The sequence below is a fragment of the Candidatus Chlorohelix allophototropha genome (genome assembly GCF_030389965.1).
Taxonomy (GTDB): domain Bacteria; phylum Chloroflexota; class Chloroflexia; order Chloroheliales; family Chloroheliaceae; genus Chlorohelix; species Chlorohelix allophototropha.
The window spans coordinates 346,029-807,401 of sequence record NZ_CP128399.1; the positions used below are offsets into that span (position 1 = coordinate 346,029).

Annotated in this window: 374 protein-coding genes, 6 tRNA genes, 4 pseudogenes and 2 riboswitches (2 of these 386 running past the window's edge); of the genes and pseudogenes, 160 read left to right on the forward strand and 224 right to left on the reverse strand. The window is 46.1% G+C overall.

Annotation, left to right across the window (positions count from 1 at the left end):
* The 8 genes from OZ401_RS01570 to rplU form a co-directional block, all read right to left on the reverse strand.
* On the reverse strand, positions 1-1,101 hold the 5' portion of the coding sequence (locus OZ401_RS01570) for a long-chain-fatty-acid--CoA ligase (RefSeq protein ID WP_341468960.1). It extends 444 nt beyond the left edge of the window; 1,101 of the gene's 1,545 nt are visible here — the first part of the coding sequence; its start codon is at positions 1,099-1,101; the stop codon falls past the left edge of the window.
* A gap of 198 nt (positions 1,102-1,299) precedes the next feature.
* A complete protein-coding gene (locus tag OZ401_RS01575) occupies positions 1,300-3,297 on the reverse strand; it encodes a GAF domain-containing sensor histidine kinase (RefSeq protein WP_341468961.1) in 1,998 nt (665 codons plus the stop codon).
* Positions 3,298-3,371: 74 nt separating this feature from the next.
* Positions 3,372-4,502 carry a glycosyltransferase gene (locus OZ401_RS01580; RefSeq protein WP_341468962.1) on the reverse strand — a complete coding sequence of 377 codons (1,131 nt, stop codon included), beginning with the start codon at positions 4,500-4,502 and terminating at the stop codon, positions 3,372-3,374.
* Positions 4,503-4,512: 10 nt separating this feature from the next.
* A complete protein-coding gene (locus tag OZ401_RS01585) occupies positions 4,513-5,661 on the reverse strand; it encodes a glycosyltransferase family 4 protein (protein WP_341468963.1) in 1,149 nt (382 codons plus the stop codon).
* Positions 5,662-5,670: 9 nt separating this feature from the next.
* Positions 5,671-6,282 (reverse strand): thymidine kinase, encoded by a 612-nt coding sequence (locus tag OZ401_RS01590; protein ID WP_341468964.1) that lies wholly within the window; start codon positions 6,280-6,282, stop codon positions 5,671-5,673.
* Between the two features lie 103 nt (positions 6,283-6,385).
* Positions 6,386-6,616 carry a 50S ribosomal protein L31 gene (rpmE, locus tag OZ401_RS01595; protein WP_341468965.1) on the reverse strand — a complete coding sequence of 77 codons (231 nt, stop codon included), beginning with the start codon at positions 6,614-6,616 and terminating at the stop codon, positions 6,386-6,388.
* Positions 6,617-6,647: 31 nt separating this feature from the next.
* Positions 6,648-6,917: a 50S ribosomal protein L27 gene (rpmA, locus tag OZ401_RS01600; RefSeq protein ID WP_341468966.1), complete on the reverse strand. Its 270-nt coding sequence runs from the start codon at positions 6,915-6,917 to the stop codon at positions 6,648-6,650.
* 33 nt (positions 6,918-6,950) lie between these two features.
* Positions 6,951-7,268, reverse strand: a complete 318-nt coding sequence (gene rplU / locus OZ401_RS01605; RefSeq protein ID WP_341468967.1) for a 50S ribosomal protein L21 — start codon at positions 7,266-7,268, stop codon at positions 6,951-6,953.
* A 424-nt stretch (positions 7,269-7,692) separates the two neighbouring features.
* Here rplU and OZ401_RS01610 point away from each other — a divergent pair, with 424 nt between their 5' ends.
* Complete coding sequence (locus OZ401_RS01610; protein WP_341468968.1) at positions 7,693-8,199, forward strand: zinc ribbon domain-containing protein; 507 nt, start codon at positions 7,693-7,695, stop codon at positions 8,197-8,199.
* 20 nt (positions 8,200-8,219) lie between these two features.
* On the opposite strand, the gene OZ401_RS01615 is transcribed toward OZ401_RS01610, so the two are convergent.
* Positions 8,220-8,993: a glycerophosphodiester phosphodiesterase gene (locus OZ401_RS01615; RefSeq protein ID WP_341468969.1), complete on the reverse strand. Its 774-nt coding sequence runs from the start codon at positions 8,991-8,993 to the stop codon at positions 8,220-8,222.
* A gap of 217 nt (positions 8,994-9,210) precedes the next feature.
* Here OZ401_RS01615 and OZ401_RS01620 point away from each other — a divergent pair, with 217 nt between their 5' ends.
* A complete protein-coding gene (locus OZ401_RS01620; protein ID WP_341468970.1) occupies positions 9,211-10,053 on the forward strand; it encodes a bifunctional 5,10-methylenetetrahydrofolate dehydrogenase/5,10-methenyltetrahydrofolate cyclohydrolase in 843 nt (280 codons plus the stop codon).
* On the opposite strand, the gene purE is transcribed toward OZ401_RS01620, so the two are convergent.
* The 4 genes from purE to OZ401_RS01640 form a co-directional block, all read right to left on the reverse strand.
* Positions 10,050-10,541, reverse strand: coding sequence for a 5-(carboxyamino)imidazole ribonucleotide mutase (purE, locus tag OZ401_RS01625; protein ID WP_341468971.1), 492 nt, complete (start codon positions 10,539-10,541; stop codon positions 10,050-10,052). The two genes, OZ401_RS01620 and purE, sit on opposite strands and share 4 nt — an antisense overlap.
* A gap of 166 nt (positions 10,542-10,707) precedes the next feature.
* The gene (locus OZ401_RS01630; RefSeq protein WP_341468972.1) at positions 10,708-12,141 is read right to left on the reverse strand and encodes a B12-binding domain-containing radical SAM protein; all 1,434 of its coding nucleotides are present in this window, start codon (positions 12,139-12,141) and stop codon (positions 10,708-10,710) included.
* A 222-nt stretch (positions 12,142-12,363) separates the two neighbouring features.
* Positions 12,364-13,050 (reverse strand): alpha/beta hydrolase, encoded by a 687-nt coding sequence (locus tag OZ401_RS01635; RefSeq protein WP_341468973.1) that lies wholly within the window; start codon positions 13,048-13,050, stop codon positions 12,364-12,366.
* On the reverse strand, positions 13,050-14,024 hold the full coding sequence (locus tag OZ401_RS01640) for a DMT family transporter (protein WP_341468974.1): 975 nt from the start codon (positions 14,022-14,024) through the stop codon (positions 13,050-13,052). Before OZ401_RS01640 ends, OZ401_RS01635 begins: the two co-directional genes overlap by 1 nt.
* A gap of 352 nt (positions 14,025-14,376) precedes the next feature.
* Between OZ401_RS01640 and OZ401_RS01645 the strand changes: the two genes are divergently transcribed.
* The 6 genes from OZ401_RS01645 to cysS all read left to right on the forward strand — a co-directional run bounded on the left by OZ401_RS01645 (position 14,377) and on the right by cysS (position 23,165).
* Positions 14,377-15,597 carry an ArsA family ATPase gene (locus tag OZ401_RS01645; protein WP_341468975.1) on the forward strand — a complete coding sequence of 407 codons (1,221 nt, stop codon included), beginning with the start codon at positions 14,377-14,379 and terminating at the stop codon, positions 15,595-15,597.
* Between the two features lie 150 nt (positions 15,598-15,747).
* Positions 15,748-15,993 (forward strand): bacteriochlorophyll c-binding family protein, encoded by a 246-nt coding sequence (locus OZ401_RS01650; RefSeq protein ID WP_341468976.1) that lies wholly within the window; start codon positions 15,748-15,750, stop codon positions 15,991-15,993.
* Positions 15,994-16,167: 174 nt separating this feature from the next.
* Positions 16,168-17,898, forward strand: coding sequence for a hypothetical protein (locus OZ401_RS01655; protein ID WP_341468977.1), 1,731 nt, complete (start codon positions 16,168-16,170; stop codon positions 17,896-17,898).
* Positions 17,899-17,922: 24 nt separating this feature from the next.
* Complete coding sequence (locus OZ401_RS01660; protein WP_341468978.1) at positions 17,923-20,331, forward strand: hypothetical protein; 2,409 nt, start codon at positions 17,923-17,925, stop codon at positions 20,329-20,331.
* A 233-nt stretch (positions 20,332-20,564) separates the two neighbouring features.
* On the forward strand, positions 20,565-21,878 hold the full coding sequence (locus tag OZ401_RS01665; protein ID WP_341468979.1) for an ABC transporter substrate-binding protein: 1,314 nt from the start codon (positions 20,565-20,567) through the stop codon (positions 21,876-21,878).
* Between the two features lie 36 nt (positions 21,879-21,914).
* Positions 21,915-23,165, forward strand: coding sequence for a cysteine--tRNA ligase (gene cysS / locus OZ401_RS01670; protein ID WP_341468980.1), 1,251 nt, complete (start codon positions 21,915-21,917; stop codon positions 23,163-23,165).
* A 33-nt stretch (positions 23,166-23,198) separates the two neighbouring features.
* Here the strand turns inward: cysS and OZ401_RS01675 are convergent, their stop codons facing one another.
* Both OZ401_RS01675 and OZ401_RS01680 read right to left on the reverse strand, forming a co-directional pair.
* On the reverse strand, positions 23,199-24,554 hold the full coding sequence (locus OZ401_RS01675; RefSeq protein ID WP_341468981.1) for an ABC transporter substrate-binding protein: 1,356 nt from the start codon (positions 24,552-24,554) through the stop codon (positions 23,199-23,201).
* 52 nt (positions 24,555-24,606) lie between these two features.
* Entirely contained in the window at positions 24,607-25,977 is a 1,371-nt protein-coding gene (locus OZ401_RS01680; protein ID WP_341468982.1) for an ABC transporter substrate-binding protein, read from the reverse strand.
* A 440-nt stretch (positions 25,978-26,417) separates the two neighbouring features.
* On the opposite strand from OZ401_RS01680, the gene OZ401_RS01685 reads away from it, so the two are divergent.
* From OZ401_RS01685 to nuoF, 6 genes are all read left to right on the forward strand, one after another.
* Positions 26,418-26,696, forward strand: a complete 279-nt coding sequence (locus tag OZ401_RS01685) for an NADH-quinone oxidoreductase subunit A (RefSeq protein WP_341468983.1) — start codon at positions 26,418-26,420, stop codon at positions 26,694-26,696.
* Between the two features lie 78 nt (positions 26,697-26,774).
* Positions 26,775-27,302: an NADH-quinone oxidoreductase subunit B gene (locus tag OZ401_RS01690; protein ID WP_341469838.1), complete on the forward strand. Its 528-nt coding sequence runs from the start codon at positions 26,775-26,777 to the stop codon at positions 27,300-27,302.
* Entirely contained in the window at positions 27,274-27,810 is a 537-nt protein-coding gene (locus tag OZ401_RS01695; protein WP_341468984.1) for an NADH-quinone oxidoreductase subunit C, read from the forward strand. The genes OZ401_RS01690 and OZ401_RS01695 overlap by 29 nt, the downstream gene beginning before the upstream one ends.
* Positions 27,811-27,945: 135 nt before the next feature.
* On the forward strand, positions 27,946-29,109 hold the full coding sequence (gene nuoD, locus OZ401_RS01700) for an NADH dehydrogenase (quinone) subunit D (RefSeq protein WP_341469839.1): 1,164 nt from the start codon (positions 27,946-27,948) through the stop codon (positions 29,107-29,109).
* On the forward strand, positions 29,106-29,636 hold the full coding sequence (nuoE, locus tag OZ401_RS01705) for an NADH-quinone oxidoreductase subunit NuoE (RefSeq protein ID WP_341468985.1): 531 nt from the start codon (positions 29,106-29,108) through the stop codon (positions 29,634-29,636). Before nuoD ends, nuoE begins: the two co-directional genes overlap by 4 nt.
* Before the next feature lie 14 nt (positions 29,637-29,650).
* On the forward strand, positions 29,651-31,033 hold the full coding sequence (gene nuoF, locus OZ401_RS01710; RefSeq protein ID WP_341468986.1) for an NADH-quinone oxidoreductase subunit NuoF: 1,383 nt from the start codon (positions 29,651-29,653) through the stop codon (positions 31,031-31,033).
* A gap of 58 nt (positions 31,034-31,091) precedes the next feature.
* Here nuoF and OZ401_RS01715 read toward each other — a convergent pair whose 3' ends face one another.
* Positions 31,092-31,553 carry a hypothetical protein gene (locus OZ401_RS01715; protein WP_341468987.1) on the reverse strand — a complete coding sequence of 154 codons (462 nt, stop codon included), beginning with the start codon at positions 31,551-31,553 and terminating at the stop codon, positions 31,092-31,094.
* A gap of 231 nt (positions 31,554-31,784) precedes the next feature.
* Here OZ401_RS01715 and gpmI point away from each other — a divergent pair, with 231 nt between their 5' ends.
* The 5 genes from gpmI (at position 31,785) to OZ401_RS01740 (ending at position 35,893) form a co-directional block, all read left to right on the forward strand.
* Positions 31,785-33,395, forward strand: coding sequence for a 2,3-bisphosphoglycerate-independent phosphoglycerate mutase (gene gpmI, locus OZ401_RS01720; protein ID WP_341468988.1), 1,611 nt, complete (start codon positions 31,785-31,787; stop codon positions 33,393-33,395).
* Positions 33,396-33,423: 28 nt separating this feature from the next.
* Positions 33,424-33,876, forward strand: a complete 453-nt coding sequence (locus OZ401_RS01725; RefSeq protein WP_341468989.1) for a dTDP-4-dehydrorhamnose 3,5-epimerase family protein — start codon at positions 33,424-33,426, stop codon at positions 33,874-33,876.
* A 69-nt stretch (positions 33,877-33,945) separates the two neighbouring features.
* Positions 33,946-34,332, forward strand: a complete 387-nt coding sequence (locus OZ401_RS01730; RefSeq protein WP_341468990.1) for a hypothetical protein — start codon at positions 33,946-33,948, stop codon at positions 34,330-34,332.
* Entirely contained in the window at positions 34,332-35,072 is a 741-nt protein-coding gene (locus OZ401_RS01735; protein ID WP_341468991.1) for a YesL family protein, read from the forward strand. Before OZ401_RS01730 ends, OZ401_RS01735 begins: the two co-directional genes overlap by 1 nt.
* A complete protein-coding gene (locus OZ401_RS01740) occupies positions 35,060-35,893 on the forward strand; it encodes an undecaprenyl-diphosphate phosphatase (protein ID WP_341468992.1) in 834 nt (277 codons plus the stop codon). Before OZ401_RS01735 ends, OZ401_RS01740 begins: the two co-directional genes overlap by 13 nt.
* Before the next feature lie 37 nt (positions 35,894-35,930).
* Here OZ401_RS01740 and OZ401_RS01745 read toward each other — a convergent pair whose 3' ends face one another.
* Entirely contained in the window at positions 35,931-36,215 is a 285-nt protein-coding gene (locus tag OZ401_RS01745; protein WP_341468993.1) for a hypothetical protein, read from the reverse strand.
* A gap of 355 nt (positions 36,216-36,570) precedes the next feature.
* Between OZ401_RS01745 and dnaK the strand changes: the two genes are divergently transcribed.
* Positions 36,571-38,481, forward strand: a complete 1,911-nt coding sequence (gene dnaK, locus OZ401_RS01750; RefSeq protein WP_341468994.1) for a molecular chaperone DnaK — start codon at positions 36,571-36,573, stop codon at positions 38,479-38,481.
* Positions 38,482-38,569: 88 nt separating this feature from the next.
* Here dnaK and OZ401_RS01755 read toward each other — a convergent pair whose 3' ends face one another.
* Positions 38,570-39,586 (reverse strand): tRNA dihydrouridine synthase, encoded by a 1,017-nt coding sequence (locus OZ401_RS01755; RefSeq protein WP_341468995.1) that lies wholly within the window; start codon positions 39,584-39,586, stop codon positions 38,570-38,572.
* 75 nt (positions 39,587-39,661) lie between these two features.
* Between OZ401_RS01755 and OZ401_RS01760 the strand changes: the two genes are divergently transcribed.
* On the forward strand, positions 39,662-40,474 hold the full coding sequence (locus OZ401_RS01760) for a biotin--[acetyl-CoA-carboxylase] ligase (RefSeq protein ID WP_341468996.1): 813 nt from the start codon (positions 39,662-39,664) through the stop codon (positions 40,472-40,474).
* Here OZ401_RS01760 and smpB read toward each other — a convergent pair.
* From smpB to OZ401_RS01775, 3 genes are all read right to left on the reverse strand, one after another.
* Positions 40,471-40,968: an SsrA-binding protein SmpB gene (gene smpB, locus OZ401_RS01765; RefSeq protein ID WP_341468997.1), complete on the reverse strand. Its 498-nt coding sequence runs from the start codon at positions 40,966-40,968 to the stop codon at positions 40,471-40,473. The two genes, OZ401_RS01760 and smpB, sit on opposite strands and share 4 nt — an antisense overlap.
* Before the next feature lie 189 nt (positions 40,969-41,157).
* Positions 41,158-41,592 (reverse strand): hypothetical protein, encoded by a 435-nt coding sequence (locus OZ401_RS01770; RefSeq protein ID WP_341468998.1) that lies wholly within the window; start codon positions 41,590-41,592, stop codon positions 41,158-41,160.
* A 276-nt stretch (positions 41,593-41,868) separates the two neighbouring features.
* The gene (locus OZ401_RS01775) at positions 41,869-42,303 is read right to left on the reverse strand and encodes a Flp family type IVb pilin (RefSeq protein ID WP_341468999.1); all 435 of its coding nucleotides are present in this window, start codon (positions 42,301-42,303) and stop codon (positions 41,869-41,871) included.
* A 355-nt stretch (positions 42,304-42,658) separates the two neighbouring features.
* Here OZ401_RS01775 and OZ401_RS01780 point away from each other — a divergent pair, with 355 nt between their 5' ends.
* From OZ401_RS01780 to OZ401_RS01795, 4 genes are all read left to right on the forward strand, one after another.
* Positions 42,659-42,928 carry a hypothetical protein gene (locus tag OZ401_RS01780; protein WP_341469000.1) on the forward strand — a complete coding sequence of 90 codons (270 nt, stop codon included), beginning with the start codon at positions 42,659-42,661 and terminating at the stop codon, positions 42,926-42,928.
* 87 nt (positions 42,929-43,015) lie between these two features.
* Positions 43,016-44,107: an IS4 family transposase gene (locus OZ401_RS01785; RefSeq protein WP_341467879.1), complete on the forward strand. Its 1,092-nt coding sequence runs from the start codon at positions 43,016-43,018 to the stop codon at positions 44,105-44,107.
* 83 nt (positions 44,108-44,190) lie between these two features.
* Entirely contained in the window at positions 44,191-45,714 is a 1,524-nt protein-coding gene (gene gltX, locus OZ401_RS01790) for a glutamate--tRNA ligase (protein ID WP_341469001.1), read from the forward strand.
* A gap of 361 nt (positions 45,715-46,075) precedes the next feature.
* Positions 46,076-47,320, forward strand: coding sequence for a Crp/Fnr family transcriptional regulator (locus OZ401_RS01795; RefSeq protein WP_341469002.1), 1,245 nt, complete (start codon positions 46,076-46,078; stop codon positions 47,318-47,320).
* On the opposite strand, the gene OZ401_RS01800 is transcribed toward OZ401_RS01795, so the two are convergent.
* The 3 genes from OZ401_RS01800 to OZ401_RS01810 all read right to left on the reverse strand — a co-directional run bounded on the left by OZ401_RS01800 (position 47,305) and on the right by OZ401_RS01810 (position 50,234).
* Entirely contained in the window at positions 47,305-48,375 is a 1,071-nt protein-coding gene (locus OZ401_RS01800; protein ID WP_341469003.1) for an LGFP repeat-containing protein, read from the reverse strand. The genes OZ401_RS01795 and OZ401_RS01800 overlap by 16 nt on opposite strands.
* Positions 48,376-48,622: 247 nt before the next feature.
* Positions 48,623-48,892: a hypothetical protein gene (locus tag OZ401_RS01805; protein WP_341469004.1), complete on the reverse strand. Its 270-nt coding sequence runs from the start codon at positions 48,890-48,892 to the stop codon at positions 48,623-48,625.
* Between the two features lie 250 nt (positions 48,893-49,142).
* The gene (locus tag OZ401_RS01810) at positions 49,143-50,234 is read right to left on the reverse strand and encodes a glycosyltransferase family 9 protein (RefSeq protein ID WP_341469005.1); all 1,092 of its coding nucleotides are present in this window, start codon (positions 50,232-50,234) and stop codon (positions 49,143-49,145) included.
* Positions 50,235-50,424: 190 nt separating this feature from the next.
* Here OZ401_RS01810 and OZ401_RS01815 point away from each other — a divergent pair, with 190 nt between their 5' ends.
* From OZ401_RS01815 to OZ401_RS01825, 3 genes and pseudogenes are all read left to right on the forward strand, one after another.
* The gene (locus OZ401_RS01815) at positions 50,425-50,628 is read left to right on the forward strand and encodes an SDR family NAD(P)-dependent oxidoreductase (RefSeq protein WP_341469006.1); all 204 of its coding nucleotides are present in this window, start codon (positions 50,425-50,427) and stop codon (positions 50,626-50,628) included.
* Positions 50,629-50,705: 77 nt separating this feature from the next.
* Positions 50,706-52,025: a transposase gene (locus tag OZ401_RS01820; RefSeq protein ID WP_341467900.1), complete on the forward strand. Its 1,320-nt coding sequence runs from the start codon at positions 50,706-50,708 to the stop codon at positions 52,023-52,025.
* Positions 52,026-52,118: 93 nt separating this feature from the next.
* Positions 52,119-52,684: pseudogene (locus OZ401_RS01825) on the forward strand (SDR family oxidoreductase).
* A 110-nt stretch (positions 52,685-52,794) separates the two neighbouring features.
* On the opposite strand, the gene OZ401_RS01830 reads toward OZ401_RS01825, so the two are convergent.
* The gene (locus OZ401_RS01830) at positions 52,795-54,195 is read right to left on the reverse strand and encodes a magnesium chelatase ATPase subunit I (protein WP_341469007.1); all 1,401 of its coding nucleotides are present in this window, start codon (positions 54,193-54,195) and stop codon (positions 52,795-52,797) included.
* Positions 54,196-54,620: 425 nt separating this feature from the next.
* Entirely contained in the window at positions 54,621-54,992 is a 372-nt protein-coding gene (locus OZ401_RS01835) for a hypothetical protein (protein WP_341469008.1), read from the reverse strand.
* A gap of 565 nt (positions 54,993-55,557) precedes the next feature.
* On the opposite strand from OZ401_RS01835, the gene OZ401_RS01840 reads away from it, so the two are divergent.
* The 5 genes from OZ401_RS01840 (at position 55,558) to gmd (ending at position 61,934) form a co-directional block, all read left to right on the forward strand.
* Positions 55,558-56,985, forward strand: coding sequence for a DUF4910 domain-containing protein (locus OZ401_RS01840; RefSeq protein ID WP_341469009.1), 1,428 nt, complete (start codon positions 55,558-55,560; stop codon positions 56,983-56,985).
* A 155-nt stretch (positions 56,986-57,140) separates the two neighbouring features.
* A complete protein-coding gene (locus OZ401_RS01845; protein WP_341469010.1) occupies positions 57,141-57,932 on the forward strand; it encodes an MBL fold metallo-hydrolase in 792 nt (263 codons plus the stop codon).
* A 182-nt stretch (positions 57,933-58,114) separates the two neighbouring features.
* Positions 58,115-58,816, forward strand: coding sequence for a DUF4388 domain-containing protein (locus tag OZ401_RS01850; protein ID WP_341469011.1), 702 nt, complete (start codon positions 58,115-58,117; stop codon positions 58,814-58,816).
* A gap of 25 nt (positions 58,817-58,841) precedes the next feature.
* On the forward strand, positions 58,842-60,824 hold the full coding sequence (locus OZ401_RS01855) for an ATP-dependent DNA helicase (RefSeq protein ID WP_341469012.1): 1,983 nt from the start codon (positions 58,842-58,844) through the stop codon (positions 60,822-60,824).
* A gap of 129 nt (positions 60,825-60,953) precedes the next feature.
* Positions 60,954-61,934, forward strand: coding sequence for a GDP-mannose 4,6-dehydratase (gene gmd, locus OZ401_RS01860; RefSeq protein WP_341469013.1), 981 nt, complete (start codon positions 60,954-60,956; stop codon positions 61,932-61,934).
* A gap of 42 nt (positions 61,935-61,976) precedes the next feature.
* On the opposite strand, the gene OZ401_RS01865 is transcribed toward gmd, so the two are convergent.
* The 3 genes from OZ401_RS01865 to OZ401_RS01875 all read right to left on the reverse strand — a co-directional run bounded on the left by OZ401_RS01865 (position 61,977) and on the right by OZ401_RS01875 (position 64,595).
* On the reverse strand, positions 61,977-63,392 hold the full coding sequence (locus tag OZ401_RS01865; RefSeq protein WP_341469014.1) for a peptidase MA family metallohydrolase: 1,416 nt from the start codon (positions 63,390-63,392) through the stop codon (positions 61,977-61,979).
* Between the two features lie 25 nt (positions 63,393-63,417).
* Positions 63,418-63,490 (reverse strand) — tRNA-Thr (locus OZ401_RS01870).
* Positions 63,491-63,533: 43 nt separating this feature from the next.
* The gene (locus tag OZ401_RS01875) at positions 63,534-64,595 is read right to left on the reverse strand and encodes a hypothetical protein (protein WP_341469015.1); all 1,062 of its coding nucleotides are present in this window, start codon (positions 64,593-64,595) and stop codon (positions 63,534-63,536) included.
* A gap of 147 nt (positions 64,596-64,742) precedes the next feature.
* On the opposite strand from OZ401_RS01875, the gene OZ401_RS01880 reads away from it, so the two are divergent.
* The 4 genes from OZ401_RS01880 (at position 64,743) to OZ401_RS01895 (ending at position 69,264) form a co-directional block, all read left to right on the forward strand.
* A complete protein-coding gene (locus OZ401_RS01880; RefSeq protein ID WP_341469016.1) occupies positions 64,743-65,075 on the forward strand; it encodes a cupin domain-containing protein in 333 nt (110 codons plus the stop codon).
* A gap of 144 nt (positions 65,076-65,219) precedes the next feature.
* A complete protein-coding gene (gene pknB, locus OZ401_RS01885) occupies positions 65,220-67,271 on the forward strand; it encodes a Stk1 family PASTA domain-containing Ser/Thr kinase (protein ID WP_341469017.1) in 2,052 nt (683 codons plus the stop codon).
* Positions 67,272-67,784: 513 nt separating this feature from the next.
* Positions 67,785-68,717, forward strand: coding sequence for a toll/interleukin-1 receptor domain-containing protein (locus OZ401_RS01890; protein WP_341469018.1), 933 nt, complete (start codon positions 67,785-67,787; stop codon positions 68,715-68,717).
* 76 nt (positions 68,718-68,793) lie between these two features.
* Complete coding sequence (locus tag OZ401_RS01895; protein WP_341469019.1) at positions 68,794-69,264, forward strand: hypothetical protein; 471 nt, start codon at positions 68,794-68,796, stop codon at positions 69,262-69,264.
* Between the two features lie 64 nt (positions 69,265-69,328).
* Here OZ401_RS01895 and OZ401_RS01900 read toward each other — a convergent pair whose 3' ends face one another.
* The 16 genes from OZ401_RS01900 to OZ401_RS01975 form a co-directional block, all read right to left on the reverse strand.
* On the reverse strand, positions 69,329-70,300 hold the full coding sequence (locus OZ401_RS01900) for a quinone oxidoreductase family protein (RefSeq protein WP_341469020.1): 972 nt from the start codon (positions 70,298-70,300) through the stop codon (positions 69,329-69,331).
* Between the two features lie 179 nt (positions 70,301-70,479).
* Positions 70,480-71,358 (reverse strand): class I SAM-dependent methyltransferase family protein, encoded by an 879-nt coding sequence (locus OZ401_RS01905; protein ID WP_341469021.1) that lies wholly within the window; start codon positions 71,356-71,358, stop codon positions 70,480-70,482.
* Between the two features lie 31 nt (positions 71,359-71,389).
* Positions 71,390-72,370: a phosphatidate cytidylyltransferase gene (locus OZ401_RS01910; RefSeq protein ID WP_341469022.1), complete on the reverse strand. Its 981-nt coding sequence runs from the start codon at positions 72,368-72,370 to the stop codon at positions 71,390-71,392.
* Positions 72,367-72,999 (reverse strand): CDP-alcohol phosphatidyltransferase family protein, encoded by a 633-nt coding sequence (locus OZ401_RS01915; protein WP_341469023.1) that lies wholly within the window; start codon positions 72,997-72,999, stop codon positions 72,367-72,369. Before OZ401_RS01915 ends, OZ401_RS01910 begins: the two co-directional genes overlap by 4 nt.
* A 16-nt stretch (positions 73,000-73,015) precedes the next feature.
* The gene (locus OZ401_RS01920; protein ID WP_341469024.1) at positions 73,016-73,702 is read right to left on the reverse strand and encodes a lysophospholipid acyltransferase family protein; all 687 of its coding nucleotides are present in this window, start codon (positions 73,700-73,702) and stop codon (positions 73,016-73,018) included.
* Positions 73,703-73,973: 271 nt separating this feature from the next.
* Positions 73,974-74,762 (reverse strand): PhzF family phenazine biosynthesis protein, encoded by a 789-nt coding sequence (locus tag OZ401_RS01925; protein WP_341469025.1) that lies wholly within the window; start codon positions 74,760-74,762, stop codon positions 73,974-73,976.
* Positions 74,763-74,773: 11 nt separating this feature from the next.
* Positions 74,774-75,886, reverse strand: coding sequence for an aminotransferase class I/II-fold pyridoxal phosphate-dependent enzyme (locus OZ401_RS01930; RefSeq protein WP_341469026.1), 1,113 nt, complete (start codon positions 75,884-75,886; stop codon positions 74,774-74,776).
* Positions 75,887-75,894: 8 nt separating this feature from the next.
* The gene (locus tag OZ401_RS01935; RefSeq protein ID WP_341469027.1) at positions 75,895-76,197 is read right to left on the reverse strand and encodes an AzlD family protein; all 303 of its coding nucleotides are present in this window, start codon (positions 76,195-76,197) and stop codon (positions 75,895-75,897) included.
* A complete protein-coding gene (locus OZ401_RS01940) occupies positions 76,181-76,912 on the reverse strand; it encodes an AzlC family ABC transporter permease (protein ID WP_341469028.1) in 732 nt (243 codons plus the stop codon). Before OZ401_RS01940 ends, OZ401_RS01935 begins: the two co-directional genes overlap by 17 nt.
* Before the next feature lie 65 nt (positions 76,913-76,977).
* Positions 76,978-77,163, reverse strand: coding sequence for a hypothetical protein (locus tag OZ401_RS01945; RefSeq protein ID WP_341469029.1), 186 nt, complete (start codon positions 77,161-77,163; stop codon positions 76,978-76,980).
* Between the two features lie 24 nt (positions 77,164-77,187).
* Positions 77,188-78,633: a DUF4097 family beta strand repeat-containing protein gene (locus OZ401_RS01950; protein ID WP_341469030.1), complete on the reverse strand. Its 1,446-nt coding sequence runs from the start codon at positions 78,631-78,633 to the stop codon at positions 77,188-77,190.
* Positions 78,634-78,636: 3 nt separating this feature from the next.
* Entirely contained in the window at positions 78,637-79,062 is a 426-nt protein-coding gene (locus OZ401_RS01955; protein ID WP_341469031.1) for a DUF2089 domain-containing protein, read from the reverse strand.
* 238 nt (positions 79,063-79,300) lie between these two features.
* Entirely contained in the window at positions 79,301-80,281 is a 981-nt protein-coding gene (locus tag OZ401_RS01960) for a type I phosphomannose isomerase catalytic subunit (protein WP_341469032.1), read from the reverse strand.
* Positions 80,282-80,306: 25 nt separating this feature from the next.
* Entirely contained in the window at positions 80,307-80,975 is a 669-nt protein-coding gene (locus OZ401_RS01965) for a hypothetical protein (protein WP_341469033.1), read from the reverse strand.
* A 2-nt stretch (positions 80,976-80,977) separates the two neighbouring features.
* A complete protein-coding gene (locus tag OZ401_RS01970) occupies positions 80,978-81,454 on the reverse strand; it encodes a hypothetical protein (RefSeq protein WP_341469034.1) in 477 nt (158 codons plus the stop codon).
* 4 nt (positions 81,455-81,458) lie between these two features.
* Positions 81,459-81,818 (reverse strand): YbjQ family protein, encoded by a 360-nt coding sequence (locus OZ401_RS01975; RefSeq protein ID WP_341469840.1) that lies wholly within the window; start codon positions 81,816-81,818, stop codon positions 81,459-81,461.
* 373 nt (positions 81,819-82,191) lie between these two features.
* On the opposite strand from OZ401_RS01975, the gene OZ401_RS01980 reads away from it, so the two are divergent.
* Together OZ401_RS01980 and OZ401_RS01985 are read left to right on the forward strand one after the other, a co-directional pair.
* On the forward strand, positions 82,192-82,314 hold the full coding sequence (locus OZ401_RS01980; protein WP_341469035.1) for a hypothetical protein: 123 nt from the start codon (positions 82,192-82,194) through the stop codon (positions 82,312-82,314).
* A gap of 61 nt (positions 82,315-82,375) precedes the next feature.
* Positions 82,376-82,885, forward strand: a complete 510-nt coding sequence (locus tag OZ401_RS01985) for a PleD family two-component system response regulator (protein ID WP_341469037.1) — start codon at positions 82,376-82,378, stop codon at positions 82,883-82,885.
* Between the two features lie 29 nt (positions 82,886-82,914).
* On the opposite strand, the gene OZ401_RS01990 is transcribed toward OZ401_RS01985, so the two are convergent.
* The 6 genes from OZ401_RS01990 to OZ401_RS02015 all read right to left on the reverse strand — a co-directional run bounded on the left by OZ401_RS01990 (position 82,915) and on the right by OZ401_RS02015 (position 89,175).
* On the reverse strand, positions 82,915-83,418 hold the full coding sequence (locus tag OZ401_RS01990; RefSeq protein ID WP_341469039.1) for a response regulator: 504 nt from the start codon (positions 83,416-83,418) through the stop codon (positions 82,915-82,917).
* 268 nt (positions 83,419-83,686) lie between these two features.
* A complete protein-coding gene (locus OZ401_RS01995) occupies positions 83,687-84,742 on the reverse strand; it encodes a dipeptidase (protein WP_341469040.1) in 1,056 nt (351 codons plus the stop codon).
* A 93-nt stretch (positions 84,743-84,835) separates the two neighbouring features.
* On the reverse strand, positions 84,836-86,194 hold the full coding sequence (locus OZ401_RS02000; protein WP_341469041.1) for an aminotransferase class III-fold pyridoxal phosphate-dependent enzyme: 1,359 nt from the start codon (positions 86,192-86,194) through the stop codon (positions 84,836-84,838).
* Positions 86,195-86,445: 251 nt separating this feature from the next.
* Positions 86,446-86,964 (reverse strand): DUF3090 family protein, encoded by a 519-nt coding sequence (locus OZ401_RS02005; RefSeq protein WP_341469042.1) that lies wholly within the window; start codon positions 86,962-86,964, stop codon positions 86,446-86,448.
* A 53-nt stretch (positions 86,965-87,017) separates the two neighbouring features.
* Complete coding sequence (locus tag OZ401_RS02010; RefSeq protein ID WP_341469043.1) at positions 87,018-87,569, reverse strand: flavin reductase family protein; 552 nt, start codon at positions 87,567-87,569, stop codon at positions 87,018-87,020.
* Positions 87,562-89,175 carry an AMP-binding protein gene (locus OZ401_RS02015; protein WP_341469044.1) on the reverse strand — a complete coding sequence of 538 codons (1,614 nt, stop codon included), beginning with the start codon at positions 89,173-89,175 and terminating at the stop codon, positions 87,562-87,564. The genes OZ401_RS02010 and OZ401_RS02015 overlap by 8 nt, the downstream gene beginning before the upstream one ends.
* Before the next feature lie 105 nt (positions 89,176-89,280).
* Between OZ401_RS02015 and OZ401_RS02020 the strand changes: the two genes are divergently transcribed.
* A complete protein-coding gene (locus tag OZ401_RS02020) occupies positions 89,281-90,264 on the forward strand; it encodes an MDR/zinc-dependent alcohol dehydrogenase-like family protein (protein WP_341469045.1) in 984 nt (327 codons plus the stop codon).
* A gap of 28 nt (positions 90,265-90,292) precedes the next feature.
* On the opposite strand, the gene OZ401_RS02025 is transcribed toward OZ401_RS02020, so the two are convergent.
* Entirely contained in the window at positions 90,293-91,120 is an 828-nt protein-coding gene (locus OZ401_RS02025) for a class I SAM-dependent methyltransferase (protein WP_341469046.1), read from the reverse strand.
* Between the two features lie 201 nt (positions 91,121-91,321).
* On the opposite strand from OZ401_RS02025, the gene mdh reads away from it, so the two are divergent.
* The 5 genes from mdh to OZ401_RS02050 all read left to right on the forward strand — a co-directional run bounded on the left by mdh (position 91,322) and on the right by OZ401_RS02050 (position 95,897).
* Positions 91,322-92,275 (forward strand): malate dehydrogenase, encoded by a 954-nt coding sequence (gene mdh, locus OZ401_RS02030; RefSeq protein ID WP_341469047.1) that lies wholly within the window; start codon positions 91,322-91,324, stop codon positions 92,273-92,275.
* 119 nt (positions 92,276-92,394) lie between these two features.
* Entirely contained in the window at positions 92,395-93,417 is a 1,023-nt protein-coding gene (locus OZ401_RS02035; protein ID WP_341469048.1) for a methyltransferase, read from the forward strand.
* Positions 93,418-93,601: 184 nt separating this feature from the next.
* The gene (locus OZ401_RS02040; protein ID WP_341469049.1) at positions 93,602-94,447 is read left to right on the forward strand and encodes a class I SAM-dependent methyltransferase; all 846 of its coding nucleotides are present in this window, start codon (positions 93,602-93,604) and stop codon (positions 94,445-94,447) included.
* A 64-nt stretch (positions 94,448-94,511) separates the two neighbouring features.
* Positions 94,512-95,057, forward strand: coding sequence for a hypothetical protein (locus OZ401_RS02045; RefSeq protein WP_341469050.1), 546 nt, complete (start codon positions 94,512-94,514; stop codon positions 95,055-95,057).
* Between the two features lie 252 nt (positions 95,058-95,309).
* Positions 95,310-95,897, forward strand: coding sequence for a DUF1997 domain-containing protein (locus tag OZ401_RS02050; RefSeq protein WP_341469051.1), 588 nt, complete (start codon positions 95,310-95,312; stop codon positions 95,895-95,897).
* Positions 95,898-95,958: 61 nt separating this feature from the next.
* Here OZ401_RS02050 and OZ401_RS25850 read toward each other — a convergent pair.
* A pseudogene (locus tag OZ401_RS25850) lies at positions 95,959-96,156 on the reverse strand (cyclic nucleotide-binding domain-containing protein); the annotation flags it as partial.
* A 252-nt stretch (positions 96,157-96,408) separates the two neighbouring features.
* Between OZ401_RS25850 and OZ401_RS02055 the strand changes: the two are divergent.
* Complete coding sequence (locus tag OZ401_RS02055) at positions 96,409-100,239, forward strand: tetratricopeptide repeat protein (RefSeq protein ID WP_341469052.1); 3,831 nt, start codon at positions 96,409-96,411, stop codon at positions 100,237-100,239.
* Positions 100,240-100,309: 70 nt separating this feature from the next.
* On the opposite strand, the gene OZ401_RS02060 is transcribed toward OZ401_RS02055, so the two are convergent.
* From OZ401_RS02060 to OZ401_RS02095, 8 genes are all read right to left on the reverse strand, one after another.
* Positions 100,310-107,413, reverse strand: a complete 7,104-nt coding sequence (locus OZ401_RS02060) for an Ig-like domain repeat protein (protein WP_341469053.1) — start codon at positions 107,411-107,413, stop codon at positions 100,310-100,312.
* 499 nt (positions 107,414-107,912) lie between these two features.
* Entirely contained in the window at positions 107,913-108,926 is a 1,014-nt protein-coding gene (hemB, locus tag OZ401_RS02065) for a porphobilinogen synthase (RefSeq protein ID WP_341469054.1), read from the reverse strand.
* A gap of 13 nt (positions 108,927-108,939) precedes the next feature.
* The gene (hemL, locus tag OZ401_RS02070; RefSeq protein ID WP_341469055.1) at positions 108,940-110,244 is read right to left on the reverse strand and encodes a glutamate-1-semialdehyde 2,1-aminomutase; all 1,305 of its coding nucleotides are present in this window, start codon (positions 110,242-110,244) and stop codon (positions 108,940-108,942) included.
* A gap of 74 nt (positions 110,245-110,318) precedes the next feature.
* Positions 110,319-111,215, reverse strand: a complete 897-nt coding sequence (locus OZ401_RS02075) for a chlorite dismutase family protein (protein ID WP_341469056.1) — start codon at positions 111,213-111,215, stop codon at positions 110,319-110,321.
* A 61-nt stretch (positions 111,216-111,276) separates the two neighbouring features.
* Complete coding sequence (locus tag OZ401_RS02080; RefSeq protein WP_341469057.1) at positions 111,277-112,098, reverse strand: uroporphyrinogen-III synthase; 822 nt, start codon at positions 112,096-112,098, stop codon at positions 111,277-111,279.
* On the reverse strand, positions 112,098-113,105 hold the full coding sequence (gene hemC, locus OZ401_RS02085) for a hydroxymethylbilane synthase (RefSeq protein WP_341469058.1): 1,008 nt from the start codon (positions 113,103-113,105) through the stop codon (positions 112,098-112,100). Before hemC ends, OZ401_RS02080 begins: the two co-directional genes overlap by 1 nt.
* A complete protein-coding gene (hemA, locus tag OZ401_RS02090; RefSeq protein WP_341469059.1) occupies positions 113,092-114,390 on the reverse strand; it encodes a glutamyl-tRNA reductase in 1,299 nt (432 codons plus the stop codon). Before hemA ends, hemC begins: the two co-directional genes overlap by 14 nt.
* A gap of 106 nt (positions 114,391-114,496) precedes the next feature.
* The gene (locus OZ401_RS02095; protein ID WP_341469060.1) at positions 114,497-115,456 is read right to left on the reverse strand and encodes a DMT family transporter; all 960 of its coding nucleotides are present in this window, start codon (positions 115,454-115,456) and stop codon (positions 114,497-114,499) included.
* Between the two features lie 247 nt (positions 115,457-115,703).
* Between OZ401_RS02095 and OZ401_RS02100 the strand changes: the two genes are divergently transcribed.
* From OZ401_RS02100 to OZ401_RS02140, 9 genes are all read left to right on the forward strand, one after another.
* Positions 115,704-115,777, forward strand: a tRNA-Pro gene (locus OZ401_RS02100).
* A 120-nt stretch (positions 115,778-115,897) separates the two neighbouring features.
* On the forward strand, positions 115,898-116,968 hold the full coding sequence (locus OZ401_RS02105) for a tyrosine-type recombinase/integrase (protein WP_341469061.1): 1,071 nt from the start codon (positions 115,898-115,900) through the stop codon (positions 116,966-116,968).
* A 91-nt stretch (positions 116,969-117,059) separates the two neighbouring features.
* Positions 117,060-118,487 carry a type IV secretory system conjugative DNA transfer family protein gene (locus tag OZ401_RS02110; protein ID WP_341469062.1) on the forward strand — a complete coding sequence of 476 codons (1,428 nt, stop codon included), beginning with the start codon at positions 117,060-117,062 and terminating at the stop codon, positions 118,485-118,487.
* Between the two features lie 131 nt (positions 118,488-118,618).
* Positions 118,619-119,011 carry a hypothetical protein gene (locus OZ401_RS02115; protein WP_341469063.1) on the forward strand — a complete coding sequence of 131 codons (393 nt, stop codon included), beginning with the start codon at positions 118,619-118,621 and terminating at the stop codon, positions 119,009-119,011.
* Positions 119,012-119,097: 86 nt separating this feature from the next.
* Positions 119,098-119,220, forward strand: a complete 123-nt coding sequence (locus tag OZ401_RS02120) for a hypothetical protein (protein WP_341469064.1) — start codon at positions 119,098-119,100, stop codon at positions 119,218-119,220.
* A gap of 218 nt (positions 119,221-119,438) precedes the next feature.
* Complete coding sequence (locus OZ401_RS02125) at positions 119,439-119,687, forward strand: hypothetical protein (RefSeq protein ID WP_341469065.1); 249 nt, start codon at positions 119,439-119,441, stop codon at positions 119,685-119,687.
* Positions 119,650-119,994, forward strand: coding sequence for a hypothetical protein (locus OZ401_RS02130; RefSeq protein WP_341469066.1), 345 nt, complete (start codon positions 119,650-119,652; stop codon positions 119,992-119,994). The genes OZ401_RS02125 and OZ401_RS02130 overlap by 38 nt, the downstream gene beginning before the upstream one ends.
* A gap of 20 nt (positions 119,995-120,014) precedes the next feature.
* A complete protein-coding gene (locus OZ401_RS02135; protein ID WP_341469067.1) occupies positions 120,015-122,621 on the forward strand; it encodes a DNA primase family protein in 2,607 nt (868 codons plus the stop codon).
* A gap of 163 nt (positions 122,622-122,784) precedes the next feature.
* A complete protein-coding gene (locus OZ401_RS02140; RefSeq protein WP_341469068.1) occupies positions 122,785-123,030 on the forward strand; it encodes a hypothetical protein in 246 nt (81 codons plus the stop codon).
* A 198-nt stretch (positions 123,031-123,228) separates the two neighbouring features.
* Here OZ401_RS02140 and OZ401_RS02145 read toward each other — a convergent pair whose 3' ends face one another.
* The gene (locus tag OZ401_RS02145; RefSeq protein ID WP_341469069.1) at positions 123,229-124,887 is read right to left on the reverse strand and encodes a site-specific DNA-methyltransferase; all 1,659 of its coding nucleotides are present in this window, start codon (positions 124,885-124,887) and stop codon (positions 123,229-123,231) included.
* A 317-nt stretch (positions 124,888-125,204) separates the two neighbouring features.
* Positions 125,205-127,244, reverse strand: coding sequence for a CapA family protein (locus OZ401_RS02150; protein ID WP_341469070.1), 2,040 nt, complete (start codon positions 127,242-127,244; stop codon positions 125,205-125,207).
* Positions 127,245-127,514: 270 nt separating this feature from the next.
* Here OZ401_RS02150 and OZ401_RS02155 point away from each other — a divergent pair, with 270 nt between their 5' ends.
* A complete protein-coding gene (locus tag OZ401_RS02155; protein ID WP_341469071.1) occupies positions 127,515-128,621 on the forward strand; it encodes a Crp/Fnr family transcriptional regulator in 1,107 nt (368 codons plus the stop codon).
* 53 nt (positions 128,622-128,674) lie between these two features.
* Here OZ401_RS02155 and OZ401_RS02160 read toward each other — a convergent pair whose 3' ends face one another.
* From OZ401_RS02160 to OZ401_RS02180, 5 genes are all read right to left on the reverse strand, one after another.
* Positions 128,675-129,598, reverse strand: a complete 924-nt coding sequence (locus OZ401_RS02160) for a CobW family GTP-binding protein (protein ID WP_341469072.1) — start codon at positions 129,596-129,598, stop codon at positions 128,675-128,677.
* A 5-nt stretch (positions 129,599-129,603) separates the two neighbouring features.
* Positions 129,604-130,035, reverse strand: coding sequence for a ribonuclease HI family protein (locus OZ401_RS02165; protein WP_341469073.1), 432 nt, complete (start codon positions 130,033-130,035; stop codon positions 129,604-129,606).
* Positions 130,032-130,769, reverse strand: coding sequence for an alpha/beta hydrolase (locus tag OZ401_RS02170; protein ID WP_341469074.1), 738 nt, complete (start codon positions 130,767-130,769; stop codon positions 130,032-130,034). The genes OZ401_RS02165 and OZ401_RS02170 overlap by 4 nt, the downstream gene beginning before the upstream one ends.
* Positions 130,769-132,733 carry a tyrosine--tRNA ligase gene (tyrS, locus tag OZ401_RS02175; protein WP_341469075.1) on the reverse strand — a complete coding sequence of 655 codons (1,965 nt, stop codon included), beginning with the start codon at positions 132,731-132,733 and terminating at the stop codon, positions 130,769-130,771. Before tyrS ends, OZ401_RS02170 begins: the two co-directional genes overlap by 1 nt.
* Before the next feature lie 265 nt (positions 132,734-132,998).
* Positions 132,999-135,128, reverse strand: a complete 2,130-nt coding sequence (locus OZ401_RS02180; RefSeq protein ID WP_341469076.1) for an ATP-binding protein — start codon at positions 135,126-135,128, stop codon at positions 132,999-133,001.
* A gap of 334 nt (positions 135,129-135,462) precedes the next feature.
* On the opposite strand from OZ401_RS02180, the gene OZ401_RS02185 reads away from it, so the two are divergent.
* A complete protein-coding gene (locus tag OZ401_RS02185) occupies positions 135,463-136,875 on the forward strand; it encodes a hypothetical protein (RefSeq protein ID WP_341469077.1) in 1,413 nt (470 codons plus the stop codon).
* A 53-nt stretch (positions 136,876-136,928) separates the two neighbouring features.
* Here OZ401_RS02185 and OZ401_RS02190 read toward each other — a convergent pair whose 3' ends face one another.
* From OZ401_RS02190 to OZ401_RS02230, 9 genes are all read right to left on the reverse strand, one after another.
* On the reverse strand, positions 136,929-137,798 hold the full coding sequence (locus OZ401_RS02190; protein ID WP_341469078.1) for an alpha/beta fold hydrolase: 870 nt from the start codon (positions 137,796-137,798) through the stop codon (positions 136,929-136,931).
* A gap of 135 nt (positions 137,799-137,933) precedes the next feature.
* A complete protein-coding gene (locus OZ401_RS02195; RefSeq protein WP_341469079.1) occupies positions 137,934-138,656 on the reverse strand; it encodes a Type 1 glutamine amidotransferase-like domain-containing protein in 723 nt (240 codons plus the stop codon).
* Between the two features lie 84 nt (positions 138,657-138,740).
* Entirely contained in the window at positions 138,741-139,814 is a 1,074-nt protein-coding gene (locus OZ401_RS02200; RefSeq protein WP_341469080.1) for a hypothetical protein, read from the reverse strand.
* Positions 139,815-140,132: 318 nt separating this feature from the next.
* The gene (locus tag OZ401_RS02205) at positions 140,133-140,507 is read right to left on the reverse strand and encodes an ArsR/SmtB family transcription factor (protein ID WP_341469081.1); all 375 of its coding nucleotides are present in this window, start codon (positions 140,505-140,507) and stop codon (positions 140,133-140,135) included.
* 76 nt (positions 140,508-140,583) lie between these two features.
* Positions 140,584-140,955, reverse strand: a complete 372-nt coding sequence (locus tag OZ401_RS02210; protein ID WP_341469082.1) for an ArsR/SmtB family transcription factor — start codon at positions 140,953-140,955, stop codon at positions 140,584-140,586.
* A 141-nt stretch (positions 140,956-141,096) separates the two neighbouring features.
* Positions 141,097-142,239 carry an NAD(P)/FAD-dependent oxidoreductase gene (locus OZ401_RS02215; protein ID WP_341469083.1) on the reverse strand — a complete coding sequence of 381 codons (1,143 nt, stop codon included), beginning with the start codon at positions 142,237-142,239 and terminating at the stop codon, positions 141,097-141,099.
* An 84-nt stretch (positions 142,240-142,323) separates the two neighbouring features.
* Entirely contained in the window at positions 142,324-142,563 is a 240-nt protein-coding gene (locus OZ401_RS02220) for a sulfurtransferase TusA family protein (protein ID WP_341469084.1), read from the reverse strand.
* A 50-nt stretch (positions 142,564-142,613) separates the two neighbouring features.
* Complete coding sequence (locus OZ401_RS02225; protein ID WP_341469085.1) at positions 142,614-143,036, reverse strand: DsrE/DsrF/DrsH-like family protein; 423 nt, start codon at positions 143,034-143,036, stop codon at positions 142,614-142,616.
* A gap of 263 nt (positions 143,037-143,299) precedes the next feature.
* Positions 143,300-144,010 (reverse strand): phosphatase PAP2 family protein, encoded by a 711-nt coding sequence (locus OZ401_RS02230; protein ID WP_341469086.1) that lies wholly within the window; start codon positions 144,008-144,010, stop codon positions 143,300-143,302.
* Positions 144,011-144,525: 515 nt separating this feature from the next.
* On the opposite strand from OZ401_RS02230, the gene OZ401_RS25770 reads away from it, so the two are divergent.
* On the forward strand, positions 144,526-144,987 hold the full coding sequence (locus tag OZ401_RS25770) for a putative immunity protein (RefSeq protein ID WP_341469841.1): 462 nt from the start codon (positions 144,526-144,528) through the stop codon (positions 144,985-144,987).
* A gap of 102 nt (positions 144,988-145,089) precedes the next feature.
* Here OZ401_RS25770 and OZ401_RS02240 read toward each other — a convergent pair whose 3' ends face one another.
* The 4 genes from OZ401_RS02240 to OZ401_RS02255 form a co-directional block, all read right to left on the reverse strand.
* Positions 145,090-146,034 (reverse strand): DMT family transporter, encoded by a 945-nt coding sequence (locus OZ401_RS02240; protein WP_341469087.1) that lies wholly within the window; start codon positions 146,032-146,034, stop codon positions 145,090-145,092.
* A gap of 138 nt (positions 146,035-146,172) precedes the next feature.
* Positions 146,173-147,414, reverse strand: coding sequence for an aminotransferase-like domain-containing protein (locus OZ401_RS02245; RefSeq protein WP_341469088.1), 1,242 nt, complete (start codon positions 147,412-147,414; stop codon positions 146,173-146,175).
* 20 nt (positions 147,415-147,434) lie between these two features.
* Positions 147,435-148,925 (reverse strand): MocR-like pyridoxine biosynthesis transcription factor PdxR, encoded by a 1,491-nt coding sequence (pdxR, locus tag OZ401_RS02250; RefSeq protein WP_341469089.1) that lies wholly within the window; start codon positions 148,923-148,925, stop codon positions 147,435-147,437.
* Positions 148,926-149,039: 114 nt separating this feature from the next.
* Positions 149,040-149,438 carry a hypothetical protein gene (locus OZ401_RS02255; protein WP_341469090.1) on the reverse strand — a complete coding sequence of 133 codons (399 nt, stop codon included), beginning with the start codon at positions 149,436-149,438 and terminating at the stop codon, positions 149,040-149,042.
* Positions 149,439-149,697: 259 nt separating this feature from the next.
* Between OZ401_RS02255 and OZ401_RS02260 the strand changes: the two genes are divergently transcribed.
* The gene (locus tag OZ401_RS02260) at positions 149,698-149,937 is read left to right on the forward strand and encodes a BAR domain-containing protein (protein ID WP_341469091.1); all 240 of its coding nucleotides are present in this window, start codon (positions 149,698-149,700) and stop codon (positions 149,935-149,937) included.
* Positions 149,938-150,071: 134 nt separating this feature from the next.
* Here OZ401_RS02260 and OZ401_RS02265 read toward each other — a convergent pair whose 3' ends face one another.
* The 3 genes from OZ401_RS02265 to OZ401_RS02275 form a co-directional block, all read right to left on the reverse strand.
* Entirely contained in the window at positions 150,072-150,470 is a 399-nt protein-coding gene (locus tag OZ401_RS02265) for an SRPBCC domain-containing protein (protein WP_341469092.1), read from the reverse strand.
* 70 nt (positions 150,471-150,540) lie between these two features.
* Positions 150,541-151,737, reverse strand: a complete 1,197-nt coding sequence (locus tag OZ401_RS02270; RefSeq protein ID WP_341469093.1) for an acetyl-CoA C-acetyltransferase — start codon at positions 151,735-151,737, stop codon at positions 150,541-150,543.
* 292 nt (positions 151,738-152,029) lie between these two features.
* The gene (locus OZ401_RS02275; protein ID WP_341469094.1) at positions 152,030-152,719 is read right to left on the reverse strand and encodes a class II aldolase/adducin family protein; all 690 of its coding nucleotides are present in this window, start codon (positions 152,717-152,719) and stop codon (positions 152,030-152,032) included.
* Between the two features lie 253 nt (positions 152,720-152,972).
* Between OZ401_RS02275 and lat the strand changes: the two genes are divergently transcribed.
* Complete coding sequence (gene lat, locus OZ401_RS02280) at positions 152,973-154,340, forward strand: L-lysine 6-transaminase (RefSeq protein WP_341469095.1); 1,368 nt, start codon at positions 152,973-152,975, stop codon at positions 154,338-154,340.
* A 53-nt stretch (positions 154,341-154,393) separates the two neighbouring features.
* Here the strand turns inward: lat and aceA are convergent, their stop codons facing one another.
* The gene (gene aceA, locus OZ401_RS02285; RefSeq protein WP_341469096.1) at positions 154,394-155,707 is read right to left on the reverse strand and encodes an isocitrate lyase; all 1,314 of its coding nucleotides are present in this window, start codon (positions 155,705-155,707) and stop codon (positions 154,394-154,396) included.
* A 407-nt stretch (positions 155,708-156,114) separates the two neighbouring features.
* On the opposite strand from aceA, the gene fmt reads away from it, so the two are divergent.
* The 5 genes from fmt to OZ401_RS02310 all read left to right on the forward strand — a co-directional run bounded on the left by fmt (position 156,115) and on the right by OZ401_RS02310 (position 162,086).
* Positions 156,115-157,092 carry a methionyl-tRNA formyltransferase gene (fmt, locus tag OZ401_RS02290; RefSeq protein ID WP_341469097.1) on the forward strand — a complete coding sequence of 326 codons (978 nt, stop codon included), beginning with the start codon at positions 156,115-156,117 and terminating at the stop codon, positions 157,090-157,092.
* Positions 157,076-158,275 (forward strand): metallophosphoesterase, encoded by a 1,200-nt coding sequence (locus OZ401_RS02295; RefSeq protein WP_341469098.1) that lies wholly within the window; start codon positions 157,076-157,078, stop codon positions 158,273-158,275. Before fmt ends, OZ401_RS02295 begins: the two co-directional genes overlap by 17 nt.
* A 310-nt stretch (positions 158,276-158,585) precedes the next feature.
* Positions 158,586-158,861, forward strand: coding sequence for a hypothetical protein (locus OZ401_RS02300; protein WP_341469099.1), 276 nt, complete (start codon positions 158,586-158,588; stop codon positions 158,859-158,861).
* A 402-nt stretch (positions 158,862-159,263) separates the two neighbouring features.
* Positions 159,264-161,531, forward strand: a complete 2,268-nt coding sequence (pnp, locus tag OZ401_RS02305; RefSeq protein ID WP_341469100.1) for a polyribonucleotide nucleotidyltransferase — start codon at positions 159,264-159,266, stop codon at positions 161,529-161,531.
* A 93-nt stretch (positions 161,532-161,624) separates the two neighbouring features.
* A complete protein-coding gene (locus tag OZ401_RS02310) occupies positions 161,625-162,086 on the forward strand; it encodes a hypothetical protein (protein ID WP_341469101.1) in 462 nt (153 codons plus the stop codon).
* A 5-nt stretch (positions 162,087-162,091) separates the two neighbouring features.
* Here OZ401_RS02310 and queE read toward each other — a convergent pair whose 3' ends face one another.
* From queE to queF, 3 genes are read right to left on the reverse strand one after another with little or no spacing between them, the layout of a single operon-like run.
* Positions 162,092-162,760 (reverse strand): 7-carboxy-7-deazaguanine synthase QueE, encoded by a 669-nt coding sequence (queE, locus tag OZ401_RS02315; RefSeq protein ID WP_341469102.1) that lies wholly within the window; start codon positions 162,758-162,760, stop codon positions 162,092-162,094.
* Between the two features lies 1 nt (position 162,761).
* Positions 162,762-163,433, reverse strand: a complete 672-nt coding sequence (gene queC, locus OZ401_RS02320) for a 7-cyano-7-deazaguanine synthase QueC (RefSeq protein WP_341469103.1) — start codon at positions 163,431-163,433, stop codon at positions 162,762-162,764.
* Positions 163,426-163,800, reverse strand: a complete 375-nt coding sequence (queF, locus tag OZ401_RS02325; RefSeq protein ID WP_341469104.1) for a preQ(1) synthase — start codon at positions 163,798-163,800, stop codon at positions 163,426-163,428. The genes queC and queF overlap by 8 nt, the downstream gene beginning before the upstream one ends.
* Before the next feature lie 166 nt (positions 163,801-163,966).
* Between queF and OZ401_RS02330 the strand changes: the two genes are divergently transcribed.
* Entirely contained in the window at positions 163,967-164,356 is a 390-nt protein-coding gene (locus OZ401_RS02330) for a 6-pyruvoyl trahydropterin synthase family protein (protein WP_341469105.1), read from the forward strand.
* Here OZ401_RS02330 and OZ401_RS02335 read toward each other — a convergent pair.
* The 5 genes from OZ401_RS02335 to OZ401_RS02355 form a co-directional block, all read right to left on the reverse strand.
* Entirely contained in the window at positions 164,341-166,083 is a 1,743-nt protein-coding gene (locus OZ401_RS02335; protein ID WP_341469106.1) for an alpha/beta hydrolase, read from the reverse strand. The two genes, OZ401_RS02330 and OZ401_RS02335, sit on opposite strands and share 16 nt — an antisense overlap.
* A gap of 212 nt (positions 166,084-166,295) precedes the next feature.
* Complete coding sequence (gene aceB, locus OZ401_RS02340) at positions 166,296-167,903, reverse strand: malate synthase A (RefSeq protein WP_341469107.1); 1,608 nt, start codon at positions 167,901-167,903, stop codon at positions 166,296-166,298.
* A gap of 195 nt (positions 167,904-168,098) precedes the next feature.
* On the reverse strand, positions 168,099-169,694 hold the full coding sequence (locus tag OZ401_RS02345) for a glycosyltransferase family 2 protein (protein WP_341469108.1): 1,596 nt from the start codon (positions 169,692-169,694) through the stop codon (positions 168,099-168,101).
* A gap of 11 nt (positions 169,695-169,705) precedes the next feature.
* Entirely contained in the window at positions 169,706-171,283 is a 1,578-nt protein-coding gene (locus OZ401_RS02350; protein ID WP_341469109.1) for a glycosyltransferase family 4 protein, read from the reverse strand.
* Positions 171,284-172,168: a pirin family protein gene (locus tag OZ401_RS02355; RefSeq protein ID WP_341469110.1), complete on the reverse strand. Its 885-nt coding sequence runs from the start codon at positions 172,166-172,168 to the stop codon at positions 171,284-171,286.
* Between the two features lie 145 nt (positions 172,169-172,313).
* Here OZ401_RS02355 and OZ401_RS02360 point away from each other — a divergent pair, with 145 nt between their 5' ends.
* Both OZ401_RS02360 and OZ401_RS02365 read left to right on the forward strand, forming a co-directional pair.
* The gene (locus OZ401_RS02360; RefSeq protein WP_341469111.1) at positions 172,314-173,264 is read left to right on the forward strand and encodes a threonine ammonia-lyase; all 951 of its coding nucleotides are present in this window, start codon (positions 172,314-172,316) and stop codon (positions 173,262-173,264) included.
* 22 nt (positions 173,265-173,286) lie between these two features.
* Entirely contained in the window at positions 173,287-175,305 is a 2,019-nt protein-coding gene (locus OZ401_RS02365; protein WP_341469112.1) for a sacsin N-terminal ATP-binding-like domain-containing protein, read from the forward strand.
* 18 nt (positions 175,306-175,323) lie between these two features.
* Here the strand turns inward: OZ401_RS02365 and OZ401_RS02370 are convergent, their stop codons facing one another.
* From OZ401_RS02370 to OZ401_RS02390, 5 genes are read right to left on the reverse strand one after another with little or no spacing between them, the layout of a single operon-like run.
* Positions 175,324-176,631, reverse strand: coding sequence for a phospholipase D-like domain-containing protein (locus tag OZ401_RS02370; protein ID WP_341469113.1), 1,308 nt, complete (start codon positions 176,629-176,631; stop codon positions 175,324-175,326).
* A 17-nt stretch (positions 176,632-176,648) separates the two neighbouring features.
* Positions 176,649-176,939: an extracellular matrix/biofilm biosynthesis regulator RemA family protein gene (locus OZ401_RS02375; RefSeq protein ID WP_341469842.1), complete on the reverse strand. Its 291-nt coding sequence runs from the start codon at positions 176,937-176,939 to the stop codon at positions 176,649-176,651.
* Positions 176,940-176,974: 35 nt separating this feature from the next.
* Positions 176,975-178,249 (reverse strand): NAD(P)/FAD-dependent oxidoreductase, encoded by a 1,275-nt coding sequence (locus OZ401_RS02380; protein WP_341469114.1) that lies wholly within the window; start codon positions 178,247-178,249, stop codon positions 176,975-176,977.
* A 14-nt stretch (positions 178,250-178,263) separates the two neighbouring features.
* A complete protein-coding gene (locus OZ401_RS02385; protein ID WP_341469115.1) occupies positions 178,264-178,986 on the reverse strand; it encodes a response regulator in 723 nt (240 codons plus the stop codon).
* The gene (locus tag OZ401_RS02390; RefSeq protein ID WP_341469116.1) at positions 178,967-180,058 is read right to left on the reverse strand and encodes a sensor histidine kinase; all 1,092 of its coding nucleotides are present in this window, start codon (positions 180,056-180,058) and stop codon (positions 178,967-178,969) included. Before OZ401_RS02390 ends, OZ401_RS02385 begins: the two co-directional genes overlap by 20 nt.
* A 274-nt stretch (positions 180,059-180,332) precedes the next feature.
* On the opposite strand from OZ401_RS02390, the gene OZ401_RS02395 reads away from it, so the two are divergent.
* Complete coding sequence (locus tag OZ401_RS02395) at positions 180,333-180,536, forward strand: hypothetical protein (protein ID WP_341469117.1); 204 nt, start codon at positions 180,333-180,335, stop codon at positions 180,534-180,536.
* Between the two features lie 55 nt (positions 180,537-180,591).
* Here OZ401_RS02395 and OZ401_RS02400 read toward each other — a convergent pair whose 3' ends face one another.
* From OZ401_RS02400 to OZ401_RS02425, 6 genes are all read right to left on the reverse strand, one after another.
* Positions 180,592-182,202, reverse strand: coding sequence for a methyl-accepting chemotaxis protein (locus OZ401_RS02400; protein WP_341469118.1), 1,611 nt, complete (start codon positions 182,200-182,202; stop codon positions 180,592-180,594).
* A gap of 29 nt (positions 182,203-182,231) precedes the next feature.
* Complete coding sequence (locus OZ401_RS02405; protein ID WP_341469119.1) at positions 182,232-183,500, reverse strand: LCP family glycopolymer transferase; 1,269 nt, start codon at positions 183,498-183,500, stop codon at positions 182,232-182,234.
* A 150-nt stretch (positions 183,501-183,650) separates the two neighbouring features.
* Positions 183,651-184,451 carry a thioredoxin gene (gene trxA, locus OZ401_RS25855; RefSeq protein WP_342398988.1) on the reverse strand — a complete coding sequence of 267 codons (801 nt, stop codon included), beginning with the start codon at positions 184,449-184,451 and terminating at the stop codon, positions 183,651-183,653.
* 40 nt (positions 184,452-184,491) lie between these two features.
* Positions 184,492-184,713 carry a hypothetical protein gene (locus tag OZ401_RS02415; RefSeq protein WP_341469120.1) on the reverse strand — a complete coding sequence of 74 codons (222 nt, stop codon included), beginning with the start codon at positions 184,711-184,713 and terminating at the stop codon, positions 184,492-184,494.
* A 195-nt stretch (positions 184,714-184,908) separates the two neighbouring features.
* Positions 184,909-187,668: a cobyric acid synthase gene (locus OZ401_RS02420; RefSeq protein ID WP_341469121.1), complete on the reverse strand. Its 2,760-nt coding sequence runs from the start codon at positions 187,666-187,668 to the stop codon at positions 184,909-184,911.
* A 234-nt stretch (positions 187,669-187,902) separates the two neighbouring features.
* Positions 187,903-189,159 carry a molybdopterin molybdotransferase MoeA gene (locus tag OZ401_RS02425; protein ID WP_341469122.1) on the reverse strand — a complete coding sequence of 419 codons (1,257 nt, stop codon included), beginning with the start codon at positions 189,157-189,159 and terminating at the stop codon, positions 187,903-187,905.
* 104 nt (positions 189,160-189,263) lie between these two features.
* Here OZ401_RS02425 and OZ401_RS02430 point away from each other — a divergent pair, with 104 nt between their 5' ends.
* Positions 189,264-189,833: an NUDIX hydrolase gene (locus OZ401_RS02430; protein ID WP_341469123.1), complete on the forward strand. Its 570-nt coding sequence runs from the start codon at positions 189,264-189,266 to the stop codon at positions 189,831-189,833.
* Positions 189,830-190,978, forward strand: coding sequence for an MFS transporter (locus OZ401_RS02435; RefSeq protein ID WP_341469124.1), 1,149 nt, complete (start codon positions 189,830-189,832; stop codon positions 190,976-190,978). Before OZ401_RS02430 ends, OZ401_RS02435 begins: the two co-directional genes overlap by 4 nt.
* 189 nt (positions 190,979-191,167) lie before the next feature.
* Here OZ401_RS02435 and OZ401_RS25860 read toward each other — a convergent pair.
* Both OZ401_RS25860 and OZ401_RS02440 read right to left on the reverse strand, forming a co-directional pair.
* Positions 191,168-191,317: pseudogene (locus OZ401_RS25860) on the reverse strand (HEAT repeat domain-containing protein); the annotation flags it as partial.
* Positions 191,318-191,349: 32 nt separating this feature from the next.
* Positions 191,350-191,916, reverse strand: a complete 567-nt coding sequence (locus tag OZ401_RS02440) for a DUF6630 family protein (RefSeq protein WP_341469125.1) — start codon at positions 191,914-191,916, stop codon at positions 191,350-191,352.
* Positions 191,917-192,565: 649 nt separating this feature from the next.
* On the opposite strand from OZ401_RS02440, the gene OZ401_RS02445 reads away from it, so the two are divergent.
* Entirely contained in the window at positions 192,566-194,422 is a 1,857-nt protein-coding gene (locus OZ401_RS02445) for an aldehyde ferredoxin oxidoreductase family protein (RefSeq protein WP_341469126.1), read from the forward strand.
* 30 nt (positions 194,423-194,452) lie between these two features.
* Here the strand turns inward: OZ401_RS02445 and cydC are convergent, their stop codons facing one another.
* From cydC to OZ401_RS02465, 4 genes are all read right to left on the reverse strand, one after another.
* Positions 194,453-196,186 (reverse strand): thiol reductant ABC exporter subunit CydC, encoded by a 1,734-nt coding sequence (gene cydC / locus OZ401_RS02450; protein ID WP_341469127.1) that lies wholly within the window; start codon positions 196,184-196,186, stop codon positions 194,453-194,455.
* Complete coding sequence (gene cydD, locus OZ401_RS02455; protein WP_341469128.1) at positions 196,183-197,934, reverse strand: thiol reductant ABC exporter subunit CydD; 1,752 nt, start codon at positions 197,932-197,934, stop codon at positions 196,183-196,185. Before cydD ends, cydC begins: the two co-directional genes overlap by 4 nt.
* A gap of 159 nt (positions 197,935-198,093) precedes the next feature.
* Positions 198,094-199,107 (reverse strand): cytochrome d ubiquinol oxidase subunit II, encoded by a 1,014-nt coding sequence (gene cydB / locus OZ401_RS02460; protein WP_341469129.1) that lies wholly within the window; start codon positions 199,105-199,107, stop codon positions 198,094-198,096.
* An 11-nt stretch (positions 199,108-199,118) separates the two neighbouring features.
* Entirely contained in the window at positions 199,119-200,498 is a 1,380-nt protein-coding gene (locus tag OZ401_RS02465) for a cytochrome ubiquinol oxidase subunit I (protein WP_341469130.1), read from the reverse strand.
* A gap of 267 nt (positions 200,499-200,765) precedes the next feature.
* Between OZ401_RS02465 and OZ401_RS02470 the strand changes: the two genes are divergently transcribed.
* The 6 genes from OZ401_RS02470 (at position 200,766) to OZ401_RS02495 (ending at position 205,328) form a co-directional block, all read left to right on the forward strand.
* On the forward strand, positions 200,766-201,212 hold the full coding sequence (locus OZ401_RS02470) for a hypothetical protein (RefSeq protein WP_341469131.1): 447 nt from the start codon (positions 200,766-200,768) through the stop codon (positions 201,210-201,212).
* A gap of 102 nt (positions 201,213-201,314) precedes the next feature.
* Positions 201,315-201,785 (forward strand): hypothetical protein, encoded by a 471-nt coding sequence (locus tag OZ401_RS02475; protein ID WP_341469132.1) that lies wholly within the window; start codon positions 201,315-201,317, stop codon positions 201,783-201,785.
* Between the two features lie 103 nt (positions 201,786-201,888).
* Positions 201,889-203,337: a 3-isopropylmalate dehydratase large subunit gene (gene leuC / locus OZ401_RS02480; RefSeq protein ID WP_341469133.1), complete on the forward strand. Its 1,449-nt coding sequence runs from the start codon at positions 201,889-201,891 to the stop codon at positions 203,335-203,337.
* A 10-nt stretch (positions 203,338-203,347) separates the two neighbouring features.
* Positions 203,348-203,953 carry a 3-isopropylmalate dehydratase small subunit gene (gene leuD / locus OZ401_RS02485; RefSeq protein ID WP_341469134.1) on the forward strand — a complete coding sequence of 202 codons (606 nt, stop codon included), beginning with the start codon at positions 203,348-203,350 and terminating at the stop codon, positions 203,951-203,953.
* A gap of 125 nt (positions 203,954-204,078) precedes the next feature.
* Positions 204,079-204,154: transfer RNA gene (locus tag OZ401_RS02490), tRNA-Phe, on the forward strand.
* Positions 204,155-204,182: 28 nt separating this feature from the next.
* A complete protein-coding gene (locus tag OZ401_RS02495) occupies positions 204,183-205,328 on the forward strand; it encodes an arginase family protein (RefSeq protein WP_341469135.1) in 1,146 nt (381 codons plus the stop codon).
* A gap of 3 nt (positions 205,329-205,331) precedes the next feature.
* Here the strand turns inward: OZ401_RS02495 and OZ401_RS02500 are convergent, their stop codons facing one another.
* Positions 205,332-205,862, reverse strand: coding sequence for a DUF2231 domain-containing protein (locus tag OZ401_RS02500; protein WP_341469136.1), 531 nt, complete (start codon positions 205,860-205,862; stop codon positions 205,332-205,334).
* A gap of 146 nt (positions 205,863-206,008) precedes the next feature.
* On the opposite strand from OZ401_RS02500, the gene OZ401_RS02505 reads away from it, so the two are divergent.
* Positions 206,009-206,914, forward strand: a complete 906-nt coding sequence (locus OZ401_RS02505; protein WP_341469138.1) for a hypothetical protein — start codon at positions 206,009-206,011, stop codon at positions 206,912-206,914.
* A gap of 6 nt (positions 206,915-206,920) precedes the next feature.
* Here OZ401_RS02505 and OZ401_RS02510 read toward each other — a convergent pair whose 3' ends face one another.
* Together OZ401_RS02510 and OZ401_RS02515 are read right to left on the reverse strand one after the other, a co-directional pair.
* Positions 206,921-207,322, reverse strand: a complete 402-nt coding sequence (locus tag OZ401_RS02510) for an ArsR/SmtB family transcription factor (RefSeq protein ID WP_341469139.1) — start codon at positions 207,320-207,322, stop codon at positions 206,921-206,923.
* 110 nt (positions 207,323-207,432) lie between these two features.
* The gene (locus tag OZ401_RS02515; RefSeq protein WP_341469140.1) at positions 207,433-207,846 is read right to left on the reverse strand and encodes a response regulator; all 414 of its coding nucleotides are present in this window, start codon (positions 207,844-207,846) and stop codon (positions 207,433-207,435) included.
* A 788-nt stretch (positions 207,847-208,634) separates the two neighbouring features.
* Between OZ401_RS02515 and OZ401_RS02520 the strand changes: the two genes are divergently transcribed.
* Positions 208,635-211,397 carry a cation-translocating P-type ATPase gene (locus OZ401_RS02520; protein WP_341469141.1) on the forward strand — a complete coding sequence of 921 codons (2,763 nt, stop codon included), beginning with the start codon at positions 208,635-208,637 and terminating at the stop codon, positions 211,395-211,397.
* On the opposite strand, the gene clpB is transcribed toward OZ401_RS02520, so the two are convergent.
* The 13 genes from clpB to OZ401_RS02585 form a co-directional block, all read right to left on the reverse strand.
* Positions 211,394-214,072: an ATP-dependent chaperone ClpB gene (gene clpB / locus OZ401_RS02525; protein WP_341469142.1), complete on the reverse strand. Its 2,679-nt coding sequence runs from the start codon at positions 214,070-214,072 to the stop codon at positions 211,394-211,396. The two genes, OZ401_RS02520 and clpB, sit on opposite strands and share 4 nt — an antisense overlap.
* A 432-nt stretch (positions 214,073-214,504) precedes the next feature.
* The gene (lysF, locus tag OZ401_RS02530; RefSeq protein WP_341469143.1) at positions 214,505-216,469 is read right to left on the reverse strand and encodes a homoaconitase; all 1,965 of its coding nucleotides are present in this window, start codon (positions 216,467-216,469) and stop codon (positions 214,505-214,507) included.
* An 84-nt stretch (positions 216,470-216,553) separates the two neighbouring features.
* A complete protein-coding gene (locus tag OZ401_RS02535) occupies positions 216,554-218,131 on the reverse strand; it encodes a sensor histidine kinase (RefSeq protein ID WP_341469144.1) in 1,578 nt (525 codons plus the stop codon).
* A gap of 29 nt (positions 218,132-218,160) precedes the next feature.
* Positions 218,161-218,850, reverse strand: a complete 690-nt coding sequence (locus OZ401_RS02540; protein WP_341469145.1) for a response regulator transcription factor — start codon at positions 218,848-218,850, stop codon at positions 218,161-218,163.
* A 120-nt stretch (positions 218,851-218,970) separates the two neighbouring features.
* Positions 218,971-219,369, reverse strand: coding sequence for an NTF2-like N-terminal transpeptidase domain-containing protein (locus OZ401_RS02545; protein ID WP_341469146.1), 399 nt, complete (start codon positions 219,367-219,369; stop codon positions 218,971-218,973).
* On the reverse strand, positions 219,366-220,205 hold the full coding sequence (locus tag OZ401_RS02550; protein ID WP_341469147.1) for a hypothetical protein: 840 nt from the start codon (positions 220,203-220,205) through the stop codon (positions 219,366-219,368). Before OZ401_RS02550 ends, OZ401_RS02545 begins: the two co-directional genes overlap by 4 nt.
* Before the next feature lie 2 nt (positions 220,206-220,207).
* A complete protein-coding gene (locus OZ401_RS02555) occupies positions 220,208-222,925 on the reverse strand; it encodes a hypothetical protein (RefSeq protein WP_341469148.1) in 2,718 nt (905 codons plus the stop codon).
* A 202-nt stretch (positions 222,926-223,127) separates the two neighbouring features.
* Entirely contained in the window at positions 223,128-224,018 is an 891-nt protein-coding gene (locus tag OZ401_RS02560; protein WP_341469149.1) for a LysR substrate-binding domain-containing protein, read from the reverse strand.
* 367 nt (positions 224,019-224,385) lie between these two features.
* Positions 224,386-225,390: an ROK family protein gene (locus tag OZ401_RS02565; protein WP_341469150.1), complete on the reverse strand. Its 1,005-nt coding sequence runs from the start codon at positions 225,388-225,390 to the stop codon at positions 224,386-224,388.
* Positions 225,391-225,414: 24 nt separating this feature from the next.
* Positions 225,415-226,959, reverse strand: coding sequence for an ArnT family glycosyltransferase (locus OZ401_RS02570; RefSeq protein ID WP_341469151.1), 1,545 nt, complete (start codon positions 226,957-226,959; stop codon positions 225,415-225,417).
* A gap of 18 nt (positions 226,960-226,977) precedes the next feature.
* Positions 226,978-229,854: a DNA polymerase I gene (gene polA / locus OZ401_RS02575; protein WP_341469152.1), complete on the reverse strand. Its 2,877-nt coding sequence runs from the start codon at positions 229,852-229,854 to the stop codon at positions 226,978-226,980.
* A 419-nt stretch (positions 229,855-230,273) separates the two neighbouring features.
* A complete protein-coding gene (locus tag OZ401_RS02580) occupies positions 230,274-232,736 on the reverse strand; it encodes a hypothetical protein (protein WP_341469153.1) in 2,463 nt (820 codons plus the stop codon).
* A 126-nt stretch (positions 232,737-232,862) separates the two neighbouring features.
* On the reverse strand, positions 232,863-233,564 hold the full coding sequence (locus tag OZ401_RS02585) for a dienelactone hydrolase family protein (RefSeq protein ID WP_341469154.1): 702 nt from the start codon (positions 233,562-233,564) through the stop codon (positions 232,863-232,865).
* Positions 233,565-233,721: 157 nt separating this feature from the next.
* On the opposite strand from OZ401_RS02585, the gene OZ401_RS02590 reads away from it, so the two are divergent.
* The 8 genes from OZ401_RS02590 to OZ401_RS02625 all read left to right on the forward strand — a co-directional run bounded on the left by OZ401_RS02590 (position 233,722) and on the right by OZ401_RS02625 (position 243,471).
* Positions 233,722-235,632, forward strand: coding sequence for an ABC-F family ATP-binding cassette domain-containing protein (locus tag OZ401_RS02590; protein WP_341469155.1), 1,911 nt, complete (start codon positions 233,722-233,724; stop codon positions 235,630-235,632).
* Between the two features lie 37 nt (positions 235,633-235,669).
* Complete coding sequence (locus OZ401_RS02595) at positions 235,670-236,674, forward strand: enoyl-CoA hydratase/isomerase family protein (protein WP_341469156.1); 1,005 nt, start codon at positions 235,670-235,672, stop codon at positions 236,672-236,674.
* Between the two features lie 243 nt (positions 236,675-236,917).
* The gene (locus OZ401_RS02600) at positions 236,918-237,631 is read left to right on the forward strand and encodes a response regulator transcription factor (RefSeq protein WP_341469157.1); all 714 of its coding nucleotides are present in this window, start codon (positions 236,918-236,920) and stop codon (positions 237,629-237,631) included.
* Positions 237,632-237,636: 5 nt separating this feature from the next.
* Entirely contained in the window at positions 237,637-238,866 is a 1,230-nt protein-coding gene (locus OZ401_RS02605; RefSeq protein WP_341469158.1) for a GAF domain-containing sensor histidine kinase, read from the forward strand.
* Between the two features lie 44 nt (positions 238,867-238,910).
* Positions 238,911-238,992, forward strand: a tRNA-Leu gene (locus tag OZ401_RS02610).
* 221 nt (positions 238,993-239,213) lie between these two features.
* Positions 239,214-241,913 carry an aconitate hydratase AcnA gene (gene acnA, locus OZ401_RS02615; RefSeq protein ID WP_341469159.1) on the forward strand — a complete coding sequence of 900 codons (2,700 nt, stop codon included), beginning with the start codon at positions 239,214-239,216 and terminating at the stop codon, positions 241,911-241,913.
* A gap of 109 nt (positions 241,914-242,022) precedes the next feature.
* Positions 242,023-242,493, forward strand: coding sequence for a GNAT family N-acetyltransferase (locus OZ401_RS02620; protein WP_341469160.1), 471 nt, complete (start codon positions 242,023-242,025; stop codon positions 242,491-242,493).
* Positions 242,494-242,511: 18 nt separating this feature from the next.
* Positions 242,512-243,471, forward strand: coding sequence for a queuosine salvage family protein (locus tag OZ401_RS02625; RefSeq protein WP_341469161.1), 960 nt, complete (start codon positions 242,512-242,514; stop codon positions 243,469-243,471).
* Here OZ401_RS02625 and OZ401_RS02630 read toward each other — a convergent pair.
* Together OZ401_RS02630 and OZ401_RS02635 are read right to left on the reverse strand one after the other, a co-directional pair.
* Positions 243,465-244,406, reverse strand: coding sequence for an alpha/beta hydrolase (locus OZ401_RS02630; protein ID WP_341469162.1), 942 nt, complete (start codon positions 244,404-244,406; stop codon positions 243,465-243,467). The genes OZ401_RS02625 and OZ401_RS02630 overlap by 7 nt on opposite strands.
* Positions 244,407-244,424: 18 nt before the next feature.
* The gene (locus tag OZ401_RS02635) at positions 244,425-250,259 is read right to left on the reverse strand and encodes a DUF2298 domain-containing protein (RefSeq protein ID WP_341469163.1); all 5,835 of its coding nucleotides are present in this window, start codon (positions 250,257-250,259) and stop codon (positions 244,425-244,427) included.
* A gap of 370 nt (positions 250,260-250,629) precedes the next feature.
* Here OZ401_RS02635 and OZ401_RS02640 point away from each other — a divergent pair, with 370 nt between their 5' ends.
* Together OZ401_RS02640 and OZ401_RS02645 are read left to right on the forward strand one after the other, a co-directional pair.
* Positions 250,630-251,862, forward strand: a complete 1,233-nt coding sequence (locus OZ401_RS02640) for an SGNH/GDSL hydrolase family protein (protein WP_341469164.1) — start codon at positions 250,630-250,632, stop codon at positions 251,860-251,862.
* Positions 251,863-251,957: 95 nt separating this feature from the next.
* On the forward strand, positions 251,958-252,509 hold the full coding sequence (locus OZ401_RS02645; RefSeq protein WP_341469165.1) for a hypothetical protein: 552 nt from the start codon (positions 251,958-251,960) through the stop codon (positions 252,507-252,509).
* Between the two features lie 246 nt (positions 252,510-252,755).
* On the opposite strand, the gene OZ401_RS02650 is transcribed toward OZ401_RS02645, so the two are convergent.
* Entirely contained in the window at positions 252,756-253,544 is a 789-nt protein-coding gene (locus tag OZ401_RS02650; RefSeq protein WP_341469166.1) for a LytR/AlgR family response regulator transcription factor, read from the reverse strand.
* A 5-nt stretch (positions 253,545-253,549) separates the two neighbouring features.
* The gene (locus OZ401_RS02655; RefSeq protein ID WP_341469167.1) at positions 253,550-254,758 is read right to left on the reverse strand and encodes a sensor histidine kinase; all 1,209 of its coding nucleotides are present in this window, start codon (positions 254,756-254,758) and stop codon (positions 253,550-253,552) included.
* Between the two features lie 331 nt (positions 254,759-255,089).
* Here OZ401_RS02655 and OZ401_RS02660 point away from each other — a divergent pair, with 331 nt between their 5' ends.
* On the forward strand, positions 255,090-256,049 hold the full coding sequence (locus OZ401_RS02660) for a hypothetical protein (RefSeq protein ID WP_341469168.1): 960 nt from the start codon (positions 255,090-255,092) through the stop codon (positions 256,047-256,049).
* 133 nt (positions 256,050-256,182) lie between these two features.
* On the opposite strand, the gene OZ401_RS02665 is transcribed toward OZ401_RS02660, so the two are convergent.
* Entirely contained in the window at positions 256,183-261,210 is a 5,028-nt protein-coding gene (locus tag OZ401_RS02665) for a glutamate synthase-related protein (protein WP_341469169.1), read from the reverse strand.
* 986 nt (positions 261,211-262,196) lie between these two features.
* On the opposite strand from OZ401_RS02665, the gene OZ401_RS02670 reads away from it, so the two are divergent.
* The 6 genes from OZ401_RS02670 to OZ401_RS02695 all read left to right on the forward strand — a co-directional run bounded on the left by OZ401_RS02670 (position 262,197) and on the right by OZ401_RS02695 (position 268,521).
* Complete coding sequence (locus OZ401_RS02670) at positions 262,197-263,249, forward strand: D-alanyl-D-alanine carboxypeptidase family protein (RefSeq protein WP_341469170.1); 1,053 nt, start codon at positions 262,197-262,199, stop codon at positions 263,247-263,249.
* A 252-nt stretch (positions 263,250-263,501) separates the two neighbouring features.
* Positions 263,502-264,785 carry a carbohydrate ABC transporter permease gene (locus OZ401_RS02675; protein ID WP_341469171.1) on the forward strand — a complete coding sequence of 428 codons (1,284 nt, stop codon included), beginning with the start codon at positions 263,502-263,504 and terminating at the stop codon, positions 264,783-264,785.
* Entirely contained in the window at positions 264,778-265,752 is a 975-nt protein-coding gene (locus OZ401_RS02680; RefSeq protein ID WP_341469172.1) for a carbohydrate ABC transporter permease, read from the forward strand. Before OZ401_RS02675 ends, OZ401_RS02680 begins: the two co-directional genes overlap by 8 nt.
* 74 nt (positions 265,753-265,826) lie before the next feature.
* Positions 265,827-267,395: an extracellular solute-binding protein gene (locus OZ401_RS02685; RefSeq protein ID WP_341469173.1), complete on the forward strand. Its 1,569-nt coding sequence runs from the start codon at positions 265,827-265,829 to the stop codon at positions 267,393-267,395.
* 235 nt (positions 267,396-267,630) lie between these two features.
* The gene (locus OZ401_RS02690) at positions 267,631-268,077 is read left to right on the forward strand and encodes a PadR family transcriptional regulator (protein WP_341469174.1); all 447 of its coding nucleotides are present in this window, start codon (positions 267,631-267,633) and stop codon (positions 268,075-268,077) included.
* A 30-nt stretch (positions 268,078-268,107) separates the two neighbouring features.
* Positions 268,108-268,521 (forward strand): hypothetical protein, encoded by a 414-nt coding sequence (locus tag OZ401_RS02695; RefSeq protein WP_341469175.1) that lies wholly within the window; start codon positions 268,108-268,110, stop codon positions 268,519-268,521.
* A 93-nt stretch (positions 268,522-268,614) separates the two neighbouring features.
* Here OZ401_RS02695 and OZ401_RS02700 read toward each other — a convergent pair whose 3' ends face one another.
* The gene (locus tag OZ401_RS02700) at positions 268,615-268,974 is read right to left on the reverse strand and encodes a VOC family protein (RefSeq protein ID WP_341469176.1); all 360 of its coding nucleotides are present in this window, start codon (positions 268,972-268,974) and stop codon (positions 268,615-268,617) included.
* A gap of 248 nt (positions 268,975-269,222) precedes the next feature.
* On the opposite strand from OZ401_RS02700, the gene OZ401_RS02705 reads away from it, so the two are divergent.
* Positions 269,223-270,932 (forward strand): fibronectin type III domain-containing protein, encoded by a 1,710-nt coding sequence (locus OZ401_RS02705; RefSeq protein WP_341469177.1) that lies wholly within the window; start codon positions 269,223-269,225, stop codon positions 270,930-270,932.
* Positions 270,933-271,047: 115 nt separating this feature from the next.
* Positions 271,048-271,539, forward strand: coding sequence for a hypothetical protein (locus OZ401_RS02710; protein ID WP_341469178.1), 492 nt, complete (start codon positions 271,048-271,050; stop codon positions 271,537-271,539).
* 62 nt (positions 271,540-271,601) lie between these two features.
* Here OZ401_RS02710 and OZ401_RS02715 read toward each other — a convergent pair whose 3' ends face one another.
* On the reverse strand, positions 271,602-273,416 hold the full coding sequence (locus OZ401_RS02715; protein ID WP_341469179.1) for a M28 family metallopeptidase: 1,815 nt from the start codon (positions 273,414-273,416) through the stop codon (positions 271,602-271,604).
* Positions 273,417-273,672: 256 nt separating this feature from the next.
* On the opposite strand from OZ401_RS02715, the gene OZ401_RS02720 reads away from it, so the two are divergent.
* Together OZ401_RS02720 and OZ401_RS02725 are read left to right on the forward strand one after the other, a co-directional pair.
* Positions 273,673-274,482: a DUF4388 domain-containing protein gene (locus OZ401_RS02720; protein ID WP_341469180.1), complete on the forward strand. Its 810-nt coding sequence runs from the start codon at positions 273,673-273,675 to the stop codon at positions 274,480-274,482.
* A 254-nt stretch (positions 274,483-274,736) separates the two neighbouring features.
* Positions 274,737-276,626, forward strand: a complete 1,890-nt coding sequence (locus tag OZ401_RS02725) for a bifunctional serine/threonine-protein kinase/formylglycine-generating enzyme family protein (protein ID WP_341469181.1) — start codon at positions 274,737-274,739, stop codon at positions 276,624-276,626.
* Between the two features lie 67 nt (positions 276,627-276,693).
* Here the strand turns inward: OZ401_RS02725 and OZ401_RS02730 are convergent, their stop codons facing one another.
* The 11 genes from OZ401_RS02730 to OZ401_RS02780 form a co-directional block, all read right to left on the reverse strand.
* Positions 276,694-277,536 (reverse strand): SGNH/GDSL hydrolase family protein, encoded by an 843-nt coding sequence (locus OZ401_RS02730; RefSeq protein WP_341469182.1) that lies wholly within the window; start codon positions 277,534-277,536, stop codon positions 276,694-276,696.
* A gap of 80 nt (positions 277,537-277,616) precedes the next feature.
* Positions 277,617-278,873: a mannosyltransferase family protein gene (locus OZ401_RS02735; protein WP_341469183.1), complete on the reverse strand. Its 1,257-nt coding sequence runs from the start codon at positions 278,871-278,873 to the stop codon at positions 277,617-277,619.
* Between the two features lie 126 nt (positions 278,874-278,999).
* The gene (gene ftsH, locus OZ401_RS02740) at positions 279,000-280,919 is read right to left on the reverse strand and encodes an ATP-dependent zinc metalloprotease FtsH (protein ID WP_341469184.1); all 1,920 of its coding nucleotides are present in this window, start codon (positions 280,917-280,919) and stop codon (positions 279,000-279,002) included.
* 131 nt (positions 280,920-281,050) lie between these two features.
* The gene (locus OZ401_RS02745) at positions 281,051-282,229 is read right to left on the reverse strand and encodes a glycosyltransferase family 4 protein (protein WP_341469185.1); all 1,179 of its coding nucleotides are present in this window, start codon (positions 282,227-282,229) and stop codon (positions 281,051-281,053) included.
* A gap of 42 nt (positions 282,230-282,271) precedes the next feature.
* Entirely contained in the window at positions 282,272-284,998 is a 2,727-nt protein-coding gene (locus OZ401_RS02750; RefSeq protein ID WP_341469186.1) for a bifunctional acetate--CoA ligase family protein/GNAT family N-acetyltransferase, read from the reverse strand.
* Positions 284,999-285,308: 310 nt separating this feature from the next.
* Positions 285,309-285,965 (reverse strand): DUF2625 family protein, encoded by a 657-nt coding sequence (locus OZ401_RS02755; RefSeq protein ID WP_341469187.1) that lies wholly within the window; start codon positions 285,963-285,965, stop codon positions 285,309-285,311.
* A 137-nt stretch (positions 285,966-286,102) separates the two neighbouring features.
* Positions 286,103-287,233 (reverse strand): FHA domain-containing protein, encoded by a 1,131-nt coding sequence (locus tag OZ401_RS02760; protein ID WP_341469188.1) that lies wholly within the window; start codon positions 287,231-287,233, stop codon positions 286,103-286,105.
* A gap of 82 nt (positions 287,234-287,315) precedes the next feature.
* Positions 287,316-289,610 carry a S8 family peptidase gene (locus tag OZ401_RS02765; RefSeq protein ID WP_341469189.1) on the reverse strand — a complete coding sequence of 765 codons (2,295 nt, stop codon included), beginning with the start codon at positions 289,608-289,610 and terminating at the stop codon, positions 287,316-287,318.
* Between the two features lie 21 nt (positions 289,611-289,631).
* Entirely contained in the window at positions 289,632-291,329 is a 1,698-nt protein-coding gene (locus OZ401_RS02770; RefSeq protein WP_341469190.1) for a Stp1/IreP family PP2C-type Ser/Thr phosphatase, read from the reverse strand.
* A gap of 79 nt (positions 291,330-291,408) precedes the next feature.
* A complete protein-coding gene (locus OZ401_RS02775) occupies positions 291,409-292,665 on the reverse strand; it encodes an FHA domain-containing protein (RefSeq protein ID WP_341469191.1) in 1,257 nt (418 codons plus the stop codon).
* 190 nt (positions 292,666-292,855) lie between these two features.
* A complete protein-coding gene (locus OZ401_RS02780; RefSeq protein WP_341469192.1) occupies positions 292,856-293,650 on the reverse strand; it encodes an Nmad3 family putative nucleotide modification protein in 795 nt (264 codons plus the stop codon).
* A gap of 98 nt (positions 293,651-293,748) precedes the next feature.
* Here OZ401_RS02780 and OZ401_RS02785 point away from each other — a divergent pair, with 98 nt between their 5' ends.
* The gene (locus OZ401_RS02785) at positions 293,749-294,006 is read left to right on the forward strand and encodes a hypothetical protein (protein ID WP_341469193.1); all 258 of its coding nucleotides are present in this window, start codon (positions 293,749-293,751) and stop codon (positions 294,004-294,006) included.
* 78 nt (positions 294,007-294,084) lie between these two features.
* Here the strand turns inward: OZ401_RS02785 and OZ401_RS02790 are convergent, their stop codons facing one another.
* Entirely contained in the window at positions 294,085-294,519 is a 435-nt protein-coding gene (locus tag OZ401_RS02790; RefSeq protein ID WP_341469194.1) for a VOC family protein, read from the reverse strand.
* Between the two features lie 93 nt (positions 294,520-294,612).
* Positions 294,613-298,203, reverse strand: a complete 3,591-nt coding sequence (gene metH, locus OZ401_RS02795) for a methionine synthase (RefSeq protein WP_342398989.1) — start codon at positions 298,201-298,203, stop codon at positions 294,613-294,615.
* Between the two features lie 76 nt (positions 298,204-298,279).
* Positions 298,280-298,379, reverse strand: a riboswitch (SAM riboswitch).
* 214 nt (positions 298,380-298,593) lie between these two features.
* Between metH and OZ401_RS02800 the strand changes: the two genes are divergently transcribed.
* Positions 298,594-299,685: an IS4 family transposase gene (locus OZ401_RS02800; protein WP_341467879.1), complete on the forward strand. Its 1,092-nt coding sequence runs from the start codon at positions 298,594-298,596 to the stop codon at positions 299,683-299,685.
* A 307-nt stretch (positions 299,686-299,992) separates the two neighbouring features.
* On the opposite strand, the gene OZ401_RS02805 is transcribed toward OZ401_RS02800, so the two are convergent.
* Positions 299,993-300,220, reverse strand: coding sequence for a hypothetical protein (locus tag OZ401_RS02805; RefSeq protein ID WP_341469195.1), 228 nt, complete (start codon positions 300,218-300,220; stop codon positions 299,993-299,995).
* A gap of 507 nt (positions 300,221-300,727) precedes the next feature.
* Positions 300,728-301,522, reverse strand: coding sequence for an IS5 family transposase (locus OZ401_RS02810; protein ID WP_341469196.1), 795 nt, complete (start codon positions 301,520-301,522; stop codon positions 300,728-300,730).
* On the opposite strand from OZ401_RS02810, the gene OZ401_RS02815 reads away from it, so the two are divergent.
* From OZ401_RS02815 to OZ401_RS02830, 4 genes are all read left to right on the forward strand, one after another.
* On the forward strand, positions 301,418-302,893 hold the full coding sequence (locus OZ401_RS02815) for a transposase (protein WP_341469197.1): 1,476 nt from the start codon (positions 301,418-301,420) through the stop codon (positions 302,891-302,893). The genes OZ401_RS02810 and OZ401_RS02815 overlap by 105 nt on opposite strands.
* Positions 302,894-303,063: 170 nt before the next feature.
* Positions 303,064-304,419, forward strand: a complete 1,356-nt coding sequence (locus OZ401_RS02820) for a CAP domain-containing protein (protein ID WP_341469198.1) — start codon at positions 303,064-303,066, stop codon at positions 304,417-304,419.
* 306 nt (positions 304,420-304,725) lie between these two features.
* Entirely contained in the window at positions 304,726-305,511 is a 786-nt protein-coding gene (locus tag OZ401_RS02825; protein ID WP_341469844.1) for an ABC transporter permease, read from the forward strand.
* Between the two features lie 15 nt (positions 305,512-305,526).
* Positions 305,527-306,294 (forward strand): ABC transporter ATP-binding protein, encoded by a 768-nt coding sequence (locus OZ401_RS02830; RefSeq protein WP_341469199.1) that lies wholly within the window; start codon positions 305,527-305,529, stop codon positions 306,292-306,294.
* A 79-nt stretch (positions 306,295-306,373) separates the two neighbouring features.
* On the opposite strand, the gene OZ401_RS02835 is transcribed toward OZ401_RS02830, so the two are convergent.
* The 5 genes from OZ401_RS02835 to OZ401_RS02855 are packed head-to-tail and all read right to left on the reverse strand — an operon-like array spanning position 306,374 to position 310,361.
* Positions 306,374-307,681 (reverse strand): sodium:calcium antiporter, encoded by a 1,308-nt coding sequence (locus OZ401_RS02835; RefSeq protein WP_341469200.1) that lies wholly within the window; start codon positions 307,679-307,681, stop codon positions 306,374-306,376.
* 48 nt (positions 307,682-307,729) lie between these two features.
* A complete protein-coding gene (locus tag OZ401_RS02840; protein WP_341469201.1) occupies positions 307,730-308,431 on the reverse strand; it encodes an HAD family hydrolase in 702 nt (233 codons plus the stop codon).
* A complete protein-coding gene (locus tag OZ401_RS02845) occupies positions 308,428-308,886 on the reverse strand; it encodes a hypothetical protein (protein WP_341469202.1) in 459 nt (152 codons plus the stop codon). The genes OZ401_RS02840 and OZ401_RS02845 overlap by 4 nt, the downstream gene beginning before the upstream one ends.
* The gene (locus OZ401_RS02850) at positions 308,887-310,056 is read right to left on the reverse strand and encodes a pyridoxal phosphate-dependent aminotransferase (protein ID WP_341469203.1); all 1,170 of its coding nucleotides are present in this window, start codon (positions 310,054-310,056) and stop codon (positions 308,887-308,889) included.
* Positions 310,057-310,091: 35 nt separating this feature from the next.
* The gene (locus tag OZ401_RS02855) at positions 310,092-310,361 is read right to left on the reverse strand and encodes a heavy-metal-associated domain-containing protein (RefSeq protein WP_341469204.1); all 270 of its coding nucleotides are present in this window, start codon (positions 310,359-310,361) and stop codon (positions 310,092-310,094) included.
* Positions 310,362-310,769: 408 nt separating this feature from the next.
* Between OZ401_RS02855 and OZ401_RS02860 the strand changes: the two genes are divergently transcribed.
* The 3 genes from OZ401_RS02860 to OZ401_RS02870 all read left to right on the forward strand — a co-directional run bounded on the left by OZ401_RS02860 (position 310,770) and on the right by OZ401_RS02870 (position 314,925).
* Positions 310,770-312,347: a sugar transferase gene (locus OZ401_RS02860; RefSeq protein ID WP_341469205.1), complete on the forward strand. Its 1,578-nt coding sequence runs from the start codon at positions 310,770-310,772 to the stop codon at positions 312,345-312,347.
* 90 nt (positions 312,348-312,437) lie between these two features.
* Entirely contained in the window at positions 312,438-313,844 is a 1,407-nt protein-coding gene (locus OZ401_RS02865; RefSeq protein ID WP_341469206.1) for a UDP-glucose dehydrogenase family protein, read from the forward strand.
* A 106-nt stretch (positions 313,845-313,950) separates the two neighbouring features.
* Entirely contained in the window at positions 313,951-314,925 is a 975-nt protein-coding gene (locus OZ401_RS02870; protein WP_341469207.1) for a UDP-glucuronic acid decarboxylase family protein, read from the forward strand.
* A gap of 127 nt (positions 314,926-315,052) precedes the next feature.
* Here OZ401_RS02870 and OZ401_RS02875 read toward each other — a convergent pair whose 3' ends face one another.
* Together OZ401_RS02875 and OZ401_RS02880 are read right to left on the reverse strand one after the other, a co-directional pair.
* Complete coding sequence (locus OZ401_RS02875; RefSeq protein WP_341469208.1) at positions 315,053-315,652, reverse strand: thioredoxin family protein; 600 nt, start codon at positions 315,650-315,652, stop codon at positions 315,053-315,055.
* Positions 315,653-315,671: 19 nt separating this feature from the next.
* Positions 315,672-316,163: a CinA family protein gene (locus OZ401_RS02880; RefSeq protein ID WP_341469209.1), complete on the reverse strand. Its 492-nt coding sequence runs from the start codon at positions 316,161-316,163 to the stop codon at positions 315,672-315,674.
* A 296-nt stretch (positions 316,164-316,459) separates the two neighbouring features.
* Here OZ401_RS02880 and OZ401_RS02885 point away from each other — a divergent pair, with 296 nt between their 5' ends.
* Positions 316,460-316,849 carry a VOC family protein gene (locus OZ401_RS02885; protein ID WP_341469210.1) on the forward strand — a complete coding sequence of 130 codons (390 nt, stop codon included), beginning with the start codon at positions 316,460-316,462 and terminating at the stop codon, positions 316,847-316,849.
* Positions 316,850-317,493: 644 nt separating this feature from the next.
* Here the strand turns inward: OZ401_RS02885 and OZ401_RS02890 are convergent.
* Both OZ401_RS02890 and OZ401_RS02895 read right to left on the reverse strand, forming a co-directional pair.
* Entirely contained in the window at positions 317,494-320,619 is a 3,126-nt protein-coding gene (locus tag OZ401_RS02890; protein WP_341469211.1) for an efflux RND transporter permease subunit, read from the reverse strand.
* A 39-nt stretch (positions 320,620-320,658) separates the two neighbouring features.
* Positions 320,659-321,321 (reverse strand): TetR/AcrR family transcriptional regulator, encoded by a 663-nt coding sequence (locus tag OZ401_RS02895; protein ID WP_341469212.1) that lies wholly within the window; start codon positions 321,319-321,321, stop codon positions 320,659-320,661.
* A gap of 315 nt (positions 321,322-321,636) precedes the next feature.
* Here OZ401_RS02895 and OZ401_RS02900 point away from each other — a divergent pair, with 315 nt between their 5' ends.
* Positions 321,637-321,942, forward strand: a complete 306-nt coding sequence (locus tag OZ401_RS02900) for a transposase (RefSeq protein WP_341469213.1) — start codon at positions 321,637-321,639, stop codon at positions 321,940-321,942.
* Between the two features lie 171 nt (positions 321,943-322,113).
* Here the strand turns inward: OZ401_RS02900 and OZ401_RS02905 are convergent, their stop codons facing one another.
* From OZ401_RS02905 to OZ401_RS02920, 4 genes are all read right to left on the reverse strand, one after another.
* On the reverse strand, positions 322,114-322,962 hold the full coding sequence (locus tag OZ401_RS02905; RefSeq protein ID WP_341469214.1) for a DegV family protein: 849 nt from the start codon (positions 322,960-322,962) through the stop codon (positions 322,114-322,116).
* A 131-nt stretch (positions 322,963-323,093) separates the two neighbouring features.
* Complete coding sequence (locus tag OZ401_RS02910) at positions 323,094-323,960, reverse strand: DegV family protein (RefSeq protein ID WP_341469215.1); 867 nt, start codon at positions 323,958-323,960, stop codon at positions 323,094-323,096.
* Between the two features lie 97 nt (positions 323,961-324,057).
* A complete protein-coding gene (locus tag OZ401_RS02915; protein WP_341469216.1) occupies positions 324,058-325,764 on the reverse strand; it encodes a DAK2 domain-containing protein in 1,707 nt (568 codons plus the stop codon).
* 26 nt (positions 325,765-325,790) lie between these two features.
* Entirely contained in the window at positions 325,791-326,198 is a 408-nt protein-coding gene (locus tag OZ401_RS02920) for an Asp23/Gls24 family envelope stress response protein (protein ID WP_341469217.1), read from the reverse strand.
* Positions 326,199-326,401: 203 nt separating this feature from the next.
* Here OZ401_RS02920 and rpmB point away from each other — a divergent pair, with 203 nt between their 5' ends.
* Positions 326,402-326,623: a 50S ribosomal protein L28 gene (gene rpmB / locus OZ401_RS25780; RefSeq protein ID WP_425607603.1), complete on the forward strand. Its 222-nt coding sequence runs from the start codon at positions 326,402-326,404 to the stop codon at positions 326,621-326,623.
* Positions 326,624-326,804: 181 nt separating this feature from the next.
* Here the strand turns inward: rpmB and OZ401_RS02930 are convergent, their stop codons facing one another.
* Complete coding sequence (locus tag OZ401_RS02930) at positions 326,805-327,395, reverse strand: hypothetical protein (protein WP_341469219.1); 591 nt, start codon at positions 327,393-327,395, stop codon at positions 326,805-326,807.
* A 423-nt stretch (positions 327,396-327,818) separates the two neighbouring features.
* Here OZ401_RS02930 and OZ401_RS02935 point away from each other — a divergent pair, with 423 nt between their 5' ends.
* The gene (locus tag OZ401_RS02935; protein ID WP_341469220.1) at positions 327,819-329,195 is read left to right on the forward strand and encodes an Hsp70 family protein; all 1,377 of its coding nucleotides are present in this window, start codon (positions 327,819-327,821) and stop codon (positions 329,193-329,195) included.
* Position 329,196: 1 nt separating this feature from the next.
* On the opposite strand, the gene OZ401_RS02940 is transcribed toward OZ401_RS02935, so the two are convergent.
* The 3 genes and pseudogenes from OZ401_RS02940 to OZ401_RS02950 form a co-directional block, all read right to left on the reverse strand.
* The gene (locus tag OZ401_RS02940; protein WP_341469221.1) at positions 329,197-329,835 is read right to left on the reverse strand and encodes a TetR/AcrR family transcriptional regulator; all 639 of its coding nucleotides are present in this window, start codon (positions 329,833-329,835) and stop codon (positions 329,197-329,199) included.
* 402 nt (positions 329,836-330,237) lie between these two features.
* The gene (locus tag OZ401_RS02945) at positions 330,238-330,822 is read right to left on the reverse strand and encodes a transposase (protein WP_341469222.1); all 585 of its coding nucleotides are present in this window, start codon (positions 330,820-330,822) and stop codon (positions 330,238-330,240) included.
* A 321-nt stretch (positions 330,823-331,143) separates the two neighbouring features.
* Positions 331,144-331,662: pseudogene (locus OZ401_RS02950) on the reverse strand (IS3 family transposase); the annotation flags it as partial.
* Between the two features lie 112 nt (positions 331,663-331,774).
* Here OZ401_RS02950 and OZ401_RS02955 point away from each other — a divergent pair.
* The 3 genes from OZ401_RS02955 to OZ401_RS02965 all read left to right on the forward strand — a co-directional run bounded on the left by OZ401_RS02955 (position 331,775) and on the right by OZ401_RS02965 (position 333,921).
* Positions 331,775-332,185, forward strand: coding sequence for a hypothetical protein (locus tag OZ401_RS02955; RefSeq protein ID WP_341469223.1), 411 nt, complete (start codon positions 331,775-331,777; stop codon positions 332,183-332,185).
* A gap of 31 nt (positions 332,186-332,216) precedes the next feature.
* A complete protein-coding gene (locus OZ401_RS02960; RefSeq protein ID WP_341469224.1) occupies positions 332,217-333,371 on the forward strand; it encodes an IS3 family transposase in 1,155 nt (384 codons plus the stop codon).
* Positions 333,372-333,450: 79 nt separating this feature from the next.
* A complete protein-coding gene (locus tag OZ401_RS02965; protein ID WP_341469225.1) occupies positions 333,451-333,921 on the forward strand; it encodes a transposase in 471 nt (156 codons plus the stop codon).
* Here the strand turns inward: OZ401_RS02965 and OZ401_RS02970 are convergent.
* The 5 genes from OZ401_RS02970 to istA all read right to left on the reverse strand — a co-directional run bounded on the left by OZ401_RS02970 (position 333,888) and on the right by istA (position 338,146).
* On the reverse strand, positions 333,888-334,793 hold the full coding sequence (locus tag OZ401_RS02970; protein ID WP_341469226.1) for an IS3 family transposase: 906 nt from the start codon (positions 334,791-334,793) through the stop codon (positions 333,888-333,890). The genes OZ401_RS02965 and OZ401_RS02970 overlap by 34 nt on opposite strands.
* Positions 334,790-335,131 carry a transposase gene (locus tag OZ401_RS02975; protein WP_341469227.1) on the reverse strand — a complete coding sequence of 114 codons (342 nt, stop codon included), beginning with the start codon at positions 335,129-335,131 and terminating at the stop codon, positions 334,790-334,792. The genes OZ401_RS02970 and OZ401_RS02975 overlap by 4 nt, the downstream gene beginning before the upstream one ends.
* Before the next feature lie 86 nt (positions 335,132-335,217).
* Entirely contained in the window at positions 335,218-335,667 is a 450-nt protein-coding gene (locus OZ401_RS02980; RefSeq protein WP_341469228.1) for an IS110 family transposase, read from the reverse strand.
* Between the two features lie 161 nt (positions 335,668-335,828).
* Positions 335,829-336,626 (reverse strand): IS21-like element helper ATPase IstB, encoded by a 798-nt coding sequence (gene istB / locus OZ401_RS02985; RefSeq protein WP_341467826.1) that lies wholly within the window; start codon positions 336,624-336,626, stop codon positions 335,829-335,831.
* A complete protein-coding gene (gene istA / locus OZ401_RS02990) occupies positions 336,623-338,146 on the reverse strand; it encodes an IS21 family transposase (RefSeq protein ID WP_341467827.1) in 1,524 nt (507 codons plus the stop codon). Before istA ends, istB begins: the two co-directional genes overlap by 4 nt.
* 209 nt (positions 338,147-338,355) lie before the next feature.
* Between istA and OZ401_RS02995 the strand changes: the two genes are divergently transcribed.
* Positions 338,356-338,631 (forward strand): hypothetical protein, encoded by a 276-nt coding sequence (locus OZ401_RS02995; protein ID WP_341469229.1) that lies wholly within the window; start codon positions 338,356-338,358, stop codon positions 338,629-338,631.
* A gap of 147 nt (positions 338,632-338,778) precedes the next feature.
* Here OZ401_RS02995 and OZ401_RS03000 read toward each other — a convergent pair whose 3' ends face one another.
* Positions 338,779-339,690, reverse strand: a complete 912-nt coding sequence (locus tag OZ401_RS03000; protein WP_341469230.1) for an IS982 family transposase — start codon at positions 339,688-339,690, stop codon at positions 338,779-338,781.
* Positions 339,691-339,896: 206 nt separating this feature from the next.
* Between OZ401_RS03000 and OZ401_RS03010 the strand changes: the two genes are divergently transcribed.
* The 4 genes from OZ401_RS03010 (at position 339,897) to OZ401_RS03025 (ending at position 343,383) form a co-directional block, all read left to right on the forward strand.
* On the forward strand, positions 339,897-340,379 hold the full coding sequence (locus tag OZ401_RS03010) for a heme-dependent oxidative N-demethylase subunit alpha family protein (protein ID WP_341469231.1): 483 nt from the start codon (positions 339,897-339,899) through the stop codon (positions 340,377-340,379).
* Positions 340,380-340,448: 69 nt separating this feature from the next.
* Entirely contained in the window at positions 340,449-341,711 is a 1,263-nt protein-coding gene (locus tag OZ401_RS03015; RefSeq protein ID WP_341469232.1) for an IS4 family transposase, read from the forward strand.
* Positions 341,712-341,798: 87 nt separating this feature from the next.
* Complete coding sequence (locus tag OZ401_RS03020) at positions 341,799-342,890, forward strand: IS4 family transposase (RefSeq protein WP_341467879.1); 1,092 nt, start codon at positions 341,799-341,801, stop codon at positions 342,888-342,890.
* 319 nt (positions 342,891-343,209) lie between these two features.
* Positions 343,210-343,383, forward strand: coding sequence for a hypothetical protein (locus OZ401_RS03025; protein WP_341469233.1), 174 nt, complete (start codon positions 343,210-343,212; stop codon positions 343,381-343,383).
* Here the strand turns inward: OZ401_RS03025 and OZ401_RS03030 are convergent.
* From OZ401_RS03030 to recG, 6 genes are all read right to left on the reverse strand, one after another.
* The gene (locus OZ401_RS03030; protein WP_341469234.1) at positions 343,374-346,538 is read right to left on the reverse strand and encodes a lamin tail domain-containing protein; all 3,165 of its coding nucleotides are present in this window, start codon (positions 346,536-346,538) and stop codon (positions 343,374-343,376) included. The genes OZ401_RS03025 and OZ401_RS03030 overlap by 10 nt on opposite strands.
* A gap of 188 nt (positions 346,539-346,726) precedes the next feature.
* Positions 346,727-346,954, reverse strand: coding sequence for a hypothetical protein (locus OZ401_RS03035; RefSeq protein ID WP_341469235.1), 228 nt, complete (start codon positions 346,952-346,954; stop codon positions 346,727-346,729).
* 104 nt (positions 346,955-347,058) lie between these two features.
* Positions 347,059-347,751, reverse strand: coding sequence for a response regulator transcription factor (locus tag OZ401_RS03040; RefSeq protein WP_341469236.1), 693 nt, complete (start codon positions 347,749-347,751; stop codon positions 347,059-347,061).
* Between the two features lie 14 nt (positions 347,752-347,765).
* Positions 347,766-348,938 (reverse strand): M20 family metallopeptidase, encoded by a 1,173-nt coding sequence (locus OZ401_RS03045; protein ID WP_341469237.1) that lies wholly within the window; start codon positions 348,936-348,938, stop codon positions 347,766-347,768.
* A gap of 14 nt (positions 348,939-348,952) precedes the next feature.
* Positions 348,953-351,781: a DUF2298 domain-containing protein gene (locus OZ401_RS03050; protein ID WP_341469238.1), complete on the reverse strand. Its 2,829-nt coding sequence runs from the start codon at positions 351,779-351,781 to the stop codon at positions 348,953-348,955.
* 77 nt (positions 351,782-351,858) lie between these two features.
* Positions 351,859-354,366, reverse strand: coding sequence for an ATP-dependent DNA helicase RecG (recG, locus tag OZ401_RS03055; RefSeq protein ID WP_341469239.1), 2,508 nt, complete (start codon positions 354,364-354,366; stop codon positions 351,859-351,861).
* A gap of 241 nt (positions 354,367-354,607) precedes the next feature.
* Here recG and OZ401_RS03060 point away from each other — a divergent pair, with 241 nt between their 5' ends.
* The 3 genes from OZ401_RS03060 to OZ401_RS03070 are packed head-to-tail and all read left to right on the forward strand — an operon-like array spanning position 354,608 to position 357,728.
* A complete protein-coding gene (locus OZ401_RS03060) occupies positions 354,608-356,032 on the forward strand; it encodes a DUF4388 domain-containing protein (RefSeq protein ID WP_341469240.1) in 1,425 nt (474 codons plus the stop codon).
* A gap of 14 nt (positions 356,033-356,046) precedes the next feature.
* Positions 356,047-356,490, forward strand: a complete 444-nt coding sequence (locus OZ401_RS03065; RefSeq protein WP_341469241.1) for a cyclic nucleotide-binding domain-containing protein — start codon at positions 356,047-356,049, stop codon at positions 356,488-356,490.
* A 59-nt stretch (positions 356,491-356,549) separates the two neighbouring features.
* Positions 356,550-357,728 carry a histone deacetylase family protein gene (locus OZ401_RS03070; RefSeq protein WP_341469242.1) on the forward strand — a complete coding sequence of 393 codons (1,179 nt, stop codon included), beginning with the start codon at positions 356,550-356,552 and terminating at the stop codon, positions 357,726-357,728.
* A 3-nt stretch (positions 357,729-357,731) separates the two neighbouring features.
* Here OZ401_RS03070 and OZ401_RS03075 read toward each other — a convergent pair whose 3' ends face one another.
* From OZ401_RS03075 to OZ401_RS03095, 5 genes are all read right to left on the reverse strand, one after another.
* Complete coding sequence (locus OZ401_RS03075; RefSeq protein ID WP_341469243.1) at positions 357,732-358,823, reverse strand: caspase family protein; 1,092 nt, start codon at positions 358,821-358,823, stop codon at positions 357,732-357,734.
* Between the two features lie 275 nt (positions 358,824-359,098).
* Entirely contained in the window at positions 359,099-360,643 is a 1,545-nt protein-coding gene (locus OZ401_RS03080) for a hypothetical protein (protein WP_341469244.1), read from the reverse strand.
* Positions 360,644-361,005: 362 nt separating this feature from the next.
* Entirely contained in the window at positions 361,006-362,625 is a 1,620-nt protein-coding gene (locus OZ401_RS03085) for a long-chain fatty acid--CoA ligase (protein WP_341469245.1), read from the reverse strand.
* A 262-nt stretch (positions 362,626-362,887) separates the two neighbouring features.
* Complete coding sequence (locus OZ401_RS03090; RefSeq protein WP_342398999.1) at positions 362,888-363,286, reverse strand: RidA family protein; 399 nt, start codon at positions 363,284-363,286, stop codon at positions 362,888-362,890.
* 250 nt (positions 363,287-363,536) lie between these two features.
* The gene (locus tag OZ401_RS03095) at positions 363,537-364,088 is read right to left on the reverse strand and encodes a DoxX family protein (RefSeq protein WP_341469247.1); all 552 of its coding nucleotides are present in this window, start codon (positions 364,086-364,088) and stop codon (positions 363,537-363,539) included.
* 117 nt (positions 364,089-364,205) lie between these two features.
* Between OZ401_RS03095 and OZ401_RS03100 the strand changes: the two genes are divergently transcribed.
* Positions 364,206-364,276 (forward strand) — tRNA-Gly (locus OZ401_RS03100).
* Between the two features lie 11 nt (positions 364,277-364,287).
* On the opposite strand, the gene OZ401_RS03105 is transcribed toward OZ401_RS03100, so the two are convergent.
* Positions 364,288-365,808: a DUF92 domain-containing protein gene (locus OZ401_RS03105; RefSeq protein ID WP_341469248.1), complete on the reverse strand. Its 1,521-nt coding sequence runs from the start codon at positions 365,806-365,808 to the stop codon at positions 364,288-364,290.
* A 332-nt stretch (positions 365,809-366,140) separates the two neighbouring features.
* On the opposite strand from OZ401_RS03105, the gene OZ401_RS03110 reads away from it, so the two are divergent.
* Complete coding sequence (locus OZ401_RS03110; protein WP_341469249.1) at positions 366,141-367,193, forward strand: hypothetical protein; 1,053 nt, start codon at positions 366,141-366,143, stop codon at positions 367,191-367,193.
* A 51-nt stretch (positions 367,194-367,244) separates the two neighbouring features.
* Here the strand turns inward: OZ401_RS03110 and OZ401_RS03115 are convergent, their stop codons facing one another.
* Positions 367,245-369,254: a GMC family oxidoreductase N-terminal domain-containing protein gene (locus OZ401_RS03115; RefSeq protein WP_341469250.1), complete on the reverse strand. Its 2,010-nt coding sequence runs from the start codon at positions 369,252-369,254 to the stop codon at positions 367,245-367,247.
* 196 nt (positions 369,255-369,450) lie between these two features.
* Between OZ401_RS03115 and OZ401_RS03120 the strand changes: the two genes are divergently transcribed.
* Together OZ401_RS03120 and OZ401_RS03125 are read left to right on the forward strand one after the other, a co-directional pair.
* Positions 369,451-369,927 carry a DinB family protein gene (locus OZ401_RS03120; protein WP_341469251.1) on the forward strand — a complete coding sequence of 159 codons (477 nt, stop codon included), beginning with the start codon at positions 369,451-369,453 and terminating at the stop codon, positions 369,925-369,927.
* Positions 369,928-369,938: 11 nt separating this feature from the next.
* Complete coding sequence (locus OZ401_RS03125) at positions 369,939-370,925, forward strand: gluconeogenesis factor YvcK family protein (protein WP_341469252.1); 987 nt, start codon at positions 369,939-369,941, stop codon at positions 370,923-370,925.
* Between the two features lie 60 nt (positions 370,926-370,985).
* On the opposite strand, the gene OZ401_RS03130 is transcribed toward OZ401_RS03125, so the two are convergent.
* Positions 370,986-371,471: a flavin reductase family protein gene (locus tag OZ401_RS03130; protein WP_341469253.1), complete on the reverse strand. Its 486-nt coding sequence runs from the start codon at positions 371,469-371,471 to the stop codon at positions 370,986-370,988.
* 27 nt (positions 371,472-371,498) lie between these two features.
* A tRNA-Sec gene (locus OZ401_RS03135) sits at positions 371,499-371,591 on the reverse strand.
* A gap of 479 nt (positions 371,592-372,070) precedes the next feature.
* Positions 372,071-372,189, forward strand: a riboswitch (SAM riboswitch).
* Between the two features lie 241 nt (positions 372,190-372,430).
* Between OZ401_RS03135 and thrC the strand changes: the two genes are divergently transcribed.
* The 3 genes from thrC (at position 372,431) to OZ401_RS03150 (ending at position 375,942) form a co-directional block, all read left to right on the forward strand.
* Positions 372,431-373,705 carry a threonine synthase gene (gene thrC / locus OZ401_RS03140; RefSeq protein WP_341469254.1) on the forward strand — a complete coding sequence of 425 codons (1,275 nt, stop codon included), beginning with the start codon at positions 372,431-372,433 and terminating at the stop codon, positions 373,703-373,705.
* A 105-nt stretch (positions 373,706-373,810) separates the two neighbouring features.
* Positions 373,811-374,881: a selenide, water dikinase SelD gene (gene selD, locus OZ401_RS03145; protein ID WP_341469255.1), complete on the forward strand. Its 1,071-nt coding sequence runs from the start codon at positions 373,811-373,813 to the stop codon at positions 374,879-374,881.
* 161 nt (positions 374,882-375,042) lie between these two features.
* Entirely contained in the window at positions 375,043-375,942 is a 900-nt protein-coding gene (locus OZ401_RS03150; RefSeq protein ID WP_341469256.1) for a cation diffusion facilitator family transporter, read from the forward strand.
* A gap of 52 nt (positions 375,943-375,994) precedes the next feature.
* Here the strand turns inward: OZ401_RS03150 and OZ401_RS03155 are convergent, their stop codons facing one another.
* The 10 genes from OZ401_RS03155 to fabZ all read right to left on the reverse strand — a co-directional run bounded on the left by OZ401_RS03155 (position 375,995) and on the right by fabZ (position 386,369).
* Positions 375,995-377,533 (reverse strand): DEAD/DEAH box helicase family protein, encoded by a 1,539-nt coding sequence (locus tag OZ401_RS03155; RefSeq protein WP_341469257.1) that lies wholly within the window; start codon positions 377,531-377,533, stop codon positions 375,995-375,997.
* Positions 377,530-378,255 (reverse strand): YceD family protein, encoded by a 726-nt coding sequence (locus OZ401_RS03160; protein WP_341469258.1) that lies wholly within the window; start codon positions 378,253-378,255, stop codon positions 377,530-377,532. The genes OZ401_RS03155 and OZ401_RS03160 overlap by 4 nt, the downstream gene beginning before the upstream one ends.
* Before the next feature lie 30 nt (positions 378,256-378,285).
* Positions 378,286-379,137, reverse strand: a complete 852-nt coding sequence (locus OZ401_RS03165) for a F0F1 ATP synthase subunit B family protein (protein WP_341469259.1) — start codon at positions 379,135-379,137, stop codon at positions 378,286-378,288.
* 238 nt (positions 379,138-379,375) lie between these two features.
* Entirely contained in the window at positions 379,376-379,873 is a 498-nt protein-coding gene (coaD, locus tag OZ401_RS03170) for a pantetheine-phosphate adenylyltransferase (protein WP_341469260.1), read from the reverse strand.
* A gap of 14 nt (positions 379,874-379,887) precedes the next feature.
* A complete protein-coding gene (locus OZ401_RS03175) occupies positions 379,888-380,682 on the reverse strand; it encodes an RsmD family RNA methyltransferase (RefSeq protein WP_341469261.1) in 795 nt (264 codons plus the stop codon).
* Positions 380,683-380,705: 23 nt separating this feature from the next.
* On the reverse strand, positions 380,706-383,351 hold the full coding sequence (locus tag OZ401_RS03180) for a C39 family peptidase (protein ID WP_341469262.1): 2,646 nt from the start codon (positions 383,349-383,351) through the stop codon (positions 380,706-380,708).
* An 11-nt stretch (positions 383,352-383,362) separates the two neighbouring features.
* The gene (locus OZ401_RS03185) at positions 383,363-384,085 is read right to left on the reverse strand and encodes a hypothetical protein (protein WP_341469263.1); all 723 of its coding nucleotides are present in this window, start codon (positions 384,083-384,085) and stop codon (positions 383,363-383,365) included.
* A gap of 10 nt (positions 384,086-384,095) precedes the next feature.
* A complete protein-coding gene (locus tag OZ401_RS03190; RefSeq protein WP_341469264.1) occupies positions 384,096-384,596 on the reverse strand; it encodes a GTP-binding protein in 501 nt (166 codons plus the stop codon).
* 117 nt (positions 384,597-384,713) lie between these two features.
* Positions 384,714-385,919: a glycosyltransferase family 9 protein gene (locus tag OZ401_RS03195; protein ID WP_341469265.1), complete on the reverse strand. Its 1,206-nt coding sequence runs from the start codon at positions 385,917-385,919 to the stop codon at positions 384,714-384,716.
* A 6-nt stretch (positions 385,920-385,925) separates the two neighbouring features.
* Positions 385,926-386,369 (reverse strand): 3-hydroxyacyl-ACP dehydratase FabZ, encoded by a 444-nt coding sequence (gene fabZ / locus OZ401_RS03200; RefSeq protein WP_341469266.1) that lies wholly within the window; start codon positions 386,367-386,369, stop codon positions 385,926-385,928.
* Between fabZ and OZ401_RS03205 the strand changes: the two genes are divergently transcribed.
* From OZ401_RS03205 to vapC, 3 genes are all read left to right on the forward strand, one after another.
* Positions 386,368-386,814: a metallopeptidase family protein gene (locus tag OZ401_RS03205; RefSeq protein ID WP_341469267.1), complete on the forward strand. Its 447-nt coding sequence runs from the start codon at positions 386,368-386,370 to the stop codon at positions 386,812-386,814. The genes fabZ and OZ401_RS03205 overlap by 2 nt on opposite strands.
* Before the next feature lie 183 nt (positions 386,815-386,997).
* Complete coding sequence (locus OZ401_RS03210) at positions 386,998-387,246, forward strand: hypothetical protein (RefSeq protein ID WP_341469268.1); 249 nt, start codon at positions 386,998-387,000, stop codon at positions 387,244-387,246.
* Positions 387,243-387,650, forward strand: coding sequence for a type II toxin-antitoxin system tRNA(fMet)-specific endonuclease VapC (gene vapC, locus OZ401_RS03215; RefSeq protein WP_341469269.1), 408 nt, complete (start codon positions 387,243-387,245; stop codon positions 387,648-387,650). The genes OZ401_RS03210 and vapC overlap by 4 nt, the downstream gene beginning before the upstream one ends.
* Positions 387,651-387,849: 199 nt before the next feature.
* Here vapC and OZ401_RS03220 read toward each other — a convergent pair whose 3' ends face one another.
* The 3 genes from OZ401_RS03220 to ruvB form a co-directional block, all read right to left on the reverse strand.
* On the reverse strand, positions 387,850-389,304 hold the full coding sequence (locus OZ401_RS03220) for an NADP-dependent isocitrate dehydrogenase (protein WP_341469270.1): 1,455 nt from the start codon (positions 389,302-389,304) through the stop codon (positions 387,850-387,852).
* A gap of 96 nt (positions 389,305-389,400) precedes the next feature.
* Complete coding sequence (locus OZ401_RS03225; RefSeq protein WP_341469271.1) at positions 389,401-390,219, reverse strand: hypothetical protein; 819 nt, start codon at positions 390,217-390,219, stop codon at positions 389,401-389,403.
* Positions 390,220-390,235: 16 nt separating this feature from the next.
* On the reverse strand, positions 390,236-391,339 hold the full coding sequence (ruvB, locus tag OZ401_RS03230; protein WP_341469272.1) for a Holliday junction branch migration DNA helicase RuvB: 1,104 nt from the start codon (positions 391,337-391,339) through the stop codon (positions 390,236-390,238).
* 93 nt (positions 391,340-391,432) lie between these two features.
* On the opposite strand from ruvB, the gene OZ401_RS03235 reads away from it, so the two are divergent.
* Positions 391,433-392,269, forward strand: a complete 837-nt coding sequence (locus tag OZ401_RS03235; RefSeq protein WP_341469273.1) for a HEAT repeat domain-containing protein — start codon at positions 391,433-391,435, stop codon at positions 392,267-392,269.
* Positions 392,193-393,092 (forward strand): alpha/beta fold hydrolase, encoded by a 900-nt coding sequence (locus tag OZ401_RS03240; RefSeq protein ID WP_341469274.1) that lies wholly within the window; start codon positions 392,193-392,195, stop codon positions 393,090-393,092. Before OZ401_RS03235 ends, OZ401_RS03240 begins: the two co-directional genes overlap by 77 nt.
* An 82-nt stretch (positions 393,093-393,174) precedes the next feature.
* Here the strand turns inward: OZ401_RS03240 and OZ401_RS03245 are convergent, their stop codons facing one another.
* The 7 genes from OZ401_RS03245 to OZ401_RS03275 all read right to left on the reverse strand — a co-directional run bounded on the left by OZ401_RS03245 (position 393,175) and on the right by OZ401_RS03275 (position 401,159).
* Positions 393,175-393,471, reverse strand: coding sequence for a hypothetical protein (locus tag OZ401_RS03245; RefSeq protein ID WP_341469275.1), 297 nt, complete (start codon positions 393,469-393,471; stop codon positions 393,175-393,177).
* Between the two features lie 210 nt (positions 393,472-393,681).
* Entirely contained in the window at positions 393,682-394,386 is a 705-nt protein-coding gene (locus tag OZ401_RS03250) for an ABC transporter ATP-binding protein (RefSeq protein ID WP_341469276.1), read from the reverse strand.
* Positions 394,370-396,163 (reverse strand): branched-chain amino acid ABC transporter ATP-binding protein/permease, encoded by a 1,794-nt coding sequence (locus OZ401_RS03255; RefSeq protein WP_341469277.1) that lies wholly within the window; start codon positions 396,161-396,163, stop codon positions 394,370-394,372. The genes OZ401_RS03250 and OZ401_RS03255 overlap by 17 nt, the downstream gene beginning before the upstream one ends.
* Complete coding sequence (locus tag OZ401_RS03260; RefSeq protein ID WP_341469278.1) at positions 396,160-397,026, reverse strand: ABC transporter permease subunit; 867 nt, start codon at positions 397,024-397,026, stop codon at positions 396,160-396,162. The genes OZ401_RS03255 and OZ401_RS03260 overlap by 4 nt, the downstream gene beginning before the upstream one ends.
* A 66-nt stretch (positions 397,027-397,092) precedes the next feature.
* Positions 397,093-398,373, reverse strand: a complete 1,281-nt coding sequence (locus OZ401_RS03265; RefSeq protein WP_341469279.1) for an urea ABC transporter substrate-binding protein — start codon at positions 398,371-398,373, stop codon at positions 397,093-397,095.
* 425 nt (positions 398,374-398,798) lie between these two features.
* Entirely contained in the window at positions 398,799-400,706 is a 1,908-nt protein-coding gene (gene gyrB / locus OZ401_RS03270; RefSeq protein WP_341469845.1) for a DNA topoisomerase (ATP-hydrolyzing) subunit B, read from the reverse strand.
* 99 nt (positions 400,707-400,805) lie between these two features.
* On the reverse strand, positions 400,806-401,159 hold the full coding sequence (locus OZ401_RS03275; protein WP_341469280.1) for a response regulator: 354 nt from the start codon (positions 401,157-401,159) through the stop codon (positions 400,806-400,808).
* Between the two features lie 137 nt (positions 401,160-401,296).
* Between OZ401_RS03275 and OZ401_RS03280 the strand changes: the two genes are divergently transcribed.
* Both OZ401_RS03280 and OZ401_RS03285 read left to right on the forward strand, forming a co-directional pair.
* Complete coding sequence (locus OZ401_RS03280; RefSeq protein WP_341469281.1) at positions 401,297-401,440, forward strand: hypothetical protein; 144 nt, start codon at positions 401,297-401,299, stop codon at positions 401,438-401,440.
* Positions 401,441-401,628: 188 nt separating this feature from the next.
* Complete coding sequence (locus OZ401_RS03285) at positions 401,629-405,129, forward strand: PAS domain S-box protein (protein WP_341469282.1); 3,501 nt, start codon at positions 401,629-401,631, stop codon at positions 405,127-405,129.
* Positions 405,130-405,297: 168 nt separating this feature from the next.
* Here the strand turns inward: OZ401_RS03285 and OZ401_RS03290 are convergent, their stop codons facing one another.
* The 3 genes from OZ401_RS03290 to OZ401_RS03300 all read right to left on the reverse strand — a co-directional run bounded on the left by OZ401_RS03290 (position 405,298) and on the right by OZ401_RS03300 (position 408,710).
* Entirely contained in the window at positions 405,298-406,245 is a 948-nt protein-coding gene (locus tag OZ401_RS03290; RefSeq protein WP_341469283.1) for an aldo-keto reductase family protein, read from the reverse strand.
* Positions 406,246-406,267: 22 nt separating this feature from the next.
* Positions 406,268-408,289 carry a type 2 lanthipeptide synthetase LanM gene (gene lanM / locus OZ401_RS03295; RefSeq protein WP_341469284.1) on the reverse strand — a complete coding sequence of 674 codons (2,022 nt, stop codon included), beginning with the start codon at positions 408,287-408,289 and terminating at the stop codon, positions 406,268-406,270.
* Positions 408,290-408,410: 121 nt separating this feature from the next.
* Complete coding sequence (locus tag OZ401_RS03300) at positions 408,411-408,710, reverse strand: Nif11-like leader peptide family RiPP precursor (RefSeq protein ID WP_341469285.1); 300 nt, start codon at positions 408,708-408,710, stop codon at positions 408,411-408,413.
* A gap of 377 nt (positions 408,711-409,087) precedes the next feature.
* Between OZ401_RS03300 and OZ401_RS03305 the strand changes: the two genes are divergently transcribed.
* Positions 409,088-410,074, forward strand: coding sequence for an L-threonylcarbamoyladenylate synthase (locus OZ401_RS03305; protein ID WP_341469286.1), 987 nt, complete (start codon positions 409,088-409,090; stop codon positions 410,072-410,074).
* 67 nt (positions 410,075-410,141) lie between these two features.
* On the opposite strand, the gene OZ401_RS03310 is transcribed toward OZ401_RS03305, so the two are convergent.
* From OZ401_RS03310 to OZ401_RS03320, 3 genes are all read right to left on the reverse strand, one after another.
* Positions 410,142-411,512 (reverse strand): hypothetical protein, encoded by a 1,371-nt coding sequence (locus tag OZ401_RS03310; RefSeq protein WP_341469287.1) that lies wholly within the window; start codon positions 411,510-411,512, stop codon positions 410,142-410,144.
* A gap of 296 nt (positions 411,513-411,808) precedes the next feature.
* A complete protein-coding gene (locus tag OZ401_RS03315; protein WP_341469288.1) occupies positions 411,809-412,324 on the reverse strand; it encodes a hypothetical protein in 516 nt (171 codons plus the stop codon).
* A gap of 198 nt (positions 412,325-412,522) precedes the next feature.
* Complete coding sequence (locus tag OZ401_RS03320) at positions 412,523-412,924, reverse strand: hypothetical protein (protein ID WP_341469289.1); 402 nt, start codon at positions 412,922-412,924, stop codon at positions 412,523-412,525.
* Positions 412,925-413,406: 482 nt separating this feature from the next.
* Here OZ401_RS03320 and OZ401_RS03325 point away from each other — a divergent pair, with 482 nt between their 5' ends.
* From OZ401_RS03325 to OZ401_RS03345, 5 genes are read left to right on the forward strand one after another with little or no spacing between them, the layout of a single operon-like run.
* Positions 413,407-413,718: a hypothetical protein gene (locus tag OZ401_RS03325; protein WP_341469290.1), complete on the forward strand. Its 312-nt coding sequence runs from the start codon at positions 413,407-413,409 to the stop codon at positions 413,716-413,718.
* A 12-nt stretch (positions 413,719-413,730) separates the two neighbouring features.
* Positions 413,731-414,399, forward strand: coding sequence for a hypothetical protein (locus OZ401_RS03330; protein WP_341469291.1), 669 nt, complete (start codon positions 413,731-413,733; stop codon positions 414,397-414,399).
* Between the two features lie 27 nt (positions 414,400-414,426).
* Complete coding sequence (locus tag OZ401_RS03335; RefSeq protein ID WP_341469292.1) at positions 414,427-415,737, forward strand: glutathionylspermidine synthase family protein; 1,311 nt, start codon at positions 414,427-414,429, stop codon at positions 415,735-415,737.
* On the forward strand, positions 415,737-416,759 hold the full coding sequence (locus OZ401_RS03340; protein WP_341469293.1) for a phosphotransferase enzyme family protein: 1,023 nt from the start codon (positions 415,737-415,739) through the stop codon (positions 416,757-416,759). The genes OZ401_RS03335 and OZ401_RS03340 overlap by 1 nt, the downstream gene beginning before the upstream one ends.
* Positions 416,760-416,785: 26 nt before the next feature.
* Positions 416,786-417,976, forward strand: coding sequence for an MFS transporter (locus OZ401_RS03345; protein WP_341469294.1), 1,191 nt, complete (start codon positions 416,786-416,788; stop codon positions 417,974-417,976).
* Positions 417,977-417,994: 18 nt separating this feature from the next.
* On the opposite strand, the gene OZ401_RS03350 is transcribed toward OZ401_RS03345, so the two are convergent.
* Positions 417,995-419,821 (reverse strand): sensor histidine kinase, encoded by a 1,827-nt coding sequence (locus tag OZ401_RS03350; RefSeq protein WP_341469295.1) that lies wholly within the window; start codon positions 419,819-419,821, stop codon positions 417,995-417,997.
* A gap of 581 nt (positions 419,822-420,402) precedes the next feature.
* Here OZ401_RS03350 and OZ401_RS03355 point away from each other — a divergent pair.
* From OZ401_RS03355 to OZ401_RS03395, 9 genes are all read left to right on the forward strand, one after another.
* Positions 420,403-420,942 (forward strand): hypothetical protein, encoded by a 540-nt coding sequence (locus OZ401_RS03355; protein WP_341469296.1) that lies wholly within the window; start codon positions 420,403-420,405, stop codon positions 420,940-420,942.
* A gap of 16 nt (positions 420,943-420,958) precedes the next feature.
* The gene (gene cobO / locus OZ401_RS03360) at positions 420,959-421,624 is read left to right on the forward strand and encodes a cob(I)yrinic acid a,c-diamide adenosyltransferase (RefSeq protein WP_341469297.1); all 666 of its coding nucleotides are present in this window, start codon (positions 420,959-420,961) and stop codon (positions 421,622-421,624) included.
* A gap of 56 nt (positions 421,625-421,680) precedes the next feature.
* Entirely contained in the window at positions 421,681-423,111 is a 1,431-nt protein-coding gene (locus tag OZ401_RS03365; RefSeq protein WP_341469298.1) for a hypothetical protein, read from the forward strand.
* A 3-nt stretch (positions 423,112-423,114) separates the two neighbouring features.
* A complete protein-coding gene (locus tag OZ401_RS03370; protein WP_341469299.1) occupies positions 423,115-424,095 on the forward strand; it encodes a bifunctional 5,10-methylenetetrahydrofolate dehydrogenase/5,10-methenyltetrahydrofolate cyclohydrolase in 981 nt (326 codons plus the stop codon).
* A gap of 49 nt (positions 424,096-424,144) precedes the next feature.
* The gene (locus OZ401_RS03375; protein WP_341469300.1) at positions 424,145-426,328 is read left to right on the forward strand and encodes a DUF4388 domain-containing protein; all 2,184 of its coding nucleotides are present in this window, start codon (positions 424,145-424,147) and stop codon (positions 426,326-426,328) included.
* A gap of 26 nt (positions 426,329-426,354) precedes the next feature.
* Positions 426,355-428,610, forward strand: a complete 2,256-nt coding sequence (locus OZ401_RS03380; RefSeq protein ID WP_341469301.1) for a B12-binding domain-containing protein — start codon at positions 426,355-426,357, stop codon at positions 428,608-428,610.
* Between the two features lie 15 nt (positions 428,611-428,625).
* Positions 428,626-429,228 (forward strand): hypothetical protein, encoded by a 603-nt coding sequence (locus OZ401_RS03385; RefSeq protein WP_341469302.1) that lies wholly within the window; start codon positions 428,626-428,628, stop codon positions 429,226-429,228.
* 12 nt (positions 429,229-429,240) lie between these two features.
* Positions 429,241-429,687: a hypothetical protein gene (locus OZ401_RS03390; RefSeq protein ID WP_341469303.1), complete on the forward strand. Its 447-nt coding sequence runs from the start codon at positions 429,241-429,243 to the stop codon at positions 429,685-429,687.
* A 587-nt stretch (positions 429,688-430,274) separates the two neighbouring features.
* The gene (locus OZ401_RS03395; protein WP_341469304.1) at positions 430,275-430,463 is read left to right on the forward strand and encodes a YezD family protein; all 189 of its coding nucleotides are present in this window, start codon (positions 430,275-430,277) and stop codon (positions 430,461-430,463) included.
* Positions 430,464-430,822: 359 nt separating this feature from the next.
* Here the strand turns inward: OZ401_RS03395 and OZ401_RS03400 are convergent, their stop codons facing one another.
* From OZ401_RS03400 to opgC, 7 genes are all read right to left on the reverse strand, one after another.
* Positions 430,823-431,080 carry a hypothetical protein gene (locus OZ401_RS03400; protein WP_341469305.1) on the reverse strand — a complete coding sequence of 86 codons (258 nt, stop codon included), beginning with the start codon at positions 431,078-431,080 and terminating at the stop codon, positions 430,823-430,825.
* Between the two features lie 87 nt (positions 431,081-431,167).
* Positions 431,168-431,452, reverse strand: coding sequence for a hypothetical protein (locus OZ401_RS03405; protein ID WP_341469306.1), 285 nt, complete (start codon positions 431,450-431,452; stop codon positions 431,168-431,170).
* 47 nt (positions 431,453-431,499) lie between these two features.
* On the reverse strand, positions 431,500-431,760 hold the full coding sequence (locus tag OZ401_RS03410; RefSeq protein ID WP_341469307.1) for a hypothetical protein: 261 nt from the start codon (positions 431,758-431,760) through the stop codon (positions 431,500-431,502).
* Between the two features lie 828 nt (positions 431,761-432,588).
* Positions 432,589-433,989, reverse strand: coding sequence for an NAD(P)(+) transhydrogenase (Re/Si-specific) subunit beta (locus tag OZ401_RS03415; RefSeq protein WP_341469308.1), 1,401 nt, complete (start codon positions 433,987-433,989; stop codon positions 432,589-432,591).
* Positions 433,986-434,282 carry an NAD(P) transhydrogenase subunit alpha part 2 gene (locus OZ401_RS03420; protein WP_341469309.1) on the reverse strand — a complete coding sequence of 99 codons (297 nt, stop codon included), beginning with the start codon at positions 434,280-434,282 and terminating at the stop codon, positions 433,986-433,988. The genes OZ401_RS03415 and OZ401_RS03420 overlap by 4 nt, the downstream gene beginning before the upstream one ends.
* The gene (locus tag OZ401_RS03425; RefSeq protein ID WP_341469310.1) at positions 434,279-435,439 is read right to left on the reverse strand and encodes a Re/Si-specific NAD(P)(+) transhydrogenase subunit alpha; all 1,161 of its coding nucleotides are present in this window, start codon (positions 435,437-435,439) and stop codon (positions 434,279-434,281) included. Before OZ401_RS03425 ends, OZ401_RS03420 begins: the two co-directional genes overlap by 4 nt.
* A 546-nt stretch (positions 435,440-435,985) precedes the next feature.
* Positions 435,986-437,191, reverse strand: a complete 1,206-nt coding sequence (opgC, locus tag OZ401_RS03430) for an OpgC domain-containing protein (protein WP_341469311.1) — start codon at positions 437,189-437,191, stop codon at positions 435,986-435,988.
* A 377-nt stretch (positions 437,192-437,568) separates the two neighbouring features.
* Between opgC and OZ401_RS03435 the strand changes: the two genes are divergently transcribed.
* From OZ401_RS03435 to OZ401_RS03445, 3 genes are read left to right on the forward strand one after another with little or no spacing between them, the layout of a single operon-like run.
* Positions 437,569-438,660, forward strand: coding sequence for an IS4 family transposase (locus OZ401_RS03435; RefSeq protein WP_341467879.1), 1,092 nt, complete (start codon positions 437,569-437,571; stop codon positions 438,658-438,660).
* A gap of 38 nt (positions 438,661-438,698) precedes the next feature.
* A complete protein-coding gene (locus OZ401_RS03440; protein ID WP_341469312.1) occupies positions 438,699-439,322 on the forward strand; it encodes a YkoP family protein in 624 nt (207 codons plus the stop codon).
* A gap of 14 nt (positions 439,323-439,336) precedes the next feature.
* Positions 439,337-439,816 carry a RidA family protein gene (locus OZ401_RS03445; protein WP_341469313.1) on the forward strand — a complete coding sequence of 160 codons (480 nt, stop codon included), beginning with the start codon at positions 439,337-439,339 and terminating at the stop codon, positions 439,814-439,816.
* A 54-nt stretch (positions 439,817-439,870) separates the two neighbouring features.
* Here OZ401_RS03445 and OZ401_RS03450 read toward each other — a convergent pair whose 3' ends face one another.
* The 4 genes from OZ401_RS03450 to OZ401_RS03465 are packed head-to-tail and all read right to left on the reverse strand — an operon-like array spanning position 439,871 to position 458,260.
* Positions 439,871-446,164 (reverse strand): OmpL47-type beta-barrel domain-containing protein, encoded by a 6,294-nt coding sequence (locus OZ401_RS03450; RefSeq protein ID WP_341469314.1) that lies wholly within the window; start codon positions 446,162-446,164, stop codon positions 439,871-439,873.
* A 38-nt stretch (positions 446,165-446,202) separates the two neighbouring features.
* Positions 446,203-454,839 carry an OmpL47-type beta-barrel domain-containing protein gene (locus OZ401_RS03455; RefSeq protein ID WP_341469315.1) on the reverse strand — a complete coding sequence of 2,879 codons (8,637 nt, stop codon included), beginning with the start codon at positions 454,837-454,839 and terminating at the stop codon, positions 446,203-446,205.
* Between the two features lie 20 nt (positions 454,840-454,859).
* On the reverse strand, positions 454,860-456,980 hold the full coding sequence (locus tag OZ401_RS03460) for an ATP-binding protein (protein WP_341469316.1): 2,121 nt from the start codon (positions 456,978-456,980) through the stop codon (positions 454,860-454,862).
* A 26-nt stretch (positions 456,981-457,006) separates the two neighbouring features.
* The gene (locus OZ401_RS03465; RefSeq protein ID WP_341469317.1) at positions 457,007-458,260 is read right to left on the reverse strand and encodes a COG1470 family protein; all 1,254 of its coding nucleotides are present in this window, start codon (positions 458,258-458,260) and stop codon (positions 457,007-457,009) included.
* Positions 458,261-458,706: 446 nt separating this feature from the next.
* Here OZ401_RS03465 and OZ401_RS03470 point away from each other — a divergent pair, with 446 nt between their 5' ends.
* The 3 genes in view from OZ401_RS03470 to OZ401_RS03480 are tightly spaced (at most 24 nt apart) and all read left to right on the forward strand, a layout consistent with a single transcriptional unit that may run on beyond the window.
* A complete protein-coding gene (locus tag OZ401_RS03470) occupies positions 458,707-458,961 on the forward strand; it encodes a hypothetical protein (protein WP_341469318.1) in 255 nt (84 codons plus the stop codon).
* Between the two features lie 6 nt (positions 458,962-458,967).
* The gene (locus OZ401_RS03475) at positions 458,968-461,103 is read left to right on the forward strand and encodes an ATP-binding protein (RefSeq protein WP_341469319.1); all 2,136 of its coding nucleotides are present in this window, start codon (positions 458,968-458,970) and stop codon (positions 461,101-461,103) included.
* 24 nt (positions 461,104-461,127) lie between these two features.
* Positions 461,128-461,373: the beginning of an eCIS core domain-containing protein gene (locus OZ401_RS03480; protein WP_341469320.1), read on the forward strand. The gene runs 555 nt beyond the window's last position; 246 of the gene's 801 nt are visible here — the first part of the coding sequence; the start codon lies at positions 461,128-461,130; the stop codon falls past the right edge of the window.

Here is a 461,373-nt window from a genome sequence, read left to right on the forward strand (position 1 = left end):
AATGGCGATTTCGCCTATCTCTTCGGGAGGGAGTTTTTCGCCCTTCTCATTCATGATTGCCATTTCTACACCCCAAATTGGTATGCCTACCGACCCGGCTTTAGGTTCCTTGAACGTTACATTAAAGGAGGCTACCGGAGAAGTTTCGGATAAACCATAACCTTCAAGTATGTCAAAGTTGAACTCACGTTTCCAATAATTCAGTATTTCAACGGGGATTGCTGCACCACCGCTAGAACACATTCTGAGGCTGGTGAGGTCGTGTTTTTTGCGGTCGGGATGATTGAGTAGGTAGAAATACATTGTAGGTACGCCTGAGAAGATTGTGACCCGGTCGCGCTCGATAATCTCAAAGGCTTTCACCGGATCGAAGCGCGGCATTAAACTCAGGGTACCGCCCACACTAATTATTGAATTCATCACACAGGTCTGTCCAAAGGAGTGGAAAAGCGGCAATGCTGCCAACCCTACATCTTCATTAGACCAAGTGATACCCAGTTCGTGAGTGATGGAACGAACATTCATAAAAATGTTAAAGTGAGATAACTCCGCGCCTTTTGGTTTCCCGGTAGTACCGCTGGTATACAGAATAATTGCGGTATCATCGGAGTTGGTCTGTACAATATCGAAAGAAGGAGAAGCGCTTGCCATCAGTTCGTTGAAACTATAGATGTCGTTTCCTTCGGGTTTAGCAGTATTGCCCGGTGCGTTAACTACGATCAATTTATGGCAGGTTTCAGCCTGACGAAATCCGGGTAAAGCTTCACCCAAAAAGCTCTCCCAGACGAATAAGGCGATGGATTCGCTATCTTCAAGGTGATAGGCAACTTCGTTTGTTTTGAAAAGGACGTTTAAAGGAACAACTACGCCTCCGGCTTTGAGTATCCCATAATAGCAGACAAGAAATTGTGGGATATTGGGCAGCAGCAGGGCTACTTTTTGTCCTTGTTCTAATCCCATGCCGGTGAGGATATTGGCAATCTTGTTCGAAGCACCATGTAATTCGGCATAACTCATTTTAAAGGCATCAAACAGGATTGCATTTCGCGTGGCATTGTTTCGCACGCTCTCAGTTAGCAGCATCGCCATATTGAGACTCATCGTAGTTTACTCCTTTCATTCTCTCAAATCTTTGTATAATCTTAGAATATAAAAACTTGGTTATTGGTCTTGGAATTTGTGGGATATTGTACCTTATTTATGAGGGTTAGCAAATTCTAATACAGTGTTCATTTGTACATAATTGAGGCAGTGTACAGGCAAGCAAACTAGGTGAGCAAAGCTATAAAAGAGGCTTTTTTAATCGCTGAAAACGCGGGAAGCGGGTAAGGTAGTAGGGGTAGTAACGCTGCTTGGCAAAATCACATTAAAGACGCTGCCTTTTCCCAATTCACTTTCGATGCTAATCGATCCAAGCATCATTCGTATCAGTTTCAAACAGATGGTCAAACCCATACCAGCGCCGCCAAAAGTGCGAGTAGTGCTACCGTCCACCTGACGGAAACTCTCAAAGATACTCTCATAATCTTCGCTTGAAATGCCAATGCCTGTATCGATGATTTTGATACTATAACCGGGACCACCACTCGTTGCGATTGCGGGTCCAACTTTCACTGTAACGCCACCATTATGAGTAAATTTAATGGCGTTGGAAAGCAGGTTAGTCAAAATCTGCACCAGTCTTTTCTGGTCATTTTCGACAATTTTGGGGCAATCCTTTTCAATGATACATTTGAATTCTAGCCCCTTAGCTCGCGCTTGCTCAATGAAAGGCTCACAATTGAAGCGTACTACTTCTTCCAGCCAAAATTGTTCTACCATTAAAGTTTCGCGCCCTGCCTCCAGCTTTGCGAGGTCAAGCATATCGTTAATCATACTGAGTAAGCGGCGGCTATTACGTACAACTCGTTCGAGCGGGTCATTGAAAGTTTCGGGGACATCTCCATAGAATTGCGATTGGATCATATCAATGTAGCCCATGATTGAATTCAGGGGCGTGCGCAATTCATGGCTGACATTCGCCAGCAACTCATTTTTCAAGCGGTTGGCTTCTTCGAGGGCTTTGTTTGCTACAGCGAGTTCTTCTTTTTGCTGTTTTATATCTTCAAATCGAATAGCGTTTGAAAGTGCAATAGTGATTTGGTCTGCCAGCGTTTTCAGTAAGATAACCTCATCATCATCGAAGGCGTAAACTCGATCGCTTTGTACTTCCAGAATACCCAAAATATTGCTGGCTTCTCGTAGAGGGATAACAATTTCCGCGCTGGTATCAGGCGTAAACTCCGATTCCTTGTAGCGTTCATCCTGAGTTACATCTTGAACCAGTACCAATTCTCCGTGTCTATAGGCGTAAGTGATCAGGCAATCTTCGTTCAAGGGCACTTCAAAATTACGCTCTATCGGTAACTGACTTTCACCTACTCCAATAGTGAAAAATAAGGAATTTTCTTTTACTAGACCGAGGTTCACACTGTAATAGCCTAGCTTTTTGCGAACTACACCAGTTATATGGTTACAAATATCAGCCACATCTAGCATGGAAACCAGTTCTCGCCCGATTTTATTTAGTGCGGCAAGTTGGTCGGCTCGTCTGAGTTCGCTGAGATAAAGGCGATTTTGTTCGATCGCTAACGTTAAATGATCGGCGGCGGCTTGGCAAAGGCGCAGATCATGCTCGTCAAGAGGTACACCTGTTGATTCAACACAAAGAACGCCTACAATCTCGTTACCTGTGCGAATAAGCGGCACGACGATTTGATAGTGTTTATCTGAATCTGCATCCCGGTCATCTGAATCAGAGATTATTTCAGGTACTAAGGTGGCGTTACCGGATTTGAGAACCTGCCCAAAAACACCTTCAACCATATTGATTTCAGGTTTTAGATTTTGGTAGCCTTGCTGTGCTACTAGTTGTAGGGTATTTTTCTCAAGCAAATAGAGGCAAATCATTGAGTAGCCAAATGTAGTAGCTACTGTATCGACTATATAATGAAGGGCGTTTTCCGAGTCAAAGTTGGAAATTAAGGCACTACGAATCTGGTGGAGTAGCTCAAGCTCTCGGGCTTGTCGTTGCACCAACTCGCTATTATTGAGAGGAGTAACATCAATAGACCTAGAAGGGTTAATACTTGAATTTATTTTAGATTCAATATTTCCTTGCAAATTAGTAATATCAGGTGTCGGTTCAGAACCGGATTCCAGCATATGAAGCCCGTTATCGCTAGAAGCAATATCCTCTATAGTTAAATCCTTATAATCCACTTTAACATGCACTTTATTACACTTATTCAAGATCAAAAGTATATTACCCTATTAATATATGTTAAGTATATCATTAGAACATAACAAAATTGATTACGAAATTTTCAGAATCATTTTAATACATCTTCGTAAATAGCCATAATTCTTTTTAGCATCATTTCTGCACTAAACTCTACCCGCGCTCTTTCTCTACCCTGTGCCCCTAATTTTTGACTAAGAATCGGATTAGTTAGCAGATAGTTACAAGCTTTTGCCAGCGCGGTTGCATCGGCGGGAGGCACTACTAGCCCGGTAATTCCATTCTGATTTACATAACTCGTACCGGTGCCAAGTTCTGTACTGATTATCGCTTTACCGGCTGCCATTGCCTCTATCAGCACTAGCCCAAATGCCTCGCTTCTTTCAGCCGATGGCAAGACAAAAATATCACATGCATTGTAGTAAGCGGGTAGGTCGGCATCGGATACATCCGACAGGAAAGTAACCCGCGAACTCAATCCTAAATCGCGGTATTGCGTGTGTAGCGCATCTTCTACCCCTCCTTGTCCAATGATGAGTAGATGCGCCGGAGAAGGTACTTCTAGCATGCTTTGTAACAAATAATTTAAGCCTTTGTAATAGCGCAAACGTCCTACAAACAATATTAATGGGGCAGGATACCGCGCTTTTATCTGTGCTACATGTGCAGGGTCGGCATGCTGATACGATTCGTTGTATATACCCAATGGAACAACTCGGCATTTAGGTTCAAACGGTTTTAGGTAGGCTGATGTCTGTAAATAGTTAGGGCTGGTGGTGATGATTACATCCGCGCTCTTTAATACCCGACGCATTATCGGCGCGTAAAGGCGCAAAATATTCTTTTGTTTTACCACATCGCTTTGATAGGTTATGACACAGCGGGTTTTGGACTTAAGAATTGAAGCGCTAAGCCAACTAATTTCGCTTAGTGGATAGGGCATTTGCAAATGAATTATATCAGGGGGTGCAGTGAGCAAGCGTTGGTACAGATGTAAGGGATAAAGGGGAGTTAGGGGGGTGGAAGCCAAATGCGCCCAACGTCCGATTTTAGTGACTTTAACGCCTTCTAGCACTTGCTGTTGGGATTTAAAGTTTGAATTTGTAGCCAGCACTTCAACTTCATGTCCGCTTGCTACTTGCCCTTCTGCTAGCAGGCGCACATGATTTTCGATTCCACCGATTACAGGATAGTAATCTTTATAGAGGTGTAATATTTTCATAATGGCTAAATTACACTTCGTTGTAAATTTTGAGGGTTGCTTCCGCTGCTTTTATTAAGCTAAATTCGGCAATTCGAGCCAGTCCATGCTCACGCATTTGCAACATTAACTCGGTGTCATTTAGCATCAGTTCAATTTTATTCGCAATGTCTAGCGGGTCATAAGGGTCAAATAAAGGCACATGTTTCCCGGCTGCCTCAGGGAGACTACCCCGATTCGAGCATATTACCGGCAAACCGCAAGCTTGCGCTTCAAGCACCGGTAATCCGAAACCCTCGTATAAGGAAGGCTGGATATAGAGTATAGAGCAATTATACAACGTGACCAATTGTGTGTCAGATACGTTTCCCATAAAAAGCACTCGCCCTGTTAGACCTAATTCCCCAACTTTAGCTCTGATTTCGGGTGAGTAACGTGGGTCTTCCCGTCCTGCTAGCACAAGTTGGATTGAAGACTCTGGGTAGCGTTGCAAATACAACGTAAAAGCTTCTAGGAGGCGATTCAGGTTCTTGTGGGGCTTGTTAGTACCTGTGAACAGTACATACTGCTCAGGCAACTGCATTTCCTGCCGTAAGCTCCTTATTAGCTCTTTGTTCAGTGGCTGAAATTTCGGCTCGATACCGGGCGCAACTACCCTGATTTTTTCAGGGCTAACCTTGTAAAGTCTGGTTATATCTTCAGCGGCTGAGTGCGACAGGGTGATTATTCGCTGCGAACTAAGGAAGGCAAGGTGCGTGGTGATTTCAAAGGCTAATTGCGCTTTTTTTCCGGGTAACACTCCCGGAACTATTTTTCCGATAAGGTCATAAGCGGTTAGAATAACCGAACATGGCATTAGATAGGGGCGGATATAATAAGGTGCATGCCAGAGGTTAAAGTTGTGTCGCTTTGCCAGCAGTGGTAGTTGCCATTGTTCTGCTGGAGAAAATGGTTTTATCTCGGTAGCTATAATCTCGATACGGTTTTCAGACGAAGCCACTAACTTGGCAAAGTCGTAGGAGGTATTACTGGCGTTACAAATGAGGCTGAAATGAAATGAGGGTTCGGTTAGTCCTGCAAAGCCTGCTGCAAGGTTATAGACATAGCGACCGATGCCCGGAAAATGGGGTTGGGCATAACGACAATCGAGCGCTATGTGAATTTGTTTCCTGCCCGGCATTTCGTGGCTTTAGCGCGGAACTATTTGGTGACGACGGCAACGCGCCTCATAGTTTTCGGTCGCGCCCACCAGAATAATCGGGTCATTGTAACTGGCGGGCTGTCCATTGATGAGGCGTTGGGTACGGCTGGCGGGTGCGCCGCATACTAGGCAGATGGCGTGCAACTTATCAACCTGTTCTGCTTCTGCCATAAGATAGGGCATCGGTCCGAACGGTTCACCTCTGAAATCGAGATCTAGCCCGGCTACTATAACGCGCCTTCCGGCGTTTGCTACTTCGCGGCAAAAGGCTACGATGTCACTGTCGAAGAATTGAGCTTCATCTACGCCGATTACATCGGCTTCAAGGTTGAGGAGTTGGCGCATCTGGGCAACATTGCTAACCGGAATAGCATTGAAAAAAGACCCGGCATGCGAAGCTACTTGTTCTTCAGAATAGCGATTGTCCAACGCTGGTTTGAAGACTTGTACTAACTGGCGGGCGATGGTGGCACGTTTGATGCGGCGAATTAACTCTTCAGTTTTGCCGCTGAACATGCTGCCACAAATAATCTCAATCCAACCACCGCTTTCTTCGCGCTGAACATGTCGTCGCTGCAAATTTGGATTATCTCCGTACAATGGTTGCAATCTCCTGTGTAGCTAAGACAAAAAAAAGGCTGCCGTGTTTATAAATTCGGCAGCCCTTCGTTTTCACAATGACCGATTGGGTCAGAGAATGGCTTTATTTTTTCGCCTTGGCATCCTGCCGTTGCTGGCTAAGACGTTTCATAAAGCGATCGACCTGGCCAGCGGTATCAACGATACGCTGCTCACCTGTATAAAACGGATGGCAATGAGCGCAAAGCTCAACTTTTAATATTCCCTGCCGGGTGCTGCGAGTTTGCCACTGAGTATTGCATGTGATGCATGTGATGGTGGTTTCCTCATAGCGGGGATGTATGCCCTTTTTCACGTGCTACCCCTTTTCCTCTATTGATTATTTACTACTGGGCAGCGACTTCAAGCGGGTAAACGCTTACGCGCTTGCGATCTTTGCTGTCCCACTCAAACTTGACTTGTCCTTGCACGGTAGCGAAAATAGTGTGGTCGCGACCAAGCCCAGTGTTCAATCCGGCTTTAATGCGAGTGCCACGTTGGCGAACAATAATGTTGCCACTGAGTACCACTTCGCCATCAAATTTCTTTACGCCCAGATATTTAGGTTTGCTGTCGCGCCCGTTCCGGGAGCTACCCACACCCTTCTTATGAGCCATCTAAAAGATCCTTCCTTTATAACGGCGAGACAATTAATTGCCCGGCACAATTTCTTCTATTTTCAGAGTGGTGAGGGAGGAGCGGAAACCGGTTTTACGGCGATAACGCTTCTTGGATTTATACTTAAAGATGTATAATTTTTCGCCTTTATCGTGGCTCACGATAGTAGCGCGCACCGCTGCTCCTGTAATTATAGGCGTTCCAACGGTTACTCCCCCATCAGCAGAGATAAGCAGAACTTTCTCTAACTGGACTTCCGCGTTTTCATCGCCCAGCAGGCGGTCAACTTGGATAGTTTGACCGGCTTCGACTTTGTACTGTTTGCTTCCCGATTCAACAACCGCGAACACGGCATTTCCTCCTACCGCCACAATGCACCGATATAGCGCGAGCGGATCGTTTTTTTAGCTTCTTACTTAAAAGTGGGGTGAACTCGATCGTTACCCCAAAGTTCTCTTAATTTAGGCAGACAATTTTATCCTAGTTTTTGGCTGCGAGTGAGTATTATAAGCATTTGACCCCTCTCTGTCAAGTCATTTTTAGACTCTCACATTGTCTGCGCACATTCCTTCCAGGGTGGTTGCAAGAACCGTTTTTAGGGCAATAACCTTCTGCTCCCGCTTGAGAAGAAGAGAGATGGTGAGTTCAAGGGGACACCCCTTGCGACCCCGGCAGGCGTTCCACCAGCACTCCCTTTCCGAACTTGCAACTGCCCTGACATTCTTTCTCCAAAGTATTGTATTCAAACCTATAGGGCAATTATAATAACACTCGATGATTTGTATAAATTGCAAGGAAGAAATACCCGAACAATCCCGGTTTTGTAATCTTTGCGGTTCTGAGCAAGCACCTTTTTTACCCGAAGAAGCACGGGATGGTCACATACCCAAGTTGCCGAAACTTGAGGAATTTGAATGGTTAGAACGTGAAGCCGCGTTAGATCCATCGCTAGATTTTGAAGCACAGCGACAGTTTAGTGGTGCAACCGGGGTAGCTTTTAGCTGTTTAGGTTATATCGGTATTTTTTTTGTAGGGCTGCTGGCGCTAATTCCGGGAGTACCGCTATTGGCTATCGCCGGAATACCTATTGCGCTGTTATTGGGCATCCTGACTTATTTTAACTATGCTCATTTGCAAGAGAAATGGCGCAAAATTCCCCTTATAAAAAATTTGCCCGGTCTAAATGGGGCAAAATTGGTGCAATCTTTCCTTGTAACATGCTATCTGGTGATATTATCCCTGCTATGTCTTGGTTTGATGGTAGTTACCCAACGCCGTTAGAACTACGACTGTTTTTAGCCTTATTCAATGTTTTCTAACACGGCGACCAATTTATCAGGGTAATTGGTGATTATAATATCCACCCCTAGTTTTGATAACCACTCCATCTCCTCCGGTTCATTAACAGTCCAAGTATTGACCTTTAACCCCCTATTGCGGGCACGCACCATATAAGCCTCGTCAATGAGCTTGTAATGCGGGTGTAGGGCGATTGCCCCGGTCATTTCGGCAAGTTGAAAATAGTCGAAATTGGGCGGGTAATTTTCTGGTTTTCCGGTGTAAAGCGCACCGAGTGGAATTGTGGGATTATAGGCGTGCAAGCGCGCAAGCCGGAAAGGGTCAAAGCTGCTGACAATAACTCGATCCACCAACTTGTGTTTCACCACTGCGTCCGCTACCATTCTCTCGATACCATTGTCTGCTTCAAAATTGGGGGTGCTCTTAATTTCAATGTTAAGTCCCAATTTTTGCCCGAATTCTTCTAGTACCTCCTCTAGTGTAGGAATGCGTTCTCCCGCAAATGCTGTGCCAAACCATGTGCCTGCATCGAGTTCTTTCAATTCTGAAAGAGTAAGTTCGGTTGGACGGCGTGCGCCCCCTTTATCGCTGGTTCGCTCAAGGGTGTCATCATGCAGAATTATGGGGATACCATCTGCACTCAGTTGTACATCAAACTCAACCCATTCAGCGCCCTGTTCAAGCGCTTTTTGAAAGGCAGCAAAGGTATTTTCGGGGGCATAACCACAAGCGCCTCGATGCCCACATGCTTTTGATTTAAATAATTCTGTGCTCATATTTATTCTTTCTAAATAATATTTGGAAGAAAAAACTTCAATCTGATTATAGCCGAACTATAATTTCGTGAGCAAACTGCGAAAAAGGACTTTACCGCACTTGAAATACTAGGCTATAATATGGGGAAATCATTATTTCTTAGGGCTTGTATAAACTAAAAGCGGTGAGCTTAGCATGAATGGGTTTGCAGATAGCAGGCCAGGAAACCCGGTTTTATTGGATGGCGCTTCCTTGGCAGATAAAATCCGTGAAGAAATGCAGTATGAGGTACAGGAATTTGAAACAGAGTTTGGACGACCTCCCGGATTGGCAATGCTGGTACTGGGTTCCGACCGTCGGGCTATTGAATATGCCGACCGGGCAAAAAAAGAGGCTTATAAGATAGGCATGCAATTCGGCGCTTATCTATGGCCTTCCGATACAGGCGATCGTGAGTTGCAGTTCTTGATTCGAGAATTGAATAGCCATATCCAGTATGATGGTATCTCAGTTCAAACTCCACTTCCTCCCCATCTAAACTTTGAAGAGATGGTGGTTATGATTGACCCTGCTAAGGATGTGGAGGGGCAACATCCCCTTAACGTAGGCAGGCTATTTTCGAATCTGGATGCGATGGTTCCGCCGCCAGCCGCCGGAGGTTTGGAGTTGTTGCTGCGCTATAATGTGCCACTGACTGGAAAACATGCGGTGGTGGTAGGTAGAAGCCGCATAATCGGTAAACCAATAGCAGATTTGCTGACATTGGCAGATGCTACGGTAACCGTCTGCCACAGTCAGACTCAGGATTTAAAGCATTATCTTAAAGATGCCGATATTGTGGTTGCTTGTGCCGGTGTGCCGGGTTTGATTCACGGTGATATGCTCAAACCGGGCGCGGCAGTGCTGGATTTTGGTATGAATCGGGATGATGAAGATCGGATGGTTGGGGATGTGGATTGGGTCAGTACTTACCCATTAGCAGGTGCAATTTCACCTACGCCCGGTGGTACTGACCCAATGACAATTATGGCGCTTCTGGCTAATACCATAAAGGCAGCGCGTCGCCTGAATCTTAACTAAAGTTTTAAATTCTGGTTTTTCTCCCGCGACATTTTTTCTAACTCCGCTTTATAATCCAACATTTTCTGAAGTAGTACCGGGTCACTGGTAGCCAATATTTGCACTGCCAGTAGTCCGGCGTTTTTTCCTGCTCCAATGGCGACGGTTGCAACTGGGACTCCGGGTGGCATTTGCACTATGGATAATAGCGAATCGAAACCTCGCAATGTCTCGCTCAGCACCGGCACACCGATAACCGGCAAAGGGGTGTGTGCCGCTACCATACCCGGTAAATGGGCTGCGCCACCTGCACCCGCAATAATTACTTTAATGCCGCGCTGGTGGGCGCTTAGGGCGTATTCTGCCATATCTAGCGGGGTACGGTGCGCTGATACAACCCGAATTTCATACGCTACCCCGAATTGGGCGCAAATCTCTGCGGCGGGCTTAAGGGTAGGCAGATCGCTATCGCTGCCCATTATTATTCCAACAAGAGGGTTTGAGTCCATATTACTTCCTTAAAAATTGGTTATGGTCTGATATTGAAATTTTAACTACCTCTATTCTATCAACCTTGTTTTCAAAGGTAAAACATGGAGAACAAGGGAAAGAAGAAACAAAAAGAGGAGCGCACCTAGTACGCCCCTCTGGTTTTTGCTCTGGACAAAAATTTCCTTAGTTCAAGGTTACCTGTGGGGCTGAATTACCCACCGGAAGATTGAATTTCTTCTTCTCGGTTACGATAGCAGCCATTTGGCGGTCTTTTTCTTCAACTTCGTCCCAATGACCGCGCAGTTTCTGTCCGAACTCTTCCAAGTGCTTGTTGGCGAAGCGGAAGAAGTTGAACTCAGGCAAGTGAGCAAGCCGCTTGTCAATGTAACCTGGTCCGTATACTTTTTCATGAATGTGCAGGAAGCCCTCTTTCAAATCTTCGTTGGACATGCCTTTCATGTTGATAACCAGATTATGCGCATCGTAACGTGCCCAGTTCCGATTAAAGATACGACCCTGACTGTTCAAGTGATTATAGAAACTGGTGCCGGGATAGGGCGTTAGAATAAAGAAAACCGGCATCTCGATATGGTTCTCGATGATAAAGTCGGCGGTTTTGTCGAAGCCGTCCGGCTTATCGTGATCAAACCCAAACATGAAATAGCCCTGAATACCGATGTTGTGGTCGTGGATCATCTGGATAGTTTCAGAGAATTGGTCTACTTGGTTAATTTTCTTGTTAACTTCAAGTAGGCTCTCTTGGTTGATGCTTTCAAGACCAATACCGAATAACTGGCAGCCACTTTCTTTAGCCAATGCTAGAAATTCAGGGTCACGCAATGAAACTATCGAAGCTTGTGCGCTCCATTCGACATCTAGTTTGGTAAGCGCTTCCAGCATTTCACGGGTGTGTTTGCGTTTAGGCCAGATATTGTCGTCTACAAAGGAGATATGCAACTTGCGTTTGGGTGCGCCGGGCATATCTGGGACTTCGTTGAACCACATCTCTTTGAACATAGCAATTTCTTCCAGCAGTTGGCTAACCGAGCGTTCGCGGTAGCTCTTGCCGTAGAGGTCAGGCACGCTGCAATAGCTGCAAGTATGAGGGCAACCGCGGGATGATTCGATTTGAATCATTGCGGAATAATCCTTACCTTTTACCAAATCGTAACGAGGGATAGGGTGATTACCCAGCGCGGGTAAACCATCCGATTTGTAGTAACGTTTTAGTTGCCCCGCTTCAAAATCTTTGATAACTTCAGACCAAACTGGTTCAGCTTCGCCTATTACAATGGCATCAGCTTTCATTGAGGCTTCGCTCGGCAATACTGAAACGTGGGGACCACCCATTACCACTTTAACACCGCGTTTGCGGTATTCCGCCGCTATTTGATAAGCGCGCGGCGCTAACAAGGTACGTACTGCAATACCAACCAGGTCTACTTGCTCATCGAAATCGATTTTTTCCCCAATACGCTCATCGATTATTTTTATATCCCAATTATCGGGAGTTAAAGCAGCTAATAATGTTAAGCTTACCGGATAGGTTGTAAGGTTGCGGGGCTGTAAATGCCACACTAGCGACTCGGATTCAGGCCATATAAGATTCAGCCGCATATCAATTTCCTCTCTCCGGGCGGGAAAGCCGCCCCCTGATGCTAACTTTAAAAATTACTGTTTATTTTTCATCAGGTATTATCAAGAATTATAGTCAGGCAGCACTACAACCCGATAAACCGATGTAATCGGCAAGCACATAGGAAAAAAAGTTAACGGGTTTATGCCTGATAGCGTTGATTCAAATTATTGCGGAAAGAGGGGAAATAGCAGTAGTTTCAACTACAGGATGCGACTTAAGAACGATTCTATCTCATTTAGTTCTTCGAGACTTATCTGGTGGTAGCCGGGAAATTCGAAATAAGTCACCGGCACTCCGGCGTGTTTCAGGGTAATTTCGCTGGCGCGTCCGGCTTGTACCGGTATTACCTGATCGTAGGTGCCATGTGCTATCAAAACCGGCATTTTCAATTGTGCCGCCTCTGCGATTACTTTTTCCAGTTCTGGTAAGCTTTGAGGGTCATCAGCCGGAAGGAGGCTACTGAGGGCAATTAATCCGGCTAAGGGTTCATTGTTGTGGCGATAGCGCAAACCACCTTCAAAGGTGAGCATGCCCCCTTGCGAAAAGCCGCCAAGTACAACTTTAGAAGCGGGCAAATTGTAACGTTCTAGCAATTCGTTCAGCAGACTATTGAGCAAAGGTCGCGCTTTTGAGGCGCGTTTGGCAAAATCGCGGAAATTCATATCAAGGTTAAACCAGCCGAAAAGCGCACCGGGAACCGGAACCGACCCAGTTGGAAATACAAAGCGATAGCGTTCTCCCTGCCCGATTACTTCACCGATGTCGAGGTAACTTTCGCCCCAATCTCCCCAACCGTGTAGAATCACCACCAAAGGGTAATCACCCGGTTTAGTAGGCTCTAACGCCACGCATTTTAGACCAGCCGCTTCAAACCTGACAGTTTCCATTAGCTCCTCAGTATCAATTTTCGTATTCGGCTAAAACTTAGAACTCGGCGATAGATTAACATTCCCAGAATGATGAGAATACCACCTAGAAGTTGCCAAATCACTATCTGTTCGCTTAGCACCAACGCCGCCGCTACTACACCGAGAAATGGTTGCAAGTAGGAATAAAAAGCGGTTCGTGGGCCACCTAGGCGTTTCACACCAAAATACCATAGAATGTTGGTTAAAACTACTGCTCCCAACGTAGCGTATATCAATTCCACCCAAATAATTGCCGGGAGGTTAGTTATTGCATCTATATTAATCTGAGGTAAGCCAAATGGCAAGAGCATAACTGTACCCATAAGCGTTATATAGGCGCCCAATTTGGTGATAGAGTAGTGCCGCATCAAAGGGCGCAAAATGACGGTATAGGCTGCCCATGAGAAAGCAGTAAGAATTGCCAGAAAATCCCCAAACCAACCTCCTGATAGATGCGCACCGGGCGCAGTCAGTACGATCAATACTACCCCTGCCAGTGAAATCGGCAAACTCTTCCAGTAACTGGCAGTGGTTTTTTCCTGCTTTAGCATCCAAGCAATTAGCACGGCAAAGGTCGGAGTAGTTGCCATCAGCAACGAAACTTCCGAGGCGCTGGTATTGGATAAAGCATATACGAAAACCACTTGGTTTAGAGTGATACCGCACAGTGCGCAGAGAATCATCAAGGGGAGATGCTTAAGTTGAATTCGTAGCGAACGCTCTCGATACAAGAATATGGCAAACATTATAAGCCCGGCAACTGTAAAGCGCAGAATTGAAACTGCCAGTGGATTTAAATATTGCAGAATTGACTTTATTAGTGGTACATTTAAAGCCCAGATACTGACACAGACGAGTAATAAAAAATCTGCGAAAGTGAAGCCTTGCACTGAAGCTTGTGGGATGCCAAGCTTTTTTGTCGGGATATCGGTAGTTGAGACAGAACTAGCCAAAGAAAATATAGCCTTCCCGTGATACGAAGTTGTTCATGATAGTGTATTATAGTAAAAACAAATGATATTTTGTTAAATATTAGCATGGTTGGATTTAGATTTGTCTAGGCTACATGGCTGATTTTTAGGGCACTGTGATAGGCTTCTGCCAGGGTTTTAGGTGTAGTAAATGCTACAGACTAGCCATACCCTGCGTGTTACGATTAATTCAACCTAAAGACCAACCATAGGTAGTAGGTCTATATGCGCCACCTTCTTACTAACCATACAAAGCATTTTAGCCATAAGTAGGTAGGTTGGCATTTCTGTTGTTGCTCACTCAACTTAGCTTTTTAGGAAGAGATACAAACAGATGCGGATTATCATCTTTACAGGTAAGGGCGGGGTTGGCAAAACTAGCGTAGCAGCTTCTACTGCCGCCAAAGCAGCATCACAAGGTTATAAGACTCTTGTGATGAGTACGGATCCTGCACATAGTCTTGCGGATAGCTTTGACATTGACGAGTTTCTTGGGCCTGAACCGCGAGAAATTGCGCCCAATCTATTTGGACTTGAAGTAGATATTTATGATGATCTACGAGATAACTGGGAAGTAGTTCGCCAGCACTTTGCTACCCTGATGAGTTCACAGGGCGTTAGCGGTCTGCTTGCGGATGAGATTGCCATTTTACCGGGTATGGATGAGTTATTCAGCCTCGTCCGGATTAAAAAGTATTTTAAGAGTCGTGAATATGATGTATTGGTAGTAGACTGCGCCCCTACTGGTGAAACACTACGTATGCTCAGTCTGCCTGAAACCTTGAAATGGGCTATTAAAGCACTGAGAAATACTGAGAAGTATCTTGTAAAACCAGTGTTACGCCCTCTTTCTAAGGTGTCTCCTCTCAGCAAAGTAGTTGCGCCGGAAGAAGTATTTACAACTATTGATAACATGTTCTCGGAACTGGAAGGGTTAACCGGAATCCTATCCGATACCAAGGTAACCAGCGTTCGTTTGGTGATGAACCCTGAAAAGATGGTAATTAAAGAATCACAACGCGCTCTAACCTACTTGGGAATGTACGGTTTGATGGTTGACAATGTAATTGTAAACCGTATTTTGCCCGCCGATAAAGACAGTGGTTACATGAATCGTTGGAAGACTATCCAACAGAAGCACTTAGTGGAAATCCATGATAGCTTCGTACCACTACCGATTCGGCATGTACCAATGTATCAGCAGGAAGTGGTTGGTCTTGAGTTCTTAACCCAGATGGGCAACGACATCTACGGCAACGAAGATGCTACCAGTTTTATGTATACCGAACGTCCTTACGAGATTTACAAGAAGGGTGTCGGCTACGAATTAAAGATGTATCTGCCTTTTGCCAACGAAGAAGCGCTTGATCTGTGGCACAAAGGCGATGAACTGATTGTACAATTGGGTAATCAGCGCCGCATCGCGACCTTGCCGGTAGCAGTAGCCGGAATGGAAGCTGGCGCAGCTGAATTTGAAGGGCAGTATCTGATTGTATCATTCTCACCTGCTACTAACCCAAGCAAAGCAGAACCGGCTACTTCGGGTGTTAAGTAACAGGGTATTTTGAACAAATCCGCCGCAAGGCACTTTTATATAGCTACACGTACACGGCTTGATAATTCTTTAGGCAGGTAAAGGGGCTAGAAGTAGTCTCTAGCTTGTCCAACCCGCAACAATCTCACTTTTGAAGGGAGGTGAATTTGGATGGCAGGTTTGGTTGCAAGAGTTGCGTCTGACGCAGCTGAGTTCTTTGAAGTACAGAGCGATGGCTGGTGGATGTGGGTCGCAGGTATGCTGCGCACCACCGGAGACGCGGTAGAGCGCATTTGTGCTAATACTTGGGGCGTATCCAGCGGCGGTCGGGTTCCCCAGGTTGAAACTCCTGTTGTTGCTTCCCCTGGTCGTTTCCGGGAGAAACAGATCGAGTCGCGCTTTACTAAGCTCGGCTAGAACTATGACGAGTAACGAGATAAACATGAAAAGTTGGGGTTGCCTAGCCAAAAGCTAAACAATCTTTACCTGAAATGCTCGTTACTCGTTATTTGTCATTTAGGTACTTACAATCTCACTTCTCACTAACTGTAGTTCTGCCTTGCTAATGGCAGCTGAAAAAGGATTAGTCCGATGAGTAATGATTTGCGACCCCGGGCAATTTCGGGCGATATTCTGGTAGGCACAAATAGTAAATGGCACCATATCCAGCAGGCATACCAACTGGGCATTATTGACCCGGATGATATTGTACTGGGCTTCTTCGATGGTGTGTTTTTCGATGAGGCTGGTAAACGTGTAGGTGGTCTGGCGCTTAGCGATTTCATACTCATAACTAATACGCGCGTTACCCTCTGGATGCGCGATCAAGTAAAAGACTACGTTGATCACTTTCCCCTTTCCCATGTATTTGTAGCTGAAAAGTCTCAAAAAGACTTGCTACATGGGACTTTACGCCTCACTCTTTTAATGCCTGAAGTTGATATTACAAATAAGACCAAAGAGCCTTCCAGAGTAATTTTATCTTTTGATTTTATCCCCCTTCCCGATTTGTCGCTTCTAGCCGATATGCTGGATGTACTTGGTAGCGCAATGCGCGATATGGTTGAGGGTGGTGCTGGTCCTGTAGATCGTGCTCAGGCAATTCTTATTTTGTTCCAGAAGGTTTTTATCAGCAAATTTCAAGCCCCGGAATCTGCTCAAAATAACGGTTTGGGAACTGCCAACGGCAATGCCTCCAACGATTTTGCCGCTGATGGTTCATCCGGGAATGGCTTTGACCCCGGTATGACTCCATTACGACGGTTGGATGGCTTTGATGAGTCTGCTCGCCCAATGGGTAATCAACCTCCTGCGCCTAAATCATCAAATGGTTACGGCTACACGAATCCAAATGAAGCGCGCCTTTTCCAGACGGGTGAAGCACCCTCATATTCTCCATACAATCAGGAAGTTCCATATCCAAAAAATCCCAATTCTGCAAATGATATGAATTGGTCAAATGGACAGCAATACGCTGCCTCCTCTCGCTTTAGTGGCGGGATCCGTCAGCGTCGTGGCGCAGGAGATACCGGGCAAGGCGATTACCAAGCGCAAACCCCAAAAGGTGAAATACCACCGGAGAGTATTTATATGATGGGTAGGGTAGCGCGCACTGCTTGGGATGGGTTAAGCAAAATGCGCCAAGAGGCTGAATCTAGGGCGATGCCTGCTCTTCAATCACTGCGCAATAGCGGGTTCAATCTCAAGGAGATGACCGAGTTTATAACTGCTGCTAATGGCTTGATGGAAACGGTTAGCAAAAACCCAGCGGCGCGTGAGTTAGCGATGGCTTTTATAAATAAAAGCACGGGTGGCTTGTCGTTCGGGAATAGCAACAAAAGCAATGAGGAACGTCGCACCCCCAAAGTTGAAAATGTAGATGACGATGATGACAAAGCCCCTTCATTACGAACAATTCCTCTAGCAGGAAAAGCATTGAAGGTGGAACGCCGCACATCCGGCAAACCTTCCAACATTACATCAGTACACTTGTCGGAAAAGGAATCAAGACCGGTTTCTGTTGAGAGCGGGGAAACTCCTACCTCTGAAATGGCGAGTGTATCTACGGAGCAGTTGTCTAACTCTGTTAAAGCTAGTGCCGGTGATGAGTCAAATCCAGAACCCAAGAAAGTCAAAAGACTTCCGATTCGTAGGAAGGGTGTTTCAACTGCTGAAGAGTTTATGTCCGAATCCGATACAGAGTACAACACTTCAGTAGGTGTGAAGACAGATTTGTCAATTTTTATGACAAATAATAATCAATATGATAAGCAGGAAAACCAGGCCACTCTTGCAGTATCCGATGGTCCGGCTCTTAATTGATATAACCCTCAAGGAGAGTTCGATATGACGCAGGATGTAAAAAATCTGGGCGATGCCGGATTGCAAGGTATTCAACTACCTACCAGTATTTACATAGGAAAAAATGTAGTTCGAAGGCATGTGCTGGAGTTTTACAAACTTGCGGCAGCCCATAAGCTTCTAGCGCAAGGCGCTCAAGTTCTAGCAGTATTTGACTGTGTGGTACTGGAACAGCATGGTGGTCGTCTTGGCTCTTTTACCCTGCATGATTACGCGGTACTTACCACTACTAACCTCATTACATGGGGTAGGGGTCAGAACCGAGACCTAGTTGACAGGTTTGAGTGGTCGGATGTGGTTCTTGAAAAATTCGGAAGACGTAGCCCTCTCGAAGGCATGGTTAAAGTTTCAAATCGAACTCGCTCGGCAGTTTCAAAACGAAGAATAGCAGTTCGTACCAAAAACGAGAATGTTGACGAACCTATTCCTCAATTTGAAGGTGCTGACAAAGAAACCGGAATAACCCTGTATCTAGACTTGATGCCGTTTGATGATGTACGCACTTGTGCTAGCATGATTTATTTCCTAAGCAATAAAGGTGGTGAAACACCGGGTATTGACGCCTTTAATGCAAAATTCAAGTCGGAGTTGGCGGAATCCACCGAGCGTTTGACTACTATTGCCAATGCAATGAAGTCATTCTATGTCCAGCAAGCTAACGGCGTTTGGATAGAAAAAGGTTATACCGAAGAAACGGAAATGCTCGAAAGATTATCCGCTAGTGCAGCAAGCAAGGAAGAGTCTAACAAAAATAAGGATTCCAAATTACGTAGAGGCTATGTTTCTCCTTATAAGTTGGGGAAGGGTGGTGTTGCTCCAAAAACGCGTACGCCCGTAGCTACCCCAAAGGTTGCAGCTTTACCTAAAGTGACATCGGTTAGTAAGACTACCAGTAGTGCAGATGAGGACTGGTTTTATTCAGATTTTGGCAAGCTTGATAAAAAAGAGAGTAGCCAGCCAGTAGCCAGTGCTATAAGCACGCCAGCGCCAAAACCAGCACCAACCCCTCGTGCTGCTACCCCGGTTCGCTCAGCTAAACCGGCAGTAAGACCAACTCCTGCGCCTAAAGTTGCAAAGGTAAAGGAAGAAAAGCCAGTAGTATCAAAGAATGAAAGAACTGTCGCAATGCCATTTGGTGTATCACTCGGTATGGGTGCACTTAATCTTTTCACGTTCAGTCGAATCATTCGGGGGTTATGGCTTGACCCACGCACTTTAGGCTTACGAATATCGGGCATTAGCGGTAATTCTGCCTTGCTTATGGATTTATTTGGTACGGTTGCCACTGATGCCGATGCCCGTCAAAATGCGATTAATCGTCTGCGTAGCAACATTGATAATGGTCCAATCGCAAAGAATGTTATCTTGCATTATACGATTTATCCCTTCCTGAAGCCGGTGTTGGATGCTGTTGCTTCCCCGGAAATAGATCGGGTTATTCGTAAGGTTAAGGTACGGGCTGTTGAACAAGTTGCTGCTCCGGTTAAAAACCCTGTAGAAAGCAAGCCAATTGCAACAACTGCCAAAGTTCCGGTAGCAAAGCCGGTAGAAGCGCCAAAGCCAGTTACTCCTGTGCCAGTGGTTGAGGCTGTAAAGCCAGTAGAGGCGCCGAAACCAGCAGAAGCGCCAAAGCCAGTTACTCCTGCTCCGGTGGTTGAAGCAGCCAAGAAGGTAGAGCCACCAAAACCAGTGGAAGCTCCGAAGCCAGTTACTCCTGTGCCAGTGGTTGAAGCTGTAAAGCCAGTAGAGGCGCCGAAACCAGCAGAAGCTCCGAAGCCAGTTACTCCTGCTCTGGTGGTTGAAGCAACCAAGAAGGTAGAGCCACCAAAACCAGCAGAAGCTCCAAAGCCCGTTGCATCCGCTCCGACCGTAGCAGCCGTAAAACCGGTAGAAGCCCCGAAGCCAGCGGAAGCTCCAAAGCCAGTTACTCCTGCTCCGGTGGTTGAAGCAGCCAAGAAGGTAGAGCCACCAAAACCAGCAGAAGCGCCAAAGCCAGTTACCCCGGCTCCGGTGGTTGAGGCTATCAAGAAGGTAGAGCCACCAAAGCCAGCGGAAGCGCCAAAGCCTGTAACGCCCGCTCCGACCGTAGCGTTTGTAAAGCCGGTGGAAGCTCCGAAGCCAATAACCTCTTCTCCGGTGGTTGATGCTGCAAAAAAAGCAATGGAAGCTAAACCAAATGAAGCGACTAGTCCGGCTGCTAAAACGCCAGAGAAACCAAAAGTTGAGGAGAAGTTGCCAGTACAGCAACCTCCAAAAGTAGATGCTGCTGGTATTGAAGGGACAGACGCAACTACAAAAATAAATATTTCTGCCCCTAAAGTAACCGACCCGACTGCTTCGCTTGGTAAAGAAGACGAGAAGCCACCTGAACCAAGTAAGCTAGATAAAATTTAGCCCCTTGCCCCTTCCTGAAACTAATGGGAAGGGGCTTTTTTTACCTTTGATCTCAAAAACTAACCGCAATCAATACAAATAAATACCATGCCCTTTATACCCCTGTTTCTTGTTTGGGGTATAATAATATCCCGGATTAGTAATGCGGATGATCGAGGAGCACTTAGTAAAACTCTGTGAAAAAAAAGCGTGCCAGAATTACCCGATTCCCTTCAAGCGGAGTTGCTTTGCTTATGCTTCTGAACCTCTTGCTGGTAGCTTGCGGACTTGATGCCAATACATCAGCTACTCCGGTAAATGTTCCTACCCCACTTCCCGGCTTTAAAGGAAGTATTCAAATCGGCGCTATGTTCGACCTGACAACCGCTCCTACAGAAGACGCGCGAGAGTACGCCGCCGGGGTAAGTGGTTATATAAACTATCTAAATTCTACAGGGGGGGCAGCAGGTTACCGGATAGATATGCGCGTAGTAAATTATGCTGGGAAAGCTCCAGTAGCAATTGAGCAATACCAGAAACTGGTAAATGAAGGTGTGGTAGCATTTATCAGTTGGAACCACTCCGATACCCAAGCGCTTAGCTCTCAAATTAACAATGGCAAAACCCCTCTTTTCTCTGCCAGCTACCGTGACGAACTGACTCGCGATACTAAAAAAAGCCCTTATAACTTTATGATTACCCCGAGCTATTCTGACCAGATGCAGATGCTAGTGGAATTTACCCGTATTTATCACCCTGAATCAATCCGCAGATTGGGGATTGCTAATTTGCTGGTAGATAATGAGTTTGGTCGGTATCCACTACAGGCTGGCAGGAATTATGCTGCTGCTAACAATATCTTCTGGTATCATGAAGGTCTCTTGAATCCTGTAGTTGATCCCCGCAACATAGATTATGAAGTGAATCGTCTTAAAGCAGCTAAACCGGATTGGACTATAATTCAAGCCGAAGCACCTTTGGCAGCCGCTGCTATGTCGGCTATACGAAAAGCAGGAGTAGTCGGTAAGTTTATCGGTATGCCTACCACAGGAGGACCGGACTTTCTAGATGTTATTGGAGGTAATGCTGCTGAGAATTATTATGTAGGCGTAACGCTACCCTACCCAACCGATGAATCTAACGGTATGACGGTGCTAAAGAAGTGGTGGCGCGCACATCAAACTAAAATTAACACTTCGCGTTTGCCGGAATATAGTCCCCCTACCCAACCGGATATGCGGTATATTCAGGGTTGGGCTACTGCAATGGTATTGCTGGAAGGTACTCGCCGTGCCTTAGTAGCTAGCCCCACTAAAGGGCAGGGAATAAATGGAGACGATATTAAAGCAGCACTTGAAACTTTGAACAATTATGATGCGGAGCAATTGTTGCCACCTTTGACCTTTAGTGCCGGCAATCATAAAGGCACTCAAATGCGTTTTTACAAGGTTGAAGGTGGTAACTGGCGTGTTGTCGAAGAGAACCTTTCTTTGGCTGAAATGGCGAGACGGGGTTACGCCATTACACCAACACCTATCCCTCCTACACCCACTCTGCGCCGTCGCTGATAAATATAAATTCAGTTTTAGGAGATAATAATATTTATGCTAAAAGCTCTGGCTAACTCTTTCAAACTTTATAATTCTTATTCACAAACAAAAGAGCCATTTAGTTCGGTAGAACCCGGTTCTGATTTGGCTAGGATTTATGTATGCGGCGTTACACCCTATGATACCAGCCATATAGGGCATGCGCTTACCGCTTTGACCTTTGATATACTCCACCGCTATCTTGAATATTTGGGTTATCAAGTTAAGCATGTGCAGAACCTGACGGATATTGATGACGATATTATCAAACGGGCAAATCGCGATGGAGTTAATTGGAATGACCTTGCCCGCCAATGGGATGAAATTTACCGCAATAGCCTTGCTGCCATCAATTGCCTACCTTTCGACAATTATATACCCGCTACCACTAAAATCCCTGAGATAATCGAAATGGTAAAGGGCTTGATCGAACGCGGGGCGGCTTATGAAGCCAAGGATGGGAATATATATTTTCGGGCAGCATCTTTCAAAAATTATGGCGCGTTAAGTCATTTGAACCCGGAAGAACTATTGGAGAAAGCTCGCGCTGCTGCTGTTGATAGCCTTGTAGATTACCCTGAAAATGATGCTAAAGAAAGCGTGCTGGATTTCGTGCTATGGCAAGCGGCACGTCCGGGTGAACCAAGATGGGACTCTCCATGGGGAGAGGGTCGTCCCGGTTGGCATATTGAGTGTAGTGCAATTGGATTAAACCAGTTCGGCGCGCAATTTGAGATTCATGGCGGTGGCGCAGATTTATTATTCCCGCACCATAGCTCTGAAATAGCCCAGAGCGAGAGTTATACCGGGCAGCATCCCTTTGTCAAATACTGGGTGCATATCGGGATGGTACATCTCGGTGGCGATAAGATGAGCAAGTCATTGGGAAATCTAGTGCTGGTTCGTGACGTAATAAAAAACCACCGTCCCGATGCACTACGCTTATATCTCTTAAGTATCCATTACCGAGAGCCGCTGCATTATGAAGAAAGTGGCGTAGTAATTGCGGAAGGTTGGTTGGCTCAGTTAGAAAAGGCGCTGGCAGTGGAAAGTGAAACCGCTAACGAGCAATTACACCCTACGGAGTGGCAACAGCGTTTCTTTGCAGCAATGAATGACGACCTTGATACACCGATTACGATTGAGACAATACTTGACCTTGCTCAAACTATTCTTGCGAAGGCGCATACAATCGGTGTAGTTAAGGCGCAAGCTGCGTTGAAAGAAATGCTTTCAATCTTAGGGTTATTTCTGGTAGAAAACTAAAAAGGGTGGAATTTGTTACCCTTTCAGTAGAAATCACACTTTAAGTTTGGCTAGAACCGGATCAATTTTAGCAGGAAGCCCGGAAAGTATTTCCACCGGGCTTTTTTGACCCCGCCAAACCGACTCTAGTTCAGTATCTATCAGTTTGACCACGTCATTAGAGGAGCGGAATTGTGCCACGCGCTTACCATATTTGCTCTCTTCGTTAAATACCTGCCAGTTGTATTTGCTATTGCGTAGATAGATATTATCTTCTCTAATAGATTGCCGTGCTGGTGTCAGCAACCCGGTTTCCATGAATAGACCCTCTCCTAAATCGCCCGTCAGAAACTTGACCAATTCCCATGCTTCCGCTTTATTCTTTGAGTTTTTGTGAATGACATATCCCGCACCACCCGCTACATTTACCCGCTGTTTTCCGACAGGCAAGGGCACTACATCCCACTCCAATCCCGGTGTTTGGCTGAAGGCTGGCACTTTGCCATGCCCTCCAAATGCCATTGCCAATTTCCCATCCTGGAAAAGCTGGGTTATCTCAGTGGAGGTATTCATCTGCTCATAAGTCGGTGTAACCCGGTCTTTATTAATTAGGTCAGAATAGAAATGGATTCCACTAAGCGCTTCTGGCGAATTGAGCAGAAGTTTTGAAGGTGGTTCGGGCGAAGTAAAGGAGTCATAGACTTCACCCCCAAGCTGCCAGACATAGAGTTGCCACCAGTAATCAGGTTCGAAAGCAAACCCGTACTGTGTAATGTTTCCATTCTCGTCTCGCTTGGTCAGTTTTTTTGCCGCTTCACGTAAATCTTGTAAAGTCCAGCCTGCTTTGGGAGTTGCCAAACCCGCTTCTCTGAACATCCTCAAGTTTACATAAATAACTTTGGTGTCATTATCACGAGGCAAACCGTATAGCGCATTGTTATAGTGAAAGGCTTCGAGTAGATTTGGGTAAAAATCGTTCAAATCTAGCTCTTTTTCTTTTGCTATATAAGGCTGTAAACTTTCGAGAATCCCTTTGCTGGCATAATTGGGTATATAGCTGAGAAACATCACATCTGGAGCTTTATCGCCAATCCAATCCTGCTCTACTCGGTTAAAATAATTTTCCCACTTCTCATATAGTGAGATTATTTTTATTCCGGGGTGCAGCCGTTCGTATAGGTCAATTAGCTTCTTATCTATTTGTATCTCTGCCTCGTCTCCCCAATACGAAAAAGTCAAAGACACATTTTTTGTAGCGCTTGTTGCAGAAGTTCCTCCACCGAGTGCCGGAGTATTAATAGCGCTTGTTGGCTTTGCAGTTTCCTCACCGCAAGCGATTAATAGCAAGTTGACCAGCAAAAAGCTTAGGAGGGCAAAGCATTTATTGAAATGTTGCTCTTTTTTATTCATATCGCTAATAACCTCAGTTTATGAGATGAAAAACTATTATTTACTACCGGGATTAGGATTTAGCCAAAAGTGGATTGAGGATGTTGGGTAGGGTCGCCAGCGCTATATTAACACTCATTTTCCCTTGCCAAACCGGAGCAAGTGTCTGGTCAATAATGCCATTAAGTTTATTCGAAGAGCGAAACTCAGGGTAAATATGACCTAGCCTAGTTTCTTCCACAAAAACTTGCCAGTTAAATTTGCTGTTGCGGACGTATATATTATCTTCACGGATAGATTGGCGCGATGGTACAACTAGCCCAGTTTCCATAAAGAAACCTTGCCCCAATTCACTCGATAAATATTTGAGGAATTGCCAAGCGGCTTCTTTATTCTTCGAGTCATGATTAATCGCATACCCTGCTCCACCGATTACATTGACCCTTTTCTTACCCATCGGTAAGGGAACCACATCCCACTCTAAATTCTGATTCTTTGAAAATGCAGGTACGGCAGAATGGTTTCCAAAAACCATTGCTACTTTCCCCTCCGTAAAAAGCTTTATATTATTGTCTCCATTACTCATAACTTCGTAAGAGGGTGTCACTTTATCAACATTAATTAGATCGGCAAAGAACTGGATTGCTTCGTTTGCTTCCGGTGAATCAATCAAAGTTTTGCGAGGTGGTTCAGGTGGCGTAAAGCTATCCCAAACCTCACCCCCGTTTTGCCAGACCCAGAGTTGCCACCATTCATTGACTTCAAAGGCATAACCGTATTGGGTAGTATTACCTTTCTCATCACGCTTGGTTAGCTTTTTGGAATAATCGCGCAAGTCTTGCCAAGTCCAACCCGCTTTAGGAGTGGTAAGCCCGGCTTCTTTGAGCAATTTCAAGTTGACATAAACAACTTTAGTATCATTATCTCGCGGTAAGCTGTATTGTTGCCCATTGTATTGATGTTGTATTAAAAGGTTGGGGTAAAAATCTTCCGGTTTTACATCACCATCTCTGGCAATATAAGGACTAAGGTTTTCAAGAATACCTTTGCTGGCATAAGTCGGGATATATGCCATGAACATCACGTCTGGCGCTTTATTTCCCACCCATTCGTTGTCTATCTTATTAAAGTAATCCTGCCAATCCGCATGCAAGGTTATGACTTTGATGTTGGGGTTAAATTTCTCGAATTGCTCTACCAATTTATTGTTAACGGCTACCTCACCGGCATCACCCCAAAATGACCAAGTGATTGTAGCCTGAGCGTTACTAGTGGTGGTGGTAGCGTTTGGTGCAGACGTTGGGGGGATAGTAGTCGAATTAACGCTCGAAACTGTATTAGTAGGAGTAACATCAGAATTTCCACAAGCAGCAAGCAACAAATTAAATACGAAAACTAATACAATATAAATTGCATACTTTGGAGCATTATTTCTAAAACTCATAAAGGTATCCGGTTTAAGCATTATTAGTAAATATTGAGGTTATGAGCTTACTTTGAAATCAAAAGCAATCTTGGCGCTTACAGGCTACTGCTTCGTAGTATAATTTTAGGAAGCATTATAACATAGAAAACCCTTCAGCTGACCAAATTATTTATTAGATTTACTAATGAAGTGAGGCTATACTCGCTGCTTTTACTCAGGGTTTGCCTGATATTTCACATGTTACCCTTGACACACAATAGTTCGTTAGAGTAGTATGTTAAAAACACAAAGCAGTGTCTTTGGTAACAAATATACCCGTGAAAATTCCCCTAAAATTAAAACCCGTGCCTTAAAAACGCGGGAGAGAAAGCGATAGAGCGATGCTTGAAGGGTATGTGCCCATACTAATTCTATTAATTTTTGCTGTGTTAGCTTCGTTCCTTTTCAGTGGAATAGCGTTGCTGCAGAACGCAAAAAACCCCAGTGAAGCCAAAACATCGACTTACGAGGGTGGTGTGCCTTTGCTACAGCAAGTTCCGAATCGTTTCCCCGTTAAATTTCTGGAAGTGGCGATGCTCTTCCTTATTTTTGACATTGAAACGGTGGCTTTCTTTCCGTGGGCGGTACTGCTAAACCAACTTAAGGTATTTGGTTTGGTTGAGATGGGCTTATTTTTACTGGTATTGGGCGTGGGTTATATCTATTTGCTCAAAAAGGGCGCATTCAAATGGGATTAAAAAATGGGTAATGAGCTTTATCGTGTTGAAGATTTTTTCACTATAAATGCAACTCGTCCCGGTGATGCTCAATCAATTATGAGCGCCTCTCCGGTGGGGGGTATGGTCACTACTACCGTTGATAACTTGGCAAATTGGGGGCGAAAATCCTCTTTATGGCCTGCTCTATTTGGGTTGGCTTGTTGCGCTATCGAAATGATGGCGACAGGGGGCGCTAGGTTTGATATGGCACGTTTTGGTTCGGAAGTATTCCGAGCTTCCCCACGACAAGCTGATTTGATGATTGTGGCGGGGCGTGTTTCTGCTAAGATGGCTCCTGCCGTTCGCCAAATTTACGAACAGATGCCCGGTCCTAAATGGGTAATTGCGATGGGAGCATGCGCCAGTTGTGGTGGCGTATTCAACAATTATGCTATTGTACAGGGCGTAGATTTGATAGTGCCGGTAGATGTTTATGTGGCAGGTTGTCCACCTAATCCCGAAGCGCTATTGGAAGGCTTTCAAATTTTACAGAAAAAAATCATGGCAGGCGTGCCCAATCCACCTGATCCGATGAGTTATGCCCCGGAGGTAGTGAGTGACCCCAACTTCGGACGAACCCGCTAACCCGGTTCAAAATGAGGAAAATACTCTCAAGGCAGAGCGTTTTCCAAACGTAAAACGCAGCGAAATGCGAGCGGCGGATGGTACGCCCACTTTTATTGTACCTGCCGATGAATTGCTGGAAGTATTGCAGTATCTGCGCGATGAAGCCCGCTTTACTATGCTGGAAGATGTCACGGCGGTAGATTGGAAAAAAGAGCCGCGCTTCCAGCTAGTTTATAATTTATTGTCGCTAGAACGAGCTTCCGTTATCCGAATAAAAGTAAATTTGCCGGGAGAGAATCCAATCGTATCCAGCGTCACTGCCTTATTTCCGGGCGCTAACTGGTACGAGCGCGAGGTTTTCGACCTATTCGGTATTACTTTTACCGAGCATCCGGACTTGCGGCGTATAGAAATGCCGGATGATTGGCAAGGTCACCCACTTCGCAAAGATTATCCCATTACGGGACCGCGCCGCCCGGTTATGCCTGCTAATCAGTTCAGACCGGTCGGCAGAAGTAATTCATAAGAGAAGAGGTCGTTAAGCTTGGAAGATCTGGCTTTAAAGGATAGCTGGTTACAGGAAGACGGAGATAAAGAGGACGAGAGTAATATTCTCGACCCTGAAATAGTTGACCAGTCAGAGTCGCCTGATAAAGAGTTGATGACCATAAATATGGGACCTCAACATCCTTCGACTCATGGGGTTTTGCGGTTAGTAGTTACACTGAGTGGTGAGTCGGTGGTAAAATGCGTGCCGGACATCGGCTATTTGCATACTGGCATTGAAAAAACCGCCGAGAGCAAAACCTATAATCAGGCTCTTACCCTGACCGACCGTACCGATTATCTTAACCCGCTTATTAATAACTTAGGCTTTTCGCTGGCAGTCGAAAGGTTGCTTGGAATCGAGAAGCAAGTACCGCAGAAGGCGCAAGTTACACGGGTAATACTTACTGAGCTTCAACGCATTAGCAGTCATTTAGTATGGCTTGGTACGCACGCGATGGATTTGGGAGCGCTGAGTACCTTCCTTTACGGAATGCGAGAGCGCGAAATTATCCTCGATATTTTCGAGAAGTGCGCGGGCGTGCGGATGATGACCAGTTATATTATGCCCGGTGGCTTGTATGCCGATTTACCCTCCGGTTTTGACACCGATGTGCGCAATTTTCTGGCTATTTTCAAGAAGAGATGGCCTGAGTACCATACACTCCTGACTAACAGTGAGCTATGGTTTGAACGCACCAAAGGTATCGGCGCTCTAACCGCGCAGGAGGCAATTTCTTATGGCGTAACCGGCCCGATTTTGCGCGCTTCTGGGGTAAACTATGATGTGCGTAAAATGTTCCCCTATATCGGTTACGAAACTTATGATTTTGAAGTGCCGCTCGGCAAGACCGGGGATGTTTATGATCGCTTTATGGTGCGTATGCTCGAAGTACCACAGAGTATCCGAATTATAGAGCAAGCCTTGGATAAGTTGCCCGAAGGGGATTGGATGATTGACGACCCCAAGATTGCCCCCCCTAAGAAATGGCAAATCGCTACCAATATGGAATCGCTAATACACCATTTCAAGTTGTTTACGGAAGGCTACAAACCCCCGGCGGGTGAAATTTACAGTCGAGTAGAGTCGGCGCGTGGCGAACTGGCATATTATTTGGTTAGCGATGGCAGCAACAAGCCCTATCGGATGCACATTCGCGCCCCTAGCTTTGCCAATCTACAAAGTATGCCTTTAATGTTGGAAGGCAAGTCAAACTTTGCCGATATTGTATCGGCAATCGGCTCAATTGACATTATCTTGGGTGAAGTGGACAGATGAATAACGGAACAACCGCTTCTGAGCAAAAACTGAGTGAGGAAGCGCGACAGCGTATTTATGCGCTAAGAAAAAATTACCCAGAAGGCAGGTCTGCCAGTGCAGTGATACCTGCTCTGCATATTGTACAGGCTGAGATTGGCTTCATCTCGACTGAAGCGGCAACTGAAGTAGCCGGATTGCTGGATATGCTGGTGAGCGAGGTTGAGCAGGTTGTAACCTTCTACCGGATGTTTTTTACCAAGCCGGTAGGCAAGTATGTTATTAAAGTGTGTGATAGCATTTCGTGCTATCTGCGGGGTAGTGATGAACTTTTGGAAATGGGCAAGGAAAAACTTTCTCTGAAATTGGGGGAAACCACCCCTGATGGCAGAATAACCCTGATGAAAATCGAATGCCTTGCCGCTTGTTCTGCTGCTCCGTGCGCACAGGTTAACGACGAATATGTCTATAACCTAAACCCAGAATTGTTTGTAGCGATGCTAGAAGAGTTGCAGACGGCGGAAGAAAATCCTTATTACTTACCCTAGAGAGAATTTAGCCAATGAGCAAAGGTTTGATGCTATATCCTGAGCCAAAATCGGCTACCCCTGAAGGTAAGCCGCCTTTTCCATATATATTGCTTAAACACCGTGAAATCCCGGATATTTACAAGCTCGAAGTGTATCGCGCTAATAGTGGCTATGCCGCCCTCGCCAAAACCTTAAAGGAATATAAACCTGAGCAGGTGATAGATTTGGTTAAGGTGAGCGGATTACGTGGGCGTGGTGGTGCGGGTTTCTCTACTGGTATAAAGTGGAGCTTTATCCCAAAGGACGAAAGCATTGTTAAGTATGTAGCCTGCAATTCGGATGAAAGCGAACCCGGCACGTGCAGCAACCACGAAATTATTGATGGCAATCCCCACCAACTGATAGAAGGAATCCTAATAGCTTGTTACGCAATCGGCTCAAAAATAGGCTTTATCTATATACGAGGTGAATTTGCCAGAGGAGCGCGGGTTCTGGAAAGAGCGGTTGAAGAGGCACGCGCCGCCGGATTGATAGGTAAAAACATTCTCGGCAGCGATTTTAGCTGTGAAATAGTGGTACATCGTGGGGCAGGGGCGTATATTTGCGGCGAAGAAACCGCTTTGTTGGAGTCTCTAGAAGGCAAGCGCGGCTTTCCAAAACTGAAACCACCCTTTCCGGCTAATGTCGGCGGTGGCGTGTATGGTGCGCCTACTGTCATTAACAACTCGCTAACCCTTGCTACTGTACCGCACATAATGCTCAATGGGGCGGAGTGGTTCACTCAGTGGGGTACAGAGAAAAGCAAAGGGATTGCCCTTTACAGCCTGAGTGGGCATGTAGAACGCCCCGGTAACTATGAGTTGCCGATGAATACCACCTTTCGCACTCTGATAAATGAGCTTGGCGGGGGTGTATGGAAGGGGCGAAAGCTGAAATGTATTATCCCCGGCGGTTCCTCGATGCCCATCTTGCCCGCTACTGATGAAGTGCTGGATACCACGATGGATTTTGAAGGGGTAGCAGCACGCGGCTCAATGCTTGGTTCGGCTGGAATAATAGTTTTCGATGACCAAACCTGCATCGTAGGGGCAGTGTTGCGCTTGGTAGAGTTTTACAAGGATGAATCTTGCGGTAAATGTACCCCTTGTCGTGAAGGTACGCAATGGTTGGTGCAAATTTTGCACCGACTTGAACATGGGCATGGACGACCGGAAGACCTAGATTTGTTACTCAACGTGGGCGGCAATATACAGGGAAAATCGTTTTGTTTGTTGGGCGATTCTGCGCCTGTTCCGATTACCAGCGCCATGCATCTGTTCCGAGCAGAATTTGAATACCACATAAAAGAAGGACGTTGTATGGTGGGTTCGGGAGCAAACCGCCCTCCAAAACGTGAAGTTGCAGTTGCTCAATAAAAATTCCAGAGATGAGGCGACGAGAGATTGTCGCTTCTCTTTTGTTTATAAAGGGGAATCAAGACATGAGAATTGCTATAGCAGCCGCAGTATAAATCGGCGGTTCAGCTAGTTGAACAAGCTCGTAATACCAAATTTCTACAGGCTGCCCGATTCTAAGAGTGTCGCCAGTGATAGATAAATACCGGGAGTTCTGCTTCAAGAAATAATTGTCTTGAAAAGAAGTACGGACAGTTATTTTCTTGCTAAAGCCTGAGCTAGGCAAAGAAATATCCAGCCAGCCCGGTTGTAGCTGAATAATAGTGCCGATTTCAGGGGTGCTATTTACCTTTTTGAAAGAATCGGCAGAGAAATCAAGGGGCGTAAGCCTTAGATTGGTACTTGCAAACGTTTGTGCACCTGTGGCGGGGGCTTTGGTCGCTTCATTCAGGATAATTGCTGTGGCAGTACCGCAGGCTGCCAAAAGCATGCTGGAAGTTAGTACCGCAAAGATCAAACTTGATATTTTAATTGAATTCATTTCCTGCGCTCCCTTACCATTTTTAATAATTACTCTGTATTAATAAATGCATTTACCCTCTAAAAATCACAATCAAAGCAAAGAATTCTTTAACTCAAATCAATTCATATCGGAATTCTAGCTATGTGTAATTCTGCGCATCAGGCAATGCAATGATGTATAATTCCACAGTAATCTGACTGCTAAACTGCTTCCGCTGATGGCGGATACTTGTGGAGGACTTTATTTTTAATGTCTACAATAAAAGAACAAAATAGACCAAAACCTGTCGTTTTATTGGTAATGGATGGTTGGGGATATCGCGAAGAGCGTGAGGGCAACGCCGTTCTTGGGCACACCCCTCATCTTGAGCGCTATTGGGAAACCTATCCGCACACCTTTTTACATACCAGCGGTGAAGCGGTAGGCTTACCGGATGGTCAGATGGGAAATAGTGAAGTTGGGCATATGAATCTGGGTGCCGGTTTCATTGTCTATCAGCAACTTGTGCGGATTAATAAGGATATTCGCACTGGCGCATTTTATAAAATCCCGGCGTTGGTCGGTGCGGTTGAACACGCCAAAAAGAATAATTCTAACTTGCATTTGATGGGTTTGATAGGACCCGGTGGTGTACATGCCTACAGCGAACACCTCTTTGCTTTGCTAAAGCTTGCTCAGGAGGGTGGTTTACCCTCTGAAAGAGTTTTTGTACATTGTTTTATGGATGGACGTGATACCGCTCCTACCAGTGGGCGTAGTTTTGTAGAAGAGGTTGAAAGCCAATTAAAAGTATTTGGCGGACGCATTGCTACTGTATCCGGGCGTTACTACGCAATGGATCGTGATAACCGCTGGGAACGGGTAAAACGCGCTTATCTAGCCTTGACTAAAGGCGAAGGAAATTTTGCCAATAGTGCAGATGAAGCGCTTGCAAGAAGCTACGATGCTACTATCACCGATGAGTTTGTTGAGCCAACTGTCATTCTTACCGATGGTAAGCCAACCGCTATGGTGCAGGATAATGACGCAGTGGTTTTCTTCAATTTCAGGTCTGACCGCGCTCGCGAATTGACTAAAGCTTTTGTACATGATGACGAACATTTCGGCATGCACTTGCATACCGATGATGCCAAACCGTTAGGTTTTGCCCGTGAACGTTATCTGCAAAACCTCTATTTCGCTACCATGACCGAATATCAAGAAGGGCTGCCCGTACAAGTGGCTTACGATCCGTTGGATGTACAGTTGCCGGTAGCGGCAGTGGTCAGCAAAGCCGGACTAAAACAATTGCACACCGCCGAAACCGAAAAATATGCTCATGTGACTTTCTTTTTCAACGGCGGGCGTGAAGAACCTTTCCCCAACGAAGAGCGCATACTTATTGCTTCTCCTAAAGTAGCTACTTATGACCTGAAGCCGGAGATGAGCGCGTACGAGGTTACCGATTCCCTGTTGGAAAAATTGGAGCAAGACCTATACGATTTTATCATCATAAACTTTGCGAATTTTGATATGGTGGGACATACCGGCAGATTTGAGGCAGCTGTGAAAGCAGCAGAAGCGGTGGATATTTGTGTAAGCAAGGTAGTGGCTAGTGTCTTGGGCAAGGGCGGTGTATTACTGCTTACCGCCGATCATGGCAATGCCGAAAAGATGATAGACCCTGTTACCAAAGCGCCCTTTACCGAGCATACCACTACCCCTGTACAATGTATTTTGGTATCTCCGGAAGGCTCACCTTATAGAAGCGTCAAATTGCGAGAAAGTGGGATAATGGCGGATGTTGCTCCTACTCTCCTACAATTGCTCAACCTTGCAAAGCCGTCCGAAATGACGCAGGAAAGCCTGATTACTGAGTAACAAAATAGAGCAAACTACGAGGAGTGAAATGAGAGACGCAATTCTGGTAGAAGTGAAGATTGAGGGAATAGCATTCCATCAAATAAGAACTTTTTCCGACAACCGAGGATTCTTTCGTGAAGTAGCACGCATGGATTTGCCGCTGTTCGAGGAGGGTTTTGCCCGTAAGTTTCATGCGTCTCTCGCACTGGGTAAAGCCCCGCTATGGATGTGCCATCCTACCGAAACCGCCTGGTTCTATGTTCCGACAGGCGCGGTAAGTTTGCAACTGCGCGACTTGCGGGAAAAGTCTTCCACTTTCGGGGTTCAGATTCAATATGAGTTGTCCGGCGCGGAACAAGCCAGCGTCATAAAAATACCTGCTGGCGTGGCATATTCGTTTGAAGCTCTAAACGCTTCTTGCGCTGAAATAATCCAACTGGTAGGCGCAAACTATAGCCATAAGAACCTGAAATATTTTCCGTTTGAGAAATCCCACTAGGATTAAAGCGGCTAATAATACCTGAGCGGCGCTATTGTAATATTTGAATTAGCACTGTGAGTATAAATTATGAGTGGAGAAGAGATGTATCGCTGGTTTGAGGCAGAATTGAAGCGGGAAATACCTGCTGCTGCACAAAATCTAGCCTTCTCCTTCGAACCCACGGTTACCGCTGGGGTATCTCTGGCAACTATTTCGAGAATTACCGGCACGGGCAGACCACTTCTCAAAGCCGAAGTACGACCGGAGGGAGTACGTCTGAGTTTTCCGTTGGCGTGGCAACAGGCGCTGAGTGATTGGCTGGGAGCACCACCACCGCAACAATATAGACTTAAATCAAATTGGGTAAATCAACCCAGTATTGGTGTAGCCGCCGCCGATCATGTTCCTTATTTTACCAGCCTTGCTGCAAAAACTTTAGAATTACTTATTAAGGAAATTGAGACCGGCAATTAATGTTTAACCGGATAATCCCAGTATTTCTTCGTGCCTTAGCCGACCTGTGGGATAATTTGCTGGTGCTGGTGCTGGCAAATATCCTCTGGGCAATTAGCTTATTACCTGCGGTTTTGCTATTAAATCTGCCAGTTCCAGTGCCCTATGTTTATTTAATATCTATCTTGCCGCTTATTGTTCTGGGAGGTCCTGCTACTATCGGTCTATTCTCACTTACTGCCAATGTAACCCGCTTGGAACGTCTTGAACTAGGCGAATTTTTCAAGGGTATTCGCACTTACTATTGGCGCGGTATTATATTGGCAATACTTAACCTGATTTTCGCTGCGTTTGCTTATATAAATCTGGCATTTTATGCGTCTATAAATGTTGCGGGAGGGTTAGTTTCGATACTCTGGCTTTGGCTTATTTTCTTCTGGCTAGTATTGCAAGTTAGTTTATGGCCTATGGCGATAAGTATCGAGAACAGGCTCAGCCTGCGGTTACTTTTCCGAAACAGTTTGCTGGCTACTTTCAAATATCTTTTCTTTACCCTGCTTATAGGGATAGTGTTGGGAATTATTCTTTGCGGCTCCTATTATTTATTGTTTTTGCCCACTGTTTTATTTGGCATGTCCTATCACACATTGGTCAGTAATAATGCTCTTCAAGCTATTTTAGATAAAGAAAAGCTTACAATCGAATCAAAAGCATCCGACAACGAGAAAGGTGAATCTGACTCAAAAACATGGACGAAATAATTAAAGCAACTATTCTAGGTATTGTTGAAGGTCTTACCGAGTTTGTCCCGGTTTCATCCACCGGACACCTTATTATTGCCAATCATTTGGTGGGATTTACCGGTGATAGGGCTAATACTTTCGATGTTTTTATACAATTAGGGGCGATTCTGGCAGTTGTTATTTTATACTGGCGGCGTTTCTTGGGTTTGTTTGATTTCAGCAATGGAATGAAAGAAACACGGTTCGCCGGATTGAATGGCTTGTTATTGCTGTTAATAACCAGCATACCGGCTTTCATATTAGGCTTTTTGGGGCGCGATTTTATTAAAGATAAGCTGTTTAACCCTCTTACAGTAGCTATAGGTTTGTTGGTTGGTGGTATCGCTCTGATATTGGTAGAGAGGTTTTTGCCGCCCGTTAAAGAGCAGGGACTGGATTCGTTGACTTGGAAGGATGCACTGGTTGTTGGTTTGTTTCAATGCCTAGCATTATGGCCCGGTACTTCTCGTTCCGCTGCTACTATAGTGGGCGCAATGCTTTGGGGTGTTCAACGCAAAACTGCGGCAGAATATTCATTTTTTGCAGCGGTTCCTATTTTGTTTTTTGCCACTATATACGACATGATTAAGAGTCTAAAATATCTATCCACTTCTGATATTCCCGTATTTGGAGTAGGATTTCTGGTTTCTTTCATTGCCGCCTGGTTCGCGGTTAAATTCTTTATCAACTTGATAGGTAAAATTACAATGGTTCCCTTTGGCTGGTATCGAATAGCAGTAGCTTTACTGGTGATTCTGCTACTCGCCACTTCAGTTATGTCAATGGATGTAAAAGGCTAAAAAAAGACCCCGGCAAACATTATCCGGGGTTTTAAGATTACCACATCGCAGTTTCTCTCAAACGACGCGCCACATTTTTTATCGCGCGTCGGAAGTAATAAGTTCTGCCTGTAGCGTTGCGTAAAGAATAGGTCATCGTCCAACCTTCAGCTCGAAGCTTTTCCATTTCTTTGGAAAGAGGGCTACCATAGTTAAGGCTTTGCACCTGCATATGGGTAGCACAAAGCACTAACCTCTCCCAACCGCCCTGTACATACATTTCCCTTTTTAACGGCTCAGCGGTAACACGCCCTTCCCGAGAAGGACTCTTGGATTCTTCCATATTAACTTTTCTCCTTGGTAGGGCACTCTCAACTAGCAGTAACCCGCCGGGTGTCATAGCAGTAATAATTTTTGGAAATTTCTCTCAATTTAGGAAACTTGTACAAAAAATAGGCATTGTTTATACGCTATTTGTACAAGCACAATTAAAAAAATGATAGCAAAGAAAGAGTTAAAATTGAATTAAGATAGCGTTAACATATGAATCGAGGTGGTTATATAAATGTCTAACACAACTCTAACGCCTCCGGGCGTCACTTTATATAGCCTATGAGCGTAACTTATGTTAGCATATTTGAAGTTAGAGTCCTAAATTATGCGTAATTAATAAATTGATTTGGAGGAATTAAACAGAAATGGGCAAGATACTGGGAATAGACCTTGGTACAACCAACTCCGTGATGGCAATCATGGAGGGCGGCGAACCGGTAGTTATACCCAATGCAGAAGGCAACCGCACTACCCCTAGCGTAGTAGCGGTAAATAAACAGGGTGAACGTCTGGTTGGTCAGGTTGCCAAGCGGCAGTCAGTGACTAATCCTGAAAATACAATATTTTCAATTAAACGTTTTATGGGTCGCAAATTTGATGATCCCATTGTGCAGCGCGACGTAAAGCTTGTACCCTATAAAATGGCTAAACGCTCCAATGGTGATGTGGAAGTGATAATGGGCGGCAAAGGCTATAGCCCACCCGAAGTCAGCGCGATGATATTGCAGAAGCTCAAAACCGATGCCGAAGCTTATCTGGGTGAAAAAATTACCGATGTGGTTATTACCGTACCGGCTTACTTTAATGATAGCCAGCGACAAGCCACTAAGGATGCAGGAGAAATTGCCGGTCTCAAAGTACTGCGCATAATAAACGAGCCTACTGCTGCTGCGCTTGCTTATGGCATTGATAAAAAGCACGAAGAAAATGTTGCAGTCTATGACCTTGGTGGCGGTACTTACGATATATCAATCCTGAACCTCGCCGAGGGCGTATTTGAAGTAAAAAGCACCAACGGCGATACCCATCTCGGTGGTGACGACTTTGACCAACGCCTTATTGATTGGTTGGCTGATGGGTTCAAGACTGAACATGGAATTGATTTACGCCAAGACCGCATGGCTTTGCAGCGTTTGAAAGAAGCAGGCGAGAAAGCTAAAATCGAGCTTTCTAGCGCACCAAGCACCGATATTAACCTGCCATTTATTAGCGCAGATGCTACCGGTCCCAAGCACTTGAACGTAAACCTGACTCGTTCCAAGCTTGAGCAATTGGTCGGAGACTTGATTGAAAAAACCGTCCCGCCTATGAAAAACGCGCTAAGCGATGCTGGTATGAATACGGGCAATGTGGATGAAGTGCTGTTGGTTGGTGGTATGACTCGTATGCCTTCCGTGATTGAGAAGGTTAAGAGCGCTTTTGGGAAAGAACCAAATCGTGGGTTAAATCCGGATGAAGTGGTAGCTATCGGAGCAGCGGTACAGGCAGGTGTGTTGGGTGGTGATGTCAAGGACATCCTGTTGCTCGACGTAACTCCCTTAACCTTGAGCGTTGAAACCCTCGGAGGGGTAGCGACTCCTCTGATTGAGCGCAATACCACTATTCCTACCCGCAAAAGTGAGATTTTCAGCACTGCCGCCGATGGTCAGAGCAGTGTGGAAATCCACGTGGTACAGGGTGAGCGTCCTATGGCGAATGAAAACAAGAGCCTTGGTCGCTTTATCCTTGATGGAATACCGCCTGCGCCTCGTGGTGTGCCGAAGATTGAAGTAACCTTCGACATTGATGCCAACGGTATTTTGAACGTTTCCGCCAAAGACTTGGCAACCGGACGTGAGCAAAAGATTACTATCACTGCTTCCGGCGGTCTTTCTAAGGATGAGATCGAGCGCATGAAGAAAGAAGCGGAATTGCACGCTTCCGATGACCAGCGCAAGCGCGAACTGGTAGAATCCCGCAACCGAGGTGACAGCGCGGCTTATACTGCTGAAAAGACCCTCAAGGATTTCGATCAGCAAGTTCCACAAGAGCTGAAAGATGAAATCAACGGCAAGATTGCGGCAGTACGTTCTGCGTTACAAGCTGAGGATGTGTCGCGTATTACTTCTACTACCGATGAATTGATGGCAGCCGTCCAGAAGGTCGGTGCGGCTATCTACGGGCAGCAACAGGCGGCCGGTGGTGGTGCGCCGGGTGGTGAACAACCCGGTGGCGGCAATGCTGGAGGTGGTACTCGCCCTGACGGCACAGTGGACGGCGAATACCGCGAGATGTAATTAGTTTGGCAGCGGTTGACTAGAAATCAAAACTGCCTGTATAAAGAGAAGCGAACAACGGCGTTCGCTTTTTTTTATTTCTAGAGAGTTATGCTGCTACTTCTTTTTGCTCAAATGAACGAGTATGGTCGTGGCGCAGGTCGTTAAGCCCCCGATAAGGTTCTACCAGATCTTCAATCTGCTCTATCGTAAAAATTTTCTTAACCTGATCACGTAATGCAACTGCACCGGGAAAGCCGCTGAAATACCAAGCAAGATGTTTACGCATCTCAATCAGCCCATGTGGGCCTTTTAACTCAAGGGCGAGGCGCGCATGAGCCAACGCCGTTTCAATTACTTCGCTGATAGTAGGCGGTAAGACACGCTCTTTTTCAAAAATCCAGGGGTTGCCCATCGAACCCCGCGCTACCCATGCAAATTTCGCCCCCGTTTCGGCTCGCATTCTGGCAATTGCCTCATGGCTGTTTATATCCCCGCTACCACCGACAGGCACATTAACAACTTCTACAATCTGGCGGGTTATACTCCAATCGGCGCGTCCGTGATAACCTTGTTCTTTGGTGCGCGGGTGAATTGCCAACGCTTTTGCGCCTGCTTCTTCCATACGTTTGCTAAAATAGGGTTGTACGATTTGTGAGTCGAGAAAGCCTGAGCGCATTTTTACCGAAACCGGAATATCAACTGCTTGCGTCATCGCTTCCACTATTCGGGCGGCAGTATCGGCATCTTTGAGCAAGGACGAGCCGCAAGCATTACCCACAATCTTTTTTTCGGGGCAACCCATATTGATATCCACGCCATCAAACCCCAAATCTTGAACCACCCGCGCCGCTTCCGCCATAACTTTGGGGTCGCCGCCCATTATCTGGCAGATGATAGGGCGTTCCAATTCATTGTAGCGCAAGAATGTGGCGCTACGGGCAGGCGCCGCTAACATCATACTGGCGCTTGCCATCTCGGTGAAGACCACATCTGCACCGTGTTGTTTGCAAATCTGGCGAAAGGCACTATCTGTTACTCCTGCCATCGGTGATAAACACACGTAACCTTCTGGCAAGGTTTCCCACGAAAATTTATGCAGTTGGGTTGTTTCTTTAGCAAACATTATTCAAAAATGATTCCTTAACCTGATATAATTGACAGGCGATAATAGTAACATAACCAAGCGGATAACTCTAGCATGTCCTCAAGAATACCATTTGACCCACAATTTTTCCAGAGCAAACTTACTGTACCGGGCTACCGTTTCAGCTATTTTCCCAGTATAGATTCTACCAATCTGGAAGCGCGCCGTTATCTAAATAGTACCACAAACCCCCAACCCGGAATTCTAGTAGCGGATTTGCAGCTTGCTGGTAGAGGACGGCTAGGCAGAAGTTGGCAAGCCCCTCCTGCCAGTGGTTTGATGTGTACTGTCGTTATTCCAATCGAAACCCCTTTGGAGCGAGCTTTTCTTTATACCGCTTCGATGGGTTTAGCGGTTAAAAACGCCACAGCGCGCTTTACTGACACCACCCTTCAGCTTAAATGGCCTAATGATTTGTTACGAGAAGGCTTGAAAGTGGGTGGTATTCTGGCTGAATTGGAAATAATTAGAGGTGAACCTTGGTTGGCTTTAGGCTTTGGGTTGAATATTTCGCTAGATGATGCTGATTTGTTGGAAGCCGGTATTGTAGGTAAAGCTGGAAACCTTGTCCCAAATCAGGTTGTTTCGCGAGAGGAATTGCTGGCGGAGATTATTGACGAATTTAGCGATTATCGCCATGCTCTGTTACTCAGTATGGAACATATAAGGCAAGAATGGGCGGCAGCTTTGGTTACATTAGGACACCGGGTACAAGTTTTTCAAGGAGATGTATTGACTCTCGAAGGGCTAGCCTGCGGGGTTGATGATAACGGCACATTAGTAGTCGAAGATGATGCTGGCGAGCAACATCGGATACAAGCGGGAGATGTATCGGTGCGCTTGCCGGGAGGGCGTTACTCGGCTTAGTAACGCTCTCTGATGGCACGCTGTATTTCGAGGTTGGCATCGCGTTCTGCCAACGCATCGCGCTTGTCGTATAGTTTCTTGCCACGCGCCAGCCCGATTTCGATTTTTGCCCGACCTTTTTTAAGATACATACGCAGTGGGATAAGGGTGTAGCCCTGTGCCTGTGTTTTCATGGCAAGGCGTATAATTTCAGATTTATGCAAAAGAAGCCTGCGTTTGCGTATAGGATCATGCTGGAAGAATTTACCGGCGTGAGTGTAGGCGGAAATATGAATGTTCCACAACCAAGCTTCTCCATGTTCAATCCTGACGTATCCATCCTTGAGAGTAACGCGCCCATCCCGAACAGATTTTATTTCAGTGCCCTGTAGTTCGATACCGGCTTCATATTTTTCTTCAACGAAGAAATCATGATAAGCCTTGCGGTTGCCCGCAACTTCCTTAACGCGGACATCTTCTTCTTTTGCTTTGGTAGCTCCCCCGCTGCCTGCCATACACTTGTTCCTTTAACTTAAAATGTAAACTCCAATTTGAGCGTGCTTATGATTATACCCTCAACTTTGGCTGACCGCAAGGGGAAAATATAATATAACCAGCAAAGCAAATAAGGTCAGGCTCTTATACATGAGCTTGACCTTAAAATAGTTGAAGTGACCTAAATCTAATTATAGATGAGATGATGGTTAGTGGTTGTTATTCGACTCTCCATTGTTACCATTATCACCTTCTTTAGGCGTTTTAGTTTTTTTAGGTTCTGGTGTATCAGTAGGTTCAGGCGTTGGGGTTGTCTTGGGATTAAAGAAAAAAGTTGACGTAGTAGTAGGTGTAGTCGCAACTGTTGTAGGTGTGGTTGCCACTGTAGTGGGTGCTACCGTAGTGACCGGGATAGTGGTGGTAGTGACCAGTGTAGTTGGAGCGACACCTGTAGTGCCTGCGCCAACTTTGGGGTCTTTGAGACTACTGTTAACCGAACTGAAAACACTGCCCACCGATGGTCCTAGAAGAGTTAGCACTAGAATAACCACTATTACTATTACCCCTAGAATTAATACATATTCTACTAACCCCTGTCCCCTCTTAGCACTCCAAACCTTTGGCTTTGATTGAATTTTTGTCATTTGATTTTTTCACCTATCAAATATTAAAAGAGGATAACTATAATAAGAATTTTATTCTAACCCTTTAGTACAATTATAGGATTTAAAGATAACAATATAGCTTACGGATATAATTTTCTCATAAATAATTAATAAAACTTGGGTTTTGAGTTTACTCACTGTGAGTTTGTCTGTGGAAAATAGCGGGGAATTTATCAGAATTCGTAAAAAGAGGTCAAATCCGTATCAGGATTTGACCTCAAAAAAGTTATTAAGAACTAACATTAGACAAGAGTCTTAACCATTATTGCCCTTACCGTTGCCCTTACCATCGCCATCGCCTTTGCCGTGTTCTGGGGTTGGAGTTGGTACGGGGTTAAAGAAAAATGTAACTGCTGTTGTAGGCGTGGTTGCTACTGTTGTAGCTGTGGTTGCCACTGTTGTAGGTGCTTTTGTAGTAACAACCGGTGCCGCGGTAGTTGCAGTGGTAACTACAGCAGTAGTAACTACAGGATTTACCTGTTGAACGCTCCTATTGCCGGGAGACTGAAGCCCACTACTGACAGAGCTGAAAACATTACCAACTGCTGGGCCTAAGAGGCTAAGGACTAGAATAACAACTATAGCCAGTAACGCCAGAATCATGGTGTACTCGACTAATCCTTGTCCATTAGTAGCGGAAATTTTTCTTCTTCTTGAGCAAGTGGTAGAACGTAAATCTTGATGATGCATAGTCTAATCCTCCGTCAAAATAATACCCGGAAAAAGCCCTGTTTCTACTACTACAATTTCTATATGGTTAAAATTTTAGTATATAAAGGTAAATAATCATATTACAAATGAAGGTAAATCATATTTAACCTTTTTAATGTATTAATGTTGCCAAATATATTTGGTAAAGTTATTAATAATTGTTTTAATAATATATCGATTAGATAATATTGTAAAATTAGGCATGCTAAAATTAAATAAAATAAAAACTTCAGGTGTAAAATTATTGGAAAAGACTTTTTCTCAAAAACCTACTTGAGTCTGCGAAGGTTTGACCTTGGCATAGGTGCAGAATATAATGGTTGTTGCGCTGGATATGGCTGGCTCAATCTCCAATCAAACAACCTATCCTCCCAAAAAATTATTTGGAACCGAAGGGACAAACGTAACCGCCGATGTTGCTGTAACTGGCTATAAATTGGCTGAGAACTTAAACCCCCTGAAAATAGGTAGTAGCCGGAATTATAAAATGCCAAAACGCGCTGAATGTTGTAGGGAAATTTATGAAGATTATACTTTGCAAGCCTATATAATTGCGCAAAGCTGCATAATATCACTGAAAAGATTTGCTACCGTACAGATATAAAGGAGAGGAAAAGGAGGAGAAGGTTGAGGCAGAGTGGTAAACTGTAGTTTTCTTACCGACCAAAGTAGAAAGCAAAAGGATACCAAAATGAGTGACAACCTTCGCCGACATCGTGCCATAAAACAGCAATTGTTGCAACTCCACCCACAAGCGCAGGGGCGCGAATTACAATATTTAACAATTCTAGCGATGGTGATCAGTGGGATTGTAGGTAGTCGGCATAGTGCGTTGCCTAATATCGCCGCCAAAGTGCCAGATAAAACTAAACGGGAAAGCCGCATCATCCGAATGCGCCGATTGCTCAAAAATGATAACTTTAACCAAAAAGTGGTGTATGCTCCTTTCGCCAAACAATTGCTGAGTAGCCTGTGTCATTGTCCACTGGTACTGGTGATAGATGGCAGTCAGGTTGGTGCTGGTGGAATGGGCTTAGTAATCAGTGTAGTATATCAGGGGCGGGCTTTACCTTTGGGTTGGTTGGTGGTTAAGGCTAAAAAGGGACATTTAGCTCAAGCTTTGCACATCAGATTGTTAAAGCAAGTTCACTCGTTGGTTCCGTCTGGTAGCCAAGTAGTCTTTTTGGGTGATGGTGAATTCGATGGCTGTCGTTTGTTAAGACGGTTAGATTATTACGGTTGGCAGTATGTCTGTCGTACTGCTAAAAATAGCCAGGTCTGGTTGGATGAACAAGCTCATTATGCCATCAGTAAGTTAGGGGTTCAGCCTGGTCAGGTAGTGAGTCAGAGCGGCGTAGCATTCAGCAAACACGAGTACGGACCAGTACTGGTCATAGCGGTCTGGCAAAAGCCTTACCGTGAGCCACTTTATCTGGTGAGTAATTTGGCTCTAGCCCAGGAAGCAATCCGGTACTACAAAAAGAGGTTTAGGATTGAAACCTTCTTTTCCGATAGCAAGAGCCGAGGGTTTCGGCTGGACAAGAGCCATTTGGATGACCCTAAACGGCTAGAAAGGTTATTGTTAGCGGCTTGTCTGGCTTATCTTTGGATTGTACATCTGGGTACGATAGCTTTAGCTGAAGGCTGGAACCGGGTCATTCATCGCACCGAACGACTGGATTTGAGCCTGTTCAATTTAGGTTTGAACCTGCTTGAGCATTTTTTGAATGAACATTTACCCTTACCAGTCGCCTTTATCCCTTTTCTTTTAGAGGATTTCTAATTGTGTACGGTAGCAAATGAAAAGATAGAATTAAAGCCATGTTCTGAACTAATCGTAATCAATAACAAAGGAGAACTGCTTAAATGACAACTGATGTGGCGCGTCCAGCCCGTACTCGCTACGCGCCCAGCCCTACAGGATACCCTCATATCGGTAATCTTCGCACTGCTGTATTTGCTTTTTTGCTAGCGCGTAAGACCGGAGGTCAATTTATCCTGCGCATAGAAGATACCGACCAGAAACGTAAAGTAGAAGGCTCTTTAGATGCGATTCGCGATTCGCTTAACTGGCTTGGAATTGATTATGATGAAGGACCCGATAAAGGCGGTCCACATTCACCTTATTTCCAAAGCGAGCGGTTGCCCTTCTATCAGAGCTATGCCAGGCAGTTGATTGAGCAGGGAAATGCGTATTATTGTTATTGCAGCCCGGAACGGCTTGAAGCAGTTAATAAGACACGCCAAGCTCAGAAGGTTCCACCCGGTTATGATCGCCATTGTCGTAATATTAGCCAAGAAGAGCGCCAAGCCGCGCTTGATGCCGGTATTAAGCCGGTAGTACGTTTTAGAGTACCTCTGGAAGGTAAAACCAGCTACAATGATTATTTGAGGGGAACAATCTCTTTTGATAATTCCACTATAAATGATCAGGTCATTCTCAAATCCGATGGGTTTCCGACATATCACCTTGCCTATATGGTGGATGATTACTTAATGGGTGTAACCCATGTGATGCGCGGGCAAGAATGGATTCCGAGCGTGCCGTTGCACATCTTGCTTTATAAGGCTCTGAATTTCCCGATTCCGATTTTGGTACATGTGCCGCTCATTCTTAACCCGCCCGGAGAAAAGGGTAAATTGAGCAAGCGAAATAGCGCAGTCTCGGTTGTCGAATATCGAAAAGCCGGATACGTGGCGGAAGCTTTATTAAATTATTTGGTGTTGCTCGGCTGGAGCTATGACGATAAAACTGAAATATTCACATTGCCAGAGCTTATAGAAAAATTCGAGATTAATCGCATTCAGACAACCGATGCGCGCTTCTCACCCGAAAAACTGGAATGGATTAATGCTTATTACATTAATCATATTCTTAGCGAAGAAGATTTTGCTCGCCGTTGTTTGCCTTTCTTGACAGAGGCTGGTTTGCTTACTCAGGAAGAGGCTGAAAACGTTGAATCGGATCAGGTACGCTGGCGTTATATAGTTGAAGCTTGCCGTCTGGCGAAAGATAAGGCTAAAACACTGCTTGAAGTAGCCCCCGAAGTGGATTTTGCATTTAAGAATGCCGAAAGTCTGGAATATCCCGCCGAAGACTTAATCGGCAAGAATGATGGCAAAGAGGGCGCGATACGTGTTCTGGGAGGAATAATTGCTAAACTAAAAGCAATTTCTGCCTCAGCTTATAGCGACAGAGACTTGTTGTTAGCAGCGTTGGATGAAGTAGCCGCAGAACTCGAACTAAAGCGAGGTCAGGTTTTGTGGTGTCCACGTGTAGCTTTATCGGGAAAAACTCGCTCACCGGGCTGCCCTGAAATGTTTATTTTATTGGGGGTCGAAGAATCTGTTAAACGTATGGAGCTAGCCATCAGTAAATTGAAAGGCTAAAAGCCGCGGCGGGTTTGAATTATCACAAAGTTTGTAACTTTTAGGAGGTTTGCCTATCTAGGTAAACCTTTTAATATATCTACAGAATTTGGATAAAAAGCATATAAAAGTTAGATAATGCACTCTGTAGCTGTTAAGAATATAAATAAGGCGGTGTGATTACCACAGCAACCCCCAAATAGAGGGTATATTACCCCGAAATTGTAGTCCAAATCACAGCGAACAGGCTATTAGAAAGCTAAACTTGTGAAAATAGTTAGTAGAGGTGGAAACCTTACTATTCGCGTCTCGCCTTCTTTTTGCACTACTCTTTAGCTTAGCTTGGTCAGTTTTATTTTTCCTGAAAGGAAAAGTCTTTCATATGTCACAAAGAGAATTCCAGAAAGACTTAGAGCAACTCCCCAGTGGGCTTATTACTAATCTGGTGTCTCGTGTGGCGGCACAGTCTAAGAATAATTGGCTGGCAAATAATGATGAGCGAGATGTAGGTGAAGTGGGAAAAAGCATAAATGACTTAACCCCTTCATTGACCAATTACCATTTCAAGCTGTGGAATCTGCTTGGTAATGCGCTTGCGACCGGAAACTTCAGTGAAGTTGCCCATTTGGTTGAAGAAGAAGGACGGGCACTGGCTAACCGGAGAGCGCCATTACAGGCGGTAATGGATAATACCTCAGCTTGTTTGAGTCACTGGGTTAGCATGATTCTTAATGAGGCTGAGAAAGATGGGGCAAATATAGCCCAACCTCGCGCTTTTCAGGCGTTAGTACGCCGCTTAAACCAATTGCAAAGTCGCTTGCTTATTGCGATGGTAAGTGGTTTCAACGAACAGATAGAAAGTGGAGACGTTTGGCTTCATCGCCCCTCAGAACACCGCTCTATCAAAGAACTATTGCCCTCCCATCAAAATCTGTCAGATAGCTTTTCCGATCAATTGGCTTCGATTACAGGAGAATACTCGATTAGCCGTTATCGCGCGGGTGTGCCTATATTCAGCGATAACCACGATGTGCAGCGAAGCCGCTTTTACTTTATTCGTTTTGGTACGGTGCAAATCCAAGAATACTTACCTGATGGACGCGCTTTAACCTTGACTATTTTAGGTAAAGGCGATGTATTCGCTCGTTTTGCCGGAGGTTCAAGTTCAAGCCAAACCAATTACTTTAAGGATTTTCAAGCCGAGACAATGCGCGAATCCGAATTGGTGTGGGTAGATGAAACTGCCCTTTTACGCGCTATGGAACGTTCTCCAGTGGTAGCTGCCGGTATTATCAAGAGTTTTTCTACTCAACTTGCCAGTGTTCAGCAGCTTATTCAGGGGTTGCTAGGACGAGACGTTTCCGTTAGGTTAGCACACTTATTGCTTAAATTGGCGGATGAGTTTGGGGTTCAAAAACAGGCTGGCAGTATTTATATTGATTATCCGCTAAGTCATCAGCGGTTAGCCGATATGATGGGTAGTAACCGGGTCACGGTGACCCGGCAACTCAGCGAATTACAAAAACAAGGTATCCTTGAAATTCAGCGCCGCTCGATTACGCTCTTTAACCGAAAGCTGCTTGAGTCTTTCGGTCCGTGGAGCACAAACGGTCAATACGTCAGATAACCTTTACTAACACTTGACTCGCGCCCAACCAGCCCCAACATTACAAGCTGGTTGGGTTTTGAAGTATCAACCTCAAACCGCGCCCGCTCGAACCACTGAATCAGCTTTGAACCATCCTGATATGCTTCAGCAATCGGATAACCGAATTGCATTACACCACCGCCATTAGTCCATGCTTTTACAAATGCGCCGGAAATCCAATGTCCAGTTTCGGGGTAATATTGAGCCTGATCATCAGGCGTATTTGTACCATCAATGGCGGGTTCAGCTTCACCAGCTTCTCTACCTAGCGCCCGCAGCAACACACTGTACTCAGTAGGATTCTCAGGATGATATTCAAGCACTCCACGCTCAAAATATTGCACCGTCATGCCCTTTTCTTGGAACTCTTCACTTATGGGATATCCGAGGTTGAGTACACTACCGTGTGTGCGCCAATAAGCAAGAAAACCGAATCCGGAATAATGTTGAGTGATTGGAAAGTACCATACGTCGCCGCTACTGTAATTATTGGTTTGCGGGGCGCTTTGGGCTGCAAATGGTCCGCTGATAGGTAAACCGTTAGTTGGAGTCGAAATCACAGGCGCAATCGGTAATGGGTTAGCAGTGGCAGAAGGATTTGAGAGTGTTGCCGCTATCTGGAATTCTTTGTTGTAATAATGTTCATCTACCCAATTCAAGAAAATGGATTGTTGCAAAATAGGGCGATCGATATTAGTCGGTGCAATCGTAGAGATTGTAGCTTGCGCTTTATATCCAACCTTGACTGAACCAATAGCCAAGTGAATCTGATTATCTTTTCGGGATAGTGTCCACCCACTACCGCTAGGGTCAAACCCGCTGAATTGTTGATCGCCCGCCATCACTAGCACTACCTCTAGGTTATTGGCATCAAGCGGACCTTGCACCGATACTTTTACGGTGTAAGATAAAGGCTGCCCTGCTATCACCGGGTTGGGCGTAAGCATGGTATTCACCCCATCGATACTGGCATTGGCAGAAGGTGTAACGGGTTTTGGTTTGTGGGGCGGAGGTGCAGCGAAGGTAAATTGCACACTAAAAAGACATATCCCTAAAAGACATAATAGCGTGATTGCGCCGGATTTGATTAGAAAAGAAAAGTTGTTTTTGTGCATTATTTTACAATTTTGATAAAAAGACCTAAAACCGCCTATTTCCACTTAATATTTTACAGATCAAAAATCTTAAATGAGTCAAATATATGTAAGAAAGTTGCAAAGTTTCAAAAAAAAGGCAACCATTTAGGTTGCCGCTAGGAAGATTCCTTAATTCAATCGAAATTTATTCGTCAGCTTCTAAAATCGCTTCAGCTTCTTCTCGGGCTTCGGATTGGGTAGTGAAAGGTCCAATCGCATCTTCTTCATAATTAGAGCCATTGATTCTGCCGAAAGGAACTACATAGAAACCATCTGTGCGTTCTACTACGCGGGCACAATTTGCATCCAAAACCTTGAACCAGTCCATCAGGTAGTAATCAAACTCACCCACGAGTTCCACAACATACTCCCCGTGTTCAATCTCGTGTTTATTGGGCGATAACACTGCCGCCATGGTGGTTCTCCTTTCAAAGTTTCCGGGACGTCTTCCCGAATGGTTAAAAACAATACGTTATAGATTTCACAAGGTATTATAATATATTCGAGCCGTTTTGAACAGGGGTTTCCAGTTATAAAAATCACAGAAATGGATAGAAATTTATAGAAACATAGTAAAAAACTATAAATTGCCCCCAAAAAGGGAATAGGGGCAGCCTATTACCTCAATAGGGATAATTTATAGTTTTTGTGACCGGGGCAGAATCTTACAATCGTGGGACTTTAGCTGCTTCCAACAATTCCATGCTTAGCTCAACTACAGTTTGGCGGTCGATATAATCCATACAACTACCTGAATTAAGCGCTAGGCAATGGTCGTCTTCGTATTTGAAACTTTTCCAGCAATTGCGGCAACCTTCTCCGCGTGGGTAAGCTGAAACCACCCAGCGGCCCATTGAGCGGTTATAAGGTCCGGTTACTTCGGGATTAGTAGGTCCAAACAGCCCAACCCAGCGAGTATCAATTGCCGAAGCGATATGCAATAAGCCCGTATCAACCCCTACACATAAACTGCAATATTTTAACAGGGCAGTTACATTATCGAGAGAGGTCGAGATGAATAGTGGTTTATTGCGGGTCAGATTGAATATTTCTTTAATCAACTCACTATCGGGAGGTGCAAAGAAGAGCGTTGGGTGCCCCTTTTCTTGCAGAGTATCGCTCAGGTACGCCCATTCTGCTGCTTCCCATTTCTTGATTTTCATATTGCTTTCGGCTACCAATGCAACAGGCTGGCGTTCGGTGAGGTTATTCTCACTGATAAAATTGGCAGCCCACTCACTTGCACCGGGTGTAATCCATAAGCGGGGATAACGTTGTTCCTGGGGAATTTCAATACCAAGTTCTTCTTCCAATAGTTGCGCCAGACAGTCAAGAGTATGCCTTGCTCCAGGGCGTGGTGGAGTCTGGGGAGTCCAATAACGCGGAAAATCCATGTTACGTTCCCAAAGATAGAAAGTATTGATAATAAGATCAATATTTCCTCCCAACTCGCGTTTCAGTACCGGACCGGCGAACCATGCCAGCACTTTCTGCGAAATCAAGTGGCGTAAACGTTGCGCCATCGGTCCCGGTTCTTTTTCAAACCAACTTGGGGTTACAATCTTCACGGGCAAGTCGGGAGTGATCAAGTAGTTAGCATAAGAGGAAGCCGCCACACTTATATCCGCTTTGGGAAACCTTTGGGCGATAACACGAAGGATAGGTTGCATATTTACAAAATCACCGATGCCGTCTGCAAAGGGGATTACAAGAATAGTTTCCGGGTCTGCTGCGAAGCCTAATTTTTGTTCCGACACATCTTCTCCTGTTAGAGCAGAGCACAATCCTGCAAGCTTTAGATGGAAGCTTGAAAATTATAACAAATGCATTAAAGGGCTTCAACTTGCAATTGGCGCTTTTTAGCGGAATTAGAATTTGAAGGTTGCCATGCTATACTCATTTTATCACTACTAGTTAGATAATTTTGGAAAAGGTGGCTAAATAACCATGAATTTAAGATTAGACGGGAAAGTGGCTATTATTACCGGTTCAAGCCGTGGTATTGGCGCTGCTATAGCTATAGGTTATGCCGAGGCAGGGGCAAGCTTGCTTTTGGTGAGTCGCAGCACGCCTTCTGAAGAAACGCTAGCTCGCCTTGAGGCTACAGGTCAGCCCTACTATTGCTTAAGTTCTGACCTGATTGACGTTTAGATAAACCAAAGGGCAAGCAGTGTTGGCACAACTTGCCCAGACGAGTAATGTTCTAATTGAGAAAGGACACTACTCGTATGAACCTTAACACACTTAAAGAATTTCGGCACGAAATCTATGACTGCTTTGAATACGCCAGTGACGCATTGTTTAATCTGGCGGATGCCCTTATGACAGAAAGCCAGGCTCAATCGGTACTGGAACTGACCCTTTCGCCCAATTTTGAGCGAAAATGGCCCAGTTTGTATGAGGCTTTGCAAATGGGTCAAGTTAACCAAACTCGCTTCGAGCAAACCATGGTGCGCTACGCCCCTCATCCCTTCGATGGTGAAAGATTGGTACTGGCAGTGGATGCTACCAATATCGAGCGACCCTTTAGCACTACATCTGCAGATCGTGGCTGGCTTTACAAACACAATCTGCCCAATTGTGATAAGCCCGTGACCGTGGGTTGGCAATTCTCGACCGTGGTGGTGGTGCCGGCTCAAACCAGTAGCCATACATACATTGTCTCCAACCGCAGGATCAAAACCAGTCAAACACCAGCAGAGGTAGCCAGCCAGCAACTGAGCGAATTGCGCCCATATTTTGCTGAAAGACCGCTCAATCTGGGAGACCGGTACTACCCCACCAAAGCATTTATTCAAAATAGCAGTAAGGACTATGACTTGCTGCTGCGGCTCAAGTCTAACCGAGTATTCTATCGAAAAGTGGTGAGAGATGAGCAGAAACGAGGTCGCGGCGCTCCCGCTAAACACGGTGCTCGTTTCCAATGTAATGATCCCAATACGCACGGTTTGCCGCAGCGAGTGTGGGTTGGGACGGACGAAAATGGACACAAACTGGTAGTAAGCGCATGGACTGAGCTGCATTTGAGGGAAGCACCTGAACTGGCACTGAGCATAATCCGAATACAGCGTGAGGCAGCCAGTGGTAAAACCCATGACCCTCTGGAAAGTTGGTATGTGTGGTCGGGTCAAACTGAGCTTGACCTGACGCAAGTCTGGTCGTATTACAAGAGGCGTTACTCGATAGAACACGGCTATCGTTTTGACAAACAAGATTTGTTGTGGGAAAAACCACGCTTGCGCTATCCGAGCCAGTTTGAGTTGTGGACGGCGATAGTCAGTTTGGTACACGACGAATTGCAAATCGCTCAAGGCTTGGGCTTGGAAGTGTTGCGACCTTGGGAAAATAGTCAACGACAGCCAAGCCCTCAGCAAATTCGACGAGGCTTGTCCGGAATAATTGTGCAGTTGGGCAGTCCGGCCAAAGCCAGCAAAGTGCGAGGAAATGGGAAGGGTCGAGCGGTTGGCACCAAAGTAAGACCGGCTACCCGCTATAAGGTGGTCAAAAAGGGGTTTTCTACCTCTAATTTGACGAATATTCGCTGTTAAATTTGCTGGTAACTGGCTACAAACTGTCATTCTTTTGTAAGTTCCGATACGGGTTTCTATTTCCTATAGCCCCGTTTATCTAAACGTCAAGACCTGAGCAAGCTTGAAAATATTAATCCGGTAGTACAAACAGCACTGGAAAAATATGGCAAGATCGATATACTTGTTAACAATGCTGGTATTGTTCGGCGCGCTTCAGTATTGGAATATACTGAGGAAGACTGGGATTCAGTATTAAATACAAATTTGAAAGTGCCGTTTTTTTTGCTCAGAAAGTAGCTCAGCATATGGTAGAACGGGGACAAGGAGGTAAAATTGTAAATATTTGTTCGCTTTTGAGTTTTCAAGGCGGAATCCTAGTGCCGGGTTATGCTGCCGCAAAGCATGGGTTGGCGGGTATAACCAAAGCAATGGGTAATGAACTGGCTACGTATGGTATAAACGTTAACGGTATTGCGCCCGGATATATTCGCACGAATAATACTGCCCCTTTAATAGCTGATGAAGCACGTTACAACTCGATTCTGGAGCGTATTCCACAAGGGCGTTGGGGTGAAGGCTCCGATCTGGTAGGTGCGGCGATTTTTCTGGCTAGTTCCGGTTCAGATTGGATGCAAGGTCATCTACTAGTAGTAGATGGTGGTTGGTTGGGCAGGTAGCGGCAGAAAAATTAAAGTTGCGCCGTTAGCCTAAATCGAATAAATAAAAAAAGAAACCCCTTGCCGGAATGGCTACAGGGGTTTCTTGCGTTTATTCAAACTGAAGGCTTTTAGCGACGGTAACGAAGTTTGCCCTCATTACGATCTTTATTAAGTCTACGGTTCAGGTGCAAGCCCTCAAGTACAAACTCAACCGCTGTAGCAACCGTCACCGGGCTACCCTGTGCTTGTAGCTTAGCAACAGCACGTTTTAGTTCGGGGCTTTCGGCAGCCTGATGTACATATTCCATAGAGGGCATAAATTCGGAAATCTCCATATTCAAGCCGCTATCGAAGCCGCGAATAATTTGCTCAAAATCAGTGACTCCAAAATTGCGGTTGAAAGTGTTAAGAACTGCGCCCTGTACCAGCTTTTCAATAACACGCTCTTCTTTGTTATCGCCCATAGTTTCCAATTCCACCTTTCCGGCGGTACTGCTTATCAGGGCGTGCAAATCACTAATACGCGGTGAGGCTGCTTTTTCCCCTAACACTATTGCGCGTCGTAGCGCGTTGCTTACTAGGTTTTCATAGTTACTTACCGATACGCGCACGCTTACACCGCTGCGCTGGCTAATATCAGGGCTACGCCGTGCCAGATGCGTTACTTCAGCTACAATTTCCTTCATAAAGCGCGGAACTATCAATTCAACGTTTTCGGTTTTGAATTTTGTGGCTTCTTGCTCGATGATATTGATTTCATGCTCGATTGTGCGTGGATAATGGGTTCGGATTTCGCTACCAAAGCGGTCTTTTAGTGGCGTTACAATACGCCCACGATTGGTGTAATCTTCGGGGTTAGCGCTGGCAACTACGAAAAGATCGAGGTCGAGACGGATTTTGTAACCTCGAATCTGGACATCGCGCTCTTCCATAATATTTAAAAGACCTACCTGAATACGTTCTGCTAGGTCGGGTAGCTCGTTTATTGCAAAGATGCCGCGATTTGTGCGAGGGATGAGACCATAATGGATGGTCATTTCATCGGAAAGATACCGACCTTCTGCCACCTTGATGGGGTCAACTTCACCGATCAGGTCGGAAATAGTTATATCCGGGGTAGCAAGCTTTTCGCCATAACGCCGATTACGGGGAATCCACTCGATAGGGGTGCTATCCCCTAGCTCGGCAACTAGGCTTTTACCCACCGCCGAAATCGGATTAAGCGGGTCATCGTTTAAATCTGCCCCTTTGATAGCAGGCATTTCTTCGTCCAGCAGGTTAATGAGGCTGCGGGCAATACGGGTTTTGGCTTGCCCACGCTCACCCAGAAAAACAATATCCTGTCCACTTAGGATAGCGTTTTCAATCTGGGGTATAACTGTCTCTTCATAACCGACAATGCCGGGAAATATATCTTCACCTTTGCGTAATTTATTTATTAGATTCTGGCGCATCTCTTCTTTAACAGACCGGGACTGGTATCCGCTCGCCCGCAATTCACCGAGAGTATGTGCTTTATTTTGACTCATTGAAAAAGATCTCCTTTTGATGCCGGTCTGCCGGGTTGAAAGGGAATAGAAGATGGGCAGGCAGGCTTTGCCTTATGATTCCAGGTTTTAGGTAGCAGTAATCCTACTCTTTTTTATCTAAAAGTCAATAGAAATCGAACTCTGCTAGGCAGATATAGGCGTTACCGAAGCAGAAAAGGGCAATCATACTAACTTGCATCAGGTTTATAGCTGATGTGATTTTAGCAAGGCTATTAGGAAATCCTTGATATTGGCTTATCTGCAAAGGCGCGGCGCAACTTAAGGTGGTTTATATTGGGACGCAAGAAATAAAGCAGAATCGCTCGGTTTTCATTCCACCACACCAAGGTTGCCTCTACTCTTGCGTTATAAGAAAAAAGGTCAGGTTAATCCTGACCTCTCTGAATTTCAAACTGTCAAAAAGCTTAACTTGCTTTTTTGTCTGCCCAAACAGTTTTGGGATTTGGTTGGTTGTTTCGGGCAAGCGCTGCACAACGCCTTGAGCAGAACTTGTTTCCCTTGACAATTTGGGCGTGGCTTAAAACCTGCCCACATTCGTGTCTTCCGCATGTACCGCTTTGAGGGGTTGAAATGGGGAGCAATACTTCTTTGCGGGCTGCCAGCAAATTGTAGCGTCCCTCGCGGAGCATGCGCTGCTGACGTTTTTTTATATCGGCTTCACAGAAGGTGCAGTAACCATAATCGGTAGGTTTTGCCAACCGTTTTGGTCCCATTAGTATATTACAGATAGGGCAAACTAACTCACCCTGTGCCAGTTTATATGGTGAATGTGACATATTACTCCTTTCAAAATGACGCTAATCTGGGTATCAACGGCGATACCGAGTTCGTTGCGCCTCCAAACTCACTAGTCGAAAGATCCGTAAATTGTTAATCGGCTAATAAGTAATATGACTGAGATAAACCCAGTATTTGTGGAAAGGATAATTCCTTTTCAGGGAAGGACTAACAAAAATTGAAATCGAAAAAGATTGTAAGTATGACTAAATCTAGATAACCATGCAGCTAAATTGGCGAGAATTTCTGGGACACTGCATGAAAGGAACTTTAAAGGAAAAAACTAGAATATGCTGAAATTATTGTTATGCCTAATTATACACTACATCTTGTAAGGCTGGAATACCCTTATATCAAGAATTTTGCCCTCAACCCTTAAATTTTGGTAAATTTTTTGTTAATTTCTTTTACCATTCTTTACTTTTCATTCTCAGATTATTATTTGTTCCAAATTCGCTCCAAACGGTTATTGACACAAGTGCGATTCCGGTATATTCATATAGTTATTACCAATGAAACATTTGTCAAAATCCAATTTTGCCCACTCAAACAGTCTAGATTAGCATGCTAAAATTTTATAGATTCGGGCGGTTTTGCGCCTTTTTAATATTTATAAATATGTTGTTGTCGGCTTGTGGCGCTGCTACTACTGCCGTATCTTTGCCTGTTACCAAATTGGTGCATACAGACCAAGTTATAACAACTGCTGCTAATATCTCCGTTTCGACTCAAACCTCATTTACGGCTACATCTGTTCTACAAACCGCTGCTTTACCCACTACTCCTTTACTGCCTACCCCTACGCCAATGACAGGTCCTGATAGTTTTTCCGGAACGCTGGCTCTTCAACATGTGAAAAAACTGGCAGAGGATATCGGTATCCGATATGTAGGAACTGCCGGGCAGAATCAGAGCGCCGATTATCTGGAAGGTTATTATCGCAGTCTAGATTACAAAGTTGAACGTCCGGTGGCGACTTATTTGTCCACAAAGGATAAAGGCTCATATCTACGCTACAACAATGGGGCTGGTAGCCTTGAACTAAAAGGAACTGCGGTCAATTATAGTAGTTCAGGCGTGCTTGAAGCTCCATTAAGCTATATTGGATATGGGCTTGCTGAGCAAATACCTACCAACAGTTTGAACGGCAAAATAGCTCTTATTATGCGGGGGCAGATTACTTTTGAAGAAAAAGTAAGTAATGCGAAGAATGCCGGAGCAAAAGGCGTAGTTATTTTTAATAATATAGCGGGTGAGCTTGAAACTGCTACATTAGCGCAACAAACTGATCTGCCAGTACTGGGAATAGGTCAGGAAAATGGTCAGAAATTACGAGAGTTATTAGACACAAATTCTAATAATTTGCAGGTTTCGCTGGAAGTTAATTTGGAGAGTACGCAGGCAAGTTTTAGTAATGTGGTAGCTATTCGTCCTTCGGTTAAAGCCACCGCACCCATAATAATTATCGGTGGGCATTATGACAGCGTAGCCGCAGGTCCGGGGGCAAACGATAACGCCAGCGGCACCGCAGTTGTAATGGAACTGGGGCGGGTTTTGGCTTTGCGCTACCCGAAGTATGAATTCCGCTTTATAGGTTTTGGCGCGGAAGAAGTAGGTTTGGTGGGTAGTACCGCGTATGTGCAAGCTCTTACCCCTGAAGAGCGGCAAAGAGTGGTAGCCATGATCAACATTGATATGATTTCGGTTGGTGATACCCTATATATTGGCGGATCATCCGGTCTAACCCGTTTAGCATTTAACGCTGCTTCAGAGGTTGGCGTATCAAATGTAGCCGGTATGCCTGCCGATATAGCGAATGCCAGCGATCATGCTCCTTTTGCGGCGGCGGGGATGCCGGTTCTTTTTCTCAATCGCGAAAATGACCCTAATTATCACCGTGCTACCGATACACTTGATAAAGTTCTTCCCAAAAATCTAGAAATGGTTGGTAACATTGTGATTAAAGTCATAGAAAATTTATCGGGGAATTGAGATAATACGGGTTATAAACTTGCGCTGAGTTTGACGCTGTTTAACGGCTTTGTTATTATCGCTAACGAGAAAGCTAAAATTTACGAAAATCTGTTTGCCGTTGCAGGCTCTGAATAAATAAAGAGAGACATCTGCTAGAAAGGCTAGGTTAGGATATGGGCAGAGTCATTTTTCTAGGTACAGGTTCTGCGCTCCCCTCTGAAACCCAAGATAACACCTCATTATTAATAGAATCCAATGGCTCTTATCTAATGATTGATTGCAGCGGTACTCCTTATCGTAAGTTGTTGAAGTTGGGAGTAGAGCGTGACCGCCTTGAGCATATTCTGATTACCCACCACCATATTGACCATATATATGCGCTGCCCTCGTTGGTAGAATGTTTGTGGGTAGAAGGGCGTGAATTGCCTTTGCACATATATGCGCTGCCCTCGGCAATGAAAGCGGTTGAGACTCTGCTTGACCTTTGGGATTTGCGTTCGCGCCCGGTTCGGCAATTCCCAATCGAGCTTCATTCTTTGGAAGGTTTCGAAAACGAACTAGTTTTACAAAATATAAATTTTACGATACGCACCTCTCCAATGGTTCATGCTGTACCAAGCGTGGCTACCAAAATTACCTTTCCAGATGGCAAGATTTTCGTTTACAGCAGCGATACTGCGCCTTGCAAGCAACTGGTCGAGTTTGCCAGTGGCGCGAACTATTTGTTGATGGAATGTACTTTTTGCAGTGAAGACGATGGTCTTGCTGAAATAACCCTACACCTTAATTCAAACCAATATCGCGATTTAGCCCGCTCAATCGACGCTCAAAATACCCTTCTTATACATCACTCCGATGTTACAGCCTGCCCGCATTTCGAAGTATTGCAAGAAATAGGTCCTTTAGGTAACGGGCATAAGAAACTGGTTTATTTACCACGCGACATGGAGTCTCTAGAACTTTAAAACCTTATATTTAGGTCAAAAATGAACCTTTAATAATTGTTTGGATCTATTTATAGGGTAACAATTATTCTTTACCCTTTAGTTCATTAGTGCTATAATCTTATTTGGTAATCTACGCTACTTTTGGGTAAAAGCTTTTTATCCAAATTTGTCCAATCAGGTATGGGGTAAAGAGGAAGATAATGGCTTCAGGGCGCTCAACAGCTCTATACGGGCAGTTGCAAGTATTCACCCTTAATACAATATTATCCGCATTAAACCTGCAAAAAGTTACTGGACATCTAACACTAGCCCAGTATGATCGCTATGCCCAGATTTTGATTAAGGATGGTGAGGTAGTAGATGCTTGGTCAGAAACCGAGCGGGGCTTAAATGCTTTATTACCACTCTTTGGTTGGGAAGAAGGCTTCTTTTCTTTTGATTTGTTGCCGGTAGAAACCCGCACGATCAATATTTCACTGCCGGTATTACAGGTGCGTTCTGCGGTTTATATGGAAGAGCAAAAAGCTACAAAACTGGCTCAAGCTACGCCGATTGCGCCGCAACAACTGCCGCCTCAACCGCAAACCCAGAAGCCCAACCCACAACAAGCCCCACCTGTAATTGCTTCCTTAAAGTCCGAGCCAATAACTTCGCAGCCTCGAAGCAAATTCACCCGTGAAATTCCCGGTCCCGATTATATTCTAGGGGTGAATCAGGATTCAGATAATGATGTTACCATTCTGCCTCAACACTGGGGGATTTTGCGGCATCTCGTTTCAGGTCCGCGCACTGTAGCCGAAATGGCGGAACTAACCGGGATGAACCTTGAAGTTTTCGTGGATACCGCAACCCAATTGGTGCGCGGCAGAATGTTAAGGGTGTATTCGCCCCAGCAAAGGTAATTCAGACGTGAATGAAGAGCGCATTATGCGCTTACTCGAAAAATTATCCCGCTACCTGTCCAATTATCGTCAGCGAACCGGACAACAACAAATGGCTGTTGCAACCGGGGCGGCGATTGAAGCGGGTAAGAGCCTTGTGGTAGAAGGTGGTACCGGGGTCGGTAAATCTATGGCGTATCTCCTGCCTGCGCTTATGGCGGTATCTGAAAATGGCGCTCGCGCTCTAATTGCCACCAGCCATAAACCTCTGCAAGATCAGATTTCCAAAAAAGATGTGCCGGTTGTAGCTCAATTGCTTAAAGAAGAGGGTAAACGTCCGCTCAAGTGGGTCACTCTCAAGGGTTTAAGCAATTATTTTTGCTGGCATAGCGCCGATGAAGAACAGGGCAAAATCGCGGTTGACCCGGTTGCTGCCAAAGTTATTCGCTACGCCGCTGCCGCCGGGCTTGAGTTTAACGGTGATTTTGAAGAACTTCCCTTTGATGTACCACCTGAAACCAAAGCGTTGCTGAGCGCTACCAGCGATGATTGCCTCGGCAAAAAGTGCCCTCAATTCAGCCGTTGCTACGCTTTCAAAGTACGCGAAGAAGCCGAAGAAGCCGATGTGGTTATAACCAATCATTCTTTGCTTACTCTCGATATTCAGAGCGAGGGCATGATTATTCCGGGTCAATATGCTTTCTATGTAATTGACGAAGGTCATAATTTTGAGGACAACGCCACCAAAGCGAATGGCTTAACCGTAACGCTGGGCGCTTGTCGCCGCTTTCTAAATAGTGATGCGGTAAAAACTGCCACCAAAATAGCCAGCGCCCGCATTGAAACTGCCCGTACTAACTACGACCGTTTGCAGCAGGCAATTATACAGCTTTGGAATTTACCCGCCGAGCAAACTCGTTTTAAGAGTTCGGGTGGAAATGAAGATGAAAACAAGCGGTTGCTAAAAACCGAAGTTCCATCCGGGTTAGCCTTAGCAGAGGATATCAAGAGCCTAGCGGCTTTAATCAGAGCCGTACCGCCCAAAACTGATGAGGAAGGGGCGCGTTTGCAGCGTATGGCGAAGCAAGGGCTATCACTGGCGGAACGGCTGGAGAAAATCTGCGCTATCGGCGACCCTAACTTGGTGTATTACGCCGAAAGGCTCAGCTATAGTCCGGTTGAAGCCCGCCGCCGCCCTGATGCCGCTGCCTATGCCATCAATGCCATGCCGATTGATGTAAGTGGCTATCTTGAAAAGTGGTTCGATGAGAATACGGTTATTGTAACCAGCGCCACGCTTTCAGACGGGCAGAATTTCGATTTTTTCAAGAAGCGGGTAGGAATACGCAATGCCGATACTTTGATTGTACCCAGTCCTTTTGATTATGCAGGGAGAGTTCGGCTGTTTTTCCCACGCACTGAAAATAATGCTGCAAACGGTGGCAAAACCTATGCCACGCTGACAGAGCAAATAACCCAACTGATTAACTCCGTTTCAGACGGACGAATACTGGTGTTGTTTACCAGTTATGCCGCTTTGGACTATGTTTGGCGAAGGCTGAATGACCATGAAGAGTTCCGCTTGAATCCGCAACGCCCCCTTTTCCGACAAGGGGAGTCGCAAATGCAGCGTATAATCTCGAATTTTCAGGATACTCATAATGGGGTTATATTCGGCACTCGCAGTTGGTGGCAGGGGGTAGATTTACCCGGTATGCGACTTCTGATTATAGATAAATTGCCCTTCCCCCAATTAAATGACCCGATTATCAACGCCCGTAATCAGGATATTGAAGCACGGGGTGGTAGCAGCTTTAACGAATTTATGTTGCCGATGGCAATTATCACTTTCCGGCAAGGGGCAGGTCGGCTGATGCGACAGGAAGACGACCGGGGCGTGATAGTAGTCTGTGATGATCGCATTGTGCGACAGCGTTATGGCGCACGCTTTATCAAGAGCCTCCCGGCTAGTATCCCGGTGTTGGGTTCAATTAAAGACTTGCACCCCTTCCTCGAATCTTTTGATTAAGCACAATTCCATGCTAAAACTAACGCAATCTCCCAACCGATTTTAATACAGGTTGGCATTTTTGTGACATTACTGTTATTATTTAACCCACTGTTAAACCGAAAGTAAAATGCAACGGAGGAAGGTGTTTTGACGAAAACTGCTTTGATTACCGGTATTACCGGGCAGGATGGTAGTTATCTGGCAGAGTTTCTGCTCGAAAAAGGTTATAAGGTTTACGGATTGTTGCGCCGTACCAGTATTATCATTGATGAGCGTATCCAGCATCTAATGAATCAGGTAGAGTTTCTGGATGGGGATTTGTTGGATCAACTCTCCCTTATAAGCGCGATTAAAACTTCCCAACCCGATGAGGTTTATAACCTTGCTGCTCAATCATTTGTGCCTACAAGCTGGCAACAACCGGTTCTAACCGGGGAATATACCGCCATTGGCGTAACCAAAATGCTGGAAGCTTGTCGCTTTTCGGATAAGCCTGTGCGTTTCTACCAAGCCAGCAGCAGCGAAATGTTTGGCAAAGTGGTGGAAGTGCCGCAAAAAGAAAGCACCCCCTTTTACCCTCGCTCGCCCTATGGTGTGAGCAAGGTTTATGGGCATTGGATCACCGTTAACTACCGCGAGAGTTACGATATGTTCGCTGTGAGCGGCATCCTATTCAATCATGAATCGCCAAGGCGCGGTCTTGAGTTCGTAACCAGAAAGATTACCAACGGTGTGGCGCGTATCAAGATGGGATTGGATAAGAAATTATATCTAGGTAATTTGGAGTCGCGGAGGGACTGGGGATTTGCAGGAGATTACGTTAAGGCAATGTGGTTGATGCTACAGCAAGACGAGCCTGATGATTACGTAATTGCTACCGGCGAAACCCATTCAGTGCGGGAATTTGTAGAACTCGCTTTCAAGCATGCCGGCATGCCGAATTGGGAAGATTATGTGGATATCAATCAGAAATTTATACGTCCTGCCGAAGTTGATTTGTTGGTAGGTGATCCTTCTAAAGCTTATGCGAAATTGGGTTGGAAGCCTACGGTCACTTTCGAAGGTCTGGCGAAAATGATGGTCGAAGCCGATATTGCGCTATACAAAAACACATTAGGCAAAGCCTAACGGGGTATAAATAAAAAGCGAGGGTGGCGAAAGCCACCTTTTTTATTGCTTTCTACGGATTACCAGCACAACGCTCAAAGTGATTGTGATTAGAGCAGCGGTGATACCTGTGGATGCCAGAACAATTAACAAGGCGTTGTTTGTCTCTGGATTTGCAGAAATAACGCTGATGGACGAATTGGAGGTAGGGCTGCCTTTGGGAATATCCGGCAAGAATCCTACTGTGGGATTGCCGATATTGCTGCTGGTGGGTAAAACAACAGCGGCTACGGTTGTAAGCGGAAGGGGAGAAGGTTGCGCAATGGTCGGCGTTGGCGTGGCTGCAATTGCTACTACATCGGAAACGGGATAACCGAGTGAGAGCTTCCATTGGCGATCTAGCTCATCGGTAGTTATGCCCAATACCGAGACAAGCGCTTCATCGTAGCTAACGCCGTTTTTGAAGGCAACCAGCAATTGCCCCAGTTTAGCCTCACCATATTTTTCCACGATATATTTCACTACATTTACGCTCTCTCCATACGACTGGTAAAATAATACAGGGTCGTTGGGAAATCGCCCGCTGATAGTACGAAGCGGTTGTAAGGTGCGTTTATCCACTCCTCGCTGAAAAGATTCGATCAGAAAGCCCTCCACCTCATCTTGGTTATACACTGCCAATCCCTCGTCCAACCACAAGGGTATGCCGTTATAAGGGTTTGAGGTTGCCTGATATACAATCAGGTGGCTGATTTCATGCGGCACGCTGCGCCCAATTTCTTTATCATCACCGGGTGGAATGAGCAGGGAGATTGCCCCATATTTTACATAGGCTTGCCCACCAACAAATTCTTCAGAATTGGGCGGTAGCGCAGTGTAAAGGGTACGCTGGTCAGGATAGACATGTATATTGATGGAACTGTTAGCCTTGATGCCATACTGGCTGGAAAGCTTATTCGCGGTGGCTTTGACTTTATTCAGGATAGCCTGACCAAATGCGTCACTACCTTCATACCAGCGTATGGTTATAAAGCCGCTGCTCAATTCTTTGAATGGAAAGCGTTCATCGTTGACAATGAATTCTTGTGCAGGACTATCATAGCGATCATTCGCTTGGGTGTAGAGTGTCCAATAATAGCGAATATGCACTCCGGGCGGGATAAATTCTTTCTGGGTATCAAGAATGTAACTGGCTGAAATCAAGGATGTATCTGGATTGAGATTTTGGCTGCGACTTTTAATGGCAACCTCACCTTGCAGTTTGTAATTTAACTCTATCTTGGAAAAATGCAGTAGGCTGTTATTAGTGGCATTAAATTCGAAGCTAACATTATCGGGAAAATTGGGTGTAGCGCGGTTGAGCGTTATATTTATTTCAGTTGGGAATACTTGCGAATCGGCTTGTGCCTGAATAGGGATAAAAAATAGCAGCCCAGCCATTGCTGCTAATAAATAGATAACAAATCGCATTGTTTTCATTATAGATAGTGCCGCATTACCACTAAGCCGACTATCGGAATCGAACCGATGACCTGCCGATTACGAATCGGCTGCTCTACCAGCTAAGCTAAGTCGGCGCGACAATTACTATATTAAAGTTTATAAGAACTGTCAATATGATTATCTGGGTACTACAAAAAATGGCTCTACCGGGGCAAAGGCACACTGTTCTTCGTCACCGTTCAGGCGCAATCGAAATTGTTCTAGCGCATTGCGGGCGGAATAACTGACTTTGCTACGGATAAGACTGGCAAATTCCTGACGTGGTACTTGCGCTGACAGCAATACCGATTCATAGCCAAGAGTTCCATCGAAAAGTTCATCACTTGGTTCGCGTTGGTTCATCGCAAATTCACCGGGATCTTCTTTTTTCCGTTGCTTTTCTAGCTTCTTTTCTTCTTTTTCGCGTTTTTTCCGGTCTTTTTCAGTTTCAAAGGGGGTTGAATCTTCCCTTAGACCGAATTTGCGCAGTCCGCTAGGGCGTGTATGTGTATCTAAAGGTACAAGGTTTACACCCTCAACAGGATCATGATCCATCCGAACCAGCACTACTTCCAGCGTATCAATTCCGGGCAACATTTCGGCAGCTTTGACAAGGTACAAAGCCGCTTGTGAGCATAATTGGTCTTCGTAATCCTTGAAATTTGCCTGTAACTTTTTTTGGGTGCTATTAGTGGCGCTTATGATCGGCGGAAAAGGCGCTCTGGCTTTAATCTGAAAACGGCGAGTTTCAGGTGAATAATTCAGATAGGTAATTGGTTGGTCGCAAAGCTCATACAGCATTAAATCATACATAGCTTGTTGGTCGCGTTTTTCTACCAACTCGACTATTGCTTTTTCCTTGCGGGAAATTACTTCCTTTTGCAAGGATTCTAAAGAGCGCGGATCAAGGAAAGGCAAGCGCGCATACTGGACATATAGTTCGAGGTGTTCGCCTTCATCTGAGAAGCCCACCGACTCTATCATTCTTTTAGTATTGAAATAAGCTTTGTTGATGTAATAATATGGTAGTTCAAGGTCGCGGCTGGTGCGCGCCCCTTCCCGCATTATCAGTGCATGCTCGGTAAAATCGATAAAATATCCATCTTCTTTTACGTTAATGCTATAAAGACCACTATTCCCGGTGCGTTTCTGAGGCATGCGCCCATGTGCTACATACCGCCGGTTCTGCTTAAAGGACACAGCTACCAACCTTTCCAGGCGATAATAGAAATTCTTGCTTCTCTTTTGCGCTAATTATACCACAGGCTGAACCGGGCTTGAGCTATGCTATAATCAATTAGATTTGTGCTGAAGATCACTTGACATAAATAAGGATAAATTATTAAGATGTCTATAGAAATAAAAAATATTGCGGAAGCACGTCGTTGGAGTGAAGAAAAGCTTCAAAAAGTGGGAATATATGCCAGCCAACGCGGCTTTTGTGATGTATATTGTTTCGAACCGGGGCAATTTCAGAAAATGCACAATCATGAAAACGCCGATAAAATCTATATCGTGTTAGAGGGACAGGGGCGAGTCGTGGTTGACGGTACAGATTATATTTTGGGAATAAATGATAGTGTAGCAGTTCCGCCCCCGCTACCACACGGGGTCTTTAACGATAGCGATGAGCGTCTGGTAATACTGGTTTTCCTGTCGGGTGATTACCCGCGCCAGTAGTTCGGAACTCAAACCCGCTTCGTTGCGTTATATACATGGTTGGGTAGTTATTTTGGAGGGTATTTTTTCTGTTCTCCCTCAAACATAGTATAATGACGTTGTATTTAGCTAAACAAATTATCAGGCTGAAAGAGGATACACCTCATGACGCAGGCTCAAAGAACCCTTAATAATCGTTATGAATTGGTAGCCAAAATTGGTGATGGCGGCATGGCGGTTGTTTTCAAGGCGCTTGACCATAAGCTCAACCGTACAGTTGCTGTTAAAGTTTTAAGAGAAACCTTTTCCAGCGATCAACAATTTTTATCTCGGTTCAACCGTGAAGCCCAATCTGCCGCTTCTTTGAGCCATCCTAATATCGTAAGCGTATATGACGTAGGCGAAGATGGTAATTTCCATTACATCGTAATGGAATATATCGAGGGAGTGAGCCTTAAAGATTATATAACCAGTACCTCACCTTTGCCGGTTAATCAAGCGGTTGAATTTGCCATTAAAATCAGCAATGCAATCGGCTACGCCCATTCCAAAGGACTGATTCATCGCGATATTAAGCCTCAAAATATACTGCTGACTACTGACTTTGATATAAAAGTTACAGATTTTGGTATTGCTAAAGGTCTCGGTGATGTTACGTTAACCCAAACGGGTTTTACTCTCGGTACGGTGCATTATTTCTCGCCGGAGCAAGCACAGGGTAAGCCTGCAATGGCTCAAAGCGATTTGTATTCAATCGGGGTTGTCTTATATGAGATGTTAACCGGGCGCATTCCATTTGAAAGCGATAGCCCGGTAGCGTTGGCTCTAAAGCATATTGAAGAACCCCCTCCTTCGCCGCGCCGCTTCAACCCTAATATTCCGGTGCCGCTTGAGCAACTTGTGCTGAAATCTCTGGCAAAGAACCCCACTGCTCGTTACCAATCGGCTACTGCTTTTACGCAGGCGCTCAAGGAATTTGCGCAAGCAAGCGAGATGGGTACAATGGCAGTGCCACGTGCTCCCGGTTCGCCAAGTAACCGACCTCCCACCGCAAGGGTAGAAGAAGATTTTGCTTCGCCAACCCCGCCCAAGCCTCCAATACGCCGTCCTTCAGACCCAGAGGCTTATTCGGCTTACGCGCAAGGTAGCGGTTATGATCCTAATCAGGAATTCCGCCGCCGTCCTACTGCCGGGCAGGGCAATTACCCACCCAATAATTATATTGATAATCAGGCAGATTTGGCGCGCAGATATAATTCCCAATCTTCACGGTCTATATCGACCGAAGACCGATATGATGAAGAGACTTCTCCTAAGCGTGGATCAGGTTGCGTACCTTGGGTAGTGGGTGGCTTGCTAATGGTGATGTTAGCCGGATTGGTGGTATTGTTCTTTGTATTTCTCTTACCGCCCCTAACCAAACCCTCCCCAACCGCCACGCCAGTATTGCCTACCGCTACATTGGGACCGGCAGCAAAAATAGTTATGCCGGATGTCAGAAATAAAACGCTGGATGAGGCAGAAACTGCGCTCAAGGCTGTCGGTTTACAACTCGGCACTACCAAAACCCAGTTTGATGATAAGGTTGATGGTGGAAAGATAATAAGCCAATCGATTGCGCCTAAAGCGCAGGTTGATAAGGGTGCAAAAATAGACCTTGTAATTAGTCAGGGGGTAGATGCGGTGGAACTGCCGCAGCGTTTTATTAATACGCCTTTTGACAAAACCAAAGAAGCTATTGAAAATCTTGGTTTGAAAACACAACGGGTTGACCAACCTAGCGATTCGATTGGTCCCGGTGCGGTAATCAAGACCGACCCTGAAGGCGGTCCGGGAGTAAAAGTGCCGCGCAGCACTGTTATCAAAATCTTTGTCAGTAGCGGCCCGTTACCTACTGCCACGCCTGTACCGCCCACTGCCACACCTGTGCCACCTACACCTGTTGTTAGTCCCACTCCTAAAGTGGTGGTAACGGTTCCAAGCGGTCTGATTGGCAAGAAACAAGCCGATGCTACCAAGCAGTTGGTAGATGCTGGTTTTATAGTTGATGTCGTACAGTGGAATCTAGACGATATTAAACGCCAATTCCCCGGCGATCAGGTCGCGATTGATACTTGGAACACTCTTAAAGAAGGCGATGTGCTTGGTATAAATCCGCCTGCCGGTACTAAGCTGGACAAAGGCGCAAAAGTAACATTGGCAGTTAAAAAGCCCTAACACTTTTCTGTCGGTTGAAGCTATAGTTAATACCCTCCTCGTCTAGAGGGGGGTATTTTTATCACTATTGTGGTTAATCCAGTCAGGCAACAACACTACTTCTAACTAAACATTCCCTCTGTTGTCTCCAGACCTTACACCACTGTCAACTTCCCACCACGCGCTTAAAGTTAACAATAACAAATCCCTTGCCATAGTGTTAGGACATCTCATCTCAAGGAAATAGCTTATATTACTAGAAAAAATAATGATACTCACGTCTCATAATATCAATTGTGCTGGCTTGCCGTCAGCCTGAGTTACGTATTAAATCGGATGTGGATGAAATAAAATTGTTTTAAAAGCAAGTGTGAGTCGAGATTTTCTTATGTAAAAAATATTGTCGGCGCTCTACAATGTATTAAGTATAAGCTTGTCCCATCCTTGTATTCCCATTATAATACTCTAGCAGTTTAGCAAGGCTTATCCTTTGTTAAGTTATATTGTGGTATCTAAAATTGAGGGTAATCTCTAATGCCCACACCCACCAAACTGCAAGTCTTTCTTTGCCACTCCTCTGGCGATAAAAAGATGGTGCACACGCTATACAATCGTCTCAAAGCTGAAAACTGGTTAGATATCTGGCTGGATAAAGAAAAATTATTACCGGGTCAGCGGTGGCGTGATGAAATCGAAAAGGCTGTGGAGCAGAGCCACGTAATTCTGGTGTGCCTTTCACCCGAATCAATCAACAAAGAAGGCTTTGTCCAGTATGAGATTAAAATTGCTTTGGATCAGGCTGATTATATGCCGGAAGACCGAATTTTTATCATCCCTCTCAAGCTAGCGGAGTGCATGATACCGCGCCGCTTGCGAGAGTGGCATTGGGTAAATTACTATGAAGTGGGTGCGTATGAGAAGTTAATTAAAGCGTTGCAAGTACGCGCCCTGCAAATGGGGGTAGAATTAGCGCAACACCCTACTACTCAATATCTTCCTGTTCAAGCTTACCGCCAGATAAGTCCCGAAAAAAAAACTTTCCTATTAAATCTGAAACCTTCTAACTGGCTGATTGGAGGGGGTGTGCTGGCAGTAGCGTTTGTGCTAGTAATGGGACTGCTAATAGCAACAGTTTGGGCGAACTCTAACTCGAAACTAGATGCCACTGCCACGTTTGTACCACCTACCTCTACTGTTAGCCCCACACCTAAAATAGTGGTGACGATTCCAAGCGGTCTTATCGGCAAGAAACAAGCCGATGCTACCAAGCAGTTGGTAGATGCCGGGTTTACAGTTGATGTAATGCAGTGGAATTTGGACGATATTAAACGCCGATTCCCCGGCGATCAAGTGGCGATTGATACTTGGAACACCCTAAAAGAAGGCGATGTATTCGGTATGGATCCTCCTGCCGGTATTAAACTGGAAAAAGGCGCAAAAGTGATACTGGCAGTTAAAAAGCCCTAACACTTTTCTGTCGGTTGAAGCTATAGTTAATACCCTCCTCGTCTAGAGGGGGGTATTTTTAGAAGAGGTAGTAGGCATGTCCCAAGAACAAGATTTGGAACGAAAACAGCACCGTAAATTTGCAGTAGCTTGCTTTAATCTTACTTGGTCGCTAATGGAACAAAAAGAACGCAGCGAAGCCGATGACGACCGGATGTTGCATACGGCTTTTGCCTCGCGTTTTCACTGGGGTGAAATCGGCACTCCCCTAGAATTTGCCAGAGGCGAGTGGTTATTGTCGAGGGTGTACACGGTGCTATTGCAACCTGATCCGGCACTTTTGCACGCTCACAAATCTCTCGCAATTTGTCTTGAAAATGGCTATGGAGACTTTGACCTTGCCTACGCTTACGAAGCTTTAGCCCGTGCCTATGCCTTACTCGGTCACAAGGATAAATTGGGGCTTAACCTCAATCTGGCAAAAGAAGCCGGGAAAAAAATAGCCGAACAGGATGATAAGGATATATTTTATAGCGACCTCAAAACTATTCCCGGCTACGAAGAATAAAAGAAATTAAAACACCCCTATGCTATCTCAATCTGCAAGGGATATTTTAAAAGTTTACTGGTTATTAGCTGCCCGGTATCAGCACCAGTTTTCCGGTAGTGGCGCGTCCTTCCAAATCAATATGTGCTTGTGCTGCTTGTGATAGTGGGTAGGTATGCTCTACCCGCAGCTTTAATTTACCCGCCTGTGTCCAATTCAGTACATCTCCGGCGCGGGAAAGCAGCACAGTTCTATCGGCGATATAGTGTCCCAACGTAGGGCGAGTCAGGAAATACGAACCGCGCATCAGGATGATGGGGTCTATTGGGGGTACAGCGCCACTGGATGCACCGTATAGAACCAGATAACCAAATTGTTTGAGCGAGTTAAGGCTTTTGTCAAAGGTGGTTTTTCCCACTGCATCGTAAACAACTTCTACCCCTACTCCTCCGGTCAACCGCTTAATTTCAGCTTCAAAATCCTGTGAATTGTAAAGGATAACTTCGTCTGCGCCTGCTTCTTTAGCCAGAACCGCCTTTTCTTCGGTCGATACGGTGGTAAATACCTGCGCTCCTAGCATTTTACACATCTGGATTAATAACAGACCGACTCCACCTGCTCCAGCATGCACCAGCACACTATCCCCCTCTTTAACTGGATAGGTGGTGTGGCAGAGGTAGTGCGCTGTCATCCCTTGCAACATTGCTGCCGCAGCGTAGCGAAAATCCATTCCGGTAGGAACCGGAACCAGTTTTGAAGCGGGTACAGCCGCATATTCGGCATAGCTACCGGGAACATTGGTGTAAGCTACCCGGTCACCGACTTTAAATTCGGTAACTCCCTCTCCAACTGCTTCTACCACGCCCGCGCCTTCCTGACCGGGTATAAGGGGCAGATTATTGGGATAACGCCCGGTGCGGTGATATACATCTATAAAGTTTATGCCGCTGGCAGCAAGCTTGATAAGCGCTTCTCCGGCTTTGGGAGTAGGATTAGGTACTGCTTTATAGTTTAAAACTTCAGGTCCCCCAAATGTTTCTATTTGAATCGCGTACATGATTCCTCCTTTGAGGCTTTATTGTAGGTAGATTTGAGCAATATATCTAAAAAAAGCTACGCTGGAATTATACTATCACGCTGAGCTATATGCAGCTCACAAAATAATAAATCCCCTGTGCGTGACTATTCACAGGGGATGAGTGATGTGGAATGGACGTGATTAACGTCAGATATTGTTCATTTGCGCCCGGTTGTTACCGAAAACAGACCGACTTCCTCAATTCTGCTTTCGACCTGTTTGAATCCGGCTTCTCGCCCCCATAAATCCATCGCTTCAACCGAGCGGCAGCGCATTACCCAGGGTATCCCATCCCGGTTTGGTAATACGTTGGCGATAAATTCAAGTTGCGGGTGGCGATTCTGAGCGGTGTAAAAGATTGCCCCGCCAGGAGTGAGAAATTTGTGCAAGGTTTTGAGCGATGTGCGAATGATTTCATCCTCAAGCATCAATTCGTACAGTCCTGAAACTACGATTACATTAGGCGCAGACCCAAGCGTGGCATTTGTAGGCGCAGGATTGAAAGCATCGCCCTGTTCATAATGGATGTGCTTAATCCCGGCTTCCTGTGCCTGTTGTAAGCCCTGCACAACCCCTGCCAGCGAGAGGTCGCGGCATAACACTTCGACATCGCCCTTCTCTTCGCCGATTTCCTGCAATAATTCCTGAAGGTAGCGACCGGGTCCGGCTGCAACATCGAGAATACGAGTTTTGATTCCATCAGCGCGGTTTTTTTCAATTTCAGATTTCAGCATTTGTTTCAGCAATACACGCCGCGCCCGGATACCTCTCCAGCCGATTGAATTCAGGTAGAAGCGATCTACCAGTTTGCCAACCAGTAATGTTCCGTGAGCTTTATTTACATACACATAGTCAAGCATATTGCCGCTATCGAAGCCGAAACGGTATCCGGTGCGAACGCCTTTGCTGGTACGTCCGAAGGTTGCGAATCCGGCTTTCACCACAGCCCATTTAATTTTCCCAAAAACCCCCGGTTTCCGCACTTCAATTTCATGCGCTTTTGGTTGGTTAACTGCATTATTATTCAGGGTTGTCATTTTGGTGCCTCTTTCTTTTGAAATTTATTGATTAAAGACCTATGATTGTTTCTAACCTTGATAAGTAGAAAACCAGTGGCGCTACAAATAACAAACTGTCTATCCGATCGAGCAACCCCCCGAAGCCGGGAAGGAAATTGCCCGCATCTTTTACTCCACTTTGCCGCTTTAGCAATGATTCAAACAGGTCGCCGCATACACTACCGACTGCAATTCCTAACGCAAGCAGGAAGAGTAACCACCAAGCCATTTCGGTGAGGGCGAAAGAGAATAGCGCGATTGCAATTCCTGCGCCCATTAAGTTACCGACTACTCCGCCCCACGTTTTGTTAGGGCTGAGCTTGGGAGAAAGTTTTGGGCCTCTCAGCGATTTGCCGCCGCAGAATGCGCCTATATCGCTCAACGCTACGCCAAGCCCTATTGCGAGGGTTAAGCCGGGTCTTTGTCCGGTTTCGAGCGCTACCAGATGCGCTGGTAACCATCCGGCGTACAGATAAGCCGAGAACCCGCTTGAGGCTGCCATAAAACGCTCTTTAAGCTCACGCTCATCCTTAAGGGGCAGCAATGCTACAAATGCCCAGAAGAAGAAAGCGATGGCGGGCGCAATGGCTATTTCAGCAGAACCACAGACCAGCACCAGCGCCAGCGTCAACCAACCACATACCACCGCGAGATATTGGTGCATTTTCGGCAGGTTAAACAACTTTGCATATTCGGCGATTCCCTGCCAGATAATGAAAGCTACCATCGCGGCGGTGGTTAGTGCGCCAAATAGAACTGCACCACCATAAACGAAGGCGATGATGAGCCAAGTGCGATAACGCTGCCACAATACTTGTCGGGGAGTGTGTCCGATAGCCATTGTTCCACTGCCGGCTACTTCAAGCTGTTTTTGCCGCAAGCTTACCAGCGCCAGCGCCACTCCACCTAGACTAAACAGGAGAGTCAGAACCGTTATAACCGGGATTGTAACCGGGTTATCGAGCGGGTTTGTCACAATTTCCGCTTTCATTTCTGTCCATCCTTTGCCGGGTTCAAATCCCGGTAGCTCCAACGAAATCGCTGTACGATAGTGATCAGTATTCCGATACCAAAGACCACCAGCAGCCAGTTCCAGACAATCGCTCCAAAGAAGGCGACAAAGGGCGAGAATAGCGCCAGATAAACCATGCGGTCGGCTTTAGCCAGTAACCCGCCAAACTGCCGTTTTCCTCCGGCAGCTTTCGCAGCCGTGCCGAGGTAGCTGTTCAACAGCACCAGTACCAGCACTCCCCATCCCAGTGGGACGATTACCTGCGGATTCAAAGCCAGCCCAACCAATACCAGCAAGTCGGCAACTCGGTCACTGAATTCGTTGTAAAGCTCACCCCATGGGCGAGCTTTGCCGGTGCGCCGCGCTACCAATCCATCTAGGGCGTTCGCCGCAATCCGGGCAATGACCAGCGGGGCTACTACCAACGCCAGCCACGACCAGTGAGCCGAAAAATAAAGGGCTATTCCCGCCAACCCTGCAAATACCACACCACTCAGGGTTACATAGTCCGGGTGAACCTGTCGCTTGACCAACGCATCTTCTATGCCTTTCAAACGCCTTTGCCACCACGGTTTTATGGAATAAATGCCGCCAAATTGCTTTAACATTTATATACCTAGCCTTTTAAGCTGCTCGATTATGAGTGTCAATTGTTTCTGCGCCCGCCATCCGGCGCAATTGTTGCTCCATTGTGGTGTTGATTTCTGTTGTGCTGGCAGTCTCGGAAAAGCGCATCGGCTCGCCAAAAGTTACCGTGATGTGCTGGGGGCGAGGAAAGCGCGCGCCCTTTGGCATTGCTTCAAACGTGCCTTCAAGATGTATCGGTACTACCGCCACGCCGCTGTGTTTCACCAAATGAGCGGCACCCTTTTTGAATTCGTGCAATTGCCCGTCAACGCTTCGCGTGCCTTCTGGGAAAATCAAAATGTTTTTGCCGTCTTTCAACAGGTGTTGAGTTTTCATCAGGCTGGTAAAGCAGCCATCGCCTTTTCGAGAAAATGAGATGCAATTGAACAAGGTGCTGACCAACGTGCCTTTCCAACCCCTGCTATAGAAGTAATCGCTGGCAGCGGCGACTTTGGTTTGTACCTTTTGCTTGTTCGGCAAAGCCTTCAAGATTGACAGTGTATCTAAATGGCTGGAGTGATTAGCGATGAATACTACCGGGCTATCCAAATTGGTCAGGTTTTCTTCCCCGCATACCTTCACTGGAACGATTACTCGCATCGCCGGGTAGAAGGTAACTTTTCGGATTGCTTCCCCGATGTGGGGCTGCATCATCTCAAAAGCTTGTATCATTATGGTTTTCATCGCTGTACCTCTTTATTTTTGTTGCTTGTCGTTTGTTCTCTTTCCACTACCACCATACCGCTAATAGACCTGTCATTTACAGGTCTTGAACTGCTTGAAACTGGAAAATTACTGCCATTTACTGCCAACTTGAGCTCAAAGCCGTAAAAACGACTTTTTAATTGTAGAAAAACAGGAATGAAATGGGGGAGTGGTCACAAAAAGAAAGAGGGCTGCTGATGAAAAAGCAGAAATAAAAAAGAGCCGGGAAGTTAACCCGGCTTTGCATATGTTAACAATCCAGTTCGCCGCGCAAAACGGTGATTGCCTTGCCCAGTAGTCTGGTTCTATCGCCGTCCACTATGGCTTGCACCACTCCACCCCGTGCGGAAGCCTGATAAGCAATAAATTCACTTTTGCTGAGCTTTGCTTGCCAGTATGGGGCAAGGCAGCAATGCGCCGACCCTGTGACTGGGTCTTCATTTACGCCGGAAGCGGGTGCAAAGAAGCGCGATACAAAATCATAGTTTTTAGAGGCACGCGCCGTTACTATAACTCCGCGTGTTTCGATACGAGCAAGCGCCGGCATATCGGGTTTGAGCAACCTAACTGCTTCTTCAGACTCAAGCTCAACAATATAATCCATACGATTTTGCCCTATGAAAAGAGGTGTAGCGCCGAGAATCGTGGCGAAATCAGGCGGACTTACAACCGGAACGGCAGGTTCAAGCGGAAAATTAAGCTCAATCCATTCACCTTTAAGGTTGGCAGTGAGCAAGCCGCTAAGGGTATAGAATCTAGCTTGCTCTTGCGGTTTGAGGTAGCCTTCTTGCCAAAGCACATGCGCACTGGCAAGGGTGGCATGTCCGCACAATTCCACCTCAAGCGCAGGAGTAAACCAACGCAGACGATAACCGTCACTTTCTGGGAGTAGGAAAGCCGTTTCGGACAGGTTCATTTCGCGTGCTACATTTTGCATCCACTCGTTATCTCGCGGTGCAACTAATACACACACGGCGGCGGGATTGCCGGAGAAGGACTTATCGGTAAAAGCATCTACCTGTACAATGCGTTGTGCCATATTAATCCTCGCTATAACTCTCTAAGAAAATCTTCCAGCCTTTGCAATGCTTCGGGCATATTTCTGCGTCCAAAACCAATCCTGAAATTATTGTTGTTTTCAGAATACAATGTGCCGGGTAGCAGCAATACGCCTTTCTTTTCTACCAGTTTGCGGCAGAAATCTGCCACTGGCACGCCTTTTTGCAAGCGGGGAAAGGCAATCGGTCCGGCAAGCGGTTTTTGCCATTGGAAATAATCCTGCCATTGCTCGAAAAAGCGGTCAAGCAACTGCAAATTCTCCTGAATTATTCCCAGATTTCGCGCTAGAATTTTCTTGCTGTGTCGCAGGGCAAGCGTGGCGAGAAATTCGCTCGGTGCGCTATTGCAAATAGTGGTATAGTCCTTGAAAGAGGCGATTTGTTTGAATATCTCGCGATTTTGGGTGGCTATCCAACCGATTCGCAAACCCGCCAGCCCATAGGCTTTGGACATTACTCCTAGCGAAACAGCGTTTTCGTAGAGGTTGCAAGCAGCAGGCAAGCGGTTTTGCTCATCGTATTCCAGCAACCGATATACCTCATCCGAAAATAGTAACAGGTTGTGCTGACGCGCTATTTCGATGAGACGCTCGAAATCGGTATGGCTCATTAGGTAGCCAGTAGGGTTGTGCGGACAGTTGATTACGATTGCTCGCGTATTCGGGCGAATAGAGCTTTCAAGAAAATCTAAATCCAGATTCCAGCCCGATTCTTCCTGTGCTACCCAGTGTGTAACCTCACAGCCGATTGCGTCCGCTATCTCAAAGAGCGACTGGTATGCCGGGTAATGCACAATAAGGTGGTCGCCTTTTTCCAGCGCGGCGTGCATGAAAATAAAGATGGCTTCTTCTGCTCCGCTAAATACCAGCGTTTGGGAAGGCTCAATCTGCTGGTATATATCAGCTATCCCCGCTCGCAATGCCGGATTACCCGCAGATTCGGTGTAACCTAACCATAAATCATGAAATTCTTCGGCTGCGCCCGGTTCGTAAGCCAGCAACTCTTTTATTGACATAGACTCAAGGTCAGAAGAACAGAGCAGATAGGGGGCTTTGAACTCCCAATCGGCGAAATAGCGTTCGAGTTTGAAATCCGGTATCCTCATAAATTCACCTATCTAAATTGGCGAAACAACCAAACCGCTAAAACCCCGATTATCATTGCCAGCAACAGGTTACGGGTGCGTACTGCAATTGCCCCGGTGATTATGCCCGCTGCTAATTCCGCCAAACCGCCTGTAAAAAGCGCGGGGGCGATCATTGAAATAAAAACTGCACCCGGTACATAGCGCAAACCAGCCTCAAATCGCGGTGAGAGTTTTATTCGCCCCATCATCCAGAGTCCGCCTCCGCGAGTGGCGTATGTAACCAACCCCATACCTACAATTATCAGAAATACTTCAAGACTTACGTCCATACGTCCATGCTCCCATTAGGCTTCCGGCAAACCCTCCCGCCAATATGTACCATTTACCCGGCAATGCCTGTGAGACAACGATTGCAACCAGTGCCGCTACTCCCCACGGCAATAAATCGCCTTTGCCTCGCCATAATCCCAACAAAAGAGCAATAAAAACGGCGGTAAAGGCAAAATCCAACCCGTATTTTGCCGGGTCTTGCACCACACCGCCTAGCAGTTGCCCTGCAATGGTAGAGCCATTCCAGGCTGTAAACGCAACGATGCCACTACCGAGTAAAAACCCCGCGTTACGTCTGCCGTTCATGTATTCGCCCATAGTCAACGCCCAGCTTTCATCGGTCATGAGATAAGCGGTGAGGTAGCGTTTAAGGGGGCTTAATTGGGAGAACCAAGGATAAAGGGCTGCACCCATCAAAACATGGCGCAAGTTGATAATCAAAGTGGTGATAATGATGCTGGCAGCAGGTAAGGGCGCAATCCACATGCCTAGCACCGCAAATTGAGCCGACCCGGCGTAAACCAGACTGCTCATCAAGAGGGCTTCGAAGGGGCGCAAACCCGCTTGACCGGATAGGACTCCGAAAATCAATCCATATGCAAATATACTTATGCCCACCGGGAAAGTACGCTTGATTCCGGCGATTACCCCGCGCATGTCATAAGTTACAGGTTCTACTTCAGGAGAAATTTCGCTAACAGTTTGTTTAGACATGCCCCAAGTATAGCAAAAGACTTGGGGCATGTCCTGATACATTTGGCGGATATATACGAGGACAATTATCCAGCTAATCGCCTACCCCAGCGTACCAGCCACAAGCCGAGTTTTCGCCGCAAAGGTTGGGTAGGTTGCGCCGCAAAGCTGGAAATAGCGAGTTTGGAGAGCGTTTCTTGCTCGGCTTCTTTTTGGTAGAAACCGATTTGTTCACGGGCTTGCGCTACCAGAAAATCATAGTTTTCGCCCATTTACTTTAACTCCTGTTCCTCGCTCTAATTATTTTCCAACTCTGCCAGACGCGCCATACCCTCTTCAACCGTCATTTCGCCCCGTTCAATCGCTTGTAGAATTTCAAGCTGGGTAAATTTCTTTGCGACTTTTGGCGCAGGAGAATCAGTTTTAGCGTTTCCCAAACCTTCTTCTACTTGTACGCCCGGTGTAGCGGGAGGCCAATTTACCGAAGCATTACCAGAGTCAGCCTCACTTTTTTGCTCTGCTTTTGGCATGAATTCTGTTCTAGCAAAAGGTGGCATCGGCGGCACAGGTGGCATCGGCGGAATCGGAGGCCAGTTTTGCTGAGGAGGCTGTGGCGGAGTAGGCGGAATCGGTACTCCGGGCTGATCGTAAATACCTACATCTATTCTTCCACTGACCGTATTAATCATAATTTTACGACCTCCTCCATTCATATCTACTTTAGACTGGCTCTGTCCGGGTCTATTTTTATTAACTATCCAACCAATTTCAGGCTGAATCTGGATTTTTCCGCTGAGCGTACGACTTTCGATGGTGGCGCGGGTATTGCGTTTCAGCATAAGTCGTACGCTGCCACTTACATTGTTAATTCGAAAATCGGATTCGCTTGCTTCGGCAACTGCCGTTTCTACAAAAATGTTGCCGCTGGTACTGGAAAGTTCCATCGTTTTCAAGCGACAGTCCAGCAGATTTATACTACTGCTGGTCATTTTGGCGGTTATGCCACCTGTCAATTGGTAGGCTTCTAGTTTGCCGCTCATCCCTTTTAGTTGTACTTCACCGTTCAAGTTGCGCAAAGTAAATTGCCCGCTGGTACTTTTTAGGTTACAGTATCCGCTCATATCGCTAACTTCGATAGACCCTGATACGTTCTTGACCTCTAATTCAACATGGGTCGGTATTTCGACAAATATTTCAATGGGTCTGCCAAATACGCTTTGCATGGTTTTATTGATGAAGTCACCAATCCCCGTAAAAACGTCGGTATCAACTTCAAAATTACCCCATTCCCAGCCTGATTGGTGCTTCTCTTGCCTGACTTTTTCCCGCCACTCATGCCGTTCTCGCCTTGCTTCATTTCTCTTGCGTTCATGCTCGGTGCGATCTCGAAAAGCCCAATCGCCGGTATTACCTCCTGAGTCGTAATCGCCGCCATACCAACCTTGCGCTACATCGGGGTCTTCGCCTTGTTTCCACTTGGTATCGAAGCGAAATTTTAATTCTTTATCGGGGCGGGTTGATATTTCTACGGAACGCCCGTCACTTGCAAGCTCAATCTGTGGTGGGAAGATAGCGCCATCCTGATTTATGGCGCGTACTCTTATAATCGGTTCAGAAGTACCTTTAACCCGGATATTGCTATCCAGCCCTACTATTTTTACAAAGCGCAGACGGCTAGGGTCAATTGAAATGACTTGTTCAGAATTATTATCGCTATATGTTTTTTCTTCATATTCCGGCATGGCTTATTCTCCTATAGTATTTGGGGCAGCCGCCCGGTTATCCGAATTATCGGTGAGTTTTTGCGTTGCCATCAATTGTTGAGCCTGCGCCGCCGTAATTTTTCCCTGACTTAGCATTTCGAGAATTTCCCGGCGCGAGTCGGGTAATGGAACAGGTTCATAGCCAAGCGCAACAATTAACTCATCGAGTTTTTTAATAACGGTAGGATAAGAGATGTTAAGTAATTCCTGAATGGCTTTGTTTTGACCGCGTGCTCGGATGAACACTTCCAGAAATTGCAATTGGTCGGGGCTGAGATTCTGGAATGAGCCAAGGCTGAATTTCCCATCCAAGCCGGAGCCGCAATTTTCGCATTCCAGACGGGTGATATGCATTTGCTCGTTGCAAACCGGACATTGCCCGCTGATATGACATTTTGAAGTTACCATAGGTTGTCTCCATACGCGCTTAACTATTTAATATAAATTCACGATAACACTTAATATTATTAACCAACTACTTAATATTATTAAGCCCGCATAATAAATATACTTCCGTTTCAGAGGCTTGTCAATATCTTTAGATAAGAACTTAATATATTTAAGCATGTAATTAATATAATTAAAAAGCTCCGAATAACCGGAGCTTTTTAAGTCATTTTATTTATTGGAAAATCGAGCTATTTTATTAGTTTCGGGTTTCCAACCAACAACCTATAACTTCGAGGGGATGTGAGGTAATTTTTGTGGCAAGCTGATAATCCAATTCGGAGGGAATTAGAACTGTATCGCCTTTATTCAAGGGCTGTGTTACAAACTCGCTTGAAGGAGAGCTTAAATCTCCTTTGCCCCCCAGCACGGTTAACACAGTAAAACTTTCTGCCGCTGCCTTAAGCTGTGCCTGTTTTTCAACTTGCCATAGAGTAGCGGTGAAATAGTCGCAAGCGACCAATTCGGCAGCGTGATAACCCTTATAACTAATACTTTCAGCATGGGTAACTTTGAAATTGCGGTAATCGAGGTTTATAGCCTGTACGCCCTTTTCTACGTGCATTTCCCGTTCTGTTCTACCCCAATCATACAGGCGGTAGGTAATGTCACAGTCTTGCTGCAATTCGTAAACTACTACTCCTTCGGTAAGGGCATGCACTATACCGGCGGGTAGAAACAGCACATCCCCCTTTTTTACGGGAGAACGTTGCACGTAGCGCAAAAGATCATTGTGTCGAATAGCTTCAGCTAAATCTTCGCGGGTGGCAGGCGTATTATTAAGGCTATAGCAGATTTCCGCACCTTTTTCTGCTTCTATAACATACCAGAATTCGGTTTTTCCAAAGGGGTAATTTTCCAGTCGTTGCGCCATTGCATCATCAGGATGAACCTGCACCGAAAGATTCTGGTGGGCATCAATGAACTTGACCAGCAATGGAAATTTGGGGTAGCGCATAGCTGCTGCACCAAACAATGCCGTACCATAGGTCTCAAAAAGTTCGGCAAGTTTTTTACCGGAGAACGCACCATTAGTAATGATACTACTGGAATAAGCTTCCCAGCTTTCGCCGAGCTTTGCGCCCTCTGCGCCTTTGCGCCCCAATTTGTTCGCCAACCAGCGCCCACCCCACACAACTTCTTTGACATATGGCTCAAGCCGGAGTGGGTATTTGGTCATAGCAGAGTCCGTTTCTTTCTTTATATCATTGCTCCATTATATTCAAACCGTATTTCAAAAAGCTTTCGAAAGCTTCCCGCAATCGTTCTTCGTATTCGCTTTCGTTGCGAAAACTCCACCAATAGTCTGGTTTTGCGTTGGGAATTAAATTGCTCAACCGAGTTTCAAATCCACCGTTACTTCCAAACAACGGGCGATCACCGACGTTTTTCACCAAATTAATGGTGAAACGGCGCGGGGGGGGCGTAAGCATTACGGTTGTAGAAATTTGCACTTCAATAAAGCAGGTTTGTGCTTTGGGGATTGTTTGCCGGAATACGAACGACAGACCTTCTGGACCGGGTTGGCTTACCTCTGCAGCAAACTCATAATGATGCAGTGTAAGCAACTCTTGTCCAATTTTGATGGCACTCTCCCGATATAATGCACCCCATTCATTCTGACTCAACAGGTTATATTCGGTATCAAGATACAACACCAATCCTTTTACAACCTTTGGCGACCAGAAGAATATTTCCCAACATCCTTCTTCATCCAAATGAGCAGGCGGGTATTCGTTGATTTCGGTTAGGGCAGTACGGGCATCCGGTTGCCATTGGCGGGCAATAATAATAGCCTTTTTGAAAGCTTCGGTAGCCTCTGTCCAGCTATCAGAATCGTCCAGTTCCGGTTCTTCGAGATTAAAAAAGCCCATGATTAATCAAATAACTCCGCATAGAAACCACGTATATAATCTGGGAGTAATTCGGTTTTACCCATCACGCCGCTGGCAAGTCCTGCGTATTGTTCCCAATCAATCACTGTTCCATCCGCTTCAAACATTCCTCTGAAACCGGTTAGCGCATCCCCATTTTCATAAACACGCGCAAGTTCTTGCGCACGACGGTAATGGGGGTCGGTTTCCTCAGAAAGTCGCCTAACCATTGCTGAGAAAGTTTTGCGTACTTCGGGGTCTTTTCGCAATTCATGCCACCAAGCATGCGCTAACTCGTGTATAGCGGCTTCTTCCTGAGCTGTTTGAAGTTCGACTAATTTGCTGTCAGGATACCACCCGCCGCCGCCGTGTGTACTGTGTGGGTTTTTCACTACGATATGAACACCATAGTATTGCAACCACTCCCATGCGCGTTCGCGAATGGGTAGCGGCGGTAGGTCAGGATGAACTATAATCATAGAACTATCTTCTATCACTTAGCGGCTCAACTATAACTGCCGTGCCATAGGATAGAACTTCAGTGATACCGTCCGACACCTCGTTGGCATCGTAATGCATACCAATAATTGCATTTGCGCCTATCTGAGCGGCATGTTGAATCATTAACTCAAAAGCTTCTTCTCGCGCTTTCTCGCAAAGCTCAACATAGATGCTAATTTTACCACCCACTAGCGCTTGGAAACCTGCCCCAATATTACCGATTACACTGCGGCTGCGTACAGTTATACCGCGTACCACCCCAAGATAGCGCACAATTCGAAATCCCTCGAAACTAAAGGCAGTTGTAACCATACCACGATCTAGGAAACTAGGGGGTGGCATTCCCGGTCCGGGTTGCGGCGGAAAACCACCGGGTCCCGGATTGTATCCACCGGGCGGCGGGGGCGGGAAATTGCCGGGCGGTGGTTGATTATAAGGTGGTTGCATCAGTTTTGCTCCTTGCTTTACATTTGACAAGTCAAAAAAAGACTCAGATCATCCCTATACTGGGAGAATTACTTCTATTTAAAATTATAGCATATAGTTAAACCCCCACTTTGAGATTAAATTTCAATTGCTTTAGTGATTTGAAAAGAGTTTACAGCGGTTTGGATATAAATACTCAGGGCAGCTACCGCTAGTGAACTAAAAAGGGCATCCTTGCTAAAATAGTGGGATTGAAAAAGAAAGAATAGTCCCCTTAAGGAGCAAGAAAATGTCTCTCCAGCCACAAAAGAGCGAAACGATACCGCAAGACATCGAAATGGTGTGTGGGCGGCTCGATTGGAAATATCTTTTAGGTCTAGAATTGAGTGTAGTTAAAGTTACTGACAAATAACGTCAAGGCTTGTTAACTTGCCCTAACATATAAACATCAGCAATTAAATAATTGAGGTAATATGTCTGATTCAATTTTGCTGGTAAGAACCGGAACTGAAGAAGGCTGTATAACGGGCGGAGTTAGTCTTGATTTGCTAGGCGCAAGGTTACTCCAATATGGTTATTATCTTGATGTGCAACCTAGAGTTCTAGGCACACAGGAGGATATTTCTTTTACGCAGCCTGCTTTGGTTATAATCGAACTCGACTCGAATAAGGCTTTGGAAGCGCTTGAATTAAGTTACAAGCTAAAATCTTCGGCGCTCACAGCACATATTCCGGTCTTAGTGGTGAGTAATATTTCTGAGGTAAATCTGGTGAATCAGTTTTACCAAACCGGCGTTTCTTATTATATTCATCTTATGCGAACTCGCCGTAAAAACTCGAATATTAAGGCTATTGAGCATATCTGCGATATTTCGATGGGCTTCATTCACCATACTTATGGCACGCCCGCTCCAACTTCACTGAATACAAAGCGAAGCAATTATATCGGTTCGGGTTTGATGCATTCTCCATTGGATAATTAAAAAAGCGGGGTTTTACGCCCGCCTTTTTATTATTTATCCTTAATACAACAACGGAGTTGTTTTACTAATTCGCTCGAACTTAAACCTTTTTCAAGGAAAAGGTCACAGTTGGCTTCTTCGGCGCGCTTGCGATTGGCAAAATCCGAGTGAATGGTGAGAATAATTACCGCTCTGGCGAGGTTTTCTTGTTTAATTTGGGCGCATGCCTCAATACCGTCAAAATCCCCACCATCCGGCATTTCCAAATCCGTAATTACAACATCCGGTTGTAACTGACGTGCTACTTCCACTGCTTCTGGTCCGCTGGTAGCTTCCCCCACCACCTCTATATCATCTTCGAGAGTCAAAATAATCCGCAAACTCTCCCGAACAGATTCAAGGTCGTCTACCAACAGCACATTAATTGTATTATTTTTTACCGGCTTAGCTTCGTCGCTTGCAGGCTTTGTTATTTTTGCCAAATTACCGAAGGTTGCGTAAAAAGAATTATTTTCAATAAATAGGTCATTATTAATAGCAAACACGCTTTTCATTGTTATCCTCGTTTTTATTCCTACTACCGTTTGTTCACTAACGATTAGCTCTGGTAACATTGTAAGAAAAGTAACGAGATATAACATCGAGCCATAGGCTAAATCTAATAGCCTTACATTAGCCCATCCCATTATGCCACTAACGGTGAGAATTACATAAGCCTAAAGACCTATTTCAGACTAGGGCTTAAGAACCATTAGCTGTCATGGAGAAGTAAGGAGTTACAGTTGGGGAGAGAATAACTTGCAACCCCCTAAGTGTGACTGGTTAATCGAAATGCGCTAACCCTTTTTCAAGAACCCTTAACCAATTGGCATGATAAAAGTTTCTGATGTCTTCGTCACTAAAACCATGCTTCAGCAACGCTTCACCAACTAAAGGCAAATCGTTCAAACCTTTTAGCGGTTCCGGAATCGATTCAGCCCCAAACCCTCCGTCCCAATCTGTGCCAAATCCAATGGCGCGGGTGTGCCCGGCGAGTTCGCAGATATGGCTAATATGCCGCACCACATCTTCAAGCGTGGCTTTACGCCCTTCTTCTTTAGCTACAAGAAAACGATCGTATAATACAACTCCTATAACTGCATCGCGTTCCAGCAAACGGCGGATCATATCATCTGATAACTGGCGATCTGTGTTAACGATGCTGCGGCAGTTGGCATGGCTCGCAATGGTTACGCCACTATACACATCTAGGGCATTGTAGAAACTCTCTTCCGCCATGTGGCTAATATCTAGAATGACTCCCAACCTTTGCATTTCGGAGAGAAGTTCGACTCCGAGCGGGGTTAGCTGTCCCGGTTCACCCGTTCCACCGCAGTAACGATTAGATTTCCAAGCCGGTCCGATAAGCCGCAAGCCCTTATCAACCCACTGTTGCAATTCATCTGGCCGTCGAATCGGGTCTGCTCCTTCAAGTGACAGCATAATGCCGAGTTTTTGAGCGCCATCCTTGATTTCTTTCAGGTGCGTATGCAAGTCGATAAGGTTGCGAATAAGCTTGACCTGTGGTTGCTCCCTCGCGACCCTGTTATAGAAATCAACTTGCCACATGCCCTGTGCGTGGGCTTCTTCAGCGTTTGAGAAAGAGAGACTCTCTCCGACAATACTGATGGCTCTTTCTGGTAAGGTGAAGATAGTACCAATCACAAGGCGCACTGGGCTAGCCAGCAAATCCGGCAGCGATACCAACCGCTCGCCATAAATCGCTGCATCATTTACACGTTCACGCGAGGACTTGATTTCTTCAAAAAAATCCCGTCCAAAACTGGCGTTCCATCCAATATCTTGATGACTATCTATAATAAAAGGAATATCCGGCATGCTGACTCCAACTTCAATTCTATAAGGACTAGACAATAAAAAAGAGGGACGCAGCGAACTGCGTCCGACTTTCAACGCTATGGCATAGAAAATCTAACTTTCAAGCGATTTGTCGGCGATGTCCAACGCCTGATCCAATAATACCAAACCTTCCTGCAATTGCTCCTCGGTGATACATAGTGGAGGATTGCAGAAAATGCTATTCCAGCGAACTAGCGCAAGCACTCCGTTTTGGCGCAAGAAACCGCCGATCTGATTCATTACTCCCATCTCTGCCGGTTTTGGATTAAACGGTACTAATGGCTCGCGCGTTTTCCTGTCTTTGACCAGTTCCATAACCGAGAAAAGCCCGATTGCACGCACATCTCCCACGCAGGGATGTTTGTCGCGCAGTTTCTCAAGCTCAGCTTTCAGGAATTTCCCCACTGTCGCTGCATTTTCTATCAGGTTATCTTCCTTGTAAACCTTGATCGTAGCAATGGCGGTGGCTAATGCCAAAGTATGGGAGTTGTAGGTAAGCCCGAACGGTAGCGGCGAATTTTCGAATCTCTCGGCTATCGCAGGCGATACCATCAATGCACCTAACGGGACATATCCCGAAGTTATGCCCTTCGCCATCGTCATCATATCCGGTTGTACGCCCCAATGCTCGATGGCAAACCATTTTCCGGTGCGTCCAAATCCTGCCATTACTTCGTCAGCGATAAGCAAAATTCCATATTTGTCGCAAAGCTCACGCAACCCTTGCCAGTAGCCGTCCGGTGGGATGATAATCCCGTTTGTTCCGGTTACACTTTCCATGATAATTGCTGCTACATTTTGCGGACCTTCAAACTGAATTACTTCTTCCACATGGTTGAGGCAGTTCATGTTACATGCGCCTTCACCTTTGCAGAAATTACAGCGATATTCGTATGGGTCAAGCACGCGCACTACGCCCTGCATGCCAGGTTCGGAAGACCAACGGCGCGGCTCGCCTGTCAGGGACATTGCGCCGAAAGTTGCGCCATGATAGCTGCGGTAACGCGCAATAATCTTGTGTCGTCCGGTATAGGTGCGGGCGATGCGAATAGCCGCCTCCACTGCTTCCGTTCCACCGTTGGTAAAGAAGGCTTTACTGAGGCTGGCGGGGGTTAATTCATTGAGCAGTTTGCCTAGTTCGGCGCGTGGTTCGGTAGCATGCCCTGGTAGCACATAGGGCAGTTTTGCAACTTGCTCTGAGACGGCGCGTATTACTCGATCGTCGCAATGCCCGATATTGACATTCATTAGCTGTGAATTGAAATCAAGATAACGTTTGCCATCGGTATCCCACAGATAAACGCCTTTAGCATGGGATATTGCCAGTGGTTTGACCGACGCTTGCGCTGACCAATCATACAAGGTGTAATCCCGGCAAGCCTGTAAAATTTCGTCTGTTGACATTGAAGCGGTTAACCCTTCGATGCTCATCGCCATCCTCCTGTTGTTTAACAATTTTGAGTCTGCCCGGCTTTAAGGAGTGACTTGCAAGCATGGGTCAAATTCCTCGCTTATTTAGTCACTCACCAGCTTTATTGCCTATACAGTTAACATTATAACAATGAAGGGGAAAGTAGGCATCTACTAGGCTACAAATATTTGCTGTTTGTTAGCATTTTACTCAAAGAAGCTATAAAGAAAACTCCCCTAAAAAGGGGAGCTTTACTTTTACTTTGATTAAATTACTGGTTCTGGTAGGGAATATGCCCATTCTTGCTGTGTTGTACTCGTCCTGAGCTAATTACCTGTGCTGCTTCTCGGTAGAACTTTTCCAGTTGAGTACGTGAAGCCTCTACCCGGATAATAGGTAGAATGTTGCTTGCTAATTCTTCAGCTTCTTCCTGAGTGGTAGCTTTGTCAATTGCTTGTTGCTCAGATTCAAGGTCGTAGAGGTAAATAATGAATAGCTCTGATTCCTCGTTATAGCCAAGCGCTAATCTCCCGGTTTGGGCTTCAACTTGGAAAGGTTCAGGATATACCCCGGTAGCGATTGGATCTTTTTGGCTCTTTCCGCCTTCGTATTGTTCCAGTAATTCGTTTATTGCATCAGCAAGAGCGCCGAGTTGCTCTTTTTCCATCCAGCAACAAGCTGAGCGCTTTCCTTCTCGGAATAGAACTCTGAAGCGTCGGTTACCCGGCATCCCAATTGCTTCCGGTTTTAATTCATCTATAGCACCAAAATCATGTAGCGCGTCCGCCATTATTGAAGAATCTCCTCTCTGCGTAGGTATATCCCAAGCTTTATGGAACGGTATTATACCACGAATTTTTCTTTGACTATGCCATAATAACTGCCGCCGAAATGTTGTAGCGTCTGACCTTCAGGTTGTTCTGGTTTCCAGAAAGTGTCGAATGCTTTTGGATCTGCCCAAACTGTTAAGACCTGCCCTACAAAGAGAGTATGGTCGCCGAGGGCTACCATTTCCATCAAACCGCATTCGATTGCGCCAAAACACTCCTCAATTAAGGGCGTGTTAACTCGTTTAGGTTCGGCAAGGTTAAACCCGGCGCGTTGGAATTTATCGGTGTCCTCGCCGCTGCTTGCCCCGCATATTTCGACTTGTCGTGCCATATCCGCTTGAGCAATGTTAAGCACAAATTCTCCTGCTCGTTTAATCAAGTCGTGGCTATAACGGCGTGGAGAGATGGCTACTCCTATTAATGGAGGTTGCATACTTAACGGTGTCAACCATGCTATCGGTACAATATCCATTTTCCCTTTTGCAGCAACCGTTAGCAGACAAACCGGGCTATGTTGGAGCATTCGGGTGGCATAACCTATGTCGATTTCCTGTTTTTTACCCATTAATTTTGATGAGTTCCTCTCTAAGCTGTACCTTGCGAATCTTTCCACTGCTTGTCATTGGAAAGCTCTCTACAAATCGAATCCTGTCCGGTATTTTGTAATCCGCGACTTTCTCTTTGATGTATTGGCGCATTTCATCTACATCTGCTTGTACTCCTTCACGCAGTTTGATGCAAGCGCAACTAATTTCACCTAATACCGGATCGGGCAAACCCACGATGGCAATTTCCTGCACTTTTTGGTTCTTATAATATAGCTCTTCCACCTCGCGGGGATAAATTTTCAAGCCCCCTCGGTTTATCATTTCCTTCTTTCGCCCAACTATCCGCACATTGCCAGCCTCATCCAGAGTAGCCAAATCCCCGGTATAGAACCAACCGTCTCGGTCAACTGCATTGGCAGTCGCTTCCGGCATATTATAATAGCCCTTCATCAGACCGGGCGTGCGGCAGACCAGTTCCCCAACTGCGCCTATGGGTACTTTATTTTCTTCATCATCCAGAATTCTAATTTCCATGCCGGGTAAAGTGCGTCCGACTGTTTCCTCACGTACTTCATTACAATCATTGGCACGAGTGATAGTCAGGCAAGGCGAAGTTTCGGTTAAACCGTAGGCGCTGAGAATCTCGCAACTCATTTCGGTGCGAATACGCCGGATGATTTCAGCCGGAGCAGGTGCAGCTGCGATTATGCCCGTTCGCAAAGAGCTAAGATTAAAGCGGCTGAAATTGGGGTTATTTAACTCCAAGATGAACATAGTCGGTACGCCGTGTTTGACGGTAATCTGTTCCGTTTCAACCAATAAAAGAGCTTCTTCAGGCTTGTAAATATCCATCAATATCACCGATGCGCCACAGCCTAAAGCTGTAACAATAGTGGGTCCCAAGCCGAAGATGTGAAAGAATGGAACACAGCCGAGAAATCGGTCACTTGAAATTACTTCTAGCATTTCCGCCACCGTAAGCGCGTTTTCTACAACGTTGCGATGGGTAAGCATCGCGCCCTTTGGTATTCCGGTAGTGCCGCTGGTGTACATTATTGCCAGCAAATCCTCGGACGGTTCGATAAGGGCAGGGGCAGAAAGGGCTACTTTTGCGCCTTCACCCAAAACCGTTTCCCACGATACCAAACCATGCCCACCTTCCGGTTGACCTACTACCACCGTTAATTGCAGCGCAGGCAATTGGGGCTTTAGCTCTTTCAACAAATGCGCGAAATCGAAATCACCAAACTCGGCGCAAGTGACTACAATTTTTGTGCCACTATTGCGTAGCATGTACTCAATTTCAGAAGAACGGTAGCGCACATTGAGGGGGACTATAATTGCGCCAAGACGTGCCGTAGCCAGATAGGTAATCACAAATTCGAGCCAGTTCGGCAGTATCAACGCCAGTTTATCTCCTTTCCCAAGCCCATGCGCATGCAAACCTGTTGAAAGGTGCTGTGCCTTCTCGCATACTTGCCGATAGCTTAGCCGGGTATGGTTGAAAACTAATGCTTCTGCCTCTGGGTGTTTCTTAGCCTGTTGCTCAAAAACTTCCCAAAGACTCAAATGCTTGAGCGGTGAATAATCCACTTTGCCGAATTTTTGCCCGTTAGTTTCCATATGGTTTTCTCCCGGTGGTTTCGTGGTGTCGCATCCAAGTTTGTTTTATAATTATACAACGTAGTGCAGTTTGTGGCTAAAGCTAATACGGGAGGATTATTTGCGATGAAAGCTTTATTGTTTGACTATGACGAAAGATTAAAACTAAAAACTGATTATCCTGAACCACAACTTGCACTCGGTGAGGCAATTATAAAAGTGAGTCGCGCGGGTATTTGTAATACCGATCTTGAGATTACCAGAGGCTATCTGGATTTTCATGGGGTATTGGGGCATGAATTTGTGGGGGTGGTGCAGGAGGTTAGCACGTCCTCCGAGAAGGATTGGCTTGGAAAGCGCGTGGTTGGCGATATAAACGCCGCTTGCTACCGTTGCGAAACCTGCCTATCCGGTAGGCATACCCATTGCCCAAATCGAACCACTCTTGGCATCTTCGGTCGCGATGGCGCATTCGCCGAATACTTGCGCTTACCCGTTGCAAATCTCTTTGTAGTTGCCGACTCCATTCCCGATGAAATGGCAGTATTTACCGAACCGTTGGCAGCGGCTTGCCAGATTTTATACCAGCTACATGTACGTCCCACTGACAAAGTTGCGGTAATCGGCGATGGCAAACTCGGCTTGCTGGTAGCGCAGGTATTGCGCCTGAGTGGGGCTGATTTAACTGTGCTAGGTCGCCATTCCGAAAAAGGGCAAATTGTGGCTCGTCAGGGGGTGCGCTATATAAAGCCTGAAGAAGGAAAGGACATTCGTGAACAGGTCGGGGGCGAATGTGATTTGGTGGTAGAGTGTACCGGCAATGAAGTTGGTCTGGCAATGGCTAAAGCACTAGTCCGTCCGCGTGGCACTATAGTCCTTAAAAGCACCTATCATGGCACTCCGGCAGTGCCGATGAGCCTGTATGTGGTGGATGAAATCACCTTGCTTGGTTCGCGTTGTGGTCCATTCGACGCGGCATTGCGCCTGATGGAACGCAAGTTGGTAGACTTAAATTCGATGGTTAGCTTTGAGTTTCCATTGATAGAAGGCATGAGAGCTTTTGAGCATGCTTTTGGTCATTCTAGCCTCAAGGTATTACTGAATATCTAAAACCTAGCGGCAAGGCTATTTGAGGGTCTTACCAACGGGCGATGATTGCACGGAAACTGACCTTGCCACTATATGGTTTGTCAGGATTTTCCACCTCGCTAGCCAGCCAATTATTAAGCTGGACTACCGCTTGGGTGTGAATTTCATCCGAATGTTCCCAGTCGCTACTGTACATGCGATTTATAAGCCGATTCGCCATTTCACGCTGTGATAGCGGCTTCAATTCAAACTCTAGTAAGTTTGTTTTTTCGATTTCTGCTCCCAACTCCTGCAAATACGAAATACTGATCTCCTCGCTGTGCCATGCTCTCTCCCGTTTTTTGCGTAGATCAGAACCTAAGCCCGCCAAAATCCTGCCCCATTTCTGGCGTACTGTTTGTTCGGGTGATAACTCTCCTGCTTCCTCAACAGCCTGCTCATGGGCAATAACCAGGCATCCCCCCGGTTTGCGCAATACTCTTTTTGCCTCTTTGAGAGTCTGTGCCAAATCGCTTACCAGATGTACTACATGTACCGCTATTGCAATGTCAAAACTGTTCTCTGGAAAAGGCAGCGCCGTTACATCCCCTACTTGTAAATTGTAGCGATATTTTGGTAGTTCAAGTTCTTCCGCTAGTTTGTTTTCAAGTCGTTTCAACATTTCAGATGAAATATCCACTCCGGTAAAGTCATAGCCGGATTTGATAAAGGGTAGCGCAATACGTCCGGTTCCAATACCTAATTCCAGAAAGCGTGTGGTAATATTTGCAGCGGTATAGTCAACCAATGCCTTGCAAATGTTTTCCGGAACACCTTCAGGAAAGCCTCTAGTTTCATCATAAAAACCCGCAGCTCTATCAAAAGAAATACCCGGCATAAAATACTCCTAATAGTTGTGAAAACCTAAGTAAACCCAAACCATTGTTATTTTATCGCAATTGTCAATTTTATGAGCATAATCAAAGTCTCAATTTGCAAACTGAATAATGTTGCGCTAGAATTGACCCGAATTGTGAACTTTGTTGCAAACTGTAAATGAACAATAACAAAATATACTTGAGTGAGGGAGTAGCAAATTATGGGCGCACGCAAAAAAGTTACTGTAATCGGCGCTGGCAACGTTGGTGCGACAACTGCACAGCGGTTAGCCGAGCGTGATTTTTATGATGTAGTGATGGTGGACATTATCGAAGGCTTGCCGCAAGGTAAAGCATTGGATTTGCGCGAAAGTGGCCCGGTTGAAGGTTACGACAGTCTTGTAATCGGCACTAACAGTTATGAAGAAACTGCCAATAGCGATGTAGTAGTTATAACCAGCGGTATCGCTCGCAAGCCCGGTATGAGCCGTGATGACCTCATTAATACCAACGCTGGTATCGTAAGACAAGTTACCGAAAGCGTAGCTAAATATTCTCCTAATTGCATTATTATAGTAGTGAGTAACCCGCTCGATGCGATGACCCAACTTGCTTGGAAAGCCAGTGGCTTCCCTAAGAATCGGGTAATGGGTATGGCAGGGGTGCTGGACTCGGCTCGTTTCAAGCACTTTATAGCCGAAGCTCTGGACGTTTCGGTTGAAGATGTAAACGCTTTTGTACTGGGTGGTCATGGCGATACAATGGTTCCGCTACCGCGCTATAGCACCGTTGCCGGTATTCCGATCACCGAACTTTTACCGGAAGAAAAAGTTAAAGCGATTTGCGAACGCACTGCCAATGGTGGCGCAGAAGTTGTAGCCTTACTCAAGACCGGCAGCGCTTACTACGCTCCTGCTTCTTCGGCAGCCGCAATGGTGGATAGCATCCTGTTGGACAAGAAGCGCATTATGCCCACCGCTACTTTGTTGGAAGGCGAGTACGGTATTTCCGGCTTGTTCGTTGGCGTACCCTGCAAACTCGGCATTAACGGCATTGAGCAAATCATCGAGATTACATTGACCGCTGAAGAAGATGCTGCTCTTAAGAAAAGCGCTGCCGCAGTAAACGAACTGGTGGAAGTAATTCGCCTGAAGGTTACAGATATCGGTCTTTAGAATCTGAATTTATCTGCTTACTAACCCCTTTCTTTTGAGGAAGGGGTTTTTATTTGCCAGCTTTCGGCAATGCGGTTAAAATCCCTTAAAATTACAACTTTGAATTGAGGATAAAACCTATGCACCAACCGGACAATCGTCGCTATTTACAGGATTTGATAAAAGGCTACCGCACAACACAGGTTTTGATAAGCTGTGCTGAGTTGGGTGTGTTTGAGCATTTGAAAGAGGAAGGCAGCGGCGCGGAAGACTTGGCACAATTGACGGGTTCCAACCCTGCTGCTATGGCGCGGCTCTTAAATGCGGCAGTGGCGCTGAAACTGCTTGGAAAACAAGGTGACCTGTATTTCGCGGAAGACTTAGCGCACGATTGCCTTTTGCCGGGTGCGCCTCGCTATATGGGCAATATTTTAAAACGTGAGGGTGCTTTCTACCGTCGGTGGTCTCACTTAACGGCAACAGTAAAGAGCGGTAAACGCCCGACAATAAATTTGCATGAAGAGAATAACACTCAATGGGTGCACAATTTTGAAATGGCGCTACTCGACACTGCCCGTTTTGTAGGTCCGTTAATTGCTGTTGGGCTTGCACCTTACCTGCCACATCAGGACACCCAAATTGCTAAAGTTATAGATGTAGGAGGGGGTCATGGCGGGTATAGCATTGCGCTGGCAGAAACATACCCCAAGCTAGAAGCGCTTGTTTTTGAATTACCGGAAGCGGCAGCCGTAGCTCTCGAAGTTATCGCACAATCTGCTGTTGCCGATAGAGTCAAGGTACGAGCAGGTGATTTCAGGAAAGATGAGCTCGGTACAGGTTTTGATATGGCGTTGCTGTTTGGGGTACTCGTCAGTGAAACGCCACCGAATGCCCTAGCTCTTTTGCAAAAAGTATATAGTGCGCTAAAATCCGGTGGTGTGATAGTGATTCGTGGCTTTTATCTTGGACCTGACAAAGCAAGTCCCCTTGAAGCCACTCTTTATGATCTGCACATGTTGTTATCCACCGAAGCAGGGGGAGCGCAAACCCTCGATGAATTGATTGAGTGGCTACAAACTGTCGGGTTTCGTTCCTTTGAAACCGTCTCTTTGCCTTACCCAGAACAATCCGATTTGTTGATAGCTCACAAGCCTTTCGTATAATTACCCATCCTTTTGTTAACGCTGCTATCCCACCAATTTGACTTTGCGTGAAGAATGTCTGATAAGCCTGTAGCGTGAGATACTTTCGATTATTACTTCAAGTGTTAAGTTACTAAAAGCTATACCTTAATACTTATTGCCTTAATTGCCAGAAAATCTTTAGCTTGCTGATTGGATGTTAATAATGCACACACACTCAACTGAGAATGATCGAATACAGGCAGCTTACAAAAGCGCTTCCAATGTTTATCACAAAACGCCGGGGGGAGATTTCCAACGCTCCAGTGTAAGACATTTGCTGGTTGATCTTGATCCGGTTCCAAATCCCGGAGACGCAGTGTTGGATTTAGGTTGTGGTACCGGAATCGGTATATTTATGCTTTTGGAACTATACCCGCAGGTTGGTAAGATCGTAGGTTTGGATTTATCTCCCCAGATGTTAGAGAAAGCGCGGGCAGAATCGGCTCAACTTGATCACCCTATAACTTGGTTGGAAGGCGATGGGCATAAATTACCGCTGGAAGATAATTCTTTTAACCTTATTATCAGTCATAATGCTTTCCACTGGATGACAGACCGGGCAAAGGTTTTGCAAGAATTAAACCGAGTGCTGGTTCCGGGCGGACGTATCGCTTTGCTTTTCGAGGGGGCAGGCGCACGTGAAAACCAAATGAGTGTACGCCGTCGTGTATTGTCAAAATATGGTTTAACTCCGCCGATTGGCTATGGAACTGCACATGCTCATGACAGTGAGGTGGCTTGGAATACGGTTTCAGCGGTTGAAAATTTGGTTGAAGAAGCTGGATTCCAAATAATTGATGTGTGGGCAAGGCAGAGTTACCAGTATATTCCACCCGAATTAATCGTCACGATGTTCCGTTCCACTAATGCTTATTGGTCATCAGGCTTGAGCCAAGAGCAAACGGAGTCGATAATGGACGAGATAAAGAATGAGATATATACGCAAGCTACCGAACGAGGCTTCCGCGAAATCATGTACCCGATAAATGTCATAGCTGTAAAGCCCTAAGTTGCAATTGGCTAGATGCTGGTAAGGCATCTTATTCGCAAAATTTCTATCAGGAGGACCAAGTATGTGGCGAGTTGTGATTTATTTGGGACTTGTAGTGGCTGGACTAATCGAATCTTTGCGTTTGCACGTACCGTTTTTTAACGATAACGGGAGTGCAAATCCGGATGAACCCTACAAATTGGAACAGCCGGAGATGTCAAAAGCCGTTTACGGGCGATTAGGCGAAGGCGATGATGTAGCACATTTCAGTTTTACTGCTCCGGTAGGTCATGAACCGGCTTTGATATTGTTGATACCTGCCCCGTCTTACACCAACTATGGTTTGCGCGCCAGTATACGGGTTTTTGGTCCGGGCTTGCCCGCAGAAGGAATTACAAGCGAACTAACCGAGCAATTTATGAAGATTGTAGGTCACGAATATGTGATGGTGCAGAGCTATACGGATTCGGTTCAAGTGGCAGGCGAATTTCATGTGACAGTGGAACGTATTGCAGGAAAAGGCACATATTGCTTCTGTCTAGGTACAGGCGAAACCCGCAAAATCCCTCGCGAATTGTTTACCCGCGTTGATGAGATAATAAACAGAGATGAGTTAGCCAAAATATAACTTCTGCCCCGTTGGAATAAATGTAGCTAATAGAAACGGTTCGATTGAGCCGTTTCTATTTCTATTTGCTTTGTTAACTCGCGAATAATAGTGTTACCCGCAGAATCGGAGTAAAATATTTGATGAGGTAGTTTTATTACTTTTGTGCGATTAGACGGACTCAATGTTACCGTATCGCGCAAACTCAAATAGCTATTTTCAGTTCAAGTCGCTTAGTTCAGCTTCGATAAAGCAGGAGTCAGGTCTTATTTTATGACATTTATCATGGGTGTTGATGGGGTATTTTCAAAAATTTTCAAGATAGACGCCCCTTTAGAGGCTGTTTACGCTTTTCTCTGTGATTTTAATTATACCCTGCCGCACATGCCACAAGTAGAGCAGATAATACAACTCTCAGAAGATAGATATCGCATGTTCTATTCCGCCGATATAGTGGCAGGTCACAAAATGCACGTTCTTTTTGATATTCAACCTGAAATACTAGAGGGATACGTGCTAAAATTTCTACCCGTGCCTATAAGCTCGGAAGAACTGAAGAAAATCCGCAAATCTCATCCTGAAAACTATTTTACCGGAAAGTTTACCGGCTATGCCAAGTTCGTCCAAAATGGCAAACGCTGTGAAATACATTACAAAGCGCAAATCAGGCTAGAAGTTGAAGTTCCCCAATTCTTGCGCTATTTGCCTACCAATGCGCTCTCAAAATTAGGCAGCAAGGTTATGAGCTATAAAATGAATAGTATTGGAGATGGCATGGCGCTTGCTTTGCCACGAGAGTTTCCTAAATGGCAAATGCAAAACCAGTCGAAGTTAGAGGGCATAATAAAAGCCGGGTTATAAATTCCTCAAACCAATAATCGCTTGATTCCAGCAAGGCTGCTTTATAGGTTTGAGTCATCTCTTATAATCTTGTTTCCATTATTTCCCTGATTTTGACCAATACTTGAGGGGAGTTTTCCATAATATTAGTGAATTGGTCTTTATATAATACCAAGAAAACGCAAGGGGTTAAGGTGCGAACTTCGGCGGTGCGTGGGATTTTTTGAATTAATGCCCTTTCACCGAAGAAATCGCCGTCTTCTAGCACATTTAATTGTTGATCATATCCACCCTTTTTTGCAGCCCAACTTTCCCACTATATTCTTTATTCTATCTCTGAATTCATACTTTTGAAAGATTCATGAATTCAATTATCTACCTGAATTGTTCAGGATTTTCTGAAAGTTACAAAAATTTAATTTAGATTTATATAAAGTGAAAATACCTTTACCTTAGCTGTATTAAAGTATTATACTTAATACTATATTTTAATTCCGACTTTTTGGGTACTAATAGTCTCTGGAGCTTTTAAATGACCTTTGCACCTTACCTACCGGTTGATCGGTACCTCGCCCTAGTTAATGGTACAACCCTTCCATATAGAACTCAGGGAGCGGCTTTGTTCGCCGATGTTTCAGGTTTCACTCCGCTTACCGAGACACTAGCCAAAGAATTAGGACCTCGCCGAGGTGGAGAAGAGCTTACCCATCATCTAAACGGTGTTTATGAGGCATTAATCACCCAGATTCATAATTATCATGGCAGCGTAATTTATTTTAGCGGTGATGCTATTACCTGCTGGTTTGATGGCGACCCAAAAGAAGCCTCTCAACGGAGTGTTACTGCCGCAATAGCAATGCAGGAGGCTATGAGTCGGATTGCGCTGGTAAAAACCCCCGCTGGAAAAGAACTGCCCCTCGCGTTGAAAGTAGCCGTGGCTTCCGGTTCGGTATGTCGCTTTGTAGTGGGCGACCCGGAAGTGCAATTTCTCGATGCACTTGCTGGCGCAACCTTGGCGAAAATTGCGGTTGCTGAGCATCAAGCGAACAAGGGCGATATTATCATTTCCCGTGAGGTTTTCGAGCTTTTGCAGGATTGTATTGAAGTATCCGAATGGCGAATTGACCATGATAGCGAGGAATCGTTTGGAGTTGTTGCTGGATTAAAAGAACTCTCTCCGGTATGGTCGTGGCCCATTGTTGATGAAGAAGCCGTGCCGCGAGATTTGCTGCGCCCATGGGTGGCACGCCCCGTTTATCAGCGCCTCGAAGCAGGGATGAGCGATTTCCTGACTGAATTGCGTCCGGCAGTAGCCTTGTTTATCAAATTCAGTGGAATTGACTATGATAATGACCCAGATGCAGGTGCCAAACTCGACTCGTATATTCGATGGCTACATTCGATCCTAAAAGATTATGAAGGTAATCTGGAGGATTTAACTATTGGTGATAAGGGAAGTTATCTATATGTAGCTTTTGGTGCTCCTTTGGCGCACCAGAACGATGCCGAGCGCGCCGCTCGAACTGCACTCGCGGTTATTTCCTCGCCCCCCCCCGAATTGAACTGGTTAACCGATGTTCAGGTTGGTATCAGTCGTGGCACGATGCGAACCGGTACAGTCGGTAGTAAAGCCCGCCATATTTATGGGGTTCTCGGTGATGAAGTGAATCTAGCAGCTCGTTTGATGGGTGCTGCCAAACCCGGACAAATATTGGTAAGCGGAAAAATACGCGATGCTACCGAACGACTATTTGAGTGGGAGAGTTTATCGCCGATCACTGTAAAAGGTAAATCCGACCCGGTTAGAATCTATCGTTTGCTGGATATTAAAGAACAAAAAAGCCTTCTGTCTCACACTCAAATTCACAATACAATGCCGATGGTTGGGCGCGAAAATGATTTAGTCACTATCCGGCAAAAAATTCAGCAGGTGTTGGAAGGTCATGGACAAATCCTTGCAATTACAGCCGAAGCGGGTATGGGTAAATCTCGGATGGTGGCGGAAATCGTTCGCCTTGTGTCCGAAAAGAATATGGATGTTTTCCTCGGAGAATGCCAATCATACGGCACTAACAACAGTTACCTACCATGGCAGGGAATTTTGCGAAATTTCTTCAAGGTTGGTTTGTCCGAGAATGAAACGCTGGAAGAGCAAATAATTGCGTTGGAAAATTATCTAGGCTCCATCAATGATTCTTTGGTTAATCGGTTGCCATTACTTAAAGCGGTCTTAAAATTGCCTATTCCAGAAAATGAGTTAACCCAGACTTTGGATGCCAAGTTGCGGAAAGCCTCGTTAGAAAGTTTGCTGGTAGATTGTATTCGAGCACAATCTCTCAAAAAGCCGCTGGTACTGATAATAGAAGATTCACATTGGCTTGACCCACTTTCGCATGATTTGTTGGAAAATATAGGAAGGGCTATAAATCATCGCCCGATTTTGATAGTCTTGGCTTATCGTCCCCCTGAAATCGAATATTTACAAGCTCCCCGGATTACTCAATTGCCTATTTGTAGCGTTATACCTTTGAATGAGTTGAATCCCGAAGAGGGCAAACGCTTTATAACAATGAAAATCGCTCAGATAGGTTTGGCAGATGAATTCATCCCTACAGTTGTTATTGAATCAATCTTTAATCGCGCTCAGGGCAACCCATTTTTCATACAGGAAATCCTGAATTACATGAGCGACTTAAAGATCGACCCTAATGACCCGAAATCACTTGAACAACTGGAATTGCCCAACAGTTTGCACAGCCTGATTTTGAGTCGCCTTGACCGTCTCAGCGAAACTCAGAAGATCATTCTCAAGGTTTCTAGCGTTATCGGACGAGTTTTCAAGTTGGAATGGCTCCGAAAGTTGCTTCCTAATAATGAGAACATTGAAAACCTTAAACATGAACTGGAAGAGTTGCGCAGTCTTGATCTTACTCCTCTTGAGCAACCTGAACCCGATCTGGCATATACTTTCAACCATATAGTTACTCGTGAGGTAGCCTATGAGAGCATGCCATTTTCTACCAGAGAGCTTTTACACGGTAGATTGGGCGATTATGTGGAACAACAGTATCAGGATAATATCGACCAGTATGTGGATTTACTGGCGTATCATTACTATCTTAGTCCACGAGAGGATAAGAAACGCTTGTATTTGCGGCGTGCCGGAGAAACTGCCCAATCTACCTACGCTAATACGGCAGCGATTGAATACTATCGAAGGCTTTTGCCGCTACTTCCTGCGCCTGAGCAAGTGTGGGTAAAACTCAAATTGGGTGAGGTTTTGGAACTGGTAAGCCAATGGAGCGAAGCTGAGGAACTCTTTAGGCAAGGCTTGCAGATGGCTGAACAAAATCACGATCTCAAAACCAAAGCTTTCGCGCTGAGTGTAATGGGTAGCTACCTGATTAAACAGAAGCGCTATACTGAAGCCCAACCGTGGTTAACCCAAGCGCTGGAAGCCTTCACCGAATTAAAAGATGCGGCGGGCGTGAGTAAATCCTTAACCGAGATAGGTGATGGTTACCGCCTGCAGGGCGAATTCAAACAAGCCCGCGATTATTATGATGAAAGCCTTAAGGTGGCAAACACTGTTTCTGACTATCGCCAGCGATTGGCTGTGCGGGCGTTAGCTATGCGTGGTGCGGGTACTGCTTCCCTCTGGCAAGGAGATTATGCCACTGCCGGACAGCTTTTCCTTGAAAGCCAATCTATTATGGCAGAATTGGGTGATAAACCCAACCTGAGCAAATTACTCACCAATATGGGAGTGGTCGCGCGCGCACAAGGCGATATTGCCGCTTCAATCAGCCTGACCGAACAGAGCCTTGCTCAATTTCGAGAACTAGGTGATAGGTGGGCGGTTAGTGTATTGCTCAACAATCTGGGGATTTTATCAAAAGACCGAGGCGATTTTGTGGCAGCGCGCCGCTATATGCAAGAAGGGCTATCGGTACAGCAGCGTTTAGGCGATAAATCCGGTTCGGCTGTTACTCTAAGCAGTTTAGGCGATTTGTTAATTGATCAGGGTGATTACACCCAAGCTTTTAATTATCTAATGCAAAGTTTGGCATTAAACCAAGAATTAGGAAATCCTTTAGGCACAGCATACGCTCTGGAATATTTGGCGGGTATTGCTGCTGCCGAAAAGTTGCCAGAGCACACCGCTATTCTGGCAGCTTCCGCAAAAGCTATCCGTGATAAAATCGAAGTGCCTCTTTCGGAGGGTGAGCAAGAGTCCTTGAATAAGCGACTTGAACCAGCGCGTCTTGCCTATGGTGAGGAAGAATGGGCGGTTGCTTGGGAAAAAGGAAAAGCAATGTCGCAGGAGGCTGCGGTTGCCTTTGTGGCTGGCTGGAAAAAATAAGCAGAACTTATTGGCAAAAAGAAAACAGGTCGAGGTTTGTTATACCTCGACCTGTTATTTTATACAATGCTCAGTTGAGCGTAAACTGTACCAGATAATCAATATTGGTGTCACCGACCACCTGGAATTTCAGGGTATGACTACCCTTTGTTAGTCCGGTGGTTTTAAGGCTAAACTCGTAACGCTTAGCGTCCCTATCCCACTGGAATAGGTTATTCGGATTAGCTTTGCCGCTGCTGGAGACAGGTGCACCATCAACGTCCACCGCTTTCAAAACGATAGTAGCTGAAGATACGTTGACATTGTTGAAGTCGCGCAATTGTACTTTGATTGGTAAAGTACTACCCGCCTTCTTTGCTTTGGTATAACTGGTATTACAAGTAACGGGATTATCATTATCACTATCATCCATTGGGTTGACGCAGACTCGATAGCGTACCTTCTGATCCAGAGTCGCAGAACTTCCCTGATAGTTAGTATCTCCGTTGTAATCAACAGTTATATTATGCAAGCCTACCTTCAAAGTGGCAGTGGTAAAGCTGGCTTTCCCGCCAATTAAAGTTACTGTACTAAGAATTGTACTGCCCTCTCTTATAATCACCGAACCTGTTGGGGATACCTGTGTAGTGGTTGTTGGCGCTACTGTTGCAACAAAGGTTATCGGTTGGTTAAGGAAAGCACTGGGTGATACCGAACTGGTAACAGTTAGAACTGAACTGGCTTTGTTAATGCTGATAGCCTGATCCAGTGTGGCAGTATCTGTAAGGAAATTGCCGTCTCCATTGTAAAGCACATTAATTTTGTGTGAGCCTGCGCTCAAGGTGTTAACAGTTATAGTAACCTTACCGCTACTGTCCAAGTTGGTAGAAGTAGCAATAACGGTGGTTCCTTCCAATAGCGTTATATTTCCGGTCGGCACACCAGAACCCGGCGCTACAGGGTTGACGGTGACATTGAAAACTACATTTGAACCGAAAGTAGTGCCTGTAGCAATAACGCTGGCTACCACGGAACTGCTGGCTTTATTTACGGTCAGGTTTCCGGGCAGGAAGGTTATTGCATAGTTACTTGAAGTTAGACCGGATGGTGTGACAGAATAAACGCCCGGTACACTTGTTGCTCCCGCTACGGTGGTAAATGCCAGCGTTCCACCTAAAACATTGGCAGTTTCACCCGGTATCAATCCGGTGTAAGTGACCTGGAACGGTAGATTGTCCTGCCCATATACTCGATTGGAATCAACCGTTTGAATGGTTAAAGGTGTCGGGTCAATATGCAAGGCTACCGAAGCGCTGCTGCTATTATAGAATTGATCCGATATTTGCCCGTTGTCCAGAACCCCAAAGCTAGCCGTTAAAGTGTAATCCCCCGCTGGCCATTGGGTAATGCCGAGCGTTGCCTTTCCATCTACGCCTGTGCTAACGGCTTTAGCAAAGGATAAAGTGCCTGAAGTAACTTTAAAGAGGATTGACTTTTGTTGAACCGGTTTGTTATTACCGTCTTTTAAAGTTGCTGACACACTATTGCCGATATTGCCATATTGCAGCGAAGCCGGAGCAGTTAGGCTTAATTGGGTTGCTTGCTTGGTGATCACAAGTTGCTGTGACGTGCTCGATGAAGCTTGATAGCTCTCATCGCCTGTAAAATACACATTGGCAATGTAAGTACCCGGCGTTTGATTTATCAAGAAAGACGGTTTTGTAGGGTCTACTGTTGTATTAGGTGCAGGAGGAGTTACCAACGCAACCCCATTCGCGTTTGTGGTAGCTGCTACAAATTGCTGTCCCAGATTAAAGACGAGGGTTTTACCCGCCAATGGATTCTGGTTATTGTCTTTCAGGGTAGCCTGAAGCGTAGGCTGGCTCTGGGTAGCTACTGAAGCAGGCAGATTTTGTACGGTTATAGTGGTGTTTTGTGCTGTCTGACCGCCGTTAATACTGTAGTATATTCCGCCGTTGGTATCTAGCGAAACCAGACCATCCACGGTGGTAGCCTGTACCATAAATCGCAAGTCAGACGCTTGCCCTACCAACGTTAAGGGGTTGTTAGGATCGGATACCCATAGAGTAGGATCAGTGGCGGAGCGTTGCAGGTTCACCGAATCCCACTTGCCATACCACGCGCCCGCGTTGCTGGTATAGGTAATCCAAACTTCCTGAATATCAGGCTGCCCAACTACCTTAGCCGAGAAACTCAGGCTACCATTATTGTTTGCACCACTAACACCGGATATAGCGGGTGGGCTGGCGAGTCCGTTTGTGCTACCGTAGTATAGCCGGAAGCCCAGATTGTTATATAGGCGTTGCGTGCCGGTAATAGAACTTAAGGAATCGGACTTATACTGAACTGGAGTAATTGCCAAACGGGTGGTAGCGCCATCGCTAAGCGCATCGTAGTAGTTAGGTCGCGCCACTGTTACCGGATAGAAGTAGTTTGAGCTAAAAGTCGGATGCGCCAAGCCCTGCTCGGTGGTAGGGGCAGAAGAAACCAACGGGAATAGTCCGGTGGTATCCACATAATCACCCTTTCGGAAGCCCACGCCACGCAATAGTTGCCCTGAAACGGTTACATTCCTCATATCTAGCGGAAGTACCGGCTCCAGCGGGTTTGTAACTGTGCCATCTTTGCCGCTTCTGTAAGTGGCAGTAACAGTCTGTGACTGATTAGCATTGTTCGCCAATGTTACGGTATGGGTATCTGTGGTAATCTGCCCAGTGTTGTAATCGGCATAATTCAGGTTGGAGTTTGCCGCATTTAGGGTCAAACTGACCGGGGTATCGGAAGCAGGAGTAGTTCCGGTAAGCTGTACCCCAAGCATTGGCAACCCGTACAGGGTGGCTTCAATCACTACCTTGGCATGAACACCCTGTATCGGACTATTGGTTGCCAAATAGTGCTTTTTGGTTGCTACCAGCGCATCCCCGATAGTAATCTGAGTTTGCCCTGTACCAGTATGCAATTGCTTGACCAAATCGCTATACAGTTTTTCGCTGTAGGCAATCACGTCCGTATCACCGTATTGGTATCCCGTACCGATGACAGAGGTCATACCCTTACGAGCAAAAGCCTTAGCCCAATCCGGGTCTGGTGAATAATTGTTAATAAACCCATTGAGAGGAATATTGTAGCCTGAGTGGCAACCGATACTTAATAGCAGTGAATTTGACTGGTCGGTTGAAGAGTTTAGCAATTCGGCTGCCATCAATACTGATTTATCGGCTGCTTCTGTCCCGCCTGCACTAAAGTGACCGCCTAAGAATATAAAATCGTGCTGGGTATTGATAAATTTAGCTCTCAGGTCGTTCGCGCTCCATGTATCCGAGATAAGACTATCTACTACCGGGCAAGGGGCGGTTGTAGCCGTCCCGCAATTCGGTTGGGTCATTGCAGCAGTTAAATCACTTTTAACCAGATTAGCGGTATCGGTTGCGAAGTCATACCCGGTGACCAAGCCCGACTTGGGCGCGATTACCCCCTTGGTATTGAGATACTGGGTAATCATATTGGTGGCATCGGCAGCGGTGCTGACTAACCGCCCAACAGCCACATCAGGAATTGGCACAGCTTGATTACCGGGGTTAAATTCAAGGCTTTGCCCGTAGTAATCCTGCCCTAGCACCATGTTATCTTGCAAGGCTACTCCGGCAGGTTTATTGCCGTCCACCGGGGGTATATAGTTGCTTTCCTTGCCGATGGCTGCCTGATCGAGGTAGCGATAGAACGGAATTACATCGTCTGCCCCTATCAATACGATGTAGCGGGGCTTGTAACTGCTAACCACGCTTTTAATTTCAGCAGCAAGCGCATTCTGGGCGAGAGGGCAGAAAGCAAACTGGTTAGCTTTTGCGCGCGCGTCTTGTACGCTTTTATTGGCGCTGAGATCAACCACTACCCCCCCCACTTCGGAACGAGCTACAAATTGAGTAAGCTTAGCTTGAAGGGCGGTTTTCTCATCGGCTGTTCCGGGCAATTGCGAGTAATCGGTCACGACTACTGTATTGGCTTGTGTATTGGTGTAACTTGGTGGGGTACTGGCAGTGAAGCCTTCGCAGTTTCTACCTTCCACTTTGACATCAATGTGATATGAAGTATTGCCAACTCCACCGTTCTTGCTCTTAACTCTCAGGTAATATGTGCCGGAATTATTACCGGTTTGGTTCACTACTAATTCAGGCATGTTTCCGGTTTGAGCGGAAGCCGCCACGAGGCTGGTTTTTTGCGCTCCAATATACGGCACCGCATTGTACCCGCTTGGTACGTTAGTATCAGGCGTGAAAACGCTATTTGTGGTTGGCGAAGGGAAAGTCCACATTTCCCACGTCCACATGGGGAAAGTCCACATTTCCCACGTCCACATGGGGAAAGTCCACATTTCCCACGTCCACATGGGTAGCGATTCCATTGCTGCAACCTTAGCGGTTTGTAGCACCGGATTAACGGGTGTAGTAGCGGTGTTGCTGGCGTTGTTCAGCCCGTCGTATTCAGCCTTTACATCTTTGTGCAGCGTTAAATCCATATCATATGGTAAGTCAAGGGTTGTACCAGCGCCGCGCAAAGTCACAGTTATCTTGCCGTTAGCCGGAACCTGAATGCTGAACCATTGCGAGTCAACTGCTACTGTATTCGTTTGGTTGGCGCTACCGGTTACAGTATTCAAGTCAACCGGGCTAAGCGGTATCTCTTTTGCACCCGCCCAACCGTCAACTGCTTCCTGACTTAGTGAGGCTGAGGTGCTGCTATTGACATTGTTACTGCCATTGTAAGCTGCTGTGATGAGATGAATCCCACCAACCACCAGTGGGCTAGTTGCCAGAGTAGCTTGTCCACCGGAATTTATATTGCCAATTCCCAGAGTAGTTGCGCCATCGTAGAAGGTGACACTACCCGTTGCAATCGCCGGGCTGATTGTTGCGGTAAACGTTACCGTTTGCCATATTTTGGCAGGATTTAAGGAAGAAACTAGGGTAATGCTTGAAGTAGCCGGAGCAATCGTCAACGTAGCGCTGCTGCTACCTGTGTAATTAGGGTCGCTGATAGTAGCGGTAACCTGATAATCTCCGGCATTTATCGGCGTTTGTACGGCAGTGTTGTTCTGGCTGTAAGTAATCTGCACGTTCTGTACAGCTACCGAAGTGGTATATGTGACGCTTTTAGCCGTTCCATCGTAGGTTTGCGACAAATTGGCGAGGGTAATAGTTGCCGTTGCTTGGCTAACTGGTTGGGTAAGCACAGTTGAAGTGCTACTGCTATACGTGCTATCCCCTGAGTAAGTCGCAGTTATCGGATGATTGCCCGCTCCTAGAGTCGAGATAGTTAAAGAGGCACTGCCAGCCGACAGCGGCACGGTTCCAAGCGAGGTTGTACTGTCGTAGAAAGTGACGCTACCGGTTGGGGCAATACCACCTGCCGTAACATTTGCCGTGAAGGTAACAGCTTGACCATAGGTTGCGGTGGCTAGCGATGAAGCCAATGTTACCGTTGGTGTTGCCGGGCTTATTGTAATGCTCAGGACAGGTGAAGTGCTGCTGCTATAATCCTCTTCTCCGCCAAAACTTGCGGTAATAGAATGTACGCCTACACTCAGGTTGGAGGTTGAGAAAGAAGCTGTATTGCCGATAAGCGGCGCGGTTCCCAATACTGTAGTACCATCGCTAAAGGTTACTAAGCCATGTGACTCTTCTTCGAGATTGCTCAACGTGGCATTAAATGTAACTACCTGTCCCTGAGTTAGATTACTACCGGGCGCAAGGGCTAAAGAGATTGAGGTTGCAAAAGGATAGAGCTTATCATTTGTTACTATACTTCCCAAACCACAAGTAGCGGGTGCAGGATATTCCTTGATATTGGTTGTAGCTAATGTTGCCACTCCAGCGCAATTATTGGGTGTATTGCTGGTGAAAATCCCGTTATTTAAGTTTATAGTACCGACAATTAAATTAAGCCCACCACCGTTGCTGGATGCGCTACTTCCGGCTACACCGGGACTGCGGTTTGGCGCGCCTATTGCGCCAATCGGACCTAATGCGCCGGCTACACCACTCGTAGCGCTATTAAGCGCGAAATTGTTGCCGCTTACAATACTAGAAGTTGAGATGATGGATACTGCGCCTCCGGTTGCTGCCGCACCGTTCCCGCCGTTTCCGCCCCCCCCTGCACCGGGACCATATGGCATACCTGCGGGAGGATTAGTGGGACCATTACCACCTTGTCCACCATTTCCGCCTGAACCGCCAATTGCCGAGTTTGAGGTAAAGGTATTGTTTCGGATATTAATACTGCTCGCAGAAACAAATATAGCGCCACCAGCCCCATTTGCGCCGTTTCCGCCAGTTCCACCTGTACCACCGTAACTGGTGCTATTACTACCGACCCCCCCATTTCCACCTGAACCTGCCACAGCCCGATTGTTGCTGAAAGTGGTGCGGGTAATGTTAAAGGCTGTTCCGGTTGCATATATAGCGCCACCATTTGCAGCGCCACCGTTTCCACCGTTCCCGCCGTTAATGCCGTTTCCATCGGTGCAAGTCACGGTCAAAGTTTGTCCGCTACCGCCGTTTCCACCTTGAGTTGTATTTCGGGTAAAGGTGCTATTGGAAATAGTCAAGCTGCCGCTTGAGTAAATAGCGCCGCCGTTTACTTCCCCGCCCTTAGCCCCTGTGCCGCCATTACATGCACTGGAACTACCACCGATGCCAACCACCCCATTTGTGCCTATCGCCAGATTATTGGTAAAAGCACTGTTAGTAATAGTTAGAGCGCCGGAACTTATTATAGCCCCACCATTGCTACTTACCGCTTTACCATTGGTGAGGGTGAGGTTAGTCAATGTTAGGTTGCCGGCTGCTGCTACATTGAATAGCTGAAAGGCATTATGTGCATCGAGGGTAACATTGTGTCCTGTTGCGTCAATAGTAACCGTAGAATTTACTGCAATAGTAGCGGGGATTAGGATTGTTCCATCACAACTAAACGTCACGTTACCACCAGCGGCGAGGGCTGTGCCTAACCCGCCGGGGCTTGAGTAATTAATGCAGTCTGTAACATTTCCACTTGCTCTAGCGATACCCGGCAAGAGTAAAATTAATCCTGCCAGCGAATATAGAGCTAATTGATAAATCCAAAATTTTGGACTAAACCTGAAATAATAAGGTACAGGCTGCTTTAATATACCCATGTTTCCCAAACTTTCTACTATGCATGTGCAGATACTATTTGCCCAACTCGGTTTTACTACTGTTTTTTTTGAAAGGAAAAATAACCAAACTCAAGACTATGAATTGGTGATTAGACTTATCACTTTCTTTGCGTAAAAAACTAATTCGCTACGAAGGCTAAGCCGCACTACATAAAAGATTTGCATTTGAACCAGCAGGTTTGATTGCCCTCTTTTATTAAGTATGTAGCTTAGGTAAACGCGAAGTTAATTTATTTTAACCATTCCTAAAATTATAGCAATGTGAATTGGCAAGTCAATAATTATTACAAACCTAAAACCAAATTCGCTAATACTGTAACAAGGTTGTAACCTTAAAATATGCAATATAGCCTTGCATATTTAGCCTCATATTAATTTGCAAATTACAGAATATTTAAGCGGTAATCGCAATAAAAATACGGCTACAGGAATTTCTCCGTAGCCGTTGTTATGGTATATAAGGGAAAGATTTATGTAATTATCTAGAGAACCAAGGGGCAGCTTCTTTGGCGTGGTAGGTGATAATCATATCCGCGCCTGCTCGCTTTATCGAAACTAAAGTCTCGCGAATCACACGTTCTTCATCAATCCAGCCCAAACGTGCCGCTGCTTTTATCATTGAGTATTCGCCACTGACATTGTAAGCTGCCAGCGGTAGGTCAAAGCGATCGCGCGTGCGGCTGATGATGTCCAGATAAGCCAGCGCAGGTTTGACCATAATCATATCTGCGCCTTCCGCAATATCCAGTTCGGTTTCGCGCAAAGCTTCGCGAATGTTGGGTGGATCCATCTGGTAGCTGCGACGGTCGCCGAATTGAGGGGTACTATCGGCAGCCTCGCGGAATGGTCCGTAATATCCGCTAGCGAACTTTGCGCTGTAGGACATAATCGGAATATTATCAAAGCCGTTAGAGTCGAGACCTTCCCGGATAGCGCCTACTCGACCATCCATCATATCGGAAGGGGCGATGATGTCGGCGCCCGCTTCAGCATGTGAAACTGCCATTCGTGTGAGCAAGTCTAGGGTTGGGTCGTTCAGCACATACCCTTCGTTGTTCACCACTCCGCAGTGACCATGATTGGTAAATTCGCAGAGGCAAACATCGGTAATAACTACCAGTTCAGGCACAGCCTTTTTGATTATGCGAACCGCTTCCTGAACTACGCCATTATCGTTATAGGCTTCACTACCAATTTCATCCTTAAAGTCAGGGATGCCAAAGAGCAAAACCGCAGGAATACCCAATTTGGCAATGTTCTCAGCTTCACGCGCAAGGTCTTTTAACGACCAACGATATTGCCCCGGCATTGAGCCGATTTCCACCTGAGAGTTAATCCCTTCGGCAATAAAGAGCGGGTAGATAAAATTGTCAACCGACAAATGAGTCTCGCGCACCATCCGTCGCAAATTTTCGGTGCGGCGAGTGCGACGAGGTCGGTTTTTGAGATTGGCGTGTTTTTGCGCTATTCCCAAGTCTTTCTCGGTTAGCATAGCTCCTCCCTATTTAAGCAGTAACTGCCAAATTTGATAGGCAATCTTTAACAGCCGCGCAAGTTTCAGCAATCAATTCCGGAGTATGGGCAATGCTCAAAAATCCGGCTTCAAACTGGCTGGGTGCGAAGTAAACGCCCCGTTCGACCAAGCCCCAGAAGAAACCAGAATAAGCGCGCGTATCGGCAGTTTTGGCGCTGGCATAATCAACCACTTCTTGAGCGGTAAAGAATATCCCAAACATACTATCAATGCGTTTGAATTGCACCGGAACGGGACTTTGTGCTAGGGCTTGACTCATGCCTTCATCCAGCAATTTCCCATGTGCTTCTAGTTGTGGGTAGAAACTAGGCTTTAATAGTTCCTTGAGGTTAGCGATACCGGCAGCCATCGCCAATGGGTTACCACTGAGAGTTCCAGCCTGATACATCGAACCCAACGGGGCTACATGTTTCATAATTTCAAGCTTACCGCCATATGCGCCAACCGGTAACCCACCACCGATGACCTTGCCTAGAGTGGTAAGGTCAGGCTTAACGTTATACCTGCCCTGCGCACAACTTGCCCCACCGATTCGGAAGCCGGTCATCACTTCGTCAAAAATGAGGACTGCCCCTTCTTGATCGGTAATACGCCGCAAGCCTTCAAGGAATCCGGGTTGAGGGGCTACCATACCCATATTTCCGGCGACAGGTTCTACAATAAGGGCGGCTATCTGCCCTTTGTTGGCAGCGAAAAGCTCCTCAACTGCGGTTAGGTCGTTGTACGGTGCGGTGAGAGTATCGGCAGTGGCAGCCGCAGTTACGCCGGGGCTATCGGGTAAGCCCAATGTGGCAACACCACTACCCGCTTGGACTAATAGGAAGTCGGCATGTCCATGATAGCAGCCCGTGAATTTGATAATTTTGTTGCGTCCGGTGTAAGCTCGTGCCAATCTTAGGGCGCTCATGGTAGCTTCGGTACCGCTGTTAACCAGACGAACCATTTCGATGGATGGCACAGCCGCTATAATGAGTTCTGCAAGTTCAGTTTCCAGTGCGGTAGGCGCACCATAACTCGAACCTCGCGCCGCTTGTCGGATGATAGCTTCTACAACTATAGGGTTGGCATGTCCCAGTATTAAAGGGCCCCAGCTTAAGACGTAGTCAATGTAACGGTTGCCATCCACATCATACATGAACGGGCCTTCGCCACGCTCAATGAAAATGGGATTACCCCCCACCCCCCTGAATGCTCTTACCGGGCTGTTGACACCACCGGGAAGAACTTTGGAGGCTGCTTCAAATAAATCTGCTGAACCCTTCCGCTTCTCGCTCATTTCTTTTTTCCCCGATTAAAAATGATGGGGTCAGCGGCATTGTGCCCCGACCCCTGTGACGTAAGCAATGATGCCTAAAGACCCAAGTTTTTGATAATTTGCTCCACCGTAGTTGAAACACAGGTGAAAATGGGCACATCTCGCACCGTGAACAAACTAGATTCGGTTTCACGCAATTCCATTACCAGATCAAGAAAATCTGACGGGTAATCGGTTTCGAATGCTACTACAAAATCCTGATCATCCAAACCAAAAGAGTAAGTAGTGTTCAACTTTACGGTTGGATACTGGTGTCCCACGATAATATGCTCGTTCATCACGCGCTGCCGCTCTTCTTTCGACAGCAAGTACCATTGACGAGTTTTTACGAATGGATAGACGAAAAGGTATTTAGCGCCCCAAGGTTCTACCCGCAACCGCTCGTTTTCCGATGTAGTGTGAAAATGCTGTTCAGTATATATGGAACGCTTGGTCATAGCAGTATAGTTAACAGGTACGGTCAAGTATGCGCCTAACCCCGTTCCTAATACTGTTGCGTTTACTTCCTGAAAACGTTCCAACCCGCTGGGAGATTCGCCATCTTTGTTTACTGGGACGACATGCCACAGCATGAAATCTACATCACCGCGCACACCCGTCAGGCTATAGGGGCGCAATAACTCACCCTTTGGGTAAAGACCATCCATAGCTTGCAGAAACTCATTAACTCCCTTTTGACGTTCTGCTGCCGGTAAGCGTCTAAAAGCTGGGTCTAATTTGTAAAAACTAAATTTAACAAATTGTTGCTTGGTGTCGTTATGCTTAAACTCGACCTTCAGTTCAGGCGCTTCGGGCATGACCCGTCCACCCCTGAGACCAAGTTTCTGTTTCATTTCCTGTTCTTCAGGGGTAACTAACGCAGAAGGGTTAGCGTAACCTTCAGTGACAGGGGTAGCAACTGAACCTCCTCTGGTTGCACTATTGTCGTCCATATTTATATTGTACCTCCAACTTCTAATCCACAGGTCGGAAAAATCAAAATTTATATTTTGATTATACGGTAGCGCTCGCCCGGTTAAAGTAGTCCGAAATACAAACTACCAGTTCATCTATGGTATATTTTCCGGGTTGAAGGTCTATTTTTAGACCCATCTCAAGGGCGGCACTAGCCGTAATCGGACCTATACAGGCAACTGCACTATCTTTTAACAATTCGGGCAATGTTTTGGTGCTAACGCTGGAAAGGCGAGTCGCGAAGTTGCGTACAGTTGAGGCTGAGGTAAAAGTTACCACATCCACTTGCCCTTGCTCCAGCAATTGCAACAAATCTGAGGGGCTTATCCCACTTTCTCCACCTACTACAGTGCGATAAGCTGTTATTTGAGTAACTATTGCGCCTCTTTCTTCTAGCCCTGTAACCAGCACTTGCCGCGCAATGTCGGCGCGAGGCAGCATGAAACGTTGTCCTTGCAAATTTTCGCCAAGTGTGTCCAGAATGGCTTCTGCTACAAAGCGCGTGGGAATCAAATCCGCTTCAACTCCTTTGCTACGGAGAGAATCGGCAGTGGCAGAGCCAACCGCGGCAGATTTAACCCCTGAAAAAGATTGGCTATCTTTTCCTGACGCAATCATTCGCTGCCAGAAATACTCAACGCCGTTTACGCTGGTAAAAACCACCCAGTTGTAAGTGGAAAGCTCGGCAATTACGCCATCTATTTCGTCCCAAGTTTCAGGTGGAACAGTTTTGATGACCGGAAATTCAAGAGCATCTGCGCCAATTTCGCGCAGATGTTCCAATAAACCACCGGATTGTTCTTTAGCACGGGTTACTACAATGCGCCTTCCAGCAAGCGGGAGTGCTTTTTGAGTATCCATTATTTTCTCTCGGTGATATAGCCTTGTTTGCGAGCATCATCCAAGATTTCGCGTGCGCCTTTGTTGAGCGCTTCCTCCGCTAAACGTAGCGCAACTTCTTTAGCCTGTGCTAAAGAACCATCGCAAGGTTCTTGAATTTCTACCAGAATTTTCCGAGAGCCATCAGGGCTACCAACGAAAGCGCGCAAGACTAGGCGCTGCATAATCACTTCGGCATACGCGCCAACCGGAGTTTGGCAACCGCCACCGAGCGCTGCCATAAATTCTCGCTCGCACTTTACTGCGATTAGACTGTTCCGGTCGTTAACTAGGTTTAGAATACCCAGCAAGGCTTTGTCATCGACCCGACATTCCGGCGCAAGCGCACCCTGTCCGGGGGCGGGAAGCATCACATTTAATGGAATACATTCTGCCGCTTCGTCAAGACGACCGATTCTTTTTACGCCTGCTGCTGCCAGTATTACTGCGTCATAATCTTGCTCGTGCAATTTGCGCATGCGAGTATCGATATTTCCGCGCAATTCTTTTATCTGGAAATCAGGTCGATAGTTGCGTAGTTGAGCGACTCGGCGCGCGCTACTGGTACCGATGACCGCTCCTTGCCGCAAATCTGCCAGCTTAATGTTTCCTCTGCTGAACAATGCATCACGAGCATCGACACGCTCAGGGGTAACTGCTACATGCAAGCCTTCCGGTTGTTTGGTGGGGAGGTCTTTGAGGCTATGTATTGCCAAGTCAATTTCGCCCGCCAGCAGAGCAGTTTCAAGTTCTCTTACAAAAAAGCCATCATCCCCGACACTTTGCAAAGGAACATCCTGAATTTGGTCGCCGCGGGTAGTAAATACGCGGGTTTCGATTTGCAAACCAGGACGGGCTTTTTTAAGCTCTTCGATCAGCCAATTAGTTTGCCATAGCGCCAGTTTGCTGCCCCGAGTACCAACAATAATTGTTTTATTTGGCAATTTCGTGTGCGGTTCTTCCGCCTCCTTTAACTCAATTTGTTTCATGACCTGCTCCTTGCAGCGCGAAAAGATGCTTGACCACTTCAGCATACCGACCTGCATCGGTGCTGGTGGCAACTTCTTTTAATCTTGTAGTAGGTTCGTGTAGGAGTTTGTTAACGATGCGGCTAGTTAACTCTTCAATCATATGCACTTGCTTATCGGATAAGTCACCGAAAGTGTGGCGTATTCTTTCTAATTCAGCGCGGCGGATAGTATCCGCATGTTTTCTTAAAGTGGTGATAGTGGGGACTACAGCTAATGAGCCAAGCCAACTCATGAATTCTTCAATCTCTTCATTGACAATCGTTTTTACTCGCTGTACTTCAGAGCGGCGTTTTTCAAGATTCTCGTCCGCCAACTTCTTTACATCGTCCAAGTCCCAAAGCTGTACACCTAATATTTCGGAAACATCGGGAGCAACGTCACGAGGCACAGCAATATCAACAATATAAAGAGGTCTGTCAACTCTGCCGGGCATAACCTTTTCAAGATGCTTCGGCTCAATAACTGCAAACGGTGAACCGGTAGAGCAAACTACTACATCGGCTTGTTCCAATGCTTTAGATAAATCTTCCAGTTCGTAGGTGTTTTCCTTGCTAATACCTAGATGTTCAGCCAATTTATGGGCTTTGCTCAAGGTACGATTAACAATCAATATTTTGCTAACGCCCGCCGCCATTAGTACATGGGCAGTTAATTTCGCAGTTTGCCCACTGCCTAATACCATCCCAACTTTGCCTTCCAATGAACCGGCATTTTTCTTAACCAGTTCTACAGCGGTATAGCTTACTGACACCCCAAACTCAGCGATAGTAGTTTCGGTTCGAGCGCGTTTTCCGGTGCTAATTGCGGCGCGGAACTTTGAATCCAGCACCCGCCCGGCGGTTCCTTGCTTCCGGGCAATTTCAATTGCATCGCGTACCTGCCCTTGAATCTGGCATTCGCCAATTACCATAGATTGGATGCCGCTGGCTACTTCAAAAAGATGTGCGACAGCATCTCTTCCATGATGGTAATAAAGATATTCGGCAAATTGATTTTCGGGTACAGACTGGTATTCAGACAAAAACCGCCGCACTTCCGCTTGCAAATCGTTGCGTCGGGCGTGAGTGGCAACCAAATAGACTTCAACCCGATTACAAGTTGAAAGAATAGCGGCTTCTAGTATGTGAGGATGTGCCACCAGTGCCGCCAATGCTCCGTTTAAACGCTCACCACCAAACGACAACTTCTCGCGGACTTCGAGAGGGGCTTTCTTGCAATCTAACCCCACTGCCATAAGTTCCATATTAATATGCCTCAGTTGCCAAATTCAAGTTATGAATTGAACACATTGTGAAAATTTTACCAGCCTACCGTAAATTTATATATAGGGTCTAGACCTTAGATTCTGCCTAAGTAGTACCTATTCTGGCGAATTTTTTTCGTGGGGCGGTTGCCACTCTTACGCCCCATAATAAAACCACTGTTCCTATCACCAATTCCAACCCAAATGGTTCGTTAAGAAAGAGAATTGCCAGCACTTCGGTAAATACGGGGGAAAATAGTTGGATGGTTGCCACTTGTTCCAACTTTAGATATCGGAGGAGTGCGTAGAAGAGCGCAAAGCCAAGCGCCGATGGGACTATCCCGGCGTAAGCTATATAGAGTAATCCTTCAAAGCTAAGCGAAAAAAGTCCGTTTGGTTCAAACAAAATCAGCAATATCCATACCGGAATTACTCCGATTAGTTGGTTTAAGCCAGTAGATAACAGGCTTGCACCGGGTAAAGGGCTGGTATGTCGTTTTCCCCACAAACCATATAATCCCCAGCCAAAGGTTGCAAAAATCATGAGCGCCAGTCCGGGCAGGAGATTTCCACTATTTAAGCTTTGAAGCAATTTATTTATATCACCACCACTTATAACGATGGCGATTCCGCTTAGTGATATTAGCACTCCTATTACTTGCCGCCAGCCCGATTTTACCCCTAGCCAGAAATATCCCCCTATCAAGACTACCATCGGGTTTAAGCCAAAGAATATTATTCCTCCCAAAGTGGCGCTGATGTAAATCAGGGCGGTATTGAGACCAATCATATAAATTGACAGAAATATGCCGCCCCACAGGTAAGGTTTTATCCCTCCTACTAATGGCAAGGCTGAGTTAGTACGCCGAGTGCTAAGCCAGTAAATTAAAAGGGCGAACAATCCGGCGATGGTAAAACGGACTGCTACCATAGTAAAGGGCGTTGATAGATGCTTCAAATAAATGTGTTTGGTTACAACAGTGGCGCTTGCCCAACTGGCAACAACCAGCACCAACAAGATAACCGGGCCCCATGCGGTTGCGCCGTCAAATGTTTTGGTTTTCACTTATGCTCCTGAACTGTGGATTATTAGAGCGACATTATAAGCCAGCAAGCTGAAATTTGCTTGTATAAGGCAATTTGCTCTTGGACACGCTAAACCGCAAGAGCAAAGATATAAAGCGCAAAAACGAGAGATGTAAAGCGCGATTTGGTTATTAGGAAGCCCTAAAGGGCTATAATCGAGCTGAAGTGAAATTATCTTGACTAATCCGGCGCAAAGACGTATAATACGCGGGCATTAAAAACTATAACGGGGCGTAGCGCAGCCCGGTAGCGCACCTGAATGGGGTTCAGGTGGTCGGAGGTTCAAATCCTCTCGCCCCGACTTTTAATCCCCTCATTGTATTTCCAATTATTCGTTTGCAATGCCAGACTTATAGCAAAAATCATCCCTTTCAAATAGTATAAATTGCTTCTTAAGCTCCTATCACTGGAGCTTTTTGTTTTGAAAAAACCATGTGATTCTAACAAAATCCCACAAGAAATAGACCCTTTCAAAACCTTAATAATGGTCTGGTTAGACTATTGCAGGGCTGATGCTTTATCGGATAGGACTGTATTAGATTACTCTAATAAAGTTCTCAAGTTTTGGTGGTGGTGGCATGACTATACCAGATATGCAGATAAATTAGGTTCACATCCTAGAGATGTTACTACAATTGAAGCCCGACAATTCGTAACATATTTAAGAGAGCCTAATAGTAATCGTTGGGGATCAGCCTGTAGCAATTGCTCTATACTTTCTCCAGCCTCTATAAATTCCTATGGCAATACTGTCAAGGTATTCTTTTCATGGCTTGAAATACAGGGTTATATACCTCAAACCCCATTTAATAAAACTGTCAAATTTTATAACCGGAAAAAAGCCGATAGGACTATCAAGACTTTAGATTTGGAATCAGTATCAAAAATCTTGAAATTCCTTACTGATGAAAACAAACTCACAACTTTTGCAGGGCTTAGAGATTTAGCAACTTTTACACTCCTGCTAGATAGTGGCATTAGGTTAGGAGAATTACTATCTATAAGGGTTTGTGATTTAGACCTAAAACAGCAAAAGTGTACAGTCAATGGTAAAACTGGTAAACGGGTAGCAATTTTTAGTGATGCTTGCCGTAAAGTCCTTTCAGACTATATAAAACACCCCCATCTTAAAGACTTGAAACCAGATAGCTCCTTGTGGGTAACAGTAGATTTACAGCCTCTTACTATAAGTGGTTTTCATTCTCTTGTTAGACGCATAAGAGCAGGTACAGGGGTTAAATTTTATGCTCACATGCTTAGACATACTTTTGCTTCTTTTCTTGCACAACAGGGGGTTAGTAGTTGGGACTTAAAAGAATTGTTAGGTCATTCCTCAATTACTACTACTGAAATTTATGTCAGAAACAATATTGAAAGACTTTCCATAATCTACAGACCTAAATCACCCATAACACTCATAACAGGGGGTAACGATAGTCCTAAAGTTCTTACTAAAAAGCGTAAAGGTAGACCACCTAAAGGCAGAAATTAATAAGTCCTAGAAGTTTGCGCCTTCTAGGACGTGCTAGGAGAGGTCAATCATCCTAGCAAGCAAAATTATATCAAAAAATTGAGGTCAATAAATGGAAATTATAACCGCTATAGTGCTTTTAACCCCTTTAATTCTTGCTATAGCTGCTTTTGGAGCTTATTTCTATCAAACTAATGCAAATGAAAGCCATAAAAGGCACTTGGAAAAGTTACATGCAAATGCTTTAGTAACTACACTCCAGCCTGATAATAATGGAAACTACCCTGTAAGAATTTTACAAACTGGAGCAATACTACACCCACAAGCAGGGAACATTTTACAGCCCGTTCCTAATACCTTGCACTATTCGCCCCATGTAATTGTAAAAGGTTCTCATAGTGTTACAGATGGTAGTCAGATTGCCAGCCTTCCAACTTCTAACCAATTTGTGAGTTTACAAGAACCTGTAAAAATTCCTACCTTTGCCGATCTGCTTAGAACTGGAGAAATAGAAGAGGGTCTAATACTTGGATACAAACCATCTGGAGAGCCGATTAAAGGCACTTGGAAAGATTTGTATAGCTCCAATGTAGCAGGAGTTTCAGGCAGTGGTAAAACTACTACTGTAAGATTTTTAGCCTCTCAATCAGCCTTGCAAGGGGCTAAATTCCTAATTATAGACCCACATGGCGATAGTGGAGAGGAAAGCCTAGCAAGCACTTTAGAGCCTCTTAACAGTTCATTCTTTTATGGTTGTAAACCTGCTATAGCTCCTGATGAAATTGAAGCTGTATTAGACATTATAAGTAGAGAGTTACAGAGCCGGTTACACAATCGAGAGAATAGAAACCCTCTCATATTGGCAATAGATGAATTTACAAGCCTTTACAGGACTAGCATGGGTGAGCTTGTAGCAAAACTCTTGCAAGATATATCACAGCAAGGACGCAAGGTTAATATTTTTGCGCTTGTTGTGGGTCAAATCTGGAAAGGTTCTACAAGTGGTGGTACTGAATTAAGAGATAGTTTTGCAAGTTCTTTTGTACACAGAATGAAAGCAAATCAAGCAAGGCTATTACTACCCACAGAAGAGGCAAGAGCCGTACAGAGCTTCCAAGCTGGAGAGGCTTTCTTATATCGCACTAATGGTGTAATAGAACTGGTAAAAATCCCTCTTACTACTTCACAAGATGTAATAAAAGTGGCTTCCATTGCTGCTTTTCAGGCTTCCAATAGACTTACTTCAGACTTCCAAACAGCCGAAATATTACCCCCTATAAATGACAATTGGAAGTCAAATATAAGTCAATTGGAAGTCATAAATAATCAGGCTTCCAGTCCTTTACAATCGGTTAAAGCTATTTCTCCAGATGATGCAAGAGTAGTATCAATGTTCCTAGATGGTAAAACCATTTCAGACATAGTGAAAGCACTTCATGGAGAGGTAGCAGGGCGAAACTTGCAAGCAAAAAACACTGAAGTACAAGAGGTTTTAAGGCGCAATTTTAAGCCTTCTTTTGACAACAATCATTGTCATTAGTAATAAATTGGGCTTTTTGCAAGTAAAAACACTGAAGTACAAGAAGTATTAAGGCGCAATATCAGAGTCTAAAAACAATTAACAGTTCCTTGAAGGGGCTGTTAGCAACGTATTACAGGAGAGGAATTGTCATGAAACCAGAAGGCTTGTATTTAGCTCCACTTAATAAGGGTTGGCAATTAACAGGGCTTTATGAAGGCAGTAAAGAAGTATTTGCAAAGTTTAGCACTTCAGTAGGGTTTCCAGTAATCAAACTGCTTTCCAGTGTATTAGCGCATGATTACACCAATATAGGATTCCTTGTATCAACCGGATCAGAAAAGATACCAGAAAGGATAAAAACCATGAAGCCTAATTCCCTACTACTCCATAGGCTAGATACTGGGTGGCAAGTATTTGCAGTATATCCCACAAGGCGACAACAGATCATGGCACTTTATGAACCCCTTGAATTGTCGCTTGCCCGTAAGATTGCAGGTATCATAGCAGTCAATTATGGGCTATCAAACTTTGAAGAGGACTAAAAACTAACATGGGGTAATTTTTCCAATTGTGGGATTTTACCCCTTTTCTTAAGTAATTCGCACCTGCTGGAAAGGAAAAAGAAGCCATGAAGATTATTATTTACACAACTATAGAAGGTACTGTAGCTCCAGTAGTGGAATTGACTGAAGCGCAAAAAGAGATATTAAGAAAATTTGTAATAGCAATGTGGAAAAATCATGGGGGTTAGCAGGTAAAGGGGCTGTTTTTATCAGTTATTTGCTAATATACACAGTTTTGACATCTTGTCAATAGTATTAACTAGGCATAAATGCCTATTTATACAGATTTTATATAGATTTTAAGTTCTATCTATTGCTAGTTGACATAACCCATGATAAACTATATGTAAGATATTACCTTATATCTATAAGGAAAAATTATAGTAGTTTATGGAAAGGAATTCCAATGACTAAAATTGTTATAGCCCGTAAGAGGAAATATGGCTTTCATCATTTTGTTTCTGTAAGTGTCCCACAAGCACAAGTAAATGATGTTGAAGGGGTCTTAAATCTTCTAAAGGAGCAAAACCCTGATAAGAGTTTTAGTGCTTTCTTTGTAGAGGCATTGCTAGAAAAATATGGCTCTTTAATAGGGGCTGGAAAGGGATTTAACGGGTGTGAATTATCAAAATTACAAGGGGAAAAAGCCTTTTGAAAAGTCTAAAGAGTATAGAGATATTTTTTATATTCCTGATAAGAATTCTTATGGTATTGTGCCTGAAGAAGTTAAAGAGAGTGCAAGAGAGGATCAATTATTTAAGGCTCTTGAGTATATAAATTATGACATATCTAGAGCAGCAATTAAAATCCGATCAGCAGTACCCGTAAAGGGTAAGGATGATTACAGTTACCAGCATTATATTCTAGCTCATTTATCTAACAAGATTTTAGCAAGATTAGAGGAAATGAGAAATAAAAAGCCCGAAAGTGATGCAAACACTTCAGGGCTGATCCTTACTTAATGGTAAAAAGGTATATTAACATGATAACAAATTTATCATCTGTTGACAATACGACAATTTTTGAGGCTGGAGACAGATTCAATCAGGCTGTTTTTGATAGTGCTATAGCCTACTATGGCAAAACCCCTAAAGAAGCCAAATTCTTTGCTAAGAATGGCAAAATGCTACCCCCTGTTAGTAACCCACAAGAAGTTAGTGAAAATGGTAAGGCTGTATGGCTTGCGGTTAACCTTTTTCAAAATCCCGAAGGTAGTAAACCTGCTACTAAAGATATAACCAGAATTGACAATGTAACAATTGATTTTGAAACCCCTGCTGAACCCACTTCATCCCATGCAGTAGGGGCTATGTTATATAACCTTTTACTTCAAAAAGGTATTACTTCTGTAGTAGAAGATAGTGGAGCAGGTTGTCATATCATTATACCTATAAGCCCTATTGTTTTACCTAAACCCCCTGTTCCTCTTGAAAAAGGGATTAAAGGGATTCATGATCTAGCTAATGATGCTGTTAAATTGTGGATAACGCACAATCTTGAGGATAAATTCTCAAGTGCTTGCCAACAAATAGGTATAAATACCAAACTAGAAGGGATGGACATTGCAAGAGTAATGTCTATAGCAGGAACTTTTAGAGTCGGTAATAGTAAACCTAATGAAGCGCAATTTTTGAGAAATGGCTATCTTAGAAGGGTACTTTTACCCACAAATGAACAGGGACTATATCCTGAGAGGGTAGAAAACAATACTGTTACTCAAGAATTACTGGAGATTATGCAGGAGCTTGAAAACAGCCCTGCTACAAAGCCCGTAGAGGCTGCTAAAGCCTTCAGCAGTAACATTATTACCTTTCCTATCACATCTTCTAACAAATCTAATTCTGTTGAAAGCTCTTTACGGGCTTTTGCTGGAAAGTATGTCCGTAAAGACCGATCAGGATTTTTTCAGGCTCTAGTTAATCATTTATACCCATTGGTAGGTAAGAACTACCAAGAGGGGCAAAAATATGCACAACTTATTGATAGTCTTTCAGGGGATAAATTTAGTTCTGAAAACAGGCTAGACACTGAGTTTGAAAGAAGCTGGAATGATACACAATTCAGCTATACCCCTTCTTTTACTTCTACTCCTACCGCCATGCGAGAGCCTGAAGAAAAAGCAGGTATTCAAAATGCTGGAAAGCTATTCTATGATGCTGGAAAGTTAGAATTAACAGACATTGGAAACGCAAAGCGCATGTCTATTCTCTATAAAGATACTCTAGCCTATGCAAAAGATACTTGGCTCTATTGGACTGGTAAAGTCTGGAAAGAGACTACTAACAAAGAGGCTTACAAAGGTGTACTAATTGGTTATGCAAAGCGAATGGCTGAAGCTATAAGGCTGGAAAGCTCTGAATATGCTGCTACTGAAGATACCTCAATTGAAGCTAAATTCCGCTATTCAACAAAAGTATATGCTCACTATATTACTTCAAGCTCAAATCAAAGGTTAAAAGCTGCTATAGATACAGCTACAGACCCTGATTGTTTAGGCTGTGATCCTGAAGATTTTGACACCCATGATAATCTGCTAAATCTTCAAAATGGTGTGTTAAATCTTGGCACTTTCGAGCTTTTGCCACATGACCCTTCCTATAAGCTAACAAGGATTAGCAATGTGGAATATAACCCACAGAAATATAGTGACTTGTGGGAAAAAGTTGTTAATGATCTTACAGACGGTGATAAAGAAATGGCTGAAGTGTTACAAATTGCGGCTGGATACAGTCTTACAGGTTCAACAGAGAGCAAGGCTATCATGGTGCTTTGTGGTAAGAGCAACACTGGTAAAAGCAAGTTTGTGGAGGCTATAAGGGATGTACTGGGAGATGCTTTAACAGGTGGTTATGGTGCTAATGCCGGTACAAACGCTTTTACAGTCAATTCAAAATGGGGGGATACTAAAGCCTCTAATAGTGCTAGTCCTGAAATGGCTGTATTAGAAAAGGCAAGAATTGTAATAGCCTCTGAAGCAGGAGCAGGTCAAGTTTTTAATGCTCCACTTCTAAAAAATATTGCTGGTAGTTCAAGAATAACAGCCCGTAGGAACTACAAAGACCCTATTACTTTTGTACCACAAATGAAGTTATGGCTGGATACAAACTATTTACCAGACTTGCATGATCCAGATGAAGCACTATTCAACCGATTAAGGATTTTTCCTTGTACTAATGAGTTAGAAGAATCTAAGCAGGATAGAGATTTAGATAAAAAACTTAAGGCTGAAAAATCAGCAATTCTTAATTGGATGATAGAAGGGCTTCAGAAATGGAAAGCAAACGGTAAATCTATACCAGAAACCCACAGAATGAGAGAGGCTAAAGAAAGTGAAAAACGGGATAGTAATCCTGTTTCCGCCTTGATAGCCGAGCTTTATCAATATGACAGGTCGGGGGAAATTCTTTTCTCAGAGTTTTACGCCGATTATGTAAGATTTTGTAATTACAGTGGGGAAAAAATGCCTATAACTGATAAAAAATTAGGCAAATGCCTCAGAGCGTTAACAGGTATAGATGTTATCAAAGGTAGGTTGAATAAAACTTTTGTAAAAGGGCTAAAAAGGCTGGAAAGTAACCCACAGATGTAGCTACACACTTAATTCTGTTACCGTTATTACCGTTATTACCGTTTCTCATGAGAGTTTTTCATAATAAAAAATATATAGAAAAGTTTTATAAAAACAGTAAAAACGGTAAAACGGTAATAGTTTCATCACTTGTGGGTTATGAGAGTGTAAAAGGATAGGAAAAATGGTGGATTTTCTTACAGCATATCTGGAGCTACTTATAAAAGATGCTGGAAAAGCTGTTAAGTCTGGGAAAAAGGCTTCAAAGTGCGAGCAAGAAGCATTATATATTCTTAAATCTGGAGCTAAGGGGCTGGAATCGGATCGGCTTTGTAATGCCATAGCAGATATAGCAGGTTTTAATAATTCTTCAGAATTTTACAGGTTATTACTTAAAAAGATTTATGGTGATCGGGCTATAGCAGCATAAAAAGTAATCCAGTATCATCTTATTGATACTTAGTATCAATAGTTCATTAACTGTTAGTATTAAATTATTAGCTCCTTCTATAAACCTCAAGAAGGGCTGTTATTTTGAAAAGTAGTGTAATCATACTGCTTAACAGAATAACAGCCCTTCTTTAGCTTCATATCCCCTTGTGGGTCAATCCCACATACATGGTAAATCTTAAATATCCATTTGAGGCTGAATAGTTTGTACCTGCTCCACTTGAGCTTTTTTGTAACTTACTTTAGTAGGTGGCATTTTTACTTCAGCCCTATTCAAAAGCTCTTCAATTGTTAAAATCTGGATTTTAGGAAACTTACCCCATATAGATTCATAATATCCTGCTTTTATAGCTGCTGCTTTCATTTCACTGGTAGCAGGTTCAAGCGTTATAAAAACGCCCATTTCAGCCTTTTCATTCTCAACAGTACCTATTAAATCTCTAATGTCGCCACTCTTTACATGTCCACTTTTCACCTGTACAAGAGCGCGTTTTACCTTGCTAGTTTCATCATCTTTGAACCTGATAACACCGTCAATTCCTTTATCACTACCCTTTTTACCTTCTTTACTCCCTGCTTGCGCTCCTAATGGTTGAGCATTTACAAAGGGTAAAGCCCAGAACTGGAATTGATAGCGATCCTCACTAGCTAATTGCCTTGCACCATCAATACTTGTGGGTTCTCCAATAACTTTGAACTTAATATCTGGAAACATATCCTTCATACGAATTTTATTAAGAGATATAGCAAGGTGTGTAATATCAATTCCTAACCAATTACGACCTAACTTTTCTGCTGCTGCTATAGCAGTACCACACCCACAGAAGGGGTCTAATACTATATCACCTGAATTACTGCTTGCCTGAATAATACGCTCTAGTAATGCCAGTGGCTTTTGAGTGGGATAATTCAATCTTTCTGAATCAGAGGAATGAAGTGAATTAATATCAGCCCAGATATTAGTTATAATTGAGCCTTCTTGTTCATTCAAATATCGTTTTAATGCTGGTCGTTTGGTTGTATCATAACTCCCATCAGGCTTTTTGGGATAATAAATCCGACCTTCATCATGAAGTTTTTGCATAGTTTCTCGTTGATAACGCCAACCCTTCACCGGATAAGAATAACCTAACCATTCATACATCATATTAGGTCTAGGATTTGGGCTTGTCATATTGTCCAAACGATAACGACCACGATCATCATTATCATCAAATCGGTAAAACTTCTCTATATAAGTGGGATCATATTCGCCATATTGAGGTTTAAATATGGCATCTTTTGATTTTACAAAAAATAGAATAATATCCGCTATATCAGAGAATTTATGTTTTGCATCACTATGGGCTGATTGCCGTTTCCAAATAATCTCATTTCTGAAGTTTTGCGCCCCAAAAATAGTATCAAGAATAATTTTTAAGTAGTGGCTTGCTGTGGGATCACAATGTAAGTAAAGGCTACCAGTAGGTTTTAAGACCCTATGCAATTCTACAAGCCTTATAGCCATCATAACAAGATAAGCCATCATCTGATTTTCACCCACAAAGTCATGCAAGGCTTCTATCATTTTTGAAACATGGTCTGGAGCTTCAGTAGTAAGTTCATGATAAACCTTTGCAGTAGCTTCATTCCAGTGCCATGTATCTTCAAAGGCTGTAATTTGCGCGTTACTATCTTGCCCCTTTTCATCTTTGAAAAGCACATTATAATTTCTACTGGAGTTAAAAGGGGGGTCTAAGTAGATTAAATCTACACTCTCATTGAGGAAATATTCTCTTAGAACTTTAAGGTTATCACCATAATACAGCGTATTAGAAGTTATAGGCTTCTGTGCCATTCTTACCCTCTATTCAGGTTAGAAAGTTAGTGGAAAGTTGCTACAGGGATAATATAGCATGAAACAAAACTAATTTCAGGCTATTAAACCTCTTTTTTGCTAGTTGACAATTAGTATGATCGTTGTGATAATACCTTATAGGATTAAATATCTGAAATATCTTTAACAAATTCCCTCAAACTTCTTGAATTATTTCAGGTTTGAGATAATAAGAGCCTTAAGAAGCAATTGTTATTATTCTAATTGCTATCATTTTCCTGTAACCCCCTTAATCGGCACGAAAATATAGCCTGAATGGGGTTCAGGTGGTCGGAGGTTCAAATCCTCTCGCCCCGACTTTTAATCCCCTCATTGTATTTCCAATTATTCGCTTGCAATGCCAGTTTTTTCGCATGTTTGTGCTTTGTTTTTATTTTGTTCCACACTCGGTTAGCCGATAAAAGTACCACTCCCGGAATTATCGTCAGGATTATCGCCTGCCAGAGCGCATTATAATTGCTACTTTTGGAAGCAGTTTCCATCTTTCTAACCTCTGATGAAGTTGTACCCGGTTTTGGCGGTTGGGCTACTACTTTGTTTATAGCTGTGCTACGGTTCGTACACTGTGCTTCTATTCCCGCATACTCTTTGCCTAACAAACCGAGTTGGACGCTATAAAGAGGATTGGGGTTGCCACTTGTGCCGAGAACGGTTTCAAAACGCGACCGTTCAAAATATTGCACCGTTTTTACAAACCCCGTTTCGGAGTCGGTTTCGCGTAATTCTCCGCTGATGGGGTAGCCAAATACTACCACTCCTCCGTACTTTTGATAAAAATTCTGGAATAGCTCACTAGCGATTTCACTTTCCGGTAATCTTTCAACATCGGTGAGCTTGTATTTTTCTTTGTAAACCTCAGTTCCAAGTTGCGTTCCAACTATTCGGAAAGGCCAGTCTGTATCAGGCTGTAGTTCCAAGCGTTGCCGTTCGGTATAAAGCACATAGGTATATTGGCTGCAATCCCCGGATAGCTCTCGCTTTACCTTACCCAAAGGTAAACCGATTATAGCTACCGACTCCTGTAATGAACGAGTGTAATTATTACCCAGCGTGGTATAGTAGCGGTAAAAATCCCCTCTAATAGTGTTGTCTGAAGCTTCGGGGAAAGAAAGTGTGGGGCACACTTCTAACCGATTGGGGAGCGGTGCCTCCGGGAATTGTTGCAAACCGGATGGGTCACGCAGCAATTCCCGCACGTGGGCAGCGCTACGTTGGTCATTTTCTGCCGGAAACGGCGCAGTGCGCGTTTCTCCGTCAGTCATCATAATCGGCAAATAACGGTAGCCGGTTAGCTGCACCTTACCATCCTCTCGGCGTGCGAAACCTACATATAGAATTACCGAAGTGTTGGTAAATTTTTCTTGCTGGTTCCAGCTTTGTGCTGCCAGAAAATTCGCCAGTGAATAAATTACCAGTGTTTTGTGATTGCCTGTTTCAATAATATCGAGTGGTTGGAGGGTGTGGGGTTGTGAGCCCAGAATAACATCTGCACCTGCCGCTGCCATTTGCTTTGCGCCTTCTATTTGGTATTCTTCGGGATAAAAGTTATACTCCTGCCCCCAGTGAGCGGCAACTACCACAAAATCGGTTTCACTTCGGGCTTGGGCTATAGCTTCCAAGACTTGCGGGCGAATTTTACCTTGCCGACCATATTCATTTGTTTCCCACAACAAGTTCACCTGATTATTTGGGTCTGGTATCCCATTTGTGCCCCACGTAAAAGAAAGGAAGCCGATTTTTACTTTTACACCATTGCGGGAAAGATTGATCGGAAGGTAAGGTGGGCGCGGCTTTGTTACATCCTCACCGGAGACAGTACCATGTTGCAGAATACCGCTATTGTCTAGCACTTTTAGGGTTGCATCTAACCCGCGCAAGCCTTTGTCCAAAATATGGTTATTAGCGGTGCTAACTACGCCAATTCCTGCTTTTTTTAATGCCGGTGCAAGCTGAGGACTGAAATTAAAGTTGGGATATTCAGAAAGCGGCGCATCTTCTAGCAACGCCCCATCAAAATTGGTGTAACCTAGATCGGTATTTGCGAGAAAAGGTCGTACCTTATCGAAAAGATAATCATAGCCTAAAGATTCCCCGGCATGCTGGATAATTAGATGCGGAAAAAAATCACCGGTTGCTGCCAAAGTAAAATGAGTGTCGGTAGAGACACCACTACCGCAATTATTCATAGAAGATAAAGGTGTTTGGAAAGGTAATACAACTTGTTCAGCGTGGGCAATGTTAAAACACGGCAATAGCATCAATAAAAAAGAGAATAGCAGAGAAAAAAAACAGCCAGCTTTCAATCCTGACCTGTGCATTTGTCTAACTACCCTCCATTTTTGCATAATGAAATTTGAATATTTATTTAATTTATCATAGTGATGGATTTTTCCAAAGCGAAATAATCTATACTATATTTTGACCATTCTTTTACATGTTTTTACAACTAGTTTTACCTAGTAGGTTTATTATAGTACTATTATATTAGATGCTACCTGAGTGAATTAGATGTTGTTCATAATAATGTCTCAATCCCCCCATAAGGAGACAATATTTGTTGGATTGCTTAATAGGAAGGGAAGTGACCGATGCCTGAAGACTTGTTAAGGGCTATCTGTCAGACACATCCTCTTGTTTATCAAAAATGGGTTTTAGCGTTTAAGCAGAGTTTGGGTGATTCACACAACGATTCAGCTACCCCCGACCGTCACAATGAGATATGTAAAGAACTACTAATTGCCTTCAGAACTGGAGATGATAAAGCATTTTTGTGCTTAATCAATCTTGAAGGCAGAGTTATGGCACGTGCGGGACTTGCTCTACCCGCTTTGTTACGGGCTTTATCCGAGTTTTTTAACTTGTCTTGGGAAATTCTAAGCGCTACTCCGATATTTGAGAGGAGGCCGAGTCTGCTGTTGCCTCTGACTGAAAGACTTAACTCACTGCGTAGCCGTGCGCAGAATACGTTACTCGAATCCTTTACCGACGAGGAACATGCAATTCAGCGTGAACGCGCTGCCGAATATGAGCGTACTTTGCGCCACAGACTGGAAAACATGACCGTAGAGGAATTAATCAAATCAATTCCCTCTTTTAGAGTAGTAAAACATCGTAAAGGACACTTGGTGCTAGAACCGGGAGATTACCAGCCGGGTTTGTTCTTTGTGTTAAGCGGTAGTGTCCGGATTTATGAAATTTTGCAGGATGGGCGTGCCATCAGCCTTTCTATTCTGGGCAAAGGTGATGTATTTGCCAGAACCCAAGGCACCAATACTTACTTTAGAGATGTGTATGCCGAAGCAATGCAGGAATCGGTTGTAGCATTTATTAAAGAAAAGTCGCTCGAAAACTTAATGGAAACCTCGCCATTATTGGCATCATGTGTTATTTCAAGCTTTTCAAACCAATTATCGCAATCTCAAAGCCTTATTGAAGGAATATTGGGACGCAGCGTAGCTTTGAGACTCGGCAGGTTGTTGTTAAAACTTGCGGATGGGTTTGGAGTAGCGCAGGAAACCGGAAATGTTACCATCAATTTGAACCTGACACATCAAGAACTCGCCGATATGCTTGGCAGTAACCGCGTAACGGTAACACGTAAGCTTTTGGAATTACAGAAGCTGTCGCTTATCAGTATCGATAACCATACAATATCTATCTTAGATCGCTGTGGTTTGGAAAAACTAGCAGCGTAATTAAGATAAGCAGCCATATATTGAACAAGGGCGCATAAAGCTATGCGCCTTTTTTACGCCTCGCACTCTTGTAAGCTACGTTTTAATTCTTCAAGATTTAGGTTTTGCCCGATGAATACCAGTTTGGGCTGAATTTCATTGCTATCTTCGAGGCATGTGAAAGCATACTGCCCGGCAACATACTGAAGCAGATACAAAGCAGATTCACCGAAAAATCTCACAAATCCTTTGGCGCGTATTATCTGCAAGGGCATTCGTAACAATAATGCTTCAAAACTCAGACGGTCAAACGGTTTGGTTAAAGCATGTTCCCAAGCATGAAAAGTCATGTGATTATGCTTGGCTTGCTCTTGAGGAACAACGTTGCTGGTAATTCGCTCAAAAATTAGGGAGGGGTCAATTTCGGCGTAACTGGTAGGATGAATGGTAGCGTGGGGGTTTAGTTTCTGGAGTTCTGCCAATGCTTTATCATAAATATCGCCTACCAAGAGGTCGCATTTGTTGAATATTAAAAGATCGGCGTACTGAACTTGTCTTTGTACCAGCGGCATGGTTTGGGCAAGGTCGTAAAAGCGCAAACCGTCCACCACCGAAACCACTGCGGCAGGATAAATTCTGCGCAATAAGCCGGGCATCGTAAGCTGATCTAGCAAATCCAGCGCATCTGCTACGCCGCTCGCCTCGATGATAATCAAGTCAAGCTCATACGCCATTGTCATTTCTAGAATATCAACCACTAATTCGCGGCTAACGGTGCAGCAGGCACACCCGCCGCTGAGTTGCATCATGGTTATCTGTTCATTCCCACGCTGCGCTGCGCCTACCAAAAGCGCATCAACATTGACCGCGCCGAAATCGTTCACCAATAAGCCGACTTTCAAGCTTTGTTCGCGACAATAACCCAGCAACTTTTGTAGCAGGGTGGTTTTGCCGCTACCTAGAAATCCAGTCAATAGATATACCGGTAAACGCTTCATTTTAGCTAATGACCGAGCAAGCGCACGCTGTTGGAACGATCATGCCAATTGAGGGAGGTTGCCTTGAAACGTTTTGATAGTTCCAAAGCTCTGCGATGCAGCGGTTCAAGTTTGGGGTCTTTGACTTTCCACGCCCCTTTTAGCTGTTGAATAACTAAGTTGCTATCCCCCCAAACTCGCACACTATAGGTCGAAGGCTGTTTGCCGGCGCGCTCAATAGTTTCTACCAGATCGGCTAAGCCACTGATAAGGGCGGTATATTCAGCCTGATTGTTGGTCATATTGTCGCCAAATTGAATCCGGCTTTCTAGTCTTTCTTTGCCTTTGCGGGTTTTAAGGTGATAACTGCCATAGCCCCGACCGGGGTTAGGGTCTGCCCCACCATCGAAGGTGAGAATGTAATCATATTCATTTATTTCAGCTATGTTATTGCTCATTTTCGTAAATCCTTGCGCCCTTCCTCTAACTTTTCCAGCCAATTCAAGGTTAGCTTTACCGCCTGTGCCATATTGTTCTGGTATGCAGCTTGTTGCTCTTCCTCATTAGATATGGCTGGTACAGGTTCGTAACTGTGACCCGTTCCCTTTAAAATCTCGTATTGGGCGGGAACAGGCAAATTCCGACAAAATTCATCCAGTTCATCTGGGCTGGAGTAAGGGTCATGCTCGCCTTGTATCGCCAGAAAAGGGCTTTTCAGGTTATTAATCCGGTCTTGCCAGTACCATTCGGTGTGTTCAGTATTGTGTAGTATCAACCCAAGACAGCCAAGCCCGCTGATTTTATCAGCATATTCGGGCTGGAGGGTAAAATGTAAGGCTACTACTCCGCCGACAGATTTCCCGATTAGGTATAAACGTTTTGGCTTGATTTCCTTACCGAAGCCTTGCAAGAAGTTATATGCTCCCAGCAGGTCATCCAACCCATCGGTTAATTCATCAAATTTCTGAATGCTATCTTGCTTTACATAACGAAAATCAAAGCGTAAGGCAGTCAATCCCAGCTCCGCCGCTCCGGTACACAGGCTTATAGATGGCTCACTATCCTTATTGTATGCGCTACCGTGCAATACAATAACGGCAGCATTAGTGGCGCGGCGAGTTGGGGGATGCCAGACACCCTCTAATTCTACCGCACCGCTACCAGATGGGAAAGTTACTGCGATTTGCTCCATTACAACTTTATCTTCAAAAACTGGCGATTACCGCGCTGAATCACCATGCCATCTTGAAGTGTGATTCGCGCTTTAGCATCGGTTACTTTCTCACCATTTATGCGAATACCGCCTTCGGTTGCGGTGCGCTGTGCATCTTTATTGCTGGTTGCCAATCCGTTCTTTACTAGTAACTCCTGCAATACCACTTCAGAAATTCCGGTTTCAGGCGTGAAAATTGGCATATCTTCAGGCATTTCGCGGCGTTGATGCACTTGCTCAAAATCCCGTTGCGCTTCTGTTGCTGCCTCAGTGCCATGATATTGCTCTGTCAAGGTGTATGCTAACTTTTTCTTCAGTAGCATGGGATTTTCGCCCGAATCGAGTTGTTGCTTCATAGCGTCAAGGTCATCTAGCGGCACTTTGGTTAGCACCTCAAAATATTCCAGAATCAACTCGTCGATAGTGCGCAGCATTTTTGCATACATATCTTTGGGCGGTTCACTGATGTAAACCCCATTGCCCTGACTGGTACTCATCTTGCGACCATCAGTTCCATTGATCATGGCATTACACATAACGCTCTGAGGCGCTTGCCCATAACGCTCTTGCAAGAGACGCCCCGCCATCATGTTGAACAGTTGGTCGGTGCCGCCTATTTCTACATCAGAATTTATCATCACCGAGTCATAGCCCTGTAATACCGGATAGACGATTTCTTGCAAGCTGATAGGTTTTCCGGCATCCCAACGTTCGCGGAAGTTATCACGCTCAATCATTTGGGCAACGGTAAAATTGGTCATGAGGATGATGCCCTCTTTAAAAGGCATATTGCCAAACCAATCGAGATTATTGCGCCATTCTACTTTGCTTTCATCCAGAATCTTGCTGATTTGCTGGCGATAAGTGCGCGTGTTTTCTGCTACTTGATCGGGTGTAAGCATGGGGCGGGTGCTGGTTTTATCACTGGCATCCCCGATTTGCCCGGTAAATTGCCCGATTATAAGCACAATCTGGTGTCCTAAATCCTGAAACTGGCGCAATTTTTGCAGCGTTACGCTACGCCCAATATGGATAAGCGGTCCCGTTGGATCAATGCCTAACTTAACGCGCAACTGTTTACCACTGCGCAACTTGGCTTCCAATTCCTCGCGCGTTACAATTTGCGCCACGCCACGAGTCAGCAATTCATCTATTTTATCGCGCTCTCGTTTAAGTCCGGTAATAATGGTAGGACTACTCATTTTATCGCTCCTGCTCTCGGTGTGAATTTCCCAAAGGTAAGATGGTTGCTGCCGATTTACCACAAAAGTTTGGCACTGTGCCCCTAGATGTTCAGTTAGCAGCTTTGCCAACTCTTCCGCAGCTTGGCGCACCTCATTACCGTTTAAACTTTCAAAGCCATCTATCGGGAAGAAAATGTTCTGGCTATTTTCATCCACGCGGGCTTTACGACCTTGCCGCCAAACCCAACGGCGGGTGCGTACTTCAGCCTCATCTATATATGCGATTTCCCCGGCGGGTAATTTTTCAATCTGTCCCTCATCGCCATCGGGCGGGGAAAAAACATCATCACTATGGGAAAGCCTTACCGCTAAATCGCCCACCAAACGGTCAAGATCATGTCCACCCATCGGAATAGCATAGCGTACCGAAACCGCATTTGCGATATTGATAGCAGGATTAATCGAGGGTAAATCCTGTCCTTTCACCACTCGCCGCAACAACGCTTCTGAGGATGATTGGAAATCACCGGGCTTTATGCCTGCTAATCGGAAAGCTTCTCGCCACCGCGCAATATAAGGATGACTGGTAAGATTCGCCGTATCATCGTTAAAATGGCTGCGTGCTTCCTGCATGGCTTCGAGAAGCAATCGGTAAGATAATTCTTGCACCCGGTTATTATCAAGCCCTGCCGCGATTACCCCACCAACAATATAATCAGGAAACTTTTCAAAAACCTGTGCCGCAACGCTGAATCGCATACTTTGCTTATCCTTGTGCAAATAAAATTGACCGCAACCTATAGAGCTACGGTCTTGGGAAATACTTTTCAATGGGCGGAAACTAGGCGGAATATTTTCTCACCTACAACATTTTCTAGCTCAAGTTTCATAACTGCTAGAAAAACCGTTGAATCTTCCGGAACAAAAGTATATCCTGTTATCGGCAAATACGTCAACCCAATTTTATTTTATTGTTTTCACAAAACCAGTTTGAGAGGTGGGTTTAAGCCCTGCTTATTGTTTGCTAATCTTGGGACACCACTTGGATAATTTGTTCAAGGGAGGACAAGTTGAAGGGTTTGTACAATATTCCTGCAAAGCCGTATTCCTCGTAATGTGCCATTACCGGGTCGGTTGAGTAGCCGCTGGAGACCACTACTTTTGCCTTTGGGTCTAACTTTAGCAGCTTCTGGGTTGCTTCTTTTCCACCAACCCCACCCGGTATTGTCAGATCCATAATCACCACCTTGTATGGGCGACCTTCCTCCAACGCTTTCTGATATTCCTCAATTGCTAAGTTGCCATCCTCCACCGTGCTCACCTGATAACCTTTTCTAGTCAGTGCCTTGGTAGCCACCTCTCTGATCATGACTTCATCATCCATAATCAGTACCCGTAAATGTTTATCCTTCTGGGTATCCTTTGGCGGCACCTCAATCGCTTTTTCTTTTAATTCTTGATTGGATTTAGGCAGGTAAAGTGTCATAGTAGTGCCTTTACCCGGCTCACTTTCAACCAGAATTTGCCCATCATGTTTTCGAATAATGGAGTAGCACACTGCTAAACCCATCCCGCTGTTATGGGCTTTAGTGCTGAAGTAAGGGTTGAAGATTTTATCCATCACATCCGGCTTTATCCCATAGCCCTGATCTTGCACTCGAATCTTAACAAAGTCTCCGGCTTCCAGCAGTGGTACGCTTCCGGCAGTGAGCGTAACATTCGCTGCTTCCACCGACACCTTGCCACCTTCCGGCATAGCTTGTGCAGCGTTGAGCACTAGGTTCTGGATAACCTGACTGATCTGACCCGGGTCAACCTCAACTGCCCAGAGAGAAGAGGGAATATCAAAATTCCCTTCTACCCTAGAGCCGTGAAGCACAAAATGGGCGGTTTCTAGAATGATTTCGTTGAGCCGCGCGGTTTGTTTGACAGGTGCGCCTCCTATGGCAAAGGTGAGTAACTGCTTAGCTAGGTCTCTGGCGCGCATAGTAGCGGCTTCCGCTGCCTTGAGGGAATTATAGGCATCCTGAGAGGGATTTAAATCATTCCTTGCTAAAGCGATATTGCCATTGATACCGGTCAGAATATTGTTAAAATCATGGGCAATACCACCCGCCAGTACGCCGAGGGATTCCAAATTGTTAGCTTTGAGACGTTCCTCGTCAATTTTGCGCCTTTCGGTAACGTCATGGAAAATGAGAACCGCACCGAGGGAGTTATTGTGTTGTTGTCCCGGTATGAGCGAGATAGTATAGTTGACATAACATTCCTTATCGGTGCGGCTTAACAGTGTAAAATCCTCGGCGCTGGTGATAACTGGTTTATCGGGTTTGAGATTTTGGAAGGGGGCTTGGGTGGGAAATCTGGTTTTGTGATCAAGTAGACAAAATACTTCGGCTAGTGGCATACCTCTAGCTTCCACCTGTGTCCACCCGGTGAGTTTCTCGGCGACATTATTAATAAGCTCGATGTGTCCGGTGCGCCCGATGGTGATGATGCCCTCACCGCTGGAGTCGAGGGTGATAGCCAGCTTTTCTTTCTCCATTTCTAGGGCTAGGTTAGCATATTCTAACTCTCGGTTGCGTCCTTGGATACTAACGATAAAATGCTGTATTTCCTGGCTGAAAAAAGAAGCCACTAACCCGACTGTGACCAGCACTGTCAGTGTTAAGGAGACGAGTATTTGCATATCCTCCGAATGCTCGGTGCGGTAGATTTCGAGCTGTGGGATACCCACCAGTAATAGCCACAGGCTATCGGCAACTGCAAGCCCCATAACCAGACTCACCGTGCGTTTGGAAAGCATTATCCCGGCTAAGGCTACCGGAACTGCTAGCAAAGAGGGGGCGGCTCCTGCCGATACAATTTCACCGGTAGGCATGATGGAGAGGATATGTAAAACAACAAATAAAGTTGCTACCAGTGAAGGGGCTACCAACCGGACTTTGCCCTTGCGGTTAAGAAAATAGATGAACAATAGTAATGCAACCATCACCACTACTATTATTCCCAGCAGATAGGTGCCGCTAAATATAACTGTCCCGATGTTGAGTAGCGTTATGGTCAGTAAGATTAAGATAAACCAGTTTAGCAAACGCCCCCGGCGAGCATCATCTGGATTTGAAGCCCGGCAGGTCAGCAACCAATCAAGCATGTAGTTCTCCTGCGGCTGGCAACTCTGGGCTGAGACGCGCGAGATAAAAATTACACCCGAAATTCTGAACGGGATTAATTAATCCCTGTTTAATAATACAACCTAAGTATTACATTACCCATTAAATTATTCACAGATGGGAAAATCCGTTGCAAATTCTAGTTTGTTTTATTTTGAAGTATCCTTCCTAAACCTCTTTTACGGTATAATAGCTTTGCTTCCTATTATTAACACCGTTATCATATCGCCGATATTTTATGGCAAAAGAAAGCATGCCTGAACAAGCTCTAATAAAAGCACGCCGCTGCCTGAATATAACGGAAGAGTTCATCCTATGACAGCTACGGTAATGACGGTGGTAATTTGCGCTCCCGAAGACCAACCCATTCGGGATGAGCTTCTCCAGTTCTTTTCACCCCTTATACGGCAAGGCGATATTTCGGTTTGGCCCGAGCTTCAATTATTCTCGGATATGGCGCAAGTAAAAAAGCTGCTTTTAGAGAAGGCGCACCAAGCTGACCTACTTGTTTTTATCGTTAGCCCGGAATTTCTGGATGATGAGTTCTTTTACACTGAACTGATCAAGGGTTTGGTGGATGGTGGTACCTTGCGTATAATTCCCGTAATTCTCAAGGATTGTCTGTGGTGGGAAACACCCCTTGAAAAACTGAGCGTCTTGCCGAAGGAAGTCAATCAGAAGAAGGGCGAATTATTACCGGATTATTTGGGCAGAAAAACAAAGCGAGAGCGGGTTTTGTGCCAGGTTGGTCTTGACTTGTTGGTAGTAATCAAAGAGGCGCGAGTCAAGAAAGCGACACAACCGCCACCCCTACTTGCAGAAGCGGTAACAGAAACCAGACATTTGGATGCTGCCCTACCTTCCGAAGTAGAGGTGAACGAGCGTGTGCATTTGCTGGCGATGTTGCGTACTGAAACTTCCTTGGGTTTACGGGAATACTTGTCCAATATTGAAAAGCAAGAGGCTTTCGGCATCAAACCGGAGCAAGTGGTAACGCCGGGCAAAGTAGAAATAGAGTATCCCAAAGATACAGTCGGGCAAGTGTTACCCGTAGAATTATTGGTGCGGGTAAGCAGTAAGGATTTTGAGCTTGAAAAGAGCGAGGAACGAGTAACATTAACTCTACAAAAGGATTCTATACCATGCATCTTTCCGCTCAAACCGCTAAAGCTTGGAACTCTTGAAATTAATTTGAAGGTGAGCAGCCTTGAGGAAGCGATGTTCTTTGAAACAATCCTTACAGCCGAGTGCGTTGTTACGGCGGAAACAGCTAGCTTCACAATAAAAGGAGCGAATAGTATCGGTGTTCTTCCTTCTATCACTCTCACGGAAGAACCTTTGAAAAAAGCCCACGAAGAAAAGGAGATTCTGGAACCACAATCCGCTAGATATATTTCACCCGCTACTCCACCTCAGTTTGAAATTCAAAGAGAGGGCAAATGGAAAGAACTGCCCTCCCTATCTCAAAATCCCTTTCCGCGTCCCAGTAGCCCACCGATGCCTATCCGTGCGGCACAAAAGCGCAGGCCCGTAATTGTAAACACTCTTGCAGCTATGTTTGCTACTTTCCTTGTGGCTGGTTTTTTACTAATAACTGTACTCTCTGGAAGCAATGGGAGCCCACCACCGACAAGCGTTCCTTATATTACACCAACAAGAACTGTCCAGATTTCGCCAAGCCCATCAAACACGCCTCTTGTCAGGGCGACTACCACTGCCGGGGGGTAAATGAGCAGAAAACTGTCTGTCTCCATTCGTGGGTTAACCTATTATCAAATGACTTATTTCTCCAAAAATATGGTCAATAAACGTCCCACTTCCTCATACACCTCTTCTTGCGGGTAGTGTCCAGAATTTTCGAAAGTGTGGACTGTATAGTTATGCAACGCGCCCTTCCATCTCGCTAATTCTTTTTTACGAAATGCAATATCACGAAGTCCCCACAAGATGAGAGTCGGTTTGTCCGCAATCTTATCAATTTGCGACCAAAGCTCTCCGAGCCATTTGCCAGAGCCTATTATTTCCTTGGGGAAAACCCAAGTTCCTTTACGTTCCGCCGGGATTTTTAGAGGTTCTACATAGTGGCGATGGATTTCTCGGGTCAATTTCGCCTTGTTTCCATAGACTACCCAAATAAAAGTACGCGCAAAAAAATTAAATTGTTTAATCAAGAATCTGCCGATGAAACCTCCCATGAAACCGCTGAAAAGTTGGTAATACCAATCATCATTGGTTTGCCAAAGCCATGTATTGAAAAGCACGATGCGCTTGACTCTTTCAGGATGAGCAATAGCATACGATAGCCCAATTGGCCCACCCCAATCATTCACCACTAGGGTAATATCCTTAAGCTGGAGGTGTTCCATAAGTTGTTCAAAGTTTTTGGCATGGTCGATCGGAAGATATGACCAATCTGCCGGTTTGTCGGAGAGACCAAAACCAATGTGATCCATAGCAATGCAGCGGTGTGATTTTGATAGTTGCTTAATAAGATGTCGGTAAGAAAAAGACCAAATCGGGTTACCATGCACCATCACAATTGGATCGCCTTTGCCTTCATCTACATAGTGTATATCTCCAACCTCACATTTGTAATAGTGGGGGGAAAAGGGGTATTCGTCGGTATCGAGCCATGTGGGGTTAGTTTTCATAAGTTTCACTGAGCCTCTGTGTATAGTCAATCGTATTTTCAATATATTCTGGCAACTAAAAGGAAAGGGAAAACAAAAACTGTAACTGTATGGTAAAAAGGAAGAAACCAAACAAGCTTAACTACCCAAGCTAGCTTAGGTGACTATTGTAGCATTACGAGAGGATAGCGGTAAGCGGTCACCCGATTCAAAGCGGCGCTTACCTTTATTCGAAAAGAGCGTAACGCCTTTCCGTCCCAACACAAGCCATTCTTCACCTGAACAAATCAGTCCGGTCGAGCCTTCAACCCCAACGATTGTCCCATTGCGGCTGGAGAATCGGCTGATTCCACTCAACCAACCCGGTATTTCATCAAAATGAGGAATCACTACAAGTCCCGGCACTAGCCCAAGCGCTTTTTCGCTTCTGAAAAAGGGAGGGAAGCCGGGTAAATAGCCTGCCAACGCCATAGCGCCTGCCGAGCAACCCACTACTACCCCGCCATTCTCATAAACCCCTTTAATGGCTTGCCAACAGGCGGTATCCTTGAGGGTTTGCAGCAAATATTGCGGCTTTCCACCGGAGAGATACACAAAATTACATTCGGAGATTTGGGCTGCCATCTGCGTCGAATCAGCCTCAGACCGATTCAATACCATTACGGCTTGTGCCTCTGCGCCGAGTTTCTTGAAATGGCGCACGCCCATTTCCGCCCAGCGCTTCGGGACTCTATTGCCATCCGGCGCGGAAGCGGTAGGCAATATTGCTACTCTGCCCGGTTCTCCCAACCGCTCTAGCAAGAGCCGATCCAGTTCTTCGATTGGTTGCAGAAACTCGCCAGACCCTACCAGCGCCACAGCGCCAAACTTCTTGATCATGTCTCCCTTTATTTCTATATAAGTGATAGATTGCATGTATAGCTTAACGCTTTAAGGCAAGGTATAGCAAATCAGATTGCCCCTTCAATTTGCTAATTTTATGGCTTCTAGCGCATCAATAACGGGCCAGCGGTGCGCTACCGAGCCATGTTCTACATCACTGAAAAAATGCTTGAAAATAGGAATATTATTCCAAGAACTGAGCCTATTAAAATTCTCAAAATCGTTTTCTTTAACCAGTTCATCCTTACCGAGAATAGCTATTCCTATTTTGACCTCAATGATTTGTTGCTGGCAATATTTGACTGCTTCCACTATCTTGCTGTCAATTCCTCGGTATAGAGTGGTTAAAGTTTTAAATCCGAAGGCAAATGCAATAAAGCTGTAAGAGAGACGGGAAGCAAGGTCATTTTTAAGCTCGTGGTGTATGAGGAGAGATTCGCGGTGTTGTTCTTCGGTGATATGCTGCCCGGCGAATATTTTTTCCAGCAATCCCTTTAACAGGATGTGTCTGCGTTTTAGATATTGCTTTTCAACTTCCTCTGAATTTGCTAGCCCGGATTGATTGCCTTCCAGCGCCGTGTCGATGGCTTCAAGTTCGCTGGTAATTTTATTGCGTTCGCTGCTATCGGGGATGATATTAGGCAACATCACTTTTAGCAAATATTTGCGTTGCTCGATAGCTTGTTCGTCGTTGCTGGTACTCAGCGGGTAAAGATGGTATTGGTCATACAGACCGATATTTTTTATTACTTTGCCCAATCTTAACCCTACTTTACCTACTCCTCTAAACCCTCTAAAGCCCATACCGGGCGGAGAAATAAAGATAATCTCAAGCGCCTTGTTAGGCATATCCGCACTTTCTGAGAGGGCTTTCATCAGGTCTAGCACTTCAATGCTTCCTAGAGAGTGGGCATATACTCTTATTGTTCGACCTTTCGCACGGCTGATTAATTCTTTGGCAAGGTTATGATAATGGGTGGAAAGCCTTTTTTCGCCGCTCTTAAGACCGGCTCTAGTAGTTAGTGAGGAAATTACAAACCCTTTGCTCCCGATATATTCTCGTAATCCGGTTAAATATCTTCCGCCTCCTTTTAATCCTGCAAAGATAACATGATAATATTCCGAATTGACTTGTTCCTGTTCAGCCTGAGTCATAGTCTTTCCTTTGCATGCTGAAATAATCTTTCCGACCTTTCCCAATGAAAGGCGGCAAAGTATCAAAAGATAGGACTAAGTTTTAAAACACACAGGCTGTGGAAAAAGAAAGGTCGTGGTAAAATCGTGGCAAAAAGCTTCTACTATTACACCCGTAATAGCTCACAACTTAAATTGAATAGAGAAAACCATCTTTATAAAGCTTATGGCGTATCCTTATATACTTCAAGTATCAAGTTATCACAGGTTCAGTGTATAAAGCAAGCTTACCCCGCTACTCATGGAGTTGTACCAATGCCTTACCTAGTGAATCTAATCTCAGTTTTCCTGTGACAATTGCACTGTGGAAATGAACTTGTGGGCTTCTGCTAACCGCTCCAGCAAAATTTGTTTTGTAATAGTGCAAGCCTGAATTATTGCAGGATTGGTCAGAGAATAATAGATGGTGATACCCTGTCGGCGAGTTGTAACCAACTCAGCCTGCCGCATCACCGCAAGATGTTGGGAGACGTTAGCTTGTCGCAACCCGGTAGCTTCCACCAATTCCGTTACCGTCCGTTCTCCCTCTTTAAGATTGTCTAGCAGTTCAAGGCGAATAGGATCAGCCAATGTGCGGCAAATCTCAGCCTGCATCCGATAAATTTTCTTGTCTATGCCAGTACCTGTATTCTCACTAGCTGATTCAGGCTTCATGCTATTTCCTCTTTTTTCTTCATTTCTTGCCTATTATAGACATAAGCCCAAAATCTGTAAATTGGTAGCGGGATTCTCAGGTTTTGTCAGTAATTTTGACAGAAGAAATGATTTTATGGTTTTCGGTCAATTTTTCAACTAGAAATTGTTTTATTATATCGCACGCTTGCATAATAAAAGGATTTTTCAAGGAGTAATAAATTATTTTCCCATGTTGGCGATTTACCACCAACCCGGCTTGGCGCATAATTGCCAGATGTTGCGAAACGTTAGCTTGTCGCAACCCGGTAATCGAAACGAGTTCGTTCACGGTGCGCTCACCGTCTTTCAGGTTATCAAGAATTTGAATTCTCACCGGATTAGCGAGTGTTCGGCAGATTTCAGCCCTCATTTTATATATTCTTTTATCAATTTCAACTTCGTTATTGTCTGAATCAGATTTATTCATATATATGCTCTTTTAGAAATTAACTGATATGTTCAATAACTTGAAAGGCGGGCACATATGTGAAAAATCATACATACCCGCTTTCTATCATTCGGTTATTGAGGGGGCTACTATCACAAACGCTCAGGTAGCCAACTAATGTTATAAGACTCCAGTAGGTACCAAGTACCAATAGGCTTTATTGAAAGCCATTTTCTGGAAATGTACTATGGTGCTAGGTTCATGCAATTTTGGCGGGTGCTCGTAATTGAAGTCTAGCATAGAAGCTTTGCCATATCCCGATTCGAGGAAGCACATTACATGCCCTTTGTATTCAGAATGTTTCGGGTCTAGCTCGATACCTCGAAGGTCGGCTGATAAACGCTCTACGATAACAGGCGCTTCAAAATGAGCGGTGCTTCCGGCTTTACTAATCGGTAAGTCGGTGGTATCACCAAGCGCCCAGATATTTCTTATACCATTAACTTGTAGGGTGTTGCGCTCGGTTTTGACCCAACCCGATGCATCGGCAATCGGATGCCCCTGTAGAAATTTTGCGCCTCGATGCGGAGGGGTCATTACTGCTAAATCATAGTTAAGTTCGGTACATTCCATCGATTTGAGAATTTTAGCTTCCGCATCAACTTCTTCAAGGTTAAAAAATGTTTCTATTGTTATTTTGCGTTCTTCTAGCAGCGGTTGGGCAGTGTCGGCAACACTTTGGATGCTGAATACTCGATTTAGCGGGTAGGTATAGATAATTTCAGTTTTGTCCCGCAAACCACGATGGTGCAAATATTCTTCCAATAGAAAAGTGAATTCAAGAGGCGCAACTGGGCATTTGTGAGGGAGTCCCCCAACGCCAACAACTATCTTTCCGCCTTGAAATTCTTCTAAAGCAGCATGCAAGTGGAAGGAGGCTTCTTCGGTGTAAAAATGATTGACCCCTTCCTTGAAGCCGGGAATATCATCAGGGTAAATATGTGATCCGGTGGCGATAATCAGGTAATCGTATTCCACTGTATTGCCATCACTCAGTGTAATTTGTTGCTTTTCGGTTTCAAGCTGAGAAACCTCACCGATTACTAGATTAACCCGCTTTCGCAACAAGCTTCTGACAGGTTTACTAAGCGCACGTGGGTCTTGTCGCCCAAATGGGACATATAACCAACCCGGTTGGTAAAGATGGCGTGCGCTGGCGCTTACAACCGTTATTTCTGCCTCTGAAGGTTTAAGTTTTTTTGCGAGAAGGTTAGCCACCAGTGTCCCGCCAGTGCCCCCACCCAGAACCACGATTCGTTTCATACTCAGTTACTCCTGAAAATTCTATGTGTGGGGATTACCGGGCGTGCTATCAAAACAAGTCCGGCAATCGTTAATAACAGGGCGTTATTTTATTTTGCGGCAAATAAAGCGGGTACTACCTTCGAATGGTTCCATACCCAAAAATTCTTGTTTAGCCTTTTCAATCCAAGCAGGAATATCCTTCTTGCTGCCTTCATCGCTGGAGATAACGGCGATTACATCACCCACCTGCGCGGCTTTCACCTGACGAATAAGTTCCATCAGGGGACCGGGGCAAAAACTACCTCGCGCATCTGATTCCTTGTTGATTGTTACCCCTTGCATATATATACTCCTAATTGAAGAATTTGTTCTTAAATGTTCTCTCTAAAATCTTAAACAAACAGAATGGCTCCGCCTTCGGACTCTTTAATAAAACTTGCCACGCCGGTAACTTCGCTCACCACCGGTTCCAAGTCTTCCAGCTTAATATCAAACAAGTCCATAGTCATACCACATGCCTTAACGGTGACATCCCCGATTTCCATCACTTCTTGTAGGGTTTGCATCCAGTGAGGAACCTTCTTGGCTTGCATCATTTCCATCGCCGGACCGGCATATTCCTCAAAATCTTTGCTGAACTTCATGTTCTTCTGCCAATCACCCTTGCGGAAGCCCATCAAACCCCAGAAAGTAAGGAAGATTGTGGTCTTTTTACCCATTGCCGCAGCGCCGGCGGTCATAGTAACAGCCGCCATAATCTTGTCTACTGTGCCAGAAAAGAGAACGATTGAGAACTTTTCAGTATCTTCACTCATTTTGTAACTCCTTCTAAATTAAGCTGATATACAATAAAAGCTACTTTCATCTGTTCATATATTCGAATATTCGCATATATCAAATATAAACTCCTCATGTAAAGGGCAAGGTGTAGGTTGGTAAAATCTAGGTATATATTTTGGCGTTTTTAACGTGATTGTGGGAAAATACACAAATAGAATCGGAGAAACCAATCGGATTGCTTAATTTTGTGCAGCTTTTAAAAGGCAGGGGGAATAACTATATACTTAAGGGCGAAGTGTTATTTGCCGTTCCTCCGTACTTGCCTATATATACTTGTACTTCCAAGCAGCGCCAATAACCAGAATCCACCTGAAAGATAGCCTCCAATAACGTCGGTCAGGTAATGGACACCCAGATATATGCGGCTCAATCCGATCATAAAAATAAGGATTAGCATCAGCAACGCCCATGCTAGTCTTAGAGTGGTACGCTTGAAGTATTTCAGACCAATCCACAAGAGCAAGCCAAAATAGCAGAATGCTACTGTGGCATGCCCACTCGGAAAGCTGAAGGAATCGGGACGTTCTATTACACTAGTCCACATTTGCGGGCGTGGGCGGCGGAAAAGGAATTTCATTGCCTGATTGAGTATCAAGCCACCTCCTACTGTCAGCAGTAATAGCCAGCTATAAAAATAATATTTACGCCAGACAAATATTCCCACTGTGACGAGGGTCAGAATCACAATACCAAGTGCGTTTCCTAATGAAGTGAACAGCGTAAAAATTGTATCAAGTAGCGGATTTGCAAAACTATGTACCCAGTTTCCGAAATCGGAATCCAAATTAGTAAATTCGTTTTCCAGCAGATTTTCGGTTAACTCGCCAAAACACCACAGAAATATTAACGCCCCGGCTAATGCGCTTACCGCATATAAACCCAAATGTTTTATCAGGTTAAATAGCGTTTCGAACCAGGGGAGTTTTCTTAAGAATTTTATTATAAACAATCGGTTTGTCCCATCCGAATGACCAACCCAGCCGCAACAAGTTGTGATAGTTCCTGCTCAGATGTTATATATGCAATCTAACTATCTTGTCAACTTTCGCTTTCAGCCGGATTTTCAGACAAAGGGCGATTTATATTTAAATCCGTAAATCGAGGTTTGAGGTACATCGAACAGAGTGAGCGTTTTCAGGGGCGCGCAGACCCGTGCCCGATTCGGATTTCAAAGCGAATTACAGAGTTGGGCGGCTTATCATCTACCTTGTGGAAAATTCATGTTGGCAGATTTACGTTAGTGCTACTATCATTATGGCGAATGGCTGCCGGCTCTGCTAGAATTGATGGAATGGACGGTAGTTATCTGTAGATGCCGCCATACAAATGTAGCTACCGGCATCTAGCAGTAGATGTTGGGCTTGTATATCTACTCTAATGTTGGGCAGATGCAACAGGAAGGGTGCAACCATGATCCTCCCCAAAGACCGCGACCACCGCTTCATCACCATTCGCCGTGGGGGGATGCTCACGGACTCTGATCATCGACTCCTAGCTTTGTGGGCGGCTGCGTGCGCAGAACACGTTTTGCACCTCTTCGAGAAGGTGCAACCCTCGGATCCGCGCCCTCGCCAAGCGATCGAGCAGGCTCGGGCATGGGTGCGCGGCGAGATCAAGATGTCTCAGTCCCGCGCGGCGGGTGGTCATGCCATGGCTGCCGCAAGAGATCTGCGTGGAGCCGCCAGGTACGCTGCATATGCTGCCGGGCAGGCGGCAGTGGTGGCACATGTCGCTGCACATGAGCTTGGTGCTGCGGCTTACGCGATCAAGGCTGTGCGTGCGGTTGCCCCCGGAAGCGAGGGTGAGAGCGCCGGTCGGATCGAGTGCCGTTGGCAACGCGAACAGCTTCCGGATGCGATTCGCGAACTCGTTCTGGAGGATCAGCGGTTACGAAATGAGATTTGCTGGTCAGTGTTCGACTGCTGATGGGCGTGACTAGCTTGTTTGTACTGCCCCACAAGTGCTTCGACCCACTGTTGCGAGCGCGTTACGTTGTCGCCGGAAGCGATTGAGTCCCTTGTTTATTTATCATTCCAGCGGTTTGGGAGTCTCCAACGTAGCGCGGCGGATTGCGGCAGACTGGCGAAGGGCTACGGGAGCTTTGCGCCCGATTGCCACCGCGCCGACCACTACGATTGCCACCAACGCGGTTATGAAGGTGATTTTTTCGCCGAGTAGGAAGCTGGATATTATCAGTGTCATGAAGGGTTGCAATAGCTGTAGCTGACCCACTCGCGCCACGCCACCCATCGCCAAACCGCGATACCAAGCGAAGAAGCCCACGTATTGGCTCAGAATCGCTACATAGAGGAAGCACAGCCATGCTTCGAGGGGGGCGTTGAAGAGCGGGGTTATGCCGGTGCGGGCTACTTCAAAGCCCATCATGATTGCCAATACGGGCCAGATTAGCACCATTACCCAGCTTATAACTTGCCAACTGCCAAGCTCGCGGGAAAGGCGTGCGCCCTCAGCGTAGCCTACGCCCGAAGCGGCAACCGCACCGAGTAGCATTAAGTCTGCCGGTTCGAGTGAGCCGCCACCTTGCGCCAGCGCGTACCAGATTACCGCACCGCTGCCGATGAGGCTGGCTGCCCAAAAGAGTGGCGAGGGGCGTTCTCCGGCGCGTATTGTCGCTGCCAGCGCAGTTGCCAGCGGTTGTAGGGCGAGGGTGATTGCGCCATGCGAGGCGGGTAACGTACTCATGGCAGCGGTGGCGAGCATGGGAAAGCCTAGCCCAATCATCAAGCCGATGATGTAAAGCTGCACTAGCTGTCGCCGATTCGGGAATTTCTGGCGAGTGAAGAATAGTACCACCGCTGCCAATATTCCCGCTACTACCACGCGCCCTTCGCTGATGAACCACGGGCTGAAGCTGCCTATCCCGATGCGTGTAGCCGGAAGTGTCATGCTGAAAACTGCCACTCCGACCAGTCCTAGTAATAAACCTTTAGTTGCATTATTAGCATTTTTCATTAATTAAGATGTCTCCGGAATTTAAAAACACAAAATTATATTAAGGGAAGCCGGTTAACAGCCTCCCAGATTATTTAAATAAGGACATGTATAAGCGTGTTATGCTCAAGTACAAGTTTTATATGAATAAAATCAAGGTCAGCTAACAACCGCCGGAGTGGGTTGGCTGATATGCTCTTTTAAAAGTTCGCCGAGTAATCTTATACCTTCCCGAATTTTTTGCGGCGTAGAATTCGAGAAATTCAGGCGCATGGTGTTTTCGCCGCCGCCGTTCGGGAAGAAACTGCGCCCCGGCACAAAAGCAACCTTGCGCTCGATGGCGGTTTTGAGCAATTCGCTAGAGTCCATGCCATTCGGCAGCGTCACCCATAGGAACATGCCGCCCTTTGGTTTAGTCCAACGCACTTCCAGAGGGAAAAATTCTTGAAGCGATTGTAGCATCACATTGCGCCGTTCGGTGTAGGTCTGGCGGATAAGGTGAATATGCTCATCGAGGAAGCCGCTCTGCAAAAGCTCGTATGCTAAGAACTGGTTGAGCGAGGAAGTGTGTAAATCTGCGCCTTGCTTTGCCTGTGCCAGCTTGAAAATGACTTCGGGCGCAGCTACCACCCAACCCAACCGCAAACCGGGTGCGAGGATTTTGGAGAAGGTGCAAAGGCGAATCACGTTGCCCGTATAAGAATCGCTAGGAGGATAATAGGCTGCGCTCAATGATAGCAAGGTGGGCAACGGCTCACCCTCGTAGCGCAACTCTCCGTAGGGGTCATCCTCCACTATCGGTAGGTTATATTTTGCGGAAAGGCGAGCAAGCTCAAGGCGGCGTTCTCCGCTCATAGTAAAGCCGCCCGGATTCTGGTAGTTGGGCAGGGCATAGATGAACTTGGGGTGTTTTTGCAAAAGTTGCTCAAGCTCATCGGTTATCATGCCATCATCATCGGTGGATACGGTCAGGTAAGCCGCTTGATAGGAGTTCCACGCTTGCAATGCGCCCAGATAGGTGGGCGATTCGGTCAGGATATAATCGTCATGATTTATGAATATTTTGCCGAGTAGGTCTAACGCCTGTTGCGACCCGGTGGTAATCATGATGTTCTCGGTGCTGACTTTCATGCCCTCATGATTCAGACGGGCGGCGATGAGTTCGCGCAAGGGGGTGTAGCCTTCGGTCAAGCCATATTGCAAAGCCTGTGCGCCGTGTTCGCGCATAATGGTGACGGTAGCGCGTTCTATCGCTTCTACCGGGAAAACTTCGGGAGCGGGTAAGCCGCCCGCGAAGGAAATAAAATCCGGGTGTTCGGTGAGTTTCAGCAATTCGCGGATGGCGGAGCTTTTCATACGCAACGCCCGCTCTGAGAACAAATCATTCCATATAACTGACATTTTATGACTCCTTTGTCGAGCTATACTACCTGAGCCACAGCACGTCCCGCCCGACTTGCCAATGCAAGTCGTCGTCGCCCATGTTCCTCCAGCAGTTCGCCCAGAAGTGATATTCCTTGTATAAGTCGTTGCGGTGGATTTGAGCCAAAGCTCAACCGCATATAAGCTTCGTGTCGCAATTGAGGAAAGAAGGCGCGCCCCGGCATGATGCCTACGCCGCGTTCTGCCGCTTCCAGATAGAAATCACGCTCATTGATGCCTTGCGGCAGGTTGACCCAGAAACACAACCCCCCTTCAGGCTTGCGCCAGCCACAGCCGCTCAAGTGTATTTCCGCTGCACCACATACAGCTTCGAGCCGCTCCTGATAGAAATGGCGCAACTTTTGCAAATGGGTGGTGAGGTGGCGTTTGCGCAAGTAGCCTGAAAGGCAGCGTTGTAGTATTGGCGAACAAGTAAGGTCGGAAGTACGTTTGGTAGACAGGATTTCAGGCAATAGCCCGTTACCTGCTACCAACGCGCCCAGACGTAAGCCGGGAGCAAGTATTTTGGAAAAACCAAGCAAGTATATAACACGTCCCTCTGCATCGAGCGATTTTAGGGCAAGGGGTGCGGGTTCACGATATGACAGAAACCCGTAAACATCATCTTCTATTAGATAAAAGTCGTAGGTACGCGCCATTTGTAGGATTTGCTGCCGACGCTCTGAACTCAATGAAACCCCGGTGGGATTATGGAAGGTAGGGATGGTATAAACAAGGCACGGGCGATAGGTTTTACATACCTCTTCGAGGCGTTCTAGCATTATGCCATGCTCGTCCACCGGAACACCCACCACGCGCTGTTGGCGTTGCGCCGCCAGTTCGATTACACCGGGGTAGGTTGGTTCTTCCACCACCAACACCTCATCGGGTGTGGCGAGAGTACGCAATACTATATCCATACCTTGCTGCGCACCAGTTGTTATTAGCACTGTATCGGGTGATGTTACAATGCCGCGATCGAGCAGGAGGTGAGCAATTTCTTCCCGCAATTCGGGTTCACCCTGTGCCGGACCATACATAAAGGCTGAAATATCTCTGGCAGCCTGTTTTAATTGGCGTTGTAGTTCGGGCAGGGGAATCGCGTTTCCTTCCGGTATCGCCGAAACCATCGAAATCAGGTCGGGATGGTCAGCCAGCCGTAGCATATCGGCGAAAAGGGTCTGACTGAACCATTGGGGCGGTGGTTGAGCACCCTCCCGCAATTTAAGAGGTGCTGTCAGAGCTACGGGTGGCTTTTCCGCCACAAAAGAGCCACGCCCCACAAAAGATTCTACCAGCCCAAGCGCTTGCAGTTCGTTAAAGGCGGTTTGCACCGTCAGTCGGGTTATGCCATGTTCTGCCGCAAGTTGCCTGACGGTGGGCAAACGTGTACCCGGTGAGAGCGCACCACTGCGAATGTATTCCCTGATTTGTTCAGCCAATTGTCGGTACAATGGCAACTCTGAAGCGCGTTCTAGAACCAGTTTCATTATTATCACAATTCTCGGCTATTTTATTACCTACACTACTATAGAAAATGATAGCCGAATTGTATAGAGACAAACCATTTACTTTGACTAGGACAATGGCGCATTATACTGTGCCTATTGTAATACACGGCGTATTGGTATCATAGCGGAAAGGGCACTTGCTGCCGCTGCGCTCATTAATAAGGCACTCAACCACAATGCAACCAATTGACTCCACACTGCCGTGTTTTCCAATAATTGCATTTCCAGAGCAATGCACGGAAGCCCAGCTAGCAGTAGTAAAAAACCGCTCAAAAGTAGATGGTGACGCGCCAGTAACGCACTTGTGAAGGCAATTGCTACCGGTATTAGCTCTACAATCAGTAGCACGCTAAAGCTATTCCAATTGATTTGTTCTGGGTTAGCAGCGATAAAGCTATCCACAAGTTCGTAACACGAGGCTAGCAATAATACTAGAAGCAGTAAACTACTCATGAGGCTGAGATAGTAAACCACCAATTTAAGTCTTTCCATTTGATGCCCTCCTTATAGCTCAAGACAACATTTTAGAAAGATTCACATGGATGGGATATCCCTTCATTAATTATAGTGATTTTAGGTCAATATTATGGTAAATAATGCATATTCAGACGGCGGTATTAAAAAAACCGAATGAGGAATTTTTACGATAGTTATTTAGGCAACAAAACTTTCGGCTATTCCTGGTTTATAATTAAAATGTATTGGACTATCAAATTACCCGGTCTCAATTATTTACAGGAGAAAATGCAAAATGGCTGATGAAGTAAAAGACGCACCGAGCGCGGCTGATTCATTTCAAAAATTAGTTGATAGCACCAAAAACCTCAACAATCAGGTAGTTAAAGCTGCTGAGGATATTGTTAAGGTATTTAGCCCAACTTTGGCTGAAACTCTGATCAAGCTGGACAAGAACTTCAAAGGGTTTTATGTTAATCTGTTCAAGAACGTGGTAGGGAACTTCCGACGCACTGGAACTAGCACAGAAGAATAAGCCCTGTTTCAGTTCAATTTGAGGAATTTAAGGCTGCTGGTTTGTTCCAGTAGCTTTTTTAGGTTACATAATATTGTTCTTCTAGGGTATCAGAAGAACCCCATACGTTTTGAGATATGGGGTTCTTTTTTCTGTCACTCATCACCAAAGTATTCCAGCATAGGTTTGAAATAATAGTCTTCCCAACCTTGCCGATATTCGGCGGCTTGACCGTCAGGAATTTCGGTATGTACCACCGTAATTTCGGTTTTATCTTCGCCCACTTCTTTTAATAAGATTTCCAGATGTGAATCCTTGCTCTCAGGCGGGAATTCGCTGGTACGCCACGCTTGTACAATACGCGAGTATGGTTGTAACTCAAGGGTTGTGCCTTCAATATACCCATCCCACGCACTGAATTTGCCTCCTACCACCGGATTAATTATAGCGTGGCTTCCGGTCATCCGGCTATGTCCGGCGCTATCCAGCCATGCTTCGTATATCTCGCGTGGGGCAGCGGCGATAATTGTAACTAAAGTTGTAGATTCTGACATGATTTCCTCCCATAAAATTCAGGATAGGATATTAGATAATCCCCTTCTGATTTTGGAAGGGGATTCAACTTTAGCGTTGCAGGTTTTCTACAATTACAGCGATACCCTGACCGCCTCCAATACATGCGCTGGCGATACCATAGCGACCACCACGCCTGCGCAATTCGTACAGCACCGTTAGGGTGACACGTGCGCCACTCGCGCCAAGCGGATGACCTAGCGCAATTGCGCCGCCATTTACGTTGTATCGTTCGCGTTTGATGCCCAAATCTTTTTCGACTGCACAACATTGCGCCGCGAAAGCCTCGTTTACCTCTATCAGATCAATGTCGTCCAACTTGAGGTCAGCTCGTTTCAAAGCAAGCCGAATAGCGGGCGCTGGACCAATACCCATAATGTGCGGCTCAACCCCTACAACGCCCCAACTTACGATTCGACCCAATGGTTTCAAGCCATGCTGTCGCGCATAATCTCCACTGCTAACCACTACCGCTGCCGCTCCGTCGGTTATACCGCTGGCATTGCCCGCTGTAACCGTGCCGTTTTCCTTGATAAATCGCGCAGGTAATTTGCCCAACGCTTCAAGGCTGGCATCAGGGCGGATACCTTCATCGCGTTCGATGCGCTTTACGTTTCCCTTTTTGTCCTTGATTTCAATTGCCACGATTTCTTCGGCGAGTATCCCTTTTTCGGTGGCATTCTGGGCGGCTTTATGACTACGCAAGGCGTATTCATCCTGAAACTGGCGACTTAAGTTGTATTGGGCGGCAAGATTCTCGGCAGTAATCGCCATGCCCTGTCCGGTGTAACTATCTACCAACGCCGTCCACAGCGAATCTTCAAAAGCAGTGTTCGCGCCGAACCCAAAACCCCAACGTGCTCCACGCACCACATGCGGCGCTTGGCTCATATTTTCTGCGCCACCTGCCAGAGCCACTTGGCTTTCACCTAAAAGTATGGATTGTGCGACATTCACGATTGCCTGTGCGCCACTACCACATAGTCGGTTGACGGTAAGGGCGGGGGTTTCGATGGGCAAGCCTGCTTTCAAGCCAACATGTCGCGCCAAGTAAATAGCGTCGCTGCTGGTTTGCAGTACATTTCCGTAAACTACATTATCTAGTTCGCTTGCCTCAACTCCACTGCGCTTGATGGCTTCTTTCGCGGCTAAAACCCCTAACTCAGTAGCAGAAATATCTTTAAGGCTGCCACCAAAACTGCCAAAAACGGTACGCGCCCCATCCAGAATAACCGCCTCGTTCGCCATTGAATGCACCTCCTGAGTATATTTGTGTGTATTTTAGGAATGGTTGATTATACCATCAACGCCTTGATTCGGCTTAGCTTAGAGCTTTGCCGGGCAGGTGTAATGAAAGAGGGATTTATGAGAATACAGACTGAGGGTTTGTGCGCGTTAATCTTAGCTTTGAGTTGAAATTCAAGCGCTTTTGTCCAATAAATGTAAGGCTACCTGAATTTACCTTGAGAGAGGCTTAGTTCTGCGTCTAGGAGAATAAGGCGCGTAACACCCTCGTAGAAACAAGCACTTCTCGTTTGGGTTAGATTACCCCGGCTTCTTGCACCTTTTCGTGGGCTTTTTTCCTCAGAAAATCCGCTCTTTGATGTTCGTAGGATTCATCCGGGATGTTGATTACCCTGCCAAAGCGCGAGGCTTCTACGAAAACCCGCGAAACCCGCTCAACTGTTTCGCATACTACCATTGCTTCGCGTAGGTTCGCCCCGATTGCTACCATGCCGTGATTAGCCAGAATCGCTGCTTGCTTGTCGCCCAACGCTTCTACAAAATTTAACGCCAGTTCCTGAGTGCCGGGAAAGCCGTATTTAGCTACTTTTACGCCCCCGCCTATTACCATCGTCAACTCGTCCATAATTACGGGGAGGTCGGTGCGGGTAACTGCTAGCACGCTGGCATAGGTGCTGTGGTTGTGTACCACCGCTTTGCAATCGGGACGACTGAAATAGGCGGCGAGATGTAGCGGCAGTTCGCTAGAAGGGCCGGGGTTGCCGCTGAAAACCTTACCTTGCCAATCCACAAAGCACAATTCTTCAGGAGAAAGCGCTCCGTAATTTTTCCCGGCGGGTGTGATGAGCAAGCCTTCTCCCCCGGAGAGCCTCGCGCTCACATTTCCGGCTGTGCCGTGTGCCAGCCCTGTTCTGAACATGTAGCGCGCCGTATTTACCACTTCTTCAGCCACTCCGAGGTATTTATCCAGATAGTTAAAAAGCATTGGCTGCTCCTTTTGATAAGAAGTTCTCAACTCTATAAAAAGAATAGTACAGAGTCGCTACTATTTCAATGAGTTAGGCTACAAACAAAGCTCATTACTATAAAGACCCACGCGAAAACCCATAGTTTAGGCATTTATACTAATCTTTTACGATTGGGGGTGGGGTTCTTTCCCTCATCCCGCTATAATAATTATAGAACGATTTTTAAGTTTGGTAGTTTACAGGAATATTAGGATAAAGGGGGTTTTGCATATGGCAAAGACAGTCGAACGCAATGCAGCGGAACCGATAGCGGGCAATGTCGCCCAGTCCGTGCATATCAGCCCAGATGAAGTGCATACTACTTTAAGCCGTCACATGCTGGCGGATGGCTATAGTTTTGTGTACGATCACCGCAAGAGCGAAGGCAGCTATCTGGTAGATGCCAAAAGCGGCAAACGCTACCTAGATTTATTCAGCTTTTACGCCAGTTCGCCGCTTTCTCACAACCATCCCGGCATGAAAGACCCGGCATTTCGCGAGCGGTTGCTGGACGTGGCGCTGATAAACCCGGCAAACCCGGATGTTTACACCGTTGAAATGGCGGAGTTCGTAGAAACTTTTACCAGTTTGGCTATCCCCAATTATTTGCCGCACCTTTTCTTCGTGGCAGGAGGTGCGCCTGCGGTAGAGAATGCCCTTAAAACCGCCTTTGATTGGAAGGTGCGCAAGAATTTTGCAAAAGGCTATGCCTATGAAAAAGGGCATAAGGTATTGCATTTCAAAGAGGCTTTTCACGGGCGTTTGGGCTATACGATAAGCCTGACCAATACCGCCGACCCGCGCAAATATATGTATTTCCCGCGCTTTGATTGGCCCCGCGTAGATAACCCGAAACTCGAATTTCCGGTGGATGCTTCGTTGGCGGAGGCGCGCGAAGCGGAATCGTTGTTGCAAATAAAAGAAGCTTTTGAGCGCAACCCTGATGATATTGCCGCTATTATTATTGAGCCGATTCAGGGCGAGGGGGGCGACAATCATTTCCGCCCTGAATTCTTCAGGGCGTTGCGCCACGTAGCGGATGAGTATGAAGCCATGCTCATTTTCGATGAAGTGCAAACCGGAATCGGTATTACCGGCACAATGTGGGCGCACCAACAACTCGGTGCAAAACCGGATATTCTGGTCTTTGGTAAGAAAACGCAAGTGTGCGGTATTGCCGTGTCTAGTCGGGTGGATGAGGTGGAACACAACGTTTTTGTGGAACATAGCCGCATCAACAGTACATGGGGCGGAAATCTGGTGGATATGGTGCGCGGACAACGCTATCTTGAGATTATCCACGCCGAACGATTGGTGGAGAATGCACGGATAATGGGCGAGTATTTTCTTGGAAAATTGCAGGAGCTTGAGGAGAAAGACGCACCGATTGGCAATGTGCGGGGTAGAGGTTTGTTCATTGCTTTTGACCTGACCGATATGGCTGCCCGCAATAAGCTGATTAAGGACGCTTATGACAACGATTTACTGCTACTGCAAAGCGGCATCTGTTCTATCCGTTTGCGCCCACATTTAGACATCAAAAAAGAGGCGATTGACCACGCGCTGGGAATTCTCGAACAACTCTGGCATCTTCGCTAACAAATAAAAAAGGAGACGCTTCTTTGCGCCTCCTCTTTTTTATTTCAGGATAATTAGTGGGTGAACTGAGCTTCTTCGGTCGAACCGTGCAAAGCGGTAGTTGAGGAAGTACCGCCGGAAATTACTTGAGCCACCTCATCGAAGTAGCCAGTACCAACCTCGCGCTGGTGCTTAACAGCGGTGTAGCCATGATCTTCAGCTGAGAACTCCGCCTGTTGCAACTTGGAGTAGGCTGCCATGCCACTTTCCTTGTAACCACGCGCCAGTTCAAACATGCTGTAGTTCAGAGCGTGGAAACCGGCGAGGGTGACGAACTGGAACTTGTAACCCATCTTGCCCAATTCTATTTGGAAGTTCGCAATAGTGGCTTCGTCCAGTTTCTTCTTCCAGTTGAAGGAAGGTGAGCAGTTGTACGCGAGCAACTTGCCGGGGAACTGTTCGTGAATTGCTTCGGCAAACATACGGGCTTCTTCAAGGTTCGGTTCGGAAGTCTCGCACCACACCAAATCGGCGTAAGGAGCATAAGCCAAACCGCGTGCAATTGCTGCGCCAAGTCCGCCCTTAATGCGATAGAAGCCTTCCGCAGTGCGTTCGCCCGTTACGAACGGTTTGTCGTAAGGGTCAATGTCGCTGGTAATCAGGAAAGCGCCGTTAGCATCGGTGCGCGCAATCAGAAGGGTGGGTACTCCCATCACGTCCATTGCAAAACGTGCCGAAATGAGGTTGCGAACGGCTTGTTGGCTAGGAAGTAACACCTTACCGCCCATGTGTCCGCATTTTTTCTCAGATGCCAACTGATCTTCAAGGTGTACGCCTGCTGCGCCAGCTTCAATCATCGCTTTTGCCAGTTCGAATACATTGAGAGGACCACCGAAGCCAGCTTCGGCATCTGCAATAATGGGGGCGAACCAGTGAATATCGTCTCTGCCTTCAGAAGTGTAGATTTCATCGGCGCGTTGTAGAGCTTGATTAATGCGCTTTACAACGTGCGGTACACTGTTAGCCGGGTAGAGGCTTTGGTCAGGATACATGTTTCCCGACAAGTTAGCATCTGCCGCAACCTGCCAACCGCTCAGGTAAATGGCTTTAAGCCCGGCTTTAACCTGCTGAACTGCCTGATTTCCGGTGAGTGCACCCAATGCTGGTACGAAATCGTCTGTGTGCAGCAACTCCCACAATCTAGCTGCGCCCAATCGTGCCAGTGTATGCTCTACCTGTATTGATCCACGTAACCGCACTACGTCAGCGGCGGTGTAAGGGCGTTTAATGCCTGCCCAGCGGCTATCTTCCGCCCAGCTTTTCTCTAACTCGGCGATGGCTTGTTCTTGTTTGTAGTTTCGGTGACCGTTGGAATTGCTGTTAGCCATTTAAAACCTCTCCTTTTTGCTTCTTTGCAAATATCCTATTCCCCAAAGGTTTCTTTGAGGATAAATATGCTGATAGTTTTGCCAGTTTAATGAACTTATTTCTCCGATTGTCAATGAATCGGAAAAGCAGTATTGTGTTTGTTAAACCATTGATTTATGCAATTAGTGCCATAAGATTTATCTATGGTAATGACGTTTATAATTAACATTACCTATCAATAACTATAATCACAAAATCACATGGAATCAAGAGAATCATAGGTGAATGGTATAGAATTGCCTGTGAATGGTAATTTGAGGTCTTTGAGCTGTTATATTTAGCGAAAACAAGCTTTAAATAAAATTATATTCTGTGCACCAACCTATTTTCACGGCACTATATTTTGCGAAATGGTACAATATCACTTATGGATAAGTTAAAAATTCTTTTTATGGGTACTCCTGAATTTGGCGCTACGATACTGTATGCTCTGGCAACTGCCCCCCATTTAGAGGTTACGGGCGTGGTTACTCAACCTGACCGTCCTGCCGGTAGAAAAAACCAACTTAGCCCGCCACCCGTTAAAGTAGCCGCTCAGGAACTTGGTCTTCCTTTGATGCAGGTTGAGCGTTTGCGCAACCCTGCCGTTCAGGCGCAGTTGTTAGAATTTAGCGCAGGCGCGGAGATATTTGTGGTGGCAGCGTTTGGTTTGATTTTGTCGGTTGCCGTTTTGAATATGCCACGATTGGGTTGTATTAATGTGCATGGTTCTTTACTACCAGAATATCGGGGAGCCTCTCCGGTGGCGCAGGCTATTTTGGATGGGAAAACCGAAACGGGTGTCACGATAATGTTGATGGAAAAGGGGCTGGATACCGGTCCTATGCTCAGCAAAGTGGCAATTCCAATTGAGCCTGAAGATACCCAACCCAGCTTGATGGATAAATTGGCTAAATCTGGCGCCACCTTGTTGCTGGATACTTTACCGCGCTGGGTAGCAGGTCAAATTATTCCTGAGAAGCAGGACGATACATACGCTAGTATTACGGGCATTATCAAGAAGGAATATGGCTTGATAGATTGGAACAAAACCGTTGCAAGTATCGTATGTATGATTCGCGCCTACTATCCGTGGCCCGGAACCTATACTTTCTGGCAAGGACAAAACTTGAAGATAATCGGAGCAACTGCCTTTCAGGAGAAAGTAGCCGAAAGCGCTACACCGGGAACCGTACTTCTGGCACGAGTTGAAGGAAAAGAATGTGTTTTGATTGCTACTGGTAAGGGCTGGCTTGCGCCCCGTGAGTTACAATTACCCGGAAAAAAGGCTATACCGGCATTAGAATTTGTAAAAGGACAACGCGCAATTATCGGAGCAAGGCTTGGAGATGGGCAAGAAGCTTAATTTGTGGCGGCATCTGTTGAATTTTGGTTTATGGGTGTTGTGTTTAGGCATAGGCTACTTTGTTTTGGTCGGCATTACTTATGGCATAGGTGGTATTCCTGAGATTTTCGGTGCAACCGGTGAGAGCTTACAATGGTGGGGGTGGGGTTTAAGACTTGTTATTGCCCTTATATTCGGTTTTGCTACCTTCTGGCTGCTTTTCCATCCAATCAGGGCGCGTCGGGCTGTAGTTACCTTTGTAAAAACTCTATATAGACGATTTATACCAATTAAAAAAGCTGAAACGCCCCCTGTTTCAGAGGCTGCTAACAACGTTAGTGAAATAAAACCAATCAGCCGTCGTCGTTTTGTGGCGGAAAGCGCTGCTTTGACCGCTTTTACGGGCTATAGCTTTTTTGCTGAAGCCAATGGCTGGACAGTTAACCGGATTGAACTCAACCTGCGGGATTTACCTTCCGCTTTCGAAGGCTTTATCATCGCCCAGATCACCGATATTCATATTGATTCTTATTCTACCCCACAAGATGTAAGCAGGTTCGTGGCTAGGGTAAATTCATTCAAGCCTGATCTTACAGTTGTGACTGGTGATTTCATTTCCAGAGGAACTTATTATTTCGATATGGCGGCGGAAACCCTCGGTAAGTTACAGGATGGGGCGCGTATGGGGGTTTACGGGGTAAGCGGTAATCACGATTTCTGGTCTGAAAGTGATTTAGGACGCTTTCAGACGGCTTTAAAGAAAAACGGGATTCCATTAATTCGCAATAGCGCTACTGAATTAAAGCTGAACGGGGATAGCCTTTGGCTGCTTGGTACGGATGATAGCACCACCCATAATGCTGATTGGGGCAAAACAATCAAATCGCTGGGCTATCGGACGGTAGAAGAGGCACAAAAAGATACACGCGCTAAAATTTTGCTATCCCATAACCCCAATTTTACCCAACAGGTAAAAGATACTGACAACTGCTTGATGTTGAGCGGTCATACGCATGGTGGGCAAGTTTATCTACCGGGGGTGATGGATTTGGTGATGCAACCGATTTTTCCGCGCTACCGGGGTTTATATCAGATTGGTGAGTTCCAGCTTTATGTGAATAATGGGTACGGTACGGTTGGTCCCCCCTTGCGCTTCCTGACTCGCCCTGAAATTACACTTATCCGATTAACTAGAAAGTCCTAGCCTAAATGTACCATCAAAATTCACTGAAAATAGGTCAAAAGTCATATTTCAAATGTAACCTATGTCTCTTTGTTTCGTAATGTTATATGCATATACTTATATTATGATAAAAACGGTACTTATTCTGGAATATGTAGATAGTGGAAAGAGTATAAAGCGCAATTAAAGTCAAGAAAAATCCACAAACGTTTACCAAATGTTGACTTTCGACAAGCGTTTAAAAACTATAATAGTTGTTATCAAACAGAAATTAGTTATTTTAACAATTAAGTAGTAAAAAGAAATTTAGTACAAAGAAAAGGTGGATATTATGGAAAATTTTAAGAACTACGGTACTAATGAAAGTTCAGATACGGAAATAGATGAGATTCACACTGTTGGCGAAAACCTCGACCTGAAAGGTGGTCAGGTAGTAAATGCGCCAGATTTTATAGATTTATTGATGATGGGTTTCTCTGAGGAGGAGCTTAAACTGTTGCTAAAGTTGCGCCGTCGCTTTGAACAGGGCGAGCATGACGTAACACCTGAAATCATTCGATTGCGCTTCGCAAAGTTTTTGTACGAAAACGGTAAAATCGACGCCTAATAAGGCATTGGATTTAAATATAGATAGAAGAGAGCGCACTGTTTAGGTGCGCTCTTTTTTAGCAAATTATTAACGGTAAAATAAAGCCTGAGGTTATATAGCTTTACTTTGTATAATAATTCGGTTAATATAATCGTTAAAAAGAAGTTGTAAAGTGGTGGGGTCGCTTTTCTAGCGTACTCACGCTGTCGGATAACAGATATTTTTGTAGGCGGGGGTGTTAGGCATTGGAGCTTGGATCTAACCTGCCCCGGGTGAGGATTTTGCAGAGTTAGAGGCAACCTCCAGTTCCTAACCCCCCTATATGTTAGAAGGTACAATTGCAGGAACCACAGAAATAGCCGGGAAAGCTCGGTTTGGTATTCCTGTTCCTATGTTATGGAGGTTAGGAAATAATTTATTATGTCTGAAAGACAAATTCAAAAGTTCGAGACTGTAATAGGCGGTCGAAATTACAGCATTGAAGTAGGTCGAGTGGCTGAGCAAGCACACGGTGCCGTACTTGTACGCTATGGCGATACAATGGTTCTTGCTACCGTAGTTGCTTCATCTGAGCCTCGTGAAGGTCAGGATTTCTTCCCCCTAACCATTGAATACGAAGAGCGCATGTATGCCGCAGGTAAGATTCCCGGTGGTTTTATCAAACGTGAAGGTCGCCCAAGCGAAAATTCGATTCTGATTTCCCGCTTGACCGACCGCCCCCTTCGCCCTTTGTTCCCTAAAGGGTATTTCAATGAAGTGCTAGTACAAATCACCGTGTTAAGCACCGATCAGGAAAATGAACCAGATACTATGAGTATCATAGGTGCTAGTTGCGCTATTGGTCTTGCAGGGTTGCCTTTTGGTGGTCCGGTGAGTGCAGTTAAGGTTGGCTATATCGATGGTGAGTTCATTTGCAATCCTACTGCGCACGAACTGGCAGATAGCAAACTTGATCTGACCGTAGCCGGAACCGAAGATGCGGTAATGATGGTGGAAGCAGGCGCATGGGAACTGTCCGAAGAAATAATGCTGGAAGCGGTAAAATTTGGTTTCAATGAACTTCAAGCCGGTATTCGCCTTCAGAAGCAAGTATTTGAAGCGGTAGGCGTAGTTAAACAGACCTACACAGTGCCAGTGGTTGACGAATCCCTCAAGAGCGAAATCAAGGGTTGGTTGGGTGATAAATTGCGTGGTGCGGTTCGCAATGCAGACAAAAACGCTCGCGTAGAAGCTACCGAGAATTTGCGCAAGGAAACCATCGCCAATTTTACACAGGGCTTTGAAGACGAAACACAATTGGCAGAACGCACCAAAGCAGCCGAAAAGTATTTCGATAGTTTGCTCAAAGAAGAAGTACGAACCGCAATTACGAACGAAGGTATTCGCCCTGATGGTAGAGCAGTAGATGAAATTCGCCCCATCAGTTGCGAAACCGGGTTGTTGCCGCGAACTCACGGTAGCGCCTTGTTCACTCGCGGGCAAACTCAGATTTTAAGCGTAACTACGCTTGGTACTAGCGGTGAGGAGCAAATCCTTGATGGCTTAGGCTTAGAAGAGTCGAAGCGCTTCATTCATCACTATAACTTCCCTCCCTTTAGTACAGGTGAAGTGAAACGGTTACGTGGACCTTCGCGCCGCGACATTGGACACGGGGCGTTGGCAGAGCGTTCGTTGGTTCCCGTAATCCCTGATGAGAACGATTTTCCCTACACAATCCGGGTGGTATCTGAGACACTCAGCAGCAATGGCTCTAGTTCTATGGGTAGCGTCTGCGCTGGCACTTTATCACTAATGGATGCTGGCGTACCGATTAAAGCTCAGGTTGCCGGTGTGGCGATGGGTCTTGTTACCGACTCAGAGGGTGGCTGGAAAGTGCTTACCGATATTCAAGGTATCGAAGATGCACTCGGCGACATGGACTTCAAGGTAGCTGGCACTGAAAATGGTGTTACCGGTTTGCAGATGGACATCAAGACCACCGGCATCACTTTTGAGATTATGCAAGAAGGTTTCAAACAGGCACTTAAAGGTCGCTTGTTTATTCTAGGGAAAATGCAAGAAGCCCTTAGCAATTCGCGCCCTGAACTTTCGCCCTTTGCTCCACGTATTGTAAGGATTCAGATAAATCCGGAAAAAATCGGAGCATTAATCGGACCCGGCGGCAAGAATATTCGTGCCATTATCGAAGAAACCGGCGCGAAGATTGATGTAGAGGATGATGGCTCGGTGTTTGTTGCTAGCGTTGATGGTGAGAGCGCCAAAGCCGCCATTCGCCGTATCGAAGCTCTTACCAAAGAGGCTGAAATCGGTGCGATTTATCTCGGAAAAGTAGTACGAATCATGCCTTACGGCGCGTTTATCGAAATTCTGCCTGGTAAAGATGGCTTGGTACATATCAGCGAACTCGCAGATTATCATGTACAGCGGGTAGAGGATGTGGTCAATCTGGGCGATGAAATTAATGTAATGGTCACCGAAGTTGATAAAAACGGCAAAATTACATTATCTCGCCGCGCTATCCTTACCGGACAAATGCCTGCTCCACAAAAGAGTGGCGGCGGTGATCGCGGTGGTGATAGAGGCGGTCCCGGTGGCGGACGCGACCGTGATAGCCGTCCCGGTGGTGGTGGTAGCCGCCCACCGAGCGGTCGTAGTGACTCACGTGGTGGTGGCAATCGCCGTTTCTAGGAACATCTAGCCAATTCTAACGTATATCTCAGGGACACAGTATTCTGTGTCCCTGCTATTTATAAGGCTATGAATAAGTTTGAGGAGTCGGTTATGATGCGTCGCTTTGCCCTGACATTTGTATTTGCCCTGCTTTTATCCTTAACTTTGGGTGCATGCGGTGATACCAAGAATAAGATATTAGAAGATGTGCCTCAATACACCAATTCAACTGCGGTAGAATTTCCTGACACTTTCAAAACTCAGTTAGATGCCAGTCTTAAAAGTATTAAGGATAAAAGTTACGAGGCTTATAAAACCGCTGAATCTACCACAAAGATAAAAGATTTCTTCGTGGAAAGCTTTAAGAAGAGTGGTTGGGATGATAAGTCGGATAAGTTTGAACCTGAAACCAAACAACTGATGACGCAATTACAAACTTTCGCCATTATGTACCAGAAAGGTACTAAAATCGCTACCGTAATGAGCCTGAGCGGTAATGAGGCTGCCCAACTTGGCTTCCAAGAAGTATCTCCGACTGACACTTTATATCTTTTGGTAGTTGGCGAACGTTAACTTTCTCAAGGCAGGTCAAGATATTTGTGAGTCTGAATGCTCAGTCGCCACCCTCTGTTTTGAACCGTTTCAATACATAATTTTGTGGCTTTGGGGTTCAGGCTCAGTGGTTGCAGCAATATCTGGGTACTTTCTTTATAGCGAAAAGTTGCCAAGAACCGGTCAACCTTTTCCAAATCTGCTTCCTTGCCCACTATAAATTTTAGCTCATCTGCTTCGAAAATCACTTCCGGCAACAATGGCTTACCGTTTGGGTTATCTATTTTGGGGGAAACACACACCCAATTGATGCTTGCCCCGACTCCCCCATTAGCCGTACCACTGGTTTCAAGGGCAACTCGATAGCCACTTCGCTGTAATTCGGTTACGAGCGGCTTTAAGGGCTGTTCTGTCGGTTCTCCACCCGTTACAAGCACCCATTTCGGTCCTTTGTGCTGCTCGACTATAATCTGCGCTATAGCTTGTGCGCTCATTTCAACAAAGCGAGTATTCGTTCCTAACGCTTGCTCAAGGTTGTTTACCTTATCTTCATTGCGTACAAACCATGTTTCGCCCGTATCGCACCAAATACAGCCTACCCCGCATCCGTGAAGGCGGAGCAAGACCATTGCCGTTCCTGCCAATGTGCCTTCGCCCTGTACGCAGGTATATAGGTTATTAACTCGGTATAACATCTTAAGCCTCGTACTCGGTAGGGTCGGGGACTCCTGCTAACTGAAAGGCTTCCTTACGTTCTACACAGGTTCCGCACTTTCCACAGTGTTTTTCGCCGCCCTTGTAGCAACTCCAAGTTTCGGCAAAGGGAACGCCAAGCCTAGTACCAATTGCTGCTATATCATGCTTGCCGCTATTGATGAAGGGAGTGTATAACCTGAGCTTTGGATTTCCAAAGCCTTCCACTGCCAACTTTTGCATCTGGTCGAAAGCTTCTGTAAAGGCAGGGCGGCAATCGGGATAGATAAAATGGTCACCACCATGTGCGCCCAATGCCACCACTTCGGCATTCTCTGCCACTGCCGCGGCGTATGCCACTGCTAGCATGATCGCGTTGCGATTGGGGACTACTGTTATTCCCATATTGGGCGCAGCGTAATGCCCTTCTGGAACTTCTATTGTACTATCTGTCAGCGCCGAACCTTTCAACAATACATTTATGCCGGATAAATCCACAACATTATATTCAGCGTTGAGGCGTTGGGCGCAGAGCCTCGCATATTCCAGTTCTTTGCGGTGTCGCTGCCCATAATCAATTGAAAGCAAGTGCAGCGCATAGCCCTCAGAGTGTAGTACATGGGCTAAGGTTACACTATCCATCCCACCGCTTACAATAGCAATTGCTTTAGCCACGCTCTACCTCAGCTTCCGCTTCTATCTGAATACCGCCCCGGACACTTTGCGTAAGGGTAACATGCACTTTGAAGGGTTCGAGTTTTTTGAATATATCATGGGCTATTTCGGCAGAAAGGGCTTCACAGAAAGCCGCTTCATTTCGATAACTCCAAAGATATAGCTTTAAACTTTTGGATTCAAGGCATAATTTATCGGGATAATATTCGATTTTTACAGTGCTAAAATCCGGTTGTCCAGTAATCGGGCAAAGGCTGCTCAATTCTGTGGATGTCATCCGTACTACCTTTACGCCATCCGGTTTGGGAAAAGACTCAAGGTCGCGGCTAGGTTGGGTAGATGGCTTGCCAAGCGCTTTAAATTCCATCGCTACAATTACTCCTTGCGAATTATTCTCTAAATTTATCTGCAAGAGTTTAGCACAGGGAAGAGCAATCGCCAAACTTTTGGTTGCCGCTAATCCCTGCAAATGCTATCATGAATAATCTATTAACTCTTATTCGATTCAGAAGTGGTGTAACTTCGGAGATTTCATGAGAACAGCTATTATAACCAAGATATTTCGTTTTGAATCTGCTCATAGATTAGAATACCATCAGGGCAAGTGCGCACAGCTTCATGGGCATTCCTACAAACTGGAAGTTTCGGTGTTTAGTAATATCAAAGAAGCGCTTGGACAATCTGACCATGGCATGGTTATGGATTTTAGCGAGCTATCGCATATTGTGAAAGAAGCGGTAATTGCACAGCTTGACCATAAAGAACTAGGCGAGGCAACGGGGGTTTATTCTACTGCCGAGCATTTAATACATTGGATTTGGGAGCAATTGATTATCGCCGGGATTCCCAAAGAGGTGCTTTACCGACTACGCCTGTGGGAAACTGAAAGTAGCTATGCCGAACTATCTCAGGATATTTTATAGTTGCTTTGACTATTAAATGCATCACCATAAAATAGCATGTAGTCCTTGACGTGGCTATTCCAATATTCGGCGGTATGTCCTCCGCTCCACTCGTGGTAAGAGTGCGGGATATTCTCATCATCCAGTAATTGATGCAATTCTCGATCGCGAGGCAGCCAATCGGCATCTTCAGTGCCTATATCAATCCAGATTTTGAAGCTCGATACATCGTATGAGCGGGCTAAAGAAACCGGATCGACGGTGGCATAGTAATCCTGATCTCCAAAGAAATCAAAGGCTTGTTGTTTAGTGCGTAGCGCCGGACTATGTGCCCCGATAATTGAGAAAACCGAAGGATTATTAAAGCCTATCTGTAGTGCGCCATGCCCTCCCATTGATACTCCACCGATAGCCCGCTCTGCCCTTTCTGGCAGAGTGCGGTAGTTCGAATCTATTTGCCCTACTAATTCAATTGCTACAAAATCAGCCCAACGTGGTCCGCCATTAGCTTGATCCATCCAATAGCCAAGTTCGCCACCATCCGGCATAATGATTATCATGGGCGGTATTTTACCACTATTAATTAAATCATCCGCTGCATTTACCAGCCCTAAATTGAACCACATCTGATATGACCCACCGCGCCCGTGCAACATGTATAAAGTGGGGTACTTAACGTTCTTATTTTTATCATAGTCAGGGGGTAAATAAAGGCGGTAATTGACCACTTTGTTCAGGATACGGCTATTGGTAGCAACATCCTGAACTTTGCCCTTTCCGGTAAATTCTACAGGAGTAGTGGTAAAAGCTCCTAATTGAGCGTGGGCGGGTGCAGGTGCGTTCTTGTTTACAACATAACGCCAGTAGTAATAGTGCTGCCCAACATTGCCCATCTCAACCTTAAAGCCGTCAGGATTGGAGGGGGTATAGCTCAGCACGCGCCGTTCAAAAAGTTGAACCAGCACATCCTTTTCAGCCCCGCCGGTTACCACCCTTGTCCAATAGGCTTCAGTGACCGGGCGACCCAGTACATAGACCGGATTTGGCGACATTACATTGGCTTGTTCAAAGCTCTTACCATTCCATATTTTGCCTTTTATATCTTCAAAGCTGGCAAAAACATCCGCCACGTTATGTTGGGTAACAGAATCATACTGGCTAAAGTAGCGCTGCTCGTGAGGAATTATCTCGGTAACTTTTCCATCCCGCTCTATTTTTTGTGCAATTGGCTTGCCGCTATAGTCGGGGGTGGTGTTTTCACCGTTAAATGTAATTACATTGCGGAAGCTAGAATAGGTAGGCGCTATACTATTTGCGCCTTCGCTGTTGGGGTCTCCGGCAACCTGAACATTACTTGGTGGAAGGGGCGTAAAAGTGTTGTCACCGTCTTGTCGTTGCCCGGTAACCAGTTCTTTAACCAGCAGTCCGGTAGTTACTTTATAGGGGTCAGAAGGTTTGGCATTGAAATTTCCAACCTCCATGCGGGCTTTATCAAAATATTGGATTTTCCGGGCGAAACCGTTGTAATATTCAACAGTGATAGATTCGCTATCACTTACGGGTGGTCCCCAAATATAGCCTCTACCTAGACCCGGAATTTCCTTAACGGGCTTATCGGTGGTTTTCCAGACTTGTGAGAAATTCCAATCGTTGTAGCGTGTGGTATTGGTTGGCGCTGCAACTGCTACAGGTATGAGGTAGAACAGTATTCCAAGTATAGATAACCAAGCAAAAACGAGCTTTTTCAAACTACTCTTTCAGAATATGCTGATAATATTTTATAACGTAAGGTTGGTTGGCTAGGCGCTGTAGTGGAACGAAAACTGGAAGTGTGCTACTACTTTAATAAGGATATATTAATAATAAATTAATTTAGGTTAAAATTGGTATAAAAATAATAAAAAATACCCCCTATACTAAATTAGTATGAGAGGGTATTTTTTCAAACAGCGTATCTCAATTAGTCAAGATAAGCATAACCGGGCAGAGTTAGGAACTCTACAAAATCATCTGAGGTGGTTATTTTGTCGAAAAGCTGGCTGGCAAGCTTGTAATTTCCGCTATTGTAACGCTCGTCTCCCACTAACTGCCGAATTTTTTCCAACTCTTCCACCATTAAAGTGCGGAATAATTCGACATCAATCTTGCGCCCATCCGATAATTTGCCCTCTGGGTGGCGAATCCATTGCCATACCTGAGAACGAGAGATTTCAGCCGTTGCCGCATCTTCCATCAGGTTGTAGATAGGCACACAACCGTTCCCACCCAACCATGCTTCCAGATATTGGATACCAATACTGATATTGGCACGCAAGCCCGCCTCGCTGATGTTGCCACGACCATCGGGGAATGCCAGCAAATCTGTGGCGGTTACATTGACATCTTCGCGCTTGCGGTCAATTTGATTGGGAGTTTTCATATACAGATCGAAGGATTCCAACGCAATCGGGACTAGACCGGGATGCGCTACCCATGTACCATCATGTCCCTCGGTTGCTTCGCGGGTTTTGTCGGCGCGTACTTTGTTCATGGCCTCTTCGTTTGCTTGGGGATTATTCTTGATCGGGATTTGTGCTGCCATACCGCCCATTGCATTCGCATTGCGTCGATGGCAGGTCTTGATTGAAAGTTTGCTGTAAGAGTGCATGAAATGGGTAGTCATTGTTACCAACGCGCGATCAGGTAGGATAAAATCTTTGCGATTGCGGAACTTCTTGATACAGCTAAAAATATAATCCCAGCGACCACAGTTCAACCCGGCAGAATGCTCTCGCAATTCATACAGGATTTCATCCATCTCAAATGCGGCTAGAATAGTTTCAATTAATACGGTAGCACGGATAGAACCCTGTGGAATGCCAAGCTCATTCTGTGCCATTACAAATATATCATTCCAGAGACGCGCTTCGAGGTGGCTTTCCATTTTCGGCAGATAGAAGTAAGGTCCGCTGCCTTTCGCAAGTAAGTTCCGAGCATTGTGGAAGAAGTACAAACCAAAATCAAAAATCCCGCCGGAAACAGGCTGTCCGTCCACCAGCATATGTTTCTCAAACAGATGCCAGCCACGCGGACGTACCATTAAAGTGGCGATGGTTTCGTTCAGGCGGTATTGTTTGCCTTCCGGGCTGCTAAAGCTAATAGTGCCCTTAATCGCATCCCGCAAGTTGATGTGTCCCTCGATATTATTATCCCAAGTAGGCGAGTTGGCATCTTCGAAGTCTGCCATAAATACTTTTGCGCCAGAATTGAGGGCGTTAATTACCATTTTGCGATCAACCGGTCCGGTAATTTCAGTGCGGCGATCCATAAGATCGGCGGGGATAGAGGCAACGTACCATTCACTTTCGCGGATATGCGCGGTTTCTGGCAAGAAATCTGGATTAATCCCATTATCAATATCTATCTGTCGTTCTGCTCGCCGTTTCAGCAATTCTTCGCGTCTGTCGCTAAAGGCTCGAACGAGTTTTGTAACAAAAGCAATCGCTTCAGGTGTAAGGATTTCAGCATACTCCGGTGTAATTTTTCCCCGCAATTCAACGCCGGCAGGATACGCTATTGTTTGACTCATGACGCCATAGTCCTTTCAATGCTCTTTTTTCAGTTAGAATGTTACTTATTATACTATCCTAAGAATAATAGAAAATACCTATGGAATGCAATTATTTTCGGGAATAATCCTATAGGAAATAGCATTGATATAGATTATATATTTCAATAAGCGGAAAAACATTTTTAGAATGTAAAAACTATTTGAGGAAATGGTCTATTTCAGCCGTTCTTGTAATTTTTCAAAGAAGCTGATTATTTTTGAGTATATTCTAAAACCAAGCGATTTTCGGATTGTCACTAATTCAGCCTCTAGGCTTTTAGCCCAGTTTTCAAGCTTATTTTGTTCTTCTTTGAGAGCAGAATTTTGCTTAAGTAGTTCGCTGCGTTCGCGAGAGTGTTCCCTGAGTAGATATACTTCCCTTTCGTGTGCGCTTATTTCAGGGGCGTATTTACCTTCCAAGAATAGCGGTTTGGTAGCTTGTTTTTCGAGCCGCAGGTTTATAAATTTGTGCCAAAGCGGCTGCATCTCATCATTTTCAACTGTGTTAGAGCCGTTATCGCGCACATTTACAGTGGCAGTTACTTCCGGTAGGGTAATGATTTTGAATATTTGAGCGGCGCGATTTAAAAATTCCCAATCCTCTGCCAGTTCCATTTGCACATCGAAACGCAGCGTGGTTTGTTCGACCAACTGTCGCGGAATCGCAAAACAGCAGTTTGGTACCTCATTATGGTCTTGCTGTGCCAACGCATTAAACGGAGTGGTATATTTGGGTTCGGTTGCTTTAACGGTATATGGATAGGTTTGGTCGGGTTGCGCTACTATCACGCGCCTTTTATTGGCAAAGGTCTGGAAAATGTAACCCGAACCATGTTTTTCAACTGCTTGATAGAGAGTTTGAACGTGGTTTGGAAATAAAAGATCATCGTCATCGAGAAAGCTGATGTATTTTCCCCTCGCCTTTTCCATTAATGTATTCAAGGGTGCAGTTCGGCTTTTACCATCGACCGGAATGATCTGGATTTTCTCCTGAAAGGCTGACGGAAATTTAGTGATTATATTTGTTAGGTTTCTTCTAACCTCCTCCTGTTCAGGAAAGGTTAAAAGCACCTCGAAATCTGTTATAGTATCCTGAGCATAGATAGAGTCAAGCGCTTCTTCCAGAAGCTCCAAGCGATCTCCCAGTGTTCGCATTAAGATTGAAAGAAACGGTGCAGGGCTTGGGGTTGCATTTTTTTCATGATTACAGGGGGTAAGTAGCCAAACAAAAGACTTTACATAACAATCGCGATTTAATGTTTCACCCATCCAACGCAGTGCTTCTCCGGCAAGCGTGGGTAGGCTCAAAATCGATTTAGACTCTACAAAGGAGCTGTTAGGATCGCAAAGGTTGTTTTCCGCTTGTACCTCCCACCCGCTCAATTGAGCTTGAAGCGATGGGCGCGTGAAACCGGGAGTTACAATTCCACCTCCGGTTAGTAGTTCAAGCGTATTTATCAGGTATCCCGCGTTTCGGCAAACCAGTACTAACGGTAAGATCGGCTGATAGCCCGCCAGATGCTCAAGAAGTGAGGTAGGAAGCTCTCCAGAGATAAATAGGCAGACGGCACAGGTAAACTGGAATCGAGCCAGCGCCTTTTCTAGGCTGCTGCTATCGAGCGCGTCTACCGATAGATGAGCGAAATACAATTCGTCAGAAAAAGCCTCTAATTCTGGAAGCCCAACACATAGCACGGTTCCACGCAAACCCTCTGCTTGCAGTAACTCTATCACCTTCTGCCCGATTTGCTCTTCGGAAACTCGTGTCATTATTTATCCTGCTAGCTTTTGCTCAATGGTTTGCTTAAAATCCAGCCCACTATTTCATCCAACTCATGTTTGAATTTATCCGCGCCAAAATTCCTACTCGTTTCAATTGCTTTTGCGCTGAGCTTTTCTCTTAAAGGTTCGTTTTCAAGAACTTTGACAGTATTACTTATACAATTTTCAAGACAGTTCCAGAGATAACCGTTGTCTGTATGTCTGACAACTTCACGTTGTCCGGCTTTGTCTATCACCACCGGAACACAACCGCTTGCCATCGCCTCAACAGTGGTAATGCCAAAATGCTCAAATAATTCAGGCGTATTGTCATCATCTTCATCAAGTCCGGTAGCGTGCCAGAAAACCATACTTTCGGCGTAAAGACAGTTTAAATCATCTGAATCAATGTTTGGGTGTATGTAAATCGGATAGCCCTTTGCTTCGGCGTACACTTGCGCCATATACTCCTCATCTTCGGGGCGTTTGGGATAGTAGCCACCTGCTAAATGAAATTCGTAACCGGAAAGACCATTATCACACATACGCCGGAAGGCATGAATCAAGGGCAGATGCTTTTTATTGTGGAACCCTGCAAAAAACCGCCCAACTGCCAGTAACTGCCGTTTCTTAGGCATCTGTTTAAACTTATCAATCTGCACTCGCGGATATAACAGATACGATTCTCTACCCCAGCGATTCTGTACCCACTTGCGAGTGTACTCGGAAATTGAAATAATATCTTGATATGTATCAAGAGAATAGTGCGCCTGCATGCCGGGTAATTGGCTATCCTTGAATTTTACTAAAAGCTTAGGCTTAGTGAAGCGTGCCATTAACGACTCTGGAACAACTGAAACAGATTGTATGACTACGCCAAGTTCACGCCCATCCTCAGAACCTAAACGCTCAGGAGAGAAGGTTGTACAATCTAGCCGTAAAACTGCCTGTTCAGAGTTCGCCGTAAAGCAGCGAGTAATACGAGTGTAGCCTCTATTTGTCAGATTCTCACTATTGCCTAACTTCCTACCGTTTATTAGTAATTGTAAGATAGCAGGAGGCAACTTATCTTGTCTAAAACCGCCTATGTCAAGTGAAAGATTATAACTTCTGCCCGGTTCGAGGTTGTCTATATAAATCTGTGCGCTTTCACCGCACCAGCGATATTTTTCGCCCTTTGCCCCCGTTTCAGGAGGAAAGAATCCGCTCAAAAGTCGAAAATTAACTTTTCTATCTCTCCCATTTCTCCAAGATTCAATAGCTTCCTCACGCGGTGGCAACTTGTGCGGAAAAAAAACTAGATATAGATTGTGAGTGGCGTAAGCGGGGAATAACCCTTCATAGGTGCAGTTGATAAAAAGATCGTAATTAGTGGAAGCGTCCTGTATAGCCCGATAACCGGACAGGGCGGGAAACGTTTTCAAGGGCAGATGAGTGAGGTCTACTCCAAGCCGTTCATTTAGGAGATCAAGTTTAACTTTTTCATAAGTAAGTAACTCAACCTCATGGTTAAGGCTCAGGTGTTCCGCCACCGCCCCCATATATTGTTCGCCCCCGCCCATAACCGGCAGGTTCTGGTTAAAAATGCCAATGCGCATTTAGAAATCTATTGAACCCATCCTGCCGCTTTGGTAGTCGATAAATGCCTGATAGATTTCTTCGGGTGTGTTCATTACAAACGGCCCGTAGCGTGCTACCGGCTCATTTAATGGTACTCCACCGATTAACAACAGGCTTAGGGGTTGGTTGGTTGTTTCGAGCAACACCGCTTTGCCATCCTGCCCGAAAACTACCATTTGCCCTTCATGTGCTTCAATCCCATCGGTGCCAAAAGTACCTGCCCCTTCGACAATGTATCCGAATACATTAAAATCAGTTGGAACAGGCTGGCTAACTTTTGCTCCGGGTTGTAACAAATAGTGAAGATACATAATGGGGGTGCGGGTTTCGATAACCGCGCTTTGCCCCATTGCCTCACCAGCAATTACCCTTACGCGCACCTTGACATCTTCGCTAACTGCTTCTGGGATGCGAGAGGCGGGAATATCTTGGTAGCGTGGTTTCATCATTTTGTCGCGGCGCGGCAGGTTTACCCACAATTGGAAAGCATGCATCCGTCCGCCCTTTTCTCGAAATCCCTCTTCTGGCATTTCGGAGTGCACTACCCCACTTCCGGCGGTCATCCATTGCACATCGCCTGCGCCTAATACACCTGAATTACCAACTGAATCTTTATGTTGTAATTTTCCTTCCAGAATGTAGCTGACCGTTTCAAAGCCACGATGCGGGTGATCGGGCGCGCCTATGGCTTTTCCCGGCGCATAATCAGTTGGTCCAAGATGGTCAAGCATCAAGAAGGGGTCGAAATCTTCTAAAAGTTGGGTTGGAAATGGTCGCCTAACCTCAAAACCCCCACCTTCTAATGTACGAATAGTTTGTATTATTTTCGCCACTGAGCGAGTATTTATAAATGTTGTTGTCATAAATCATCCTTTCAACGCTAAACCTCTAGCGCGGTTCAAAATTACCAGCAATATCGCTTGCTGTCAACCTTTCATGCCGGATGTATAATGTAACTGCTGGCTATGTAAAACAGTCAATCAAAGATAAACTAGGAAACTAAAATAAATGGTTACGCTGGATGATATAAAAGCAGCACAGAAACGGCTTGCAGGGGTTACATTCCATACTCCATTGATACCTTGTCCGAAAGCAGCGGGGGTGGAAGCCTATTTCAAGCCAGAAAGTTTACAGCCCATCGGCTCATTTAAAATTAGAGGCGCTTACAATTGCATAGCGGCAATGCCGGAGGCACAAAGAGCGCAAGGGGTAATTGCCTATTCTAGCGGAAACCACGCGCAAGGGGTGGCTTATGCCGCTCGCTTGTTGGGCTTGAAAGCGGTAATCGTGATGCCGAACAACGCGCCAAAGGTGAAAGTTGAGGCAACACAAGGCTATGGGGCGGAAGTGGTATTTTACGACCCTGCTACCCAGAAGCGAGAAGAGGTGGCGGCGCGCCTCATGCAAGGTCAGAACTGGACATTGGTTCCGCCTTTCAACGACCCTTATGTAATCGCCGGGCAAGGTACGATTGGGCTTGAAATCTACGAGGATTTGCCGGAAGTAGAATTGGCGTTGGTTCCGGTGGGCGGAGGCGGTTTGCTCAGCGGAATAGCTACTGCCCTTAAAAGCCTCAAGCCGAGTATTAAGGTAATTGGGGTTGAGCCAGAACTGGCAGCCGATGCTCAGGAATCCTTCCGTAGCGGAAAAATTGTAGAGATAACGGCAGCGCAAGCCGGACGCACTATTGCTGATGGTACACGTACTCTTAGCTTGGGCGACCTGACCTTTGCTCAGATTCGGCATTATGTGGATGATATTATTACCGTAAGTGAAGCTGAAATTCGGGATGCTGTCCGGCGACTTGCGCTCAATGCCAAACTGACCATAGAGCCTTCCGGCGCGTTAACCTATGCCGCTTTCCTGCACCATCAGCCTGAATTGCCGAAGGCTTCAAAAGTGGTGATGGTATTAAGTGGCGGCAATATTGAACCGGAGCTTTTGAAAGAACTGCTCTGATAGCGGAAATTGCATAAACAAAATGACTACAGATAAAACGCCGCAAGGCTCAGAGCTAATCAGCTATCTGCAAAAACGCTTTACCGGCATGTGGCAGCGCTTGGCGAGTGATGCCGACCCTACCGAGCGTGAGTTTTTCCTTGAAGAATATTTGCGTGATTTGGAAGAGCGCGCCTACCTTGAAACCACCATCGCCAATCAGTACCGGAATCGCTACCTCGCCGAATTGGTGCAAAATGCGGTAGATGCCATGCACCGCCACGTTGAGAACAATCCGGTGCAATCCACAGATGTCGAAGAAATGTCGATGCCGATTTATCGCTGCCATATACAGCTTACCCGTGCTGCCCTATATGTCGCCAATGACGGACAGCCCTTTCAAGCGGAGGATGTACGCAGTATCACGGCAATGGGTAAGAGCAGCAAAAGCGGTGGGCGTTATATCGGTTATAAAGGTTTGGGTTTTCGTTCGGTGCTTGAAATAACCGCCGAGCCTCAAATATTTTCAGGCGATTATCATTTCAGGTTTAGTAGTGCCGACACGCTGGCATTGCTTCAGAAAACCAATAGCCCGTCTGAAATCACAGATGTGCCGGTTCTATCCGTGCCTTTCCTGTGTGAATCTGACAGCTTACCTGCGGATGAACACGCTATTATTGCTGATTTGAAAGCGCGCGGTTTTGTAACCGTAGTTCGCTTGCCCCTCAAACCGGGCTGTTATGATGAAGTAAAAGCGCTTTGCCGTGAGTTTATGCAAGAGCAAAGCCTGCTTTTTCTGCCCTATATTACATCCTTATCCCTGCGTTTACTCCAAGAACCGGAGATAACCCTTTCTCGAACTAGCGAACCATGGGCAACACTTCCCGGCACAGAAAAATTGATCAATCTCGAATATGTAACATTACTATTCCAACCGGATGGCGCTCAAACCGCTTGGTTAATTGCTAAACCGCTTGAGCCTTTGCCTATCGCAAAAGATTTGCTTGAGAACCTGAATGACCGCACTTGGCTGAATGTTAGCTCAGCAGGAATTGCGCTGGCTTTCCCGGTAAGGGCGCTCAAAAGTGGCGGTTCCTACTTCAAGCGCAGGCTTGAGCCGCTACCCTTTTTCACCCATTTTCCCACCGGAGAGGCGAGCGGGTTGGGATTTGCGGTTCACGCTGATTTCTATCTTTCTGCCTCTCGCAAGCAAATTGAAGATTCTTTAAGCTATAACCGCTGGTTGTCGGGTAAAATAGCGGATTTTCTGTGCCATTCTGTCTTGCCTGAATTGCAAGAACGCTTTCCAGATGAAGCCAACTTGCTCGATTTACTGGCAGATGTCGCCTATCATAACGGCGCATTCGGGTTGGCATTCAGAAAAATACTGGATGATCGCTTGATGGCAACTCCTTTTGTGCCGGTGGGCGCGGGAGAATATCGCAGACCGCGTGAGGTGGTTTGGACTCCCCAATCAGGGGCAGGGGTTTTGCTATTCCTTAAAGTGTTTCCACATCCACCCACCGGGCTGCATTATCCGGTATTACAGCTTGAAGAAGCCTATATTGCGGAAGAGGAAGGCTTTGAATATCGCAGGGTGCGCCGCTTTTTGCAAGAAATGGGCGTGCGTCCGGTCAGACCGGATGAATTACCGGAGTTACTACCACAGGCTTTTAAAAATCTTAACGATGGCATTGTGACTGTTTCTGATATTTGCACCTGTTTTGCGCTTTGGTTGGAACAACTAGCTAAAGGCACTTTTGTACCGGAAGAACGACAACGCGCTCTTCTACAAGCCGCAAAAGAACTGCCTGTTCTTCCGGTGGGCAATGAATGGCTGGTACCAAACTCTGAAATTATTGATTGCCCTGCTTCCGAGCGAGGTTTTGAAGCTTTGAAAGCGCGGCGGGAACTTTTCGGGGCTCTCAAGGTAATATCGGAAAAAGCTTACAGCCTTGAAAACAACGAATTTGAAGCTCAAATCAGGAGTTGGCACAGGCGTTTGGGGGTAAAATCGCTCGACCCCGAAGCGCAATTATACGAAGAACCTTACAAGTACTGAGCCTGCCGTATTATGGCATTATACGAAGGACTTAAAAGGTCTGAGCAAAATCTCGGCTATACGTTTGCGAACTGGGGGTTTGCTAAAATCTTCAAGCTCGGCAGGGCGACAATTCAATAAGTCGTCTTGCCACATTTTGTACATTTCTGTTGCAAAGTCCCGGTTATTCACGAACAGGTTAATTTCATGGTTGATAAGACTCCGCCCGTCCAAATTTGCGCTACCTACTGAACTCCAATGATCATCCACAATTGCGGTTTTGGAATGGATTACCGTACCGCGATAGAGCCATATCTTTCCACCTACCCTCAGTAAACGGCAAAGCACTGGACGCGCCAGAATATCTACAATAAGGTGGTTTGACCGCTCTGGCACTATTATTTCGACCTGTACCCCGCGTTTTGCTGCTTCTAACAGATAACTTTCCATATTATCATCAGGTAGAAAATAAGGATTAGTTAGTAGGATGCGTTTTTTTGCGCTTTTGAAGGCATCCATATACGTATCTCGAATAGTACGGTTTCCGAAAAGTACATTAGCCCGACTCTGGCTTAGCCATAATATATCATCATCATCGGGATTAGGTTTGAATGGCAAGTTTAATAGTCGGCGCGGATTGCTATTGTGCTTGTTCCACATCTCGGCGAATGCCAATGCTACTTCTTCCGCGGTTGGACCATCAATGCGCAAATGTGTATCACGCCAAGAAGTAGCATATTCGCGCCCAATGTTCATACCGCCCAGATATGCAATCTTATTGTCGATGACCAGAATTTTGCGATGGTAACGCACATAAGTACCGAGCCAGAGCAGGTTCAGGTAGCTGTAAAGTGGACCATACCAGTTAACAAGGCACTCTTTAGGAAAGCGGCGGAAACCAAAAGGCATTAGAAGACTACCGTATCCATCAAAAGCCAAACATACCTTTACGCCCTGTTGGGCTTTGGCTATCAACCGCCGTTTGAACTCACGCCCGATTTCATCACTTTTGAAGATATAGGTTTCCAGAAAAATGGATTCCTGCGCGTTGTCTATCGCCTTAAGCATATCCTTAAAGGCGTAACCGCCATAATTGAAAATTTTCAAGGTATGCTTTTCATCCACTTGAACTGGCTTAAGTGGACGATGAGGAAATTTATAGCGTCGTCTCAAACGGCGAATACTGCTGATGGCAATTCCGCCGTATATTAGCAAGATGATTGTTAGAAGGAAAAAGAGAGAAGAATAAAAAATAAGCTTGGTTAGCGACCAGGCTGGGGTTTTAAAGTAGTATCTAATGCTGCTTATCCGTAAGAAAGCTATGGCTTTCCCAATACGGCTCAGCAAATCAAATCACCTTTCTGTTAACGGCTTTGTTTTTGCTGGTAGCGTCCGGTGATAGTATCGGGCGTGAGCGCGGCTGCCAGCACATGTCCGGTGTCCAAAACCAGCACGGCTCGTGTTTTACGTCCATATGTGGCATCAATAAGCAATCCCTTGTCGCGTGCGTCATGCAAAAGTCTGCGTACCGGAGCAGTATCCGGCGTTAATAGCGCCAACACTCGGTTCATTGCGACTTGCCCACCAAACCCTACCGATACAAATTCGGGGTCTGGAAGGCGCGGTGTGTTGCGGTATAACGCCGGTTGGTTAATTTCACCTTCTTGTGGTTCGTTTCCTGCGCTGGTTTTCATGTTCTTTTCAAAATCTCTTTTGCTGCTTTCTCCCCACTTATCATTGCCGCATTGATACTGCTGGCTTCGGTAAATTCGGCAGCGAAATAGAGACCCGGAGTAGTTGAGGTATTTCCCGGTAAAGTTGGGTGAATACCGGGCGGCTGATCAAATTGGGCATAGGGTATTCGTATTACTTCCAAAGGTTCATACGAATTCAATGCTGCCAACGCAGCAGTATCTCCGGCAAACATTTTCTGCAAATCAACCAATGCATGGCTAAACAAATCGTCATCACTCATTTCAGGATTGCCCAGTAAGGTGACAGAAAGTAGATGTTTACCTTCCGGGGCATATTCTGGAACGACATTTGTTAGTAGCATGGCATTGTTGATAAAAGCATCTGGAGAGGCATTCAGTAATAATTTCTTTGTCCGGTAAAGCCGAGTATTACCTTCAAAATAGAGCGTAACCGCACTATGCTTTTCACGGGGTAATCCGGTGATTTTCCCGGCAAGACGCTCTGCTTCGGGGGCAGGGGTGGCTATCACTACCGCCTCGGCTTCAAACTCGCCCCCTTCAAACCTTACACCGCTAACCTTACCTTCTTGCTTTAACAGTTCAAGTATAGGTGTATTTAACCTGATACTGTCTTTGCGGTTCAAGATATAGGCTAGTTGTTCGGGGATAGCTTGCATTCCAAGTACCGGTAAAGCTATATCGCCCTCACCTAGCATTTTCAAATCGAATTTAAGAGCTTTAGCGCTGGTGTGCAAGGAACGATCTAGAAAGACACCTCCAAAGAAGGGACGCATAAAATAATCAATATATTTGTTGCTGAAACCGAAACTGCGTAAAAAACCCTCGCTGCTCATATCCTCGCCTTGTACCACTTCGCGAATCGAGCTTCCACGTAAGCGGAAAGTCAACGCTAGCGTACGCAGTTTATCCGACAGGGTTACTACTCGACTCAAGGCAGCAGGTAGAGTTGAGTTCATATCCCGTAAGGGGTCGGTTAGTATCTCGCGCTTACCACCCACGCAAATGATTGCGCCGGGGTCTAATCGCCGCAAATCAAGTGCATTCAAATTTAATTGCCGTTTTACTGCCGGATAAGCGGTGAAAAGAACTTGGAAACCTCGGTCAAGGCGATACCCATTTTTATATTCGGTATGTACCCGTCCCCCTATTGCGTTAGAGGCTTCAAAAACCACTACCTCTTTGCCGCGCTCTTCCAAAATTTTAGCGCAGGTAAGTCCGGCTACTCCTGCGCCTACAATCGCCACTGTCACGGGAATTTACTCCTCTATGGTTGGATTAAGCCCACCCGGATAGCATATCTTACTAACTCGCCCCGGTCATGAGCATTTAATTTGTTCATCAAGCTGTAGCGGTGACTCTCCACCGTTTTAATGCTAAGGGTTAGTGCCTCTGCAATTTCGCGATTGGTGCGTCCTTCTGCAATCAATACCAATATCTCACGCTCGCGCGCGGTCAAGCTTTCAAAAGCAGGGTCGAGTTCTCCGGCAGGTTTTGCCTGCAAGCGTTTCAAATAGTCAGTCACTAGTAGGGCGGCGATACGCGGATAAAGATAGGTATCACCCCGATTAGCTATACGTACTGCCTCAATAAGTTCATAATCGGCAGCCTGTTTAAGGACATATCCATTAGCGCCCGCTTGCAAGATTTGCACCAAATATTCTTCTGTCTCATGCATTGTCAAAATTACCACTCGAACTTGGGGTAATTCTTTCTTAATTCGGCGCGTTGCCTCTAGCCCGTTCATTTCAGGCATCGAAATATCCATTAAAACCACATCGGGTTTATATTGTCGCGCCAGTTCTAAGGCTTCCCGCCCGTTTGTGGCTTCTCCCACCACTTCAAAATCATCTTGCGCTTCCAGCAAAATTCTAATACCTTGCCGCAGGATTGTATGGTCATCTGCCAACAACACTCGTACTTTGGCTCGATAGGCGGTTTCTTCGCCCGCTTGCGCCGGGTATCCCACTTCAGATATTGCTTTCAGCACTTGGCAAGCTCAAACTGAAAGTGCTACCTTCCCCTACTTTGCTCGTAACCCACACCTTCCCATTTAATTGCTCAACTACAGCTTTAACAACTGAGAGTCCGAGTCCACTTCCTCGCGCTCCTTCTTGGGTGGCGTTAGAGGCACGATAGAATCGCTGAAATAACATCTGTTGATCGGTTTCCGGTATGCCAATCCCTGAATCTGTAATATGCGTGATTATATGTCCTCCATGCTTTTCCAGCCGTATCACAATAGCAGAACCGCCTGTTCGACTGTACTTTATGGCATTGGAAAGCAGGTTGTTCATTACCTGTTCCACTCGTCCCATATCTGCTTTAATCAAATAGCTAGGTGCGCCATCGGACTCAACAATAATATTCAGGTTACGCTTTTGCAAATCCATTGCGAAAAAATCCACCAAATTGCGGGTGTAGCGTAACAGGTCAAAAGTTGTCAGATCGAATTGAATCATACCGCTTTCCAGCCGCTCAATTTCCAACAGGTTATTGATCATCGACAGCATATTTTTGAGATTGCGATCAGCAGTATTAAGAAATTGTCGTTGCTGCTCATTCATTTCACCAAGGCTACTATCAAGTACCATTTCCATAAAGCTGATGGCGTTAGTTAAAGGAGCACGCAATTCATGGGAAGCAATTGCCAGAAAAGTCGATTTGACCTGTTTTAGTTCATCAATCTGGTGTTGCTGCTCTTTCAATAAGATGGCTTCTTCATCGTGATTTCGCAGCAAACACACTAGCCCCTTTTCCAGCGTTCCGGGCAATAGATAGGCTTCTATCTCAATCGAGTAGTGAAGGTTGATACCTTCTTCGGTGGTACGTCTGTGAACTAGGTCGTAAGTTTTAGTCGCGCCAAGTCTTACTAAGTCGAGTTTTGCCTCTTGCCCGATTAGTTCTGGCAAACATTCGGTAATTTTACTACCTTTATTCAGTGGATAAGAGGCGTACTGATTTGCTCCTTCCGACCACTCTACAATATTGAGCCGCGAATCAACCGTTAAAATATCAACAGCGGCGTAATCCAGAATCAGTTGCAGTAGGTTAAGATCCACTTTATCTTATCTTCCTCAGTTAGTTGATAAAACTACACCGATACTATCTAAATTTTACACTAATTCTAGCGTTTCGGCTAACACTAATTTAAATGTAGGAGATGTGGATTATGTCGAATATCGGGAATATGCAGCGTAAGGACGATTTATTGGGAAAGATTAAAAAAACTAAACCTATTAGTAACCAAATATTTACCCCCTTTCCGAGTACGACTTGATATAATTTTGTTGTATGCAAGCAGAGTGGATGTTAATAGAAGGAGCTCAGACACACATGAAACCAAAAAAAGAAGCCAAGTACGCATTACTGCTATCCGCTTTTATTCCCGGTCTTGGTCAGGCTTATAACGGTCAGTATGGAAAAGCTTTGTTGTTTTTCTTGACATGGTTTTTAATACTACTTTGGCCAGTAGCGATTATTGATGCTTGGGAAAGCGCTAACAAGATTAACGAAGGCGCTTATACCAAAGCCGCTTAACTTATTTCGAAACAAGCAAACAGGAAAACTCCAAGGGTCGTAATGCGACCCTATTTTATTTCTCCTTGAGTAATTCTTCCATTGCTTGTTCGAGTTCAGTTGCGGCAGCCGAAACGTTCTCCATTTTTTCATTATTTTGCTTTAACATTGAAGTTACGTTATATACACTGGAAACTACTTGCTCACTGGCATGCTGTTGTTGCTGGGTGGCGGAGGAGATTGATTCTGCCGACTGGGCGGTAAGTTCTACTTGCTTGATAATCTCAAGGTTGGCTTCTTCCGAAAGTTTTGCGGTAATAACACTGCGCTCCATTTTCTCAAGTCCTTCCGCAGTTACCCGGACAGAGGAAGTAGTAGCGTACTGAATATCGTTGATTATACGCCGGATTTCCTGCGCTGCCTGTTTGCTCCGATCCGCCAATTCGTTTACTTCTCCAGCCACTACTGCGAAACGCTTACCGTAGATTCCTGCTCCACTGGCTTCGATAGTGGCATTTAAAGCCAACAACCGAATTTCATTAGAAAGACTATTAATGGTGGCAAGAATATCACCGATAAGTTCGGATTTTTGATTTAAATCCAGAATACGGATGTTAATTTCCTGCATCTTCACTTGGGCTTCCTGAATAGCCGTAATCGTATCCCTTACAGCTATTTGCCCGTTTTGAGTAGTCTCGATGGTGGCGCTGGCGGCTTTTGCAACCTGATCAGAACTGGTGGCAATTTGGGTAGCGGTACGGCTGAGTTCTTCTATAGTTGCGGTAATCTGTATCATTGCTACTTGCTGGTCTTGCGATGTTCCAGAATATTCCTGAACTAAATGTAATAAAATGTACAGGGTATTATTAATTTGGGTAACCGCCACTTGACGAGCATTATTGATACGCTCTAACTCTTGATTTAAAAGGCGAGTTTTTTCCATTCGTTGCTGGCTAAGATTTTTTGTGTCAGTATATTGCCTTAAAATTAATCCTAGTACGATAGCAACACTACACGCAAGCCCAAAAGCTATTATACCGGTTTCAAATTTAAGAATTGCCAGCAAAATTGAGCCGAGCAACATACCACCAAAATATAAAGTAGTATAGGGCACACGCTCTGATAGGTTTTTCCATGGTAGATTACCCTGCAATATAGTGGTTACACTCATAAGCAATTCACTTACGAGTCCAAACATCAGAAAAGCGATCAGTATTGCCAGAATATTGTTGAGTTTAAGGTCGCCTACCAGCGCATTACCGCCGACTCCTTCATAAATATAACGGGCAGCGACGGTTGCCAGCACGAATATTCCGGCAGTATATATAGCCATAAATAAGCCACGTTTTAACTGAAATAATTCCAGTAATAAGCAAGGTATCAAGACTATAATAGCGGCAGGAGCAGCAGGGTAAATCAGAAAGGTTGCCTGAATAGGAAGCATCGAAAAGCTGGCATACAAGCCGTTTGGCATTTTGATAAGCCAGCGGTTGCACAACCATCCCGTAACCACGAGAAGAAGGGCATAAATAATATCAGAATTAATAGAAAAATTAGCCAGTGTAAATGGATCGTAGGCAGAAGGATTTGCAATACTTGCAAGCAGAATTACCAATAACCCTAGCGTAGCAACGCTTATTTGAGACACCAGAAGAGGCACATTTTGTTGCGGTCTTGGTATATTCATAACGGTCTCTTCAACCCTAGAGAGTGTTATCAGGCGTTATTAAATTTCTTTATCAGCTCACGAATGCTAGTCCAATCGGGTACTAGTACATCCATCCCGTTGATATTGGTGGGCTTAGCCATATTTGCGTCGATAGCATAGGTACGAATATTAGCTTTATCCATTCCGATTGCCGTTTGAGCAAGTCCAAGAATATCATTCCACTGCAAATCAGTTTTTATAGCGTGTTGAAGGGCACTAATAAGCTTATCATTTGTTAGCAAGCCTAAATTTACGCCTTTTTCACGTACCGCTAACAATACATCTTGCTGGCGTTGATTTCGCCCTAAATCGCTATCACTATGACGGCTGCGGGCATATTCTAGCGCGGTTTCACCGTTTAAAAATTGCAAGCCCGCCGGGATAAAAACGCGCTTGTAACCATAATCTTCAGTGGGATATTCCGCATCTATCAAGGGTTTCTTAATATCTATAGTTATACCACCGATTGAATCAACTATTTCGCGGAATCCCTCAAAATCCACCTGCGCGAAATAATGTATCGGGATACCAAAGTTACGGGCTATGGTTTCCTTAACCAAAGGAGGCCCGCCCTGACCGGGTTTATTCTGATCTCCTAAAGAATATGCGGCATTTATTCGGTTCTTACCGTATCCGGGAATATCAACCCACAGGTCGCGTGGAATTGAAAGCATACTGGCTTTTTTTGCGCCCTGATCTATGCTTACCAAAATCAAGGTATCACTACGGATGCCTTCGCTAGGGTCATTGCGGCTATCCAAACCAAGCAGCAGAATATTTACCATTCCGTTGCCGTTTACATTACTGCCTTGCACAGCGTTTCCATTGGTATCTACACGTTGCACCGAGATTCCATTGAAAACATTAGTAACCCGGCTGAAAAGATATAACCCACCTAGCAGTGAAATTGCTATCAGTATCAGGATAAAATAGAAAAGAAAACTCTTTATTGAACCGCTACTTTTAGTTTTTGGACGGCGCGGCGGCGCTGATTTTGGCTGTGGCCTGCTGGAGGGCATATTTGTCTCAGGTTCCGGTTCCACGAAAAAACCAGGAGGACGTTGCGTTTTAGGCTCCGGGTGCGGTTCATCACGAATCGGGGCACGCCCTGGACGTTGGTAATAACGCGAAACATTGCGGTATTCATATTCTGGAAACGGTTGGTAGGGCTTTCGACTGGGATTCTGCTGGTTTTCCGCTTTATCGGAACCGTCTCCCGAAGGTTGTTGGTTATTTGGGACTCGGTTGTGTCTGTCGGGCTGTCGATCTCCTGCCATTAACTAACCTGTTGCTCTACTACGGACTAGCTACTCTCCGAATAGTCCCCGTTGCCATCTAATTATACCGCTTTGGGTGGTGAATCACAACATACATGACATAATAATATAAAAAGGGACACTATAAAGCATCCCTCTCACGTATGATTTTTATCGACGAGGGGGTTTGTTGCGTAAATTAATGTTAGGGCGCATCAACTCAGGTCGCACTTTAGGCGGTAGGCTTTTTGCTGGCGGCTGCTCAGCTGAAGCTTCAACGGGTTTTGCCTGTCCTTGTTGCGCTTCAAATTGCGCTACCGCTTGCATGACTCGATCCAGCCTGTTTTTTAAGGTGGCGCGATCTACTGCGCCCACTATCATGTCGGCAAGCTGACCACGATACATAATTATCATGGTTGGTATACTCTGAATGCTGAATTGGGAGGCAATCATCTGCTCTTCATCCACATTTACTTTCACAAACTTCATGCGTCCCTGATATTCTTTTGCGAAAGCATCAACAATGGGAGCTATTTGTTTGCAAGGTGCACACCATTCAGCCCAGAAATCTATAAATACTGGGATGGTGCTATCCACCACTTCCGCTTTAAAGTTATTAACTGTCACAGCAATGGGTTTTAGGGCTTCTTCTTCTTCAACACGGCGCGCTGCTTCGGCTTTTTCTTTCATTTGCTCCATGAGCTTGTTTCGAGCTTCCATTGCCTGCTCAGCGTTCAGTTCACCATCTAGCTCTTTTTGCATTATGTCCAATTCAACCAGTGATGGCGCAAATTTAAGGGCTACGGCATCACAAAAATTAAGGCAGCGCCCCGGACAAGTACCGCATTTCTCAGGTTCTACCCAAACTCGCAGGGCAGTTTTATCGACATGTAAAGCGTCATTTGGGCAAGCATTTGCAGCAAAACAAGTTGGTGCACAGTTACATTTGTTATGATTTACCAGTACAGGCATAACTTTACTCTTTCTTTATAGTTACGAGTTATAAATTATTTTAATTGCTTAAATAGAATAGTATTGCTACGCCACTGACCACAATTGCCCCGGCAAAATATACTAAAGCCAGAGCTAGTGCAGGTAACCCTTTTAATATGTGGGTATCGGTCAGTAAAGCGCGGCGTGTAATTAACGCCATAAAGCCCCGGTAATAACCGAAGGTAGCTACCAACGCAAGAACTATTAATGCAAATATTCCGGCTAGATCAATTCTTATCATATATCAAGCATCTTCCATACTTCCAAAATTATACCATAATCGCTAAATCTCTTGCTGAATGATTGAGACACTTGCTTGCAAAGATTAGCAATTTACATACTTTTTTAATGTCAAATTCGGGATTTCGGGTATTATAATAGCTTGCTTTCCTAACAGAGAGGAAGCAAGCTATTTAAAGTGCTTTGCACTAATCTCTTATAAACCGATTAATTGTTTTAAAACTTTAACGTCGATATTTTGGCGTAATAAAGCGGCGAGTTTGTCATACTCCGCATCGTAGCTTACGGTTTTGAAGCGCTTTATTTGAACTGAACTATTAGTGATGCCTTTGCGCTTAAGCAGGTTGCTCAGGATTGCGTGGCGCAAATTGTCGTTAGAGAATATGCCGTGTAGGTAAGTGCCCCATACATTCCCGCTCTGATTAATGTACCCGTCCGGCTGGTCAATCTCATCACTTTCGCGCCGATTCAGGCGTACTACATGGTTTAACTGCTCATTGGTAGATTCGTTGTCTAATGGGTAAGTGCGTCCGCTATGTATTTCGTAACCGGACACCGTAATACCGTTAAGACCTTCAAATAAGCCGTGTTCAACCTCAATGCGACCTGAAACCTTCTTGGTGGTTTTTTCTACGGCGAAAATGGTGGTAACGGGTAAAAGTCCTAGTCCCGGTACGCTGCTCACGCGCCCTTCAATGTGGTCTGGGTCTTCAATTCGTATCCCTAGCATTTGGTAACCACCGCAAATGCCTATTACGTTTGCACCGCTATTGGCAAGATTTCGGATTGCATTTCCAAGCCCACTTTGCTCTAGAAATTGCAGGTCGGCAATACTTGCTTTTGTTCCCGGCAAAATTACAACATCAGGGCTACCAAGGTCAAAGAGTTCTCGCACATACCGCACTTCAACGCCTTCTTCCATTTCCAGAGCGTCAAAGTCGTCGAAGTTGGCTATATGCGGCATCAGGATAACGCATATATCTAACTGGCGATTTACACCATCGCGGTCAATTTGTTTATTCGCCTCGTTATTGCGGAGTTGGTTAGAGGGAGTATTGGGCTTATCTTCCAACGCCACACTATCCTCTTCGGCGATTTTTATATCACGGAAAAATGGTATTACTCCTAACACCGGTTTGCTAGTTTTCTTTTGCAGGTACTGAACCCCTTCTTCAAACAAGGTCGGGTCGCCTCTGAACTTGTTTATGATCAGTCCTGCTACCAGTTCGCGCTCATCTTCTTCTAGCAATTCAAGCGTGCCCACGATGCTGGCAAAAACGCCACCGCGATCAATATCTGATACCAGCAAGACCGGGGATTTTGCAATCTTGGCGACATGCATGTTTACTATGTCTGAATCTTTCAGGTTCATTTCAACGGGGCTGCCAGCACCTTCTATTATTACCAGATCATGCTCTGCCCGTAATTTCTCCAGCGAATCACGCACAATCGTTTCAAGTTCTTGCTTGTTTCTGTAATATTCGCGCGGCGAGAGACTTTCTCGCGCTTTGCCCAGTAAAACAAGCTGCGCAATCGTGTCACCCTCTGGCTTTAGCAAGATCGGATTCATATAAATGCTCGGTTCAACGCCGCTTGCTTGCGCCTGAACCGCTTGCGCCCGCCCGATTTCCCCGCCCTCTTTGGTAACATAGCTGTTATTTGCCATGTTCTGCGCTTTGAAGGGCGCTACACTCAAGCCTTCCTGCGCGAAGATGCGACAAAGCCCGGTTGCCAGCGTGCTTTTACCCACTGAAGAAGCTGTGCCTTGTATCATCAAAGTTTTAGCAAGTTTAGTGCGTTTGCCGCTCATTTGCGCCGGGGCAACCAACTTGACCGCATGTGTCGAATTCCAGCTTTGCAATTCTGTCACCAGTTTGTCGGTAGCCTCATGGGTGCTTACAGCTACTCTTATATATTCGGGCAATCCGAAGCTGGTACAATCCCGTACTATCAGCTTATGTTTTAGCATTTGAAGCCGACATTCAGAGGAATTCCCAACTTTAATAAGTAAGAAATTAGCTACGCTCGGTACAAACTCAGCCTCAATTGAGCGGAGTTTATCCAGTAAATATGCCTTATTTTCCTGCAAGTGGAGTTTGCACTCCTGAATGTAATGGGTTTCAGTCAACAGGTGTCGCCCGATTTCCTGCGCGAAAGCGTTGACACTCCAAGGGATGCGGATGTTGTTGAGCGCTCTGCCAACTTCTTTTGGCGCAATTGCATAACCCAAACGCAAACCCGGCAAGGCAAATTCTTTGGTCAGTGAGCGCACCAGCGTAATATTATCACCCCAGAGAAGGTCAATTGAGTTCCATTCAAAAGTTCCTGCATCACAAAGCGAAATATAAGCCTCATCTAACACTAACATTGCGCCTACGTCACTGGCAGCTTCCATTATAGAAGTAACTTCATTTTCGCTAAGCACCTGTCCGGTTGGGTTGTTGGGATTACAGGCGAAGACCAGTTTTGGGCGTTTTTCCTCGATAAGGCTAATCACTTCGCCCAAATCGGGTTTGAAGCCGTTCTCAGCCCGCGCACAATATTCCAGCACTTCCGCGCCACACACCCTTGCTGCTGCGCTATATTCCCCGAAAGTAGGACCAATTACCAGCACGCTATCACCGGGGTCAAGGTAGGTTTGCGCTAACAGGTAAATTAGCTCTACCGCACCATTTCCGGCAATCAGGTTATCCGGCATCAGCTTTAATTGGCTGGCAATTGCTTCGCGCAAGCCTGCTGCACGCGGGTCAGGGTATTGATCAAGACGTACACTGGCAAGCGCTTCCTGAATTGAAGGAGGAGGGCCATAGGGATTAATATTTGCGCTCAGGTCGATAACTCCCTCCGGTTTTACCATATTGCGGGAGAGTTCGGCGTAATCCACACCGCCATGCGGTACTGCTTGCAAACCCTCCACCCGGGTACTCAGGCGAGGGGTGCGCTGTGTGAAAGCCATAAGCTTAACCGTCCTTGCTAGCTGTATTTAATACTGCGCATCGGCAGAAACTATATCAATTCTTTACAAGATTTCTACAATAATTCCATCATTATATACTATAAGGGGCGAGAGAAACCTGACAGTGTTATTGAGGCTACAAATTTGTATCTAGAACAAGCATTTATGAAAACAGCAAGGATACGTTCTATACGCAACCTTTGTGCAACTATTTTGAATAGCTTTTCTTATTCGTCAAATTTGCTCAATCAAAATTGCCGATACAATCGAGCCTTCCGCTATTTCATTGCTGCCCGGAACAAGCTTCAATAAAGCGTTTGCCCCCAACATAGATAACAAGCGGCTGCTTGTTTGCGCACCTGTTGTCCGTGCCGAATACCAATAATTGCTCGTTTCCGGGTCATAATGACTGGTGACAATCGCTCGCACAAACTCGTTGCGCTCAGGACTATGTTTTATGACATGTTCGGTGCGTACCTGTAATACCGGGCGTGATAGTTCGGCAAATCCCCCCATTTTGAGCAAAGCCGGGCGCACGAATAATTCGAACGATACAAGGCTTGACACCGGAAAGCCGGGCAAGCCAAATACAGGTTTCCGTTTACCGTCAACCTCTACTGTTACGAAAGTTAGCGGCTTTCCCGGCTTTAAGTTTACGCGCCCAAAGTGGATTGTGCCCATTTCTTCCAGCAAATCTTTCACCAAATCGAGCTTACCGACCGATACTCCTCCGCTGGTTACTAAACCATCGTATTCCGCTAGCGCCCGTTCTACCAGATTTTTCAAGCCTTCGCGCGTATCCGGCGCAATTCCTAGCGAAACTGCTTCTGCGCCTGCATTACGTACTGCCGCTACCAATGAAAAACGGTTGCTGTCATAGATTTGTCCATAGGCAGCTACCTCGCCCGGCTCAACAATTTCATCTCCGGTAGAAATAATTGCAATACGTGGGCGGCGTACTGCCTGAAAGCGCGGGCGATTAACTGTAGCAATCAAGCCAAGTTCGGCAGCGTTTAGTGTTATGCCAGCCTTTAGCACCAATTGTCCCGCTTGCAAGTCCTGCCCGGTTGGACGGATATTATCACTTGCTTGTGGAAGTTTGCGAACAATCAGCTTTTTATTATCCTCACTCGTATCCTCAACCATAATTACGCTATTTGCGCCGGAAGGCAGCGGCGCGCCGGTCATAATGCGTACTGCCGTACCCGCTACAACTGTGACATCTGAAACTTTTCCGGCAGTGCGCTCTCCTATAATCAAGCGAGTTTCTATACCGTCTTCCCATAGTAAGGCATAACCATCTACTGCGGTAGTATCGAAGGGCGGCATATCCCCTATGGCGTATATATCCTCAGCTAAGATGCGCCCGTTTCCCTCCAGCAAAGAAATTTCTTCCACTCCCACTTGAGCGACATTCTCATATATCAATTTTGAGGCTTCTTCCGGCTCTATAATGGCATAGGTCGAAGGTCTCATTGTTTTTTCGGTCATATAGGTATTCCTCTAGCAGAAATTTTTATGGATTTAAATTATAATTTAAGGGACTTGAAAAGGATAGCATATTCGCACGGAATCTCGTAATGAAAGAGGTAAAAATGAGCGCAGGTCGAGCCGAAGAGATGGAAGCTTTGGAGAAAAATGCCCCGCTGGAAAGTGAGCTTGTTTTCAAAGGTCGTAAATTCTCGGTGCGGGTTGACCGCTTAACCAAACCGGACGGACGGCGTTACTCTCGCGAGGTTGTGGCGCATGATGGTGCGGTTGTAATTATACCTGTGGATGCGGATGGTAAAATTATACTGGTCAGGCAATGGCGCAGACCTGCCGATAAAATTCTGACTGAGTTGCCTGCCGGAACGCTTGAGCCGCCTGAAGACCCGGCGTATTGTGCCGATCGGGAATTGCAAGAGGAAATCGGTTATAAAGCAGGCAAACTCACCGAAATGGGCGGATTCTATAGCGCCCCCGGCTTTTGCAGCGAATATCTCTGGTTGTTTTTAGCCGAAGAACTGGTGGAGAGCCAGTTAGAGCCGGATGAGAACGAAGCGATTGACATTGTGCGGGTAACGCTGGATGACGCCTTACAAATGATTGAAGATGGTGTTATTTGCGATGCAAAGAGCGTTGCGGGTCTTTTGCGCTATTATTATAGGCTGAATAAAAAATGATTTTGGTTCTGGCATTTTCTTCTTTTGCCTTGATGGGAATTAACGATGGGGTTTTGGGCGTATTATTGCCCAGTTTGCAAACACACTACGGGATTGATAAAGCGGTAGTAGGCTTACTTTTTCTAGCAAGCGTTATCGGGCATGTAATAGCCGCTTTTGCCAGTGGTGCAATGGCTCAAAAAATGGGCTTGCGCTTTCTGATATTGCAGGGCGGGGTGATGATCAGTCTTTGTCTGGTGTTAGTGTGGCAATTACCTCCTTTCTCGCTGCTATTAGTGATTCTGGTAATCGTCGGTTATGCCATGGCGATGTTGAGTACTGGGTTGAATGCCTATATCGCGCCATTGCCCGGTAGCGGTCGCTTGCTCAACTATATGCATGGCTTTTATGGAGTAGGCGCATTTATCGGACCTTTGCTGGCAACCCTCGTACTTCAGTTACATCTAGGCTGGAGTATAGTTTATCTTTTTATCAGCTTTTTATGTATAGCCTTGACTTTAGGGTTGGGAATATTCTTTCCGGCAAGCCGGACAATGTCCGCATCGCATGAACATAGTCCTATGGCTAGAATGTTGCGGATTCCAGCTTTGTGGTTCGCCACAATTTTTCTGGCATTCTATGTTGGAGTTGAGGTCAGTGTCGGTAACTGGAGTTTTACTTTTCTGACTGAGGCGAGAAGTGAACATGAAGTAACCGCCGGGTGGATGGTAAGCGGCTATTGGCTTGGTTTGACGATGGGGCGCATGCTGCTGGCGTTTCTGGTTGAGCGCATGGGTAAGCGCTTGTTGGTGCAGTATTGTCTGGCAGGGGCACTTGCCGGAGTTATCTTGATTTGGTTTTCAACGGGTGGGGTGTTGGCTGCGTTGGGTTTGTGGATTACGGGCTTTTGTTTCGGACCGCTTTTTCCCACTACGCTTTCTATCGTTCCAGAATATATGCCTCAACGTTTGTTAACGGGCGCGATAGGTTTTATTTCCAGTATTGCTTATTGTGGCGCGGCTATATTCCCTTGGCTGGCTGGCAATTTTATGCAATCGGTGGGCTTATGGACTCTATTGCCGTTTTGCTTCCTGATACTTTCTGCCATGTTGATTATGTGGAGTAAGCTTTCTCATAACCATGCCAAACTGGTTGAAGTGTTATAAATCAAATTTGGCAGGACATTCACTTAACAGATGCCAAGAGAGAGTATATTCGGGAAATTTAGCTGCGCCGCATCTTATTGTTAATTGAAGCCTTCGGAGTAATACATGTGGTCGGGCTGCTCTCCCGCCGGGTGCTGTTCCTCGATAGCCTTTGAGCTTAAGTTCCTGCTCGAACCTAATAATTTCCGTCTACTTTTCAGAGATTTGTGCAATAGCATATTTTGCAGCTAACTGAACTTGTTCATCTTGATCACTTATTTGAGCTACAAGTGCGTCTAATACTTCAGGACCGCCGATATAGCCTAAAGCTTGTATAGCATAACGCCTAACATCATTATCAGTATCATTTAATCACCCTTTATGTCATTCTGTTACAAATCTTCTACTTTTACTATTTTTCCATAGCAGGATTCTTGCGAAAGCTTCTTAATTTTCTCAAACCTGAAAGCATCTATCAGGCAAACCTCGTATTCAACGGAATCAACATCCAGGCGAACTAATAATTTATCCGGGCTAATTACTCGTTTTTGCACTTCTTTTAGAAATCCATTAGGCATTAACTTATACCAGCGGCTTCTATCTTTCCAACCCCAGCCTTCGGTTTCTATCCAATTCCAACGGTTGGCATCAGGTGGTAAGTCTTCCAGCAATTCATCGATATTTTGGGCAATATCGTCAGGTAACTCGATCCTATCAAGCTCCACTAAGCGATTACATTCTCTTAATTCATTCAACAAGGTGTCCCAGAGAATTTCGTGTAAATTCTCTTCAACCTCAACAGCATACCAACCCACACCGTCTTGCCAGGCTCCCTCGTACCTAACACTATGTTCAGGAGTATCCTCTATAATCTCCTTCATCTCTTCTACCAATGAAGGGTCATTGGGTAGCAATTCCCGGGCAAGCTTTAGTAATTTCTCGTGATTATACTGACTCATAAAATGCACCACCTTGTTAAGAAGTGTTTATTAAATTTTCCTTGGTGAAAGTCCCAGAATGCTGCCCAGTGGAGTGAACCCCAGAATAGCATACTACAAACAAATGAGTCAATTTAAGCAATACAAATATCATAGTTGACAACTTAAGCTCCAATGGTGAATACTCTGCCGGGATGTCGCAATCTTATCCATTTGTACAACCTTGAAAATATCAGCAAATCCTTTTGGTTATTCTGAAGGGGCAATCTAATTATCTCAAAAAAATGGATCTGCCGTGCACAGACCCATTGGTAGAAAAGATTTGGTTTGAGTTATCATCTTGAGGTGTCCGATAGTAAACTATCAATAATATAACGTGCCTATTCCTCAGCGGTTACACCGACTTAATCACAGTTTCCAGCGCTATAACGGGAAAAAGGGTTATTTATTGCTGAGCAATAGTCTTTTGGCTTTTGCTGCAACCTGTGATTCCCCCTATCTTTCTAAAAGCGTTTTTTTCAGAGCATGTCACTTTTTTCAAATGAACAACTTTACATATCTATTGCCTTTTAATTCAGGCTAGTGTAAAATTGGCTTTGTACTTCTGACATTGCAAAGCCAAAAGCGGGGCATTTGGGGCTTAAGTATTATATCGTTCTAAGGCATACTGATGTCATACGCCAACAAGGTTCTTCGAGTAAACCTTACAACACGCAAGGTAATCTCTCTCCCCTTACCCGAACAGCTAAAGCGAGAATATTTGGGCGGGCGCGGCATTGCCGTGAAAATGCTCTATGAGCTTCTGCCCAGAAATACCGAGCCGCTTTCCCCTGAGAACATCCTGATTTTTGCAACCGGCCCGCTAAACGGCACGATGGCTCCTGCTGCTGCCAGTGTAACCGCTTGCGCTCGTTCCCCCCTGACCGGACTGTTGGGTATTGATACCGTTTCAGGCTTCTGGGCGAGTGAACTAAAATTCGCCGGCTACGATATGATTATTGTGGAAGGCGCGGCTGACGAACCTGTTTATATCGAAATTGACGATGACCGCTGCGATATAAAACCGGCAGACTGGCTTAAAGGGCGCGGTACTTATGATACGCTTGATTTATTACACCAGCGTTTGGGTGATGATTACAAGATTGCGGTAATAGGGCCTGCGGGTGAGAACAAAGTACCCTACGCCAGTATTCTTTGCGATTATATCGACCCACTTGCTCGCACCGGGCTTGGCGCGGTGATGGGTTCTAAAAACCTGAAGGCTATTGCGGTACACGGCACAAAAGATATTACGCTTTATAATACCGATCGTTTCTTGCAAAAGATGCGGGACATTCACAATAAGGTGAAGAACGATCGCTTATTTGGGGCAATGAGCCGCTACGGTACGACTGAATTGTTGAATGTGTCGCACAGTAACGGCGCGTTGCTGATACGGAACGGGCAGGATGGGGTTTTTAATCGGATTATCGGGGTTAGCCGCAATACAATGGATAACCTATCCCGTAGTCAAGACCGTCGCCTCGCCGAAAGACCTTGCAGCGCTTGTATTATGCCTTGCAAAGCAATTATAGAATCATCTCGTGGTAAACGTCCGCGCCCCAATTATGTAACTATCTCCAATCTTGGTCCGCGCCTTGGTATCAGCAATGGCAATACCATTATCGAAGCGGGTTTTCTATGCGATAATTTGGGGCTTGACCCCATCTCTATGGCAGGTTCGATTGCCTTTTTGATGGAATGTTACCAACGCCGCTTATATGACGAAGATGTGTTGGACTGGGGCAATGATGAGACGGTTCTTGAGCTAATCAGGCTTACAGCATTGCGGCAAGGTACAGGGGAGTTGCTGTCAAAGGGCGTGCGCCAGATGTCTCGTATTATTGACGGTAGCCGCGATTTTGCAATGGAAGTTAAAGGGCTTGAGATTAATGCGGTGGATGGTCGCGCCGCGAAGGGTCACGCTCTGGCAATGGCAATCTCAAATCGTGGTGGTGATACGGCATATCATATGCCACAATTTGAACTGTTGGATAAGACAGAAGCAGAAGCAGAAAACGAATTTATCTTTTCGTCTGCCGCTATTCCTTCGGCATGGCAGGGCAAAGCCAATATGGTAATCTGGCACGAATATTTCGGCGCGGTGCTGGATTCTTCGGCGATTTGCAAGCATTATTCTTTCACCACCTATGCGCTTAAACCTGCGGATGTAGCCGATTTATTGACTTTTGCCATCGGTACGCGCTTTACCGAGATGGATATTATGCTAATCGGTGAACGCATTAGTACGGTGGAACGCTTGTTTAACCTACGCAACGGCATGAACCCACGTTTGGATGATACTCTTCCCAACCGTTTTCTCAGGGAACGCCTAACCGAAGGCAAAGCCAGCGGGCAATATATAGAACTTAACAAGATGCTGGAAGAATATTACATGCTTCGCGGTTTTACTGCCGATGGTATGCCCCGTATTGAGAATTTACAAACGCTCGGCATTGTCAGTGAGAAAACACGCGCCCGAAGATAATAGGCGGGAACTTTTATCTAGCCTTCGGGTTTAAGCCGAGTAGAGCGCTTGATTCTGCGATTCCCACATTTGCCAGTACAAACCCTCCAATTGTAGCAATTGATGGTGTGTGCCGTGTTCTTCTAAATGTCCCCCGCGCAAAACCACTATTTCATCGGCTGTTTCCAACCCTTTAAGACGGTGTGTAATCATAATAGTGGTGCGACCTTGCTGCAAGAGTTGCAATGCTTTTAATACTTCTCGTTCGGTTAAGGCATCGAGGTTTGCGGTAGCTTCATCGAGAATTAGCAATGGGGCATCTTTCAGAAAGGCGCGCGCAATTGCCAGCCTTTGTCTTTCTCCGCCGCTTAAGTTTAAGCCTTGTTCACCCACAAGGGTACTATAGCCCTGTGGCAACGATGAAATAAACTCATGAATCTGCGCCGCTTGGGCTGCTTGCTCTAATTCTTCAACAGAAGCGTCAGAACGCGCTATCTGCAAATTTTCACGAATCGTAGTATTAAAAAGGTGGGTTTGTTGACTGACAACCGCTATATGTTTCAAAAGTTCTTCTTGAGAGAAATTCTTGATTTCCTGCCCACCCACTCGAATACTACCCGATTCATAATCCCAGAAGCGCAATAGCAAATTGGCAATGGTAGATTTTCCTGCGCCGCTCGGTCCAACGATTGCCAAACATTGCCCCTGCTTTAGTTCAAAACTAACCCCCTCCAAAGCCGCCGCTATTCCCGCTTCATATCGGAAGCCTACTTGCTTAAACGAAATATCAAAGCATGTAAGATTTGCAGATGTTTCAGGCTCTGCAATCGGCAGAGGCTTATCGGCGATTTCATGCAATCTTCGCCCCGCTTCTAGGCTTGTGCCGAGAGCTTGCGCAGCGATAGGCAATGGCATGATCGCTTCAAAACTGGCGATAGCTGCCAACGCCAGCAATGCCAGATAAACCCCATCCAGTTTACCCTCTCGCACCTGCGGTATCGCTACAATAAGCATCGTCCATGCGGCAAGGTTAATTAGCAGGTTGCCGAGGCTGTTTTGTAAAGCATTTACCAAAGACCAGCGACTCTGTAGTTTTACAAGTTGGCGATTACTTTCTTGTAGCTTCTGAGAAAATTCAGCTTCACAGCCAAAGGCGACGATTTCCGCCATTCCCTGCAAGCTGTCCACCATTTGAGCGTTGAGTTCGGCGCGAGTCTGTACTAACTCTCTACCGATTGAACGGCTGAGCAAGTAGGTAAGGCAGGGTACGCCAACTCCCGCCAATAGGAAGAAAAACAGCAATGTCAGTGCGAAAAGCGGGTCGAATGCACCCAACAAAAGCCACATTCCGGCGGCAGTTACAGCTGCTACCAACGGTGGGGCAAGCACCCGTCCATAGAAATTTTGCAAAGTTTCGATGTCTGAAATAACTCGCGAGAGTAAATCTCCGCTGCGTTCACGGGTAAGGATTGCCGGGGCAAGTGGCTCGATTGAGCGATAAAACCAAGTGCGGAAACCTGACAATAATCTAAAAGTTACTTCATGGCTGACGTAGCGTTCGAGATAGCGGAAAACGCCTCTTGCTATACCGAAAAAGCGCACTCCCACAATAGCCACGTTCAAGGCAGCGATTGAGGGATGCAGCGCAGCAGCAGAAATCAGGTAAGCGGAAGTGGACATCAAGCCCACTCCGGCAGCAATGGTACAAACGCCCAATAAAACCGCCAATAAAACCCACCACTTTAGCGGGAAAGTCATTTTCAGCAAACGGGCAAAAGTTCTCATGCTGCGTCACCTCGCTCACGGTAAGCTCCCACCAGTTCGCGATATAGCCCATTTTTCGCCAGTAGCTCATGATGTGCGCCACTTTCAATCACGCGCCCCTCTTTTAGAACTAAGATATTATCGGCTCTGTAAACGGTGGATAGCCTGTGCGCGATAATCAACGCGCTCCGCCCCTCAAGCAAGCGGTTGGTTGCTTCCACTATTCGGGCTTCTTGTACTGGGTCGAGGTTTGCGGTAGCCTCGTCCATAATCAGCAATGGGGCGTTACGTAAAAAAGCGCGGGCAAGGCTGATGCGTTGTGCCTGTCCACCGCTCAATCTCGAACCGCGCTCACCTATAACAGTGGCATACCCTTGTGGCAAGGTGGCTATAAAATCGTGTGCATTTGCCAGCTTTGCCGCCTCAATCACTTCCTCAAGGCTTGCGCCCTGCTTCCCAAGCCTGATATTTTCCAATACGCTGGTATTAAACAGGTAGGGATTTTGCGGTATCCAAGCCACTTGCTTGCGCCATTCCTCCGCTTTAATTTCTCCCAACGCCAACCCGTTTACCCGGATTGAACCGGAATCCGGCTCAAAAAAGCGCAATAACAATTGTGCAACTGTACTTTTCCCGCCCCCGCTTGCCCCAACCAGCGCAATTTTCTGACCCGCTTCAATCGTAAAGCTCAACCCTTGCAAGGCGGGACGCTCTCCGCCGTTATAGGCATAATGCACCTGCTCAAATTCCAGCTTTAATGGTTCATTCGGTTCGAAGGCTAGGTATGGATTGGTAGGTTTGGCTTCATTGCTGGCAATTGGCTTATCAAGGATTTCAAAGATGCGTTGCGCTGCCGCAAAACCGGACATCCCGGCATGAAAACGCGCTCCCAATGCTCGAAAGGGCATATAAAACTCTGGCGCAAGCAGTAGCACAAACAGCGCAGATTGAAAACCAATCTGAGCATAGACCAACCGCAAGCCGATTTCCACCGCTACTATGGCGGTGCTGATAGTTGCCCCGATTTCCAATACTAGCGCAGAGAGAAACGCCACTTTTAGCACGCTCATTGTCAAACGTCGGAAACTCTCGCTGGTATTAGCTATGTTCTTTTCCTGTAATTTGCTGCGCCCAAATAGTTTTAAGGTAGTTAACCCTTGCAAGACATCCAGAAAATGGGCGCTCAGCAAACTCATTGATTTATATTGTTTTCTGGTAAGCACTCCCGCCATCCTGCCGATTAATTCCATAAAAAATGGTAGCACCGGGGCGGTAACTAACAAAACAATACCGGATAAAGTATCTGCGCTGAAAACTGCAATCAATATAGTGAGTGGAACGAGTACGGTTATAAAAATCTGGGGTAAATACTGGCTGAATAATGCGTCGAGGGCTTCAATCCCCTCCCCGGCAGTATTGGTAAGCTCGCCCGTTCGTTCACTTCTGGTATAGGCTGGGCCTAATTTGAAAAGATGGGAAAAGAGTTTTTCGCGAAGGTTAGTTTTTACATTTCTAGCTGCTCGGTCTGCCGCTACCTCGCTGCCCCAAACCAGCAAGGCTCTTAGGATGATTGCCAGCAGTAGCAGAAAAAGCCAGTCGCTTACCTGCTCAAGCTTTAGGTTTGAGAGGAATACACCGTCTATTATCTGGCTCATAAAATGAGCTTGCGTAACAGTCAAAATGCCGATTACCACGCTCAAACCGATGGTAATTACAAGATAGCGCCGGGCATTTCCGGTTTGTTGTAACAACCGTTTATCCAGCTTCATTTATCAACAACTCCAGCTATTCAAGCGCACTGCGGGCGCGCTGCATCGCTTAGGGATAGCGGTTCTCCAGTAAAGAGATAAGGTACACCCTAAGCGGTGTACCTTATTTAAGATACTGATTATTTTAGCATACTACTCACTTCAAAGAAGCCGCGCTACTTACAAGTGTCCGTGACTCTTAATACTTACCCGTTTGCGAAATACCCAGTAATTCCACGCTTGATAGAGTAGCATTATCGGCACGAAGCTGATCGCAACCCAACTCATTACCCCTAAAGTGTACTCAGATGATGAGGCATTGTACACGGTCAGGCTGTTCTTCGGGTCAATATTTGAAATCAGCACTCGCGGATACAAGCCTTGGAACATCGCTAGTGTTGCCAGCACAATCGTCAATCCTGTCATTATGAAACCCCAACCGCTGCGGCGGATTTTCACAAAATAGCCACTGGCGAGTAATGCTGCTGCTGCTCCAACCGCCGGAACGCCGGGGTTAATACCCAAGCCCTTGAAAATATCGGTAGCGAAGTAACCTGCTATTACAAAACCTGCTACCAGAATTACTGCCGGTACATAAGCATACCATGTAAATTTATAGGCGCGTTCCAAAATTTCGCCTTCGGTCTTTAACGTTAAGAAGATGCCACCATGTAGGGCGAACAAGGCTACAAAAGCCAAACCACCCAACAAGGTATAGGGTGTTAACAGATCGAAGAAAGTGCCAATATATTGTTTTTTGGCATCAATTTTGATACCTGCCAGCACATTGGCAATTGCTACTCCCCACAGTAGTGCCGGAACAAGGCTACCGCCAAAGATTGCCCAATCCCAGAACTTGCGCCAAGTCTCGTTCTCCTCGCGATTACGAAACTCAAATGCTACTCCTCGAAGTATCAATGCCACCAGCATAACTACCAGCGCAAGATAGAAGGCGCTGAACATAGTGGCATACCAGTTCGGGAAAGCTGCGAAAATTGCGCCACCGGCAGTCAGTAACCAGACCTCATTGGCATCCCAGAAAGGTCCAATCGAGCTAATGACTACGCTTCTTTCTTTTTCGTTCCTGCCTACAAAGGGAAGCAGGATACCCACCCCGTAATCGAAGCCTTCTAGGAAGAAGAAGCCGATAAACAGGATGACAATTAGGATAAACCAGAAAGTATTCAGATCCATAGCATCCCCTCCTAGTATGCGCCCACTAAATCGGCTTCTTCAGAATTTTCCGGCTTGGCGCTGGCATCATCTCGTGCATACTTAGCCAAAAGATATACGTCAACCACTGCTAGTGCGCCGTAAAGCAAGGTGAATATCACAACTGAAATTAGCACCGATTCTGCACCAACTGCGGTAGAAACGCCTTTCTCAGTAGTCATAAGCCCGAATACTATCCAAGGTTGCCGTCCAATTTCGGTCATAATCCAGCCTGAAGAATTGGCAATATACGGCAATGCCATCGCAACCAGCATTAGCTTTAGATACCACGAACGAGTGCTGAGCTTTCTAGATATTACCAAATATAAGCCATAGAGGGAAAGCACTATCATTAAACCTCCCGCGCCTACCATAGCGCGGAAACTCCAGTAAACCACCCATACCGGCGGTATATAATCACCGGGACCATAGGTTTTCTCATACTCAGTTTGAAGGTCATTGATGCCCTTCACTTCGCCTGAAGTATTGTTATATGACAGGATACTGAGCAAGGTAGGGAGTCTAATGGCGAAAACATCTTTGTTGGCATTTTCATCGCCAATGGTAAAGATGGAGAACGAAGCCGGAGACTCTGAATTCCACAGCGCCTCAGCCGAAGCCATCTTCATAGGCTGGGTTTGTACCATATGCTGCGCTTGAGTATGCCCAACCAGCGCTACTAACATGCTAGCGATTATAGCGGTAGCCATAGCAATACTGGCAGATTTGCGGAAAAGGTCAAGATCACCCTTTTTGCGTAGTAAATGCCAGGCGCTGATACCAATTACAAAGAATGAGGCAGTGGCGACACCGGCTGTGAACACATGCGGCCACTGTACCCATAGATTTGGGTTGGTTAAAAGCGCGCCAAAGTCGGTCATTTCTGCACGTCCGTTTCGCAGGGTATAGCCGACCGGTTGTTGCATAAACGAGTTGGCAATCAATATCCAGAGGGCTGAAATATTGCTGCCGACTACTACAAGCCAAATTGAGGCAAGGTGCAAACGTTTATTTAATCTGCCCCATCCAAATATCCAAACGCCTACGAAGGTGGATTCCAAAAAGAAAGCCAGCAAAGCTTCGATTGCCAGCGGCGCTCCAAAAATATCACCTACGAAACGAGAATATTCTGACCAGTTCATTCCAAATTGAAACTCTTGTACGATACCGGTAACTACGCCCATTGCGAAGTTAATCAAGAACAATTTGCCCCAGAATTGGGTCATGCGCTTGTAAGTATCGCTATCAGTTCTCACATATGCGGTCTGGAAAATTGCCACCAGCAAAGACAGACCAAGTGTGAGTGGTACGAAGAAAAAATGATAAATCGTGGTGATGCCAAATTGCCAACGCGCCAGCATTAGAGCATCCATGCCAACCTCCTTATACACGAAACAATGCTTTTGTTTCACAGCTTGCATTGAGGATAGCTCAAATCGGTAAAGGATGTAGTAATATTTAGTAAAAACAAGGTAAAAACTAAATTGAATCGGCAAATTATGCCTATTGGTTTTCCTTATAGTGATGCGCTAGAATTGATTCGTATTATGTTAACTTGTTAAATTATTAACAAGGAGTATAATAAATTCATTGAATGTGATTTTCGTTTAGTGGGCAAAAATTAGTAAGAGAAGATTACTATGAACGAGGATTTGTCAGATGTTCTTGCTTTCTTAACTGATGAGATCTGCTCCAAAATTGCATTGCGGGTACTGGCTAACCCGGCAAAATATACCATTTATAAGAATATCCCTCTAGAAGAATTGCATAATCGTTTTAAAGCCACATTCGTTTACTTTGTAGATTCCATCAGGATAAACTCAGCCAAGCCGGTATTAGATATTATCGATATTAGAATCAGAGAACTCTTGAAAAAAGGGTTTAGCTGTAATGATATTCTAAACATACTGGCAGTTACGATGGAAGAAACTGTACACTGTGCAATACGTAGTAAGCCCGGTGATCCTGCCTTTGCCAATTTTGTACGGTTGCGTATTAACTACCTCACTTCCATTGTAAGAACTCGCCTGATAGCAATCAGCATTGAAGAAAACTCAGCTTCAAAACTAACGAGCTTACCAAATTGACATATTCCGTCTAAATCGCCTAATATAAGCGCTATTATTTAAGCTTAAAAGTCTGGATTTTTACGCTATCCAGACCTTTATGTTATTAGTAGCAGGTAGGATATGAATAATCAATTAGCGGCTGTGCTTCAGGCAAGGCTGTCTGAAATATGTTCTGCTGCTGCTCGCCAGATATTTGAAGATAAAAACCAATTTCCAGCTTACAGCGCTATTTCGTTTGAAACTTTATGTGGGCAACTTAAAAATAGTTTTGATGCAGTTATAGCTTCAATAGATGCTAACAGTAACCGGGTTATGGTAAATTATCTGGACAAGGTGGTAACCGAACGTTTACGCTCAGGGGTAAGCGCTACTGAGATTATGCGTGTTTATGATGTTTGCCACAAGACGATGCTTAAAGAGGTTATTGCTTCTAACCCGGAATACAAGCTGCTAAATGATTCTGCTCGTCAGAAGTTGAATTATTTGAACAAGATTTTGAGGGTACGTCTGGTAGCTAAGAACTCCGAGATTTCAGAGGAGGAACAGTCGCTAGAAAATCCTTCATCTTCGCCGCCTGAAGCTGGGCTGTAATACAAATATGGTTTGCAAAGATTTGAACTTAGCTTGATTGTTGCTATTCATACCACCTCCGCGCTGTGGGTAAGATTAATTCTATATTGAGAGAGGCTAGCGCATGAGTGATCCATCGAATGCGGTTCAACCGCGTACCCTTTTTGAGAAAATATGGGAAAGCCATGTCGTAAGGGAAGAACCCGGTCAGGCTACCCTGATTTATATCGATCGACACCTAACCCATGAAGTGACTTCGCCGCAGGCTTTTGAAGGCTTGCGTGTTACCGGACGGCGGATTCGTCGCCCCGACCTCACTTTTGGTTTGATTGACCATAGTATCCCAACTACTCCGCTGGGAAATTATGGGAAACGTAGCAATGTTCCGGTTATTGACAAAGAAAGTGCCTTGCAGATTGCTACTATGGAGCAAAACGCCGCCGACTTTGGCATTAACTTTTTTGGGGTGGATGATACCCGCAACGGGATTGTACACGTAACTGCGCCGGAGCAAGGCATCACCTTACCGGGAACGACAATCGTTTGCGGGGATAGCCATACCAGCACACATGGGGCATTTGGCGCGCTGGCTTTTGGGATTGGCACCAGCGAGGTTGAGCATGTGCTGGCAAGCCAATGTCTGCTCCAGATGAAGCCAAAAACTATGGAAGTTAGAGTAGAGGGAGTGTTACCGCCCGGTTGCACTGCCAAAGACATTGTACTTTACATAATCGGTGAGATTGGAACGGGCGGTGGCACAGGTTATGCCATTGAATTTACCGGAAGTGCCATTCGCGCTCTTTCTATGGAAGGGCGTATGACCGTTTGCAATATGACAATCGAGGCGGGGGCGCGTGCTGGTCTGATTGCGCCGGATGATACCACCATAGATTATCTGAAAGGTCGTCCCTATGCGCCGCAAGGGGCTAATTGGGATGCCGCAGTGGCACATTGGCGAACCCTTCCCAGTGATTCAGGCGCAGTGTATGATAATGTTGTAGTGCTTGACGCTGCCGCTATTACGCCGATGGTCACATGGGGTACTACTCCCGGTATGGTAGCGCCTGTAACCGGTAACGTACCTGACCCCGAAAGTTTGGAAGATCCAAACCTTCGAAATTCCGCTTATCGCGCCCTTCAATATATGGGATTGACTCCAAATACCAGAATCCAGGACATTAAACTCGCCCGAATTTTTATTGGTAGTTGCACCAATAGCCGTATCGAGGACTTGCGTCTTGCGGCGCGTGTAGCGAAAGGTCGCAAGGTAGCGGAAGGTGTTTGGGCGATGGTCGTTCCCGGCAGCGGTTTGGTTCAGCAGCAAGCTATTGACGAAGGACTTGACATAATCTTCAAGGAAGCAGGCTTCGATTGGCGCGAACCCGGTTGTAGCATGTGTTTGGCTATGAATGGGGACAAACTAGAGGAAGGCGAACGTTGCGCCAGCACCTCTAATCGCAATTTTGAGGGGCGACAAGGCAAGGGTGGTCGAACCCATTTGGTTAGCCCGTCAATGGCTGCCGCCGCTGCTATAGCCGGACATTTCGTAGATGTTCGTGAGTGGGAATTTTAGGAGGATAAAAGTGGAACCCTTCGTTAATCTAAACGGTGTAGTGATGCCGCTTGACCGTGCCAATGTTGATACAGACCAAATTATCCCGGCGAAATATCTCAAGGGTATCAAGCGCACAGGCATGGCAAAAGGTTTGTTTGCAAACTGGCGCTACAAGCCCGATGGTTCGCCTGACCCTGAATTCCCGCTTAATCAGGTGCGTTACCAGAATGCCACTATTTTGGTAACACGTGAGAATTTCGGTTGCGGTTCCTCGCGTGAGCATGCGCCATGGGCTTTGAATGAGCACGGCTTTCGTAGCATCATCGCGCCGAGTTTTGCCGATATTTTTTACAACAACTGCTTTAATAACGGAATGCTGCCGATAATGCTTCCAAATGAGGCAGTGGATGAGCTTTTTGAAGAAATAGAAGCAGAGCCGCGTTTACGAATTCAAATTGATCTGCCCAATCAAACAATTACTGTGGCAGGGGGTAAAACTTATTCTTTCCAATTAGACCCATTCAAGAAAGAATGTTTACTCAATGGGTTGGATAACATAGGTTGGACTCTGAGTTTTGATGATAAAATCGCCGCTTTTGAAGCGGTACGGCGTGAGGCTACTCCCTGGTTATAGGGAAGGGCTACCTAACAAGCGGATGGACAGCTTAGCTCTCAGTTGAAACTGGCTTGCCCATCCGCTTGAAATTTTCCTGAAGATGTGGTATTCTTCTTCTCGCCTTAAAAGATCTAATAAGTAGTGCCGAGATAGCTCAGTTGGTAGAGCATGCGACTGAAAATCGCAGGGTCACCAGTTCAAGTCTGGTTCTCGGCACCATTTGTTTTTATAGCGGTTTTATTCTGCAATGATGTACAACCCCCTAGCACCAGTATCCGATACAGCAGTAATTTACCACGAAGTTTTTAACGAGCGTGGTTTTTCACGGCTTACCCGCTCATGGGAACGCTATCGTGTTGCTCTTCTTAAATTCCGCGAATTGGCTCTTATTGATTCCAACTATGACCCGGCAAATCCTCCTGAGATAAACTCAAGCGGTAGGGTTAGCGTTTACCACCCGGTTCAGGCAACTATCGAAGAATTGAGCATCGTACACGACCCTGCTTATATCCAGTTTGTCATTGAAATGGATGAAAAAGGTGAGGGTATGTTTGACCGAAACGATACTCCTGCTTGGCGTGGTATTTACCGCAGAGCAGCCATGGCAGTTGGCGCTACTCTTTTAGGGGCAGATTTAATTGCTACCGATAGGGTAAAGCATGTTTTTAACCCGGCGGGTGGCTTGCACCATGCTCAATATGATCGAGCTTCCGGCTTTTGCCTGTTCAACGATATAGTAATGGCGGTTCGGCGTTGGCAAAAGCAATACGGTTTTGAACGTATCGCAATTCTCGATGTAGATGGACATCATGGCGATGGTACGCAGAACTTGCTGTATCATGAGCCAATTCTGACCGTCTCGCTGCATATGTACGATGGGCGTTTTTTTCCGCGCACCGGAACGCTTGAAGAGCGCGGAAGTGGTAAGGGTGAAGGTTATTGCCTTAACTTACCTTTCCCCCGCTTTACCACCGATGCAGAATATCTGAAAGGTTTTGATTTGGCGCTTGAAGCGGTGGAACGCTACAGACCACAGGCTATAATCTTGCAATATGGCGCGGATGGGCACTATACCGATCGAATGTCGGGTTTGAAGCTATCCACCAGAGCCTATGAGTATGTGGCGGAACAAACACATGCATTGGCTCATCGGGCTTGTAATGGACGCTTATTGGTAGTAGGCGGTGGTGGCTACGAACCGGAGGTTGTGGAGCGGTGCTGGGCAATCTTGCTGGCACAACTTGCCGGGCAAAAAACTGTTTCTGCCGCCGCTTACACCGCTTTGCATGACCCACTAACCGACATGCCACAACCTAATCCCGATTCGATAGCACAATCCAGCCAAATGTTGAGCTTGGCTAAAGACGTTTTAGATTCTATGAATTTAAGGTAGCGCCTACTTTATACCGATACCATAGGTATAAACCAGTTCCCCACCATAGTAGCCCGTTGCCGACAGAAACCCAACCGCCACCAATGCGCCCAGAAGATACACTACTAGAAAAAAGACAGGCACAATTTGGGCACGTGCGAAAATAGCACCCAGAAAAACTATCGGGGAATTCTTGAGTTCTGCAAGTTTCTGTTTGTCACGCAATAAAAACCAACCCCAAATTGCCAACCTGAACATGATTAATAAGCCAAAGGCAACGATTGTTAAATTTGCAAACAGCTTGTGGGTTTCATAAACATCGGTAGAAGCGCCGCTGCGTCTTATCGCTGACATGAAACGTTCGGCGTTTTCTTCCCCGGTTTGGCGAGTTACCAAAGCGGTAATGCCACCAACCGCCATTAATACCATTTCCACCACCCGCAACCAACCGAGCTTTGGAAAGCTTGCAACAAACCCGGCTACAACACCGGCAATTAATAATGCTATGGGAAAATGAACAAGTAAGGGATGCAGAGGAGCGCCATAGGGGGTCATAAAATAGTTCCTCCAAGGTTTAACTAAATATAACAAAAGCTTGAATGTATCTGCTAAAATGGTATTATACTGCTAAAGTAAGCTTATTGCTTTAGTTTGGTAAAAAAAGTATTGGAGTAGGTTACCTCAAAAAGGGTAGGCAAATCGTGGCAACTAAAAAAGGTCAAGCACTGGCAAAATACGCCCCGTTAACTCAAAACGAGCAGGTAATGCTCCAGAACCTGCGTAGAAGTACGGTCATCGGTGATTTTGTAGCCATCTGCCGAACTGATTATGTTCAGCCTTATTGGGACCTTTGGGTTACCGGCTATAACTATTACTGGACTGAATGGTTATTTTTGGTGAAGAACTTATTGCAAAGCCCGGATGATCTTTCGACTCTGGTTTATTTACCGGAAGATTTGGGCGAAGTATATCTGGTGGATGTCCCTGCACAAGCGCCAACCCTGCAACACCTCACTCAAAAAGGGATACGCGATTATGAATTGTCTTCCGGTTACGAGGCTGCGGTTAATCGAGAATTATTGAAAGATTATGGTGTTGAGCCGTCCCGCTCTGTATTTCATTCGGTTGACCCACAGACTGGCGATTGGTGGACGGTTCTAGATCAAGGCTTATCCGTGAAATACAACAACTTCGAGGTGGAATTTAACGGCGTGAGCTATAAATATAGCTTCCCAAAAGATGTAGAAGCCGCCACCGCGATGTCTATGAGCTATGCCACTAGGCGTGGCGCTTATCCTATGGAAGAAAGCCTCAAAGCTAACCAGAAGTTCGATATTGTTCCGGCAATACCGGATGGAAAAACGGCTAACATTTGGGTGCGCGAGTTTTATGCCGACCCGTCACAGAATGCCCCTTTTGAGATAATGAGTTTCCAATGCACCCAGATGCCACCCGAATCTATTACTCCCGGCGAGCCTTCAGTGCATTTTAATCTGTCTTTTGGCAACCGTATAAGCCTAGATGCCAGCGTTGCCGATTACCTAGCGCGTAAATACGTCCAACTGGGCTTACGCAGCCCCTCAGTACGTTTTAAGAGTGTTTATTAAAGCTATCTATTCTTCAGGGAGATGGTGATCCGGCAGATTATTTTGTACATGATCTAGATGGTAAATCACTTCATTGAAAAGATTGCCAACGTGGTTATCATCTATCGAGTAAAAAATTGTGTTTCCTTCGCGCCGGAATTTGACCAGCCGAATATCACGCAATCCTTTTAAGTGATGTGAGACGCTGGAAGTAGAACTACCCACTACCATAGCAAGATCGGTTACCCTTAGCTCATGACGGGTGAGCGCGAGGATGATTTTGCAGCGGGTAGGGTCAGAAAGTGCCTGAAATATGCGCGCAATAATACCCATCTCTTCATTGCCGGGCATTGCGGCACGCACTTGTTCTAGCGTGGTTTCTTCATTTTCAAATGGAACACGGTGCTTTAGCACCAAAAGTTCCTCCATGCACTAAAATTTCCAAGAAAATCTAGAGGGTATACTAATTGAGTGGGCGGACGCTGTCAATTCGACTTCACTTTGCGCCGGATTTTTAGCCTCTATTGGAATTACTCTGCTTAGTTTGTGTTCAGCACTCTTTCGAGGGTTTGTTTTAGTTCTGTTAAAGTGTAGGGTTTAGACAATACACCCTTAAAGCCATGCTCGTAGAAATTAGACATCACTGCACTGGTGGAATAGCCACTGGATACAATAGCTTTAGCTTCCGGGTCAATTTCAAGCAGTTTTTTGATTGCTTCTTCTCCACCCATTCCGTCAGGTATAGTTAGATCCATAATAACAACCGCGACAGGCTCATCGGATAGCTGCTCTTCTTTATAAATTTTGAGAGTTTGTTTCCCATCCACCGCTTGCAAAACTTTATAACCCAATTTGGTGAGGGCGCGCTTTAGCAAGTTACGTACAGCCGACTCATCATCCATAACCAATACTTTGTATGCGGTTGGTTGGGTTCGTGAGCTTAGTGGTTCCATATCCGAATTCTGAGTTAAACCTGGTAGGTTACTATTATAATTAGTCCCGCTTTTAGTCTGTGATTCTGTGACAAGTGCCTTATTGTTTAATTCAGCAGCTTTATTTGGTGAATTGTTTTCTAATTCGGCTAACGTGTCCCGCAGAAGCTGGTTTTCCAAAATCAAGTCACTTACGGATTTGTTATTTGCTGACATTATAGTCTGTGCCATGTATTTTATAATGACTTAATTTTATTAGTGATTATATATATTCATTTAGGTAAATTTATAAATCCATTATATCTCAGTTTCTTATGAACTGTATTATTGAAAATGTAAAAACTAACATAACTATTCACCCCCTAACCCCCTCAAGGGGGAAAAGAGAGAGGGTGAGTTCAAGGGGACACCCCTTGCGACCCCGCACAGGGATTGCACCCCTGAGAACCCCGCTTGGATTCCGTTAGTTACATAGGTCTATTTTCTATCTGCCTGAATTGTTACAAACTAACATAACAATTGATTTTTGATGTTTTAGCTTATGCCAACTAAATTCAAAACTCGGCTTCCATTGACATCACCTGCAAATAGGGCTACTATAAAATTGAGGGAAAGTATTATTACTTCCCCTGTAATGGGGAGTAACCGCCCGCTGGTACGGGCTAGATAGTCGTCAGCACGGAGTATATCTCCCGGCTATCTGGAAGCGCTTTTTGTAAGGTGCTAACGGTGAGACCATCACGGCTTATTAGCGTGTGATGGTTTTTTCTTTTTCAGGAAAAGCCTGAACTAGAAAGGAGTATGTCCAGATGCCAACCCAAGTTATAACCTCACCTTCAACCCCTCCTACCAATTCAATTCCATGGCACACCCTTGAGCAAAAAGAAATAATCGCTCACTTCGAGGTAAATCCTGAAATCGGCTTTTCTCAAACAAAAGTTGACCAACTTCTGCTTGACTATGGCGCTAATGAATTGTTGGATAAAGGGGTTAAACCCCCCCTAAAAATTTTCTGGGAACAACTTACGGCTGTAATGGTGCTAATCCTACTGGCTGCCGCCGCGCTTTCATTATTTCTAAGCAAATTTCTTGAAGCCGGTTCAATATTAGCAATAGTTATCCTGTTTACCATTTTAGGTTTTGTACAGGAATATCGCGCTGCAAAAGCTATTGCGGCTCTTAAAAAGCTGGCTGTTCCGGCAGTACGGGTTTTTCGTGATGGAAAACTGGTTGAAATAAGCGCACGTTTCCTTGTTCCGGGCGATATTATTCTGCTAGAAACCGGCAATCTTCTTCCAGCCGATTGCAGAATTATAGAGAGCTTTAACCTGCGAATTCAGGAAGCTGCCCTTACCGGGGAATCAGAACCGGTAGAAAAAACTACTAGTGCCCTTGCAAATGCAGATTTACCTCTGGCAGATCGTCTCAATATGGGGTACATGGGTACGCTGGTAACTTATGGTCGTGGCAAAGCGCTGGTGGTTGAGACCGGAATGCGTACCGAGCTTGGCAAGATTGCCTCGCTTATTCAGAGCGTCAAAGAAGAGTTAACCCCCCTTCAGCAAAAGCTGGATAAAGTGGGTAAACAACTGGCGCTTGGTGGGGTGGCGGTGGCACTTCTAATAATGGTATTGGGTTTGTTGACCGGAGAAGAGCTTACCAAAATGTTGCTTACCGCTATCGGGGTGGCGGTGGCGGTGATTCCCGAAGGTTTACCCGCAGTTGTAACTATAACATTGGCGCTAGGAGCGCAGCGTATGCTCAAACGCAATGCTCTGATTCGCAAGTTACCTGCCGTTGAAACGCTAGGCTCCGTGACGGTTATTTGCTCGGATAAGACCGGCACGCTCACCGAGAACCGGATGGTAGTACAGATAATTGATGTTGCAGGGCATCGTCTTGAAGTAGCAAAGCAAGCTATCGCTTCACAGCAACCTGTTGGGGTGACAATGTTGCTGGCGGCGGTAACCCTATGTAATGATGCACATCTTCAGACTGCTGAAAATTCGGAAAATTCTGGGATTATCGGCGATCCTACTGAGGGGGCGCTATTGCTGGCAGCTTTACAGGGGGGAATGGTCAACGATGAATTGCTGGATAGCATGCCGCGAATCGGTGAATTACCCTTTGATTCTAGTCGCAAACGCATGACTACCGTCCATCATTGCCCCGATAAGCTTTTGCCGAAGGAAGTGTTAAAGGTCTGGCAAGCTATCCCTCAAAATCGCTACCTTGCTTTTACCAAAGGCGCGGTGGACTATCTGCTAAAGGTTTCCAGCCATGTTTGGCTTGAAAATGCGGTCAAGCCGATGGATTCTGAAATAAGGCAGCGAATACAAGTTGCTGGAGATGCGCTATCTGCCAGCGGTATGCGGGTGTTAGGTGTAGCCTATCGGCATATTAATCATACTGACATTAAGGAAGAAGACGAATCTGGCTTAATATTTATTGGGTTGGTTGGGATGATAGACCCTCCCCGCGAGGAAGTTCGTGAAGCCGTTACACGCTGTAAAACTGCTGGAATACTTCCGGTTATGATTACCGGCGACCATCCGCTTACTGCCAATTATATAGCGCGCGATTTGGGTATTACTACCGAAACCACCGTACTGACAGGCGATGAATTATCCAAAATGAACGAGCAGCAACTGAATGAGGCAGTTGAGAATGTATCGGTTTTTGCGCGGGTTGCGCCTGAACACAAGCTTAGAATTGTACAAGCATTGCGAAATAAAGGGCATATCGTAGCCATGACCGGAGATGGAGTAAATGATGCTCCCGCTTTGAAAAAGGCTGATATTGGCGTAGCAATGGGCATTACCGGCACCGATGTTGCTAAAGAAGCCTCTGATATGGTACTCCGGGATGATAATTTTGCCACAATCGTGGCGGCGGTAGAGGAAGGACGGGTTATCTATGATAACCTGCGTCGCTTTGTAATGTTTTCGGTGGCGGGGAATATCGGCAAAGTGGCAGTAATGCTGTTCTGGCCCCTACCGTTTGCGTTATCTGGTTTGAAAGTGGAGACAACGGTGGCATTATTACCCTTGCAACTGCTCTGGCTAAACTTGATGACCGATGGTTTGTTGGGCTTGAGCATGGGCATGGAAAAAGCGGAAAAAAATGTTATGAACCGACCACCCAATTCACCTGATAGCGGTATTTTCAGTGGGGGTATGGGTTTACGGGTGAGTTGGATTGGCGTGGTGATTGGGCTAATCGCTCTGGTAGTGGGCGTGGTTTACAATATGTTAGGTTTCCAGCAATGGCAGAGCATGATTTTTACTACGCTTGCCTTCTTGCAAATATTTCAGGCGTTGGCTACCCGCTCAAATTACGATTCACTTTTCAGCATCGGAATCTTCAGCAACCGGGTGATGTGCTATATCATTGGTATAATGGCGGTTTTACAGGTTGCGGCGATTTATACCCCCTTGTCAGTTTTTCTGGGGCTTAAAGAATTATCGCCGCTCGATTTCCTGCTTAGTGTTGCTTTGAGCGCTATATTACTGGTAGTAATTGAGTTTGTTAAGCTCTTCAAACGACGACGGGCTGGATTAATTCCCGGCTAATAGTCGTCGTCATCCTCCTCATCGTAGGAATGTGCCGGGTTGATTTCACTGATTGCCCCTTCGCGGCGGCATAGGAAAATCAGCCCGGCATTTTCTTTTCGGTCAACTATAATCTGGTCGTTTTCAATAAATTGGCCGTCCAGCATCATCAATGCCAATGGGTCTAGCAATAACCGCTGGATTGCGCGTTTCAATGGACGCGCCCCGTAAACCGGATCATAGCCCTGCTCAACCAAATATTCTTTCGCTTGCTCGGTTAATTCTATTTCGATATGTCTATCAAGCAATCGCTTGCGCACTGTTATTAATTGCAACTCTACAATCTGACCAATTTGGCGGCGCGAAAGTGATTTGAAGATAATAGTTTCATCCACTCGGTTCAGAAATTCGGGGCGGAACTGTGCGCGCAAAGCCTGTGTCACCAATGCACGCATCTCCTCAGCCTGCCCCGGTTGTAAGTCGATAATATACTGGCTACCGATGTTTGAAGTCATAATAATGACGGTATTCTTGAAATCTACTGTACGCCCTTGCCCATCGGTGAGGCGACCATCATCAAGAATCTGAAGTAACACGTTAAAAACATCCGGGTGTGCCTTCTCAATTTCATCCAGTAGCACTACACTATAAGGTCTGCGCCGTACCGCTTCGGTAATTTGACCCCCTTCATCGTAACCGACATAGCCGGGTGGCGCGCCGATAAGTCGTGAGACGCTGTGCTTTTCCATATACTCGCTCATATCAATGCGTATCATTGCCTTTTCATCATCGAAGAGATATTCGGCAAGTGCGCGGGCTAGTTCGGTTTTACCCACTCCGGTAGGTCCGAGGAAAATAAAGCTGCCTAACGGACGATTGGGGTCTTGCAATCCGGCGCGGGCGCGGCGAATTGAATTTGAGATAGCCCGTACTGCTTCGCGCTGTCCTATTACTCGGTCATGCAAGCGTTCTTCCATGTGTACCAGCTTTTGCATCTCGCTTTCCATCAAGCGGCTTACCGGTACTCCCGTCCAACGCGAAACCACTTCGGCAATATCTTCCTCATCCACCTCTTCTTTTAGAAGCATGCCTTGTTTTTGCAGTTCTTCCAGTTTTTCCTCTTTGCCTTTAAGCTCATTTTCTAACTGTACCAATTGCCCGTATCTAAGCTGTGCCGCTCGTTCATAATCCGCGCTACGTTCGGCTTTCTCTGCTTCGAGCCGGATGCTTTCTAGTCGTTCTTTAAGGCTGCTTACCGCTACAATTTGTTCTTTCTCTTGTTGCCAGCGCGCCCGCATACCTCCGGCGGTTTCTTTCTGGTCGGCAAGCTCTCTTTCGATGTTTTCAAGACGTTCTTTGCTGGCAGCATCCTTTTCTTTGCGTAGGGCTTCCCGCTCAATTTCAAGTTGGGTGATACGCCGTTCGATTTCATCAAGCTCAACTGGCATACTGTCAATCTCGATGCGTATTTTAGAGGCGGCTTCGTCCACCAGATCGATTGCTTTGTCTGGCAGGAAGCGGTCGGTTATATAGCGATTGCTTAACATAGCTGCTGCTACCAATGCCGAATCCTTTATTCGCACCTTGTGATGCACCTCGTAACGTTCTTTCAAGCCTCGCAAGATGCTTATGGTATCCTCTACGCCCGGTTCGCCTACCAACACAGGCTGGAAGCGTCTTTCCAAAGCAGCATCTTTTTCAATATGCTTGCGGTATTCATCCAGTGTGGTTGCCCCAATGCAATGCAATTCACCTCTTGCCAGCATCGGTTTGAGCATGTTTCCGGCATCCATCGCGCCTTCGGCTTTTCCTGCGCCCACCACTGTATGCAGTTCATCAATGAACGCAATGATGCGTCCATCCGCTTCTTGAATTTCTTTTAGCACCGCTTTTAGACGCTCTTCAAATTCGCCCCGGTATTTTGCGCCTGCCAGCATTGAGCTTAAATCAAGGGAAACAATACGTTTGTTTTTCAGTCCTTCCGGCACATCGCCCCGCACAATCCGCAACGCCATGCCTTCTACAATCGCGGTTTTACCGACTCCCGGTTCACCGATTAGCACGGGGTTATTTTTGCTTCGGCGGGATAGCACTTGTATTACACGCCTAATCTCAACATCACGTCCGATTACCGGGTCGAGTTTTCCGCGCCGTGCCAATTCGGTAAGATCGCGCCCGTATTTTTCAAGCGATTGATATTTCCCTTCAGGATTGGCATCTGTCACTCTTTGATTCCCCCTTATCGCTGCCAGCACTCCATAAATGCGTTCACTCGTTACATTAAAAGATTTTAGAATCTGATAGGCGGTGCACCCTGAATTATAGAAACCCTTGTCAGATTGTTGGTTAACCAACGCTAAAAGCAAATGTTCAGTGCTGGTGTAGTCATCTTTCATTCTTCTGGCTTCATCAGCCGCTATCTCAAGAACTTTTCTAAGGTGTGCGGATGCGAAAATCTGGTTGTTAGCATTATAAACCTTTGGTAATCGCTCCAAAATGGCGTTTATTTCATTTGTTAAAGCATTAATATCAACCCCAAGTTGACGCATTATTTCTGGCACTACGCCATCCGGTTGTTGCAAAAGCGCCAGCAAAAGATGTTCAGGTTGGATTTCGCTGTTATGGTAATTTTGCGCTATGCTCTGCGCCTCTATAACCGCATCTTTAGATTTCTGAGTAAATTTATCTGTATCCATTCTACATTTCTTTCTGTTTGAATTAGGGAATAATATTGTAGATGATACTACGGCTATTTTAGGATTGCCAATCTAAAAGCATGGGCGACAACTTAAGGATTTGACTGAATTGTGAAGCTCCAAAGTGAGAATTTATAGCCGAATTTAACACCAAATTTGTTGGGATTTGTATAGAATCGCAATTCTGGTGATTACACACATCTCCTAGAGCCTATTATTTAGAACCTGAAGAAACGCATGCTTGAGATTGCTTACCCGCGCTTCTTGTCTTCAATTAGGTTCAAAAGCAGCGATGTGTAAAATCACCAGCCATAATTTGCTCGACAAACTTAGTTGGAGCTTAAGCTGTCACCGTTGGACTTTTATATACTGGTTTGAACAAAAGAGCTACGAAGAAGTTATTAAATGCTGATTAGGTTTCTTACGAAATCTTTACGCCTGCGCTTTTTGAGTACTTTTGATTTGTTCCTGTATAAGTTGCTCGAAACCGCCTGTTATTACCAGCCTTTGGGCGACTGCGCCAAGTGGAGAAAAGCCAAACTTGCGCTCCCCGCAATGAATTTCAGAATTTACAAAATCAAGACGGGTGTTGATTCCGGTACGAATAGTTAACAGGTTGGAAGAATTGAATTTTTCTTTGAGCCAGTTTATCAGTTCGGGACATTCCAGCGCAATATAGCCGTTGTTGAAGGCATTGCGTTTGTAGGTTTGCGAGTATGACCCGGCAATTACCAGTTGCAAGCCTCGGTACTTCAGCGTTGTGGCGGCTTGTTCCCGTGATGAACCGCTTCCAAAGTTCCACCCACCTGCCAGAATATCGCCTTCGCGGGTTATTTGCTGGAACTCCGGGTCATAGTTAAGGAAGGCTTTCGTAGCCATTTCGGCGGGAAGCAGATTATCGTTATAGGTATATTCCTTGCCGTAAATCGCATCGGTATTCATGTTATCTTTAGGCACAAAAAGCAACTCCCCTTCGATAACGGTAGGAAAGCCCGGTAAAATATCCTGTGCAGCAGCGGCGGCTTGATTTTGTCGTGGGCGATTCTCAAGTCGTGCAACCACAGGTCTGGAAGGCAGCGTTTGTGTGCCGCAAATATATCCTTCCAGCGCGGAAGCGGCTACCACAGCCGGACTTGCCAGATAAACGTTTGCGCCCGGCGAACCCATGCGCCCCTTGTAATTCCGGTTGGTGGCAGAAATCGCTACTTCGCCCGGTTCTAATACGCCCTCACCTAGCCCGATACACGGTCCGCAACCGGCTGTCAGCGTTTGTGCCCCTGCTTCAACCAGCGTTTGCCAGTAGCCCAGTTCTTTTGCTTGTTGTTCAATTTGGGCTGATGCTGCCGCCAGATAGAATTTCACACCTGTTGCAAATTTGCGATTCTTTACCACTGCTGCGGCTTCTTCAATATCATCCAGACGACTATTTACACAGCTTAACAGATAGGCTTTATCAATTTTGATGCGTTGTTGCTCAAGCTCAGGTAGGAAAACCATTGCCTTTACTTCGTTCGGTCCTGCCACTGTGGGCGTAACCGAACCAAGATCAAAGATTATTTCTTTGGCGTAGTATGCATCAAGGTCGGGCTTCAAATCCATGCAGTCGGTTTCATCAATCATAGCGCGGGTGATTCGCGGGTTTTGGTCGCCGCGTTTTTCAAAGAACTCAACCCGGTTGAGCAGGTAATCCCGTACTCGGCTATCGTAAGGGAAAACACCTGCTAATGCGCCCCATTCGGTAGTCATATTCGCAATAGTTTTGCGCTGGCTCATGGTCAGGCTGGCAATACCCTCTCCGGTAAACTCAAGGCAAGCGTTTAGCACTTCATCATTGGCGAAAGTACCGATTAGGGCAAGGATTACATCTTTGCCGGTTACTCCCAAACCAAGTTTCCCGGTGATTTCAACCTTGATAATTTCGGGAATTTGCCACCAAGTTTGACCAGTCGCCCAGATAGCGGCAGCATCGGTTCGTACCACAGGTGTCCCAACACAGGCAAGCGCACCGTACAGATTCGAGTGAGAGTCACTTCCCACTACCACTGTACCGGGTAAAACAAACCCTTCTTCTGTTATAACCTGATGGGCAATCCCGGTTCCGGCGGGAAAGAAGGCAATCTCCTGTTTTCTGGCAAATGTCTCAATTTTGGTATATTTGCCGAGATTTTCCTTACTCTTGTTTTGCACATCGTGGTCGAGTGCGAACACAGGTTGCTTTGAATCAAAAACACCGGATGCGCCCATACTTTCAAATTTTGGGATTACTGCGCCGGTGTTATCGTGAGTCATTACGTGCTGAGGCTTCAACAATACGAAGTCATTAGCGTAAACCTTTTGTCCGGGTTTCAAGCCTACGGCATAGCGTTGCACAATTTTTTCGATTAGGGTCTGACCCATTGATTAGTTTACCTACCTTGTGAGAATTTAAAATGGAATTAAGTTTTGCCTAGCGAAAACAGTCAGTAATTATAGCATAACCACTTATTTTTTGTGGGCGGACGTTGTTTCAGAAGGGGACGAGTCCTCGCTTTGCCCTTCTGCCTCGAGTTCATCTGCATCAGGCGATTGCTCAGAAATTTGAGGTAGCCACAAGGTAAAGGTGCTGCCTTTGCCTTCTTCACTGTCTAGGCTGATGCGCCCACCATGCGATTCGACTATATACTTTACAATCGGTAAACCAAGCCCTGTGCCACCTCCGGCTCGCGAACGGGCTTTTTCTACCCGATAGAAGCGGGAGAAAATCTGAGATTGGTCTGTGGTATCAATTCCTACGCCGGTATCGGTAACTGCTACTTGCGCCCAACGATTGCCGCTATGCAAGCTAATAGTGACGATTCCTTCTTCGGGGGTATATTTAATGGCGTTATCTACTAGGTTTAGAATTGCCCGTTTCAATTGGTCAGCGTCTCCCACCACCTTGATAATTTCAAAATTGCCTAGTTTGAGAGTCTGGTGACGCGCTTGCGCCAACACTTGCGCCTGTTTGTACACTTCTAGCACTATTTCATCCAGATTGGTGGATGAAAACTCGATAGTCTGGTTGGCATCGGCTTTAGCCAATAGTAATAAATCCTCAACCAATTTTTGCATACGCTTTACTTCGCGTTCGATTGCTTGGAGTGATTCACTCTGGTTTACGGGGTCAGGATTTCGCCTTAACAGATCAAGATTACCTCTAATCACCGTTAGAGGAGTGCGTAATTCGTGCGAAGAATCGGCGATAAAGTGACGCTGTAACTTAAATTCTTTTTCAAGGCGATCCAACATTCCGTCAAAAGCGCGTCCCAAACGGCTCACTTCATCGTTAGAGAATTGATCAACCTGAATACGCTCGGTCAGATCGTTGGTTGCGCCGATGCGAAATGCCGCCCTAGTTATGTTTTCAATTGGACTGAAAGCGCGGCGTGTTATCCACCAACCGAAAATAACTAAGGCGACTACTGCCGCTATTCCACCGATTCCGAACGGATAAATGAGGCTGTTACTAACTGCCAGAGATTGCTTCATCGAGTTAATTGTCTGTACATAGCCGACAGTCGAGCCACGCAATGTGATACGCTCAGTATAACCTTTGACCGGTTCATCGGTATCAGGCATTCGGAATGTGAAATACTCCCCGGGAAAGTTTATATTATCTCGCAATATTTGTTGCGTCACTGGCTGAGTCATAAGCCGAATATCTGGCACAGCTTGCAAGAGATTACCTTTGGGGTCAGAGATTTGTACATAGGTAAGGGAAGCATCCAAATCGCGGCGGCTGGCAAGAAAATTATTACTTAATTGCCTATCGATTGAGGGAGATTTATTATCAGGTTCTATCCCTCCCAAGAGGGCGCTTAATTCCAGCAAATCCTGCTCAGTAAAGCTATTGCGTGAGGCAACATATTGACTGATTTCGACGGCACGGTTTTTGAGGTCGTGCTCCACTTCATAATTCAAGGTGTTCACTACCGAACGATAAACGGACACGCTTAAAATGACGAGGGTTACACAAACCACCGCTGAAAAGACTAGGGTTAATCTTAGCCGTATCGAAAAATTTTGAATGAACTTGCCCAAGGGTAATCCATTAAGGGTTAAGAACCGAATTACTCTTCGTGCGAGTTATCCGATTCTTTCATTACATAGCCAACACCGCGTACTGTGCGTATCAACTTAGGGCTATTGCCTGTATCCAGTTTACTACGCAAATAACGGATGTAAACCTCGATTATATTCGACTCTCCGCCAAAATCGTAGCCCCACACTTTATCATAGATTACTTCGCGCGATAGGACTTTGCGTGGGTTTAGCATAAAAAGCTGGAGCAGCTCGAATTCTTTGCTGGTAAGTTCAATTAGTTGACCGCTTCGATGCACTTCGTGGGTAACAGTGTTAAGAATCAGGTCAGAAAATTGGATAACCTGTTGGCTATCTCCGGGGGCAGTGCGCCGTAGGTGCGCCCTGACTCGCGCCAGCAACTCATCAAAGGCAAAAGGTTTGACGATATAATCATCCGCGCCGCTATCTAATCCCGCTACGCGATCAGTTACTGCATCTTTAGCGGTAAGCATTACCACCGGAGTGTCGCGGATTTTGCGCATTTCGCGGCAAACTTCTAGACCATTTTTACCCGGCATCATCACATCGAGCAGCACCAGATCGGGTGCGGACTCCCTGAAAATCGTAAGCGCGGTATCCCCATCGAGGGCAGTACGTACATCGTAACCTTCGAAGCGCAAGCCGCGTGCCAGCATATCGATGATCTCATTATCGTCATCCACAACTAGAATTTGCATTTCTTACTCCAGAATTTCTAGTAAAATTTCAGGCTAATCACTCTGTAAGGTGCTGTTTGTTGATATTAGTACGATAAAAAACCTTAATTGTTTCAGCAAAATGGGACTAATCGGCGAGCTTTATTGTGGGGGCCAAATGACCCGCCAGCCGTTATCTTGTTGTAATAATACCATTGCTTCAAATAGGCTGAGTTTTTGACCACTTTGCAGCGTAATTTCAAGCTGGTAGGTAACGCTGGCACGCTTGCCAACAATTGTTGAATCGCGATTTACCTTCAGAATTTCGGTACGTACAATTCCGGTGTCTTGCTTGGCGCGGGCAAGCCGATCCCCAAAATCGCTTCGACTGATTTTCAACTGAGAGTCGGCGGTTAGCACCTCATAGGCATTACCGTAATTCCCGTCCCGCACCGCTTCGAGATAGTGTTGGCTAACCTCACTGGGTGTCAGGTTGTCTGAGCAGGCGGTCAAGAGTAAGAGCAAAAGCGGTAAAAGCCAGATAGTTTGACGAGATTTCATTTCAGCTTTCTTCCTAGCACCCAACCCGGCGCGCCGATTACTATGTCTTCGGGTTTGAACCCAACCCAACCATCCCCGTTATAATCTTTTTCGCTCAAAGTTTCGGCTACTCTTCCAATAAAATCCGCTTCGATCATTCGCCGATTGTAGCCGTTCTCGCCTAGATAATCCACAATCAAGCCGAGCGCAGTTTGTCCGGCATTTGGGAAGGTCGGAGTTGCGACAATCGCCGCCATATCGCCCTGCGCGTCCAGCTTTGCCACAATTTGTCGGTATAATCCGAATATCCGCTCTGAACTGCTACTCACCACCGGTGCAGGCGTTCCAACCAATAGTTGCACCGAATAATCAAAAATAGCCCCGTTCAAGACAAGGCGCATACGTCCCCAATTAGTTTGTCCCGGCAGAATACCTGCTCCTTGCGCCGCATCTCGCTTAACGCTGATTGCCACCTTAAGCTCACCATTTCCCGAAAGATTTACAAAGCGATCGGGAATAGGCGATAGCCATGGAGGGTTTGAAAAGATGCGCCCTTTAATCCCGCCGTTCAGCTGTAAGGTTAAGGTTTTGGTTAGCGGCGTGCCGGTTGCAGCATCGGGCGAAGGAATTGTGCCCATAGAAATCAGGTCAAATGCAGGTGCGCTTCCGTCAAAATTGGGCGGCAAAACCTCTTCCGTTGAAAAAGAAGCAGGCAACGAAGGGAATAATAACTGAAGGGGTTGCGGCAAATAATCGCTGGTAGCAGGGTCAGTTTGAGTCTCCTCAGAATTAGCAAGGATAGGTGGTACAAATAATACAAGTAATATCAGTATCACCCATCCGGCGTATCTCGACATCCCTATCTGCTTGTGGTTGGAGTTGTAGATGGTGTTGTACTGATTACCGGCACGTTACCGGACACAGCCGCAGATGGTACCCGAAAAATATAAATTTTCTGGTCGGTTACTACATAAATTTTCTGATTAGCTTCGTCCACCAACAAGTCTTTGATGCTATCAAACTCCTTGTTTTCAGCCCGAATTTGCTGTACGAACGCTCCGTTTGATTTTTGGTATTGTAGGATGCGCTTTTCCGCATCTATCACGAAAAGATAAGGATAATCAAAACTTCCGATTTGCATCAGGTAAGGGCTATTCAAAGCGGGGCTAACCAATCCACCACTATTTAAATCAATCTGATTGGTAATTTCACCCTTATTCTTGCCGTTTGGTCGTTCCATCTGGTAAAGTACACCCTCTGAGCTTAACCCGAAGATGCGTCCATCCACTTCCAGCGTAACAGCGCGATCTAGGTTAGCGGTTTGCACCGCCTGTTCCGAAAGCCACTCATCCGGGGTGTTACTATACGAGCCCGATAAATATCGCAATATCTGTCCGCTTCCTGGTCCAACCAAATACAGGTTGCCCTGATAGGTATCGGCTAATCGCACCGATTTCACCCAACCGCTTGTGCCGCCAAGTGCAACCGCGCTCCATGAATTGTGAGAGCGGTCATAAATCCAGACGTTATTTGCGTCATCTAATATCAGGACGCTATCAAGGCGGGGTGTCATCAGTACGGGCTTGGTTAGAGTCTTACCGCTGGCAGTATCTCCTTGTTTCAGTATAGTCTTAATTTGACCTTGCATATCAAGTTGTAAAACCATACCTCGTCCGCTATCAAGGATAAAAACCACGTCATTTGTACTTGAAAAGATAGCGCGACTCATTTTAATGCCGGTCTGGTTGGTCAAATCAAGGGTAACCCGAATGTCTGCCGGAATCACAACTCGGTTGATGTTGTCCGATGTAACTTTCAGGGCGTTGGAGGTAATAGTAATATCTTTTAATTCTGGCTTTTCCTTGCGCGCTTTATCGAGGTCAGCCTGAGCATCGCTTATTAATTGCCGTGCTTTGGCTGGGTCGATTACCGCAAAGGTTTGCGCTTGTATTCGTTTGGCTTCAGCTGAACGTACAAATCCCATCGCTTTATCATTGCTACCGCCCACTAGGTTAACTGCGGCAGAGACTAGAAATAAAGCTGCTACGCCCAGTAATAATATCAGCCCACCGATTATCAGGAAACGACCACCGCGGAACCCACCCTTTCGTTCATCCTTGATACTTTCAAGGGGTGGTCCGTAACCGCCGGATACATCCACAAATTCAGCCGCTTGTGGTGGGCTGTCGGGCTGTTTGCCTCTTTTCTTTTTGCCTGTTTCCCCAATCGGTGGTATAGCTGCGGCTTCCTCAGAGAAGGCAAAATGAGGTTTCGGCGCTTCCGGCGATTGGTAATTACGCGGGCTAAAGGTAGCCTTTTGTTCTGGCGATCCTGAACCGGGCGCAGGGAATACGCCTGCTTGTTGTTTCTTGAACCGATCGGTTTCAGTTGGGTCGGGGCGATTTTGGAGATAGGGGGGTTTTTCCAGCCCGTCCTTCTCACGCCGAATCCAAGGGTCAGCAGCAGGGTTATCGTTAATCAAATTAACCAACTCGGTTATGCTACCCGGATGTTGTTGGATAGGTGGTTGTGCTTGACGTGGCTCATTATCCACAAACTCGAAATCTTGATTCCAACGCACTGGAACGGCTTCGGTCGGTGGTAGGCTTGCTTCAAAAATATATTCTTCCTTATCGGGTTCATTTTTATCAGGGTTGAAGCGAGAAGCAAAGGCGCTCATCGAAACCGCCATGTTGTTCATTGCGCCTTTAAACCCGCCTTCTTCGCTACGTTTAGTGGCGGTGTGGGCTTCAATTCTTTCTTGTGCTGCTCGTTCCAGACTCCTGGCGCTGTAATCGCCCTTCATTGAAACTGCTAGAGCGTAGCCGTTCTCTATATAATGAACTCGCGCAAATTCCGAAAGATTATAAAGCGCTTCGCGACTAGTGGAGTTCATAAAATAGTGTTCTAGCTGGTCTTCTTCTAATGCCTGTGCCAACGAGGAGGAACAAAGTACCAGTAGGTCGCCATCGTCAAAGTAGGTGCGGTTAAAAATAGGATCAATAGTTGCGTAGCGACCAAGTGCAGGGGTATAGGAAGAATGCTTACCACCTGTGGCGATAGGCAAAGGCTGAGTGGCGCGCGGGTTGAGCGGGCGCGGACCTTTACGATAATTATCTGGCATCGGATAATAACTCATTTGCCCTTGATGTACTACATAACTCTGAGTGGGAGGTAGTTGTGCCAGAAATAGTTCGTTATTTCGCACCAAAGCCAAGGTAATACCCACTCCGCGCCGTTCCGGCGGAAGTAAGGCGCTATTGCGGTTAAATAATAGTTGGTTCGCCACTTCCAGCGCGTGTTTTAAGGCGCTAGTTACAGTGGCGTTCTGATTGAATTCGTAAAATTCCTTGATGATTGCCATTTGCGTATCGCGAATTAACTCGTAATTGCCTGCACGCAAGGCTTGAGAGGAGTCTCGGATTGCCTCAACTTCGGTCATTATGTAGAGCGCCCCTCGTTTTTGGATTATCGGGGGCGGCATCATAAGCTCAGCATCGAGGAGACCTTCTGCTCGGTCTCGTCTGATTCCACCGCTGATTTCGAGTTGAGTCGCTATTAACTGAAGATCACTCATTCGCCACCTACCGCAAAAACTATGTGACCGTAAAAACAGGAAATAGAAAGACCCGACCCCAGCAGTACTTATGTCATGTTATTGGATGAATTATAATCAAATTCGCTAAACTTGACAATACATAAATGGGATAAATCGCGCTTTGTTCGTAGATTCGATCCAATTACCTACATTTTAGGTAAGGGCTTAGCAGGATTAATCTTTAAATCTGCTTGATTGATTCGCGAACTACTTCGAGCAGACGCTTTTCGGCACGGGTAAGTTCTTTGTCACGGCGATATATGGCAGTAAATTTGCGACAGCACACCAATCCTTCAACCGTGATTACTTTCACCATTTGGGCTTTTATTTCGGGGGTAAGCGAAAAGACAGAAAGCATACCAACACCAAGTCCGCTACAAACTGCCCGTTTTACAGCCTCATTACCGCCCAGTTCGATTGCTATTTTCGGTTTGATACCGAGGTCTAGAAGCGCTCTTTCAGAATTCAGACGAGTGGCAGAGCCTCGCTCACGTGCTACGAAGGGTTGTTGTGCTAATTCTTCTGGGGTAATGCTTTTGCGGCTTGCCAATGGGTGATTGGTTGCTACAAACACTCCGATTTCATCCTCACATAAAGGTTCTATTACCAAATCGTTTGACTCAATCTCATCTCCTATGAAACCGAGGTCAAAATGTCGTTCGCAAACCCATTCTACCACCTTGGTGGAGTTGGAAATTTGCATTTCTAACTGGATAGTCGGATAAGCTGTTTTGAATAGCCCTAATGCATGCGGTAAGATACATTCCGCCACAGTAGTGCTGGCAGCAATGGTGAGCCGCCCAATCGACAACCCTTTTAAATCTTCAATGGCATGTTCAAGCTCATTGGCTTGTGCAAAAATCTGGTGTGCGTAGCGTTGGAGGAGCTTACCAGCTTCGGTAAGATGCATGACTTTGCTGCCCCGCTCAAAAAGTTGGAGATCAAGCTCCTTTTCAAATTCCCTGACTTGGGCTGAAACAGCAGGCTGGCTGATTGATAGCTTTTCGGCTGCTCTGGAGAAGCTTCCGCATTGTGCTACCTCAAAAAATAGATGAAGCTGGTGAAAGTTCAAGATTCAATCTCCCAATGCGTATTTTTGACGGTGAATAACTACAAGTATAAACCCTAGTTATAGCACATGCAAACTAATCTTATGCATCTTATGAATCTATTTTTTACTTGGTGGTTTGTTCATTTCTGTTTATTCCTAGCAAGCAAGAGTTGATCTTTTTCTTTTCCATACCGTTGCTCCTTGGCTAAGAATCTGCGCTGTATATTCGATAATGGTAAAGCGAGCTTTGGGTAATAAGCAGCTCAAAATATATTTAGTGGACTAACTTGTGCAAGGTATTATCGTTGATACAAAAAAGGCGAGGGCTTGATTTAAAATTTCTGTTATCCTGCCTCCCGCCTTCTCATAAAAGCCTCAATGCGTGGTTTTAGATTCCATCGCGCCGCAAGTGCGCCAATTGCTGTTTACGCCTCTGTGCGTCCTCGTAATTTTGCAGAACTAGCGCAATCGTACCGTACAAACCGACATCATCTCCTAAATCGGTGGGTACTATCGGTACGTTTTCGCGGAAAGCGGGCATTGCTCGTCTGTTTACTTCAGCGCGTAATGGCTCGAATATAAGGTCGCCCACCTGCGAAACGCCCCCTCCTATTACCACAATTTCAGGATTAAACAGATGTAATATGTTGGTGATACCCACTCCTAGATATATTGCTGTGTCGTACAAGAGTTCAAGTGCGGCTTCATCGCCCAGCTTGGCAGCTTTTTCCACCATTACGGCATTTACCGAGTCCAGATTGTTATTGGATAACTCTCGTAACAGAGTCGGGCGATTGGTGTTAAGTAGGTCAAGTGCGCGCTTGCGAATCGCTGTACCGCTGGCAAGTGCTTCAAAACAGCCAATATTCCCGCAATTGCAAACAGGCCCATCGAGCTTGATGGTCATATGCCCGATTTCTCCGGCAGCGCCCCTTGACCCATGAATAATATTGCCATCTTCGATTATTCCACCGCCAATTCCGGTGCTGACGGTGATATATACCAGATAGCGGTATTCTTTACCTGCGCCAAAGGTATATTCGCCCAATGCCGCTAGATTTGCGTCATTGCCGAGATAAACTGGCAAACCTAGTTTGGCTTCGATTAAATCGCGTAAAGGCACATCTGTCCAGCCTGGTAGGTTTGGAGGTGAAAATACTACCCCGGTGCGCGGGTTTAGCGGTCCCGGTGCGCCGATTCCAATTGCTAGCACTTCTCCGGGGGTGGATTTGCTCATAACTTTATTTATTACTGAGACGATATTATCAATAACGGAATCCAGACCTCTATCTGCTTGTGTTGGACGGTCAGTTCTAGCCAATAGTTTTCCGGTTCCATCTGCCAGAACTGCTCTTACTTTAGTTCCACCTAAGTCCACACCAACTATATTCATCGTTTATACACCACTTTTATGCAACTAATGAGAACTTTCGCTACCTGCTTCAACTTGCGAGGTGTTTACAGCTATATTATTTATTCGCGGGCTACTTTCACGTTTATTTGTGCGTAAGTAGGCATAGCATACCATAAACAGGCTTATCAGAAAACATAATATTGCCCCATAGCCGAAGACTTTTGCCATGCGCGTTGTTAAGCCTAATTGATCTAATGAGAGTGAGCGAATAACGTTGTTATCAGGATTCCAGAATAGCTCAAAATGTGCTCGTATAGGCGAGTAAGCCGGAATAAAAATATAATTGGCATCCCAACCGGGAAGATAGTGAGTTATATTGCCCAGATGTGTATTGAAATTTACCGTAACACCCAACATTTGCACAAATATCGCTAGCGGAAACAAACCTACAAAGAGAACAGCTACCCATTTACGGCTGTTTTCGAGCAGCGCACCCAGAAAGATTATAGCAAAGGGCAGTACCGGCACCATGAAGCGGGGTCCCCAGCTAAAGCCGCCATACCACGCCCACCATGCTGCATAATATACCAGCGTTATCAGGATTATTGCGCCGAAGAAGTAAGCTTCCGGGCGAAAACGTTTTGAAAACGGACGCATCGCAAAAGGTACGGCTACTAATACCGGAGAATAGAGGAACACGCTTTTTCCGGTGCTAAATAATAACCCCCATAACCCTTCCCAAATGGGCGTAGTAAAGCCTTCGCCCTCGTAGCCGCTGCTAAGAGGGTTGCCAAAACGCATCTGGTTAAAAATGGCAGTAAGCGCAAAGGAAGGAAATACTGCTGCTCCGAATACCAGACCGTACTTTATAAAATCGCGTGGGCGGTTTTTGCAAATAAGCCATAGGTATAAAGCAAAAGCGGGCAGTAGCGCAATTCCCGAAACTCTGGTCAAAATGGCGTAACCAAAAGCCAGTCCGGCTGCTATTAGCCACAGGTATCTTTGCCAGCTATGGCTGGCTTCTTTGAACTGTAATAAAGCATATGCGGCTAACACAGTACATAAGCAGAAAAGCGGCTCACTGAAAAAGAAATGTGCATAAGGCCACGCGCTCGTACCAAGTGCGTATAATAACGCCAAACCTATGCTAATTTTGACCGAACGATACAGCTTTCGGGCGATAAGATAAACCAACCATGCCGTTAATGCTGTAGCCAGTAGCGGCAGCAATGTGACTGCAAAATGCGCGATTGGTTCATCCCATTTTTCGCGCATAAAGTTGAACCAGAGCCATTTGCCGAAGCGGAAAAAGAGTGAAGCTAGCAGCGGTTGTCCCAACCCATATTTACTATAAAATAGACCATCGTTTCCCTGAATGATTTGAGTAAGACCGGGCGTAGCGGGTTGATCTATGCGATTTCGCAGGACTATTTCACGGGCGGTCTGGTACATCACCTCGCCATCGCTGATGAAAAAGTCAAACGCGCTGGTCAGAAAATAAATCGCGGAAATGCCGATTAATAACCACAAACCGGGGGTACTTACCCACTCCCAGAGCTTCAGCGCTAGTTTTATAAATTTTGAGTTTGGTGGGGTAATGGTTATCATTCCAACCGGAGAATCGCTTTACAGGGCATATTTTTCCATCTCTCCCCAGTTCAAGCCATATTTTAGATCGGCTTTGAGCGGTACACTCAGTTGCACATCTTTCTCAACCGCTTCCATGTGCGTGTGAACCAATGCCGCCAACTCTGGTAATTCACTTTCGGGCGCTTCAAATACCAATTCGTCATGCACTTGAAGTAATAATTTAGCTCGCAGCTTTTGGCTGTTCAGCGCGTCCCAGACACGCCGCATCGCAATTTTAACAATGTCGGCAGCAGTACCCTGCACCGGCATATTAATCGCGGCGCGTTCGGCTTCTTTTCTCAAAATGGGGTTTCCGGCGTTTAATTCGGGCATATAGCGCCGCCGCCCGAACAGGGTTTGCACAAAGCCGGTTTTACGTGCCTCTTCGGGGGTACTTTCCAGATAATGCCACACGCTTGGATATTTCGCTTTGTAATTCTCGATAAATGCGGCAGCTTCTTGGTAAGTGATATTAATTTGCTGAGTGAGTCCGAACGCGCTCAAGCCGTAGATTATGCCAAAGTTGACGGTTTTTGCCACCCGTCGCATATCATCGGTAACCTGTTCTTCCGGTATTCCAAAAACATCGGCGGCAGTAGCGCGATGAATATCCTTGTTGGCAAGGAAGGCGCTGGTCAAACGCTCATCTCCGGTCAGATGCGCCAATAAACGCAATTCGATTTGGCTGTAATCGGCAGAAACCAAAATAGCTTTGTCGTTGCCGAACAGTCGCTTATTGCTGATGTTATCGGCAATGAAGGCGCGGCGCACCTCTCGCCCAATTTCGGTACGAATCGGGATATTTTGCAGGTTGGGGTTGTTGCTACTCATGCGTCCACTACTCGCCCCAATTTGCTGGAAAGAGGTATGCACCCGCCCGGTTTCCAAATTTAGCAGTAAAGGCAGGCTGTCCACGTAGGTTGATTTTAGCTTGCCGAATTGCCGATACTCTAGCACCAAATCCACGACAGCATGCGCGCCTCGCAGCGTATCCAACGTTTTTTTATCGGTTGAGAACTTTTTAGTAGCGGTTTTCTTGCCACCTTGCAAGCCCAATTCTTCAAATAAAACCTTGCCAAGTTGGTCAGGCGAATTGATATTGAACTGGTGACCTACTTCGTTGAATATATTCTTTTCCAATTCGCTAATTTTCTGGTAAAGGCTGGTGGAGAGCGTACCAAGACGAGCGGTATCCAGCGCAACTCCCACCAATTCCATTCCGGTCAGCACCGGAATCAGCGGCATCTCGATCTCGTGAAAGACTTTTTCCAGCTTGTTTAGGCTCAAATCCTTTTCAAAAACAGATACCAATTTCAGGGTGTTATCGGCATCTGCGGCGGCGTATTGCCCCGCTGTCTCAATCGGTACTCGATCCATTGTAGTCTGGTTCTTGCCACTGCCGATTAGGGCATCAATGCGGGTCATTTCCACGCCTAACTCTTCAAACGCTAGGTCTTTGAGTCGCGAGGAGGTTTTTCCGGCTATCTGCGCTGCCAGCATCGTGTCGAAACTTATATCGAGTCTTTCCAGCGCCATGCCATGTCGTTGCAAAATAGCCAAATCATACTTGGCATGATGGGCAATCTTGCGGATGTGGCTATCGTTGAAAAGCTCTTCTAGAACAGGGCGCACTTCCTCCCATTCAAGTTGATCGGGCAACAATTCAAATACCGCGCTAGAAACCGCTTTTACATGTCCTATCGGTATGTAATAGCTTTCGTCAGGTGTAGGCGCGATAGATACGCCTACTAGATTCGCCCGCATAGGGTCTTCGCTGGTGGTTTCGGTATCAAAGGAAAGTACACTGGTTTGCCTAACCCGCTCTACCAACTTTGCCAGTGCGGAGCTATCCCTGATTAGTTTGTACTTGCTTTCTGTTTCGGGTTTAGTTTCCGGCGCTTCAGGCGCAACCTCAGGCATATCCCAGAGATTTAGCTGCTCATTCTTATTTGAAACCTTCGTGCTGGCTTTTACAATAGCCGGAGCATCAGGTAGGTGGTTTAGCAGACTGCGAAACTCGACTTCACGGAAAATGTTAACTACCCGGTCGCGATCCATCTGATGCGCTCGCGCCATGTCAAGGTCAAGTTTTATCGGTACTTCGGTAACAATGGTCGCTAAATACTTGCTCTTTAGCGCCTGTTCTCGAAATGTCTCCAACGCAGTTTGTACTTTAGGCGGCTTTATCTCAGCCAAGTGTGCATAGATATTATCAAGATGCCCGTATAGGTTAATCAGCTTACGAGCGGTTACTTCACCCAAACCGGGGATACCCGGAATATTATCGCTTTTATCTCCGGTGATGGCTTTATAGTCCGGTATATATTCCGGGCTAAAAGTGTATTTTTCCTTAACCTTATCTACGTCAAAGTAGCGCACCTCACTGAAACGGGCTTTCGGTCCTGCTCCCGGCAAAGCAGCGTGCGTATGTTTGTTGACCAGTTGCAACAGGTCGTTATCTCCGGTGATAATTAGAACTTCCAACCCCATCATTTCAGCCTGACGCGCCAAAGTACCAATGACATCGTCCGCTTCAAAGCCTACTGCTTCGTGGATTGAAATACCTAACGCTTCGACAATCTCACGGATACGGGCGAGTTGACCGCGCAAATCTTCCGGCATTTCGCTTCGGTTTGCTTTATATTCCACATAATCGTCGTGGCGGAAAGTGCGTCCGGTATCGAAAGCCATCACTATATACTGAGGCATTTCGCGTCTCAGCACTTCCAGTAACATCGAAGTGAAACCGAAGGTAGCATTGGTTAGTTCACCGCGCGAAGTTACCAATCCGGGTGGTACAGCGTGATATGCTCTGAATATCAAGCCGAAGCCATCAATCAGCATCAAGCGGGGTTTATTACTCTGGCTGCTCATATATCTTTTTTGCTTTCTTAGAAAGAATAAAGGAGCTTTTCAGGAAGCCTGATTATACCAGAAAACCCGGTATTTCTGTTCAGGCTTACTTGAATTAGGTAATCTGGCTACACCTAAATAGGTCTTTAGTCCAATAACAGATAATATATCTGCTGGTAAAATAAAAAAGGTAGCGAAATAAAAAATATTTGCAACCAAAATTGAGATAAGTTAAGAGTTTGCGCGGTTCCAACCGCCATCTTTTTCTTAATTAGTTATCCTCTCAAATCTCCTACTACTACTAACACTAACGAAACCAACCATCGAGCCGCTGCTGGCGAGCATAGCGGCTCGAAACATTTCATACAACTTTTCCTGCATAAAAACTAAAACGGGGTGTCAGATTCACCCCGTTTGTACAAACTATTAAAAGTTTGGCATTATTTGGTCAGAATTATTGCAGTGGTTGTGTAAGCCGGGAAAACATAGTTGAAGGCTGAACCGGATACCGCCAATGGCACAGGTTTTATGCTAGCCAAACTGCCTGCCACATTCATCGCATCTACAGATACATCGTTAATAGTAGCGGTCGCATCTAGGCTGGCTTTGGTTATTTCGGTTGGATTCGCGCTCTTCATTTGGTAAACGCTGCCTGAACTTGCGTTGAACCCGGCTAGATTAATCGGTGCAGTAATATCCGAACCGGAGAGGTTGGTAACCATCAGTTTCAACTTGGAAGGGTCAGACGTATCACGCGAAGCCCAAATAGAGATATTTGCATTGTCGAAACTGCTCGATTCTACTATCTTATCTCCGAAATAGTTGGCGTACATCAGATAAGCGTAGTAAGCGGGGCTTACATTGATAATCGTAGTGCCATTCACTTTGTCTGGATATATTATCGAATAAGATTGGGTAGCATATCCCTCCCAACGAGTGGCAAAATTAACGCCGTTATAGTTCATTCGCCCTAACACATCGGCTGTCCACAAAGCGTTGAGGAAATTCCCATTCATTGGATTATCGAAATTACAAGCATCAAAGTTATATTCAGTTACTCCCTGTGGGATTGTGCCTTTGGTTAACTCTTTTGTAATACGTGGCGGGAAAATATCTGCTTGCTTTCTGGAGTATGTATTGCGCCAAGAGTTATCGGCTATATTCGACCAAGTGTAACGTGTTAAGTCTGCAGGGTCATTGCTGTTGCATGCCTGATACCAATGGTATGACACTGCTTGTATTTTCGCCCCTTTGGGGCTGGTTACCGCAAAAGGTTTGGTCAAATATTCAGATAGACTTGTTATAGTGTCACTGTAGTTCTGGCGAGTAGCTTCATACGGCGAGGCTACGCCGGAAGCAATTACTTGGATAGAAGGGTCTACCGCCAGCATCGCGTCTAAGTAAGCGCTGACATCATTTGCGTATTCGTCAGGAGTCGGTCCATTCTTTGCTGCATCAAGCTCATTGCCCAATTCCCAGTATTTAAATCCGTAGTTGTGTTCCACATTGGTGTACTTAACCATGTCAGCCCACATAGCCGGATTGCTGGTAAAAATGTTTACTTCAATCATAACATCTGCGCCCACAGCCTTTGCCAGTGTGGCAACACTATCGATTTCTTCGGGGTTGTACTGGAAATAGTATGGTCCGGTTTTTCCATCGGGCCAACCTATGTTGGGGTCTCGCACTTGGTTGCGATCCCAGCCTACGGAATTACTCCAGTTACCACCAGCGTAGCGGATAAGCCCAACATTGGCAGCTTTAAGCGCTTGCACTAGCCCCGGCACTTCACTGGGATAGGGTTTGCCCCAGCTATGTTCCCAGTTTACGAAGTTTACGCCCAACATCTTGTTGGAAAAGGTGTTTTTATCTACCCCGAAATTAACGTTTAACGCTTTACCCGCCGGGACTGCCCGCGTTGGCTGGGGTGTGGCAGCCGCAGTAGTGGTTGGAACGGTAGTAGCAGGAGGAGTGATAATGGGGCTGTTGTTGAGAGTGTAGCGCCATTTATAATAGTGTTGTCCTACGTTCCCCATCTCCACTTTAAACCCTACCGGATTGCTGGGAGTGTAGGTCAATACCCTGCGCTCAAATAATTGCACCAATACCATTCTGTCACTACCTGCTACCTGTGTCGAAATCCAAAAAGGTTCGCTTATCGGGCGACCTAGCACGTAAGTTGGATTCCCATAGAAAATAGAACTGTTCAGATATGAGTTACCGTTCCACACTTTTCCGGTGTTTTTGCCGTAATCCACAAAAACATCGGCAATATTATGCTGTGTAACGTCATCATAGCCGCTGCTACTGTGGGTTTCCGGTGGATTAATGCTGCTAATATTTCCGGCTTTATCAATACTGGCAGTTATGATACTACTGTTTGAAGAGGGCTTGCCGTTTTGGTTTCCAAAAATAGTTACTACATTTCTAAAACTGGCGTAAGTCGGCGCATTAGGGTTAGCGTTACCATCGTTGGGATCACCCGCAACCTGCACGGTGCTAGGGGGGAGTTGGGTAAAGGTTTCATCCCCATCTTGGCGCAACCCGGTAACCAATTCTTTGACCAGCAACCCGGTAGTTACATAGAATAGGTCGTTCTTGTTACCTGCCGGATTATTGATTTCCATGCGGGCTTTTTCGAAATAAGCCACTTTACGGACGGTGCCATTATATGACTCGCCTGAAATAGATTCGGCACCTACAACTACTGGTCCCCAAGTATAGCCGCGCCCTGCTGCGGCTTGTTCAAATACGGCTTTATCCAAACCGTTCCAAGTTTTTTCAAAAGCGGGATCGGTGAAAGATAGAGTAGCTGAAGCAGGTTTCCACAAAATCAAGCCCACTCCTAGCGCAATAACCACAAATCCTAGCCCAAATACCCCCGGTATTATCAGTTTTTTCATTTTGCTCCTGTAGTATTCCAAAGTTAAATACTCATTTCTATTCAAGTATTTCCCGCACTAGACATGGTAATAAACGCAGGTTACAAATGAATTAATGCCGGGCGGTTTAGACCTGTTACTATCTTCCTATTTTTTCCTATTTGAAATATGCTCACTGAAAAATGCAAGGGTACGTTGCCAAGCATCTTTGGCGGCTTCCGGGTTGTAATTGCTCCATGTGTCGTTAAAGAAAGCGTGATTGGCATCCTCATATACCTTCACATCATGCGGTATGCCAAACTCTTTCAATTTTTTTTCAAGTTTCAAGCCCTGTTTGGCGAAAAACTGATCTTTGCTACCATAACTTGCCATCACCGGGCAAGCTTGTGCTACCGAATCCAACGGACGTGGGTTCATACCGTAGAAGGCGCTTACCGCCTTTAGTTGCTTGCTACTAACGGCGAAAGCTAGCGCATAGCCCCCACCCATGCAAAAACCGATAACTCCTAATTTTTCGGGGCTAACACCGGGTAGGTTTTTGAGCCAATTTGCTGCTTCATCCAGTGCACCCATATGGGCAGTTTTACGCGCGCTAATAATCATCCCTGCTACCGTTTTGAAAATGCAGAGTTGCCGTACATTCTCTTTAGAGTACAAATCAACTGCCAGCGCAACATATCCCTCACGGGCAAAGCGCCGGGCAATATCACGAATGTTTTCATTCAAGCCGAAAATCTCATGAATAATCAAAACACTGGGTAGGTTTTCGCCGCTTTTTGGGTGCGCCAGATAAGCCGCATAAACTCCAGCTTTTACCTCTTCAGTAATCAGTTCTTCCTGTTCGTGCATACAGTTTGCCTCTATATTGAACTAAAATTGTCAAAAGTTAGTTGTTGATTATTGTACCAGAGATAAGAAGTAGTGTTGAAATAGTATGAGCTAAATATAACCAGCCTCAATTGTGCTATACTTATGGTCGGTTGAAGAATAAAACAGAATTCAGAATATGTCAGTATTAAACGCATACAAACTTAGCAAATCCTACAATATTTATCCTGTCTTTAAAGACGTCACCTTTCAGGTTAACGAGGGCGAGAAAGTCGCGCTGGTTGGGGTGAACGGCGCAGGAAAAAGCACCCTTCTGCATATCATTGCCGGGCAGGAAAGTGCGGATTCCGGGGAGATCGTGACCCGGCGCGGGTTTCGCATTGCCTATCTTCCCCAAGAGGCCACCTTTGAAAGCGAAAAGACTCTATATGCCGAAATGCTGGAGTCTTTTGACTCTTTGCGTGCCGATCAGTTAGAGATAGCCAGCCTCGAAGAGCAGATGACTGCCAGTACCGAACATAGCGGAGAGCAATGGGAAGTTCTGCTGGAGCGCTATGGTGAATTGACGCATCGCTTTGAAATGGGCGGTGGTTACGATTATGAGGTACAGATTGAGCAGGTGCTAACCGGGCTGAATTTCCCGCGTCCGATGTGGCAACAAGCTGCCACTCGTTTCAGCGGTGGACAAAAAACCCGGGCAGCGTTGGCAAAAGCGCTACTCTCTACCCCCGATTTACTACTGCTGGATGAGCCTACTAACCATCTCGACCTTAAAACGTTGGAATGGCTGGAAAACTTCCTTTCTAGCTGGAACGGCACGCTCATTGTAATCAGCCACGACCGCTATTTTCTGGATAGGGTAGTCACGCGGGTATTAGACCTAAGCTTCGGAGTGGTTGAAGATTATCCCGGTAATTATAGCAAGTACCTTTCCTTGCGCGCCGACCGCATAGAACGGCGAGTGGCGGAATACGAGGCGCAGCAAGAGCATATTGCTAAAACCGAAGATTTTATCCGGCGCTACAAAGCCGGGCAGCGTTACCGACAAGCACGTGGGCGGCAAAAGCAATTGGATCGTTTGGCTCGATTAGCGCGTCCCAAAGAGCGAGACAAGTTGCATATTGCCTTGCAAACCGAGTTGCGCAGTGGACGTTTGGTGATGGCAACCGAAGAGCTTGAAATCGGTTATCGAGATAAGCAAGGCGCACATTCGCTGTTCAAAGCTCCAGACCTTGAGGTGCAAAGAGCGGAACGCATCGCTATTATCGGTTCTAACGGTAGCGGAAAAACCACTTTTCTGAAGAATATTATGGGTGAGACAACCCCGCTTAACGGGTTGGTGGAACTGGGAACTAACGTGCGGGTGGGCTATTACGCCCAATCGCACGAAGGCTTGAATTTCAAAAATACGGTGCTGGAAGAAATACTTTGGGCAGCGCCGATGAGTGAAGGCGAAGCACGAAATTATCTAGGGCGCTTTCTGTTCAGCGGTGATGACGTATTCAAGAAGGTTTCTTCTCTGTCGGGCGGTGAGCGCAGTCGGGTATCGTTGGCAAAATTAACGCTGACCAAAGCTAATTTCCTGATTCTTGATGAGCCAACCAACCATTTGGACATTAATGCGCGTGAGGCTCTAGAAGAGCTTTTGAGCGAATACAATGGCACGATCTTATTTGTTTCTCACGACCGTTACTTTATTGATGCGTTGGCAACTCAGGTTTGGGCTATTGAGGAAGGTGAACTCAACTCGTATCTGGGCAATTACAGCGATTTCCAAGAATGGAAAGCTCGCAAACGCGCGGAACTAGAAAATAAACGAGAGCAGCCAAAAGTGGTAAAAACCGTAACTCCTGCTCAAAACGGCAAATCTTCTAGTGATAAAGAAGAGCGGCAACGCCTACGCAAAGTCACAGAATTAGAAGAGTCGATAGCAAAACTGGAAAAACGGCTTAATGAAATCAGCGAGGAATTGACCACTGCCAGTTCTCGCCAAGATTTAGAGGCAATTTCGCGGCTGAGTAAGGAATACGAAACTGCCAGCGCGGAGCTTGATCGTCTTTTCAAAGAATGGGGCGTATTGGCAGGCTGAATTACAAATAAACTGAATAAGGGGGAACCTATTAAAAATGGCTTACCAGTTTGTATTATTCGATCGCAGCGAGGGTGTCGGGTTAGTGACTTTGAATCGCCCCGAACAGCTTAACGCCTTTACGCTCCAGATGCTGGAAGAGCTACTTAATGTGTTCAAAGGAATGGAACGCGACCCGGAAGTGCGCGCGATTATCCTCACAGGTGCAGGCAAGGCTTTTTGCGGCGGCGAGGATTTCAAGGCACGCGCCCAACAAGAAACGCAAGCGTTTGAATCTGCTCCTGCCCCTGTAGCTCCTCCCGCTTATTCCTATAATCCCCAACCAATAGTGCCTCCTTTGCCGGTAACGAATCCCGATTACACGCCGCTAAATCCGGGACCTCCACCGTCTTTTCAGCGCAGTGAGCCGCAAGACCCCTTTGCTCCTGTTTACAGCCAGAATCCTGCTCCAAAAGCTCCTGAAACTGCGGTTTCAACCCGTCCGAATTCAATGCATGATTTGATTCGCCGTTCTTATTCGCCGCTTTTACTACAAATCCGGCGCATCCGTAAGCCTGTAATCGCGGCGATTAATGGTGTGGCAGCCGGAACCGGTTTTGGTTTGGCATTAGCTTGCGATGTGCGCTATGCCAGCGATAACGCCCGTTTTCTGGAGGTTTCCACGCGCGTGGGTTTAATGCCCGGTGGGGGGTTAGCCTATCTCTTGCCGCGTCTTATCGGTACTAGTCGCGCGATGGAACTAGCTTTTGCAGGGGAAGAAATGACCGCAGGAGAGGCGCGCGATTTGGGATTAGTCAGTAAAGTAGTTACGCCCGAATCCTTGCTGGATGAAGCCCGTAAGTTGGCTTTGCGCCTTGCCAAAGGCCCGACTCGTTCGATTGGGCTGACAAAAGCCCTTATGAATGAGTCCTCACAACTGAGCTTTGAACAGGCGCTTAACATGGAAGCGCAATTGATGGAAGAATCATCTCGAACGCAGGATTACAGGGAAGGTTTAAAAGCATTTTTGGAAAAACGTGCGCCCAACTTCAAAGGAAGCTAACCTGCCCAAATAGAAACAACACGCCCCTTCTGCCGTATATTCTGGTAGTAGGGGTTTTTAAATTATTGTAGTTGTTACAAACATTTTATGTGTAAAAGTTAATATCACTACAGTTATACCTATAATTTATACGTCAAATACCTTAATATGGTTAAATAACTATAGGTAATTGTGCGCTGTTAGGTGTTATAATTTGAGCTATAATTTTATTAATGTGCTGGTTATCCAGAAACGTGCGAAAGAATGTCAAATATCAATCAAGATACAAGAATAAAGGTACTGCTGGTGGAAGACCATGCGGTGGTACGTGAAGGTACTGCCGAATTGCTCAACCGCCAACCAGACATGACCGTTGTAGGTGAAGCAGGTGACGGACAAACAGCCGTCGAAATGGCGTTACGGCTGTTACCCAATGTGGTATTGATGGATGTAGGTTTACCTGTGCTGGATGGAATTGCCGCTACTCGCCAGATCAAGGCGCAACGTCCTACAATTGCTATCCTAGCTCTTACCGCACATGATGAAGACCAGTATGTATTTGCTCTTCTGGAAGCGGGTGCGGCAGGTTACTTGCTCAAGACCGTACGAAGCCATGAGTTGGTGGAAGCAGTTAGGGCGGTGAATCGGGGCGAGGCGGTTTTACACCCTACGGTGGCGAAAAAAGTATTAGGACGCTTTGCAATCAAAAACCAACCGGGGTCACTAGGCAAATCCGAACCCAACCAACCAACCGAGCATTTGACCGAACGTGAACTGGAAGTTTTAAAGCTGGCGGGGCGAGGCTTGTCCAATAAAGAAATAGCCGATAGATTGGTTTTAAGCCCGCGTACAGTCCAAGCGCATTTTGCCAATATTTTCGACAAACTGGAAGTTGGCTCACGTACCGAAGCAGTTTTACAAGGTTTGAAAAGGCGTATATTAAGTCTGTCCGACCTTGATTTGGAAGAGGGAGAGTAGTACCTATGTTGAGTATAGATCGGGATAATCGAGATCGCAAAGCAGCCCAATTGCGAGCGGTTATGCAAGTCAGCCGGAAAATTAATACCACCCTCGATCTCGAACAACTGCTGATAGAAACGGTTGATTTAATAAAAAAGACCTTTGATTTCGATGTAGTGTCAGTATATTTGCTAGATCAGTACGACCGCAATTACATTTTTCATACTGCTTGTTCTGAGGCAGATCGGGCTAATAATAATATCTGCCTACATGCCAAGCGTATGCATATCAGCCAAGGTATGGTCGGCTGGGTGGTGCGCAATGAGCAGACCCGTCTGGCGAACGATGTGAGCCGCGACCCCTATTATATTCATTGCATTGATACTCAGGCTGAACTGGATATGCCCCTTAAAGTCAACGATCGCTGTATCGGGGTTTTGAATATCGAACAACCTCATATTGATGCGTTTGACCCAGAAGATGTGCCTGTGCTGGAAATTCTGGCAGAGCAGATTGCTACCGCCATTGATAACGCCCGTTTGCACGCCCGCGCTCGCGAAGCAGCAGTGGCAGAGGAACGTAATCGCCTCGCTCGTGAACTGCACGATGATACGGTACAGGGCTTGATAGGGCTTGGGCGGCAGATTGACCTGTTACGGTGTGATCTGACCGATACCCTGAAGCCTTTATCAAGTAGCAATGAAATGGGTGATGAGAACCCGCTACCTCCTAATATTGAGAAACGACTTAATCGTTTACAGGATAGTTTAGAAGCCACTATCAGCAATCTGCGCTTATTGAGCCGCGACTTACAACCGAAGATTTTGAGCGATTTGGGTTTGATTGCAGCGTTAGAGGGTTTGGCGGGGGACATTTCACGCCATTCCGGGGTAAAGGTAAAAACTACTCTTAACGAGGATGTTGCTGGTATACTTAATCCACCCCAAGAATTAAATCTTTACCGAGTAGCCCAAGAAGCGCTATACAATATTGTGAAGCATTCAAAAGCGCAAAACGCATGCATCAAACTTACTCTGTTGGAAGATTCTATCCGGTTGGTAATTTCGGATGATGGCTGTGGTTTCGCAATTCCAGAAGATATAAACCGATTGGCAATTGGTGGTGGTTTAGGGGTTATCAACATGCGACAACGCGCCCGTGAATCCGGTGGTCATCTCAAGATTGAGAGCAAACCGGGACAGGGTACGGTACTTGATTTACAAATTTCACTGAGCAATCCCCAAAATAAATAGCAACTTGAGATTATCGCCTAGATATGCTAATATTTAGCGGTCTTGGGGAAATGTTGGAATTGGCAGACAAGCATGACTTAGGATCATGTGCCGAAAGGCGTGAGGGTTCGAGTCCCTCTTTCCCCATAATAGATAAGTTAAGGGCGTTCCGAACGTCCTTTTTTTATTTTATGGTTTCCCTTTGAACTCAAAATGACCTACCAAAACCTCACTATATCATCATCATATTATATTTCAATGATTTAACGGACTGAAATGGCTACAAGTCCGAGGCAATTATTGTAATATGTACTTGTACGAGTATAGTTCAATGATGAAACAATATATGACCGAGAGAGACAAGGAAAATGGCACATAATCTTTTTGATACTCTTCAAACCTTTGAAATCGACGGCGGGCGCGCCGGACAGTATTATTCACTGCCACAATTAGAGAAGGCAGGCGTAGGCTCTATTTCTCGCCTTCCGGTCAGTATCCGCATCGTACTTGAATCGGTGCTGCGAAATTATGACGGTCAGAAAATACTTGAAAAAGACATTTATAACCTTGCTGGCTGGAAACCCAACGCATCCCGCACCGATGAAATCCCCTTTGTAGTAGCCCGCATTGTTTTGCAGGATTTTACGGGCGTACCTTTGTTGGCTGACCTTGCTGCCATGCGGTCTGCCATACAGAAATTAAACAAAAATCCCGGCGTTATCGAACCGCTTGTGCCGGTTGATTTGGTGGTTGACCACTCAGTACAGGTTGATTTTTCTGGGGACAATGATGCGCTACGCAAGAATATGGAACTGGAATTTGAGCGCAACGCGCCACGCTATCAGTTTATGAAGTGGGGCATGCAAGCCTTTAAGAGCGTTCGTGTAGTACCGCCCGGCACGGGTATTGTGCATCAGGTAAACCTTGAATATTTGGCGCAAGGCGTTCTGGAAAATGAGGGCGTTTATTATCCTGATACGGTGGTCGGTACCGACTCACACACTACTATGATTAACGGTCTCGGTATTGTAGGTTGGGGCGTGGGTGGCATCGAAGCGGAAGCCGGGATGCTAGGGCAGCCCGTGTATTTCCTGACTCCCGATGTAGTGGGCGTAAATCTGACTGGCGCATTACGCGAAGGTATAACTGCTACTGACATGGTTTTGACCATCACCGAGACTTTGCGCAAGCACAAAGTGGTCGGCAAGTTCTGCGAATTTTTCGGCGATGGCGCATCCAGCCTGTCCCTAACCGACCGCGCTACTATCGCCAATATGGCTCCTGAATACGGCGCGACTATGGGCTTCTTCCCGGTAGATGATGAAACCATCGCCTATCTGCGAGCAACCGGGCGCAGTGATGAGCAAGTAGAAACGGTAAAGGCTTATTGCAAAGCGCAGGGTATTTACGGTTTCCCCATTAAGGGCGATATTGATTATAGCTCGGTGGTGGAAATTGATTTGGCTTCAATCGAGCCGAGCGTAGCAGGTCCCAAACGCCCGCAAGATCGGGTGCGCTTGGTCGCCCTGAAAGAGACTTTCAACAGCCTATTGGCGAAGCCTGTAGCCGAAAACGGTTATGGCAAAGCCCCTTCCGAACTTACTGCTGCCTCAGTACAAGTCAAAGAACATGATTATAGCCTCAATAATGGGGACGTGCTGATTGCGGCTATCACTTCCTGTACCAACACCTCAAATCCTGGTGTGTTACTGGCGGCGGGACTGGTAGCGAAAAAGGCGGTTGAACGCGGTTTGAGCGTTTCTCCCAAAGTCAAAACCTCAATCGCACCCGGTTCGAGGGTAGTTACCGAATATCTTAAAGCTGCCGGATTGCAGCCATACCTCGATACACTCGGCTTTAACATTGTTGCTTACGGTTGTACTACCTGTATCGGTAACTCTGGACCACTTGACCAGAATATCGAGGAAGCGGTGTTGAAGGGCGATTTGGTAACTGCCAGCGTGTTGAGCGGCAACCGCAACTTTGAAGCACGGATACATCCCAACATTAAAGCCAACTTCCTAATGAGTCCCCCGTTGGTGGTGGCTTTTGCGTTGGCAGGGCGGATAGATATCGACCTCACTACCCAGCCTGTCGGCAAGGATAAAGAGGGTAACGCGGTTTATCTGAAAGATATTTGGCCCACCAATGCCGAAGTAAAAGCTTTACTAGGCGTGGCGCGTGACCCCAAAGTTTATCGCCGACTTTACGGCAATTTTGTGGAAGAGAACGACCTGTGGATGCAAATCCCTAGCAACTCCGGCGATGTGTACGAGTGGGATCGCGAATCCACCTATATTCAAGAACCACCTTTCTTCCTGGATTTGAGCGCGGAACCGAGCGCCATAACTAATGTTACGGGTGGAAAGTCGCTGGCTATTTTCGGCGACTCAATTACTACCGACCACATCAGCCCTGCCGCCTCAATCAAAAAGAACTCACCTGCCGGTAAATATTTGCTGGAAAAGGGAGTTGCTTTTGAAGATTTCAATACCTACGGGACGCGGCGCGGTAACGACCGGGTGATGTTGCGCGGTACTTTCGCCAATGTGCGCATTAAGAACCAGATGGTTCCGGGCGTGGAAGGTGGCGTGACCATCTACCAACCGACCGGTGAGCAACTACCCATCTTCGATGCGGCGATGAAATATCTCGAAGCAGGTACTCCGCTCTTCATCTTTGCCGGGCAAGAATACGGCACAGGTAGTTCACGCGACTGGGCGGCGAAAGGCACAAGCTTACTGGGCGTGAAGGTGGTAGTAGCGGAGAGTTTCGAGCGCATCCATCGCAACAACTTGGTAGGTATGGGCGTGCTGCCTTGCCAGTTCAAGGAGGGCGTGAACGCACGTACCTTGCAACTGGACGGCACCGAATCTTACGAACTGTTGGGCTTGGAAGACCCGAATCTAAAACCACAGCAGGATGTTACGCTGGTTATTAAGCGGGCGAACGGCGAAACGTTGCAAGTGCCGGTTATTTCGCGTATTGATACCCCAATTGAACTCGAATACTACCGTCACGGTGGTATCCTGTCCTATGTATTCCGCCAGCTGGTGGCAAAAGCTTAATCTAAAAACTTTTGACGTAATAGAATGGCTCGGTTTGTGCCGAGCTATTCTCTTTTTATATGGACTATTGCACCCTTTTTAAGGGTAGAATTTAAGCAAGGGGGTCAAGGTGAGCGAACTGATTATCCGGCGCTACCGTCAAGAAGATCAGAGCGCGGTATGGGAACTGCACGTGCAAGGGTTGCAACAAATGGGGGCTTACGGCGGGGATGGTCCTTGGGATGATGATATGCGCCACATTGAGGAGCACTATTATCAAAATGAAGGTGAATTTCTGATCGGTGAATATCAAGGTAAAGTAGCAGCGATGGGGGCGTTTCGCAAAACAGGCGAGCATGAAGCCGAAATTAAGCGGATGCGTACCCATCCTGATTTTCAAGGCAAAGGCTTTGCACAGCGAATTTACGAACTGTTGGAAACAAAAGCCCGCGCGCTGGGCTACCTCCGTTTGCACTTAGATACCGGAGTGAATTTAATTCCCGCTCAGAAGCTTTACCTTAAAAACGGCTTTGTTGAAATCAAACGAGACTATGTTCACATGGGCATCCTCGCAATATTCTATGAGAAGAAACTGGGATAAGGGCAAAAAGGTGTAATTATGTATGAATTGGTAAGAGAATCGGCGGGTCGAGTACTGGAAAAAGCACGCTATATATGCTTAAATCGCCAAAAACTGGCAGATTTTGCCGCTACTATAGACCCGCGAGAGATTCAGAAGCGCTACACTTATGAGGACGACTTTCATCTACTGGAAACCGCGCACAATCCTGAACTTCAGCTTGATTATGTGATGACGGTGGACGCGATTAACTTCGGGTCGGGCTTCTCGCCACTATGGAAAGCACAATTCCCCCGCCAGCAATCGCTGTATATGACCGTAGCAAGTGGGTTGAAACGCTATGTTGAGCAAGGTGGAAAGCTGGATGCTTCCTTTGCTGCCTCAGTTACTCCTACACGTCTTGCAGAATTGTTCGGGGTTAGCGTCGATTTTCCGCTGATGGCTATGTTCGCGGAGAGCCTGAATCAGCTTGGCAATTGGGTTATGGCTGAATATGGCGGAAGCTATGCCGGATTGTTAAACAGGCTGACAGGGGAAAAACCCGCCGCCGAATTAATCGGTTTACTGGCACAAAAGCTGTCCTGTTTTGATGATAGCGCTCTTTACCACGGCGAAAAGGTTTATTTTCTGAAGCGCGCGCAGATTCTGGCAAACGACTTGTATCTGGCATTTGAAGGCAAGGGTTACGGGCGTTTCCCAGATATAGCGCACCTCACGATGTTTGCGGACAATTTAGTGCCGCATGTATTCAGAATAGAGGGCGCGTTGGAATATGACCATGATCTGCTGGCGCGTATAGAAAAAGGCGAGGCATTGGAGGCTGGTAGTCTAGAAGAAATCGAGATTCGAGCGGCAGGAATCGTTTGCGTAGAAGAGGTAACCAACTTACTTGGTAACGGGCTATTTCCGGCGATGGTGGACGTGTACCTCTGGCATTTGGGTCAAGCAGCACGTTATAAGAGTTATCTGCGCCACCTGACCCGTACCTATTTTTACTGAGCGAAAGCTTTTCGCAGTTCCGCGGCAACATCGGCATGGGCTTTGCGCGCCAAATCAATTTTGGCAGCCATACCCCAGAAACCGTGCATCACCCCTTCATAGGTTAACACTTTTGCGGGAATACCTTCCACTTTTAGTTTCTCGGCATATTTGACCCCTTCATCGTAAAGCGGGTCGTATTGTGCCAACACTATTAGTGCTGGCGGCATATCCTCAAAACCGGCAGCCGACAAAGGCGCAGCGTAAGCATTCTGCGAGTCTTCGGTGCGTCCTAGATAACTATCCCAATAAATTTTCATTGCCTCGGCAGTAAGAAAATATCCTGTTCCATGTTCTTTGTATGAAGCTGTACCGGGATAATAAAAATCCACTACCGGATAAATTAGCACTTGGTAAAAAATCGGAGGGAGGTTTCCCCGGTCGCGCGCCGCTACACAGGTGGAAGCCGCCAAGTTTCCGCCCGCACTATCGCCGCCCACCGCAATTTTGTCCGGGTCTATTCCCAAACTGGCAGCATTATCATAAACCCATTTGGTAGCATTATAGCTTTGCTCCATCGCTACCGGGAAAGGATATTCCGGTGACAAGCTATAGTCCACCGAAATGACCTTGCAGCCTGCCAAATTAGCCAAAGTGCGGCAAGGGGCTTCGTGAGTTTCAATACTGCCGAAGCGCCAGCCTCCCCCGTGGAAATAAACCAGTGCGGGCATTTTGGGTTTGTCGGCAGGGGTATATATCCGTACCTTTACATTACCACTATGGGTTGTAATGGTGCGATCCTCGATTTTGTAAATCGGCTCAGGGGGTCCTGCCATTTCAACAAAGGCGCTCAACGCATATTTACGCCCCTCTTCAGGGGTCATAAGGTAGCGCGGTGTTATACCTGAAGCGATTAACTCGTCCATCAGGGCTTTAGATTGTGGCTCCAACGGCATTCTTCTGTCTCCTCTTTTTTAGCGACCGCCTAAAACATTGATGCGGTCGGCGGAACTATTTGCCCAAAAATCATTGGTACCCGGCGCATTTTTAATAACGTAATTATAAGCGTCTATTGCTTCTTGGCGTTTATTCAATTTCTCATAAAGTTCGCCAAGATGATAAGCTGCTTCAACAAATTTCGGATTCAGTTGTAGGGCTATATTATATTCTTTTATTGCTTCGTCGGTTTGTCCTGCTGCTGCCAAACCCAGCGCATATTTATTGTGTGCCGCAACATTTTGGGGAGCGACTATTGTTGGTTCTTTCCAAGCAGATAATGCTTTTTCATTCTCGCCCATTGCCGAGAAAATATCACCCAGCACATGATACGGATTGACTTCTTTCGGCACAATCCTTATCACTTCTATCAGTTGTAGCGCGGCATCCTGCAAATCGCCCCTTTTGAAATAATAAACCCCCAAATCATAGTGGGATTGATAATCCTGCGGGTTGCGTTTTACTGCGTCGAGTAATCTGCCCAGTTTAGGGTCGGTGGTAATGGTCTGACCCGGATTGGCAGCGGCTAATGTGGGGTCAACTATGCCAGAGCGCCCTCGTGGCGTTACCTTCAGCACAGTGACACCCGGATTCTGATAGGCTACTTCTAGCAAGCCCATGTTCACCATCTTGTCGAACTTTGCGAGTCCTCCATCACTTACCAGCGGGTCGTAACAAGCCGGAACAGTGGAACGGCTTGTATCACCCGGTTCACCGGGATAACAGGCGCGGAATACTTCCGACTCGTGTTCGATAATGCCAAGATGAATATAGGTGATGTGATAATAATTCAGCAAGCCTAACGCTGTTTCAATATCTTCCGTATTGTATATCTCGTGGATGTCGCCGTCTCCACCGCCATTGCTGCTTCGTTTCCAAACCTGCGCATCATAATGCTGCTGCGATTCATGGTGGTCGTAGCCTAGCACAATTGGCAAGCCTGTATTTATTGCAATCCAGCTACCATTACCCCGATAGGGCCATATACTCGCCTGTAGCACCACCGGAGTGCCCTGTATTTTATCGTAGAACTCGTGGAGGGATTGAGCCTCGTATAACATATCAAAGGATTTGCCAAGCGTCATATTGGGCATACCCATTACTTCGCGCAACGTATCAAAATAAGCGCGTCCGTCTAGGGTCGGGTTGGGTAATGGCTTTTCCATGCGTTCGGCGATGCGGGTTGGCGTTACCAAAATTGCATAAAGCGAGCAACCGATAGCCAGCATTGTGGCTGCGCCGATCCACAGGAAGCGCATAGATAGGCGCAACTTGCCGATACGCCGCTCCACATCCGACCAGCGTGGCGCAATCCAGTTCGTCCATAACACATATATAGTGAAAGCAGAAGCCAACGCCAGCATTGTCCAAGCTTGATAATAGAACTTGAAAATTGAGTTAGCGCGTTCGCGATAGCTGTTAGCGAAATCGTCTGCTACATATACTACTTCCAATCCAGCGATTATACAAAATGCTGCCAGAATCATCAGCTTCGCGAAAAGGGTGGCAGGATTGCGGGCTTGCGCCGACTGTTCAGGGTCGGGGTCATAGGCGCGTCCGAAAATCAAGAATAAGAACGCCAAAGCCAAAAATCCCATAGTGGCAAAGCTCGCCCAGCGCGGTCCGGTGTGGGTTATGCCCGGTCCAGCAGTTTGGCAGAAAACAGACTCAAATTTGCATTCCATTGTAACCGGGAAAACCCAGGCGATAACCATTATTATGCCCGCTATCCCCAATATTATTAACCATGGCACACTATAGCGGTTATAGCTGTTTGTTTTGGTTGGAGGTTGCCTATCCGGTGAACTTCCCCCTCCCATTCCTGCTTCAAGGCTACTCCCAGAGCCAGCCATTGCAAAGGCTAGCTCGGCTCGTTGCGTTCTTAAAGTCGAGGGTTGCGATACAAAGGGGTCGTCCAGTTCTTCATCCAATTTGTAATTAGTTTTAATGTCTTTAGGTGGTTCAGACAGACGCGGATTTCCACCCCTTCTCCAACTGAGCCAGCGCCAATAGCTCCATATCGCGTAGGAAATAACGAAAAAGAAGGGCATTAACCAGAAAAAGATAATTTGTCCGAAATCGGTATAGAGGCTGGTTAGTTTAACTTCGCTGTACAACGCCTGATATTTGTTAAAGAAGTTGCTATACATCAGGAAAGCGGAATATACAATCAAGCCGGTGGTTATCCCTGCTGCTGCCAGTTCTACCAGCAGGCTCAAGGGGCGGAATCTTGGGGTTTGCTCTTCCGCCTCATTCTCGCTTACTGTTGGTTTTTGAGGTCGCCGGAAAAAGGCAAAGAACAGCGACATAAAGATAATCATAATATAGGTGGGCAAATCCCAGATATTGGTAGCCCCGATCAAGCCGATTACTACCGCAAACAGTAAAGGTATCAGCAGTGTCCCATCCAACGCATACCAGAGCCGTTTTATGAGCCGTATAGGCGGAGGATAGCCGGTATCGTCGTAGCCTGCCCAATTAGCCGAAATTAGGTTCAAAGCCAAAGCCAACAGCAATAGGGTAAAGGGCAGCGCAATAAGGTGTGCGTGTAAGTCAGCATATAAGAAGCTGAAATAGGGGAACTCGTTGATGGTATCTGGAATAACCCTCGTGCTGCGGAAATAATCATAAGCGCGTAATTGCTCTGCTCGTACCGGGTAAATATTGAGGGCATTGATAAGTTCGGCAAAGGCGCGATTATGCTGTAAAAGCTGCACCAGCCCATCAATATTTGCCGCAATTGCCAGCGCAAATGCCCCGAATATACCAGCCCACATCGGTCCGGCTTTGCTTAAATCATCCGGAGAAATTTCTCGTGGGTGGATTTCAGCCTTTCCACGTAACTTTGAATCGCTTGCCCAGTTATCGCCCAAATACCGCGCTCGCCGCGCTCGCCATTGCTGGTAGATACGCGCAAGGTTAAAGGAGATGGAGAAGCCACCTGATAGTACAAAAGCGTATAACAGAGGGATTGCCAAATTAAAGGCGATGGCGGTTTGGATTCCGGTGAGCTTGACCCATGTGGAAACTACATATTGCCCGTAATAGTAATAATTCATGTAGCCGTCGCTAAACCACGGGTCGTAGGGTGGCAGATACGCGCTGCGCACTATTGCGTTGAGTTGCGCAAACTCCATCGGCTTCTCACCCCCAAAATAGGGATGCCACAAGTCGGGGTTGCCTAGCCTTATCAGCACAAAGGCTACGAACCCAAGCAGGAAAATACCTTCCTCAATTATTATCAGGGTGCGATTGTGTTTCCAAAAGTAGGCTAACTCTTCGCGATAACGCCACCATAGCCACCCACTGATTACCACTGCCACTGCTAGGCACATGTAAACGGTGGCGATGGTGTATTGGTACAGGCGTGTTGCTACTACTAGGAAAATAATCAGCGCCACTAACGCCGCCCCGATAGGTTTCGCCAGAATGTAACCCTTGTCGGGCAAGCGACGGAAAGAGCGTAACGCTAACGGTAACCCTATTAGACCCAACACTTGTGCCATTACGAACCAGATAATTACCGCTAGCCATTGCTGCTCGTTGGCAAGCTGATTCCAGCCGTTATCATTGACTTCAGGTTGGCGATCTACAGGTTTATCCAGCAACAGGCTTTTGCCGCTATCTACTCGCTGCGCTTCACCCGTACTCTGCAAAACGCCATCGTTCTGCTTCGCCGGAATAACCGGCAAGTCACCCTTGGCGGGATAACGTTTGGGAACCCACGGCGCATTAATAGAAGGAGCAAAAAGGTTGCGATATTCTACTTCGGATAACTGATCTTTTTTCTTGAAAATATATACTTTTGGATGATCATAGACTGAAAAGCTCTCATCGGCGGTATCGTCATTAATTTGCCATCCGACCAGTGGTACGGTGGGATAGTTAGAAACCTTTTTAACCAGTTGAAAACCCAAATCCCCCTTGAAAAGCATTTCGTAAAGTTGGGTAGTAACGGGATAACGCCACGGCAATTTTGGGATGGTGGCATATAGGCGGTTGCTGGATAAGACGATATAATCGGTGTTGCTTAATTTGTCTGACCAATATTGCGTCATTTCATCGTTAGGACGATCTTCGTAGCTATTCCAGTCGGTGTACTGGTATTGCTCTCGGTATTTTGCTTGATCGGGCAGTGTAACCGGCAATGATTCATCCCACGCTTCACTGCTTAACCGCGCGTCTGCCGGTATATTTTGATAAATCCATTCGCTGGCAGTTACTCGGCTGTGCTCTTGCCCGTAAATCTGAGAAAAGCTTATCGCCCACACCAAGCCCCAACCCATTATAAATACGCCCAGCCCTACCACCAAAAATTTCCGCAGCTTGTAGAGCGTAGCCGTGTTGCTGTTGTGCGCCAGAAGATACAGGGAAACCAGCAGACGGGCTGCTAACACTAGCGCAATTGGCGTAATCGGTAGCAAATAGCGATTGAATTTGGCTTCGCCCGTAAAAGTGATTAGCATGTAGGGTACGAGCCAGCAATAAAGCAGGATTTCCGCTTTGAGCCTGTACCATACCGCGTGATAAAGCCCGTAAGCCAACGCCGCTACCGCCAGCACCCCAAGCGGGATACTCAAGCCCCATTGTATCCAATTACCGAACTGGTATAAGAATGGAATAGTGCCGACATATTGGCGGGTATAGGGATAATCTGAAATGCCTCGCGCCATTCCGTTTTCCGCCATTACCCGATCAAACCAAGCGGTGAAATCGAGGAAAGCGTAGGGCATGGCGACAAACCAAACTATGAGCGTAGCTAAGCCGCTCAGGATTAGGTTTACCAGTGTTCTGAGAACAAGGCGCGGACCTAACCCAACTTTCCCAAAACGTTCTTCTCCGGGTTGCCCGCTTAACTTGGGTTTTCCGGCAAATTCGCCGCTGTGTTGCGCTTTTCCGTAAAGTCCATAGAGCAATGCCGCCCCTACCAGCACCAAGCCCAGTGGTAGCGCACTAACCTTGCACGCTAGAGCCAAACCGAAAGCCGCTCCCATTCTTATCGCGCTCCAGCGTGAACCGCTGCGCATGTGTCCGATAGCGACGAAAACAGCCAGCGTTACAAAAAAGGTAAGGGCTACATCAAAGGTTAGGTAGTGAGCAAGCTGTATATCCAGTACCGAAACCGCCAGAAAAGCGGACGCGCTCAAGCCGATTGCTGTACCAGCCTTGCGCCCCAAGCTAGGCGAAAAGGCGCGTCTGCCTAGGAAGAAAGCCAGTAACACTGTTCCCAAGCTGAACACGACAGAGAGAAACCGCCCTACCAGATACAAATTGGCGTATGCGTTCCATTGTGAACCAAAAATAGAAGCGGCTACCCAGCTTGAAAACTTGATGAGGTACATCGGGAACGAACCGTAGGCGAAAAAGTGCGGGTTTAAGGGGCTAAAAGCGGCGTTCCAGAAATTAATTGCTTTGTCGGGAACTGGTTGATCCGGTGGTACTACGTTAGTAGGTAGCGCATATTGCTTGCCTTGTATTTTGGCTGCCGTGAAAAGTTTTGTTTCTTCCTCGGTAGCGGGGCGTAGGTTTGCTGCATCATTGGGGATAAAAAATTGCAAACCCCCGGGCGGGAAACTCACCGAAGCGCGGGTCTGTCCCAGATTGTCAAAGCCGCCGCTGGTTTGAACCGTCATCAGGTTCATTACGCCCTGACCGTTCGATTGCCAAATTATTGCCCGTTCATCGGGATGGAAATACTGTCCTTGATCCCAATCTAGACTCTGTAAGCGGAAACCACCCGCTACCAGCAAGATTATGAGCAGAAGACCCCAGACCAGTATATCGCCGCGTTTGTTTTGCCAGAAGTTGTTCATTTAATAGAGGTGTAGAGTTAATATTTGAATTGGTAGTGAGGCACGCGCCTCTAACTATATATTGAGAACGACATGCCAGCGATTAATGTTTCTTGATATTCTATACTACAACGGTGCACTCGGCAATTAAGGCTAAACAAAATAGGTTGCTGGGGAGAAGAGCAAGTCCGAATAGGGCTATAATCAAATTTACTGGTTTGTTTTGACTTAATTAAAAGTCTAAATACATTATTTAGACGTTGACTTTACTTGACAATAACATGTATAATAGTACAGAACTTGTCATAACAAAAATTAGCTCTAGACTATTTGTGCGTCTCTTCCTGTGGGGCGGTATATACCGCGTTGAATGCCAAAACCGGGAGTGGCTATGAAACCTGAAACACTTGCCTATCGCGTGCTAGTGATTTTCACATTATTTGTCGTATTGTTGAGCACTGGCGCATGCAGTGATAATACCCCAAGTCAAACTCAAAATGACTCTGCTTATATACAGGCTCAAGTAACACCAACCAGTGCGGTTAGGTTGATTGGTACTGCCGGTATAACCACTACGGTGGGTCGTATCAATCCTACCCCAACCGAAATACCGTTAATATTGCCTACGCCCACAGAAGTAGGGGCGGGTACTCCTGTTGCAACCAATGTTTTGGTCGCGCCGGCAACTAGCACACCTTTCCCGACTCCTACGCCGACTCCTGCCCCGCCTCCGCCCACGCCCACGCCCGCGCCAACACCAACACCTGCACCATTAATAAATGTAGTGGGTTTGGTACAACAAGAATTCCCCGGTTTTACCGATATAAGACGCGGCTTTGAGTATCCTATAACCAACCAGTGCATCCGTAACGCTTTCCTGAATCCGGCAGCGGTTGCTAAAACTGCGGTGCCCTATGACTTTGGTGCTCAGGCAACCCGCGCCGAGGAGAAGGCTTGGTTTGATGCGACGGTAAGTCAATACATTCGCACCCCTACTAATACTTACATCCAGCTAACCATTAATATCACCGGGGCTAATGCCTATGCTACTTCTCAGGTTGAGTTTCAGCCTGATCTAGTGTTGTTTTGGAGCGTAACGAATAATCTAACCATTCAAATGCTCGATCCTAATACCGACCCGGCAATTTATCAGCGCGCTTATGAAGAATCGCTTAACCTTTACGTGAACCGCATGCTGAAAGATACCAGAGCGCGGATTATCATCGGTAATGCACCGGATGTAACCTCGATGTGGTACTTCAAGCCTTGCTTCACTTCCGAAGTATTACGCAAGGTTCAGCAAGACTACAATAATATCATTGCCAATGTGGCAAAGAAAAACCCGACCCGTGTATTTGTAGCTGACCTTTCCAATATTGAACTTGGGAAGTATGCACAATATATTTCTGACGAAGACGGTTTCTGGTTTACCGTAGCAGGGCATCGCGAGGTAGCCAAAGTGTTTGGTGATATCATCAATAAAAAGTTGGGAATAACCACTCCGGTTAAACCACCTTCGCTTTATTATCCCGGTAGCCCGGTAGCAGGTACAACCGCTGCTGGTGGTACCTCGGGTACAGTCGCCCCTACTACGGGCGCTACTACTCCTGCTGCGCCTCGCTAAACGGCGCATCGGTTATTGAAAATATGTTAACATGGAACGGTGTGAGCGTAATTCTCTCATCGTTCTTTGTTTTTTTAGCCTAAAGAGGTGTCCTGATGAATATGGAAGGTTTCTTTTTAAACGACGAACCCCCCAACCCCGGCGAAACTCTGGGTAAGTTGCATGAGAAAATCGACCCATTTTTCGAAACTCTGGCTGAAAATGTAAAAGGTTCACATATCGGTGGGCGTGCGTTGGTGTTGGATGTGTTGCTTAAGCCAAAGCCAGCCCTGATTAAAGACGGTTTTGCGGATATAGTAGTTGGTGTAACTTTCCGCGACCCGCTTTATGGCGCGGGGGCAGCCCGTGACTTGCCGCGCAAAGGTAAAGAATTGATTGACTACGCCCATACCCGTTTCGGACAATATGGCGCGTTGCCGCTCCTGCTAGTCTATCCCGGTTTCTTTTCACATATGCGCAATGAGCAAAAGCAACGACTTGGCGAAGCCACCGGATTTTTCGAGCGATTAATGGCTCAGTTCAATGTAGGGGAACTCAAACCCGAAGCTAAGAATCTGGTGCTAACTTTCGGAGGTACGCGCTATTGGGATTCGGTGTTTGGTGTTAATTCCGAGCGCAGTTATCATTTTACACCCTTGATATTCTGAGTAATAGCCTCGAAAAGTAGTATTCGGCTAAAGTCATAGTTGACAACTTAAGGATTTGAGAGAGGTCAAGAAAAAAAGAGAGGAACGGAAGCAAAAAGAGTCGATAGCGGTTAAAATACCGCAATGAGTTAATCAACAAAATGAAAAAGGCTAAAAATAGTGAGGTGCGGCTATCGCATTGGATCCAACCAACCGAGTGTTAAATGAGGTAATACAGCCGCTTATCTTAACTGCCTTTCGTTCTTATCAAACACCGATGAGCGAGCGCAGCAATTTTACCCGTGATCGGCTGACAGGCAAGATGGTATGCTTCTTGTCGTCAATAATCAGGTTGTAGGTTCCATTGAAATAAGGTTGCAATTCTAGAATATGTTGCAAGTTGGCAATATAGCTGCGATGAATACGTACAAAGCCCTGCGTATTTAAGCGTTGCTCTAGCTCTGCCAACGAGAAGCGACACAGATATTGCTCGTTCATAGTATTCACGAAAACTCGGTCATTATAGGCTACGATGTAGCGCACATCTGAGAGGTTTATCAGCAAAACCCCGTCGCCTTTTTCTACCGGAATCTTCTTGAAATGTGCTTCATTGGTTGGTTCTTCCTGTTTAAGATTAATTGTCCCGCTTTTGCTGCGTTCCGGTTCAGGCTGCTTGCCCATATTGCTTTGCGCTTTCTGGATTTTGGCAATTGCCTGTGCCAATCGCTTTTCGCTGTAGGGCTTTACCAGATAATCCACCGCGTTCAGTTCAAAAGCTTTAGCGGCATGCTCATCATAGGCGGTTACGAAAACAATCAGCGGTGGGTTCTGAAGTTTGTTAATAATTTTAACGGCTTTTAGCCCGTTCAATCCGGGCATCTCAATGTCCAGAAAGAGCGCGTCAAAAACATCTTCATGCAATAATGCCAGCGCTTCGGTTGCGTTAGTACACTCTGAAACTGACTCCACCTCTGGCAGTTTCTTTAACATATACTGAAGGTCTATTCGCGCCAGTTGTTCATCATCTACAATTAGAACTTTTAGTCGGTTTGGCATAATAGCTAAACTCTTTTTACACGTGGCACTCTAAAAACTACTTTTGTGCCTTTACCTAGCTCGCTCTCAATCTTCAGGCTGTATTGTGAGCCGAATAGTTTGTGCAACCGCTCGTTAATATTGCTGAGAGCCATGCCCAGTCCTTCGCTATGTTCCGGCTTCAGCGCCTTCGCCAGCGTGGCTTCGTCCATACCCACCCCATTATCGTTCACCTCAATAACTATGTCACCGTCATCTATGGTACGAGTTTGGATTACGATAGTACCTCCGCCGATCTGGGGGGCAAGCCCGTGATTTACAGCGTTTTCCACCAGCGGTTGAACCGTTAGCACCGGAACCACCACTTGCTCGGTGCCTGTTCCAATATCGTAACTAACGCGGATATTTGTGCCAAAGCGCACTTGTTCCAGCCTTAGATAGTGTTTTACATAATCCAATTCTTCAGAAAGTAATACAAATTCGCCATGCTGCTTCAGGGTGCGTCTAAAGAAGCTGGCGAAATCGACAATCAACTCTCGGGCACGTTCGGCATCCAAGCGCACCAACGCTGCGATTGTATTCAGCGTATTGAAAAGAAAGTGCGGCGAAATCTGGGCACGCAACGCTTTTAACTCGGCTTCGGCTAATTGCCCCGCCGAACCACGCAAACGGCACATTTCAAGATTGAGGCTTACCTCTTGGGCTGCCCATCGCGCCAGTTCGAGATTAGAAGACTCAATAGGGGAAAGTTCGCTGCCAAAGATTAAGAGTGTGCCGCATACTTCCAATTCATTCTCAAGGGGAATTGCCACTAACCAGTGTGGATTTTGCGAATCCCGCTCTTTTTCAGGCTGGACGCTACTCCAGCAATTGCTCAACAGGTGGTCTTCGGTGTTGTGGCGGCAGGTCTGGTTTTTTCCAATTTCGAGGCAAAGGCGCACCGCCGGGCAGAAACGTTCTAGGTGAGGAGCTTCACTTTCATACAAAGGTCCGACATAAGCCAAGGTAGTCTGTCGCTCGGTTACTGCCACGGCGGCAAAGTTAGCGGCATTATAAAGCTCGTGCGCCAGCGCTGTCGCCGTATTCAGATTCACACCGCTTTTGAAAAGACTCGCTGTAACGCTTATTCGCCGGAAAAGCTCGATGGACTCTAGTTTCCAGGATGGTCGGGATGGGCTATCAATGCCGGAGAAACCGGAGTCGTGCGACCACTCTTGAGGTTGCTCAATTATCATTACCAGTGATTAACTCCCTTTAGCATTGATTATAATCTTTTAATCTGGCAGGTTCAATATAGGGTACTAAATGGTTATTGAATTATTACATTATTGTTAATATATTGTCTTAGAACCAAATATGTGATATATATCACTTGTTGGCATTAAAAAAGTATTAAAATAGCAAAATAGCTAACTATGCTTTTAACTATGCTTTAAGGGTTACAATTAATTCGTTACAATAGCTGGGCTTTTGCTAACATAAATATGTTACATCAAACAAGAGGTTATACTGTTTGTCTGTTAACTTATTTTAAGCTACTGCCCTAAAAACAATGATGAGTGTTGCATGAATAACGTTTCACCCCAACGCTTTGTATCATCTCAGTTATGGGTAGCGCCGCAGCATTATACCTCCAAACCTGTTCGCGCTGGATATTTAGGCGTTAAAATTCTACCATTATTTCTGATGACTCTGTCAGCTTTAGCAGGTGGTGCGGCAATAGGCGCAATTGCAGGTTCTATTTCCTACAAGTTTTTCTCCTTGTTATTCATTTTCACAGTAGGCATGGGTTTGTTGGGCGGCGCTATAATCTACGCTGTTTACCGGGCTGCTCAGTTTCGCAATCCTCACATAGCGTTAATATTCGGAATTTTAATAAGTTTTATCGCTTCCATCTCTTGTCAGGGCACAGAATACCTGCTTTTCAAAGAAGATTTTAAAGCTCAGGTACAGAGCCGCACTGTTAGTATGTACTCATCTGATTCTGACCTACTCTTCGACCGCTCTTTGCTAGAGCAAACCGGTTCAGACGGGCTTTTGGGGTACATGAAATTACAGGCACAGCAAGGAATCAACATCACCGACGCTTCCTCCGGCGAGGGTTTGGTATTGAAAGATGCGTTTGCTTGGTTCTACTGGTTGGCTGAACTGCTATTTGCATTACTGGCGAGCGCTTATGTTGCGTGGGTTAGCTCAATTAAGGCTTACTGTAACAATTGTCGTCATCCTTTTAGTGTGCCAAATTCCATCGGTTCGGTGAAAGCAGGGTTAGAACATCAATTTGTCACTTTGCTGCGAAATCAGCAATATCATATAGCTTCCCAATTGTTAGAACCACTCACCAACCGAGCAAATCGGCTTGAGGTTAAGCTGGAACGTTGCGCAACCTGCCAGTTTAGTCACAGTATTGTAACTACTGGTAATGTTAAACGCTTTTGGGGTAGCAATTCCCCTAAAGAAGTGGCAAGGCAGGAAATTTCTACCGCTCAATATCAAGAATTGGTTTATTCGATACACCAACTTTAACCTGTAATAAGCAACGCATTAAAAATTCTTAATTCTTAATTGATATTTTCTCTTGTAACAGTTCTTAATTAATGCAAAAAAAGAAGCCTTCTGTTTTTAGGCAGAAGGCTTTTCTTTTCTTCGAAAGATTGTATCACTCGGTGGAGATCGAAGGATCGACCTGCATGTTTACAGGTTGTACCTTGAGGAAGTGCTGTTCAGGCGCTTCTACAAGGAAGGCGAGTCGCTCTACATCCTCCCGCTGTCCGCTGCTTTCCAGTTCGTTGAAGTAATACTGCAACAACTGACGGACACTCACTTTGTCTCGGTCGTTGAGGCGACTCAAGCCGACCTTTGCACCTTTAGCAATGCGCCGTTTGAGAGCTGCGAGGTCGAGACCCATATCGGGTTGTAGGCGCAGATAAACCGTACCGCCGGTCATACCGCTACAAATCCACGGACCGGGATCACCTAGTACCAATGCACGCCCGTTGGTCATATATTCGAAGGCAAAGCCCTTCAAATTGCTGCGTGCGCCGATGTAGCCGAGGTTGTCGTCCACCGTCTCGTACAGTTCGCCACCGATAATCACGTCCGCACCGGAGAGGCGGATACCGAAACGACTGTCAGCGTTGCCCTGTACAATGAATAGCCCACGTTGTGCCCCGTAGGCAAAGCTCTTGCCCACGCCGCCGTCCACGCGCTTGCCCCAGCGATTTTTGCCCTTCATGATTACAATCGAACCGCCAAGTGAGCTTTTGCCGACACCGTCCTGCGCGCCACCTTGTACTACTACTTTCACGGCGCGACTGTTAAAGGCGGCTAACCCATTGCCGGGTATAGAGCCACTATTGAGCATCAGGTTGACTTTTTCATCTTTGCCGATGCGTGGCTCTTCAATATCGCTTACCCCGACAAGGTTGTGGAGTCCACGAGAGCTGATGTTGTGGGCGAAACTTGGACCGGCGCCAAAACCGTCACGGATCAACGCTCCGGCGAGGTGTGTACCTACCGAACGATCTATCGAACCTAGATGCTCTTCCTCATGGAAGAATTCGGTTTTCGAGTGACCGTTATTACTAGTTCCGGCAGCTATCATATCGTGTACGTGGGTGGTGATTCGGCGGGTGGTATCGCCACTGTAAGCTGCAACCGGTACAGCGGCGCAAGGCATACAGATACGGGGTTGCCGCGCCCGCTCTTCGGCTTCGGATTTCTGCCGTTCAACCCATGCCGAAATTGGCTTGAGCATTTCCGTCCAGTCCACTAGGGTTTGTGCCCGCTCCTGTACCAACAAATCGCTGCGCCCTACCAAGTCTTGTAAACGGTAATAACCTAACCGAGCCACTTGAGTCTTAAGCTCCTCGCCCATTGCGGTGAAGAAGGTAACGAGTTGTTGTACTGCGCGCTCTTCCATTTGTGGCACAAATCGTTTCAAGCCGCGTTGCTTGGCTTCTTCTTCCGACTCAATTTGAGTGGCGATACCTACGTGGCAGGTATCTTTCTGGCAAGCACGACAGATTGTACAACCGATTGCGACCATCGCTAGTGTAGCGAAGCCAACCCGGTTTGCGCCTAACAACACCATTTTTAGCACGTCACTGGCGGTTTTCATGCCACCGTCTACCCATACTTCTACCTGATCGCGCAAGCCTGACGCTACTAGTGCGCGGTGGGTTTCAACCACACCCACATCAGAGGGCAAGCCTACATACTTGAGGGCGTGGGTGCGTGCTGCGCCGGTGCCACCGTCGAATCCGCTCAACGTAATGATGTCCGCTCCGGCTTTGGCAATACCAACCGCAATAGTGCCGATGTTAGCCACTACCGGCACTTTAACCGCAACTCTGGCATCAGGGTTGGCGGTTTTAAGCTCGCTGATGAATTGCGCCAAGTCTTCGATGCTGTAAATATCATGGTTGTTGGAGGGCGAAATTAGGTCAACCCCTTTGGAAGCGTTGCGGGCAGCCGCTACCTTTTCGGTTACTTTTGAACCGGGTAGGTGACCGCCTTCACCGGGTTTTGCCCCCTGCCCGATTTTGATTTCGAGCAAGTGCGCCGAGTTGAGCAACTCAATGTTCACACCAAAGCGCCCACTGGCTATCTGTACGCCGCGCGTATTATAATAGCAGCCGAGTATCTCTTTCATCTCGCCGCCCTCACCGTTGAGTGTTACCATGTTAAGCACTTCACCGGCTTTGGCATAGGCTTTGTATGGAATTTCACCTTGTGAGCCGAAAGACATTGAACTGATGGCAAACGGCAGGTTATGCCGCTCGATGGTTATATCTACTTCTTTAGGGTCAACCGGTGTCAGTTCGTTTGCGGCAGCGTTCCTGAAATCAATGTCCAGCACATGCCGCATACTGATAGGGTCCTCCGCCTCAAGCGCCTGTACTTGTTGCTCGTATTTGCTAAAAGATGCCTGCCCGATGGCGACTTGTCCGGCTGTCTTCCAGACTTTCGGATAGAGATGGAAGTCGCGCACCATTTTGGATTCTTTATCGCCACGCAAGATTTGCCGACGTTCTTCCGAGTCCGCTTTCATCGCTGCCCAACCAAAGCCGCCCTTGTTGGAGCCGCCAAAGTTGCGAGTGTTGAAGTAGCGGGCAATTTCGGGGGCAAGCCCGATGCTTGGGAAGAGGCGACCATAGCCGCGCAACTCATGGATACCCATTGTGCTGATGACTTTCTCAAGACCTTTCTTGAGACCTTCCACCAGATTTTCTATGCGCTTGCGGATTAACTTCTGACGAGTTTCTGGTTCGGCGCTCTCCATTTTTGCTTTGGAGGCGGCAACTTCGATCATCAGGTAAGGGCTAACTGCATCTGCGCCCATCCCGTAAGCTAGGATAATGTCGTGCAGGTTGCGGAGACTACCGCTACGCATAATGATGCTGGTTTCGCGTCTCAAGTTGCGGAAGCTTTCGCCTTCACGTAGGGGCGCTTTGGAATTGCGCAACCCCTCGTCCAGCGCTGCCACCACCAGATGCGGGTCGAGCCAGAAAACTTCGCCATTCAGGGCTTCCGTATCATCCACAACTACTATTTTCGCGCCTTTGCGCACCCCGTTTATAGCTTCATTAAGCATACGTAGTATTGCGTCAGCAGGCTCTTCATCTTCCTGATAAACGCTACTGATGATACAAATAGCTTCCTGACGGAAACCGTTTTGGCTAACAAATTCGACCAGTTCTTCCAGTAGATAGGTTTCAGTGGCGCGGGCTGACTCCCAGTAAAGGTCAGGCGAAAGCGGTGCGCCATCCCCGGCATGTCCACCTAGTAAAATGGGGCAGCTTAATTCAACCATGCGACTTGGGCGTGGTTTGAATTTGGTATTGATACCCAACCGAAGCGGCCCGCTGCCGGGTCGTGGTAGTCCGGTGCTACCATAAAGGGAAGGACGCGCTCCTAACGCTACACGGGTTGAGAAATGTTCAATCTCACGTTCGCGGTCGATTGCCGGGTTGGTAACTACCGCCACGTTTTCCTTGAAAAAGTCGGCGATATTGCGTTGTTCCTTGTTAAGCGCGGCTAAGGGGCCATCGTAACCTAGCGAGCCAATCGGCTCGTTTGCGGTATCGGCTAAGAATTCAAGATAATGCAAGTCATCACCACTCCAGCCCAACGCCGACATTAAAATCTCGGTGCGAACTTCGTCTGGATGCTCAATCTTGCTTTCGGGTAAGAGCCGTACTGCTGTATCATCGTCCGGCAAAATGGCGGGTGGTTGCGAGAACTGAATCAATTTGGCGGTATCTTTAGGGATTACCAACCGGGCGCTGAAGCGTTTTAGAGCTTCTTGTTGCACACGTGGATAAGACCAGATCACGTTTTCCTCGCCGTGAGCGCGCACCTGCACGTAAATTTTCTCTCCGGGAGCCAGCGGCTTGGGGTCATAAACCATTTCTTCAATGGAAAATACGCCTTTTTCGCTGGAGAAAAAGTAGGTTTCATCTACTTGACCGAACCACAGTGGGCGCAATCCCAAGGCATCCACTGCGAAGATCAGTTCATCCTTGTGGCGGCTGAGAATACCGGCAGGTCCTTGCGCAAACGGTCCGTAAGCTTGTCGCAAGAAGACGTAAAGGTTTTGCAAATCTGGCTCAAGTTGCTTGATTTCGTTCACGATAGGCGGGAAAGCGATTTCCATCGCTTCAAGCAGCTTGTAATCGTAATCGTGAATGAGGGTAGCAATGGTGCGATCGAGGTCTTGCGAGTCGCTGCCATCAATGGGAAGTTGCGCGCCGAGCATGCGGGCTTCCTGCTGCAAACGTCCCACCGTGTTAATTTCGCCGTTATGGGCTAGCACAGGGAAAGGTTGTACCCGGAAGAAACTGGTTTGGGTATTGGTGCAATAGCGGCTATGCCCTACTACCGAGATTGAGGTGACTTTGGGATTTACGATTTCAGGGAAGTAACGTTCAAGGGCATCACCGGAGCCGCGGATTTTGTAAACTACTGAGTGTTTACTGAGAGAAGAGAAGCAAACGGCGGGATTTAGCTCTGTCTGTAGTTGCACCTTGAACAAGGTTCGCTCTAGATCAGAGAGGTTGCCTCCAAACTGAGAGATGCCTGCAAGTTGCCATTGGTAAGGCTCTTCCTCTCGCCCTAACTTACCAAGCGCCTCACTATTTACCTCTGTGTGTCGGGTATAGAGTACTCGTAACCCTGCGTTTTCAAAGTGCCGTAGCACCTCTCGAATAGTTTGATCTTCATCGGCTTTGCGGGCGATCATCAAATGACCTACCCAAAAATCTTCACGGTAGGCAATTACAGGGTCTTGTCCAGATTCAACCAGCTTTTGTTCCCAGAGTTGGTGCGGCAGGTCGATCATGATGCCACAACCATCGCCCTCGCCGTTTACCATACCGGCACGATGGCTCATTTTGATTAGCCCATCGAGGGTTTGTCGGATGGTGTTATGCGTGGGATGCGCGGATTTATTGACTACCGCGAGCAGGGCGCAGGCATCATGTTCACGTTCGAAATTGTTAAAGGGTGAAAAGGGATCAATATCCGAGACCAGTTCAACAGGTTTTTCCTCGCGTCCGGCAAAAGCAATTGGTATAACCGAGCGAGTGGGGGAGTGCATAGGTTCTAGAGCAGCTAAATCCGAAGAGTCGTGTTCAAAATTAAGGTCAGACTGAGGCTTACAATCCCCCTCATCTCGTTTGTTCATACCTAAAATCCTCCTCAATGCAATGCAGGTAAGACGAACATAGCGCGCAGCGCTTCAGGTTCTTTAATTTAGTCCCCGGCAAAAGGGACTGGGTTTAAATAAATAACTCTTAAAGCCACAGTTGCTAAAATTTCCGTACTGACTTTGTACGCTTGCGCGGGCGGGGGTATTGCTGAAATTCCTTGCCCAGGTTCGACATCAACACTGAGGTCGAGGAAGTGCGGCTTTGCGGTGCAGATTTTTATAGAATGCCGGGTTTTGAATAGTGTAACTTCTTAAAATTAATGAGTTTCGCTGCCCCTAAGCAACGATGTGGTTCAACCATAAGCAGTTCAGGATAAAATATTCTCTTCCTAACTACCATCAATTATATTGTGATAGATTATACAGGTAATCAGGAGTGAGTCAAGCGTTTTATGGCATTATTATTATAAGATATTATATCATATGATAGATTATAACGAATCAATAAATCCTCTGATTTTGCCTTGACATAAGTAATAACGAACCCGTAATAAGGCTGACTACAAAGGGCTTGAGCAGTTGCCTTTCTACTGTTTTGCGCAAAGTCTCGCCCTTATTTGCGCAAGATAAGAGTTTACCTGAAATCGCTTCTCTTGCATGAACATCTACACCGTACGAATTTATCAATACCGCACATCGGTTTATGAAGTACTAGTACCAAGCGCTCCTAAAGTTCCATTTGGGACCTATTTTTTTGTTAATTCACTTGATATTTAATGCCCTTCCCTTATATATAATAGATATTAAAATATAGGGATAACCGCATTTTGCTGAGGCGGTTGATGCCAGTAGTTATTGCGAAGTAACAGACCTGTTAAACTTAATGCCCCTTTCCCTCCTTTTTGCAGGAAAGGGGAAACTACGCCTCCCTTCTTTCCTTCCCAAGTTGGACATAGCCCCTTCGGCATGGTAATATCCGTTTATCAGTGGGAAAAATTTTCAGGAGGATAGTTTTTATTATATTGGGCAAGTTCATCATTAAAACGCTTTACTGCTTTGTGCTGGCGCTTTTGGTTTCCGGCTACTTGTTACAAAACGTTTCTGCTCAGACTCCAAACGTGTCTCGCATTTCTTCTCAACCCGAAACTCCCCTTCATAGTGTCAATGTTGCTCCCGCCCTTACTGCTCGTGCTGCTATCGCGATTGATGCCGATACCGGGAGAATCCTGTATGCCAAAAATCCGCACCAGTCGTTACCGATGGCAAGCACTACCAAAATTATGACCGTTTTGACCCTTTTTGCTATTCCCGGCACTAGCCTAAACGATTATACGGTAGTGACAAAGGATGATTTGGTGGGGGAAGCCAATATGGGTCTGGTAGAAGGGCAGCGCATTCGAGTGCTGTTTTTGCTCTACGGCGCATTGATGGACAGCGCAAATGATGCTGCCACCGCTATTGCTCATTATGCTGGTTCAAAATTGCCCGGCAGCGGCGATTCGATGGCTAAATTTGTGCAGGAGATGAACCGTCAAGCTACATTAATGGGGATGGAAGATTCGAATTTTGCTAACCCGCATGGGCTGGACAATCCCTCTCATTATAGCAGTGCGCAGGATTTAGCGATTGCAGGTTGGTACGCTATGAAGAATCCGACAATAGCCAATGTTGTTAAGTTGAGCGAAACAACGGTGGAAGGCAACTATTTCTTTAATATCTCAAACTTTATCAGGCGTTACCCCGGCGCAAATGGAGTCAAACCGGGTGAAACCGATGAAGCGGGGCTTTGTCTTGTCGCTTCCGCCAGCCGTTTTGGGCATAATGCCATTGTGGTTGAGCTTAACAACCCCAACTTGCGTACTGAGAGCGATCTGCTTATGGATTACGCTTTTAACCAAATTCTTGATTATGAAAAACCCGGCGTGAATCGCCAACTCCTGCTTGGTTACATCGGTTTGCCAGATGCGGGCAAGTTACGCCCTTATCGCGCTCTAGTAACCGACTTTCAGCGCAATTTCAGCGAAGCAGCGCGTTACTTGCTGGCATTGCAGGGGTTATTTGCTAAAGTCGCTTGATAGGTGTCTCCTTAACACTATGTTAAAGACTCCTTAAAAGGGTATTAATCGGGTTACTTTATAATGAAATGCACGTTTCTGATATTTCTGCTTGAATAAGTTCTCGCAGAATGGGTATAATCTGTATAATATGAAGCGTGCGGGTTGCGGAGAAATGTCTCGCTTTTAATCTGTAGCCTGTAATCTGTTTTGCAGAAGCATTGATTTAAGTCCTGTAACAAGGCTAGGTTTCCGCGAATAAATTGAGGTTGTATGGCAACAGTACAGGAAAAGCTTGTCACTGCTAATAAGATTGAGTTGCCCGGCGAAAACTCTGCAGAGGTAAAGCGTCGCAAATTCAGGAAAATGTTGCGAAGCTCCTTAAAGGCTTACCTTTTTATCGCCCCTGCGTTAATCATCCTCTTTTTCTTCCACTTCATGCCGATAATCTATGCTTTCTTTCTCAGTCTCTATAAAAGAATCTCAGCCGTAAAAGGTATTGTTCCTCCTGCCGAGAATTTCGCAGGTTTTGATAATTACAGTAAATTGCTGTTTGATGACCCTGATTGGTGGAATGCTTTCTGGAATACGCTTGGGTATGTAGCGCTTTCGGTGTTTCTCGGTATCGCGGCAGCGCTTGGGGTGGCGTTGATGCTAGATAAGGTAACCAAAGGTAAAAACCTCTACCGTACACTTTTCTTCCTACCCTATGTTACTTCATTGATAGCTATTGCCGCAGTCTGGAATATCATTTTCGCCCCCTTTTCTTCCAATGCGCTGACCCGCGCTAACCCCGATCGTCCCGGCGGTCTGGCAAATTGGGTTTTTGCGGCGATAGGCATTCCGATGCAACGCTGGAGACTGGATGATCGGGGTATCCTGAAGTTGATATTCGACAATGGCGGACGTGGTCCCGATGTTGGAACGCTAGCGATAAAGTTGGTATTGTTGGCAGGGCTGATGAGCTTTATCGTGTGGCTATACCGCCATTTTGAGGGTGGAATCTGGAACTGGCTTACAGGTTTGCTGACGACCTTTGCCGCGCTTGTGGGTTGGTCTGTAATTGTAGAACTTGCTCATTTCTTCACTTGGGATAGCTTCTGGGGCGGTCCTAGCATGGCAATGTTCACGATGGTCATAATCTCGACATGGCATATTTTGGGCTTCAATACGGTGCTACTACTGGCAGGTCTTACCAATATTTCGCGGGAACTTTACGATGCGGCAAAAATTGACGGGGCGCGTGGCTGGCAAATGTTTACCAAAATGACCATACCATTGCTTTCGCCTACACTTTTCTTTATGGTGGTGGTAGGTACTATCGGCGCGTTCCAGTCTTTTACCCTGTTCTTCGCAATTTACAACGGTTCTAGCACTAACCGCAGCACTACGGTGCTTTCCATCTTCTATTATGATGTAACCTTTGGGCGCGGTTCCGGTTCGGACACCTCCGGTTTCGGTTATTCCTCTACTATTGTAATGATGATGCTGGTAATAATAATGGGTATCAGCTTTGTACAGCAGCGGATACTGGGCAAGCGAGTGAACTATGATTAAAACTGCCGGAACTCCGCAAAAGGTTAAAGCCGGGTCTTTGTTATCTAGCCGTGCATCTAACAGGCTTGGGCAGCTATTTCTACATATACTCATTATCATGCTTCTGTTGTTGATGTTAATGCCCTTTTTCTGGATGGTTGCAACTTCGTTAAAACCGGCAGCCGATGCTACCCCACAAAGCCTGAACGGTGAAGATAAAAGCATCTCCCGTTTTCTAGGATTTTTCTTGCCCAATGGACTTCATTTCGAAAATTACGGCGATGCTTGGAATGGGAATTATGGCTCGAGCGCAAAAGTTCCAAAAGACTTTTTCGATGCTCCTTTCACCCGTTATTTTACCAACTCAATTATCGTTGGGGTAGCGCAAACTATTGGCGTATTGATTACGTCCACACTGGCAGCATATGCTTTTGCCCGTTTGAAATTCTGGGGTTCCGGTATTCTCTTTGGTTTTATTCTGGCGACAATGGCAATTCCCCATGAAGCTAGCTATATTCCCAATCTGGTAATTGTGACCCAATTGGGGAATGTAGCGGGTGCTTTGGGAACGAATACCTATACTGCCCTGTTTTTGCCTTGGATTTCATCGGCTTTTTATATCTTCTTGCTACGACAGTTTTTTATGAGTTTGCCGCAAGAACTATACGAAGCAGGACAACTGGACGGTCTTACCGATATAGGCTACCTTTGGAGAATTGCGGTTCCTTTGTCTATGCCCGCGATTCTAACCGTAGCCCTCTTTGCTTTCCAGGGAAGCTGGAACGCTTTCCTGTGGCCTTTAATCGCAGCCCCTACTATTCCGGTTATCCAAACCGGGTTGCGTACCTTCCTCGGCAACTCCGAGGTTGGCACCGAGTGGGATCTATTGATGGCTGCCGCTACTATTGGTATTGTACCGATGATGTTTTTGTACTTTCTGGTGCAACGCCGTTTTATCGAAGGCGTTTCTCGTACCGGAATCAAATAGGTTTTTCTGGCAGACGTATTTTACGTTTGCTTCGCTTATTGTGTTATCGAGTCTCTTAAAGGAGGAGATTCTGAATGAAAACAATTAACCGGAAGTTTTCGGTGCTGGTGGGTTTGTTGGTTTTATTGGCGACTTTGCTGGTTGCCTGTGGGGATAATACCGCCACTCCAGTGCCTGCCACTACGACTGCGGCAGCCACCACTGCCTCTGCTACCACCGTTGCTGCTACCACTGCCTCTGCTACTACAGCAGCAGCTACGACTGCGGCAGCCACCACCACTGTTACCACTGCCTCTGCCACTACCGCAGCAGCAACTGGCGTGGGTGTGACCGTTGATGTGGATGGCACCAAAGTTACTATTAAGCCGGGCGGTGGTCAGAAATTCGAACCTAAGAGTGAAGTCACCGTTACTATCTGGAGTAGCCAGGTCAAAGGTAACGGCGAACGCCTCGCCACTATAATGAAGGATTTTGAAGCAGCCAATCCTAAAATTAAGGTAAAGATTGACACTCGCAACGATACCTTTACCTATAACGACATCCTGAAAGCTCTTACCCAGTCCGCCACTGCCGGTGGTATGCCCAATATCGCGACCGGCTACGAAAACTGGGTTCCCGCTTTTGTGGATGCCAAACTCGCTCTCGGTTTGAACAAGTTTATCAGCGGTCAATACGGGTTGAGCCAGAAAGACCTCGAAGATTATCGCCCCAATATGTTGGCGCGTGGTATCTTCCCCCAATACAATAACGAAACCTATACTTGGCTATTCAGCAATAGCGGTCCCGTTATGTACTACAATCAAGACCTTTTTACCCAATATGGTCTTAAGACCCCAGATGAAAACTATACTTGGGATCAATTCGTATCCGACTCCAAGACCGTCACCGAGAAAAGCGGCGGCAAGGCAGTTGGTTATGTTTTTCCCACCAAATCCGTTTCTGAATTAATAGCCATGCCGATTTACGCCAGAGGTGGTCAGATTTATGACTATCAAAACGGTAAGTTCCTGTTTGACCAGAAGCCCGCGCTTGACCAACTTAACATGCTGTACGATGGGGTTAAAGCTGGTTACTTTGCTACTGCCGACCCCGGTGTAGCATTTGATAACCAAATACGATTTGAGCAGCAGAAGTCTTTGTTCTATATCGCCAGCACTTCCAGCCGCTCCTTCCTTGCTGATGATATTTCTAAAGGTAATAACAGTGCCAAGCCTTTCAACTGGAGTGCAACCGTGCCGCCTCACGCTGCCGGAGTAAAACCAGTAACTACTCTCTACGGTGGCGCTATTCTTGGGTTCAAGGGCAAGAGCGATGATGAAGATTTGGCGACTTGGGAAGTGATGAAGTTTATGGGTTCTGCCGGATTCCAGGCAAAGTGGGCTTCCGCCAGCGGTTACGTACCGGCTACCAAGAGCACCGTTGACGACCCGACCTATAAAACCTTCCTTGCCGCTGCTCCTCAGAACAAAATCCCGTTAGTAGTTTACGATTATGCCAGCGCTGCCGAGCCAAAACTAGGTCAGTGGCAGCAGGTGCGCGACCTCGTGGACAGCAATGTGGACGCGCTTTTCCAGGGCAAGGGTACTCCTGCCGATACCGTCAAAGCTATAAATGATCAGGCAAATGCTACCCTCAAAAAGTAACTAAAAGCTGGTTAGATATTACCAAAAAGAACTCCCCGGTGCTTTTTGCCGGGGAGTTTTTCTATACCTTTGTTTTTTCTGGAATACACATTATACTGCCCTTAGAAGTAGCTAGAATCGATTCTCTAATACAAATCAAATATGCAGAGTATTGTATCTGTACATATATGTTAGTAATATATGACCATGACATATATAGCAGGCATACGAAGCTCTGCTTGGGGGAGACAAGAAAGTGCCTCACGGATTTGGTGGTCCTCCGTGGCACGGGGGAAAACGCGGTGGTTGGTTTATGCAACCGCCGGTATGGGGGTTCTTGCAACCCAACCTGCTATTGATACTGGCGCAGGGACCGCAACATGGTTATAGCTTGATGGATGCATTGGATAAAAGCCAATTCCTCGGCAGCGCTGTGGATGTGGGCAACCTGTATCGAACGTTGCGCCGAATGGAAGCGGAAGGACTGGTTGTTTCTACCTGGAGTGAGGACGGTCCCGGTCCAAACAAACGGGTGTACAAAATTACCGAAGCAGGCGAACAACTGTTGCGGTTTTGGGCGAGTTCGTTGGAGCAACGTGTACGGGTAATTAACCGCTTCATTGATGAATTTCACCGAGTTTTCGGCGAAGAGGAAGGCGCTTCTGCCGGAACTACAGGCGAAGGCTCGGATGAGACAATATAAGTAGTTTGTATTTAGAGAAAGGTTTTAACTATGAGCAGATTTAACTGCGACCCTGCCACTCGGCAGGCAAACTTTGATAATTATGATGAAGGCGCAAATTCGCGCCCGTTTGGCGGTGCCGGTTTTGGGCCGCGCTTTGGTTTTGGAATGCACGGGTGGGGTGCGCCGAAGTTCTCCGGTCGTCCGTCTGGATTTGGTCAATTTGGGGGACATCGCCACCGACATGGTGGACATGGACACGGTCACAGTCACGGACAAGAGGACTGGAATCAATTGGATAATATGATTGTGGGTCTCGAAAAGGTTCAGGAATTTCTAGGAGAGAAGCAAGCCCGGATTAGCGCAAAACTTCAGGAATTGCGCGCTGAACAAGCTCGCCGCAATGAAAGCCGTCCGACTGAGAGCAAACCTCAAAGCGGTAATGTCGATTCCGACTTGCTATAACTCGTAAAACCTTACTATGCCAAAAGCCTTGGCAGTTGAAAGTTGAGTCTATAAACCGCCGGGAGGGTCTTTGACCCTCCCTTTTATTTTGTATTACTTTAACGAAAAATTAGGGTTTTTGATAAAACTTAATTGATTGCCGAAGGGGTCAATTACCGAGGCAACCTGAATACCCTCGCCTACATCCCGGACTCCACCGTTGGCGATTGCTCCTAGTTCTAGCAAGCGTTGGTGGGTAGCTTCGGCATCTTCCACTCCCCAATAGACCGTAGAACCGGTAGCCGAACCCGGGTTAGCATTTGGGTCTAAGCCCAACTCGTAGCCTCCTACATTAAAACCCACATAATAGGGTTGGTCAAAATAGGGCGAGAATCCCAAAACCTGAGTGTACCATTCTTTAGCCTTTTTAATATCTGGTACACCATAAATCGCAGTTCGTAGTCCTTGAAACATTCAAGTTCTCCTTATTTAAAATCTCAAATTTAGAGTTAGCTATCAAAAGTCGAAAGCTGATGGAATCAATTTCTTATGGTCAGTATCCTGACATGCTAATATTTGTGCCGAACAACAAGGAAAAGGAGCTATTCTTGTACATTGCTCATATATATAATCTACTATAGTACAAATGAATCCTATTTACAGATAAATGCTAGAATATGCGGAACAAAGCGCACATGCCAAAATAGAATCAAGGAAAACTGATGCGAAAAACCTATTATAGAGCAGCACTTTTGTTAGTAATTCTTCTACTGTTACAATTGGCTTTCAACCCTCTTATCACTCAAGGAACTCTTCTACAGGATTCTTCAAATTCTGCTATCCCCGGAACCCCGCTAATTTTGGTAACTGACGGACAGCCAAACCCGGTTAAGGTGGCACCACCGCTTAACTTTTCGCGTAGGATGGCAAAATCCAACAGTGTGCTGGCTACTCCTACCGCTACTTTTTCGGTAACCTATAATGGCTTCTCGGCTCAGGCACAAGCTGCTTTCCAATATGCGCTTGACATTTGGGCGACACAAATTACTTCTCCGGTGCCGATCACAATCAATGCTTACTGGACAAATTTGCAGACCTGTTCTTCGGGGCAAGCTTGTATTCTTGGCGCAGCCGGACCCTACGAAGAGTTCCAGGATTTCTCCGGCGCAACATTAAACAATACCTTGTACGCTGCCGCACTGGCGAATAAGTTACACCGTTCTGATATTGATCCAGTTCTGTCCGACATAATTGCACAGTTTAACAGCGGATATCCTGACTGGTATTACGGAACCGATGGCAATACCCCCTTAAATAAGATTGATTTTGTCAGCGTGGTTTTGCATGAAATCGGGCATGGGCTGGGTTTCTTTGGAGATATTAGTTACAATACCACCACTTTCAAGGGCAGCTATGGTTATCCCGCCATTTACGATCGGTTCGCGGTGAATGGTTCTGGGCAATCCCTGCTTAATACTACGTTGTTCCCTAACCCCTCTACTGCGCTTGGTTCTCAACTGGTAAGCAACAATCTTTATTTCGACTCGCCTACCGTCAGAGAAATAAATGGGAGCAATACTGCCAAACTTTACGCACCATCTCCTTGGGAGCAAGGTTCAAGTTATTCGCATCTGGACAATATATATAACGGTACACCGAACGCTCTAATGACTTATTCAATTGGAACAGGTGAAGTACAACATAACCCCGGTTCGCTAATACTGGCGATGTTCAGGGATATGGGTTGGACAGTCGCCCTTACGCCCAACGATCCAACCTTATTGGTTGCCACTCCTTTTTCTAGCACTCGGATTGATCTAACTTGGCACGATAATTCCAGCTACGAGACTAATTACCGAATAGAGCGCAGTCCCAACGGCAGTTCTAATTGGTCATCAATCGCCATGCTTCCCGCTAGCAGTACTAGTTATAGTGATACCGGGCTTTTCTCTGCAACACTTTATTACTACCGGGTGCTGGCTTCTAATTTGGGAGTTGATTCTGGTTATTCCAATACGGCAAATGCCACTACCAACACCGGAACTATCTGGACAGTCACAAGTACTGAGGATTCAGGTGATACAGCAAGTAAGGGTACAGATGGTACTCTGTCCTACGCTCTCAATCAAGCTACCAACGGGCATACTATTAAATTCTTATTGAACGGTGGTGCAACCACTATCAATGTTAGTGGGGCGTTAAGAGCAGTTCAGGCAGGTGTGATTATTGACGGAGGAGCTTGCACCAGCGGGACTGGTATTACCATAATGGCTAAGCCTGATATGGCTGCTGCTACTGATATAACAATCAACGGTCTGGTGTTGGGTGGTGCAACCATCCGCAATATAACAGTCTCAGGCTTTGGTGGTAGGCAGATTGTAGCGAATCCCGGACGAGATATCCTATATTGCTCCAAAGGTAGCAAAAAATAAGAGAATACCTATGCCTCAAAAGTTGTAGTTTCTGTCACCGACACCTATAATGGTTGGGGCTATGATGCTCTTACCTAAGAGCGGGTAATATTCATTTAATTTGGAGCAAAATAACATGCTAAAAATAGAATTGTTTTCGATAGTGCTGGCAGGTGAACCGTTGGCAAGTTCACAAGAAGGGAATACCGCCACTGTTTTGCGGATGATGCTGTTTATGCTGGCGCTGGTAATGTTTGTGCTATTGGCGGGGTTGGCATGGAGAACCTTGCCTTTTTTGCGTAAGATTATACCCACTCCGCAGGAAGTAGAGGAGCGTGAGCGCCTTGAGGCTGAGAAAAATGCCGCTACCGCCCGTCCGAAACGCACTATCAACCTTACTCAGCTAGAACCGCTACAGGTAACGCCAACTATTGCCGAATCAACTACCGAATCGACAGCGGATGATGCTGCGTTGGGTGAGGCGGGCGCAGTAGTTAACAATTTGGAAGTGGCACTTGCCGATGCCCGCCCCGGTGCAGTGATAAACGCTGCCAGCGATTTGAGCGGGGTAGGCACCAATTTGCCGATAGTTATCGTAAATCGCGAGGATAGCTCCCCGCAGAACTAGCGTAATTTTCCAGAAGTACCCGGCAGCTTTGATGTTTTGCCGGGTATTTTTATTTGCCGGAATTAGCTGTAGCGCCACTTGTAATAATGTAATCCCACGTTACCCATCTCCACGTTAAAGCCGCTAGGGTTGCCGGGAGTATAAGTCAGGGTGCGCCGCTCAAATAGCTGAACCAATACGTCTTGTTCTAATCCCCCTACTTTGGCGCGTACCCAATAAGCTTCGCTGATGGGGAAGCCAATCGCGCTCACCCAATCGAAAACGCCTCCGTCCGTGTAGGTATCCGCGCTGCTGTCGTAGATTCGCCCTTGCGTTTGAAACCAGTTAAAGAACACGTCCGGTATATTATGTCCGGTTTCAGGAACATAAAACACATTGCGGGCAAGCGGTGAAAGCGCGTAGTTATAACTTTCTCGCCCCTTTACGTCTAGCGTGGCTGCTACCGCTCCGCTATCCGGCGCAACTTTACCCCGCGCTACAATCTCTTTGAAACTGGCGTAGGTTGGGGCAGTATCGTTCAGACCGGGGGTATCATTGGGGTCGCCTGCAACCGCTACCCGACTCGGCTCTCGCGGGATAAAGCTGCTATCGCCCATTTGCTGCCGTCCGCTGGTCATTTCCACTACCAGCAACCCGTTGGTCACAACCCCGCTCGTTCCTTTGGTCAGTTCCATTCGCGCTTTGTCAAAATAAGCCACTTGTCGGCTTCCCCCTGTGGCTTCGGCATAAGCCTCACTAATGCTATGGTTTGGCGCTGGTCCCCATAACCAACTTCGTCCGGTTGCTGTTCCGGTGAGAAGCGGTCGGTCGGCTCTGCTCCAATTATCCTCAAAAGGCTGTGCCAGAGTCGGGAAGAAACGCTGTGACAATGGGGTTGCTTTATACCCGCTTATGAGCAACGCTGCACGAGTCACCTCTGCCATAAGCGAAGCATCTAGGCGTAAACTGCCATCTGATTGGTACAGTTTGTCACCGGGCGAGTGGTAGCGCGGGTCGCCGCTGATGATGTCTCGTGCATCCTCGTTAAAAAAAATCGCGCTACCCACCTGAGTCTCCCAGAAACTGCGCTGGTCGCTGTATTGGTTCGGGTCGCGTGCCAGCGGAAAAAGGTCGCCAATGGTATAAACCTGATATTTCAAAGTGGGTAGATAGCTTTTCACCAGATTACTGCCTTCGTTGGCAAGCGCATAACTGCTGCCCGGCACTGAAATAGCGTAGAGCGTTTGGTTGGTTGTGCCGTCGCGAGGATAGCCGATCATATCAAGGTTGATTACCGAAGCGATAGGGCGTTGGGTGCTCTGGTTTTGGAGATATTGGCTCACATAGTAGTGACTGCCCAAATAACCGAACTCCTCGCCATCGAAAAATACCAAATCAATATCGTCTTTAAACTGCGCGTTTTTCAGTAATCGCCCGATTTCAATTAACGCTGCAATTCCGCTGCCGTTATCATTTGCGCCATACGCCAGTTCGTTGCAAGTAGGGGGAAACAGGCGCGTTGGGCTACTGTCCAAATGAGCAGTGATGAGGTGGCGTTGCGCCGGGTTTGCGCCGGGTTTGTGGACAATAATATTTTGCAAGCGGGTTTCTCGTAACCCATCCACATAACCGCTAAAGGGTTGTATTTCTACCGTTAGCCCTAATTGTTGCAAACGATTCTTGATATAGGTGATGGCAAGGTCGTGTCCTGTGTCGCTGACACAGCGCGAGAAACGGCTTACTGCTTGCACTTCTGCCACCAGCCTTTCAGGAGAAACCTGTGAGATTAAGTCTTGTAATGTGGCGTTAGTGATCGGGGCAGCAACGCTGGTAACAGGCAAATAGCATAGCCACTGTAGAGACAGGTAAACCACCAGAATTAATGTATATTTTTTCACATTATATTTCTTTCATTATCTAACAATGATATTTCAATATTTTAATATTACCATTTTGATATACTAAAAATTAGTGTTATACCTCTATAATCAATATATGTAATACTTCGTCTACCTTTTTATTATTAATTGGTACTGTATAGTGTTGAACACAGCTTAGTATTATAGCTAAATCGTAATATATATTGTAAAATCAAAATATAGTGTGCAGAATCAACCATCTTGATACGGGATAACGCTGCATTTGAGGAATCCTATGCTGGACAAAGATGATATTAGCGGAATATTCGCAAATGGCAATTACCAAAATGGTAATGGCAAGCATAGTAATGGGGTGAACAAAGCCGATTCCAGCCAAACGGCTTCTGAAATTCTATCACCACCCTCACAGATTAATCGCGGGCAACGCAGCGCCTTGACCCAACCCTTATCCACCTTGCCGCTACATCGTGCCCGTTATGTCCCCAAAAATTCGGTACCCGCTCAAGTGCATAGCCCTCAAGTTGTAATGTCGGGCAGCATGGTCGCTTTTTCCACCAGTGCATTGCTGTCTCTTCTCAATATCCAGAAGCAAACCGGGATGTTACATCTCTATAACGGGGATACTTCTGGCTTCATTTACATTGAACGGGGAGAAGTTTACGATTCTAAACTGGATACTATGACCGGGGCGCTGGCGTTGTTCCAGCTTTTTGGTTGGAAAACCGGAGACTTTGCTTTTGAGGTAAACGTACCGCCTCCCGGTCGTCGCACCATTCAGGCATCTTTGCCGGTATTGCAAGTGCGGGCTACTCTCTGGTTGGATAACTGGAACAAGCTGAATCCGATTATACCCACAACTTCGCATCGCATTGGGATTGCCTCTGACCCGGGTACTAACGTGGTTATTGAACCTTATCACTGGTCAATTCTAACCAAAATTGTCAATTCCCCGATTAGTATGTCACAACTCGCTTCTGAGTTGAATCAGGATGTAATGACCGTAACCCGCATCGCTGCCGACTTGGTGAAAATGAAGATCGCGGTAGTTTACCCGCCCACTTCCGAGCCATCATCCGAGAACTAATGTCGGTATAACTTCAGAAAAGTGCAAAGACAAGGGGCGTAAAACCCCTTGTTTTGCTTTTATAATTTTAAGATTCGATTCATTTCATATAATGTAGCGAAGACTTGCTCTGTTGGGTATAATTAAACCGTAGTCGCGTTACAGATAAACTTTAGTCTTTCGGAATCCACTGTACTATCTTATCAAGTCAAACGGCAAGAACTTGCTTCCGATAGCAATGACAAAACCATCACACACTACACTAATGGAAAAGTATGAATGACACTATTCTTGTTGTAAAAGAACTCCAAGCGGGCTATCAGGTTGATAGATACCTCCTAGAAGAACCTTTGGGTAGAGGCGGATGTGGTGAGGTGTGGTTGGCATGCCACCAAAACAAGAATCTGCATACCAAGAAATACGCCATCAAGTTTCTGACTAACCCCGGGCCTAGAGAACAGAACCGCTTTGAGCGGGAAATGCAAATTCTGGCACAGCTTGACGACAATCCGCACATTATTAAAGCGCTTGATTGCGGAGAAATCATTGGAACTCTTCAGGCGTTAGATTTGGTCAACCGGAAAGTAACGGGCGAACAGAAGGGTCAAACAATCCCTTTTCTGGTGATGGAATATGCCACAAAAGGGGATATTTCAAAGCAAATCGGGAAAGTATCCCCGCAGGAAATAGCCGAACATCTGGAGCAAATAGCCGATGGGTTGGATTATGCCCACAAGTTGGGGATTATTCACCGAGACTTAAAACCGGGCAATTTGTTGCTGGATAGCCGAAACGAGATTAAAATAGCCGATTTTGGAATAGCTCATACTGAGGATAGCCACCTTACAAGCGCTGGTAGCAGTTTTGGTACTCCCGCTTATATGGCTCCAGAACAGTTTAGCGATGCCGGGAATGTAGGCAACGCCGCTGATGTTTACAGTCTAGGCGTGGTGATATTTCAGCTACTTACAGGTAGCTTGCCTTTTGAGAGTACAGATTTTGCCCAGTTGATAATAGCTCACTACCAGAAACCGCTACCAAAGCTGAGAAATTACGGGGCGAATTTGCCAGAACAACTTCAGGAAGTGTTGGAGAGGGCGACGGCGAAAGAACCAAGCAGTCGGTATCTATCGGTGGGGGCATTTGCGACAGCTTTCAAGCAAGCACTTGTGCCGAAAGTAGCCGCGCCAAAAATAGACGGTTATTCCGCTAACATTAAACCTATGCAAAAGGCTCAGTTTGCACCAGCGCCTGTTATAAACCCGAATCTTGTCACACCAACCGAAGCACCGCGGTTACTCAGGGAAATTGCCGACCCGCGCACCACTCACAAACGCCGCATGGAAATCGGTGACCGCCTGAACGAAATCGGTGACCCTCGTTCGGGTGTGGGATTACGCTCGGATGATATCCCCGATATAGCGTGGTTGCTGGTAGCACCGGGGGGCTATCTGCAAATAAAGGGAACACCTTTTGATGTGCAACCCTTCTATATTGCCCAATACCAGATAACCTACGCCCAATATGAGGCATTTGTGAAAGCAACAGACGGCTATAACAATCCGTTATGGTGGAAGGGCTTTCCCAGAGAATGCCGGCGGCAAAAGCTGGATAAACAAAGCTATGGCTTGTTGAGTAACCCGCGTGACAGTTTATCGTGGTATCAGAGCGTAGCGTTAGGGCGCTGGTTGAATAATTGTTTGCGCGGAATGCAATTCCCGAATCCGAGCGGGGGTGACTATCCATTAATTGTTGGTGATAACGCGCAAGTACGGTTACCTACGGAGTGGGAATGGCAATGGGCAGCGCAAGGGGGCAGCGAGCAGCGGAAATTTCCTTGGGGCAAGTGGCAAGAAGGTTATGCCAATACTGATGAAATAAAATTAGGACGAGCGATTGCGGTGGGCATGTATCCGCAGGGAGCGGCGAAATGTGGCGCAATGGATATCAGCGGCAACCTGTGGGAGTGGTGCTTGAATAAGTACAAGAAACCGGGTGAGGCAGATGCAGACGAAAGTGAGGCTGCAAAGGTGCTGCGGGGAGGTTCTTTCTCACTCAATCAAGCATATGCCTCATGTATATATCGCTACCATGATGAACCAAAGGGCAGTCTCTACGATGTTGGCTTTCGGTTAGTGCTGTCCACCCCCATCGCGGGTCTTTGATAAAGAAGGGCGGTTCATGCCTGTTTACGTATTTGATTCACAGGCAAGCGAACCGCCTTTCTAGATGTTATGTCCAACCAAACGCGGCTTTGGCAGAAGCGAAGGTTATTTCGGCGAGTTTGGTTTGACCCGCTAGGGAAGGGTGAAAGTAATCGCGGGTGGATACTTGGCTGGCGGTAAATTGGTAATTGTACACGGTGTTTGAGTCAAAGCGGCAGTTGGCGTATTTGGCGCATTCGGTGGCAAGTGCACTGTTAAAGTCCTTTACGCGCTGGTCAACTCTGGTGCGGCGGGCGGTATCGGTAGCGCTGGTTGAGGTTGGGTTAGCCAGCATCGACTGACAAGTGCCTAATAACCCCCATATGGTACGCGCCCAGAAATTACCTTTCAACAATGACCAAAGCTGTTTTATATTGGGGATGCTGGCAACGAAAATCTGGGCATTGGGGTCTTTAGCTGCAATCGCGGTGAGCGCGCTCGCGAACTGGCTTTGATAATTGGCTACAGTGGTCATGGCGGCTTCGCTGCTGGCGCAGGCATCGTTTGCGCCCATCAGTATGGTGACATATCCCATTCCGGCGGGTGAGGCATTTACCTGACCGAGCAAATTGCTCATCCTCGCTCCGGTAACGGCGTTGTTGTAATTTTTGCCGGAAATAGCAGGGTTAGCCGCGAGAATACGTAAATACTGGCTGTTAACCGAAGCGGTGGTGCCGGTTGACCACGCATTCTGAGTTGCGTCTGAGAAGGCAGTAGAACCGGTGTTGAAAGCGCGAGAGATAGAATCACCGAAAGCAACCATCGAGTTGGGATAGGGATTAGCTGCCTCTGCCATTGGCACCAATAGCATGGAAAGCGTTACAACCATCAGGAGCGAAACCTTCATCCTAGAAAACAACCTTTTGGACATGGCTAATTCTCCTTCAAATGCTAACTTTTCAACTTTATAAAAATAAGGGGAGTTTAAAAATTATAGCATGTAAACTTTAATCATGCTACCCAATATCCGGCGCAAAAACGCGCTACCAGCAAGCCTAAAAGTGGCAGGGAAGCGGTGAAATATCCCTGCTTCAGTAGCGGGAATCGCTTTGAAGTTGCTGCGAGAAAGAGGAAAGCGGGAAATATTATCAGCATAAAGCGCGACATCGAGTATAATCCTACGTCGGTGGCAGGCGCAAAAAGCGGTTGTATTAGGCAGAACAGGAAATAGACGAAATACATGCCTCGCATGCGCCCTTTCCACACTAACCAACCGCACCCGACCAATAGCAACAGGAACAGGTAAGTGAGCGGTACGTTGATAAAAGACATATCAGTTTGGAGTTGCGCTGGTGGATACCAGATTTGGCGATCAAAAAGCTTGTTCCAGAAATTTCCGGTAACGGTTGCCATCGTTTCCCACGGTAGGCTGAATTCGCGTTTCCAGAAGCGTTGGCTATCGCTGAGAAAGGCGAGCGGGTTGCCATAATTAGCCCAGTTGTAAGCCGCCCAACTTACCAACGCCAACCCCGGCAAAGCGAAATAAAGCAGCTTAAAATCGAGCTTGCGCCAGCGCCATTCACGCTGCTGCCCGTATTCCACCAGTAGCGCCAACGCCACGAAAATACCTTGATTCTTGGTGAGGGTTGCCAGCGCTGCTAATACTAGCGCTAATAGCCAGCGTTGTTGTCGTGCTGCTAGGAACGCCCCCAACGCCAGCGCAAGGAACAGGCTCTCGGAATAGACCGCGACCATGTAATACGAGGTAGGGAAAGCCAGTAAGAACGCCACGCTAAGCCACGCAGTGTCGTGTTCGTAGTCGTGCGCCACCAAACGATAGAGCAGGACGCAAGCGAACAACGCCGCTAGACTGGCAAGCAATAGTCCTGCCCATTTGTAGGCAGTTTCAACCGGACTACCTACTCCCAGCACAAAGCCTATCCAGCGCACCAGATGTGGGAAAAGCGGGTAAAAAGCGTTTGAACCTTCGCGGGTATAGCCCTTTTCGGCGATGGTGATGTACCAACCTCCATCCCACCCCGTCCAATTCCAGATCAAATGCTCGAACCAACCATCCGATACTTTGGCAGGTAATGCGGTTGGAACTTCGGCAGGTGGTATCAGCATTCCCACTAATGCCGGGAATATAAAAAGTCCCACGCGCCACAATAGCCATGTTTTGAGAACAGGCGCAGGGAAAACCGCGAGTATAGAAGAACCGACTCCGTGGAGTATAGCGGCATTTTTCGGCTGTGCATTTTCAATCATCAGCGCGATTGTAGAGTCTGGATTGCTTAACTGTCAAATCAGGCATAGAAAAATCCCCGCTCCGGCGTTTGTCCGGAGAAGGGATTATGAAAACATCTGACTTGTTAGCAAAAAGTAAGTGTCACTCTAGCCATTAGTGCCGGTTCCGGTTTTCCCCGGCTCGGTTTTCCGTTCGAAAGGCTTAGTAGCGTCATTATATTTGTAGGTGAGCAACTTTATGCTTTCTTCAGCCTGAAATTCCTGTAGCACCTGCTCGAAAAGCGCATCCATCTCATCACCGCTGATAACCTCTTTTTCTAGCACCAGATTAGAGATGGCTACCAAATGTCTGCGATAGGTGGAAAGAATGGAGCGAGAACGGTTCAATGCCTCGTTTATCATCGCCGTTACTTCACGGTCAATTTCGAAGGCAACCGTATTGCTGTAATTGGCGACACGCTGACGACCACCCATGTTTTCGCCGTAAGCCACCGGACCAAGCCTGCTCATACCATATTCTGTCACCATCGCCCGTGCCATTTGGGTGACGCGCTCAATGTCATTGCTAGGACCGGTGCTAGCTTCGCCAAACATCAACTCCTCGGCAGCATGCCCGCCCAAAGCAAAAGTCATAAAGCCTTCGAGTTGCGTTTTGGTCATCAAGCTGCGATCTTCATCGGCGGCGACACGGGTATAACCGCCCATTCTCCCGCGCGAAATAATAGAGATTTTTTGCACCGGGTCAACCCCACCCGCCAGTTTAGCGCACAGGGCATGCCCTACTTCGTGATAGGCAGTAACAATTTTTTCGTGTTCGCTAATAACTCGGCTTTTGCGTTCCGGTCCGGCTACTACCCGATCAATTGATTCTTCCAGTTCATCCATTCCAATCTGGCGTTTGTTGCGGCGCGCAGTGAGAATAGCAGCTTCGTTGACCAAGTTTGCCAGATCAGCGCCGCTAAAACCAGCGGTTTGGCGGGCGATACGGTTGTAATCCACTTCAGGAGCAAGTGGTTTGCCTTTGCTATGTACCTGTAGAATAGCGACTCGCCCAAGGTAATCCGGGTTGTCCACCTGTATCTGACGATCAAACCGACCGGGGCGCAGGAACGCCGGATCAAGGATATCGGCGCGGTTGGTAGCAGCGATGATAATGATATTTGTGGCGCTATCAAAGCCATCCATTTCAACCAGAATCTGGTTCAGGGTTTGCTCGCGTTCCTCAGTGCCACCCCCTACGCGCACCCCACGTTTGCGGGCGAGGGCATCGACTTCATCAATAAAAATGATGCAAGGCGCCATCTTTTTAGCTCTAGCGAACAAATCGCGCACACGCGCCGCGCCTACACCTACGAACATTTCTACAAATTCGCTACCGCTAACGCTCATAAAAGGAACGTTAGCTTCCCCTGCTACTGCTTTTGCCAGCAGGGTTTTACCGGTGCCGGGCGGACCTACCAACAGCACGCCTTTGGGAATGCGCGCTCCTAATTCGGTAAAGCGGGTATGATCCTTGAGAAATTCAACTACTTCTTCCAACTCTTGCTTGGCTTCTTCGTTTCCGGCAACGTCGGCGAAAGTGACGCCCACCTTTTGAGGAGTGACGGTTTTCGCGTTACTACGCCCGAAGCTAAACTGTGAGTCCATCCCTCCCCCTGACCCGGCAGAGCGGCGACTCATCAAGAACCAGAAACCGAGGATAATGATAACCGGCAGCAGCATCAGCAATACGCTGCGTACTCCGCTGATCCACGCGCTACTATCGGTTTTCAGCATAGGGTATTTGTCCAGCGGTACACCGTAACTGATTAATACATCATCTATGCGAGTAAGACCGCCGGGCAAAGTAGTGGTATAGCTTTTATCCGGTTCGCTCCCAACTGTAAAGTTGATAGTATGATTGCTTTGGTTAGTGGTAATGGTGGTAACTTCACCGTTTACCGCTTTCTTCAAGAAATCATTGTAATTTACCGTTGTACCAGTCGGACCAGAGGTAAATAATATAAGAAAAAAGGCGACGATTGCCGTTAGTATGACCGCGCCTATTATTAGTTTTCTTTTGCTCATAAGTACATTTTACTTTCGATTGGAGACGGAATTGCTCTATTTTATTAATTCCAGAAAATTATAAGGTAAATATCAAGATAAGACTACCCATAAAGGGGGAGTGTTTATTGTATTATAGGGGAAGAATCGGTTTATAGGTCCTGTTTTTGTTCTTGCTGATTGGGTTTGCGATTGCGAGGGTGATAATAAACGCTGTAGAGGATGATGGGCAGCAGCAGGATTACCAATACAACCAACGCTAGGAATTTTATCCACGGCTCTTGCGTGATGGGCATTATACCCACCAACCCAAAGATGATGGTTAGGGCGTAGAAAAAGAGTACGATTTGACGCTGGCTGTAGCCCATTTCGAGCAAGCGGTGGTGTATATGGCTTTTATCGGCTTTCCCGGCGCTACGGCGGTTGTAGAGCCGATACAGCACTACCCAGATGGCATCCATAACCGGTAATCCCACCACTAATAATACCGTTGCCAGTTTTGCCCCATCAATGATAGACAGAACGCCCAGCGCAAACCCAAGAAACATTGCGCCGCTATCGCCCATAAAGATACTGGCGGGATGCCAGTTAAAGGGCAGGAATCCGGCTATTGAAGCTGCCAGTACCACTGCAATCAGCGCGCTGGTAAATTGCCATTGATAACCATGCTCGGCATTGCGCCCACCCAAAAGATTTTCGAGGAATAGCATTATCGCTGCAATGAAGACGATACCGCCCGAAAGCCCGTCCAACCCATCTATCCAATTGATGGTATTCATCATGCCCACAATCCAAACGAGGGTGATGATGAGGGCGAGAATTGGAATGTCTCCCAGACGGATGATCCCCCCAAAAGGATTGTTTATGATGTCGATCAGTACGCCCGGTCTGCCGGTAGGGTAGAGTACTTGCGGCACTACAATTATTGCAGCGCCCAGAAAGTGAGATAGCAGGCGAGGTAAGGGGGAAAGTTCTTTGATATCGTCAATGGTGCTGATAACCGCAATCGGTAATGAACCAAGCAACAGCAGGATAATACGCCATAAATCGTCGCCGAGCCAGAACTGTCCTTTAAATAATCCGGCGGCAATGAGCAGAAAGCTGATGGCGATACCTGCTATGATGGCAAATACAAAGCTGAGATAGATAGCAAGCCCGCCGATTCGTGGGGTTGGGTTAACATGCACTCGGCGCGGAGAAGGCGGCACAACCCACCCCCGCGTAACCGCCCAGTTTCGCAGAAAAGGGGTGAGCCAGATTGAAACGCCAAATGCCACTATGCCGGAAACGCAAAGTATGATTGTATCAGCCCATGACTTGTCAACGCTCATAGGCTGTATTTTAGCATAACTAAAGTAATATTGCCGTGAAGTCTAAAGCGCTATCCAGACTTCTATTAAGCCTTCCTCCATCGAATAACGGCGTTTGAAACCGACTCGCTCGCAGACTCGCTGCATGTCCATGTTCTCAGGGTGGATGTAGCCTATGATTTTGTCGAGCTTCTCATCGCGTCCAATCTGAATTAGGCGCAAAAGCAGTTCTTTGCCGTAGCCGCGTCCCTGTTGGTTATCGCTGATTAATATGGCAAATTCCGCCTCATTTGTGCCGTAAACCTTGCTCAAGCGTCCGATTCCAAGTATTTGATGTTCTTTGGTTTCGGGGTCTTCATAATCAATCACCAGCGCAATTTCCCGGTCATAATCAATGAAGCAGATTTTAGTTAAACGATCATGCTCGATACGTTGATTCAGACTGAGCATGTGCAGGTATCTAAAATAGACGCTACGCTCGGAGAGGGTTTCGTGGTATTTGACGACCAGCGGCTCATCTTCCGGGCGAATCGGGCGAATGATGACAGAAGTTTTATCTTTGGCAAACCACTGTTCGAGATAATGGGTAGGGTAGGGTCGGATGGCGAGTTGCGGCAGGTTTTCTTCGGCTACTGAGGGGTCGTGCAACACCATGCGGGCGTGTAAAGCTACCAGTCCTTCGGGAGAAGCCAGCACCGGGTTAATATCAATTTCTTTAATCCAGCGTTGTTCAACCACCAAACGGCTGAACCTGACCAAAAGCCTCTCCAATTCTTCAAGGTCAACTCCACCACAAATTTTATTATTGGCAAGAGCGCCAAAAATTCGGGTGCGTTCAACCATACGACGCGCTAGAGTGGTATTCAAGGGTGGCAGAGTAATGGCGCGGTCGTTGTAGCTTTCTACCAACTTGCCACCTGAACCGAACATGAGGATTGGACCGAACTGGGGGTCAACGCTGCTGCCGATGATCAATTCAATCCCTTCCCAGAAAGTGGAAGGCTGTACTGTGACACCGAGGAAATTTTCCTTGCCTATCTGGTTGCTGATTGACTCGGCAATATCAAGATACGCTGTCCGTAACGCCCGTTCGTCCAGCAGGTTATTTTTTTCTCCGCAATATTCCGCGCTTCGAATGTTGCCGCGGATGTGCGCCATAATAGAAACCGGATAGCTGATTCCGTCAGCACATTGCAACGCTTCTTCCAGAGTTACCGCAAGTTGCGCCGGAATAGTAGGGATGTGGTAGGCTTCCAGAATATGTTTCGACTCAATCTCGGAAAGGGTGGTGCGATTGTCTTTACGGGCGGCGGCGATGATCGCTTCTACCTCGGCGCGCCCTGCCACCTCATCCTTGATTGTATCCGGGATAGCAACAGGAGTCTCGTAAAGGTTGTGTAGATTTTCGTTGTAGCGCCACATATGGCAAAACATACGGGCGGCAGTATCTGGGTAAGGGAAGGTTGGGATGCCGAAACGGTTCAGGCTGGCAGTACCTTCTACCGCATCCGAGCGTCCCATCCAACTTGCCAGTACCGGAACGCGGATATTTTTCACCACTTCCTTGAGAGCTTCAGCAGTTTCGTTGGGCGCTGATTCTGGATGTGCCGCAAGGATTACCATCGCCCCATCGCTTTCCGGGTTTTTGAGGGCAATTTCAAGGGCTTTGGCGTAACGCTGTGGGCTGGCATCTCCCATAATATCAATCGGGTTAGATTTACTCCAGTGAGTTGGCAAACTCTCGTTCAATTGCTGTATTATAGATTCTGGCAAGGGTGCAAGTTCGCCTTTAAGCGCGGTGAGCGCATCCGTAGCCAATATTCCGGCAGCCCCTGTATTGGTAATAATGGTCAAGCGGCGACCTCTTGGGCGAGGTTGTTTGGCAAGTACCTCTGCCAGATCGAACAGTTCCGATATGCGATTGACTCTTAATACACCGCAGCGCCGGAAAGCTGCTTCAAAAACGTCGTCTCTACCGGTTAACGTCCCGGTATGTGAAAGGGCAGAATGCCTGCCGTTCTGAGTGCCAGCTTTTAGCACAATCAGCGGCTTGTTGAGCGAAACTTCCCGTGCTGCCGACAAGAAAGAACGCACATCGTTCAGGGTTTCCATATAAACTACGATACTTTTGGTCTGTTGGTCGCTACCAAAATAGCTGATGAGTTCCCCCCAACCGACATCTAGCATCGAGCCAACCGCTACCACTGCGCTAAAGCCGACATTTTCACTTAGGCTCCAATCCAATACGGTGCTTGTCACGGCGGCGCTTTGGCTGATGAAAGCCACGTTACCCGGTTGGGCGGTATGGCGCGCGCAAGTAGCATTTAAGCCGCTGGGGGGGCACATTACACCGAGGCTATTCGGTCCCACCAAGCGCATTTTACCGCGCCGCGCTTCTTCTAGGATTTGCTTTTCCAGCCGCACACCCTCTTCACCCCGATCTTTGAAGCCGGAAGATATAATGATGGCATTTTTAATGCCCACTTCAACACACTCACGCATCAGCTCTGGCACTCCCTGGGCGGGGGTAGCTATAATTGCTAGGTCGAGTTTTTCCGGTATATCCTTAACTTTGTGGTATGCTTTGATACCTAGCACGCTATGGTGCTTGAAGTTTACGGGAAAAACAGTGCCGCCGAAGGGGCTACTGATAAGGTTCCAAAGGACAGTACGTCCGATACTACCTGCTGTATCGGTTGCGCCGATCATGGCTACGTTGCGGGGCGCAAAGAAAGAGTCTAGTGGATGTCTTTGATGATAAAGTACATTGCCTGCTTGTCCACCGGGCATAGGCAGGATCCTTTCAATATTCCATTGCTATATCTAACCTCTATAACACACTATTATGAAGTGTAGCATAATTGTGAAATTAGAAACAGTCTTTAAACAACAAAGCCGAGTAAAATATTTATATTGCCGTTAGCTTAACAGGGTTGGAGGTACTCGTTTTCAGAAGATATAAATTTTGCCATCGGTGGGTTGAAATAGTAGGGGTTGTAAAAGTGTCCGGTCTAGTTCTTGCTGGTGGTTGATTACTTACAATATAGAAGAAATTTTGACAGCATTTATCTCAATAAGTCAGAAACTGATTCCAGGAGTTTTAAAATTCCATATGCAATTTCCACAAACTAGAAATTGGCACAACTTTTCTGCTTCTTGCCTCTACCGCCTCGCCTTTTGCCCATAGCGGTGGGTATATTGAAAAACCCTCTTCGCCTTTTAGCTTTAATACTTCCTCTTCCCAACTATGCCATCTGGCGTTTTGGTAAAATAGGGCTAAATCTCCCACTATCGCCCAGTACAGGAAGTCGGAATAGGTTTTTTCCATGTCCTCCCACTCTAGTGTATCCGGGGCTAGATAGAAAATATTTCCTTGTGTACCTTTAAATGCGCCACCGTTTATGGCAAAGAAACCCCCTATCACATCATAGGCGATTATCAACGCATCCTTTAATTGAGGTTCTACGCCCATATCTAAATACTTGTTCCAGCTTAGAAGATTACCCGAAATGTTACTATTACCAGAACCTAAGAATCTTAACCAGCCATAATCAAAGAGAATCCCGCCACAATGAAATGCTATCGCGCCCATCGGGGAACGAGTCGTAACCTGAAGTTTTAAAAGAGTATGCGCTTTGGCAGTTTCTGTTCCCGGAAGGATTTGATAATTATTCTTGGCGTGGGCTAACCAAGTATGAATAAGAGACCAAGCTGAATCAGTTGAATCAATAAGCTCAGTTAAAGTGCGATTTTTCACCTTTTCCTCGATTCAAAACCAATGGAGTTGCGCTATTGCGGATTTCGAGATCGCCCATGCTATCGCGTAAATGGTGGAAGAGGTTTCAAGCTGAAGGGCGGGAACAGACTTTTTAGCCTGTTCCCGTTCTTATAATCTTATTGTTGCAACTTAGACTTATCAATTCTGATAACCGTAGTAGGCGCATCGTCCGGGTCATATTCTGGCTCTTTCTTCTCCTCTTTAGGAGGAGTCGGCGGAGTCGGAGTCGGTTGTGGGTTATATTGGTTGTAGTTTACATAACTGGTAGGAGCTTCTTCATTTTCCGGCGTTTTGTTGGCAGTGCTGCCACCTATTACCTTAGTAGAGTCGTTTTCGGTTGGCAAGTTACTCCCGTATTGTGGCTGCTCATATTGCTGGTAATTTTGCTGCCCGTATTGCCCATACTGTCCATATTGCCCGTATTGACCATACTGCCCGTACTGGTTGTATTGGTCATAGCTTTGATAAGGCTGTTGCTCAGGCTGCTGTGGCGGTTGCGACGCTGGCGGGGTTTGTGGCTGTACTGGTTGGTAAGGTTGGCTATACTGACTATAATTACCGACCATTGTAGAACCGGCATCCTCTTCCGAAATCGGCGGTGCATATGAAACCGGAGGGTTGGTGGGTTTGTCGTCCGGGTATGCGGCTTGCACCGGGGGCGGCGTAGGCGCAACAGGTTCTTCAACTATAGGCGCAGGCGGTGGTACAGGCGCAGGTTCTGGCGTAGGCGCTGGGGTTGTCATCATTGCCGCGTAGTTAGTACCAACCACGGTTGCTCCGGCATCGGGGACAGGTGGCGCATATACTTGCGCTGGGGGTGGGGTTGGCGCATCGTAGTTAGAAACCGGCGCTGTGTAAACAGGTTGAGCGGGTTCTGGCACTTTTAATGAATCTGCCACCGATACTTTTTCTGGAATTGGCGCAACCGGGCGTGCCGGAGCGGTAGCCGGGTTCTGGTAGCTTAAAATATTCTGCCCGATTCGTACAATGTCACGATGCAGGAGGTTATAAGGTGTCCCCGCTTCAAGCGCGGTATCCTTGATTAATACCGGGTTTTCACTTCCTAGATCGATTATTGCCCATTCACCTGACAGAACCTTAATAACCGCGTGGTAGCGCGAAACATACGGATCGTCAAACGAAATATCATTATCATCGCTGCGTCCGATGGTAATCTGGTTTTTTTCCAATTCGTAGCGTCTGCCTATATCAGGTCCACGCTGTACAATGAAGAAAGGATTTGGCATTTGAATTCTCCTGCATTATGGAGCGGGCTACCCCGCATTAATTTACACTCTGCTTTTTGCTTGATAATTACTTTATAATATTTTATTGACTCGATAAAGGTGTAATTGCTAAATCACTGAACATTGCCAACGGTTGGTTAAAAATCCCCCCGGTAATAGCAGCCGTCCCTCCAAATTTCCCTGTAACGAAACCCATATTTCCGCCTAATGTGGGATTTTGGAGCGGTACACTGATTAAACCCATACCCTGCGCTTTTATTTTAAGATATCCGGCGGTTGCTTCAAGACTAAATCGCAAATTCCCGCTATTTATATTAAACATATTACTGGCTGTCCAAGGTACAATCTCGCGCCAACTATCTCCGTTGCGTTCAAGCACTGCAAAGGCGTTGCCGCTTACGCAGAAAAGGTAGTAAGCGGTAGCACTGCGTTGCCAGAATAATACCCCGTAAAAGTAGCCATCCTCTTTAACTGCATTTGAGAATCCCGCCGTGAAATCTATTTTGAACTCACGATAAATTCGGTTTGAATACACACTCCAATTAAGTTCGTTTGGTTTGCCTACCCTGACAAAATAGGCGGTTGTACCATCCGGCAATGTACCGTAATATGCTTGATAGTTATCCGGCAAACCCCCTCGATAATCGGTAAAGTTGTCGTTCACAACCGGGCCAGCTACCTCAGCCCCTAATAATTCTGCTACGCCACCCTGCAACGCCTCAATTGCTCCAAAATGAGCTTCTCCCCATCCGGTGGCGTTGGGGTCTTCGCTCTTAAAAGGCTGGATGTTGCGGTGAAGGTATGTTTCCAATTGGTTCGCGTTCAAAGCTGGGGCTGCGCTCAAAATTACCGCTGCTATCCCTGCCACTTGAGGGGCTGCTGCACTTGTTCCGCTGAACACCTGATTTTGCCCTACACTCCGCAAGGTTACTCCCGTTGGCGCTACCAATTCCGGTTTCTTGCGCCCATCCTGAGTGGGACCACGACTGCTATAGGGTTCAAGCGTATTATCACGCCACGATACTGCTCCAACTGTAATTGCCCCTTTTGCATCACCGGGAGCAGCAAGGCTGCCTGATGGATCATATTCCTCGAAACTGGCGTTATAGGCATATAGGTTAAAATGTACCCCTTCACCACCTTTGCCTGCGTTACGCACCTGAATATAATAAGTCCGATTAGGTTCAGCGTGGAAAGGCGCCAATTCAACCGGGGGCTTATTGCTGCCATCTCCTTGCAAATTACGAGAACTGCCTTTAGGCTGCTTATTCTCATCCAAAATGTAAAGGTCCAGATTCGTTGAAGGTGCGTCCCAATTCTCATCCCAGCGCAACGAAACCCAGCAATTATCAGATGTAGCGGTAAACTTCAGGGTTATTGCTCCCTCAGTGCTACCAAAGCGGTTAAAGCCGTTAGTATCAGGCTTAAAATTGCCTGCATAATGCGCTCGTCCGTAGTTACCTGCTGATACAACCGGCAATGCCCCCGCGTTTCTCGCCTCAGTCAGTTTCGAAGAAAGAAGGCTGCTACCATCGCTAGGCCATAAACCACCCCATGCCAGCGACACTTGAATAATCTGCACCCGATTTTCCATCAGCCAATTCACTGCTTTGGCAAATCCGATCTCATCCTCGATAGCTGCCAAATACAATTGCGCTTCCGGGGCGTAGCTATTGATTATTTCTGATACCGATACGCCATGTTTTCCAGAACCTTCCCCCTCCCCATAAACGAAGGATTGGAAAGTTACTTGATTGCTTGGTGGTAGCCCGTTTCCAAAATAATCGCGGAATCCGGCGAAACCGCTATCTATTATCCCTACTTTGACCCCTTTACCGTTATAACCCGCCTGTTGCCAAACCTCTGCCCCTGTCGCTTTCAACCCTTCCTGTGGCGCAAAAATATCGGCGGTGGGCGGTTGGAGAATCACTTTTAGGTCGCGTACTGCGCTTAAAGAGCCTAAATCATTCCAAAAATCTTGTTGACCACTGCGTTTTACCAGTTCTGGTAGGCTGACTCGTATCGACAGGTAATGTTCGTAGGAAGCCGTCACAATTGCCCCCATCTGTTCCAGCTTTTGCTTAACAGTCGGCAAGTTTGTGCTACTATCTAGCGTTAGTTCGAAGCGTACCCGATCCTGTTCATCTAATAAACCGCTATCGTGGGCGAATTGTCTAGCTGCATCCAGACCGCCCGTGTTGTATTTCAGCAATAAATCCGATAGCATCGTATCCGTTTTGCTATCGATAATTACCGGATGTGGGGCAGGCGTAGGTTCTGTGCCACAAGCCAGCAGCAATAGGTTGGCGAGTAGCACCCATATAAGACAAAGAACGGGCGGTAACCCGTGTTTTATTACCGTCCCTTTTAGTATCATAAGTCTTTTACAAAACTAGGTCTAACCCCGAGGTGTTGTAGTGCCGGGTGGCAAAGGCGTTGCCCCGGAAGAAAAGGGTTCCACCTCACCACGTGTAGTGCTTTCCGCAGTTTCGAGGCTGTAAAGCATCTTCAGGACACCGGAGTCGAATTTAAGTTGTGCGCCGGAACCGGCACTAACGCCATTATCTTCGATACGTAAATCTTTACCGCTAAACTTCAATCCAAATGTTTCGGCAGGTTGGTTTTGGCAAATTGCGCTGACAATATAGGTGGAAGCCGCTAATTCAAGGTTGGCATCCTGAGAGGTGCTGAATACAAAATACTGCTTACCCTCAATGATTTGGTCACCTACATAGCCTAACGATAACCCGGAACTAGAGACACGCTCAAGCCTGAATACGCAATCCTTAGCTGCTACAGTTGAAGGCCATCCTGAAACGGTCAGCCAGATTTCAAGCCGCTTTATCTGGCTTCGGTCAATCTGGATACCCGGTGAAACAGGCGGTTGTGGCGCGTTACCACCAGCGGTGGCAGGATTGGTAGTAGAGACGGCTACGGGTAGTGCGCTGGTTTTAGCAATAGCGGCAGCAGCCTGTGTAACAGTTGGAATTATGGTTTGTGCCGAGTTGGTGGTTGTGGAAGTAGTCGGGGTTTGAGTTGTGTTTCCAGAAGTTGATGAATTGGAGCTAATATATAGAAATGCTGCAATTGCCGCTGCTGCCAGCAAAACAAATAAAGCCGCAAAAATAAAGCCGCCTGAGCCTTTGGCTTTCTTAACCTGCACAGGAGTCTGAACAGTAGGTTTATTATCCACCGGGGCGGGAACTTTTAGAGTTTCTGCGGCAGCAGGTGTGCGTGTGGTTACCTGGTCAATGGCTGGAATTTCCAAAGTAGCGGCATTACCGTTGGTTTGCGTGCTAGGAGTACCAAGAAATGAAGGTATCGTCGGACCTAATTCATTAATCCCGATCAACAATACGCTGATATTGTCGCTGCCCCCGCGTGAATTAGCAAGGTCAATCAACTCCTGAGACGCTTTCTGAAGATTAGGAGCTGCCGCTACAATAGTACCCATCTCCATTTCTTTGACCAGACCATGCAATCCGTCCGAACAAAGCAGAATTACATCTCCCGGTTGAAGTTCTTGCTCAAAAAGATCAGGCTCAACTTCGTCCCGATGCCCGATGGCGCGGGTGATGATGTTGCGGATAAGGCTTTTTGAAGCCTGTTCAGGGGTTAGCGCGCCCATTTCGATCTGCTCTTGCACCAGCGAATGGTCGCGGGTGATGCGCAACGGAATGCCTTTCCTGATAAGATAGGTGCGACTATCACCGACATTACCCACCAATACCCGGTTACCTTTAATTACGGCAATGGTTAGAGTAGTACCCATCTGCCCCTTACCCGGTTCGGTACCGGCTTTATAAACTTCAGTATTGGTAGTAATGATGGCTTGCATCAGGTCATTATCAAGCCGACCCGAAGTCGGCCCGTTGTAATAGCGGTCGAAGAGGGTGTTTATTGCCAATTCACTGGCAACCTCACCGGCAGCATAGCCGCCCATGCCATCGGCAACAGCAAAGAGATGCCCTTTTTCTTCCACCTTACGGGGGTCAAAGGCAGGCTCACCCTTTATTAAAAGGTCGCCGAGGTAATCTTCATTATGTTCACGTTTGCGCCCTACGTCAGTAAGCGCAACAGGATCAAGCTTGAGCAATTATCTATTCCTCCGAAACGCGGGCAGCAGCACAATCAGGTATACGCCGGAAAACTGCAAGATACCGCCTCCTTTACTATTAGCTAAATTGGAGTGAGTCTAGAATATCTCCAAAAGTGTTGTTAAAGGAGGCGATTTTGCTTTTCTCCGCGCCCAATTCAATCAAATAAGCGTCCCGGTTTGAATTTTGAGTCAACATAATATATTCGTGAAAGGTAAGTGAATTCGGGTTCGGATATTCCACCTCAAAAGTTACCACACCATTGCGGTTGACTTCTGGTTGAACGGTAACACTAAGTTTGGAATTCTGGTTCTTGAAGGCGCTAATAAATTGATCGGCACGAGCTTGCAAATCTCCACCTAATCCGGGAAAGCGCAGGATTGAGACAAAAGCTCCTTCAGGGCTAATGCCTTGAATGGTTCCTACATTATTGGTTTCTTCCCGCGAACTGGTTTTCCAGTCGTTAGGAAAGGTAACGCTTACTCCAAAGTTATTAACCGTACCACCAGTCCCACCAACTGAGGCTACGGTTGTAACCGGAATAACCGGCACTTTAGTTGCTACTGCCGCAACCGTAGAAGGGGCGGGAGAGGGTGGCGGTGCGTTGGTACCGCTTGCCCCGGTAGCTACGGTAGTCACTAAAATAGCGGTTGTGGCTATTCCGGTTGTACCATTTGCACCACCGGTGGTTCTCACTCCGCCGGGAGTGTTGGCAACTGCCGTACCGGGAGTTGGCGTGTTATCCTTGTTGCCACTCAGTACAAAAAATCCCGCTACTGCGCCCCCACCGATCAATACCAGCAAAGCTACAATCAAGACAATTATGCCAGCGCCGCCCTTTTTCTTGGGAGCAGGGGCAGGGGCATAAGGTTGGTATGCCTGCGGTTGATAAGCTTGGGGTTGGGGCTGATAAGCCTGCGGCTGGTAAGCTTGGGGTTGGGGTTGTACCGGAGGCGTGTTGTAGGGCTGATACCCCTGCGGTTGCACAGGATAAACCGGAGGTTGCATCGGTGCGCTGGGCATTGCCATCTGGGTAGGGGCGGCTGTTGCTGCAAATTGCATACTGTTGTCGCCAATTTTAATAATATCTCCGGGTTGCAAAGCGCGGGGAGTATTCGGCGCGAGCCTTTGGCTATTAACATAACTTCCGTTAGCGGAACCGAGGTCGGTTATAAATATCGTACCACTACGGTTTTCAAATTGGGCGTGACGGCGGGATATTTGCGTGTCATTTAGGACAATATCACAACCAACCTGCCTGCCCAAAACTACTAGCTGGTTCTCTAGATTGAAAGACTTTCCAGCGTCCGAACCGCTTTGCACGATTAGCTGCATTTTTGGCTCCCGTTCTGGCTAGCTGAGGATTTCTTTGCCGCACAAGTGAATTATTTATTACCCCTTCAAGTCTCTTAAGAGTGGGATTTCTGCTCAAAATTGACGCTGTGAAGCCTTGTTACATTTTAAGGTATCCCATAAATAAAATCAATAGTGACTGAATCGGGTAGTTGTAATGTTATTATTTATGCTATCCCAGAAGAATATTTCCGATAAATGCTAAAGCACGACTTTTTTCTTCTGCGCTTCGTCCTGCATCCAATACACAACGGCAGGTGCGGGTGTAAGAACCGATAGTTTGAAGCTCGGTTCGTCCTTCTTGCCATCGAAAAGGTTGCCCGCTTTTATCACGTAAGTATTGTTCTGCTTCAGCTTTGCCAAATGGATATGCAATCTGAAAACGCCTTGAACGTGCCGAACCCTCAAAAATGTAAAAACCATCGTACCAACGCGGGTCATGCTGCGCTCTTCTAAAATGGGCGTTATGCATATATCGCGCAAAGTTAGCAGGTTCAAGTTGGGCGCGAATATCTTTTAAGATTCTGGCTATTTCTAGAAAGCCCACCAGATAAAAACCGGCTTGCCCGGTAAACAGCCCATTGTGATAATCTGCCAACCTTGCCAGAAATACCAGTATATCGCCGGGTTGCGCTTGCTTGAGAGCGGCGGCGCGAGGGGTTCGCCCACATTCATCGCCGTAAGTCAGCGCGGTAAAATCAGGGTCGGCATGTACCGCTAAATCTGCCCGGTTTATAGGTATATAACGCGCCAACGATTCATTTGTTTCGTTCCAGCATTGAAGTTGGTTATATCGCACAAAGCCGGATGCTTGTTGGAATTCTTTTAGCTCTGGAATGGGTATAAACTCAAAACGCCCGTCTGGGAAACGTGGGCTTTGCAAACCGAGATTGATATGGCTGGCATTCACCCCTACATTAGCCAGAAAAATGCGTGGCAAGGGTTGATTCGCATGAATTAATGACATTTTTGTGGTTTGGCTTAAAATAAAAAGAAACTTTCCGGGCGCATTTTAGTATATATTCCTGAACTTGGCTATTTTGGTAGTGAAAAGGAGAATGAAAAATGGGCATACTGAGTTTTGTAGCAGGAATTGCACTTATTGTAATCGGCGCGTTTGGCGTTTACAACGCATGGGGTCGTTTTAACATTGGGTTTAAATCGGCGGAGAAGTTGGCGCCGCTTTTCACCGGCGCTGCTACCGTTGTACTTGGCTTATTGTTCCTGATTTGGCAATTTGACATATGGTGGGCGGTTCTTGGCTTACTGCTATTCGGCCTGGGTTACCTGCTGCGCGGACCTAACCGCACCATTAGCCGATAAATTCAGGCAGGGGCGTATTCTGAGCAGTACGCCTCGTATTTTTATGGTAATCTTTCCCGCTCTCATTCTGTCTGCTTGCTAGTGTACACAGAACTCGTTGCCTTCCGGGTCGGTCAAAACAATCCAGTATTCATCTTGGGTTTGCATTTCGCGCTGTAATTTTGCGCCATGCGTAATCAGGCGCGCTGTTTCTGCTTTAACCCGATCAATCCGATCTTGAAGCGGAGTCGAAAAGCCCCCACTCACATTCAAGTCCAGATGCACTCGATTTTTAACGATTTTAGGCTCCGGTACTTTTTGGAAGAAAATACGCGAGCCTTTGCCCTCCGGGTCTTCAATCGCGGATTTGCTATCCCACTCACTTTCAGGAATGTTTCGCGCTTTGAGAAATTCATTCCATGTATTAAAACCGGACGGTGGGTTGGGAATTTTGTAATGAAGGGCATCCGCCCAAAAATGAGCTAACTTGTCCGGGTTGCTACAATCAAAAGTAACCTGAAAACCTATTGCCATAGGAAATACTACTCCTGCTAAAAGAGGTTATCATGTTTGTTGAGTAGGGGATGCCGGATAATTATTAATCCAGCATCCTCTATTACTATTTTACTACAGGCGGGAAACCGATTCGCGATCTAGGGTGGAGTAGTATTTGGCGGAGGTGTGGTGTACCACCAGCGCGGCTGTGCTTTGCTCAGGGTCAAGTTGGTGCGCTTCGGTAATGCTCACCCCAATTTCGCTGGTGATGGGCATCAGTTGGAACAACTTTTGCTGGTCTTCCAGATCTGGGCAAGCAGGATATCCCCAGCTATAGCGTTTGCCTTGTCCTTCGTGCAACCCTAATTCCGCGATAATCTGTCGGTTGAGATACTCTGCGGCAGCTTCCGCTATGCTGCTGGCAAGCCCATGCACAAAGTAGGCGCGACTATAATCGCCTTGCTTGTTGAGTCGGTCGCAATATTCGCCCGCAACTTGCCCGGCGGTAACTACCTGTAAGGGTATTACATCGTATTTGCCGGCGGCGGTTTGGCTAGTGGCAAAATAGTCGGCAAGACACAGCTTTTCGCCACCGGGTTGACGTGGGAAACTGAAGCGGGTCAGTTCGCGTTCCCGATTCTCAGGGTCATAAATTACTACTTCTTCGCCTTCGGTGCGACATGGGAAGTAGCCGTAAATCGCCTTGGGAGCAAGGAAGCCTTCGCGCTCTGCCGACTCGCGTAGTTCCGCCAACAACGGCTCGAACTCATCCTTTACCAGCGTTTCATAGCCACCCTCAAGCTTTTTTTTGCTGCTACCGCCGCCCCAATGCAATCGGAACAGGGTGTTTTTATCCAGCAAGTCAAAAAGCTGCTCTAAAGGCAATTGCTTAAGGGTGCAGTAACCCCAGAAGGGTGGTTCGGGTAAGTGCTTAAGGTCTTCAACGCCACTAGGACGAATGCTACCGTTCAAGGCTGCTTTGGTAGCTGCTTCCGCTTCTAGCCGGGCATGTGTTTGTGCTACGCGGGCATCTCGTTCATGCTCTTTCACAATCGATGCATGCGCCTCTACCAACAACTGGTTTTTAAATTGGGCGCTGGCAGCTTTATCGGTGAGTTTGTCTATAACCGACAAGCCTTCAAAAGCGTCTTTACAGTAAAAGACACCGGGCGTGTAGGGCGTTTCAGGATTGTTATTGACAAAATTGGTGCGATATCCAAAAGCCCGATTGATGGCGGCTCCACCAATGAGGACGGGGAAATCCAAACCGCGCCGTTGTAATTCCTGCACACACAGCGGCATTTGCTTGCTGGTACTGACCAACAAGGCGGAAAGACCGATGGCATCCGCGCCCACTTCCACCGCTTTCTCGATGATAGTATTGACCGGAACTTGCTTGCCTAAATCGTACACGGTGTAGCCGTTGTTGGTGAGAATGGTATTCACCAGGCTCTTGCCGATGTCATGCACATCGCCAAAGACGGTAGCAATTACCACCTTACCTTTGGTATAGCCTTCTTTCTTTTCTAAGTATTGTTCAAGCCACGCCACCGCTTTTTTCATCACTTCGGCGCTTTGCAGCACGAAAGGCAGAATGAGTTCGCCCGCGCCAAACTTGTCGCCAACCTCTTTCATGGCAGGCAGCAACACCTCGTTGAGTACCGGCACTGCGCCCCGGTTTTCCACCTCGGCATCTACCAGCGCTTCAATGCCTTCTTTCTTGCGGTGCAGAATCTGGTAATGCAACTTCTCAGCCACCGACATACCTGCGGTTGCGTCTTCCGCTTCGGCTTTGACCCCGGCGCTGGTATTCTTCTCGAAAAATTCGATAAAGCGGGGCAAGGCATCCTGATCGTGATTGAAAATCAGGTCATCGCACAGTTTGCGCTGCTCGTCCGGGATTTCAGCGTAGGGGGTAATGTGGCTAGGATTTACAATCGCCATATCTAGCCCGTATTGTACTGCGTGGTGCAGGAACATCGAGTTAAGCACTGCACGCGCCCTTTGAGCCACCCCGAACGAAACGTTGCTAACCCCCAGAATAGTCAAAACTTCCGGGTACGCCTCTTTTAGGCGTTTGATACCAAGCAGCGTCTGATAGGCATCTTCTCGCAAGTCTTCTTGTCCGGTAGTAAGCGGGAAGGTCAGCAAATCGAAAATAAGGGCGTTATCCGGTAGGTCGTAATTTTCATGTACGATCTGGCGTATGCGTGTGGCAATCTCAAATTTTCGCTCGGCGGTATGCGCCATGCCCTCTTCGTCAATGGTAAGCGCAATAACGGCAGCGCCATGATCGCGCACCAACGGCATAATCGCTTCGATACGCTCAGTGCCTCGCTCCATATTTATAGAGTTAATGATACAGCGACCGGGCGCAGCTTTCAGGGCAGCTTCAATTACATCCGCTTCAGTTGAGTCGATTACCAGCGGGGCTTCGATGGCGGTAGAAAGTTTCTTGACGGTACGGCGCATCTGTTCCGCTTCATCGGTGCGCTCGGTCAATGCCACCTGTACGTCTAGCGTATGTGCGCCACCCTCCACCTGTTCGCGGGCAATGGTCATCAACCCATCGTAATCATCTGCCAACAGCAGTTGCCGCACCTTCTTGCTGCCGGTGCTGTTCACCCGTTCGCCTACCAGCATTGGTGGCGGGTCTTGGAGTAATGAGGTAGCGCGAATACCGCTCGAAACCAGCGCTTCAGCTTGAAGTGTACGCACAGGCTTTTCATGTCCCCACACCTGTTTTGCGAGTTCGGCGGTGTATTCAGGGGTAGAGCCGCAGCAAGTCCCGACGATGTTAATTCCCAGTTCTTCTACAAATTCTTTCAGGATTTCTGCCATAGGTACAGCCTGAAGCGGGTAAACGGTGCGCCCTCTTTCATTAATCGGCAATCCGGCGTTAGGTAGGCAACTAAGCTTAACCTTGCTATGTTCGCTTAGGTAGCGCATCGGTTCGCGCATCAGGTCGGGACCAACGGCGCAATTAAGCCCGATAATATCGGCGCGTAAACTCTCTAGCGTAACCATAACGGCGGCAATATCTGTACCTAACAACATTCGCCCGTTACCGTCCAACACCGAAACCTGCGCTTGAATCGGCACCCATTTTCCGGTTTGGATAATCGCTTCACGAATCCCGAAAATTGCTGCTTTAACTTCCAGAATATCCTGTGAGGTTTCGATTAGCAGCACATCAGCGCCGCCTTCGATGAGCGCTTTGCTCTGTTCGGCGTAAGTCTCTTTAAGCTGATCAAAGGTGATGTTGCCAAGCACCGGGTCTTCTGAGGAAGGCAGGAGTCCGGTAGGTCCGATACTTCCGGCAACGAAGCGGGGACGTGAAGGGTCGGCAGCGGTAAAACGGTCGGCGACTCGGCGTGCAATCTGAGTGGCGGTGAAATTAATCTCATAAGTCAGATGACCGAGTTTGTACTCGTCCAGTTTGAGGCGACTACCCGTGAAACTATCGGATTCGACTACATCTGCGCCTGCTGCGAAGTAAGCGGAATGGATTTCTTCAATAACATCAGGGCGGGTTAAGACCAGATATTCATTGCAACCGTGATACTGCTCCCCACCGTAATCATCGACGGTCAAGTTGCGTTCCATCAATTGTGTACCCATCGCGCCATCGTAAACCAACACGCGCTTTTCCAGTTCCCGCATAAAGCTGGAAGCCTGATACTTTTCCGGGCTGCCGAATGGATTAAAAATCTGGTTGCTCAATCCCTTATCCTCCTAATCGCAAAAAAACCCTCCGTACATACCGGAAGGTTTACAAGTTCCCGCGCTATTACACGGGCTTCTATCTTTCCCTACCGGGCTGGATTTAGCACCTTGCCAGTGGCGACAGGTTGCTAGAGGTTCAACGTGCCAGTTCACTCCCCTCTTCTTGATAGTGCAAGATATTTGCTATTTTTCCTATCAAAACCATACTAACATACTCGTTAATCAGGGTCAAACCGGGCTGAACAGGGCTGTTGCACCACAGGAATTACCTTTTGCAAATTTGCTACCGTACAGATATAAAGGAGAGGAAAAGGAGGAGAAGGTTGAGGCAGAGTGGTAAACTGTAGTTTTCTTACCGACCAAAGTAGAAAGCAAAAGGATACCAAAATGAGTGACAACCTTCGCCGACATCGTGCCATAAAACAGCAATTGTTGCAACTCCACCCACAAGCGCAGGGGCGCGAATTACAATATTTAACAATTCTAGCGATGGTGATCAGTGGGATTGTAGGTAGTCGGCATAGTGCGTTGCCTAATATCGCCGCCAAAGTGCCAGATAAAACTAAACGGGAAAGCCGCATCATCCGAATGCGCCGATTGCTCAAAAATGATAACTTTAACCAAAAAGTGGTGTATGCTCCTTTCGCCAAACAATTGCTGAGTAGCCTGTGTCATTGTCCACTGGTACTGGTGATAGATGGCAGTCAGGTTGGTGCTGGTGGAATGGGCTTAGTAATCAGTGTAGTATATCAGGGGCGGGCTTTACCTTTGGGTTGGTTGGTGGTTAAGGCTAAAAAGGGACATTTAGCTCAAGCTTTGCACATCAGATTGTTAAAGCAAGTTCACTCGTTGGTTCCGTCTGGTAGCCAAGTAGTCTTTTTGGGTGATGGTGAATTCGATGGCTGTCGTTTGTTAAGACGGTTAGATTATTACGGTTGGCAGTATGTCTGTCGTACTGCTAAAAATAGCCAGGTCTGGTTGGATGAACAAGCTCATTATGCCATCAGTAAGTTAGGGGTTCAGCCTGGTCAGGTAGTGAGTCAGAGCGGCGTAGCATTCAGCAAACACGAGTACGGACCAGTACTGGTCATAGCGGTCTGGCAAAAGCCTTACCGTGAGCCACTTTATCTGGTGAGTAATTTGGCTCTAGCCCAGGAAGCAATCCGGTACTACAAAAAGAGGTTTAGGATTGAAACCTTCTTTTCCGATAGCAAGAGCCGAGGGTTTCGGCTGGACAAGAGCCATTTGGATGACCCTAAACGGCTAGAAAGGTTATTGTTAGCGGCTTGTCTGGCTTATCTTTGGATTGTACATCTGGGTACGATAGCTTTAGCTGAAGGCTGGAACCGGGTCATTCATCGCACCGAACGACTGGATTTGAGCCTGTTCAATTTAGGTTTGAACCTGCTTGAGCATTTTTTGAATGAACATTTACCCTTACCAGTCGCCTTTATCCCTTTTCTTTTAGAGGATTTCTAATTGTGTACGGTAGCAAATTTGCAAAAAGGTTTTTATAGGAATTTGGCTACAAATTAGGCTCGGTACGAAAGTGGTAAATTACCAGTTTAAAGAACTGAACCCACTTGAAACTTACAGATTTTGCAAGGCTGTGTTTTGACCGAAAGCGGTGGTAAAAAAATCGGTTTCCAAAACCTTTACAACTTAAACCCTCGCTCTTCTCTACCGTAATAGCCGCTGAGGTAAAACAATGCTTTGCGCCCAAAGGTTAAGGAGTCTGGGCGCAGCCATTGTAAAGCAAGTATAGAGGATTAAAGAGGGTAAAGATTTAGGAAACTTTTGAGTACATCCAGAATCTTACCGGAGCCTCATATTGTTCATTAGGAATTTCTTCTAGCACATCTTGGACTTCGGTAATTGCACGATGTAATGCAATCCGTTTTTCCTGATATTCTTTTTCTATCTTATATAAGGCTTCGAGATATTTCTGTTCTCGCTCTAGTAACTCATTTCGAGACTCTTTGCCACTCAAAGGCTCGATCTTATTTTTATTCATATTTTGTACCTCCATTGACCATATCTCTGAAACCGATATAGCCAAGCTTTCTGGTAATCAGCAAAGAAAGAGTTTGAATTAGCTCCCTTGCTAAAGAAATGCTATTTATTATTAGGATTTTACACTTATATATAGATCACCTATAAATCACCTAATAATATAGGTGCATTATACACTTATTCGCAAAATTATGGAAGTTGTTGAATTTTAATGATGGGAAAATGTGTCATAATTTGGGTAGTTCTTTTTTCGCGGTGCGGCTGTACTTAAAATGGTATGGATACTATTTATGCGGTTACCATTGGATTTTTATTTGCCCATCAATTTTACCTATGGTAAATTTCTGAGTGAAGCGCAATTCTAGCCTTTTAATACTATTTTTGACGTTTAGATAAACCAAAGGGCAAGCAGTGTTGGCACAACTTGCCCAGACGAGTAATGTTCTAATTGAGAAAGGACACTACTCGTATGAACCTTAACACACTTAGAGCCATTCTTAAAACTAGATCAAGGCGAAAGTTTAGAAAGCCTTTTGAGAGCCAAACGGATCATAGAAATGTAAATATTGGCTTCCGAATGCTGTGGTAAACGCTCATACTCTTTCGCCATTCGTCGGTTCCGCCCGATCCAGGCATGCGTCCGTTCTACTACCCAACGACGCGGTTGTACCTTAAAACCTTTAATATCGTCGGTGCGTTTGACTATTTCCAGTTCAAAATCGAACATTCCAGCCACCCACTCTACCAACTTTCCGCTGTAACCTCCATCCGCCCATACCAACTTCAGGGTACGGCATTTATTCTCAGCAGTGGCCAGCACTTCTATTGCCCCATCTCGATCTTGTATATTCGCAGCTTGTACTTTGACCACGATCGGAAAGCCCAAGGTGTCCACCAGCAGGTGCCGCTTGCGCCCATTCACCTTTTTTCCTGCATCGTAACCCCGTATTCCTCCAACTTCGGTGGTTTTTACTGACTGGCTATCGATGATACCAGCGCTGGGTTGGGGATTTCGTCCTGCCTTAACTCGCACTTTTTGGTGTAGTGCCTCGTAAATACGTTGCCAAAGACCGTTCCAGCGCCACAGACGGTAGTAGTGATAGACTGTTTTCCAATGAGGAAACTCTTGTGGAAGCATTTCCCATTGGCAACCAGTTTTGAGTAAGTAGAAGATGGCGCAGACTATTTCACGATAGGGATGTACTCTGGGACGACCTTCTCGACTGTTAGGGGGGAAATATGGCATAATGATTTCCCACTCGGCATCGCTCGGGTCGGTAGGGTAAGCTTTTCTTGTACTCATAATACGAGCTTACCCATTATTCTTTTTTATTTCAACTTTCTTCTTTACTCAGTTTTAAGAAACGCTCTTAAAGAATTTCGGCACGAAATCTATGACTGCTTTGAATACGCCAGTGACGCATTGTTTAATCTGGCGGATGCCCTTATGACAGAAAGCCAGGCTCAATCGGTACTGGAACTGACCCTTTCGCCCAATTTTGAGCGAAAATGGCCCAGTTTGTATGAGGCTTTGCAAATGGGTCAAGTTAACCAAACTCGCTTCGAGCAAACCATGGTGCGCTACGCCCCTCATCCCTTCGATGGTGAAAGATTGGTACTGGCAGTGGATGCTACCAATATCGAGCGACCCTTTAGCACTACATCTGCAGATCGTGGCTGGCTTTACAAACACAATCTGCCCAATTGTGATAAGCCCGTGACCGTGGGTTGGCAATTCTCGACCGTGGTGGTGGTGCCGGCTCAAACCAGTAGCCATACATACATTGTCTCCAACCGCAGGATCAAAACCAGTCAAACACCAGCAGAGGTAGCCAGCCAGCAACTGAGCGAATTGCGCCCATATTTTGCTGAAAGACCGCTCAATCTGGGAGACCGGTACTACCCCACCAAAGCATTTATTCAAAATAGCAGTAAGGACTATGACTTGCTGCTGCGGCTCAAGTCTAACCGAGTATTCTATCGAAAAGTGGTGAGAGATGAGCAGAAACGAGGTCGCGGCGCTCCCGCTAAACACGGTGCTCGTTTCCAATGTAATGATCCCAATACGCACGGTTTGCCGCAGCGAGTGTGGGTTGGGACGGACGAAAATGGACACAAACTGGTAGTAAGCGCATGGACTGAGCTGCATTTGAGGGAAGCACCTGAACTGGCACTGAGCATAATCCGAATACAGCGTGAGGCAGCCAGTGGTAAAACCCATGACCCTCTGGAAAGTTGGTATGTGTGGTCGGGTCAAACTGAGCTTGACCTGACGCAAGTCTGGTCGTATTACAAGAGGCGTTACTCGATAGAACACGGCTATCGTTTTGACAAACAAGATTTGTTGTGGGAAAAACCACGCTTGCGCTATCCGAGCCAGTTTGAGTTGTGGACGGCGATAGTCAGTTTGGTACACGACGAATTGCAAATCGCTCAAGGCTTGGGCTTGGAAGTGTTGCGACCTTGGGAAAATAGTCAACGACAGCCAAGCCCTCAGCAAATTCGACGAGGCTTGTCCGGAATAATTGTGCAGTTGGGCAGTCCGGCCAAAGCCAGCAAAGTGCGAGGAAATGGGAAGGGTCGAGCGGTTGGCACCAAAGTAAGACCAGCTACCCGCTATAAGGTGGTCAAAAAGGGGGTTTCTACCTCTAATTTGACGAATATTCGCTGTTAAATTTGCTGGTAACTGGCTACAAACTGTCATTCTTTTGTAAGTTCCGATACGGGTTTCTATTTCCTATAGCCCCGTTTATCTAAACGTCAAACTATTTATTAAATGATTTAATTAGTTTAAACTTCAATTTGGCATTTAATATGTTTATTTCTTTGAGGATGAAATTCGATATGGGTAAAACGAAATACTTCTTTAGAATCGCACTTGTATTGCTAATACTGTCACCTTTACTTTTGGTAGCGCCGGGATTCACCAACGCCGAAGCCTTTGCCGATCAAGCTTTTGCAAATATTTGGCAAAAAACCGATCAGGCGATTGCTAACGGAAGCCTCAAAGCCAGTTGGATTTGGGGACCCGAACCGCGCTTGAATCGCTATGAAGCATACAAAGATTCGCCCGGTGGGCAACGCCTTGTTTCTTATTTTGACAAAAGCCGCATGGAAATTAACAATCCCAACGGTGATCGCAATAGTATCTGGTTTGTTACTAATGGCTTGCTATGCCGTGAGTTGGTTTCGGGGCAAATGGCGCTTGGCGATTACACCACCGAGGCAAAAGCGCCTGCCGCTGTGCCGGTTGGGGGCGATCTTGATAGCCCTTACGGTCCAACCTACGCTACCTTTAATAGTATTGCCTCGCTAAATAATGACCATCGCGCTGGCAATAAAAACGGCTATGTTACTGATTTTATTGACCGACAGGGCGCTATCAGCAAAAATACAGTCTATCCACAGCGTGCCAGTTATGCTTTCTATGAAAACAACCTAGGGCACAACATCCCGGACGTATTCTACAATTGGATGGCGGGTCTTAAAGGTAGAGGTATAGATTGGCAATATGTTATCGGTCTGCCTATTACCGAACCCTACTGGGCTAAATTTAAAATTGCAGGAGTTGAACGCGAAGTACTGGTGCAACTTTTTGAGCGGCGCGCCCTTACCTTTAACCCTGCAAATGACCCGGTTTGGCAAGTAGAGATGGGGAATATTGGGATACATTACATGGCATGGCGCAATAGCGTAACGCCTATCACTACTACACCAGTAGCTGCTCCCACTACCACGCCACCTAAATCTACGACTCCCTCTACTACACCGCCAACAACTGCTGCACCCACTCCTATTCCAACAAATGGGCTGGATACAGAGGAACAGGCTTTTCTCGGTACTATTAACCAGTATCGGGCTGCCAACGGTAAAGGTGCATTGAGCGTTAACCAGAAGTTAACCGCTGCTTCACGTTGGATGAGCGGTGATATGGGCGCTAAAAACTACTTCAGCCATACCGACTCGTTGGGACGTGACCCTTTCAAGCGCATGAACGATTTCGGTTACACTTATCATGCGGCAGCGGAAAATATAGCAGCAGGCTATGAAACCGCCCAAGATGTATTCACCGGATGGAAGAACTCACCCGGACATAATACTAATATGCTAGGAAATTATACTGAAATAGGCATTGGTAGGGTCTATACTGCCAGTTCGCTTTATAAATGGTACTGGACTACTGACTTTGGTACGCCGTAACCCCCAACCCCTCCCCAACCGTTATTCCTAAAGATAAAGCTTGCGCCTTGCCTAAAAAGAGGTGCAAGTTTTAACCTGATTTTAAGACAAATTTGACTCACTCACCTGAATTTGGTATTTTTACTGGATATGGGTTTGTGCATTTATGCGCTAAATTGGTGAGTTAATTTTTCTCGCCGGTAATTCAGGAGGAATATTACCATCTCAACATCTTTCAAACGTGCCGATAAACCACAAATTGGTAGATTTGATTCTAGCCATACCTCACTCTGGCATAGCCTGATTAATCTCTATCGTTACCGAGAACTGGTTAAACAACTAACTTTAAAGGATCTAAAACTTCGGTATAAAAGCTCAATATTGGGTTTTGTCTGGTCGTTGGCGAATCCTTTAATGATGATGTTTGTTTTTTATTTGGTATTTGTAGTGCTGCTGCCGCAAACAGCGCCACAGAACTGTGATGTTGCCAATACACGGGAATGCCGCATTTATAATAGTTATACCGCTTTTATTCTGGTGGGGCTGATGGCGTGGAATTTTACCGCTAACTCCATCTCAACCGGTATGATGTCCTTGCTCAGTCATGCTTCCATGATAAAAAAGGTTTATTTCCCAAGAGAAACACTGGCGATAGCTTCGGTGCTGGCGGTATTCGTAAACTTCCTGTTATCCTTGATCCCACTCTTCCTGATTATTTTCATCAACGGAATTGGGCTAACTTGGTATGTTTTGTTGTTGCCCGTGATACTTTTCTTTCATCTCCTTTTTATGTGTGGGTTAGGTTTGTTCCTATCGGTCGCCGTAGTTTATTTCCGCGATCTAACACACATAATGGAAGTAGGGTTAACCGCTTGGTTCTTCCTTACCCCGATTCTCTACACAATGGATAGAGTTTTCCCAAGCGCACAGCAACTGGTGTATTGGCTCAACCCGATGGCTTCATTTATTGAGAGCTATCGCGCGATTCTTTTCTTTCACTATTCCCCTGAGCCGCTCTTTACACTGCGCACCTGTTTAACAGGGGTTCTCTCATTTGTGTTGGGTTATTACTTTTTTATAAAGGCTTCTCGCTCTTTGGGCGAAGTGCTGTAACCGGACAGTAAAATTATGAGTTCAAGCAAATATTTGATCGAAGTTGATAATGTTTCTAAGTATTACAAATTGCACCACGAGCGAAAAGGCACCTTGCAAAGTTGGTTTATCAACTCTTTGGGACGCAAAAAGAAACTAGATGAGGATTTCTGGGCGCTAAAGGATGTTAGCTTCAAATTGGGACGCGGGAGAACACTCGGTGTAATTGGGCGGAATGGCGCAGGTAAAAGCACTCTCTTGAAACTGGTAACAGGCATCATCCAACCTACTGAAGGACGCATCAGGGTAAACGGACGAGTGTCGGCTATGCTGGAGTTAGGTACGGGCTTCCATCCCGACCTGACCGCCCGCGATAACATTTTTCTCAACGGCGCTATTTATGGTTTCTCGAAAAAAGATATGGAACAACGCTACGATAGAATTGTAGATTTCAGTGAGCTTGGAAAGTTCATTGACACTCCCGTAAAGCACTATAGTAGTGGAATGTATATGCGCCTTGCCTTTGCGGTTGCTATTACCGTAAACCCGGAAATTCTCGTAGTGGATGAGGTATTAGCAGTTGGGGATGCCGCCTTTGGTCGCAAATGTTACGATGAATTGGAAAGAATGAAGAAGGCGAATGTTTCTATCCTGTTCGTATCGCATGGTCCGGGTGAAATAGCGCGTTTCTGTGATGAGGCAATTTACCTTGCAAACGGGCGTATTGTGGCACAGGGAACGCCCCCTGAAGTCTTAAAAATGTACGAGCAACAAACAAACCCCACTTTTATTAGCACACGTTAGCTGTAAACCTAGAATCAAAACAAGGGGCGCAAGCCCCTTGCCAGAAATTTATAAAGCTTATTACAGAACCGACACTACATCAATGCTTTATAGCGGGGCGCAAGCTAGGTTCTTCCTTCCCATGCAATCTCAGTTCTTCTGCTTCTTCCTTACGAACAAATTTTACACTCACAAGGCTAACTAGAGTCGGTACAAACTGCCGATATTCGCGTATAGCGATATAAATAGCCAATCCAAAATATATTGCCGCAATCGGATAATGCGAATCGACTCCGGCAATATATTTTGGCACCAAGAATTGACCCACAAACAAGCCAAGTAAAATCAATGCCCCTTTCAAACTAACTCGCAGATTGAGAATAATCATTGATGCCAGTATGGTTTGTGCCGAAGTTACCAACATAGGACCGATCAGGTCATATTCAATCGTTTTGCCGGTAGTATCAATTATTGTATCGTGCAAAGGTAAGGCTTTGAGTTCTTTCGCACCCAAACTGAAAACTAGCGGTAACGTACCGACCAATAAAGTCCATTGGTTAACTTTACTGGCAACCAACGCGCCAAGCCCATCACCAGCCAATCCCCTCCAGGTAAACAGTACGCAAACTACTATTTCAGGCGCTTCCGAGGCGAGCGGCGCAAACCACTGTAAAAGCAGAACCTCGTCTACTCCAATACTTAACCCGGTTTGAATCAGCGATTCGGCAAAAGGATGAGAACATAAAAAAATAACAAAACCTGAGAATAACAATATGAGCGCCACTATTATTCGCCGCTTGTTCTTAGGTAATTCTCCCAGTGTGGCGGCAGGTCCTACCAGTTCTGGCTCATGCACATCTGATTTTGCGATACGAATGGTGTATAGAACAAAACAACCTACAAATACGATTACGTCCAAAAGGTCGATATAACCTTTAATCGGCAAAATCAACGAATATAGTCCGGCAAATAAGAGGAAGCCGATTTCCACCCGCTGCCCTTTTGCGAGATTAACCTGTGGTTTACGAAATTTAAAAAGAAATATCAGGATTACCAGAGGCCAAGCAAAACCGACAATCATACGGTTTGCGCCTATCAGGTTCGCCAACGCATATTCCTGATAAGCTTCTTCAGTACCGGCTCGATAAGTTAGAGCAAAATCAATCGAGTATTCAGGAAGTACTGCCAGCAACGCCAGCGCCGAAAATGCCAATGCCTTGGGAACATCTTCTTGTGCTGCTTCCACCCCCCAACTTAACAGGAAGGCTGCGCCAATCACCGCCAGACCCCAGAGAAGAGAACCAAGTAACGGTTGTTCTTTCTCAAGATACTTTAAGGCAACAAACTGACCAATAACACCGGGTAGTGTCATGATAAAGGCAACCACTATCCACTTCCAACCTTTCAAATTAAGCTCCTATGCTCTACCCATTATTCTTTGATGGGATTAACTAATTCAGTTAAGCGTCTTGTATTGCTGCGTTTCAGGCAACAAAAGAGCCTGCAAGTGTTCAGGAGTAGATACGATAGCATCGGGAGAAAGTTTCAAAAGATTTTCTTCGCTCCATGCTCCCCAGATTACACCTACCGAAGCAACTCCAGCGCGTTGGGCGCACAAAATATCGTTGTCGGTATCTCCAATCATAATAGTATCAGCCGGAGTCATATGCGCCTTTTCCATGAGCAGTTGCAGAATAAACGGGTCAGGCTTGAGGGGAAAGCCCTCGCGGTCGGTTGCTTGTACAAAATCCACATAGGGGCGCAAGCCGAAGTAATCTGCCAATTTATCGGCGGTAGTTTGCCATTTGGTAGTGGCTATCGCCGTAATACGTCCTAATTCTTTTAAAGTAGCAAGTATAGGGAGCATACCGGGAAAAAGATGAGTAGTTGTGGTCATATTGAGGCTATAGTAATCGCGGTAAGCCGCTACCATAGCTGGATAAAGGTCGCGCCTATCGGGCAGAAAATTTTCAAAAACTTCTTCAAGTCCCTTACCCATCAAGGCTGCCACACGCCGCTGGTCAATATCTTCAGGGCGAAGTCCGCCAATGGTGGTCATGCTGTAATTCAAAGCTGTGGCAATATCGCGATTACTATCTAACAGTGTACCATCCAGATCAAATACAACGAGTTTACGACGATTAAGGCTATTATTCATCTATTACTTTTCAATATTTCCAGTAAGCCGCCACCGATAAACAAGGCTAGGGATGCAGGCGTTGAGAAATAAATATTCAACATCCCGTCAAAAATACCCGGCGCTTGCAATTCCAGAAGCCAACTTGCAATAACTAACAGGAAGGGCGGGAACGCAAACCACGAACCTGCTCTTTTAAGGGACAAGATTTCGTAAACTGTGCGTATCCCGCAGGCTATTATAAGGCATTGCAGCGACCATAACAGCACGCTCAGCCTTAATTCCAAATTAAAGCATATATAAAATAGAGCAAAAAGAGTGCCCAAACCCCCCGAAATAATCAGCACAATAGCGGCGTGGCGCAAATCTTCTTGGGGGTTGCGCTCGCCGGTAAAAAGGTAGCGCATGGCATAATCAGGCGGTTCACCCGAATTTTCAGGCGGCTCAGGTTCTTTTTGATTGGTCAGAATCGGCATTTACTTCTTTAGCCCTTCAAAAGCTTTCTGCATCCGGCTTAATGCCTCTTTGAGATTTTCGCGGCTGTTGGCGTAGCTTAAACGCAGATAGCCTTCTCCCTCCGCGCCAAAAGCAGTTCCGCTCAGAGTGGCAACTCCTGCCTCATGCAAGAGATAGTCCGCAATTGCTTTGGCGCTTTGCCCAAAACTTTTGATATTAGGGTAAGCATAAAACGCGCCTGCCGGTATCTGACAGGTTACACCCGGTATGGTGTTCAACCAATCTAATACCAAATCCCGGCGCGCCCAGAATTCCGATATCATTGCTTCGGAGTTAGCTTGCGAACCGTTCAATGCCGCAATGCCCGCGTATTGGGTGAAAGTGGCAGTGCAAGAGTTGGTATTGACCATCAATTGCGCCATTTTCTGCGCCATCTCTTTGGGCATAAGTCCATAGCCCAAGCGCCACCCGGTCATTGCATAGGTCTTGCTAAAACCGTCCAACAAAACGGTACGGGCGGTCATACCTGGATATTGGGTTGGGCTACAAAACTCACCGTCATATACGATTCGAGAATAAATCTCATCGGAAAGCACCCAAAAATTATGACGGTTTGCCAGTTCAGCAATACCTTTCATATCATCGGACGTTAGCATTGAACCGCAAGGGTTGTGGGGGCTGTTGATTATCAATAGGCGGGTGCGCGGTGAGATTCGGGCTTCAAGATCGGCAAGCGAAAAGCGGAAGTTATGATCTTCGCGTAGCGGTAGCGAAATCGCCCTGCCTCCCGCAAACTTTATGATCGATTCGTAAATCGGAAAACCGGGGTCAGGAAAAATCGCTTCGTCATCCTGCCCGATAAGCGCCATAATGGTGTAAAAGATTACGGGCTTTGCGCCGGGAGTTACTACCACCTGATCTGCGGTATACTCGACCCCACGAGTACGGTTTATATATGCTGCAATTGCCTCTCGAAATTCGGGAAGTCCGGCAGCAGGACCATAATGAGTTTTACCGTCGCGTATTGCTTTTATGCCCGCTTCAGCCACATGCGGCGGAGTATCAAAATCAGGCTCTCCAATTTCAAGGTGGATAATGCTACGACCTTGTGCTTCCAATGCTTTGGCACGCGCCAATACTTCAAAGGCGCTTTCGGTGCCTAAAAGCCCCATACGTTCGGCAAAACTCATAGGTTTGACCTCCTTGTCAAACAAAGGACACAAATTTAGACAATCTTGAGACTCTTTTTCCCTTCATTTGGGTTGTTGAAGGCTTTACCGGGAGTCTCTCCGGCAATATCATAACCCTCTTCCTCGATGGCAGCTTTTAAAGCAACTTCATCGACACTACCCGTATCAAATACCAGATATACTTTTTTGGTAGTCAGATCGACCTGCACATCATTAACCCCCAAACCGGTTGCGGCAGTGGTAATGCTGTTCACGCAATGCTGGCAGCTTACTCCCGGTACATCATAAGTAACTTCTTTTTTCATTTAATAATCTCCTTATATAATAAATCGTCTCCGGGTAATAAACCCTTATCCTAATTTTAACCCTCTACCATCCTTTTGCAAAGGGCATTATGACCTAATACAGGGTAAATTACAGGCAATCCTTAAGTTTTGTCATATAATTAAATATTTTAACTCGTTTAGGATGTGCTACCTTCAGCCCATTGCAATCAAATTTTTCCGTATTACCTAATCAGAGCCTTTCAATTATGTAATCTATATTTGTTATACGTTTCACCACAAAGTTAGGAAAATTATATAGAATTATTCTATTAAAGAAGTTAATCCTTCTGGTGTTGGCTAATGAACAGGGAAGCGGTCAAAAAATTAATTCGAGACGTTGGGTGTTATTACTGTATTTATGCATAGGTGTAGCCAGAGAAGGGCACAATGAAAATGGATTACGCAAAACGGAACGAAACCTTGGACTTCAAGCCTAGCATAGGTTTGCATATTATTGAAGATAAAATGAATGAAATTACTCTAAATAGGCCTTTTACAGAATTAGAAAATTTGAAGAAACCTCGCTGGATGCGATTGGGTCGCTATGTGTTGGAATTGTGTCTAATAAATGCTGCTTTCGTTAATGCTTATGCAATGCGCTTCTATTTTCAACTTGGTAGTGATGTTTATCCTGAATATCAGACTCCGTTAAGTGAATATCTAGGCATTCAACTCGGTTTTACTCTTAGTATGTTTGTAATATTGCACTTGAGAGGCTTCTACCGGATGCAACGTATTGCCGGTTATCTGGATGAAGTTGGCAATATTATAAGTTCTACCTTCATCTCGATGGGTATTTTAATGGTCGCTCTCTATATTATGCGTCCGTTTGACCCTTCGCGGTTGATGTTTGTATATCTACTGGTCTTATCAATCATCTTTTTATCTTTAGAACGTCTGGGTGTACGTGCTATCTACCGCGCACTATGGTCTCGCGGCATCTGGGTTAGCAATACCCTAGTGGTAGGCACTACCGACGTGGCAATGCGTCTGATACATGGGATTGTACAACGCCCTTCCACCGGTTATCGCGTTGTTGGCTACGTGGATGATGAAGAACGTTTCTCCAAATGGACATTGCGCGCTAATTATGGCAAGCGCGGTGATAAGCAAAGTGAAGTAAATCTACTTGGTCCTATCAGCAAATTGACCGAACTAATCCGTAAAAAAGATATTAAACAGGTATTTGTAGCGTTGCCGGGTAGTGAGCATGATCTGATTGATGAAGTAATTCAGCAGTGCCGTATGATGGGAGTTGCCTTCACTCTGGTTCCAGATATATATGCGCTAAAGATCAACACTTTGAGCATACAGGAACTTAATGGTGTTCCCTTAATCAGCTATGATGTAAATAAATTAACCGGTTGGAATTATTTCTTGAAACGCAGCATGGACATAGTATTGTCTTTAATAGCAATCCTAATTACTGCAATCCCGATGCTGCTTGTTGCCCTAGCAGTCAGGCTTGATAGCCCCGGCTCGGTGCTTTTCCGCCAGACTCGCGTTGGTAAGGATGGAAAATTATTCACCTGTTTCAAGTTCCGTTCAATGTATGTAAACGCAGACGAAATGCTGGCAAAATTGAAGGGCTTTAACCAGACCGGCGGCGTAACCTTTAAAATGAAAGACGACCCGCGTCGCACTCGGGTTGGCAAGTTTATCCGCCGCACCAGCTTGGATGAGTTACCGCAGTTCTTCAACATTTTGCTTGGTCAAATGAGCTTTGCAGGTCCCCGCCCGCCTATACCTCGCGAAGTTGAGCGATACGATGATTGGCACTATCGTCGCTTGGAGGTTACACCCGGTTTGACTGGTCTGTGGCAAGTGAGTGGGCGCAGTAATATCAGTTACGAAGAAATGGTTAAGCTTGATATTTATTACGCAGAGCATTGGTCGCCTTGGTTGGATTTGAAGATTATCCTCAAGACAATCCCGGCAGTACTGAATGGAGATGGAGCTTTCTAAGCTCAAAGGTAAATCATAGACTACAGGGCGGGATTTATACCCGCCTTTATTACGAGTAAAAACAGTAATTATACAAGGAGAATTTGGCAGGTGAGCAAAATTTGTGTGGTTGGCACTGGATACGTTGGCTTAGTAACCGGTACATGTCTTGCTGACCTTGGTAACACCGTAATTTGTTTGGATGTTGATGCAGAAAAAATCGCTCGTTTGAAATGCGGTGAATTGCCGATTTACGAGCCGGGTTTAGAAGAATTGGTTAAACGTAACTATGAGGCCGGTCGTCTGATTTTTACAACTAACTATGCTGAAGCTGTTCCAGAAGCAGAATTCGCTTTTATCGCGGTGGGTACACCACAGGGTGAAGATGGTAGCGCTGATCTTAAATACGTAGAGATGGCTGCCGAGTCAATAGCCAAAGTGCTAAAGGGACATACAATTATTATCAACAAAAGCACTGTACCGATTGGTACGGGTGATTGGGTTGCTAGTATTTTGGAGCGCAGCCTGAATGACAGTAGCGTTGAAGCTACTTTCGAAGTGGTGAGTAACCCCGAATTCTTGCGGGAAGGTTCCGCCGTCTTTGATTTTATGAACCCTGATCGCATTGTTTTGGGCAGTACCAAACGCGCTGCTGCCGAAATGGTTTCCTCGCTCTATTCTGCCCTTAAATCGCCTATTATCATAACTGATCTGCGTACCGCCGAGATGATTAAATACGCTTCCAATGCGATTCTCGCAACCCGCATTAGTTTCATTAACGAGATTGCCCAGATTTGTGACACCTTAGGAGCAGATGTCAAAGTCGTAGCAGAAGGGATGGGCTATGACAAACGAATAGGTCCTCAATTCTTGCAAGCGGGTATCGGATACGGCGGTAGTTGCTTTCCGAAAGATGTCAAAGCCTTGGCACATATGGCGGCTACTCACAATTGCCACCCACAATTATTGCTGGCAGTAATGGATATAAACCAAGATGCTCGCCGTTTGTTTGTTCAGAAAATTGAACGCAAGCTCGGCTCGGTTACCGGTAGACGCATCGCCGTGTGGGGTCTGGCATTCAAGCCCAATACTGATGATATGCGTGAAGCTCCTGCTCTCGATATTATTACCGCTCTTGTACGAAAAGGAGCAGAAGTTATTGTTTACGATCCGGTAGCGATGAAAAACGCGCGAATGCTTCTTCCCGGTGCCGTCGAATTTTGCAACGATCCATATACAGCGGTAACAGAAGCAGAAGCAGTGCTGCTACTAACCGAGTGGAACGAATTCAAGCAAGTTAATTTCCAAAAAGTGAAGAAATTAATGCACCGCCTCAACCTGTTTGATGGACGTAATCTTTATGACCCTGAAGAAATGCGCCGATTTGGCTTCAATTATGAAGCAATTGGTCGTCCTGACGAAGAGCTACAGGATAGCAGCAGTTTTAACAGCTTTCGTGCTTTGGCTGGCATCCTAGGTTCAGGCCCGCTTGAAATGAGCAGAGTAGCCAAGCGATAACAAACTAATGACGTGCGGCACTACTCAAATGTGCTGCCCTAAATCGCACTTATATTATGAAACTCAAGTTTAAATAGTAAAGTCCTCTTAAATAAGGAGTAATGTAGTGAGAGTATTGGTTGCCGGTGGTGCCGGATTTATAGGTTCACACTTATGCGAGGCTTTGCTTGCGCAAGGTCATCAGGTTATCGCAATAGATAATTTTATTACCGGTAACATACACAATATTGCTCATTTGATAGGGCATTCTTATTTTGAATTTCATGAACATGACATTATAGAGCCCTTAAAAATCGAAAGTGGTCCGGTAGATGCAATTTTCCATTTGGCAAGTCCGGCAAGTCCAGTTGGCTATTCTCGCCATCCCATCGAAACTCATTTAGTCAACTCGGTTGGAACTCATAATCTTTTGAAAATGGCGTTGTTGGATAAAGCCAAATTCCTGATTACGTCTACCTCCGAAGCATATGGTGACCCGTTGGTACATCCACAGCGCGAAGATTATTGGGGTAACGTAAACCCGGTTGGTCCTCGTAGTTGCTATGATGAGAGCAAGCGTTTTTCTGAAAGCCTTACAATGGAATATGTGCGGCAATTCGGACTAAATGCGCGTATCGTGCGCCTTTTCAATACCTATGGTCCCCGCAATGATCCGCAGGATGGGCGTGTAGTTCCCAATTTTATTATGCAAGCTCTCAACGGTCACGACCTGACAATCTACGGAACCGGCATGCAAACTCGCTCTTTCTGTTATGTTTCTGATCTGGTAGCCGGATTATTAAAAGCAATGCACACCGAAGGGACTGCCGGAGAGGTTATTAATTTAGGCAATCCAGACGAGCGCACCATTACTAATTTTGCCCAAGTAGTTGCCAATATTGTGAACCCGGATGTAGAAATCGTGTATCTGCCCGGCAGAGTGGATGATCCTAATCGTCGCTGCCCCGATATCACCAAAGCGCGTACACTTCTCAATTGGGAACCGAAAGTTTCATTGGAAGAGGGCATACGGCTTACTGCTGAATATTTCCGAGAACTCATCAACAAACCGTTGGATAATATTGAGTTGCTGGCAAGCTAAAGCACTTGCGCTTGAGAAAAAGGCGACGTTATACAAGCCAAGTGGCGGGAAAATTAGAACAGACATAGCACCTCTGAAAATCTAATCCCATTCTATTCCGTTAGATCGAAAACGGTTGAGTTCTTGTTCAGCTTACCAGCTTTAAAATGTGTTTGGCGATGGTTTCAGCCTCCTGCGCACGGAGTGGTTCACGCTTTTCTGCGAAGAAATCGTTTAACACTAAGCGACTAGCTTCCGGCATTTGTCCCGGAAATGTCCCGAAACCGGGTAGGTCAGGGTGCTTTTCCCAAAATTCCTGAAACCAATCTGCCATCAATTCCATTACAAATAGAGGGCGCTCGATAAAGGTTCCCAACTCGTCACCCTTAGTATTGTAGAAAATGTAAGTGGGCAGATGATTTCTTCCACTTCGTAAAATGTATTGAGCGGCAATATCCTGATTATTTGAACGGCGCAGCAGATGTATGTTTAACTTGCCTGTGCAGTCAGCCAATTTCATCAGGATGGGAAGATTGAAAACTACATCCCCGGAAGTATCCTCCACTAACCCTAATACTTCTAACGTTTCCGGTAAAGCGGCAAAGAGCGTCAGAGTTTCAGGTCGAAATTCGGTAGCTTCGTAACCTGACTCCAGTCTTTCGCGATAAATTTCCATACTTTCTACAAATTGGCGCGGGGTCATTGCGTTGTTAAAGGCATGTTGCCGTCGTTCTTCGCTTAAAGGCATGTTGTACTACTCCAATCTGTTAAAGACTTTGCAGATATTCCAGCAAAATTTTTAGAGCTGCTTCAGAAGATTCTCGCTTATTCTGGATACGATCACCTGACCAGATAAAACGCTCTACTCGTTCGTAACCATCGGCAGAGAGGGCAATATAAACCAGACCAACCGGCTTTTGCGGCGTACCACCCCCTGGTCCGGCAATTCCGGTGGCGCTTACGCCGATGTCGGTATTCAGCAAACGGCGAACGCCCTGCGCCATTGCCAACGCACATTCGCTACTTACTGCTCCCATCGTTTCCAGTACCGACATCGGGACACCTAGTATCTTTTCTTTTACCCCATTACTGTAACTCATCACTCCACCCATAAAATAGTCACTTGAACCAGCTATGTTGGTAATGCGATCTCCGATCAGCCCACCGGTGCAACTTTCGGCGGTGGCAACGGTGAGGCGTTTTTCGCGGAGTAGCACGCCTACCACTCCCTCCACCAGTATCGAGCCAATATCAGCCATTATATTCTCCTAGCTAGTGTTTTGGTATATGAAACCGAATAGAATAGTAAATATTTGGTTAAAGAAACGGTAATTTATAGCCTTGACAAAACCGAACATATATGCTAATATCTTAGTGTGCTATTCCTTGATTATCTACATAAATATCCATCAATACCTTTGCACTTTTGGCGTTTTAAGCTGATTTTGGAATGACTTACTACAATATGCAGTAGGCTACCAAATCAAAACTATACCATTAATAGAAAGTGCAAACATAATGTATCCATGAATTTGAACTTAGGAAAGGAAAAAAGATGGCAGATCATTCAATAAATCACATAGAAATTTCGACTACTAACCCTACTATCTCCGGTAAATTCTATAAAGAGTTGTTTGGGTGGAACTTTGTTGCGATTCCTGTCCCTAGTCCAGACGACCCCAATATGGTGTACCACATGTACTCGCCTGAATCCGGTGCAAGTATCGCATTTTCCCTTGTTGATAATCAAATGGTGAAAGCCGGGCAGATTTTGCCCTATTTTACCACTGCTGATGTGGAGGGTACACTGGCACAAGTTTCTTCACTGGGTGGGAAAACCATTCTACCAAAAATGGAAATTCCGGGTGGTGATTTTATCGGTATTTTCTCAGATCCTGTGGGGAATCTTGTAGGTGTGATCGAACAAACCCATCATGCTGCTTAATCAGCTCTCTTAGACAACCTACCCCCAATTAACTACCTCACTTAATAGCAGTTAAGTGTCCCAACATGGTCGCCGGAAGGCGACCTCTTTATTTTCCCGGAAAATCGATCCATTCCGGTGGCATATTACTGGCAAGCCAAACTTGATTGTTGAGCAATAATAAGAACTTAAGAATTGCGCAGGGCATCACGAGAAATCTAACCCTGCCTGGATACTTGCCTCACGAGTAATATTACCCGACGCTTTGACCAATAACTAAAATGGAATCAGGCGAAGGGGATAACATGAGGTCATCAATGAGCTATCAATCCAAACGAGAATTATTAAACCAAACGACGCCTCGTTACCGAGAAGCTAATCATTCTCAAAACCCGCTAATTCTTAACGAATTCATTGCCGCTATCGGTTATGCTCGTAAGTACGCCATTCAACTTCTTTCCAAACCACTCCTGCTCAAAATACCCATCGGCATTCTCAGAATAAGAGAACCCATTATGAGATTGAGGTCTAACAAGCTTTGCAAATCGTCTAGGCTTGCCGCTAACTTTATTTGCTCTAAGCTCGAGTGGGCAAATACATTGCATCCTGTTGTAAAATTTGTTTGCCAAAACACTTTTACCACTCGAGCTTAGATTGTCTAGATTTTAGATACCCGATAAAACTGCTTTCTGCTCCTCCTCGAATTCCCCACTCTTTTTACCACGTCCGGTCAAGCGGTCTTTTAACCCGATTAGTAGGCTATAGATTACCGGGACAACCACCAGCGTTAATACGGTTGAGGTGACAAGACCACCGATTACCACAGTACCCAATTCGGCGGCGATAATCGAACCCTCGCTCAGTCCTAATGCCAATGGCAAGAGGGCTAGAATTGTGGCAACCGCCGTCATCAGGATTGGGCGTACCCGATTGCGTCCTGCTTCGATTAATGCCTCATTTTTCTCCTTACCATCTCGGTGAAGTTGGTTTACTTTGTCAATCAACACAATGGCGTTTGTAACCACGATGCCGATTAGCATCAGTAATCCGATCATTGCCGGAAGACCCAACGCGCGGTGAGTGATGAACAGCGCGGTAAAAGCCCCGATAGTGGCAAGCGGGAGACTGAAAAGAATAACGAAAGGTTCTAGTAGGCTGCCGAAGGCGATAACCATGATGATATAAACCATCGCAATCGCTACACCCATCGCCGCTATCAACCCAATAAAGGCATCGCCCTGTTGCTGGCTTACCCCGGTTAGAGTGTAGGTTACACCGGTGGGTAATTGCACATCCTTAAGCTGTTTTTCTACTTCTTTTGTGACACCGCCGGTATTATCACCAATCAGCGCGGCTGAAATGCTGGCAGTGGGTTTTTGACCTAAGCGGGTGGCTTTAACGGGAGCTTCAACACGGGTGAATGTGGCAATTTGCCCGAAAGTTAAGTTACCGGCTGCAGGGGTAGCTTTCAGGCTCTCAAGCCACTGATCGATAGTTTGCCCGTTCAGGTCAGGCGGGTAAATTACTACGTTGTTTGCGGTACCGTTATCAAAACGGATAGAAGTGACGGTGGTGGGTTGCAGCGCACTGCTGAGAAGATATCCCAAAGTCTGGGTGCTTATCTTTCCCGCTGTCGCCGCAACATTTGGCTTTACCACTATCTGGGGAACTACCGCCGAGACATCGCTGGAAAGATTGGTAAGTTCGCTTATACCCTTGATTTTTTCCAGAACCATGTCGCTCCCTTTGCGAACACTCTCTTCGTTAGGTCCCTGTACTACCATTGAGAAGCCACTACTGAAACTGGTCAACGAAGCCACCTTGATATTGCCGCTTTGGGGTTTCAAGGGATTCATTTTATTTTGTATGTCTTTAATAGCAGCATCCAAGTTCGCATCTTTGTTTAATCTTAACAGGAAGGTAGCATCGCCTCCGCCTCCAGAAAACGCAGCTTGGGCGCGAGTAAAGCTACTTTTGCCGCTAATAATGGACTCGGTAAGTTCTACCCGACTATCCGCTTGTAGCACCTTTTCCAATTCCGTAACCTTAGCAAGTGTTGAAACCTGATCGGAACCGGTTGGCATTGACAGGGTAATATTGAGCAATTTATCCCCACTACTACCGATAAATGCTACCGGAACCTGTGTGACCAAACCGTTACCGATGATAAACAGCAAGAAAGCGATCAACAAAGTTTTCCAGCGGTTTTTAAGTGACCAGCGTAAAACTGGAGTATAGAGTTTCTGAAGCCACGTATCCTGCTTCTCGTCATGCGTTCCGACTGCCTTATGGTTAATAAAGTAACTGGCAAAGACCGGAACAACTGTCAATGCTACTACCAATGAAGCCAGTAGGGCAAAGGTTACGGTAAGGGCAAAGGGTAAGAAGAATTGCCCGGTAATGCCCCCTACAAAACCAAGCGGCAAGAATACTGCTACAGTAGTGAGGGTGGAACTGGTGATAGCATTGGTTACTTCCCGTGTACCGGTTTTAACCGCTACCGAGATAGGTTCGTTCGGTCGCTCTTGTACATGGCGGAAGATATTTTCCAGCACCACAATCGCATCGTCTACCACGCGCCCGACGGCAATTGCCAGCGCACCGAGGGTCATAATATTAAGGGTGATTGCCTGAGTCCACAGCAGTAATAACGCCACCACGATTGAGGTAGGAATGGAAATAGCGGTGACCAAAGTACTTCTTACATTGCGCAAAAACAGAAATATTACTAGGATAGCAAAGAATGCGCCTAGTAAACCTTCGCGTACAAGACCATCAATGGATTGTTTAATGGAGCTGGCTTGTTCATAAATGGTACTGATTTTAACACTGCCATTCAGGTTTTGGTTAAGCTCATCCACCTTTTTTTGAACAACATCTACCACGTCAACTGTATTGCCGTTCTGGGTTTTTAAAACCTGAACTAATAACCCCGGATTGCCGTTGGTGCGGCTGATACTGCTGCTCGGCGCATCTACCAAAACTACGTCTGCTATATCGCTTAACTTTGCAGATGTTGCACTTGTAACGGTAGCAGCGGGTGCAATAACCAGATTCTTCAGGTCGTCTAAGCTGCCAAAGGTGAAGGTAGTGCGTATAGAGACATCCTTCTGCTCTAGGCTTACAGTTCCGGCAGGAAAGCTGAGGTTAAACCCCTTCAGGGCATTAGTAATATCGCTCTGGGTTAGACCGTGCTGTTTGAGTTGGTCAGTTTTTATACTGAGGCGTATTTCTTTCAATACATCCCCGGTAATTTGTACACTCGATACTCCCGCCAATCCAGAAATCGCAGGTTTAAGCTGTTCTCTAGCAACTATCCCTAGTTCTTCGGTAGTCTGCCCTTTCAAAGCTTCTACGCCCATATAAACAACGGGCTGGCTGGCAAAACTCAATTCACTGACAGTAGGTTGGAGAGTTTGCCCCCTCAAGTCGGTGGGCAGTGATAAAGTACGGAACTGCGTGTTTAGAGTCTGCTGTATATCCTTCAGATTAGTGCCAAATTCAAATTCGGCAATAACGATGGAAAAACTCTCGGTAGAAGTTGAACGTACCGATTTAATGTGTTGGGTCGAGCCTACTACCTGCTCAATCGGTTTGGATACTTGCTCTAACACATCGGCGGGGGCTGCTCCCGCATAAACAGTAGTAATGGTCAGATATGGTAAATCGATATTGGGTAATAGTTCGCTTTTTAATTGAGTGAGAGAAAATACCCCAAAGAGAAAAACTATTAGGGTGATTAAAACTGTAGCAGTTTTTCGCTTAAGTACCCAATTTGTTAGGGCTGTCAAATTTAACCTCCAAGTATATAATAGGTGATATTGCCAAACTTAATTTCTATTTAAAATTTGGTCGGGGTTACCAATGCCTTTGAACAAGATTTCTAATACCTGCTTGGCATACTCTTCCGGTTGCTGCTCGAAAGGGGTTTCCATACCGGGTCGAGATAAAAATGCCATAAGAGTAAATTGAAGCAACTCGGTCGGAATTGCCGGGTTTATTTCCCCTGAACTTTTACCATCTTCTAGCACCTTACTAATAAGGGTTACAACCTTCTTCAGGTAATCACCCCAAGAAAGTTGTTTTTCGATAACTTCTTTACGAAGGTTAGTACCTGTGATGAGCGCAAAAAACAGTTGTCCGTGTTCCTTTTTCTTGCCCTTGCAAGAGAGACCTACTATTTGCTCCATGCGCGCTCTGGCGGATATCGGTTTCATAACGACCTGTTCTAAGTCGTGCAAAGAAGCTTCTAAGGCGCGCTTTAAAAGCGAAATAACCAGTTCTTCTTTACTGGAAAAATGCAAGTATATGGTAGCCTTAGCAATGCCAACTTGCGCAGCAATTTCATCGAGGGACATCTCGTGATAACCTTTTTCCAGCAAAGCTGTTTCAGTGGCTTGCAAAATAAGCTCAAGCCTTTCCTGACGCTGCCGTTCTTTCAAAGAAAGTGAACCGATTCCGCTGCTTTTGGGTGTGTCACTACTATCGGTCATATTTGAACCTCATGATAGTAAAAAATACTAGGAAGACTATATAAGTATGCAAATATATATTATGACTTGCAAGTCATAATATTAGCAGTAAAGATTATAAACGTCAATATCATTGTCTACAGGACACAGGGGTGCTACTCTTCTGAAATATTATCTCTCTCGCCCCAAAAGGGTCGGAACTACTTTACTGCTGTGGTACTAGCCCGCTTTTTGAAGTTGTACGGCATAGCTGGAGTGAATCCTGGAATACCAGACCACAAACCAAGAAGAAATGGGTAGAATAGAAGCAGCTTAGTTTGAGAAAGGACTGGAAAAATGCAGGGTAGAAGCTTTAATCCGGAGTTTAAGCTAAAAATAGTGAGAGCAGTACTGAGTGGGGAGAAAACCGTAATCCAAGTGTGCCGAGAGCATAATCTGAGTGAGAGCCTGATCCATAACTGGAAGAAATTATACCGGGAAAAGGGAGAAGTCGCCTTCACAACTGCTACCCAATCGCGCATTACTCCTGTTACCACTGAGCAGCAGGAGATAACCGCGCTGAGGCAGCGGGTAGCAGAACTGGAACGGCTGGCTGGTCAGCAGGCTCTTGAAATTTCTATTTTAAAAAAAGGGATTGTTTAGTTTTGGTACAGCCCTCTTGACAAGTAAAAACATCGGTGACCCCTCACCGCAGCTTTGTTCCTTTCTCCCCAGTATAGCGAATTCACAATGTTGGGATTGTTATTCAAGTGTTTAGGGAAAAGAATTTAAAAAGGAGTTCGAAGTTAACGAACCCCTCTATTTGCACAGGCTTTAGATAGCCTTACGTTCGGCGCAAACTCCCAGAGTTTTAGGTCCAGCGTAAGTTCCTACGACAGGTCCTACCATTGAAATATATATATCCTTTAGAGGGAAAACGGAGGCTAACATAGAAGCTAACTCGCCCGCTTCGTCCGGGCTATCGGCATGCAATATCGCCAATCGCTCTAACGGACCCCATTGGGTTTTGACCACTTCGGCGATTCTTTCCAAAGCTTTCCGCTTGGTGCGTACATTTTCAAAACGGTCAACCTTACCGTTGCGGATTGTAAAGAGCGGTTTTACGCTCAGAATTGTACCTGCCAGCGCCGCTAACCCACCAATACGCCCCCCTTTTTTGAGGTATTCAAGGGTATCGGCTACTGCCAGAAGCTCTATGTAGGGTAGCGTATCTTTTATGGTTTGGATGATTTCGGGAGCTTCCTTACCGCTACGCGCCAACTCGGCTGCCTTTATCACGGGTAATGCCAACGCTGCTGTTACCCACCGTGTATCTATAACGGTCACCTGTCCGGGCGCAAAACCTTGGGCTGCCAAACTGGCGCTGTTGAAAGTTCCGCTGAGGTCGCCGGAGATATGCAGCGATATTACTTGAGAACCGTCAGAGGTTAATTTTTCGAAGGTTTGTTGGAACAACCCAACAGGTGGTTGGCTGGTGGTAGGCATTTTGCTAAGTTTCGGTAGTCTTTTGTAAAATTCTGGGGGTAATATATCTATCCCATCGCGATAAATTTGATCATCCATGTTTACAGTAAGGGGAACTACTGTAATGCCATATTTTGCGGCTTCTTCCTGACTCATGTCTGATGTGCTATCTGTAACGATTTTTACCGTTTGACCCATCTGGAAATATTCCTCTCTTTTCCACTAGCTTAGGCTTGATTTATAGCGGATAGCGTGCAGTTGGGGCATTATAGCATAAGTAGCCTCAAATTGATTAAGGCTACCTTAGAATGGATAAATTGTTAAAGAGGTTAGAAGATGCCGCCTTCGTAAACAGTTACACCCATTGCACCCGGACCAAGGTGAGTAGCAAGCACCGGACTGAACAATCCCACAAAGACTTTTTCTCTTGGGAAAACCGGAGCGATGCGCGTTAATAAGGTATCAACATCGCTAGCGCTATTGCTATGCATTATCGCCATTTCATCAATGTGTGGGAAATCCTCGATGAACTCACAAAGTCCTTCAATGGCTTTAGTGCGGGTACGAGTGCGCTCAAACGGCACAATCAAACCATCTTCGAGGCGCAAAAGAGGACGGAAATTGCTGGAAGGGGTTACGCCTAACGCTGCCTGCGCCTTTCCGATACGACCGCCGGCAGTGATATGAGTCATGGTATCTGTAAAGAAGATTACATGAGTCTGATAGATCATGCGGTTAATCAACCGTACAAGTTCCACATGATGCGCCCCTTTGCGGGCACGCTTGGCTGCTTCGATAGCAATTATACCTAAACCGAAGCTGGCAGTTAGTGAATCTATTACTGCAATTTGGGTTGTAGGTGCTAAAATACTGTTCTTAGCTGCTACCGCTGAGGCAAATGTACCTCCTAGCTTTGCGGAGTGGTGTATTGAAATGACGCTTTCACCATCTTTAAGAATCTGCTTGTACAAATCCTCAAAAACCTCCTGCCGGGGATGGGTGGTTGTCGGCAAAGGGAGGTTTGAAGGCCAATTAGCCAAACGACGATGAAATTCTTCGACACTTATTTCTACTCTGTCCAGATAATTATCCCCGTTGATATGAATCTGGAGTGGGACTACGATTATGCCGTACTGTTGAGCCAATTCTGGTGGCAGGTCGCAGGTACTATCGGTGACGATTCTAACGCCCGGCATAGTTTTCTGGTTACCTCTTCTTGTTATCCGGTAGTAAATATCTGAGGTCTAGCCTCTATTTTTCTACCTTAGTATGCTAATGCTCATTAGTTCTGAGCTATTCAGCCGATATAATATAGTGATAATGAGGCTGCCCTCCCGGAACCATCTGAACCGCCTGGTTTGGGAAGCGTGCTTCTACCTGCGCTTGAAATATTTCTGCTTCAGCCTGACTGACATCCCTACCGAAATAGAAAGTCAGTAACTCGTATCGACTGGCTGCCATCTGAAGGAGTAAGCCCCATACGGTTTCTTCCTTGCTTTCGGCGGCTATACTTAATTCGTCGTTTAGAAGACCAATCCACTGACCCTCATTAACTTGGATGCCGTTGATAGTAGCAGTACGAACAGCACGAGTTACCTCACCGGTTTGGACTTCTTTCAAACTGGTAGTCATACTATCAACATTTTCTTCCAGCGACTCTACTGCGTTAAAACGGTTGAGCGCAGATATACCCTGTGGCAAAGTCGCAGAAGGTACTACAGCAACTTTCTTTTTCGAAAGGTTACGCACTTGATTGGCTACCATGATGATATTTTTGTTATTAGGTAGAATAATAACCTCATCGGTTGGCAAGCTATCCACTGCTTTTAACATTTCTTGTGTACTGGGATTCATGGTTTGCCCGCCATGAACTACAGCGTTTGTACCGAGCGCACGGAACACCTCTACCAGGCCCGCACCGGGAACTACACTAACAATTGAAATTGAACCGCTAGGTTCAATGAAATCCTCGTTATGGGCGACCCCATTTTCCTGCTTTGCGCCTTTATCCTTGAGAAAAGCTTCTTCGTGTTGGAGACTCATATTGTCTAGCTTAATTTGACCTAATGAGCCGAGCGAGGTAGCAAATGAAATAATTGCCCCGGGATTTTCAGTGTGGATATGCACCTTGACCATTGTTTCGTCACCCACTATTACAGCGCTGTTGCCCATTGCTGCAATTTTATCGCGTACTTCTTCAAAAACAATCGGCTTTTCTGCGTATAACATGAAATTTGTACAATATCCGTATTCGTCCATTTCATGTTCTTCTTCGGAGTTGACGGTGAATTGTGGCTTGGCTTTTTCAACTTCGCTAAGCTCGGTCTTTATCAGTTTCTCTCCTCGTAAATGTTTGAGGAAGCCTTCAAGTATAACAAAAAGACCGTGCCCACCGGCATCTACCACCCCGGCTTCTCGCAAGGTTGCCAGTAGTTGGGGGGTGCGTTGTACAGAGGCTTTGGCGGCAGCAACCGTTTCAGAAAGCACATGCAAAAAATCATTCTTGAAATCGGCAGCTTTAACCGCCGCTTCCGCCGCTTCGCGTACCACCGTTAGCATTGTACCTTCTACCGGCTTCATAACGGCTTTGTAAGCCATATCCTTTGCTTTTACCAATGCATGCGCAAAGTCGTGAGCGGTAATGGTATCTTTTCCGACCATTCCATCTGCCAGCCCGCGAATAATCTGGCTTAGAATGACCCCGCTGTTGCCACGCGCGCCCATCAGCGCCCCGTAGCTAAGACGTTTGGTTACATATTCGGCTGTGCCATCATCAATAGGTTCTATTTCAGCGACCGCCGCTTCCATAGTCCGAGTCATATTTGTTCCGGTATCCCCATCGGGAACAGGGAAAACATTAAGCGCGTTAATGGCATCAGTATGTTCTTTAAGCCATGTACTAGAGGCTAAGAGCGCTTCTTTTAAATTAGAACCGTTCCAGAGATGAGTGGGGTGGGCTGCAATCCTGGACTCTACTGTGGTTGTATTATCGCTGTCCAAACGCTTTTCCTCCAAAAAGCAGCATTTTACTCCTTATGCAAGCCTTGCACATTCACATTTACCTGAGATACAGCCATACCCAGGTGGCTTTCAACTTCGAATTTAACATTTTGCATAATGTTATGAGCTACTTCGCTGATGCGGATGCCATACTGTATGATAACAAAGAGGTCAATAATGATTTCATTATTCTCAATTCTTACCAAGATACCATCTTTTGAACGAGGAGTCGGTAGCATTTCAGCGCGTCCATTTTTTAAGCGTGGCGCAGCGATGCCAACAACACCATAACCTTTTTCCATAACCGCGTTGGCAGCTACCGTAGCAATGGCTTCGGGAGAGATCTCAACTTTCCCAAGATTATCTAACGCCGGCGGTGGTGGTGTTTGCCCTGTTGCCGCCCCAAAACTCTCCAACCCTGATTTGTTCTTCATAAATTATTCAGCTCAAATTTAATCAAGGAACTATGCGCTATACTCAATATAATCGATTTTACAAGGAGTCCCCGCCTCAAGCAAAGTCCCATATGAGGCTAAGTAGTTTGCTAAACAGAGCAGGATGTGCTAAACTGTAACTTCTGTTCAACCCTGACAACCCGTCTTGGGTCGAATCCGGGCTTTATGATACAGCAAAAAAAATGATTCGTAAAGGGGGTAATTCGCAATTGTCCGGCAAATGTGATGTATGTGGTAAGATACCCGGTTTCGGGCATAATGTTAGCCATTCAAACAGAAAAACCAATCGCATGTGGCGACCAAATATACAGGTAAAGACCCTTCAGCTAAAGGGTGATACCGCACCGGTTAGGCATAATGTTTGCACTCAGTGCATGCGAACTATGGTAAAAGATAGAGTCTAGCTCTTTCCTAAAAGTACCCGGCTCGATCCTGTACAATTTTGACAGAAGGTTATCCCCCCTTTGTGAATTTCTACAGGTTCGAGCTTTTGTTTTGCCTTTTTAAAATACTGGCTATATAGAACTGTAATAACTAAAACTCAAGCTTAATTTCAGTTATTACAGTAAAAATTTACCAGATATTTTACCACTTGCCATATCTGAACTTAGCTCGATAGCGATCTACCATCATTAAGGGAATAGCTAACCCGGAGAATATCAGGCATAGTACAAATACTGCCGCCGGATGGCTTGCTGAGGCAGGTCCATATCGCTTCCGCCGCTTCGACGTATCTACAGTTAGCCAAATGGCTATTCCAAATATGAACATGTAAATGATGCCTACCAAACTATTCCTAGCTTGATCTAGAGCTGCGGTAGTATAGTACGGTCCTTTGAAAAAAAGCTGTGCCAAAACAAAGGCGAGTACCCATGTTACCACTCCCTCTCCAATAAACCATGCGAGGAACAGAAAAAACAATACTAATTTTGATGGCCCGGCTTTGGCTTGAGCTTGATAGGGGTACTGTCCGTATGGCTGGGGTTGCTGATAATAATAGCCGGGTTGCGGTTGCCCTTGCGGTGGAGGATAATAACCTTGTGGTTGGGGTGGATACTGCGGCTGAACTGGGTTTCCATATACCGGATATGGAGGCGGGGCATTAAACCCTTGTGGTTGGGGTGGATACTGCTGATTCCTTCCATCGGGGTTTTGTTGCGCGGGTGTCGAATCCATAGGTTTCCCCTTCTACGCTATAAAAATAGTTACGAAACCAACGATGTATCTGAGAATAGCTTGGTGGGAATATCTGTGTTGAATTATAAAATCAATTTAGTAAAAAATCAAGTTAATTAAGGTTAGAATTTAGTATAACTAGGGCTTTTGATTGAAAGGAGATTTCTGGTAAGGGCTTAAACCACTTGTTCCTACGTCAGAACATGTTTTAAAATGGTTTGCCCCAACTCAAAGATTGCCAGTGCTTTGAGCCTACTATGTGAGATTTAAAGCAGGTTCACAAACCAAAGGCATTTGGTATCAGGCAACCAGTAAAATGTCTAATTGAAACACATCGATTTTATACTTTAATAGCTGTATAATTTATAATTCGATAATTATGCTATGACTAGCAAACCAAACATCCCAGCGGAAGGTAATTTTATGTTATATGGTCTGGACTTTGGCACCAGCAACTCCACCATTTCACTCTTTTCCGAAGCTGAAAAACGGATTATTACTATTCCGGTTGAACAGGGTCACGAGCGCGCCGATATTATCAATACCCTGATTTACATAGGGCGCGATGGGCGACAGTTGATTGGGCGCGAAGCCAGCGATGCCTACTTTAAAGATAATGTTGGTCGTGAAGTAGTCAAATCAAAGGTCAATACAGGCGAAACCTTCAAGAGCTATGTTTCGGTAATGGGTGAAGTAACCGAGTCTATTGTTATTGAAGTGGATACCGGAGTACCGGGACGTTTTTTTCAGTCCATCAAATCTTTTCTGGGCGATGAATTTTACTCTGGGACTGAAATCTGGGGTAAATTTATGGGCATTGAGGAATTAGTGGCGCTCTTTCTAGGCGAGCTAAAGAAACGTGCCGATAGTTATAACGGACAAGCGGTGGATGGGGTGGTATTGGGTCGTCCGGTTTACTTTTCGCCGGATGGCACAGGTGACGAAATCGCACAAGAGCGGTTACGAGAAGGCGCAAAACTTGCCGGGTTTAAAGAGATACATTTTCAGTATGAGCCGGTGGCGGCGGCTCTCCACTATGAGAAGGATATGGCACAGCAGGAAGAATTTGTGCTGGTTTTCGATTTTGGCGGCGGCACGCTCGATACAAGCGTCATTCGGGTTAACCCTGCGCGTATAAACGAAGGAAACAGGCGTGACGATATATTGGCTACTAGCGGGCGCGTAATCGGCGGTAATACTCTTGACGAAGAAATTATGGAGCAACGCCTATTTAAATATTTTGGGGAGAATGCGCTCTGGAGTGAGCAGCGTTTGCGTTTGCCTAGCTATATCTTCGGTATGTTACGCCATTGGTACACGATTCCCAACCTTCAGGTCAACCGGGTTTACAGTTTTCTGGAAGACATCAGCCGCATGAGTGACGGGCGCAAGCAGATAAAGGCGCTGGATTGTCTGATACGCAAAAACTACGGCTTTGCGCTTTACCAAGAGATTGAACGGGCTAAAGTTTTACTTTCGAGCGAATGGGAAACCCGTATTACCTTCATTGAGGAGGCAATTGCTATTGACGAATATCTCAGCCGCATCAACTTTGAAACCATAATCACCGGCTATTTGAAGAAGATTGAACAGTGTATTGATGAAACGCTGACACAAGCCGGAATTAAGCCTGAGCAAATACAAGCGGTGTTACGAACCGGCGGTAGTAGCAATATCCCGGCGGTACAGAAGTTGCTGGAAAGAAAATTTGGACGGCGCACGCTACGTTTTCAGGATGCTTTCGCCAGTGTTGCCAGCGGGTTAGGGATTGCCGCCGCACGCGGCACATGGTTTGACTGATTTACTTTTTCTCGATACTTAATCCAAAAAGAAGATTTGAGACCATCTCCTTGATAAACTGATTCCGATGCATGGGTGGGTTAGGCGCGATTCTTTGTGATTCTCTAACAATGGGTATCATCAAGCTTGTCATTGTCCCAAAAAACTGCGTCAGGATTACTCCGGTATGACAGCGCCTTAACTTTCCTTGCTCTATCATTGCATAAAGATATTCATTAGTAGGTATCACGAACGCAGAAACTATAACATGCGCTACCAACTGGGTAATTTCTGGTTTTTTGAAACCCTCTATAAGATTTATCTGGAATAGACTGGCAATCACACGGTCGCGCATCAGATTCATGTAGATACTGGCTACCACTTGCAAGAATTGCTCAGGTGGCAGGTGCATCGAGGCTCGAATATGGGTTCCCACGTCTTCCAAGCCGGCAGCCTGTTGCATAACCGCTGTGAACAACGCTTCCTTGCTTTCAAAATAGTGGTAAATTAGCTGAGGGCTGAAATTCCCGCCCTTTTGCTTCATTTCCTCCGCGATTAGTCGATTGGTTGTACCCTCATAGCCGTTTTTTACAAAGACTTGGGTTGCAGCGTGAATAATCTCTGCTTTTCGCTCTCCAAAATTCTTGTCAGTTCGTGCCATCTTTTAACCGCCCTTCTCTTTAATTTACTTACTAATCAGTAAATTTATACTTCTATTTTACCCTGAATATTTCTTATAGTCAATAATTTTTAACCTTTTGAACGAGCAGTTGCAAGAAAGAAATTGCCCCTAACTGACATCGAGACTTTTCTCCAAACCGCGCTCTGCTCATTTGCCCCTGAACCTGAGCGTAGCGAAAGAAGAGGACGCCCCGCCATCATACCCCATCTGTGCTTATGGTCTGGTTTGTTGGTGTGGGGCTTTTCTGGAATGCGCCCCTTTATACCAGACCACCAGAGAGTGTCATTTGAGTCAGCCAGTTGTGTTCAAATTCCACTGGCGATTGGAAACACTAAGCTCGGCTTATATAATAGTTTTGAAGAAAGAAGCCATCGTAGTTTGTCAAGCCACCTGAGCAACCAATGGTAACTCTTTGGCCACAAACTTAGCACCGATCCAGACTTTTTTCGGGTCGAAGGTGCTGTCGTTCTTTAACAAAGAGTAAGCTGTGATTAACATCTTACGCATAACCGCCATCAATGCACTGCGCCCATTCATGCCACGCTTCCTTAATTCGCGGTAATAGTCCCCAAAGGCAGATACTTTAAGACGCAAACTGACTAATGCCGCCATGTATAACAGGCGCCGCAACCGACCACTGCCACGCTTGGAAAGTTTCACCTTGCCTTTCCATTTTCCGCTTTCCTTCACGGTTAAATCTAGCCCAGCGTAGGCCACCACCTGATTACAATTGGTAAAACGTCCAACTTCGCCTAGCTCTGCCCGTAACCCTGCGATGGTTTTTGGTCCAAATTCGGGGATTTCAGCCAACTTCTTGGCTGCTTCATCTTTTTGCAGTAGTTGAGCAATTTCACTTTCTAAAATCTCAAGGTTAGCCTGGGTATGTAGCAATTGGTCGCACAAAATCACTAAGCCATGGGCACGGGCATTACTGGCAAGCCCACTACTGGCAGATTTTTTACTCAATGTAAGTAGCCGTTCAGCGGTTTTCAAACCATAATGACCGTTACTTAATTCAATGAGTTTAGCACTTAGAATTCCTATAGGAACTTCTGCAATTGCTTGAGGGCTAGGATATAGCTTTAATAAGGACAGGGCAGTGGGGCGGCAGGGGTCAGCAAAGACCTGAGTATATTCTGGAAATATAACAAAAAGTAAGGCGTGAATTTCATTTCGGTAGCGACCAATGAAATGACCCAGTTTGTCAAGACAAAAATAAAAGCTTGGTTAAGGAGTGATACAGTCCTTTCTATAGAACTAATAATGTTAAATAGCTAGTAACTCTTTTTAGCTCTTTAACATAATTACTGGTGTCACGGTATTGAAATAAACCTGAGCCGGTGTCTGATATTTCAAAGCCTGATGAGGTCGAGTATTATTGTAGAAATCGAAATACTCACCAATCCCTAGCTTTGCTTCTTTGGGGTTCTCAAATTGTGCTAAATAAACACACTCATATTTTAAGGAACGCCAGAGCCTTTCGGTGAAAACATTATCTAGTGCTCGCCCACGTCCATCCATACTTAACTTTACACCTGCGCCCAATATCAAAGCAGTGTATTTAGGACTGGTAAAATGACTACCTTGGTCACTGTTAAAGATCTCCGGTTTTATCTTCGCCAACGCTCGCTCGGTAGTTCTAAGCACAAAATCGATTTCCAGAGTATCAGATAATTCCCAACTTACCACATATCTGCTGTACCAGTCGATGACAGCCACCAGATAAAGCCAACCGTGTTTGAGCTTGATATATGTGATGTCGGTACCGAATACCTGAGCGGGTCTGGTTATAGCCAGGTTCCTTAAGTGGAATGCCCCATAAGCGTATAGTTAAGAGAATCACAAATAGAAAGAGGTGAGTTCCTCTGGTAAGATGTAAGACTCTTCAACTCTTACTACAAAACCAAAGGAAACTCACATGCCTAGTATAGACGAAATAGTTGGAGCTTTGCAAAAAATATTTGGGGAACGAGCCAAAGCACTAGCGAACGAGCAAGGAGTGAACAAACGCAGCTCGAAAATCACAGGGACAATTTTGGCACTGGTGTTGGTAACAGGCTTTATGAGCCAGCCCGGCGCCAGCCTTAACCAATTGAGCCAAATAGCCCAACAATTCGGTGTAAATGTCACCCGCTCGGGGTTGAGCCAACGCTTAACCTCAGTGACAGTGGAGTTTTTACGCTTGCTATTCGAAGAAGCGCTACAAGTGTGGCAGCAGCGAGAAGGTTTGTGGTTGGAACTGTTTGAACCTTTTAGAGGAGTGTACCTGATAGATAGCACTCATATAGGGCTAGCTAACTATAATGAACCAGAAGAACTGAACAACTAAAAAGGGTTTGGTAAGGTGTATACTTAAAAACATGACAACACCTAGAAAAAAGTATTCACCCACATTTAAGTCTCAAAGAGTGCAAGAAGTGCTGGAAGGTAATAAAACCCTTACCCAGATAGCTTCTGAATATGGTATTCATCCGAATATGCTCACTAAATGGAAACAACTGGCTCTAAAAGGTCTGCCACAATCCTTTGATGAGCGTACTCAGAAGCAAATCGCGCTGCTGACCGCACAGTACGAACAAGAAAAAGAACAACTTTACGCCGAAATAGGTCGCCTGACTACACCGCTCAGGTGGTTAGGAAAAAAAGTGAAGCAGGCTTTGCCCAGGTCGGTCAGATTAAGCCTAATCGAAACCCAAAAAGCTGAACTTTCACTCTCAAAACAAAGTGAGTTGCTAGGAATTAGCCGTTCCAGTTTGTACTACCGCTCAGTAGCACCAACCGAACGAGAAATTGAGCTCAAACACCGAATTGATGAGATTTACACCGTTTACCCTTTTTATGGATATCGGCGAATTCATCAACAATTACTGCGGGAAGGCAAGCACCTCAACCGCAAAACGGTGCAAAACTATATGCGGGAGATGGGGCTAGAAGCAATCTATCCTGGTCCTAATCTTTCGAAACGAGATCAAAAGCAGCGGGTATATCCCTATCTCTTAAGGAACCTGGCTATAACCAGACCCGCTCAGGTATTCGGTACCGACATCACATATATCAAGCTCAAACACGGTTGGCTTTATCTGGTGGCTGTCATCGACTGGTACAGCAGATATGTGGTAAGTTGGGAATTATCTGATACTTTGGAAATCGATTTTGTGCTTAGAACTACCGAGCGAGCGTTGGCGAAGATAAAACCGGAGATCTTTAACAGTGACCAAGGTAGTCATTTTACCAGTCCTAAATACACTGCTTTGATATTGGGCGCAGGTGTAAAGTTAAGTATGGATGGACGTGGGCGAGCACTAGATAATGTTTTCACCGAAAGGCTCTGGCGTTCCTTAAAATATGAGTGTGTTTATTTAGCACAATTTGAGAACCCCAAAGAAGCAAAGCTAGGGATTGGTGAGTATTTCGATTTCTACAATAATACTCGACCTCATCAGGCTTTGAAATATCAGACACCGGCTCAGGTTTATTTCAATACCGTGACACCAGTAATTATGTTAAAGAGCTAAAAAGAGTTACTAGCTATTTAACATTATTAGTTCTATAGAAAGGACTGTATCACTCCTTAACCAAGCTTTTATTTTTGTCTTGACAAACTGGGTCATTTCAAACAAACTGGCGGATAGTCAGCCTGCCAGTGGTGGACAGGCTGGCAAAGCCGGTATGAAGTTACAAATAACCTATGATTATTTGCAGCAGCAAGTGGAGGTTGTGACGGCACAAGCGGCGCTGGAACCAGATCAGAGCTTTGAAGATAAGTTGGAAAAATTACCGGAAGGCAGTTTGGTACTGTTTGATTTGGGTTATTGCACCCTGGAACGGCTAAAACGGCTGATGGCAGCTCATTATTTTGTGAGCCGCTTGCCCCCCAAGGTGCATTTGTATGAGCAGGGGAGTAACCAGCCCCTGGCTTTAGGGTCGGAATTAAGGCGCAGAGGAGGTACCTGCGCAGGAACAGTAATAGAGTTAAGAGTGGAAGTAGGGCAAAAAGAACGGTTGAAGTTACGGGTAGTGTGGAATGCCCCCTATATGACCAGACCACATTCTAGCTGCTTTTGAGCCAACCAGTTATGTTCAAATTCTACTGGGGCTAAGTAACCCAAAGACGAATGTAAGCGACCTTCATTATAAATCCGTTCTAGCCAATGTTCCAAACCCACTGCTACCTCTGCCAAATTCTGAAATTCTTCTAAATAGAGTTTCTCATAACTAACCGTCTTGTTAAAGCTCTCCGCCATCCCGTTCTGCTGTGGTCGCCCCGGTTGGCTGTGGCTTACTACCGCCCCGATTGCAGTTAACTGCTCACGATACTCTCGACTGGTGTAGTTCGAGCCCTTGTCGGTGTGATGGATCAAACCTGCTTCTGGTCGCCTCTGCCCTATTGCCATTTGCAAGGTCCGCAGGGTCAACTGAGTATCATTGTGACGGCTCACTGCCCAACCCACCACTTTCCGGCTGAACCCATCCAATAAAGTTGCTAGGTAACCTTCCTCTTTTTTGGTGGCTACGAACAACACATCCCCTACCCAAGCCCGATTCGGGGCGTTGATCTCCCCAGCTTGTTTAGCCGTCACCAACCGATTTGCCTCTCTGGCAGCTTTAGGATCATTGACACTAATCAGTGGTTTTCTCCTTTTCCACCGTTTCCAGCTTAAACCCCATTTCTTCAGCAAGCGCCTCACTCGCTTGTGGTTGATCTTTTCCCCACCCTTCTGTAAGGCTTTGGTTACGCGCCGATAGCCATAGCCGCTGTAAGTACCTAGTATTTGCTCCACCCGTTGCTTCAGGCTTTCCTCCTCCGGGTTGGCTTTTTCCACCTTATTTTGGCGTTGGTAATACCAAGCCCGATTGACCCTAAACAGGTGACATAATTTCCTCAGAGAATAGCCCAGTCCTTGCTTTTGGCTGAGCCGGTATAACCCACCGATCATTTCACACCGTTGGGCGACGCTGAGGTATTCAGCATCTCCGAGACTTTTTTTAAGATAGAAATTTCAAGAGCCTGCTGACCAGCCAGCCGTTCCAGTTCTGCTACCCGCTGCCTGAGAGCGGTTATCTCCTGCTGCTCAGTGGTAGCAGGGGTAGTACGGGATTGGGTAGCAGTTGTGAAGGCGACTTCTCCCTTTTCCCGGTATAATTTCTTCCAGTTATGGATCAGGCTCTCACTCAGATTATGCTCTCGGCACACTTGGATTACGGTTTTCTCCCCGCTCAGTACTGCTCTCACTATTTTTAGCTTAAACTCGGGATTAAAGCTTCTTCCCTGCATTTTTCCAGTCCTTTCTCAAACTAAGCTCCTTCTATTCTACCCATTTCTTCTTAGTTTGTGGTCTGGTATTCCAGGGTTCACTCCAATTATACAATTTCATCGGCTAGGTTGGAATGAAGCCGAACCAATTCGCGATAGGTCGCCACCAAATCACCTGGCACATAAGCTGGTCGAGCCTCATCGCTTAGGACTACCCTGACAATCGTTCCAGCATCCAAGGCATCAGTTTTAGCCCGTAAACCACGACGTTGTGCGAACTGATGGGTTTGGACCGGATGTAAAAGAATTAAATTATAACCCAATCTGGCTAGATAGTGATACAAGTTTTCCCAGTAACGTCCAGTCGCTTCCAAGCCGATGGTGATTTGAGCTGGTATTACCCCTAAACTTTCGAGCTTAGTCAGCACAAAAGCATAACCTTGCGCGTCATTAGTAAATTCGAGAGGCTTGATGACTACTGTTTTGTCAGGGCGAAGTACACTTATACTACACTTCTCACAACCTACATCAATACCCATGTAGATTGCGGTTGTCAAGACCTAATATTCCGGGCTAAAAATGCATCTGAATTTAACCCACTTTTTTAAGAAAAAGCTCCAGGCAGTGGCCTGTCGCACGCTGGCGTTCGCACAAAAGCCAAGCTTTTGCGCTCAACCAGCTCTTATTAGGCTGAAATAATCTTAGCCTCTTGAAATCTTTAAGAACCAGTTCCCGCTTCCGGTTTCTTTTCTTCTGGTGGAAGTTGCCGACGCTCTAAGCCGTAACTCTCCTTTCCTAAAGTGCGGTAACTGCTACCTCTTAAATAAAAAACTTCTCCGTGATGCAATAAACGGTCAATAATCGCCACCATCAAGGCAGTATCACCACCCTCGATCAGTTCGCCCCAGTTAGAAAGGCTTTTGTTACTGGTAATGATCGTGGCACCTCTGAGGTAACGTCCGCTGATCAGCTCATATAAGGCCGGACCTACACGTGCGTCCATCGGTAAATAGCCCAGTTCGTCTAATACCAACACCTGACATTTCAAAAGCGGCTCTAAAATCCTGGCTATTTCCTGGCGAGTGCTAGCCGCAATCACTTGGTTCGCCAGTTGTTGAGCCGTAATGAACTTTACGGTGTAACCCAACTGCACCATCTTAATTCCGGCTGCAATCGAAAGATGGGTTTTCCCAAGCCCACTTGCCCCGATTAGGAGTAAATTCCCAGCTTTTTCTACAAAACTGCTGTCGAAATAGCGTAAAATCACGCTGCGCTTCAGTTCCGGGTGGCGACTGAAATCGAATTGTTCCAGGCTGGCTTCAAAAGGGAAACTGGCTGAGTGCAAACGCTTTTTGAGTTGGTTCTCCTGACGAGATAGCAACTCTTCGCTTAACAATTCTTCTAAAAACTCCCCGTAATCCATTCCGGTTTCGCGTGCCCGTTCAATCCAATCGCTGTATACCTGTTTTACCCTGCCCAGTTTTAGGCTGGTGAGTTTATGTTCCAGACTATTCATCCCACCGCCCTTTCTATTTCATTTTCCTCAGGTATGGCCGAAAAACGGTTGGCCACCAGTGGTTCGTATTCACTGAGTAGCCGTTCCACCGCTGGTTGAGTGGGCTTGAGGGTAGCGGCATTACTGCCTGAACCCGCTGGCTTGAGTAATAAACCCTTGAGATATTCCGCCCCGTAAAGCTGTTGTTCCGTTGCCAATTCCACCGCCGCCTGGAATTCTTCCAGCCCTACCTGCTGGGCCAGCGCGTATAGTTGGTGGATTTGTTCACTCATGGTGGCTCTTTGCCGTCGACAGATTACCGCCACATACTGGTACACTTGCGGTCCTAAATTTAACAACCAATCCCGCCACACCATGGTTCTGGCTCTGGGTTTGATCTCAAAAGCTTGGGTGTAATGTTCCGGTATTACTAAGCGGCGGTTTCGGGAATAACAACGGGGGTGCTGTGCCACCAGTTCCGTACCCCGCCATAACTTCAGCCATTCCCGATGTATCCGGGCTGTCAGGGTTTGTCCCATTAGTTCCGCCGGTACGCTATATTTGTTGGTCTCAAAAATGACTACCCCTTCCCGGTTTACCACCAGGCTGGTAAATAAACCGTAATCCCGGGCACTAGCAGGCAATGGGCTGAAGTGTTTACGCTCTATTTCCAGTAAGCTACCCGGAATTTCCCCGGTCGCTGCGCATGTACGCTCGTAATTCACTACCCCTAACCATTCTTCCAACTGCCTTACCAGATCCGCCGCATCGTAGAATGTACGACCAGCTAGAAAATTGTTTTTGGTATACTTTACCAAATTTTCTACGGCACCTTTCTGGTTTCCGCTGGCCGGGGCACAGGCTTCCGGGTGAAACTCGAATTCTAGTGCCAGTTTCTGCCACACCGGATGCCACACTGGTTGGTTCTTTTCATCTCGCCTCAGTACCACCGTCTTCATATTATCCGTGGTAATTACCCACGGTACTCCCCCCATCCGGTTGAGGGCTTCCACCAGGCAGCGCACCAGCGTTTCTTCGGCCATATCTTTCTGAAAGCTCACATACATAAAACGCGAGTATTTCAGCCGGGCACAGAAAAAGTAGAAGGTTTGGGGTACACTATCTTGTTTACTGAACAGCACTCCCCGAATTTCACCCCAGTCTATTTGCAAAAACTCTCCAGGTAAGCCCTCAAAACGTATCTGTACCTGATGAGCCTGGTTCTCTCTGGCTTTTTTGAGCTTGCGCACATAGTCATAGAAGGCGGTGGGTCTGCCACAGTAGGGCTGTTTGGGATCTTCCCACGCTAGTTCCAGCATTCTTTTCACTTGTAGTTTTTGTTCTAGCCAGCCTTCAATCTGTTCTTTGAAGACTGCCACACTACTTTCACGATTGGGGCGGGTTTGTACCTTGTCGCTAGGTTCATTTAGCACTCTTTTTACGGTACGGGCATCATGTTGCACTTTGCCCGCAATTACGTTGTAGTTGTCCCCTCGTTTCCGGTGGTACTTTATTGCGCTTCTGGCCATAACTTCTAACATCTCCTTCTCGTAGCTCCTCTCTTCTCACCCTTCTTGCCAATAGTGTTGCTAGAACAACTATTCTACAAAATTGGTCTTCTAAGAGAAACCCAAAACGGCATTTTTATCCCGGAATCCTTTTCCTTTCCTTCCCGTATTCTACAACCCACGGCAAACAGCCGACCTATTGAGGCTTGCTTTGGGGTTTCACATGGAGGAGTAATCATTTTTTGCACCTTAGTCCAGCTAAAAGGGCTGCTACACAATGCACTATTGAACTTACGGGACACCCAACCATTCAGCGCGTGTGTAAGCTTATCGCGGATAGCCAGTCGCATAACTGCGCTGTAACAAGCCTAATTGCCGCTACTAGCGCTAATGGTCGGGGAACAGTCTTTGCAAGTCGGTCTTCTCCACTGCTATCCAGTTATGAAGCCGTAAGTCGAGACCTCGGTTCTCCCGTTACCATCAGTCTATTAGCTTTTGAATACTTTGCTGTAGTCTAAGCTCTTCTTTGTTCAAAACTATTATATAAGTCGGGGTATGTCAATAGTTTTGTGTAAATGGAATTGATTGCTGAATTCAAATAGTTACTCTTTGCTTAAAACAGATCGAAAGCTGGTTCAAAATACATGCCCAATTAAGCCCTTGTGCTAGATAGGGAAAGCCAGGGCTTTGATCTTCAAACAATCTGGCTTTCCTAATAAACGGTTTAGATAAATCGATAAGGTATGACCAGCTAACTTGCTGTATAACCGACTACACAAACCCCAGAAACTATGCGCCCGGTTAATCTCAAGCTTGAATTGCTGCGCTAACTGCCCATTGACCGTTTCAATTATTTGCCGAAAATGATTGATTAGCTTCGCTCGTTCAGCAGGCTGTTCCACTTTTTGATTTTGTCGAGGGTTAGTCAACAATTTTATTCCCTGCTCCTGTTCCAAGTGCTGCTGTTCAGACTGGCTGATATAAGCTTTATCCCCTACCACTGTTAAACCTGGGTGGTTTTCCAGTAATTCTAGCCCCACCCTTAAATCAGGCTGGTTCGCTCCCGCTAACTCAAAGTCTACTATCACACCATTGAAGGTCACCAGCAACTGCAACTTGTAGCCAAAAATAGTTTGTTTCTTAGTGGCGACCTTACCATAACGAGCTCCCTGACTGCTCCAATAAGAGCGTGCAGGCGAAAAATGAGCCTGCCTAAACTCGATAACCGGTAAGGGTAGACTATCCAGCACAGTTTGCTGATCCTGTGCCAGGTCCAGTAAAGCTAACAGAGACTGACGAATACTATTGATTGCTCCCATCAGATTACGTCTGCGTCGGTTGAAGCGGCTACGCTCTGGTATATGCGGGAACAAGTACTGATAGTTTCGCCAGTTGCTAATCAGTTCTGTTTCCTGATCCCAGCCTTTACACTCACCCACCACAGCCAGGGTAATAAGCTCACTATCAGAGCATGCTGGTTGTGGTCCAGTGCGTGTAAAGGCTGGGCTTAGCTCTTTCCACAGATCATCAATAATAACGAAAGCCCAAGTGCAAAAATCTTCGAAATTGGTTATCATGTTTTTATCCCTCCGATTGGTATAGGTTGATTCGCACCTTCTATACGTTTCGGAGGGTATTTTGTTTTATCTAGCACAAGGGCTCAATTAGGTATCGGCATGGTCCAATCGCTGGTAATATCACAATTTGCCAGGTAAAATAACTTCCTTACTGACTCCGCGGAGGGAAAAGCCCCCTTGGTTTTGATCACTTTACGCAATTGGCGATGGTAGCCCTCGACGGAATACCTCTGGTAGCAGGGCAACTCTGTTTCCCTAACGATTGGTGTTTGCAGGATAAAATCGGAAAATCGTTCCAAGAAATTCATCAGCCGGTTCCAACCTCTGCCGAGCAAATCGGGCGGTCATCCTATCTGATGTTGGAGCGCATAAAGTCAGATAGACCGACCTGGAGAGCTAATTGGGGTATAAAGCCTTCAAACAGGCTCAACCTTGCGACTAAATTCAAAGCGGAATTACAAGACCTGTATCGGGATATTACCCTAGAAAATGTGGGGGAGCGCTGCTATTTTCGGGTAGAACGGCAAGGGCTATTGCGACTGCCTCGTACTCAGGGAATATTATTCACCATTCATACTTATCAAACCGAGCTCAAAATATTAGCGCAGAATACTGGACAGGCTAGCCGTCTTTATGGGGTGTTAAAGAGTATGCCCCATGGTCGTCAATTTAAAAAGAATGGGAAGTAGACAAAAGAAAGTACCTGTGGCAAAGATTTAATTGCCAAAAAAAACCTTAAGCCAAACACAGGTACTTTCATGGAAAAGCTTAAACAAATAGCGGGGAATTTGCAAGCCCTATTTAATGAAACAGCGCAACATCTGGCAGTGGAGACGGGTTTTCGACAACGCCGTTCAAAACTGGATGGCGCCACATTCGCCAAAGCGCTAATCGGAGGCTGGCTGTCCAATCCTGAGGCAAGTCGGAGTGAACTGGCACAAATAGCCAAGGTTAGCAAACAAGCGCTTGACCAGAGTTTTACAAGCCAAGCGGCAAGTTATTTACAGGCTTTGTTAGGTTGGTGTGTAGAAAAAATGCTAGGGCAGGAACCAGCGAGTTTGAGCCTACTGCAACGCTTCAAAGGGGTGTATGTACTGGATAGTTCGACTATCAGTTTACCGCCAACCTTGAGCGCCCATTGGCAAGGGTGTGGGAAAGAGGGTAGTCAAAGTGAGGCTGGTCTGAAACTGCACGTGGGTTTGGAACTGCTAAGCGGGGCGCTACTGGGACCGGAATTAAGTCCAGCCCGTCTGCACGATCGGCAAGGACCGCATCAAAAGCTAAGTTTACCAGCGGGGGCGCTACGGATAACCGATTTAGGCTATTTCAAATTGGGACGATTGAAAGAATTAGAAGCGCAAGCGGTATTGTACCTAACCAAAGCTCAAACCGGACTACAAGTGTACGGGGCGCACCAACAACCCTTAGCTTTGAGTAAATGGTTGGGACAGCAGTCACAAAAGCTGATAGATAGGGTAGTAGAGGTGGGGGTAAAAGAACGTTTGCGCTGTCGGTTAGTGGCATGGCAAGTACCTTCTGGAGTAGTACAAACTCGTCAGCAGGCTTTCAAGGAGTTGGCACGCAAGCAGCAGCGTCCGGTCAGCGCCGAACGTCAAGCCTTAAGCTACTGGAGTGTGTATCTAACCAATCTATCGCAGGAGCAGGCTAGTCCCGCAGAAGTGGCAGTATTGTATCGGTTACGCTGGCAGATTGAACTTCTTTTCAAATTGTGGAAAAGTGGGGGTGGATTGGAACGCTGGCATAGCCACAAGCCTTGGGCGATATTATGCGAAATATATGCCAAACTGATTGGGCAAATTATTCAGCACTGGTTAGTGCTGGCAGGGGTATGGCAAGAAGCGGAACGCAGTCTCATCAAGGCTAGTCGTATTGTGCGAGCACACGCCCGCAGCTTACTGTTTCGTATTGATAATCCGCCCCACTTATTGCAAGAATTGATTTATATTTGTGCTAGTATGCAAAAAGGCTGTCGTTTGGATTTTGCTACCGTACAGATATAAAGGAGAGGAAAAGGAGGAGAAGGTTGAGGCAGAGTGGTAAACTGTAGTTTTCTTACCGACCAAAGTAGAAAGCAAAAGGATACCAAAATGAGTGACAACCTTCGCCGACATCGTGCCATAAAACAGCAATTGTTGCAACTCCACCCACAAGCGCAGGGGCGCGAATTACAATATTTAACAATTCTAGCGATGGTGATCAGTGGGATTGTAGGTAGTCGGCATAGTGCGTTGCCTAATATCGCCGCCAAAGTGCCAGATAAAACTAAACGGGAAAGCCGCATCATCCGAATGCGCCGATTGCTCAAAAATGATAACTTTAACCAAAAAGTGGTGTATGCTCCTTTCGCCAAACAATTGCTGAGTAGCCTGTGTCATTGTCCACTGGTACTGGTGATAGATGGCAGTCAGGTTGGTGCTGGTGGAATGGGCTTAGTAATCAGTGTAGTATATCAGGGGCGGGCTTTACCTTTGGGTTGGTTGGTGGTTAAGGCTAAAAAGGGACATTTAGCTCAAGCTTTGCACATCAGATTGTTAAAGCAAGTTCACTCGTTGGTTCCGTCTGGTAGCCAAGTAGTCTTTTTGGGTGATGGTGAATTCGATGGCTGTCGTTTGTTAAGACGGTTAGATTATTACGGTTGGCAGTATGTCTGTCGTACTGCTAAAAATAGCCAGGTCTGGTTGGATGAACAAGCTCATTATGCCATCAGTAAGTTAGGGGTTCAGCCTGGTCAGGTAGTGAGTCAGAGCGGCGTAGCATTCAGCAAACACGAGTACGGACCAGTACTGGTCATAGCGGTCTGGCAAAAGCCTTACCGTGAGCCACTTTATCTGGTGAGTAATTTGGCTCTAGCCCAGGAAGCAATCCGGTACTACAAAAAGAGGTTTAGGATTGAAACCTTCTTTTCCGATAGCAAGAGCCGAGGGTTTCGGCTGGACAAGAGCCATTTGGATGACCCTAAACGGCTAGAAAGGTTATTGTTAGCGGCTTGTCTGGCTTATCTTTGGATTGTACATCTGGGTACGATAGCTTTAGCTGAAGGCTGGAACCGGGTCATTCATCGCACCGAACGACTGGATTTGAGCCTGTTCAATTTAGGTTTGAACCTGCTTGAGCATTTTTTGAATGAACATTTACCCTTACCAGTCGCCTTTATCCCTTTTCTTTTAGAGGATTTCTAATTGTGTACGGTAGCAAAGTTTGGATAGGAAAAAATCCAAACCCTCCAGTTTTCAACTGCTTAATAGTCCTCCTATTTTGCTTCCGCAGCTCTTAAATTGACGACCATGGGGTGTTAAAGAGTATGCCCCCGGTTAATCTGGAATATAAGGGACTTACTCCCTATAACACAATTCTACTGGAGTATTTAGAAGGGCTGCTAACCTCACAACTATAGCGTCTCTACTCGAATTGCAAGAAACGATGCCATAATAAAACAGCGAACTGCCAGATTTAGACACTGTCGATGGCGCTCACTATCTGGACCTTAAAACTGGTAATTTGGAAGAAGTCTATAATACAGCTACTCTTTTATTGCTGCCTTTCCAGTGGCATCTGCCTGAAAAGCTGGAAGCTTTACTTCGGGAGGAAACGAAAACCATCCGTGCAGATAACCCAAGCCCTGAGGTTGAACTCGCCGCTTATAGCGCGATCCTAGAATGGTTTCAAGGGTGAACTGCTATCCTATTCCCTTTACCGAATTGAAGTTGCGCCCCACCAAGAACTAGCAGACTGCTTGCGCCGTTGCGTAAATAAGCCTGCCCGTCAGAATTATAGCCGATCAGGTTGTAATAAAATTTGTTGCCGACTCCGCCTTCTGCCCAAATCCCATATTGAGTATTCCCGCTGATAAGATTCCCACCGATTTGATTTCCCTCAGTTCCGAAACGATTATTATTCGCACCGGGAGCAAGCCGCACCCCCGTTCCATTTGAAGCAGGGTTCAGCCCATCAGCGCTACCAAGCCAATTACAGGTAACCGTATTATTGCTGCCGCTCAGGTGCAAGGCTGCCCCGCTAAAACCCGTAATCGAGAGTCCATTAATAGAGTTATTACCGGAGAGTTGCAAGGCATCACCGCTTAGCCCGTTTCCTGCCAGCAATCTCACTTTTGGTATGCCTCTACCTGTGGCAGTGTCGGCCCTACAACCTGCATCAACAGAGACACCTGAAGTCAAGGCAGGCAATGACACATTAATCGTAAGTTGCGCCACATTAGAAGCGAAAGTGATCACAAGCGGATTGCCGTTAGTTGCTGCGCTTTTCAAGGCAAAGGACAGATTACCGCAAGTATCTGTGCCATCATCGCTGGTAAATTTGATTATATAAGGATTGCAACTGGTTTGAGTAAAGTCGAAGTCTGTAACCACCGCCTCATGGTCGCTGGCGCGTGAGAGGTCGCTGGCTAACTTACCGGCGTTAAGATGTACTATTGCGCTTGTTACTACCTGTGGGCTTAGCGTATTGCTGTAAAAAATATGGTCAATCGTTTGGGCATTGCCCTCATAGATATAGGTATAACGCCCGGCAGTAAGCGCTACATTCTCGACAGCATCTATTAATCCCTGTGCCGGAGAAACGGGCAAGTCAGCCGCGCCTTGCTTCAAGATTCTAGCAGCAGCTGAAAATTCGTAATCGTTTAAGTCTCCGGTTACCACTACGCGGGCATTCGGGTCGGCAGTCAAAAGCATATTTACGAAAGTGCGTACCACCCGTGCCTGGTTCAATCGTTTTGCCTCTGTATTCAGGACGGGCGGTTGATTACTTCCATAAAGTGAATCATCCCCAATCCTAGAATTGAAGTGATTGGCGATTACGATAAGCCGCTGCCCATTGAAGCTAAATTCACCCGCCAGCGGCTTACGGCTATCCAGAAAGGCAGAATTGGTGGGGTCAACTCGCCCCGGACTGAGCGTTAGAGAGCCATCCGCATTGACTTGGGTGGCATCGGTTGGTCCCGCGCTACCCCGCTCTACAAAGCTCAAACCCCGGTCGGTGCGATAGAAAAAAACTACTCGAATATTGCCGTTTATTGCCCCGCCATCCTGATTTGCCTGTGGGCTGACATAACGCCAGCTATAAGCCGGACCACCCGCCGAACTGATAGCAACACTCAAGGCGCTCATATTTGCTTCAGCGGTAGTAATGCCAGTACCAGTGCCGTTGTCGTCCTGCACTTCTACTAGTGTTAGAATATCGGGCGCGCCCAGATTGAGCCGAATGTGGTCAGCGATTACAGCGAGGCGCGTTGCATTTTCCGGCAAAGCATTAAAATTCTCAATATTGTAGCTGGCAATTCGCAGATAATTGGAATTTGAAAGCGCCGTCAAACTGGTTTGAGGCGGACGTTGGCTGGTATCAATCGCGGTAATAGCAGCAACCGTCTGAAGCCGATATTGCCCTGAACTGCTGGAAGTTGAGCCATAATCGAGCAGCCCGGTGATAGGGGCAGTAATCCGGTCACCAAGCGCTACTTGCGGGTTTGGACTCCCCAGCACGTTATTATCCACCAGAATACGCTCTGGGTTGAAGTCATCGCTAGAAATAGCAATAGCACTGCGCGTAGTAAAACCCGATGCGCCGATTCCATTATCCGGTACAATCCAGAACTCGCTGCCGGATGAAGTAGGTCCAACCACTACCGCATTATCCACTCTTACCAGCATACCTTCCAGCGATTCGTAAAAATCCAGCGCGTCGGTAGTAGGGTCAAATGTAGAGGTCGAATAGATGGTAGCAAGCGGTGGTTGTCGGATGCCCGCCCCGCTTGTGGTAAGGCTGATTCTTACAGAAGTAGGTAAAAGCTGGCTCGCCCCTAAATCCGTTATAGTGGCGCTTGTGATTTCGGTTAAAGGCTGGTCGGCTGGCAAACGCTGGTATTCGGTAACAGCGCCACTGACTCGCACCCGATTTCCTACTGTTACGGTTGGTGTAGTGCTGGTAAAAACAAATATAGCATCTGAAGTATTATTGTTTCCATCGCCTGAAGGGTCTTGCATGAAAAAGCCCACGCCGCTACTGCTTTTTATTGCCGTTACAACTCCCTCAGTAGTTATCAACTGGTTTTCATAGGGCGAACGCAAGCCCGCGCCCTGAATAGTGTAAATCGGGGTGTAGCCAACGGGTGGAACACTAGGCGTAGGAGAAACGTTGCAAGGCGAAAGGGTAGTAGCCGAGTTTCGAGGTATTGGCGCAGTGATAGTAAAATCGCTGTTGTTATTGTTGGTTTCACGACAGCCCGCCGACAGACGTAAGGCGGCAGTGGTGTTGCTCAAGGCAGCTACGGGCGTATTTTCCGCGTTATCTGCGCTGCTGCCGTAGCCCACAAAATCAACAATATCAGCGTTAGGTAGGCACGCGATACCACTCCCACAGACAAGATAGTTTGAAGTTCGTACCAGCGCCACTTTCCCGGTGGTTGCGCTCAGATTTATAGCGCCGGTAACATCGGGGGTTGGCAGATTGGTAGTACCACCAGTGCCACCGCCCTCCTGCACCAGAAAATATTGACCGGGCGCAATATTGCCGGAAAGTGACGTAGTTGCCCAACTGTTTCCGGTGGCACTGGCATATTGCACCGTCCAGCCTGAAACGCTCACGGTGGCGCTACCACGATTAAAAAGCTCTATAAAGTCGTTGCGATAGGTAGAACCGCTGTTGCCGCCACCTCCATAAACTTGGCTGATAACTATATCAAGGCTTATGGCTGTAGCTTTTTGAGAAAGAATAGAGAGTCCCGGAACTAATAACAAGATGAACACGAATATAAGAAGAAAAGATAAGTTCCGAAACTTTTTCTTCGCTTTAGTGGGTTGCTTGTTTAGCTTCAAGCTACTTCCTAGCAAAAGAATAAAATTCTGTTAGTGAAGGGGATATTGAACAGATAAAACTTCAAAAGCACTAGCATAAAATTGGGCGGGGGTTTAGCAAACACCTAGTTGTCTCTTTCCAAACTACATTCAAGAGATATAATGCCTATACCTCCGCCTGTCAGTCAGACCACTACATTGGCTGGCGCTTAAATTGATTTTCTGCCCACCAGTTTACCTAACAACAAGTAATCTTGCTGGGTCAGTCCAGCCGCAGGTAATAGCGACCAAGCACGCCCGCTCTGATAAACAGCTTTAAATGCCAGAAGAGTATCCGAATCATTCTGATTAAGCGCAAAATCCACGCCTAATTTCTGAATTTTGGCAGCCAATGCTTTGCAATTTGCCAAGATAGCAATCACTTCTTGATCGGTCATAATTTTAACTCACCTCTTTCGCATCCCAGTGCCTTGTAGGGTAATTAACCCACTGTTTTAACCGTATTAAAACACCGTTAGAAATTAGAGTGAGCAGTTGTAAGCTATCCAACAATTACAAGTTTGTAGCCACTTCCTCTGATAGTCTGAATCTGTGCAGAACTACCCTCAAGTTTATCCCGCACATGGGCTACATGAACATCGACGGTGCGGGTATCGCCAAAATACTCATAGCCCCACACAAGGTTCAATAAGCGATCGCGATCTAACACTATACCTGTATTTTGTGACAAAACTTTAAGCAAGTCAAATTCTTTAGCGCGTAATTCGATTAATTTCCCATTAACAGATACTTCGTGTCTGGCTAGGTCTATTCGGGTGTTGCCCAATTCAATTATTATACTTTTATCATTCAACGGGTCGGTGGTATGCTCAGAGCGTCTTAAAACCGCCTTGACTCTGGCTATTACCTCGCGCGGGTTGAAAGGTTTTGCCATGTAGTCATCTGCGCCCAACTCAAGCCCCACGATAGTATCTACATCATCGCCTTTGGCAGTTAGCATAATAATTGGGGTATTGCTCTCGCGCCTGATTTGGCGGCAAACCTCATAACCATCTAGTTCCGGTAGCATCAAGTCGAGCAGTATCAGCGCAGGGTTTAGCTGTTTGTGTAAACGCAGCGCTTCTCGCCCGTTAAAAGCCACCTCTACGTTATATCCTTCGTTACCTAGATAAATTTTAAGTAACTCGACGATATTGCGTTCATCGTCCACCACAAGAATTGTCTTGTCCGCCATAACTGACTAAACTCCTATCCTAGCAACTCTAGCGCGGTTCGTTCCAGCACATCGGTTGCGGTATGAAGTTGGCTGATTTCGACCTTTTCATCGGTAGTATGCGCATCTTTCAAAGCGCCGGGTCCAAAGACGGTTGAATGTTGGTTTCCGGTGATAATTGCCAGCATCGCGGCATCAGTATATGCCAGAAAACCATGCTTTTCGGGCGCGTTTCCGGTTACAGTAGTGTACGCTCTTTCAAACGCTTTTAGCAATGGAGAATCAGGGCGACATTCTACCGGGTGGCGCAATTCGGTGGGAGTGGTCAGTTCAAAACTTACCCCGTATTTATCCGCTGCTTTGCGTCCTACTTCTTCCAGATAGCTGATAATTTCATCGCTGCTGATAATAGGTGGGACGCGCATATCAATTTCAGCATTGCAAATTTCTGAAACAATGTTGGTTTTTACGCCACCCTGCAACTTGGAGACAATTAGCGAGGGCAAGCCTAGCAGGGGATGCGCTTTTAGTTTCGCCGGGAAGATTTTTTCTACTAAGTCGTACCAACCGAGCATCGCTTCCGCCATTGCTCGGTTCGCATCCGCGCCGAATTGCGGGTTGGCGGCATGCGCCCCGCGTCCCTTCATTTTGATGGTAAACCAGTACACTCCTTTGTGTGCCACGTTAAGGGTGCAATCGGTAGGTTCCATTGCCAGTAAATAAGCGTTCTCTTCAAGGGCGTGTATTCTGCCGATGTGGCTGATGCCTTTCATAGTGCTTTCTTCATCCACTGTGCAAGCCAGCACTAGGTCGCCCCGCAACTTCACGCCTGAATTCTTTATGCGCTGGATGGCGACCATTGCCGCCGCTGTGCCACCTTTCATATCGCAAGAACCGCGACCATACAGATTGCCGTTTTCAATTTCTGCGCCGAATGGGTCATAATTCCATTTATTGCGACCAATCGGTACGGTATCCATATGAGCCATATATACCAGCGGTTTGGATTCTCCTGCGCCCCGCAATCGCCCAATAACGTTTGCGCGTTTATTTTCCACCGGCAAGATTTGAACTTCCATGCCGATTTTTTTCATCCACCCCGTCATATATTCGCCCATCTCCGCTTCATCACCATTTGGATTCTCGCTAGGGATGTGTACCAATTCACGGGTTAATTCCACTACATCATCAGGATAACTGCGGGTCATAACTACTCCACTCTTTATTTTAGGGCGTAAATTGTTACACCTTGTTGTTCATAAACAGGTTTCATAAATTGGCGGAATTTAGCAAGCCCTTCCGGGCTATACTCGTTATAGACAGAAGAATAAAGGGAGGCGCTGGCAGCTCCTGTCTCTATTAATCCCACATACACATATTTTACATTGTACTTTGCCAGCAATTGTTTTGCCAATGCTATATCGCCGGTATCATATATAGTTTTAATATCTTTGAAGCGTTGATTTACTTCAGCCATAGTAGCGGTATTGCCTCCGCGCCATTGTGCTTCATGGGATAGCCAACCCAATACGGTAGAATAGCCGCTAAAGGTTGCTATACGCGAATAGTTATTCCAATCACCACCCTCAGCCTCAAGCAACACCCCTTCAAAATTAGGATCGCTCGCTTTTTGCTGTCTTAGCCAATTAATGGCTGTGTAATCAGCGCCGTAGTATTGCGCTACCCATGCTTCGCCATCCAGTCCCTTGCGGTCGGCGTACCTGCCGCTCTTTTCGTAGGGACCTAGTATGGGATAAACCATGCCACAAAGTACCAGTGCCAGCAGTCCGAACGCCCATAGCCAACGCCATGCCGGATATTTGCGTTCTTCAAGGCGGGAAACTTCTAGTAACTCATCCTCGGAGTAATCAAATTTGCCTACTAGCCCACCTGCGGTTGCCAAAGCATATTCTGGCTGGACAGTTTTGGCGTAGTCACTTTCTTCTTCTGTGGTTTCAAAAGGCGCAAGTCGCCAGAGCCAAGCAATAACCCGCCAACTTGCGTATGCTCCTGCCAGCCCATACAAAAGCCATGTTTGATAATAGAATTTGAAGATAGTATTAAAACGCGACTCAAAAATATCGCGCAGGTATATTACCTCGATTGTCCAGTTTATAACTACTGCCAGCAAGATTAGCGCCAGCGCAAAAATATCCGCGCTCATATGCCGGGCGTAGGGTTTGCGGATTTCGAACCATAACAATAATCCGGCTATGCTTCCCGCCATCACCAGCGGTCCGTAGAGTTCAAAATGTACCATCCAGCCTAGCAATACCAGCAGAACAGCAGCTACAAGCAGCGCGATTCTCAATTCAAAAGCCGGGCGCATAGAGCGAACGCTAACAAGAATTTGCCTTACCAAATTGCCCGCCCCTATCGCTAAAACCGGCGCAGAAACCAGACCAACTGCCAAAGCTAATTCGAGGCTAATTTTTGTGATGAAAAGTAATTCTGACAGGATAAATAAACCCGCTCCTGCTAACAATGGCATAAAGTTGGCAGAGGAAAGCTTACTTGACATAATGTCATTATTATCGTTTTCGTCAAGATAGCGATAGGGTTCTTTCAGGTAAGGATATAATTTGATCAGCAAGAAACTTAGCAAAGGGAAAATGAAGATGCCAAAGACCAGAATGTAACCCCATAGCGGCGTGCGATCCCACGCCACCGCGCCGAATAGTTTGCCGATGGTGCTGACCAGCGGAATGCGGTTCACTGCGTCCGGTAATTCTTTTTCGCCTACCAAAGAGGTAAAAGTGAGGTGAAATGGGGTGTATAGAAGCAGAGAAACCACGCCTAGCCTGAGTGAGAAGCCCAACCAACGCGCACCCCTTAGCCGAAACTCATTGCGTGGGATTGCGCCACCCAATAGCGCTGCGCTCACCAACCCGCCTCTACCCTGTGCCTCTATTTCTTCAGCCCCGTGCCAGATTTCTCGCAATAATGCTACGCCCACTACCAATAGCGTAAAGGTGGGGAAATCCCACGTATTGATGAAATACAGTGCGCCACAGGAAATGGACAATAACAAGAAGTTCAGGATTCCTTCTGGGTTGCGCAGGGTCAGTGCGCCCCCGTCTGCCGGAGATAGCAGCAAATTCAGGGCGCTGGCTACCAGTAGCAATACAAAGGGTAGCGCCATCACATGTGGGTGCATATCCGCCAACAAAAAGCTGAACATCGGAAATTCATTAATGGTCTGTCGCCACTCGTAAGTCCCGCCCGTAGTTGGCATATAGTCGTAAATGACTCGCGAGGGACTCCACCACGAAAAAAAGAAAGAGCCTGAATTGGGGTCGCGTTCCCCTTCACCCGGTCTCGGCGCAACCAACTGACGAATGACCGAGAGATTTCCAAGCCAGCATAAGAACAGGCTAGCTGTCAGCCCCGCTAAAACTGCTGGAAAGCCTCCCTTGTTTCGGATAACCGCTACCAGATTGTAAACCAGTCCAAATGCCCCGCTTGCCAGCATTGCCATTATCATTGGGGTACTCAGGTTGAAGGTAATCGAGGGAGCAATGCCGCTCATTTTAGTGAGCAAGGCTATCATAAAGTGGCTGAAATAGTAATAATTGATGTTGTAACTGCTCATCCAAGGGTCGGCGGGTGGCAACTTATCGTGCAGCGCCATCGAATTGAGGAAAGCAAAATCCCCGAATTTTTCCTGATCGCGGATTTCGGGCATAAACGAACGCAGATTTACCAGATAATAATAGGCAAATATAAAGAGCAGTTCGATTATAACCACCAACCAACGGTTGCGGCTGAACCATTCGCCCATTTCGGAGAGCAGTTTGCGCCCATCCTTGAGCAAGAGCCAAACGCCCAACCCACCCGGCAATGCCAGCGTAACTACCCATCCGGTGAGGGAGGTGAACGGTAAGCCTAGCATCCCCGCAAACCAAACTACGAAAGAAATTAGCAGCAATCCCAGCGCTTTGCTGAAAGCGTAACCGCGCTCCGGCAAGTAACGAAAGAAGGTGAAAGTGAGGGGTAGTGTTACCAATCCGATTATTTCAAGCAGTAGCAGCCAGATGATGGATTCAAGCATATTTATTCAAGTATTCCCGTGATAAAATTTTGGATTTTGGCTACAGGCAAGGGGTTTAAAGCCCCTTGTTTCAGTGTCTAACTTAGATCGCCTTCAGTATTCCAGAGTTGCGCCACTTTTCCCAGCAATAAGGGATATTGCAACAAGTTAGGGTCACGCTGGAAAAGCGCATTGGCTTCCTCGCGGGCTAATTCCAGCAAATCGGTATCGCCTAAGCCTGCCACCCGCAAATCCGGCACACCGCTTTGGCGCGTTCCGAAAAATTCGCCCGGTCCTCGCATTTTTAGGTCTTGCTCTGCCAGAAAGAAACCGTCATTGCTTTGTTCGATGATTCTCAAACGTTGTGTACCGGCTTCGCTCAGATCGTCGCTTCCTAGCAGTAGGCAAGTGCTTTGCGCATCGCCCCGCCCCACTCTGCCCCGGAACTGGTGCAGTTGCGCCAGCCCGAAACGATCCGCGCCTTCTATCAATATAACGGTGGCGTTGGGAATATCGATACCCACCTCAATCACCGAAGTAGCCACCAAAATATGATGCTGTTTCTCACGGAACTCCAGCATTATACGGTCTTTCTCGGCAGGGCGCATCCGACCATGCAAAAGGGCAAGCTCAAATTCCGGGAATACCTCACGTTTTAGTCGCGCATGCTCGTCAATCGCCGCTTTCGCTTCCAGATTCTCCGATTCTTCCACTAGCGGACAGATGATAAATGCCTGATGTCCGGCATTGACTTGCTTGCGAATAAAATCATAGGCGCGTTGCCGTTCGTCCGGCATCACCCACTTGGTTTTTATATCTTTACGACCGGGCGGTTTCTCCTTGATAACCGATATATCAAGGTCGCCGTAAATCGTAAGTGATAAGCTGCGCGGAATGGGGGTGGCAGTCATGGTTAGCACATGAGGGTTCGTGGCATTGGTTTTATCGCGCAGGGTGCTGCGTTGCACCACGCCAAAGCGATGTTGCTCATCGGTAATTGCCAATCCAAGCTTGTTAAATGTAACCCCTTCCTGAATAATCGCAGTCGTACCGATGACAATATCTACGCTGCCCTCGGCGATTTCAACATAGGTATTCTCTTTATCCTTCTTCTTGACTGACCCGCTCAACAGCGCAATACGAGGCGTTAAGCCCCGCGCTTTTGCAGCATCGCTCTCGGCAAACTTGCTAAACAGCGCGGTTAAACCCTTAAAGTGCTGCTCTGCCAATATCTGAGTGGGAGCCATCATCACACCCTGATAGCCGTTAGCAATGGTTGCCAGCAGCGCGGTTGCTGCCACCACCGTTTTGCCGCTGCCCACATCGCCTTGCACTAGTCGCCGCATGGGTTTATCTTTATTCAAATCCGCCAGAATGCTCAGAATCGCTTTTTTCTGGTCATCGGTAAGGGCAAAGGGCAAGCTGTTATACCAACTATCCAACAAACCGGGGTCAGGGCGCATTGCTATGGCGGGTCGTTCATCCTGCCATTCACGCCGTTTGGTCAATACGCCCATCTGAATCAGGAAAAATTCGTCAAATGCCAGCCTACGCCGCGCCTTCTCTCTTGCCTCCAAATCTGCCGGATAATGATAATTCTGAATTGATACGCTCAAGTCGGGCAAACGCTGCCGGCTTTTTATATCGGCAGGCAAATGATCCGGCACTTTGGGAGCGTATTGATCTACCACATTTTTAATAATGCGGCGGATAGTCGGTTGCTTCAGGTTTCCAGTAACGCTGTAAACGGGGACAAGTCGCCCGGTATTCAATAATTCCTGCTTGTCGGCAAGCTCAAATTGAGGCGATTTGAAACAAATGGTATTCTCCCGCCGCTCCACTCGCCCGCTCAATACCACCCGCACTCCCGGTTTTAGCTGGTAAACCATTTTCTGATTAAAGAAGATAGTACGCAGCATGCCTGTTTCGTCCGATACCAGCACTTCAACAATTTCCTTGCCGTTGCGAGTGCGCGTTACGGTTTTATCTACTACTTGCACCAGCACGCTCTCAACCTGATTGATAATCAACTCGCTGATTTTTCGAAAACTGCTGAAATCTTCGTGGCGAAAGGGGAAATAATAAAGCGCCTGCCCCACCGTGGTCACTCCTAGCAGTTCCATCAACCGGGCAGAACCTTCACCTACCCCCTTTACACTGGTAAGCGGTGCGTTAAAATCAACGTTTCCGACTGACGCTGGCGGCTTTTTTTCAAGCGTTGTGCTGCCTTTATCGGGTATTTGGAGCGGGTTGGGTGGAATACTCGGAAGGGCTTTTTCAACTATTTGTGAGATTTTTTGAGCTGCCTGCTTTATAGGCGCTTTTTCTTGGTTTGGAGCATTGCTTTGGCGCACTTGCACAATTGCCTCCACTACTTCGCGGATTGCCTGTGCGCGTCCTGCCTGAGTATAACTCCCGTAATCAATCAGCCGTTCTGAAACACGCTCAATCAACCTTGCTTCCATAGATGAAGGATTGGAGAAGCGGGACTTATTTACCCAATTTCCGATAAAGCCTTCCAGACCCCCCATTACTATCCGGTTCTGGTAGTTATTAGCGGCTTCGGATTTTAAGATTTTTTCCAGTTTTTCGATGTCAACCGGCATGGCTGTATTTTTCTCGAATCATTATAACCCGCTTATGATAACAGCCACTCCACTAATTCTCAACCTCTTATCCGGTTGTGAGTGTGACGTAATGTTGAGTTTGGCATATTATTCTCTGAAAAGCCCTGTAGTTATACAATGTATCTTGACATATTATTTAGCGTTGCCTACAATTGGAAAGATTACATGGTGACATTTATATTGCCGGCATTCCCGCCAGAAAACCAGAAAATCTCAACAAATGTCCGAAACACGTTCCAATTCATTTTCCATAATTGAATTGCTGCAATATATCCGTCGGCATTCCGAAACAGGGCGTTTAAGTTTTGAGGAAAGCGGCGCAATTGTTGCTGAGCTTTTTTTTAAGCAAGGTCATCTTATACACGCTTCCAATGATAAAGTTACCGGCGATGATGTGGTTTATCAATTGCTAGGCAATCGTTCTGCACGGATACACTGGGAAAAGAATTTAACGCCTGAAGCTGAGTCCGTAACTAAAACCGATGAACTTCTCTTATTAGGCGCATTGGGCTTATTAACTGAAGATGATGCTGAAAGTGCTTTACAGGCTGTTAGCGACGAAACTAATAGTTTGATGGCTTCTACTTTTGAAGCCACTGAAGCGAATTCGGTAATAGACGAAACAATTACAGATCGGGCAAAAATAACCCCGGTGCAACCACCTACTCCTGAAATGCCGACAATAGCCCCATCTCCCTTAAATCCGGTATTAACGGCAAATTCGCAAGCGATTGAGCAATTAGGGCAACTCCAATTTCTGCTTGGGGATGAAGTTTTGCGCCCACCTCGCTTTAGAAGATGGAGTGGTTTTCCGCTCCCCTTTGTTAGCGCGTTTGTGTTAAAAGATTCGCCGAATTGGCGCATTGTTCGCAATGTACTTGATTTAATCTGGCACGAAAAGTTTTCAGGGTTTCTGACCTTGATCACAGCAAACCCCTTGATTGAGGCGGTTGTAATCCTATACAAAGGTCGGGTGGTGCATAGCCGCTTTGCCGACAACCGCTCAATTCATAAAGATCAGGGAGCTTTGCGCCGTATTGTGGATGTAACAGTTTCTGCAAACGAACGCAATCCTGTTTTGTTATATCCGCTTGAGGCTGATTTCATCCATAGCTATAGCGCTTTGATAATGGGTGACAAACTGCTAGATAGCTTTAGCAGTGCCAGTATGAAAATAAACAAACTTTTAAATACTCTCGAACATAGTCAGCATACCGGGGTAGTTCATATAACCAATCTCGCCGAAAGTGGTTATATATTTCTCAGTGGTGGGCAAAAACTCGGCAGCTATTATGAAGTGGATGATGTGCTGGAAGAATCAATTGTGCGTGTTTATCAGATTGTTAGCAAACCCGGCAGCATGATTGACGTTGTGACCAGTCCCCCTGAAGATAAAATGTTTGAAGTATCTAACCGCCCCAAATCTGTGGCAGAAATCAAACAACAGATGATAGCCATTGCCAACGAAGTTTTGGGTAAACGTGCCAATCGGGTAGTCAATTTGTTGGCACAAGCCGAAGATAATACCCCAAGTCTCAAAACTTATGCCAACCAAGCCCGGCTTGTGACCCAAATGTTTATAGATAAGAATCTGGCTGACCAACTTTATGAGCGTTTTCTGTTCCTGATACAGGAGTTAGGTTAAGAACAGGGTGAAATATGGATAATGAATATTTGATAGAGAACCTTAAAAAAGTACCGATTCTGGCTGCATTGAAACATGATCACCTTGATATGCTTGCCAAATTATCTACCACCCGTAACTTTAAAAAGGGTGAGATAATTATCAAGCAAGGAGACCCCGGTTCAGGCTTGTTTGTAATTTTGAGTGGCTCTGTCTCGGTATCCAACAAAAACCGCCCTGGATTGCCCGATAACATGTTAAATGAATTAGGACGTGGCGATTTTTTCGGGGAAATGTCGCTGATAGATGGTTACCCACGCAGCGCAACTTGTGCCGCCTCCACCGAAACTCAAGTAGTGGAATTAAATCGCTGGGTCTTTCTTGATGTTCTAAGAAGAGAGCCTAGTATCGCAGTTGCCATGCTACCGGTCTTGTGCCGCCGTATTCGCAATCTGGAAGACCAGAAAACCAAACGATAATTTACTTTATAAGGGCGGGCGCTTAAATTTACCTGCTCTTTTTTATTTCCGGAAAACAAATGTTACCAGTTGGGTTAGTTTATTCGTCCAGCTTTGAAGCCCACAATCCGGGTTTGATTCGGGTTGAAGGTAATAATTTATACCATGAAGTAGAAGGTCAAAATTATCTTGACCAGTTCTATACTATGGATAGAATCAAATACCCCTATACTTACCAGAACCCCACCCATCATCCAGAGAGGTCTAACCGCGCCACCGCTGCCTATAACGCGCTTGTCAATTCAGGGTTAGCCCAACGCATGCTTTTGTACGAACCTAGCTCTGCTAATCTTGAAGATTTAATTGAAGCGCACGCTATGAGCTATATAGAGCAGGTACAATTGGTAAGCCAGAAGGATAGGTTTTTGGCAGAAGCTACCTACTTAAACCGGGAATCCTATCAAACTGGATTGCTATCGGCAGGCGCTGCGCTGTCGGTTAGCGCAGATTTACTAAACGGCGTGTTGGATAGCGCCCTATGCCTGAGTCGCCCACCTGGTCATCATGCCGGACGAAAGAACGCTGGCGGCTTTTGCCTGTTCAATAATGCCGCTATTGCCGCCAAGCATTTCTTGAAGCAATTTGGTATAGAACGGGTTATGATTCTTGATTGGGATTTGCATCATGGTGATGGCACTCAGAATATTGTTAAGGACGACCCGCGCATTCTTTTCTGTTCCCTTCACCAATTCGGACCGGAGCTTTACCCAGAATCAGGCGATTTCCACGAAACTGGCAATTATGGCAATATAATCAATCTTCCGTTACCAGCCAAAATTACCGATAATGAATATCTAGCTGTATTTAAGCGAATCGTACCGATCATAGTTGCGCAATGGTGTCCACAAATAATTATTGTTAGCGCCGGGTTTGATGGTCATTTTAATGACATTAACCATCTATACCTGTATGACCCCGGCGCAGGTTTTAACCTTACACCCCAACTTTATCATACCCTTACCGATATTGTAGGGCGTGCTGCGCAAACTATTGGTGCAAAATATCTAGTTTTGCTGGAAGGTGGGTATGACTTAGGCAATTTGGGGAATTCTGTTTCCAATGTAGTAGCCGCAATGTTGCATTTGCCGCCTGTAGTTAGGCAAGCGCTGCCGCCAGAATTGGAATGTTATGAGGGGTTCGAGTTGGAAAGTTATATTACAGAGCTAAACAACTATCATCTTGGTAAGTGGAAATTCTAGAGGCTAAACCTGTGCAAGTGCATCTTCCAGTGTCATATAATCAAGTTTGGTGCGTCGCAGGTAATCTAAAATCTCCTGATCAAGCTCATTGCGACTAATAATCAAGCCGTGAGTTATTTCACCCATAGTTTTCAAACGCTCAATCTGCTCGGCAAATTGCTGCGCCTGTAACTCGCTCCAGTTCCCATGTCCATTATCCAGCGCCAACACTTCGATAACAGCGCGAGTGAAGGCGACGGTTATTTCTGCCCTCAATCTGCCGATTTTTTGTTCAAAGCGATTTGTATTACCCATCCTGTACCCATTACGCTGCAAGGCTATTTTTACCTCGCGGGTAAATTCTTCCGATTCGGAAGCTACCCGTAATAAAGGCAAATCATCCATAAGTTCGCTGGGATAATTTAACATCTGGCTGTGTTCAGCCCAGTATGTATCCAACAACTCTCGTAACTGGCGGACTATAAAGTTCTGAATTGAGCTTACCATCAACCATCCATCGGGTTTTGGCGGTTGCTTCAAAGCTTTGAACAAGCTATAGCTAAATGGACTATGCTTTAGCATATGCAATTGGTCAATAATCTCGGCGCTAATAATCGAACCGATGGTGAAAAAATTGGGGTTTTCTGTCAATTTTACCCGGCGTGCCAAGGCGCTACGTTCTCCGGTATATGCCATATCCAGCACTAGAACCAGATTGTTCGTATAACTACCCGAAAAGTAAGCAGCAATATTCTCAAGGCGGAGCATACTGGCAAGATCAGGAATACCCCAGTGATTAATACGACCATCGCTAGGAATTAGAAAGAGGCGATCCTGTGGGTCAAGTCCACAATGTCCGGCAAAATAAAGTAAAACGAGGTCATCTGGCTCTGGCTTTATCTCGTAGAAAAGACGTTTAAGCGCATCTATTAGACCGGAAAGTGTAGTTTGTGCCGGTTTGGTCAAAAGCTCAACCTTATCAAACGCGCCATATGCTGTATCCAAGAGGATTTCTGACATAGCACGGGCATCTACACCGGCAAATTCTAGCGAATCCCAGCCTTCCGGTAAGTTATCGTAGTCATCTATACCAACGCAAATTGCGTAGCGACCCATGGTAAACCCTAACCTTGTGAGCCAATTATATAGGATTCTGAAACCCTATTTGTTGTTGACTCATCTGAAACTGATACTAAAGGTGATTATAACACAGGTGTTTCCATCATCAAATATAAATCTATTAATATAGCGATATTAAACGTATTGACTCTATTATTTTTCGTTTTTTATTTAGTTGCTTGTGGCTAAAAATAAATAATGGAACTATCCGTTTCCACTGGATAGTTCCACCTCTGGTTCAACTAGCTTACTTGAAAAGCAACAGTTTGTGGTTATTTGTTAAGGGTAATAGTTGCACTGGCGCTGCGTTGCCCATCAACAGAACTGGCGACGATCAACCAATTACCAGGTTGCAAGTATTGTTCGTGACCTTTGTAAATTTCACGCACTAGCCAAAGTACAGTCCTACTTCCTTCTGCTGTGACTGGTAAAGGAAATCTTAATGCTCCCATCGGATTCGGAGGTGTAAACAGGATGTTAATCTTTTCATCTGCTTTGAAGCCAACTATCACAGTAGTAATATCCTGATCCAGCCGTCCCGGATTTGGGAATACTATAATAGTTGGTTTATCAACCGGTTTATCCAACCAAATGTACGTCTTAGCTACCTTACCGCTCTTTTGTCCCGTAAATGTAAAGGTGAATTTACCTTGGTCTGTAGTACTACTGTTCCATGAAATAACCAGGTTTCCATCAGGCTGCGCAGTTGTGTATCCCAGAATTCTGGAATCACCGGGATAGGTTATATCAAATAAGACAGTTTCATTGGCTGTCATAGGTGCGACTACTACCATTTCCATCCCCGCTGGACCACACTTCAGGAAGGGGTAAGCCCCTCCGGTGCTGGCTGGTAGGCTGTCACAGCCGCCAGTAGGCGCAGGTGCGGTGGTGGTTGGGGGTGCGGTTGGGACTGGGGTAGGTGTAACCGCAGGCGCATCGTATTTCTGATTGTAGCGCCAGTTGTAGTAATGCCGTCCCACGTTGCCCATCTCTACCTGAAACGCGGGCGGGTTGTCGGGCGTGAAGGTCAATACTCGGCGTTCGAACGCTTGAATCAGTACGTCCTTCGCCTGTCCTGCCAGCGTTACTTTGCCCCAATAGGCATCTGTAATCGGTAAGCCGGTTGCATCCAGCCATGGGGCTAAAGGATTGTCGCCCAGTATTGGCTGGTCGTTCACTAACTGCCCGTTCACATACACATTTCCACGTTGGTTCATAAAGGTTAGAAACACATCGGGGATATTGTGCTTCAATGCGCTGTCAAAATAGGTGTATTTGGCTTTTTTGCCAAGTTCCGCGTTGCTGCCCACATTCCCATCCTTATCAAGGGTATCGGCAACGGGCTGCCCGGTTTTATCGGTAGAGGGATTATCGTTGTTCAGGCTGGCAATTTTGGCAAAACTGGCGTAAGTTGGGCCGTTGTTGTTAGCCGGGTCACCTGCCACCGGAATATCATCGGCGGCGCGCCTAGTAATACTGGCTGCATCTCCTGTCGCTTGCTTACCGGAAATTAGCTCGCGCACCAGCAAGCCATTGGTTACCAGCGAGTTAGTAGGGTTGTTGATTTCCATGCGAGCTTTGTCGAAGTATAGTACTTGGCGAGTACCGCCGGGACTCTCGGTGTAGGGTTCGGTATTACCCGCAACCGGGGAGAAGCTATCTGGGCCCCACAACCAACTACGCGCAGGATTGGCAGTACCGTCGTTGATGGGTTTGTCGGCACGCTGCCATTTTGTTTTGAATAAATCACTGCTAAATGAAGGTTCTGCAAAAACGAAGGTAGGAGTGAAAATCGTTAGAACAAGGAGCATACTCACAAACAGATAAATTCCTCTGCTTGTTCTCAAGTGATGAGAGTGCATAAGAACCCCCTTTTTCTTTGGCTTGGCAAATTATGCCAATTCTGTTATTAACAACGCTGTTAATCCCGACCATTCCAAGGGAATTATTCGCATTATAGCAATTAAACGTAAATATACTAATAAACAAAGATTAAAATATTTTAACCTAAGCCACTATAAATGCATAATTTTATAAACTCTAATCTATTATTAATAACTCTCTTTGGATTTGCTCAGGTTATAAAGCAAGAGCACTTGCTACAAAAAATTAAATTAAAAGCAGCAGGATCAGCTTTTAATCCTGCTGCTTATTTAAACTAAGTTTGCATCTTAATTTATTAGGAAACGCCGACTTTATATTCCTTAAACTGCTCGCGTAAGGCAGTTTTCAGAAATTTCCCGGTGGCAGTGCGTGGAATCGAATCCACAAACTCAATTGCGTCCGGTAACCACCAAGTGGCAAACTTAGGCATCAAGAAATCTTTCAACTCCTCGGCAGTGGCGCTTTGTCCTTGCTTCAATACCACTATAGCAAGCGGACGCTCTGCCCATTTGGGGTGAAAGACTGAAATAACTGCCGCTTCCGCTACTTTAGGATGTGCCATCAAGGCATTTTCAAGATCAACCGAGCTAATCCACTCTCCGCCCGACTTAATCAAATCCTTGCTGCGATCCTGAATTTTTACAGTGCCACGAAAATCAATTGTCACAATATCGCCGGTGCGGAACCAACCATCTTCGGTGAAGCGGTCTGCGCCTTGCGGGGCGTTATAGTATGAGGCTGCAATCCAAGGACCACGCACTTCAAGTTCGCCCATCGTTTTGCCATCCCACGGTATCAACCCCTCATCACCACGCGCTCTAATTTCAACCATCGGCGCGGGAGTCCCTTGGGAGGCACGATACGCATATTTAGCATCATCGGACGCATCTTTAAGCGCGCTCGGCAGATTCGCCATAGTGCCAAGGGGAGTCATCTCGGTCATACCCCAAGCTTGAACTACCCGCAAATTAAATTTGTCGTAATTGCGGATCATGCCTTCAGGGGCAGCCGATCCTCCCACTACCATTCGCATATCCGGTGTAAGATTAAACTGGTTCGGGTTCGCCTCAAGATGCTGGATGATTCCCAGCCAAATAGTAGGTACTCCGGCAGTTAAAGTAACCTTTTCGCGCTCGAAATCCTCAAGAAGACTCACTGCATCGAGGTGAGGTCCCGGATACACCTGTTTTGCGCCAACCATTGTGGCAGTATAGGGTAAGCCCCATGCATTGGCGTGGAACATCGGCACTACTGGCAAAACCGTGTCAATCTCGCTCAGGTTCATTACGTCAGGTAAAGCCGCACCCATCGAGTGCAAAACTACTGCGCGATGCGAATATAGAACCCCCTTGGGTTTTCCGGTTGTACCGGAGGTATAGCACATTGCAGAAGCTTGGTTCTCGTCAAAATCAGGATAAACAAAGCTTGCCTCGTTTTCCGCTGCCAGCAAGGTTTCGTAATCATACATGCCTTCTGGAACCTGCCCATCATCTGAAATTACGATGAAGGTACGAGCCTGGATATTATTTTTGAACTTCTCAAATAAAGGCAGCAGAATTTTATCAATGATAATAACCTTATCATTGGCATCGTTCGCGATAAAAGTCAGGTCTTCGGGGAAAAGACGAATGTTGAGGGTATGTAAAACTGCCCCAAATGTAGGGATGGCAAAATACGCTTCTAGGTGACGGTAATGGTTCCAGCAGAAAGTGGCTACTCTTTCACCGGGTTGCACGCCCAATCTCTGTAAAGCCAAAGTCAACTTTTTAGCACGGCTCACGAAATCAGCATAGGTATATTCGTGAAAACTCTTGTCAGGCTGGCGCGTTACAATTTTCTTGTAACTATAAACTTGCTCTGCCCGCTTTAAAATAGTCGGGATAGTAAGCTGGTAATTCATCATCAAGCCTTGCATAGAACCTGCTCCTTTGGATGGCTAATGCATTACGCTATAAGCGCGTGTTTGTTCTTATTATGGTTTTGGGAAGATAACAGGAAAACAACTGCTCCGTATGTTACAAAGCGATCTTACACTTGTCAAATAAACGGAGAATTAAAGAGGAGGCGGAAATTATTGCAAAGCAAAGGATAGGATAAGAAAAACCAGTCAAAATGGAAGAATGGAGTATCTAAAGCCAGTTTTGTTAAAATTGAAGCCCCTATTAACCAAATTGAGACTAAATTCCAAAATCTATTTCGGTTTCGAGAATCGCTTCCGCTTCGATTTCTACCAACATATCGGGCGAAATCAGCCTTTGCACTTCCAGCATGCTGGAGACAGGGCGTATTTCTCCAAAAAATTCACCATGAGCTTTGCCTACCTGCTCCCATAAATCTATATTGGTTACAAACATACGGGTGCGAACCACCGCTTTAAGACTCGCGCCTGCTGCCTCCAAGGCTTTCTGAATATTCAGGATTGCCTGTCGCGCCTGAAGATAAGCATCACCCTTTCCCACTACCTCGCCCTGTTCGTTAGTGGCAGTCGTGCCGGAGATGTAGACAAAATTGCCTACGCGCACTGCTCGCGAATAGCCCACTAGTGGTTCCCAGGGTGTTCCAGTGGCAATGTTCATCCTTTTCAAAAAATCACCCTCTTTTCTTAATCAGGGCTTTTGCAAGAACCCATTTTAAGGCAATAACCTGTTGCTCTCGCCGGAGAGGAGGAGAGAGGGTGAGTTCAAGGGGACACCCCTTGCGACCCCGGCAGGCGTTCCACCTGCATCCCCTTTCCGAACTTGCAACTAGTCTCTTTTCTTAATGAACAAAGGTCTCCATGCCTTCGCAGGAGACCCTTTGATTCTAGAAGATTTTAAAACCGCAATCTTATTTGAACCAGATGGCGTTAGGATAACGTTTGCGCAATTCTTTATCAAACCCAACCCAATCGCTGGTAGGGAAAGCCATAAGCACCAACGAATAGAAAACAAATGGGCCGATGGTTTTGTTGCCGTAACCGCCCGCTACAAAGTTTAGTAGCATAAACAGACCCATTGCCGCATTTGCCCGTACCGCTGTTCCGGTAAGCGTGCTGGCAGCTATAGAGGCTTGCCCGATTGTTACAAACCAAGCAATCGGCATATACAAAGGGATAGCGAAATAGCGTAGGTATTTTGCATGGAAACTGGTTTTCGGCAGTTCACTTAACCTTTGCTTATAGTGTTTTTGCAAGGCATCTGTCCACATCCACTTATGGGTGAGCTTGAAGGTAAAGGCATAAGTGAACATCAAGGCGTACAGGTAGCGCCCGGTCAATAAAGTGATGACTCCGGCAGTTTTCAGCTTGTGCTGTTGGCGATATTCCTTGCTCCAGTTAAATTTCCGCATTTCCCTGAGAGACTGTATAGTATCTTGATACTCGGAACTGCTGGTTGACATAAGTAGATTCTTCTCCGTTTCTCCGGCTTAGGCTGGTTTTCAACTTAACTTGAGCCGGAATCCTTTTAGTTTAACGCACTTGCGAGAGCTTATAGGTTATGCTATTATATGTGGGATGCGGCTAAGGTGTTACGGTAGCACTACTGCCTTCCAAGCAGTAAGCATGGGTTCGACTCCCATTAGCCGCTTTTTTTGTTGTCTAGATAAATGCCAGCACTACTAACATTCCCACCAGACCGCCCATAGCCGAGCTTAGACAGTTAACCATGTCGTTATCCATATAGCGCCAGCCCCGGTTAAACTTGTTTTTCACTCCATTTTTGGCAACCTTTTTCTCGGTTTCCTTGCCTGTTTGTGGGTTTATATACATCGCTTGTACTGTAGCGCCTAATAAGCTGTCGAACATTGTCCCGGCGATACCGCCCACCAACCCGGCAATAAGTATCCAGACCTTGAAGAAATAATCGGCATTGCCGTTCGCAACCAGCCCGTAAACACCGTAGAATAGCCAAGTTGATATACCGATTGCCAAGCCCCCAACTAAGGCAGCGGTAGTGCCGAGCAGTGTAATGCCTCCGCTTGTACCGGGCACTACAACTTTGCCGCTGGTGATCATGCGAGGTGGGCGTTTGCTCAAAACCCCGATTTCGGTTGCACAGGTATCACCGTTAACGGTTGCCATCACTCCAATAAATACCGCAAAAAGCCAAGTTTGAGTGGGATTGAGGAAATAAACTACCGCTATCACCGCACCAAGCCCACCGTTTGCAAATGCTTGACCGATGTCGCGGCGGCTGCCCTTCTCAAATTTTTCAACCGCTACACCGCTTTTCTGGGTTTCCTTGTATTTGGAAAGAACCGAACCAAATACGAAAAAGGAGATAAGCGTAAGACCCCATACCCAGCCGCCAAAGCCGAAAATGAATGTACCGGTAATCATTGCGCCCAACACGCCGCTAAAAGAAAGCGCGCGCTTACGGTAGGCGAAAGCTCCGATCAAGGTGCTGATGACGAGCCCGCCAAAAATCATCGGGACATCCACTTTCCAGCCATACATTGCCCAGAGCGCCATGCTCACCCCAATGGGTACAAAGATGTTATCCAGCCCAGCCAGCGAAATTGCTTCTAAGAAGGTTGCAATAAGCGCAAGGAAAAAGGCATAAGCAATCGTTCGAGACATATCAAGCCCGGTATTCATCAATAACATGGTAAGTGATATTGGCACGAAGCTGAATACGAACATTGCGCCACTGCCTTCAAAGCTGCGTCTATGTCCTGCAATAAAGTAGGGGTGTTTGCCAAATGCACGTCCCAATACTGAAGCGGCTGCATCGCCCCATGTCATCGCCATTGTTCCGGCTACGGCTATATACGCAAGGTTTTGCGACCAGAAAATTGCAAGTAACAGGGTCACCGAAAACGGGAAATAAACCGTTCCGAGTGTATCGCCCTGCAAATCCATGGCTTTAATAAGCTGCTTGCGGGAACTCAGATAGTTGAAAAAGATGAATGTACCGATTGGGATAATACCAAAATACCAGTGGTTATTATCAAAGGTCGCCAGAATAATGAATATCGCCATGCCTGCTCCAACATGGACAATCTTACGGGTAAATTCGGGTGGGTAGCCCCGCCATTTTTGAATCAAAGTCGCTATTATTAATAGCGAAAAGGCGTAGGCATAGGTGACAATCAATCCGGTGATGTCATTCTGGCTCATTCTAGCTCTCCTTTTGTTTCACCAACAAGGCATCATTGTCAGTAGCGTCCTATTTTTAGGGTCTATGCTCGTTTCATTGCAGAGCAACATAATATTTACGTTAGATTTTAGCATACTCCTGCGAGGGACAATAGTTCCTGATTAACATTAGTTCAAGAAAGAATCAGTCTTTTGAACTTGCCAAAGTAGTTTATATCCTAACTATTAAGCTGACTTTCATATACAATGATAATTGCCGCTAGAAATAAGGGGTTTTTAACGAAACTATCAGGTATTCCAAGCGTAAGTTTTATATAACCCCGGAGGTGCCGGGAAGAAAGAAAGAGTATTGGATGAATACCCAATCTGAAAAAAATAAGGGATTAGAAAATCGGAAAAAACTGCAAAACAAATTCAGCGTTTTTTCTTTTTTCTTGATTTTAATGTTGTTGCTGGCGGCTTGTGGTGATGCAGCTACGCCTGTTCCAACCGTTAGCGCGGGTGATTTCGCGGATACCAGCGCTACTTGTGACGGGAAAGGACAGGTTTCCGGTCAGGTTTTGGTGTTGACCGATGAAACGCAAGGTTTGCAGCCTGTAGTGTCTACTCTTACGCTGACTACTGCGGGCGCACAGCCTGTTATTTTGAAGACTGACCCTGATGGCAATTATTCGGTAAATGAGCTTGCTATCAACGAATATGAGATTGAGGCTACTGTACCGGAGGGGGTGAATGGAAAAGTCATTCAGCCCAAGAAAAAATACCTGACAGTTGATGATTGTCAGATTGAGACGGTCAGTATGGTGTTGTTGGCGGAAGGGATAAAAGCGCCGGAAACTCCACCCGCTCCACCCCAGCAACAGGTTGTGTATGTTAACCAGCAGCCGCATTACAGCGTAACCAACAACCCTTTCTTCTGGATGTGGCTTTTGGACAGACCGGGTTATTACGGTTACAGCTACCCGCCCTATTACACTACTCATATTTATAATCAGGGCGGCTATATCTATGTACCGCAAACTCCGCATGTTGCGCCTTCAAGCGCCAGTTATAGCTATACCAGCTACAAGTCAGGAGATACCGCCACTAAGGTTAAATCTGACCCGCCTGTGGTCAGCAAGGGCACAACCAGAGTTGGTTCGAGCGGCTACGTCAAGCCTGCGGTTACTACCAGTACTAAGGGAAGTTCGCGCCCCGGTGGTGTAGCGATTAATACTCCAAAATCGGGAAGTAGCAGTTCAACCAGCAAGGGGAGCGGTAGCTCGAATGTTTCCTCACCGGGTGGAAGTAGTAGCTCAAGCGGGGTTAAATCCGGTGGTAGCAGTAGTACGGGAGGTGGCAGTTCAAAGGTTTCCTCACCGGGTAGCAGCAGCAAGGGCAGTTCACGCCCCGGTAGAAAGAAATAAAGTTTGGGCGACTTTCAGGCAAGGGATTTAGAATCTCTTGCCTGATGCTATTTATATAATCGATTTGATATATTGGGCGGCGCGGTGGGCAATGGTTTCGATGGTAATCATCGGGTTTACGCCGCTGGCAGTAGGGAAAGTGCTGGCATCGGTTATGAACAAACCGGGCGTGGTGTGCGCCTCGTTGTGTTGGTTGATCACTGAACGAGCCGGGTCACTTCCCATTCGGCAACTGCCCATTTGGTGAAAACTAATATAGGTGGTTTGATTTGCGCCCCAGCCACGCCGGTCTATCTCTTCCATAAAGTGCTGGCGGGTTTGCCCCAATTTGCCCGGTTCGTATTTCACCGGAACCGTTTGCACACTGTATATTTCCTTTGCGCCCGCCGCTTCTAGCACCTGAATAGCGCCTTCGGTAGCCAAGCGCATGTTGGCAGCATCGTATTTGGACAGACGATAGTTAAAGCTCGGTTGCCCATGTTTGTTCAGGCGCACATCCCCTCCGTCGTGATCGCGTAACAACACCCCAATATAGGCGGTATGTTTTAAGTTGCCCACCATTTTCTTGAAGGAAAGCCCGTTTTCCCAGCCAAAAATATAGGAGGGAGTTGCCAGATGCCCCGGCGCAGTTTCGAAGATTGCGCCATAGCCTTTGCCATCTAGGTTGGCGAATTGGGTGCTGTATCCGGCTTGCATTACACCCGTCCAAGGTCGCACCTCTTCTTCCATTCGCGCCATTACCACCCCAACTGGATGCAACCGTAGATTTTTGCCTACCGCCGCACCGCCAAGTTTCGAGCGTAGCAGCAACGCGGGAGTGTGCAACGAACCGCACGCTGCCACTACCGCTTTAGCTTTAACGGTCAGGTTGTATCTCTCGCCGCTTTCGGGATTGGTGACGGTGGCAACCACCCCAGAGGCACGCCCTTTTTCGGTCAAGATTATATCGGCGGTGCAGTTCACGATAAAACGCGCGCCGTGTTGGTTGGCATCTTCTAGCCAAGTAATCAAGGTGCTTTGTTTTGCTCCGTTCTGGCAACCGTAAATGCAATAGCCGCAATCGTCTTCTTGGCTACATCCTCGCACATTGCGGGGCATTAAATCTTTATGCCAGCCGAGCTTTTCCAGACCTCGATGTAGTACCGTATCACGCCCGCTCAAGCGGTTATACTTGGTAGATATACCGAGTTTATCATGTACAGCCCGGTTGCTTTGTTCGTATTCGGGCGTGTCAAATACCTTAAAGCCGGAAAGGCTATCCCACTCACGGCGCACAGCTTCGGGCGTGGCAAAACTGGTGGTGTAATTGATTACAGTGCCACCCCCCAAACAACTACCAGATAGGATTGCCACCCCCTGATCACGAGTAGCAGTCTTACCGCCATCAAGATAAAGCTTACCTAGTAGCTCGCTCTCCACCTGATTGAAATCGGCTTCGTTGTAATAACCGCCCTTTTCCAACACTATTACATCTAGTCCGGCTTTAGCCAGTTCTCCAGCAACTACGCCACCACCTGCGCCACTACCTACCACCACCACATCGCAACTCAGGAGAGTATGTCGCGAAATCTCAACAGGCTTAATGGTTTTGGGTTTTTCGGGGGGAGGGAAGAGTGCGCCGGGATAGCCGATTATTTCCCAGGTGGGGTTGGGGCGTTCTCCAAACTGCGGTGTACCGAAAAATCCGGTAGCCGTGAGCGCTTTGAACACTTTGAAGCCACTCCGAAGCGCAGAAACCTTATGGGTTGCCAGTTTGAACAGATATTGTTCTCGCTGTAAAGGATTCATGTTGCTAAAAGAGCGGACAGTTCCGGCAATTGCAATATTAGCCACTTGGTTGTCAATTAACTTTAGAAACAGGCGTATTTGGGTTAGGTCTTCGGGGTTGGGCAATTGCTCAAGCGTTTCGATTACCAGATCGGCTACTTTTAAATCGTCCGCTCCAAAATATAACGGAGACCCGGCTTCAGCTTCATTTTTGAAAGAGGGTATGAGCGTATTGCACAGGGCTTCAATGGTGCGCCGCTCCTTTGCATTGAAAATAGGTTTATGGATGACCATTTTTGAAAATCCCTGTAAGGTATTCTATTGATTTAACTACACTTAGATTCGTGGTGATTTCTACTAATTCATTTTAGCATACTCGGTATTATAAAGAGATTTTAATTCTTTTTGAACGGTTGCCTCTAATCAAGCTGAATGTTATATTAAAGTTACCTAAAACAATACCTATTAACCAAGTTGAGGGATTGCTGGAATGATTGAGGAATTGGCAAACTATTTCGATATAATACAAACCCGTTTTGATTCGATTGCAGATACACTTTCCGAAATTGGAGACGATGTTGATCAGCTAAACTGGATGCCGGTTGGGAATGAGCAGCCGAGCATTTTTAGGCTGGTAGCATTTATTGCCCTTAATGCGGATTACTGGATTGGGCATTTAATAGGTGGGCGCGGTGAACCGGCTGGGTTCGATAGTGCGTTGGACGAGGCAAGTGGTACAAACCCTGATGTATTAAGGCAATTATTGAGTAGTGCGCTGGAAACGGTTCGTGAAGTTTTTGAAGACATCAAACCCAATAAAATGAACCGAATGATTGAATACGCAGATGAGATCTTCACCCCACGTCAATGCATAATACAAGTAATAGATCAGGCAGCAGCGCGCTACGGCGAGATAGAAGTTATAAGACGCTGGTATTCTTTTGCAAACCCTGATTATCTCTCTTAAAGGACAAAAAAATGAACGAGAAAACTACCCGTGGTAGTAGTAAAAGGTTAAAGATCATAGTCATTGGCGGTGGCACAGGGGTTTCTACGGTATTGGGCGCGTTAAAGAAAGTAAGCGATGTAACTGCCATCGTTAGTACGATGGATAGTGGGGGTAGTAGCGGTCGTTTAAGGGACGAACACGGTATTTTACCGCCCGGTGATATCCTCAAGTGCATTTCCGAACTGTTGCCGGATGATCTACGCAGCACCAAGTGGCGGGATATCCTGAATTATCGTTTTCGCAAGGGGAAGGGTTTGGAAGGGCATAGCCTCGGCAACCTTTTACTAGCAGCTGCTTATGACTGGGAGGGTGGCACAAACTTTGGCATAGATGCGGTTTCGTGGTTGTTGAACTTGCAAGGACGGGTGTTGCCAGTCACACTAAACGATGTGCAATTGATTGCCAAGCTTTCAGATGGTTCCGATATAGAGGGCGAAACAAAAATTGATTTGCGCAAAGATGACTTGTATCGCCGTATTGAATATATTTACACCTCACGCCGCGCCCAGATTTATAAACCTGCGCTCGAAGCCATTCAGAAAGCCGATAAAGTTGTCATCGGACCGGGTAGTCTTTTTACCAGCGTCCTGCCCAATTTTCTGGTAGAGGGTTTGCCGGAAGCGCTAGCAGAGACAACCGCGCAAAAAATTTATGTGTGCAATCTTGTAACCGACCCTTCTGAAACCGATGGTTATAAAGCCAGCGACTTCATTGATAAGGTGAACGAATATTGCCAAGAGGGTGAATTAATGGATCATATGATTGTAAATACTGGTCCGATCAGCGAGGTTGCCCGTCGTATGTACGAGACTGAGCGTAAATTCCCGGTGGAACTCGATATGGCAGATTGCGAGAAAAAGGTTAAAAAGGGAGTGATCACTGGCTCGTATTGCAAAGGGAAGACGATTTTGCGGCACGATAGTGCGCGGTTGGCTCAAACTATTTTGGAGCTTTGATTACTATCGTCAAATATCAGGAAGCGGTACATTTACAGCCGCTTCCTGATTCTAAGTTAATTACCCGCCGTAGTGCCAACCAAGCGCGGCAAGGCTGAGCGGGGTAGCGTCAGCCTTGTTTATACCAGCGTTCACAACTTTGCCGATATAAAGCTGGTGATCGCCACTCTCGATCGTATTTACCACTTCACATTCCCACCAACTAACCGCATCGGTAAATAAAGGAGCGCCTGTTTCTCCGGTAACGAATTCGAATTTATCCATTTTATTGCGATAAGGTTTTTGGGGTTTTACCATAAGGTCGATCAGGGCGCGTCCTACTTCGGAGTCCTCAACCACATTAACGCTGAAAACTCTACCCCCATCGATCAGCTTGCGCGTATGGGAGTCATTTTCAATTGCAATTGCTACCAACGGCGGGTCAAAGGAAACCTGTATGACCCAGTTGGCAGTCATTCCGTTCAATTCCTCTCCGTTCCGGCTGCCGATTATATACATCCCGTAGTTTATTTGATTGAGCGCATGGCTCTTGGCATTATCATCCATCTTATTCCTCCACATATCAGATAAAGGCGGAAGCGCATGGGAGTCGAACCCACCTGCGTCGCTCTAACGACGCACAGCAGTTTTGAAGACTGTGGCAACCACCCGGTCACAGGCGCTTCCATAATAAAAGCACTTAGAATTGTATGTATGAGGCTTGTGGCTGTCAAATGAGTATAAAATAACTAAGCGGTGAGAGGGTTAGCCTCACCGCTCTGGTTTACATTGATGAGTGAAGTGGATTTTTAATAGGGGCGTAAAACTTGCATGCTAAATTAAAATCCGGCTGAAGGGTTTAATTTCCCTCACCCGAACATAATTCTAATACACCAAATTAATAAGCACATCACTCTTAAGGATGATTTTTATTCTTGGAATGTATATTGAAAATTAATTTTTCACAATACACTGCTATTGGAGTGCTGCTGCACAGGCATTTAAAACTGCTATAATTTATATTATAGCTAGCATACAACATGTATTTTAAATGTCAAGAAATTCCTTTGCAAAATTCGAATTAACAACTCTTGACAAACTCTATAAAATACATTATCTTAATAACGCCGAGCGAGATTATCGGCTTAACAAATGAATAGTTGTTGCTCTTATCAAGAGAGGTGGAGGGATAAAGGCCCTGTGAAGCCCGGCAACCAACGCAAACCAAAAATAATGTGCGTATGGTGCCAATTCCTGCATAACAGTTAGTTGTGCAAGATAAGGGAGCTAGTAAAATTGCCTAAGCGCAATTTATCAAGAATATCTAGTTTACCCCCTTATCCAAGAGCAGATAAGCGGGTTTTTTTATACCCGTTTACTCCTATATGGTTAAGAACCGCGCAATTTTTTAAAGTTGCAGAGCCTGTTGCGTCGCTGGATTTGGATAAACATCCGAAAGCCGTTACGCTTTCTTAAAGTTTGCCCGGTTTAGAAAAACTAAATGCTCGTTATAAGGAGAGAAAAAAATGACCAGTATATTAGAAAAAAGCGAAAAACCCATTCAAAATATAGCTGTAAGCGCCGCATCGGGGTTGATATGTAAAGCTTGTGGTGCGCTGCATCCAATTTCTCCTGCGCATGTTTGCGATGAGTGTTTTGGACCACTCGAAGTAACCTACGATTTCAGCAATCTAGACCCGGTTAAATTAAAGAAACAAATTGAAGCTGGTCCGCGCGACATTTGGCGATATGCCCCTTTACTTCCGGTTCAACCGCATAGTCGTACACTGAGCGGTGTTGGTTATACTCCTTTGCAACGTGCTTGGAATCTGGCTGCTAAACTTGGAATAGATGAACTTTATATAAAAAATGATGCAGTTAATCCCACTCACTCCTTTAAAGATCGGGTTGTAGCAGTAGCGCTGGCAAAAGCGCTTGAATTTGGATTTGATACCATCGCCTGTGCCTCCACCGGAAATTTGGCAGGCGCAGTAGCGGCGGCAGGCGCACGGGCAGGCTTGAAAACTTATGTATTTGTACCTGCTTCAATTGAACCGGGCAAGATTCTGTCAGCCGCGGTTTACGGTGCGGAGATTGTATCGGTAGACGGCACTTACGACGAAGCAAACCGACTCGCCAGCCAAGTAGCAGACGAATACGGTTGGGGCTTTGTAAACATCAACTTGCGCCCTTTCTATAGTGAAGGTTCAAAAACGTTGGCTTACGAAACTGCCGAGCAATTGGGCTGGAAATTACCTGATCATGTAGTTGCGCCCATTGCCAGCGGCTCGCTCTATACCAAAATTACCAAAGGTTTCAAGGAACTCATCAGCTTGGGGTTGGTGGCTGACCAAGCGCTACCTGCTATGTCAGGAGCGCAAGCTGCCGGATGCAACCCGGTTGCCACTGCCTACTCCAATGAAGCGGGCGAAATTACCCCGGTACGAAACCCCACTACCATTGCTCATTCGCTAGCAATCGGTAGCCCTGCCGATGGTTATTACAGCTTGCAAATTGCCCGCCAGACCGGGGGGATAATCGAGCAAGTTACCGATGCAGAAATAATCGAGGCGGTTAAATTGCTGGCTTCCACCGAAGGTATCTTCACCGAACCAGCCGGTGGCGTTACGCTCGCAGTTTTGAAAAAGCTGATAAAAGAGGGCAAAATACGCCGTGATGAAAAGACCGTAGTTTACATAACTGGAAACGGTTATAAAACCCAATCCGCGCTAGAGGGCGAATATAACCTGCCACAGCCCATTACCCCGAAACTAAGCGCTTTCGAAAAACTGCTAGGCTGATTTTCAGACTCCTATATTTGCTTCTATAACTTCGGGGCATGCTATAATTTACAGTAGGTTATAGCATAACTCGAAGTTATATTAGACTTTAAAGGAGTTAGAGAAATGGCGGAGTCGCTCCCCGATAAGATAAAGTTAACCGCTCTGGCTGCATGCGCCGGTTGAGCTTCCAAAATGAGTCCAACGGCTCTGGAGCAAGTTTTGCTCCCTTTGAAAAAATACAATAACCCCAACCTATTGGTGGGTTTGGAAGCCAGCGACGATGCGGCGGTGTACCGGATTTCGTCCGATGTGGCAATTGTACAAACCGTCGATTTTTTCCCGCCGGTAGTTGACGACCCTTATTTTTATGGAGCGATTGCGGCTGCCAATGCGATGAGCGATGTGTATGCGATGGGTGGCGAGGTTACGATGGGTATAAATATCGTAGCTTTCCCCGATAATCTGCCCTTGTCTATCCTTTCAACCATTCTTCAGGGCGGGGCGGACAAAATGGCAGAAGTGGGCGCAGTTATTGCGGGTGGTCATACTGTAACCGACAAAGAACCTAAGTATGGAATCTGTGTGACGGGAGTGGTGCATCCCGACCAGATTTTTACCAAAGGGGGGGCTAAAGCGGGTGATTTTCTCTATCTGACCAAGCCGCTTGGGGTTGGCACGATTACTACCGCGCACAAGGGCGATAAGGTTGACCCGGAAGACTTGCGAATCGCTATCGAGAGCATGTTAAGGCTTAATCGGGGCGCTTCTCAAATATTGCGGCGTTTTGGAGTCGGTAAGGTACACGCCTGTACCGATATTACTGGCTTTGGCTTGCTTGGGCATGCTTCCGAAATGGCAGCCCAGAGCGCAGCGGTTGATCTGGTAATCGATTCGCAGGCTGTGCCGCTATTGCCGGGCGCGCGCCGCTATTCTAGCGAGGGCTTTATGCCGGGTGGGATGGGTAGAAATCGGGTATTTCTACAAGAAGAGACTGTACCTAAAGTAAAAGTTACCCGCAAACTTGAGCTTGACTTAGAAGATTTGTTATTTGACCCTGAGACTAGCGGCGGGTTGTTTTTTGCTTTTGATGCAAATGCCGCCGAAAAGTTGGAAACTGCTTATAAAGCGGCGGGCGAACCGTTATGGAAAATCGGCGAAGTTCAACTTGGCAGCGGTCTGGTGTTGGTAAAATAAGTAACATGTTTTTTTGAGGGCGTGGTTATTGCTATGCCCTTTCTTGTTGTCTGAAATCGGGAATAGTGTAGGCTAACTTGTGGTTTTAGCAGGCTGTGTTGCAGATGAACTTATAATGGATGGAGTGATTGTGTTTTATGAAAATGTAAGGGATCAAAATATTGGAAAATAATAAACTTAAATTTATTTATCTATCTCTAGCAACCTCTTTCGCAACTATAACCCTAAAAGCGGTTGCTTTTTTGTTGACCGGCTCGGTCAGCCTTTTGTCAGACGCGATGGAGAGCATCGTCAATGTTGTTGCCGCTTTCACTGCGCTAATTGCCTTGAAGATAGCAGCGCGTCCTCCCGATAAAACTCACCAATATGGGCATGAAAAAGCCGAATTTTTTAGCAGCGCTATTGAAGGTGGGCTAATTCTAGTAGCGGCTTTCGCAATTGTAAGCCAAGCTATTCCGCGTTTATTCAACCCGAAGGAACTTGAAAGCCTCGGTTGGGGCTTGGGGGTTTCAATGGCAGCTACCCTGCTGAACTTTATTGTGGCGCGGACTCTTATAACCGCGGGTCGCAAGCATGATAGCATTGCTTTGGAAGCCGACGGTAAGCACTTAATGACCGATGTAGTAACTTCGGTGGGGGTGGTAATTGGCTTGCTGATAGTTTTACCTACAAACTGGTTACTACTCGACCCGATTATCGCTATTCTGGTGGCATGCAACATTATTTTTGAGGGTGGCAGGCTGATAATGCGTAGCGTGGATGGCTTGATGGATAAGACTTTGCCTGAGAGCGAGATTGCACGGATTAATAAGACGATCAATGAGGTGGTGAAATCCTCGAACGGGCAGGTAAATTTCCATAATTTGCGCACTCGCAAAAGTGGCGGATTCCGTTTTGCCGAATTGCACTTGCTAACGCCGGGGAATTGGTCGGTGCTGGAAGCGCACCAATGGTCAGAAGAGATACAAGAGGCTTTAGGCAAAGAATTTAGCAATATCCGGGTTTCGATTCATGAAGAGCCGATAGAAGACCCCCGCGCTCACAGTGATTCTTGGAGCTAGTAGTAGCAGGGAATTGAGCGGTCGGTTGGTTAATGTTACTGTTTCATAGGAGTTATAGTGCGCTTGAGGTTTGATTTCCAGAATTTAAAGTTACAACACTTTTGGAGAGGCGGCGACGGCTGGAGACGCTCTCTTCGAGGGTATCGCGCACTATGATTTCATATAGAAAAGCCTTTGCCCCGCCCTGCCTACGCAAAATACGTCCCAAACGCTGGGTATATTCGGTAGAAGTAGCCCCGCCTCCCAATATTATGGCTATCTTTGCGGCTGGCAAGTCTACGCCCTCGTTCAATACACGCGCAGTTACAATGGCGGGGAATTCTCCGGCACGAAATCCGTCCAATATCGCTTTGCGTTCGGCGGTGGGAGTTTGGTGAGTAATGGCGGGGAGTAGAAATTGTTCGGAAAGCTCGTAAACAGCCTGATTTGTTTCGGTAAAGATAATGGCGCTTTGTCCCTGGTGTAGCGCCATAATACGCGCTAGCGCAAGTCGTTTGGCACGCGCATTCTCGATTATTTGCTCCATTCTCGCTTTGTAGAGCAACGCCTGACGATAGAGTTTGTTTTTGTTTTGCTCGCGCATGAGCGTGTTATACCATTTCGCGCCAAAGCTTTTCCACATGCGCTGCGCAAAGGGTGAATAAAACGCTTTAAGTTCGTTATATTCCTGTGCTTCCGCCTCTGTAAATTTTACCCTTACCCTTACCGTTTCGTATTCAGCCAGATAAGTACCTGCCATTTCTTCAGGGGTTTTGTAATAGCAGGGCGGTCCGATTAGCTCTTGTAACAGCATATGGTCTTCAAATTCGGCGGGGTAGGTAGCAGTTAGGGCAAGTCGTTTGGGCGCTATCGAGAAACGAGCGGCTTGTTGCCAAATCGTACCGGTGAGATGATGTACTTCATCGCATATCAATAGGTAAAAGCGGTTTCCCAGTTCCTCTAGCCTTTGTGAGGCGCTGGAATAGGTGGTTACGGTGATGGCACGTATATCTTTTTTCTCACCGAAATATGCGCCGATGTTTTCCTGACCATAGACATTGCTAAGATTCTCATACCATTGATGTAACAAGTCAAGTTGTGGGACTATGATTAAGGTAGGCGCGCGCACCGTTTCGATTGCCAACATCGCTACCATGCTCTTGCCTGAGCCTGTGGGCAATACCACAGTGCCACGCCCTCCCAATGTTTTCCAAGACTCGATTGCTTCAAGCTGATATGGACGAGGCGTAAATGTTGGCGGTGGGTTTACTGCATAGGCAGCGCGTTGCTCAGCCACTTTGTGTTCAGCTTTAGGTTCGGACTCATTACTCAAGCGTTCGAAGCGAAAACCTCTAACTGCTTGATGTCGGTAACGGGGGGCGTTATTGGTATAGCCCTGCTCTGCCAACCAGCCTTTGATTTCGGGGTAACGGTAGGCGGGTGCGACCCAATGTCCGGCGTGCCACACAAAATAGTCAGGCAGAGAAGGGGCATCTTGTGGCACTGCTTTTAGAATAAGCGCCCCGCCTTCAAACACCAAACGGGGCTGCTCATATCTATCTAAATTCAGGGTTAATTGAGCTTCGGGAGCAGGAGAAGGTTTCTTTTTCATTCCTCCAGCCGTAAATTTTTCAAAGCAGACCAGCGAACATCCACCGGAGCGGCGGTGTCTTCTTCGACTTCCACTTCTTCATTATTTACTCGCTCTAGCTCACTGTACAAACCGGGGCAATCCTCGCCACAATGCGGATATAAGGGCAGGCTTACCAGAATTTGCTGTCGTAGCGCTTCTCCTAAGTCAAGTAAGTGGTTTTCGTCAATCACCAGTTTTTCATCGTCAAAGCCTTCTTGCGGTTGAATCGGTAGCCCGGTAATCACATCAATACTGGGGCGATAAATATCTTCTAATTCAAATTCAATATGCGTAGCGAAATCGTTCAGACAGCGCACACAATTTAGTATGGAGTCCGCTTCGAATTTTCCCTGCACCAACGCATCGTTGACTACTTTGGTCAGGTGAACATGCCCTTTTATATTGGTAGCAACGGTCGCATCGTTATCATCGAGGTTTAATTTTGCAGTTTGTACATCATAGCTACGGGTCGCCCCTTCATGAGAGCGTAGCAATTGCGCCACATTAAAAATCAGATCGCCATTTTTATCAATTATGATATGCGCTTGCCGATTTTGAAAACGAGTCGTGCGTCTATGCTCACGCTCGTTATTCCTTGCGGACTCGATATTTAACGGTCTTGGCTCAGGGCTGGGATAATTGAAATTAAAACGGGTTCGCGACTGACGAGGAATACGCTTGGGTTGTTCTGAATTATCCATTTTTATACTTCTCGTTTCTAGTTGAGACGATTAATCCCCGTCTTCGTTTTCTTGCTCTTGTTCTTTGGGTGGCGGTTTTGGCACTGCCCTAAGAACCGGCTGCCGATTCGGAGTAAAGAAATTCCCACCTCTTTCGGGCGGCTTGGGGTTGGGCTGCACCGAAGGTTTCGCCTGATTCGGTGGTTGCTGCGGCGGTCGCTGCTGCTGAGGTTGGTTTGCTGGTACGGGCTGTGGTTTCTTTGTTATAGTGGGGGTAGGCTGTGCTGGTTGCCTGCCACTTTCGGCAGCGGCATTAGAATTCTTTTGTGCCACTTTTTCAGCCGGGACATACTCAGGTTTATATTGTTCTTGATATTCGTCAATTTGTTGCTGGTATTGTTCAGCCTGATCTTTGAAGCTACGCAACCCATTTTGAACCATGCTAAAATGTTTGCCCAGTAAGGTTTCCAACTCCTGAAGTACCTGCACTGCGTATTGGTTAGCGCCTTCCCGCATTTCTTGCGCCTGAGCCACCGCTTCATCATACATCGACTGTGCTTGCATGTGCATCTCATCCGACTCTTCGGTGGCAACACTAATAATAATCTCGCGTTGCCGTTCCGCTTCCGCCAGCAAACCTTTTTCCCCTAGCATATGTTGCCGTTCGCGCTCTGCTTGCTCAATAAGGTGTTGGGCATCTTCAGTAGCATCTGCCAGAATACGCTCACGCTCAAGTAAGGTACGTTTGGCAATTTTAACTTCTTCCGGCACAGTAATACGCATCTGGTCAATTAGATCATAGCATTCCTGCTCATCGATCATAATCTTGTTGCCAGTGAGCGGCACTCTTTTGCCATTGCGTATAAGGGCTTCAAGCCTATCAATTAAATAATCAATGTCCATGCCTAGTGCTGTAGGGGAATAAATAATTATTTTTCTGTTTATACTGATTTGTACTATACATAATTGTACAATACTACGCAACAGTTGTGCCTCACAAGGCTGTTGCGAGAAACGTTTTTAGAGCGATAATCGGAGAGGATGAGAGAGGATGAGTTCAAGGGGACACCCCTTGCGACCCCGACAGGCGTTCCACCTGCACCCCCTTTCCGAACTTGCAACTACCCTAAGCAGTTGTGTCTCAAGTTAACTTTATTGCCACAGTATTATAGGCTGTATAAAGCTTTGTGGCTATGTGGGGTGGTACCATTTGAGATACATCTCCACCTAGCCGCGCAATTTCCTTTACCATGCTGCTGGCAATATAGGAAAAATTCTGCGATGTCATTAAATAACAAATCTCAATATGAGGAGCTAGGTTGCGATAATTCTGGGTTAACTGTAATTCATAATCAAAATCACTAACGGTACGAAGCCCTCGAATGATCACCTGTGCGCCAATTTCATGAGCATAATGAGTGGTCAGCATTTTATAATGTTCCACCCGAATGTTGGGAACATTCTTTATAGCCTCAATAATCATAGCTTTACGCTCTTCGGTAGAAAAGAGCAAATTTTTAACAGGCGCATCATAGGGAGCAATTACTACTTCATCAAATATTTTTGCAGCCCGCGTTGCAATATCAATATGACCATAAGTTATCGGGTCAAAACTCGCCGGATAGAGCGCCAGTACCACAGAATTTATTCCTCCTAGTCGGTGTCAGGTGCAGTTAAAAGTTCGGGTGGTGGTTCACCTTCCATATAAATAGAGAAAGCAGAATCGCCATGTTGGCGAAACCGGATACGTTTTAGCATTGCAGAGGACGTATCCGGTTTATCAGCATCAATGCCATCCCCCTCGTAGCTGTCAGCCAGTACTACACGAGGCGAATGTCCAATTATTACCAACCCTCCCGACTTTAGCAAACCACTTCTAGCCACATGTTGAATGGTTTCGGGAATTTTGGGATCAGCATAAGGCGGATCAAGAAAAATTATATCATATTTGGTATCTTCTACAGGTAAAATAGCTAACTGCTCCTCTACCGGGTTTTGATTTTCATCAATTTCGAGTTCCAATGTTAGTCGTGCATCCCGCCAACTGCCACCCTTGCGGCGATGTAATCCTCCGGTGGCGCGGTGCTTCCTTTGGCTACTATCGTTAGAAGGCGGTGCATTTATAAAACTGGTTACACTGCGATTGTTAACCCGCGCTAATTGCGCAAAACCTGTATGTTCAAGGTTATCTGAAATGATTCGGCAAGTTCCGGCGTTAACTTCTACAAAGTCCGCCCACTCTGCTCCTCTTGATAGCGCTTCTATCCCTATAGAACCTGTGCCTGCATACAAATCTAGCACTCTGCCCCAATCCCGTTCGAGCTGCGACAGAATATTAGAGAGCATGGAATATACTGCGCCCTTGACCTTGTCAGCCATAGGGCGTGTACTCGCGCTTTTCGGACCTTTCAGGGTATGCCCTTTGGCAATACCTGCAATAACACGCATTTTTGTATCAATTCTCCAGTTCGTTAGCCGATTTTATCCCAGCTTAGCTTTGCTACACCGCTGCCACTGGCATTGAAATATTCCAGCACAATTGTGATAGTGCCTGCCAGCGAAAAATCGAAGGTATAGGTTTGAACGCTACTGGGTCTCCAGTATTCATTGGGATTATCCCCGCTTGCGGCTACCCCGTTCAAGAACATTCGGAATCCGTCATCAATCGTTGCGCTGAACCGATAATTTCCTGAATCAAAACTAATTGTTTTTGTCCAACGTGCCGAGAAGTTGGTAGGGAAGATGCCGAGCTTTCCACCTTCTGGCCCGCCTGTTCCAAAATCATAATTCAAATCAGGTTCATCGCGGATACAACTAGGAGAACCTGCCAATCCCGGATTATTGAAATATTCCGCTTTCCAACCGTTGAATTGGTCAGACCAAGCATAGGCATCATTCGGTTGTGGTTTGCTGGTATCCCATACCAAATAGCCCGCTTCAAAATTAACCTGCCGAAGCCCGTCAAGGTTGGTAAATTCATCACTCATTACCGAACCGAGCGGGCCGCTGCTACCGTTATAAGCATCTCGATATTTTGATAGGAATTGTCCCTCAATTACAAAAGCCGGTTGTAGCGCCGGAATCGGTGAAGCATTTGGCTGGTCGTTACGATCATCGAGTGTGATTATGGATTGTCCAAAAGCACCCCCGTTAAATTCCTGTACCCAACGTGGGTTATCGGGCGGGGCGACCTGTGCAGGAGAATTCTGTCCTGTGCCAAGCGCTGAGATACCACCATTTCGTTTGAAAGCCGCCACGAACCGCGCTTTCTGCTCAGCGTTTGTCCCATCTCCCACAATCACCGGCACTCCATCCTGTATGGAAGGCGGTTGCGGCTGTGGTTGCGCTATAGGCGGTTGCGGTTGTGCTACAGGTGGTTGCGAAACTACCTGTGGTTGGCTCTGTGCCGGTTGCTGCGGTAACGGACTATCAACCAGCATCATCCAAGGGCAGAAACCAAACTCCCACCATGCGTAAATATCGTCAGAACCGCCCTTTTTGCGCCAGTAGGGATCGTTACAAATGAACCTACCATCATTGGTTAGCCCCTTCACCAAAACAACATGACCGAAGCCATGCACAGTTGTACCAAGCACTACTGGCTTTCCGTTGCGTAGTTGTTGCTTTACCAAATCCTGAGTAGGGCTAACCGAACGTGCACCAAGTCCGTGTTTGCTCACGAAATCCGCCGCTAACCCGCCATAAGCATCCCCGCCATTTGTACAAGCGCCGTATGCGCCCGCCACCCAATGCCCTTTGGGGTCGGGTTGGGTTCGATTAATGCTCACGCCGCGCCTGTTTGTATAGGCGTTACTTATATACCAGCCATAAGGACTTAAACCCCACTCGTAGTTGTCATTGCGCTGGTCGAGCAAACCATAAGCTGCCAGCAGCATGGTTGAAGAAGTAGGACCACAAGCCCAATTGCCGTCAAAATTTGGGGCGGTATCATGTACCTGATTTATATAAGGGACATCTAGCAAAACATCAACATTGCCTCCGGCTGAGAAGGCGCTAACCCCTCCACTACTGCTAATTGTGCTATCTGCCTGGGCGTTTAGAGTAGTTTGTACTGAAGAATTCCAATCAATTACGGCTCGGCGAGTGCCATCGCAGCCAATGAATTCCACGCCGCTGCCTACATGCGCGAAAACTCCCGAATTATCGTTCGCCCAGCACACCACATCGAAATAATCCACATCGGCTTGTGCCGGTAAAATCATCTTTGGTTGTTCAGAACCGTCAGTTTTTACCGTCCAAACTGTACTTCCCGCGACCTGTCCCTGTTCATCGAAAGTGCGGCTGCTAAAAGCTAACAAGCCATTGTCAGGGCTGGCGTTTATATCCGTTACGGCAAACTCAACATTTACGGTATATATCTCTGCGCCACTATTTGCATCTACTGCTCTTATCGGCGTGGCATGGTTGGACTGAAGATAAGGAGAAGGGCTAAGGCTGTAAACCAGCGCGTCTTTATCACCTACTTTACATAATATAAGGTTGTAGGCATTGTGATTAACCCCATCAAGTACATCGCTCAGCAAAAATTCGTGTTCTTTAACCCCTTCAAGCGTTATTTCGGCATAAGTTGGGGCGGCTCCAACCCCATAACCCTTGCTACTTATATACAGTTTCTGACCATCTGAAGAAAACCCCGTGATACTTTCAGCATCATCCCCATATATTTTAGCGGGTGTGCTACCATCAAGCGGAACCAGCCATATTTCTGATACAGGTTGCCCATATGGGTCGGAAGTTGGCATAGATTTTATCACCGCCAGTTGCGCCCCATCGGGACTCCAAACCGGATGGCTATAGCGTTCAGACCCGGAAGTCTGGAAAATAGCCGTTGCCTTAAGCGTAGCTAAATCGGCTAATTTTAGAATCGGACTACCAAGCGCCCCATCCGACATTAGATAAACCAACTTGGTTCCATCCGGTGAAAGCACCGAATCTACATTTACACTGTTGGGCAGCAAACCCAAATCTGAGGGATCAACCGTTATCGTATGGGATACATTTATACCATTTACTATATATATACCGGGTAAACTACCGGCTGTAGCTACAAATGAACCACTAGCCGGTAAAGCAACGGCGGTTAGTGTATCAGACATTGGAGACTCCTTTATCTGGTAAACATTTGAGGATAAAATATTAATACACTGAGGAACATTAGCAGAATTGCTAAGCACCAGAAACCTAGAATTAGGTTCCCGCTCATAATTATTATACGCCGTGAAACTACTAGGTTCTCGGCATCATTTAGTTTGAAAATCCAGTTTTTAAACATGCTGTTTGTTTTATCTAGGAAACGCTGACCGGTTCTAGTTGAAAAGAAAAGAAGGCATAGTAGGAAAGAACCTAAACCTAAAATGCCGGGAAAGGAATGGTTCGACCAAGTTGCAAGTATAGCCAGTCCTGCGTAGAAAAATACAATAGAGTTTTGCTTGATAAAATTATAAAAGAAAAAGGGAACCAGTTTAGCATACACTACTTTTGGAATTTCTTCACCGTTGGCTATGGCGCGTTGAATCGAGCGATCGCGTGCCTCTAGCAGTTTGTGATAAACCGCAGAGGCTTCCTCTTTCAGTTTTAAGGTAAGATTGGGAACTTCACCACGTTCAAAGCTGATGGTTAGATAACTGAAGTCTTTACGAGATTCGAATTCTACCGTCAGGACGTGGCATAAATCGAAACTTTTATAGCTAACTTTAGTGGTTTGTACTAGCAAGCGTTCATCGGTAAGATAGTAACGGGGAAATTGGCGGCTTGTACCTCGATAATCTTGCCCCTTCCAGAGCAAGACTTCGCCCGGCAACAGAATAGCTGTTTCTACTGAGAGGGACATAGGCGCAAACCTATTTCTTTTCAATGGATTGTATGGCTAGTTTGGCAAGCATGCTAAAGATTTGATCGACATTATCACCGTTACGCGCAGAGGCTGTCAGATGAGGGGCATGCGCGTAATTGGCAAATATTTCTGCCCATTTTTCGGGGAAACGGAAGCCTAAATCTATTTTGTTACCTACTACCATAATTCCAGCATTCGGGATGGTAGAGCGGCACATATTATTCCAGACTGCCAGTTGTTGCAATGTTTTCTCACGGGTTACGTCATATACCAACATACAACCGGCTGCACCCCGGTAAAACTCAGTGCGTTCAAAATATTCGCCTGCTATATCCCATAATTCCAGCTTTACAGGACGACTGCCAGCCATCGCTATATGAGTAGTGACGTTTAAACCAAGGCTGTGGCTATACTGCCCACTGAACTTTCCCATGGTATATTGTTCTACAAGGCTTGTTTTGCCTACAGTCTTTTCACCCGCTACTATCACCTTTATGCTTTGCAGCATTGTGCTTGGCTCTCTTTCAATTTTCCGGCACAACCCACCGTGATATTATGCTTAAATGTTAATGCTGTGTTTATCGGATTATACTCTAACCACGCACTCGCTACAATAGTACAGTCTTTAATGTTTAAGGCTTTCTATTGCTTCCCAAACTTGAGAAACTGTAACTTTCTCAATCCCACCCTGTGCAGCGCTAATTGTCTCATATTCATGCAAGGGTAAATTGCTTTTCCAATCTAGATTGGGCGGATATACTGCTTTTCCTCTAGCTGTATAAGGCCCGTAGGCTATTGGATTGCTCGGTCCGAAAATCGCTATTACTTTTGTGCCACATGCCACTGCCAGATGCATCAAGCCGGTATCATTACCAATAAATAGCGCGGCTTTCTCAAATAATGCGCCGCTTTCATCTATGTTAAACATACCCACTGTATCAATTACAGATTCGGCTAAACTTTCGGGAATTGCTTGCAATAAACGTTCAGCTAATTCACCATCACCCTGTTGTAACGCTCCAATTATTATAACAGTATAATCTTTTGTTATCAGCCTTGTGGCGATTTCAGCGAAATTCTCCGGTTTCCAGCGTTTGGATTTTACAAGGGTATCAGGGTTGTTGCCTCCCCCCGGATGAATTACAACCAGCTTACCATTGCTATTCTGAAAAGCGGGCAATTCTCCCAGAAATTTTGCCACCTTGCTCTTTGCTTTATCCGATGGGTAAAACTCCATTTTTGCTGCTGTTGGGTCAAGTCCGGCAGCCCTGAGTACATCCTTATAAATTTCAGCTTCGTGCTTTATTATAGCGTTGCGTTCGAGCCGAGAACGGATGTTGAGCGCAAAGCCTCGTCCTCGGCTATCAATCCCCACTCGTAGTTTTGCTCCTGCCAACCAAGGCAACAAATTCAATAAGGGCGAACGATCCAGCACTATTATTGCTGAATAATGCTGCCTCCGCACTTTACGGGTAAAAGCTAGATATTGCTTTAATGTAAAGGAAGAACCGCTAACGCCTGTATCCAATATTCCATCTAGGCGCGGGTTGCCTTCCACTACTGGTTTAGACCAGTCGCTAACTGCATATTCTAAATGAGCATGCGGCAAAGCCTCTCGAATTGCCGCGATAACCGGAGTAGTAAGAATTACATCTCCCAGACAGCATGGCTTAAGGATAAGTACCCGCGCTCCGGTAGGCAAATCTCTCAAGTTTGCGCTATTTCGCTCAAATAGCCTGAACAATAATGCTAGAATCCGGCAAATGAGCGAGATTAGCCTTTCACGAATCAGGGCGAGGCGACTACGCCGGAAAGTCCCGGTCTTATGCATAGATTTTTATGCTTGACCGGGGAGTGGTCCTAGAGCAAAGGTCATTTCCCCACGCGCGGCTATCTCGCCATCCACAGTAGCAACTCCATGCGCTTTACCAACCGGTCCGCGCACCTGTATCATTTCTGCCTCAAGTCGCAAAATATCGCCGGGTCGTACCTGTCGTTTAAAGCGCACGCCATCCATGCCGCCAAAAAAGGCGATTCGCCCTTTATTCTGCTCCATGCCGAGCAACGCCACTGCCCCCACTTGCGCCAACGCTTCAATGATTAACACGCCGGGCATTACCGGGTAATCGGGGAAATGCCCTTGAAAGAACCATTCGTTATAACTCACGCTTTTAATACCTACTGCGCGTTTGCCCCATTCCACTTCTATTATCTTGTCAAAGAGCAGGAAAGGGAAACGATGCGGAATAATCTTCTGGATTTCGGGGATTGTCAATTCCATGGGTAGGTTAGTCTCCTTTTTTGAATTAGCTTTTGCCAATTTTACCATATTCGCTATAATCAAGAGCATGAGCAAACTTGAATTTGAAAAATTTGTTAAAATAGCAATTCGTAAGTTACCACCTCGTTTCAGAAAAGCAATGGCAAGCGGTAATCTGGTAATTGTGGTACAACAACGCCCCACCCGTGAACAACTATTCAAATTAAAACTTGATCCGGTAGAAGAAAGCCTGTTCGGTTTATATGAAGGGGTTTCGTTGCCTAATCGCACACAGGGTTATAACATGACCGTACCGGATAAAATTACTATTTTTCAAGAACCGTTGGAAGCGGCTTATCCAAATCCTTTGAGTTTGAAAGAACAGGTGCGGCGGACAGTTTTTCACGAAGTCGCCCATTTCTTTGGTATAAGCGACGAAGAATTAGACGCGATGGGCTGGGGTTAAAAAAAGTAACCGTTCACAAAAGTCAGAAAAGTTGTATAAATTAGCTAAAAAATAAGCATATCCCACCCCTACGAATTGTTTCTTATGGATATATGCCGTGAGAAAAGGCGGTTCGTACTTGACCTATAATTCACCTAACCCTAAAATTAAGCCGCGACTTGCTTTAGATGAGAAGGGGTTTTTATGCAAAGTATTAAACTGCATTCGCATACTGGCGCAGATGGTATGCTTAAACTAGAAGTGCCGATGGGGCTTGCCAATACCGATTTTGAGATAGTGTTAATTGTACAACCAGTAACAAAAGCCGAATCTAGCCCGGAAGATTTGGGTTGGCCCACAGGCTTTTTTGAGCAGACTTATGGAATATTGGCGGATGACCCGATTGAGCAGGTGGCACAGCTTGAATATGAGGAGCGTGAGGAAATCTTGTGATTTACCTGCTGGATAGTAACACCTGCATAAAATATATGAATGGTAGGTCTATAGAAGTTCTGCATCGCCTTCAAGCTTTACCCACGCGAGATATTGGGGTTTGTTCGGTGGTTAAAGCTGAACTGTATTATGGTGCGATGAAAAGCCAAGACCCGGCAAGATCTCTTGCTGCCCAAATGTTGTTTTTAAATCAGTTTGTCTCTTTGCCTTTTGATGATGTAGCCGCTGAAATTTATGGTCAGGAACGGGCTAGATTGACCTTACTTGGTACACCCATCGGCGCAAACGATTTGTTGATTGCCAGTATTGCGCTTGCCAATGGGCTGACACTGGTTACGCATAACACCCGCGAGTTTAGCCGGATAAACGGACTGCGACTGGAAGATTGGGAAACTACATTTTAACATACGGCAGCAGCGTGCTGGGCGACTCTTTGTAGAAAACGGTTCTTCTACAAAGTGTGTAGTACGATTGCAATGATTTTTATAAAGTAAGCTTGAGAGTCAGATTCTAAGCAGCAATCAAAGCAAGTCACGTTAGCAATGAACCAAAAAAGAGACGCAATTGCTGCGCCCCTTGATTTTTGTTAAGCTATTTTCGCGCTTACTGCCCGTAACTTTGGGTATAGCCTTGTACACCGTCGAAATTATATAGGCTTTCAATTTCGACAAAATCTAGTCCTGCCTCCGCGAATTTGCCGAGCAATTCTACCAAGTCGGCATGCGTGACTTTATGCCCGTTGCTGGTTTGGAAGCGGCAACGCCAATGGTCGGTGTTAAAGGTTTCAGCCATGCCTTCGGGCCATACCTTAACGCCTCGGTTGGTGATAATTTTCAGTTCCAACCCTTTAACGGTAATATTTGTCAGCTTTTCCGCCAATTCATTAGCGCTTGTTCCAGTCCAATCTAGAAACACATCTACGCCCACCAGTACTTTGATGGCACGCACCGATTCGATTAGGTGCATTTCATGTGAAGCTACCCCGCCTTCATCGCTGGCTTTGTAAGTAACTGTTTTGAGCGTTTGCGGTTTCTGCCCTAGACGTGCAACAACCGCTTGCGCAAATTCTTTAGTGCCGACCTTTTCCTTACTTACTCCTTCAGTGTAGATGTCATAAGTATGAATACCGTCTTCGATGGTGCGTAACCAAGCGTTGTGGACACGTTCCGCTACCTTTGACTGTCCGATATGAACTAGCATCATCACCGCCCCTAGCAATAAACCGGAGGGGTTCGCCATATTCTGACCGGCGCGGCGCGGCGCAGAGCCATGAATTGCTTCAAACATGGCGGCATGCTGCCCTATGTTACAAGAACCTGCCAAACCTACCGAACCCGCGATTTGAGCCGCCACATCGGATAGTATATCGCCGTACAGATTGGGCAACACAATCACATCAAAAGCTTCGGGCGTATCTGCCATTTTGGCTGCGCCAATATCAACAATCCAACTTTCGTTTTCAATATCCGGATATTCTTTGGCAACCTCGTCAAAGACTTTGTGGAATAACCCATCGGTCATCTTCATAATATTATCTTTTATGAAGCAGGTAACCTTTTTGCGGTTATACAACTGGGCATATTCAAAGGCATAGCGGATAATTTTTTCGCTACCGGGGCGGCTGATCAATTTGAGTGATTGCACCATTTGTTCAGTTTGGCGATGCTCAATCCCGGTATAGAGATCTTCTTCGTTCTCGCGAACAATTACAATATCCATCCCCGGATGCTTGGTATCCACAAAAGGATGGTAGGCTACACAAGGGCGTACATTAGCGTATAGACCAAGCGCATTACGAACCGTCACATTGAGGCTTTTGTATCCGCCACCTTGCGGTGTGGTGATGGGCGCTTTCAGGAAAACTTTAGTGCGGCGGATTGATTCCCAAGCGTCCGCTTCTATTCCGGCAGTATTGCCGCTCAAATATACCTGTTCACCCACAGCCACTTTCTCAATTTCGATTTCTGCGCCAGCTTCAAGAATGATTTGAAGGGTAGCATCCATGATTTCGGGCCCAATCCCGTCACCATGCGCTACAGATATGGGGGTTTTAGACATTAGAACCTTTTCTCCTGCTCATAATAAAAATGAGGTATTTACAATATTAATATAACATGCACTGTTTCTTCACACAAATTGTGCTTAGCAATGATGTTAATAGGTTGCCAGCAAATCTTTCCACTTTGCTGCCATTATGCGGTTCTTACCGGTGCGCTCTGTATCAGCATGTGCCAGTGTAATTTCGTAGCTAATCCCATCCATTGTGTTAATGAGTAGCGTATCCTCGTTTTGTTTGACCGTGCTGATGTCCTTACGGTGGAGTACCAACAAGCTTTTGCCGGTTCTGATAGCAGGATTTGGTCGTTTTTCTTTACCGTATATGAGAAGGTAGTGGAGAGTTAAAAGCATTAATCCGGCTTCGGGTGAAAATCCGTGGGTTTCGCTAAGCAAACGCATGCGTACAGGCTCAGGACCTTGCATAGGCTTTTCAATAGAATAAGGTGCTAGTAACCGTTCCACTTCGGCTCTATCCTCTTTGCGCAGCATAGAGGCATGCACGAATATTGTCTCAAATTTCGTTAACAGACGGATTCCATTCGCGCCAGTCGGGTCTAGTTTAAATCCGGTCTTGCCATAGCTGAATCGCTCGTAATCGTAGCACGCGGTTTTGGCACGTGATAGGTCGAACTCCACCAAAATTTTCGACCCGTTTTTTACATATAGGCAATTGTTTTCATGTACCAGCGTTGTACTTACTACCACTATGCTGACATATATTGCGGTCATTAAACCGATGACACTCAAACCGACTAGCAAGAGTCCCAGCAGGGCAAGTAGGGTAAAAGTTATCGGTGTGGTATTGATGAGTGTTGCACCTAAACCTACCAACGCTATTCCGAAAAGAATCAGGAAAAGAGCGTTAAAAATTAGCTTTACATAACGATTAGGCACAAAACGGAAATTAAACGCCAAAGCAGGTTTCTCCTGTTTATTCGTCAGTTGCGGAATCCCATAAGGTAGATTGGCGGGTTACAGTTGAGGTGGTATCGGAAGCTACTAAACCAAGCCGATCTCGTGCGCGGGCGGTAGGATTGCGCTTCAGGTGGTCGTAGGCACTTTGAGTAACAATGCGCCCACGCGGGGTACGCACAATGAAGCCGAGTTGCAGTAAATAGGGTTCGTATACATCCATGATAGCATCGGTTTCTTCGCTGGTAGCAGCAGCAAGCGTTTCTATGCCTACGGGACCACCATCGAATTTGTCAATCAAGGCTGTCAGAATGCGCCTATCGCCATCGTCCAGACCTAATTCGTCAACGTCCAACATATTGAGCGCGTCTTGCGCCACTTTGCGAGTAATATGTCCTTCGGCACGAACTTGCGCATAATCTCGCACACGTTTTAGCAAACGGTTGGCGACACGGGGAGTACCTCTAGAACGGCGGGCAATTTCGGCTGCCCCTTCCGCATCCACCGGAATACGTAATATCACGGCGCTGCGTTGAATTATCAACTCCATTGCCGCCTGATCGTAAAAATCGAGCCGATAAACTGCTCCAAAACGATCACGCAAGGGCGAAGTTAAGAGCGCAAGACGGGTGGTAGCGCCGATTATGGTAAAGCGCGGCAACCTGAGATGGATAGTCTGCGCGCTTGGTCCTTTCCCGGTAACAAGGTCAACCGCGAAGTCCTCCATTGCCGGATATAACACTTCTTCAATGGTGCGGTTCAAGCGGTGAATTTCATCAATGAACAGGATATCTTCACGCTTAAGGTTGGTTAGTATCGCTACCAAATCCCCAGCGCGTTCGATGGCAGGTCCACTGGTGACGCGAATATTTACGCCCATTTCGGCAGCAAGAATGTTGCTCAGCGTAGTTTTGCCAAGCCCGGGAGGCCCATAAAATAAAACGTGGTCAAGCGGTTCTTTGCGCGCTTTGGCAGCTTCGATTAATATTTGCAGGCTTTCCTTTATTTTATCCTGCCCTATATATTCAGCAATGGTGCGCGGACGCAAAGTAGCTTCAAAGGCACGCTCTTCCGGGCGTTTCTTAGCTGAAATAGGTCTTTCGTTGCTTTCAGAATCTAGCATTGGGAAAATTTTATATCTTGTTATATAATCTTATTAATATTTTGCGCTAATTATAGCGCGTTTGTTCATATTTGTCTCGCGAAAGTGCAAGGGATGACTGATAAACACTTTCAAGCAGTTTCAAATCGCTTGAGCAAAAGCTATCAGCTTCTGGCTGAGGTTGAGCAACGGCTGATAAACCCCCATGACGAATCCACACAACGGGCGGGTTTGCTAAAAAGCAAACAGAAAATAGAGGAACGTATTTCTGAATTGGAAATCACGTTACTGAGCCCTGCCAGACCCACTCTACCGGATAAATCAATTCATTCGCCTTCGTTTGAAACCCTGATTAGCTATCTGGAAGATCCTGACCCGGCGGTACGTTTCTGGGCATTAGGCGAATTAGCCGCCTCTAACCAGCAGGAGGCTTATCCATATCTACTCAAATCTTTGAAAGACTCTGACCCTGAAATTAGAGTTACGGCGGTTGAAGCGCTTGCCCGTTTTGGGCGGTATGCAGTAAAACCCTTGCTGGCTTTATTTAGTGACCGCGATTACCGGGTGAGAAATAGCGTAGTAACTGCGCTAGCTTGCATTGGTCCCACTATTTTGCCCTATCTTATTAATCTACTCAAGGATGAAATGGTGGAAAAGCATGTTCTGGTAGTTGCTACGCTGCGTGAAACTGGTCCTGTTCTTTTACCTCAATTGCATGAAATGTTGCGTTGGCCCTATTCTAATCTGGTGTATTCGATTGTTACCGTGATCGGTGATTTGGGTAATGACGAAAGCCTGACATGGCTGCAACCATTAGCGGACGGGCAGTGGCAGCCTACCAGTTGGGGAGCTTCTATTAGCGAAGCAGCCCGAAATGCAATCCGTAAAATTCGCCGAAGAAAAACTATGTTTGAATCCGGTAAGAAGCCCGGTAGTGATGAAGATTTCTAGCATGCCGCAATCCCATTCAGGCAAAGTACAGGTTGGCACATTAAAGCTTGCTTATGAGCAAGTTACTCCGGCAGAATCACAGGGCAATCTTTTGTTGCTCACCGGGCTTGGCGCAACCAAAGCCGCTTGGTATGGGCATCTCACCACCTTTGGGCGACAGTATAGAACCGTTGCTATGGATCATCGGGATGCCGGTGGCAGTGATAATTCGTTGGAATCTTATACTACTCAAGATCAAGCGCACGATGCCGCCGCTGTTATTAAAGCGTTGAACCTTGCCCCCTCGCATGTTATCGGGGTTTCGATGGGCGGCTATGTGGCAATGGAACTGGCTTTAGGCTATCCTGAACTGGTAAGCAGCCTGATACTGGTATGTACCAGCGATGGCGCACCTTCTAATTTACCGCCTACATCGCAAGGACTGGCTGCCTTGGAGTGGTTTCCCGGAGAAGACGGCGTCGCTTTTCTCAGGCGTAGCTACCCTTTAATCGTTGCCCCCGGCTATTTCGATAAATATCCTGAAAGGTTGCAAAAGCTGGTTGAGGGAATGGCAAAAAGTATGATGCCGTATGAGAATTATCAGCGGCAGAAAGCTACGATTATGCGCCGCAGCCTGTACCCACGTGTGTGCCAGTTGGCTAAACCCACCCTCATTTTAAATGGTGAGGATGACCCTGTTTGTCCGGTAGAAAATGCACGTGAATTAGCACAACACATACCCAGTGCAAAGCTGATTACTTACCCTGACTGTGGGCATTTGGTAACTATGGAGAAAAGCCGTGAATTTACCGCAGATGTTCTGGCTTTTTTGAAACACCGTTAAGCTCTAGTTTCTACAAGTTTTATAGCGTAAAGGGTGTTAGCTCACATCAATGCGTGGCTTGACACAGGGATCTACGATAGTGTTAGTTTAATTCTTTTACCGCATCAACATTTAAAGTTATACCATCTTCTGAGGAAAAATGAATTACAGCAACTATTGTTTCGAAAAAATCATCATAAACTGCTAATCCAGTTCTTTTTGCATCAAGACCATCGGACTCAAGGATAGCAACAAGTTTAGCTTTTTCTCTATCCCAACTAATTTTAGGGTTATAAAGATATTCTCTTAAAGAGAGTGCCGCTATTAAGCTTGAAAGGTTATCCTTCACTTCATTTTCGCTCAGACCTAATAAAGATAAGTTAACCGAAAACCTCTTCATCTTTTATTCTCGATTATGAGCTAATCATACAACCCACTATTCCCTTACTTATGCCAAATTGAGTGTTGTAAATAAAACCAACAAGGTCTGCGCTGAAGTAAAGTTTCCCAATTCCATTCTGGAAAGAGTTTTAAGGAACAAAGCTTTTTTGTCTTATTAAGGGAAAGGGTCACTACTTGGAAGTCATTAAATAAAGAAACTATTACTCGCTCAAATACCCAGATATTCCCGTTGCAAATCTTGGTCATTCAGAATCGCTTCGGCAGGAATTTCGCGTTTGACTTGACCTTTATCCACTAGAATTGCACGTAACGCCAAATGTACCGCGAAATCCAGATTTTGCTCGACCAGCAAGACGGTTATATTTTTCTCCGTATTAATTCGTCGGATAATCTCTGCTATCTGATCCACAATCGAAGGTTGCACACCCTCGGTTGGTTCATCCAGCAGTAATAGCTTGGGATTTGTTAGCAGGGCACGTGCCAACGCCAAAATTTGTTGCTGTCCACCGCTCAGGCTACCGCCACGCAAATTGCGCTTTTCCGCCAATACCGGAAATTCGCTGAAAGTTTCCTCTAGCTTCAAATTCAGGTTTGGTTGGCGAGAAGCATAGCCTGCTACTTTCAGGTTCTCCAACACCGTCAGGTTAGGGAAAATTTCGCGCCCCTGCGGTACATAAGCAATCCCCATTTGGGCGCGTTCATGCGCGTGCTTATGAGAGATGTCTTTATCGTCAAATGTTATTATGCCCGATTGCATAGGCAGTGTACCCGCGATTGCCCGCAACAGGGTGGATTTGCCTGCACCGTTACGCCCCAACACGGCTACTATTTCTCCGTTTGCAATCTCAAGATTAAATCCGGATAGTACAGTGGTGCGTTTGTAACCGACTGTAAGGTTACTTAACTTCAACATTGTGGTGTCTCCCCAGATAAATGTTCTGCAAATCCTCGTTCTGTCGTAATTCTTCAAGACGACCCTTCGCAAAAATTTGTCCTTGGTGAAAGACTGTGACAGGCGCATCCAGTAAGCGCACAAATTCCATATCATGTTCTACCACAATTACGCTTGCATGTTTCCCTAACTCCCTGATCAGATCAGCGGTGCGGGCGGTTTCTTCGCGGGTCATTCCGGCGGTAGGCTCATCCAGCAAAATAACAGAAGGCTCTTGTGCTAGCACCATTCCGATTTCTAGCCATTGTTGTTGCCCGTGCGACAGCGTCCCGGCTTGCATATCGGCATAATCCAAGATTCCAAAACGCTCTAGCAACTTTTCGGCTTGCTGCTTCGCCCAAAGTGAATTGCGACTATTGGCGTATGCTGCCAACCACATGTTTTCAAATACGCTCAACTCGGTAAAAATACTGACCACCTGTAGCTTTATACCCATTCCTTGCTGGACTCGCCGAAAGATCGGTAGTCGGTTCAGCGGTTTTCCGGCAAATAGCACCTGTCCGGATGTAGGTTTGTAGCGACCTATTAGCAGGTTAAAATAGGTGCTTTTTCCCGCCCCGTTAGGCCCAATCAGGCAATATACACCAGGCGTACCAAATTCGAGGCTAGCGCTTGCCACGGCTACCAGTCCGCCAAAGGTTTTACGCAAATCTACTGTGTCCAGCCTACCGCCGTTTTTTCGATAAACGCGCGCGCTTGGTATGGTTTTCAGTTCAGGTCTTTTACTTTGGACTGTGATTCGGGGTATAAGTTGGAAGCGGCTTAACAAAGTTGCAAGGGCTGGAACAATTCCGGTTGGTAATACCAGCACAATGAGAATCATTACCAGACCCAGCACAATCGGGGTTGCTTCTGTGCCTCCCTTACTGAGGGTGGTAGATAATCCCTCCACCAGAATCGCCCCGGCAAATGCGCCCGTAAGCGAGGCGCGCCCCCCCACCAGCACATATATAACCACCAACGAAGCCTGAGAAAGGCTGAAAACGGTGGGGCTTATAAACTGACCCCACGCGGCATAGCATCCGCCCGCTAATCCGGCAATTCCCCCTCCAAGCGTATAAAGCAGCAATTTATAGCGGCGGGCATCATAGCCGAGCAATTGGGTACGCAATTCGTTGTTGCGCAATCCGGCAATTACTTTGCCAAAAGGTCGCCATAGCAGATAGCGTACCCCAAACGCGATTGCTGCCGCTAAAATAATAGTAAGCAGCAACAGGTCGCGCTGGCTAGGGTACGAATTAAAAAGTGTTAGCGGCGGTACATTGGTCATGCCGTTAAAGCCGCCGAGATAGGCTTTGCCGATAGCGTATTGCCGCCCGGAGGTACTGAGCATAAAGGTGTAAAGCACCAGCGTAGTCGCCAGCGTAATTACCGCTATATAAACATCGCCGACATTGCCGTAAAACATGAAAAAGCCTTGCGCCGCCGCAAATAGAGCAGCCAACAAACCCGCTGTCACCAGCGCGCTCAGGCTCTCTCCGGTTGTATTTAGCAGGTTAACGCCCACCACCCCGTAAGCATAGCCACCGATTCCAAAAAAGGCTACTTGCCCCAGACTGAAAATGCCACCCTTGCCCCATACCAGCGTTAGGCTCAACGCCAGTAAGCCGTAAATTACCCATACAGTCCATTGGGTCGCCTGATAATCTTCGACCAATCCGGTGAGAATATACGCGGCAATCGCAATAACTAGCAGCCCTTTGGCTTCAAAAGGGATTTTTTGCAAAAGTAACTTCATAGCTGTTTACCCCAGCGTCCTGAAAGCCCGGTTGGCAAAAAGCGAATCAGCACAATGGCAAAGATGAGTAACGCGGCTTGACCGATAAAAGGGGTTGAGACATACGAGGCAGTGTATTCCACCGTACCGAGCAAACCAGAGGCAGCGGTAGTGCCTGTCAACACTCCCGGTCCGGCAATGATGACGTTCATAAAGGTGCGTCCGATATATGCCTGACCCATTCCCGGCACTACTCCAGTAATCGGCGCGAGTAATGCTCCCCCCGCCCCCGCCAATGCCGAACCAAAAGCGAAGGTTAGAGCGTTCAAACGCCGGGTGTTGATGCCCAGCGACATAGCCATTTCCGGCAATTGCATGGCAGCCCGCGCCAGCAGCCCATAGCGGGTGCGTTTGAAAACCCAGAAAACAACGCTTATCAGTAAAAGAGCCGCAAATATCAATACCATCGAATACCACGAAATCGAATATTGCCCCAGATTGAAGCTGCCGAGCGGAGTAGGAATTCCTTGCGTGGTAGTGCCAAAGATAAAAACCACTGCCTGCACCATTATCAAGCTCAAGCCCCATGTCGCCAGCATTGAGTCTGCCAATCGCCCGTATAAGAACTGGATGAGCAAACGCTCTACCAGCAAGCCAAACAATCCTACTACTAGCGGAGCGAGTAGCATCGCCAGCCAGATATTCAGCCCGACGCGCACTCCCGCCAGCGTAGCAAACGCCCCTAGCATCAGGAACTCACCATGAGCTAGATTTATTATGCCCATCATGCCGAAAATCACTGCCAGCCCGATTGAGATAATCAGTAGCAGTGAAATGCTGGTCAGCGCCGTTAATAGCTGGTTCAATAGCTGGTCAAGATTCATAGAAAATTCCTCATATAAAAAAATCGGCAACCCTCCCTATTGTAGCAGGATTGCCGATTATCCGGTTTACTTCTGTCCGGGCGTGAACTGGGTGTAGGTTTCCGGGTTTTTCACCAGATTACATACTTGCTGTTCAAACGCAGGCGGTACCGCTTTCTGGGTTTCGATCAGATTAAAGCCCTTTTTGTCGTTGGCACGCGCAATTGTTATATCAAAAGTGGCGTGGTGAGTAGGACCATCCATTTGCACCGTACCGCGTGGCGCATCCCATGTTAAACCCTTTTCGATTTCTGCCGTCACCTTTTCACGATCAAGGCTGTTGGCTTTTTTGACCGCCTCAGCCCAGATATGCCATGAGTTCCAAGTTGCTTCGGCAAGGTCTGTAATATAAGGGTAATCCTTACCGTACTCATCCTGCCACATCTTTACAAATTTCTGGTTGGTAGGGTTGGTCAACTCTTGAAAATAAGGATAAGCCACCACAATATCTTTTGATTCGGCGGGTGAAAGCACGATTTGTTCATTGCCGACCCCAAAAGTGGACGAAATAATCTTCATCTTTGCGCCAAGTCCTGCCGCTGCAAACTGGCGATAGAAGGCGATGTGGTTGCCGCCCACCAGAATGGAGAATACGATGTCAGGCTTTGCATCCTGCAATTTGCTGATGATTGAGCCAAACTCGGAAACATCTAGCGGTACAAAGTCGGTGCCGATCACCTGACCGCCAAACTGTGCCGCGTATTGCTTCACCCAGTCGGTGCTGATTTGACCGAAGTTATAGTCAGCCGCCAGCACGTAAATTTTTGGACCAACATTCTTAATGCCCCATTGGGTCAACGGGATAAGTTGCTGAGTTGGCACATTTTCTGTCAGAAAGGTGTTCTTGTCACAAACGCCGCCCTCATACTGCACGTTGTAGAAATACAGTTGCTTGTTGCGATCAACAATCGGGCGAATCGCTTCTCGTGCGGCGCTGGTAATGCCGCCCATCAGCACTGCCACTTTATCCTGCTGGATAATCTGAGTGGTAAGTTGGGTGTATTTTCCGGTATCCGATTGAGTATCGTAGGAAACGAGCTTCAACTTGCGCCCTAACACCCCACCGTTATTGTTGATGTCCTTGATGGCAAGCTTCGCTGCATCCGCCATCGGTTTGCCATAAATATTTAGCGGACCTGTTTCGTCCAGCAAACTTCCTACTGCAATATCGCTTTTGTCATCGGTAGTCGCGCTTTTGGTAGAATCACCGCAAGCTGACAATGCCAAGTTTGCCATCAACAGGGTTAAAACAAGGAACCCGAAAGCCGTTTTAACGCGCTTCTCACCCATCCTCAAGAACCTGAACATTAACTTGTGTCCTCCTCAATGCTTAACGCTTGCGACTGCACCCCTATGCATCGACAAACATTTTGACTTAGATTGATAATATCTATAGCAGGTGGGCACTTGCTATGACCCCTTAGTCCTGCCTACAGATAGCGCAATTCACCCCGCAATGTGTATAGCTGAACCTGTATATAGCCACCGTCAGTTAGTGTATTATTAACAGTAACGCACCCGTTGATAATAATAGCAGATTAATTAGATAGTGTAAAGTGGACAATTATGAAAGATGGGTGTAAATTTTCTCACCTTTTGAAATCTTAATGGTTGTTGAAATATCAATTGAGAGGGGCAATGATGGGCGGATAAAATGGGTGGATTCGGATAACTTGAGAAGGGCGGTTCGCTTCTCTCCTGAAATGGAAGTGAACCACCCTTAGTTGCTTGCTCTAAATATCGAGGTTTTTGACGTACTTGGCGTGGGTGGTGATGAAGCTCTTGCGGGGTGGTACTTCATCGCCCATCAGCATCTGGAACACTTCATCGGCTCCAGCGGCATCATCAATCGTTACCTGTAACAGCGTGCGATTACGTGGATCCATTGTGGTATCCCACAACTGCTCCGAGTTCATTTCGCCCAAACCTTTGTAACGCTGGATGTTTACTTTGTCAGAACTAAAACGCTTCATAGCAAGGTCTTTTTCCGCGTCATTGTAGGCGTAAACTACTTGCTTGTTGTGAGCAAGGCGATATAGCGGAGGCTGAGCAATGTAAAGATGCCCGTTCGAGATTATTTCTTCCATATTGCGGAAGAAGAAAGTTAGCAGCAAGGTGCGAATATGTGCGCCGTCCACATCAGCGTCAGTCATAATGATGATACGGTGGTAACGCAGACGAGCCAGTTCAAACTGGTCACCAATACCCGTACCAAGCGCGGTAATAAGTGACCGGATAGTATCGCTGCTGAGCATTCTATCTAAGGCTGCGCGCTCCACGTTGAGGATTTTACCGCGTAATGGCAAAATCGCCTGAAAACGGCGGTCGCGTCCCTGCTTGGCGGTACCACCTGCGCTATCACCCTCGACAATATACAGTTCGCTACGGGTGGCATCTTTCTCAGAACAGTCAGCCAGTTTACCGGGAAGGGACAAGCCATCGAAAGCGCCCTTACGCACGATATTTTCTTTGATTTTGCTTTGTGCCTCACGCACGCGCTGTGCCAACAAGCATTTATCAATAATGCGCTTGGCATCGGCGGGGTTTTGCTCAAGCCATTCCTCTAGCGCTTCACCCACCACCGCTTCAACAATTGTCTTGACCTCGGCATTGCTCAGCTTAACCTTGGTCTGACTCTGGAATTGCGGATTGGTCAGCTTCACACTGACGATAGCGCACAAACCCTGACGGATATCATCCCCGGTAAAATTATCATCTTTTTCTTTAAGCCCACCGCTCTTACGCGCATAGTTATTGATAGTGCGGGTTAAAGCGGTGCGGAAGCCAGTGAGATGCGTACCACCGTCCACGTTATTGATGTTATTGGCGAAGGCAAAAACCGACTCGTTATAGCCGTCGTTGTATTGCATTGCCACTTCTACTTTGGTATTGTCAACAGTTTTATCGACATAGAAGGCGCGCTGCTGGATTACTCCACGCTTGCGGTTCAATTGCCGGACAAAAGAAACAATGCCACCCTCGAAATAGAAGGTTTGCTCTTGATCGCTGCGTTCATCAACTATTCGTATTTTGAGGGCTTTGGTGAGAAAGGCAGTTTCACGAAAACGCTGCGCCAGTGTTTCGTAGTTATAAACTGTGCCTTCAGTAAAGATACTGTCGTCTGCTTTGAAGATAACGGTTGTACCACAGCCGTTGGTCGGGTCGTCAGTCACTTTCATATCGAAAGCGATGCGCCCTTGTTCATACTCCTGATAATAGAGTTTACCCTCGCGGCGCACTTCCACCCGCATCCATGTACTGAGCGCGTTTACTACGCTTGCGCCCACGCCGTGCAAACCGCCTGAGACCTTGTAGCCGCCATCTCCGAACTTACCACCGGCGCGCAGTTTGGTCATAACCACTTCCATCGCGGGGCGACCTTCGCCCGGATGCATGTCGGTGGGGATACCGCGCCCGTTATCATTGACGGTTACTTTATTATCGGTGTGAATAAACACTTCGATAAAATCTGCGCCGCCGTTCATAGCTTCGTCAACGCTATTGTCGAAAATTTCATAGACGAGGTGATGAAGACCGTACAAATCGGGGCTACCAATGTACATACTAGGTCTGGCGCGCACATGCTCAATATCATCCATTACCTTGATGCTTTGCGCCGAATAGTTCTGTATCTCTTCCATATCTTTAGCCACCGAATACGACCTCCCTAATATTATGCGACATATATCTTAACCCACCCATTATAACATAAAACTTAATAATTTGTTCGTATTTTGAGGCTATATCGCTAGAATTTTGGCAAGCAATGCTTCAAGTTTTTCAATACTAAATGGCTTCATAAGGCGCCAAAGTCGAGGTATGCCCCCTCCGCCGCTTTGAATACCGGTCAGAACTACAGGCAAGTTTACCAGATATAAATCTGAACTCTTTCTCAGTTCTCGCGCCAATTCAGTACCGGTTATAGTGGGCATCATCTCATCCACCAATACAAGGTCGGGATGTTCTTCTTGTATCAGACGGCGAAATTCTTCAGGCGCATTGGTTGCTAGAGTCTGATAGCCCAATGACTCCAGCATATCCTTTATTATGTCCAGCATAAATTCCGAGTCATCAATTACTACAACTTTAGCCATTTTTAATCTTCATCTCTCCTATCAATTCACAAACCCTATCATTTGCCTGATTATAGACTGAGTCTGAATTATCCCGCAATTTTAACTGACGAGTAGTTGCCTGCTGCCTGACCACTGGCAATTTTAGTAGTATTTGGATGTGCCACAAGAAGCCCGAAAGTGGGGTATCAGTCGAAGCTACCAGAGTTAAGGGTTTAATTATGTTTGGGGACGAAGCTAGTTTTGCGCAGTGGGGTTTGTTGGGCTACCCCTTCAGCGTACTAGAGAAACTGCCAGTTTGATTGTGGCAAGTTGAATGATTATTAAATTGCTTACCACACAATTTAGTTATATAATTGTTACTCTTTTATCAAAGAGTGATAGGTTTAGTGGTACCCGCGTTTAAAATCTCAATACAATACCTTGCCCACGTCCTAGCTGTGTTGTCAGCCTTAAAAATGATGTGCTAGTAGTATCTCCGCGAGGCAATATGAATACTAATGTTTTGCGCGACTCCTGCAAAGTACTTATCATCGAGGACTCTGTTGAAGATAGAAACATCGTAAAGGGCTATTTAAACCACGACCCCAACTATATCTACCACTTTGAAGAAACTGATTTGGGAGAATCCGGGCTTGAACTGTGCCTTTCATGGCATCCCGACCTTATTCTGCTGGCTTACCGTCTGACAGATTTTACCGGCGTAGAATTTCTTAAGGCTTTGACCGCGCGGCTGAAAGCGCTGCCCTGCTCAATAATTATAATCACCGGGCAAGGCAGTGAGGCTGTTGCCGCCGAATGTATAAAGTTGGGGGCGCAGGATTATCTGGTTAAAGGCACGTTTACTCCCGAAAGCCTCCAACTTTCGGTTCAGTCCAGCTTGAAAGCCTATAAGCGCAAGGTTGAAGAAAGTTACTTTTTGGCTACCACGATTCTTGATAGCATCAGCGATGCTTTCTATGCCCTTGATAGGGAAGAGCGTTTCACCTATGTCAACCGGAAAACAGAAGAACTTTGGGGTATGCGGCGGGAAGACCTAATAGGCAAAAAGCTAGGGGAAATATTCCCACAGTTGGTAACTTTATCGGCTTACCAATATATGCATAAAGCTTTAACCGAGCAAATTCCGGTTAATTTTGAAAACTATTCTGATTTTATTCAGCAGTGGGTAAAGGTCAGCGTTTATCCGGCAGGCGGCGGGATTTCGGTTTATTTCCAAGATATAACGGCGCAGAAACAAGCTGAACAACAAATGCAGCGCTGGCATGAAGAACTGGAAAAGCGGGTGGTGGAACGCACTGCCGCGTTGACAGCCGAGATTGAGGAACGAAAACGAGCAAAGGCAGCCCTCAGTGAGAACGAAGCGCGTTACCGCTCCCTTTATGACAACAATCTTTATGGCGTAATATTAGCAAAGCTGGATGGAACTATACTGACGGCTAATTCGGCGGTTTGCCAGATGTTGGGATACGAAGAGCAAGAAATCCTAGCCTTGGGTCGGGACGGTATTGTTGACCGGAGTGCGGAACAAATACAGCGCGACCATGAACAATTGCAGCTACTTGGTAAGGTTTACCGGGAAACCGTTTTCATTCATAAGAATGGCGCTAGGCTGTTGTGTGAGGATGCTACCAGTATTTACTGGGATAAAAATGGTCAGGAACAGCTTTGCATCGTAATCCACGACATCGGTGCGAGGAAACATGCGGAAGCAGCCGTACGCGAAAGCGAAGAACGTTATCGCTTCCTTGCCGAAAATAGCACCGACATGATCAGCCAACTGTCGCCTGATAGAGTTTTCGAGTATATCTCTCCGTCTTGCAAAAAGTTTACAGGTTATACGCCCGAGGAAGTAATTGGTCATTCTTTTATCGAATTTAGCCACCCTGACGACCGAGAATATCTTTTAGGACTCTGGGCAAACTGGCGCGAGCAAGACGATAATTTATTAATAACCTGCCGCAACATCTGTAAAAACGGTCAATATATCTGGATAGAAGCCAGCGTTCATTTCATAACTGAACCGGATACCGGCAACCTGCTTAGTGTCATAGTTATAATGCGTGATGTAACCGAGCGGAAAGAGGCGGAAGAAGCCTTGCGCGATAGTGATGCGCGCTTGCAGGCTTTTATGGACAATACTCCGGTAATGGCATGGATGATGGACGTGGATGGTGTCCTGCGCTTTGTCAACCGGAGTTTCTGCAAACTGGTCGGGATGGAAAAAGAAAAGGTTCTGGGCAAGACCTCTTACGACTTATTCCCGCTAGAAATGGCTGAGCAGTATACAAGGGACGATCGGAAAGTGTTCGAAACCGGTGAAACCCTCGAAGTGCAGGAACACTACCTTAGAACAGATGGCTCGGTGGGTTACACGTTGACAAATAAATTTGTTCTTTTTCAATCCTCTTCACAACCCTTGCTTGGAGCTGTGTCAATTGACCTCACGGTGAGGAAACAGGCGGAAGAAGCCCTACGCGAAAGCGAAGAACGTTATCGCTTCCTTGCCGAAAATAGCACCGACATAATTAGTCGATTGTCGCCTGACAGAGTTTTCGAGTATATCTCTCCGTCTTGCCAAAAGCTTACAGGTTATACGCCGAAAGAATTAGTGGGTTATCCCTTCACCGATTATGTTCACCCTGATGACCTAGCCGATATACTAAAGCTACGAACAGCTTGGCATGGTCAAAGCAACGAATTAGTGACCTATCGCACCCGCTGCAAAAACGGTGACTATATCTGGGTAGAAGCCAACACCCGTTATATAACTGAACCGCATACCGGAAAGTTACTTAATATTCTCGCTATCGGGCGTGATATAACAGAGCGGCGGAAAATGGAAGAGGCATTGACCACCGAAAAGCTAAAGGCTAGAAACCTAGAGTCGTTGGGTATCTTTGCCGGTGGTATAGCCCACGATTTTAACAATATCCTGACCGTCATTCTGGGTAATATCTCTTTTGCCAGAACCCAATTTGAAACCCCCCAAGCCTTAGAACAAACCCTGTCCGAAGCCGAAGCCGCTTCCTTAAAAGCCTCGGCGCTGGCTTCTCAACTGCTGACTTTTTCAAGGGGAGGTGCGCCACTAAAAGAGAAAGCCCGCTTGAATACAATTATCCTTGATACGGTTCAGTTTGTAACCCGTGGCACTACTATTAAATGCAATTTCAAGGTGCTATCTGACCTGTGGACGGTGGAAGTTGACCGGGATCAACTCAGTCAAGTGCTTCAAAATCTAGCTTTAAACTCTATGCAAGCGATGCCTAAAGGTGGAAATCTAAACATAGAAGCCATCAATGTCAGGCTGGCTGAAAACGAAGCGCTGAACTTGAAACCCGGTAACTATGTTTATATAACCTTTCAGGATGAGGGAATCGGCATTAAGCCGGAAGATTTACCCCGGATATTTGACCCTTATTTCACTACCAAAGCGTTGGGAAGTGGCTTGGGTCTGGCGATAGCTTATTCCATCATAAACAAGCACGAAGGCACTATAACCGTAGAAAGTACGTGGAATCACGGTACGAAGGTGAACATTTATCTGCCCGCCGTGGAAAATGAGAAGGTAGTACAACCGCCACAGTTGCCACCACCATTGCCCCGCTCGTCTTTCAATGGGCGAGTGTTGCTGATGGACGATGAAATACTGCTGCTGCGGGTGTCCGCAAAAGCACTGACACGGATGGGGTTCGATGTAGCATTAGCCGAGAACGGGCAAGAGGCGCTTGCTAAATACTCGGAAGCGTGGGATAACCAGTTGCCCTATGAGTTGGTGATATTGGATTTAACCATACCGGGCGGAATGGGTGGTCTGGAAACTTTTGAGAAATTGCGGGAATTGAACCCTCAGGTAAAAGCGATAGTTTCAAGCGGGTATTCAAATGACCCGATTTTGGCAAATTACGGGGACTATGGTTTTGCGGGTGTACTTAAAAAACCCTACAATTTAGCAATGCTGGAGGAAGTAGTAAGGCAGCTCAGCGGGTAGTTTGGCTATTGTTACTGAACTGATGCTAGACCTGCTCAGTATTGTGGAATTGATCAGGCAGGTAAAGTATGGCTTAGGGATGGCTAGGTGCGTTACGACGTTGGAATTGGCTTGATATAACTTTTTTGGGAGGGGGCAGACACCGCCGTCTGCCCGATTCGTTTAGTGCTATCGGACTTCTGCACCCACAAAGCGTAACAATTTTGATCCGTAAGTGGTAGCGCTATAAGCGCTGCGCCATTGCGCTCCATAATCGCGTAGTTGTTCGCACTCAGTTGGGCTTAACGCCCCTTTTTCCATTGCGGCGAGGGCTTCGTCAAGTTGCGTTCGGTTCTGTACACCGGTTAGGACTACATCTACACTAGGGTTGGTAAGAGCATAGCGGTAGCAATCCGGCAAACTTGGCACGTATGAATCCGGCGATAACCCCGGAGGAGGCATGCTAATTAGCCGTTGCCCTTCATGCCCTACGTTAAAAACCACCGTACCGGGGCGTTGGGTTTTATCTTGCGGCAGCAGCGGGAAAATGCCAACTTCTACCCCTAAATGTGCCAAATTATAGCGTAGCATTAGCACATCCAGTTCACTCATCCACTGGCGCGCCAGCACTCGTGAGTGAAAAGACGCACCCACATAACGCACTAACCCTCGGTTAAGCAATTCTTGATTCACTTCTTCCATTACGCCAAATTGCTCACGGAAGAACCGATTAAAATCACCCTCTTCTTTCAAGTCTTGCACCGATTTGAAAAGCTCTGCGGAAGCATCTTTTTCGTTCACCCAACCCCAGTGAAACACATCAATATAGTCAATTTCCAACTCGATGAACTGATCAATCAATATCCCAATCAGCTTTTCGGGGTTGTTGATATAGGAAACGGTTGCCAGCACCACCTTGTCGCGTACTGCTGAACCCTTTTGGCATAATTTCCGAAGTGCTTCTGCGGAATTACGGTAGCTGTGATGGTGTAAATCTGAAGAGAAGAAGAAATAGTTTACGCCACGCTCAAAGGCGTATAGCACATCTTCTGAGCTGATTCCGCTACCACCTCCGATGCCTAGTGGGCTAACCTTCAAGCCTGTTTTGCCAAGAGTTCTGGTGCTAAAGCCACTCATGCGATTACTCCTTTTTTGCGCGCTACTTTAACGAGGTTACGCCTTCCGGGTTGCTCTGTAGATAATCCCGGAGCGAATTATGAATAACTTCAAGCTGCTTTTGCAAATCATGTGGACTGAATTGTTCTATCCGCTTGCACACCTGATTAAAGCCGGAATCCTCAAAACAATTACTTACCGATAGTGTAAGGGTTATGGCGAAATCTCGGCTATCGGACGTTGTTAGGAAGAATGGGATATCGTCTTGCTCCATCGCCTGTATTTCCTCATCTAGCAAATGCCACAACGGTGGGCAAGTTTCGGTCAGGAGAAAGGCGTGCCCAAGCGCCTCGATTTCAAGGCTGCGTTCTAATCCGGTGCGTAAGTAGCGCGGATGGGTTAGTTTGCTAAGGATAAAGCCGTACACTTTGGTACTTCTGAAAATTATTCGGACAGGCTGGTTTTTGAATTCGGCTAAAACTCCGCTAGGGTTCAGCAGTTCAGGCTTTAGCTCTGAAATAAGCCGGTAGCCTTCCCGAAAGCCTTCTACAAAAGCCCCACTATAGCTTTTCACGTCATGATAGCTACCTTCCAGCAGCGGTACATTTGCGCCGGGAGTCATACGCCCGTTTTCGATGTAGAGTTTCATGCCGTCTGTATTGATATGCTCCCAACGTCGCACCTTCACTTCCACTTCTTTTTCGGTGATTTGCGCCAGCGCCCCGAAATCATAAGAATCGGACTGTTGCTCGAATTTGAAGGGCATAAAAGCGGTTCGCAGCACGGTATTTTCTAATAAATCCAGTTGCGCCTGTAGGGCGGGGTCGTAGGGGCGGGTCGCTGCAAAGAAATCGATAACCCGTGGGTTCAGTAGTGTTTCTGCATCTACCAGCACCGGGTATTCACCGCAAGCTATTACGTTCTCGTAGTGGCAATCGGTGGCTTCCAGTGCATAAAGCACACACAACAACATTCCCAGCCGTTTATAATAGCGTTCTACTGCTGAGGTATCAGCACATGGTAGGTGTGGTACTAATTCCATCCAGCCGTATTCGATTTGATCCAGCACTTTTACCACTTTAAAAGCGGGGTTAGCTCCTTTTGTGTTGAGCCAACTCAGAAAGTCGTTAAAACTCTTTTCCATGCGTACAGGTCGAGGTTTATAGAATAGTTCCAACCCACTGGTAAATCTTAGTTTGATGGCGCTGCGCCCGTGTTGGTGCGGATCGGATAAACCTGCAACCAGCTTTATAACTGCGCCCGTCTCCTGTCCATTCGCAAAATCTTTTTGGATTTCCGCCCAATCAGCCGAGAGGCGGCTCAAAAACTCGGCGGTTGCTTCAATCCAGAATTGCAAGGTGGTTGCCAACAGACGCGCCAACACACTATATTCTTGAAAGAAAGCCACAAATTTTCCGGTTAGTAAGCTTTCTACAAACTCATGGTAGTATTTGCTGGTGTGCTGGAGTGCGGTTGGGGTGGCAAATAATAACAGAGGTTGGCGGGAAGTGCGGAAGTTTTGAAATTCCAGAATCAGAGTTTGCCCTGCCAGATTGCACAAACGAACTAACAACGCGCGTTCGAGACAGGCATGCGCTTCGTTTGTCAGCAGCTGATAAGCCTCCCCGCTCAATCGTGCTACTTCCCGGCGACCTAGCGCAATAAAGGGTACGAACAATTCTTCAAATGGTGCTGGGTTTGCCGGGTCTATAAAACGTAATTCATCAATGGTCTTGAAAAAAGGGGCGCTTTCCAACACTTCCTGCAATAGTTCAGCCCATTGTGGCAGCATCTGACTCCGCTGAAACGCTACACCACTTAGGTTGCGGCGAATCTCAGCTTCACTTTTACCATTCCAGCGCCAACGCCGCGACAAAGCTTCTCGATCTCCGCCACAAGCTAGTTTTGCCCACCGCTCCATTAATTCTTCCACTGCTTCCGGTGGCGTTTCCACCGTGCTATACTCTGCCTCTGTTCGCGCATGTAGCGGGCAGGCTCTTTCTACTATTTCAAACATCTCATCGCGATAACGCTTTTTAAGTTGCGTCGGTTCGTTCTGTATCACTTTTCACCTTGCTGAAAAAATCAAGCGTAATTACAGTTACTTGAGTGACAAACTAGCACCGTTTCCAAAATAAAGAGGGTTAGCTACATACAAGTAACTAACCCCTTGACACTAAATTCTGTTACCAGACACTAATAATAACTGAATTCCTAGAAATATAGATAGTTGCGCCCTTAGCGCCACCGGCTACTGCATCTAGGTCACTTTCGGACAATTCTCCACCGGGTGCGCTACTGCTTACTTCTTCCCTGAGTTTACCTGCTGCCATCAGTTCAGCAGTATTGAATTGGTAACCAGCTGCCGCAGCAACATCAAGAACGTCCTCGACTGAGGCTCCGCTACCAAGGGTCATTACTTTGTTTTTTAATTCGGAATCGGTTTCTACCTTTTCGAGAAATTCAGCGGCGGCTTGTTGAGACATAAGGTGCTCCTTTCAAACATACAAAACATGTAAGTAAATTATTGAGAGTAATATCAATTTGTTCTGACAGGATTACTAAGAAAGAAATTTGTCTTTTATTTTGTCCATTCTGCTAATTAGTTGCTAATCCCTCAGTGACTTGCCAATAATAACAATATTTTCAGCCCCTTAATATGAACTAGCTAACACTTTCTTTATGTTGGAGCCTGCATATTGGAAAAATTATAAAATTGCACTTTCGCGTATTAGGAAGGTTCAGTTGCATGCAGGCTTATGAAATCTCAAGCAGGCTAGCGTTACCAGTAGGCACTTTTGATGTACCCTTGTTTTAAGGAAATAGGTAAAGTATAATTTCGCGGGCAATGAAGCTTTGCGGAATGGAAGGATATACTGTGAATGGTCAAACGGTGGAGTATCAGACTTTAATAACGGATTCGGTGGATGAAGCGGCAGAGCGTTTGCGACTCGGTCAGACTGTTATTTTCCCTACCGAAACGGTATATGGGCTGGGCGCTGATGCGACTAACCCGGCAGCGGTATTGGAGATTTATGAAGCCAAGCAACGTCCTGCTGATAATCCGTTAATCGTACATATTCATGATTTAGCGCAGGTAGAGGAACTGGCGCATAGGGTGCCTGCCTACGCTTACAAGCTTATGGAGCATTATTTTCCCGGTCCCCTTACCATTCTACTTCACAAACAGCCCGTTATTCCTGATATTACGACAGCGGGTAGCCCCCTGGTATGTTTGCGCATGCCTTCCTTGCCGATATCGCTAGAGTTTCTCAAAGCCTGTAATTTGCCGGTAGCTGCGCCAAGCGCAAATATTTCAGGTCGTCCAAGTCCCACCCGCTGGCAGGATTGCTTGGAAGATATGGACGGTAGGGTAGGGGCTATTCTGCGCGGACCGGAAGCCACACATGGACTGGAGTCCACTATTGTGGATTGTACCGGGGCGAATCCTGTGTTGATGCGTCCTGGCATCATTACACTGGAAGAACTAGCACAACTTATACCGGGTATTACGGCGCATATCCCCAATAAGACAATAGCGTTACCGGGGATGAAATACCGTCACTATGCACCTCGCGCCCGTGTGTTTATGTTAGAGGGTGGTAGCCAGCCTCCCACCGATTTGCTAGAACCTCCGGTGGCATATATTGGGCTTGAACCGCCGGTTTTTGAAACCGACTTTCAGCTTATTCTTGATTCTCCGATTCAATATGCCCATGAGCTTTTTGCCTTTATGCGCGAATGCGATCGCAAGGGGATGCTTCAGGTTTACGCCCAACGTTTGCCGGAAAAAGGCATTGGGCGCGCGCTTATGAATCGGCTTAACAAAGCTGCCGAAGCGCACCTCTAGACTAAAAACTCAACCCAAAGAAAAAAGCCCCTTTCCGGTAAAGGAATAGGGGCTAATTTTTTAAAAGCTAGAGCTTGAAGCCCAATACCAGAAATACGGTTTTTCCGGTGACATCTGTGTTGGTGTAAGCTTTCGCCGTATTCGAATCATAAACCAATACCAGCAAACCATCGGTGAAGTTTGAAGAAAAAGCGGTAAGAGTACGCTGCCCTGAAGTGTTACTTTCGGTTACGTTAGTGTACCCTTTGGAACTCAATTCACTCTTAAAGAATGCTACTACTTTATCCTGCGAGTCACCGCTGGCATAGAGATTGTAGTTGAACTGTTTGTAGCTGGAGAAACCCTGCTCAAACGCGCTTTTAACCAGTGAATTGATTTCGAGTTGCTGTGCGCCGGGATACACCGAAATAGCGCTGCCACCCTGCTGTGCTGCCGCAGTAGTAGCTGCTTTTGTTGCTGCCGCAGTAGTGGCTGCTTTGGTAGTTCCAGCCGCCACAGTGGTAGTTGCTTTAGTTGCGCCTGTGAAAGCTGAACCAGAGCCGCTGATAATAAGTATGAGCGAATCTTTAGCATTGATTCCGGTAACACCTGCCGCACTGGCGATACTGCCGGGGAATCCAACTATCCCCACTGCGTTTGCGCCCTTCTGGTAAATAATGATGAAAGCGCCAAGTGTTTCAAGTTGAGATAAAGTACTGGAGTCTGCTTGCCCCATCGCTGTGCTGGTGAGGTCGTTCCAGCCCTGTTTAGGAAATTCACTCTGGTAGAAAGATTTAATTGCGGCAGTATCATCGGCGCTGCTGAAAGCATCCACCGTACCGTTAGGTACATTTCCGATACTACCGGCGAATTGGCTCTTTACCGCATCGGGAAGGGTAACAGATGTCAAGCCCGGGTACGCTGGAATACTTCCAATGACACCCGTACCACTACTACTTGTTCCGGCAGCGGTGGTTTTAGCGCCAGCGGTAACCGTACCTATAGCGGTAGCTTTTGCGCCACCTGTGATTGCTTGGGAGGCACTAGTAGCGGTGGCGGCTGCGGAAGCTTGCGTGTTATCGCTTTTGTTGCCACCGTTAACTACCAGCACGATACCCACAATTGCGCCAATTATTACAATTAGCCCAACCACAATACCGATGATTAAACCCGTGTTGCCCTTTTTCGGTGGTGGCGTTTGCCCGTAGCCGCCCTGTCCATAGCCTTGTTGCTGTGGAGGATAACCACCGGGCTGCTGCTGATAGCCACCAGCGGGAGGAGGATAACCACCGGGCTGCTGATAGCCACCAGCGGGAGGAGGATAACCACCGGGCTGCTGCTGATAGCCACCAGCGGGAGGAGGATAGCTACCCTGACCGGGATCGGTAGGTTGCCCGTAGCCGCCGCCCTGTGGCGGATAATTTCCATAATTTCCACCGGGACCTTGTGGAGGATTCATTTTCCAACCCTTTCACTAAATACGCTAACTGGTTCAGATTTTTTTGAGAAAATTCTGATTGATTTTGTTAAAGCCGGATTAATCAATGATATAGTTAGATTAATGTGGAGTCTATGAGTAAACTCACAGAATATTCATATGTGTTGGCAAAGATGCGATTTCAGGCGACTTGTTCTATACATTGAATATTATCGCCCGAACCAACTTTGGAAGGAGAGATATAAGTCGAGAAGGAGGGTTTACAACCCTCCTCCAGTAACCCGAATTTGAATACAGACGAATTCTAAGCCAAAACTTTATTTGGCAACTGCTTTATAGCCTGCTTCCAGCACAACCAGAATATTCTTATCTGCCGGTAGAATACTAGTATAGCCTTTCAATATCCCGTCATTGCGTGCGCCTGTTCCGATCATAATAACCGACACTACTTGCTGGTCTTTTACAAAGCCTAAGACCCAACCGTTGCTACCAAGCGTAGTAGCTTTTAGTATTTCCTGAGTGCGGTCACTCCAACCAAGCTTGGTCATTTCATTGCGATACCAGTTCTGGGTATCGGAAAGAGCAGAATTGGTGGCGTAAACCTTCATTTTAGGGTTGGGAAAACTAGCATTATTGTTATCCTTTAGCAAGGCGGCGGTAAAGGTAGTATCGCTGGCAAGATCATCGAGGGAGGTAGTACCTTGATAAGTTGGTACGGTGTAATTCTTATCGGTAACGGCGGCGCTTTGTTCGCCGCATGCCGCCAGAGTCAGCGACAGCACTAATAAAGCTAAAGGCAGGAGCAGATACATTTTACGTTTCAACTGAGGCATCGGATTCCTTTTTCTCTTAAGACTTTCGCTTCAGGCAAGGGGCTTAAGCTTCTTGTCTACTGTTCTAGGCGAAAGTTCTGTTCCTGTAAACAAAAATGCAAGTCGGAAAGTAAAAATGGATGTATTAAATACATCCACTTTGAAGATCGTAGCAATTATATACCATGTCGAGAGTTAAAAGAAGCCCTGTGTTATTTCTTACTGCCCAACTCTAGCCACCGGAATGCGTTTGATTTCAGTTGCACCGGAGCGCGCCAGCAAGAAAAAGCCCACCAGTGCCGGGAATGGTACTATCACAAATAGCGGTACCGAAATTAGGGCAACAAAGCTGGCAAAGAAAAATATCAATGTTCCCGGTATTCCTACGATCAGTTGCAGCAAGCCTCCGGTATAAGCCGAATTTGGCGCAAGAAAAACTCCGGTAATGCCAATTACTGCCGGTAATAGGAAGAATAGGATCATTGTGAGAACATCTTGGAAGTCCAATATGCTTGCGCCGGGTGATTCCGCATGCCAGATTTTGGCGTAAATCAACGCTGCAAAGAAGCAAAAAATCAGCAATAGCCCGCCGATCAACCCTAAAGTGGAATATTTTTTCATACTACTTCCTCCACGATACGTCCAATCTACATACTTATTGTAAGTATTAATTGATTGTAAAACCAATAGGTAAACACTAAGGTTAATACAGGCAAACAAAAGTAAATATCTGATGTTGATTTATTGGTTTGAGAATTCAGAACAAGCTAAGTTCTATTTTGGGTGCTAGTAAGCTCCTTTTTCTAGGCTCAAGTGACAGGGCAGTTGCAAGAAAGGGACTTGAGTTCAGAAAGAAATAGAGGAATTGATGAAAAAACCTTTCATGGTTAAAATTGTGGTTCTCATCCAACCAGAAAGGTTTCTAAAATGAACTATAGCGCACTTTAATGTTATTTTCTGAAAAGCCCTGTTAGCCCCGCTAAAACATTTGTCTAAACTGCTTTTAGAGGGTAAAATATTTGTATCGTTCCAAGAAGAATTTCCGTATATTAAACGTGGAATTTCTGGCGTACCATTAAGGCATTTAAACAAGGCAAATGGCGATGGATAAGATTACGGAAGATGCTGCACTCTTAACCCCTGAAACAAACGGTTCAACGGTACAACCACGAAAAAACCGCTTGAAAAAACACTCCGGTAAGTTGCTGGCAACCAGTCTACTGGCAACCAGCCTTTTGTTAGCCGCCTGCGCCGACCAAGATTGCACTTACATTTACAGGCAGGTCACTCAACCGGCTTCCTCCGGTTTCACTGGTTCTACTAACCAGCAACCTGTTACCAATTGCTACAGTAGCGGTAACCGCTATTATGGGAGCAGTTATGCTTATGTTGGATCTTACGGTAGTAGTGGCTGATAAATCTTTCCTATGTTAAAACCAGTTCAGCTATACCGGCGTTGGCGAGATGCCGCCGGTCCTTTATTCGGAATGAACGTGCCTGCCGCTCCTTTCTCGGAGATTGGAGCAATTATGAATCTTAGCAAGCACGATGCAGCCCAACCACGCGCCGATGAATTATGCCATGCAATCGCGGTCACTTTGGCTAATTCAGAAATGGGTGAGCTTGTAAAAGCGGGTGAGGCTGCGTTTATTCTGGATTTACCCGGCTTTATCTCGGTCGGAATCGGCGCATATTTGCAAGGGGAAGGTATTGCGCCGGTCTTGTTGCTGGCATCCTTTTATTATGCTAATGCTTTTATTGATGGGCGTGCCTCACTTCCTAATCTTGCTTACTATGGCGCTCTGCTAGGGGGCTATAGCGAGGAAAAGGGATTAGCTTTTTTACTTGAGCGTGAACGTCTTCCCTATCCTGAGCCAGATAAACTTGCCCTTATCGGGCAATTTGATAACCGTTATGCGCTGGGTGAAAAGTATTTTCCTCCGTTTGAGGCATTACAGCGCAATGGAATCAGGGCTTTGGTGGATGTTCGTCCGCTTGGCGAGGAGGTCTTGCCCGACCTGTTTGATTATTATGAACTTGCTGCTGAGGCAGGTTTTGATATTTACTCTTCCCGACTTAATATTCCTTTCAAATAACTACTTTACGTAATAGAAGCAAAAAAAGTGTATAGCTTAATTGAACGGCTGCTAAAAATATACCCACGTCGCTACGCAAATATGGCAGTAGCTTTTAATGACCGTGCCGCTATTTGCGATCAACTTATTGAAAGCCGGGTAGAAGGTCAAATTTATACTGGCTTGAATGGTCTGGTTTTGACGGCTTATGAAAGGGATAGCCTGATAAAACTGACACGCCTATTTGCTAGCATTATGAGCAAAGCGATGGGGCTTATTCTAACTGAACTGTCCGATGCAGAGCTTGAAGAACTAGGCTGGCCTCCCTCACTAGCATATGCACTACGACATGAGCCGCCCAATCGCTGGTTGACTCCAATCGGGCGTTTTGATTTTGGCTTGGATGAGTACGGCAATTGGCAATTGATGGAATATAACAGCGATACGCCAAGCGGTTCGCAGGAAGTTACAGAGGTAGAGGCGCGAGTGTGGAAAGTGTTGCGCCGCTGCGAAGGGGTAGCACGGCTTAACCCGCGTATTGGTGAAAATATGCTGGAGGCTTTGCATCAAGAAGCGCGCTTTTTGCCTATTCCGCCGGGATATGCTGAGGCGGAGGGTCCCATGCGTCCTCCTCGTGTGGGTTTTATGGTGCGCGGGCGTTATCTTACCGATCTAGCGCAAGTAATGTGGTACAAGCGCGGTTTAGAAGCGCGTGGTCTGGAATGTATAGTAGGTGATCCTAACAACCTTTCCCTGATTGGTAATCGGATATATTTGCTAGGAGAACCAATAGAGGCGCTCTACCGTCTTTTCCCGATTGAGTTTCTCTCTCAAGAACCGCTCTTTGCCGCGTATTTGCAAGCTAACCTAACGGGTGCGCTAAAATGCCTGAACAACCTACGCGGATTTTTGGCACAATCAAAGGCGATAATGGCGTGGGTGTGGCGTGAGCGTGACAATTATGCTCTTTTCACCGTTGATGAACGCAAAGCAATTTACAGCAGCTTGCCCGAAACCTATTTACTACATGATTTACCCTCTAATTTTGAGCGAGGCGGTTATATTATCAAGGAATTTTACGGACGCGAAGGGGCGGAAGTTTATAACGGAGCAGAATTGAGCGATAGTGACTGGCAGGAAATCAGCGATTACCACACTTATATTGCACAACGCCGTATAAATCTGTCGGCAGTGCCGCACGCGGTGGTAAACCTTGCTAGAGAAGTGCAACAGACTGAAGTTTACCCTTGCGTGGGTAGTTTTGTGATCGGTGGTGATTGGGGGGGCTGTTATACACGAGTAGGTGGGCGTATAACCACTGCACAGGCGCAATTTATACCCACCTTGCAGGAGGTATAATGATGAACTTGGCAGGCACACCACAGCTTGATTTCGCGGAAATTGCCCGGTTGGTGAATACCAATTACGATGTGGAAGTATGGGGCGAAATTGAGGAATTGAACGAGCGGGACGGGCAGCGTGTTTTGAAATGTAATATTCTGGATGGTAAGCCTCTGATAGTGAGGTTATGTGCGCCCATCCGCCGCTATGAGAGAGTGCTTTCGGATACAGGTGCATTGTTGCTGCTCAGTCGGGGCGGGTTTCCGGTGCCACACCTGCGTCTGACAGTAAAGGGCGAACGAGCTTTTCAGTGGCAGACCGGCTGCTGGGCGTATGTGCTGGATTATATCGAGGGTGAGCAGCCGGAAATGGATTTGCCAACCCTTAATTATATTGCTGGATTGCTCGCTGAAATTCATGATTTGGTGCATACTACCGCCGAATATCCGGGGTTGGTAAACTGGTTAGAAGAATTGCCTGTCAGTATCGAACGTGCCGAACGCGCCAGTTTGCACCCGCAATGGGGCAAAATTGCCCGCGAAGTGGCAGAGAGTCTGCGTAGTTTGCCCGACTTAAGCGTATTGCCGTTGGGTTTAATCCATACCGATGTGCATGAGGGCAATATGTTGCGCACCTCGGACGGCGAACTATACCTGATAGATTGGGAAGATGCGGGTTTGGGCGAGATGGTTTTTGATATGGCATTAGTGCTGGGCTGGAATTGCGTGTGGCCCAAAAACACTTTTATCGCCCTGTTCGGGTCGCGCTTACCAGACCGTTATGATTTTGATGAAGAATACAGCCGCGCTTTCTTGCATGCATACCAGAAGGTTCGCAAACTCAGTGAGCAGGAAGTGAACCTGTTGGGTGCAGCAATTCGCTTTGTAATGGGCTGGTTTGCATCCCGCGATATTGAGCGTGAAATCATCTCCCCCGGAATCTCGGATGGGTTGGCTATTACCAATTGGGCGATAATGCGTAGCGTCACCCCGCTTTGGGAACGGAAACTGGCGCAGTGGGCGCTTGAAACCGCCGGATAATACTACATAATAGAAAGCATTACACTATGAAACAAGCTAAACCGGTGCGTGTGTTAGACAAAGGCGCGGCGTTTAAGTTTGTGGTGCTATTAGGTGTAGTTAGTCTATTTGGTGACATGACCTACGAGGGGGCGCGCAGTATAACCGGACCTTATCTTTCTCTGCTTGGGGCAAGCGCGGCGGTGGTCGGGCTTGTAGCAGGCTTTGGAGAACTAATCGGCTTTGGTTTACGTCTGTTTTCAGGTTATATCAGTGACAAAACCGGGCGTTATTGGACGATTACTATAGCAGGTTATGTGGTAAATCTGTTGGCTGTTCCGGCGTTGGCTTTGGCAGGAAGCTGGCAATTTGCTGCTCTGTTAATGATACTTGAGCGCACTGGTAAAGCCATTCGCGCTCCTTCCCGCGATGCCTTGCTCTCATATGCTACCAAACAGACCGGGCATGGTAAGGGCTTTGGCTTGCATGAGGCACTCGATCAGATAGGGGCGCTTACTGGTCCTTTGATAGTGGCATTGGTGATGTGGTACCGTGCAGGTAACGGCAAAGAGGATTATGCTACTGCCTTTGCCTTTTTGTTAATTCCCGCGCTACTGGCAATTGGTTTGGTTTTGATTGCACGTTTTTTGTATCCACGCCTGACCGATCTTGACGCAGCTTTGCCCACGCCTGACCCTACCGGCTGGAAACGCACCTTCTGGCTTTATCTGGGTGGGGTGGGGTTGGTGGCAGCCGGTTATGCCGATTTCCCTTTGCTGGCTTACCATTTTGAAAAAGCTGATGTGCTGTCGGGTAATATTATCCCGTTGGTATATTCGCTGGCGATGGGTGTGGATGCGGTGGCGGCGCTGTTATTCGGCAGGCTATTTGATAAATCAGGGATACAGGCGCTGGTTATATCAACTCTCCTATCGGCAGGATTTGCACCGCTGGCGTTTACCGGCAGCCCGGTGTTGGTAATAGCAGGTGCGGTTTTATGGGGCGTTGGGATGGGTGCACAGGAATCGATTATGCGAGCAGCAGTGGCGAAACTTGTTCCGATAGAACGGCGCGGAACTGCTTTTGGGGTATTCAACACGGGCTATGGCTTGTGCTGGTTTGCTGGTAGCGCCTTGATGGGTTTCATGTATGATATTTCTATTCCGCTGCTGGTAACTTTTTCTGTGGCGGTACAATTAGTCGCAATTTTCTTTTTCGTAGTTGCCAGCAAGGACTAAGGAATTATCGCGACAGTTTCAAACCGTTTGCGGGGTGGTTGTACCCACTTCTACGGGTAATGTAACGGTGAAAGTTGTTCCTTTTCCCGGCTCACTCTCTGCTATTATATCACCGCCCATAATGAGGCAAAGGCTTTGGGCTAAAGCTAATCCGAGTCCTGTGCCACCATACTTGCGGGTAGTAGAAGCATCTGCTTGGGTAAAGGGTTGGAACAAACGGGGTATATTATCAGCTTCAATTCCTATCCCGGTATCCCTTACCCTGAAAATAATTGTATTGGACATATCCCTACGTCTTTCGATCTCAAGTGAAACTGTTCCTTCATAGGTAAATTTGCAAGCGTTGCTAAGCAGGTTATATAGCGTTTGCCTAACTTTGAGTACATCGCTGTACATGCTCCCAACGTTGGGTGGCACAAATACCAGAAGGCGGTTATTATTTTTTCGCGCTAAGGGTTCAACCATATTTATTATCCCATTTACTATATCTCGAATATCAAACAACTCAAGATGCAGCTCCATTTTCCCGGCTTCGATTTTAGAAAAGTCTAGCACATCACTAATGATGGAGAGTAAATGCTGCCCGGCGTTATGGATTCTCTCTAGGTCATTATTTATTGCAGACTGTTCGGTGTAGCCAATTTCTTCCTGCAACATTTCACTATAACCGATAATTGCATTCAGGGGAGTACGCAACTCGTGGCTCATATTTGCAAGGAATATGCTTTTAGCGCGGTTCGCGGCTTCTGACGCTTCTTTTGCCTTGCGCAGTTCTAATTCACTTTGATTTTGCTGAATCTGATAGGCTTCTATAGTTTCAAGCATCTGGTTAATCGATTGTCCCAAACTGGCGATTTCATCTTTACCCAGTTCAGGCACCCGAATCGACAGGTCGGATTTAGCGGTAACCCTACCAACATCGGTATTAAGGCGGGTAATGCGTGCCACTACCATTTTTTCGAGTATGAACATTGCCAGTAACCCAAAAGCCAAGCCGATAAGAATTAATGAAATTAACTGGTAGGTAACGGTGGTTTTCCCTTGAGTGTATATCAGGCGCGGTTCTTCGATTTTTAAAATTGCTACTGGTAACCCATAAATATCTTTAAGTATCGTGTATCCGGCAATCCGATTTTCATCAAGAATTTGAATAATAATCGGAGCTTCTTGATTTGGGGTAAGGGTTTCGCTAATCAGATTTTTTTCATTAGCTAAAGCTGGGTCATCATAGTCATAAATGGTAATATTAACTTTAGTATGATTACTTAAATGTTGGATGAACGAATCGTCCAAATTTCGACCCATTACCAAGAGACCTCGCGCCGGGCTATTCCCCTTGCTATTCAAAATTGGGCTGGCTGCCACCAAAGCGATACCATCATTAAGTTTTAGTAGTCCGTATATTATAGGGTCATTGCTATTTATGCTATTTAAGTTGTAAAGTTTCGGAATCAGGTCGGCTGGTAAAGGTGTACCCTTATAACCTGCTAGATCAAAACTGCTTCCATAAACCACTTTTTTCGAATTGTTAAGTATTACCAGAAAGTTCAATTCTGCTCTGGCGAGGGTGAAACTATTGAGATTCGTTACAGCATAGGCTGAGTTCTCATCATCTATGTATTGGTAGGTATCATCCCGATAAGCCCAGCCCTGTGCGGTGAGACCGAGTTGTTCGATTTCATTGGTATAGATTCCAAGTACCCGTCTGACGTTTTCCTTGGTGTCGTATTCCTCTACATGTAAATAGCCATTCAGAATGATAACTGTAAAGGCGAAATACAGCAGTATTGAAATAAAGAATACTACCAAGCTTGTAACTAAAAGTGTTTTGAGTCGAAGATTCATAAGTCAAACAATTCCGTACAATATTGCGAAGAACCTAGAGCGAGGAGTTTTCTTGCGCACTATCCGCTATGCCTCTATTCTATGATAATTCGATATAAAATAGCCAATTTTGGCGTGGATTACGCTAATCCTCTAGGTGTTGTGCTTAGTTTAGCATTTAAATATTAAGAAAAAGCTTACAGGAATGCCGTTTAGATAAATTTAGCCGATTAAGAGCGCTTTGACCTACGGCAATATACCGTTGGCGAGTGGGTGCGACAGAAAATTTTGCAATCAACCAGTATTAGCTAAATCAAACTTAGCCTGTCCTTTTTACCCGCTTTTGTCTACCCCTTTTCCCTTGCAAAAATTTCTACCACACCACATAAATTTCTTAATGTTTCCGTAATGTGTATTGTAATGTAAAATTCATACAATTACATTGCTGTAATAATTACTTGTTGATTCTTTTAACTCCAAACTAAATAGATACCTGTAACCTATTTCATTTAGGCATATTTGAGCTACCGATACACTGGGTTGGGAATTTTACTTACGCTCCAACCCAATAATGCCCATGTTTTTGAGAGTCTTACTAAGCTATGAACCAGTCTGAAGGCATATCGGTTGTAAAAATCTTGGTTATTGGAGTACCTCCCTCTGTAGGTACTCAATTTATTAATTCGATAAATATGCTAAATCCGAGTTCAATACACCAGAAATATGGGGCAATATTGCCGCCAATATTCGAATCACTCAGTATTGGCTTTGGAGAACTCAAAATTGACCAGCACACCATGCTGCACTTCTATGATATTCCAAACCCTGAAGTGATAAGCCCCTTCTGGGATATCTTAGCTCAAAATTGTATTGGCGATATTTTGGTAATGCATGATTATAGTGATGAGTGCATTAGCGCAGCATTAAAAATTATTAATTTTTATCTTCTTAAGCTAAGAATGGTGTCGACAATTGTTATAAATAGTTCTAGTCCAATTGGAACTTTTCCACTTCAAACTATTCGTAAGAAGCTGAAATTACCAAAAGATGTGCAGATGTTCGAATGTGACATAGCTAGACCTGCTAGTGTAAAAGTTGTCCTTTTAGGATTGTTAGAACATATTTATCATCTAAGTAAGTGACGAGAAAGATCAAATAATGCATCCACCCGAAATAGACGAGGTTGACCCCAAACATTCTACAAATGAAGTTGATCCAGAAGTAGCGCCCGATATAAGTGAGGAAGAACGTCTCGCCCGCCAACTTTCCAGCCATAAAGATAGAATTAAGAAAACCAAATACGCTACTAGGAAAAATCTGGTACTGGTAAATACAGGCATTGGAAAAGGCAAAACCACCGCCGCTTTTGGGATGTTGGTACGCGCTTGGGGTCAGGGTATGGATGTATGCATGCTCCAGTTTATCAAAGCTAAAACAGCTAATTGGGGCGAAGAAAAAGCTGCCAGAAAAATTGATATTGAAATGATACAGCTTGGCGATGGTTTTACTTGGCTCTCTGAAGATATTGAAAAGGATAAGGAATTAGCTCGCACGGGCTGGAAACTTTGTAAAGAGAAAATTTTGTCAGGGAAATATGACCTGATAGTATTGGATGAGTTAACTTATATTTTGAAATATGGTTGGCTTGATTGGAATGAGGTAAAAGAGACCTTAGATAATAGACCAAACCGCACCCATGTAGCGATAACCGGACGATATGCGCCGCCAGAATTAATCGAATACGCCGATCTCGTGACGGAAATGACCGAGATTAAACATCCTTACCACGCCAACATTAAAGCTCAAAAAGGAATTGAGTTTTAATTTGGCAAGTCCAAAACTGATCTTGCGAATTAGGGTGTAACCTTTTGGAGCCAAACGTGAATCAAATCTTTAGCCACAGATTATTGCCTCAGCTAATAAAGGTTATCGAGAATGAAAAAGCCGAAGGCATGTTGGTCTGTAACCAGAATAACCAGAATTTTATTCATTTGATGTTTCATGAAGGCTGCCTTACTTATATTTGCGGCGGTATTAGAGAAGCCACTTCGGAAAAATTACTAAGTGAGCTATTAACTTGGGATCAATACACGCTGGAATGGCACAAATTACCATTACTCATAAGCTACAAAAATATTGAGGATGACATCAGAAATGCCTTTATGGTAGCTATTCAAATTCTGACAAATGATGGTAAGTTCGATAAGTTTATCGAATCCATTCTTCCCGATATAGCCCCACTTGTAGAGCACACTACTAATGCAAACGAACAAAATAATATCCCAGAGCCGGAAGAATCTAAACCGATTGTCCCTCCGTTTGAAGCTGAAGTGGAAAATACTAACCCAGTTAAAAGCGAACCTGAAATTATATTACCAATAGAAACTACTGCAAAAGTTCTCGAAAGCGCAGGGCAAAGCATTCTACCTCCTTCGGTTTCTGCTACGCACAACAACCAAGTTCTCGAAATACCGCAACAACCAAGCTATCCATACCAACTGTTAAAAACCAGTTTGCTCTTACCGGAGGGGCAGCACCAAAACCAATTAGACGAGTTATTGTCAAATCTATCGTTACAAGAGCAACTGGATAGTCTTCAAAAATTCCGTTTTACCGGTTATATCTACTACCATTTAGATTCGGTTACACAGGTGGAAGCCCAACAGCAGTATGGATTGGCTCTATTCTATGATGGGTCTAATCTGGATATCGTGTATCACAATGAAAATGAAGAAAAGCGATTATTCGGGTCGCTAGCATTTGAAAAATTGGCTGCATTTCGATTGCATCCTGAAATATACAAAGTTGAGGCTCGCGTACTTAAAGCCTATCGAGCGTTGGTGTCAGGCAATAAGCCTTACCAAGATTTAAAAGCCAGCAAAGCCAATCTTACCAAAATACACGAAGCCTTCAAACAATCACATCAAGATGGAGTAGCCCTTCTTTATTTTGACAGTTTGAAACTGTATTACTTCTTCTTTTACGAAGGGGGAGCGCAGATTGGGATTTACGGACCTGAGCCAAACACCGGCAAATTGCAGTTGCTGACCGGCGCTTTAGCTGTACCACCTAGCGATTCTAAAGCATTGATTACCGTAATGCTTGCCACACCCGCCGGGAAAACCAAACCTGAGTCTGCGGCTAAACTTAACCCAGCACAACCCAGTAGTGAAGATATAGGAACCATAATCTCCAGACAACTGGATGCCAGTAAATCAAATCTACCTGAAATTTCAGGAGCAGTAGATTGGGGCGACCTTTTTTCTAAAGTTAAAGATCCGACCGTTTCAACAGAAGCCAGGAGGGAATAAGCTGTGACAGCCGTAATAATGGACATGCGCACTATTGCCAATAACTTGAGGCAGCATCTTCGACAAAATGTGAGCGCTTTCATCCGCCAGTACAATCAAACGCCCGGATTAGTCGTAATGGCAATGTGTGATGATCGAGCAACAATTGATAATATTCGCTCTCTTTCAAATGTGGCAACCGATGCCGGCATCCATTTTTCAGCTCAACTCTTTCCTAATAACGTTAAAATCCATGAGTTGAGAAAATATATTGAACAACATAATCAAGACAGCAGCATTCATGCCATTTCGCTTCAGCTACCATTGCCTAAACATTTGAATGTTGATGAGGTAGCAAGTTTTATCTCTCCTGAAAAAGATGTTGAGGGTTTGCACCCAACTAATATGGGTCACCTCTTAATGGGAAAACCCAATCTTGTGCCGTCATCTGCTCTAAGCGCGATTAAGTTGCTAGGTCTGTATAATATCAATCCTACCAGTCGTCACGCCGTAATCGTAGGGCGTAGTCTGGAAGTGGGTCGCCCTTTAGCCTGCTTGTTGACAAAGGCTGATGCAACAGTAACCCTTTGCCATACCCAAACCAACAATCTTCTTGCACATACCCGTCAAGCTGAAATCCTGATTGTTGCCGCCGGTGAACCGGGGTTGATTAAAGCCGAAATGATTCGACCGGGCGCGGTGGTCATTGATTACGGGTTAAATTATGTTGCGCGGGATAAAGTGATCGGTGATGTTGAATTCGAAAGAAGCCTAACCGTGGCTGGCGCAATAACCCCTGTGCCGGGTGGAATTGGTCCTTTGACGAATATATGCCTTTTGGAAAATGTGTTAAAAGCTGCACGGGCAATAGCAAGCGTAGAACGAACCAGTCCTAGGGCTATTATCGATTCAGACCCTGCTGTAGGACTAAAACCGGAGGGTAAACCAGCCCTAGATTACAAACCAAACCAGATACCACCGATGGCTGTAGTAGGAGCCGCTTAAATTGTGACTAACTCAGTATTGTTCTCTCTCTATCCTGGAGTCATTTGAAATGAAACTAGAACATTCTACCCTGTCAACCTTACTAATAGAGTGCGAACAGCAAGGTAGTTCCGGTCTACTGCATTGCCAAAATACCACCAAGCACTATACCTTATCTTTAAAGGAAGGTAAGCTTGTACATGCCGAGGCAGAAGACAATGCGGCAACCAATGAAGCTTTCATTTTAAGTGATTTGCTGCGCTGGCAAAACGGTGAGATATGGTTTGAAACATCAGAAATCGTAAATCCGCATACAATCACCGACAGCCAAGAAAAAATCTTCCGTATGGCGTTATCACTTTTACAAAAGGGTGAAAATGAGTCGGATACATGCCGTCAAATTCAGTCCAAACTCGCCGGAGGCACAAAATCTCTGCGAGAAAAGAAACCTTCCGTTGAAGTACAAATACCGGAGATAAGCGCTGCGGTGGAGAAACAAAGCTCAGCTTATACAGAAACACCACTGGCTATAGAAGAAGAAATAATGCAAGCCGAGCCTGAGTTGGTTGAATTTGAGAATGTAAGCTTTGCTTTGAATCAAACTGAGGTTACTGAGATAGAGCACACTCTAGCAGAGGCAAGCGCTACCACAGAGCTATCGGAATTGATATTTGAGCTTGACCGCATGGAAACAGCCGAGTCGCACTCTTTAGTTGAGCAGCCTGAATTTATATTGGGTCAATCCTTGCAAGCAGAAGCTTCCGATCACTCTGAAGAAACTGAATATGAATTCAAATTAGACCAAATACTGGCAGAATCAACAGAGCAAATATCGGAACAGTTGAGCATAAACCCGGAATCGGCAGTTGAAGCAGAATCCTTGTCAGAAGATCACCCTGAGTTTGACCTAGATTCTAAACCCGCCGAGCAACCAAACACCAGTAACGAAATAGACTATCCTGAATTTAGTCTAGACAATGAGCATTTTGCAACTGTTGCCACTAATTCCGCTGAAGAACAGCCTGAATTTAGTCTAGGCTATGACTCGCAAGCAGCACTGGAAGAAAGCTATACCGAGTTTAAATTGTCGCATGATACCCCGACGCCAGAAACGCCTGATGAATTTAACCTAGGTCATCAGTATTCGGCACCTAACGATGGCATGGAGAAGTTTCAAACTGAGTTTATACAGGCTTCGCAGTTGGAGGGAAATGAGGCAGGAATCCTCAGTCTAGAAGATCCTCAAAACTATGCCATTGCTTCAGATGCTTTGCTATACGATAGTAGTGAGCCGCTGCCAGAGTTCAGCCTTATGCAAACCGAAAATGCCGCAAATGAGATGGATGAGCCTGAATTTACCCTAGGCCCACAAATTCCAGAGGGTATGATAGCAATTTTTGGCATTGAGGCAGTCCACACAAACTCGGTTAGATCAAGTGAAATTCAAGAAACATTTGAAAACCAAGATTCGTTTGTGCAAGTTGAAAACGAAGCGGCTAACCCACCCGCGCAAGAGGCAAGAACTGAACCTGATAGCTATTTGCCAGTATATCAGGAGGCAAGAGCTGAGCGAGTAGTAACCGCACGTGACAATTTCACTTTATCTCAGGAATGTCTGCCTCCTTCTACCCTGACGAATTGGGAGCAAGATGGCTTGAATATCATTTCACAACATGCTCCTAGCCCTGATATAAGTTGGATTATCAAGCGGGCGACACAAGTTAAACTGGAAGGGTATCTGGAAGTTAATGGGCGAAATCTAAACTCGGCATATTTTTCTAGATTATTTTTCCAAGATGGTAATATTACATTCCAAAGTTTTGATGATGGTAACCAGCAGTATTTTGGTGAAGCAGCCTTACAACGCTTATATTGTGCGCCTTTACCCGATCTTTCTGATATTAAAATCGGCAGATGTGCTCCCGGAATACTGGATGCCTACCTGACAACGCGAATACCTGCACCTAGCAGTTTAAGAGGATTGCAGTGTCAGAGCGACAATATTATGGAACGAATGCTCCGGTTGGTAAAGAACCACTTTACTGGCAGCATTGTTTTCTATAACTCAACCGGACTAGTCTATTATCTTATGCATGAGGGACACGGTTTTGGCGGTTATCAACAGCAAGAAAATATGATGACTAGAGTAAAACAAACAATGAATCGGTTTGTGGAAGCGCCAGACACAAAGTATGACATACACCCGGCAATTCCGAAAAAGCTACTTGAGGATTGGATGTTCATAGAGAGCTAAAATTTTAAAGGTTAAGGCGGAAAAGAATGAGCATTACGATTGAAACCAAATACGAGTTCCATAAATTAGCTTCTATGATTGAAGAGGCTAAAGCCAATCAGTTCACCGGACGTTTGGCTTGTCAGCAAGGTGATAAGCTGGCTTATATTTATATGGATACTGGAAATATTACCCATGCAACCAGTGATACAGCAATTGGCGAAGAGGCTTTGTATATTTTATTGGGCTGGAACGATGGCACAATAGAATTCCAACCCAAATCCTCTGAGCCTGATTATGATACTAGCTGTAGCATTGACCATCAACAAGGGTTACTTTTCCGAGAAACTTTACAACTTTTCCAACCAGCCCCGTCCAGTATTGTAATTACTCCGCCGAAAGTCGAAACTATGGAATATAGCGAAAAACAAAATCCGATTCATACACAAGTACCTGTGACTAATAATAACCTGAGCAAAGATGAAACGCACCAGAATAATGGAGCAACCGCCCATAACTTTGGTAACACCGTTTTTCCGGGTCTGGGTTTGTCCGTTTCATTGGCGCAAGAGTCTCCTACACTTGAGCTACTCCAATTAGGCAATAAATCACAGGGAACTGAGATTTCTCGCCAAAAAACAAACCTGTTACCTTTTATCCAACAGGCAATAGCCGACCATTTTACTGGCTTTTTCTTGACCTCTATCAAGATCGAGAATAGAGCTGAAAAAAGCCTGCTCGTATTGGAAGAGGGCATAATCACTTTGGCGCGTTATAGCGCACCGGGTAGTATCCTGACCGGTCAAGCCGCTTTTGATGCCTCGATTATGTTTGCAAACCTGAGTAACTGGACTCTCACTACCGCTACTTCAAACACCAAAGAGCTAAAAGGCTATCGGGCTATCCTGAGCAATATTATCGCCCAAAGTAACCTTCAAGCTACTTCCGAAACCATAATGAAACTGGCTCAGGAATCAATCCAGCACAAATCCTCAATTATCTTGAAACTGCATACCCACTCTCGCACGCTTTATTATCTGATCATTGAAGGTGAGGCGTTGGGTTGTTACGAAGTGCTGAATAACACCCTCGAAAAAACCGAGGTGCTATTTGTGCAAATGTTAACTGAGGCAGATGTGAAACTCGATATGCTAAGTGTTCCCGATCTAGAGAAAATTAGTATGGCTTCGCTGCAACCGATTCAGGCGCTAGGAGCGAGTATGAATGGTAATGCAAAAAAACCAGAAATGGCTCTGCCGGGATTGATGGTTGCTAGCCCTAAATCGGCTAAAGCAGAACCGACTGTCGGTTCTGCTGCGAATAAAGAGTCCGCAGAGGAACTACCGGTAGATTGGTGGAGCGTTAAAGAAAAAGGGCGACGTCCTTATTCTAATCTAGCTGCCAGCCAGCCAAACTTTAATGGACTACGCCGTGCCTTTGAAAAAGATGCCTATACCGGAATTATCGAAGTAAAAGGCATAGGTCAGGAATTGTACTACCTAATTGAGCAAGGTGTACCTTTAGGTTTGTTCAAGTTTGACCAGCAGACCAAAAAATATATTCCCTCGAATTTTACAATTTTACATGCCTTAGCCAAACCTGAGAACCACCTGAATGTTTATTTGGAACAAAAGCGGGTAGCGCCTCAGCAATATTATGAGTTGTATCTTGAAGCGCTTGAAGCTGGCTCATTCAATCAAGCAGTGCAGGTAGTACAACAAGCGCTTAGAGATGGGGTAGTCCACGAAACAATTTATGATGCCGTTTTTACCAGAGCGATGCGCCAAGTGGGGGTGCTTTGGGAGAAGGGGAAAATGACCGTAGCACAGGAACACTTGGCTACTGGCATTACAGAATATTGCCGCAATTTGGTACTTAGCAGTAAAGCCGGTGTACCAAAAAAACGAATCGGGCGAGCTTTGCTAACTAGCGTGAGTGGCAATACCCATACCCTCGGTTTAAACTTGCTGGGCGATGCCTTGCGTTGGGCTGGGTGGGAAGTTTATCCACTAAATTCTGAATTGCCTGAGTTAGAAATCGTGGATGCTGCCAAGCGCCATCAAATAGATATGGTTTGTCTATCAGTCTCACTACCGGGACAAATTTTCCGAGCAATCAAAGCCATTCGGGCGTTGCGCCAGAGCGGTTGGATTGGCATTATAGAGGTAGGTGGGGCAGCTATTTACAATAACCCGAATGCATTACAAAGTATTGGGGCTGACATTCTTGGAAGTGATGTGGAAAGTACGGTAGAGCAAACCACTCGGCTCATGGAACATCGGTTAGCTAACAAGCAGAATTAAGTTGTATGGTGAAATATGTTAGATCGGAAAATAGAATCCGCGGTTGAGGAACTTAAAGCTGAAGTTGGGGAATTATTACAAAATTATCGTTGTGATCGTGAATCCTCAAATAAAATGCTACACCAACAAATCCAAGAGGATCACTTAAATCTGCACAAAAATGTAAGCCATTATTTGAAGGATTTAGCTGATACTAGGATTGAAAATAACCGCAACCAAGCGGGGAGTTTGAAAGCAGAAACAGTTCAGCGCAAACATGATATTGCCAGCTATCTTGCCAGTTTAAGGCAGAAACGGCTGAGTATGCGATGTGTGAGTACAAATGGTCATAATGTGCATGAAGACCTTTGTAAGGAAGATGCTGCTGTAACTCCTCCTTTGCCTCTAGCCGAAGAACCGACCAAAGAAGAGCCTATTCAGTTATCTGAGTTGGTTTATTATCTCTTATCAAATAATTCTGACCGACTTAGTTTGAACGATTTAACCGAATATTTTGGTGTCGCTCGGGTAGAAAAATATTGGGATAATTTGCTAATTCTCGCCGAAGAGTTTCGACCCGGTAGTAAAAAAGAGCTGGTACGACAGCGCCGCAGAAGCATTAACACAAAAGCAAAATAAGGAGTTATTACTATGCTACAATCTCAAATTAATCTGAACCTGCGCTTAAATTATCCTGCTCTCGCTACTGCCATAGAACAAAATGCCGAGGTTGTTGAAGTTGAGTTAGCAGAACGCCTGCTGGAATCAGGTGTATTTGCGCAGTATGCCTCTGCTACCCTTGCCAATACCGTTGCCAACCAGATGGTTTCCTTAGTTACTGTCAGCTTATTGATTGGCGACCTCACGCCTTTCTATAACATCGTTATCTGGGAAAGCAATGCAGTCATGAACAATCAGGGCTTTTTCAAACGGGATAGCGATATGTCCCTGATTAACATATTTCAAGGTATTCTATTAGATCGGCTTGACCCTTCTTTAGCTGGCGATATTCAGGCATTGGCTAACCAAATGCGTGCAATCTTCGAATATAGTTGGCGTGAAATAGTTACGGGAATGCAAAACAAGCCTAAAAGCTAAACAGATGGTGACATCCCATTTTTGGGGTAACGCTGTAAGCCTCAAAACAAGTGTGCCAACAAGGTCACTCTCTTAGCTTGGCTTTGTGCAATTTTACAAAACCGTCACCGACCGAACCCAACCCAGTAGTTCACATAATGTCGTAGTTTACGAGCTAAAATTGATGCCTTGGATGCTGAGACGATAAAGCGGGTAGTTCCAGCGATGAGGCTCGACCGACTTATATAGCTATAGCTACCTAGCGCGAATGGGTTCGGCTATATTCCAACCTAGCCGATGAAATTGGTCGCTACCGCAATGAAATTCACGCCTTACTTTTTGTGATATTCCCAGAATATAGGCAGGTCTTTGGTAACCCTTGCCGTCCCCCTGCTTTTGATATGGGCACTTAATTATTTTTGGCTCCCTTATCAGCCTGCTGAGGCGGTAAGGTTAATTAATTCCTGAAATTTCATTTCTTTTATCTGACTTTGCAAATACCTTGCGAAAATACTTGACAAAATAGCTAAACTAAGTTAGGATTAATTTACCAAAGGGTAGGTTATACTTTGTCTATTTTGATAGTCTCATGTGGAGTTATTTAGTAATTGCAAGAAGAACAAACAGCTAATAATCACAATAGCCTGAATAACCTAAACCCTCAAGAGGCTGAAGTGCTGGTACAAATATTGCACTCTCTTAGGCAAATTAAATATGGCTATATCCAGATTACAATTCAAGATGCCAGGGTAGTACAAATTGATCGCACCGAAAAACAGCGTATCAATTGTAAGTAATAAATTTAGGGATTTTGCTCTAGAGATTTTGGAAAGTTGCGCCGCTTTGAACTTGAGCTAAAGCTAAGAAAGAACGAGCAAGCTAAGGTTTTTAGCAAATCTAAAGCTTATGTGCCTGATTAAAGCGGCGACTTATCGCGACAGGAAAGGCGCAATAGCACCTTCCAGTAATGGTTGCACTTGTCTAACCAGAGAAACCCAGAAACCAGACCTCAAGTTACTTTGATTGGCTTATTCCATCTATGATTCACAGTCACAACACTTTTAGCGCTAAAGTTTGATTGAGCCAAGTTCTCTGGGTTATTATAAAATGCGCATTATGTCACATGCCTTAAATAGGCTCTAATTCATTTCTATGACTAAATTTCTTTCTTTACCCTTTTATTTAGCCAATCGATAGCCATTCCCAAACCATCATCTTTACCATGTTCGCTACTGATATAAAAATAATAACAACGTCCTGCTAATTTTTTACCCGGTACACTAAAATCTTGCGAACGGACACAGTAAGGAAGAGATCCTGATGCTACCGCGCGATCAAGCGCTATAATTTCTGCACTACTCCAACCGGTTATTGAAAATTTTCGGTTGTCACCAGTGTTACTTAATAATTCCAATTAGACCTCTTTTCTACTGAAGTGATTATTTATTTTAATTAAAGAATCTCTTCGGTTCTTTATTTTTAGACAGCTCTAGCCATTGCTCTATTTTTCAGACAGGTTTTTTGATCGGTAAATTCTCAGGCAACTGGTTAACGCTGCTACTCCGTTGATTTTTACACCGGAAGATACTCGCAAATAACTCCAATCGCTCTCGCTATAATTTGACTGTACCAGTTGCTCAAAATTCAGCAATTGTTCTTCTTCCGCTTTGCTTAAGGAGATCAGTACCCCTTCTATTAATAAACGGTCTGCCAGAACAAGGCAGGTTCTTAAAATACTGGCTGCTTTAACCAACGAGTTGCGTATCTTTGGTTCTATTTCGCTCATAACACTTTTCCTCAGAATTACTATAACTACCGCTTATTAGCGTGATACTAATCGAATTGCTTTACTTTTTCATAATTTGAACTGGCGATTGTCAAAAAATTGTTATCGTTAAATCCTAATTTTTGAAGTAAGGTAGGATGCATACCGGAGTAAGCCTGTACTTTAACGCTACCATCATTGCTATCCATCTTCCAAACCATCCCTATGCGAATGGTTTTACTATTGATTTTGAAGGCTACCAACGAATAGCGCGGAATTGCCTCGGCTTTCTTTTTTGAATCATATGACACACGGATTAAAAATTTCATTATTTCCCCTAAAAAACATATAGGTTTTCTCTCTCGGATTGTCACCAGCGACAGCCCGAAATTTTTAGAACTAAAATCTTGTTATAAAGGTAGGAACTGTTAAATAGCTTCTATTATCCCTTAGCTTAAGGGTGCGGGGTCTGGAATGTTGATAACAATTTCAGACCCAAACCGGAAGCGGATTTTCAGTTGCCACCGGATTTTTTATTATCAAGCCCGAAACTGCAATAATAAGAAGTCCCGGTTTTCAATTATGTTTGATTTATGGCTGAAACCGGAGTAAAACAATCTCAACTTTAAAAAAAGCAGAAACGTAGAAAAGAGGATAAAGATTTTAAATCTTGAAAGATTTAAGTGGAAGGGAACTTAAGGTATTTGTAATTTCCAACTAAGAAAAAATGTTTTACCTACGTAGGTTATTATAACACCTTTTTTAATTCAGTACAAACCGTATTAAAAGTGTGTAACAGGGCTATTGCAAGAAAGAAATTGCTTCCCTATAAAACGGTTCTCAAAGGGGTTTGGGTAAGGGCGTGCTGTGCTTTCGTAAGAATGCATCGCGGGATGTGCGCCCTCGTTCAATTTGAGGAATTCAGGTAGGGCGGTTCATACCCTTCAAGGCACAGGCTAGGCAGACGAACCGCCCTTACTGCCTGTACCCTGAAAGGGTATCTCCCAGATGGGGAATACAAAAACTATTTTCTTAACGTTTGGGATGGACGTTGAAAATGGAAATGCTGACTTTGCATGCGTCCTAGAGTGTTTTAACTATATGCCTATGGTCAAACCCCCTTGTCGCTATCCTCTTCTCAAGACCCCTCCCTGATTTTATTTCCGCGCTAAAGCCATCTCTTTGTGTTTAAGTAACTGTACTAGGCTGTTAAGGGTAGTTTTGGCATCCCCGAATACCATTAAGGTATTCTTGGCGTAGAATAGCTCGTTGTCTTCTCCGGCAAACCCTGAACCTAGGCTACGTTTCAGGATTACCACAGAATGAGCTTTATCCGCATCAAGTATCGGCATCCCATAAAGTGGGCTGTCTTTCTTGTAGCGTGCTGCCGGGTTAATTACATCGTTTGCGCCGATTACCAGCACTACATCCGTTTCAGAAAATTCATCATTAATCTGATCCGGCTCAAATAACAAATCGTAAGACACATTTGCTTCTGCCAAAAGCACATTCATGTGACCGGGCATTCTACCGGCTACCGGGTGGATGGCGTACCGCACCTTTATGCCTTGGTGCATCAGCAAATCCCCTAACTCTTGCACCGGATGTTGCGCTTGGGCTACTGCCATACCGTAACCCGGTATGATAATTACCGATTGTGCGCTGCTCAACAAAAATTCGACATCTTCGGGGGTATAGCGCGTAACTGTTTTTGCCTGCGCTTGCGCATGTAGTTCGCCCGGTTTTGCGCCTACTGCCCCAAAAAGCACGTTAGTAAAAGAACGGTTCATAGCTTTGCTCATAATCATCGCTAGGAAGAAACCGGAGGCGGCGTTTAATGCGCCTGCGATAATCAGCACATCGTTATTGATGGCGAAACCAGTCGCAGCCGAAGCTAACCCGGCATATGAATTTAAAAGCGCCAGCACTACCGGCATATCTGCGCCACCGATTGGCAGCACCAGCAACACCCCGATTAGCAATCCTGCGCCTAGCATCAAATAGAATACAACAGAAGTAGCAGGATTTACCAATAAAAATCCAAATAAGCCCAATGCGCCGATAAATAAAATCAAGTTAATAATATTCTGAAAGCGATAGGTTATTGGAGCGCCGGTGATGAGTTCCTGAAGTTTTATAAATGCAATAAGACTTCCGGTAATTGTCAGCGACCCGAAAAGCACCTCAATCCCCAAAACTGTCATTAGCCAGCTATCTATGTTTGTCGCTACGTGTTCCTCGAATTTAACCACGCCCACCAGAGTAGCGGCTAATGCACCAAAAGCATGGGAAATTGCCACAAGTTGGGGCATCGCCGTCATTGGCATCAATCTTGCCAGTAGTCCGCCGATTAGCGAGCCGAGCATAATACCAACAATGATCCATTCGTAACTAACGATCTCATTTTTTAGCAATGTACCAACTATAGCCAGTAACATGCCAAGCTCAGCGTATAACATCCCGCGTCGCGCCGATACGGGCGAGCATAGCGCTTTTAAACCCATAATAAATAATATTGAAGCGGCGAAGTAGGAAGCCTCAAGCAAATAATCGTTCATTGAGGTTTTTCCTCCTTCCGCTTGAACATCTTTAGCATTCGGTCTGTGACAAGAAAACCTCCCACGACATTTATAGTGGCAGATGTGACCGCAATAAAGCCAAGCACTGTGCTTAATGTTCCTTTGTTACTGCCTGCTGCTACCAATGAACCGACCAATGATATACCAGAAATGGCGTTGGTAGCTGACATCAAGGGGGTGTGAAGCAGGGGTGGCACACGTCGGATTACTTCAAAGCCTAAAAACCCTGCCAACGCCAGAATATAAATCATTTCGAATAATTGTAGATTCATACCATTACTCCTTGGGGCAACAAAGCTTTTACCTGTTCATTTAGAATTTCCCCGCCCCGTGTTACACACGCAGCTTTTACAATTTCGTCCTCATACGAAGGGCTTGCTTTCCCATTGGGGAAAAGATACTCGAACAGGTTGAGCAGATTATGACTGTATAGGAGGCTTGCATCTGCCGGTACTGCCGCCGGTAAGTTTACTGCCCCAATTATGGTGACATCGTTTGACTCGATTGTTTGGTTTGGGGCGGTCAATTCACAGTTGCCGCCCTGTTCCGCTGCGAGATCAACGATTATCGAACCCGGTTTCAGTAGTTGCACCATTTCTCGACTTATTAGCAATGGTGCGCGTTTACCAAATACTTGCGCGGTAGTAATAACCACATCTACTTTTGGCAATCGCGCGCTGATTACCTCACGCTCTTTCATAAGAAATTCGTCAGATTGTTCTTTGGCATAGCCCCCGCTTGTTTCTGCATCTTTTGGCAACTCCATCTCCACAAAATTTGCGCCCACACTCTTAACCTGATCCCTAACAATCGGGCGTGGGTCAAAAGCTTCAACTCTAGCGCCAAGCCGTTTGGCAGTAGCAATTGCCTGTAAACCTGCCACCCCTGCGCCCAATACCAGCACGGTTGCGGGTGATACTGTACCGGCAGCGGTCATCATCAAGGGGAACATTTTCTTGAGCTTGCCAGCCGCCAGCAGCACCGCTTTGTATCCAGCAATTGTCGCCATCGCGCTTAAGGCATCCATATTTTGAGCGCGGGCTATACGCGGTATTAATTCCATTGAATAAGCGGTAATTTTGCGGTGGGCGAGAGCTTCTATAATCTCAGGTTTGGCAAATGGAGCTAAGAAACTGAGCAAAGTTGCGCCTTCTTGCAGCATATCGGTTTCGTAGCGACCAAATTCGGGATGAAATTGGGGTGGTTGCACCTTAAATATTACATCGACTTGTTGGTACAATTCTTTGGCGTTATTTACTAATTGTGCACCCGCTGCTTCATATTCTTTATCGCTACAAAATGCCAATTTACCGGCGCACTTTTCCACAAAAACTTCGTGATTTTGTTTTTTTAGAACCACAACAAGACCGGGCACCAGTGCCACCCTAGTTTCACCGAGATATATTTCTTTTGGAATACCGATTTTCATTTCATTTTCTCATTTCTTTCACTATGAAAATTTGTTGTGATTCAGGAACGAAAACAGCTTGTATCTTTGATAGCGCAAGGGAGGGGAAATTATTCTAATGATACCGAAATGATTCAGGAGATTTTGACCAAAAATAAAATAGGGCAGAGGATTTATAGTCTGAGAAACGCAGGTTATATTAAAAAAATGAGCGGGTAATCGGCAAGCAGTTTGCCCGCCAGCGTAACGGTAGAAGTCCTTATTTACTGGGTTAGTTCCTACGGAACTAATCGGCGAAACGAATATCTTGTTCAAAACCTTCACCCCTTTACCAGCGCCATTGAATGGTTTGAGGTGATTATCAAGATGTTTTAATACTGGATTCGCCTACTTTTTAAAAGCCTTTCCAAAACTTGATAACCTTTTTTACTCCATTAATCATAAGTTATAAGAATCAATAATGAGGTCTAAGTCGGTAAATATAGGGTAGATAGACATAAAAAACCTTTCCGCTGCTTCTCTACAACTGGAAAGGTTTTAAGTAGTTTTCAGAAATTTACTTTAAGCTTAATGAGGTATTATCGAGAATAGGAACTTGGTTTTCACCATACCCCACAACAGTAGCACCGAAGCAAGCAGCGCGAAACCATAAAAGAAATAGGGTAGGTCTCTCACGCCCGGTATGTTGTAGAAAATGACAATGATAACTAGGTGCATAGCGAAGGAGTAAAGGCTAACCTCACCAATTGGGATTAATAGCCACCCCAACACAGGTTGCAATAGTTTCCATAGCCAAGTAGCTGCCAGAAAAAGCCCCTGGAAGATTACGAAGATAGCAAATATGCGCTCCGGTGGAAGTAAAGCTTTATCGTGCATGTCGGCGATGTAGAAATGCACATCAATTGACCCGAAGATTGTTTCTACTCCACCGTTAATTTCGGCTATATACAAACTCACCAGCATTACCGACATAGCGCCGATTGCCATTGAGTAATATCTATACAGGTTGCCCTTTGCACTGAAAAAGTTAGCTATTGCTTGGCGGTGGTAGCCCATTACCATTGCGGTAACGAATAGCGCTTGCCAAGAAGCCAGCGGAAAGTTGCTGGCAAAAGGCAAGCTAAAGTTGCTTGGATAATACATATTAGCAAACCAGATAACCCAGCTTACTATCAATACATGCTTGGCTTTGCCTTCTTGTAGTAGGAAGAGAATTAGAGGGCTAATCGCTAGGAAAAGCACGTACATAAACAGAATACTAGAACCATGATAGGCAAACCGCATTGTCAGCGTACCGAGTAACAAATCAATCGGGTCTGTAATCTGACTCCATTGCCGATCAGCCCATAATTGTAGCGGAGAATAGTTTGCCAGTAGCACAAAAAACAGGGTTAATCCCACTGCCAGCCAATATATTTTTAAGGCGCGTTTCAGTATTTTGGTACTGGCAACCCGCAAGCCTTCTTTTTCGATAACCTTGAAATAAACTATGCCTAGGATAAAGCCGCTTATGATAACGAAACCTTCGGCGGCGCTTATATAAAATTCTCCCCGCGCAGTGAGGAAGTAAACCCAACTATCCGGTCCAAATACCCCGATATGATCCATCAGCATTACAAATAGGCTTAAGCCTCGCAAAAAATCAAGGCGTAAATCCCGTGAACTTGCTACTGCTGTTTCATATTTCCAACGCCAGCGCACTCCTTTAGCAGTAGTTACTGCTGTTGCACCTGCAAGCTTACCTTGCAAATTGGATTCTTTAGCGGATAACATCTATATTTATACTCCTAAAAACTAATAAAAAAACGAAAGCTACGGATACTTTATTTAAACTTTCGCTATATCTGAGGCTATCGTTGTCTACGAGTTAAGCAAGTAATTTGTTTTCACAAATTCTCTCTATTTTATATATTAATTTTATCTTTCATTTGTAAAATGAATGTAAAATCCACTCAAGGAAAAGGTAAAATCACACTTATATGATGTTCATACCAATACATCACTGATGTTACATTTACTACTACTAATACATTCAAATAGGTTTTGCTACCGTACAGATATAAAGGAGAGGAAAAGGAGGAGAAGGTTGAGGCAGAGTGGTAAACTGTAGTTTTCTTACCGACCAAAGTAGAAAGCAAAAGGATACCAAAATGAGTGACAACCTTCGCCGACATCGTGCCATAAAACAGCAATTGTTGCAACTCCACCCACAAGCGCAGGGGCGCGAATTACAATATTTAACAATTCTAGCGATGGTGATCAGTGGGATTGTAGGTAGTCGGCATAGTGCGTTGCCTAATATCGCCGCCAAAGTGCCAGATAAAACTAAACGGGAAAGCCGCATCATCCGAATGCGCCGATTGCTCAAAAATGATAACTTTAACCAAAAAGTGGTGTATGCTCCTTTCGCCAAACAATTGCTGAGTAGCCTGTGTCATTGTCCACTGGTACTGGTGATAGATGGCAGTCAGGTTGGTGCTGGTGGAATGGGCTTAGTAATCAGTGTAGTATATCAGGGGCGGGCTTTACCTTTGGGTTGGTTGGTGGTTAAGGCTAAAAAGGGACATTTAGCTCAAGCTTTGCACATCAGATTGTTAAAGCAAGTTCACTCGTTGGTTCCGTCTGGTAGCCAAGTAGTCTTTTTGGGTGATGGTGAATTCGATGGCTGTCGTTTGTTAAGACGGTTAGATTATTACGGTTGGCAGTATGTCTGTCGTACTGCTAAAAATAGCCAGGTCTGGTTGGATGAACAAGCTCATTATGCCATCAGTAAGTTAGGGGTTCAGCCTGGTCAGGTAGTGAGTCAGAGCGGCGTAGCATTCAGCAAACACGAGTACGGACCAGTACTGGTCATAGCGGTCTGGCAAAAGCCTTACCGTGAGCCACTTTATCTGGTGAGTAATTTGGCTCTAGCCCAGGAAGCAATCCGGTACTACAAAAAGAGGTTTAGGATTGAAACCTTCTTTTCCGATAGCAAGAGCCGAGGGTTTCGGCTGGACAAGAGCCATTTGGATGACCCTAAACGGCTAGAAAGGTTATTGTTAGCGGCTTGTCTGGCTTATCTTTGGATTGTACATCTGGGTACGATAGCTTTAGCTGAAGGCTGGAACCGGGTCATTCATCGCACCGAACGACTGGATTTGAGCCTGTTCAATTTAGGTTTGAACCTGCTTGAGCATTTTTTGAATGAACATTTACCCTTACCAGTCGCCTTTATCCCTTTTCTTTTAGAGGATTTCTAATTGTGTACGGTAGCAAAAAATAGGTTTAAGATAAGTATATGTCTGAAAACTTAATGAAAATATGGCGGCGACTCTGGCTGGAATTAGTAATCGCCTTCGACTTTGTTCGAGGTTTTTTCGAGCCGTTTATGGCTTATCGAATTGGTTATCTAGTGATAGTAAAGCGTCGTTATCGCCGCCCATGGACTACAACTCTAAAAGATGGCACTACCTTGCGCCGAGGTGATAAAATAATCAGACTGCATATGAAGCTTTTTATGCCACGCTTCAGGGGTGCCGACAATGATTTATCTTATTCACGTTATCTATATCGGTTATTAGCGCCCGAAATGCCTAATCTCGCTGCTTTATTAAGGGTTGACCCCGCTTGGTCTGATTTTAAGGCAATCATGGGTCAATCTCACGTAGTAGGAAAATATACCGAAAAATTAGGCTTTGAAACCAGAGCAATACCAGATTGGTGGATTGTGGTGGTGGATTTGCTTGGTCGTGGTGCAATGCTCCTAACCGATCCCACGCCACGTTGCTTGTTGAAGATTCTGAAGCCGCATGGAGTACGAAAACCACGCGAAACTTGGATTGGCTGTTCCACTTTAGTTGCACTTCACAACGATACTCAAGTAGAACCGCCCCGCTTGCGCCGATTATTCAAGTATTTTTGACAAGGAGAGCTTAAATGGCTGAAGGAAAAATAGAGCATAAATTACGCGAACTGGGTATTGAGTTACCACCTATCTTTAATGTTCCTCCCGGCATGAATTTCTTGCGTTATGTACAAACCGGTGATCTTCTTTTTATTGCCGGACATGGCCCTACGGGTTCTGATGGGAGACTCGCTTATCAAGGTAAGGTAGGAGGAGAGGTGAGCTTGGAGGAGGGTTATAAAGCCGCACGCTTGACCGGTTTGAATCTTCTTTCAACGCTAAAAGAGGCACTTGGAGACCTTGATAGGGTCGTAAAGTTCGTAAAGGTTTTAGGTATGGTCAATGCAGTGGAAGGTTTTGGACAGCAACCTTATGTAATCAACGGCGCTTCCGATTTGTTTGTGGCAGTGTTTGGTGAAGAAATAGGCAAGCATGCCCGTTCAGCGGTGGGGATGGGCGGCTTGCCTAACAATATGCCGATTGAAATTGAAATGATTGTACAGGTAAGGTAATTTGTCCATGCTATTCCGAGTCGGGATGCTTTTTCAATATAAGCATCCCGACTTTTAATTATGACCATGAGTTTTTACCACCGTATCTTTTGTTTTCGCGCTTGGATCTCCTGTTACTGTAAAAGTTACGCTGGCTTTTAAAGTTACACTTCGCGTATTGCTAGCATCATTCTTGAATGTAATTCCGCCGATATTCCAAGAATAGCTCCAGTCATTCCCACTACTATTAGTCATTAATGCGGCAGTACCGATAGACGTTACTGAATTTGTTTGCACGGTATAATTAAAGCTAACCCCATTGCTGGAATTAATAGTAACTCCACTAAAAGGTATTACAGTAGCAGTCAGATTACGAGTTGATAGTGCGCCCGTTTGAATATAAGAGTCATACGGGTTTGGTTGTACATCGTATGGTTTCCATAAGACAACCGCGCCCATATTAGCATCAAAAGAGCCTTTCCAATTTGGACTCATCTGGGCGAAAAGCTTTCCATCCCAATCGCTACAAGTAACAGCGTCCAGTGTAGCGGGTGCAGCTTCGGTGCAATACTGGATGCCTAGCGAAACTTTCCGGTCGGTTGCATTATTTATTAGGTTTGTGGTTATACCAGTTTCATCCAAAGGCCAAAATGCTGATAAATTCCATTGCAATAGTCCCGATGAAATAACCGCATTGGAGGGCGTGCTGGTATCATCGGTACGAATCCCTAATAATATCCGGTTTGCCGGAGTTGGACTATTGGTAGGATAAGCAAATATTCTCACCAACTTGACCGAATCAAGCGCACTTAGCTCAATTAAAGCCTGTGGCGAAGAATTAAAATAATCGCTGGCTTTTGGCTCTGTTCCGGGCTGATTATCGGTCAGGTTAGAGCTACTCAGATTGAAGCGTGCGCCACCAAGAGTCAGACCGCTAATACTGGATAGGTTGCCCGCTAATCCCGGAGATTGACACCCGGAATCATCCGGTGAGGCTGTGGTACAGAGTCGCCAGCTTAGAGTTATTCCATTTTGCGGGTCTATTTTTGGCGTGTCAGAAGTATGATCCCATGTAACAGTCCAAGGTCCAGACCCGGTAGGCAAAATACTTTTAGGTCCTGATATTGTGCTTAATGCGGTGGTGGTACTAACTCCCGAAGAGTTTTTGTAATTGACATCAAACATTACCCGCTTGATTAAAGCCGCATTTGTAGGAATGGCAACCGTAAATGTAGTCACACTGGAAAGCATCAAATAATTCGCGGAGGTAGGCGAACCGCTTAGCGGAGCTAATTGTACAGGCGCTGCTCCTTTACTGTTCATGCTGACCGTCATGTTTATCAGCTTAATTTTAAGCTGAACAATATTGGTAGAACCGCTATATGGAACGCCACTGGAAACAGGTCCCCATAATGGTACGGCTGTAATGTATAAGGTGTCGGTAAGTAAATCGACTGTGGCTTTTAGCTGTTGCAAATTAAGAACCAGATTCCCGGTTGCCTGCTGAGTTGTGGCGTTTACCTGAGAATTTTGCAGCGCTAATGTAGGGGTTATATTACCCGCTTGGTCACTCAGAATCCATCTAACCCCACCAACATTATTTCCGGTTACGGTAGCAGTTAGCGGAATCGTAATTGAGGTAAGCGGTGACGCGGTACTATCGAAGGCGATTGGTAAAACGTTTGTCACATTATAAGGGCTAGTACCGTTGACAATGACATTGCTTACCTGTGGTTCAGGTATGGTCACACTAGTGTAGCCCGTAACGTCCTTAGCTTGGCACACTTGAGAATCTAATTCTCCCTGACCCCAGCAAATCCGGTAGGTCAACTTGACTCCCGGTTGTGGCGGGATCGTGGCGGTATTCCAGACATAGCTAACGGTATCCGATAATACTTTATTATTTATTGTTGTCAGCGAGGTTGTAATAACAGTAGTTGGATTGGTAGGGTCGGTTAGATAAGTTGCCAACAGAATAATAGAAGATGCCCCGCGCCCTGTAACCGTACCCGTTATAGTGGTGTTCAGGCTGAGGGTGGTAGATACAGGTGGTGTAAAATTAACCGCCGCTTCCGGTACATTCCAGTTCAGCGGGGTAGTATTAAACGGGCCACAATAGCCACTGCTATTACAGGCTTTCAACTTTATAATAATTTGCTGATTTGGCTTGATTCCCAAAGCCGATGAATCAAAGGTAATCCCAAAATTATTGGTGCTGTTGGCATCGGTGCTTAGTAGTACGTCCGCGCGCGCCGTACCATCATTTGCCTGATAGGTAACATAATAGCGAATTGATGTTACTCTTGCAGTCGGTGTGCCGGATACATTCAAAATAGTAGGTTTGGATAAATCGGTTGGTACAGGCGTGGCAAACTGAGCGATTAAATCGGGAATAGTACCCTGTACCGCCGCTTGCACCGGATAACAGAAAATGCCCGTAGCATTTCCATCCCAGCATATTTTAGGGGTAAAGGTGATTGGTTGAGGAGGCCATGCCGCCGTGTTTATTTGTATTGACCATGTAGCAGTGCCGTTTGAAACTGCGCTAAGCGTTGCCGTGTCGTTTTTCTCTACCTGTTGTCCACCTGCCGTCGGGATATATTTATAATTTACAAATACTACGGTACTGGCACTGCTGATTTTAGCAGCGGAACCGCTTAATGCCACTAACACCGGTAAACTGGCTTGATCCGTGCTACTCAATGGGCTAACCGTTAGCGTAGGCGCTTCTACGGTAAAGGCAGCAGGTAACTGATTAGTAGGGGTAGTACAATTAGCCACATTATCGTCAGTACCCCAGCATACTTTAGCATCAAGGATGATGCCGGTTTGAGGTGGGATTCCCGTAGTATTCCACTTCACCGTATTATTATTAGCTGCGTTAGCCTTATCTAGCGTTTTAGAAACTGTTGCATTGGTTGTATCATTGTAGGTGTAAGTATAGGTGATATGATCATAAACGCCTGTAACCTGTGCGCTCAATGTAACCGTTCCTACTAACTTGTCGGAATTAGGACTCAGGGTAATAGTTGCTGCGGGTTTGGGAATACTCAAACCTGCCAGTGGTTGTACCAGTTTGATACAACTGCCTTCATCGGCAGTCCAACACAATTTACCGCCGATCTCGATCGGGGTTTGCGGTGGTAAAGTTGAGATATCCCACGTTACGCCCCAACTATTGCCCGCATTTGCTTGTCCGGGTATGGGTAATTCCGCAATACTTCCACCAACACTCGCAATGTATTTGGCTGTAAAGCTCACATGATTAGGCGCAGCTAGCCCGGTAGGTATAACGGTAACTCTTATATCCACCGTTTTACCGTTTAATGGTCCCGGAATAGGCGAAACAAATTGTACAGTAGGGGTGGGCTGTTGGATTATGACAACGGTCACCGGCACTTGCACCGCCCCGTTGTTATATACAATGTTAAATGTGCCGTTTACCGGAGCTTGGGTGAGGTTAAAGGCATTAAGGCTCACGATTAGCTGCGTATTGCCGCTAGGCGGGATTGTACCCGACTGCAAGTTAAATTTTAGTAAGGACGCTAAAGCCCCACTTGGTTGCTGAATATTCCATGCGACTGGTCCTTGCCCACTGTTTGAGAGTTGTAGGAATGTTTGGTTAGTGAAAGCATCGAAATTCAAAGAATTTGGCGCTACTGCCAATACACCGGGCAGCGCAGTAGGTTGTGGAGTTGTATTTGCTCCTCCGCCTGTTCCATTATTGCCACCTTGTTGGTCACCACCGGGGGCAGTGGTCTGGTTGGCATTGCCGCTCTGATTAGTACCTTGACCTGTGGTAGTAGGGATTAGCGAGAAAGTAAGGTTGCCTTCTGGAGTATGATTGCCTGCGCCATCAGTAGCACGGTAAAGAATAGAATAATCACCCGCTTTTTCAATTGTAATCGGCACTGCAACAATGTCGTTATTATAAGGTTTCCAATCATCTTGGTTGATTTTATACTCTATAAGAGCGATGCCACTTAAATTATCGGAAGCCTTAAATTCGAGGGATATTTTGTTTCTGGCTATAAGTTGATTACCCTGCGCTCCGGTTGGGTCAAAGTCGCTCAATTTAGGACGTACCAAATCCAGCCGTGGTGGGGTTTTGTCGATTATAAAATGAGCAGTAATCCGGTTAGTGCCGTTATCCAGTACAAGCGTATATGCGCCCTCTTTCTCGATAAGGTCACCCGATGTCACATTTACATTGGTTTCAAGTCCGGCACTGGGCAAAAGGTTGCCATCAGTGGTGTTAGTAGTCAGCATATTCAAGGAGGCGCTGACTTTGGTTGTATCTGAGACTTGATAATTAAGCGGTACTGATTGGGTATATAGCTTGCCATCCACTGGGCTTGTCAGAGTTATTCCAGTTTGCTGGGTGGTAGTAGTGTCGAGTCGCCCTTGACAACCGCTTTGACCCGCTGCTCCGTAATTTATCAACCAGCGTAATTGGTAGCCTTTCTCCATGTAGTAGGCAAGCGATTTGTAGCTGGTACCATCCCAAGGGTCATTAATCCGATAGGTAGCCGCAATGTTGTCCGAGCCGCTAACCACTACTACAAATTGTGTTCCGGTTTGCCCACCGAGAAAGCCTACCACGGCGGGTTGCCCTGATTTCAGGATGGAGTTGAGCGAATCCCAGTTAAAGTCCTGACGTTGTGCTCCGGATAAAACTCCCTTGCTACAGCGAACGGCAGTAAGCGACCAATCCATCGGAATTGCATCGGGACCTAAGCAACTATTTAACTGGTCGGGGTCGGTATCTGCCTTGTTATAGTTCAGTAGCATTGCAGCGGTGGTAATGGCACAACCGGAATCGCCAATTTTAAATGTCTGTGTGCCGATTTGGCTATTACGCCAGCGCGGGTCATTCTGGCTGTAATTTATAACAAAACAATCACCGCCGGGGGCGGGAGCAGGGGTAAGGTCTTTGGTAGGTACTTGTTGGAATCTATCGGTAACAATCGCAAAGTTTTGGGTTTGTGCTATTTTTGGAATAGCGTTGACTTTTTTATCGTTTACATTGACCGTGAAGGGGTTATTGATGCTATTTGAATTAACAATGATACGCGAATTGTCGGTTGACCAGCAAAGAGGCCCATCCTGACCGGGATCACCATAAAAATATTCAGGTACTAGTTGGTCGGGTGTGCCAAGTGATATTTCGCGCTCTCTACCACTCGCTGCAACCTTGAACAATTCAAGTTTATTGGTATTACGAACTATATAACTCAATTGGGTGCTATCCGCAGACCAAGTTGGGCGGGTAGTCCATAATCCACTGGCAACACTTACCGCTCTGGTTTTGGAGCGTGAGTTAAGGTCTAGTACATTGATTGCAGCATTGTCTAAAGCCTCGTTTTTTGCGGTTATATATGCCAATTTACGTCCATCCGGTGAAATAGACATCAGGCTGGCAAAATTACCGGGTAAAACATCTACCGATTCCTGAAAAACACTTCGCGGGTGCGAGCCATCGGGTTGTACTATTATTATATCGGTGGCAGTTTCGCCCATTCTGAGAGTAGCGCGCAGGTTTATATTAGCGGGTGTGCAAATAGCAGGCGGTAGAACCTGATTGCTTGTAGTAGTTTGCGTATTGGTAGGCCACATCAAAATAAGTAGCATTATCACGAAAGCTACCGGCAATAGCAGCGCCAGCGCCAGTAAAACCGGGCTTAATACAACAGCACGTAACCACGGTAAAGTACACGCTTGATTAAGCACCCCGTTTGTTTCGGTGGTCTGTCCTTCGATACCCACTGTGAAGTCGTACATCCGGGGAGAGCCAACCCAATTACGCCTGCGTAGCTTTATTTCAAGCGAACTGGCGGTTATTTCTGCTTGTGGCGGGATTGTCACTACCGGGGGATTAATCAGAATTTCCATTCCCTGCACATTGGTACGTGCATACAATTTCAGGTTAACCGGCTGGTACTGATTATTGGAAATCCCGATCTGACATATGGCGGTTTTTTTGCGAGTTTGTACCTCTTGCGGTTGTAATTTGAGTTCTTGTGTTACCTGTTTTATTTCTTCAACATTGAGCAATAAGGGCTGGCTGGCTATTATACCCGGCTGGCTGCTACTACCGACCAACAACACGGGAGCATAAGTACCGGGTGCGGCATTGGCTGGTAAGTTGAATCTTAGTATTGTAGAGCCTTCGTTGCCGGGGGAATCAGGATATAAAAGCATCTCAAGTTGATCGAGTTGCGCCCATCCGGCGGTAAGCTCACCTATGCCAAGCTCAAAACGTTCTACCCCTTGCGTATTATTAATCAAGGTGACGGTAAGCTCGGCGCTTCCACCCGGTTTTAAGGTTATTTGTTCAGATGAAAGCTTTAGCTCAACTTTCTGGCTCAACCGTAAACTCCTATTGCATTTATAAATTCCAGCTATAGCTAACTATTAGTCATTGCAAAGTTAAAGCCCGGAGTACCGCTTACTGCTACAGACACATTGTAACTACCCGTAGTTGCATTGGCTTTGAAATTACCCGCATCGGCAAAACCGCCGCCGGAAGAAGTAATTGTAATTGTACGGGTGGTATTACTGAATGTACCACTCGCGCCTGCTGCTGGCGCGGTAAAAACTACCGAAACACCATCAACACCATTCCCATATATATCACGTACAACTACCCTCAATGGTTGCGCAAAGGTGCTACCCGCCGCAACAGATTGTGATGCAGGTATAGTTGGGCTGTCATTTGCAACTGTAGCAGGCGCTCCGGCATTATTAGTCATTGAGAAATTCAAGTCGGGAGCACCACTAACCGCTACTGTAACTGTAAATGCGCCTGCTGCGGTATTGGCATTAAATGTGCCGGGGTCTGCCACTCCGCTGGCATTGGTTTGCACAGTAATAGAGTTACCGGAAGAAAAAGCTCCGGTTGGAAATGGGAACATAACCGCCGGCGCTGTGAAAGTGACGTTGTAACCAGCCGCTACAGGATTGCCATGAGTGTCTTTAACTATAACACTCATTGCGCCGTAAGCATTATTTACGGTTACATTTTGTATGGCTAATACTCCTGTATGAACAACCATACTGGCGGGAACATCCGGCAGGTTTGTGAAATTATAGGTCACTTTAATTGAAGGAAATCCGCTAACTACTGCAACAATACTATAAGGACCCCCCGCTACGCTATTAGCCTTAAAAGTTCCCGGATCTATAACCCCGCTACTATCGGTACTAAGTGTAACTGAACCTAAATTATTGCTATTGAATGTACCGGTTGCGCTTACTGCTGATGATGCGGTAAAGGTCACACTCTTGCCTGATATTGGGTTATTGGACGAGTCGGTTACTACAACTTTCATATTGCGGGTGAAGTTGTTAGTAACTATGCTAGATTGGGTTACCGATAACAAATCAACTGCCGTAATATGGGCAGGAACATCCGGTAGGTTAGTCAAATTGAAGCTGAAAGCGGCAGTAGCATAGCTTGTTACTGTTACCTGAACATTAAATGGTCCACCTGCTATGCTGTTTGCGGTAAAAATGCCCGGATTTGCGATTCCATTAGCATTTGTGGTGGCAGAAGTAGTATTTGTTCCGGTGCCACTGAAAATACCGCTTGCTCCACTGGCGGGCGCACTGAAATTAACAGTGTATCCTGAAATAACCGGGTTGCCATAGGTATCTTTTACCAACACTCTTAACGGCCCATAAGCATTGTTAACGGTAATAGATTGGGATAATAATACGCCTGAGTCGGTTGCCAACGTAGCAGGCGTACCCGGATTATTGGTTAGTGTGAAATTGATTGTTGCCGATGGAAAACCTTGCACCGTTGCGGTTACCGTATAATTTGTTCCGGCTGTGGTATTTGCTTTTAAGTTACCGGAATCTGCTATGCCACCCGTTGTCGATAGCGTCGTAGCAGTATAGGTACTGGTACTGGCGAATACTACCCCCGGACTGGTGGAAACGGTTGAAGTAAATAAGACAGTATAACCACTCAAGGCGTTTTGTCCGGAATCCTCCACACGAACTATCAGGCTATTGGCAAAGTTATTATTGACGACAGTGTTTTGCCCATCACCGTTTGTTATAACAAGTGCCGCTGGATTATCGGTGTTGTTAATAAGGTTGAAAGTGACCGATGTTACAGATGGGAAACCGCTAACGCTGGCAGTTACAGAGAAACTACCTGCCGTTTTATTGGCAGTGAAAGCTGATGCGGTGGCTACCCCACTCGAATTAGTAGTTGCCGTTGAAGTATAGGTATTACTGCTGGAGAATTTCCCGCTAGGAACAGTTGGTGGGCTATACTGTGGCGCAGCAAAGATTATCACAGTACCGCTTACTGGGTTAGTATGCGAATCGGTCACGGTAACTTCTAGGTTAGTACCGAAAACGGTTTTAATCTTGGTACTTTGGGAATTGCCATTACTTATCGTCAGATTGGCAGGGTCTCCGGCTAGATTGGTCAGATTATAATTAACTGTAACTGCCGGGAAACCGTTTACTACCGCTTGGACAGTATAACTTCCAGAAGTGGTATTTGCTTTGAACCCACCGGAATCTACTAAACCCCCTCCACTGCTGCTAACAACCGTAATGTTGTTGGTAGTGGCGGTAAAGATCGCATTAGCACTAACCCCACCGGCGGTAAAGGTAACTTGATAACCATCGAGGGTGTTATTTCCTATGTCGGTCAAGGTGGCTTTGAGATTATTGCTGAATCCGCTACCTACAATTGCGCTTTGCCCGTTACCGCCCGTAATGGTTAATTTATTAGGGTCACCTTTCAAATTACTTAAAGTGAAATTCGTGTTTACAGCCGGGAAACTCGTCACTTTAGCATTTACTGCATAGTTATTGCCCGCGACAGTGTTGGCTGTATATATCGATGCGGTCGCCAACCCATTAGCTCCGGTTGTAGCGGTAGCGGCATTGTTACTGGTGCTTGCGAATGTACCGCTTGCTCCGCTTGAAGGCGCAGTAAAGGTTACACTTGTGCTTGGAACCGGGTTATTAAAAGTATCGGTAATAGATATGGCTAGGCTGGTGGTAAAGACTGTGCCTATCTTAACGCTCTGGTTATCTCCCGCCATTATGGTTATAAACGCCGGGTTTCCGGGATTATTTGTGAGGGTGTAGGATGCAGTCACGCTTGGGAACAAGTCGACCGAAGCTAGGACAATAAAGTTAGCACCGGCAATTTTGTTCGCAGTTATAGCCCCAGAGTCTACCAGTCCACCTCCGGCGCTTGTCACAGCATGTGTATAAGTACTGGAACTGAAAACTATACTCGCGCCAGTGCTAGGGGCGGTAAAGGTAACGTTGTACCCATCGAGAGTATTACCGCCTGCATCTTTTAAAGTTGCGGTTAAGTGGTTAGTGTAGCCCGTATTGACGGTGGCGTTCTGTCCGCTACCCCCGGTTACAGCCAGAACAACCAGCGTATTCGGATCACCGGGCAAGTTAGTCAGGCTAAATACATTGGTAGCGCTTCCAATAGTTGCACTAACCTGATATGCGCTGAGGCTGGCAGTGCCATTTGCTGTGAATACAGGAGCAGTAACCACTCCACTGGCATCAATTATAGCGGTGGCAACATTATTATTGGTAGTGGAAAATTTTCCGCTTGCGCCACTGCTCGGTGCAGTAAATGTTACAGTACCGTTTATCAGCAAATTACCCTGTGAATCTTTTACTCTGGCAGATAATTGGTTAGGGAAAGCGGTAAATATCTTGGCATTTTGCCCATTACCGTTTATCGGGGTGATAGTTGCTGCGGGTCCGGGAACATTACTGATGGTAAAAGTAGTTGAAATGGCAGAATTGCTGGCTACTACCGCCGAAACTTGATAACCATTTCCGGCAATAGTGTTGGCGGTAAAACTTGTGGCGGTGGCAATACCACCGTTCGCGCTTTTTACGGTTGTAGTATTGGTGCCGTTGGCAAAAGTGCCGCTTGCTCCGCTTGAAGGCGCAGTAAAGGTTACATCCTGACCGTCGAGATTATTAGTGCAGGCATCTCGAATCTGCACCGCAAATGGAGGTGCATAAGCGGTGGTTACAGTAGCGCTAATATTGTTGCCTGCGCTAATTTGAATGCTGTTCGGTGCGCCGGGCACATTAGTCAGGCTATAAGTTGCGGGTATATACGGACCGCTGGCAACAGCATTTACTGAGAATACGCCGGGAGTGCATGTAGCTTTAAGATCAGGAGCAGTCGCTATCCCGTTTACATTGGTAACAGCGGTTGCACTTGTGCTGGCGGTAGAAGGAAATATCGCCCCTGCCCCGTTTGATAGCACCGTAAATGTCACAGTTATATTTTGTACGGGTAAGTTTGCTGCATCAACTACCGTTGCTTGGAGAGAAGTGCCAAAGTTGGTTTGTACAATAGTTGATTGCCCTGAACCCGCGCTTGGTTGTATCGGGGTTGAGTTAGGTAACAGATTGTTCAGTAACAAATTAGCAGTGAGACTCGTGCCTAAAACACTTACATTAACTGTATATCCATTACCCGTATTGTTATTAGCTGCAAATGGAGGGGTTGTAACAAAGCCCCCTATGTCGGTAGTAGCGCTAAAACTGTTTAATGTAAAGGTGGGTCCAAAGAAAATGCTTGGACCAATTAACGGGTCGGGTGCGCTAAAAATTACGCCAATCTGTGGTAAAGGGTTTTTATTTGCATCAGTAATCTGAATTTTGAAAGGTTGCGCAAAAGAACTACCCGTGACCGCACTTTGTCCTGAGCCGGATATTATATTGATTATACTAGGTGGTCCGGCTTGTACCGCTAGATTCGGGAAGGATGCCAACGGAGTACAGATACTTTCGGAAGTATCATAACAGGCTTTCACATCCAATATAATGCCTGATTGTGCCGTAATGGTAGTTGTATTCCAACTTCCTTGCCAGCTAGAACCACGGATGCTATTGGAAATCAGGGTTGGCGTACCAGAACCAAAAGTTGCATATAACGAAACATGCTCGATATTATTTGTCGGACTACCGATAGTAACATTTAAGGTAGCAGGCAAAACCTTGTTGCTGGTGAGATTCTGGTTGGGTGTAACGGTTGCGCTCATGCGAGTACGCAGGTTAATGACATCCGGCATATTCACACAGACGCTTTCGTCCACGCTGCTGCATAATTGCCCTTTGAGATTAAAAACCCGCTCTGGTCTAATCGACAACGTATTCCAAGTAACCGACCAATTGTTATTTGGTGCGGGTGATGATGGTATAACTACCTCTGAAAGATCATCCTGGAAAACTATTTTAAGCTTGGCATGGTTAGCTCTACCAGTGGCAGTAACCGAGATTATTGCGGAACTGGCTAAAATACTGGCATCAGTAGGTGTAGCAATAGAACCACTCAGTGGAATATTAAGGTTTGCTATCTCTGGAATGTCTGTACAGATTGATTCATCGGCGCTTACGCAAAATTTACCCCGCAACTTGATAGCTGCTTGAGGGATTATTGTAGTTGTATCCCAATTGATACTAAAGCTATTGCTGGCAGAAGGTTTGGCAGTTAAAGTTACATCCGCCGCAGGTAAACCGGCAGCCGTTACATAGGTAGCTATTAAAACTGCGTGATCTGGTGTAGCAGTGCTTTGATTGGTATTAATCGTCAAACTTATAGGCGTAGTTAGACCAAGCACTGTTCCGGTAATCGGTGAAGAAAATACTGCGGTTGGCAATGGTTGCGGATTAATAACTACATTTACGGTTTTATTGCCACCGTCAGAAACGATCTGGAAACTGGTACTTTGCGCTTGGAAGGGTAAAGTAGTTGAAGCCAGACTCACGCTTAAAATCGAAGCTGTGCCAGATAGTAATGAACCGCTGTTGTTACCAAACTTGAGAAGGCTCGCGCTAGTTCCCGGAGAGACTGTCCAGTTTAACGAACCTGTGCCGGTGTTACTGAGTTTGATATTTAACGAGGAGATGCCCGGTCCAAAGGTTAACTGAGCATTATCAATTGCCAATAACCCGGTAACTCTGGCAACTGCGGAAGTAGGTATTATAGTTGGCAATGGCGTTGCAGTGGGTAACGGCGTTGCGGTGGGTAGCGCGGTTGCGGTTGGTGGCACAGTTGGTGTGGCTTTAGCTGTAGGCGTCGCAACACTAGTAGTAATGGCACGAGTTGTAATTATCGGTGCAGTAGTTACGGGAGCTTTAGTAGTCGGGACAACACCTCCGTTATTATTTCCACCTGTATTGGTTGAGTTGCCCCCGATCCCGGCTGCGGCGGGCGCTTCCCGGTTTATTGGTGGTTCAATTGTAAAAGGGGCAGTGCCTACCGTAGATAGATTTCCTGCTCCGTCAGTAGCGCGATAGTTAACAACGTGATTGCCTTTGTCTTTGACGGTAATAGAGTTTGTGGTAGTGTCGCTGGTATAAGAACGCCAAGGACTACCATCGACCTGATATTCAATAGAGGAAATGCCGCTTAAAGCATCTGTAGCATCCAGTTGTAGGGTTACCGGACCGGAATATTTGTTGGTTTTTGGATCAGCCCCTGTAAGAATCCTAGCTTTAATTTCTGGCGGTGTGGTATCAACCGTAAAGAAAATATTACGATTTACTTCAACAGGTGGGCTTGCCGGGTTTTTAGCCTGAATCGAAATCGCATAATTACCATCTTGCCGGAAAGGTATTTGCTGACCTTCGGGTAGATTTACTACCGAACTTTCGCTAGGTGGGGTTCTAGGACCTCGGATTTTGACAGTCGCAGTGAGGGTGGTTGTTAGTGTTTTCCCGGTAATATCGAACTTGAAATTCACATCCTGCCGATACATATTACCATCTTGGATGCCATTGGTTTCAATGGCAAGTGGGCTAGTCTCTGGGCTAGTATTATTCCCCCCACAGAAGAAACCTTGCCCCTCGTAGGATAATAACCATTTAGGGCGATAACCGAAACTGAGAAAATTCTGAAGATTCTTGTAAGTGGAACCATCCCATGGGTCAACTACCTTATAATTGCGCGCATCTCCCCCTGAACCGCTAGTTACAACTAGAAAATGATTGTTAGTTGGACCACCTAACATTCCTACTATGGCAGGACCGCGTTGTAAAATTGAATCAAGCTCATCCCAACTGAAATTATCACGTCCGCGCAATTGTAGTCTCATATCGCTACAATTTTGCCCGATAAATGCCCAACCGGTTGTAGTTAAAGGGCTGGTATTGTCTCTTAGACAGTCCACTAAAGCGTCAGGTTGAATTGAGGTAGTGCCTAGTTGATTCAAATATTGGTTAAGAAGAATTGCCGCAGCGGTTATAGCGCAACCGTAATCCCCCACTTTGCTGGTAATCCCAACCCTGAGCGGTACATCTGCCCATCTTGGGTCATTCATACTAAAAGGATTGACCACCGGGCAACTGTTATTGCTCTGATTGGTTGGCGGTGTAGCAGAAGAGTTAGAAAATAGCGGTATAAAGCGGTTTGCCACTAAACCTGTGTCCGGTTGGATATTCGCTCCGATTTTTGGAGGCGTTATATTTGGTATTTTTGGAGTCGGTAGATTAAAGCCGGGTCGTGGTCTCTGTACCACTTTCCCTTCTGGAAAGCTGATTTCAACCTGTTGATTTTTAAGAGCGGTTTCCTCCCCGGCTTTGGGACGAATTAAGAGACTGCTATTAGTGGTTGTCCAACAAAGTACCGGCTGCTCATTGCCGTAAAAAAGGGTAGGGTCAAAATACTCAGGTGACGATAGGAAAGTTTCTTTAGAACCAGCTTTAAGACTAATATAGTACATTTCAAGGCGGCGTGGGTCACTGGCTGCGGCATCCGGTGAAGGGCTAGGAGTAGTTCCAAGGATGGTCGTACTAGCCGTAGTTGTGGCGTTAGTGGTGGTAGTGGTAGCAGCGGTGGTGGCTGCTGTGTCACTCTTCACAGGTTTTTTCCGCTTAACATACACCAAAGTTTCGCCATCGGAAGACCAGACCGGCGCAGTGGGCCAAAAACCGCTAGGTATGTTTACTAACAGAGTAGGCTTCCGCGTATCCAAATCTAATATCCATAGGTTAGTATCATCCATAGCTAGATTTCGCGCAGTCACATAAACCAATCTTCTACCGTCCGGCGATACTGAGACGAGCGGTTCAAATATACCGGGAAGCACATTTGCACTCTCAGTTCGTACCGGGGACAATGGGTCTATTCCGGCGCGCCCACTAACGAAAATCGCTGTATTCCCATTGTTGGTTATCAGATTTACATGTCTAAGAGAGGAAGGTCCGCAATCTACCGCTAGAGCCGGGGTAAAATTGCTAAAGAGGAAAAATAAACCCGCTATTAATAAGCCGAATACAATCACAAAAGCGGCTACCATCATTACCCAACGGCGTTTGAGCCATAATACGGGCGGCAAGGCGCATTTCTGGGTAAAATTGCCTTCCAGTTTCCCGGTATAGCCATCCAGATTAATCACAAAATCGTGACGTACCGGGTCTTTAGCCCAGTTGCGTTCACGTGGGCGCACTTTCAGAGTGATGTGCGCTTCCTGATTTTGGTCAAGGTAAACTTCGCCGGGGGCAAGGTCATAACGGCAGGCATCTTCACTATCTTCTGCATATAGCGCATACAAAGCAGGGGCGTTGCCTTGATTCGCTAGGAAAACACGGTAAACTTCACCTCCGCGCCGAGAAATACGCTCTGTCGGTTGTAGTTCAAAAACCTGCTTTTCTACCTTAGAAACTACCAATCGGAAGGGGATAAGCAAGCTATTATCCGCACCGCTGCGGGCTTGAATAATTATTTGACCATGATAAGCTCCGGCAGTGATTCCTTCTGGTAAACTCAACTTAATGGTAATAGTTTGCTGGTCTTCTCCCTCGCTAGGGTTACGGCTTGCTTGACCGGGACGCAAGGAGAAATTTGTCGGATTGAAAACAAGCCACTCGGGATCTAACCCGGCTGCTTCTGGGGTACTAAGCGGCTGAAGGTATAGCGCAAACTGGTCAATAATCTCACTTTGATTTGACATGGTTAAGGTAACGTCAGCGGTTTGACCGGGCGCAAGCTCAACAACTTCACTTGTAATTGTATATTTCAGCATAAAGTTCTATATCTAGTCCGTTAGGACTGTGTCTGGCTGATTGCCCAGTCAATAACTTCTTTCCAGCAACCGCTTTGTCCCTGTGAAAAGGTAGATAACATCGTTTCTACCAATAAGGGATAGGCAAACTTGTATTCCATACCTTGCTCTTCAATTAATTTGCACCCGGTCAGTTCAAGTAAGGCAGAACCTAATTTGGTTTTATCTAGACCGATCCACCAACCCGCACCATCTGAGCGATTCAAAATAATCTGTCGCAAGACTTCAAATTTAAAGTTATAACCAATGAGTGCGGCAAGCCCAAGAAGTATTTGTGCCTCTGGTCTTAAAACATTTACGATACGCTTTACGTATGAAATAACCTTATCAGGAAGTATGCGCTTTTGCGTCTGGTTTAATTTCAGCGTACTGTCTTCAACCAGTAAAATCCCATCGTCACGCCACGCGCTTATCAAATCTAGTGTTAAACGGGGATTGCCTTGACTTAATCGCCCAACTTCATCCAACACTTCATTCCAAACATACTGCCCCGCATACAGGGTTATCAACCGCAAAAGTTCGCCCGCTTCAAAGCGTTCCAATTTGAAGATAGAGTCCGGTGTTTCGCCTGCCCAATCGAGTAACCGCACCAATTCAGGTTGTGCCAATTCATTGGCTATTGGGCGCAAAGTAACTACTACCAATAGCGATTTCAAGTTGTGGTGGCTCATCAAAGAGCGCAGCAATCGCAGAGAGGCAGAAGGCATATGTTGGATGTTTTCGATAATTAGTACCATCTTCCGCTTGTGTTGTAACCAGCCTAGTAAATGGGCAATCGCTGCAAAAATTGCCTGTGAATTAGGCTCAGCCACATTGGATTCGCTCAAATGCGATAATGAGGGTAAAAAGCGGAATAATTCGGGGCTGCAATTGTTCAGACATTCTTCCAGAACTGAAGGTTCAAGGCGCGATAAAGCCTGTTCAAGCATATCGAAAACGGCATAATAGGGCGTATCGGTTTGATCGGGATGACAGATAGTGTATAGAGGTTCAAAACCGGCTTCGTTGGCTAGAAAGGACATATGTTGGGCGAGGTGGGTTTTACCTATTCCCGCTTCCCCCCAAAGTAGAGTTAAACTTCCGTTTCCGGCTATAGCCTCTCCAAGGCGACGATCCCAAATCTCAAGTACATTATTACGTCCTATCGTGGGTTTGGGAACTGCCGCGCCCTTACCATTGAACGGAATTAAAGCGAAATCTTTTTTAGTGACGGTGGTTGCGGTATTTATGTAGTTATTGTTACGATGGTTCTCATTTTCAGAGATTGGGGCTTTAACCTGTGTCGGAGATGAGGCAAGTTGTCCGCTGCTTATTTTCTGGTATAGCTGTTTCGTTTCTGGTAATGGCTCAATATTCAGGCGATTTTTCAAGCGCTGTGCAAAGTTGCGGTAATAAACTAAAGCTTCTTCGCGTTTCCCCGTTTCAATTAAGGTCAGCATTAATTTTTGAAGTGCTGCTTCATGTGAAAAATCGCACTCAAGCACTCGGTGGAAACATTCGCGGCATTTTTCAATCTGACCTTGCGCATAGTAATGAGATGCCATTTGCATCAGAATCTCGGTTAATTCGTGCCGCAAGGCTTCGCGCCGTGCTACCGACCAGTCTTCATATAAATCTTCGAGTAGGTAATCACCACGATAGAGGGCAACAGCCTGTTCATACAACCGTAAATCATTGGATAGATGCGCTTGCCTAAGTAGTTTGGTAAATTCATCGGTATCAATCCAGTTTACCATAGCGGGATAAAGCTGGATTTTGTTTCCTTCGGTGCGTAAGTAGAGCGAAGCAAAAGCGCCTTTTAATTCCGGTTCAAGGGTACGGCGCAAACTATAAACCGCCTGATTCAGATTGTTGGAAGCGCGGTCTTGGTCAAGTTCGGGCCAGAGGAGTTCAATTGCTTCTTGGCGACTAATCTGATAGCCCCGGCGCGAAAGTATTATTTTGAAAAGGCTGCGGGCTTTTCCATTGCGCCATTGGTGACTTTCAATGATTCGCTCGTCTTGCTGTACCTCAAATCTCCCGAAAAAATATACCCGCAACAATGGTGCTACCGCAGTTTGTTCACTCCAATTTGGGGTTATATCATATCTGGATAAGGCCATACAGCACCTTTTCTATTTCTAATTTGTTATTTTATACACGCAGAGTCATTAATATCGCAAGAACGTAAAGTTAGATAAAGAGTTCCACCTTCGATTTCAACTTTTGCTACACGTTGTTGGGTATTTATCAGCCAGTTTTTCAGCTTTTGATTGATTTTGTTCATCACCTTGTTAGTGGTACTTTTCTTGTCCATTGGAATCAGGAACCATGGAAACGAATCGGGTTGATTTTTATCATCTGCCGTAAAAAACAAGCTGCCTGTTTTTTGATCTACATCCACTTTCCCGGTCATATCTGCTGAAACAACACCCATTCCCCATAGAGTGATTTTAACTTTCTGGTCGGTTTCAGAAAAAGTTACCGATATACGCATGAACGCTGCCAAAGGATTAATATCGTTTTGCAACCTGTCGCTAAAACTTTTTTGCTCAATCCTTAGAGGGCTGCGTGGTTGGTCATTCAGATTTATCCGGTCAGCATTTAAGATAAATAGCTCCTGGATTGTCGGTAAAATTAAAAATGACCACAAAATAATAACTAGTAAGAATAGAAAGCTAAAAAGGCTCAACAGCGGATGACGTGCGATAAAAGACCAACGTGATTGGTGAATATACTCGCCTTCAACAGTTATTCCTTCGGTAATTACAGGCGCACCTGCCACCGTCCAATTCGGTTCTACCATAATCTCAAATTGCTGAGGCTGTTGTGCTTCATCCCGCGGAGTCTTGGGCTTCAGTTGCACCTGTACTTTAATTGCCTGTGAAGTACCCGGCATTACCTCGATTTGCGGCGGAGTGAACCGCGCTGCACAATACTGGTATGAATCGGTTAATTGCAATTTCATCAAACCCGGAGACATGCTCCGGTTTCGCAGTAACAAGGTGTAGTTTGCCTTGAAGCCTTTTGAACGGCGTGGTTGTAAACGCGCATCAACTTTTAAAGGTGCTAGAACATCAACTTCGATACGCAATTCAGTGCGTACTCCGGGTTGGGTTCGGGCGGTAGCTATGATCTTCCCAGAATAAAGATTTGGTCTTACATTCGCCGAAACGTCTATCTTGAAGGTAATACTTTCCTCCCAGTTGGGCAGGAGTTTGAGCGTTTCTCTGGAAAAACTGAACCAACCTGTCGGAAGACCCACCAATGAAAAATCAAAATCATCAATTAAGCCCGTTTGGTTAGCTAATTTGATTACCTGCTCGGCACTACCCCCTGCCAGAACTGTCATTCTGGTGGTTTGAGGCTTTAATTCAAGCCGGGCTGTACCAGTAGTAAGCACTTTCGTAGTTTCTCCTGCTGTTGAAAAATCACAAATAGCCGGAACATATTCTCAACCGGTAGATACCAGGTTATTTAATTAACGGGTGGGGATAAAAATGGTTGTATATTTTCCCCTCCATTCCGCTATCTTGATTACCCATAATTTCTGCTAATGATGGGTTAAGATGTAAAGGGCAATTTATTAGTATAAATTATAACACTATTATTATCACATTTACATTACAAGATTAATATGAATCGTTAAATGAAGTAGGTCACAGAAGAGAATAAATCGAAAATCGGGTAAAACATAAGCCGATTAAGCGAAATTTAAGCGAAAATTAACTCAAACTAAGCGCATACTAAGAAGTTATTGCTAAGCTTATTTTTGGGCGGGTTATTTAAACCCGGATAATTAATACCATTTTTTTGAACATGGTTGTTCATTAAAAAGGAGTTAGGATTTTGACAACACGCAACTATTCCTCCTTCCTTTTGCGACTTTGGTTGCTGAATGACCCAGATAACACCCAAAATGAAAACCCGCTGGTTTTACAAGTCCAGCATCTCCAAAGTGGCGCTACTTGGCGTTTGAACAGCCTAGAAGAATTACAAAATCTATTACAAGGTGCAATGTCTGGTGAGCCTGATTGGGTTGCGCTTGCACCTCCTCAAAATGAAGATTTAGGTCCAACTCAGCCCGGAAATACAAACAGGTAGAGTATTATGAGCGTTTCATCTGCACAAAAAACCAATCTTGAATATCTTTTTTCCGAATTGCGGCGCGTAACCTCGCTTTTGGCGCATCGATTTCAGGAATTGGTTGCAGCCGGGTCGGCAGAAGAGGATGAATTTAAGGGCTTATATGTAACCGAAGAAGAAGTAAATCAACTGCTGACTGATCCTACGCTTTTTTTACCGGGCGATTATCAAACGGAACCGGAAGTTACCCCAACCGTTGAACTAATGCAGAGAATGCGGTTAGCGCATCTTCAAAAAGTTTTAGGGCTATCGGTATTTGAACTTAACGTTCTACTGATTGCACTTGCTCCTGAATTATCACTTCGCTTCGAAAAGATTTTCGCGTATTTACAGGATGACGTTACACGTCGCCGTCCCAATGTTGATCTGATACTACGTTTACTTTGTCCAAGTCCGGCTGCTCAGATAACAGCTCGTCGTTGTTTTGACTCTGACGCTCCTTTATTGCGTTATCGGTTAATTGAACTCGGTGAAGAAACCCAGAATCGGCAAAACTCGTTGCTGTCACGCACTATCAAGCTGGACGAAGGGGTAATTGCTTACCTACTTGGCGAGAGTCGTCTGGATGTCAGGCTCAGAGGCTTGGTAGAGCTTTCTCATATCACACATGCAATCCAACTGCCGCTTGAAACCGCGTCCAATATACAACGTTTGGTTGAACTCGGTCAGGATAATATCGGTTTTGTCTGTGTGTTGGCTGGCACAGACCTATATACCAAAACTAATATTGCTGAGGATGTTTGTAAAAGTTTGGGTATGCAACTGCTTGTAGTGGATTGCACCCAAATACCAATAGCTCCCAAAACCGACGGCTTTTTGCGTTTATTGGAAAGAGAATCCAAATTACAACTTGCGCCGCTTTTCTTTGCAGATTTTGATTATCTGCTAAGAGAAGATCAGGTAGCACAGGAAACTTGCCGGGCAGTGGAACGCTTGCTGGCTGAGCAAACTGGAATAACTTTTGTATCAATTGAACAGCAAATACCACCTTTATTGGCTGGTAAAGCTCGAAGGGTTATTACTATCCAATTGGGTTTGCCCGGTTATAGTGAGCGTCAGCATCTTTGGGAAACTTTGCTTGGTAACGAAGCGGCAGGCTTAGATTTAGAAGGCTTGTCCAGCCGTTTTCGTCTCAGTAGTGGGCAGATATTGGCGGCAGCGATTACAGCCCGCAATACGGCGGCATGGAAAGGTCAATCCTATCTGACAATGGAAGACTTAGAATTGGCTTGTCGCCGCCATTCCAACCAGCGTTTAAATTCAGTCGCACATAAAATCACACCACTCTATCGCTGGGATGATTTGGTACTTCCGGCAGATCAGTCCAAGATGTTGCGAGAGATAACCGCACAGGTTAAACATCGCTCGCTAGTTTATGAAAAATGGGGATTTGAACGCAAACTCTCGCTTGGAAAAGGTTTGAATGTAATATTTGCCGGGCAAAGCGGCACCGGCAAAACCATGTCTGCTGAAATTATTGCAGGCGAGCTACGAATGGATCTTTACAAAATAGATCTGTCCAATGTGGTTAGTAAATATATCGGCGAGACGGAAAAGAACCTTGAACGGATATTCACCGAAGCTGGAGAAAGTAACGCAATACTATTTTTTGATGAAGCCGATTCAATTTTTGGCAAACGCAGCGAGGTTAAGGACGCACACGATCGCTACGCCAATATCGAAACGGGCTATCTTTTACAGAAAATGGATGAGTACGAAGGTATTGTGATATTGGCAACTAACCTGCGTAAGAATCTGGATGAGGCATTTGTACGCCGAATGCACTTTGTAATTGAGTATCCTTTCCCGGAAGAAGAAGACCGTTATCAGATATGGAGCAGGGTTTTTCCAAAAGAAATGCCCTTGGCGGAAAGCGTTGATTTACGTTTTATGGCGCGGCAATTCAAAATTGCCGGTGGCAATATCAAGAATATTGCGCTTACCGCTGCTTTCTTGGCGGCAAGCGATGGTTCTGACGCTATGGTAGAGATGTTACATCTCATACGTGCAACCCGGCGTGAGTTCCAGAAGATGGGCAAATTAATCACCGAGACCGATTTTGGTCAGTATTACAAATGGATTAGTGAGGTAGTCAGATAAACCTGAAGTTTGAGAGGTGTAAATATGTCGAATGAGGCAATGTTTGAGCGCGAGCGGTCATCGCAATCGCCTGAAGCGGAGGAGGCATCCGAAACTATCGCCGAGCAAACTCCGGTGGTATCTCCGGTGGCAGCCAGCGCCATGCTAGGTGGTCAAATGTCTAAAGTACAGCGCCGCGCGTTGGTACAAAATGTGGCGGAGAACTTTGGGAATAAACAGGTGCAGCGTATGCTTGGTACAGTAAGCCGCTCGGCATCTTCCGGTCCTGAG

Excerpts from the sequence above, each read along its gene's own strand:
- OZ401_RS01580 (WP_341468962.1), bottom strand. The coding sequence starts at position 4,502 with ATGAAAATATTACACCTCTATAAAGATTACTATCCTGTAATCGGTGGA.
- OZ401_RS01585 (WP_341468963.1), bottom strand. The coding sequence starts at position 5,661 with ATGCCGGGCAGGAAACAAATTCACATAGCGCTCGATTGTCGTTATGCC.
- rpmA (WP_341468966.1), bottom strand. The coding sequence starts at position 6,917 with ATGGCTCATAAGAAGGGTGTGGGTAGCTCCCGGAACGGGCGCGACAGC.
- OZ401_RS01610 (WP_341468968.1), top strand. The coding sequence starts at position 7,693 with ATGATTTGTATAAATTGCAAGGAAGAAATACCCGAACAATCCCGGTTT.
- OZ401_RS01615 (WP_341468969.1), bottom strand. The coding sequence starts at position 8,993 with ATGAGCACAGAATTATTTAAATCAAAAGCATGTGGGCATCGAGGCGCT.
- purE (WP_341468971.1), bottom strand. The coding sequence starts at position 10,541 with ATGGACTCAAACCCTCTTGTTGGAATAATAATGGGCAGCGATAGCGAT.
- OZ401_RS01630 (WP_341468972.1), bottom strand. The coding sequence starts at position 12,141 with ATGCGGCTGAATCTTATATGGCCTGAATCCGAGTCGCTAGTGTGGCAT.
- OZ401_RS01635 (WP_341468973.1), bottom strand. The coding sequence starts at position 13,050 with ATGGAAACTGTCAGGTTTGAAGCGGCTGGTCTAAAATGCGTGGCGTTA.
- OZ401_RS01645 (WP_341468975.1), top strand. The coding sequence starts at position 14,377 with ATGCGGATTATCATCTTTACAGGTAAGGGCGGGGTTGGCAAAACTAGC.
- OZ401_RS01650 (WP_341468976.1), top strand. The coding sequence starts at position 15,748 with ATGGCAGGTTTGGTTGCAAGAGTTGCGTCTGACGCAGCTGAGTTCTTT.
- OZ401_RS01655 (WP_341468977.1), top strand. The coding sequence starts at position 16,168 with ATGAGTAATGATTTGCGACCCCGGGCAATTTCGGGCGATATTCTGGTA.
- OZ401_RS01660 (WP_341468978.1), top strand. The coding sequence starts at position 17,923 with ATGACGCAGGATGTAAAAAATCTGGGCGATGCCGGATTGCAAGGTATT.
- OZ401_RS01665 (WP_341468979.1), top strand. The coding sequence starts at position 20,565 with ATGCTTCTGAACCTCTTGCTGGTAGCTTGCGGACTTGATGCCAATACA.
- cysS (WP_341468980.1), top strand. The coding sequence starts at position 21,915 with ATGCTAAAAGCTCTGGCTAACTCTTTCAAACTTTATAATTCTTATTCA.
- OZ401_RS01675 (WP_341468981.1), bottom strand. The coding sequence starts at position 24,554 with ATGAATAAAAAAGAGCAACATTTCAATAAATGCTTTGCCCTCCTAAGC.
- OZ401_RS01680 (WP_341468982.1), bottom strand. The coding sequence starts at position 25,977 with ATGAGTTTTAGAAATAATGCTCCAAAGTATGCAATTTATATTGTATTA.
- OZ401_RS01690 (WP_341469838.1), top strand. The coding sequence starts at position 26,775 with ATGAGCGCCTCTCCGGTGGGGGGTATGGTCACTACTACCGTTGATAAC.
- nuoD (WP_341469839.1), top strand. The coding sequence starts at position 27,946 with ATGACCATAAATATGGGACCTCAACATCCTTCGACTCATGGGGTTTTG.
- nuoE (WP_341468985.1), top strand. The coding sequence starts at position 29,106 with ATGAATAACGGAACAACCGCTTCTGAGCAAAAACTGAGTGAGGAAGCG.
- nuoF (WP_341468986.1), top strand. The coding sequence starts at position 29,651 with ATGAGCAAAGGTTTGATGCTATATCCTGAGCCAAAATCGGCTACCCCT.
- OZ401_RS01715 (WP_341468987.1), bottom strand. The coding sequence starts at position 31,553 with ATGAATTCAATTAAAATATCAAGTTTGATCTTTGCGGTACTAACTTCC.
- gpmI (WP_341468988.1), top strand. The coding sequence starts at position 31,785 with ATGTCTACAATAAAAGAACAAAATAGACCAAAACCTGTCGTTTTATTG.
- OZ401_RS01725 (WP_341468989.1), top strand. The coding sequence starts at position 33,424 with ATGAGAGACGCAATTCTGGTAGAAGTGAAGATTGAGGGAATAGCATTC.
- OZ401_RS01730 (WP_341468990.1), top strand. The coding sequence starts at position 33,946 with ATGAGTGGAGAAGAGATGTATCGCTGGTTTGAGGCAGAATTGAAGCGG.
- OZ401_RS01735 (WP_341468991.1), top strand. The coding sequence starts at position 34,332 with ATGTTTAACCGGATAATCCCAGTATTTCTTCGTGCCTTAGCCGACCTG.
- OZ401_RS01740 (WP_341468992.1), top strand. The coding sequence starts at position 35,060 with ATGGACGAAATAATTAAAGCAACTATTCTAGGTATTGTTGAAGGTCTT.
- OZ401_RS01745 (WP_341468993.1), bottom strand. The coding sequence starts at position 36,215 with ATGGAAGAATCCAAGAGTCCTTCTCGGGAAGGGCGTGTTACCGCTGAG.
- dnaK (WP_341468994.1), top strand. The coding sequence starts at position 36,571 with ATGGGCAAGATACTGGGAATAGACCTTGGTACAACCAACTCCGTGATG.
- OZ401_RS01755 (WP_341468995.1), bottom strand. The coding sequence starts at position 39,586 with ATGTTTGCTAAAGAAACAACCCAACTGCATAAATTTTCGTGGGAAACC.
- OZ401_RS01760 (WP_341468996.1), top strand. The coding sequence starts at position 39,662 with ATGTCCTCAAGAATACCATTTGACCCACAATTTTTCCAGAGCAAACTT.
- smpB (WP_341468997.1), bottom strand. The coding sequence starts at position 40,968 with ATGGCAGGCAGCGGGGGAGCTACCAAAGCAAAAGAAGAAGATGTCCGC.
- OZ401_RS01770 (WP_341468998.1), bottom strand. The coding sequence starts at position 41,592 with ATGACAAAAATTCAATCAAAGCCAAAGGTTTGGAGTGCTAAGAGGGGA.
- OZ401_RS01775 (WP_341468999.1), bottom strand. The coding sequence starts at position 42,303 with ATGCATCATCAAGATTTACGTTCTACCACTTGCTCAAGAAGAAGAAAA.
- OZ401_RS01780 (WP_341469000.1), top strand. The coding sequence starts at position 42,659 with ATGGCTGGCTCAATCTCCAATCAAACAACCTATCCTCCCAAAAAATTA.
- OZ401_RS01785 (WP_341467879.1), top strand. The coding sequence starts at position 43,016 with ATGAGTGACAACCTTCGCCGACATCGTGCCATAAAACAGCAATTGTTG.
- gltX (WP_341469001.1), top strand. The coding sequence starts at position 44,191 with ATGACAACTGATGTGGCGCGTCCAGCCCGTACTCGCTACGCGCCCAGC.
- OZ401_RS01795 (WP_341469002.1), top strand. The coding sequence starts at position 46,076 with ATGTCACAAAGAGAATTCCAGAAAGACTTAGAGCAACTCCCCAGTGGG.
- OZ401_RS01805 (WP_341469004.1), bottom strand. The coding sequence starts at position 48,892 with ATGGCGGCAGTGTTATCGCCCAATAAACACGAGATTGAACACGGGGAG.
- OZ401_RS01815 (WP_341469006.1), top strand. The coding sequence starts at position 50,425 with ATGAATTTAAGATTAGACGGGAAAGTGGCTATTATTACCGGTTCAAGC.
- OZ401_RS01820 (WP_341467900.1), top strand. The coding sequence starts at position 50,706 with ATGAACCTTAACACACTTAAAGAATTTCGGCACGAAATCTATGACTGC.
- OZ401_RS01830 (WP_341469007.1), bottom strand. The coding sequence starts at position 54,195 with ATGAGTCAAAATAAAGCACATACTCTCGGTGAATTGCGGGCGAGCGGA.
- OZ401_RS01835 (WP_341469008.1), bottom strand. The coding sequence starts at position 54,992 with ATGTCACATTCACCATATAAACTGGCACAGGGTGAGTTAGTTTGCCCT.
- OZ401_RS01840 (WP_341469009.1), top strand. The coding sequence starts at position 55,558 with ATGCTAAAATTTTATAGATTCGGGCGGTTTTGCGCCTTTTTAATATTT.
- OZ401_RS01845 (WP_341469010.1), top strand. The coding sequence starts at position 57,141 with ATGGGCAGAGTCATTTTTCTAGGTACAGGTTCTGCGCTCCCCTCTGAA.
- OZ401_RS01850 (WP_341469011.1), top strand. The coding sequence starts at position 58,115 with ATGGCTTCAGGGCGCTCAACAGCTCTATACGGGCAGTTGCAAGTATTC.
- OZ401_RS01855 (WP_341469012.1), top strand. The coding sequence starts at position 58,842 with ATGCGCTTACTCGAAAAATTATCCCGCTACCTGTCCAATTATCGTCAG.
- OZ401_RS01865 (WP_341469014.1), bottom strand. The coding sequence starts at position 63,392 with ATGAAAACAATGCGATTTGTTATCTATTTATTAGCAGCAATGGCTGGG.
- OZ401_RS01880 (WP_341469016.1), top strand. The coding sequence starts at position 64,743 with ATGTCTATAGAAATAAAAAATATTGCGGAAGCACGTCGTTGGAGTGAA.
- pknB (WP_341469017.1), top strand. The coding sequence starts at position 65,220 with ATGACGCAGGCTCAAAGAACCCTTAATAATCGTTATGAATTGGTAGCC.
- OZ401_RS01890 (WP_341469018.1), top strand. The coding sequence starts at position 67,785 with ATGCCCACACCCACCAAACTGCAAGTCTTTCTTTGCCACTCCTCTGGC.
- OZ401_RS01895 (WP_341469019.1), top strand. The coding sequence starts at position 68,794 with ATGTCCCAAGAACAAGATTTGGAACGAAAACAGCACCGTAAATTTGCA.
- OZ401_RS01900 (WP_341469020.1), bottom strand. The coding sequence starts at position 70,300 with ATGTACGCGATTCAAATAGAAACATTTGGGGGACCTGAAGTTTTAAAC.
- OZ401_RS01905 (WP_341469021.1), bottom strand. The coding sequence starts at position 71,358 with ATGACAACCCTGAATAATAATGCAGTTAACCAACCAAAAGCGCATGAA.
- OZ401_RS01910 (WP_341469022.1), bottom strand. The coding sequence starts at position 72,370 with ATGAAAGCGGAAATTGTGACAAACCCGCTCGATAACCCGGTTACAATC.
- OZ401_RS01915 (WP_341469023.1), bottom strand. The coding sequence starts at position 72,999 with ATGTTAAAGCAATTTGGCGGCATTTATTCCATAAAACCGTGGTGGCAA.
- OZ401_RS01920 (WP_341469024.1), bottom strand. The coding sequence starts at position 73,702 with ATGAAAACCATAATGATACAAGCTTTTGAGATGATGCAGCCCCACATC.
- OZ401_RS01925 (WP_341469025.1), bottom strand. The coding sequence starts at position 74,762 with ATGGCACAACGCATTGTACAGGTAGATGCTTTTACCGATAAGTCCTTC.
- OZ401_RS01930 (WP_341469026.1), bottom strand. The coding sequence starts at position 75,886 with ATGAGGATACCGGATTTCAAACTCGAACGCTATTTCGCCGATTGGGAG.
- OZ401_RS01935 (WP_341469027.1), bottom strand. The coding sequence starts at position 76,197 with ATGGACGTAAGTCTTGAAGTATTTCTGATAATTGTAGGTATGGGGTTG.
- OZ401_RS01940 (WP_341469028.1), bottom strand. The coding sequence starts at position 76,912 with ATGTCTAAACAAACTGTTAGCGAAATTTCTCCTGAAGTAGAACCTGTA.
- OZ401_RS01945 (WP_341469029.1), bottom strand. The coding sequence starts at position 77,163 with ATGGGCGAAAACTATGATTTTCTGGTAGCGCAAGCCCGTGAACAAATC.
- OZ401_RS01950 (WP_341469030.1), bottom strand. The coding sequence starts at position 78,633 with ATGCCGGAATATGAAGAAAAAACATATAGCGATAATAATTCTGAACAA.
- OZ401_RS01955 (WP_341469031.1), bottom strand. The coding sequence starts at position 79,062 with ATGGTAACTTCAAAATGTCATATCAGCGGGCAATGTCCGGTTTGCAAC.
- OZ401_RS01960 (WP_341469032.1), bottom strand. The coding sequence starts at position 80,281 with ATGACCAAATACCCACTCCGGCTTGAGCCATATGTCAAAGAAGTTGTG.
- OZ401_RS01965 (WP_341469033.1), bottom strand. The coding sequence starts at position 80,975 with ATGGGCTTTTTTAATCTCGAAGAACCGGAACTGGACGATTCTGATAGC.
- OZ401_RS01970 (WP_341469034.1), bottom strand. The coding sequence starts at position 81,454 with ATGATTATAGTTCATCCTGACCTACCGCCGCTACCCATTCGCGAACGC.
- OZ401_RS01975 (WP_341469840.1), bottom strand. The coding sequence starts at position 81,818 with ATGCCACCCCCTAGTTTCCTAGATCGTGGTATGGTTACAACTGCCTTT.
- OZ401_RS01980 (WP_341469035.1), top strand. The coding sequence starts at position 82,192 with ATGTCTCTCCAGCCACAAAAGAGCGAAACGATACCGCAAGACATCGAA.
- OZ401_RS01985 (WP_341469037.1), top strand. The coding sequence starts at position 82,376 with ATGTCTGATTCAATTTTGCTGGTAAGAACCGGAACTGAAGAAGGCTGT.
- OZ401_RS01990 (WP_341469039.1), bottom strand. The coding sequence starts at position 83,418 with ATGAAAAGCGTGTTTGCTATTAATAATGACCTATTTATTGAAAATAAT.
- OZ401_RS01995 (WP_341469040.1), bottom strand. The coding sequence starts at position 84,742 with ATGCCGGATATTCCTTTTATTATAGATAGTCATCAAGATATTGGATGG.
- OZ401_RS02000 (WP_341469041.1), bottom strand. The coding sequence starts at position 86,194 with ATGAGCATCGAAGGGTTAACCGCTTCAATGTCAACAGACGAAATTTTA.
- OZ401_RS02005 (WP_341469042.1), bottom strand. The coding sequence starts at position 86,964 with ATGGCGGACGCGCTACATGATTTTGGTGCTATAGATGAATTAAAACCG.
- OZ401_RS02010 (WP_341469043.1), bottom strand. The coding sequence starts at position 87,569 with ATGGGTAAAAAACAGGAAATCGACATAGGTTATGCCACCCGAATGCTC.
- OZ401_RS02015 (WP_341469044.1), bottom strand. The coding sequence starts at position 89,175 with ATGGAAACTAACGGGCAAAAATTCGGCAAAGTGGATTATTCACCGCTC.
- OZ401_RS02020 (WP_341469045.1), top strand. The coding sequence starts at position 89,281 with ATGAAAGCTTTATTGTTTGACTATGACGAAAGATTAAAACTAAAAACT.
- OZ401_RS02025 (WP_341469046.1), bottom strand. The coding sequence starts at position 91,120 with ATGCCGGGTATTTCTTTTGATAGAGCTGCGGGTTTTTATGATGAAACT.
- mdh (WP_341469047.1), top strand. The coding sequence starts at position 91,322 with ATGGGCGCACGCAAAAAAGTTACTGTAATCGGCGCTGGCAACGTTGGT.
- OZ401_RS02035 (WP_341469048.1), top strand. The coding sequence starts at position 92,395 with ATGCACCAACCGGACAATCGTCGCTATTTACAGGATTTGATAAAAGGC.
- OZ401_RS02040 (WP_341469049.1), top strand. The coding sequence starts at position 93,602 with ATGCACACACACTCAACTGAGAATGATCGAATACAGGCAGCTTACAAA.
- OZ401_RS02045 (WP_341469050.1), top strand. The coding sequence starts at position 94,512 with ATGTGGCGAGTTGTGATTTATTTGGGACTTGTAGTGGCTGGACTAATC.
- OZ401_RS02050 (WP_341469051.1), top strand. The coding sequence starts at position 95,310 with ATGACATTTATCATGGGTGTTGATGGGGTATTTTCAAAAATTTTCAAG.
- OZ401_RS02055 (WP_341469052.1), top strand. The coding sequence starts at position 96,409 with ATGACCTTTGCACCTTACCTACCGGTTGATCGGTACCTCGCCCTAGTT.
- OZ401_RS02060 (WP_341469053.1), bottom strand. The coding sequence starts at position 107,413 with ATGGGTATATTAAAGCAGCCTGTACCTTATTATTTCAGGTTTAGTCCA.
- hemB (WP_341469054.1), bottom strand. The coding sequence starts at position 108,926 with ATGCTAACCGAGAAAGACTTGGGAATAGCGCAAAAACACGCCAATCTC.
- hemL (WP_341469055.1), bottom strand. The coding sequence starts at position 110,244 with ATGAGCGAGAAGCGGAAGGGTTCAGCAGATTTATTTGAAGCAGCCTCC.
- OZ401_RS02075 (WP_341469056.1), bottom strand. The coding sequence starts at position 111,215 with ATGGACGACAATAGTGCAACCAGAGGAGGTTCAGTTGCTACCCCTGTC.
- OZ401_RS02080 (WP_341469057.1), bottom strand. The coding sequence starts at position 112,098 with ATGGATACTCAAAAAGCACTCCCGCTTGCTGGAAGGCGCATTGTAGTA.
- hemC (WP_341469058.1), bottom strand. The coding sequence starts at position 113,105 with ATGAAACAAATTGAGTTAAAGGAGGCGGAAGAACCGCACACGAAATTG.
- hemA (WP_341469059.1), bottom strand. The coding sequence starts at position 114,390 with ATGGAACTTATGGCAGTGGGGTTAGATTGCAAGAAAGCCCCTCTCGAA.
- OZ401_RS02110 (WP_341469062.1), top strand. The coding sequence starts at position 117,060 with ATGGAAATTATAACCGCTATAGTGCTTTTAACCCCTTTAATTCTTGCT.
- OZ401_RS02115 (WP_341469063.1), top strand. The coding sequence starts at position 118,619 with ATGAAACCAGAAGGCTTGTATTTAGCTCCACTTAATAAGGGTTGGCAA.
- OZ401_RS02120 (WP_341469064.1), top strand. The coding sequence starts at position 119,098 with ATGAAGATTATTATTTACACAACTATAGAAGGTACTGTAGCTCCAGTA.
- OZ401_RS02125 (WP_341469065.1), top strand. The coding sequence starts at position 119,439 with ATGACTAAAATTGTTATAGCCCGTAAGAGGAAATATGGCTTTCATCAT.
- OZ401_RS02135 (WP_341469067.1), top strand. The coding sequence starts at position 120,015 with ATGATAACAAATTTATCATCTGTTGACAATACGACAATTTTTGAGGCT.
- OZ401_RS02140 (WP_341469068.1), top strand. The coding sequence starts at position 122,785 with ATGGTGGATTTTCTTACAGCATATCTGGAGCTACTTATAAAAGATGCT.
- OZ401_RS02145 (WP_341469069.1), bottom strand. The coding sequence starts at position 124,887 with ATGGCACAGAAGCCTATAACTTCTAATACGCTGTATTATGGTGATAAC.
- OZ401_RS02150 (WP_341469070.1), bottom strand. The coding sequence starts at position 127,244 with ATGCACAGGTCAGGATTGAAAGCTGGCTGTTTTTTTTCTCTGCTATTC.
- OZ401_RS02155 (WP_341469071.1), top strand. The coding sequence starts at position 127,515 with ATGCCTGAAGACTTGTTAAGGGCTATCTGTCAGACACATCCTCTTGTT.
- OZ401_RS02160 (WP_341469072.1), bottom strand. The coding sequence starts at position 129,598 with ATGAAGCGTTTACCGGTATATCTATTGACTGGATTTCTAGGTAGCGGC.
- OZ401_RS02165 (WP_341469073.1), bottom strand. The coding sequence starts at position 130,035 with ATGAGCAATAACATAGCTGAAATAAATGAATATGATTACATTCTCACC.
- OZ401_RS02170 (WP_341469074.1), bottom strand. The coding sequence starts at position 130,769 with ATGGAGCAAATCGCAGTAACTTTCCCATCTGGTAGCGGTGCGGTAGAA.
- tyrS (WP_341469075.1), bottom strand. The coding sequence starts at position 132,733 with ATGCGATTCAGCGTTGCGGCACAGGTTTTTGAAAAGTTTCCTGATTAT.
- OZ401_RS02180 (WP_341469076.1), bottom strand. The coding sequence starts at position 135,128 with ATGCTTGATTGGTTGCTGACCTGCCGGGCTTCAAATCCAGATGATGCT.
- OZ401_RS02185 (WP_341469077.1), top strand. The coding sequence starts at position 135,463 with ATGACAGCTACGGTAATGACGGTGGTAATTTGCGCTCCCGAAGACCAA.
- OZ401_RS02190 (WP_341469078.1), bottom strand. The coding sequence starts at position 137,798 with ATGAAAACTAACCCCACATGGCTCGATACCGACGAATACCCCTTTTCC.
- OZ401_RS02195 (WP_341469079.1), bottom strand. The coding sequence starts at position 138,656 with ATGATCAAGAAGTTTGGCGCTGTGGCGCTGGTAGGGTCTGGCGAGTTT.
- OZ401_RS02200 (WP_341469080.1), bottom strand. The coding sequence starts at position 139,814 with ATGACTCAGGCTGAACAGGAACAAGTCAATTCGGAATATTATCATGTT.
- OZ401_RS02205 (WP_341469081.1), bottom strand. The coding sequence starts at position 140,507 with ATGAAGCCTGAATCAGCTAGTGAGAATACAGGTACTGGCATAGACAAG.
- OZ401_RS02210 (WP_341469082.1), bottom strand. The coding sequence starts at position 140,955 with ATGAATAAATCTGATTCAGACAATAACGAAGTTGAAATTGATAAAAGA.
- OZ401_RS02215 (WP_341469083.1), bottom strand. The coding sequence starts at position 142,239 with ATGAAACGAATCGTGGTTCTGGGTGGGGGCACTGGCGGGACACTGGTG.
- OZ401_RS02220 (WP_341469084.1), bottom strand. The coding sequence starts at position 142,563 with ATGCAAGGGGTAACAATCAACAAGGAATCAGATGCGCGAGGTAGTTTT.
- OZ401_RS02225 (WP_341469085.1), bottom strand. The coding sequence starts at position 143,036 with ATGAGTGAAGATACTGAAAAGTTCTCAATCGTTCTCTTTTCTGGCACA.
- OZ401_RS25770 (WP_341469841.1), top strand. The coding sequence starts at position 144,526 with ATGCTCACGGACTCTGATCATCGACTCCTAGCTTTGTGGGCGGCTGCG.
- OZ401_RS02240 (WP_341469087.1), bottom strand. The coding sequence starts at position 146,034 with ATGAAAAATGCTAATAATGCAACTAAAGGTTTATTACTAGGACTGGTC.
- OZ401_RS02245 (WP_341469088.1), bottom strand. The coding sequence starts at position 147,414 with ATGTCAGTTATATGGAATGATTTGTTCTCAGAGCGGGCGTTGCGTATG.
- pdxR (WP_341469089.1), bottom strand. The coding sequence starts at position 148,925 with ATGAAACTGGTTCTAGAACGCGCTTCAGAGTTGCCATTGTACCGACAA.
- OZ401_RS02255 (WP_341469090.1), bottom strand. The coding sequence starts at position 149,438 with ATGGAAAGACTTAAATTGGTGGTTTACTATCTCAGCCTCATGAGTAGT.
- OZ401_RS02260 (WP_341469091.1), top strand. The coding sequence starts at position 149,698 with ATGGCTGATGAAGTAAAAGACGCACCGAGCGCGGCTGATTCATTTCAA.
- OZ401_RS02265 (WP_341469092.1), bottom strand. The coding sequence starts at position 150,470 with ATGTCAGAATCTACAACTTTAGTTACAATTATCGCCGCTGCCCCACGC.
- OZ401_RS02270 (WP_341469093.1), bottom strand. The coding sequence starts at position 151,737 with ATGGCGAACGAGGCGGTTATTCTGGATGGGGCGCGTACCGTTTTTGGC.
- OZ401_RS02275 (WP_341469094.1), bottom strand. The coding sequence starts at position 152,719 with ATGCTTTTTAACTATCTGGATAAATACCTCGGAGTGGCTGAAGAAGTG.
- lat (WP_341469095.1), top strand. The coding sequence starts at position 152,973 with ATGGCAAAGACAGTCGAACGCAATGCAGCGGAACCGATAGCGGGCAAT.
- aceA (WP_341469096.1), bottom strand. The coding sequence starts at position 155,707 with ATGGCTAACAGCAATTCCAACGGTCACCGAAACTACAAACAAGAACAA.
- fmt (WP_341469097.1), top strand. The coding sequence starts at position 156,115 with ATGGATAAGTTAAAAATTCTTTTTATGGGTACTCCTGAATTTGGCGCT.
- OZ401_RS02295 (WP_341469098.1), top strand. The coding sequence starts at position 157,076 with ATGGGCAAGAAGCTTAATTTGTGGCGGCATCTGTTGAATTTTGGTTTA.
- OZ401_RS02300 (WP_341469099.1), top strand. The coding sequence starts at position 158,586 with ATGGAAAATTTTAAGAACTACGGTACTAATGAAAGTTCAGATACGGAA.
- pnp (WP_341469100.1), top strand. The coding sequence starts at position 159,264 with ATGTCTGAAAGACAAATTCAAAAGTTCGAGACTGTAATAGGCGGTCGA.
- OZ401_RS02310 (WP_341469101.1), top strand. The coding sequence starts at position 161,625 with ATGATGCGTCGCTTTGCCCTGACATTTGTATTTGCCCTGCTTTTATCC.
- queE (WP_341469102.1), bottom strand. The coding sequence starts at position 162,760 with ATGTTATACCGAGTTAATAACCTATATACCTGCGTACAGGGCGAAGGC.
- queF (WP_341469104.1), bottom strand. The coding sequence starts at position 163,800 with ATGGAATTTAAAGCGCTTGGCAAGCCATCTACCCAACCTAGCCGCGAC.
- OZ401_RS02330 (WP_341469105.1), top strand. The coding sequence starts at position 163,967 with ATGAGAACAGCTATTATAACCAAGATATTTCGTTTTGAATCTGCTCAT.
- aceB (WP_341469107.1), bottom strand. The coding sequence starts at position 167,903 with ATGAGTCAAACAATAGCGTATCCTGCCGGCGTTGAATTGCGGGGAAAA.
- OZ401_RS02345 (WP_341469108.1), bottom strand. The coding sequence starts at position 169,694 with ATGACACGAGTTTCCGAAGAGCAAATCGGGCAGAAGGTGATAGAGTTA.
- OZ401_RS02350 (WP_341469109.1), bottom strand. The coding sequence starts at position 171,283 with ATGCGCATTGGCATTTTTAACCAGAACCTGCCGGTTATGGGCGGGGGC.
- OZ401_RS02355 (WP_341469110.1), bottom strand. The coding sequence starts at position 172,168 with ATGACAACAACATTTATAAATACTCGCTCAGTGGCGAAAATAATACAA.
- OZ401_RS02360 (WP_341469111.1), top strand. The coding sequence starts at position 172,314 with ATGGTTACGCTGGATGATATAAAAGCAGCACAGAAACGGCTTGCAGGG.
- OZ401_RS02365 (WP_341469112.1), top strand. The coding sequence starts at position 173,287 with ATGACTACAGATAAAACGCCGCAAGGCTCAGAGCTAATCAGCTATCTG.
- OZ401_RS02395 (WP_341469117.1), top strand. The coding sequence starts at position 180,333 with ATGAAACCAAAAAAAGAAGCCAAGTACGCATTACTGCTATCCGCTTTT.
- OZ401_RS02400 (WP_341469118.1), bottom strand. The coding sequence starts at position 182,202 with ATGAATATACCAAGACCGCAACAAAATGTGCCTCTTCTGGTGTCTCAA.
- OZ401_RS02405 (WP_341469119.1), bottom strand. The coding sequence starts at position 183,500 with ATGGCAGGAGATCGACAGCCCGACAGACACAACCGAGTCCCAAATAAC.
- trxA (WP_342398988.1), bottom strand. The coding sequence starts at position 184,451 with ATGCCTGTACTGGTAAATCATAACAAATGTAACTGTGCACCAACTTGT.
- OZ401_RS02415 (WP_341469120.1), bottom strand. The coding sequence starts at position 184,713 with ATGATAAGAATTGATCTAGCCGGAATATTTGCATTAATAGTTCTTGCG.
- OZ401_RS02420 (WP_341469121.1), bottom strand. The coding sequence starts at position 187,668 with ATGGCTTTCACACAGCGCACCCCTCGCCTGAGTACCCGGGTGGAGGGT.
- OZ401_RS02425 (WP_341469122.1), bottom strand. The coding sequence starts at position 189,159 with ATGACCGAAAAAACAATGAGACCTTCGACCTATGCCATTATAGAGCCG.
- OZ401_RS02430 (WP_341469123.1), top strand. The coding sequence starts at position 189,264 with ATGAGCGCAGGTCGAGCCGAAGAGATGGAAGCTTTGGAGAAAAATGCC.
- OZ401_RS02435 (WP_341469124.1), top strand. The coding sequence starts at position 189,830 with ATGATTTTGGTTCTGGCATTTTCTTCTTTTGCCTTGATGGGAATTAAC.
- OZ401_RS02440 (WP_341469125.1), bottom strand. The coding sequence starts at position 191,916 with ATGAGTCAGTATAATCACGAGAAATTACTAAAGCTTGCCCGGGAATTG.
- OZ401_RS02445 (WP_341469126.1), top strand. The coding sequence starts at position 192,566 with ATGTCATACGCCAACAAGGTTCTTCGAGTAAACCTTACAACACGCAAG.
- cydC (WP_341469127.1), bottom strand. The coding sequence starts at position 196,186 with ATGAGAACTTTTGCCCGTTTGCTGAAAATGACTTTCCCGCTAAAGTGG.
- cydD (WP_341469128.1), bottom strand. The coding sequence starts at position 197,934 with ATGAAGCTGGATAAACGGTTGTTACAACAAACCGGAAATGCCCGGCGC.
- cydB (WP_341469129.1), bottom strand. The coding sequence starts at position 199,107 with ATGGATCTGAATACTTTCTGGTTTATCCTAATTGTCATCCTGTTTATC.
- OZ401_RS02465 (WP_341469130.1), bottom strand. The coding sequence starts at position 200,498 with ATGGATGCTCTAATGCTGGCGCGTTGGCAATTTGGCATCACCACGATT.
- OZ401_RS02470 (WP_341469131.1), top strand. The coding sequence starts at position 200,766 with ATGAACGAGGATTTGTCAGATGTTCTTGCTTTCTTAACTGATGAGATC.
- OZ401_RS02475 (WP_341469132.1), top strand. The coding sequence starts at position 201,315 with ATGAATAATCAATTAGCGGCTGTGCTTCAGGCAAGGCTGTCTGAAATA.
- leuC (WP_341469133.1), top strand. The coding sequence starts at position 201,889 with ATGAGTGATCCATCGAATGCGGTTCAACCGCGTACCCTTTTTGAGAAA.
- OZ401_RS02495 (WP_341469135.1), top strand. The coding sequence starts at position 204,183 with ATGATGTACAACCCCCTAGCACCAGTATCCGATACAGCAGTAATTTAC.
- OZ401_RS02500 (WP_341469136.1), bottom strand. The coding sequence starts at position 205,862 with ATGACCCCCTATGGCGCTCCTCTGCATCCCTTACTTGTTCATTTTCCC.
- OZ401_RS02510 (WP_341469139.1), bottom strand. The coding sequence starts at position 207,322 with ATGGAGGAACTTTTGGTGCTAAAGCACCGTGTTCCATTTGAAAATGAA.
- OZ401_RS02515 (WP_341469140.1), bottom strand. The coding sequence starts at position 207,846 with ATGGAACCACTAAGCTCACGAACCCAACCAACCGCATACAAAGTATTG.
- OZ401_RS02520 (WP_341469141.1), top strand. The coding sequence starts at position 208,635 with ATGCCAACCCAAGTTATAACCTCACCTTCAACCCCTCCTACCAATTCA.
- clpB (WP_341469142.1), bottom strand. The coding sequence starts at position 214,072 with ATGGATACAGATAAATTTACTCAGAAATCTAAAGATGCGGTTATAGAG.
- lysF (WP_341469143.1), bottom strand. The coding sequence starts at position 216,469 with ATGGGTCAGACCCTAATCGAAAAAATTGTGCAACGCTATGCCGTAGGC.
- OZ401_RS02540 (WP_341469145.1), bottom strand. The coding sequence starts at position 218,850 with ATGCAAATTCTAGTTGTGGATGACGATAATGAGATCATCGATATGCTG.
- OZ401_RS02545 (WP_341469146.1), bottom strand. The coding sequence starts at position 219,369 with ATGAAATCTCGTCAAACTATCTGGCTTTTACCGCTTTTGCTCTTACTC.
- OZ401_RS02550 (WP_341469147.1), bottom strand. The coding sequence starts at position 220,205 with ATGTCGAGATACGCCGGATGGGTGATACTGATATTACTTGTATTATTT.
- OZ401_RS02555 (WP_341469148.1), bottom strand. The coding sequence starts at position 222,925 with ATGAGTGATCTTCAGTTAATAGCGACTCAACTCGAAATCAGCGGTGGA.
- OZ401_RS02565 (WP_341469150.1), bottom strand. The coding sequence starts at position 225,390 with ATGAATATAGTTGGTGTGGACTTAGGTGGAACTAAAGTAAGAGCAGTT.
- OZ401_RS02570 (WP_341469151.1), bottom strand. The coding sequence starts at position 226,959 with ATGATAACCATTACCCCACCAAACTCAAAATTTATAAAACTAGCGCTG.
- polA (WP_341469152.1), bottom strand. The coding sequence starts at position 229,854 with ATGAGCAGCCAGAGTAATAAACCCCGCTTGATGCTGATTGATGGCTTC.
- OZ401_RS02580 (WP_341469153.1), bottom strand. The coding sequence starts at position 232,736 with ATGAAAAAACTGATAATACCGGGGGTATTTGGGCTAGGATTTGTGGTT.
- OZ401_RS02585 (WP_341469154.1), bottom strand. The coding sequence starts at position 233,564 with ATGCACGAACAGGAAGAACTGATTACTGAAGAGGTAAAAGCTGGAGTT.
- OZ401_RS02590 (WP_341469155.1), top strand. The coding sequence starts at position 233,722 with ATGTCAGTATTAAACGCATACAAACTTAGCAAATCCTACAATATTTAT.
- OZ401_RS02595 (WP_341469156.1), top strand. The coding sequence starts at position 235,670 with ATGGCTTACCAGTTTGTATTATTCGATCGCAGCGAGGGTGTCGGGTTA.
- OZ401_RS02600 (WP_341469157.1), top strand. The coding sequence starts at position 236,918 with ATGTCAAATATCAATCAAGATACAAGAATAAAGGTACTGCTGGTGGAA.
- OZ401_RS02605 (WP_341469158.1), top strand. The coding sequence starts at position 237,637 with ATGTTGAGTATAGATCGGGATAATCGAGATCGCAAAGCAGCCCAATTG.
- acnA (WP_341469159.1), top strand. The coding sequence starts at position 239,214 with ATGGCACATAATCTTTTTGATACTCTTCAAACCTTTGAAATCGACGGC.
- OZ401_RS02625 (WP_341469161.1), top strand. The coding sequence starts at position 242,512 with ATGTATGAATTGGTAAGAGAATCGGCGGGTCGAGTACTGGAAAAAGCA.
- OZ401_RS02630 (WP_341469162.1), bottom strand. The coding sequence starts at position 244,406 with ATGCCGTTGGAGCCACAATCTAAAGCCCTGATGGACGAGTTAATCGCT.
- OZ401_RS02635 (WP_341469163.1), bottom strand. The coding sequence starts at position 250,259 with ATGAACAACTTCTGGCAAAACAAACGCGGCGATATACTGGTCTGGGGT.
- OZ401_RS02640 (WP_341469164.1), top strand. The coding sequence starts at position 250,630 with ATGAAACCTGAAACACTTGCCTATCGCGTGCTAGTGATTTTCACATTA.
- OZ401_RS02645 (WP_341469165.1), top strand. The coding sequence starts at position 251,958 with ATGAATATGGAAGGTTTCTTTTTAAACGACGAACCCCCCAACCCCGGC.
- OZ401_RS02650 (WP_341469166.1), bottom strand. The coding sequence starts at position 253,544 with ATGCCAAACCGACTAAAAGTTCTAATTGTAGATGATGAACAACTGGCG.
- OZ401_RS02655 (WP_341469167.1), bottom strand. The coding sequence starts at position 254,758 with ATGATAATTGAGCAACCTCAAGAGTGGTCGCACGACTCCGGTTTCTCC.
- OZ401_RS02660 (WP_341469168.1), top strand. The coding sequence starts at position 255,090 with ATGAATAACGTTTCACCCCAACGCTTTGTATCATCTCAGTTATGGGTA.
- OZ401_RS02665 (WP_341469169.1), bottom strand. The coding sequence starts at position 261,210 with ATGAACAAACGAGATGAGGGGGATTGTAAGCCTCAGTCTGACCTTAAT.
- OZ401_RS02675 (WP_341469171.1), top strand. The coding sequence starts at position 263,502 with ATGGCAACAGTACAGGAAAAGCTTGTCACTGCTAATAAGATTGAGTTG.
- OZ401_RS02680 (WP_341469172.1), top strand. The coding sequence starts at position 264,778 with ATGATTAAAACTGCCGGAACTCCGCAAAAGGTTAAAGCCGGGTCTTTG.
- OZ401_RS02685 (WP_341469173.1), top strand. The coding sequence starts at position 265,827 with ATGAAAACAATTAACCGGAAGTTTTCGGTGCTGGTGGGTTTGTTGGTT.
- OZ401_RS02695 (WP_341469175.1), top strand. The coding sequence starts at position 268,108 with ATGAGCAGATTTAACTGCGACCCTGCCACTCGGCAGGCAAACTTTGAT.
- OZ401_RS02700 (WP_341469176.1), bottom strand. The coding sequence starts at position 268,974 with ATGTTTCAAGGACTACGAACTGCGATTTATGGTGTACCAGATATTAAA.
- OZ401_RS02705 (WP_341469177.1), top strand. The coding sequence starts at position 269,223 with ATGCGAAAAACCTATTATAGAGCAGCACTTTTGTTAGTAATTCTTCTA.
- OZ401_RS02710 (WP_341469178.1), top strand. The coding sequence starts at position 271,048 with ATGCTAAAAATAGAATTGTTTTCGATAGTGCTGGCAGGTGAACCGTTG.
- OZ401_RS02720 (WP_341469180.1), top strand. The coding sequence starts at position 273,673 with ATGCTGGACAAAGATGATATTAGCGGAATATTCGCAAATGGCAATTAC.
- OZ401_RS02725 (WP_341469181.1), top strand. The coding sequence starts at position 274,737 with ATGAATGACACTATTCTTGTTGTAAAAGAACTCCAAGCGGGCTATCAG.
- OZ401_RS02730 (WP_341469182.1), bottom strand. The coding sequence starts at position 277,536 with ATGTCCAAAAGGTTGTTTTCTAGGATGAAGGTTTCGCTCCTGATGGTT.
- OZ401_RS02735 (WP_341469183.1), bottom strand. The coding sequence starts at position 278,873 with ATGATTGAAAATGCACAGCCGAAAAATGCCGCTATACTCCACGGAGTC.
- ftsH (WP_341469184.1), bottom strand. The coding sequence starts at position 280,919 with ATGAGCAAAAGAAAACTAATAATAGGCGCGGTCATACTAACGGCAATC.
- OZ401_RS02745 (WP_341469185.1), bottom strand. The coding sequence starts at position 282,229 with ATGAGCGTTGACAAGTCATGGGCTGATACAATCATACTTTGCGTTTCC.
- OZ401_RS02750 (WP_341469186.1), bottom strand. The coding sequence starts at position 284,998 with ATGCCCGGTGGACAAGCAGGCAATGTACTTTATCATCAAAGACATCCA.
- OZ401_RS02760 (WP_341469188.1), bottom strand. The coding sequence starts at position 287,233 with ATGCCAAATCCTTTCTTCATTGTACAGCGTGGACCTGATATAGGCAGA.
- OZ401_RS02765 (WP_341469189.1), bottom strand. The coding sequence starts at position 289,610 with ATGATACTAAAAGGGACGGTAATAAAACACGGGTTACCGCCCGTTCTT.
- OZ401_RS02775 (WP_341469191.1), bottom strand. The coding sequence starts at position 292,665 with ATGCAGCTAATCGTGCAAAGCGGTTCGGACGCTGGAAAGTCTTTCAAT.
- OZ401_RS02780 (WP_341469192.1), bottom strand. The coding sequence starts at position 293,650 with ATGTCATTAATTCATGCGAATCAACCCTTGCCACGCATTTTTCTGGCT.
- OZ401_RS02785 (WP_341469193.1), top strand. The coding sequence starts at position 293,749 with ATGGGCATACTGAGTTTTGTAGCAGGAATTGCACTTATTGTAATCGGC.
- OZ401_RS02790 (WP_341469194.1), bottom strand. The coding sequence starts at position 294,519 with ATGGCAATAGGTTTTCAGGTTACTTTTGATTGTAGCAACCCGGACAAG.
- OZ401_RS02800 (WP_341467879.1), top strand. The coding sequence starts at position 298,594 with ATGAGTGACAACCTTCGCCGACATCGTGCCATAAAACAGCAATTGTTG.
- OZ401_RS02805 (WP_341469195.1), bottom strand. The coding sequence starts at position 300,220 with ATGAATAAAAATAAGATCGAGCCTTTGAGTGGCAAAGAGTCTCGAAAT.
- OZ401_RS02815 (WP_341469197.1), top strand. The coding sequence starts at position 301,418 with ATGTACTCTGGGACGACCTTCTCGACTGTTAGGGGGGAAATATGGCAT.
- OZ401_RS02810 (WP_341469196.1), bottom strand. The coding sequence starts at position 301,522 with ATGAGTACAAGAAAAGCTTACCCTACCGACCCGAGCGATGCCGAGTGG.
- OZ401_RS02820 (WP_341469198.1), top strand. The coding sequence starts at position 303,064 with ATGGGTAAAACGAAATACTTCTTTAGAATCGCACTTGTATTGCTAATA.
- OZ401_RS02830 (WP_341469199.1), top strand. The coding sequence starts at position 305,527 with ATGAGTTCAAGCAAATATTTGATCGAAGTTGATAATGTTTCTAAGTAT.
- OZ401_RS02840 (WP_341469201.1), bottom strand. The coding sequence starts at position 308,431 with ATGAATAATAGCCTTAATCGTCGTAAACTCGTTGTATTTGATCTGGAT.
- OZ401_RS02845 (WP_341469202.1), bottom strand. The coding sequence starts at position 308,886 with ATGCCGATTCTGACCAATCAAAAAGAACCTGAGCCGCCTGAAAATTCG.
- OZ401_RS02850 (WP_341469203.1), bottom strand. The coding sequence starts at position 310,056 with ATGAGTTTTGCCGAACGTATGGGGCTTTTAGGCACCGAAAGCGCCTTT.
- OZ401_RS02855 (WP_341469204.1), bottom strand. The coding sequence starts at position 310,361 with ATGAAAAAAGAAGTTACTTATGATGTACCGGGAGTAAGCTGCCAGCAT.
- OZ401_RS02860 (WP_341469205.1), top strand. The coding sequence starts at position 310,770 with ATGAAAATGGATTACGCAAAACGGAACGAAACCTTGGACTTCAAGCCT.
- OZ401_RS02875 (WP_341469208.1), bottom strand. The coding sequence starts at position 315,652 with ATGCCTTTAAGCGAAGAACGACGGCAACATGCCTTTAACAACGCAATG.
- OZ401_RS02880 (WP_341469209.1), bottom strand. The coding sequence starts at position 316,163 with ATGGCTGATATTGGCTCGATACTGGTGGAGGGAGTGGTAGGCGTGCTA.
- OZ401_RS02885 (WP_341469210.1), top strand. The coding sequence starts at position 316,460 with ATGGCAGATCATTCAATAAATCACATAGAAATTTCGACTACTAACCCT.
- OZ401_RS02895 (WP_341469212.1), bottom strand. The coding sequence starts at position 321,321 with ATGACCGATAGTAGTGACACACCCAAAAGCAGCGGAATCGGTTCACTT.
- OZ401_RS02900 (WP_341469213.1), top strand. The coding sequence starts at position 321,637 with ATGCAGGGTAGAAGCTTTAATCCGGAGTTTAAGCTAAAAATAGTGAGA.
- OZ401_RS02905 (WP_341469214.1), bottom strand. The coding sequence starts at position 322,962 with ATGGGTCAAACGGTAAAAATCGTTACAGATAGCACATCAGACATGAGT.
- OZ401_RS02910 (WP_341469215.1), bottom strand. The coding sequence starts at position 323,960 with ATGCCGGGCGTTAGAATCGTCACCGATAGTACCTGCGACCTGCCACCA.
- OZ401_RS02920 (WP_341469217.1), bottom strand. The coding sequence starts at position 326,198 with ATGAAGAACAAATCAGGGTTGGAGAGTTTTGGGGCGGCAACAGGGCAA.
- rpmB (WP_425607603.1), top strand. The coding sequence starts at position 326,402 with ATGATTCGTAAAGGGGGTAATTCGCAATTGTCCGGCAAATGTGATGTA.
- OZ401_RS02930 (WP_341469219.1), bottom strand. The coding sequence starts at position 327,395 with ATGGATTCGACACCCGCGCAACAAAACCCCGATGGAAGGAATCAGCAG.
- OZ401_RS02935 (WP_341469220.1), top strand. The coding sequence starts at position 327,819 with ATGTTATATGGTCTGGACTTTGGCACCAGCAACTCCACCATTTCACTC.
- OZ401_RS02940 (WP_341469221.1), bottom strand. The coding sequence starts at position 329,835 with ATGGCACGAACTGACAAGAATTTTGGAGAGCGAAAAGCAGAGATTATT.
- OZ401_RS02955 (WP_341469223.1), top strand. The coding sequence starts at position 331,775 with ATGCCTAGTATAGACGAAATAGTTGGAGCTTTGCAAAAAATATTTGGG.
- OZ401_RS02960 (WP_341469224.1), top strand. The coding sequence starts at position 332,217 with ATGACAACACCTAGAAAAAAGTATTCACCCACATTTAAGTCTCAAAGA.
- OZ401_RS02970 (WP_341469226.1), bottom strand. The coding sequence starts at position 334,793 with ATGATCGGTGGGTTATACCGGCTCAGCCAAAAGCAAGGACTGGGCTAT.
- OZ401_RS02975 (WP_341469227.1), bottom strand. The coding sequence starts at position 335,131 with ATGCAGGGAAGAAGCTTTAATCCCGAGTTTAAGCTAAAAATAGTGAGA.
- istB (WP_341467826.1), bottom strand. The coding sequence starts at position 336,626 with ATGAATAGTCTGGAACATAAACTCACCAGCCTAAAACTGGGCAGGGTA.
- istA (WP_341467827.1), bottom strand. The coding sequence starts at position 338,146 with ATGTTAGAAGTTATGGCCAGAAGCGCAATAAAGTACCACCGGAAACGA.
- OZ401_RS03000 (WP_341469230.1), bottom strand. The coding sequence starts at position 339,690 with ATGATAACCAATTTCGAAGATTTTTGCACTTGGGCTTTCGTTATTATT.
- OZ401_RS03010 (WP_341469231.1), top strand. The coding sequence starts at position 339,897 with ATGGTAGCCCTCGACGGAATACCTCTGGTAGCAGGGCAACTCTGTTTC.
- OZ401_RS03015 (WP_341469232.1), top strand. The coding sequence starts at position 340,449 with ATGGAAAAGCTTAAACAAATAGCGGGGAATTTGCAAGCCCTATTTAAT.
- OZ401_RS03020 (WP_341467879.1), top strand. The coding sequence starts at position 341,799 with ATGAGTGACAACCTTCGCCGACATCGTGCCATAAAACAGCAATTGTTG.
- OZ401_RS03035 (WP_341469235.1), bottom strand. The coding sequence starts at position 346,954 with ATGACCGATCAAGAAGTGATTGCTATCTTGGCAAATTGCAAAGCATTG.
- OZ401_RS03040 (WP_341469236.1), bottom strand. The coding sequence starts at position 347,751 with ATGGCGGACAAGACAATTCTTGTGGTGGACGATGAACGCAATATCGTC.
- OZ401_RS03045 (WP_341469237.1), bottom strand. The coding sequence starts at position 348,938 with ATGACCCGCAGTTATCCTGATGATGTAGTGGAATTAACCCGTGAATTG.
- OZ401_RS03050 (WP_341469238.1), bottom strand. The coding sequence starts at position 351,781 with ATGCTTGAATCCATCATCTGGCTGCTACTGCTTGAAATAATCGGATTG.
- recG (WP_341469239.1), bottom strand. The coding sequence starts at position 354,366 with ATGCCGGTTGACATCGAAAAACTGGAAAAAATCTTAAAATCCGAAGCC.
- OZ401_RS03060 (WP_341469240.1), top strand. The coding sequence starts at position 354,608 with ATGTCCGAAACACGTTCCAATTCATTTTCCATAATTGAATTGCTGCAA.
- OZ401_RS03065 (WP_341469241.1), top strand. The coding sequence starts at position 356,047 with ATGGATAATGAATATTTGATAGAGAACCTTAAAAAAGTACCGATTCTG.
- OZ401_RS03070 (WP_341469242.1), top strand. The coding sequence starts at position 356,550 with ATGTTACCAGTTGGGTTAGTTTATTCGTCCAGCTTTGAAGCCCACAAT.
- OZ401_RS03075 (WP_341469243.1), bottom strand. The coding sequence starts at position 358,823 with ATGGGTCGCTACGCAATTTGCGTTGGTATAGATGACTACGATAACTTA.
- OZ401_RS03085 (WP_341469245.1), bottom strand. The coding sequence starts at position 362,625 with ATGCAAGGCTTGATGATGAATTACCAGCTTACTATCCCGACTATTTTA.
- OZ401_RS03090 (WP_342398999.1), bottom strand. The coding sequence starts at position 363,286 with ATGAACATTGCCACTGGAACACCCTGGGAACCACTAGTGGGCTATTCG.
- OZ401_RS03095 (WP_341469247.1), bottom strand. The coding sequence starts at position 364,088 with ATGTCAACCAGCAGTTCCGAGTATCAAGATACTATACAGTCTCTCAGG.
- OZ401_RS03105 (WP_341469248.1), bottom strand. The coding sequence starts at position 365,808 with ATGAGCCAGAATGACATCACCGGATTGATTGTCACCTATGCCTACGCC.
- OZ401_RS03110 (WP_341469249.1), top strand. The coding sequence starts at position 366,141 with ATGAATACCCAATCTGAAAAAAATAAGGGATTAGAAAATCGGAAAAAA.
- OZ401_RS03115 (WP_341469250.1), bottom strand. The coding sequence starts at position 369,254 with ATGGTCATCCATAAACCTATTTTCAATGCAAAGGAGCGGCGCACCATT.
- OZ401_RS03120 (WP_341469251.1), top strand. The coding sequence starts at position 369,451 with ATGATTGAGGAATTGGCAAACTATTTCGATATAATACAAACCCGTTTT.
- OZ401_RS03125 (WP_341469252.1), top strand. The coding sequence starts at position 369,939 with ATGAACGAGAAAACTACCCGTGGTAGTAGTAAAAGGTTAAAGATCATA.
- OZ401_RS03130 (WP_341469253.1), bottom strand. The coding sequence starts at position 371,471 with ATGGATGATAATGCCAAGAGCCATGCGCTCAATCAAATAAACTACGGG.
- thrC (WP_341469254.1), top strand. The coding sequence starts at position 372,431 with ATGACCAGTATATTAGAAAAAAGCGAAAAACCCATTCAAAATATAGCT.
- OZ401_RS03155 (WP_341469257.1), bottom strand. The coding sequence starts at position 377,533 with ATGAAAAAGAAACCTTCTCCTGCTCCCGAAGCTCAATTAACCCTGAAT.
- OZ401_RS03160 (WP_341469258.1), bottom strand. The coding sequence starts at position 378,255 with ATGGATAATTCAGAACAACCCAAGCGTATTCCTCGTCAGTCGCGAACC.
- OZ401_RS03165 (WP_341469259.1), bottom strand. The coding sequence starts at position 379,137 with ATGGACATTGATTATTTAATTGATAGGCTTGAAGCCCTTATACGCAAT.
- OZ401_RS03175 (WP_341469261.1), bottom strand. The coding sequence starts at position 380,682 with ATGCGTGTTATTGCAGGTATTGCCAAAGGGCATACCCTGAAAGGTCCG.
- OZ401_RS03180 (WP_341469262.1), bottom strand. The coding sequence starts at position 383,351 with ATGTCTGATACACTAACCGCCGTTGCTTTACCGGCTAGTGGTTCATTT.
- OZ401_RS03185 (WP_341469263.1), bottom strand. The coding sequence starts at position 384,085 with ATGTCCCTCTCAGTAGAAACAGCTATTCTGTTGCCGGGCGAAGTCTTG.
- OZ401_RS03190 (WP_341469264.1), bottom strand. The coding sequence starts at position 384,596 with ATGCTGCAAAGCATAAAGGTGATAGTAGCGGGTGAAAAGACTGTAGGC.
- OZ401_RS03195 (WP_341469265.1), bottom strand. The coding sequence starts at position 385,919 with ATGCATAAGACCGGGACTTTCCGGCGTAGTCGCCTCGCCCTGATTCGT.
- OZ401_RS03205 (WP_341469267.1), top strand. The coding sequence starts at position 386,368 with ATGGGTAGGTTAGTCTCCTTTTTTGAATTAGCTTTTGCCAATTTTACC.
- fabZ (WP_341469266.1), bottom strand. The coding sequence starts at position 386,369 with ATGGAATTGACAATCCCCGAAATCCAGAAGATTATTCCGCATCGTTTC.
- OZ401_RS03210 (WP_341469268.1), top strand. The coding sequence starts at position 386,998 with ATGCAAAGTATTAAACTGCATTCGCATACTGGCGCAGATGGTATGCTT.
- OZ401_RS03220 (WP_341469270.1), bottom strand. The coding sequence starts at position 389,304 with ATGTCTAAAACCCCCATATCTGTAGCGCATGGTGACGGGATTGGGCCC.
- ruvB (WP_341469272.1), bottom strand. The coding sequence starts at position 391,339 with ATGCTAGATTCTGAAAGCAACGAAAGACCTATTTCAGCTAAGAAACGC.
- OZ401_RS03235 (WP_341469273.1), top strand. The coding sequence starts at position 391,433 with ATGACTGATAAACACTTTCAAGCAGTTTCAAATCGCTTGAGCAAAAGC.
- OZ401_RS03240 (WP_341469274.1), top strand. The coding sequence starts at position 392,193 with ATGCAATCCGTAAAATTCGCCGAAGAAAAACTATGTTTGAATCCGGTA.
- OZ401_RS03245 (WP_341469275.1), bottom strand. The coding sequence starts at position 393,471 with ATGAAGAGGTTTTCGGTTAACTTATCTTTATTAGGTCTGAGCGAAAAT.
- OZ401_RS03250 (WP_341469276.1), bottom strand. The coding sequence starts at position 394,386 with ATGTTGAAGTTAAGTAACCTTACAGTCGGTTACAAACGCACCACTGTA.
- OZ401_RS03255 (WP_341469277.1), bottom strand. The coding sequence starts at position 396,163 with ATGAAGTTACTTTTGCAAAAAATCCCTTTTGAAGCCAAAGGGCTGCTA.
- OZ401_RS03260 (WP_341469278.1), bottom strand. The coding sequence starts at position 397,026 with ATGAATCTTGACCAGCTATTGAACCAGCTATTAACGGCGCTGACCAGC.
- OZ401_RS03265 (WP_341469279.1), bottom strand. The coding sequence starts at position 398,373 with ATGTTCAGGTTCTTGAGGATGGGTGAGAAGCGCGTTAAAACGGCTTTC.
- gyrB (WP_341469845.1), bottom strand. The coding sequence starts at position 400,706 with ATGGAAGAGATACAGAACTATTCGGCGCAAAGCATCAAGGTAATGGAT.
- OZ401_RS03275 (WP_341469280.1), bottom strand. The coding sequence starts at position 401,159 with ATGGCTAAAGTTGTAGTAATTGATGACTCGGAATTTATGCTGGACATA.
- OZ401_RS03280 (WP_341469281.1), top strand. The coding sequence starts at position 401,297 with ATGTGCCACAAGAAGCCCGAAAGTGGGGTATCAGTCGAAGCTACCAGA.
- OZ401_RS03285 (WP_341469282.1), top strand. The coding sequence starts at position 401,629 with ATGAATACTAATGTTTTGCGCGACTCCTGCAAAGTACTTATCATCGAG.
- OZ401_RS03290 (WP_341469283.1), bottom strand. The coding sequence starts at position 406,245 with ATGAGTGGCTTTAGCACCAGAACTCTTGGCAAAACAGGCTTGAAGGTT.
- OZ401_RS03300 (WP_341469285.1), bottom strand. The coding sequence starts at position 408,710 with ATGTCTCAACAAGCCGCCGCTGAATTTCTCGAAAAGGTAGAAACCGAT.
- OZ401_RS03305 (WP_341469286.1), top strand. The coding sequence starts at position 409,088 with ATGGAAGGATATACTGTGAATGGTCAAACGGTGGAGTATCAGACTTTA.
- OZ401_RS03310 (WP_341469287.1), bottom strand. The coding sequence starts at position 411,512 with ATGAATCCTCCACAAGGTCCCGGTGGAAATTATGGAAATTATCCGCCA.
- OZ401_RS03315 (WP_341469288.1), bottom strand. The coding sequence starts at position 412,324 with ATGCCTCAGTTGAAACGTAAAATGTATCTGCTCCTGCCTTTAGCTTTA.
- OZ401_RS03320 (WP_341469289.1), bottom strand. The coding sequence starts at position 412,924 with ATGAAAAAATATTCCACTTTAGGGTTGATCGGCGGGCTATTGCTGATT.
- OZ401_RS03325 (WP_341469290.1), top strand. The coding sequence starts at position 413,407 with ATGGATAAGATTACGGAAGATGCTGCACTCTTAACCCCTGAAACAAAC.
- OZ401_RS03330 (WP_341469291.1), top strand. The coding sequence starts at position 413,731 with ATGTTAAAACCAGTTCAGCTATACCGGCGTTGGCGAGATGCCGCCGGT.
- OZ401_RS03340 (WP_341469293.1), top strand. The coding sequence starts at position 415,737 with ATGATGAACTTGGCAGGCACACCACAGCTTGATTTCGCGGAAATTGCC.
- OZ401_RS03345 (WP_341469294.1), top strand. The coding sequence starts at position 416,786 with ATGAAACAAGCTAAACCGGTGCGTGTGTTAGACAAAGGCGCGGCGTTT.
- OZ401_RS03350 (WP_341469295.1), bottom strand. The coding sequence starts at position 419,821 with ATGAATCTTCGACTCAAAACACTTTTAGTTACAAGCTTGGTAGTATTC.
- OZ401_RS03355 (WP_341469296.1), top strand. The coding sequence starts at position 420,403 with ATGAACCAGTCTGAAGGCATATCGGTTGTAAAAATCTTGGTTATTGGA.
- cobO (WP_341469297.1), top strand. The coding sequence starts at position 420,959 with ATGCATCCACCCGAAATAGACGAGGTTGACCCCAAACATTCTACAAAT.
- OZ401_RS03375 (WP_341469300.1), top strand. The coding sequence starts at position 424,145 with ATGAAACTAGAACATTCTACCCTGTCAACCTTACTAATAGAGTGCGAA.
- OZ401_RS03380 (WP_341469301.1), top strand. The coding sequence starts at position 426,355 with ATGAGCATTACGATTGAAACCAAATACGAGTTCCATAAATTAGCTTCT.
- OZ401_RS03385 (WP_341469302.1), top strand. The coding sequence starts at position 428,626 with ATGTTAGATCGGAAAATAGAATCCGCGGTTGAGGAACTTAAAGCTGAA.
- OZ401_RS03390 (WP_341469303.1), top strand. The coding sequence starts at position 429,241 with ATGCTACAATCTCAAATTAATCTGAACCTGCGCTTAAATTATCCTGCT.
- OZ401_RS03405 (WP_341469306.1), bottom strand. The coding sequence starts at position 431,452 with ATGAGCGAAATAGAACCAAAGATACGCAACTCGTTGGTTAAAGCAGCC.
- OZ401_RS03410 (WP_341469307.1), bottom strand. The coding sequence starts at position 431,760 with ATGAAATTTTTAATCCGTGTGTCATATGATTCAAAAAAGAAAGCCGAG.
- OZ401_RS03415 (WP_341469308.1), bottom strand. The coding sequence starts at position 433,989 with ATGAACGATTATTTGCTTGAGGCTTCCTACTTCGCCGCTTCAATATTA.
- OZ401_RS03420 (WP_341469309.1), bottom strand. The coding sequence starts at position 434,282 with ATGAATCTACAATTATTCGAAATGATTTATATTCTGGCGTTGGCAGGG.
- OZ401_RS03425 (WP_341469310.1), bottom strand. The coding sequence starts at position 435,439 with ATGAAAATCGGTATTCCAAAAGAAATATATCTCGGTGAAACTAGGGTG.
- opgC (WP_341469311.1), bottom strand. The coding sequence starts at position 437,191 with ATGTTATCCGCTAAAGAATCCAATTTGCAAGGTAAGCTTGCAGGTGCA.
- OZ401_RS03435 (WP_341467879.1), top strand. The coding sequence starts at position 437,569 with ATGAGTGACAACCTTCGCCGACATCGTGCCATAAAACAGCAATTGTTG.
- OZ401_RS03440 (WP_341469312.1), top strand. The coding sequence starts at position 438,699 with ATGTCTGAAAACTTAATGAAAATATGGCGGCGACTCTGGCTGGAATTA.
- OZ401_RS03445 (WP_341469313.1), top strand. The coding sequence starts at position 439,337 with ATGGCTGAAGGAAAAATAGAGCATAAATTACGCGAACTGGGTATTGAG.
- OZ401_RS03455 (WP_341469315.1), bottom strand. The coding sequence starts at position 454,839 with ATGCTGAAATATACAATTACAAGTGAAGTTGTTGAGCTTGCGCCCGGT.
- OZ401_RS03460 (WP_341469316.1), bottom strand. The coding sequence starts at position 456,980 with ATGGCCTTATCCAGATATGATATAACCCCAAATTGGAGTGAACAAACT.
- OZ401_RS03475 (WP_341469319.1), top strand. The coding sequence starts at position 458,968 with ATGAGCGTTTCATCTGCACAAAAAACCAATCTTGAATATCTTTTTTCC.